The following is a 461,373-nucleotide window of genomic DNA, read 5'->3' as shown; positions in this document are numbered from 1 at the left end:
AGACGTACTGGCCCCAGCCGGTGCTGAAATCAAACTGTACCCAACGCCGGAAGATGCCCACATGGACCTCGCCAGTGGCCGTCTGGACGCAGTGGTGCACGACAAATTCCCGCTGCTGGACTGGCTCAAAGACGGTGGTAAAGACTGCTGCCGCTTGCTGGGGGATATCGACGGCACTGACGATCAAGTGGCCATCGCCGTGCGTCAGGAAGACAACGCGCTGCGCGAGCGTCTGAACAAGGCGCTGGCTGAAATCATTGCCGATGGCACCTACGCGGAAATCGTTAAGCGTTACTTCGACGCTGACATCTACTAATCCGCTTCTCTATGCCGTGTGCGGCTGACCCTGCACACGGCACTGCTCTGAGTGTTTGAACATGCTTGAACAACTGGCTCTGCTTTCCCTTGGCGAGGGTGGCTGGGGCATGGCATTGCTTGCCGGTGCCATGGTGACCATTTCCCTGGCCCTGGCTTGTGTCCCCTTTGGTTTGCCGCTTGGACTGCTGGTTGCAGTGGCCAGTCGCTCGAATAATGCGTTGGCCCGTGCCTGGGCGGCGACCTTTTCCACCGTATTCCGTGGCTTGCCGGAGCTGCTGACGCTGCTGATTGTCTATTACGGCTGTCAGATCGGTGTGCAAAAAGTGCTGGCCCATTTCGGCTACTCGACTGACATCACTATCAATGCATTCCTGGCGGCGATGGTGGCTTTCAGCATGGTACTGGCAGCCTTCTCCAGTGAGGTCTGGCTGGCCGCATTTAAAGTGGTCGGCAAGGGCCAGATGGAAGCAGCGCAGGCCCTCGGCTTGTCACGTACGACGACCTTTTTCAAAGTGACCCTGCCACAGCTGACCCGCGTGGCGCTGCCGGGCTTGTCCAATAACTGGCTGACCCTGCTAAAGGACACATCACTGGTTTCAACGATTTCGCTTGTGGACATCATGCGCCAAACCAACCTAGCGGTGAGCGCCACCAAAGAGCCGGTGCTGTTCTACCTCTGCGCCTGCTTGATGTACCTGTTCTTTGCGGCTGTATCTGGACGCATTTTTGCCTTTGCTGAAAAACGCTACGCACGCGGATTCGGAGGGTCTCACTGATGAGTCTGGAAGCTGTGCTGCATTTCTTTGTCGACCCTGAACTGTTCGACCGTTATGGCCCGCGCATGCTCGATGGGCTGTGGGTGACCGTTAAGCTGGTGGGCATTTCCTTCACCTTGGGCATGTTGCTGGGGCTGTTTATCGCCCTGGCGCGCAATAGTCGCTGGCGCATGCTGAGCAATGCCTGCGCTTTTTATATCTATGTGCTGCGAGGCACGCCGATTCTGGCCCAGCTATTCCTGCTTTATTACGGCGCTGCTGCGTTCCGGGATGTGTGGCAGGAGCTTGGGCTTTGGTGGTTCTTCCGCGATGCGTGGAACTGCACATTGCTTACCTTCACCCTCAATACAGCGGCCTATCAGGCGGAAGTGTTCCGTGGCAGCTTGTTGGCGATCGCGCCAGGGCAATATGAGGCGGCCCGCGCCCTGCACCTGAGCCGTAAGGACACGCTGCTTAAAGTGGTGCTGCCGCAGTCGATGCTGGTGGCGATCGGCCCTCTGGGCAACGAGATGATTTTGCTGATCAAGGCCAGTGCGATTGCATCGTTGGTCACCATCTACGACCTGATGGGCGTAGCCAAGCTGGGTTTCGCCCGCACCTTCGACTTCCAGATCTACCTGTGGGCGGCGGTGCTGTATCTGATTATCGTCGAGATTGTCCGGCGTTCGGTGCGGTTGCTTGAGCGACGACTGGCGAGGCATTTGGCATGAGTGTGAATCTTCAGGACACGTCAATGGACTATCAGATTGTGGTGCTCGGAGCGGGCATCGTGGGGGTTTCCACGGCGCTGCACTTGCAGGAGCGTGGTTATAAGGTTTGCCTGATTGATCGTAACGAGCCGGGTAACGGCACCAGCCATGGCAATGCTGGGCTGATTGAACGCTCCAGCGTCGTGCCCTATGCCTTCCCACGGAATGCCATGCGTTTGCTGCGTTATGGCCTCAACCAGCAGCCCGATGTGCGTTACAACCCGCTGTATGTGCCGCGCATTGCCAAGTGGTTGCTTAATTATTGGCAGCACTCTGCGCCCGGCCCCTTGCAGGTGGCGACCAACGCCATGTTGCCGTTGGTGGAGCGCAGCGTGAGTGAGCATGACTGGCTGATCAAACAGGCCGGACTGGAGCATCTGATTGAGTCTCGTGGCTGGATTGATCTGTATCGCGATCCAGCAGCCCTGTTAGCCGCACAACAGGATGCTGTAGGACTGACGCCCTATGGCCTTAAATTCAGCCTGTTGAATACTGAACAGCTGCACGCACTGGAGCCGCAGTTGAGCGCTGCGGCCGTTGGTGGTGTGCACTGGCAAGACCCCAAAACCGTGCGTGATCCAGGGGCGCTGGTGCGTGGTTATGCGGAGCTGTTCACCCGTCGTGGCGGGGCCTTCCTGCTAGGCGATGCCTACAGCCTTCGGGCCTCCGGCTCAGGCTGGATGGTTAATGCCGGGACGCGCACGCTGCAGGCGGAGCAGGCCGTTATTGCGCTGGGCCCACAGTCGGGCGAATTGTGTAAGCGTTTTGGCCATGACATTCCGCTGGTGGTTAAACGCGGCTACCACCTGCACTTTGCCCCTGTCGAAGGCAAAGCGCTGACACACTCGATTTGCGACAGCCAGGGCGGCTATGTACTGGCGCCTATGGCGCGGGGCATTCGTCTTACGACCGGCATCGAATTTGACCACCCAGACGCCCCGGCTAATGACATTCAGTTACGCCGTGCCGAGACGCTGGCGCGCAAGCTGATGCCGCTGGGGCCGTGCCTGGATGCCGAGCCTTGGCTGGGTAAACGACCCTGCCTGCCTGACATGCGGCCGGTTATAGGTCGCTCTGCGCGGCACCAAGGGTTGTGGTTCAACTTTGGCCACGCGCATCACGGCCTGACACTCGGCCCGGCCAGCGGCCGATTGCTGGCGCAGATGATTAATGCCGAAGCGCCATTTACTCCTACTGCGCCTTACAGCGCCGACCGATTTTGTTGAGCGCGTTGCAAGCGCGTTGATAACCGAGGGCAATCATGAGCAGTCGTCCCCTAAATCAAGATTCACCGGCTTTGGCAGTCGAACTGCGTGGGCTGCATAAATCCTATGGCGAGTGCCAGGTGCTGAAGGGCATCGACCTACAAGTGCGCGAAGGCGAGCGTATTGTCTTGTGCGGGCCGTCTGGCTCGGGCAAATCGACGTTGATTCGCTGCATCAATCGTATCGAGTCGATCAGCTCAGGGCAGATCCTGATTCACGGCCAAGACCCGGACAAAGACAGCAAGGCGCTGCGCAACGTCGGTATGGTGTTCCAGCATTTCAACCTGTTCCCGCACATGAGTGTGCTGGATAACTGCACGTTGGCGCCCATGTCTGTTCGCGGTTTAACCCGCCAGCAGGCCGAAGAGCTGGCCATGCACTACCTGAGCAAGGTGGGTATTGAAGACCAGGCACCTAAATTCCCCAGCCAGCTCTCGGGCGGCCAGCAACAACGTGTGGCCATTGCCCGTGCGCTGTGTATGGAACCTAAGATCATGCTGTTCGATGAACCCACCAGTGCACTGGACCCGGAAATGGTCGGCGAAGTGCTGGATGTGATGGTGCAACTGGCTGACAGCGGCATGACCATGCTCTGCGTCACGCATGAGATGGGTTTCGCGCGACAAGTGGCGCAGCGCGTACTGTTTCTCGAAGGCGGCGATATCGTCGAAGACAGCCCGCCGGAGGAATTCTTCACCGCCCCGAAAAGCCCGCGTGCGCAGGCGTTTCTGGCGAAGATTCTGCATTGATGCAACCGGTCGCCGCAGGGCGACCGGACAGTGCTGTCGATCAGGCGTTCGGCAGCAAGCGGCAGGTCAGGCTCTTGATGTAGCGGGTTTCCGGGATGGCCGGGTGAACCGGGTGATCCGGGCCTTGGGCGCCGCGCTCGAGCAGCTGGATATTGCGATCCAGATGGCGGGCGCTGGTCAGCAGGATGTTTTGCAGGTCATCCTCAGGCAGGTGCATGGAGCAGCTGGCGCTGACCAGAATGCCGTCTTTGTTGAGCAGGCGCATGGCTTGCTCATTCAGGCGGCGGTAGGCCGCTTCGCCGTTCTTCAGGTCTTTCTTGCGCTTAATGAAGGCGGGCGGGTCGGCGACGATCACGTCGAAGCGTTCTTCCGCCGCTTTCAGCTGGCGCAGGGCTTCGAATACATCGCCTTCAACGCAGGCGACTTTATCGGTCAGGCCGTTCAGGGCTGCGTTACGCTCTACGCCGTCCAGAGCGAAACCGGAGGCGTCTACACACATGACGTCGCTGGCACCGAATGCGGCGGCCTGCACGCCCCAGCCGCCGATGTAGCTGAACAGGTCCAGAACACGCTTGCCCTTAACGTAGGGCGCCAAACGTGCGCGGTTCATCCGGTGGTCATAGAACCAGCCGGTTTTTTGGCCTTCGATCACGGGGGCTTCGAATTTAACGCCGTTCTCTTCCAGCGCGACCCACTCAGGCACTGCGCCGAAAGCGGTTTCCACATAGCGGTTGAGGCCTTCGGCGTCACGGGCGGCGGAGTCATTCTTGAACAGAATGCCGCTGGGCTTGCACACCTGAATCAGGGCGTTAAGCACGTCGTCTTTGTGGCGCTCCATGGTGGCGGAGGCCAGTTGCACGACCAGAATGTCGTAGAAACGGTCAACCACGAGCCCTGGCAGCAGGTCGGAGTCACCGTATACCAAGCGGTAGCACGGCTGATCGAACAGGCGCTCGCGCAGAGACAGGCAGACGTTAAGACGGTGTACCAGCAGGGACTTGTCCAGCACATGCTTGGTGTCACGGGACAGTACACGGGCACAGATCAGGTTGTTAGGGCTGACTGCAACAATGCCCAGCGCTTTGCCGCCTGCGGCTTCGAGAATGGCCTGGTCACCGGCTGAAAAGCCAGTCAGAGGTGTGGCATTTACGTCAATTTCATTGCTGTAAACCCACAGGTGGCCGGCGCGAAGGCGTCGGTCCGCGTTGGCTTTCAGACGCAGGCTGGGCAGGGACATGCTGGGTAACTCCGGAAGTGTAAAGGGCCAATTATACCGGGTTGGAGGTAGGGCGGTGGTGACAAACCATCTGGACGCCAAGGCTTATTTGGTTAGACTGGGCGTTTACATCGCCTGGTCGTCTGACATGTCGCAAGAGCTTTCCGCCGAATATATTCAGCAGGTGCTACAGGGAATCAGTGTGCCGCCGCAGCCGCAAATCATGGTGGATTTGCAGATGGAACAAGTTATGCCTAGCCCTGACTTGCAGGCCATCGCCAAATTGATCAGCCAGGACCCTGGGTTGTCCGGTGCTCTGCTGAAACTGGTTAATTCCCCGACGTTCGGCTTAAGTAACCGGATTGCCTCCATTCAGCAGGCTGTAAACCTGTTGGGCTGCAATACGGTGATCAACCTGATTAACGCCCAGTCGATTCGTGGCGAACTGACTGACGAAGCCATCGTCACCCTTAACCGCTTTTGGGATTCGGCGCAGGACGTGGCCATGGCCTGTCTGAGCCTGGCCAAGCGTATCGGTTATCACTCGCCGGATGAGGCCTACACCTTAGGGCTTTTCCATAACTGTGGCATTCCGCTGATGATCAAGCGCTTCCCTGACTACATGACGGTGCTGGAAGAGGCCTATGCCAGCGCCAGTGATGAGCGCCGGGTGGTGGATACCGAAAACCGCTTGCTCAACACCAACCATGCCGTAGTCGGTTACTACACCGCAAAGTCTTGGCGTTTGCCTTTGCACCTGTGCGAAGCCATCGCCAGTCATCACAACGCCTTGGCGATCTTCTCTGATGAGACGAGCCGCGACGGGCAGCTGAAAACCCTGTTGGCCATTTTGAAAATGGCTGAAAACACCTGCGCTACCTACGGTGTGTTGGGCAATCAGGAAGTGGACTACGAGTGGCAAAGCATCGAACAGCTGGTGCTGGAGTATGTCGGCTTGTCCCAGTATGACTATGAAAACCTGCGCGAGAGCATCCGCGATCTGGGGATGCGCTAGTTGCTGTGCATTCCTGCTAAGGTGTCGCTCTGTTTAAACCGTTGAATTGCTGTCATGCCAGAACTACCAGAAGTTGAAACGACCCGCCGGGGTATTGAACCTTATCTGAAGGGACAGCGCGTCAGCCGGGTGGTTGTACGCGAGCGGCGCCTGCGCTGGCCGATTCCTGAAGACTTGGATGTGCGCCTGTCGGGGCAGCATATTGTTTCAGTGGAGCGGCGTGCCAAATACCTGTTGATCAAGGCTGAGAGTGGGTGTCTGATTGCCCACTTAGGCATGTCTGGCAGTCTGCGACTGGTCGAGAGTGGGTTGCCTGCGGCTAAGCACGAGCATGTGGATATCGAGCTGGAGTCGGGCATGGCCTTGCGCTACACCGACCCACGCCGCTTTGGAGCGATGCTCTGGAGCAGTAACCCTTACGAGCACGAGTTGCTGAGCAAGCTAGGCCCAGAGCCTCTGACCGGGGCGTTTGATGGGGAACGTTTATTCCAGATGTCCCGTGGCCGGGTGATGGCGATCAAGCCTTTCATCATGGATAACGCTGTGGTGGTTGGGGTCGGCAATATCTATGCAACGGAAGCGCTGTTTGCGGCGGGGATTGATCCACGCCGCGAGGCCGGTTCGGTCTCCAGGGCTCGCTACTTGAAATTGGCCGAGCACATCAAACGCATACTGGCCATCGCCATTGAGCGTGGCGGTACGACTCTGCGTGACTTTGTCGGTGGCGATGGACAGCCGGGGTACTTCCAACAGGAGTTGTATGTTTACGGCCGGGGCGGCGAGTTCTGTAAAACCTGTGGCAGCACTTTGCGTGAGGTAAAACTAGGACAGCGCGCCAGTGTGTACTGTCCACGGTGTCAGCGCTGAATCATTGAGGGCGTGATAATCACTGCCGCATACAAGAGCACAGCCAGATTAGGGACTGGCTAATAACTAGAGATGATCAGTCACAGGTCTGCCAGCCAGAGCCTGATAAAAAGAACAGAGGTAAAGATGTCTGGTAATTACTTGCCCCGCAACCGTCTGGTTGAGGGGATTGGCCATATGGTCATGAAACTTATGGGCTGGCGTATCGAAGGCGAGTTGCCAAAACTCGACAAGTTTATTGTCATCGGTGCGCATCACACATCGAACTGGGATTTCGTTTTATTTATCGCAGCCAAGTTTGTCTTGCGCCTTAATGCGCGTTGGTTTGGAAAACATACGATTTTTCGTTGGCCATTTCAGGGTATTTTGCAGCGCTGGGGCGGTATTGCTATCCGCCGTGAGCGGCAAGGTAATACTGTTGAACAGGCGGTGCAGGCCTTTAATGAGCATCGTCAGTTTGTGCTAGTGCTGTCGCCAGAGGGCACGCGCAAGAAAGTCGAACGCTGGAAAATGGGCTTCTACCATATTGCGATGGGAGCGGGTGTCCCGTTTGTTTTAGGGGCACTGGATTATAAAAACAAGCGTATTGTTTTGGGGCCGGCCTTTTACCCGACCGGTAATACAGAGGCTGACTTTAAGGAAATCTTCAGTTTTTATCGGGCCTATGTACCGAAAAAGCCTGAGTATGCATTTCACGGTGAGTAACAGTGCACAGACTATTATTTACCTGTGCGCTGTTATAGTTACACTTCATGCCGTCTGCTAATCGTCTAATAACACTTAAAAAGGACTGCTCCATGAACCTGTTCCGTACAACCGCTGTTGCTCTGGCGTTGACCACTGGCCTGATGGCGCTGCCGGTTCACGCTAATGCTGCGTCTGAGAATGTGAGTGGCGATCCTGTTTATCAGGTCGAGACGCCCAAAGCCTTTGCCATGACTGCTGACCTGCTGATCGCCCGCCCGCTGCTGATTGCAGCCAGTGCTGTTGGTGTGGGGCTGTTCGTCGTGACCCTGCCGTTTTCGGCCGGTGGCGGTAACATCAAAGAAGCTGCCAATGCGTTTATCGTTGAGCCAGGCGCTGCAGCGTTTGTTCGTTGCCTAGGCTGCACCACCTCAGGTTATAAGCGCGACTGATTCAGCAGATAACCTACGCACAGGCGAGGGTTTGATGCAGCACGGCAGCCTCCACATCACGTGAAGGCTTATTCGTACTGTTATGCCTCGCCTTGGCACGCCAGGAGGCATCCTGTCTCCGCAATCAATTATTCAGATAGTTGGCCGCTGTATTTTTTAGTAGTGGTTCTGACCTGCCGTGTGGATCGTTATACTTTTAGCGCTGGCCGTTAGTTTTTGGTTCAGTGAGAGCTGGGTGCAGTTGTGCGCCGGTTTAGCCTTGTTTCTGTTTGGTATGCAGTGCCTTGAAGAGGGGCTACGACAGCTGGCAGGTGGCAAGCTGGAACAGTTGTTGGCGAAAAGTACCGCCACACCGTTCAAGGGCATGATGTTTGGTGTATTTGGCACCTTTCTGCTTCAGTCCAGCACGCTGGTTTCGCTGTTGACCATTGCGTTTATCAGTACCGGTTTGATCCAGTTGGCGGGCGGCATTGCCATTCTTTTAGGGGCCAACCTCGGTGCAACCAGCGGGATTTGGCTCTTGGCGATGGCTGGGCAGAACTTCAGCCTGAGCCCCTTAGCGCTGCCGCTGCTGGTGCTGGGCGTGGTGGCGGGGTTCAACGGGCCCAAGAGCAAAGCCGCCGGGCGCATCGTGTTGGGCATTGCCTTTATCTTCCTGGGTATCGACCAGATCAAAGAGGGTTTCACCAGTTTCGGTGAAGGCTTTGATATGACCGAATACCAGCTGCCCGGGCTGATGGGCAGTCTGATGTTTGCCACTATCGGCATGTTGCTGACCGTGGTGCTGCAGTCCAGTCATGCCACGTTGATGTTGACCTTGGCGGCATTGGCCGGTGGGCAGGTCCAGTTGGATCAGGGCCTGGCGCTGGCCATCGGGGCTAATATCGGCAGCAGTGTCAGCACCGCCTTTGTGGGCGCCATGGGGGGCAATCGCAGTGGGCAGCGGCTGGCGCTGGCTCACGTGCTGTTCAATGTGCTGACCGGTGTCCTGGCCTTTATTTTGCTCACCCCGCTGACCTGGCTGGTGCATGCACTTGCTGAGCCGCTGGGGCTTGCAGACAACAGCCTGATTCAACTGGCGATGTTCCACACCCTGTTCAATGCCATGGGCGTCGTATTGTTCTGGCCTTGGCAGAAACAACTGGCGACACGTTTGGTGCGCTGGTTGCCGGATCCAGTTGAGCCGGCGGTGTTGATCAGCGAAATCGTGATGCCTGTGGAAAAGTCCACACCAGATATGCCGGTGACCACGGCCCGCTACCTAGATGAGAACGCCTTGGCCAGTGCCGATACGGCGGCTCAGGCCGTTGTGCAGGAGTTACAACACCTGGGCCGACTGAGTCTTGAAGTGATCTGCCACGCGCTTTATCTGCCGGTCGAGTTGCTCAACCGTGATCACCCCGACCGCAGCGCGTTGACTGCTGCGCCGGAACCTCATGCCCTGGACGCCGAGCAACTCTATCAGCGTCATATCAAGGGTGTTTATGGCGATTTGCTGGGCTTTATGGGACGCCTAGAAGTTAATCTGGATGAGGATCACCAACGCTTCTGGGTGAGCTGCCAGTTGGCTGCTTTGCAACTGGTGGATGCGGTCAAAGACGCCAAACATTTGCAAAAGAACCTCAGCCGTTACCTGAGAGACGAGCCGGGCGCTCCGCGCCAAGCGTACGTTGAGTTACGTGCTCACTTGTTGAGTGTGTTGCACGAGGTCCGCGAGCTGGGTCGTATGGATTTGCCTGAACAGGCCTGGAATGAACGCCTGGAGCTGTTTGATGAGATGGCGGCAGAGTTCGATAGCCGCTTCCGTCAGCGCCTTTTCGCAGACGTACGTGAGCAGCGGCTGACCGGGCAGCATGCCAGTTCGTTGATGAATGATTTGGGCTACACCAGCCGTATCACCCAGAGCCTGCGCAACGTGCTGATGCTCAGCCAGGGCGAAGGCAATGAGCAATTCCGCTCGCTACGGCAGATGCTTAACGAAGGCGGCCCGCTGATTGAGCTGAACTGATGCTTAGTGCGGCTCAGCCAGTCCAATTCCACGAGGGTCGCTGGCCGCTTCGAGGGTTTGCTTGAGCTTGTTCCAGCGCAGCACTTGATGGTTGCCATAAGGGCGGTTGGTGGCTTTGAGCTGATGCCCGAGTCCCTCCAGTTCACGGATTTGCTGCGGGCTGAAGGCGCCGGGCTCGTACTCAATTACATCGGGCTTGTACTGGTGATGATAGCGGGCAACGGCGGGCCAACGTGCGATGGGCTGGTTATCCAGGTATTCCAGCATGGCCAGCAGCACCATGCTGGGAATGCGGCTACCGCCGGGCGTGCCAAAACTGACCAATTCCTCGGGGCTTTCGATAAAGCTCGGCGTCATACTCGACAGCGGGCGCTTACCTGCGGCCACACTATTGGCCTGGCTGCCGCTTAATCCGTAGGCGTTGCTGCCTTGCACGTCGGCGGCGAAATCGTCCATCTCGTTATTCAGTAATAAGCCGGTGCCGGGGACGGTAAACGCTGCACCGAACGGCAAGTTGACCGAGAGCGTGGCGGCGACGGCGTTGCCGTCTGCATCTAAGACGCTGAAGTGGGTGGTGTGGTCCCCTTCATGCCAGGCAGGGCTGGGCGGCAGACTGCTGCTGGGGGTGGCTTTGGCCGGATCAATGGAGTTGACCAGAGCACTGAGGTGTTCCGGGGCCAGCAATTGAGCAACTGGATTGCGGATAAAGTCCGGGTCGCCCAGTAGTCCACGGTCGCGATAGGCACGGCGCAAGGTTTCGACGACCAAGTGGGTGCGTTGCACCTGCGTGCCTTGTTGCCAGGGGAGTTGTTGCAGCATCAGTAGGCTTTGGGCAACGGCGATGCCGCCCGCTGAGGGGGGCGGAGCGGTGATTAGCTCACGGCTGTGGTCTAGGCTCACCCGCAGCGGCTGGCGCTCAACAGCCCGGTAGTCAGCTAAATCCTGAAGGGTCCAGACACCACCGGCCGCGCGCACGCTATCGACCAGCTTGCGAGCCACTTCTCCGCTGTAAAAGCCTTTAAAGCCTTGTTCGCCTAATTGCTCAAGGGTACGGGCCAGTTCTGGCTGGCGGAACAGGGCGAGTTCTTCGGGCACTTCGCCGTTGTTGAGGAAAATGCGTGCGGTCTCTTTGTCCTTACGCATTGCCTCAAGGCGCCACTGTGCGCGTTCGATATACACCCGGTCGATGCTCACGCCGCTGCGAGCCAGTCGGATAGCCGGGGCCAGCGAATCGCGCAGGGGCAGGCGTCCATAACGCTGCGCCAACTCCACCAGCCCGGCAGGCAAGCCAGGAATGGCGGCCGCCAGGGCGCCGTTCAGGGACAGCTCTGGAACCACCTTGCCGTTCACCTGATACAGGGCTGCATGGGCAGCGGCTGGTGCACGTTCGCGGGCGTCGATGAAACGGTAGTCCGGCTTGTCGCCAGCTTTACGCAACGGAAAAAATCCGCCACCCCCAAGGCCTGATCCATAGGGTTCTACTACGGCCAAGGCTGCACTGATGGCGATGGCTGCATCGAAGGCATTACCGCCTTGGGCGATGGTCTCCAAGCCTGCTACGGTCGCAGCCGGATGGGCGGTGGCGATAGCTGTCTTGGCTGGATAGCTGGCTGCATAGGCATTGAGGGTGCAGAGCAGGATGAAGGCGGTGAAAATACGGCGGGGCATAAGGCGCATACGTCAGACCTCTACGTAGCGAAAGCTGAAAGTAGGGCGGGAGGTGTCTGGTTGGGACTTCAGACACCTTCAGCGTAGCCCGCCATGGGGATGATCAGGCTTTGCCGGTAATGATCAGGTACTTCTGCATCAGTTCATCGCGGCTTTCGACGTTATTGGCGTCGAGTGGAATGCAGTCGACCGGGCAGACCTGCTGGCACTGGGGTTCGTCGTAGTGGCCGACGCACTCCGTGCAGAGGTTTGGGTCGATCTCGTAGATTTCCTCGCCTTGGGAGATCGCCGAGTTCGGGCATTCCGGTTCGCAGACGTCGCAGTTGATGCAGTCGTCGGTGATGATCAGGGACATGAAATAACCACTCCTGCTGCTGCCAGAGGCGCAGCCTTTCGTGTGCAGATAATCGAGGGCGCAAATTGTGCCGTATCGGAGCCGCGCATGCACGCAACTCCGATGCGGTCAGGCTGAAAACCCTCAGGTTGATCAGCCCAGCGTTTGAAAGCTTAGCGCTTGAATCGCTCGGTAAGGGCTGCAGCGACGGCAGGGTGAACGAAATTGGAGATGTCGCCACCCAAGGCTGCGATCTCCCGCACCAGCGTCGACGAGATAAACGAGTACTTTTCAGACGGGGTGAGGAACATGCTTTCCACATCCGGCGCCAGTTGGCGGTTCATGTTGGCCAGCTGGAATTCATACTCGAAATCCGACACGGCACGCAGGCCGCGCACAAAAACGTTAGCCCCTTGCTCTTTGGCGAAGTCAGCCAGCAGGTTGGAAAACCCTACAACTTCCACATTAGGCAGGTGACTAGTGACCTCTCTGGCCAGCTCGACCCGTTGTTCAAGGGTGAACAGCGGATTTTTCTTGGGGCTGGCGGCTACTGCAATGATCACGGTGTCGAAGAGGCGCGCGGCGCGCTCGACCAGGTCGCCGTGACCTTTGGTAATGGGGTCGAAGGTGCCTGGGTATAGCACTCGATTCATCGTGATGTCCTGGCAGGTTCCGTTGGGGAGACGGATGGTAACGTAGCGTTTTGTCGCGGCCAAGAGAACCGTTTGCCTTGTGTGCTGTTCGGCACCCTTCCCGGAGTGCTGAACAGCACGTATTCAGGCGCTTTTAAGGCGTTCGGCGAGTTTCGTCGCCAATTTGGCCGTCAGTCCGTAAATCGACAGTTGGGGGTTGGCGCCGATGCTGGTGGGGAATAGCGAACCGTCGTGAATGGACAGGTTGCTGAGCTGATGGTGACGGCCCAGACTGTCGGTGACAGCTTGTTTGGGTTTTTCACCCATGGCGCAGCCACCCATGACGTGGGCACTGCCCAAGCGGGTGCTGTATAGCTCAAGGTTGAGGCTGTCGATCAGAAACTTTGCTTCTGCCAGGGTTTTTACGTAGCGCGAATTGGCATGCATGGGCATGACGTGCTGAGCACCGGCGGCAAATTGAATCTCTGCCATGGAGTAGAAGGCGCGGCGAATGCCATCCCAGGTGTAGTCGGTCATCTGGTAGTCCAGCACCGGTGTGCCATCGCTGCGCAGCTCTACAGTGCCCTCGGCACTATCAGGGTGAAAGCCGTCACGCATCAGTGCCAGCATCATGTTGGTGTGGGGCAGCTGTTCCATGCGCAGGGCATTGTCGATACCGAAACGCCCCAGTAACGTTGCCGCCAGCGCCGGATGCAGTGGCGGTACTTCCAGTTTGTAGGACATTTTTCCGCTTGGGCCATCCTTCCACTGGAAGTGATCCGAATAGATGGACTGTGGGGCGCCATAAAACGGGTTGATCTTCTGCTCAAACAACGCAGCTGAGAAGTTAACGGTATGCAGGAAGGTACGTTTACCGGCTCGCTTGTGCGGGTCAGGGGCATCCGAGCGCATTAGCAGCGCCGGGGTGTTGATACCGCCACCACTGAGCACGTAATGCCTCGCCTTGACGGTGATTTTCCGGCCATTGGGGGCGACACTGCGATCATCCATGGCTACGCATTCCAAGGCACTGACTTTATCGCCTGAAATGATGAGCTTTTCTGCTCGGGCCAGGTACAACAGCTCGCCGTTGTTCTCCAGCGTGGCGGGTATGGTGGTGACCAGCATGGATTGCTTGGCGTTGACCGGGCAACCCATGCCGCAATAGCCGAGGTTCCAGCAACCGCGCACGTTGCGGGGGATCACCGCCCATTCGTATCCCAATTTCTCGCAGCCAGTACGAATCACATCATTATTCGGGTTTGGCGGCATGATCCACGGCGCGACACCAAGACGCTCTTCCATTCGCTGGAACCAGGGCGCCATCTCTTCGGCACTGTGGCCGACAACGTTGTGCTCTTTAGCCCAGTGTTCCAGGGTGAGTGCGGGTGTGCGGAAACTGGAGGTCCAGTTGATCAGGGTGGTGCCCCCCACCGCTCGGCCCTGCATGATGGTGATGGCACCATCTTTACTCATGCGTCCGATACCTTCTTGGTACAGGCTGGTGTAGGCCTTGCCTTCGTGCATCTTGAAGTCGTCGCTGGTCTTTAGCGGGCCTTCCTCAATGATCAGCACTTTGTAGCCTGCGGCACTGAGAATTTCCGCCGTGGTGCCGCCGCCGGCGCCACTGCCGACGATGGCGACATCAGCCTCCAGGGTCAGATCATCGGTCAGGCTGGAACCGTCATAGGTTTTCCAGCCGCGGGCTAGGCCTTCTTTGAATATATCGGGTACCGGCATTGCTCTGTCCTCGGACGCTTGATGCCTTCATTGGCGTTGCTGCTTACCTATTGTTAGTGCCGTTATTTGACGCTCAGATCTTGGGCGGGCCGGGATAGCCACAATGAGCCCAGGCATCCTCGTTGCTGTACCAACTCATCAGCACCAGTTGCAGGAGCGAGGCGTGCCCCATCTGCAACAGGCTGAGGGAACTGTTTTCCCAGCGTTTGAGAAAACGGGAGACATCCTCTGCCGAAGCGTTTTTCCAACTGCCCCAAATACCAGTCAGTGGGCCGCGGGTGATGGGCAGAGCCAGCACGTCAAAGAGCTGCACGGTGAGTTTGCGCATCTCTGGAGACAGGTGGTTGAGGCTGTAGTCGAGGTGTTCCAGTGTGGTGCTGATTGCGCCTTTCATCTGCTGTGGCGCGACAGCCCCGGCGAGGACGACAGGTATCAGAGCCTGAAGAAAAGGCAGATCGGATTCGCGCAATACGGCATAGCCTGCCTGTGGCGTATCAGAGGAGCAGCCTGTGAGCGTCGCGGTCAGGCCGGCGGTGCCGAGCAGAGCGGTTCCCAGCATGCCGACTTTAAGCAGGCTGCGGCGGGACAGGTGGACTGAGTCAGGTTCGGTCTTCATCTTATTAATTTCACCGAGTGGGCTGTTGCCCCGGCTGGCCGGGGCGGGATCAGTCAGCGGACAAACAGTTTGTAGACCAGCTTGTGCAAAAAACCACCATAAGGTGGGTAGATCATCTTGGCGGCGTTGTAGCTTTGTTTAATAAACACGCCTTTGGCTTTACTGAAGGTGAGGAAGCCCTCATGGCCGTGGTAATGGCCCATGCCGGAAGGGCCGACGCCGCCAAATGGCATATCGTCCTGTGCCACATGCAGCAGGGTGTCATTCAGGCACACGCCGCCGGAGTGGGTTTCGTGCAGAACGCGTTGCTGCTCCTGCTTGTCGTAGCCGAAGTAGTAGAGCGCCAGCGGGCGGTCGCGCTCGGCGACGTAGGCGAATGCGTCTTCAATTTTGTCGTAGGGGATGACGGGTAGCAGTGGGCCGAAAATTTCTTCCTGCATGATGCGCATATCGTCGTTTACGTTCAGCAGAACAGTTTGCGGCAGGCGACGGCCCTGGCCTTCAGGGAACAGCCGGATCAACGTTGCGCCTTTGCTTTCGGCGTCCTGCAGGTAGCTTTGCAGGCGGGCGTGCTGACGGTCGTTGATGATGGCGGTGTAGTCCGGGTTATCCGTAAGTTTCGGGAAAAAGCTGGAAACCGCTTTGCGGTAGGCTTCGACGAAACCGTCTACGCGATCACGCGGGCACAGTACGTAGTCCGGGGCCACACAGGTCTGGCCTGCGTTCAGGGTTTTACCGAAGGCAATGCGCTCGGCGGCGTGGTCCAACGGCACATCGGCGCTGATAATTGCCGGGGACTTGCCGCCCAGCTCCAGCGTTACCGGAGTCAGGTTGTCGGCTGCCGCACGCATTACGTGCTTGCCAATGCTGGTGGCGCCGGTGAATAGCAGGTGGTCAAACGGCAGTTTGGAGAAGGCGACGCCTACGTCTGCTTCGCCCTGAACCACGCTGACCAAGTCTTCGGGGAAGATTTTGCCGAGCATGTCCTTGATCAGCTGTGAGGTGGCCGGGGTGGATTCGCTCATTTTGATCATCACCCGGTTGCCCGCAGCGAGGGCACCGGTCAGTGGGCCGATGGCGAGAAACAGCGGGTAGTTCCACGGCACAATCACGCCCACAACGCCCAGCGGCTGGTAAATCACCTTGGCTTGCGCAGGCATAAACTGCATGCCGACGCTGCGTTTAGACGGCTTCATCCACTTTTTAATGCGCTTGGTGGCGTAATGGATGCCGTGCAAGCTGGGCATCAACTCGGCCAGCAGGGTTTCATCAGCGCTGCGGTTGCTGAAGTCCTGAGAGATCGCATCAATGATCGCCTGGCGGTCACTGCGCAGTTGGTCGCGCAGCATGTTGAGCCACTGAATCCGCTGCTCGGCAGAGGGCATCGGGTTGGCCTGAAAGGCCTGACGCTGGTGAGCAAAGGCGCTCTGCATCTGGCTGATTTGTTGTTGGCTTTGCTGCAGGCTTTGTTCCAGATACGTAGCTTCGGCGACCATGTGTGATGCTCCTCAACGTTCCAGCAAGGCAGATTTGTCAGGCAGGTGACAGAGCTGCGTAAAGGTTGCTGGATTTTTAGAGTAATTGCTCTAGTGTGTCAATTAGCATGCCTGTGCAGAGCGGCCCTGGCAGCCCACCGAAAAGTTAGTACGCAGGTCAAATGCGCTCATGGGTAACACAAGCTGCCCTCTGCCGTGTACCTTTGCCGGGCTTTTATCTCTGGAAAGAATTATTGATATGGCTGCACCCCGCAAAACCCGCGATCGCATCATTCAGGAGAGCTTGGCGTTGTTTAACGCCCAGGGCGAACGCAATGTCACGACCAATCACATTGCAGCCCACTTGGGGATATCACCGGGTAACTTGTATTACTACTTCCGCAATAAGCAGATGATCATCGCCGAGTTATTCGCCCTGCTTGAGTCGCAGGTGGACGCGTTTTTGCGGCGCCCGCAGGAGCGAGTTCTGACGGTCGAAGACAAAACCTTCTATCTGGAGGCGGTGCTGGCGACGATGTGGCACTACCGCTTCTTTCATCGTGATCTTGAGCATTTACTGGAGAGCGATACCGCGCTGGCTGAGCGTTATCAGCGCTTTTCAAGGCGCTGTCTCGAGCAGGCAAGAGACATTTATCAAGGTTTTGTGGAGGCGGGCATACTGCGTATGACGGCCGACCAAATTGAAGCACTGACCCTTAATGGCTGGATCATTATGACGTCTTGGATTCGATTCCTGTGTACGTCACGTGGGAGTGCTGGTGATCTGAGTGAGGACCTGCTGCGACGGGGTGTATATCAGATTCTGACGTTGGAAAGTGGTTACGTCACAGAGCAGGCAAGTGAGGCCGTTGAGGCGCTGAAGAAGCGCCTGTATGTACCGCTGGATCAAGTGATCTGATCAGGCCGTCAGCCACTGGGGAATGCGCTGCTCCAAATAATATTCCGGCTGTTTCAAGCTGCCGCCAATAAACCCCACATGACCGCCACGGCTGTGCCGCTCAAATTCGATGCAGGGGGCGAGCTCATCGGCTTGCGGCAGGCTGTGACGAAACACAAAGGGATCGTCTTCGGCTTGAATCAACAGTGTGCGGGTTGCGATCTGACGTAAAAAGAAGCGGCTGGAGGCTCTGCGGTAATAGTCCGCAGCATCCGCGTAACCGTGTAGTGGTGCCGTGAATCGTCCGTCAAAATCCCAGAAGGTACGCATGCCGGTTAATGGGCCGAGCTGCTGCAAGGCCAGCAGGCGGTCGGTATGACCCAAGCGCTCAAAATGCTGCTGCTTGCCCCGCACATAGGCGGTCAGCTCCTTCATAAAATGCGCTTGATAGATTTTTGAGAAGCCTTGATCAATCCGCTCGGCGCACTGATCCAGACGGAATGGCACGCTCACCGCCACAGCGCGCTCCAAGCCTGCATTTGTGCCTTGTTCGCCCAAGTACTTGAGCAGAACGTTGCCCCCTAAGGAGTATCCCACCGCATGCAAGGGGGCCAGTGGGCGTTTAGCGTGCAGGTGGCGGACGACATGCAGCACATCCTCGCTGACGCCCGAATGGTAGCCGCGGGGTAACAAGTTGGGCTCACCGGAGCAGCCCCGCCAATTCAGCGCCACGCTGGCCCAGTTGCGCTCGGCCAATTGCTGTTGCAGGCCGAGAATATAGTGTGAGCTGGAGGAACCGGTGAGTCCGTGCAGCAGCAATACCAGCGGTGCGTCAGCCTCATGTGGGCCGTACCAGTCCAAGTCTAGAAAGTCGCCATCATCCAGCCACAGACGTTCCCGCTGGCGCTGCAGTTGGGGCGGCTTGCGGCAAAAGGAGGCCCATAGCGTCTGTAGATGTGGGTTGGACAGGTAGCGAGCGGGTTGAAATTCCGGCATCAGGTAGAAGGCTCGTCAGATGGGCGACTCAGTCACGACCAAACACATCCCGTGTATAGACCTTGGCGGCGACATCATCCAGCGTTTCACACTGGCGGTTGCAGATAATGAGATCGGCCTGTTGTTTAAACAAGGCCACGTCATTGACCACGGTGGCGCCGGCAAATTCGTGTACAGTCAGTGTGGGTTCGAAAATGATCAACGCCACACCCTGAGCACGCAAGTGCTGCATGATGTCCTGAATGCTGGAGGCGCGAAAGTTATCCGAACCGCTTTTCATGATCAGCCGGTAGATGCCCACGGTTCGAGGCGCGCGTTTGAGGATGTCCTCGGCGACAAAACGCTTGCGTGAGGCATTAGACGCCACAATGGCGTAGATCAGGTCGTGGGGCACGCTGTCGCAGTTGGCCAAGAGCTGTTTGGTGTCTTTGGGTAGGCAGTAGCCGCCATAACCAAATGACGGGTTGTTGTAGTGCTTGCCGATTCTCGTGTCATGACAGACACCGTCGATGATCTGGCGGGTATTCAGGCCATGGCTGGCAGCATAGGAATCCAGTTCGTTGAAATAGGCGACGCGCATGGCGAGGTAGGCGTTGGCGAACAGCTTGATGGCTTCTGCCTCGGTGGAGTCCGTCAGCAACCACGGTGTCTCCGGTGCCTTGCTGGCCTCAAGCAGCATCAGGGCGATCTTTTCAGCCCGAGCTGAGCGCTCGCCGACCACAACCCGCGACGGGTAGAGGGTGTCATGGAACGCCCGCCCTTCACGGAGAAACTCCGGGGAAAAGATCAGCTTGTCGCAATCAAGCTCATTCCGCAGGCGTTGTGTATAGCCAACCGGGACTGTGGACTTGATCACCATCAGCGCCTGTGGGGCCAGACTCATGACATCGCTGATGACGTCCTCAATGGATTGGGTATTGAAGGCGTTTGTCTGCGGATCGTAATCAGTGGGTGTGGCAATAAATACGTAATCCGCGTCTAGGTACGCCTCACTCTTATCCAAGGTGGCGCGTAAGTTCAGTGGCTGGTTCAACAAGTAATCTTGCAGGTCGGGGTCGCAGACAGGCGACTCTCGTTTGTTGAGTGCAGCCACTTTGGAGGGGTTGATGTCCAGCACCACGACCTCATGCTGCTGAGCCAGCAACACTGCATTGGCCAGCCCTACATAACCCATGCCTGCTATCGCGATCTTCATGCACCTCCTGTGCTTGCCGCTTGGCTGCGCACGGTACGCAGTGGGCGAAGCTCAGGAGCACTGTAGGAAGGAAATGTTACTGATCGTTGAATGTGACGAGGGGGATGTCTTTTCAGATCATCCCCTTCGAGTGGCCAAATCGGTACTTAACCGATTAGCCGCGCTCCCACAGTGAGTAGTACACCTGGCCGGTGTGCTTCTCACGGTGCAGGCGCCAGTTGCCGGGCAGGCCGAGGGTAGAGGGTGGGGTTTCGCTTTCGCAGTAAATCCACGCGTGCTCGGCCAGCCAGCCGCGCTCTTCCAACAGGGCGCAGGCCGGAGCCAGCAGGTTCTGGTGGAAGGGGGGGTCGAGAAAGGCCAGATCAAACGGCGTCGCAGGCTGTTGTTGCAAGTAATGCAGTGCATCGGTTTGCATGACCTGGCCGTTTGAACAGTTCAGCGTCTGCAAATGTCCGCGCAGAGAGGCGACGGATTGCGGATTCATATCCAATGCCAGGGCCGAGTCAGCCCCACGGGACAGCGCCTCCAGAAACAGCGCGCCGCTGCCGGTGAAACAGTCCAGCACCCGCGCGCCTTCAATATAGGGCGCCAGCCAGTTGAACAGCGTCTCACGCACCCGGTCAGGGGTCGGGCGCAGGCCCGGCCCTTCGGGGAAGGTGAAGCGGCGCGAACGCCACTCACCCGCGATGATACGCAGCTGGCCGGTGCCGCCATGTGGCTGAGCGGCGCGTTGGTTTTTTGCAGGCTTACTCATCAATGCTCCGGTACGGCTGAAGGCTGAGGAACTGGGCGATCTGTTGGCGCTGGCAGTTCCTTCTGCTCCACAGTCGGTCCGGCGGTGACAATCACCAGCGCCTCCGGGTTCAGGTGTTTGGCCATGGCGGCTTTAACCTGCTCTACCGTCTGGCTTTGTACGTCCCGCATAAAGTCTTCCAGGTAGGTTAGGGGCAGGTTGTAAAAGCCCATCGAGCCCAGTTGGCCGACAATCGCTGAGTTGCTGGCGGTGGACAGGGGGAAGCTGCCGGCCATTTCGCGCTTGGCTTTGTCCAGCTCTTCCTGGGTTGGGCCGTTCTTGATGAAGTCGGCCAGCATATCCTTGACCAGCTTCAGCGATCCGTCAGTCAGTTCGGCGCGCGTCTGCATACCAATGGTGAACGGGCCACGGGCTTGCATGGTGCTGAAACCCGAGTAGATGCCATAGGTAAGGCCGCGCTTTTCACGGACTTCGGTCATCAGGCGTGTACCAAAGCCGCCACCCCCAAATACTTGGTTACCCAGGTACAGAGCGGCGTAATCGGGGTTAGCCCGATCAATACCCAGCTGTGCGATGGTGATGTGGGTTTGGTTGGACGGGAACTCGATATGCACTGTGCCCGGTTTGGGCTCTTCAGGCTGGGCGATTGCAGGCAGTGCCGGGCCTTTAGGCAGGGCGGCGGACACGCGCTCAGCCAAGGCTTCGGCATCACTGCGGGACAAGTCACCCACCAGCGCTATCACAGTATTTGGCGCGGTGTAGGCCTTCTGGTGGAAGGCTTGCAGTTGGGCGCGGGTGATGCCGGGAATGGACTGTTCAGTGCCTTCGCTCGGGTGAGCATAAGGGTGTGAACCGTACAAGTGCTCATACAGCGCCAGGCTGGCGAGCTTGCCTGGGTTCTGCTTCTGGTACTCGAAGCCAGCCATCAGTTGGTTTTTGATTCGAGCCAGCGAGTCTTCCGGGAACGTGGGTTGGCCCAGTACCTCGGTGAACAATTGCAGGGCTGGTTCGCGTTGCTCCGGAGCGCTCAGGCTGCGCAGGCTGGCGATGGCCATATCGCGGAACGAGCCGTTACCAAAGTCAGCTCCAAGGTCTTCGAAACCTGCCGCAATAGCGCTGACATCTTTGCCCGGTACGCCTTCATTGAGCATGGCGTTGGTCAGCATGGCCAGCCCCGGTGTGTTTTCGTCGCGGCTGCTGCCTGCGGCGAAGGTCAGCTGCAGATCAAACATCGGCAGTTCCGGGGCTTCCACGAACAGCACTTTACTGCCTGCGCTGGTTTTCCAGGTTTGGATATTCAGGTTGCGGCGGCTGGGGGCCTTATCACCGAGGGCTGCCAGTGACTCGAGTTTTGCGGGGGTGGCGGCAGTCGGTGCTTGCTGAGGTTTGTCCACCTCTGCGCGGTTATTAAAGGTCGCCAGCAATGCCAGCAGAATCAGAAGCGCCAGGCCAATCAGGGCGTAGCGCAGGCCGGTGCGCTTAGTCATTGCGTTTCTCCTCAGGTAGAACATGGGCGACGCTCATGCGGTCGCGGGTGAAGAAGGTCTTGGCGGCTTGTTGGATGTCTTCCGGGGTTACGGCTTCCAGATCGGCCAGCTCTTGATCCATCACTTTCCACGACAGACCAACGCTTTCCAGTTGGCCAATCGTGCTGGCCTGGCTGGTGATGGAGTCACGTTCGTAAACCAGCCCGGCAATAACCTGAGCGCGTACGCGGGCCAGTTCGGAGGCAGTGGGCGGGGTGTCCTGAAGGCTTTTCAGTTCACGCCACAGGCCAGCCTCAACATCGGCCAGGGTTTTACCGGTTTGCACGTTGGGGGTGGCGGTCAGGGTGAACAGGGTGTCACCACGGGTAAAACCGTCGTACCAGGCGGATGCACCGGCAACCAGCTCTTCACCACGCTCCAAGCGGCTGGCCAGTCGGGCACTGTAACCGCCATCCAGCAGCGCGGCCGCCAGACGCAGGGCGTGCACTTGGCGCGGATTCTCAGCAGTGCTCAGGCTCGGTGTGTTGAACGCCATGATCAGGCTGGGCAACTGGGTTTTAAGATGCAGAGTGATACGGCGTTCGCCTGGGGCAGCCAGCTCAAGCGGCGCTTTGGCACTTGGGATGGCACGTTTGGGGATCGGCCCGAAGTAGCGCTGGGCGAGTTCTTTTACTTCGGCAACCGTTACGTCACCCACAATCACCAGCGTGGCGTTGTTCGGTGCATACCAGCTTTCGTACCAGTGGCGCAGCTCATCAACGCTCATGCGGTTGAGGTCAGCCATCCAACCAATGGTGGGAATGCGATAACCGCTGGCGGGGTAGGCGATAGTCTGAAAGCGCTCATAAGCCAATGAGTTTGGCTTGTCATCGGTGCGCAGACGGCGCTCTTCCTTAATAACTTCGATTTCTTTGCTGAACTCGTCAGCCGGAATCTTGAGGCTGGACAGACGGTCAGCCTCAAGCTCCAAGGCAACAGGCAGACGGTCGCGGGCCAGCACTTGGTAATAAGCGGTGTAGTCATTGCTGGTGAAGGCGTTTTCTTGCGCGCCCAGCTCCCGCAGAATCAGCGAAGCCTCGCCCGGCCCCGCTTTCTGACTGCCTTTAAACATCATGTGCTCAAGGGCGTGGGATAAACCGGTCTGGCCGGGCGACTCATAGCTGGAGCCAACCTTGTACCAGAGTTGGCTGACCACGACGGGGGCGCGGTGGTCTTCGCGGACAATTACTTTAAGACCGTTGTCCAGACTGAACTCGTGTGTGGGCTGCGGGGCAGCGGCAAAAGCCGAAAGCGGCAGGCAGAGAAAGCCCAGCAGCAATGCAGTAGTACGTTTTGAGATATTCGGCATGACTATAGGACCTGTCGGACGGACCCGCGTGCACTTAGCGTCAGCGGGTGCGGAGATGCTAGGATACGCATCCGTTTTACTGGCGGCCACGCCTGCTATGGTTTCTGTTGTTTTCAGCACAGGCTCAGGCCTACTGAAATTGTCCAAAACCCCGTACGCTGCGCGGCGCAACTTTGAGATAGCCATCCTCCATGTTTGGTTCCAACGACGATAAAAAGACTCAGAACCCGTCCGAGACAGGTTCTTCGGAAAAACCGGCTGAGAAAAAAGGCCTGTTCAGCTGGTTTCGTAAAAAGCCTGAGGCCGCTCCGGCTGCACCTGCTGAGCCAGCGGTACAGACTGTAGAAACCGCTGTGCCGGTTGCCGCCGAGCCTGCCCCGGTAGAGCGTGAAACCCCTGCTGTTACTGAGGTTGAACCGCTTGAGCCAGTGCCGAGCCCGGTTGCTGTTGAGCCTCCTGTGCCAGAAGTCAGTGTAGCCGCAGTGGTTGAGGTAGCCCCCGCGGTTACTGAAATTCAGGCGGTTGAGCCGGTGGCTGAGATAGCCGTACCGGTTGCCACGCCAGAACCTGCTCCTGTACCTGTTAGCGAGCCCGTCCCAGTGGCAGAGCCCCCTAAAAAGGAAGAGAAGCGACTGGGTTTCTTCGAGCGCCTTAAACAAGGGTTGTCGAAGACCAGCAGCAGTATCGGCGAAGGCATGGCCAGCCTGTTTCTGGGCAAGAAGGTCATCGACGATGACTTGTTGGAAGAGATCGAAACCCGGCTGCTGACCGCTGATGTGGGCGTTGAAGCCACCACGGAAATTGTGCAAAACCTCACAAAACGCGTTGCCCGTAAAGAACTGGCGGACAGCGGTGCCCTCTACAAGGCCTTGCAAGAAGAGCTTGCCTCCTTGCTGCGCCCGGTCGAGCAGCCGCTGAAAATCGACAGTAGCAAACAGCCTTACGTGATTCTGGTGGTCGGCGTGAATGGTGCGGGTAAAACCACCACCATCGGCAAACTGGCGAAAAAACTCCAGCAGGAAGGCAAAAAAGTCATGCTGGCTGCGGGGGATACCTTCCGCGCTGCGGCGGTTGAGCAGTTGCAGGTGTGGGGTGAGCGTAACCAGATAGCCGTGATTGCTCAGCATACCGGTGCAGACTCTGCATCCGTGATCTTTGATGCTGTCAACGCCGCCAAGTCCCGCGGTGTTGACGTGCTGATCGCTGACACGGCGGGTCGTCTGCACACTAAAGATAACCTGATGGAAGAGCTGAAGAAGGTTCGTCGTGTTATCGGTAAGCTGGATGACACCGCACCGCATGAAGTGTTGCTGGTGCTGGATGCCGGAACAGGTCAAAACGCAGTCAATCAGGCCAAACAGTTCAACCAGACGGTGAACCTCACCGGCCTGGCGCTGACCAAGCTGGACGGTACCGCTAAGGGCGGTGTCATTTTTGCTCTTGCTAAGCAGTTCGCCTTGCCTATCCGCTATATCGGTGTGGGTGAGGGGATCGACGATCTGCGCACGTTTGAAGCAGATGCATTCGTACAGGCGCTGTTTGCGGAGAAATAGCGATGATCAGGTTCGAGCAGGTCGGTAAACGCTACCCAAATGGACACATCGGGCTGCACGAGCTGAGTTTTCGCGTGCGCCGCGGTGAGTTCCTGTTTGTAACGGGCCACTCAGGGGCGGGCAAAAGTACCTTGCTGCGTCTGTTGCTGGCGATGGAAAGGCCGAGCAGCGGCAAGTTGTTGTTGGCAGGGCAGGATTTGTCGCACATCACCAACGCACAGATTCCGTTCCTGCGCCGACAAATCGGCGTGGTGTTCCAGAACCACCAGCTGCTATTTGATCGCAGTGTGTTCGACAACGTGGCCCTGCCGTTACAGATTCTCGGCCTGTCCAAGGAAGAGATCGGCAAGCGTGTCGGCAATGCCCTGGAGCGGGTTTCCCTTGCAGACAAGGCCGCGCAGTTCCCCGGCGACCTTTCTACCGGCCAGCAACAGCGTGTGGGTATTGCCCGCGCCGTCGTGCATCAGCCAGCCTTGCTGTTGGCGGATGAGCCAACCGGCAACCTCGACCCGCGCTTGGCCGCAGAAATCATGGGCGTTTTTGAAGATATTAACCGTCTGGGCACCACTGTATTGATCGCCAGTCACGACTTGGCCTTGATCGCTCGCATGCGTCACCGCATGCTGACCTTACAGCGTGGTCGCTTGATTGGTGACGGGGAGGCTGGAGAATGAGTGCTACACGCATGCCGCCACCACAACCCTCCCAGCGCGTGGGTGGTGCACCGAAAAAGGCTGACGAGCCAGTTACCACGCTGGATGACGGCTTGCCATTCCGCGACCAACTGGCCGCCTGGGTTGAAAGCCACCGCGCCAGCGTGGTCGACAGCCTGCGCCGTCTGGCTCGCCAGCCGATTGGCAGCTTCTTTACCTGCTTGGTGATGGCCGTGGCGTTGAGTTTGCCAATGGGATTGTCACTGCTGCTGGATAACGTAGAGCGTTTGGGCGTGTCCTGGGAGCGTGCAGCGCAAATCTCCCTGTATACGAAGATCGACACCAGCGACGCTCAAGGCGAGGCGTTGCGTAAAGAAATCGCCGGTCTGGATGATGTGGCCGAGGCTGAATGGATCAGTCGTGATCAGGCCCTGGCTGAGTTCCAGCAACAGACTGGGCTGGGCGAAGCCCTTAAAGAACTGCCGGATAACCCGCTGCCGGGCGTGATCGTGGTCACGCCGAAGGAAGTCGATCGCGAAGCGCTGGAGGCTTTACGTGCGCGTCTGGGGGAAATGCCCCGTGTGCAACAGGCGCAACTGGACTTGCTCTGGGTCGAAAGGCTGGGGGCCATGCTTAAACTGGGTGACCGCTTTGTTTTCGGCCTGACCCTGCTGCTGGTTTCGGCATTGCTACTGGTGATCGGTAATACCATTCGTCTGCATATTGAGAACCGTCGCACTGAGATCGAAGTCATTAAGCTGGTGGGCGGTACCGACAGCTACGTGCGCCGTCCATTCCTTTATATGGGCGCGTTATATGGTTTTGGTGCCGGTGTCTTCTCATGGATGCTGCTGGCTTATGGCCTGAACTGGCTCAATGACGCGGTTGTTCGTCTGGCTGGTTTGTATGGCAGTGACTTTGGTTTGGGCGGCGTGCCGTTGTCTGACGGTCTGTCGCTGCTGATTGGAGCTATCCTGCTCGGCTACATTGGCGCCTGGCTTGCGGTTGCAAGACACTTGAGTGAGTTGGCACCTAGGTAGTAAGTTATTGTTATGAGTGATGTTGACTATGTGTAAGGGAACTAGTATTGCCGCACACAGTCACATTGCACGGTGCTAGACTGCACCGAAATCTGTAGTAACGGAGGATTTAAATGTCCACTTCCTTGCAACCTGTTCATGCTCTGGTTCCAGGTGCCAACCTGGAGGCATACGTGCATGCGGTAAACGGCATTCCGCTGTTAACCCCTGAGCAGGAGCGTGAACTGGCTGATCGTCTTTTCTACAAACAGGATCTTGAAGCTGCGCGCCAAATGGTGCTGGCTCACCTGCGTTTTGTTGTGCATATCGCCCGTAGCTATTCTGGCTATGGTCTGGCTCAGTCTGACCTGATTCAGGAAGGTAACGTCGGCCTGATGAAGGCGGTCAAACGCTTCAACCCGGAAATGGGTGTGCGTCTGGTGTCCTTCGCGGTGCACTGGATTCGTGCTGAGATTCACGAGTTCATCCTGCGTAACTGGCGGATCGTTAAGGTTGCCACTACTAAGGCTCAGCGCAAACTGTTCTTCAATCTGCGCAGCCAGAAGAAGCGTCTGGCTTGGTTGAACAACGACGAAGTCAACGCTGTAGCTGAAAGCCTTGGTGTTGAGCCGCGTGAAGTCCGCGAGATGGAAAGCCGCCTCAGCGGTCATGACATGGCCTTCGACCCAGCAGCCGATGCTGATGACGAAAGCGCCGTTCAGTCGCCGGCCTACTATCTGGAAGACCAGCGTTACGACCCGGCCCGCCAGCTGGAAGATTCGGACTGGAGCGACAGCTCTACTGCCAATCTCCATGAAGCGCTGGAAGGCCTTGATGAGCGCAGCCGCGATATTCTTTATCAGCGCTGGCTGGCTGAAGAGAAAGCCACACTGCATGATCTGGCCGCTAAGTACAACGTTTCCGCCGAACGCATCCGGCAGTTGGAAAAAAACGCCATGAACAAGCTCAAAGGCGCTATTGCTGCCTGAGTCAGGTTTCATAAAAAGACCGCACCTAGGTGCGGTTTTTTTATGCCTGTGATTTGCCGCTTTTACTGCCTGATAGGGCGTGTGGCTATTGGTAGTCTTGGTTCTGGCTCTAAACAACAACTACAAAAACTGCCGGAGATTCCTATGTCCACAAATGTGGTGCGCCTCTATGCCTTTGCGGTGCTGCTTGGCATTGCTTATATCCTGATGATTCCCATGCAGCCTTATCCTTTCAGCTGGCTGCTGAAGATGCTGCCCATGTGGATATTTGCAGGTCTTATGTGGCGGGCGTTTCCCGGCGCAGCAGGGCGCTGGTTGGCGCTTGGGTACCTGGCCGCCTCGGCTGGAGATTTCTTTCTGGATTATGGCAATCGAGATGGTCTGTTCAGGCAGGCGCTGATCTCATTCCTGGTCAATCAGCTGGCCTTTATCGTCGCCTTCCTGCTCCTGTCCCGTGGTCGCAACTGGCGCTGGCTGTGGAGCGTGCCGGTGATTGCTTACAGCCTGCTGTTAGCGGTGTGGATGGTGCCTGCGGCAAAAGGGCTGGAGATCGCCGTTGGGGTCTATCTGGCGTGCCTGCTGGGGATGGCGCTGTGTGCAGCCCGAATTGAGAACAAGCCCGGCCCACTGTGGGCCGGGGCCATATTGTTTGTGCTGGCTGATTCGTTGATTGGGTTTAACAAGTTCGTGCAGCCGTTTGATCATGCTGTGCTGGTGATCGTGAGCTGTTATTTCACCGGACAGTCGCTTATTGCCTGGGGATTGTTGCGACTAAGAAATTTGGCTCAGGAACCCGCGCGAAATGTGGCCGGTTCCTGAGAGGGTAGTAAGGCTAATTGGAAGGTGCCTGCTGAGGCACTTTATAAAAGGCCAGATGGTTAGCGATGCACATGTCGAAGGCTTCAATCAGGTACAGATAGGGTTTTGCTGCAATCGGTGGGACCAGGCAGCGTGATGCAACGCGCTTAGCAACGATTTCCGTATCGATATATATGACGTTAACCGGAGCTTTGTTTGGGTTTTCCTGCTCACTGTAGAACGCGCGTTCGTGCTCGTCTTCAGTGAGCTGGTCAAGCTGCTTGCTGTCTATCTGTGTGGTCACGACCTCTTTAACCGGCAGCTCGCTAGGCTTCAGAAAAATTGCGCCAATCGGGCCAGTGAACGTCAGCAACGTGGAGTGCCGGCGCAGCCGTGACTGCAGGTTGGCGTAAGTCACAAAGTGTTTGACTGTAATGGACGGTGACGACTGTTTCTGAAGTTCGGGAATGGTTTCGTAAGCCCGGTGAGCCAACAGACGGACGCCGCTAGGTTTGGTTGCCTCTTCGGCCGTGCGGTAGATACCGTAGGCGCTGCTGGTGATAAGCAGGCTGAAGTTTTTACCTTCTTTTTCACTCTGCGGCCGCAGATCGTTAATGGCGACTTTGTCAGACTGAGGAAGCTCAGGAAACTCAGGCGGTGGTACTGGAGGTTTCGAGGTACAGCCGGAAAGGACAATAAGGCTGGCGACCCAAAGGTATTTCAATGAAGGCACGGATGACATCCTGTCGTTATGAATGAGTGCGGCTCGTTCCAGGAGCACGCGTAGCTGATGGCATCAGGTAGCGGGGATGGGCTACATGAAGGGAGGCGATAATGGCGAATGTTGTATACGGATTGCAAGAACACAAGTACAGCATCCGCGATTTCGGGGCTTTCCTGTGATTGTGTCGCTTAAGGCTTCGGCAACCACTGCGGCCACCAGTCAGGCGCCTCCGACTTGATCTGGTTGAGGTAATGACTCCCCCCCAGTTGCCGCACCTGTTGGCGAATCCAGCTGGCGCGGCGCTGGATGTAAGCGTCGGGCTTACCGGCGCTCCAGCGGATCGGGTTGGGCAGTACGGCGGCGAGTTGGCTGGCCTGCTGGTTGTTCAGGTAAGCCGCTCCAATGCCAAAGTGATGTTTGGCCGCCGCTTCCGCGCCGAAGATGCCTTCGCCCCATTCAACGCTGTTGAGGTAGACCTCCAGAATGCGTTCTTTGGACCAGAGCAGCTCGATAAGGCCGGTAAACCAGACCTCCAGGCCCTTACGCAGCCAGCTGCGGCCCGACCAGAGGAACAGGTTTTTGGCCACTTGCTGGCTCAGTGTACTGGCGCCACGGATCGAACCGCCCTGCTGGTTGTGCTCAAACGCCGCCTTGATTGCGGCCACATCAAAGCCCCAGTGATTGGCGAACTTTTGATCTTCACCCGCGATGACGGCCATTTTCAGGTTGTCGGGGAGGGTTTCCCACGGCTGCCAACTGCGTTGCAAGTCAATGGGCTGGCCACTGGTCCATGAGTCGATTTTGCGTTCGACCATCAGCCCCGTGAAAGGCGGCGGCAGCCAGCGTAGCAGTAATACGAGCAGGGCAGAGCCTAGGGCAAACCAGAGCAAGAGCTTAAGAGCGCGTCGGGCTAATTTGAGAATCATTCGTATTACTTGGTTGTATGGCAATTGTCCGTCATTATAACCACCCTCTGCCAACGTCATCGTCATTGCTGTATTACGGATGGCTGCAGGCTTTTTATTACGGGAGGGTGTAATGGCACGTCTTTGGTTATTGCTGGCTGCGGTTGCCGGTTGTTCCGGGGTTGCATTGGGGGCCTATGGCGCCCACGGCTTAAAACGAGTGCTGACGCCTGAGTATTTGGCGATTTTTCAGACGGCGACCCAATATCAGTTGATCCATGCCCTGGCCCTGTTTGGTGTTAGCTTGCTGGCCACGCAGCGTGGCGGTCGTCTGGTGAGTGCTGCGGGCGGTTTGTTTACCTTGGGCATCTTCATGTTCTGCGGCAGCTTGTACGTGCTGACGCTGACTGGCACCACATCTTTGGGAATGGTGGCGCCGATGGGCGGGTTGTCCTTTATGCTCGGCTGGCTTGCCCTTGGCCTGGCGGCGTTGAAGAAGGCCTGAGTGGCTCTTGGAGGGCGGCATACCCTTTAGCCTTGGTCATCCTTTGTGATCAGGCTAGAATGCCGTCCCTTTCTCAAGTTGTGACCGATCTGTCATGCACATTCAATTGAACGGCGAAGCCTTTGAGCTGCCTGACGGTGAGACAGTTGCCTCTTTATTGGTGCGTCTGGAGTTGACTGGCCGCCGTGTAGCGGTGGAGCTCAATTTGGACATCGTGCCGCGCAGCGAGCACGCCACCACAGTTTTGCGCGAAGGCGATCAAGTGGAAGTCGTACACGCCATCGGCGGTGGTTGAAGCCGAACCCTAGCGTTGTAACTGTCCATTTTTAGCCCGGAGGAATACCTGATGAGCCAGCTCCCTGCCGATAAGCCATTTACCCTGGCTGGTCGTACCTATCAATCGCGTTTGCTGGTCGGTACCGGCAAATACAAAGATCTCGAAGAAACCCGGCTGGCAATCGAGGCCTCCGGTGCTGAGATCGTTACGGTGGCTGTGCGCCGTACTAACATCGGCCAGAATCCTGGCGAGCCAAACCTGCTGGATGTGATCAGCCCGGAGCGTTACACCATCCTGCCGAATACGGCTGGTTGCTATGACGCTGTCGAGGCGGTGCGTACCTGTCGTTTGGCGCGTGAGCTGCTGGACGGCCACAAGCTGGTGAAGCTGGAAGTACTGGCCGATCAGAAAACCCTGTTCCCTAATGTCATCGAGACCCTGAAAGCAGCTGAAGTGCTGATCAAAGACGGTTTCGATGTGATGGTCTACACCAGTGATGACCCAATCATCGCCCGCGAGCTGGCAGCCATGGGCTGCATCGCGGTGATGCCGCTGGCGGGGCTGATCGGCACCGGGCTGGGCATCTGCAACCCGTACAACCTGCGCATTATTCTGGAAGAAGCGACCGTGCCTGTTCTGGTTGATGCCGGTGTAGGAACTGCCTCTGATGCCACTATCGCCATGGAGCTGGGCTGCGAGGCTGTGCTGATGAACAGCGCCATTGCCCATGCGCAGAACCCGGTGATGATGGGCGAAGCCATGAAGCATGCAATTATTGCCGGTCGTCTCGCCTATCTGGCTGGTCGTATGCCGAAGAAACTCTATGCCAGCGCCTCGTCGCCGCTGGATGGCCTGATCAAGTAACGAGCATCTAATGACTGATTCACAGCAGCAGCCTGAGCAGGCTGAAGACACCCCTAAGCTTCGCACCATCAAGAGTTTCGTGATGCGTGCCGGACGCATGACGGAAGGCCAGCAGCGTGGCCTTGATCAGGGCTGGCCTAAGTTCGGCCTTAAGCTTGAGGATGGTCTGCAAGACTTCGACGCGGTATTCGGCCGTAGTGCGCCGCGTACCTTCGAGATCGGCTTCGGCATGGGGCATTCCACGTTGGAAATGGCCGCTGCTGCACCGGATCAAGACTTTATCGGCGTTGAGGTTCATCGGCCCGGCGTGGGCGCATTGCTTAACGGCGTGATGACACAAAACCTGAGCAACGTGCGTATTTACAGCTGTGATGCGCTGGAGGTTTTGCGCCATTGCGTGGCCGATGCCAGCCTAGATCGGGTGCTGCTGTTCTTCCCGGACCCGTGGCACAAGTCCCGTCATCACAAACGCCGTATTGTTCAGCCTGCATTTGCTGAGCTGATCCGGCAGAAGCTCAAGGTTGGCGGTGTGCTGCACATGGCCACTGACTGGGAGCCTTATGCTGAGTACATGCTGGAAGTGATGAATGTGGCGCCGGGCTATAAAAATCAGGCTGAGGACGGTCAGTATGTACCGCGTCCCGCTGAGCGTCCGGTGACTAAATTCGAACGCCGTGGTGAGCGATTGGGCCATGGTGTGTGGGATCTGAAGTTCACACGTATCGACTGATACAACACTGCCCTCAGGGATGGGGGCAAAACTCTGCTTCATCTGCTGCTTACCAGCCCCCCTAAAAGTAAGTATCTCCATCTGCGCTGGATCGCAAGGCGCCGCTGCCCCGTCCGACTGCCCCAATTAATTGGCGACAATCTTCTCAGTCATTTAAATGAAGTTAGTACGTTGATGCAGGGCAAGCCATCGGGTTAGCCTGAGCGATACAGTGAACAGACCTTGCTAACTCCTTTGGAATGTCAGTCATGAGCATGATGAAAGCGGCTGTATTTGTTGAACCCGGACGTATTGAGCTGGTGGACAAGCCGATTCCGCCGGTTGGACCTAATGACGCTCTGGTACGTATTACCACAACTACCATCTGCGGCACCGACGTGCACATTCTTAAGGGGGAGTATCCGGTTGCTAAGGGGCTGACTGTCGGCCACGAGCCTGTCGGGATTATCGAAAAGCTCGGCAGCAACGTGAAAGGCTACCAAGAAGGTCAGCGGGTGATTGCAGGGGCGATTTGCCCGAGCTTCACCTCATACGCCTGCCAGGATGGCGTGTCCTCTCAGGATGGTGGTTGCAGCTGCCATGGTTACAAGCCAATGGGCGGTTGGCGTTTCGGCAACAGCATCGACGGCACCCAAGCGGAATACGTACTGGTGCCGGATGCGCAGGCTAACCTGGCATTGGTGCCTGACGGCCTGACCGATGAGCAGGTGCTGATGTGCCCGGACATTATGTCCACCGGCTTTTCCGGCGCAGAAGCGGCCAATATCAAGATTGGAGACGTGGTTGCCGTGTTCGCCCAAGGCCCAATCGGTCTGTGTGCCACCGCCGGTGCCAAGCTACGCGGGGCTAGCACCATCATCGTGGTGGACGGTGTTGATCAGCGTCTAGAGATCGCCCGCACTATGGGCGCGGACATTACCCTCAACTTCAACAAAGTGGATGTGGTCGAAGAGATCCTGCGCCTCACCGGAGGCCGTGGGGTGGATGCCTCCATTGAGGCGTTGGGCTTGCAGTCCACCTTCGAGAGCGCACTGCGTGTGCTAAAACCAGGCGGTACGTTGTCCAGCCTTGGTGTGTATTCGACTGATCTGGTGATCCCGCTGAGCGCCTTCCATGCCGGTTTGGGCGACCACAAGATCGTCACCTCACTGTGCCCAGGCGGCAAAGAACGCATGCGTCGTCTGATGAGCGTAGTGGCGTCCGGGCGCATGGACTTCTCCGCACTGGTCACCCACCAGTTTGCGCTGGACGATATCGTCGAAGCGTACGATATGTTCGCTAACCAGCGTGATGGCGTGCTGAAGGTAGCGATTAAGCCGTTTCAGTAAGGGAAAGGTTGAGAGCTAGTGGTGATACGCCCCAAACGTGAGAACACCACTATTGCCCCTTCAGGAGGGTGACCAGAATTACCGTGAAAGAGGTTGAGAGGCATGGATGCCGCGAGAGATGCGATGGGCCAAGGATGGCCCTTCGCAGCGTGCCTCTGAAACGGTGATTCTGGGCAGGAACCCGCAGCGAAGCGCAGGGCCGGATGCGGGGGCAAGCGGTTTTGGTTACTTTTGCCGCGATTGGCAAAAGTGACTCGCCCGTAAAGGGCGAAACCATTCTTGAGGTATAAGCAAATCGCTCGAACAACGGCTTTGTGCCGTAGCTAGGCCTCAGCTCCGATCCGCCAGAATCCCCACAATAAAAAACACCAGAATCAGCACGGGCGCCAACGTGTAGTTATTAAAGTGCCCCAGCGCCTGCGCCAGATACGGCGTGGCAAACACGATCAGCATGCCGTACCCCACGGCACACAACAGCACAAAAATCAGCGTGCGGAACACAAAGTTCATGCTGGCTGTATTGCGCTGTACCCAAGCGTTGATACTCGGGGCGATCAGCACTAACAGGGTGGCGATAATGGCCAGGGAAATGTCATGCAGGTGGCTGCGGCTCCAGCGGGACAGGGTGGCGATAAGGTCGAGTAGCAGAACCATCCGGTTTCCTTATTCTTCTCGTCAAAGGGCTCAGGGTAGAAAGTATTGGAGCAGGTCGTTGAGGAACAGTTGCCCCTCACGGGTAGCCTGCAAACGGGCAGGGTCTTTGTGCAGCAAGCCGCGCTGCTCGGCGTCCCGTCGGCCTTGCGCCAGTAAACTCAGGGGCAGGCCGGTGCGCTGGCTGAACAGCGCACTGTCAACACCGTCGCTCAGGCGCAGGGCGTTCATCAAAAACTCAAACGGCAGCTCGTCTGTGCTCAGCTCACGTTCACCCGCGGTGAATGACTTGCTCAGATCGAGATAATCCTTCGGTAGCCGGGTTTTCCAGTTACGGATGATGCGCCCATCTGCACAGCTGAGCTTGCCGTGGGCACCGGCGCCAATGCCGAGGAAGTCACCAAAGGTCCAGTAATTCAGGTTGTGCCGTGCAGCCTTGTCCGGCTGGGCGTAGGCGGAGACTTCGTACTGGCGGTAGCCTTCGGCAGCCAGCAGGGCCTGTCCGGCCTCTTGGATATCCCAGAGGATGTCGTCTTCCGGCACTTCGGGTGGCTGGTTCCAAAACACCGTGTTGGGTTCGACGGTCAGTTGATACCAGGACAGATGCGTCGGGCTCTGCGCGATAGCGGTGCGCAAATCGCTGAGAGCGTCTTCAATGGACTGGTCGGGCAGGCCATGCATCAGGTCCAGGTTGAAGTTATCGAAGCCTGCCGCACGGGCCATATCAGCAGCGCGCACGGCTTCGTTACCGTCATGAATACGACCCAGCGCCTTGAGCTTTTCTGCCTGAAAACTCTGTACACCGATGGACAGACGATTGATCCCCAGGCTGCGGTAGTCACGGAACTTGGCCTGTTCGAATGTGCCTGGATTAGCCTCCAGGGTGATCTCGATGTCATCGGCAATGTTCAGGCGCTTCTGCACGCCTTGTAACAGGCGGTCCAGCGCGTTGGCAGAGAACAAGCTGGGTGTACCGCCGCCAAAGAATATCGAGCGTAACGGGCGTTGTTGGGCCAGATGCAGATCGGAATCCAGGTCGGCCAACAGGGCGTCAACGTATTCCTGCTCGGGCAGGTTAGGCCCGGCTGCGTGGGAGTTGAAGTCGCAGTACGGGCACTTCTTTACGCACCAGGGGATGTGGATATACAGCGCGAGCGGCGGCAGCTCGAACAGTGAGCTGCTGCGTGTACTCATGCCAGCCCCAGGCGTTGCTTGAGCAGGGCCATGGCGCGGGCGCGGTGGCTGAGCTGGTTTTTCTCCGACGCGGGCAGTTCAGCGCTGGAACAGTTGCGCTCCGGCACCCAGAACAGCGGGTCGTAGCCGAAGCCATGCTCGCCTTGTGCTGCATGCAGGATGCGACCGTGCCAGAGACCTTCGCAGATGATCGGCAATGGATCGTCGGCATGTCGTACCAAGGCCAGGCAGCAGACGAACTGCGCACCGCGCTCGGCATCGGGTACGTCCTTGAGTACGTCCAGCAGCTTGGCGTTGTTGGCGGCATCACCTTTGCCATCGGCATAGCGGGCGGAGTAGATACCTGGCGCGCCGCCGAGGAAGTCCACCGCCAGGCCCGAATCATCGGCCAGTGCTGGCAGGCCCGATAGGCGCGAGGCATTGCGGGCTTTGAGAATGGCGTTTTCGATAAAGGACAGACCGGTTTCTTCCGGCTCCTCTAGGGAGAACTCCGCCACCGAGCGCACGCGCACGCTGTCACCCAGCATGGCTTGCAGCTCTTTGAGTTTGCCGGCGTTGTGGCTGGCCAGCACCAGTTCGTTAAAGGGCATCATTGCTCGGGGAACACTTCCTGATTGAATTCCAGGCGGTGCGATTCGCTACCGCCTGCGCTGACGTTAATGGTGAAACGCAGCATTTCCTGTTGGGTGATGGTGAACTGGGCCAGATAGTAAATGGCATCACCTTCAGTAACCTGACGGAACGTCAGCACTTGCTCGCGGCCGACCAAGTCCTTGGCCACACCATTCACATTGGCTGTACTGGCTTTACCGGCCTTGAGCACGGCGATGTTGACCACGCCCTGATTCTTGCTGCGCACCAAGTTCTTGGCGGCTGCGACCTCAGGTTGCAGGAAGCTTGAGTTGAACGCGCTGTAGTGCACGTCCAGATCGTCGAAGCTCTTTTTACGTTCGGCCAGCACTGGCAGGCTCAGGCACAGGGCTAACAGCATTACGGCAAAGCGTTTCATAAGCATCCTCCTAGCAGGCTGTTGGGACCGGCTGTTCAGTTGGCAATCTTCACATCCCGGGCGGTCGGGCCGCTGATCCGGTAAATGCCGATTTCCCCGAGCAGGTTAGGCCACAGGCGGCTGGCCCAGTTGTTTTTGTGGTCGCGGTCTACGGCCAGACGATCCAGGATTTTTGCATCCTGATCGTGACACAGGTTCTCGAAGTCCTCGAACGTACAGAAGTGGATGTTCGGGGTGTTGAACCAGGTATACGGCAGGAAGTCCGAAACCGGCATGCGACCCTTTGTCGTCAGGTACCAGCGGCAACGCCAGTGCCCGAAGTTGGGGAAGGTGATGATGCAGGTTTTGCCCACACGCAGCATTTCCGCCAGCACTTTGTCCGGGTAGTGCAGAGCTTGCAGGGACTGAGTCATCACCACCACGTCAAAGGTGTTGCTGGCGAAGTTGCCCAGGCCATTGTCGAGGTTCTGCTCGATGACGTTCACGCCTTTGGCCACGCATTGGGCGATTTTGTCCGGGTCGATTTCCAGACCGTAGCCGCTGACCTGCTTGTGCTCACTGAGCCAGGACAGCAACTCGCCGTTGCCGCAGCCCAGGTCGAGGACGCGGCTGCCAGCGGGTATCCATTCTTGAATGATTTCCAGATCCGCGCGCATGGCTACACCTTAATCCGTTGCATATAACTGTTGAACGCCTGCAGGTAGCGGGGGATCGGCATCAGGAAGGCATCGTGGCCCTGCGGTGCGTCGATCTCCAGATAGCTGACGTTCTTACGTGCTGCGGTCAGCGCATCGACGATCTCCCGTGAACGAGCCGGAGAGAAGCGCCAGTCAGTGGTGAAGGACATGATGCAGAAGTCGGCTTTCACGTTCGCCAGGGTTTTCGCCAGATCGCCGTCATGGGCTGCGGCCGGGTCGAAGTAGTCCAGAGCTTTGGTCATCAGCACATAGGTGTTGGCATCAAAACGGGTAGAGAATTCTTCACCCTGATAACGCAGGTAGCTTTCGACCTGAAACTCGACGCTGTAGAAGTCGTAGTTCAGTTTGTCGGTCTTCAGCTCGCGGCCAAATTTCTCACCCATGGCGTCATCAGACAGATAGGTGATGTGGCCGACCATGCGTGCCAGCATCAATCCGCGCTTAGGGATAACGCCCTTTTCCTGGAAGCGGCCTTCGTTGAAGTCCGGGTCGGTGAGAATGGCCTGACGGGCCACTTCGTTAAAGGCTATGTTTTGTGCTGACAGCTTGGGCGCAGAAGCAATCGCCAAGCAATGGCGCACACGTTCTGGGTAGCTGATGGTCCATTGCAGGGCTTGCATGCCACCCAAACTGCCGCCCACCACGGCAGCCCATTGCTCAATACCTAGATGGTCGGCCAGACGAGCCTGGCTGTGCACCCAGTCTTCCACGGTCATGACCGGGAACTCGGCGCCAAACGGTTTGCCAGTGGCAGGGTTGATACTGGCGGGACCGGTTGAGCCGTTGCAGCCACCCAAGTTGTTCAGGCTAACAACAAAGAATTTGTTGGTATCAATGGCTTTGCCCGGGCCAATACAGCTGTCCCACCACCCCGGCTTGCGGTCATCCACACTGTGGTAACCGGCAGCATGGTGGTGTCCCGACAGGGCGTGGCAAATCAGTACGGCGTTTGTGCGCGCAGCATTCAGCTCGCCGTAGGTTTCAATCATCAGTTGATAGTCGGCCAGGCTGCGTCCGCAGGCTAGCGCAAGCGGCTCAGCAAAGTGCACAACCTGTGGAGTAACCAGGCCAACAGAATCGTGTGGAAAGGCAGTCGGCATCGACCTGCTCGCATTCAGTAAGGTTGAATAGAAGAAGGCCGCAGTCTAAAGAGCGCGGCAGCCCCCGGCAAGCACAGGCGTGGCGCCCGGACGGGCCGTTTATTCGCCAGCTTGGCTGCGCAGGCCGCCAGGCAGGCTGACCACTTTGCCTTGGCGTTGGATGGGCGCCGGGCGGCGTAAGGCCCGCAGGATGTCGCCTGCCAGTGCCAGTTGCTGCTCAAGCTCGCTGCTGTATTGCACCAGGCGCTGGCAGCGTTCGCGTGTGCTGAGGGTTTCTTGAGCCACGCCCTTGAGCCGCGCCATATGATTTTCCAGCAGCTGTTTGTGCTCAAGGTTGTGCTGCAACAAGGGCATCAGGGCATCTTCTATCCATTGCGCCGCGTCTTGGTTGAGTCGCTGGTACATGGCGACAACTTCTTTAACCAAGGTGGCGAAGAACAGCTTGCTCAGTCTGTGCTGTTCAGTAAGCAGGGTTTTTAGCTGCAACCGAAAACGGTCCGACTTATCGCGCAGGTGCTCCAACTCGCGCAGGTAGCGCTGGGCATTGAAGTGTGGGGCATCCACATTGTTTACCGGGCTTATATCGTTGTAACGGCGGTAAATGGCCGTGACGATGCGGTTGGCCATCGCGGCTTCACGGGCCAGGTTGTTCATATCACCTTCCAAGTTGCTGAAGAAGGTGCGAATAGCCTTGTTGATACCAAGAGTGGTCCAGCTGCTGGCGAGCGATCTACGCAGCTCAACCATGTGTTGGTTGAGGCGTTCGCTGCGGGTGGCGTGGCGGAGAATGTCACCCTGACGCTTGAGCAGGCGCTGGTCAGTTTTCAGGCTGAGCAGGCGTTTGTGGTGAAGGGTGTGGTCTTCTTTGGTTTGCGCGGTCAGGTCAGAGAGTAACTGGCCGCTGTCTTGCTGGCTGTTGCTGAGCAAGGCCAGTTGTTCATTGACCTTCTGCAAGCGTAAGCCCAGCGCATGCTGGCTGCCTTGCAGCAGGGTAATGACCTGATTAACCACACGCTGTTCGAGTAATTGCTCTTTACGCGCAATGATGCGTTTGGACAGCAGGTTTTCCAGCTCCGGCAGCTGACTGCGCTCAAGCAACGTCTGGTCATTGCGAATTTTCGCCAGCATGCCCTGCTTGGCCGACAGCGGGATGACATCCTCAAAGCGGATGCCCAGCTGTTTGGCGGTGTTGTGCTGCATCTTATAGATGGCGTTCTGCACAAATGCTTCGCCGGACAGGTCGTCCCAGAGCACGTCGATCTTGTTCAGCACGGCAAACAGGTTGGCTTGGGTGATGTCATCCAACTGGCGGATGTGCTGTTGCCACACGGCCATGTCGCTGGCGGTGACGCCGGTATCGGCAGCAAGGATAAAGATCACCGCCTGCGCGCTGGGGAGCATCGACAGGGTCAGCTCAGGCTCGCTGCCCAGAGCATTCAGGCCGGGGGTGTCGAGAATACGTAAGCCCTGGCGTAGCAGTGGGTGATCGATGTTGATCAGGGCGTGGCGCCAAGCCGGTACCTGAACCTCGCCATTTTTATTCGTGCTTTCCAGCATCTCCCGCTGAAACCCCAGCGCCAGGGCCTGCTCCAGAGGCATAGCCTTGCTGCGAGCCAATTGGCTTAGCGCTTGAACCATGCCGTCAGGGTCATTAGGGTCGAGTGAGATGCTGACCCAATGCCGGGGCACTTTTTTGTACTGGGCGATGCTGGTGTCGTTGGCGCGGGTTTCAATCGGCAGCAGCCGGATGTAGGAGCTGTCGGCGTGGGAGTCGAAAAACAGCTCGGTCGGGCACATAGTGGTGCGGCCGATATTGGACGGCAAAATGCGCTGGCCGTAGGAGGCGAAGAACAGGCTGTTGATCAACTCGCTTTTGCCGCGGGAATACTCGCCGACAAAGGCCAGGGTGATGTGATCGCTGCGGATCAGCTTGAGCGCGCGCTCAAGTTTGTCTTCAAGGGCTTCAGAACTGAGTCGGTTGTTGGCCAGCCAGCTGCGATAACGGGTGATTTCACGCATCAGGTCGCGCTTCCAGGTGACATAGCTGTCAACCTGTTGGCTGAGACGCTCCAGGCTCATGTGACCCCCTTGGTATAACGTTTAGGCGCCCCTGACTTATCGGACTGTCAGTTTTGGGTGCGTTGCCGCCCGGCTTTTTCGAACTTTTATAATGGGGCGAGAGATTCCCTAATTGAAACGAGTTTGTCCAGAGTGTAGTGGCAAAATGGTTTTAGGCCAGTCGCGGCGCACGTTGGCCGTTATTTACTCAACGAAAGACCAGAGGGCAGGTTTTTCGGTTTCTTGATTCGCACGCGCTTCTGCCGGCTTTGCAGGCCACTTTCCAGGTTGACCTGGCTTTTGCTGACGCCGAACACGTCGCCAAGAAACGCCAGTAGATGGGCATTGGCCTTGCCGTCGACTGGCGGCGCGGTGAGGCGGATCTTCAGGCGGTCACCATGCAACCCGGCAAACTCATCACGGCTTGCCTTGGGTTGCAGGTGGCAGTCGAGGATAAGGTCATCCCCGTCCCAGCGGTAAAAACTCATCAGATCGCCAGGCTCAAACCTTGAAGCATGCCAGTCGAGATCGCCAGGTTGCGGATGACCAGCATGTCGATCAGGTTAAGGATCAGGAACGCCACGATCGGTGACAGGTCCAGGCCACCCAGGTTTGGCAGGAGGCGACGGATCGGTGCCAGCAGCGGTTCACAGATCTGATTGATCAGCATGGCGGTTGGGTTATGTGTGCCCTGGGCTACCCAGGACAGAATCACGCTGATGATCAAGGCAAAGAAGAACACCTTAAGGAACAGTGCGGTCACGCCAATGATCGACCACACCAGCAGTTGCAGCGGGTTGCCGAGGCCGTAGCCGGACAGCATCAACGTCAGGCCCATCAGCACCATCTGCACGATGATTGCGAGAATCAACGAAGCCAAATCCAAGCCCGCAAGGCTGGGAATGATCTTGCGCAGCGGACGCAGCAGCGGGTGGGTGGCGCGAACAATGAACTGGCTGACCGGGTTGTAGAAGTCAGCCCGAACCAGTTGCAGGATGAAACGCAGCAAAACGATCAACAGGTACAGACTGCCGATGGTTTGCAAGACATAAATGGCGGCGGTGTCTAATCCGTTCATGAAGCAGGATTCCTTATTTACCCAGTTGTTCGGCCAATTCGGCGGAGCGGTCAGCGGCTGCATTCAAGGCTTTTTCTACCAGCGCTTCAAAGCCGTCGGCCTGGAAGGTTTTGATGGCCGCTTCGGTAGTACCTGCCGGAGAGGTTACGCGGCGGCGCAGCTCGCTGGCATCCACATCGCTTGAAACAGCCATGCGGGCGGCGCCTAGTGCTGTTTGCAGTGTCAGTTGGGCTGCGGTCTCACGTGACAGGCCCAGTTTCTCACCGGCTGCGGTCATCGCCTCAATTAGCAAGAAGAAGTAAGCCGGGCCCGAGCCCGACACTGCGGTCACTGCATCTATTTGCTCTTCAGTATCCAGCCAGACACTGATACCAACGGCACCGAGCAGCTCCTGAGCCTGGGTGCGCTGTTCGTCGCTGACCTGGGCGTTGGCGAACAAACCGCTGGCGCCTTCGCGCAGCAGGGCTGGGGTGTTGGGCATGCAGCGTACGATAGCGCGCGGCCCCAACCAGCTTTGCAGGCTGGCACAGCTGATGCCCGCCGCGATGGACACGATCAGTTGCTGTGGGGTGACATGGGGTGCCAGATCTAGGCAGACGTCTTTCATGACCTGTGGCTTAACCGAGAGCACAACTACGTCTGCACCCTTAATCGCTTCAGCGTTGGACTCGAAAGTGGCTATCCCGTGTTCCGCAGTAATCTTGCTGCGTTGTTCGGCGCCGCGGTCGCTGGCGCGGATCGCGCTGGCTTCAATGCCCTGAGCGCGTAGGCCACCAATGAGGCTGGCAGCCATGTTGCCGGCGCCGACAAAGGCAATGCGAGGAGTGGTCATAAATCTGTTCCTTTTAAAACGCTGAAGGCAATCAGCTACTGTAGTCCCGTGCGCCAAACAAGGCGGTGCCGATACGCACCCACGTTGCACCTTCGGCTATGGCGGCTTCTAAATCATGGCTCATGCCCATGGACAAAGTGTCCAACGGCAGGTTCAGGCTTTCTTGCAGCGTGCGCAGTTTGGCAAAGGCTGCACGTTGTTGGACAGGATCATCTGTCGGCTCTGGAATAGCCATCAGGCCACGCAGCCGAAGGTTGGGCAGTTGTGTAACCGCATGTGCCAAGCCGCTGACTTCTTCGGGTGAGCAGCCAGATTTACTGTCTTCTCCGCTGACGTTCACTTGCAGGCAGATGTTCAGTGGCTCTAGCCCGGCAGGGCGTTGTGCCGAGAGGCGTTCGGCAATCTTCAGGCGATCAACCGAGTGCACCCAGTCAAAGTGCTCGGCAATGGGCCGGGTTTTATTGGACTGAATCGGGCCAATAAAATGCCAAGTCAGGGATAAATCCTGAAGCTGTGCTTGTTTATCTAATGCTTCCTGCAAGTAATTTTCGCCAAAGTCGCGAAGGCCCGCGCTAAAGGCCTCGCGGATAGCTTCAGCCGGTTTGGTTTTGCTTACAGCAAGCAGGCCAACGGCCGAACTTTCACGGTTTGCGGCCTGCATTGCTGCGTCAATCCGCTTGCCGACCTTTGCAATATTCTCTGCTATCGTGGACATTATTTGCGCCCGCCGCTTGGGTTTCGCGGCATTCTACCTGCTTGTTTGCCATTAGGGAGTCCCATGGATATCACTGAGTTGCTGGCCTTTAGCGCCAAGCAAGGTGCATCGGACCTGCATCTTTCCGCTGGCCTGCCACCGATGATCCGCGTTGACGGCGATGTCCGTCGCATCAATTTGCCTGCCATGGATCACAAGCAGGTACACGCGCTGATTTACGACATCATGAACGATAAACAGCGTAAGGATTACGAAGAGTTCCTGGAGACTGACTTTTCTTTCGAAGTGCCGGGCGTAGCGCGCTTCCGGGTTAACGCATTCAACCAAAATCGTGGTGCTGGTGCGGTATTCCGTACGATTCCATCCAAGGTTTTGAGCATGGATGACCTGGGAATGGGCGAGATTTTCCGCACGATTGCCGATGTTCCGCGTGGATTGGTGTTGGTGACTGGGCCAACCGGTTCGGGTAAATCGACCACCCTGGCGGCGATGCTCGACTACATCAATAACAACAAATACCACCACATTTTGACGGTGGAAGATCCAATCGAATTCGTTCACGAATCGAAGAAGTGCCTGGTCAACCAGCGTGAAGTTCACCGTGACACTTTGGGCTTTAGTGAAGCGCTGCGTTCGGCGCTGCGGGAAGACCCGGACATCATCCTCGTGGGTGAGATGCGTGACTTGGAAACCATCCGTTTGGCACTGACAGCGGCGGAAACCGGTCACCTTGTGTTCGGCACCCTGCACACCACCTCGGCGGCCAAGACCATCGACCGTGTGGTTGACGTGTTCCCCGCTGAAGAAAAATCCATGGTTCGTTCCATGCTGTCTGAATCGTTGCAGGCGGTGATTTCGCAGACCCTGCTGAAGAAGATCGGCGGTGGCCGGGTGGCTGCTCACGAGATCATGATTGGTACACCTGCCATCCGTAACTTGATCCGTGAGGACAAGGTGGCGCAGATGTATTCGGCTATCCAGACAGGTGGCTCACTGGGCATGCAGACCCTGGATTCCTGTCTCAAGGGCTTGGTGGCTAAGGGCGTCGTATCCCGTGATGCGGCTCGTGAAAAAGCTAAAACGCCAGAAAATTTCTAAAAATAGTGTTTCCCGGCATTGTTAAGGTGCCGGTTTGTCTGGTGGCGTACCGCACACGCCACCGTGTTTAGCGCTTATGTGCGGTGTTGGTAGGGGAGCCACAATGGAATTCGAAAAACTGCTGCGCCTGATGGTGGAAAAAAGTGCATCCGACCTATTCATCACGGCCGGTGTACCACCGTCGATGAAGGTCAATGGCAAGCTGATCCCCATTACTAAAACACCGATGTCGCCTGAGCAAACCCGGGAAACCGTGTTCTCAGTGATGAACGAGCAGCAGCGCCGCGATTTTGCTGAGCACCACGAGTGTAACTTCGCGATCAGCGCCCGTGGTATTGGCCGCTTCCGCGTTAGTGCTTTCTATCAGCGCAACCTCGCGGGGATGGTACTGCGGCGGATCGAAACCAGAATTCCGACCATGGAGGAGCTGAAACTCCCTGAGATCCTCCAGACCCTGGCCATGACCAAACGTGGTCTGGTGCTCTTTGTGGGGGCAACCGGCACCGGTAAATCCACATCCCTTGCCGCGATGATTGGCTATCGCAACCGCAACAGCAGTGGTCACATCATCAGCATCGAAGACCCGATTGAGTTTATCCACCAGCACCAGAGCTGCATTGTGACGCAGCGTGAGGTGGGCATTGACACTGAGTCTTTCGATGTCGCACTGAAGAACACCCTGCGTCAGGCGCCAGATGTGATTCTGATCGGTGAGGTGCGTACCCGCGAGACAATGGATCATGCCATTGCTTTTGCAGAAACCGGCCACCTGTGTCTTGCCACGTTGCACGCCAACAACGCCAACCAGGCGCTGGATCGGATCATCAACTTCTTCCCAGCTGACCGCCAAGGCCAGGTGTGGATGGATTTGTCCCTCAACCTTAAAGCCATTGTTGCCCAGCAGTTGGTTCCAACGCCTGATGGCAAAGGACGCCGTGCTGTGATCGAGGTGCTGATTAACACCCCACTGGTGGCAGACCTGATTCGTAAAGGCGAGGTCCACGAGCTGAAGTCGCTGATGAAGCGCTCCACCGAGCACGGTATGCAAACGTTCGATCAGGACCTGTACAAGCTCTACACCCAGGGTGAGATCACTTACGAAGATGCATTGCTGCATGCTGACTCGGCCAACGATCTGCGCCTAATGATCAAGCTCGGTGCGGAAACCGTCAGCGATAACCAAAACTCCATGACCAACCTCACTCAAGGCTTATCGCTGGAGGCCGAGGATTCTACGGGCAGACGTTTTCGCTAACGATTTTTATTGCCGATAAAGATCGTTCTTCGACTAATCTTCAGGTGCTGTAGTAATTATTTTGTATTAGACGGAGAAAGACACATGGCGCGACAGGACACGCACAGTAAGGTAATCGGTTACCTGCTATGGATTTTCGGTTTCTTGGGTTCACACCGTTTTTACTACGGTAAACCAATAACTGGCACCATCTGGTTCTTTACCTTAGGGCTGTTCTTCATCGGCTGGATTATTGACTTGTTCCTGATCCCGGCCATGGACCGCGATGCTGATAATCGCTTTACCGCCGGGGAAACCGATTACAACGTCGCCTGGATACTCCTGACCTTCCTGGGTGTATTCGGCGTGCACCGCATGTACATGGGTAAGTGGATCACTGGTTTGATCTATCTGTGCACAGGCGGCTTGCTGTTTATTGGTGTGCTGTATGACTTCTGGACCCTTAACAGCCAGATTTCAGAGAAAAACAACAGCCAGCGCTGAAACCCGCGCTAAACGAAGAAGCCCGCCAAATGGCGGGCTTCTTCGTTATTGGGTCGATCAAGCCTGATAGCTGATGCGACCGTCCACCAAGGTGTAGCGCACAGCGCCTGGCAGGCAGTGGCCTATGAATGGGCAGTTAGAGCCCTTCGAGTACCAGGTTTCACCCACCAGCGTTGAAGCCTGCGGATCGAACAGCAGCAGGTCAGCTGGAGCACCGTTGCTGATGCGTCCCAGCGGCAGGCGCAGGGCGTCAGCTGGACCGCTGCTAAGGCGGGCCAGCAGGGTAGGCAGGTCCAGCAGGCCGTCTTGTACTAGCGTCAGGGCCAGAGGCAGCAAGGCTTGTACGCTGCTTATGCCTGGCTCGGTCTGGCCGAATGGCGCCAACTTGGCATCGCGCTCATGAGGCTGATGGTGGCTGGCAATAGCGCTGATCACACCGCTTTTAACCGCGGCGCGCAGGGCTTCGCGGTCAGCTTGCGTACGCAGCGGCGGCTGCACGTGATACAGGCTGGAGAAGTTAAGCAGGGCTTCGTCCGTCAGAATCAACTGATACATGGCTACATCAGCCGTGACAGGCAGGCCACGGGCCTGAGCCTCAGCAATCAGTTGAACGCCACGTGCGCTGGTCAGGTGGCTGAAGTGGGCGCGCACACCGGCTTGCTCCACCAGCAGCAGGTCGCGGGCTAAAGCAACGGTTTCTGCGGCTTCCGGAATGCCTGGCAAGCCAAGGAAGCTGGCGGTTGCACCTTCGTGGGCCAGACCGCCTTCGGCCAGATCATAGTCCTGAGACTGGAACACCACAGTCAGGTCAAAGGTGGCTGCATATTCCAACGCACGGCGAAGGTTACGGTTATTGCGGAAATTGTTGAGGCCGTTAGTGAATGCCACACAGCCCGCGTCACGTAGCGCAACCAGCTCTGCCAACTGCTCACCTTCCAGGCCTTTGCTCAGGGCGCCCATCGGCAGCACCTTCGCGTGACCGGCTTCACGCGCGCGGTCGAGGATCAGCTCAGCCACTGCCGAGGTGTCGAGCACCGGGCGGGTGATCGGAGGACAGCACAGGCTGGTCACACCACCAGCGGCCGCCGCAAGGGTTTCAGTGCTTATGGTGCCTTTACGGCTGTAGCCGGGCTCACGCAGCGAAACGTTGAGGTCAACGAGGCCGGGGGCTGCAACCAAACCGGTAGCATCGATGGTTTGTTCGGCTTCGAAACCCTCAGGTGCTTGGCCCACACTGAGAATTTTGCCGTTGGCAATGTAAAGATCGGCCTGCTGGTCGAAGCCGCTGCTCGGGTCAATGACACGAGCGCCGAGGATACGGGTACGCATCAGTTTTGCTCCTCGGAGTCCAGGTTAAGTTGTCGCTGTGCTGCCTGACCGCTCATGGCCATGGACAGCACGGCCATACGGATGGCAATACCGTAGGTGACCTGATTGAGGATCACCGATTGCGGTCCGTCAGCCACGGCGGACTCGATCTCTACGCCACGGTTGATCGGGCCCGGGTGCATGACCAGCGCATCCGGCTTGGCCAGCTTGAGGCGTTCTTCGGTCAGGCCGAACAGGCGGTAGAACTCGCCTTCGCTGGGCAGCAGACCGCCGGCCATGCGCTCGCGTTGCAAGCGCAGCATGATCACCACGTCCACGTCCTTGAGTCCGGCAGCCATGTCGCTGTAGACGGTCACGCCATATTGCTCAATGCCAACAGGCAGCAGGGTTTTCGGGGCGATCACGCGGATATCAGGGCAGCCGAGGGTCTTCAGTGCCAGCATGTTGGAGCGGGCAACCCGTGAGTGCAGGATGTCGCCAACGATGGCCACCGAGAGGTTCTCGAAACCGCCCTTGTGGCGGCGGATGGTGAGCATGTCCAGCATGCCCTGGGTCGGGTGAGCGTGACGGCCGTCACCGCCATTGATGATGGCCAGGTTCGGGCAGACGTGCTCGGCGATAAAGTGTGCGGCGCCTGAGTCTGCATGGCGCACGACAAAGATGTCGGCCGCCATGGCTTCGAGGTTGCGCAGGGTGTCGAACAGGGTTTCACCTTTGCTGGTGGAGCTGGTCGACACGTTCAAGCTGATCACGTCAGCGGACAGGCGCTGAGCAGCCAGTTCAAACGTGGTACGGGTACGGGTGGAGTTCTCGAAGAACACGTTGCACACGGTCTTGCCGCGCAGCAGCGGGACTTTCTTTACAGCTCGGGCACCGACTTCGAGAAACGAGTCGGCAGTATCCAGAATTTCTGTCAGCAACTCCTTGGGCAGGCCGTCGAGGGACAGAAAGTGGCGGAGCTGACCGAGGTCATTCAGTTGCAGCGGGCGCTTGTCGGCGAGTGGCGTCATCGCGGGGAGTCTCAGTTGGCGAGCGTTTGCAGCTCGAGGGTCAGCGGCGTTGGGCCAGACAATTTTACCCGTTGATTGGCATCAAGTGACAGGGTTGCACCGACTACATCGGGTCGCACCGGCAGCTCACGCGCATCCAGGTCGAGCAGGGTGACCAGGGTTACACTGGCAGGTCGACCGTAGTCGAACAGCTCGTTCAGAGCCGCGCGGATCGTGCGCCCGCTCATCAGTACGTCATCAATCAGGACCAGATGCTGGCCTTCGATTTCGAACGGCAGGTCGGAAGGTTTGACCTGTGGATGCAGGCCGTTCTGCGTGAAATCGTCGCGGTAGAACGACACGTCCAGTGTGCCAAGTGGTGCTTGAGTACCTAGCTCACTTAACAACGCTTGGGCGACCCATACACCGCCGGTGCGGATGCCGATAAAGTGCGGCTCACGGATGGCGCGTTTGTTCAGGTGGCTGGTCAAGGCTGCGGCCATTTGCGGAAGCAGTTCGGCCGGGTTCGGTAAGCTCATGCAGTTCTCCTGATTTTCTGTGCGCTTCGGCTGTCGGCAAGGCCGCTGTTAGCCGTAATGATGTTCAAGCCAGCCCTGGAGTAATAATGCCGCCGCTAAGGCGTCGACTGGGCGCTCGCGGTAGCCACTGTTCTGGCCTTGGCGCAGACGCTGGCCTTTGGCTTCGAAGGTGGTCAGACGTTCGTCGTGGGTGTGTACGGGCAGGTTGTAGCGGCCATTGAGGCGGCGGGCGAACTTTTCTGCACGCTCGCTCATTTCGCTACGGCTGCCATCCATGTTCAGCGGCAGGCCAACGACAATGGCGTCCGGCTGCCATTCTTTGATCAATGCTTCGACCTTCTGCCAGTCGGGTACGCCGTTCTGTGCTTTGAGAATGCACAGTTCACGGGCTTGCCCGGTGATGACTTGGCCGACGGCAACGCCGATCTGTTTTGTGCCGTAGTCAAAGCCCAGCAGCAGGCGAACGGGTTTAACCTGTTCCGTACTCATCAGGCGTGCCCAGCTTGCGAGGTCAGCAGACTGAGGTTGATACCCAGCTGCGCAGCAGAGGCATTCAGACGCTGATCGTAAGGAATGTCGAAGATGATTGAGGGCTCGGCTGGGCAGGTCAGCCAGGTATTGTCAGCCAGCTCTGCCTCAAGTTGGCCTGCGTCCCACCCGGCATAGCCCAGGGTGATCAGGTATTTGTCCGGGCCGGTGCCTGCGGCGATGGCAAACAGGATGTCCTGAGAGGTCGATAGGCTGAGCTCGCCCAGTTCCATGGTGGACTGGTAGACCGGCCCTTGCGGATGCAGGACGAAACCACGATCCGTCTGCACGGGCCCACCGCCATAAATAGGCAGGCTGTGGCACAGTGCCGGAATGGCTTCGTCTGGGCGCAGTTGTTCGAGCACGTCGGCCAGGTTTAGGCCGTTCGGCTTATTGAGTACGAGGCCCATGGCGCCGTGCTCGTTATGGTCGACCAGGTAAGTGACTGTTTGTGCGAAATTCGGATCGGCCATGTGCGGCATGGCGATCAGAAAGTGATTTTTCAGGTAGCTTGGGTTGGCGTCTTTCATGGCGCTAGTTTCAGGCTTCCGGCATGCGGCTTCAAGCGCTGACTGCCCAGTTGTAGCACGCAGCAGCGATATCAGTTGCTTTGCAGGCGGTCGCCGCGCTCAAAACGCCAGGTGCGGATGATTTCCAGCCGATCAATGTCAGCCAGATCGCCAGCGAACGGTGCAAATGGGGCCGCCAGTCGGACGATGCGTAGCGCAGCTTGATCCAACAACGGTTGCCCGGATGACTCCAGTACTTGAACTTCGTACAGCGTGCCGTCGCGGTTGATCGAAACCAGTAAGCGCAGGCTGCCGTAGATTTGCTTGCGGCGAGCCTCGTCCGGGTAATTGAGGTTGCCGACCCGTTCGACTTTCTTACGCCATTCGTCTTTGTACCAGGCGCCTTTGTCGCGCATGGTTGAGGCTGCATTAAGCCGGTGAATTTTTGGGCGTTTGGCGTATTGCTGCACTTCCATGGCCAGCTCAGCTTCCAGGCTGGCAATTTCAGAGGACAGCTGGGCGCTGTCAAATACCGGGGCTGGGCGAGCTGTAGGTGTTGGCTTGGTTTCTTCCCGCTTAACCGGCGTTTTCTGTGGTTGAGGTGATTTTGTCGCTACGGCGGCCTTGGGGGCTTGTGGCTTTACGGCCGGAGGGGGCTCTGGGGTCGCCGGTGGGGTGACCTTTTTAACCTGAGTATCTTGGAACAGGGCTTGTTCGGTGGTCTTGGGAGCGGCCTTGTGGTCCAGCGTGCCGCTACCTTGCTGGTTGTCTTGGGCAAGGAAGTCAGCGTCTTTAGGCTTTTCTTCGCTTTTGAAGGTGGAAAGGGTGACTTCCAGGGTTTTGCTGATCTGACTCGGGTCGGACAGGGTGAAGCCGAGCCCGAGGATCAGCACAACATGCAGCACAGCCGCAATGAACAAGGTAAAGCCCAGGCGATCTGCCGGCTGGATACCAGGCTTGGCAACTTCAGATTGTCGGGCTTTTGATTTCATCGCTTGTGGCGTTTGTCGAAGTTGTCGCGCAGTCTGCCGACGGCGCGAGCAAATGTCTACGCAGCGCTGCGTTCAGCCAGTTTTTCCGCAATCTTGTCCATCAGGCGCTCACCAATACGGGTGTCGAAGGCGGCGTCTATCTCGCGGATGCAGGTTGGGCTGGTGACGTTAATTTCGGTCAGGTGATCCCCAATCACGTCCAAGCCTACGAAAATTAGGCCTTTCTCGCGCAGGGTTGGGCCCACGGCAGCGGCAATTTCCTTATCCCTTTCGGTCAGCGGGCGTGCCTCGCCGCGGCCACCAGCTGCCAGGTTGCCACGGGTTTCACCCGCAGCTGGGATGCGTGCCAGGCAGTAAGGCACTGGTTCGCCGTCTATCATCAGGATGCGTTTGTCACCGTCTTTGATAGCAGGCAGGTAGGCCTGTGCCATGATCTGCTGCTGACCGTGGTTGGTTAAAGTCTCCAGAATAACGGAGAGATTTGGATCACCTTCGCGGTGGCGGAAGATCAAAGATCCACCCATTCCATCTAGTGGTTTGAGAATGATGTCACGTTGTTCGCGTGCAAAGTCTCTCAGAATGTCGGACCGGCGGCTGACAATGGTGGTTGGCGTGTACTGGCTGAACTGAGTCGCAAAGTACTTTTCGTTGCAGTCGCGCAGGCTCTGTGGGCGGTTTACTACGAGAACACCTGCTTGCTCGGCTTGCTCCAGCAGGTAGGTGGAGTAGATAAACTCGTTATCGAAGGGCGGATCTTTGCGCATCAGGATCACGTCCAGCTCGCTTAACGCAATATTTTGCTCCTCTTCGAGTTCAAACCAATGATCTGGGTCATTGAATACGCGCAGTGGGGAGGCTTTAGCACGGGCTTCTCCCTTAAACTGGAAGAGGTCTTTCTGTTCCATGTAGAAAAGGGACCAGCCGCGGGCTTGAGCTGCTAAGAGCATGGCCAGAGAACTGTCCTTTTTGAAGGTGATCTGGCTGATTGGATCCATGACAATGCCGAGGCGGACGCTCATGGCGATATTCTCCGTGTAATGGTTGCAGCTTAAGCTGGGTGTGACAGAAAGGTGTGTCAGGGTGGCGTTGGTGGGGCAGGTGGTCAAGGGGAAAACTGCCTAAATCCGCTATATAGATTGCATCTGGAGAGTGTGCTACAAAGGCCGGACGATTGGGGTACAGCCCATCGGTGACAGGGCCGCAGTTGCGCTGATATAACTGAAAATAAAGATTCACCGAGGCGATGGTAGGGCAAACATGGAACAGCATTCCGAAGGGTTGAGGGTGATGGTGATTGACGATTCGAAAACGATTCGTCGGACTGCCGAGACCCTGCTGAAAAAGGTCGGCTGCGATGTTGTGACCGCAGTCGATGGCTTTGATGCTTTGGCAAAAATTGCAGATACCCATCCTAATATCATTTTTGTCGACATCATGATGCCGCGTCTTGATGGCTATCAGACGTGTGCGCTCATTAAGAACAACAGTTCTTTCAAAGGTACGCCGGTGATCATGCTGTCCTCCAAAGATGGCCTGTTCGATAAGGCTAAAGGGCGCATTGTCGGCTCTGATCAGTACCTGACCAAACCATTCAGCAAAGAAGAGCTGCTTGGCGCGATCAAGGCCCATGTGCCTGGTTTTACGCCTGTTGAGCACGCTTCCTGACGCTGGGCTGAATAGCAGCAGAGCGTTCCATAAAAGTATTAGGACACACTATGGCTCGAATTCTTGTAGTTGATGACTCTCCGACCGAAATGTACAAGCTGACCGCCATGTTGGAAAAACACGGTCATCAAGTCCTTAAGGCAGAAAATGGTGCCGACGGTGTTGCGCTGGCTCGTCAGGAGAAGCCCGATGCCGTGCTGATGGATATCGTGATGCCGGGGCTCAATGGCTTTCAGGCCACTCGTCAGCTGACTAAAGATGCTGAGACCAGCCATATCCCAGTGATTATCGTGACGACTAAGGACCAGGAGACCGACAAGGTCTGGGGTAAGCGTCAAGGGGCTAAGGACTATCTGACCAAGCCGGTTGACGAAGCCACCCTGATCAAAACGCTGGGCGCGGTCCTGGCCGGTTAATCCGGATTCTGTCCGTAATTCACTGCATAGGGCTTCAGTCGGCATGTCGGACGCGCAAACACCTTTTCAGATTTTGCAGGGCATTGACAGTCTCTGTCGTTCCCTGGCCGCAGGCCTGCCTTCGCAACAGGAAGTTGTACAGACATGGAGTGGCATCGGCTTTCGTATGGGGGACCGCTACTTCGTCGCGCCCATGGGGGAGGTTGGCGAGGTATTGCACGAGCCGCGTTACACCTTGTTGCCTGGTGTGAAAAGCTGGGTTAAAGGCGTCGCCAACGTGCGGGGGCGTCTGTTGCCGGTTATGGATCTGTGTGGTTTTTTCGGGGGTGAGCTTTCGCCTCTGCGTAAAAAACGCCGTGTACTGGTAGTCGATCATCAGGAGGTTTTTGCCGGCCTGACAGTCGATGAGGTATTCGGTATGCAGCACTTTCTTGTGGATGCATTTTCGGAGCAGCTTCCGCCACTGGAGGCGTCAATTGCTCCTTTTATCCATGGTGTATTTCAACGCGAGCAACCTTGGTTGGTGTTCAGCCCTCATACGCTGGCACAGAACCCGGAGTTTCTCGACGTAGCCTATTAGAAGAATATTCGCGGGCCGGCTTGCTGGCCTTTTGGCGTTAGATGGAAATCGAAGTGAGGGTCCAGGCGGGGGCCATGACATGAAAAAAATTAAACTGGGTAATTTGTTTGCTGACACGCGCAGCGGCCGACTGATTGCGGGACTGTTCCTTGTCCTGATCGTTTCAATCGTCCTGCTGTTCGCCAACTTTGCTTACCTCAACACGCAGTCCAACTACGATACCGAGTACATCGGTCACGCGGGTGAGCTGCGCGTGCTGTCACAGCGTATCGCTAAAAACTCCACCGAAGCAGCAGCTGGTAAGCCTGAGGCGTTCAAGCTGTTGCGTGAGGCGCGTAACGATTTCATGGTTCGTTGGGGAGCGCTGACTGACGGTGACAACGAAAGCGGTGTGCCAGCAGCCCCGGCTTCGCTGAAGGGCGAGATGGACGCCGTGCAGCAGGATTGGGATGTGCTGCGGCAGAACACCGACGCCATTCTGGCCAACGAACAGACTGTACTCTCTCTGCACCAGGTCGCCGCTACACTGGCCGAGACCATTCCGCAGCTGCAAGTTGAGTACGAGGAAGTGGTCGATATTCTGCTTGATAGCGGCGCGCCTTCCGCTCAAGTGGCAGTAGCCCAGCGTCAGTCGCTGCTGGCAGAACGTATTCTCGGCTCGGTCAACAAGGTACTGGCCGGTGATGAAGACTCGGTGCAAGCCGCTGACACCTTCGGCCGTGACGCCAGCCTGTTCGGTCGCGTACTCAGCGCGATGATCGAAGGCAACACCGCCATGGAAATTGCTAAGGTGACTGATGCCGAGGCCCGTGAGCGCCTGGCCGAGATTTCCGAACTGTTCGAATTCGTTTCCGGTTCTGTGGATGAAATTCTCGAAACCTCACCTGAGCTGTTCCAGGTGCGTGAGTCGGCCAACATCATCTTCACCGTATCGCAAACCCTGCTGGACAAAGCGTCGACCTTGGCTCAAGGCTTCGAGAATTTGGCCGCGGGTCGTGCCATCAACACCATCGCCGGTTATGTGCTGGGCTTCCTCGCCCTGGCCTCGATTATCCTGATCGGCTGGATCATCATGGCTGAAACCAAGCGCCGTCTGGACGAAACCGCTGAGAAGAACGAACGAAACCAGACCGCGATTCTGCGACTGCTCGATGAGATCGGTGACCTCGCGGACGGTGACCTGACAGTAGCTGCAACCGTAACCGAGGACTTCACTGGTGCGATTGCTGACTCCATCAACTACTCCATCGACCAGCTGCGTGACCTGGTAGCCACCATTAACCTGACCGCCGTTCAGGTAGCCGGTGCTGCCCAGGAAACCCAGGCCACAGCGATGCACCTTGCGGAAGCTTCTGAGCACCAAGCTCAGGAGATTGCCGGTGCGTCCGCCGCGATCAACGAAATGGCGGTGTCTATTGACCAGGTATCGGCAAACGCCGCGGAATCCTCTGCGGTAGCGGAACGTTCCGTAGCCATCGCCAACAAGGGTAATGAGGTTGTACACAACACCATTACCGGCATGGATAACATCCGTGAACAGATTCAGGACACCTCTAAGCGGATTAAACGCCTCGGTGAGTCGTCCCAGGAGATCGGTGACATCGTTAGTCTGATTAACGACATTGCTGACCAGACCAACATCCTCGCACTTAACGCAGCGATCCAGGCATCCATGGCCGGTGACGCGGGCCGAGGCTTCGCCGTGGTAGCGGACGAAGTACAACGCCTTGCAGAACGTTCCTCGGCGGCAACCAAGCAGATCGAGGCGCTGGTTAAAACGATTCAGACCGACACCAACGAAGCCGTAATCTCCATGGAACAGACCACCACTGAGGTGGTGCGTGGTGCTCGCCTGGCGCAGGACGCCGGTGTGGCGCTGGAAGAGATTGAGAAGGTATCCAAGTCGCTGGCGGCGTTGATTCAAAACATCTCCAACGCTGCTCGCCAGCAGGCGTCGTCGGCAGGCCATATTTCCAACACGATGAACGTGATTCAGGAAATTACCTCGCAGACTTCGTCGGGTACCACCGCCACTGCGCGCAGCATTGGTAACCTGGCGAAGATGGCCTCGGAAATGCGTAAGTCAGTATCCGGCTTCACCTTGCCAGACGGGGATCAGGCGTAAGGCGCAGTGTGGCGGGCTGAAGGGCCTGCCACACAGGAATAATGGCCGTGAGTGAGGGGCGGGAGATGCAGTCAGGCGTGTGGGCCTTGCAGCCTCTGGCAGATATGAGTGTCGCGGAGTTTCGTGACTGGCAGGTGCTGCTCGAGGAGCGCACCGGTGTTGTGGTCAACGAACAGCGCCGCTCATTTTTGCAGACCAACCTGACAGCGCGCATGCGCGAGTTGGGAGTCGAGGGCTATAGCGCCTACTACCAGCGCGTGACTGATGGCCCGCGTGGGGCTGTGGAATGGTCAACACTACTGGATCGTCTGACTGTCCAGGAGACCCGATTCTTTCGCCACCAGCCGTCATTCGATGTGCTTGAAACATACCTGCGCGAGCGTTTGCAGCAAGGGCTGAAACAGCCTCTGGCCTTGTGGAGTGTGGGCTGTGCCAGTGGGGAGGAGCCCTACTCACTGGCCATCTGTGCCGCAGAGGTGTTGCGTGGGAGCGAATTCGAGGGGCAGTTCGGCGTCACAGCAACGGATATCAGCCTTAACGCGTTGAGTAAGGCGCGGGATGCGCAATTCAGCGCCCGGCGATTCGAGCATGTTGATGCTGAGTTGTGTAAGCGTTATTTCCAGGCCCAGGAAGATGGTCGCTTTAAGGTTTTACCCAGTCTGGCCAGCCGTGTCTGTTGTGCGCGCCTGAATGTGCTGGAGCTTAACAAAGCGCCCATGTCCGGTATGGACGTAATTTTTTGTCAGAACTTGCTGATCTATTTTCGTCGCTGGCGCCGCCGCGAGATTCTCAACCACTTAGCCGAGCGCTTGGCGCCGGGCGGATTGCTGGTTGTGGGCGTGGGGGAAGTGGCCGGGTGGCAACACCCGGAGTTGGTGCCGGTTGCTGACGAGCGAGTGCTGGCGTTTACCCGTCAGGGATAAGGCAGAAGAGCCAAGATATGAGTGGAGTGTCTATGGGTGATCGGCACGATTATGTCGCTCTTGAGTGGGTCAAGGGTGAAATCGCGGAAACCCTGAAACAGGCGCGTCAGGCCCTGGAGGCGTTCGTAGAGAACCCTCAGGATGTTACTCGCATGCGTTTTTGCCAGACCTACGTGCATCAGGTCCTTGGCACTTTGCAGATGGTCGAGTTTTACGGCGCCGCCTTGCTCGCAGAAGAAATGGAGCAACTGACTGGCGCGTTGATCGACGGTCGGGTCGGCAACCAGGGCGAAGCCCTGGAAGTGCTGATGCAGGCGATCTTGCAACTGCCGGTGTATCTGGATCGCATTCAGACTGCCCGTCGTGACCTGCCTATGGTCGTGTTGCCGCTGCTGAACGATCTGCGTGCTGCCCGTGGCGAAAAACTGCTGTCGGAAACCAGCCTGTTTGCTCCGGACATGTCATCCCGTGCGCCGGCCCTGACTCAGGAGGCCATTGTCAGCCTGAGCACCGCTGAGTTGCCTGTACTGCTGCGCAAGTTGCGGCAGATGCTACAGATGGCTTTGGTCGGTATTTTCCGCAATCAGGATGTCACGACCAATCTTGGCTATATGGCGCGCGTGCTTGCTCGCTTAGAAAATTTGTGCAAAGGCTCGCCGCTGGGCGCTTTGTGGCCCATCGCTGCGGGTGTTGTTGAAGGTTTGGCCGACGGCAGTGTGGCTAACAGCAATTCGGTACGCGCACTGCTCAAACAGGTGGATAAAGAGCTTAAGCGCCTGTTGGATCAGGGGGCCAATGGTTTCAATCAGGCTGCCCCGGAAGAGCTGAGCAAGAACCTGCTGTTCTATATCGCCAAATCCAGCAGCCAGTCGCCCCGTATTCGCGCCCTTAAAGAGCAATATCGCCTTGCTGATGCGTTGCCAGAAGCAGAGGTGGTTGAAGAGGAACGCGCTCGTCTGGCGGGACCTGATCGTGACGCCATGCGTTCTGTGGTCAGCGCTCTGTGCGAAGAGCTGGTGCGGGTGAAAGACAGCCTCGACCTGTTTGTGCGCAGTGATCGCAGCCAAGTCAGCGAATTGCAACAACTTGGCGCGCCGCTCAAACAGATCGCAGACACCTTGGCCGTGCTGGGTTTTGCGCAGCCGCGTAAGGTGATCGTCGAGCAACTGGATGTGGTCAACAACCTCGTTCGCGGTGTGGGCGAGCCGAGTGATGCGGTACTCATGGACGTGGCCGGTGCGCTGCTCTATGTGGAAGCCACACTGGCAGGCATGGTCGGCCCTTCGCAAGACACGAGCGAGGACAATCACCTGCCGACCACTGATGTGGCACAGATCCATCAGGTCGTGATCAAAGAAGCCCGCACCGGTTTGGAGCAGGCCAAGGACTCGATCATTGAGTTTATCGCCTCGCAATGGAATCACGAGCACCTGGCACGCGTTCCTGAACTGCTGACCCAGGCCCGTGGAGGCTTGGCGATGATTCCGTTGCCGCGAGCAGCAGAGTTACTCAACTCCTGCACCCGTTACATTCAGGAGCAATTGCTGGCCCGTAAGGCTGTGCCTAACTGGCAGAGCCTGGATATGCTCGCGGACGCCATAACCAGCGTCGAGTATTACTTGGAGCGCTTGTCCGAAGACCATGGCTCGCAAGGGGACATGATTCTCGACGTGGCCGAGGAAAGCCTGGCTAACCTGGGTTACCCGTCGCAGTCTGCAGCACCTCAACTTGAAGCAACACCTGAGCCCGAGCCTGAAGCCGGGGCAGAAGAACCAGCGCTTGAACTATTGCTGGATGAAGTCGACCTGCCCGGTGAGCCCGAGCCGCTATTTGAGCTGAGTGAAGTCCCACCTGCCGACGTGCAACCAACCGCTGCTGAATCGGCTGAACTCAGTTTCTCTCTGGCCGATGAACTAGGTGTTGAGGCCGAAGCCGAGGCGCCCGAGCAAACCGAACTGGCGGAGCTTGAGCTGGTTGATTTTGACTTTGCTGAACTTGAGCCCGCCCCGGATACCCAGGAGCTGGCACCGGCTCTGGCCGATGTTGCCCTGGATGAAGAGTTACCTGCGTTTGATGCCCTGGATTTGGGGGAGTCACCAGTTGTCTGGGACGTTGCCGAAATCGCTGCTCTGGATTTGCCTGAGGTCGAACTGCCTAGCGCACCAGTGATTGAAGAGCCGGTGCTGGAGTTGGATAAACCCTTGACCATGGCAGACGTCATGGCCACGCCGGTGCAGGCGATTAATCCACCTGCTGTCGACGCGCCACCCAGCTTGTTACCGCCGCCTGCGGATGAAGAGCCGCTCGATGAGGAACTGCAGGAAGTCTTTATCGAAGAAGTCGGAGAAGTGCTGGAGACTATCGGCGAATACTTCCCGCAATGGTGCGCCGACAGCGATAACAAAGAAGCCCTGGTTGAAGTCCGGCGTGCCTTCCACACCCTCAAGGGCAGTGGCCGGATGGTCCGCGCACTGATTATTGGCGAGCTGGCCTGGTCGGTTGAGAATCTACTGAACCGGGTGCTGGACCACACTATTGAGCCATCTGCCGACGTGCAGCAGGTGGTCGCTGATGTAGTTGCCCTGACACCAGCGCTGCTGGATGAGTTTGCCAACAAGGCGCAACGCCAGCGTGATGATGTCGATCATCTTGCAGCTACGGCCCATGCCTTGGCCAAAGGGCAGAAGCCGACTGCGCCAGTGCTCGCAGATGACGCTCCAGCAAGCACAGAAACAGTGCCTGAAACTCCGGCAGCTCAAGCTGAAGAAGCACCGCTGCAGCTCGTGCCTAATGAGCAAGAACCGCTTGACCCGCAGTTGCTGGAAATCTTCCGCAACGAAGCGGAAATGCACTTGGATACTTTGGTTGCCTTCTTGGCCGACTGTGCACAGGAGCTGCCACAGGCCGTTACCGACAATTTGCAGCGCGCATTGCACACCCTTAAGGGCAGTGCTTCGATGGCAGGTATTACGCCGGTTGCTGAAGTTGCTGCACCGCTGGAGCGCCTGGTCAAGGAATTCAAAACTAATTTGATTCCGGTAGACCTGGCCGAAGCTGAGCTGTTGAGCAGCGCTGAGAAGCTCATCCGCCAAGGTATTGAGCAATTGACGACGCAGCCTCTGGCCCCGCTTCCCGGCGCCGAAGAGTTCCTTGAGCGTGTCCAGCAACTGCACAACGAGCGCCTGGAACACGCTGAGAACAGCCGTCAGGAGCAGCAAGGTGGTAAGCGCGACCCGCAGATGATCAGCATCTTCCTCGCAGAGGGGATGGATATTCTGCTGGATGCCGAAGGCTTGTTGCAGCGCTGGCGTGAGCACCCGGCGGAGCGTCAAGAACTCAACTCACTGTTGGATGAGTTGACCACGCTGGGCCGTGGCGCCGAAATGGCCGAGCTGCCGCAGATCGAAGAACTGTGCGAAGCACTGTTGGATATCTACGGCGCTGTGGACGAGGGCAGCCTGGCTGTCAGTGATGCCCTCTTCGACGAGGTGCAACAAGCTCACGAAACCCTGATTGGCATGATGGATCAGGTGGCTGCCGCCCTTGACGTGAACGCTGCGCCCGAGCGTGTTACAGCACTACGCGAGTTGCTGAACCAAGCCCTGCCTCCGGATGCTATTGGTCTGCTCAGCGATGACGGGCAGAGCATGCAGGTTCTCGACTTGGATGCTCTGGGAGCGAGGCTTGAAACGGCTGATGACAACCTGCTGGACATCACCGAACTGAGCAGTGACGGTGTTGAGGATGGCAAGGTCGGAGAATTCGTCGTCGACGAATTGGTACTGCCAGAGCCGAATCACGCTGGTACTGATGACGGCATCGAGCCGTTGGTGCTGCCGTCTGAGTCAGAGGTTACAGAAGCGGCTGGCAGCCCTGCAGCCTTGGATACGCTGGATGACGAGATGGTGGCGATCTTCCTCGAAGAAGCCGTCGACATCCTCGAAAGCGCAGGTCAGTCACTGGAGCGCTGGCTGGCTGATCCAGAGAACAAACCAGCCTTGTCGGGCCTACAACGGGATTTGCACACCCTTAAGGGTGGTGCACGGATGGCTGAAATTCGTCCGATTGGCGATTTGGCCCATGAGCTGGAATCGCTGTACGAAGGCCTGGTGGATGGCCGTTACAGCTACTCACCGGTACTTTCCGGCCTGTTGCAGCAAAGCCACGATTGCCTGGCGCAGCAGCTTGAGCAGTTGCAGGCGCGGCAGGCTATGGCTCAACCCGAGGCGTTGATCGAGTCGATCCGCAGCTTCCGTCAGCATGGCGGTGCTGCTGTGCAGACGCCTTCGGTTGCAGATGAGCCGGCGCAAAGCGCTGAGCTGTCGGCAATGGATAGGCCATCAGAGCAGCCTGAGGTAGCCGAAGAGGCACAGCTTGAGACACGTGATGAGTCGCCCGTAGCAAGTGCAGAAGTACTTTCGCTCGAGCCTGAGGTTGAGGCCCTGGAGCGGGGCGAGTTTGAAACAATTCAGCCTCTGGACATGGCGCCTGCACCGATTGAGCCGGTTGTTCAGGACGCGGTGGTTGATGATCGCGACCCGGAGCTGGTGGAGATCTTCCTCGAAGAAGGCTTCGACATTATCGACAGCGCGTCGGCTGCATTGCAGCGCTGGGTCAATGATGTGGATAACAGCGTTGAGCTGGAGGCCCTGCAACGTGATCTGCATACCCTGAAAGGCGGTGCGCGGATGGCCGAAGTCCGTGAAATCGGTGATTTGGCCCATGAACTTGAATACCTTTATGAAGGTCTTGGACAAGGCAGCCTGAAGGCTGATCCGAGTTTGTTCGGCCTACTGCAAACCTGTCATGACAGCTTGTTTAGCATGCTTGAGGCAGTGCGTGATCGTCAGCCAGTACCGAGCGGCGACAGCCTGATCGAGGCCATCAAGCGCTTGCGCAGTGATCCAGGCCAGCAACTCTCGATACCGTCAGCGGTTTCTCTCAAGCCTCATGAAGAGGTTGTGGAGACGGAAGCTGAGTCAGACATCCTCGATATCTTCCTTGAGGAAGCCGACGACCTGCTTGAATCCATGGACGCCAGCATGGCGCGCTGGGATGCTGAGCGTGAGCAGAGTAAGCATATTGAAGACCTACAACGTGTGCTGCACACCCTCAAGGGTGGGGCGCGGCTTGCTGGGCAGAAGCGCCTCGGCGACCTGACCCACGAACTGGAGCAGTATCTGAGCGAGGCTCAGAATCAGGGTCTGAGCTGGAGCGAAGACCTGTTCAACGATACTCAGTCGGGTGTCGAAGCAATACGCCAGGAGCTGGAGGCACTCCGTCAGCGCCTGCATCTGCATGATGCACACGATGCAACATTGCCTGAGCTTAAGGATGCACCGGCACAAGCGCTTCCACAGCTATTAACGCCCATTGTCGCGGCCAGTCAGGGCTCGGCACAACAGGCGGAAAACAAAGTGCTGCCGTTTGTGCGTAAGGCGCAGGAGGCCGCGCAGGACCTGGCAGCTCGACGTGCGCCTCAGGAGCTGGTGCGGGTGCCCGCCGAGTTGCTTGAAGAGCTGGTTAACCTCGCCGGTGAAACCTCGATTTTCCGTGGCCGTGTTGAGCAACAGGTGAGTGACTTCGCATTCACACTCAGCGAAATGGAAGCCACCATCGACCGGGTGCGGGATCAGTTGCGTCGCCTCGATACCGAGACTCAAGCGCAGATTCTCAGCCGTATTCAGGCGGAGGCAGAGCGGGCCGGTTACGAGGAGTTCGACCCGCTGGAAATGGACCGACACTCGCAGTTGCAGCAGTTGTCGCGTTCTCTGTTTGAGTCCGCGTCTGACTTGCTCGACCTGAAGGAAACCCTGGCTGCCCGTAGTCGCGATGCAGAGACCCTGTTGCTGCAACAGGCGCGGGTCAACTCTGAGTTGCAGGAAGGCCTGATGCGTACGCGCATGGTGCCGTTCGACCGTTTGGTGCCGCGTCTGCGTCGTATCGTACGGCAGGTCGCTGGAGAGCTGGGCAAACAGGTCGAGTTCCACATCGGTAATGCAGAAGGCGAAATGGACCGCACGGTGCTTGAGCGCATTGTTGCGCCGCTGGAGCACATGCTGCGTAACGCTGTTGACCATGGCGTGGAGTCCGCTGAGGCGCGCCGCGCTGCTGGCAAGCCGGAACACGGCACGATCCGATTGGATATGGGCCGCGAAGGTGGCGATATCGTCTTGACCTTGTCGGATGATGGCGCGGGCATTCGCCTGGATGCGGTGAGACAGAAGGCCATTGAGCGGGGCTTGATGACGGCTGACTCGGACCTTACGGATCACGAGGTTTTACAGTTCATTCTGGAGGCCGGTTTCTCCACGGCTGAAAGGGTTACGCAGATTTCCGGCCGTGGCGTCGGCATGGATGTGGCCAACTCCGAGGTTAAACAGCTCGGTGGGTCGATGAGCATCGACTCAAAACCCGGTACTGGCACCACCTTTACGGTACGCCTGCCGTTTACCGTGTCGGTTAACCGGGCGTTGATGGTGCTTTCCGGAGAAGACCTCTACGCCATTCCGTTGAACACCATCGAAGGTATCGTGCGGGTTTCTCCCTATGAGCTAGAGGCCTACTACGCACCGGATGCACCACGCTTCGAGTACGCCGGGCAGGCTTATGAATTGCGTTATCTGGGGGATCTGCTAAACAACGGACAGCAACCCAAGTTGGTTGGTCAAAGCCTGCCGTTGCCGGTGATTCTGGTGCGGTCTAAAGAACACGTTGTTGCTGTTCAGGTTGACTCGCTGGCAGGCTCGCGGGAAATCGTGGTGAAGGGCTTGGGCCCGCAGTTCGCCGCGGTGCCAGGTATCTCCGGAGCGACCATTCTGGGGGACGGTCGTGTGGTGGTCATTCTCGACTTGCTCGCCACCATTCGTGCTCAGCACGCCCGTCAGCTTAGCCAGCAGCCACGTCAGGGGCGTCAGGTGGAGCAGGTGGCTGACAGCGACAGCGGTCGCCCGACACTGGTCATGGTGGTGGACGACTCGGTCACTGTGCGCAAGGTGACGACCCGCCTGCTGGAGCGCAACGGCATGAACGTACTGATCGCCAAAGATGGGGTCGATGCCATTGCCCAGCTGCAGGAAAACAAGCCAGACATCATGCTGCTGGATATTGAGATGCCACGTATGGACGGCTTCGAAGTGGCCACACTGGTTCGCCACGACGAGAGGCTGAAGGACCTGCCAATCATCATGATTACCTCGCGTACCGGCGACAAACACCGCGAGCGCGCCATGAGTCTTGGCGTCAACGAGTACCTCGGCAAGCCTTACCAGGAAGCCCTGTTGCTTGAAACCATTCAGGGATTGGTCAAACAGCCATGACAGAGAAAACGGCAGCTCGAATCGCGGTTATTGCCGACACCTCGCTGCAACGCCATGTGTTGCAGCAAGCGCTGACCGGCAATGGCTATCAGGTGGTGATGAACAGTGACCCGGCGCGTTTGGATGAAGCAGCGCTGAACGCGTGTGAAACGGATTTGTGGCTGGTCGATCTGGCGCAGTCTGAGGATTCGCCTCTGGTCGATAATCTCCTGGAGACCACGAATGCCCCGGTGCTCTTTGGTGAAGGCCATGCACCGGAGCGGCATTCCGAGCATTATCCGCGCTGGGAACGCAGCCTGTTCGGCAAGGTGAAGAAGTTGGTGGGTGACCCCGCGCAGGCTGTAGGGCCTGCGCTGGATGAATTGCTGGCCGATGCCCAGCGTCCTAGCCGTGTCGAACTGCCCGAGGCACTCGCGCAGACGCCGCTGGTTGCCGGTGAGCCCGCACGGCAAGTGTGGCTGCTGGCTGCTTCTTTGGGCGGTCCGGCTGCGGTCAAAGCATTTTTGGATTCATTGCCTGGTGGGCTGCCGATTGGCTTCATCTACGCCCAGCATATCGACCCCAGCTTTGAGTCGGCCTTACCGCAAGCGGTTGGTCGACATAGCCAGTGGCATGTGAATACTGTGCGTCATGGCGATGCGGTGCGGTGCGGAGAGGTGGTCGTGGTGCCGATCCGTAATGAACTGAACTTCAATGAAGACAAGCAGATGCAGGTGACCGAGCGCAGTTGGCCGGAGCCTTACAGTCCGTCTATCGATCAGATGATGCTCAACCTTGCGCAGCAATTCGGTGCTAACGCTGGGGTGATTGCCTTTAGTGGCATGGGCAGTGATGGCAGTGCCGCAGCTGCATACGTGGAGCGCCAAGGTGGTTTGATCTGGACGCAGCGCGCTGACAGCTGTGCTTGCCCGAGCATGCCAGACAGCTTGCGTGAGGGTGGGTACAGCAGTTTCAGCGGCGATCCACGTGAGCTGGCCGAAGCGTTGGTCAATCATCTGGCCGAGCAGTGCAGTTAATCAGGGGCGAGTAGCCAGACAGGATATTTTCATGAGTGAAGCGCTTGCGACACAAAACACTGCCAACAGCCTGACTGGGCTTCTGATCCCGTTAACGGACCGTACGCTGGTGCTGCCCAACGTTGCCGTGGCAGAGTTGATTGCTTACCGAGCGGTACAGGCAACTGAAGGCCTGCCGGGCTGGTTTTTGGGCCAGATTGCTTGGCGTGATCTGCGCTTGCCTTTGCTGTCGTTTGAGAATGCTTCCGGTGGCCAGAGCGTGATTACGCCAACATCCCGGGTGGCGATCATCAATGCCTTGGGCGGGCGGCCCAACGTGAAGTTTATTGCGCTGCTGGTACAGGGCATTCCCCGTTCGACCAAGCTGACCGCCGACCTGCCTCGCTCCGATGCCCCGTTGGCTGCTCTGGAGCTGGCGGCCGTGCAGGTGGGCGATACGGTCGCGAAGATTCCAGATCTGCTGGGGCTTGAGCAGAAATTGGCCGATGCAGGGCTAATCTGAGCCTTAGGGGAGGGCGATTAAAAATCGCCCCACAGTTGCTGAGCGACGCTCAGCGCCACGACTGGAGCGGTTTCCGTGCGCAGTACCCGTGGGCCGAGGCGGGCGGCATGAAAGCCTTGGTCCTGCGCCTGTTTTACTTCTGCATCGCTTAAACCACCTTCTGGGCCGATCAGGAACGCCAGTGAGTGTGGTTTGGCATGGCTGGCCCAAGGCTCAGCAACAGGATGCAGCACCAGTTTCAGGTCAGCCTCAACCTGCTTGAGCCACTCAGCCAGGCTGATGGGCGGATGAATCAGTGGCACTGTAGAGCGCCCGCATTGCTCACAGGCGCTGATTGCGACTTGGCGCCAGTGGGCCAGCCGCTTGTCGGCGCGCTCATCCTTCAACCGCACTTCGCAGCGTTCGCTGACAATCAGGCTGATTTCATTAGCGCCCAGTTCGGTTGCCTTCTGAATCGCCCAGTCCATACGTTCGCCGCGGGACAGCCCCTGCCCCAGATGGATATTCAGCGGCGAGTCGGGCTGACCGGCAAAGCTTTCGCGCAAATCCACGCGCACGGTTTTTTTACCGACTTCAATCAAATCCCCCAGGTACTCCTGACCGCTGCCGTCAAACAGCTGTACTGCATCCCCGACTGAGTGACGCAGTACGCGGCTGATGTAGTGAGCCTGGTCTTCAGGCAGTTCGTGCTGGCCGAGGGACAGGGGCGCATCGACAAAAAAACGGGAAAGACGCATGGGTGATAAATCGCAGTCAGTGAACGGTTGAATAGGAAAGATTAACCCGGGTCGCGAAAACCGGGGTAATTCGGGTTGCCAGCGGCGACGCTGATGCCTGTACGCGTGGCAATTTCGATGCCTTCAGTGGCCACCTCAGCCAGAAAGTCGATCTGCTCTGGTGTGATCACATACGGTGGCAGAAAGTACACCACACTGCCGAGTGGACGCAGCAGGGCGCCGCGGCTCAGAGCATGTTTATAAACCTGCATGCCACGGCGTTCTTGCCAGGGGTAGGCGGTTTTGGATTGCTTGTCCTGAACCATTTCGATGGCTATTGCCATGCCTGTCTGGCGAACCTCTGCGACATGAGCGTGATCGGCCAGATGGGCACAGGCTCGGTTCATACGAGCTGCCAGTGCCTTGTTGGCTTCGATCACATTGTCCTGCTCGAAGATATCCAGCGTCGCCAAGGCTGCCGCACAGGCCAGCGGGTTACCGGTATAGCTGTGGGAGTGAAGAAAGGCGCGCAGGGTTGAATAATCGTCATAGAAGGCCTGATAGACCTCGTGGGTAGTCAGGCATGCCGCTAGGGGCAGGTAACCGCCAGTAAGGGCTTTGGACAGGCATAGGAAATCAGGGCGAACGCCGGCTTGTTCGCAGGCAAACATACTGCCGGTGCGGCCGAAGCCTACGGCAATTTCATCGTGAATCAGGTGTACGCCGTAACGGTCGCAGGCCTCACGCAGCAGCTTGAGGTAGACCGGGTGGTACATGCGCATGCCGCCGGCGCCCTGAATCAGTGGCTCGACAATAACAGCGGCAATTTCGTGGCCGTGCTCGGCAAGGGTTTGCTCCATATGTTGGAACATCGTGCGCGAGTGGTCCTCCCAGCTCACGCCTTCAGGCCGGTAGTAGCAGTCCGGGCTTGGCACCTTGATGGTATCCAGCAAAAGGGCCTTGTAGGTGTCAGTAAACAGGCCGACGTCCCCCACCGACATCGCTGCGATGGTTTCGCCGTGGTAGCTGTTGCTCAGGGTGACGAAGCGCTTTTTCTCGGGTTTGCCGGTGTTGAGCCAGTAGTGGAAGCTCATTTTCAAAGCGACTTCGATGCATGAAGAGCCGTTGTCGGCATAGAACACGTGATCCAGCCCTGCTGGGGTGATCTGTACCAAACGCTCGGACAGTTCGATCACCGGCTGATGGCTGAAACCCGCCAGGATCACATGCTCAAGCTGGTCGACCTGATCCTTGATGCGCTGGTTAATGCGCGGATTGGCATGGCCGAACACGTTGACCCACCAGGAGCTCACAGCATCCAGGTAGCGTTTGCCGTCGAAGTCTTCCAGCCAAACGCCTTCACCGCGCTTGATGGGTATCAGCGGCAGGTTTTCGTGGTCCTTCATCTGGGTGCAGGGATGCCAGACAACCTTCAGGTCGCGCTGCATCCAGTGATCATTAAGGCTCATCGTTTGGCTCTCCGTGCAAGAGTGCAAAGCCTACCAGAAGCCCAGTCGATCATGGATATGAGGTGCTGCTGCAACAATGCGTCACAGATAAGTTGTTGTTCTTAATGGCCTTGGACTGGACAGCGATAAAATTGCAGAGCAGGTTATCTTCCGCGTGAACTATCAAGCGTATCGATTAGTAATAGCTAAAAAATAGTCTTTACCTCGATAGGCATGTTGCTAACCTCAACCCTTTGAATTGCTCAATTGACAGGAAAGACAGCGATGCAGTGGCGTAACTCACCTTCACACTATGGGGCGGTCAGCGTGATTATGCATTGGCTGGTGGCTGTGACGGTTTTTTCATTGTTTGCGTTGGGCTTTTGGATGGTCGGGCTGGACTATTACAGCAGTTGGTACCGCACCGGCCCTGAATTGCATAAAAGTTTTGGTCTGCTGCTCTTTGCAGTCATGTTGTTTCGCGTTTTCTGGCGTGTACGCTCACCAGCCCCCCAAGCACTCCCTGAGCATGGGCCGTTGACGCGATTAGGTAGCAAGCTCGGGCATGGCCTTCTTTATGTTGGTCTGTTTGTTGTCATGATTTCCGGCTATTTAATTTCAACTGCAGATGGCCGTGGCATACCTGTCTTCGGCTTATTTGAAGTGCCTGCAACGATCACCAGCATTGCTGATCAGGAGGACGTCGCAGGCCTTGTGCATAAATACGTGGCTTGGGGCTTGGTTATCTTCGCATTGCTCCATGGATTGGCCGCACTCAAACACCACTTTTTAGATCGTGACCGGACCTTATTACGGATGTTTGGTCGCTAATAACCGGGGCCAGATTTCTGGCCCACATCAACTAAGAAAGGAAGACCCCATGTTGAAAAAGACTCTCGCAGCACTGGCTCTAGGCAGCGTTCTCGCAGGTCAGGCAATGGCTGCCGACTATGTGATTGATAAAGAAGGTCAGCACGCATTCGTGAACTTCAAAATCAGCCACCTCGGTTTCAGCTGGCTTTACGGCACATTTAAAGACTTCGACGGCACCTTCAGTTTTGACGCCGCCAAGCCAGAAGAGAGCAAGGTTAACGTTACCCTGAAGACTGCAAGCCTGGACACTAACCACGCTGAGCGTGATAAGCACCTGCGCAGCCCAGAGTTCCTGAACGTAAGCAAGCACCCGACTGCTACGTTCAATTCCACATCGGTTAAGAGCACTGGCGAAGGCACAGCTGATATCACTGGTGACCTGACCCTGAACGGCGTAACCAAGCCTGTCGTCATCGCCGCCAAGTTTATTGGTGAGGGTAAAGACCCATGGGGTGGCTACCGTGCTGGTTTCGAAGGTACAACCAAGGTGAAACTGAAAGACTTCAATATTGAGCGTGACCTTGGTCCAGCTGCCCAGGAAGCCTATCTGTACATCACCGTTGAAGGCCTGCGTAAGTAATAGACTTACTTAAGTCATGCCTTAACAAAAACGCCGCCCATTGGGCGGCGTTTTTGTCTGCGGAGATTAAGAGTCGTCGCGGTTGCGCGTCAGCAGCGCGGGCTTCTCGCTGCGTGGACGTGCATTGCTCAACTCATCCAGCTGCTCCGGGGTCGGGAAGCGGTCCAAGCGTGAGCTCTTGTGCAGAATCAGCGGCTGCTTGGCGGCTGGCTTAGCAGCGGTATCACGCATCGGGCGTTCATCGCGGCTCAGCGACGTCACGCGGTTGTCGCGTGGCGGGCGGGCACGGTTGGAGCCGTTGCGGCCCTGTGCGTTTTGTCCCTGTCCGTTGCTGCGTTGACCGCCGTTATTGGCACCATTGTTACGGCGGCCTTGTTGGCCACCTGCGCCATTATTATTGCGTGGAGCCCTGTCCTGGCGAGCGCCCTGATTTCTCGGTGCGCCGTTTTGCCCAGCACCTTGTCCTGGGCGGCGACCACGGTTCTGCTGCTTGTTCTGAGTCGGGCTGACGTAATCGGCGCGGTTACCGAAGTTGTCGATTTCGTCGTCCAGGAACTCTTCAGGGTCGCGGTCTGGTGGCAGTGTTGGGATGGCTGCCGGGCGTGCATCCTGACGTGGCTGCTGTTGCCGACGATTAGACTGGGAGCGGTTGCGGTTATTGCGTGAACCTTCCTTGTTCTGCTCTTTGCCGGCCTCGTTATTGCTGGCCTCTTTGGATGCAGAACGGCCTTTGTCTTTACCTTTGTCGCGGCGGCCATTGCTGCGGCGCTCACCCTCCGGCTTGTCGGCCCGAGGTTGGCGTGGCGGGCGCGGTTCGCGCACTTCAGGACGTTCGGCTTCCAGGGCGCTGGCATCGAAACCTTGCAGATCCCCATCCGGGATTTTCTGCTTGGTCATACGCTCGATGTTTTTCAGCAGCTTCTCTTCGTCCGGGGCAACCAGCGAAATCGCCTCGCCGGTGCGACCCGCGCGGCCGGTACGGCCAATACGGTGAACGTAATCTTCTTCTACGTTCGGCAATTCAAAGTTGACCACGTGGGGCAACTGGTCGATATCCAGGCCGCGTGCAGCAATATCCGTGGCAACCAGAATACGTACCTTGTTCGCTTTGAAGTCGGCCAAAGCCTTGGTGCGGGCGTTCTGGCTCTTGTTGCCGTGAATGGCGGCAGCAGGCAGACCATGCTTCTCAAGGTATTCGGCAAGGCGGTTGGCGCCGTGCTTGGTGCGGGTAAACACCAACACCTGTTCCCATGCCCCAGCCGTGATCAGGTGAGCGAGCAGGGCGCGCTTCTGATTGGCAGGCAGGCGGAAAATGCGTTGTTCGATGCGTTCGACCGTGGTGTTTGGCGGCGTGACCTCAATGCGCTCGGGGTCGTGCAGCAGCTTGTTGGCCAGGTCAGTAATGTCTTTGGAGAAGGTAGCCGAGAACAGCAGGTTCTGGCGCTGAGCAGGCAGTTTGGCCAAGACCTTCTTCACATCATGAATGAAGCCCATGTCGAGCATGCGGTCGGCTTCGTCCAGTACCAGAATTTCTACGTGGCTCAGGTCAACAGCGCCTTGGCTGGCCATATCCAGCAGGCGGCCGGGGCAGGCCACCAGTACGTCCACACCTTTGGCCAGTGCTTTGATCTGAGGCGTCATACCGACACCGCCGAAGATGCAAGAACTCACCAGATTCAGGTCGCGGGCATACAGCTTAAAGCTGTCATGAACCTGGGCAGCGAGTTCGCGAGTTGGGGTCAGAACCAGTACACGGGGTTGCTTCGGGCCGTGACGCTGTTCGCGGTCGGGATGACCACCGGGAAATAGACGTTCAAGAATCGGCAGGGCAAAACCGCCCGTTTTACCTGTACCCGTCTGGGCTGCCACCATCAGGTCGCGACCTTGCAACACGGCGGGAATAGCCCGCTGTTGCACCGGAGTGGGTTGGGTGTAGCCTGCGGCTTCGACCGCACGGACTAAAGCCTCGGAGAGACCGAGGGAAGCAAAGGACATGTGTGATCCTGTCTAGTGAGGGCTTGGCCCTATGGGGTGTAATGCCTGGCTTGAATCACACATAAGGGGTGTGATCCCGTCCGGTACTACTGGCCTCTGGGGGCGAGTATCCGGGCGCAAGTCAGACAGGGTTGGTCGAGTATAACAGAGCTGCGCGTTTGTGAATGGGTTTGCTGTCAGCTGAATCTGCTGAAGAGCGACGGATGGCTGTGCGGCAGTGTAAGCCATCTTCGTCAACAGCCCCGTGAGGTCGTGCGCTGTTCGGACCCGCCCTGAAGCGGTTATGAGGCGCACGGACATCACTTACTTGACCAGCCTATAGCAGGGCTCATAGGCGCTGCCGCCAGGAAGTTTCATGCGGTGCTGGTCAACAAAGGCCTGTAGCAGCAGATCAAGCTGATGCATGATCTGTGGGTCGCCACTGATTTCGTAGGGGCCGTGTTGTTCAATCATGCGGATGCCTTGCTCCTTGACGTTGCCGGAGACAATCCCTGAGAACGCCCGGCGCAGGTTGGCTGCCAGCTCGTGGGCAGGCTGTTCGCGGGTCAGATTGAGGCTGGCCATGTTCGCATGGGTGGGTTCGAAAGGATGCTGGAAGCCTTCGTCGATTTTCAGCAACCAGTTGAAGTGGTAGGCATCCGTATGCTCGCGGCGGAAGTGGGTCACGGTCTCAATGCCACGAGCCATGTCATACGCCACCAGCGTTGGGTCATCAATAATGATGCGATACAGGTTCTGGGCCTGTTCGCCTAACGTATTGCCTATAAAGTCGTGCAACAGGTTCAGATAGTCGGCAGACGTTGCGGGCCCTGTGATAATCAGCGGGAAGGGCAGGTTACGGTTCTCAGGGTGGAGCAGGATACCCAGTAGGTATAACAGCTCCTCTGCAGTCCCGGCGCCGCCTGGAAAAATGATGATGCCGTGCCCCACGCGGACAAACGCTTCAAGGCGCTTTTCGATGTCCGGCAGGATGACCAGCTCGTTGACGATTGGGTTAGGGGCTTCGGCGGCGATAATGCCCGGTTCGGTCAGACCCAGATACCGAGCATGCAAAATGCGTTGTTTAGCATGGGCAATGGTGGCGCCTTTCATTGGGCCCTTCATCACACCGGGGCCGCAGCCGGTGCAGATGTCCATGCCGCGCAGGCCAAGCTCATGGCCGACCTTCTTGGTGTATTTGTATTCTTCACTGCTGATCGAGTGACCGCCCCAACACACCACCATGTTCGGCTCGATGCCGGGGCGTAAGGTATGAGCATTGCGCAGCAGGTGAAATACGTAATCAGTAATGCCCTGACTGCTGGCAAAGTCGAAGCGCTGGTACTCCAGTTCGCTCTGTGCATAAACGATGTCGCGCAAGGCGCTGAACAGCATCTCCCTTGTGCTGGCGATCATTTCGCCATCAACGAAGGCGTCCGCTGGTGCATTCAGTAGCTCAAGGCGGATGCCGCGGTCCTGCTGGAGGATACGCACTTCGAAGTCGGGATAGGCTTCAAGAATGGTTTTTGCGTTGTCACTGTGCGAGCCGGTATTGAGAATGGCCAGAGCGCATTGGCGGAACAGCTGGTAAACGCTGCCGGAGCCGGTCTCGCGCAGTTGCTGCACTTCCCGTTGAGAAAGGGTTTCCAGGCTGCCTCGGGGTGAGACTGAGGCATTGATGGTTTTACGTGCGGCCATTCAGGCGCTCCCTGTTCTATATAACCGCGTGGCCTTGCATGGCCAGGCGTTTCCTGAAGTATGGTCGTGGATACAGCCTTGCTCAGAGTTTGGTGCGCGACAAAAGTTCGTAAAGAGTCTTTTGGCTGCATGAGGCGTTGATAACTGCCGACCCGGTATCGAGTCGGCAGTCTGACCGTCAACGGGGTAGTTGAAGGTTATTCCAGATCGCCAGGCTGGCCTCGGCCTGGTTCAGGGTGTAGAAGTGCAGCCCTGGTGCGCCGCCTTCCAGCAGCTGTTCGCACATGCGGGTGATCACTTGTTCGCCGAACGCCTGGATGCTGTCGATGTCATCACCGTAGGCTTCCAGTTGTTTGCGGATCCAGCGCGGCAGTTCGGCACCGCAGGCGTCGGAGAAGCGCGCCAGTTTGCTGTAGTTGGTGATCGGCATGATGCCCGGCACGATTGGCAGGTCCACGCCCAGCTTGCGAACACGGTCGACAAAGTAGAAGTAGCTGTCGGCGTTGAAGAAGTACTGGGTGATGGCGCTGTCAGCACCGGCTTTGGCCTTGCGCACGAAGTTGGCGATATCGTCTTCGAAATTGCGTGCCTGCGGATGCATCTCCGGGTAAGCGGCGATTTCGATATGGAAGTGGTCGCCTGTCTCGCTGCGGATGAACTCCACCAGCTCATTGGCAAAGCGCAGCTCACCGCTGGCCATGCCCATACCGGACGGCAGGTCGCCACGCAGGGCTACGATGCGCTTGATGCCTGCATCCTTGTACTGGTTGAGCAGCTCGCGCAGTTCGGCTTTGCTATCACCAACGCAGGAAAGGTGGGGGGCGGTTGGAACCTTCACTTCACCGTCCAGTTGCAGAACGGTGTTGAGGGTACGGTCGCGGGTGGAGCCACCTGCGCCATAAGTGCAGGAGAAAAAGTCCGGCTTGTAGCTCGCCAGTTGGCGCGCCACCGTCATCAGTTTTTCGTGGCCGGCTTCGGTCTTGGTAGGGAAGAACTCAAAGCTGTAACGGCGATCTTGAGACATAAAAAAATTCCATAAAATGGGCCGGTCAGACCGGCCCATCAAAGTACTCAACAGGAGCTTGTTGGCTCCTCAACATCAGTAGCGGTAGGTCTCTGGCTTGAATGGGCCTTCGACGGTTACGCCGATGTAATCAGCCTGCTGCTTGGTCAGTTTGGTGACCACGCCGCCAAAGCCTTTCACCATTTCCAGGGCTACTTCTTCGTCGAGTTTCTTCGGCAGAACTTCAACTGTCAGACGCTCGGCTTTTTTCTCAGCCGACAGGTCAGCGAATTTCTGCTCGTACAGGAAGATTTGAGCCAGCACTTGGTTGGCGAAGGAACCGTCCATGATACGGCTTGGGTGGCCAGTGGCGTTGCCCAGGTTCACCAGACGGCCTTCGGCCAGGAGGATCAGGTAATCATCGTTTTGTGGGTCGAAGCTGCCTGCACCAGTACGGTGGACTTTGTGCACCTGCGGCTTCACTTCTTCCCATGCCCAGTTCTTGCGCATGAAAGCAGTGTCGATTTCGTTATCGAAGTGACCGATGTTGCACACGACTGCACGCTTCTTCAGGGCTTTGAGCATGTTGGCATCGCAGACGTTGACGTTACCTGTAGTGGTGACGATCAGGTCGATTTTGCCCAGCAGTGCTGCATCAACACTGGCTTCTGTACCGTCATTGAGGCCGTCTTTGTATGGGGAAACCAGCTCAAAGCCGTCCATGCAGGCCTGCATAGCGCAGATCGGGTCTACTTCGGACACTTTAACGATCATGCCTTCTTGGCGCAGGGATTGTGCAGAGCCCTTACCTACGTCGCCGTAGCCGATGACCAGAGCTTGTTTACCAGACAGCAGGTGGTCGGTACCACGTTTGATGGCGTCGTTCAGGCTGTGACGGCAGCCGTACTTGTTGTCGTTCTTGCTCTTGGTTACTGAGTCGTTGACGTTGATTGCCGGGACTTTGAGGGTGCCAGCTTTCAGCATGTCGAGCAGGCGGTGTACGCCCGTGGTGGTTTCTTCGGTGATGCCGTGGATTTTTTCCAGCATCTGCGGGTACTTCTTGTGCAGGATTTCGGTCAGGTCGCCGCCGTCGTCCAGCACCATGTTGGCATCCCATGGCTGGCCATCCTTGAGGATGGTCTGCTCGATGCACCACTCGTACTCTTCTTCAGTCTCGCCTTTCCAAGCGAATACCGGGATACCGGCTGCTGCAATGGCCGCAGCGGCCTGGTCTTGGGTGGAGAAGATGTTGCAGCTGGACCAGCGCACTTCTGCGCCTAGTGCGATCAGGGTTTCGATCAGTACACCGGTCTGGATGGTCATGTGGATGCAGCCGAGGATTTTTGCACCTTTAAGCGGCTGGCTGGCTGCGTACTTGCGACGCAGGCCCATCAGCGCTGGCATTTCCGACTCGGCGATGATCAGCTCTTTACGGCCCCAATCGGCCAGGGAAATGTCAGCTACTTTGTAATCAGTAAAAGCGGCGCTCATAAAGCTCTCCATTCGTTGTCTGCGAATGGGCGCCGTTGATGCGTTTGGGTAACGCCCCATCCGAGCCTGACAGGTCAGAAATCAACCTGCTGCAGCGCCCCTCGGACAGGTGGCGGGACTGCCCGAAAATGTTGGGCAGGTGAAGCGGGGGAATTATAGCGGCTCGTGTCACTTAGCCAAAGGTTTTCTGTCGAGCTGTATTCGGCGTCATGGCCGATTTTAAGCAAATGTATCTGGTGTTTGGGCGTCGGCTGGTGCAGGCTGCGCAGGTTTTCCACAAAGAGGTGCTGCTATGACCATCGCGTATTGGTGTGTGTTGATCGCAATGATTCTGCCGTATGTCTCGACCATCACTGCCAAGGCCATTGGTGGTGGCTTCAGCCCGGAACATAACCGTGATCCCCGTGCGCTGCTGGATCGGCTCACAGGCATGGCGCGACGCGCGCATAATGCCCAGCTCAACAGCTTTGAGGTGACACCGGCGTTTTCCGCAGCGGTGATCATTGCTCACTTGGCGGGTAACGCTGAGCAGATGCTGATTGATCAGTTGGCGATTTGCTTTGTGATCAACCGGCTGGTTTACCTGATCTGCTACCTGATGGACTGGGCACCATTGCGCTCACTGGTCTGGTTTGTCGGGATGGGGTTGATCATCAGTCTGTTTGTGGTCTCAGCCTAAGTACCGGTTGGTTTGCGACTTTGTAACATTTGTGAATAAAGACTGATCTTGGTGTCTGAGAGTTGGCTGGCGATACTGTCGGCCAATTTTCGAGTGTTGCTGAAAAAATTATGAAATTTAAAAGCCTGATTGCTCTGACTGCTGTTCTGACTCTGACCGCATGCGGCGGTGTTGACCCCAATTCCCCTCAAGGGCAGCGCCAAGCCATCTTCAAGGAGATGCTTAAGGTCAGTGAAAATCTGGGGGGCATGCTGCGGGGCCGCATAGCCTTTGATGAAACGCGTTTCGCTGAAGGTGCGGTGCAGCTGGATAAGCTGAGTCATGAGCCTTGGAAGCACTTCCCGCAAGTGCGGGAAGAGGGTGGCGATACTCGGGCTAAGGATGACGTATGGCAGCGTCAGGAGCGTTTCCAAGAGCTGGCCCGTAACATGGAGGCCAGTACAGCAGAGCTGGTTGCCGCCACTCAGAACAAGCCTTTGCGGGAGCAGGCTCTGGTTGCTCCGGTTAAGCGGGTTGAGGATGCGTGCAAGGCTTGTCACGAAGAGTTTCGCGCTTACTGATGGCTAGTGATTGGGCGTGATTTTTAAAAACCAGCTATTTGGTTCGCGCGCAAATGCTCGCGCAGGTAGTTGGTTTGTTCGTGATTGAAAAAAGCATGGCGTTCGCGGGCCTGTTTTGAACTGGCTCCGGTTTCCTTTTGCCAGTCTGTTACGGAGCGTTTGGCCATCGTGTCCCAGTTTTCATTGAGCGGAAGGTGGACGGGAGCTCCAAGTGCTGTGAGCCACTGGTGAAACGACCTGCTTCGCGCTTGCTGAAAGGTGCCGTGAAGCCTGTTGGCGGCCTCAGGCGTGATGCCAGCAACCTTGCTGAGCTGTTCGGTGCTCAGCTCCATCCAGCTGAGCAGATGATCGAGTAGTCCCGCATGCAAAAGTATTTCCCAGGTGTGGCTGCTGACTCCAGGGAGAGCCAGGCCATTCTTGCTGCTGAGCCAATCTAGCCGGGCGTTAAACTGAGTGATGCAGGTGCGCGGGGTGGGATGCCAGCAACTGAGTGAATGAAAGCTCCTGGCATTAGGTACTTCGAGTTCCGCCCGCTGCTGGGTGTGCCAAAGCATGCCCTTGAACGTGGGGATGGTCAGTCCTGACAGTTGGATAATGATCTGGTCGCCAGGGCGGATGTCATGCGCTTGCCAGCGCTTCAATGAGCCAATGCTGACGAATTCGACGCGCCGGTCATCCAGTTTGACCGGCTCGACCCGCACGCGTGGAGTTATGCGCCCGCGTCGGCCTATGCGAAATTCAACCTCTTGAACGACTGCCAGTGCCTGTGTGCTTGGATATTTCCACGCCACGGCCCAGCTTGCAGGCTCAGCTTTCCAGCGCGCTGGAGCGGGGCGTTGGCTCTGGCGGATGACAATGCCGTCGCTGGCAAACGGCAAGGGGCTGTTGAACCACTGCTCTCGCCAGTACTGGATATCTTCCATGCTTTGAACCTGTACCGTGAGGCGTTTACTGTCGGGAAAGCCAAGCTCGGACAGTTGCTGTGAGCGCTGGGGCAGGCTCTCGGGGCCATCAGGCCATTCCCAGATAAATAGTCCGATCTGAGCAGCGTCGCTCTGGCGGATCTGCTTTCTGTTCAGGATGCCGGCAATTTTGCTGCGTGCCCCCTGGCCGCCGTGTGCATGTTGAATATGGTTGGGGCGCTGCCAATACAGCTCACCCTGAATGGTCAGGTCACGTTGTGTGTTGAGTTGATTGGGGATGGTTGGGATTGTTCGCGCATGTGCCGTCCAGTCCTGCCCGCTTAGGCCGTTGCCGCGGCTGATCATTTGCTGCAATTGGCCTGCTCGGTAAACCAGGGTGACCGCTATTCCGTCAACTTTGGGCTGAATCCACAGGTCGTTACGGTTGGCTATCCAGCGTTGGACGGCTTCTTCGTCAGGTAGCTTTCGCAGCCCTGTGTGGGGGAAGGGGTGAGGCTGTTTTCCTGCGCTGGTGCTCAGTGGGTTGTGCTCCACGAAAGCGCTATTTGGGAAGCACTTGCGCCAATGTTGCAGGTTGTTTTGGGCTTGGTCATAAAGCTCGTCGGCAACCGGAGAACGGCCGAGGCGGTGGTAGCTGTCATCCCATTCTGATAGTTGCCTGCTCAGTGAGCTGAGTTCGCTCGTAGCCCTGAGTTCAGACCAGTCCGGGCAGGCAGCCCAGAGCGTGTTGGGTACGAGAAGGAGTAACAGGGTCAATCTCATCAAAAAAAACGTCCGTGCTTGCGGGGTCGCTGTGCAGGCTAGTCGTTTCGAGGTGAGAGAACGATTTAGGCGGGAATAAAAAAGCCCCGCTTTGGGCGGGGCTTCTCAACTTGCGGCGGAATTACAGACCAGCGGCAGCGCGTAGGGCTTCTGCTTTGTCGGTTTTTTCCCAAGTGAACGTGGTGAAGGTGTCGTCGCCCACTGTCTTCTGCTCCGGTGTGCGACCGAAGTGACCGTAGGCAGCCGTTTCCTGATACATCGGGTGCAGCAGGTCGAGCATGCGGGTGATCGCGTAGGGGCGCAGGTCGAAGACTTCACGAACCAGCTTGATGATCACGTCTTCAGATACTTTGTTGGTGCCGAAGGTGTTGATCGAGATCGAGGTCGGCTGAGCCACGCCGATGGCGTAGGACACCTGGATTTCACAGCGCTCGGCCAGGCCAGCAGCGACAATGTTCTTGGCAACGTAACGGCCAGCGTAAGCGGCAGAGCGGTCAACCTTGGATGGGTCTTTGCCGGAGAACGCGCCGCCACCGTGACGGGCCATGCCGCCGTAGGAGTCCACGATGATCTTGCGGCCAGTCAGACCACAGTCACCCACCGGGCCGCCGATAACGAACTTGCCAGTCGGGTTGATGTGGAACTGGGTGTCTTTGTGCAGCAGCTCGGCAGGCAGGGTGTGCTTGACGATCAGCTCCATCACCGCTTCTTTCAGGTCGCTCTGGCTGATGTCCGGGTTGTGCTGGGTGGACAGAACAACCGCGTCGATGCCGACCACTTTACCGCCGTCGTAGCGGCAGGTGACCTGGGATTTTGCATCCGGGCGCAGCCATGGCAGCAGGCCGTTTTTGCGGGCTTCTGCCTGACGCTCAACCAAGCGGTGGCTGAACACGATCGGGGCAGGCATCAGCACGTCGGTTTCGTTGCTGGCGTAGCCGAACATCAGGCCTTGGTCACCGGCGCCTTGGTCTTCCGGCTTGGCGCGGTCAACGCCTTGGTTGATGTCAGGGGATTGCTTGCCGATGATGTTGATGATGCCGCAGGTGGCGCCGTCAAAGCCGACGTCACTGGAGGTGTAGCCGATGTCGCAGATCACGCGGCGGGCGATTTCTTCAAGGTCAACCCAGGCGCTGGTGGTCACTTCGCCGGAGACGATGGCGACGCCGGTTTTCACCATGGTTTCGCAGGCAACACGGGCGTGTTTGTCCTGAGCGATGATGGCGTCAAGCACGGCATCGGAGATTTGGTCGGCGATCTTGTCCGGATGGCCTTCGGATACGGACTCTGAGGTAAAAAGGGAGTATTCGCTCATCGCTGGGTTTCCTGTTGTGTTCCGCTGATGGATGCCCTTGGGCCAAGTGAAGTGAGTGGGTTGGCGAAGTGCCGAACCTGAATCTGAAATCCGTTGCGTAGCCCGATGTAAAGGCTTTCGCTTGGTGTAAGCCCGGCGGCTGTCGCCCAGCGCGCCAAGTCGTCTTGTTCAAAGCCTAGCCAAAGATCACCGCAGGCCTCGCGGGCCCAGCTCTGATTATGGCTGCACAATTCGGTAACCAGCAGGCTGCCGCCAGGCGTTACCCGTTGTGCCAATTGCCGCAGTGCTTCGGCGGGCGCTGCAAAGTGATGCAGCACCATGTTGAGTATTACGCAGTCTGCCGGGCTGTAGTCGTCGTGCAGGGCATCGGCCAGCAGCAGCTCGACATTCTCAAGGTTGTCTTGTGTGCAGCGCTGCTGGGCCAGTTCAAGCATGGCTGGACTGTTGTCGAGTGCTCGCACGTGCCTAAAGCGGCGAGCCAGCTCCGGGAGGAAACCGCCATCGCCGGGGCCAATTTCCAAAGCGCAGGCGTCTTGGCTGAAGTCGAGTGAATCGAGCAGGGCCAATACGCTGTCACGGTATTGTGGCAGGCCAGCGATCAGGTCCTGCTGGGCTTGGAAGGTTGCTGCGGTGCGAGCAAAAAACTCCTGACTGGCGGCCTCACGTTGTTTGTGTACGGCGTTAATACGTTGCTGCACGTCGTGGGGGAGTTCGAGTTGATCGACTTCGTCTAGCAGGGCAGCCTGCAGGCGGCTTCCGGGTTGCTCACCTTGGGTCAACGCCCGGCGGTAGAAGATCGCATTGCCTTCGCGGCGGGTCGCTACAAGCCCAGCCTGAGCCAGTACCTTAAGGTGGTGGCTGATGCCCGACTGGCCAGTGGCGAAAATCTGTGCCAGCTCAAGTACGCCAAAGGAGTCGTTAGCCAGCGCACGCAAAATGTTCAGGCGCAGTCCGTCACCGCTGGCCTTGCACAGGGCGGCCAGGGTGTCGACGGGGTCGAATATCAGTTCGGAAGCGCGCATGTTCATAGTGGCGCAGTCTAAGCGGTCGTTTTTTATACAGCAAGCGCTATATCAAAAAGTTTTGATATTGGTTTCTACCATCTCGATATAAGGCTGGAAGAGGCATCGCCACAGGCTTCACCGCATTTTTACGGCGTGGGCTATCGGTCTGTGATCTGCCTAGGTCGACTTTACTGGATCGCCTCAATTTGGCTGTTTTTAAGGCATATGACTATCTGTCATTGCTCCGTAGGCTCCGCTGGGCGAAAATAGTTTCTTTTTTTGACATATAGCTGTGTGAACATTCCGTTTAACAGCCCCGCAGGAGATTCAGTGATGCCCAGCCGTCGTGAGCGTGCCAATGCTATTCGTGCCCTGAGCATGGATGCCGTGCAGAAAGCCAACAGCGGCCACCCGGGTGCCCCGATGGGCATGGCGGATATTGCCGAAGTGTTGTGGCGTGACTTCCTCAAGCACAACCCGGCCAACCCGAACTTCGCTGACCGCGACCGCTTTGTGCTGTCCAACGGCCACGGTTCGATGCTGATTTATTCGCTGCTGCACCTCACAGGTTACGACCTGAGCATCGAAGATCTGAAGAACTTCCGTCAGCTGCACAGCAAGACCCCAGGTCACCCGGAATACGGCTATACCCCAGGCGTTGAGACCACTACTGGCCCGCTGGGTCAGGGGATCGCTAACGCAGTGGGTTTTGCTTTGGCTGAGAAGGTGCTGGCTGCGCAGTTCAACCGCGATGGCCATAAGATCGTTGACCACTTCACCTATGCCTTCTTGGGCGACGGTTGCATGATGGAAGGCATCAGCCACGAAGTCTGCTCCCTGGCTGGCACGCTGGGCCTGGGCAAGCTGGTGGCGTTCTATGATGACAACGGCATTTCCATCGACGGTGAAGTGCATGGCTGGTTCACTGATGACACCCCGGCACGTTTTGAAGCATACGGCTGGCAAGTCATCCGCAATGTTGATGGACATGACGCCGAAGAAATCAAAATGGCTATCGAGACCGCCCGTGCAACCCTCGATCGTCCAACGCTGATCTGCTGCAAAACCACCATTGGTTTTGGTTCGCCGAACAAGCAGGGTAAGGAAGAGTGCCACGGTGCTCCACTGGGTAATGACGAAATCGCCCTGACCCGCGCCACCCTGGGATGGAACCACGGGCCGTTTGAAATTCCGGCTGACATCTATGCTGAGTGGGATGCCAAGGCTGCGGGTTCTGCCGCTGAAGCTGATTGGAACAAACGCTTTGACGCTTATACCGCTGCTTTCCCTGAGCTGGCTGCTGAATACAAGCGCCGTATCAGTGGCGAGCTGCCGGCTGACTTCGCTGAGAAAGCCTCTGCTTATATTCAGGAAGTTGCTGCTAAAGGCGAAACCATCGCCAGCCGTAAAGCCAGCCAGAACACACTGAATGCCTTCGGCCCGCTGCTGCCTGAATTCCTTGGCGGCTCTGCCGACCTAGCCGGCTCCAACCTGACCCTGTGGAAAGGTTGCAAAGGTGTATCCGCAGACGATGCGTCCGGTAACTACATGTTCTACGGTGTGCGTGAGTTCGGCATGAGCGCGATCATGAACGGCGTGGCTCTGCACGGCGGCTTTGTGCCGTACGGCGCAACCTTCCTGATCTTCATGGAATACGCCCGTAACGCCGTGCGCATGTCCGCGTTGATGAAGCAGCGCGTGCTGTACGTGTTCACCCACGACTCCATCGGCCTGGGCGAAGATGGTCCGACTCACCAACCGATCGAGCAGCTAGCCAGCCTACGCGGCACGCCGAATCTCGACACATGGCGCCCATGTGACGCCGTTGAGTCGGCTGTGGCGTGGAAACACTCCATTGAGCGTAAAGATGGTCCAAGCGCGCTGATCTTCAGTCGCCAAAACTTGCCGCACCAGAGCCGTGACGCCCAGCAACTGGCCGACATCGCTCGCGGCGGTTATGTGCTGAAAGACTGCGAAGGCGAGCCGGAACTGATCCTGATCGCTACAGGCTCAGAAATTGGTCTGGCGGTTCAGGCTTACGAACAGCTCACTGAGCAGGGCCGTAAGGTTCGCGTCGTGTCGATGCCGTCCACTTCCGTCTTCGATCAGCAAGATGCAGCTTACAAACAAGCTGTTCTGCCGGTTCAGGTAGGTGCACGTATCGCCATCGAAGCCTCCCATGCCGACTACTGGTACAAGTATGTGGGCCTGGAAGGCCGCATCATCGGTATGACCACCTTTGGTGAGTCTGCTCCTGCTGCTGCGTTGTTCGAAGAGTTCGGCTTCACCGTCGGCAACGTCCTGGAAACCGCAGCGGAGCTGCTGGACGCCTGATGATCACCTGCTCGGCGGCCCGGATGTGGCCGCTCGGACAGGGCGCCTGACGAGAAAATTATGTCCCTACGCCCATTTCGCGTTGCCCTTAATGGTTACGGTCGCATTGGTCGCTGCGTATTACGCGCCCTGCACGAGCGAGGCGCAGGGGCGCGTCTTGAGATTGTGGCTCTCAATGATCTGGCCGATCAGGCTAGTATCGAATACCTGACTCGTTTTGATTCGACCCACGGCCGGTTTCCTGGCCAAGTGAGTGTCGATGGTGACTGCCTGCATATCAATGGCGGTTGCGTGAAGGTGTTGCGTGAAGCCACGCCGGAAGCCATTGACTGGCAGGCGCTGGAAATTGATCTGCTGCTTGAGTGCTCAGGACAGTACACCAACCGTGCTCAGGCGGAGCGCTTTCTGCGTGCGGGAGCGCCTAAAGTGTTGCTTTCACAGCCGATGGCCAGTGAGGCGGATGTTGATGCCACAATCGTCTATGGCGTTAACCAGTCCTTGCTGTCTGGTGAAGAGCGGCTGGTGTCCAATGCTTCTTGCACCACCAATTGCAGTGTGCCGCTGCTGAAGTTGCTGAATGAAACCGTTGGGATCGACTATGTGACGATCACCACGATTCACTCGGCGATGAATGACCAGCCGGTGATTGATGCCTATCACCACGAAGACTTGCGCCGGACTCGCTCGGCATTCCAGTCGGTTATTCCGGTTTCAACCGGCTTGGCTCGTGGGATTGAGCGCTTGCTGCCAGAGCTAAATGGCCGCGTGCAGGCTAAAGCGATTCGTGTGCCGACGGTTAATGTGTCTTGTCTGGATATCACCTTGCAGACACGCCGTGACACCACTGCCGAAGAGATCAATCGTATTTTGCGTACGGCAGCTGAAGCCGGTCCTCTTAAGGGCTTGCTGGCCTACACCGAGCTGCCTCACGCCAGCTGTGACTTCAATCATGACCCGCATTCGGCCATTGTCGACGGCAGCCAGACCCTGGTATCAGGCCCGCGCCTGGTCAACCTGCTGGCCTGGTTCGACAACGAATGGGGTTTTGCCAACCGCATGCTTGATGTCGCTGAGCATTTTCTTGCTGTATCCACCCAATCCAGTACAACCAGCCCCGTGAAGGACTGATTACATGACCGTTCTGAAGATGACCGACCTCGACCTCGCCGGTAAGCGCGTGCTGATCCGCGAAGACCTCAACGTGCCGGTAAAAGACGGCGTGGTGAAGAGCGACGCGCGCATCCTCGCCTCTCTGCCGACCATTAAACTGGCCCTGGAAAAAGGTGCAGCAGTTCTGGTCTGTTCCCACCTGGGGCGCCCGGAAGAAGGCATCTACAGCGAAGCTGACAGCCTTAAGCCAGTTGCCGACTACCTGAGTAAGGCGCTGGGCCGCGAAGTGCCGTTGGTCAAGGACTACCTGGATGGCGTTGAGGTTAAGGCCGGTGAGCTGGTGCTGCTGGAAAACGTCCGCTTCAACAAGGGCGAGAAAAAGAACACCGACGAGTTGGCGCAACAATACGCCGCGCTGTGTGACGTGTTTGTGATGGACGCTTTTGGTACCGCTCACCGCGCCCAAGGCTCGACCCACGGCGTGGCCAAGTTCGCTCAGGTTGCCTGTGCCGGTCCGCTGCTGGCCGCAGAGCTGGAGGCGCTGGGCAAGGCGCTGGACAAGCCGGCGCGCCCGACCCTGGCCATCGTCGCGGGTTCCAAGGTTTCCACCAAGCTGGACGTATTGAACTCACTGGCTGAGATCTGTGATCAACTGATCGTGGGTGGCGGTATTGCCAATACCTTCCTAGCGGCTGCTGGCTATCCGGTTGGCAAGTCGCTGTACGAGGCAGATTTGGTCGACACCGCTAAAGCCATCGCCGCCAAGGTCAGCGTGCCGCTGCCAGTGGATGTGGTTGTGGCCAAGGCCTTTGCCGAAGACGCAGAAGCTACCGTTAAGTCGGTGCGTGATGTGGCTGAAGACGACATGATCTTGGATATCGGCCCGCAGACTGCCGCTCAGTTTGCTGAGATGCTTAAGGCATCCCAGACTATTCTGTGGAATGGTCCGGTGGGTGTATTTGAGTTTGATCAGTTTGGTAACGGCACCAAGGCCCTGGCACTGGCTATCGCGGAAAGCTCTGCATTCTCCATTGCTGGCGGTGGCGACACGTTGGCGGCTATCGACAAGTACGGTGTAGCCGAGCAAATCAGTTATATCTCCACCGGTGGTGGTGCATTCCTTGAGTTTGTTGAGGGCAAGGTACTGCCTGCGGTTGAAGTGCTGGAGCAATGCGCTCAGGCCTGAACCAAAAAAGCAGGGTGAGGTCTTGATGAGGACTATCGTGTTGCTGTTGCCATTGAGCCTGCTAGCGGCCTGCTCTAATCAGCCTGAAGCGGTAGCAACAGATGGATGGACACGATGGGTGTGTGAAACTCAGGTAGAGGTGCTTTGGCGCTATACCAACAGTCAGCACGAGGCGATTGATATGCGTTTGGGGGGCGATGACATTGTGCATCGCCTGCGCCGGCAGACCTCGGCCTCCGGAGCGCTGTACAGCGATCCGCTGATTGCGTTTCACAGCAAGGGAGATGAGGCGGTGATCTATCGCCCCACGAATAAGCAGGTAATCGGGCGTTTTTGTAAGGCGCCCTGACACCTGCTGTTATGAATTGACAGGATAAGCGGATGACTTGTCCTGCCTAAGACTTGAATAGCACCTGCCGCTGCGGCAGGCTTGCACGATCAATAAGGCCCTTCCGGGAGAAAGAACACCATGGCTCTTATCAGCATGCGCCAGATGCTCGACCACGCCGCCGAATTCGGCTACGGCGTGCCGGCTTTTAACGTCAACAACCTCGAGCAAATGCGCGCCATCATGGAGGCCGCCGACAAGACCGATTCTCCGGTCATCGTCCAGGCTTCTGCTGGTGCCCGCAAATACGCTGGAGCCCCGTTCCTGCGCCACCTGATTCTGGCGGCGATTGAAGAGTTTCCGCATATCCCTGTGTGCATGCACCAGGACCACGGCACCAGCCCGGACGTGTGCCAGCGCTCCATCCAGCTGGGCTTCAGCTCAGTGATGATGGACGGCTCCCTGCGTGAAGACGGCAAAACGCCGGCTGACTACGACTACAACGTGCGTGTGACTCAGCAGACCGTTGCCTTCGCCCACGCCTGTGGTGTTTCCGTTGAAGGTGAGCTGGGTTGCCTGGGAAGCCTTGAAACCGGCCAGGCCGGTGAAGAGGACGGCATCGGTGCTGAAGGTACTCTGGACCACAGCCAAATGCTGACTGACCCGGAAGAAGCGGCTGACTTCGTTAAGAAGACCCAGGTGGACGCTCTGGCCATCGCCATTGGTACCAGCCACGGTGCTTATAAGTTCACCAAACCGCCAACCGGTGACATTCTGGCGATTGATCGCATCAAGGAAATCCACAAGCGTATTCCGAACACTCACTTGGTGATGCACGGCTCCTCCAGCGTTCCGCAAGAGTGGCTGGCGATCATCAACGAGTTCGGTGGCGATATCAAAGAAACTTACGGCGTTCCTGTTGAGGAAATTGTCGAAGGGATCAAGTACGGCGTTCGTAAGGTCAACATCGACACCGACCTGCGTCTGGCTTCCACTGGTGCAATGCGCCGTTATATGGCTCAGCACCCGAGCGAGTTCGATCCGCGCAAATTCTTCGGTGAAACCATCAAAGCGATGCGCGATGTCTGTATCGCTCGCTACGAAGCCTTCGGTACTGCGGGTAATGCCTCGAAGATCAAACCGATCTCCCTGGAAGGCATGTTCCAGCGTTATGCCAAAGGTGAGTTGGCCGCTAAGGTCAACTAATCCAGCCGCAACAAAAAGCCCGCGAAAGCGGGCTTTTTTGTGTGTCGGGCACGCGTAGCTTAACGTTTGTCAGGCGAGGTTCAGGCCAGGCGCAGGTGGGGGCGGTGGGCGCTGCGTAAATCAATTTCGGAGCGATTACGGCCCTTTTCCTTCGCATGGTAGAGCGCCTTATCGGCGCGGATGTAGAGCTCTGCGGCGGACTCGCCCGGCAAGCTGATGGCTGCGCCAATGCTGAGGGTAAGGAAGGGGCTGACAGGGTTGTCGGCATGCACTATTGCTTGGCTTTTAAGGCGGGCATGAATTTTATCAAGTAGCTTCTGAAGGGAGGCTTCGTCGCTGTCGTAATGCAGCAATGCGAACTCTTCCCCGCCCAGACGTGCGCACAGATCCATGGTGCGCTTACTTTCCTGTTGAAGAATATCGGCAACCTGAACCAGCGCCTTGTCCCCGGTTGGGTGGCCATAATGATCGTTGTAGCGTTTGAAGTGATCTATGTCGAAAAGAATCAGCGCCGTTCGGATGCCCTCACGCTGACCAAGTCCGAGGCAGCGGTTGATCTGCTCATTGAACAGGCGTCGGTTTGCCAAGTTAGTCAGGGGGTCATGTTCGGCTTGCCAACGCATGACGTTCTGTAAAAGAAAGGCTTTACGTTGAGCATGATCACGTAGGTAGCCGCCCAGAGCACTGATAAAGATCGCCAGTGGCATCATGTGCACCATGTTCATGTACTCCACCCGCTGCGGCCCTTGTAGCAGGGCATCACCAATGACCCACGAGCCTGCATAGAGAGTCAGGGCGGTCATCAGGCTTTGCATCCAGGTCAGTCCCCAGGGCAAGAACGCCGCGACAATAATCAGCAGGTGGGCACTATCCAGTTGTGTTATGCCTTCACGCTTGGATAAGCAGATAATCGTTGCGCCAGCTAACCCATTGAGTAGCTGCAGCCCGGTGATCGGCCCAGGACGGTAGGGGCATAACCGGGGGATGAACATCATCATTAAGGTGAACAGCATAATCGCAATACAAGCTGCGCGCAGGGTCAGGATTTCCTGTGCGTGATTGCTGAGATTAAATGGTGCCTCGAGGAGGTTTAGGCGAACCAGATCCATTCCTGTCATGCCAAACCACAGGAGCAGGAAGATGGAGATCAACAGTTTGTGCTGGGTGACCAGGCTATCAAGCAGTTGATGGCGGTACTGATCTTCTAACGGACGGTCAAATTTGAGGCGGCTGAAGCCCTTGGCTAGTTGTTGTGAGTAGGGGCACTCTGGATGGCTGTTGCTGTACTGGGTGCGACCCTGCAGCATAGGCTGATTTCCAGTATTTGACTGTACGGTTAGGATGTCCCGATTATAACAAAGTGCCACCACTTAGCGTCATCACTGAAATCAGTGAGTTTGCAGTTTTAATTAGATCAGGGCGTGCCGGATATAGTTTGGCAGGCCACTGTGTATGAACAGGCAATGGTGTGAAATATCTACAAGGTTATCCAGCAAGTTTGCAGCAACAGGTCATTAAGCTGATTGAGCAGGATCGATTGGGTGAATACTTGCTTCAGCGCTACGGCAATACCCATCAGATTAAAAGCGATAAGGCGCTGTATACCTATGTCAGCGATCTGAAACAGGAGTATCTACGCAGTGCGCCTGCCATCGACAAAGTCCTATACGACAACCGCCTCGATCTGACTCACCGTGCCCTCGGTTTACATACGGCGGTTTCGCGTGTTCAGGGGGGCAAGCTCAAGGCGAAGAAAGAAATACGGGTAGCGTCTCTGTTCAAAGACGCTGCACCGGAGTTCTTACAGATGATCGTGGTGCACGAGTTGGCGCACTTGAAGGAATCTGATCATAACAAGGCGTTTTATAAGCTTTGCGAGCATATGCTGCCGGGATATCACCAGTTGGAGTTCGATTTACGCGTCTACCTGACCTGGCGAGAGCTGCCGGGAATCAATGGCAAAACGCTCGCTGATATTGCCGTTTCTTCCTGATCCCCAGGTGAAACGGCAACGGTCATCAGGCCCGCAGGCGAAGGTTTAGTTTATCGACTGCTTGTGCCCAGACTCCGTCTTCGAGGATTTTCTCTTTAAGAAATGCTGCTTGCGATTCGTCCCAGAATGGAGCGTCTGCTAGGCGGCAATCGTTCGGCAGGGGGGAGTGGCTACTTAAAAACTGATCAATGCTGGCCTGATCAGAAGGTAATCCCAGTTGTTGAAAGAGGCTTTCCAGCGTGGGTATGTGATCCGTCATGTTGCTCTCCTGATGGTGTTGGAAACTATCTTTCAGTAGACAGAAAGGACCTCGTAGCGGGTTGAAACATTCAACTTGAGGTCCACTTCGTCCCCTGGTGCTTTACCCAATAACGCGTGACCTAATGGAGCCAGTGGGCCGATGACCTGCACGCTTGCGCCCTCGTGACGTAAAGACATAGATGCGCCGTTTGGCCCAATAAAAAGCCAGCGACGCTGATCTTGAGTATCGACCAGCTCCACTAAGTTGCCAAGTTGAATGCCCTGCTGCTCCGAGAACGGCCTAAGCACAAGCTGTTTCCACTGCATCAGCGCTTTACGGATTTCCTCATAGCGGCGCGCCTGCCCACTGGCGAGGTAGGCTGCCTCCAGTCCGAGTGTGTCGTATTTGTTTTCCGCAACGTTTTCTTCATGGGTTGCCGTTTCATGGGCACTGAGGGCAGCCTTGTGGGCCTGCTCCAGGTCGTCCTGAAGCTGCATAATTACGCTACTGAGTAGTTGGCTTTTGTTCATCACGTCTGTGCGCAGGCCTTAGTTGGCCGCTCCGGTTTCCCGTTTGTCTTTAAGCAGGTGCCCTGCAAGGGTACGCAATGGGCCCAGCTGACGGCAAATCAGAGCCAGTTGGGTTTGTAGCAGGCGTTGAGTGTCGTCTGCATCATCGCTGATCAGCGCCAGCTCATTGGCCAGTTTTTGCTCCGCCTCGCTGTGGACCTCAATGGGTCTGTCTTCATGCAAGCAGGTCGCTATCTCGTCCAGGCTATCTGCCATATTGCTTGCGCTGGCCAGAAGCTGTTGATGGCTTTCGTTCAGGTCAGTTTCCCCGCGATGGGCGCCCAGTGCAGACAAGTAGCTGAGTAGGGTGTGGGACACCAGCAGAAAACGAAAGCCCAGATCGGCATCCTTACGGAAGTGACCGGGCTCCTTGAGCATGTTGCCCAGGGTTGTGGACAGGGTGGCATCCGCATTGTGGGCATTACGCCGGGCAACGCGGTAGATCAGGTCGTCGCGCTTGCCGTGGGTGTATTGCTCGATGATCTGGTTGAGGTAGCGGCTGTTGCAGCTCAGGGTATTGGCCAGCAGCTGATTCAAACGCCGTCCCTGCCAGTCAGGGAGAATGACTATGACGGCCAGTGCCGCAATTAGGCTACCCAACAATGTGTCGAGCAGGCGCGGAACAAAGACGTCATAGCCTTCGCCGATCTGGTTGAAACAGAACAGCACCAGCAAGGTGATTGAGGCGGTGGCCAGGGTATAGCGGCTGCCACGCAGGGTGAAAAAACCTACGCCGGCCAGTACCGCAAAGGCAGCCTGCATCAGCATGTTTGGCATCAGGTTAAACATCATCCAGCCCAGGATCAGCCCCAGAACAGTGCCGCCGACACGCTGGAACAGCTTGAGACGGGTTGCGCCGTAGTTGGGCTGGCAGACAAACAGGGTGGTCAGAAGAATCCAGTAGCCCTGACTTTGGTCGATAAACTTGACCAAACCGTAGCCAACGGCCAGGGCAATCGACAGACGCAGGGCGTGACGAAATACCAGGGAGGTGGGTGTCAGCTGTGAACGCAGTTGTCTGATCACTTCCCGGAGCGTCTGGGGCTCACGGTCGTACAGGCTGCTGTCCTGCTCCTCGGCCAGGGCGTCCGGGTTACTGGCGTTGTTCAGCAACAGGTTGACCTTGTGCATGTTCGTAGCCAGTGCGCTGAGTGAACGCAATAACTGGCGCCAGGCCGGGTTGTTCTGGCTGCGCAGGTGATCGCAGGCGTCATGCAGGTCGCCGAGCGCCTGGTGGCTCGATTCCTGATGGACAAACGGTTCATGGGTTTCGATGGCCCGCGCCAGACGCTGGCAGTCATCACCATGCAGTTGGAGTAAGCGCTGACACCTGAATAGCACATCACTGTGATAAAACGCCTCGGCCATCTCGTTGTAAGGGTAGTGGGACGAGCTGGCGCGTTCGTGGATGTCCTGTGCGAGAAAGTACAGCTTGAGATAACGGCTGACCGCCGGGGTGGCGCGAGAGTTGCCGACGCGGTGCAGGATGACATCCTTGGCGTTGTTCAGCGCAGCAACCACGCGCCCGTTCTGGTGGGCCAGGGCCAGGCGGCGTTCTTCGATATTGATATTGCGCAGGGGCTCGAAAAGCGCCGCCTTGAGTTTGAGGAAGCGCCCCAGCTCACGAAACAGGCGGGCCAGGCTCTGTTGTACAGGCTGATTGCTGAACAGCCAGTTCCACAGGATGGAGAGCAGCCCGTACCAAGCAGCACCGGCGACCAGAATCAGTGGCTGGTGCCAGATGTCCGCATTGTCGCCCTGGGACTCCATCACCAGCATGCTGTACACCGACAGAATCAGGGTCCCCCAGCCCATACTTGCGTAGCGCTCGCCGAGTGAGCCGAGCATGGTCAGGGCGAAGGAGGAAGCAGCCAGGGAGATGACGAACAGCCAGGGGTACGGAAACAGTAACTCCACGGCGTAAGTGGCTAGGGTGAAACAGGTCAGTGTGACCAAAACTGCCAGCAATCGACCCTTCCAGCTGTCACCGCTTTCAGCCAGGGCACAGGCGATAACGCCTAGAAAGAGCGGGATAAGGACGTTCATCCAGTTTTGGGTAATGCACAGCAGCATGATGCTGCCTAATGCAGTGAAAACTCTGAAGCTGTAGCTGAACTTGTCGCTGGCCCAGAGACGTTGCAAGGACTGGCTGAGGGGATTGGACGGCATGGCCCGGTACTGCAGGGAATGGGAACATTAGCCTAATCGAGATTAGCTGGGCTGGGCAGTCACAACTGGCGGTTTATTATTTATTTCTCAGCTGTTTTTATAGCAACGCCGTGCAAACTGTGCGTTAAACGAACTGCGCAGCTGCATAGGCGGAAGCCCAGGCCCACTGGAAGTTAAAGCCGCCCAGGTGGCCAGTGACATCCAGTACCTCGCCGATGAAATACAGGCCAGGCGACTTCAGCGACTCCATCGTCTTGGAGGACACTTCGCGGGTATCGACGCCGCCAAGTGTCACTTCTGCTGTGCGATAACCTTCAGTTCCGGCAGGGACTAGCTGCCAGTCTTCAAGTTGGCTGGCGATAGCTTTCAGCTCACCTGGTGTGTATTGCTTCATTGGCTTGGAGGTGAACCAGCTGTCAGCCAGCAGATTCGCCATCTTTTTGGTGAACAGTTCGGCCAGCAGGGTTTTCAGTTCGCTGTTGGGTCGTTCACGTTGCTGCTCAGCCAGCCACTCGGGCAGGTCGATATGGGGCAGCAGGTTGATGCTGATGCTGTCGCCGGGCTGCCAAAATGACGAAATCTGCAAAATCGCCGGCCCAGATAAGCCGCGGTGGGTGAACAGGATATTTTCACGGAAGCTCTGGCCGTTGCAGCTGACAAGGCAGTCTTCAACACTGGTGCCGGATAACTCTGTACAGAGGTTTTTCAGCTGCGGGTCGGTGATAGTGAAGGGCACCAAACCTGCGCGGGTGGGCAGTATGTTATGGCCGAATTGCTTGGCGATTTGAAAACCGAAGCCAGTGGCGCCCAGTGTCGGAATCGACAGCCCTCCGGTGGCAATCACCAGTGACTCGCACTGAATGGGGCCTGCACTGCTGTGCAGCAGGTAGCAGTGCTCCTGTTTTTCAATCGCCTTGATGCTGGTGTCCATGCGCAGCACTGCACCTGCTTGGGCGCACTCATCCAACAGCATGTTGAGAATGTCGCTGGCTTTGTTATCGCAGAACAACTGACCCAGTTTTTTTTCGTGATAAGGGATTCCGTGCTTACCCACCAGGGCAATGAAGTCCCACTGGGTATAGCGGGCCAGCGCTGACTTGCAAAAGTGAGGGTTCTCCGAAAGAAAGTTGCTCGGCTCGCAGTACATATTGGTGAAGTTGCAGCGACCGCCGCCGGACATGAGGATTTTTTTGCCCGGTTTATTGGCGTGATCCAGCACCAGAACCTCGCGCCCGCGGGCAGCAGCGGTCAGTGCGCACATAAGGCCTGCGGCGCCGGCTCCGATAATCACGACCTGGGTGTTGTGCACAGCTGCATCCTCAAATACGCGCGGCAGGGCTGCGCAAAAGTCGTGCATTTTAACTGATGACATGGCGGGTGTGCGCCAAGATCCTGTTCGGCTAATCTTAGTGTCCAGTTACATCGACTGTAGGCGGCAACAATGGTCTTGCTACGTGCCGGATTGCTCTGTTTATTGCTTCTGCAGGTAATGCCTGCGAAGGCAGAGCAACAGCTGCATTTAGTGGCTAATACCTGGCCGCCGTTTAATGATATTTCACTCCCTTATAACGGTGTGGCAACGGATATTGTTGTGTCAGCTTTGGCTCGAGCGGGCTACGCAACACGTTACTCCGAGGTGCCTTGGGCACGCGCTATTCAGGGCGTAGAACGGGGAATTTACGATGTGTTGATTAATGCGTGGTACTCGCAGCCACGCACCGCTTTTGGCGACTTTTCCAAGCCTTATATGGTCAACCGCGTGCAATTCGTAAAACGGCGTGACGCGGCTATTAATTATCAGCGTTTGTCAGACCTGTATCCCTATAGGATTGCCACTATTCGAGGCTATACATACACACCGGCCTTTGATAACGACCCCCAGATTAATCGGGTAGAGGTGGTCAGTTTTGCTATTGCCGCACGAATGCTACATGCAGGACGGGTCGAGTTGGCCGTGGAGGATGAGATCGTTGTGCGCTACCACCTCAATCGCAGCCTTGCGGATATCAAAGAAGATTTACAGTTCTTATCTCGTCCTTTAAGCGAGAACGGCCTGCACATTCTGGTCAGCCTCAAACACCCCCAGCATCGCCAAATTGCCCAGCAGTTTGATGAGGCAATAGCCGCCATGAAACGTGATGGCAGTTACGAGCGCATCCTTAAACGCCATGGCTTGTGAGCATCATTGCCAGTAATTGCGACCTCGGCCTTGGTGTTTGGCTTCGTACAAGCTGCGGTCTGCCAAATGCAGAAGGCTCTCAAGGTCGCTTGCTTCACCATAATGAATGCCCGCGCTGAATGACAAAGGTGGGGCGTCTGGAGCGTAGTCTGTGGCCAGGCACTGGCGCCGGAGTCGATCCAGATTATCGCTGAGGGTTTGAGCATCCTGGGGACTGATCATGGCGAATTCTTCGCCGCCCAGTCTTCCCAGTAATGCATCAGGGAAGGCGTCGCTGAATAGTTGGCTGAAGGCGACAAGTGCTGCATCACCGCTGGCATGGCCGCATTCGTCGTTGATGCGTTTGAAGAAGTCCAAGTCAATCATCACTGCGCTCAGGCGGTCGCCACAGTCCTGCGCCTTGCTGAGCAGTTTGTTGGCTTGCTCATAAAAGGTGCGGCGGTTGTTTAGGCCGGTAAGTGCATCAAACTGAGCTGCTTGCCGGAGTGCACGCACCATGTCGCGGCGCTCCAGGGTTGATATCACCCGGCAGTTCAGCTCTTCGGGGCAGAAGGGTTTACGCAGGAAGTCATCGGCGCCGTGTTTGATGAACTTGGCGCTCAGCGAACCTTTCGCATCAGCTGACAGGCCGATGATGATCAGCTCATTACGCTTCATTTTCTGCCGCAGCATTTTCACGAGGTCAAAGCCGCAGATCCCCGGCATGCGGTGGTCGACCAGAAACAGGTCGATGTCTGGCTGGTTTTTCAGGATGCGCAGTGCATCCTTTCCATCCACAGCATCAATAATTTGGTAGCGGTGGGGCGTAAGGATGTTACGGATGTAATTGCGTGCGGTCTCCGAATCTTCAGCCACTAGGATTTTGACCGAGCTGTTGCTTTCCAAGCGGTGTAGCAGGCGGAAGGCATATTCGTAGGCGTGATGACTTTCCTTGAGTACGTAATCGACCACGCCTTTGAGTAATAGCTGGTCCCGGCGATCCTCGTTATAGCTTGCAGTCAGGACGATGCACGGCAAATGGTAGGCCATGACTAAATCGACGATTTCACCGTTGGGGGCGTCTGGCAGATTGAGGTCAACGATTGCCGCAAAAAAAAGCCTGGCCGAAGTTTCCAGCATGACCTTGGCCTCGCCCAGGGAGGCGCAGAACACCGGTTGGTAGTCGGGTTCGTTGCGGAACAGGCGCTCAAGAATCTTTAGCACCATTGGGCTGTCTTCGATGACCAGAATATTGCGCTGGGGCTTGCTTTGTGTGGCTAACGGCATTACGACTTCTGTCCGAAAAATACGCCAAGCGTGAGCCCGAAGGCCGTACGCTCTAAAAGTGTTTAGAGGCTGCGCACCCGTAGGGAACGGCCTTTGATCTTGCCGTTGCTCAGACGCGTCAGGGCTTGCTGGGCAACACTGCGTTCAACCGCAACGTAAGCCTGATAGTCGAAGAGCGCGATCTTGCCGACTTGGTTGCCAGCAATACCGGCATCACCGGTAAGGGCCCCTAGGATATCGCCCGGACGCAATTTATCTTTACGGCCAGCGGCAATGCACAGGGTAATCATCGGAGGGCGTAGGGGTTCATCACTGCGGCTTTTAAGGCTGCTCAGCGGGTGCCAGACCAAGGGTGCGTTTTGCAGGCTTTCGATGGCTTGGGCACGGTGGGCTTCAGGCGGGGCAACCAAGCTGGCGGCTAGGCCTTTCTCACCTGCACGACCGGTACGGCCGATACGGTGAATGTGGATTTCCGGATCGCGGGCCAGCTCTACGTTGATCACCATGTCCAGAGCTTCGATATCCAGTCCCCGTGCCGCCACGTCGGTGGCCACCAGCACTGACAGGCTGCGGTTGGCGAACATCGCCAGCACCTGATCGCGCTCGCGCTGCTCCATATCGCCGTGCAGGGCGGCGGCGGAAATGCTGTATTTCTCCAGGTACTCAACCACGTCTTGGCACTGTTGCTTGGTAAAGCAGAACGCCACGCACGATTGGGGGCGGAAACTCAGCAGCAGCTTGAGCGTAGCCTCTAAGCGTTGCTCCGGGCTGACTTCGTAGAAGCGCTGTTCAATCTGCGTGTCATCGTGCAGGGCTTCGACTTTGACCTGTTGCGGAGAGCGCATAAAGGTGGACGCCAACTGCTGGATACCATCGGGGTAGGTGGCCGAGAACAGAAGGGTCTGACGACGCTTGGGGGTCTGGCTGATGATGTCAGCAATGCTGTCGTAGAAACCCATGTCGAGCATGCGGTCGGCTTCATCGAGTACCAGGGTATTGAGTCCATCCAGTTTCAAGGTGCCCTTGCTCAGGTGCTGTTGCACGCGGCCCGGTGTGCCAACGATGATTTGGGCGCCGTGCTCCAGCGAGCCGATTTGCGGGCCAAATGGTACGCCGCCACACAAAGTCAGCACCTTGATGTTGTCCGCTGCACGGGCAAGGCGGCGCAACTCTTTGGCCACCTGGTCGGCCAGCTCGCGGGTCGGGCATAACACCAGGGCTTGGCAGCCAAAGTAGCGTGGGTTGAGCGGATTAAGCAGGCCAATGCCAAAGGCCGCAGTCTTGCCGCTGCCAGTTTTTGCCTGAGCAATCAGGTCTGCCCCTTTGAGGATGACCGGCAGGCTCTGCGCCTGAATCGGTGTCATCTCGCTGTAACCGATGGACTCAAGGTTGGCCAGCATGGCAGGGGAAAGCGGAAGGGAAGCGAAGGCGGAACTGGTCACGGTGCAGGCCTGATTAAGCAAATAGGTGCGTAGTGTAACAGGCCGCGCATAGGGCGGCCTGTGCTCAGAACAGGTCGATGGGGTCCACATCCAGCGACCAGCGCACGGCGCGTCCGCTGGGCATCTGTTCCAGTACCGGCATCCAGTAATGGAGTAGGCGATGCAGCCCTGCGCGGGCGTTGCCTTGCAGCAGTAACTGGGCGCGGAAGCGCCCGGCACGGCGCTCCATCGGGGCGGGCACCGGGCCAAGCAGCTCGATACCGCTCAGGTTCAACTCGCCCAGCAAGTACTCAGCTTCGCTGCAAGCCTGATCGAGAAAGTCTTCGGCTTGCCCTGGTTTATGCGCTTCAGCGCGCAGCAGGGCAAGGTGACAGAAGGGCGGCAGGCCGGCGGCGCGGCGTTCGCTGAGGGCTTGCTCGGCAAAAGCGAAATAGCCTTGCTCGGTGAGTTGAACCAACAGCGGGTGGTCGGCCAGGTGGCTTTGGATGACCACCTTGCCCGGCTCCTCGGCACGACCTGCACGACCTGCCACCTGTACGATGAGTTGCGCCATGCGCTCGCTGGCGCGGAAGTCAGCAGAGAACAGGCCGCCATCCGCATCGAGAATCGCCACCAGGGTCACACGGGGAAAGTGGTGACCTTTTGCGAGCATCTGCGTGCCTACCAGAATGCACGGTTCGCCACGTTGAACGGTCTTGAACAGGTTGTTCATGGCGTCTTTGCGTGAGGTGCTATCGCGGTCGACCCGCAGCACTGGCACGTCGGGGAAAAGAATTTCCAAGCGCTCTTCGGCTCGTTCAGTACCTGCGCCGACGGGGCGCAAGTCGACTTTGCCACAGGTCGGGCAGTTGCTGGGCTGGCGCTCCACATGCCCACAGTGGTGGCAACGCAACTCACGGGAACGTTGGTGTACGGTCATCCGCGCATCGCAGCGCGGGCACTCGGAGAACCAGCCACAGTCGTGACAGAGCAAGGTTGGAGCAAAGCCGCGGCGATTGAGGAACACCAGCACTTGCTGACCGGCATCCAGCGTTTGGCGGATGGCCTGCTGTAGCGGGCCAGAAATGCCGGAGTCCAGCGGCAGGCTTTTTACGTCCAGTCGGATATAGCGCGGCGCCTTAGCGCCTCCGGCCCGTTGTTGCAGGCGCAGCAGGGCGTAGCGACCACTGTGGGCGTTGTGCAGGCTTTCCAGTGACGGCGTGGCCGAGCCCAGCACAATTGGGATGTTCTCTTGATGGGCGCGGACCACGGCCAAATCGCGGGCGTGATAGCGCAGGCCTTCCTGCTGCTTATAAGAGGCGTCGTGTTCTTCGTCGATGATGATCAGGCCGGGGCGTTGCATCGGGGTAAACAGCGCGGAACGGGTGCCGATGATAATGTCGGCCTCGCCGTCCCGGGCCGCAAGCCAGGCATCCAGACGTTCGCGGTCATTGACGGCCGAGTGCAGCAGAGCAATGCGGGCGTTGAAACGTTGCTCAAAACGCGCCAGGGTCTGTGGGCCTAAGTTGATTTCAGGAATCAGCACCAGTGCCTGCTTGCCGGCCTCAAGGGTTTCGCGGATCAGCTGTAGGTAAACCTCGGTCTTGCCGCTGCCGGTGACACCGGCCAGCAAAAAGGTTTTGAAGTCGCCAAAACCAGAGCGAATGGCGTCAGTGGCGGCCCTCTGCTCGGCATTCAGCGGCAACTCGGGCTGAGCCAGCCAAGGGCCATGGCGCTCATGAGCGGCCAAACGCCGCACCTCCACCTGAACCAGCCCCTTTTCCCTGAGCAAGTCCAGGCTGTCTTTGCTGAGTTGCAGCTTGCTGAGTAACTGGTGAGCCACGCCGTGGGGATGTTGGGCCAGCGTTTTCAGGGCATCGCGCTGGCGCGGGGCACGGCTCAAGCGCGGGTCGTCCGCTTTAGCACCGGGGACAACTGACCAAAATCGTTCCTGTCGGGCTTCAGCGGGTTCACCCTGGCGTAGCAGCACGGGCAAGGCCCAACTCAATGTGTCACCAAGACTGTGTTGGTAATACTGGGCCGTCCACAAACAGAGCTTAAACAGCGGCTCGGGAATCGGTGATTTCGGGTCAAGCAACTCCAGCGCTGGCTTGAGCTTTTCAGGGGGAACGTCACTTTGATGAGCGACCTCGACCAAAATGCCGATTACCTCCCGTCGCCCAAAAGGCACCCGCAGGCGAGCTCCTGGCTGCAAGGCACTGCGCGGCACATTCGCCGGGGCGAGGTAGTCGAACAGGCGGCGCAGGGGCGAGGGCAGGGCGAGGCGCAGAATGGCGTCGGGCACGCGGTAAAACTCCTGAACACGGTACGACTGGTGCTTGGCGGGGCTATGACCCGGCCGGCGATGGTGTCATGCAGATAATTCTGGGGATGTTAGCACGAGCAGTGCGTCGCCCCGATAACACTGCAGCTTGCGTCAATGCTGCGCTCTGGTATTATCGCGCCCCTAATTCCGTGCGGTACCCGACAATAACGTCTGGTGGCGGCACGACAGACCTGAGGAATCATCATGAAAGCCGATATCCATCCGACATACGAAGCCGTTACCGCCACTTGCAGCTGCGGCAACGTTATCGAAACTCGCTCCACTCTGGCTAAGCCGCTGAGCCTGGACGTGTGCAACGAGTGCCACCCGTTCTACACCGGCAAGCAAAAAATGCTGGATACTGGCGGCCGTGTTGATCGCTTCAAGCAGCGTTTCGGCATGTTCGGCTCCAAGCAGTAAGCATGCGAGCCGCATCGGAAAGCCCCAAGGGCTACGCCGAGCGAATGAAAAAGGCGTCCCAAGTGGGCGCCTTTTTTGTTTCCGCTCTTTTTACGCTCAGCGCCAACGCCTTTTGCCCGGTGCCGGGCAAATTGCCGCAGGTTGAGGTACAGCGGGTAGTCGATGGTGACACCCTGCGTCTTAAGGATGGGCGTAATGTCCGTCTGATAGGTATCAACACGCCGGAATTGGGCCGCCAGGGACGTACTGCCGAACCCTTTGCTGAAGCCGCGAGACGTCGTTTACAGGCGCTGGTGGATGCCAGCGACGGCAGGGTTGCCTTGCAAGTCGGTCAAGAGAGTAAGGACCGCTACGGGCGTACGCTGGCGCATGCCTACGACAAAAGTGGACGAAATCTTGAAGCTCAACTGCTTGCGGAGGGGTTAGGATTTCTCGTTGCAGTGGCGCCTAATCTTGATCTTGTCAGTTGCCAGCAGTCGGCTGAGCGAGCCGCTCGCGACGAACGGGCGGGCCTGTGGCGACAAATCAATGTCCTGTCCCCTGGGGATATTCGTACTGGCGGTTTTGCCCTGATTCAGGGGCGTGTCCAGCGCGTTGACCGCAATGGCGGCGGGGTATGGTTGGAAATGGGCGATTCGCTGGTGCTGCATATTTCCCGCCAGGACTTGAGAAACTTTGATCTCGCCGAGCTCAATGCACTGAAAGGGCAAAACGTAGAGGCGCGCGGTTGGGTAATAGATCGTGCTCAGCGTGGCAAAGTACGTGACGGGCAAGCTCGCTGGCTTCTACCCCTAACGGGGGATGTCATGTTGCAGCGATTGCCTTGAAATGGAGTGGCAGTGGGTGGCGCGGTGAGGGCGCAAAGTGTGCGCTACAGCAGCTGCTGCGGCGCTGGTGAACTTGTACAGCTGAGTGCAAGTTGCGTATCCTCCCGCCTGCCTGTTCAACCCCCTCCCTTAGCGGAAATGCCATTATGTCTGATTTAAAAACAGCCGCTCTCGAATACCACGCTAATCCCCGCCCGGGTAAGTTGAGTGTCGAGTTAACCAAGCCAACTGCCACCGCTCGCGACCTTGCCCTGGCTTACAGCCCAGGTGTTGCTGAGCCTGTGCGTGAAATTGCGCGTGATCCAGAGCTGGCTTATCGCTACACCGGCAAGGGCAATCTGGTTGCTGTGATTTCTGATGGTACCGCCATCCTGGGCCTGGGTGACCTTGGCCCGCTGGCTTCCAAGCCGGTGATGGAAGGTAAAGGTGTGCTGTTCAAACGCTTTGCTGGTGTTGACGTGTTCGACATCGAAGTCGAAGCCGAGAGTCCGCAGGCTTTTATCGACACGGTACGTCGTATTTCCATCACCTTCGGTGGTATCAACCTGGAAGACATCAAAGCCCCTGAGTGCTTTGAAATTGAACGCACGCTGATCGAACAGTGCGACATTCCGGTTTTCCACGATGATCAACATGGCACTGCAATTGTGACGGCTGCCGGTATGCTCAATGCCCTGGAAATCGCCGGTAAGAGCTTGCCAGAGGCCAAAATTGTCTGCTTGGGTGCGGGTGCTGCTGCAATCTCCTGCATGAAGCTGCTGGTGAGCATGGGTGCGAAGATCGAAAACATCTTCATGGTCGACCGTAAAGGCGTGATTCATGCTGGTCGCGACGACCTGAACCAGTACAAAGCTGTATTCGCCAGCGAAACTGAAAAACGCACGCTTTCCGATGCTCTGGATGGTGCTGATGTGTTTGTTGGTCTGTCCGGTCCTAACCTGCTCAGCGCAGAAGACCTGAGTCGTATGGGCCCGAACCCAATCGTATTTGCTTGCTCCAACCCTGATCCGGAAATCAAACCGGAACTGGCTCACGAGACTCGCAATGATGTGATCATGGCAACCGGTCGTTCCGACTACCCGAACCAGGTCAACAACGTACTGGGCTTCCCGTTCATCTTCCGTGGTGCGCTGGACGTTCGTGCGACCCGTATTAACGAAGAAATGAAGATTGCAGCCGCTCTAGCCCTGCGCGATCTGGCTAAGCTGCCGGTTCCGCAAGAGGTTTGCGATGCATACGGCGGCATTGAGCTGTCTTTCGGCCGTGAGTACATCATTCCGAAACCGATGGACCCGCGTCTGATCAATGTGGTGTGTGATGCAGTCGCCAAAGCTGCCATTGAAAGTGGTGTCGCGACGCTGCCATACCCGGCGCACTACCCGCTGCAGTCTGTTGATGATGTCTTCAAGGCCTAATCGGAACTGCAATAAAAAACCCGCTTAGGCGGGTTTTTTATTGTCTGCTACTCAGGGCTGGCCCATCGTCGGACGGGCCTTTGGGGTAATCAGAACAGATCCAGTGGCGCCATTTCGTCGGCAGGTAGAGGGCTGCCTGGAATGCTGGAACCTGGATCGAACTCGCCAACCGGTGGTGGGGAGTCCTCAAGTTTGAATAGCTCGAAATAGGCATTCGGCGTATCCGGTGTAGCTGCGCGGCCACTGTACGGGTCTACACGCAGTGTCAGCAGCCCCTCCGGTTCTGGTTGTTCATGGCTTGGTTTGCCCTTGAGGGCTTCGCCCATGAAACTCATCCAGATTGGCAGGGCCACAGTACCGCCATACTCGTGGCGACCCAGGCTTTCAGGCTGATCAAAACCCGCCCAAACGGTGGTGACGTAGTCCGCGTTGTATCCGGAGAACCAGCTGTCTTTAGACTCGTTGGTGGTGCCCGTTTTCCCTGCAAGGTCGTCACGTTTCAGGGCCAGCGCCCTGCGTCCCGTGCCACGGGTTATGACGTCTTTGAGCATGCTGGTCATGATGTAGGCCGTACGGCCGTCAATCACTCGCTTGGCCTCGATCGGTGCCTCAGGCAGTGGCTGGTCACCAACGCTGATGGCCAGTGCATTGTGTTCCGCCGCCTTGCTGATGCCGGCCGGTGTTCGCGCTGGGTTGGCAGTAAACAGGCGCTTGCCGTTGCGGTCCTCAATTGACTGCACCAAATACGGCTCAACCTTGTAGCCCCCGTTGGCGAAAACGCTCCAGCCTTCGGCAATCTCCATCGGTGTCAGGCTCGCCGTGCCCAACGAAAGGGATAGGTTAGGCGGCAGGTCTTTCTTATCGAAGCCAAACTTCTCGATGTAGTTCAGGGTGCTGTTGATGCCAAGGTCTTGCAGCAGTCGTATCGAGACCATGTTGCGCGAGCGATACAACGCTTCACGCAGTCGGATCGGGCCGAGGAAGGTGTTGTTGTCATTCTTCGGGCGCCAGACTTGGGACTGGCTATTTTCTGCGAAGACAATGGGCGCGTCGTTCACCAGCGTGGCTGCGGTGTAGCCCTTATCCAGTGCTGCACTATAGATGAAGGGTTTAAAGCTAGAGCCGGGTTGGCGCTTGGCTTGGATGGCACGGTTATAGTTGCTCTGTTCGAATGAGAACCCGCCTACGAGGGCGCGGATGGCGCCACTGTCTGGGTCAAGTGTCACCAGGGCGCTTTGTGCTGCAGGCACCTGAGTAAAGCGCAGGCTGCCATCATCCTTGCGCAGAATACGGATCAGATCACCGACTTTGCTTACGTCCGCAGGGCTGCGAGGGTTAGGTCCCATGCTGTTGGAGTTGATGAAGGGGCGTGCCCATTTCATGCTGTCCCAGCTGACTGCCTGCTCTTCGCCGTTGCGCAGAAGGACGAGAATGCCGCTTTTCTCAACCGCGGTGACGATGGCAGGTTCCATCCCGCCGCGAGGCGTACGCTTGCTCAGCTCGGCCAGCCATTGTTCTTTGCTCAGGTTCGGCAGGCGAGCTTCTGGTCCACGGTAACCGTGGCGTTGATCGTAAGTGATCAGGCCTTCACGTACTGAATTGTTAGCCGCGATCTGCAGTTCACTCGGAATCGTAGTCGTGACATTAAAGCCTTCCGTGTAAGCCTCGCTGCCATAGCGGCCGACCATTTCTGCCCGGGCCATTTCTGCCACGTAGGGTGCAACGAGTTCAGGTTGCTGGACATGATGGCTGGCATTAATGGGTTCTGCGATGGCCTGGTCGTAACGCTGCTTGTCAATTTTGCCCAGCGTATAGAGTCGCCCGAGGATCCAGTCCCTGCGTTCCAAGGCTCGCTTCGGGTTAACCAGCGGGTTGAATCGCGAGGGCGCTTTTGGCAGGCCAGCGATCATTGCCATCTGGGCAAGGGTGATATCACGAATAGATTTTCCGTAATAAACCTGAGCGGCAGCTTCAATACCGTAAGCGCGATTACCTAAATAAATCTTGTTTACATAAAGTTCGAGAATTTCGTTCTTGCTCAATTCTCGTTCAATTTGTAAGGCAAGAAGTATTTCGTTGATCTTTCGTGAGAAACTACGCTCGCTGGTCAGGAAGAAGTTCTTCGCGACCTGCATAGTGATGGTACTGCCCCCAGTTTGGATCTGACCGCTTCTGACAATCTGACTCGCGGCGCGCACCAAACTGGTAGGGTCCACACCGTAATGGTTGGCAAAGTTGTCATCTTCAGCGGCCAGCAATGCATTAATAAAGTCTTGGGGGATTTCATTGAATGCAATGGGGGAGCGGCGCATTTCGCCAAACTCTGCAATTAGTTTTGCGTCACTGCTATAGACACGCAACGGAATCTGCAGCTGAATACTGCGCAGGGATTCCACGGAGGGGAGGCTGGGGCTCAGGTAAAGGAATGCACCGCTCAAACTGAGAGCTAGGCCACAAAAAGCTGCAATCCCGGCCCAAAAAAAGAAACGCAGAAGTCGCATCAAGGTGTGTGGATTTCCAAATAAAAGAAAGGCTTAAGATTGGCCTGGGGTTGAGAGAATAAAACTGATCACATTATAAGCGGTTTTTTTACAGGGTAGCCATTTGCGATTCTGTCAAGACTGTTATTTAATGTGAAAAAACATAAATAGTCCGTAAGTTGCGGATGACAATAGGAAATCGGTCGTGCTAGGGCTCTTTACTAAGAAAGCGAACACGCTTCTCGGGATCGATATCAGTTCGACTTCCGTGAAGCTCCTCGAATTGAGTCGCTCTGGAAGCCGCTACAAAGTAGAGGCTTATGCTGTTGAGCCGCTCCCCTCAAACGCTGTTATTGAAAAGAACATTGCTGAACTGGAAGGTGTGGGGCAGGCCCTTTCAAAAGTCTTGGTCAAAGCCAAAACCAACGTAAAAACTGCAGCGGTGGCTGTGGCTGGTTCTGCTGTGATCACCAAAATCATCGATATGGAAGCTGGGCTCTCGGACGATGACCGAGAGAATCAGCTCAAGATCGAGGCTGATCAGTATATTCCTTACCCTCTGGAAGAGGTTGCGATTGACTTCGAAGTTCAGGGCCCTTCGTCGAGAAATCCTGAGCGAGTCGATGTGCTGCTGGCTGCCTGTCGAAAAGAGAACGTCGAAGTTCGTGAGGCTGCGCTGGCTCATGCAGGGCTGACGGCCAAAGTGGTCGATGTTGAAGCCTATGCGCTGGAACGTGCGTTTAGCCTATTGGTCGATCAGCTGCCGGTAAAAGGGAATGACCTGACTGTAGCTGTCGTTGACATTGGCGCCACGATGACAACGCTCAGTGTTCTGCATAACGGGCGCACTATCTATACCCGTGAGCAGCTTTTCGGCGGTCGCCAACTGACCGAAGAAATTCAGCGTCGCTATGGCCTGTCCGTCGAAGAGGCCGGGCTGGCGAAAAAACAGGGTGGACTGCCTGACGATTACGACGTTGAGGTTCTGCAACCGTTTAAAGAAGCTGTCGTGCAGCAGGTTTCGCGTTCGCTGCAGTTCTTCTTTGCCGCCGGCCAGTTTAATGATGTGGACTACATCCTTTTAGCTGGCGGAAGCGCGTCAATTCCTGATCTGGATCGCCTTATTCAGCAAAAAATCGGTACGCCCACGTTGGTGGCTAATCCGTTTGCTGACATGGCGCTGAGTGGCAAGGTCAATGCTGGAGCGCTTGCGAGCGATGCACCAGCCCTGATGATTGCCTGCGGTCTGGCGATGAGGAGTTTCGACTAATGGCGCGGATCAACCTTCTACCTTGGCGCGAACAATTGCGCGAAGAGCGTAAACAGCGCTTCTTAGCCTCCCTGGGTGGTGTTTTCCTGGTTGCTGCGGCAGCTGTTTTCTTAGCCGGACAATACTTGGGCGGCGCAATTGAACAGCAGAATGCACGCAATCAGTTCATACGTTCTGAAATTGCATCGCTGGATAATCGTATCAAGGAAATCCGAGATCTCAAGACACGCCGTGAGCAGTTGCTTGAGCGTATGAAGATTATTCAGGATCTTCAGGGTAATCGACCTATTATTGGTCGGATATTTGACCAGTTGGTTAGAACGTTGCCGGATGGTGTTTATTTCACTGAAGTAAAAACAACAGGCAAGAACATCGCGATTGTTGGTGCAGCTGAATCCAATAACCGTGTTTCTGCGCTTATGCGCAGCCTTGACTCCTCTGACTGGCTGGCTTCTCCCAATTTGACAGAAGTTAAATCTGTTACTGCTGGAGCGGTTGATCAGGCCAACGTCTTTAAGTTGACGGTACAGCAGACTGAGCCGGAAAAAGAAGTTGAGGGGGCTAAACAATGAGTCTTAATGAGTCGCTGGAGAGTCTCCGTAAGATTGATATCAATGACCTTGATTTCAATAACGTAGGTTCCTGGCCTGTAGCGGTAAAGGTCATTAGCGGGATCCTGCTGTTTGTCGCCATTCTTGGCCTGGGTTACCAGTTTTATATCAGCGACATGCAGTCGCAGCTTGATATGGCTGTAGCTGAGGAAAGTTCGCTGAAGCAGCAGTTCACAAGCAAGGCGCATCAGGCGGCGAACCTTGAGGCCTACAAAGAGCAAATGGCTGAAATGGAGCTGTCTTTTGGGGCTTTGCTCAAGCAGCTGCCTAGCGATACCGAGGTGCCTGGGTTACTTGAGGATATTACTCGTACTGGCTTAGGTAGCGGTTTGGAGTTTGAGGAAATCAAGTTACTGCCTGAAATCACTCAGCAGTTCTATATCGAACTTCCAATTCAGATCAAAGTGTTTGGCTCTTATCATGACTTGGCAACTTTTGTCAGTGGCGTCGCGAGCCTGCCGCGTATTGTTACTCTGCATGACTTTGAGTTGAAGCCAGGCGCCAAAAACGAGGCAGGGTCATCTGTGCTCAGCATGAGTATCTTGGCTAAGACATACCGTTATAACGATAAGGGAGTGACAAAATGACAATTCGTTATTCCCTTATTGCTGTTCTTTCATTAGGGCTTGCTGGCTGTGGGAATGGGGATTTCTCTGACCTGCAAACCTTTATGGATGAAGTACGTGCTCAGCCCAAAGGGGCTATTGAGCCTTTGCCTACGTTTTTACCCTATGAGAGTTTCACATATGGTGCTGCGTCTCTGCGTAGCCCGTTCCAGCCGCCGGTAAAAATTGATCTGACAGCTCGTCAAAAAGGCTCCAGCAATATCAAGCCTGACGAGAACAGGGTTAAGCAGTTCTTGGAGGAGTTCAATATTGAATCCTTCCAGATGGTTGGCACACTTTCGAATGATGGTGGGGTATTTGCTTTGATCAATGCTGCCAGCGGCGTTCATCGTGTGCGCGTTGGCGATTATTTGGGGCGTAACCATGGCCGCATCATCTCAATCGATGATGCCAAAGTCGAAGTTGTTGAAATCGTCCCGGACGGTGAAGGTGGATGGCTCGAGCGGCCACGCAGTATTACCCTCAAGGAGAGCTCCTAGGGGAGTTGATTAGATATGAAAAAATATAATCTGTCTGCCAAACGGAATCGCCCAATGAATAAGTCAGTACTGCATCTATGTTTTCCATTGCTGGCGGTATTTCTTTCTCCGGAAGTTCTCGCCGCTAATCTGCAAGGGCTGGATGTAGCTGCGCTGCCTGGTGATCGTGTTGAGCTGAAGCTATCTTTTGATGAGCCGGTTCTGGCCCCGCGTGGGTACACAATTGATCAACCCGCTCGCATCGCTCTTGATTTGCCTGGCGTCGCCAATAAGTTGGGGGTCAAGAACAAGGATCTGGGTGTAGGTAATGCACGCAGTGTGACGGTAGTTGAGGCAGGGGACCGTACTCGCCTTATCGTCAATCTGACTAATCTTTCGCCCTACAATACGCGGGCTGAAGGTAATAACGTTTATGTGGTCGTGGGTGAGGGCGCAGGTGCTGCCGCGTCGAATCAGCCTTCTGCGGCTCCGGTTACCGCACCAGCACCTGCGCCTGCTAAGGTTTTTGCGCCTCAAGGTCGGGTTGTTCAGAACATTGATTTCCAGCGCGGGGAGCAGGGCGAAGGTAACGTGGTTATTTCCTTGTCCGATGCATCACTCAACCCGGATATCCAAGAACAGGGCGGAAAGATTCGTCTGAAGTTCGCTAAGACTCAACTGCCTGAGTCGCTGCGTGTGCGCTTGGATGTGAAAGATTTTGCAACCCCGGTCCAATACGTAAGCGCATCTGAGTCCCGTGGCGAGACAGAGATCGTCATTGAGCCGACGGGTACTTTTGATTATCTGGCTTATCAGGCAGATAACAAACTGACGCTGAGCATCAAGAAACTGAGCGAGCGTGAGCTGGAGCAGCGCAAGGCAGAAAGCTTTGCTTATACCGGTGAAAAACTGTCGCTTAACTTCCAGGATATTGATGTTCGTTCTGTTCTTCAGCTGATTGCTGACTTCACCGACCTCAATTTGGTGGCTAGCGATACGGTTAGCGGCAATATCACCCTGCGCCTGCAAAACGTGCCATGGGATCAGGCCTTGGACTTGGTTCTGAAAACCAAAGGCCTTGATAAGCGCAAGATCGGCAATGTTCTGTTGGTTGCTCCTGCGGATGAAATTGCTGCACGTGAGCGTCAGGAACTGGAAGCCCAGAAGCAGATTGCTGAGCTGGCTCCTTTGCGCCGTGAACTGATTCAGGTGAATTACGCTAAAGCCTCTGATATCGCCAAGCTTTTCCAATCAGTGGCCAGTGGTGAGGGGCTTTCGGATGACCGGGGTTCTGTCACTGTAGATGATCGCACCAACAGCATCATCGCTTACCAAACTCAAGAGCGTTTGGATGAGTTGCGTCGTATTGTTTCTCAGCTGGACGTTGCCGTCCGCCAGGTGATGATCGAAGCGCGCATCGTCGAAGCTAATGTCGATTATGACAAGGCACTGGGTGTTCGCTGGGGCGGAAGTTTAACGGGGGATGACAAGTGGACGTTCGGCGGTGGCGCTGGTGGCGCGGCTGGTCCGTTTGTAGATATGGCTGTTGCGGGTAGTTCTGGTATCGGCATTGGATTCATCACCGACAATGCCATTCTGGATCTGCAGCTCAGTGCTATGGAGAAGACTGGCTCCGGTGAAGTGGTGTCTCAGCCTAAGGTTGTCACCTCTGATAAGGAAACAGCGAAGATCCTGAAAGGTACCGAAGTTCCTTATCAGGAGGCCAGCTCCAGCGGTGCTTCTACTACTTCCTTCAAAGAAGCTGCTTTGTCTCTTGAGGTGACCCCGCAGATCACACCGGATAACCGCATCCTAATGGAAGTTAAGGTCAATAAAGATGCCCCGGACTTCTCTGTAGTAGCTTCCACTGGTGGTGTTCCGGCTATTCAGAAGAACGAAGTGAATGCGAAGGTGCTGGTCGCGGACGGGGAAACCATTGTGATTGGTGGTGTGTACTCGAATACACAGACCAAGTCTGTGGATAAGGTTCCGTTCCTGGGGGATGTGCCTTATATCGGCCGAGTTTTCCGTCGGGATATTGTTCAGGATAAGAAATCTGAGTTGCTGATTTTCCTGACTCCGCGAATCATGAACAATCAGGCAATCGCGGTGAGTCGTTAAGTTGGTAAAAAATCTGATATTGGTCGGGCCGATGGGGGCGGGTAAAAGCACCATCGGTCGGCTGCTGGCCAAAGAGTTGAAGCTACCGTTCAAGGATTCCGATAAGGAAATTGAAACGCGTACTGGTGCGGATATCCCGTGGATCTTCGATGTAGAAGGTGAGCAGGGTTTCCGTGAGCGTGAGCAGGCGGTTATCGCTGACCTGTGTGAATCAGACGGTATTGTGTTGGCTACAGGTGGTGGGGCGGTAATGCGTCCTGAGAACCGTGCCTCACTTAAACAGGGTGGCAACGTGGTCTATCTGCATGCTTCTGTGGAGCAGCAGATAGATCGTACTGCCCGTGATCGTAATCGCCCGTTGTTGCGCGGCGATGATCCGGGAAAGGTGTTGCGTGAACTGCTTGCTGTGCGTGATCCGCTGTATCGGGAAATCGCTGACATCATCATCGAGACCGATGAGCGTCCGCCACGCATGGTGGTGCAGGAAATCCTTGATCGTCTTGCAATCCTATCTCCCCGTTAAAGCGCAGAGCGATCTGCGCTATCCTAGGCCCTTTGCAAACTGGGGGCTTTATGCAGACTCTTCATGTCGACTTGGGTGAGCGCAGCTACCCGATTTATATCGGGGCAGATCTGCTGTCTCGCAGTGAACTTCTGACCGCTCATATCGTGGGGCGGCAGGTTGCAGTCGTGACCAACGAGACAGTCGCCCCCCTTTATCTTGCCAAGCTTGAGAAGGCCCTGGCGGGTTACTCGGTGACCTCTGTTGTCCTTCCTGATGGTGAAAGCTTCAAGAATTGGGAAACCCTGCAGCTGATCTTTGATGGTCTGTTGAGTGCGCGCCATGACCGCAAAACGACCATCGTTGCCCTAGGTGGTGGTGTGATTGGTGATATGGCAGGCTTTGCGGCGGCCTGTTACCAGCGCGGTGTTAACTTTATTCAGGTGCCGACTACCTTGCTGTCTCAAGTGGACTCCTCGGTAGGAGGTAAGACCGGTATCAACCACCCACTGGGCAAAAACATGGTGGGTGCCTTTTATCAGCCTCAGGCTGTTCTGATTGATATTGAGAGTTTGCACACATTACCGGCGCGTGAATTGTCAGCCGGCCTAGCTGAAGTGATCAAATACGGCCTTATTTGCGATGAGCCGTTTCTGACCTGGCTGGAAGAGAACATGCAGGCGCTGCGTAATCTCGATCCCCAGGCGCTCACCTATGCTATTGAGCGTTCCTGTGCTTCCAAGGCCCGGGTTGTGGCGGCCGATGAGCGTGAGTCCGGCGTGCGTGCAACCTTGAATCTCGGTCATACCTTTGGTCATGCCATTGAAACCCACCAAGGCTATGGCGTGTGGTTGCATGGTGAGGCGGTAGCCGCAGGCACCGTGATGGCGCTGGATATGTCGGAGCGACTGGGCTGGATCAGTCGTGCCGATCGCGAACGTGCAGTTCGCCTGTTTATTGAGGCTGGTTTGCCAGTAGTACCGCCTGAAGATATGACTGCTGCGGATTTTATGGAGCATATGGCGGTCGATAAGAAGGTCCTTGATGGCAAGTTGCGCTTGGTGTTGTTGCGCAGCTTGGGAGAGGCGGTCGTGACCGGTGAATTTCCAAGGGATATTTTGGATGCCACGCTGTCGGCGGATTACGCGGCGCAGTTGGCTCAGATGAATAACTAACGAGTGGCCCATGACAAGTTTGCATGCTGACGAGGCGTTTCTAGATCACTATCACTTCACCCACGACCCTTTTGCGGCGCGGGTGCCGGGGTTTAAATTCTTCCCGGCCCAGCGCAAGCCGGTGCTGGGGCAGTTGCACCATCTGGCGCGTTACAGTCAGCTGTTATTGGTTGTCACCGGGCCGCAAGGCAGTGGCAAGACGTTGCTGCGTCAGGCGCTGGTTGCCAGCACCAATAAGCAGACCGTGCAAAGCGTTGTAGTGTCTGCCCGCGGTGCCTCCGATCCGGCCAGTATCCTGCGGCAGGTTGCTCAAGGGCTGCAGGTGGCTCGCCCCGACGCGGATAGCATCTTGGCTCAGGTGGCCCAGCTGGCTCTGACCGGGCAGGAAGTGTATGTCCTGATTGATGATGCTGAAGACCTCAGCGATGCAGCGCTGACTGCGCTGCTCGGTCTGGCTGCGGGTAATGCCGAAGGCCGCCCTCACGTTTTCCTGTTTGCCGAGCCTGATCTGGTTCCGCGCCTTGAGGTGGCCGCTGCGGGTGAGGAAACCTTTCACGCCATTGAGCTGTTGCCTTATGAAGAAGCCGAGACGCGCGAGTATATGTCGCAGCGTCTGGAAGGCGCTGGGCAGGGCATTGAGCTCTTCTCTGATGAGCAAATCAGCGAGATTCATGAGCAGTCCGGTGGCTGGCCGGGCCTGATCAACCAAGTGGCCCGTGAAACACTGGCAGATGCCATGGTGGTCAAACGTGGTGCAGCCGCTGGTGGATCAAGCTCATTCAAACTGCCGCGTAAACACCTGCTGGCCTTGGCGGTCGTGGGTATTGCTGTGGTTGCTGCGTGGTTGATGCAAGGGCGTGGTACCACCTCGCCACAAGTTGCGCAGCAACCAGCCACCACTGAGGCGCCTGCTGGTGAGCAGGGTGGTGCACCTTCGATACAGTTTGAAGGCGCTAACCAGCCTCTGCCATTGCCTCTGGTGGGTGAGGCGCAACCGGTGATTCGTGAGCCGCTAGCTCAGGCATCGGGAATGGGGGAAGGAGACCCGCAGGAGCTGGCAAACCTGCCGCCTGCTACGCCGAATGTCAGTCAACCAGTGACGGTAACTGCACCTACTCCGGCCCCAGCACCCGTGCAGACGCCCCCCGTAGTGAAACCGGTTGAGCCGGTTAAGCCCGCGCCGGTGGTTGCGCAGCAGCCCAAACCTACTCCTGCCCCAGCGCCTAAGCCCGCTCCGGCACCTCAGCCCGTTAAACCTGCGGCCACCACGCCCTCAAGCGGTGCAGGAAACGCAGGCTGGTATGCCGCGCAACCAGGGCATCAGTATGTGCTTCAGGTATTCGTGACAGGAAGTGAGAGCAAAGCGCAAGAGTTTTTGCGCAAAAATGGTGCGGAATTTCATTACTACAAAAAAATGCACCAAGGAAGTGCGCTTTTTGTGGTGACCTACGGCAAGTTCTCCAGCCAAGCTGCTGCTAAAGCGGCTGTCAGTAAACTCTCTCCAGAGCTGCAAGCCGGTAAACCATGGGCCCGCAGCATCGCGAGTATCAAAACTGAGGCGGTGTCAGGTCGTTAATGGCCTGCTAATTGCATTCGGTTTTGGTGCAGTCGAATTTGGTTCGCACCAATATGCGTCCGAACCAAATTCGACGTGTCTGCGCGCATTTTCTTAAATAAACGCCAGAATCTGAGATGTGTAGCGCAGGGTCGGTGAGTAGTCCGTCCCTAGCTTGCGGCACGTTGGCGATTGCCCGTGCCCGCTCGGCAGGAAATAGGATGGATTAGAAAAACAATTTGCCTGATGTACCGGGCAATACCGTGAGAGTGTCGCTATGAAAGCAGGTTTGTACCGTCCTGATGAGTTCAAGGATAACTGCGGCTTCGGCCTGATTGCCCATATGCAGGGTGAAGCGAGCCATCACCTGTTGCAGACCGCAATTGAAGCCCTGACATGCATGACCCACCGCGGCGGCATTAACGCCGACGGCAAGACCGGTGACGGCTGTGGTCTGCTGATTCAGAAACCAGACGCTTTCCTGCGAGCCATGGCTCAGCAGCATTTCAATGCCGAACTGCCGGAGCAGTACGCCGTCGGCATGGTGTTTTTCAACCAGGACCCGGTTAAAGCCGAAGCCGCTCGCGAAAACATGAACCGCGAGATCCTGGCAGCGGGCCTGACCCTTGTCGGCTGGCGTAAAGTGCCGGTCGATACCCGCGTTCTTGGCCGTCTGGCGCTTGAGCGTCTGCCCCAGATCGAGCAGGTCTTTATCGGTGGTGAAGGCCTCAGCGACCGCGAATTCGCGATTAAGCTGTTCAGTGCTCGTCGTCGTTCTTCGGTGGCTAATGCCGAAGACAGCGATCACTACATCTGCAGCTTCTCCAACAAGACCATCATCTACAAAGGCTTGATGATGCCGGCCGACTTGCAGCAGTTCTACCCAGACTTGGGTGACGAGCGCCTGCAAACCAGCATCTGCGTGTTCCACCAGCGCTTTTCCACCAACACTCTGCCGAAGTGGCCGCTGGCTCAGCCGTTCCGCTTCCTCGCGCACAACGGTGAAATCAACACCATCACCGGTAACCGCAACTGGGCACAGGCGCGTCGCCTGAAGTTCGCCAACGACCAGATTTTCGACCTGGAAGAGCTTGGCCCGCTGGTTAACCGCGTAGGCTCCGACTCCTCGAGCATGGATAACATGCTGGAGCTGATGGTCACCGGTGGTATCGACCTGTTCCGTGGCGTGCGCATGATCATTCCGCCAGCCTGGCAGAACATGGAAACCATGGACGCCGACCTGCGTGCGTTCTATGAGTACAACTCCATGCACATGGAGCCTTGGGATGGTCCTGCCGGTGTCGTATTGACCGACGGCCGCTACGCTGTGTGCCTGCTCGACCGTAACGGTCTGCGCCCGGCGCGTTGGGTTACCACCAAAAACGGCTACATCACCCTGGCCTCTGAAATTGGTGTGTGGGATTACGAGCCGCAAGATGTATTGGCCAAAGGGCGCGTTGGGCCGGGGCAAATCCTGGCGGTGGATACCGAAACTGGCGAGATCCTCAACAGCAGCGATATCGACAATCGCCTCAAATCACGCCATCCCTACAAACAGTGGATGCGTAAAGGCGCGTACCGCATCAAAGCGCGTCTGGACGACACCGACCACGGCTCTTCGTTCTACGATCAGGACCAGCTCAAGCAGTACATGAAGATGTTCCAGGTCACCTTCGAAGAGCGTGATCAGGTGCTGCGTCCGCTGGGTGAGCAAGGGCAGGAAGCGGTCGGCTCGATGGGTGACGACACCCCGATGGCGGTGCTGTCCCAGCGTATCCGTTCGCCGTATGACTACTTCCGCCAGCAGTTCGCGCAGGTGACCAACCCGCCAATCGACCCGCTGCGCGAAGCGATTGTGATGTCGCTGGAAGTGTGCCTGGGCGCTGAGCGCAATATCTTTGAAGAGTCGCCAGAGCATGCTGTCCGTGTGATTCTCAGCAGCCCGGTCATCTCGCCAGCCAAGTGGCGTGCATTGATGGAGCTGGACCGTCCGGGCTTCGAGCGTCATGTCATCGACATGAACTACGACGAGTCGATTGGTCTGGAAGCCGCCGTGCGCAATATGGCCGATCAGGCTGAAGAAGCGGTGCGCGCAGGCAAAGTGTTGCTGGTGCTGTCTGACCGCCATATCGCGCCGGGTAAGCTGCCAGCCCATGCTGCGCTGGTCACCGGTGCTATTCACCATCGCCTGACCGACAAGGGGCTGCGCTGCGACTGCAACATTTTGGTCGAAACGGCTACCGCCCGTGATCCGCATCACTATGCGGTGCTGATCGGTTTTGGTGCGTCGGCGGTTTATCCGTTCCTGGCCTATGAAGTGCTGGGCGATCTGATCCGCACCGGCGAAGTGCTGGGCGATCTGTATGAGGTGTTCAAGTACTACCGCAAAGGTATCGCCAAAGGCCTGCTGAAGATCCTGTCGAAGATGGGTATCTCCACAGTCACCTCGTATCGCGGTGCGCAGCTGTTCGAAGCCGTAGGCCTGTCAGATGAAGTCACCGAGCTGTGCTTCCGTGGTGTCGCCAGCCGCATCAAGGGCGCACGCTTCGTCGATATCGAGTCTGAGCAGAAACTGCTGTCCAACGAGGCCTGGAGCGCGCGTAAACCGATCCAGCAGGGCGGTCTGCTCAAGTTTGTGCATGGCGGCGAGTACCATGCGTACAACCCGGATGTGGTCAACACCTTGCAAGCGGCTGTACAGCAGGGCGACTACGCCAAGTTCAAGGAATACACCACGCTGGTTGATAAGCGTCCGGTGTCGATGCTGCGCGACCTGTTCACCCTGAAGTTGGCAGACAAACCGCTGCCGCTGGATGAGGTCGAGCCGCTGAGCGCTATTCTGAGCCGCTTTGACTCTGCTGGTATTTCCCTCGGCGCGCTGTCGCCGGAGGCTCACGAAGCCATTGCCGAAGCGATGAACCGCCTCGGTGCGCGCTCCAACTCCGGTGAGGGCGGTGAAGACCCAGCCCGTTACGGCACCGTGAAGAGTTCGAAAATCAAGCAGGTGGCGACTGGCCGTTTCGGTGTGACCCCGGAATACCTGGTTAACGCTGAAGTGCTGCAAATCAAAGTCGCTCAGGGTGCTAAGCCGGGTGAAGGCGGTCAGCTGCCCGGCGGTAAGGTCAACGGCCTGATTGCGCGTCTGCGTTACGCCGTACCGGGCGTGACCCTGATTTCGCCGCCGCCGCACCATGACATCTACTCCATCGAAGATTTGGCGCAGCTGATCTATGACCTCAAACAGGTCAACCCGCAGGCGCTGGTATCGGTCAAGCTGGTGGCAGAGGCTGGCGTTGGCACCATTGCGGCCGGTGTGGCCAAGGCTTACGCCGACCTGATCACCATCTCCGGTTATGACGGTGGCACCGGTGCATCGCCGCTGACCTCGATCAAATATGCCGGTGCACCGTGGGAGCTGGGCCTGGCCGAAACTCACCAGACCCTGCGCGGCAACGACCTGCGTGGCAAAGTCCGTGTACAAACTGACGGTGGCCTGAAAACCGGTCTGGATGTGGTCAAGGCTGCCATCCTCGGTGCAGAAAGCTTCGGCTTCGGTACCGCGCCGATGATCGCCCTGGGCTGTAAGTTCCTGCGCATCTGCCACCTGAACAACTGCGCCACTGGTGTTGCGACTCAGAACGACAAACTGCGTAAGGATCACTTCATCGGCACTGTTGAGATGGTGATGAACTTCTTCACCTACGTCGCCGAAGAAACCCGCGAGTGGCTGGCCAAGCTGGGTGTACGCAGCCTGGAAGAGCTGATCGGCCGTACTGATCTGCTCAACATCCTGCCGGGTGAAACCGACAAGCAAGGCCACTTGGACCTGACGCCGCTGCTCGGGAGCGATCACATCCCGGCGGACAAACCACAGTTCTGCCAGGTTGACCGCAACCCGCCGTTCGATGAAGGCAAGTTGGCTGAAGACATGGTCAAGCTGGCCAAGCCTGCAATCGAGTCCGCCAGCGGTGCCGAGTTTGACCTGGACATCTGCAACTGCGACCGATCTATCGGCGCCCGTGTGTCCGGCGAAATCGCCCGTAAACACGGTAACCAAGGCATGGCCAGCGCGCCGATCACGTTCCGCTTCAAAGGCACGGCTGGGCAGAGCTTCGGTGTGTGGAACGCCGGTGGCCTCAACCTGCGCCTGGAAGGCGACGCCAACGACTACGTCGGCAAGGGCATGACTGGCGGCAAGCTGGTCATCGTTCCGCCAGCCGGCAGCCCGTTCAAAACGCAGGAATCAGCCATCATCGGCAACACCTGCCTGTACGGTGCAACCGGCGGCAAGCTGTTCGCTACAGGTACCGCGGGCGAGCGTTTCGCAGTGCGTAACTCCGGTGCTCACGCCGTGGTTGAAGGCACGGGTGACCATTGCTGCGAATACATGACCGGCGGCTTTGTCTGCGTCCTGGGCAAAACCGGCTACAACTTCGGTTCAGGTATGACTGGTGGTTTCGCCTACGTACTGGATCTGGATAACAGCTTCTATGACCGTGTGAACCACGAGCTGGTGGAAATCCAGCGCATCAGCAACGAAGCCATGGAGGCTTACCGCAGCCACCTGGAAGACGTGCTGGCCGAATACGTGGCTGAAACCGGAAGTGAGTGGGGCGCTGAACTGCTGGAAAACCTCGACGACTACCTGCGCAAGTTCTGGCTCGTGAAGCCGAAGGCTGCCAGCCTCAAGTCGTTGCTCTCCAGCACCCGTGCCAACCCGCAATAACAATGCGCCTGAAGCTTGATGAGGTATTGAAATGACTGAACGTCTCAACAACGACTTCCAGTTCATCGAAGTCGGGCGCAAAGACCCGAAGAAGAAACTGCTGCGTCAGCGTAAAAAAGAGTTCGTAGAAATCTACGACACCTTTAAACCAGCTCAGGCTTCTGAGCAGGCTCACCGTTGCCTGGGCTGCGGTAACCCGTACTGCGAGTGGAAGTGCCCGGTGCACAACTTCATCCCTAACTGGTTGAAGCTGGTTTCCGAAGGCAACATCCTCGCCGCTGCCGAGTTGTCGCACCAGACCAACACCCTGCCGGAAGTGTGTGGCCGTGTGTGCCCGCAGGACCGCTTGTGCGAAGGCGCGTGTACCCTGAATGACGGCTTCGGTGCCGTCACCATCGGCTCGGTGGAGAAATACATCACTGACACCGCGTTCGCCATGGGCTGGCGCCCGGATATGTCCAAGGTTAAGCCGACAGGCAAGCGCGTGGCGGTCATTGGTGCAGGCCCGGCAGGCCTGGGTTGTGCTGACGTGCTGGTGCGCAACGGCGTAACGCCGGTGGTGTTCGACAAGAACCCGGAAATCGGCGGTCTGCTGACCTTCGGCATCCCTGAGTTCAAGCTGGAAAAGACCGTGCTGAGCAATCGTCGCGAAGTCTTCACCGGCATGGGCATCGAGTTCCGCCTCAACACCGAAGTGGGCAAGGACATCACCATGCAGCAACTGCTGGATGAGTACGATGCCGTGTTCATGGGCATGGGCACCTACACCTACATGAAGGGCGGCTTCCCCGGTGAAGACCTGCCCGGTGTGACTGATGCGCTGGATTTCCTCGTGGCCAACGTCAACCGCAACCTCGGTTTCGAGAAGGCGCCGGAAGACTTTATCGACATGAAGGGCAAGCGCGTGGTCGTGCTCGGTGGTGGCGACACCGCCATGGACTGCAACCGCACCTCGATCCGCCAGGGCGCCAAGAGCGTGACCTGTGCCTATCGTCGTGACCTGCAGAACATGCCGGGTTCGCGCAAAGAGGTGAAGAACGCCAAGGAAGAGGGTGTGAAGTTCCTCTTCAACCGTCAGCCGATTGAAATCGTCGGTGACGGCAAGGTCGAAGGCATCAAAGTGGTGGAAACCCGCCTTGGTGAGCCGGACGCCCGTGGCCGTCGCAGCCCTGAGCCGATTCCAGGTTCCGAAGAAGTCATCCCGGCAGATGCCGTGCTGATCGCCTTTGGCTTCCGTCCAAGCCCGGCTGCTTGGTTCAATGACTTCAGCATCGACACTGACAGCCAGGGACGCGTTGTCGCACCTGAAAAAGGTGCGTTCAAACACCAGACCAGCAACCCGAAAATCTTCGCCGGTGGCGACATGGTGCGCGGTTCCGACCTCGTGGTGACGGCGATCTTCGAAGGCCGCAATGCCGCCGAAGGTATCCTCGACTACCTGGGGGTTTAAGTTCTCGATGGACTGATATGTATCAAGGCTATAGATAAAAGGCACGGCTCTCGCCGTGCCTTTTGTTTTGTGCTTTGCGACAATGCCGCCCTTTACAGTTGTACGTCACCGCTTTTACTTAAGTCCCCTCCCTGAGGTGGGCGCCAACTCGTGGTATAAGCTTGCACACTTTGTGTGCTGACGTTTCCGTCGAATTGCCAGGAATCTTGCCGATGTCCGCCTTGAAAAACGACCGTTTCCTCCGTGCTCTGCTCAAGCAGCCCGTTGATGTCACCCCCGTGTGGATGATGCGTCAGGCTGGCCGCTACCTGCCGGAGTACCGCGCAACCCGTGCCAAGGCTGGCAACTTCGTAAACCTGATGAAGAACCCCGAGCTGGCCTGCGAAGTCACCATTCAGCCGCTGGACCGTTATCCACAGCTGGACGCCGCGATCCTCTTCTCCGACATCCTCACCATCCCGGATGCCATGGGCCAGGGCCTGTACTTTGAAACCGGCGAAGGCCCGCGTTTCAAAAAGGTCATCAACAGCCTGGCTGATATCGAAGCCCTGCCGATCCCGGACCCGGAGCAAGACCTCGGCTATGTGATGGACGCTGTGCGCAAAATCCGCAGCGAGCTCAATGGCCGCGTGCCGCTGATTGGTTTCACCGGCAGCCCATGGACACTGGCCACATACATGGTCGAAGGCGGCTCCTCCAAGGACTTCCGCAAATCCAAAGCCATGCTCTACGACAACCCGCAGGCCATGCATGCGCTGCTGGATAAGCTGGCGAAGTCGGTCACCGCGTACCTCAACGGCCAGATCAAAGCCGGTGCCCAAGCCGTGCAGATTTTCGACTCCTGGGGCGGCTCGCTCTCCGCTGCGGCGTATCAGGAATTCTCCCTGCGCTATATGAAACAGATCATTGACGGCCTGATCCGCGAACACGACGGCCGCCGCGTGCCGGTCATCCTGTTCACCAAGGGCGGTGGTCTGTGGCTGGAATCCATGGCCGACAGCGGCGCAGAAGCCCTGGGTCTGGACTGGACCTGCGACATCGGCAGCGCCCGCGCCCGCGTCGGCGACAAAGTGGCCCTGCAAGGCAACATGGACCCTAGCGTGCTCTACGCCAACCCGGCCGCCATCCGCGCTGAAGTCGGCCGCATCCTCGCCAGCTACGGCAAAGGCAGCGGCCAGGTCTTCAACCTCGGCCACGGCATCACCCCGGAAGTTGACCCGGCCCATGCCGGTGCCTTCTTCGAGGCTGTGCACGAGCTGTCGGCGCAGTATCACCAATAAGTTGGGAACTCCCATAAGCAAAGAGGCCGCTATTTGGCCTCTTTGCTTTTGTGGGGACAGGAGCTGAAGCTGTACTTTGCGGTAAAGGACGGGTGAGGCTGTTCTAATCTGCCCTACGGCAGCCCTTTAGTACCCAACGTTATTCATGATTTGCTGATAACGGCGCTGATACTCTGGGTAATCTAGATTTTCTTGGCTCAACTGATACAACTGCTGTTCCAGTGTTTGCACAGCAGTAGATTGGGCCGCAGCGGGACTTGGGGCAGTAGACGCTTTCTGCACCATTGGTAGGTTCTCAACCTGTGTGCGAGCCAGCATTTCATCAATTACTGGGCCGATCTTGGCTTCGGTTCCCTGCCACTTCATTAGAGAAAGCCCGCCTTTTCCGCGTAAGTGATAGGTGCCGCTGGCGAGTTGGCGGCGCTGGCTATCGAGCACGTTGATTTCCGCTGAGGAAAGGTAAGGGGCCATATCCCAGCTGCGGCGTGCGGTGTAGGTGACAATATGGCTGCATTCGCCAGATTGGATGGTTGAATGAACCTTGGTCTGAATACCATGGCGGGCGAAGCCGGATTGCAGTACCGGGATAAAGTCATCAACCTTTACCGCGGGATTTTCTTCGATGCAAACGTGCTGGTTGATGCTGTGCAGTGGTGAAACCTGGACCGCTGTGCAGCCGCCGAGCAACGTGAATAGTGCCGCGACCGTGAGCAGTTTGCCCTGAGCTTTAAGTGCGAAATGCATGCTGTGTTCTTCTTATAAAGAGTGGTGCTTGATGCTTGTTGCGGGCCAAGACTCGCACAAGGGATGTCGAATTGTCATCATTGACGGTTGCACCCTAAGCGGGCACTTAAGAGGCTCTCTCGGCGCTTGTTGGCTAAACGGCTTATAGCCGAATGCCGAAATGCTGCGAATAGATAATGTGTGTATGGCTTCTAATGGTTTTGATGAATGAAAACCCTGGCCACTGAGCAAATCTGCCGGTCTCTATTGCAGAAGGCGGTGCGGCGCGGTGCTGTGGAGGTGGCGGAGAAGGCGGTTGTTTATCTGTTGCAACAGGGTGGGGCGGTGTGGCTGCGTAATCGTCTGGGGGTTATCGCCTGTGAGGAAGTCTTGGCCTACGTTGTCCAGCTTGAATTTACGACGCAGGAAGATGCACTGATCCGCCAATACACCGAGATGGCCCGTGCTGCGAAGAATAAGAACGCGGCGGGGCTGGGCAGCCTGGCGGCGGAGTTGGAGAACGGTTATCGCAGCCTGCTGGTTAAGGGCGATCCAACCAGCAAAGACCTGAGGATCGTCGCCGAGGCGATTCGCCGCCCCGATGCTTTCTGGCAATGGATTCATAGCCAGCCAGTTGCAGGCAGCAACCTGAGCGTGATCGAAAAAGCCGAGACTGCGTTTCGTGGCTCTGGCCTGCCGGGCGATAAGGTGTTTTCGCTGGCCAGCGCTTATCTGGCGGTGATCAACCAGATCCCCGCGCTCTCAATGCCTGAGTACGTTGCTGAAGCGTTTCCCTACTGGATCGCCATCGACAAGCACACAGAGCCGGGCAAGCAGGCGTTGCAGCAATGTGCCGAAGCACTGCACGTGGAGTACAGAACCCTGGGGACTATCCAGTACTACTTAGAAGGAGGGCTTTGCCGCAATCTGGAGCCTTCGCGCTGGTGGGAGCGGGATGTACGTTGGCAACTGGAGCGCTTAGGCCTGCTCGATGGCAGGGCCGAAGTGATCTGGCAGGATGCATCAGCCTACTTGCAAACGCATCTGTCAGCGCAGGTTGAGGCGTTTAAGGATGAGCTGGAGCGCGTGTTTGAGCAGTATAGCAGCACGTTAAAAACGCAGGATTCGTTGTTCGGCTAATGGGCCGTTAAACATAAGCAGGCGTGTGGATAACTCAGGTTATCCACACGCTCTGGATCAAGGTTTACGCAACCCACGCACGTATTGCACGAGCGCCTGTTGTTCGTCTGTGCTGAGCTTGTCAGCGTAGGCGGGCATGGCGCCGGGGCCTTGTTGGATGGCGGCGATGATCTCGTCATCGCTGGTGCGATCCTGCCACTTGGCTTTGCTCAGGTTTTGGGCAAACGAGAGCCAGCCGCGCAGGGTGTTGGCGCGGCCGTTGTCGCCGTGGCATTTGGCGCAGCGCTGCTGGTAGAGCTGCTTGCCGTCTGTTTCAGCAACGGCAGGCAGGCTCGCCAAGAGCAGTAGCCCGGCTGTGAGGCCGGGCCAAACAGCCTTACTTAACAATTGCGAGGTCGCCTTTGAGGGCTACGCCTGCCATGACGGCACCGGCGTGGCATTCGTATTTCTGGGAGTCTTTGTACTCGACGTTTTTGTAGTTGCTGGCCAAGTTAACCACGGCGTTGGCGCCAGCGGATTTGGCTGCGTTTTGCAGGCGCACCAGCGCAGATTGCAGGGCCCAGCTGCAGGCTGCTTCATCGCTCTTGTTGAAGGCGTTGGTCTTCTGGCTCGTGGTCACGCCCGGGCGTACGATTTGTACTTTGCCGCCCGGTTTGCCAGCCAAGTAGAACTTAACGCTGCCATCCAGGCGGCCTGCGCTGGTGGCTTCCTGGACCACTTGGTCGAAGGGCAGGAAATGAGCCGTGTCGCGGGCTTGGCTGATGGCCGGGGCGAGACTCAGAACGATTGCTGCTGCAATCAACGATTTTATTTTCATAGCTTCTACTCCTTGTTGAAACGACTGATTGATCTGTTCTGGCTGGTACTGTTGTGCGTTTAGTGTAATTCAGTCTGTGGGGCTGTCAGGCCCAGCGCTTAAAAATCAGTGACGTGTTCACGCCACCGAACGCGAAGTTGTTGTTCATCACGTACTGGTTGTTCATTTCGCGGAATTCACCGCGCAGGTAGTCCAGTTCAGCGCAGGCTGGGTCGATGTTGTCGAGGTTGAGCGTGGGCACGTACTGGTTGCTGTTGAGCATCTCGATACTGAACCAGGATTCCAGGGCACCGCAGGCACCGAGGGTGTGGCCGAAGTAGCTCTTTTGCGAGCTGATGGGCATATGCGGGCCGAACAGTTCCTGGGTGGCTTGGGACTCAGCCACATCGCCTTGATCGGTTGCGGTGCCATGGCCGTTGACGTAGCCGATGACTGAAGGCTCAAGCCCGGCATCTTCCAGTGCCAGTTCCATCGCGCCGCGCATGGTGGCTTTTTCCGGTTTGGTGGCGTGCTGGCCGTCTGAGTTGCAGCCGAAGCCGACGATTTCGGCATAGATGGTCGCGCCACGGGCGAGGGCGTGGTCCAGTTCCTCCAATACCAGCATGCCTGCGCCTTCGCCGATCACCAGACCGTCGCGGTCTTTGTCATACGGGCGTGGCGACAGGTGCGGCGTGTCGTTTTTCAGGCTGGTGGCGTACAGCGCATCGAAGACCATGGCCTCGGTGGGGCAGAGTTCTTCTGCGCCGCCTGCGAGCATCATTTTCAGGCGACCAAATTTGATTGCCTCGTAGGCATAGCCGATGCCCTGGCTGCCGCTGGTGCAGGCGCTGGAGGTCGGGATCAGGCGGCCCTTAAGGCCGAAGAAGATGCTGATGTTGGCCGCGGTGGTGTGCGGCATCATGCGGATATAGGAGTTGGCGTTGAGGCCATCGGCCACCGAGTTGAGCAGCATGTTGCCGAAGGCTTTGACTTCTTCGGTGCTGCCGGTGGAGGAGCCGCACGCTACGCCCATGCGGCCATCCGCAATGATCGGGTTGCCCAGCAGGTTGGCATGCTCCAGTGCACGCTCAGCGGCGTACACCGCGAGCTTGGAGACACGGCCCATGCTGCGCAGTTGCTTGCGGGTCCAGTGTTTGGGGGCTTCAAAGTCATCCACCGGGCCGCCTAGGCGCGTGTTCAATTCGCTGTAGCGTTCCCACTCGTGCATGTAGCGGATGCCGCTTTTACCCGCAGCGAAGTTCGCCTTGATGGTCGGCCAGTCGCTGCCCAGTGAGGTCACGCCTGCCATGCCGGTGACTACAACGCGTTTGAATCCACTCATCAGCACAACCCACCGTTCACTGCGAGGACCTGGCGGGTGATGTAAGCCGCCTCCTCAGACATCAGAAAATTAACTGCACCGGCCACTTCTTCCGGTGTGCCCATGCGGGCTGCCGGGACCATTTTGAGGATTTCTTCAATCGGCACGTCGTCATCAACGATGTCCGTATCAATCAGCCCCGGCGCGACGCAGTTGACGGTGATTTTGCGCTTGCCCAGCTCGATGGCGAGGGCTTTGGCAGCGCCGATCACACCGGCTTTGCTGGCGCTGTAGTTGACCTGGCCGCGATTACCGATCAAACCCGACACCGAGGTGATGCAGACAATGCGCCCGGCCTTGCGGCGGCGGATCATCGGCATGGTCAGCGGGTGCAGGACGTTATAGAAACCATCGAGGTTGGTGCGCAGCACGCTGTCCCAATCATCTTCACTCAGGGCGGGAAACGCACCGTCGCGGGTCAGGCCAGCGTTGCAGACCACGCCGTAATAAGCGCCGTGTTGTTCAACATCGGCTTCCAGTGTGGCGCGGCAGGCAGCGCGGTCGGAGACATCGAACTGAAGGATGCGCGCCTGTTGGCCCAGTGCTTCGATCTGGCTCTGCACGGCCTGCGCTTCTTCGATACGGGAGCGGCAGTGGAGGACGATGTCGTAGCCGCTTTTGGCCAGACGCAAGGCAATCGCACGGCCGATACCCCGGCTGGAGCCTGTGACCAGAATGGTTTCACTCATCGTTGTGTATCCTGAAATTCTTCTTGTAGATAACTGGCCACCTGCGGCGGGCGGAATACGTTAAGCCGGGCGATGGCTTCAATGCCAGTGCCGGTTAAGTGGCATTCGAAAACGCCCATGCCGTTGTCGTCTTGCAGGGAGCGGGTGGCGTGGATGTGCAGCTCGGCGCCAAGCGGAAAGCGCTCAACATTGCACTGGTAGTTGCGAGTGCCGAGCAAAAAGCCCAGCTCAACTGGCTCGCCGCGTGTGCGGGCATGGCAGCCCGCGTAGGCCGCGACGCTTTGCGCCATGATTTCGATGCCGACCCAGGCGGGCAGGCTGCCGTCGTCCTGATTGAACAGGCCGCCGTCGCGCACGGTGAGGCGGGTTTCGATGTCTTCATCGCCAAAGCGCTGGACTTGATCCAGCAGGATCATGTCCCCTGCATGGGGCACTAGCTCGGCAACTGGCCACAAGGTCATGGGCGTTCTCCTTGGGCGTCGCCGATGATCAGGCTGATGTTGTTGCCGCCAAAGGCGAAAGAGTTACTCATCAATGCGCGTCCGTTGCGTGTTGTCAGATGTGTGCCGGGCTTCACCAGGTTGAGTGCAGGCAGGGCCGGATCGGCCTCGCCATCCCAGCGCTGGGGGGGCAGCAGGTTGTCGGCGTTGTAAGTGCTCAGGCTCAGCCAGCAGAACGCCGCCTCCAGCGCGCCCGCAGCACCTAAGGTATGCCCGGTGAGCGGCTTGCTACTGGAGCAGGGCACGCCGTGGGGGAAGATGGCCTGCACAGCGATGCTTTCCATGGCGTCGTTGTGCTGGGTCGCGGTGCCGTGCAGGTTGAGGTAGTCGATTTGCTCGGCAGTGATGCCAGCTGCCGTCAGGGCTTTGCTCATGGCGGTTTGCGCACCGGTGCCTTGCGGGTGCGGTGCGGAAATATGGTGCGCATCCGAGCTGGCGCCGCCGCCAAGCAGGGCGATGGGCGCGCTGCTTGCGTCCAGCGGTTCACGGGTCATCAGGAACAGCGCTGCACCTTCGCCGATGTTGATGCCTTTGCGGTTGCGCGAGAACGGGTTGCACAGTTCCGGGCTGACGGCTTCCAGAGCCGAGAAACCATTCAGCGTGAGCTTGCACAGGCTGTCCACGCCACCGCAGATCACCGCATCGCATACGCCGAGATTGAGCAGACGCTGGGCGCTGAGCAGGGCGCGGGCACCGGAGGTGCAGGCGGTGGAGATGCTGTAGCTGGGGCCGCAGACGCCCAGCCAGTCGCTGAGGAAGCTGGCCGGTTCTGCCAGCTCCTGCTGGGCATAGTGATAGCTGGGCGGCAGTTCGCCGTTGTGCAGAAAGTGGGCGATACCCTGGCTGGCTTCGTCGATGCCGGTGGTGCTGGTGCCGAGTACCACGCCAACACGTTCGGCTCCGAACTGGGCCACAGCTGCACGCAGGCTGTCTTCAATCTCCAGTGCGGCGGCCAGCAGCAGCTGGCTGTTGCGACACAGCGGGTGCTCTGCCAGCTCTGGTAGGGGCGGTAGCTCGCCGGGCACGGCGCCCACGGTGAGCGAGAGTTCGGGAACCCAGCCGCTTTCGCGGCGCATGCCGCTGCTGTCGCCGCTAAACAGGGCGCGGGCCACGGCAGCTTTGCCTTGGCCGAGTGCGCAATTGAGCCCCAGGGCGTTCAAGTAAGTAGCCATTAAGGTGCCTTGTCGTCAGGGAGCGGGCTGATCTGGTAACGCAGGTCAGCCGGTTGATACAGGGTGAAATCCAGCGGCGTGCGGTAGTCGATACGCCACTGCGGTGCGAGCTGGCGGCTGCCCGTTGCCTGCACCTGCCAGTTGTCGCTTGGGTAGGCTGCGTTTAGCTGATCAGCCGGTGTCAGGGCAAACAGCAGGGCACTGAACAGCTCACGGGCTTCGTAATTGGGCGGCAGCAGGCCGTCGTTATGCCAGGAGCCGTCACGCAGTTGCTGGCGCGCAAGCGGTACGCCAATCGGGTCAAACAGTGAGGCGCGCAGGCTGCCGTTTTCGTCTTGCAGCACGAGCAGCCAGTCTTGCTGGTCGGCTGTTGTTTGCCGTTGCACCTGCAAGGTTAGCGGCAACTCAGCCACCAATGCGGTCTGCCGTTCAGGCAGGGCGGTGTGGCTGGCGCAGGCGCTCAGCAGCAGGCTCAGGCTTAACAACAGGGCGCGTAGCATCAGGCAGTTGCCTCCAGCGGTTTGGTCGCGACCACGTTGACCAGGGTTTCATTACGTTGGCCGAACGGCTTGGGCTTTTGCAGGCCCCAGCGCTCCAGCAGACCGAAGTCAGTCGAGCGGCTCCACCACAGATAAGGGTAGGAGATGTTTTGCTCAGTGAATTGGAAGCCTTGGCCGCGCAGCATGGCCAGGTATTCGTCGGCACTCTTTTGCACGTGCATCGGGTGACGGAACAGCCAGCGGATTACCCACGTGTCGATGTAGTACTTAGTGGACTCGGCAAACAACAGGCGGCCGCCCGGTTTCAGCACGCGCCAGAACTCGGCCAAGGCCTTTTCCTGTTCCACCAGATGATGGAATACCTGATGGCAGAACAGCAGGTCAACGCTGGCATCAGGCAGGTCGATTTTGCCGCAATCGCTGAGCACCAGATCCACGTCCAGACCCAGACGCTGAGCCTCGGCGCGGGAGCAGTCGAGGCTGTGCGGGTCGGCGTCCAGACCGATGATCTTTGACGGTCTAAATGCATTAGCCAGCAGGCCGAATGAGCGGCCCTGACCGCATCCTGCATCGAGAATCACCGGTGCCTCAGGCAGTGGCGTGTCAAAGCGGGTCAGCAGGTCGTTGATCGCCACACGCAGCACATGGTGGTGCCACACATGGCTGCGCAGGAACCAGAAGCCAAAGCGGGTTTCTTCAACGTAGGTAGCGGCCGGGTTGTTCATAACAGTCCTTGGTTAAGTCAGTTGCTGGCGCAGACTTCAGCGAGTACCCGCAAACGGCGGCGCGGTTCGGCGACGTAAGGGTTCTTTTCGTCCCAAGCGTAACCGGCAAGGATCGAGCTGATCATGCGGCGGATTTCCGGTTGGGCTTTCTCGTAATAAATCACGTCCTGGAAGCTGCCGTCGTACCAGCCTTCAACGTACACGCGGAAGGTGTCCACGCCGCGCTTGAGGGGAATGGCGAACTCGGTTTCCCAGTCCACGCTTTCGCCCTTCAACTGACGGTCGAGCAGGTTCGCGGCCATGCTGGAGGAGCGCATGGCGATGGTCACGCCAGAGCTGAACACCGGGTCGAGGAACTCCGCTGCGTTGCCCAGCAGTGCAAAGCCTGGGCCGTGCAGGGATTTGACGTTGGCCGAGTAACCGCCAATGGTACGCGCCGGGGTGTCCCACACGGCGTTTTTCAGCACCTTGTTAAGGCTTGGGGTCTCTTCGATGAACTGCTTGAGGCAGGCATCCAGATCGTCCGGGCGGCCCTCATAGCGTTCCGCAGCGGCCACCACGCCAACCGAGCAGCGACCATTGCTGAATGGGATGGTCCAGAACCACACATCGCGCAGGGTCGGATGGGTGGTGATGAGGATTTTTTCGCGGTCAAAGCCAGTGCCTGCGCTGCGGTCTTCCACGTGGGTGAACACGGCTTTACGCACCGGGAAACTGGACGGCGTATCAAGGTCGAGCAGGCGCGGCAGCACGCGGCCGTAACCACTGCCATCGAGGACGAAATCGCACTCGATCTGATACTCATGGCCATCCTGCAAGCGGCGCACACTCAGGCGCGGCTGGGCGCGGTCAAAATCCACCGCGTAGATTTCCTCTTCGTAGCGAATCTCCGTGCCTTGCAGCTCGGCCTGATCAGCCAGCAGCTTGTCGAAATCAGCACGCAGCACCTGATAGGTCGAGCCCATGCCCGGCGTAAAGGTATCGCGGAAGTCAAACTCGCTGTAACGCTCGCCCCAGCCGAACGCTGCACCGTGCTTGGTCTGGAAACCGGCTGCACGCACGGCCTCCAGCATCCCGGCTTCTTCAACGAAGTCCAGGCAGTGCGAGAGCAGGCTTTCGCCGATGGAGAAGCGTGGGAAACGCTGACGCTCCAGAATCAGGACATCGTGACCTTTGCGTTTGAGGATGGCGGCGGCGATTGAACCGGAAGGGCCCGCACCAATGACTACGACACTACGCCGTTCAACTTCAGGTGAGTTCATGGCTTCTACTGGCCTCGTTATGCTTTAAGGATTTGGCAGACCTGCGGCCGAGCAGTGCTGGCAGCAGTGTTGAAAACAGGCTCATGAGCAACAGGCTGAAATACACCAGCGAGTCGATCAGCTGCAATTGCAGGAGCAAGTTGAGGAAGACGATTTCGGTCAGGCCGCGAATATTCAGCAGGATGCTTTCGTGCCATTTCACCCGCGCCGGGCTTTGCGGATCAGCCCAGTGCAGGCCCAGCCAGCTACCGATGACTTTGCTCAGCACCGGCAGTACAAACAAGGCCAGCAGGTGCTGCCAGGTGAGGCCGTTGCCGAGGTTGTGGAAATCCACCCAGAGCACGCCGTAAGTGAGGATCAGCGGCACCGCTAGGCCGTTGAGCAAACGCTTGAAATGCGCATCCTTCAGCGGTAATTGAAAAGGCTGCTTCTGCCAAGCCAGGCACAGCATGTAAGCGATGCCGAAGACCAGCGCATTCAGGTGCAGGTACTGGAACAGCACCATCAGGGCAAAGAACGGCAGGCTGTAGAACAGACCGTGACGCAAGCCCAGCGCTCGCAACATGGCAGGTAGCGCAGCAGCCAGCAACGGCCACAGCAGGGCCGCCGGATCATTGCTGCCTTGGGCTAAGCCGAACAGGCTCCAGCACAGAAAATCCATCAGAATCGCCGCATGCATCAGGCGCTTGGTTTGCTCCGGCGGGTAGCCGATGTTCTGCAAAAACAGGTACAGCACCGGAATCGCGGTGATGGAAAACAGCAGGCCGATGCCCACTGCACTCAGCCAGCTGTGCTCGCCGGGCAACAGCCACAAAGCGCAGGCCAGCCCGGCCAGCATCGGCACAAGGAAGCTCGGCAGGGCGATTTTCAGGCAGGCGCTGCTCACATCCAGATCAATCACATCACTCAGGATGTAACCCAGCAGCAGGGCAAAGCACAGGCCGTAGAGCAGTTGAAGCCAGTCCGGGGCGAGCAGGTCGGTTGCGCTGAGCTGCCAATGCGGTTCAACCCAGCCCAGCAGCAGGGCAGGTATCGCCAGACTGGCCACCAGCAACTGGCCCACAATTGGGATCAGGCGCTTACCACCGAGGGTGGCAACCAGCGCGTAGATCACCAGAGCGATTAACCAGAAACCGAGCACGCTCATAGGACAGCTCCGGCAGTTTTAGCCTGGGCGTGCCCGGCCCATGGCGCGAGCAGGAAGCAGAACAGCAGGCCGAGGCTGATGGCCAGACCGAAGTTGGCAATGGCCGGAGTATCACTGATCAGTAGCAAGCCGAAGGACAGCCAACTGGTGATCGCTGAGAGCAAGGTGCCGAGCAGGCTCACTGCCGCGCCACCAATGTTCTCCCGCATCAGAATCGCGTAATCAACGCCAATCGCAGTGATCAGCAGCAGGCCGAACAGGCTGAACAAGGTCAGGGGCTGGCCCAACCAGCCAAGGCAGGCCAGCGCGGCGCAGGCGGCCAGCAGCGGCAGGCAGACCACACGCAGCGCGCCGCCGAAGCCAAAGGGGATGCACAGCAGCACCAGAATGGCGGCTGAGGAGATCAGTTTGAGTTCAGCCGCGGTCAGTTGGGTGACGCTGAACAGGGCATTGAGTTCGCCGATGCGATCCACTGCCTGCACGCCCCGCAGGCCAGCCGCAAGCGTTTGCAGTTCGGCGCTGCTGTTCAGCCCTTGCAGGCTGACGATGGCCGCGACGCCTTGCTCATTGTCCCCCAGCCACAGCGCTCGCCACGGCTCGCCAATCGGGCTGGCCAGCGCCTGTTGCAGTGTCGCTGGCGTGCGGGTGCTGAGCAGGTTCAGCTCCTGCTCCAGCGCGCTTCTCTCAAGGCCAAGGTCGAGCAGCGGCTGCCAGTGTTCAGGGAGCTTGTGCAGCGCATCGTGCAGCGGCTGCAGCTGGCTTTGTGGGGCGACCAGTTGAGTCAGGCTTTGATAACCGCGCAGGCTGCCTGCGCTGATGGCTTGATCCAGACGCAGGCTCAATTCGGCCTGACGTTGCAGCAGTTGTTCAGTGTTATCAGCCCGCACCAGAAAGAACTGGCTGGTGGGTTGCTGACCGGTCAGCTCGGCAATGCGCTGCGCCTGTGCCGCCAGTTGCGGCTCTTTGCCTAGCCATTGGCGAAGATCGTTTTGAGTGTGCAACTGCCAGATGCCGCCTGCACAGAACAACATGAGCAGTAGGAACAGCGGTGTGCTGCCGGTTTTACGCAGTAGGCGCTCACGCAGGCTGAGCAGGCGCGTGCTCAGGTTCATCAGACTCGGCGCCGGCCTCAGCTGTAGGCCGCGCAGCCAGGCAGGCAGCAGGCACACTGAACACAGGTACGCCGCCACTAAACCGGCTGCTGAGAACAGCGCGACTTGGGTCAAGGCCGGGAACGGGGTGAAGGCCAAGGCTAGATAACCGACCAGATTGGTGCCCAAGCTCAAGCTCAGGCCCGGCAGCGTGGCGCGCACCGCGGCCCAACTGTCCCAGGTGTGGCTCTCGGCGTTTTGTGCCCAGCTCTTGCTCAAGTAGTGCTGCGGATAATCTGCCGCGACCCCGACCAGACTGGCGCCGAGCACCAGGGTGAGGGCGTTGATCTGGCCGAACACCAGCACACAAGCGCTGATGCCTGCCAGCAGCGCCATGCCAATCGGCAGCAAGCTGACCAACACGCGCAGGCGGCGGAAGGCGAACAGGAGTAGCAGCAAGGTGCCGAGGGTCGCGCCACCGCCGATCAGGCTAATCTCGCGGGTGGCTTTGGCTTGCCCAGCAGCCGCGTAGAGCACGCCGCCCGTGGCCAGCAGCTCACCGCCTGCGGCTTCAACCTGAGCGCGACTGGCGGCCACTTGCTCGGCAATCAGCGGCGGTTCCTGCATATCAAAGGCGCTGCCGTGGGCGCTGGCACGCAGCAAGGCCCAGGTGGTGCCGTTGTCTTCAATCAACAGTGCGCCGCTGCTGAGGTCAGGCTGTACGCGGCTGCCGTGGTTGAGCGCCTGTTGGGCGCGGGCGGCAAAGCCGAACCAGTCTTCTTCTGTGGGCAACAGGCTGAAGCTGTTGAACGGATCAAAGAACTGCGCGGCACGTTGTTCAATCAGCTGTTGCGGGTGATTCAGCAGCAGTTCGCGGTCAGCCGCAGGCAGCAGGGCCAGACGATTGCTGCGCAGGTAGTCGCGCAGGCTGGCGAGGTCATCATTGACCTGCCACTGCACTTGGCTGAAGCGCTGGCTGGCCTCTAATTGCCCGGCGACGTGTTGCGCTAAAGCGATGGCTTGATCCCGTTGGGCGTGGCCGACCAACAGCAGCAGCTCGCGGTTAAGCGGTGCTTGCATGCGCTCTTCGGCTTGCTGGATCAGTGCGTCGTCGCTGTCTTTGGGCAGTAACGCGAGCATGTCGGCTGCCACCGGCGGACCGGCACGCCACTGCCATGCTGCCAGCGCCAATAGGGCCAGCAGCAACAGCAAAAAGGCGCGGGGCAGCAGACGCTCACTGTTCAAAGTCGCGCAGCTCCTGTTCGCTCAGGGCATCACCGGTCTGGCTGTCTGGCAGACGCAGCACGGTGCGATCGCCCTGGGTTTCGCTCAGTTCGATCTGCTTAACCAGCGCGCCACCCTCAATCTGAATGCGACTGAAGATTTGTTTCAGCAGCAGCGAGTTGGGCGTCAGGTTCAGTTGCCAGTTGTCCGCCGTGCCGCTCAGCTCCAACTGAAAGTCACGGGCAAGGCCGCTGTGGTCGCCTTTGAGTACGGCCAGAAACAGACGGCTTTGCTGGGCCGCTACATCCTGCCCCGGCTGTTGTTGCCAGCCTGCGGCGGTGCGCTTGGCGATGCCGTTTTGGGTAATGCGGTAATCCTGCTTAAGCGGGCTTTGCAGTTGCCAGAGCAGGCCGTGTTCGCCACTGAGCACGAACTGGCCACGGCTGGTCAGTGGCTTGGGCAGGGCACGCAGGTGTTTCTCTTGAATCAGCGGGCCGCGCACCACGGCGGGCTTGGCCAACTGGGCGCTGAGCTGATCCAGATCGAAGGCTTGGGCGGCGGTTGCCAGCAGCCCAAGCAGGACAATGGAGAAACTTCTGGTGACTGCCCTTAAGCTCATTGCATGGCCCTCTCGACGGCATCCGTGAAGACTTTCGGACAGACGAACTGCATCTCGCGGCTGGCGATTTCCACCGCCACCTGCACGCTGCTGCCACGTGTCATGCGCTCGCCGGTTTCGGCGTCGACGATCAGGTAGTTGATCTTCAGGCGGTTTTCCCACTCCACCAGATCCGCTCGGACAATCAGCTTCTGGCCGAACTGTGCGCCACGCATGTAGCGCACTTGCAGGTCGATGATCGGCCAGGCGTATCCAGCGTCGCGCATCTGCGTGTAGTTGTGGCCGAGCTTGTCGAGCAGGGCACAGCGCGCCTGCTCGAAGTATTTGACGTAGTGGCCGTGCCAAACCACTTCCATCATGTCGACGTCGTAGAACTGGACTTGCAGCTCGATCTCAGCCTGCACCACACCTTTGCTACGCATACAGGCTCCAGTGTTGTTCGCGGATACGGGTCAGGCACAGGCGCAGCTCTGCTTCCAGTGCGCGGTCTTCGATCACCGGCGGGAACTCGCTGGCCAACTGCTCGCGCATGCTCAGCAGCGGTGCTGGGATGTCGTCTTTACCGGCCTGCTGACGCAGCCATACGCCTTGGTTGGCGGCCAGCAAGGTGGCGGCGGCCACTTGTTCGGCCAGCTCCAAGCTGCGCAGGGCATCGCGGGCGGCGATGGTGCCCATGCTGACTTTGTCCTGGTTGTGGCATTCAGTGGAGCGCGAGAACACGCTAGCCGGCATGGTGTTTTTCAGCGCTTCGGCGGTCCAGGCGCTGGCGCCGATCTGCACGGCCTTAAAGCCGTGGTTGATCATCGCGGTTTCCGCTGGCGCGCCGGACAGGTTGCTCGGCAGGCCGTGGTTGTAGCGCACGTCGACCAGCAGGGCGAGCTGGCGGTCGAGCAGGTCAGCAACGTTGCCCACCAGATTCTTCAGGCTGTCCATGGCGAAGGCGATATGCCCGCCGTAGAAGTGGCCGCCGTGCAGCACGCGCTCGGCTTCGGCATCAATCAGCGGGTTGTCGTTGGCGCTGTTCAGTTCAGTCTCGATGAACTGGCGCAGCAGGCCTAGGCTGTCGGCCAATACGCCGAGTACGTGTGGGGCGCAGCGCAGCGAGTAGCGATCTTGCAGGCGATGCAGCGGAGCCGTTGGCGCGTTAATCGCCAAGTCTTGGCGCAGCCAGGCGGCAACCTGAGTCTGGCCCGGATGGGGTTTGGCGGCGAACAGGCGCTCGTCAAAGTGCTCCGGGTTGCCTTCCAGGGCCACCACGTTGAGTGCGGTGATGCGGGTCGCCAGCTTCAGCAGGTAATCGGCGCGGGAGTAGGCCAAGCAGGCCAGGGCAGTCATCACCGCTGTGCCGTTCATGAGGGCCAGGGCTTCTTTCGGGCGCAGGGTTAGCGGCGTCCAGCCAAGCTCAGCGTGAACCTCCGCGGAGGTGCGGCGTTCGCCTTTGTACAGGACGTCACGCTCACCCGTTAAGGTCGCGGCAACGTAAGACAGCGGCGTGAGGTCGCCACTGGCACCCACCGAGCCTTCTTCCGGGATCAGCGGCAGAATGTCGTGCTCAAGGAAGGCTTGCAGACGCTCCAGCAGTTCTACGCGTACGCCAGAAACCCCGTGGCACAACGACTGCAAACGGCTGGCCAGTACGGCACGGGTGCTCGGCGCATCCAGCAGTTTGCCCAGGCCGCAGCCGTGGAAGGTGAACAGGTGGCGCGGCAGGGCTTCAACCTGATGCAGCGGTACGGAGACCACGCAGGAGTCGCCGTAGCCGGTGGTAATGCCGTAGATCTCGCCTTCGCGGTCGAGCAGGCTGTCGAGGTAGCGGGCGCCCTTGGCGATTTTCTCCCGGTAGGCGGCGTCGCTCTGCAGCTGCGCCGGAGCGCGGCGCTGAGACAGGGCAACGATCTGTTCGATGCTCAGAGCATGCTCGCCAAAAACTACGGGATCAGGCTGGTGTGTCGTCATCTTTATTCCAGAACGGGTAGAAGTTGAACCACTGCAAAGGGGCACTCAGGCAGCGCTGTGCCAGGCTGTCGGCATAGCGTTGGGCCCAGTGTTGAATCACCTGATCACGCTCGCTGCGCTTCCATTCGATGCGCTCGGCAAACGGCTCGATGGTGACCTTGTAGCGGCCATCGAACTTCAGGCAATGAATCAGGTTGACCGGGCATTGCAACAGTCCCGCCATCAGCCATGGGCCTTGTGGGAACGCGGCGGGCTTGCCGAGAAACTCCACAATGGCTTTGCGGCTGCCTCGCAGCGGGACGCGGTCGCCGGCAATGGCCAGCCACTCGCCCCGATCCAGGCGTTCGGACAATTGCATCATGGTTGCGGCGTCCAGTTCGCTGACCTGGATCAGGCGCATTTGACTGGCACCGGACTCACTGAGCAACCGGTTGAATTGTTCGGCGTGTTTGGTGTGCAACAGGACGTTCATGGTCACGTCTTCGCCGATTTCGGCCAGGGCGCGGCAGACTTCCGGGTTGCCTAAGTGCGAAGCCACCAGAATCTGCCCGCGGCCTTGCTCATATAACTTGCCGCAGATGTTCTCCGGGTCGACCAGCTCCAGGCGCTCCAGGCCAATCCTGCCGCTCCACACATCAAGCTTGTCCAGCAGCGTGTCAGCAAAGGCCATGAACTGGCGGAACACGGTCAGCTGGGTGGGCTTGAGATCAGGGCGGGCGCTCCACTGCGCCAGGTTCTGCTGGTATTCGAAAATGCTGCGTCGGGCGGTGCTGCCGAACAGGTAAAAGTAGGCAACGATCAGGTGCAGCAGCGGGCTGATTAGGCGACGGCCGAGCAGGCGCGAGAGCATGACCGTCAGCTTCATCAGGATATAGCTGCCGCGTTCGCGCTGTCTGGCCCAGTGTTGACTGCTCATCGCCAGCACCTTTGCCAGAGGATACGCGGGGCGCGCAGGAGCATGCCGAAGAAGAGCTTGGCGTGCATTTTTGAGATCAGCGCGTTGTCGTGCCACAGGCGGAAGTGGGACAGGCCATCCTCCGGGTAGTGCACGCGGGTGGGCAGCCAGTGCATGGGCTGATTGCGCCAGGCCAGACGCACGAGTACCTCGGTGTCGAAATCCATTCGTTTACCGATATTGACGTGGTTGATCAGCGCCAGAGTCTGCGCCAGTGGGTATACGCGGAAGCCGCACATTGAATCGCGGATTTGCAGCGACAGGGTGTTGATCCACACCCACACGTGGGTCAGGTAGCGCGCATACAGACGGCCTTTCGGCACACTGGCGTCGTACTGTGGATAACCGCAGATCAGTGCATCCGGCGCAGTTTGCGAGGCGCTGACAAACACGCTGACATCGCTCAGGTTGTGCTGGCCGTCGGCATCTACCTGCAAGGCATGGGTAAAACCGAGGCGAGCGGCTTCGCGTAGGCCGGCCATCACCGCGCCGCCTTTGCCTTGGTTCTGCGGCAGCCGCAGCAGGTGAGTGTCGGCCTGAGTGGCGAGCTGATCCATCACGGCAGCGCACTCGGCAGCAGAGGCATCATCCACCAGTACGCAGGGCAAACCGGCTTTGTGCAACTCGGCCACCACCGCAGGCAGGGTACGCCCGTGGTTGTAGACCGGAATCACCGCGCAGGCCTTATACACCGGCAGCCCCCAGCAGAATGCGGCCAGATGAACAGGCTGCCTCGCCATTGCGGAAGGCGAAATACAGCTTGCCGCGCTCGGCATCGAAACGCAGGGTCAGTTGCAGGCGGTCGCCGGGGCGCACCAGTTGCTGAAACTTAAGCACTTCCATGCCGCCGAAACGGGGTGGCAAATCGGGGATCAGGCGCCGAGCCAGTTGCTGGGCCCAGTCCACCTGCACTACGCCAGGCAGCACCGGGGTCTGCGGGAAGTGGCCGGTGAAGTAGGCCAAATCCAGCGGGATATCCAGCTCCAGTTGCCACTCGCCATCCTGCTCGACGGCCGACAGTGGCTCGACCAGTTTGGGACGCGGTGCTGCGAGCAATTCATCCACACAGACTTGCGTCAGCTTGCCTTGTGCGTTGTACGGCAGCTGTGCGAGCAGCCGCCAGCGACGCGGCAGGGCGATGGCTTCGGTGTGTTGTGTGAGGTGCTGGCGCAGGGTTTCCGTCAGTGTACGGCGGCCCTGATTGCGCAACGCATGCAGGCCTGCAGGCGACAGGCTGACCAGTGCGCCGAGGTAGGCGCGGCCCTGCTGAATCACGCCTAAACGGGCATCACTGACCCATTCATGATTGATCAGTGCTTGCTCCAACATGGGCAGGGAGATGCGTTTTTCTTCCAGCTTGATGATGCGATCCAGACGACCCAGCAGGCGGAAACGGCCATCGGCTTCAAAGCTCACAGCATCGGCAGTCTGCTCGCGGTGGCCTTCCGGCAAATAAGGGGAGATCAGATTGAGCGCGCCGTCCTCATTGCTGCCGGTTTCAATCCCTGCAAACGGCGTCCACAGCTCGCCACCTTGGCGCCAGGCGATGCCGCCGGTTTCCGAACTGCCGTAGATTTCAGTCGGCCACTGACCGAGCAGGCGGTGCAGCTCCGTGGCGGTTTCAGCAGGCAACGCACCGCCGGAGGAAAACACCTGACGCACCTGTTGCAGCGCGGCCCAGTCGAGGTTGTCACCCATGCGTTTGAGCAGGGCGGGGCTGGCTACCCAAGCGAAACGCTTGCTGCTGTCTTCGCGGATCAGGTTCAGGCTTTCGCGCTGTAAATCTTCTGGGAACGGCAAGGCACGGGGGATAAAACAGCGCCCGGCGCACAGCGGCCACAGCACGCGGAATAGCAGCCCGTAAATATGCTGCGCGGCAACGCTGCCGAAAATGGTCGCACCGGCAACTTGTTCGCCCCAGAGGGCTTCCAGTGCTTCGACTTCGTTGCTGAGCTGACGCAGGGATTTGTCGATCAGCTTGGCTTCACCACTGGAGCCCGAAGTGCTCAGGGTCAGACGGCAGTTATCCACCGCCAGCAGGGCGGGATCGAGTGCCGGGCTGGCCGCTGTGAACAGGCCGTCGAGGGTGTCCAGCCACAGGTCACAGCTGGTGGCCAGGCGCTGACGGGTGTTGGCTTGCGCATCAGCCGGTAGCACAACGGCGATGCCAGCGCGCCAAGCGGCCAGCAGGGCAATGGCCAGCTCACCGGCGTCTTCCATATGCAGGGCCAGACGCTGTACGCCGCGCTGTTGCAGAACAAAGGCCAATTGCAGGGCCTGTTGCAGCAGTGCGGGATGCTCCAGCTGTGGCGTCACCTGACGGCCAGGCTGGGCAGTTTCTAACAGGCGCTCAAGGGGCAGCCAGTTCATTCGTGTCTCCTTACGTGCTGGCGTACCAGCCACTCACCGACAAACAACAGGCCCATCAACACATAGGCAATCAGGCCGGTGTACAGCGTCCACCAACTTAGTGGGGCCCAGAAATTCAGCGCCACAACCACCAAGCCGTTGAGCAGGAAAAACAGTGTCCACACCTGTGTGACCCGCCGTATATGGCGGATAGCGACCTCGGGCAAGTACGGCTCACGAATACGTGCCAGTCGCTCAATCAGCGGCGGGCCATACTTTAAGCTCAGACCAAATGTCACCATCAGCAAGCCGTTGAGCAGCACTGGATACCAGCGCAGCAGCTGTTCTTGTGCCGACAAGCCCAGTAGCAGGCAGAACGACAGTGCAACCGCCGTCATCCACAGGTTGCCGGGCTTGCCCCGCTGCGAAAGCGCACGGGCGAGCCACAGCACGCCGAGGCATACGGCAAACCACTGGGGCGACAGGTGCTCCATGCCGTAATACACGGCAAACGGGTAGAGCACTCCGGCAATCAGCAACAGCAGGCCAAACAGGCGCGCCATTATTCAGCGGCTGGGCTGTTGACCAGTTGGAATACGGCTTCAACCACATCGCCCACGGTGCGCACGGCTTTGAACTCTTCGGCCGCGAGCTTTTTGCCGGTCTGGCGCTTGATGTGGTCGATCAGGTCGACGGCATCAATGCTGTCGATTTCCAAGTCCTGATACAGGTTGGCCTGAAGCGTGATGCGCTCAGGTTCCAGTTCAAACAGTTCAACGAGGGCGTCGCGCAGGGTGTTGAAAATATCGTCACGGGTTTGCATCGGCGCGATCCTCAGGCGGGTTGTTGCGAAGAAACGAATGCCGCCAGACTGGCCACGTTGGCGAAGTGCTTGCGGGTGTCCTTGGCTTCAGCGTCAATCTTGATGCCGAAGCGTTTCTGGATGGCCAGGCCTAGCTCCAGGGCGTCTACCGAGTCCAGGCCTAAACCTTCACCGAACAGGGTGAGGTCGGCGGCGATGTCTTCGGCGGTCATGTCTTCAAGGCCCAGGGCGTCGATGATCAGATTCTTAATTTCAAGTTCTAGATTGCTCATCTCGGGCGAGCTCCTTAAGGAAGTGCTGGTGCAGGAATTGATTAAGTTTGCGTGAGGCCACCGGGGCAGGGTCGGCGCCATTGAACGCTTGTACGTCGATATCCTCACCCACGCGCAGGCGGAAGTGAAAACGTCGCGACGGAATGCTGTACCAAGGTTCAGCCTTGGTCAGGGTCGTGGGGGTGACATCGATCACAACCGGTGTCACCACGCGGGCACCGCGCAGGGCAATGGCCGCAGCACCACGGTGAAACTCACGAAACTCACCCGGCGTGGTGCGGGTGCCTTCGGGGAATACGATCAGGGTTTGGCCTTCTCGCAAGGCGCCTGCTGCTTCTTCCAGCATGTCCACGCTGCCGCTGTTGCTGATGTACTGCGCGGCGCGGATAGGCCCGCGCATAAAGGGGTTGTGCCAGAGGCTTTCTTTAACGATGCAGTTGGCGTCGCGGATAAAGGCAATGAGCACCACCACGTCGATCAGGGATGGATGGTTGGCAATGACCATTTGCCCCGGTTGCCCCAGGCGTTCGATGCCTTCTACTTCATAGGTCAGCACGCCAGTGCGGTACATAAAGCGGACAAAGTAGTAGAAGGTCGCACTGACCACGGCACGGGAGCGAGTGCGCTGGGTGACGGCATCACCGGGCAGCAGTCGCAGCAGTGGGAAGACCAGAACGCGCAGGAGGAAGCCGCCGATTCCGAATAGGCTGAAACTCAAAGCAGTTGCGATCAAGCGCCACCAGTAAGGATGGCTGTATGTGCTCAGACCTTTTCGTTCGACCATGTCCACTTCCGGTTCTTCCAATGATGCTGCAATACCGTCTGGCCACCGCACAGCGCGCGTACCAGATTCAGAGCGTGGGGCCACTGCGAGCGTGGTCCGCTTTCCTTGCTCAATTGCAGGTTCCAGTCATTGCCGGGCGTAAGCAGCAGGGCAACGGCATAGGGGAATGGCACGTCATCTATATAGGGGCGATACAGTTCGGGCGGTGTTTCTTCGGCAATGACCAGCAACACGGCCGGCGCGCCTTCCTGAAGCAGGCCGCAGGCTTCCAGTACGGCGGTTTCCAGACCATCACCTTCGCCTGCTAGGGCCGTCATTTCGCTGGTGTCGCTACGCTGGATCGACCACAAGCCGATAATGGCGTTGTGCACCGAAAGGCTGAATTGGGTGGGAGACAGCGGCTCGTTATGTGCAAGATCGCTGAGGATCGCCAACGTACGTGGTGTTTCACCGTGTCGGCTGGTGAACACCATAGGCACTTGCGGCAAATCTTCTGCCAGTGGCCAGGCCACATGGAATGCCATGCGTGCCAGCCTGCTAAGGCGGCGGCGTTGCATCGCAGGCAATGCACTGACATCGGGCTGCTGGCCAAGATCGGGCAGGCACGACGGTGCCTGGTGCCAGGCAAGCCAGTCAGCCGTACTGTCCACGCCTGGTGCCCAGGCGCGCCATTGTTCGATCCGGAAGTGTGTCACGCGGGTAAGTCCAAATATTCCTACGCCCAGTCAAACCCGCTTAGGACGGCTTTTTCGTTGGCATTATGGTCGCATTATCCAGTCCCGCTCGGGACTGCGCAAATTCTATGAAAAAGATTGTCAATCAGACGATTCCGTAAATCCTTCATCCTTTTCTGTAATTGTGCATAGAATCACTTCAGTCCGGGGTTTAGGAGGTCACGATGCGACGCGTTATCTTTAATCAGAAAGGCGGTGTGGGTAAGTCCAGTATTGCCTGCAACCTGGCGGCGGTCAGCGCTTCACAGGGGTATCGGACGCTTTTGATCGACCTGGATGCTCAAGCCAACTCCACCCAGTACTTAACGGGTTTAACTGGGGACGACATCCCCATGGGCATTGCCGAGTTCTTCAAGCAAACGTTGGCTTCGACCTCGTTCCGTAAGAACAAAGTGGATATTTACGAAACCCCGTTCGATAACTTGCATGTGGTCACCGCCACAGCGGAGTTGGCAGAGCTTCAACCCAAACTTGAGCAAAAGCACAAGATCAACAAGCTGGCGAAGCTGTTAGATAGCTTGAGTGAGGATTACGAGCGTATTTATCTGGATACGCCACCAGCCCTTAACTTCTATACGGTTTCTGCCCTAATCGCTGCGGATCGCGTCCTGATCCCTTTTGATTGCGACAGTTTTTCTCGTCAGGCGCTCTATGGCCTGTTGGCAGAAATTGAGGAACTCAAGGAAGACCACAATGAGGGGCTGGAGGTGGAGGGGATTGTTGTTAACCAGTTCCAACCCCGTGCCAGCCTGCCGCAGCAGATCATTGATGAATTGATCGAAGAGGAATTGCCGGTGTTGCCGGTACACCTGATGAGCTCGGTGAAAATGCGCGAATCCCATCAGGCTTGCACACCGCTGATCTACCTCGACCGCAGCCACAAACTGACGCAGCAGTTTGTTGAATTACATGATTTGCTGAACGAGGCGGATTAATCGCTTGTTGGGTGGGCTCTCAGTGCTTCCGCAGCTGGTAGAGCCCAACACTCTCTGCCACCACCTCGCCCGCAGCATTGGTCAGTTGCAACTCAAGGGTGAACTCGGCTTTTCCGTCGCTGCTGGCTTGGCTTTGCAAGCGCTCTATCTCGTCGTCACTGAGGCGTGCCTCAACCCAAATGTCGCCGGTCGCGGGGCGTCGAAAGCGCAGGTTCATCTCTTTAACGATGGGGTAGAAGTGCTGCACATCGAAACTGGTCAGGAACAGCGCACCGCCGGGTAGTTCGGCGAGGGTGAACAAGGCACCTGCATACATGCTGCCTATGTGGTTCTGGTTGCCCGCCAGGGGCATGCGCAGCCGCACAAAGCCAGGCTCTAGCACTTCAGCTTTTAAGTCAGTGCGTTTGATAAAGGCGATCTGCTCTTCAGTCAGCTGGCGCACCAGTTCGATGGGCATAGACATAGGGCGACTCCGGTCTTGTTGTTGTCCTGCCAGCGTAATGGCAGACCGGACGGCACGTAATGACCAAGGCGCCCCGTCGGGTTGACCGAATCGCTCAAATTCTCTGTTGTCGCAGCCATCCGAGCAGTTGCGGCAGCGGCATGGCACCGCTCTGACGGGCGACTTCGACACCACCCTTAAACAGGATCAAGCTGGGGATAGAGCGAATACCCAATTGAGCGGAGAGTGGCTGGTTATTCTCGCTGTCGAGTTTGCCTAGGCGGCAGCGACCTTGCAGTTGCTGAGCAGCTTGCTGAAAGGTTGGGGCAAAGCTGCGGCAAGGCCCGCACCAGTCCGCCCAGACATCCACCAACAAGGGAAGGTCGCCCTTGAGCTGGCTGGCGAAGTTGGCTTGGCTTAATTCGAATGGCGATGCAGGCAGCACTTCGCTCTTACAGCGGCCGCAGCGTGGGCCATCGGCAAGACGGTCAGACGGGATGCGATTGAGGCCATTACAGCTGGGGCAAGGTATAAGCAGCGGATTGGACATGAGAGACTCCAGAGCAGGATTAGCCTTAATCTGGAGTCTTTTACTCGGATATCAAGTGCGCAAGCTGTGCCCTGTGGATTAAACCAACTTCACAAGGCACTAATGCAGGCTTTACTTAGACGCTTCCAGCGCCTGCTCCAGGTCAGCGATGATGTCGTCGCTGTGCTCGATACCGATCGACAGGCGCACCATGTCGCGGGGAACGCCGGCTTTTTCCAGCTCTTCATCATTGAGCTGGCGGTGCGTGGTCGAGGCTGGGTGGCAGGCCAGGGACTTCGCGTCGCCGATGTTGACCAGGCGTACTACCAGCTTCAGTGCATCAATAAAGCGTGCGCCAGCTTCCTGGCCGCCTTTAATGCCGAACGACAGAATCGCCGCTGGTTTACCGCCGGTGTAGCGTTGAGCCAGTTCATGCTCTGGATGATCCGGCAGACCAGCGTATTTCACCCACGCGACTTGCGGGTGGTTTTGCAGGTAGTGGGCGACTTTCAGGGCGTTCTCGGTGTGACGCTCCATGCGCAGGGCCAGGGTTTCCAAGCCTTGCAGGATCAGGAAGGCGTTGAACGGCGACAGTGCCGCGCCGGTGTTACGCAGTGGCACCACGCGGCAACGGCCGATAAAGGCTGCCGGGCCGAAGGCTTCGGTGTAGGTCACACCGTGGTAGGACGGGTCCGGTGTGTTCAGCAGCGGGAAGCGTTCTTTGTTCTCGGCCCACGGGAACTTGCCGGAGTCGACCACAATGCCGCCGATACTGGTGCCGTGGCCGCCAATGTACTTGGTCAGCGAGTGCACGACGATGTCCGCGCCGTGTTCGAACGGGCGGCACAGAATTGGCGTGGCCACGGTGTTATCCACAATCAGCGGTACGCCATGACGGTGAGCGGCGTCGGCCAGGGCTTGCAGGTCAACGATGTTGCCCGCCGGGTTGCCGATGGATTCGCAGTAAACGGCTTTGGTTTTGTCGTCGATCAGTGCTTCCAGCCCGGCGATATCGTCGTGGGAGGCAAAGCGGGTTTCGATGCCGATGCGTGGCAGGGTATGGGCCAGCAGGTTGTAGGTGCCGCCGTAAAGTTTGGCCACGGAGACAATGTTGTCGCCGGCTTCAGCTACGGTCTGAATTGCGTAGGTGATGGCGGCCATGCCAGAGGCTACAGCCAGCGCTGCAACACCGCCTTCAAGGGCAGCGACGCGCTCTTCAAGCACGGCGTTGGTGGGGTTCATGATGCGGCTGTAGATATTGCCTGCGACCTTCAGGTCGAACAGGTCGGCGCCGTGCTGGGTGTCGTCAAAGGCGAATGAACTGGTCTGGTAAATCGGGACTGCAACCGCTTTTGTTGTTGGATCTGGGCTGTAACCGGCGTGGATGGCCAGGGTTTCCAGTTTCATGCGCGTGTTCCTTTACTGTGGCAGTTAAGAAAAATCGCAGCATCGCTAATGGCAAAGAGCCGGTCAATGCGCAAAAGCAATGAACCGGCTCTTTTACTAGAACGTTTTGACTGAGGCTTATAGCGATCGCCCGGCTTAATTCAGCGCCTGGAAGATGTTGAAGGCACTGATCGCGGTGATCAGGCAGCCCACAATTGTCATCAGCACACGGGCTGGCAAGTGTTTGCACAACAGTGCGGCGAACGGCGCAGCGAACATACCGCCGAGCACCAAGCCCGCCACCATTTGCCAGGTTGCAGGCTCGCCCGCGAGCATGATGAAGGACGCCGCACTGGTGATGGTCAGGAAGAACTCAGCGAAGTTAACAGAGCCAATCGTGGTGCGCGGATCACTACCCGAACCCAGCAGGCTGCTGGTTACAACCGGGCCCCAGCCACCGCCACCGGCAGCATCGACAAAACCACCGAACATGGCCAGCTTGGCTACGTGCTTGGGCTCTTTACGCTGTTGCTGCGCATGACGATAGGCCTTGCGCAGGATGTACAAGCCCATGATCAGCAGGTAGGCGGAGATAAAGGGCTTCATCACCTCGCCGTCGAACGTGGTGATCAGCACCGCACCCAAAATTGCACCGATCATGCCCGGCAGCAGCAGGCGCAGGAACAGTGACTTATTCACATTGCCCAGCTTGGCGTGGGAGATACCTGAAAGGCCGGTGGTGAACACTTCAGCAATGTGCACGCTGGCACTGGCCGCTGCTGGTGATGCACCGGCAGTCAGCAGAAAACTGGTCGCCGTGATGCCGTAGGCCATGCCCAGTGCGCCATCAACCACTTGGGCGAGGAAGCCAACGGCAACCGCACTCCAAAACGCCGAGCTGTGCAGAGTGTCTTCGATGATTTCAAGGCCGCTATGGCCGCCGTTTTCACCAAAAAATAAACGCCAAGCCAGAAACGACAGCAGGCCGATCATGATCAGCGCAGCAAGCCACACAGCCGCTCGCAGTACAGGATGGTTGTCAGGATGGGTGACGAAGTCTTCAACAGGAGGTAACCCCAGCGCCTCATGCTCTTCATTGAGCGGGCTTTGGCTGAGGTCGAGATTGCGGATTTTCATAACAACAGGCGCGCCTGACAGAGGGTGGTAGAACAGGGCGAAAAACAGGCGGCGAGGATAAACGCCTTTGTTTATATGGTCTAAGAATGTTTGGGAAGGTTTATATAGCTTTTCGGTTTAACAGATAAGCTGTTCGCCTGTTTCAGTCGCCAGCTGTGGCTATGTCTATTCTGCCCAGCCCAATAGGCTTTATCTGCATAGCCCGCGCCGTGATGGCTTGGGGCGTTAGTTAGCAGGGAGAGACAATGCACACACTGGGCATATTGGGCGGTATGAGCTGGGAGTCCACGGCCACTTACTATGGACTGTTGAATCAGGCGATTCGTGATACGCGAGGTGGGCTGCATTCAGCGCCTTTGCTGATTCATTCGGTGGATTTCGCCGAAGTGGCGGCTCTGCAACGCAGTGGGGACTGGCAGGCTGCCGGTGAGCTTTTGGCCAATGCGGCATTGGGCCTGCAACGGGCTGGCGCGACTGCATTACTGTTGGCTACCAACACCATGCACAAGGTTGCGGCGGCAATAGAGTCCGCTGTGGATATCCCGTTGCTGCACATTGGCGATGCCGTGGGGCAGGCGTTGCAGGCTCAAGGTGTCAGTCGTGCCGCACTGCTCGGGACGCGCTTCACCATGCAGGAAGACTTCTACCGGCTGCGTTTGCAGGAACGCTTTGGGATCGAAGTGATCACGCCGTCGGTGGCGCAAATGGGCGAAATCGACCGGGTGATTTTTGCCGAGCTATGCCAAGGACAGTGCCTACCGGCCTCCCGTGATTTCTATCTGGCCGCTGTGGATGAGCTGAAAGCACAGGGCGCTCAGGCCGCAATTCTGGGTTGTACCGAGATCGGTATGCTGCTGGAAGGAAGCCATGCAGCGTTACCGCTGGTGGACAGCACCGAGCTACATGTGGGGGTGGGCGTGGAGTGGGTGTTGCGGGAGTGAAATCTGGACGTAACTCGGGTGGCAGTAGGAGTTTTTCAGATTTTGAGTCAGGTGAATGTATCAGGGGCGACGCAATTGTCCCTTCAGGAGGGTGACCAGAATTACCGTGGAAGAGGTTGAGCGGCATGGATGCCGCGAGAGTCGCGATGGGCCATGGACGGCCCTTCGTGACGCGCCTCTGGAGTGGTGATTCTGGGCACGAACCCGCAGCGGAGCGTAGGGCCGTATGACGGGACAAGCGGTTTGGCCAACTTTGTCAAGACAAAGTGGCTCGCCCGGAAAGGGCGAAACCCATTCTCAAGTCCTGACACGCCAGGCCAGCCGAGCGAACGGACATAACTATCAGCACCGAGTTGCCTGCATTTCCGGGTTGCGTCCCTTACGGACGCCTTACTTTTCTTTGCTTGCACAAAGAAAAGTAAGCAAAAGAAATGCACCCCGACATCCGGGTTTCGCTGCGCGAAACTTCCCGCACTCCGGCACTGCTCCGGGGTCGCCATACAAGGGCCGTCCATGGCCCTTTATGGCTCTCGCCGCATCCATGCGGCTCGCCCCCTGCGCAGCACCTGCGTTTGGCCTACTGACGGGGATTCGGGTGGCGTCCACACAACCGCGAATACTCAGGAGTTGTAGTTTTGTAGGGTGGGTAAGGCCGAAGGCTTACCCACCATCGGTTACGACGAACAGCTAATCTCCAGATGCTTGCCCCACTCAGGCGGGCGCTCGGCGTAGCGCTCGAAACCGGGTTGTTCGTCGAACGGTTTCGACAGCACCTGGTGCAGCTCCCGCACCGGGCCGTAGTCGCCTTGCTCGGCTGCCTCAATGGCTTGCTGCGCAAGGTAATTACGCAGGATGTATTTCGGGTTGGCTGCGTGCATACGCGCCTTACGTGCGACCTGATCATCCCCTTCACGCTGACTGCGGCTGACGTAATCAGCAGCCCAGGCGTCGAAGCCTTTGATGTCGATAAAATCATCACGCAAGCGCGCCACCGCGTCTGCGGCAGGCGTATCACCCAATTCGCGGAAGAAACGGGTGTAATCCACCGCGCCGCCTTGCATCAGTTGCAACAGGCGCTGCACAACTGCCTCGTCACCATCTTCTGCGGCAACGAAGCCGAGGCGGCGGCGCATCAGGTCGAGGTAATGGGCCTGATACAACGGCAGGAACAAACCAAGGGCTTCGCGCAGGTCGTCGATCTCAATCAGCGGCACCAAGGCTTGCCCCAGTGCGCTGAGGTTCCAGTGGGCAATCGGCACCTGGTTGCTGAAGCTGTAACGGCCACTGTCGTCAGAGTGATTGCAGATGTGGTTGGCGTCAAAGTCGTCGAGGAAAGCGTAAGGGCCAAAGTCGAAGGTGATGCCCAGAATCGACATATTGTCGGTGTTCATCACGCCATGGCAGAAACCATAGGCCTGCCAGTAGGCGATCATTTCCGCGTTGCGCTCAATCACCTGCCTGAACATAGCCAGATAGGGTTTGTCCTGGCTCTGGCACGGCGCATAGTGGTTACTCAGCACGTAATCCGCCAGTTGTTTCAGCAGCTCATGCTGGCGGGTGTAATAGAAGTATTCAAAGTGGCCGAAGCGGATATGGCTGGGCGCCATGCGCAGTAGCATCGCCGCACGTTCCTGCTTCTCCCGCCACACGGGGGTGTCGGAGCCCACCACGCACATTGCCCGGGAGGTTGGGAAACCCAGCGCATGCAGGTGCTCACTGGCGAGGAACTCGCGAATGGAGCTGCGCAGCACGGCCCGGCCATCCCCCATGCGGGAGTACGGGGTCAGCCCGGCGCCCTTGAGGTGCAAATCCCAATACTGGCCGGCATCGTTAACTACTTCACCCAGCAGCAGGCCGCGGCCATCGCCTAGCCGTGCTGTGTAGCCGCCAAACTGGTGGCCGGAGTAGACCATCGCCCGAGGCGCTGCTTCAGCCCACAGCTTGTGGCCACTGAATATCTGCGTGAACAGCTCATTTTCAACTTCCGCCGGGTCGAGGTCGATCAGCGCCATTGCATCGGTACTGGCGACCACCAAGCGCGGGTTCTCTATGGGCTCCGGCAGCACATAGGTCGAAAATTCATCACCCAGGCGGGCGAAGCGGTTATCGAAGATCAGCTCGTCGATGTCTTTCACTGCTGGTCTCCAGCGCGCAAGTCAGTTAAACCCGCCCGGTGCATGGCCGGGCGGTGGCCAATCAGGTCCGGTTTTCGGCCTGTTGCTCAATGAATTCCTCCAGCTTGTGGGTTTGGCCTTGGTTGTTGGCCAAGGTCACTTCCACTTTCGACGGGCTGGAGAGGTTAATGCCATTTTCAGAGAACAGCTGGTCTATCCGGCGGTTCAGCTCGTCTGTGGCGAGGCTGCGGTCACCCAGCTCGCGCACGTAAATTTTCAGCTCAAAGTTTTGGCTTGAGCCATACAGCGTCAGTTGCGCTGACGGTGCAGGTTCGCGCAGTACGCGGGAGTTTTCCTGAGCGGCTTGCAGGAGCAGTTCCTTAACCTGATCCAGATCGGCACCACGGCTGACGCTGAAAGTCAGCACCACACGGGTGACTGTGTCAGTCAGGGTCCAGTTAATCAGCTGGCTGGTCAGCAGGATCTGGTTAGGCACCACCACGGCTTTACGGTCACTGTCGGTGATGTGCGTCGCGCGAATGTGGATGCGGTTAACGGTGCCAGTTACCGTGCCAATGGTGACGGTGTCACCAATGCGGATCGGGCGCTCGAACAGCAGGATCAGGCCGGAGATAAAGTTGGCGAAGATCGCCTGCATACCGAAACCGATACCGACGGAGAGGGCGGCGACCAGCCATTGCAGTTTGTCCCAGCTCACCCCAAGGATCGACAGGGTGCTGGCGATGCCCAGACCGGCGATGGCGTAGGACAGCAGTGTGGTGGTGGCATAGGCGCTGCCTTGTGCCAACGACATGCGCGACAACACCAAAACCTCAAGCAAGCCCGGCAGGTTGCGCGCCATGATGATGGTGATGGCGGAAACCAGCAGCGCGCCGAGCACATCCAGTACGCTCATTGGCACCATGGAGACTTCGGCGCCGGCGCCACTGGTGTATTCGTAGAGCACGAAACCATCCAAGTAGGTCAGCACGCTGAGCAGGTCGGCCCAGATCAGGTACAGCGCCCCAATAAAGCAGCCCAGCAGTGCCAGACGAATCATGCGTTGGGACTGTTGGTTGATCTGTTCGATATCGAGTTTGGGTTCTTCAGCTGGAATCTCGGTGCCGTCTTCGGCTTCCTTGATTTGCGCCTGACGCTTAGCCAGCACACGCTGGTAGGCCAGGCGACGGGCTGCAACCGCCAAACCACGGGCAAAGCCGCTGTCGAGGATCAGCCAAATGATCAGCAGATACAGGGTGTCGATCAGGCGATCGGTTAACTTCAGCGAGGTGTAGTAATAGCCGAAGCCGATAGCAAAAATCAGGATGACAGGCGTGGCAGTGAAGGCGAAACCCACCAGCAGAGTGATGCGAGTACCGTGTTCGCGCAGCGGGCCTGCTAGCAACAAACGGCCCATCAGCCAGGTCATCAGCGCAAGACCGATCAGCATGATCGCGATACCAATGACATCATCTGCCAGCATGGCTGGTTGATGTTCGGCAATGCTGACTACCGCCACCATTGCCAACACCACTAAGCCCAGCAACTTCACATAGCGTTGCAGGTAAGCGACGTTTGGTCTGGCCCAGCGGAAGTGCAGCTCAGCCACTCCGCTGGGGCAGAGAATGCGGTACAGGGTGTAAAACAACAGCCAAGCCTCGGCCATTTGATAGAACGCCAAGCTCAGATTTGCGTTCTGGCCCTGAGCGTCCAGCTCCAAGGCATAGCCGCACAGCGCGAGGAACAGTGTGCCTGGCAGGGCCAGCAGAAGGTTCAGGGTAATGGCTAGCGGCGTATGCAACTGGCTGTCGTTCTTGTAATGGCCAATGTCTTGATGCAGTTCATCCAGCTTGCGTTGCAGGTAGGTGCGTTTCCACAGCAGCAGACCAATTAACAACAGCAGTGGCAGGAAGATCAGCGGGCGGCTGGTCAGCCCGCTGATTAATTGCTGGATATTGGCGCCCCAGGGCATTTCCATGAACTGCTGTTCAAGGCGATGTGGTGCGCTCTTCAGCCATTCCAGATCCAGTGGCTTATTGCTGGGGATCCAGAACATCTGCTCATCCAGCGTTTTGCGCAGGGTGTCGGCCGTGTTCTGCAACTGTTTCTGGTTAAGTTGCAGGGTAATGGACTCATTGAGCAGGGCGTTAAGTTCACGGTTGAGCTGATCAATCAGCTCCAGACGACTGTTGATGATGACAATCAGCTTGTCGCGCAGCTCGTTGTTCTGGCTCACTGCCTCATCGCCTGACTTGGCTAGCAACTTGTCGACATATTGTTCCGGGTTGGAGATTTCCTCGCGGTGTTGCCCCAGTTCAAATTGATTCAGACGTAGGTCGGCAATTTGCTCGGTCAGGTTGCCGTCCAGCCGCAATTGCGGCAACGACAGCTGCTGGGTGTAGAGAATGCGGGACAACAACAGGCTGCCCTGCAGCACATTGATCTGCTCTTCTAGGGCTTGATCACTTTGGCTCAGGTTATCCAGCTGCTGCTTGGTTTCTAGGTTTTTATGGGTGAGGCGGTTGAGGCGCTCGGTGACTTGCAGCAACTGGTCAGAGAGTTTTAGGTTACGGCTGCTTTCCTGGGCCAGCAGGTTGTCCTTGCCGGCCTTTTTCACCTCGTCCGATTGCTCGGCCAGGGTCTGTTCAGAGATATCATGGCGCTTGTCGTTGATCAGGCTTTGCAGGTCCTGCAACTCCACAAGGACGCGGGCAATACGCTCTTCCAGCAAGGCACGACGGCTATTGCTGAGGTCTTGTAGCTGGGTGTTTCCAGCCAGTTCCTGACGGCTCACACGGGTTTTGGCTTCCAGCATGGCCAATTCCGCCAGAAGCTGGTCACGGCGTTCACGGGTCAGTGGTTTGCCCGCATCGCGCTCGGTTTTCAGACTGACCATGATGGCTTGTGAGCGAGCCTGATCGTTGCTCAGTTCTGTTTGGGTGCGCTCAGGCCGGGTCTTGCTGGAAATCAGCTGGCTGTTGGCTTCGATCAGTAGCTGTTGCCAGTCCCCGAGCTGTGCATTGCGCTCGGCCAGGCGCAGCTCCAGAGAGGCCAGCGAGCTGTCTGCAAACTGCTGGCGCACGTTCACAGGCTTGGTACTTTGCAGCTGCTCCAGCTCCCGTTGAGCTTCACGGATTTGGCTAGGCGCTTTACTCAGTTGTTCCTCAAGGGCTGATAGACGTTTGAGGATGTCGTCACGTTCAGTCAACAGTGCCAGGGTTTTTTCCAGCGCTTGCTTAGCCGCCGCCTGCTCGGCTTCGGGCAGTTTGCGCTCGGCCAACTGGTCAAGACTGCTCTGAATGTTTTCAGCTTTGGGAATTTCAGCGGCCTGAGCGGTAAACGCGTTCAGGGCAAGACTTAGAAGGAGGCAAGGCAGAAGGAAACGAAGCGACGTCATGGCAATTATCACAGGACCCGAAAGGTGAGCTGAGTTTAACAGGCAGCCACAAATTCGCTGCCTGTTATCTGTGCCATGTTGTCGTAAATCAGAGCATCAGAGCAGGGCCGGGGCGGTTGCCTTCGGGAAATCTGACGCCCACCTTGCGAATCTTGTTCCCTTCCATGGTGGCCACGGTCCAGGTCAGGCCTTGCCATTCCACTTGGTCACCGATTACGGGCTCGCCACCAATCTCTGCTGCAATGAAGCGGGCGAGGGTGCTGTACTCGGCCTCTTCATTAAGCTTCAGGCCATACAGGGCGGCGATTGCGGCCAGTTCTGCATCGCCTTCAAGCACGAAGTCACCGAAGAAGCGCAGGTCTTGCGCCCGTTTTGGTGGTTCGCTGAACAGCTGGCCCAGCGCAGGCAAATCACGCTCGTGGCCGATTACGCAGAGAATATCGCCTTCTTCCAAGGTGCTACTGCCCGAGGGGTGCAGCAGTTCTTTGTTGCGGAACAAGGCGGCGATACGGGTGCCCTCGGGCATTTTCAGCTCCCTCAGCTGGGCGCCGATGCACCACTTTTCCGGCCCCAGGTGGTACACAAACAGCTCCCACTGGCTGGTCACGTGAACCTCCAGTCCGGCGCGGGAGATCGGTGACGGAATCGGCGGTACTTCAACCCGTGCTTTGCGCGCAGCCCAGCTCAGGGTGGTGCCTTGCAGGAGCAGGGAAACCAGCACAATAAAGAACGCCACGTTGAAGAACAGCTGGGCGTTCTCAAGGCCGGCCATCAGCGGGAACACCGCAAGAATGACCGGTACCGCGCCACGCAGGCCGATCCAGGAAATAAAGGTGCGCTCGCGCAGATTGAAGCCCTTGAACGGCAGTAGGCCAATGAACACCGCCAGCGGCCGCGCAAACAGAATCATCCACAGTGACAGCAGCAGTGCAGGCACCGCAATCGGCCACAACTCGCTCGGCGTCAGCAGCAGGCCGAGAACCAGGAACATGCCGATCTGGCTGAGCCAGGCCAGGCCATCGAACATGTGCAGAATGCCGTGGCGGTTGCGGATTGGGCGGTTGCCCAGCACCAAACCGCACACATACACGGCGAGGATGCCGCTACCGCCGATTGCGCCGGAAATGGCGTAAATCATGATGCCACCCGCCACTGCCAGCAGCGGGTAGAGGCCGTCGGCTACGCTCAGGCGGTTAATCAGCTGCAGCAATAGCCAGCCGCCCGCCAGACCCAGGGCGATACCGATGCCGAACTGCTCAAACAGGCTGGTGAGGATCTTGAAGCTAAAGCTGTTTTCACCGGCTGCAATCATCGCGATCAGCGTCACGGTGAGGAACATCGCCATCGGGTCGTTACTGCCTGATTCAATCTCCAGTGTCGAGCCGACCCGCTCGTTCAAGCCTTTGCCGTTGAGCAGGTTAAACACCACGGCTGCGTCGGTAGAGCCAACGATGGCGCCAATCAACAAGCCTTCGATAAGCGACAGGTTGAACAGCCAGGCAGCGGCAATGCCGGTCAAGCCTGCGGTTAACACCACGCCCAGCGTGGCCAGGGATAGCGCAGGCCAAAGGGCTACACGGAAGGTGGCGGCGCGGGTGCGCATACCGCCGTCGAGCAGGATGACTGCCAGTGCAAGGTTACTGACCAGATAGGCGAGGGAGTAATCGTCGAACACGATGCCGCCGATACCATCGACGCCAGCAAGCATGCCGACACCGAGGAAGATCACCAGAATCGGGACGCCGACCTTGTTCGAGAGTGGGCTGACCAGAATGCTGAGCGCAACCAACAGTGCACCAATCAGAAACAGGTTGTTGATAGCACTGGCATCCAAATCGTCTACTCCCGGACAAAAATCTACTGGCGCTATACAGGTTTAGCGCCGAATGCAACAGTTGATTCTAGCCGGTGTGACGTTTATTCGTCTGGAAAAAAACACAACTGAGTGTTTCCACAGGTTTTTTTCCAGTTGTTTCAAGTAAGTGGCGGGCGCCTCCATTCGGCGCCCGCCGAGCTTCAGAACCATCCGTCTTGCATGTTCAGGCAGGTGTCGTCACGGGCTTCAAGCAGGCTTAGTTCGTGCTGGCAGGCGGGGAGTTCCCAAGTCAGGAAGTAGCGGGCAGCCTGCAACTTGCCTTGGTAAAAGTCTGCGTCGGCTGGGCTGCCGTTAGCGAGGCCCTCAGTCGCGTGAATTGCCTGCTCCAGCCAGCGCCACGCAATCACCGCATGGCCAAACACCTTCAGGTAAAGCGCCGAATTGGCCAGGCCTTGCCTGATCTTGCCGCTCATTAAGTCACCGATCAGCGCCAGGGTGACGTTGCTCAGGCGCGACAGGTGTTGCTCCAGTGGCTGACGCAGGGCGGTCAGGGATTCGTAGGCTTCTGCACGGTGGCAACAATTCTGGATCAGCTTAACCAGTTGCTTCAGCGCTGCACCGCCGTTCTGAGTGACTTTGCGCCCGAGCAGGTCGAGGGACTGGATGCCATGGGTGCCTTCGTGAATCGGGTTGAGGCGGTTGTCGCGGTAATACTGCTCCACCGGGTATTCGCGGGTGTAGCCGTGGCCGCCGAGAATCTGGATCGCCAGCTCGTTAGCCTTGAGGCAGAACTCCGAGGGCCAGGATTTGACGATAGGCGTGAGCAAATCCAGCAGCTCCAGGGCGCTGGCGCGTTGCTCGGGCTCAGGCAAGGTCTGTGTGTCGTCGAACAGTCGGGCGGCATACAGACACAGGTCAAACGCTCCCTCCACATACGCTTTCTGCGCCAGCAGCATGCGCTTCACGTCGGCGTGTTCGATGATCGCGATTTGCGGTGCTGCCGGGTCTTTGCCATCTGGCTGGCGCCCTTGTGGGCGCTGGCGGGCGTACTCCAGCGAGTACAGATAGCCGGCATAACCGAGCATCGCCGCGCCGGTGCCGACACCAATGCGCGCTTCGTTCATCATCTGGAACATATAAGACAGGCCATGGTGCGCCTTGCCCACCAGATAGCCGACGCACTCGCCGTTATCACCGAAATTCAGCGCGGTGGAGGTGGTGCCGCGCCAGCCCATTTTGTGGAACAGCCCGGCCAAGGTTACGTCGTTGCGCGGGCCGAGGCTGCCATCTTCATTCACCAGAAACTTCGGCACGATAAACAGACTGATGCCCTTAACGCCTGCCGGTGCATCGGGCAGCTTGGCCAACACCAGATGGATGATGTTCTCCGACAGCGGATGATCACCACCGGAGATAAAAATCTTGTTGCCCTTGAGGCGGTAGGTGCCGTCCGCTGCCGGTTCAGCACGGGTACGGATATCGGAGAGAGACGAGCCTGCATGGGGCTCTGTCAGCGCCATGGTGCCGAAGAAGCGGCCCTCGATCATCGGCTGGAGAAAGCGCTGCTTTTGTTCTTCGCTGCCGAAGTTCTCGATCAGGTTGGCCGCGCCCATGGTCAAAAACGGGTAAGACGTGGTGGCCGCGTTGGCCGACTGAAAATGGGCAAAGCACGCTTGTGACAGCAACGTCGGTAACTGCATGCCACCGACCTCAAAGTCACGGGTGGCGTTGAGGAAGCCCGCCTCAAGGAAGGCGTCCACCGCAGGCTTTACTTCCGGAATCAACACCGCTGCGCCGTCCACATATTGCGGCTCGTGCTCATCGTTTTTGCGGTTGTGCGGGGCAAACAGATTTTCCGCGATGCTGCGGGCTGTGCTGAGGGCCGCGTCAAAGGTTTCGCAGCTGTGGTCGGCGTAACGCTCGCGCTGTGTCAGGCTTTCGGCGTCGAGCACTTCGTACAGTTCAAACGCCAGGTTACGTGAGCAGAGCAGGGTCTCGGACATGGGTTCCTCCACAATCAATCCGTGGAGTCTAAACAGACTGGCCGAGCCCTCCCAGCATCATCAATAAGCGTGATACGCGATCAGTACGTGAAGCCTTGAGCCAGTTCCAGCGTCAGTTGCGCGGCATCAACGTCTTTACAGCCGCTGGCGTTCTGGCCTGACCACAAGGGGGTGAAGTCGCCGCTGCCCTGGCTTTCGGCTTTGCTGCGCAGCGGCGTAATGGCAGCGGTTGCCAGCGGGAAGCCCGGCGCCACCTTGCTGATCGGCCCCAACTCACGCATCACCCGATTGACGATGCCGCGCGCCGGGCGGCCACTGAACAGATTGGTCAGGGCGGTATGGCGTGCTGCCGGGCTTTGCAGCGCGGCACGGTGGATCGCGCTGGTGCTGGCCTGTGGGGTGCACAGGTAAGCGGTGCCGATCTGCACTCCACTGGCGCCGAGGCTCATCGCGGCGCGCACGCCTTGCGCATCGGCAATGCCGCCCGCGGCAATCACCGGCACCTGTACGGCGGCCACCACTTGCGGCAGCAGGGCGAAGGTGCCGAGTTGGGTGGTGATGTCCTCACTCAGGAACATGCCACGATGACCACCGGCCTCAAGGCCCTGAGCGATGATGGCGTCGGCACCGTGTTGTTCGAGCCAGATCGCCTCTTCAACCGTGGTTGCCGAGCTGAGCACTTTGGCTCCGGTGGCTTTGACGCGCTGCAACAGCTCCGGCGCAGGCAGACCGAAGTGGAAACTCACCACTGCAGGCTTAAAACGCTCCAGCACTTCCGCCAGCTCTGTACTGAACGGCTGACGCCACGGCCCGCTGGGAATGCTCGCCGGGTCGATGCCCAGTTCGGCGTAGTAGGGCGCCAGCGCAGCGCGCCATTGCGCCTCACGCTCGGCGTCCGCATGGGCGGGCGTGTGGCAGAAAAAGTTGAGGTTGAATGGCTTGTCGGTCCTGCTGTGCAGTGCCATCAGCTCTTGCTCAAGCCCTGTTGCATCCAGCATCGCGCAGGGTAGGGAGCCCAATGCCCCCACATTGGAAACGGCTGCCGCCAGTTCGTGCAGTTGCACACCGGCCATCGGCGCCTGGATCAATGGAATGTCGATTTGCAGCAGGTCTTTCAGGCTCATCAGTCGTCACTCCAGCCCCTGCTTGTGCAGGTTGAATAAGAAGGAAGGCGCGTTGCGGCTGCGGAATTCTAATCCAAGCGGGTAAACTATGGGGCCACAGGAGCCTGCCCAATGAACTACCGCCACGCCTTCCACGCCGGTAACCATGCCGACGTACTCAAACACTACGTTCTTAGTAGCATTATTCGCCTGCTGTCGCGCAAAGAGGCGCCGTTTGCCTACCTCGACAGCCATGCGGGCGTTGGCCTGTACGACTTATTGGGCGATCAGGCCAGCCGCACGGGCGAATACCTGCAAGGGATCAGCCGACTGTGGCAGGCCGAAGACGTGCCAGCAGCCCTGCAGGATTACCTGAACATCGTCCGCCGCATGAATAAAGACGGCGTGCTGCGTCATTACCCTGGCTCGCCAGAACTGGCCCGGCGCCTGTGCCGCGAGCAAGACCGCCTGCAACTGAACGAAAAACACCCCGAAGACGGCGCCTTGCTTAAAGAAAATATGGCCCGCGACCCGCGCGTGGCCGTGCATCGGGGCGAGGGCTGGTATGTGGCTCGGGCGCTGCTGCCAACCCGTGAAAAGCGCATGCTGATGCTGATCGACCCGCCCTTTGAGCAGGCCGATGAGCTGCAACGCTGCGTTGAGTCCCTTAACGAAGCCATTGGCCGCATGCGCCAGGCCATCGTTGCTGTCTGGTACCCGATCAAAGACCTGCGCCAGCTCAAGCGCTTTTACAGCGATCTGGAAAAAAGCAGCGCGCCCAAGCTGCTGCGCGTCGAGCTGTTTGTGCATCCGGCTGACGACGCCCAGCGCCTGAATGGCTCGGGCCTGGTCATCAGCAATGCACCATGGGGCCTTGAAGATGAGCTGCGCGAAGTGCTGCCATGGCTGGCCAAACTGCTCGGGCAGACTCACGGCGACTGGCGCCTCGATTGGCTGATTGCCGAGTAATCGGGCGGCACAAAGAGGTAAGACTGCCTATAGTTTCCCCAACAGCTGTGGCGGCGACGGCGTGCTCCGCTATAAGCCATGCCCAGCATCTGCGTTCAGGTGGGCAGTGCGCGCTTTGAGTGGGCGACTGTCCCGCAGCCATAAATGTTATGCCGTTCCTGTTGAACCAACGCCATTAACTCAGGCCCAAGCTGTGTTGCGCCATCCGGCTGAAGCCTGTTGGCGCACCGTTTCGGTTTGATTAGCCACAACCAGCGAAGTTGTGGCAAGCGTTGTGCCCAAGGGGAGGGCCTGCGTGCCGGAGCAAACCTGATGAGCCGAGTACTTAGGAGTCTGTATGAGTTTCTCTTTGTTGAACCGCTATGCCTTTCTTGGTTTCTGCATCATTTTCACCCTACTCAGCCTGCCGTTTCTGGGCAGCCATGAGTGGCTGTGGTTGGTGACCTTGATCACAGCGGTACTGAGCTTGGTGGGTGTGCGAGATCTGCTCCAGACTCGTCATGCTGTTCTGCGTAACTATCCGATTCTTGGCCACTTTCGCTACATGATCGAAGCGATTCGCCCGGAAATTCGCCAATACTTGCTCGAGAGCGACAAAGAACAACTGCCGTTCTCCCGTGCCCAGCGCTCGCTGGTATATGCCCGCGCTAAAAAGCAGAGTTCGGAAAAAGCCTTCGGTACGCTGACTGATGTCTATGAGAACGGCTTCGAGTTTATTGGCCACTCCATGGCACCGGCTGTTCATTGTGATCCGGCTACTTTCCGCATCACCATCGGCGGCCCGCAGTGCAAGCATCCGTATTCGGCCTCTGTCTTCAACATCTCCGCCATGAGTTTTGGCTCGCTCAGCGCCAACGCCATCCGCGCCCTTAACCGTGGCGCGAAAATGGGCGGCTTCTACCACGACACTGGCGAAGGCAGCATCAGCCCGTATCACCGTGAAAACGGTGGTGATCTGGTGTGGGAGCTGGGCAGTGGTTATTTCGGTTGCCGTACCGAAGACGGCCGTTTCGATCCCAAGCGCTTTGCCGAGCAAGCTGCTGACCCGCAAGTGAAGATGATCGAAATCAAACTCAGCCAAGGCGCCAAACCGGGCCACGGCGGCATCCTGCCCAAGCATAAGATCACCGCTGAAATCGCCAGCACCCGTGGCGTCCCGATGGGGCAGGATTGCGTTTCCCCAGCCAGCCACTCCGAGTTCTCCAACCCCACTGAGCTGCTGCAATTCGTTCAGCGCCTGCGTGAGCTGTCCGATGGCAAGCCAGTCGGCTTCAAGTTCTGCCTGGGGCATCCGTGGGAGTTTATGGGCATCGCCAAGGCTATGCTGGAAACCGGCATCCTCCCGGACTTTATCGTGGTGGACGGTAAAGAAGGCGGCACCGGCGCGGCGCCGCTGGAATTCACCGACCACATCGGCGTGCCCCTGCGTGAAGGCCTGCTGTTTGTGCATAACACCCTGGTCGGAGTCGGCCTGCGCGACAAAATTCGTATTGGCGCCAGCGGTAAGATCGTCAGCGCCTTCGACCTCGCCAGCGTTATGGCACTGGGTGCCGACTGGGCCAACTCAGCGCGCGGCTTTATGTTCGCCATCGGCTGCATCCAGAGCCAGTCCTGCCACACCAACAAATGCCCGACCGGCGTCGCCACTCAGGATGAGCTGCGCCAGCGCGCGCTGGTAGTGCCGGACAAGGCCGAGCGCGTCTACAGCTTCCACACCAACACCCTCAAGGCGTTGGCCGAAATGCTTGCCGCCGCAGGCCTACAGCACCCGGAACAGATCGAAGCCAAGCACCTGGTGCGTCGCATGTCTGCCAGTGAGATCAAACTCTACTCGCAGCTGCACGTGTTCCTGAAACCCGGTGAATTGCTCACCGGGGAAGTCTCAGGCGAGTTCTACTCACGCATGTGGAAAGCGGCTCAAACCCATACGTTTGAGCCTGCTGACGTAGCCTGAATTTAGGCCGTAGCGTAGGTTGGACGATACCAGTTATTGATCTCCAGATAGTCTTTCGGCTGGGTGCTCATGTACTGGCTGATACTGGCAAATATATCCGCCGCTGATTTACCTTCAGCCCGCAGGTTTTGGTAAATCGCGGTGGTTGCCTGCTGAATCTGTAAGCTAATTCTTTCCACTCGGGCTTTGCTTTCAGGTGTCACTGGTTCACCTGTTGCTGCCCAGTAAACATCGTTAACACCGTCCGAGTTAGGCCCGTTGGAAATCAACCCGCCCCCCTGACCTGTGGCCAGCGACTCCACCCATTTCATCGCCGAGGTCTGATCCGGATCGCTGCGCAGGAATTCAAGACGCTCGCCAATCCAACCGGGCAGATCACCACTTGCCAGAAATTGCCCTTGTGGGGACAGTGACACTTCTATGCTCGGTGATGCCCCAGCTTGAGCAGGACTAGCAATTTTGAGTGTGGCTGAAGTGCCTATGCTCGGCTTGCTTATAACTGTGCCGGTTCTCGTTAAATATGCGCCAATATCCGTAATGCCCATTTCTGCATCTCCTTGCTCGTGGGATTACCTTCAGATTGCCAGAGCATCAATCCGTCAGATCACTGGCCCCAGTTAATGATTACTTGTGCAGCTTTCCCACTTACGGGTGGAAAAGAGGACGTTCGGTTTATTCGATATTGCATAAAAAACGGGGTAGATGCCGGTTTGCTTTTGAAAACATCTGTTGTGCCAGATCTGCTTGTAGAAATGTCATGGCAAGCTTGGGCTGTTCCATGGCAAATCTGAGCCTGTAATGTACCTCCAGCCGGTATGCTGCCTACGTCATACCTCCAACTAACTGAATTAACCCTTGCGTTGGATGGCAGGGATGGGCCAACAATGGGAAAGTCAGTTCTAAACCAAGTGTTGGGGCGGTTTATTGTCTCTAACACTTTGTCGCTGACGTAGGCTCCATCTGCGAACGCAGCGGATGTAGCAACACATAGCAATACTGGTGCGAAGGTTTTGATTAAGGCAGAGATATGCATGTCAAACTCCTTTTGAACTGATATCCAATGTCGAATTGGTTTCAATATGAGCTGGATGGCTTGAAAGCATTAAACAGGCCAAAGCGCTCAAAAAAGAGAGTGACAGTGATTTAAGGCAATCATGTGAAGGCAAAATAGTGGCGCTGTTGGGTGGTGAAGCCTTACTTGTCACTTAATTGGGTACAAGGGTGCTTTTTTCAGATGGCTATCTGGGAGGCTCTTGCCTTGACCGGCAAAAGTTTGCCGGTCAAGGCACACAGACGTTATTCCAGACTCAGGCAGGTAAGCACACGCCCGTGCCACGCAGACCGCAATAGCCGCCGGGGTTTTTCGCCAGATACTGCTGGTGATAAGCCTCGGCGTAATAGAAGGTCGGCGCCATTTGGATTTCCGTGGTGATCGCCCCAAAACCTTGAGCCTCCAGTGCTTGCTGGAACTGCTCGCGGCTGGCTTCGGCGGCGGCCAGTTGTTCGTCCGTTGTGCAATAAATAGCCGAGCGGTACTGGGTGCCGATGTCGTTGCCCTGACGCATGCCCTGAGTCGGGTTGTGCACCTCCCAGAACAGCTTGAGCAAATCTTCATAGCTGATCACCTGCGGATCAAACACCACCAGCACCACCTCGGTGTGGCCGGTCAGGCCTGAGCAGGTTTCCTCATAAGTCGGGTTGGGCGTAAAACCACCGGCATAGCCTACTGCTGTGGTCCATACTCCCGGTTGTTGCCAGAAGCGCCGCTCCGCGCCCCAGAAACAACCCAGGCCAAACACTGCCTGTTGCAGATGCTCTGGGAACGGCCCTTTCAGGGGATTGCCGTTGACGTAATGCTGCTCGGGAACAGGCATGGCATCGGCGCGGCCGGGCAGCGCCTGCTCCGGGGTGGGCAGGTGGCTTTTTTCAGTAAGAATCTGTGAGCGCAGAACCATAGCGGTGTCCTTGAATGGCGGAACAGCCGGGCCAACAACGTGAGCGGCTGTAATAAGAAATCGGCATCGGATAAATGAGGGCAACTGGCGGCTTTTCAATAAACCTGCAACTTGCAGTAAGCTGCCGGGCCAGATGAACCCAATAACAGCAATAGCCTACGAGCAAAGGTGCATCATGCAACCACGACTGACAAGATCGCGACTATCGGCGTTAATCCTGAGTTGCTGGCTGGCCGCGCCACTGGCCTTTGCCACCGATCCTGGGCCCATCCTTAGCAGCAGCGAACAAGGCCAATACCTGCAAGAACTCAAACGCACCTACCAAACCCAAAACGAACGCCAGGCGCTGCTCGCCCACTGCAATCAATTGCTCAAAACCTACGCACTCACTGCGGGCTACCAAGTCGGCCAGGCCAAACGCGAAGACCTCTCCTACCAACTGCGCGAAGGCGACAGCGGCGAACTGCTCCTGCGCGAAGAAAAACGCGACCCGCAAAACCACACCCTGTCCGTCAGCAACCGCGTCGTCCCACTCTTCGGCGTAGACCCCTTCGTCCGCTACGAATGCCCAAACTCCGGCATCACCTGCACCCTCCGCACACCGGGCGACAGTAGCAGCACGCTGCTCACAATCGTCCGTGACCATAGCGGCGCGAGTGAGCTGGCCAAGGCGTTGAGTTATTTGATTCGGAATTTGCAGAAAGGGTGAGGGTGCGTAGTTAGCCAGTAGGACGGAACCGCAAAGCGTTTCCGCCTTCCGGTTTTTGGTCTTGCGCAGATGCAAGGATGCTCAACGCATTTCAGTGGTCAACGTTCCCCGGATTACGCCTGCTGCTGATCCAAGCAGCAGGTTGATCCCTTTGCCACTAATAATGTGCCTCAAAACACAATTCAGGACGTGTCTGGGCCAATCAGTGGTTAATGCTGGCTAGTATTGCGCGCCCGCATAAAGCGACATTTCCAAGGAATGGCATGACTCCCACCGCTCGACTCGGTGACATGCATGTGTGCCCGATGCTCGGCCACGGCTCATCACCAATCGTTTCAGCTTCACCCGATACACAAATCAACTTTTTAGGCGCAGCCCGTGTGGGCGATGTATGCGGCTGTGGCGCGGTTATCACCACAGGTTTTCCGTCCATTGTCGTTGATCACCGGCCGTTAGCTCATTTGGGTAGCCCAACCAGCCATGGCGGCACCATTGTGACTGGCAGCACGGATACTTTCGGCGGCTTCCAGTGTGGCGGTGGAGCTACGCAAAGCATCATCAACTTCGCAAAGCTCGGCGCGATCCGCCCGGATGGTGTGGTGGATGATCAAGTAATGGCTGAGCTGCTAGCCGACCCGCAGTTGAATCAGCGGGCCTTACTGGCAGGAGCATTGGTTAAGCCGGGAGATTCGCCCACAACACAGAATGAACCCATTACTCCGGAACTGATTGCAGTAGCGGGGAGTCAGCATGACAGCAGTTCAGGTAATAAAATGATGTTTATTGCACAAGCAGTACGTGAGCTGGCCGAATTTAAACGCAACAAGCCCGACCTGAAACGAACACTGATTGTCTTTACACCTGGATACAGCCCCGAGATGCTCAATGCTGCCCGTGGATCTGCTCAAGCATACGAGGCCGGATATGTTGAAGTCGCGAGTGCACAGGCGCTTTTCGACTACCTGAACCAAGGTCAAGATCGGAAGCAATCTCCCATCGAACACCTTTCACTATTCAGTCATGGCGTCCCGCAAAGCGTTGCCTTCGGCTACCTGCTTCCGGAAAGCAGCCAAATGTCATTGGATGTTCTTAGCTACAAGCAGATTTCGGTGTTGGCTTTTTCCAGCACTGCACAGATCGATAGCTATGCCTGCCGGACTGGCATGGGCAATACCCCTGACTACCTTATTGAGGAGGCGCTGCAACTCTACCCGCAAACCAATGAGAGTCTGGCGCAGTTATTGGCCAACCATTTGCAGATCAAGGTACGGGCTTTTATTCGTCGTTCTGACTACAAGAACACTTGGGGATCAGTTGAAGAGCGGCAGCTTGGTAAGCTGTGCGAGATCAGTAATAACACCGAGCCAAATGTGGAGTGGTGTAGGAAATGGAACATGCTCAAAGAAGAGCGCAGCTACAGTGATGAATTGTACGATTTTACGTATCAAAGCATGGGAGCCATTAACCCTGTAGCCTCAGGTGATACCCCCATAGGTGTGCCAGGAGGTTTCTTTGAATTTCTACCGAAGTAAAGTTTTTTGGATTGGCTTTGTCATCTTGGCCCCTTTATTGCTGCTTACGGCAAGCTATGGAATAAAGGTAATGACAAGTGTCTTTAAAAAAGACCTAGGTAATGGCGTAGTAATTTATGCTGATGGCTACGTAAAAACAGGGAAATGGGTATTTGACTGCAAATACCGCCGTTTGATTAGTCGCGATTCCTTACAGCCGCCTATTACTGAACTGGAGCGAGCTGAGGAACTTCCTATAGATAGGGTTTATGCGTTAAATGATGGTGAGCAAAAACTGGCGGATGAGGTTGTTAAGGCTATTACTGCATTGCCAAGGTGGTACGACAATCTGCGTTATCTTTACTCCGTACTAGATGAATACAGCGACCTTAGAACTCATGTTTTTGACATGATTATTAAACATGCTGGCCAGCAATGGGCATTGAGGGTGCGGCAGAATATAGGCAATGATGGCGTGTCCCGCTTCAAAGTAACTGCTGAACCCTACGACCCAGCGACCTATGTGGACTACGCAAAAGCCTTGCAGGCGGCGGCTAAAAGCTGCCCAGTACCCCAGTGATTTTATTATCCTGATTGGATAGATCTAGCCCGTGAGTGCGGACTATGTCTTTGCAACTGACACAGTGTCATCCCGTATCAGGAATGATTTGTAGGGGCCAGGAGGCCATTTTGAATTTTTACCGAAGCCAATGGGTTTGGATCGCCTTTGCCATCTTGGCAGTTTTACTGCTGGTTGCGGTGAACTACGAAATCAAAGTAGTTGCAAGTGTTCATAAAAAAGACTTGGGTAATGGTGTAGTAATCTATGCCGATGATTATGTCGAAACAGGAGTTTGGGTATTCGACTGTAAGTATAGCCGTTTAATTAGTCGGGAACCCCTTTCAGTCCTTATTGCAGAGCTAGAAGGAAATAATAAGATCGCCGTATATGACTCGCCCTTAACTGAAGATGAATTGGTGCTGGCGAGGGATGTTATTGAAAGTGTTACTAAATTACCTCAGTGGCAAAAACAGCTTCGCTATCTTTACTCTATCTTAGGTGAAGACAGTAGTCTCAAAACCCATATGTTTGACATGCTTACTAGTAAAGATGGGCAGCAATGGGCAGTGAGTGTCATCCAGCACATAGGTAATGATGGACAATCTCGCTTCCAAATAACGGCGGAACCCTACAATAATGCGATCTATGTAGACTACGCTAAGGCGCTTCAAGTGGCAGCTAAAAGCTGCCCGATACCTCAGTGAATTAATCATCCAGATTGGCTAAGCCTAGCCCGCGAAAGCGGGGCCGATTCTTTGTGGGCGACACAGTTTTAGTCCGTAATCAATATTCATTCCGTAGAGGCTGGATTGTTTTGAATTTATACCGAAGTAAATGCTTTTGGGCTGCCTCTGCTATTTGGGTTCCGTTACTGCTGTTTACGGTGAATTGCGAAGTAAAAGTGATGGCAAGTGTTTACAAAACTGATCTAGGTAATGGCGTGGTTATTTATGCCGATGAATATGTCAAAACTGGCAAGTGAGTCTTTGATTGTGAGTATAGTCGCTTAGTTAGTCGTCAACCCTTGCCGGTGCCTGTCGCGGAGCTAGAGCGAGCCGAGAAGTTCACCATGGATAGGCTTTATAGTTTAAATGATGATGAACAAATATTGGCCAGTGAGGTTGTCAGAAAAATTACTGCATTACCAAGGTGGTACGAAAATCTACGTTATCTTTACTCCAGTCTGAATGAAAGCAGCAATCTAAAGACTTATGTTTTTGACATGATTGTTAAACATGATGCCGAGCTATGGGCGTTGAGGGTGCGCCAGAATATAGGCAACGATGGCGTATCCCGCTTCAAAGTAACTGCTGAACCCTATAACCCTGAGACCTACGTGGACTACGCAAAGGCCTTGCAAGCAGCAGCCCAAAGCTGCCCTGTTGCCCAATAAGGGAGAAGGGTGTTCGCCTGAAAATAAATCTGTCCCGTTATTCCCCGTTATTCCTGTCTTGACGTCACAACTGAATTTTTCGTGATCTACAGAGAGGAATTACATCTTCTTGCAGGCATTCAACTCTTCCTGCGTTTTCAGCTCAGTATTAATACCTAGCCGGTACTTGCAGTAGTTGATTACTAACCCCTTTTCTTCGTCGCTCAGCCGGTCAAGCGCCTTGTCATCCTCATCTGTCAGGAAGATATTCTCGAACTGAAACTGTAATGTCGGCTGCTTTTTGATAAACAACACAGATCGGTTATCTTCAGCGAAGTGCGTTTTATAAAAGCCTACGTTCAACCATAGGCATAACAAAACGATAATGATCAAAGCAATGATTATGATTTTTTTCATAGTGGTTTAGGTGGCGGGAACAAGCCGGTAACCTTCCTCATATTTATTACAAACTCCATCCCGACATTCCCCGGGCAGATTTTTCCGTCGGCTGCTTGCCCTGGGTATTCACGATGCCCGCCCAATTGGGTAATCAGAAAAACGCTTTTAAGTGTATTTATCAATTCGTGGGCGGCATCTATTTGGTTGGTTGGGATTGTGTTTGTTGTATTGATACCCAATCGTTCAATGGCCTCACGACTCATTGCCCATAAGTCATCACCCTCGGCAGCCGTGGTCAGGTTGTTTAAGAAAACAATCCCAATAACACCGGTGTTATATCCACGAACGCTGCCACCTTTCAGGCGAATATCGCGGCCTTCATAAATAGCGCCGCTGCAATCAATGCCAAAGTGATAGGCAATGTCGTCGTATTTACTATCAAGGTGCTCTCCTTGAGTGTCTTTCATCTGGTCTGCACCACTCGCACAGCTATAACTGCGTCCGGCATGGTGAACAGCAATCATTGAATAGTTCCAGTCTGATTCCATCCCGTCTTTTGCTTTGAGGGCTCCCCATTCAGAGCGTTCGATAAATTGACGTCCCGAGGCGCGGACTCTTCGGATGATTGCTTCTCGAGTTGCGGCTCGGTCATCAATGGTGATTGTTACTGGAATGAGCGGTTGTTCAGCCTTCACCTCTTGAGCTTGGGCTGTTGTCACGAAAGATTTACCGCTCATTGGACCTCCTCAGACAGCTCAGTGAGCGTACGTAGAGGGGACTTGAACGGGACGTGTAATGAAATAACCGAGTCTGCTGAGGGAGCCTGTACGTGGGCTAGACCGTTGGCATCCGTCACTCCAGATATTTTTCGTCCATCTACCACTACAATGAATTCCCGATAGGTGAGTGGAGCACCAGTTTCACTATCGGCAATATTGAATACTTGGGCGTAAGTTTTCTGGAACTGAAGGGGCGCTGGTGCTGTGAAGGGCGCTGGAGTGTGGCTATCTCCAATGATCACGGTGCCAGAGCCCATGATGACTGTATTCCCATGAGCGCCGCTGCTGCCCACGCTGGCGGCACGCAACCCATTGATGAATACGGTGGAGGACAAACCCGAAACTAGAGGGCTACCGCAAGCGCTGCTGTCTGTCTCGCGTGCTGCCGGTAGATTGTCAAAAAGTACGTTGGGTGAGCCGGTGGCGATTGGGTTTATGCCATGGCCTGGCAGGGGACAGGATGTTGGGTCCGTTTGGCGAGCAGCCGGTTTTCCGCTCATGGTGATGCTCCTTAGATACGCAGGAAATGCATAGTACTTTTTCTTTTCGTTGAGGTTTAACACAATGTGCCGAGCTGTAGGAGGTGTCACTTTTTTGCTGCTTGAGAAGTTGGTTTTCCTGTAACTCAGCTGCTCTGGATATGGATTTTCGCCATAGATGGCCCGCACGCTATCAGGCATGTGGGTAATCCCAAGCATAAAAAAACCCCGCCAATTGGCGGGGTTGAGGTTAACGAGCGTGGCAGCTCGAAAGCGTTACAGCAGCAGGGTGCGGATGTCGGCTAGGACATCGCCCAGGCGCTTGGTGAAGCGGGCCGCGGCGGCGCCGTTGATCACGCGGTGGTCGTAGGACAGCGACAGCGGCAGCATCAGGCGTGGCTGGAAGGCTTTGCCGTCCCACACCGGTTGCATGGTGGCTTTGCTGACACCGAGGATCGCCACTTCCGGCGCGTTGACGATCGGCGTAAAGCCGGTGCCGCCGATGTGGCCGAGGCTGGAGATGGTGAAGCAAGCGCCTTGCATGTCGTCTGCTGAGAGCTTTTTGTTACGGGCCTTGTCGGCCAGCTCAGCCGCTTCGGCAGCCAGTTGCAGCAGGCTCTTCTGATCGACGTTTTTGATCACCGGAACCAGCAGACCGTCCGGAGTATCCACGGCGAAGCCGAGGTGTACGTATTTCTTGCGGATCAGCGCTTTGCCGCTTGGGGCCAGTGAGCTGTTGAAGTCTGGCAGTTCCTTGAGCAGGAAGGCACAGGCTTTGAGCAGCAGTGGCAGTACGGTGAGTTTGACGCCAGCCTTTTCAGCCACGGCTTTCTGCGCAACGCGGAAAGCTTCCAGCTCAGTGATGTCGGCGCTGTCGAACTGGGTTACGTGCGGTACGTTGAGCCAGCTGCGGTGCAGGTTGGCGGCACCGACCTGCATCAGGCGGGTCATCGGTACTTCTTCAACTTCACCGAACTTGCTGAAGTCCACGGTCGGGATCGGCGGAATGCCTGCGCCGCCAGTGGCTGCAGCAGCTTCCGGCGCGGCCTTGGCCTTGCTCATCATTGCTTTGACGTAAGCCTGCACGTCCTCTTTGAGGATGCGGCCTTTAGGGCCTGTGCCGGTCACGTCTGCCAGGTCGACACCAAACTCGCGGGCGGTCAGGCGTACAGCCGGGCCAGCGTGCACTTTGACGCCTTCGCGCTTGGCGATGCCGGCGTTTTCAGCAGCAGCTGAAAGGGCGGCAATCGCGCGAACTTCGGCGGCGATGTGCGGGGCTGCGCCTTCCGGTACGCGGTGCACTTCACGCTTGGCGGGTTCAGCAGCAGCCGGAGCGGCGGCCGGTGCAGCGCCTGCGACTTTGAGTTTGAGGATGAGGTCGCCGGTGCCGACGTCGGCATCCAGTTTGACCAGCACTTCTTCAACTACGCCTGCAGCTGGAGACGGAATCTCCATGCTGGCTTTGTCGGACTCCAGGGTGATCAGGGACTGGTCCACCTCAACGGTTTCGCCTGCCTTAACCAGAATCTCGATGACTTTGGCGGTGCCTGCTGAGCCGATATCCGGGACGTTGATGTCCTGCACGCTGCTGCTGGGAGCAGCGGCTGGAGCCGCAGCCGGGGCGGCGGCAGCTGGAGCAGGAGCCGGAGCTGCTGCGGCTGGTGCTGGTTGCTCGGCGGCGGCCGGTGCAGCGCCTGCGACTTTGAGCTTGAGGATCAGGTCGCCGGTGCCGACGTCGGCATCCAGTTTGACCAGCACTTCCTCAACTACGCCCGCAGCTGGAGACGGAATCTCCATGCTGGCTTTGTCGGACTCCAGGGTGATCAGGGACTGATCAACCTCAACGGTGTCGCCTGCCTTGACCAGAATCTCGATGACTTTGGCGGTGCCCGCCGAGCCGATATCCGGGACGTGAATGTCTTGCACGCTGCTGCTGGCAGCGGCCGCTGGGGCCGGAGCAGGGGCAGCAGCTGGCGCTGGCTCAGCAGCCGGAGCGGCTGACGGGGCTTCGGCTGCAGGTGCTGCGGCTGGGGCGTCGCCTTCGACTTCCAGCTCAAGCAGCTCGTCGCCTTCTTTGAGCTTGTCGCCCAGTTTGACTTTCAGTGCGGTGATCACACCGGCTTTCGGGGCCGGGATTTCCATGCTCGCTTTGTCCGACTCCAGCGTCAGCAGGCTTTGATCAGCCTCAATGCGGTCGCCAACCTTAACGAACAGTTCAATGACTTCACCCTCACCGCTGCCGATGTCGGGGACGCGAATCAATTCACTCATTGCGACGCTCCTTAGCAGTCCAGTGGGTTTGGTTTTTCAGGATCAATGCCGAACTTGGCGATGGCATCGGCCAGAACCTTGGCTTCGATTTCGCCACGGTCAACCAGTGCTTCCAGTGCAGCCAGAACAACCCACTGACGATCCACTTCGAAGAAGTGGCGCAGTTTCTTGCGGCTGTCACTGCGGCCGAAACCGTCGGTGCCCAGCACTTTGTATTCTTTGCTCGGTACCCACTGGCGAATCTGTTCAGCGAAGATCTTCATGTAGTCGGTGCTGGCTACAACCGGGCCGTTACGGCCGCTGAGGCACTCTTGTACGTAGGCCTGTTTCGGCTTCTGGCCAGGGTGCAGACGGTTGTAACGCTCAACGGCCAGGCCGTCGCGGCGCAGTTCGTTGAAGCTGGTGACGCTCCAGACATCGGCGCCGATGTTGTACTCGTCACGCAGAATCTTCGCGGCTTCGCGGACTTCACGCAGGATGGTGCCGCAGCCCAGCAGTTGCACGTGGTGGGCGGCTTCGCGCTTGTCTTCTTCGAGCAGGTACATGCCCTTGATGATGCCTTGCTCTACACCGGCCGGCATGGCTGGCTGCTGGTAGGACTCGTTCATCACGGTGATGTAGTAGAAAACGTCTTCCTGAAGCTCGGTCATGCGCTTCATGCCGTCCTGAATGATCACCGCCAGCTCGTAGCCGTAAGTCGGGTCATAGGAATGGCAGTTCGGGATAGTGGAAGCCAGTACGTGGCTGTGACCGTCTTCGTGCTGCAGGCCTTCACCGTTCAGGGTGGTACGGCCAGCGGTGCCGCCGATCAGGAAACCACGGGTGCGGCTGTCGCCAGCGGCCCAGGCCAAGTCGCCAATACGTTGCAGGCCGAACATCGAGTAGAAGATGTAGAACGGCAGCATCGGCTGGTTGTGGGTGGAGTACGAGGTACCTGCGGCGATGAAGGAGCTCATTGCGCCCGCTTCGTTGATGCCTTCTTCGAGGATCTGACCTTTCTTGTCCTCTTTGTAGAACATCACCTGGTCTTTATCCACAGGCTCGTACAGCTGGCCTACGGATGAGTAGATGCCGAGCTGACGGAACATGCCTTCCATACCAAAGGTACGGGCTTCGTCCGGGATGATCGGAACGATGCGCTGGCCGATGTCTTTGTCTTTGACCAGCTGCGCGAGGATGCGCACGAAGGCCATGGTGGTGGAGATTTCGCGCTCGCCGGTGCCGTCGAGGATGGCCTTTAGGGTTTCCAGCGGCGGTGTCGGGATGCTGAAGCTCTTACGGCGACGCTGCGGCACAAAGCCACCGAGCGCGGCGCGGCGTTCGGCGATGTAACGGGCTTCGGCGCTGCCTTCCTCGGGTTTAACAAAAGGCAGGTGCTCAAGCTGGTCGTCGCTGACCGGGATGTCGAAGCGGTCGCGGAACTGGCGCAGGCTTTCCACGTCGACTTTCTTGGTGTTGTGCGCGGTGTTCTGCGCTTCACCGGAGCCGGTGCCGTAGCCTTTGATGGTTTTGGCCAGAATAACGGTCGGCTGACCTTCGTGGTTAACCGCATCGTGGTAGGCCGCGTAGACCTTGTACGGGTCGTGGCCGCCACGGTTCAGACGCCAGATCTCGTCGTCGGACAGGTCAGCAACCATGGCCTTGAGTTCTGGGGTGTTGAAGAAGTGCTCACGTACGTAAGCGCCGTCTTTGGCTTTGTAGTTCTGGTATTCACCATCGACCACTTCGTCCATGCGGCGTTGCAGCAGGCCGTCGACGTCTTTGGCCAGCAGCGGGTCCCAAAAACGGCCCCAGACCACTTTGTTTACATTCCACTGGGCGCCACGGAACACGCCTTCCAGCTCTTGGATGATCTTGCCGTTGCCGCGAACCGGGCCGTCGAGGCGCTGCAGGTTGCAGTTGATGACGAAGATCAGGTTGTCCAGCTTCTCGCGGCCCGCCAGGGAGATGGCGCCGAGGGATTCCGGCTCGTCACACTCGCCGTCACCCAGGAAGCACCAGACTTTCTGCTTGCCAGCGGGGATAAAGCCACGCGCTTCCAGGTACTTCATGAAGCGGGCTTGGTAAATGGCCTGAATCGGGCCAAGGCCCATGGATACGGTCGGGAACTGCCAGAAGTCCGGCATCAGCCATGGGTGCGGGTAAGAGGAAAGACCTTTGCCGTCGACTTCACGACGGAAGTTCTTCATCTGGTCTTCGCTGATGCGGCCTTCCATAAAGGCGCGGGCATAAACGCCTGGGCTGGCGTGGCCTTGGAAGAAGATCAGGTCGCCGCCGTGCTCTTCGGTCGGGGCCTGGAAGAAATAGTTGAAGCCGATGTCATACAGCGTGGCCGAGGAGGCGAAGCTGGAGATGTGACCACCGAGGTCGGAATCCTCAAGGTTGGTGCGCATCACCATGGCCAGTGCGTTCCAGCGCACCAAGGAGCGGATACGGCGCTCCATAAACAGGTCACCCGGCATGCGTGCTTCGTGAGTCACCGGGATGGTGTTGCGGTAGGGCGTGGTGATTGCGTATGGCAATTGTGAGCCACTACGGGTGGCCAGTTCGCCCATGCGGGTCATCAAATAATGTGCGCGGTCTTCACCCTCGTTTTCGAGGACGGACTCAAGGGCGTCCAGCCATTCCTGGGTTTCGACGGGATCGAGGTCTTGCATGGCTTGCTCCAGGGCTCAAAGGCTTCCAGAATCGGAGGCCAGATACCGCAGCCAGCTTTGTGAGCGGCTGCGCAAATTATTGGGTTGGCCGGGTATAAGCGGCTAGTTGTAGTTTTACTACATTCCGACGCTAATTTCAGCCCTCTAGACACAAATGTGCGTAGTTACACTACATATTAATTTGCCAGTTCCAGGTAAACCGCATCAGTCGCGTCCCACTCTGAGGTGTGTCCTGGCTCTCGCAGAACGCTAAAAAGGATAGACCATGAGCCTGCCCGCGCTGGCCGCTTTACCTGCTGCGTTGCTCCCCCTTGTCGCCCGTGGCGAACAGTCTTTGCAGCAAGCATTTGCTGCTCATTCCATTGAAGCTGTGGAGCAGTTCGACAGCTGGCCGGAGCATCGTCGCGAAACCTTGCGACGAGTGGTTGCGGCCAGCGACTTTGTCCTTGAGCAGGCTCAGCGTGATCCACAAATGTTTCTGCAATTGGCGGCTGCTGGCGAACTGGAGGCCAGCCTGACCAGCGGTAGTTTGCGCACTCAGCTTGAGCAGATTTTGCAAGATTGTGAGGATGAAGATGAGCTCGGGCGGCGACTCCGGCGTTTCCGTAACCGCCAGCAGTTGCGCATCATCTGGCGCGATATCAGTCGCCAGGCTGATTTGGTGGAAACCTGTCGGGACTTGTCTGATCTGGCTGATGTCTGTGTCGATCTGGCCTACCACTGGCTGTATCAGCGCCTGTGTGCTCAAAGTGGAACGCCCATCGGCAACCGTAGCGGGCAGCCGCAGCACATGGTCATTCTGGGGATGGGCAAACTGGGGGCGCATGAACTCAACTTGTCCTCGGATATTGACCTGATCTTCGGCTATCCCGAAGGCGGCGAGACGGAGGGGGTCAAACGCTCGCTGGATAATCAGGAGTTTTTCACCCGGCTTGGTCAGAAGCTGATCAAAGCTCTGGATGTGATCACCGTAGACGGCTTTGTGTTCCGTACCGATATGCGCCTGCGGCCTTATGGCTCAGCCGGGCCTTTGGTCTACAGCTTTAATGCGCTGGAACAGTATTACCAAGATCAGGGGCGCGACTGGGAGCGCTACGCCATGATCAAGGCCCGTGTGGTCGGTGGTGATCAGGTTGCGGGGGCGCAGTTGCTGAATATGCTGCGGCCGTTCGTGTACCGGCGTTATCTGGACTTCTCTGCCATTGAAGCGCTGCGCTCGATGAAGCAGCTGATTCAACAGGAGGTGCGGCGCAAGGGCATGTCCGAGAACATCAAACTCGGCTCGGGCGGTATCCGTGAAGTGGAGTTTGTGGCGCAAGCGTTCCAGTTAATCCACGGCGGCCGCGACCTCAGCCTGCAACAGCGCTCGCTGTTTGTGGTGCTGCAAACCCTGGAGTACCAAGGTTATCTGCCGGAAGCGGTGACGGATGAGCTGCGCGAGGGTTATATCTTCCTGCGTTACGTTGAGCATGCGCTGCAAGCGATTGATGACCGCCAGACGCAAATGCTCCCCGAGGACGATCTGACCCGTGCCCGTGTGGCGTTCATTATGGGTTTCGACAGCTGGGAAGCCTTCCACGACAAGCTGATGTTCTGGCGTGGTCGGGTGGATTGGCATTTCCGTGGGGTGATTTCTGACCCGGACGAAGACGACGACTCTGAAGACATCGTGGGGGGCGAATGGCTGCCGCTCTGGGAAGACCGTCAGGAAGAGGACGACGCCTGCCGCCAACTTGAAGAAGCCGGGTTCCAGTCACCGCTATCCGCCTGGCAACGGTTGATGGGCCTGCGTAGCAGCGTGCAGGTGCGCACCATGCAGCGTCTGGGGCGTGAGCGTTTGGACGCGTTTATGCCGCGTCTGCTGGCGAAGATCGTCGAGCAGGATAATCCTGATCTGGTGCTTGAGCGGGTTTTGCCGCTGATCGAGGCCATTGCCCGACGTTCGGCTTATGTTGTACTGCTGACAGAAAACCCCAATGCCTTGCAGCGCCTGCTGACGCTGTGTGCGGCAAGCCCGTGGATTGCCGAGCAGATGGCGCGTTTCCCGCTGTTGCTCGACGAGCTGCTCAACGAAGGTCGTTTGTTCAAACCGCCATTGGCGCCAGAGTTGGCGGCACAGCTGCGTGAGCGGTTGATGCGTATTCCTGAGGAGGATCTGGAACAGCAGATGGAGGCCTTGCGCCACTTCAAGCTGGCCCATGGCCTGCGCGTTGCTGCTTCGGAAATCACCGGAACCTTGCCGTTGATGAAGGTGAGCGACTACCTGACCTGGTTGGCTGAGGCCATTCTGGATCAGGTGCTGGCGCTGTCATGGCGGCATATGGTGAGCAAATACGGCACGCCGCGCCGTGCCGATGGCAGTTTGTGCGATCCGGACTTCATCGTGATTGGCTACGGCAAGGTGGGCGGTATCGAACTGGGCCATGGTTCCGATCTGGATCTGGTGTTTATCCACGATGGTGATCCGCAGGCGGAGACCGATGGTGCCAAGTCCATCGACGGCGCGCAGTTCTTCAATCGCCTCGGCCAGCGCATCATTCATTTGCTGACCACCCAGACCAACTCCGGGCAGTTGTACGAAGTGGATATGCGTCTGCGTCCTTCCGGGGCTGCCGGGCTGTTGGTCAGTTCCCTCGGTGCGTTTGAGCGCTATCAACAAGGCGAGGCCTGGACCTGGGAACATCAGGCGCTGGTGCGGGCGCGGGTGTTGGTGGGGAGCGAGCGCGTGGGCAAAGCCTTTGAGGCCGTCAGGGCGCAGGTGCTCGGGCGTGAGCGCGATCTTGATAAGCTGCGAACGGAAGTCAGTGAGATGCGTGCCAAGATGCGCGATAACCTGGGTTCCAAGTCCACGGTGGCCGGTACGGCGAGTAATGCCTTTGACGCCAGTACCAGCTATGACCTCAAGCAGGACGCCGGTGGTATCGTCGATATCGAATTTATGGTGCAATACGCGGCTCTTGCCTGGTCGAATCAGTACCCGGAACTGCTGGAGTTCACTGATAACATCCGCATTCTGGAAGGGCTGGAACGAGTGGGTTTGCTGCCGGGTGAAGATGCCCGTCTGCTACAGGATATTTACAAAGCCTACCGTTCGGTGGCGCACCGCCAGGCGTTGCAGAAGCAACCTGGGGTGGTAAGCGGGGATCAGTTCGAGAGCGAGCGGCGCACGGTGATGCGCATCTGGCGGGAACTGGGCCTTAATTAAAGACTTTCGCGCTGGCCTGAAGCAGGCCAGTGAATCCAGTAATAAGAATTGAGGAGTAGGAACTATGTCGATAGCGTCTATGGCCGATCGTGACGGCGTGATCTGGTATGACGGCGAACTGGTGCAGTGGCGCGAGGCGACTACTCACGTACTGACTCACACCCTGCACTATGGCATGGGCGTGTTTGAGGGCGTGCGTGCTTACAACACGCCGCAAGGCACTGCGATTTTCCGTCTGGAAGCGCACACCGACCGTCTGTTCGACTCTGCCCACATCATGGGTATGAAGATTCCGTTCAGCAAAGAAGAAATCAACGAAGCGACCCGTGCTGCGGTGCGTGAGAATAACCTGGAAAGCGCTTACATCCGCCCGATGGTGTTCTACGGATCTGAAGCCATGGGCCTGCGCGCCACTGGCCTGAAAGTTCAGGTGATTGTGGCGGCATGGCACTGGGGTGCCTACATGGGCGACGAAGCCCTGAAAGTTGGCATCAAGGTGCGCACCAGCTCCTTCACCCGCCACCACGTCAACATCGCCATGACCCGTGCTAAGGCTAACGGCAACTACATCAACTCGATGTTGGCCCTGCAAGAAGCCATCTCCGGTGGTGCTGATGAAGCCATGCTGCTGGACCCGGAAGGCTATGTGGCAGAAGGTTCGGGCGAGAACATCTTCCTGGTGAAAAATGGCGTGATCTACACCCCGGAAGTCACCTCCTGCCTGAACGGTATCACCCGCAGCACCATCCTGACCCTGGCTGAAGAGCATGGTCTGAAGGTGGTTGAGAAGCGTATCACCCGTGACGAGGTGTACATTGCTGATGAAGCCTTCTTCACCGGTACTGCGGCTGAAGTGACGCCGATCCGTGAAGTCGACGGTCGTCAGATTGGCGCTGGTCGTCGTGGCCCGATTACTGAGAAGCTGCAAACCGCTTACTTTGATCTGGTTACCGGCAAGACCGACGCTCACGCTGAATGGCGTACGCTGGTCAAGTAAGGTCTAGCCTTTGCTGACGCGCTATTGGTTGCGCAAAAACTAATCTAAGTAACAACAAGGGGGCGCAAGCCTCCTTGGTCGTTTCTGGAAGTGGCATGAAAATACTGATCGTAGGCCCGAGTTGGGTGGGTGACATGGTGATGGCGCAGACACTGTTTCAGTGCCTGCAACAACGCCATCCCGGCTGCGAAATCGACGTGCTGGCGCCGGACTGGAGCCGCCCGATTCTTGAGCGTATGCCCGAGGTGCGTCAGGCGCTGAGCTTCCCGCTCGGGCATGGCGTGCTGGAGCTGGCCACGCGGCGCAAAATCGGCAAGAGCCTGGCCGGGCAATACGACCAAGCGATTTTGCTGCCTAACTCGCTGAAGTCTGCGCTGGTGCCGTTCTTCGCTGGCATTCCTAAACGCACCGGCTGGAAGGGCGAGCTGCGTTACGGCCTGCTCAACGACATCCGTGCGCTGGATAAAGAACGCTATCCGCTGATGATCGAGCGCTTTATGGCGCTGGCCTATGACGCCAACGCCGAGCTGCCCAAGCCGTATCCGCGCCCCAGCTTGCAAATTGATCCTGCCAGTCGCGTGGCCGCGCTGAGCAAGTTCGGTCTGACCTTGGATCGTCCGGTGCTGGCGCTGTGCCCCGGGGCTGAGTTTGGTGAAGCCAAACGCTGGCCGAGCGAGCATTACGCCAAGGTGGCGGAGCTGAAAATCCGCGAGGGTTGGCAGGTATGGCTGTTTGGTTCGAAGAATGATCACCCGGTCGGTGAGGACATTCGTGCCCGCCTGATTCCGGGGCTGCGCGAAGAGTCGTACAACTTGGCAGGGGAAACCAGTTTGGCGGAGGCGATTGATCTGCTGTCCTGCGCTGATGCAGTGGTGTCCAATGACTCCGGGTTGATGCATGTGGCGGCGGCGCTGAATCGTCCGCTGGTGGCCGTGTATGGTTCCACTTCGCCGGGCTTTACCCCGCCGTTAGCCGAGCAGGTAGAGGTGGTACGCCTTGGGCTTGAGTGCAGCCCGTGTTTTGAACGGACTTGCCGTTTCGGCCATTACAACTGCCTGGGGCAACTCAAGCCACGGGCGGTGATTGAGGCGCTGAGTCGTCTGGTTGTTGATCCGGTTGAGGTCCAATAGTTGCGCGTTTTACTGATCAAAACCTCCTCGCTTGGCGATGTGGTGCACACCCTCCCAGCACTGACTGACGCTGCCCGGGCCATTCCGGGGATTCAGTTCGACTGGGTGGTGGAAGAAGGCTTTGCGGAAATCCCAGCCTGGCATCCGGCGGTTGCCCAAGTGATACCGGTGGCGATTCGTCGCTGGCGTAAAAATATCTTCAAAACGCTGCTCTCCGGCGAGTGGGGGCGCTTCAAGCAGCGCCTGCGTGAACGCCGTTATGATCTGGTGATTGATGCTCAGGGCCTTCTCAAAAGCGCGCTGCTGACCCGCTATGTGTCGGCGCCAGTAGCTGGGTTGGATAAAAACTCGGCCCGGGAGCCTGCCGCCTGCCGTTTTTACGATCGGCATTATGCGGTGCCCAAAGAGCAACACGCACTGGAGCGCCTGCGTCAGTTGTTTGCTTTAGCGCTGGATTATCCGCTGCCGACTACTGTGGCGGATTACGGCCTCAACCGGGCCCAGATGGCTGCTGGTGGGCAGGAGCCGTATCTGTTGTTCCTGCATGGCACGACTTGGCCGAGCAAACATTGGCCGGAAGAAAACTGGCGTGAGCTGGCCGAAACCATGAGTGAGCAGGGCTGGGGGATTCGTCTGCCGTGGGGCAGTGAGGCTGAGAAGGCCCGCGCTGAACGCATCGCTGCTGGCATCCCGAATGCCGTGGTGTTGCCTAAGCTGAATCTGGCTGGCGTAGCTAAGGTAATCGCTGGTGCCCGCGCCTGCGTGGCGGTGGATACCGGTTTGGGGCATCTGGCGGCAGCGCTGGATGTGCCGAGTATTTCGCTGTACGGGCCGACCTTGCCGGGCCGCGTGGGCGCTTACGGGCGTTCGCAAATTCATTTGTGTGCCACCGGGCCGAATGCCGGTCTGGGGGATCGCAACAAACCTTGTTTTGAGAGCCTGCCGGCCCAACGTGTAGCTACTGAGTTGCAAGCGTTGCTGTTGGCAGAGGGCGTTATCTGATGCAGTTGGCTTTTATCCTCTATAAGTACTTCCCTTTTGGCGGCTTGCAGCGCGACTTTATGCGTATCGCATTGGAGTGCCAGGCGCGCGGGCATGCCATTCGGGTCTACACACCGATCTGGGAAGGTGAGGTACCGGAGGGCTTTGATGTGGTAGTGGTGCCGGTCAAGGCGCTGTTCAACCACAAGCGCAACGAGAAGCTGACCGCTTGGGTTGAGGCTGATCTGGCCAAGCGCCCGGTGGATCGGGTGATCGGCTTTAACAAAATGCCGGGGCTGGATGTGTATTACGCGGCGGATGGCTGCTACGAAGACAAAGCCCAGACACTGCGCAACCCGCTGTACAAGCTGGGCGGGCGCTACAAGCACTTTGCCGACTACGAGCGTGCGGTATTTGCGCCGGAATCCAAAACCGAGATTCTGATGATTTCGGAAGTGCAGCAGCCGCTGTTTATCAAGCATTACCACACGCCGCTTGAGCGCTTTCATCTGCTGCCACCGGGCATCGCTTTGGATCGCCGGGCACCGGCCAATGCGGCTGAGATTCGGGCTGAATTCCGTCGTGAATTCAAACTGGCAGAGGATGATCTGTTGTTGGTGCAGATCGGCTCTGGCTTTAAGACCAAGGGGCTGGATCGCAGCCTGAAAGCAGTGGCTGCGCTGCCGTCTGATCTGAAAAAACGCACTCGCCTGATTGCCATTGGTGCGGACGATCCTCGTGCCTTCAAGCTGCAAGCCAAGGCGCTGGGCATTTCCGGGCAGGTGGATATCCTCAAAGGTCGCAGCGATATTCCGCGCTTCCTGCTGGGGGCTGACCTGCTGATTCACCCGGCTTACAACGAGAACACCGGCACTGTGTTGCTGGAGGCACTGGTGGCTGGGCTGCCGGTGTTGGTAACGGACGTGTGCGGCTACGCCCACTACATCGCCGAAGCGGATGCCGGGCGCGTGCTGCAAAGTCCGTTTGAGCAGGGCAAGCTGGATGCTCTGCTGGCTGAGATGTTGTCTGATTCGGCCCAGCGGCAGCAGTGGTCTCGCAACGGTCTGGCTTATGCTGAAAAAGCTGACCTGTATTCGATGCCGCAGCACGCGGCTGACATCATTCTGGCGACAAAACCATGAAGCTCGAACTGGCACAACCCTTTGCCAGCCTCTGGGCTGGGCGTGATCCCTTCGAAGCCGTAGAGGCCCTGCAAGGGCAGGTGTACCGCGAGCTGGAAGGCCGGCGCACGCTGCGCACCGAAGTGGATGGGCGCGGCTACTTCGTCAAAATCCACCGGGGTATTGGCTGGGGCGAGATCGTCAAGAACCTGCTCACCGCTAAACTGCCGGTACTGGGTGCCGCGCAGGAGTGGCAGGCCATTGAGCGCCTGACTCAGGCCGGTATCCCGACCATGACTGCGGTCGCGTTTGGGGAGCGGGGGAGCAATCCCGCGGCCCAGCACTCTTTTATCATCACGGAAGAGTTGGCGCCGACGACCGATCTGGAACAGCTGAGCCTGAATTGGGCAAAGCAGCCGCCTGAGCCGCGTTTGAAGTGGGCGCTTATCCGCCGTGTGGCGGAAATGGTAGGCGGCATGCACCGAGCGGGGGTAAACCACCGGGACTGCTATATCTGCCACTTTTTGCTGCACACGGATAAGCCTGTAAGTCCTGATGAGCTGCATTTGTCCGTGATTGACCTGCACCGTGCTCAGGTGCGCGATAAAACCCCAATCCGTTGGCGCAATAAGGATTTAGCGGCGCTGTACTTCTCTGTGCTGGATATCGGGCTCACCAAGCGCGACACGATGCGCTTTCTGCGTCACTACTTTCAGCAGCCTTTGCGGCAAGTGTTAACGGAAGAACAGGCCTTGCTGAAAAGGCTGCAACATAAAGCAAGCAAACTATATGAACGCAAGCAGCGCTACGGAGATGCGCTGTAAGCGGGGTTTAATTTGATTTTTAAGGCGAGTCGGAGCACATACGTTGTGTCTGGCTGCTTTCTTTAAGTGCGAATGGAGAGGTTGATGTCACATTGGCGGCTGGAGCTCGAATACGCCAGTTTGCAACAGGTGTTCGGAAGTCTTGATGATGTGTTTGCACTGCAAGGCAAGCGGCTGACCTGGGATCCGCTCTCTGAGGTGATTCTGGTTGAGTTCGGTGGCGTGCGTTATTACGTCAAGCGCTACTGGGGCGGCGGTAAAGGTCTGCGGCGTTTTATAGGGCGTCCGCGGGTTAAGGCTGAGTGGCAGAATCTTAAGAACTTTGTTAAGTGGGGGGTGCCGACCGCACCGATTGTCGGCTATGGCATGGAGCGGCGCTTCGGCTCATTTCACCGCGGTGCACTGATTACTCGAGAGTTGGTTAATACCCAGGATATGGCGTATATCGCCGACCATAATGACCCGCGCTTAGCGGATTCTGCATGGGTGCAAACCGTCAGTCTGCAACTGGCGAAGGCGACGCGTACTCTTCATGATCATCACTTTGCTCATAATGATTTGAAGTGGCGTAATTTGCTGGTCAATGATCGGGCTGAGCTATTTCTGATCGACTGCCCTACGGGGGCTTTCTGGTTTGGACCGTTTCTACACTACCGAATCATCAAGGATTTGGCGTGTCTGGATAAGGTAGCCAAATATCGGTTGAGCCGTACACAGCGGTTGCGCTTTTACCTGCAATATCAGCGCAGCCAGCGGTTGGATGCGCAGCAGAAAAAACAAATCCGCCGTATTGTCGGATTTTTTGAGGGTAGAGAATGAGTGATTTTCTGGCCGCTGCCGATCGTGAGCTGTTGCAGCAGCATGGTCTGACCGATTTCGATGCCTTATGGGCATTGAAGTTGGAGGCCGTCGACGAGCCAAACACCGAGCGTGGCGGCTGGAGTAGTGTGTATCGCTTGGATCTGGGCGATGCGGCTTACTACCTGAAGCGGCAGAGCAATCACTTGACCCGTAGTTTGTTGCATCCGCTGGGGGAACCGACTTTTGCCCGTGAGTTTCGCAATATCCAGCGTTATGCGCAGATGGGTATCCCGGCACTTGAGGCTGCCTTTTTCGCTCAGCGAAAAGTGGCGAGTGAGCGTCGTGCCATTCTGCTGACCCGCGCGCTAGATGGCTGGCAGGATCTGGATGCCTGGCTGCCCCAGTGGATGAGTCTTGAGCCTGCTCGTCGTGAGGCGATTCTCAAAGCCTGTGGTGCGCTGGCGCGTCAGCTGCATAAAGCCGGACAGATGCATGGCTGTTTCTACCCGAAGCACATCTTTCTGCGTGAAGTGGCTGATGGTTTTGAAGCGCGCCTGATTGATCTGGAAAAGACCCGGCCGCTGCTGTTTGGTCGTCGTGATCGGATCAAGGACATTGAGCCGCTTTTACGCCGAGCGTCTGTGTGGAGTGTGGATGACTTGAAGCATTTTCTCGCAGCCTACCTTGGCAATGAGGGCGATGTTGAGTCGTGGGCGAGCCAGTTGGGGGCTCGTCGCCGGAATAAGGAGTCGCGTCGATGAAATTGGCCGATCTGGCTGGAGCTGGCCGCACTCCTGTACTGCCTTTGCAACTTGAACTGGCCGATGCTGCGGGTATTTCCGAACTGACAATTGAGCGTTGGTTACGTGTATTACCGGGCCAGCGATATGTCGGCCAGGCAACGTGGCGGGGGCGTAGGGTACTGGCCAAGCTGCTGGTCGGCAGCAAGGCGGCACGGCATTTCCAGCGTGAGCTGGAGGGTGCACGTTTGCTCGCTGAGCAGCAGTTAATAACACCGCTGTTGGTAGCCGATGGTCTGCGCGAAGGCGAGGGTGGCTGGCTGCTGTTCGATTATCTCGATGGTGCGGAAAGCCTGTGGGATGCCTGGCGTGCGGTCGAGACTGAGCCGCAGCTCAGTGATGCGCAGCAGGCCGTCCTGGGGGAGGCGCTGGCTGCAATCGCCACGATGCACAGCAAGGGCTTGTGGCAGTCGGATTTGCACCTGGACAACCTGATGCGTCACAACGGTCAACTCTTCGTTATTGATGGCGGAGGCGTTGAAGTGGAAGTGGCTGGTAAGCCGTTGTCCAGAGACAAGGTGCTGAGCAATTTGGGGGTGTTTTTTGCGCAGTTGCCCGCCGAGCTGACGCCGTGGACTGAGGAGTTGCTGGTTCACTATTTGCTGGCCAATGGCGAACATGCCCTGCCGCTTGAGGCGCTGCTGAAAGAAGTCGGAAAAGTTCGTAAGTGGCGTTTGCGTGACTATCTACGCAAGATTGCCCGCGATTGCACGCTGTTCGCGGCAAAGATCGGGGCTTTTGGGCTTCAGGTCGTGCGCCGGGAAGACGAAAGCACGTTGCAGCCACTGCTCAATAACCTTGATCTGCTGACTGATCAGGGCCACGTCTATAAGACCGGAGGTGCCGCGACGGTCGCCAAGGTGCAACTGCAAGGCCGCCCGCTGGTGGTCAAACGCTATAACGTTAAAGGTGTGCTGCACTGGCTTAAACGCTTCTGGCGTCCTAGCCGCGCCTGGCACAGCTGGGTCGAAGGGCATCGCTTGCAACTGCTGGGCATTGCCACGCCTGAGCTGCTGGCGGTGGTTGAGCGGCGCTGGTGCTGGTTGCGCGGTCGTGCCTACCTGATTACCGAATACTGCGGCGGGCAGGATATAATCGAGCGTTTTCAGCCTTATACACTCAAGGATGCAGTCGTTTTACCCCCAGAATCGGAGTTGTTGGCGCTTGATCGACTGTTTGCGGCTTTGCTCAGAGAGCGTATTAGCCACGGCGATCTTAAAGGTCATAACGTCATCTGGGACGAGCAGTTGGCGCGCTGGTCATTGATAGATCTAGACGCCATGCAACAACACCACAGCGCGAGCGGTTTTGCTAAGGCTTATGCCCGCGACCGCGCACGCTTTTTGCGCAACTGGCCGGCTGACTCAGCCCTGCATCAGTTGCTGGATCAACGTATACCGTCGGCTCCCGAAGCCGGTGAGCCTGTTTAAATGAGGTTAGACCTGTGGCATTGACGATTCTCGGCCTTTCCGGCGCGCTCAGCCATGACCCTTCCGCCGCGTTGTATATCGACGGAAAACTGATTGCCGCTGCTGAAGAAGAGCGTTTTGTACGCGACAAGCACGCAAAGAACCGCATGCCTTACGAGTCAGCCAAGTTCTGCCTTGAGCAGGCGGGTATCAAGCCGTCCGATGTTGATGTCGTGGCGATTCCGTTCGCACCAATCAGCCTGTTCGGTAAGGCTCGTTGGCACTACGCCAAGCGTTACTGGTATGCGCCGGATCGTTCCCTTGACGCGATCCTGATGGGCAACCGCCGTTATAAGCGCTACCGCAACAAGATCGTCTGGTGCCTGGAACAACTGGGTTTCGACACCAAGAAGGTCAAAATCGAGCCAGTCGAACACCATCTGGCCCACGCCTCCAGCGCCTATCACTGCTCGGGTTTCACCGAGAAGACGGCGATCATGGGCATCGACGGTAAGGGTGAGTACGCCACGACCTTCTTTGGCTATGGCGAAAACGGCAAGATCCACAAGATCAAAGAGTTCTACGATCCGGATTCCCTAGGCGGCTTGTACGGTGCGATCACTGAGTTCCTTGGCTTTGAAATGCTCGATGGCGAATTCAAAGTGATGGGCATGGCGCCCTACGGTGACGCCAGCAAGTACGACTTCTCCCGCCTGGCCAAATTTGAAAACGGCGAACTGGTGATTAACACTGACTACGCCAACGTCATCGGTCTGCGCCGCTACAAAGAGAAGGGGAAAGGCTACTACTTCTCGCCCAAGCTGATCGAGTGGCTGGGGCCGAAGCGTGAAGGCGATATCGCTGATGACCCGTACATCCACTACGCCGCCAGCATGCAAGCGTTGTTCGAGAAATTGGCGCTGGAAATGATGGATTACTACCTGGGTGACATCATCAAACAGACCGGCAAGATCGCTTTCGCTGGTGGCTGTGCGCTGAACGTCAAGCTGAACCAGAAGATCATCGCCCGCGACGAAGTTAAGGAGCTGTTCGTCCAGCCTGCTTCCGGCGACGCCGGTACTGCAGTAGGTGCGGCTGCCTATGTTTCTCACCAGCGCGGTGTGCCGGTGGAGAAGATGGAGCACGTTTACCTCGGCCCGTCTTACAGCAATGAAGATGTGATTGCGGCCTGTGCTCGCCACCCGAGCAAGCCGGTGTGGAAGAAGATCGACAATATGCCGCAACGCATCGCCAAGATTATGGTCGATGGCAATCCTGTGGCTTGGTTCCAGGGCCGTATGGAGTTCGGTCCGCGTGCACTGGGTGGCCGTTCGATTATTGGTTGCCCGAGTGTGCCCGGTGTTGCTGACCGTATTAATGAGCAGATCAAGTTCCGTGAGCGTTGGAGGCCTTTCTGCCCGTCGATGTTGGATACCGTTGGTCCGCAGATGCTCAAGGTGGATCACCCGAGCCCATTCATGACCTTCACCTTTGAAGTGAATGAAGAGTGGAAAACCCGTGTCGGCGAAGTGGTCCACGAAGACGGCACGTCCCGTGCTCAAGTACTCAAGCGGGAATACAACCCGCGTTATTACGACATGATGCTGGAGCTGGAGAAGCTGACCGGCAACGGCGTGTCACTCAACACGTCGCTTAACCGTCGTGGCGAACCGATGATTTGCTCGCCTACCGATGCTTTGAACATGTTCTATGGCTCGGATCTGCAGTACCTGATCATGGAGGACATTCTGGTGGTTAAGGATGGCAAGGACTGGTATGACAGCATCTGATTCAACGGGGCGTGATCTTTGGGTTTTGCAGTTCTGTCATGGATATGATGGCCCGTTTCTGGGTTGCGCTCGTCAGTACGCAGCCCTGTTTTCCGGGACTGCGTACAAGGTGTGTACCGTCTACCTGACCGGTAAACCAAGTGCTGAGGTTGAACAGGGTTCGGCCTCGGATGAGGTTGTTTTTCTTGATTACTCTAGCCGTCAGGTGCGCGGTCTAAAATTAGGAGCAATTCGTGATTTAAAGCGGATTGTTGCAACGCGCAACTTCAAATTGTGCATTGCCCACCGCTTTAAGCCGATTTATGTCGCCCTGCTGGGGAGTGACCTTCCGGTATTGGGGATTCATCACGCATTCGGTGACTATCGACGCCGTTCGCGGCAGCTGTTCGCTAACTTCTTCCGCAAGCGTCTTAGTTTGATCGGTGTCTCCGATGCGGTGCGCGATGATATGCGCGACTGCCTGCCGCAGTGGCCTGCTGAACGTATTCAGACCCTCTATAACCGCATTGATGTTGCTGCCGTTCAGGCTGAGCAGGTTAGCCGCGTGCAGGCCCGGGAGCATCTCGGGCTGCCGCAAGATGCTTGGGTAGTCGGTAACGTAGGGCGTTTGCACCCTGATAAGGATCAGGCCACCCTGATTCGTGGTTTCGCTCAAGCCCTACCGCAACTGCCAGTTGGTAGCCTGCTGGCCATCATGGGAAGCGGCAGACTTGAGGGCAAGCTCAAGGCGCTTGCCCAAGAACTGGCTGTAGCTGATCACGTCCGCTTCCTCGGGCAGGTTCCGCAAGGGCGCTGCTACTTCAGGGCATTTGATGTATTTGTCTTGAGCTCTGACCACGAGCCGTTCGGTATGGTGCTGCTTGAAGCAATGGCTGCCGGAGTGCCGGTGATCGGCACGGATTGCGGCGGCGGGCGTGAGGTGGTGCAGGGAGTTGGGCAACTGTTCCCTCTTGCGGATGCTAACAAGCTGTCGTTCTGCTTGATTCAGCAAAGTGCTAAGCCGCTTACTGATTCGTCACTATTCGAGTCTCACTTAGCGGAGCGATTTAGTGACGAGGCGGCTCAGCGCGTATTCTGGAATTTGGCATTTGTTCGCAATTTCCAATAAGTTTGGTTTTGCATAGTGGCGCTTGTCACTTTCGATCATTATCTTTTCGCGCTGTTCTGGGTTGAGAGCTGGTTAGTCTATGTGGCTGAAGCCGTGAGCTCAGTCTGCTATTTAAAGGAGCTGTCGGTCAGGTTGGTTCGCTTTAGGGCGGCACCTTTGGGGCGCAGAAAATTGAATCTGAAGTAGCTTTCTTGAGATGCAAGCTGGGTTTACGAGCGTGCTCTGTCGCTATGACTCGAGCTTCGATTCTGCCAAGAATCGTCTTGGTGGGTTAATCGGAGAAACAGAGTGACAGTAGGTCTGTGGATTGGTTGAGTGCGAATCATCCATATTGTCCTAAGATCAATCTCGCATGCGATCGTGATTGCGTGTAGCCCAGTGCTCTACTTATTGGTCATCGATAAGTGTTTGGGGCTATTAGTAAAACTGAGGGTGTGGCTGCGTGGGGCATGGAGCCAGAGCACAGTGTCAGCAAAGGTGGGAGCGATCAAATGCCATGTGTTGAGTCGTTTGCTTAGGTGCGGCTCACATCGCTCTGGGGCTGACTTAGGCCGCCCTGCTCTTGCTAGTGATATACAGGATGGCGGTTGAGCGTGGCTGAGAATATCGACCCAACTCGCTGAGCGTCTATAAGTAAAACATTTTGGATCATGCAATGAATGGAGTAAGCGCTTCACCTAGTATTTGTTTGGTGATGCCGTATTTTGGCAAATGGCCATTCTGGATGCCGTTTTTTCTCCAGAGTTGCCGCTTCAATCCGACGGTGAACTGGGTGTTCTATAGCGACTGTGAGGAGCTAGAGGACTGTCCGGAAAATGTGCGTTTGGTCAGGATGAGCTTTTCAGAGTACTGTGCGTTGGTTTCCCAGAAGCTAGGCGCAGATTTTCGTCCTGACAGAGCGTATAAGCTGTGTGATATCCGTCCGGCGTTTGGCCTGATTCATCAGGATGATCTGCAAGGGTATGACTTTTGGGGATTTGGAGATATTGACCTCATATATGGTGATATTCGAGCCTATTTCACGGATGAGCGTTTGAGTCGCTACGATCTGTATTCAACTCATGCACGCCGGGTTTCGGGTCACCTCTGTCTCATACGCAATAATGCCCGTATGCGCGAGGCCTTCAAGCAGATCCCCAAGTGGAAAGAGCGCTTCTGTGATCCTAAGCATCAGGCTTTGGACGAGGGTGCGTTTACGCGTTTATTCCTGCGTAACAAGAATCTGCCGGATGTGATGCAGAAAATTATTGGCACCCTATTTAACCCTTTTTATCGTCGTAGTGAGTTTGTCGAGGCTTTTAGCACGCCTTGCGCGCGGATTAGCTGGCATGATGGCAGTCGCGCCTTTCCCGAGAAGTGGTACTGGCGGACAGGTAAGCTCACTAATAATCGTGATGGTGTCCGCGAGTTTCCTTACTTTCACTTTATCGTCTGGAAGCAGGAAGCCTGGAAGAAGGTGCCTCAAGCGGAGTTGGACGCATCAGCTACTTTGGCTAAAAGCCACGCTTGGTCTGTAAGTCCCCAAGGTTTCGAGTGTGAGAAATAATGCTTAGGCGTACCAAGGTTCTACAGCTACAGCCCGACTACAATGTCAAAACTCATGATTTTGCTGACTTAGCAGAGCAAATAATCAAGGCTCTGCCAGGGGACCGCTACGAGACTGTGGCGGCCTTTCTGCGCGGTAAGCCTGGCCCTAGCGAACCGGTCAGTAAAGCAGATCGTTCCGTATATTTTGAGTTCAGTGATAAACAGCTTAAGGGTATGCGCTTGCGTGCCTTGTGGCGGCTTTACCGCTTTTGCCGTGAAGAGCAGTTCGATGTGGTCATCTGCAACCGCTTTAAACCCGTCAATATGCTGCTGCAGCTCAACCGTTGGCTGAAGGTGCCCCTCTGTATTGGCATTTCACACGGCTTTGGTGAGTATGACCGCTATTACAGGCGCAGTCAGGCTAAGCGCCTAATTGACAAAGCATGGCGTTTTGTCGGTGTGTCGCCAGCAGTGAAGCAATACTTGTTGGATTGCAAATGCGGCTTTACAGATGCCAATACAGTTGCAATTACCAACGCCATTGATATCGAGCAGGCCTCAGCTCTGCAACATTCGCGTGAAGAGGCTCGCCGCTTGCTTGGGTTGCCGACTGATGTGCGTATGGTCGGAGCGCTGGGGCGGCTGGTGCGTGTTAAAGGGCACACTTACCTTCTGCAAGCTTTTGCTAAGGTCAAGGACCGTTATCCACAAGTCCATCTTGCCATTATCGGAAAGGGGCGCGAAGAGCTGCCGCTACTTGAAGAGGCGCGTCGATTGGGACTTGAGGAACGTGTACATATGCTGGGCTTTCGTGAGAATGCACTGCAGTATGTCCGTGCATTTGATGTGTGGACTATGCCCTCACTGGCGGAGGGCTTGGGGCTGGCTTTGCTTGAAGGTATGAGTGGGCACTTGCCTGTTATTGCTTCAAACGTACCCGCAATGTTGCCGTTGATCGAAGGGGCGGGTGGTATTGCCGTTGCGCCGAAAGATGTAGACGGACTGGCTGCTGCTTTGGATTCCTACTTGCAGCTGAGTGACGAGCAGTTACGCAGCAAGGGCGAGCAAGCCTACAACTACCTGTGCACCAATCACGATATTGAAACATTCCGAGAGCAATACCTGCTGTTGATTGAACGCTCTCTAAAAGAAGTGGGGCGCTCGATATGACCCAGTCAATGCCTTTGGTTAGCGTAATCATCGCTTCCTATAACCACGCCCCCTACATCGAGCAGTGCATCATTAGTGTGGTGCAGCAAACGTACGAGCATGTTGAGTTGTTGGTGGTCGATGATGGCTCGACGGATGACAGTGTAGAGCGCATTCAGCGCTTGCAGGCTGTGTATGGTTTCGACTTTCAGGTTCAGAAAAATCAGGGTTTGACGCGAACCCTGAATTCGGCGATCGCTCGAAGCAAGGGATCTCTGATTGTGCCCTTCGGTTCTGATGATGTGATGCTGCCAGAACGCTTGGCCAAGCAGGTTGCTTACATGCAGGGCAAGCCGGAGGTTGGTATATGTGCCGGCAATATCGAGTTGATTGACTCCAATGGCGAGCTTTTTCCAGAGCACCGGCAGCGGCGTGATGTGCCGTTTCGGCGTATGGACTTCGATGATGTCTTTATGGAGCGTAAGCCCTACGCACCAGCTACTACACTGATGATTCGCAAGGAAGCTTTAGAGAAAGTTGGGGGGTTCGATCCCGAAATTCGTCTAGAGGATCTGGCTATCGAGCTGAAAATTACCCATGCAGGCTACTTCATTGATTGCCTAGGGGAGGTTTTGGCCCAGTATCGTAAGCACGCGACTAACTCTTACAAAAATCACCGATTCATGATCGACAGCATACTTGGGATATACGCTCAATATCAGCAGCACCCGCAGTATGAATCCGTCCGCATGCGTTTTTTGAATTCGATGTTTCTCAAAGTGTCGAACCGTGATCATGAGCTCGCTAGAGAGTTGTTGCGGCAGATACCTCTACGACATTGGACTAAGAAAACCTGGCGAGGCTTGATGCGGTTGTATTTTTCTCCGATAGAGAAGGCCTGATGTTATGGGCTGGTTTTCACGTTTTAAGCAAAAACGCCAAAAAAAGGAAATTCGGCGGCTGCCGAAATTCCTGCGCGGTGCAGCAAAGTTTCTGCAGCGTTACCCAGACTACGAGATAGGGGTGGGAACGTATGGCCTACCGCTTGTCCACGACTGGAAAGAAGGCAGTACGCTGCGGATTGGTCGTTACACGTCAATTGCTGAAAACGTAGAAATTTTTCTGGGCGGGCATCATCGTCCGGACTGGATCACAACCTATCCTTTTCCCGTCATGTTTGACGAGGCGAAGGATGTGGTTGATTACGCGGTCAGTCGTGGGGATGTTGTGATTGGTAGCGATGTTTGGTTGTGTACCAATTGCATGATTTTGTCCGGCGTCACCATTGGGCATGGTGCTGTCGTAGCGGCGGGTGCGGTAGTCACGAAAGACGTTGCACCCTATTCCATCGTTGCTGGGAATCCTGCGCAGCATGTTCGCTGGCGCTTTGCTCCAGATCTATGCGAGCAGCTATTGCAGACAGCCTGGTGGGATTGGCCGGAACAAGAATTGCGTGAAATCAGCCCGTTGCTATGCAGCGATCGCTTAGATGACTTTCTACGTTACGCCCGCGCGCGTGAGTCCTGAGACCAGGCTCACGCGTTATTCTGTCGAATCAGCGTTTAGGTGCTGAATAGTTGGGATGCCGCCTTGGCGTTCTTGCTTGCGTATCCGCGTTTGAATGCATCCAGATTTTCTTCGAACAGCCAGTGCCGGTCTTGCTCATAGCGCTGGATATGTTTCAGGTTGCGTCGGCGCTTACCTCGGGTCAGGGGCTTGCCGCTGATCTGCATGTCAGCAAGATCAATTAGGCCTAGATTGCCGTCAGGTAAAAGCAGGACGTTACCTAGGTGGGCAGAGCGGAAGTAGACCCCTTTGGCGTGGAGGTTTGCCAACAACTCACCAAACCGCTGTACGAGCGCGTGACGTTCTTCCGAGTCGGTGTTTTCGATTGCTTTACGCAAAGTTTGACCAGGGAGTGGTCTGTAGTGTACTGCAGTCCCATTAACTGGGTCATCCAGCCAGTAAACATGGAGGATATCTGGGCAGGTGAATCCCAGCTGCTGAAGGTGTTTGGCGTTTTCAGCAAACCGGCAGGCATAAGGATTCAGCGACTCGCGTGAAAGCAAGGGGCGCTTACGAAATAGCTTGAGAATGCTGTCATCGGTTAGCTTAAGTACTTTGGGACCCAGGCCGTCTTGTTCAAGTACCAATGCATTGTGCGCTAGACCATTGAGGTCTGTTGCACACAGTTTGGTCATTTGGCCTTTAGGGCTGAGGGACAGTTTTCGCACACTGAAAGCGATGATCAACGCGATTGGTATCCACGTTAAAAACCAGTGTTCTTTCGGACGGGCCAAGAGGCCTCCACCCTCAGTTATACCGGCACCCAAGCCATAGACCATCAAGGCCCCGCAGGCGATAAACAGGTAGTCGTTTTTATTTTTCCAACATTGCCATAGGGCGAGTGTGTGGATCGCAAGCCACAGGGCTAGGCCGACACAGCCGGTGTAATAGGCAACCGCTAAGGTCAGGTTGTGGGGCTCTCTGAAGAGTGTTTTCTGGGCTTCGATATAGATACTTAGCGGCGTGTCAAAGCCGTGCCCAAACCAAGGCTCCGCCTTGATCAGATTGAGGGTCTGGCCCCACAGGTAGGGGCGGTATGAAAAGCCTCGGTTGGATATCAAGTCCGGGTGTAGCAGCAATATCGCCGCCAGACTGAGTAGCGCCACTGCAGCCAATGTTAATGCGCGCTTGTTCCAGCATGTAAGCATAAGCCACAAGCATGCCAAGGCGGTGGCCACCAACGGCGTGCGGGAGCCCGTAGCCACGATGGCTGCTCCCAATATACAGAGCGGCAAGAGTGCGAACAGGCAATACCTAGGGGGCTGAGTCATCCCCATCGTAAGCCAGACAATGAAAAAAAAGCCGAAAAGGTGGGAGCTAAGGAGAGGATTATCAAGGGCGCCGGGGCCGATGAAGCGCCCAGTAAGGCCATGGGCTGATATGAACTCGAACAAGCTGTAGGTGATAGGGGGAATTATGACCACTGCTGCCAGCAACATGGCATTCACTAGGCGCTGACGTGATTCGAGCACAACGAGGCAGGCGGCAGCGAACAGCAAAGTTATGTAGAGCGGTCGTTTGATGAGGCTTGTTGCTTTCGTGTCTGTTTCAGACCACGCGATGCTTAGCAATGCCAAGCAGGAGAAGACCAGGAAGCAAATGATCAGTGGGTTTTTCCAGATCAATTTGTTTCGTGAAGGCTCCAGAATCAGAGCTAGGGCACAGGGAGCAGCAACCAAGGCATAAAAAAACTTGTGGTAGATGCTACGTTCCGGTAGCAACACAAGACCACTAAGTAATGCAATGAATCCAATCGGTAGAATCCAGCGGCAGATAAAACGATAGCACTGCAGCCTCCTTGAGAGGTTGATCTCTTGCATTCGTTGGGTGGTCCTTGGTGGCAAAACAGTGGGCAATGATCTTACATGAACATACTGCCCCTGACCTAACGTGAAGCTTTGAAGGCCTCTCAGCGGTGCCTATTTCCCAGATGTGCGGCACAAAACTGAGCAGAATGCAGGGAGTCCGTTGACGACAACCCTCTATGTTAGAATGCTTCTTTTTTGAATATGGGCAATTCTATGCAAGAGAACGCGGCAGGCCAGCATGTGGGTTCAGGCCTGAAACTTTATTTGCGATTGCTTTCTTACGTTCGTGCATATTGGGTTTTCTTTGCGCTGAGTATTTTGGGCTTTCTGATCTTTGCATCAACCCAGCCGATGCTGGGTTACATTCTTAAGTACTTCGTAGATGGGCTGAACAACTCCGAAAGCAGCCTTTTTGCTAATGTTCCTTATATTCAGGATTGGGCTTGGCTTGCTCAGCTAAAGCTGTTGCATGCGGTGCCGCTGCTGATTGTGCTGATTGCGTTGTGGCAGGGAATCGGCTCATTTATGGGGAATTACTTCTTAGCCAAAGTATCGATGGGCTTAGTGCATGATTTACGGGTCGAGTTGTTCAATAATCTGCTTACCCTGCCCAATCGTTACTTTGACAGCAATAATTCTGGCCACCTGATATCCCGCATTACCTATAACGTAACCATGGTAACTGGTGCTGCTACCGATGCCATCAAAGTCGTAGTGCGTGAAGGCATGACGGTGATTTTCCTCTTTGCCGCGTTGTTGTGGATGAACTGGAAGCTAACACTGGTCATGGTGGCGATCCTGCCGATTATCGGTTGGATGGTTTCCAGTGCTAGTCGCAAATTCCGCAAGCAGAGCAAGAAAATCCAAGTTTCGATGGGTGATGTGACCCATGTGGCATCTGAAACGATCCAGGGCTATCGCGTTGTCCGCAGCTTTGGCGGCGAGCGGTATGAGCAGGGCCGCTTCTTGAAGGCAAGCTCCAGCAACCGTGACAAGCAGCTCCAGATGACTAAGACCGGTGCGGTTTATACGCCGATGCTGCAACTGGTGATCTACAGCGGCATGGCTACTTTGATGTTCCTGGTTCTGCTTATGCGCGGTGATGCCTCAGCCGGTGACTTGGTCGCCTATATCACACTTGCCGGTTTGCTGCCTAAACCAATTCGTCAGCTTTCTGAGGTCAGTGCCACTATTCAGAAAGGACTTGCCGGTGCTGAGAGCATTTTCGAACAACTCGACGAAGCCCCGGAAGTGGACCGTGGCACCGAAGAGCGCGAGCGTGTAAACGGTCGGCTTGAGGTGCGTAACCTGAGTTTCCAGTATCCAGGCTCTGAGAAGCCTGTGCTTAACGATATTTCCTTTGTTGCTGAGCCAGGGCAGATGATTGCACTGGTTGGACGCTCCGGTAGTGGTAAGTCGACTCTGGCTAACCTGATCCCACGCTTCTACCAACACGAACAGGGCCATATCCTGCTGGATGATCTGGATATCGATCAGTACAAAGTGCGCAACCTGCGTAAGCACCTGGCCTTTGTGACGCAACATGTCACGCTGTTCAATGACACCATCACCAACAACATTGCTTACGGTGATCTGCAAGGCACGCCGATGGAGGCTGTGCGTAAGGCTGCGGAAGACTCATACGCCGCCGAGTTCATCGAAAAAATGCCGGAGGCTTACGACACTCTGGTCGGTGAGAATGGTGTTCTGCTTTCCGGTGGTCAGCGTCAGCGCCTTGCGATTGCACGGGCACTGCTAAAAGATGCGCCGGTGCTCATCCTCGATGAGGCTACCTCGGCACTGGACACTGAGTCCGAACGCCACATTCAGGGTGCGCTGGATAAAGTCATGAAGGGGCGCACTACGTTGGTTATTGCGCATCGGTTGAGCACCATTGAGAAGGCTGATCTGATTCTGGTGATGGATCAGGGGCATATCGTCGAGCGGGGTACTCACCAAGAGCTATTGGCTTTGAACGGTTACTACGCACGATTGCATGCTCGCGACTTTGAGGATGCCGAAGAGCCTGCCGCTGGAACCGATGCCTGATGCTGAGCTATCTACGTGCATGGCGTGAACGCGGTTGGACGCCGATTGATGCGGCTGCCTATGCCCAAACTTGGCAGCAGTTCGGTGGCAGTGTCGCCACTCATCCGCAAGTTGTGGAGCGCCTGGCCGGACTGGCGGGTATACCGGTGCGCTATCTGGGCTGGATCGAGGGCGGGCAGATACGCGCTGCGATACCGACTTGGGGTCGGTATCTGGCTTTGTCCAAGGATGTACTGAAGAGCAAGGGTAAGCGCGGTCTGTTTGATCTGGGCAATGCCGAGATCATTCTGCCGGTCGACCCCGCTGTGCAGGTCGCGCTGCACCACCGAGCCCGTTATATCTCAGCTTTGCAGGCTGGGCGGATCACGACCCTGCGTGAGCAGCCGGAAGGTCTGGCGCTGGCCCGCGAGCCCGAGGAGTACAGCAAAAAATTCCGCTACAACCAGCGCCGTGAACAACGTCTGCTGGAAGATGCTGGCGGGTTGATCCGGCCAATGCTGGATCTGACGGCGCAAGAGCAGGCCGCTATTTATGCCGATCTGTTCCAGCGACGCTGGGGCTTTGAAGCCACGGGTAAGGATCATCTGACCGAGGTGTTCAGCCTGATGCGCGAGTTTATGACCGGCTCACTGATCTACTTCAATGATGAACCGGTCGCCATTCAGGTGTTGTACCGGGTTGAGGCCCCTGAGTGGGTTAGCCTTGAGTACATCAATGGTGGGGTTGATCCGCAGAATCGTGAGTTTAGCCCTGGCAGCGTGCTCAGTTATGTGAACACCCAGACGGCTTGGGCAGAAGCCCGTGCCATCGGCAAGCCGCTGCGCTATTCCTTTGGCCGCGCCGACCGGGAGTACAAGGACCGTTGGTGCAACCGAGTTGCGGTTTATCAGGTTTGATTATGTCAGGACGCAAACAAGCTCTGCTCAAACGTCATCGCCGCAACAAACGCATCGCCCTGTTGATCTCATTGGTGCTGCTGATTGTCATCGGTGTATTGGTCGCTTGGTGGTGGGTACCACTGTTGCTGGTACTGGGCTGGATCAGTCACGAGGCTTGGTTTGCCGATCACCTGTTCTACGCGCCAACTGATGACTACCTCTATAACTTCCCGCCGCAAACCCAAACGCTGAACGGCCGTATCGAGAATGGCCTGGTCCGACTGGAAGGCGTTTTTGATCCTGCTGACACCCTGATTCTGCGAGTACGCATTAAGGCCGGCTGGCTGGGCCGCTGGGTTGATCCCTATGTGCAGGTCGGTGAGGACCGTCAGGATTTCGAGCGCGGCGTCAGCGGCGTGCGCTATCTGAATTTGTCGGGGCAGGGCGCAGCGCTGGCCAATGGCGAATTGCGTCTGAGAGGCCGTTTTTGTCAGGTGGACGCAGATGTCACTCTGTACGCCATGACTAACCCGGATTACGCCGGGCAGCGTCTGATGATCATCGCACCCCATGCTGATGATGCAGAGCTTGCGGCGTTCGGGCTGTACAGCCGGGCGCAGGATGTCAGCATCGTGACCCTGACTCAGGGCGAGATTGAAGCGGAAAACTATCAAACATTGGGCTTGGACAAGGCTGCGGCAGCCCGCCTAAAAGGCCGCCTGCGTACCTGGGACAGCTTGGCCATACCGCTGTGGGGCGGCGTGCCACAAAGCCAGTGTGTGCAACTGGGCTACTACTGCCTGCAACTGCCAGCCATGCAAGCTGAGCCAGAGCAAGCGTTCGGCTCAAGGGAGTCCGGCGAGGGCGACGTTCGCAGTGTGCGTCAGCACAATCCGCTGCCTTTGCCTGGTGATGAGGACGGACAGCCGACTTGGCGTAATCTGCTGGCTGATTTGGTCGCAGCGCTTGAGCACTATCGTCCTCAGGTTGTGATCACTCCACACCCTGAGCTTGATCCCCACAGCGACCACGTCGCCAGCACGGCCGCTTTAATCCAGGCCATTGGCCTGAGCAGCCATAAGCCGCAGACCTTGCTGCTGTACGCCAACCACCTGCATGACAATGACCGCTGGCCGATGGGCCCCGCTGGTAACGGCATTGCCTTGCCCCCAGCCATTGAAGCGCTACCGGTTGATCAGCTATGGAGCCCGCAGCTAGATGCCGCTCAGCAGCTGGATAAGGCCATGGCGCTGGCCATGCAGCATGATTTGCAAGGTACGCTGCCTTTGAAGCGTCGCCTGCGTCGTTGGATACAGATGATTTTGGCCGGGCGTCGCTGGCCGAAGACTGGCGAAGACGAGTTTATGCGTAAGGCCGTGCGTCGACATGAACTATTTTGGGTGCGCCAACTCGGTGACTAAATGTCGCCAGAATGGCATTTTTGCCAGCAATGATATGATTCGCGGGATTTTTCCGCTGAACCTGGAGTATTTATGAAATTGACCATGCCGCATTTCGATCAGGCCAGCGTTCTGGTTGTGGGCGATGTCATGCTGGATCGTTACTGGCATGGCGGCACGTCGCGGATTTCTCCCGAGGCCCCAGTGCCGGTGGTCAAGGTTGAGGAGATGGAGGACCGTCCTGGCGGCGCGGCCAATGTGGCGCTGAACATCGCGGCTCTCGGTGCGGCTGCCACCCTCATCGGCGTGACCGGTGAGGATGAAGCCGCCAGCAGCTTGCGCGCCAAGTTGCAAAACGTTGGTATCAAGACTCAGTTCCAAACCATCAAGGATCAGCCCACGATCGTTAAGCTGCGGGTGATGAGCCGTCACCAGCAGTTGCTGCGCATGGACTTTGAAGAGCCGTTCCGTACTGATACGGGCGCTATCGCCGCCAGTGTGGAGTTGCAACTGGACGGCGTTAAAGTGCTGGTGCTGTCTGACTACGGCAAGGGCGCTTTGCAGAATCACCAGGAGCTGGTGCAGCTGGCTCTGAAAAAAGGCATTACGGTACTGGCTGACCCTAAAGGTAAAGACTTTTCCATCTACCGCGGTGCCAGCCTGATCACCCCAAATCTCAGCGAGTTCGAAGCGATTGTTGGCCGTTGCCACAGCGATGAAGAACTGGTCACGAAGGGCCTGAAGCTTGTTGCCGATCTTGAGCTAGGCGCGTTGTTGGTGACCCGCAGCGAAAACGGCATGAGCTTGCTGCGCCCTGAGCATCCGCCACTGCATCTGGCTGCTAAAGCACGCGAAGTGTTCGATGTGACCGGCGCTGGTGACACCGTGATTTCTACACTGGCCGCGTGCCTGGCTGCCGGTGAACCGCTGGAGAATGCCGTTGCTCTAGCGAATCTGGCCGCCAGTATTGTGGTGGGAAAGCTTGGCACGGCGGCGATCAGCGCCCCTGAGCTGCGGCGGGCTATTCACCGCGAGGCAGGCTCGCAAAGTGGAGCGTTGGAGCTGGATCAACTGCTGCTGGCGGTTGAAGATGCCCGTGCCCATGGTGAGAAAATCGTCTTCACCAATGGCTGTTTCGACATTCTGCATGCCGGCCACGTGACCTATCTGGAGCAGGCCCGTGCCCAGGGTGATCGTCTTGTGCTGGCGGTAAATGATGATGCGTCGGTCTCTCGACTCAAAGGCCCGGAGCGCCCGATCAACAGTGTCGACCGACGTATGGCGGTGTTGGCCGGTTTAGGCGCTGTGGACTGGGTGGTGAGCTTCAGCGAAGACACCCCGGAAAACCTGCTGAAAGCGATCAGGCCCGATGTGCTGGTCAAAGGTGGTGATTACACCGTTGATCAGGTTGTCGGTGCCGATATCGTTCGTGCATACGGTGGTGAAGTGCGCGTGTTGGGGCTGGTGGAAAATAGCTCGACCACGGCCATCGTGAACAAAATCCGTAAGCAGTAATTCTGTTTCCGCCAGTGGCTACCTGTGTAGCTACTGGTGGAGTGGCTACAGCGCTGACTAGCCAGCGAATCGTGGCAAGTTCGAAGATATCCAACAGATCGAGCTGCGGTTTGTGCCCAGGCGCCTGCTGAGCAAGAGTTCCTGTGAGCTGACGTAGTGGCGGTCTCAGTTGCTGAGGCCCGCCATCCAGTCTTTCCAGCGGATACGCTCGTCAGCTACCACCCAGCCGTCCTGAGCGGCAAAACCTTCCGATAGCCAAATGCCGCGCGTGCTCGCAGCGATCAGTTGGCCTTTTTTCAGGGTCAGCAGCTCGGGACGAGGGCGGCCGTTCTCCAGAGGGATCAGGAACAAGTCAGGCCGTGTCCGGTTGAGGCGGGCAACCAGCTGGCCGCTTTCGACCTGCTCATCCACATGCAGCAGGGTGAGTTGGCGGATCTCTTTCGGCAGCTCCAGGCGCAAGTCGTAAACCAGTTGCAGCGAGGCAGTCGGCAAGTGCACGTAGGCACGGGGACGCTCCAGTAATTTGAGGTTTTCACACTGTACTGGTCGTGCGGAGCCTGAGAGGGTGTGCAGGGTAAAGTGGGTGGTTTCGCGGTAGCGCAGGGTTTTCTGATAGGGCGTGGGTAGCCAAGTTTCGCCATAGCGGCCGCTGAGCCAGCCTTCTGGGGTCTCCAGCAGGCATTCTTCGGCGACTTCCTGCAAGGCGGTGTGCAGGGGCAGATTCAGCTCATGGCTGGGGACGTAGCCGGAGATCAGTTTGAGTACGATGTCGCCACGGTCTGCCCGGCGTTGGCGCACCAACACCCAATAGTCGCGGCCTTGCCAGCTTAGGGTCAGGCGCACGGACACGCCGAGGTTGGCCAGCTGTACGGCGAAACGCTGGTTGTTCGGGACTTCAACGGTTTTGCGCTTTTCCAGCATCTGGGAAAAGTTCAGAGGCATGCCCACTGCTTGATAGACCAGAGCGTCGGGGCTGGCTTCGACAAACAACTGGCGGGTCTTGAAGTGACCAGGTTCTTTACTGATCAGGGTCCGTGGCATTGAGCAGTGCCTCCCATCTGTGCGTTCAGATCAGACAGCTTGGCACAACAAAACGTGCTGCGTTGAGCGGGCTTGCTGACGAACGCTTAAGCAATATCCTGCAACACCGCTGCTGCAGTGGCCACGTTGTGGGCCAGGTGCTGCGGGTTAATGGTGCCAATGATGGCGCTGGTCGTGGCCGGATGACTGAAAATCAGTTCGAAGCTGGCCCGTACCGGATCTTCGCCAGCCAGGCAGGCATGGCCGCTGGCCAAGGCTTTCTTGATCAGAATGCCCTTGCCGTGGTTTTCGGCGTAATCCAGCACTGGAACTTCAGCCTGCTCGTTGAGGTTGTAGGTGACCATGGCGCAGTCGCCTTTTTCCAGGGCAAGCAGGCCGCCTTCAACGGTTTTTCCCGACAGGCCGAAGCCGCGGATTTTGCCTTCGCGCTTGAGGTCTTGTAGGGTTTCATAGACACCGCTATCGCGCAGAATCGCCACGTCGTTGCCATCGGAGTGCACCAGAATCAAGTCGATGCAGTCGGTTTCAAGACGTGTGAGGCTGCGTTCCACGGAAAAACGGGTATGAGCCGGACTGAAGTCGAAGCTGGACTGGCCATTTTCGAACTCTTCACCCACTTTACTGACGATCACCCACGCGTCGCGTTGGTCGCGCAGGAGCGGGCCGAGGCGGGTTTCACTGGTGCCGTAAGCGGGGGCGGTATCGATCAGGTTGATGCCCAGGTCCCGCGCCTGTGCCAGCAGATTGCGTACGGCGGCATCATCCGGAATGGTAAAACCGTTGGGGTATTTGACGCCCTGATCACGGCCAATTTTTACGGTGCCCAGACCAATAGGGGAGACCACTAGGCCGGTGCTGCCCAGTGGACGGTGCAGGTTGTGCAGTGAGTTCATCAGAACAACTCCTCCCAGACTGGGGTCGTCACGGTCGGGCGCGGCAGGTCAGGTAGAGCAGGGTGTTGCTGGGGTTGAACACCATCACGCTCGAACGCAGCGAGCACGCGGTCGGCGAAGTCCGGCGCGAGTGCCAGTTTGGTCGGCCAGCCCACCAGCAAGGCATCGTCTTCGTGCAGGAAGGCATTGTCCGGGCGCACCAGGCCGGATTGCGCAGGCTCTGCGCGGTCGACCCGCAGTGTTGCCCATTGTGCTGTGGATAAATCCACCCAGGGCAGCAGGTCGCCCAGTTCTTTCTGCGCAGCTGCGATTTGCTGCTGCGGGTCGCGGGCTACGCCGTCGGCTTCGGCCAAGTCGCCGCCCAGATACCAGACCCACTGACCGTCCGCCGCCGGATGAGTGGTGACGGTGATACGCGGCTTGGGGCCACCGCCCAGGCAATGAGCGTATAGCGGCTTCAGATTCGGGCTTTTCACCAGCACCATATGCAGCGGGCGCAGTTGCTGGGCGGGCTGATTCAGACCGAGACGGCTGAGCAACTCGGCATTGCCTCGGCCGGCGCTGAGGACAATGCGCTGAGCGCGAATTGGCTGACCGTCGATGTGCAGGCCGACCAGTTTGTCGCCCTCAAGCAGCGGCTCAATGCTCTGTCCGGCCAGTAGGCCGTCTGCTGCCAGCTCGCTCAGTCGGCGAATCAGGCTGGGGACGTCCAACACCAGTTCGGCGAGTCGGTAAACCTTGCCTTTAAAACGCGGGTTTTGCAGCGCTGGGGGAAGTTGATCACCTTTGACCTGATCGACCCGGCCCCGAACGGCCTTGCTGGCGAAAAAGCTGGTGATGTTGCCTGCGAGGCTGCCGGGGGACCACAGATAGTGCGCGTCCGAGAGCAGGCGGACGCCGGAAAGGTCCAGCTCACCGTTGCCCGCGAGGGCTTCTCGCCAGCGTCGCGGCATATCGGCAATGGCTTCGGAGGCGCCGGTCAGCGCACCGTGCAGAGCATACTTGGCCCCACCATGGATAATCCCCTGGGATTTGACGCTCTGGCCACCGCCCAAGGTGGCGCTTTCCACGAGGATGGTGGAAAAGCCTTTGCGGCGAAGGCGGGCGTTCAGCCAGAGTCCGGCAACGCCGCCGCCAACGATCAATACATCCGTGCTTAGTGCCTGGGTCATGCAGGGGTCTCACCGGGAAAACAGATGCGCAGTATAACCCGCTGGTGAGTGAGCGCTTGCCTTGCGTCAGTGTCCGGTGCTGTTGGAGAACAGTTGGATCACCACCACACCGCTGACGATCAGGCCCATACCGAGGATGGCCGGCAGGTCTAGGCGCTGCTGGTAGAGGAACACGGCGGCTATGCTGACCAGCACAATACCCATGCCCGCCCAGATCGCATAGGCGATACCCACCGGGATGGTTTTGACCACAATGCTCAGCAACCAGAATGAAATGAGGTAGCCGAACACCACTAGAATCAGTGGCAGTGGTTTGTTAAAGCCATCCAGTGCCTTCATCGAGGAGGTGGCAATCACTTCGGCAATGATGGCGATGGAAAGATAGAAAAAGCCGCTCATATCAGAATCTCCTTAAAATCTGCTGGCATTCTAGGGCTGCTATGGATGAGGTAAAGTGAATACCTATCTGAATAGGAGATAGGTTGTGCAGTGGAACCTCGAGCAAATCCGCCTGTTTGTGAGTGTTGCCGAAGGGCGCTCCTTCTCTGCCGTTGGGCGCGAGATGCGCCGGGCGCAGTCCGCTGTCAGTGGTGCAATTGCGGCATTGGAAGATGATCTCGGCGTGGTTCTGTTTGAGCGCAGCAGCGGCAAACAGCCAAAATTGACTGAGGCCGGTGCTGCCATGCTGGAGGAAGCGCGGGAGGTATTGCGCCAGTGTCAGCGGCTGGATGGACGGGCCAAGGGGCTGGTGCGGGGCGAGGAGGTACGCCTGCGTCTGGCGCTGGATGAGGCGATGCCTTATCAGCCAGTGCTGGACAGCCTGGAGGATCTGGCGCGGGTTTTTCCCATGGTGGAAATGCAACTGACCAACGTCTCTCAGGGCGATGTTGCCCTCAAGGTCGTGGAGAAACGTGCTGACCTGGGGCTGTTGTTTCGCTCCGGAGAAATGCCGAGCTCGCTTGAGCGACAGCGCTTGGGGTTGGTGGAAATGGTGACGGTGTGTGGTGTTGGTCATCCATTGGCCACGCTTGGCCATGTGGACCTGCGTGAGTTGGCGCGGCACCGCCAACTGCTTTTACCGCCGCAGGACAATCAGTACCCCGACAGCAAACAGCTAAGCCCTGAAGTCTGGCGTACGGACAGTTTCTATCAAATGGCCGAACTGCTGATGCGTAACTTGGGGTGGGCTTGGTTACCACGGCATGTGGTGCAGTACCCAACCTATCGCAATCACCTGATTGAGCTCACCAGTGACTGGAGTCCGCCATCACTGGTGGTTGAGCTGGTCTGTAGACGTGATGAGAGCCTCGGCCCAGCTGCGCGCTGGTTGGCTGATTGCCTGGGTGAACGTCTGCGGGCGATTGGCTGAAGCCTTGAACGCTCTCTGCTAAGCTGCGCGCCTATGAACAGAACCCTCTATACCTTGCTTTTTCACCTCGGTCTGCCTTTGGTGGCGCTGCGTTTGGCGTGGCGCGCCTGGAAGGCCCCGGCGTATGCCAAACGCATTGGCGAACGCTTCGCTTTCGGCATGCCGCCTCTTAAGTCCGGTGGTATCTGGTTGCACGCAGTATCGGTGGGCGAGAGCATCGCGGCTGCGCCGCTGGTGCGCGAACTGCTCAAGCGTTACCCAGATCTGCCCATCACCATGACCTGCATGACGCCGACCGGGTCGGAGCGTATTCAGGCGATGTTTGGTGGCCCTGAATACGCTGGGCGCGTGCAGCATTGCTACTTGCCTTATGACCTGCCGTGGGCTGCGGCGCGCTTCTTCAATAAGATCAAGCCGCGCGTGGCGGTGATTATGGAAACCGAGCTGTGGCCCAACCATATTCACCAGTGCGCTAAGCGTGGTATTCCGGTGGCGCTGGCCAACGGTCGCCTGTCCGAGCGCTCAGCGCGGGGCTATGCCCGGTTCGGCAAGCTGACTGCGCCGATGCTGGCGGAAATGTCTCTGCTGGCAGTTCAGACAGAAGCAGAAGCAGAACGCTTTCGAAACCTGGGAGCGCGCCGAGAGTGTGTCGAGGTGACCGGTTCGATCAAGTTTGATCTAACCATCGACCCTCAGTTGCCGATACGGGCCGCTGAGCTGCGTGAGCAGTGGCAGGCTACGGCGCGCCCTGTATGGATCGCGGCCAGTACCCATGTGGGGGAGGACGAACAGATTCTGGCGACTCACCAACAGCTATTGCAGCAGTGGCCGGATGCGTTGCTGATTCTGGTGCCGCGCCACCCAGAACGATTCGGCACGGTTTACGAGCTTTGCCAGAATCACGGGTTTACCACCCGCCGCCGCTCGACTGGTGAAGATGTGCAGCCTACCGATCAGGTGCTGTTGGGCGACACCATGGGCGAGTTGCTGTTTATGTATGCACTGTCTGATGTGGCGTTTGTCGGCGGAAGTCTGATCCCCCACGGTGGGCATAATTTGCTTGAGCCTGCAGCACTGGGTAAGCCGTTGCTGAGTGGCCCGCACACTTTTAACTTCCTCGAAATCGCCGCAATGCTGCGAGACGCTGGCGCGCTACGCGAGCCGGTGGACAGCGCTGCTCTTGCCGGAGCGCTTCAAGAACTGTGGCGTAATCCTGAGCAGGCTCAGGCAATGGCCGCTGCAGGTACAGCTGTTATGCAGGCTAACCAAGGTGCATTGGCAAAACTGCTGGCCGGATTGGATCGGCTGATTCGTGGCTGAAGCCACTCCTGCTAAGTCACTGTATCAGTGGACTGGTTAGGGGCCTTGAGCACGGTCGGGTGGAAAGGCCGAAGGATTACCCACCGCTGCGTTCTATTGGGTGGGTAATCTGCTGCGCAGACTTACACCACCCTACGAATCTACAGACTGTAGGTTAGTCACTGTTATGGCGATAACCTCAACCTAAGGCATCCCCAAACAACAAGCCCGGCATGTGCCGGGCTTGTTGTTTTTGATCATTCAATACGGTGCTTTGCCCCGCAGCTGGGCTTCAGCTGCTTTGGCCAGGTCTGGCGGCAGGAAGTCCTTGTCTGGGTTGTAATCTGACTTCAGGTACTGCTCCAGCGCTTTGAGGTCATCCGGGCTTAGCGTCCCAGCGGCCTGCTTCAGGCGCAGGTTGTTGAGGATGTAGTCATAGCGGGCGTTGTTGTAGTTGCGCACAGCGCTGTAAAGCTGGCGTTGAGCGTCGAGAACATCAACGATGTTGCGGGTTCCGACTTGGTAGCCGATTTCAGTGGCTTCAAGGGCGCTTTGGTTGGAGATGATTGACTGCTTACGCGCCTGTACGGTTTCCACGTCGGTGTTGACTGCGCGATGCAGGTTACGTGTGTTTTGCACCACCTGACGGCGCAGGCTCTCGCGCAGCTGCTCGGTTTGATCCAGGCGTTGGTACGACTCGCGCACTTGGCTTGAAGTCAGGCCGCCGCTGTACAGGGGGATATTCAACTGCACGCCAATGCTGCTTTGCTCAACGTCACCGCTGTAAGGTGGTGCGGCGGGCGCGCCAGAGTTGGTGAAGCCCATGTTGTCGTTATCGCCCTTGCGATAGCTGGCAACGGCGTCCAGTGTCGGCGCATGCCCAGACTTACGCTGGCGTAGGGTTTCCTGAGCGGCATCCACGGCGTAGTTGCTGGCCAGTAGATTAAGGTTCTGTGCCGCAGCGGTGTCGACCCAGGCTTTGGCGTCATTGGGTGTCGGCGCCAGAATCGGCAGACTGTGAACAATCCCCTCAAGGCCGCTGTATTCGCGGTTGGTCAGGGTGACCAGAGCCTGGAAAGCGTCCTCTACCTGGCGCTGCGCAATGATGCGATTGGCCCGGGCGGTGTCGTAACCCGCTTGCGATTCAAGTACGTCGGTTTTGTCAGAAAGGCCCACATCGAAGCGCTCATTGGCTTGATCCAGTTGGCGCTTGAACGCCGCCTCTTCAGCTTTGGTGGAAGCCAGGTTGTCCTGGGCTCGCAGCACAGAGAAATAGGCATCGGCACTTTGCAGGATCAGGTTTTGCTCGGTGGCAGACAGTTCAAGAGCGGCCTGCTCATTCACGGCTTCAGCGGCTTGTAGTTGGAACCAGCGATCAATCCGGAACAGCGGTTGGCTTAAGTTAGCCTGATAGACCACGCCGTTGCGGTTGGAGGTCACAGACGGGGAGTCCACACTAGTGCGCGTACTACCCAGCTCTGCGCCTGCTGAAATATTGGGTAGCAAGCCTGCGCGCGCCTGAGGAACACCTTCGCTACGTGCTTTGTAGTCTGCTCGGGCGGCGGCCAGATCAGCGTTGTTGGCAGCAGCTTCCTGATAGACAGAAATCAGACTGGCTTTGGTAGGCAGTGGAGCTTGCTCTGCCCAGACCAAGTTGCTGGTAGCAGCGGCGACGGCAAAGGCCAGTGAGAGTCTGCGCAACATCATGTAGGCATGTCCTGAAGTAGGCGATAATCGGTAAAGGCTAAGGGGGCCGGGAGCTAGGGTCAAGGTTGCTTCGGCTCCCGCAAGTCTAGTTGCCATCTGCAATATTCGCTTTGTGCTGGCGCACCGTTCGATATTAGACGGATGACTCGTTAGTCAGAGAAATACAAAAGGTTATTGGTGTTCCGCCGTTGGCTTGATTAGACTGCCAAGGTTCTTGTCGGGGTGCCCTAAGTGAGGGGCTGAGATTGGCAGTTGCCGGATCCCGTTGAACCTGATCAGGTTAAAGCCTGCGTAGGGAACAAGATGTACCGCCCGTTCTGGGTGTGTGTTCTGGCACCGCTATAGGTGCGTCTTGCGCTGTTCTAGTCCCCAGGTTCACTCCGACATTTCGCCACGGAGAGCCTGTCGATGAGCCTGCAACAATCAAAAAATCTGAGCGAAAGCGCCCAGGTCGATCAACAATCCATTCAACCGTTTCCGCGTTCGCAGAAAGTGTATGTGCAGGGCTCGCGTCCTGATATTCGTGTGCCAATGCGCGAGATTTCCCTGGATGTGACACCCACCGACTTCGGCGGTGAAATCAATGCCCCGGTGTTGGTGTATGACACCTCAGGTCCGTACACCGACCCGAGCGTCAGCATTGATGTGCGCAAGGGGCTGGCTGATGTACGCAGCGGCTGGATCGAAGACCGTGGCGACACCGAAAAACTGCCAGGCTTGACCTCTGAGTTTGGCCAGCGTCGCCTCAATGATGCCGAGCTGACCGCCATGCGCTTTGCCCATGTGCGTAACCCGCGCCGGGCCAAGGCTGGGCAGAATGTCACGCAGATGCATTACGCACGTAAAGGCATCATCACCGCTGAGATGGAATACGTGGCCATCCGCGAGAACATGAAGTTGCAGGAGGCCCGTGAAGCAGGGCTGCTCACTGAGCAGCATGCCGGGCACAGCTTTGGCGCGTCGATTCCCAAGGAAATCACCCCTGAGTTCGTGCGCGAAGAAGTCGCCCGCGGCCGCGCCATCATTCCGGCTAACATCAACCACACCGAGCTGGAACCGATGATCATCGGCCGTAACTTCCTGGTGAAGATCAACGGCAATATTGGCAACTCAGCACTGGGTTCCAGCATTGAAGAAGAAGTCGCCAAGCTGACTTGGGGGATTCGTTGGGGCTCGGACACGGTGATGGACCTGTCCACGGGTAAGCACATCCACGAAACTCGCGAGTGGATCATCCGTAACTCGCCGGTCCCTATCGGCACCGTACCGATTTATCAGGCCTTGGAAAAAGTTGGTGGTATCGCTGAGGACCTGACCTGGGAGTTGTTCCGTGACACCCTCATCGAACAATCCGAGCAGGGTGTGGACTACTTCACTATCCATGCCGGGGTCTTGCTGCGTTATGTACCGCTGACCGCCAAACGTGTGACCGGTATCGTCAGCCGTGGCGGTTCGATCATGGCCAAGTGGTGCTTGGCGCACCATAAAGAGAACTTCCTCTACACCCATTTCGACGACATCTGCGAAATCATGAAGGCCTACGATGTGTCCTTCTCCTTGGGCGACGGCTTGCGCCCCGGCTCGATTGCCGATGCCAACGATGCTGCGCAGTTTGGCGAGTTGGAAACGCTCGGGGAACTGACCAAGATCGCTTGGAAACATGATGTGCAAACCATGATCGAAGGCCCCGGCCACGTGCCGATGCAGCTGATCAAGGAGAACATGGACAAGCAGCTGGAGTGCTGTGACGAGGCGCCGTTCTACACCCTTGGCCCGCTTACCACCGATATTGCGCCGGGTTATGACCACATCACGTCAGGAATCGGCGCGGCCATGATCGGTTGGTTCGGGTGCGCAATGCTGTGCTATGTCACGCCGAAGGAGCACCTAGGCCTGCCCAATAAAGATGATGTGAAGACCGGCATCATCACCTACAAGATCGCGGCTCACGCTGCTGATCTGGCTAAAGGTCATCCTGGCGCGCAGATTCGCGACAACGCCCTGAGTAAGGCGCGTTTTGAATTCCGCTGGGAAGATCAGTTCAATCTGGGCCTTGATCCGGACACAGCGCGGGCGTATCACGATGAAACGCTGCCCAAGGATTCAGCCAAGGTCGCGCATTTCTGCTCCATGTGCGGGCCGAAATTCTGCTCGATGAAAATCACCCAAGAAGTGCGTGATTACGCGGCGAACCAGCGTATCGATGCAGTTGATGTCGATGTAGAGAAGGGCTTGGCTGAGCAGGCTGAACGCTTCAAACACGAGGGCAGCCAGCTGTATCACAAGGTGTGACGCCGTCCACCGCGTCTGGTGGGTGCCAGGCGCGGTGATTTGAGCGTTCAGCTCGTGTGTAGGGCTTACTCAGCCTGAGCGGGAAACTTCTCAGGTTTGAGGATGCCAGTCAGACGCTTATAGGGAATCAGCAGCTCAATGTGGCCCATTGAGTAGGGAGCAATGGCGTAGACATCGTATTTAACCAGCGCGCCAGCCTTGAGGAAGGCCACGTTAGGCGAGCGTACGAAAGGCCAGTTCTTAACAAATTCCGGGTCGCGGTCCATGCGCGAATGGATCAGCCAGCTGTTGTGGGCCACTTTCACCGCATTCCAGAACGCATCCTCCTGGCCGGGAATGAGCATGTCCGCCAGGGTCAGTGCTCTGTCCTCATCAATTGAGTAGTTAATGAAGCCACGCCCCGGCATACCATGGGCGCCACCGGTATCCAGATACGTCGCAAACTCAATGACCACCAAGCCGTCATGTTGCTCGCGTACTTTGGCTTGCAAGTAAGTGCTGTTGCGGTCTGGGGCGTCACGCAGGTACTCACGGGTGTAGTCTGCCAATGTAGGGGCCAACTGTTGGTCGGGTGTGAGACGAGTCATTTCCAGCAGACGCTTTTCAATTAAGGCGTTGAGGTTCGGCTCGCTCGGGAAATTCAGCGTGTCGATATTGACCAGTGGGCACTGCTCGCCCTGACAGCCCGCTTTAACCTCTTCTGTTGCATGGCGGGTGTATTTGATGTCTGTGTGCCGTGTGCCAATACTCTGGCAAGCAGCAAGGAGCAGTGAAAAACTGATCAGGTAGGCTATTTTTACGAGCTGCATGTGCATCCTTGAGAGTGTGATACGGCCGTCAGAATATGACTGCCACATGATTTACGAGTTCTCTGGCCTGTATGCCTGCAAACAAAGAGTAGGCGCCGCAGGCTGGGTTCACCAATTGTCACATAGGATTATGTGCCCGGAGCGGGGCACGATAGGATGGCGCGATTACATAGACTAATTGTGCCAAGCATTTGTTTCTGAGGAATTTATGACGGCTAAATCCACTCCGCGCATTGTAGAGCAGCTGAGTCGGGAAACCTGTTTCAAAGGGTTCTACCGGGTTGATCGGCTGCGTTTACGCCACGAACAATTTGCCGGTGGCATGGGCCCGGAGTTAAGTCGTGAACTGTTCGTACGGCATGATGCCGTATGCGTACTGCCTTATGACCCTGTGAGTGACACGGTTGTATTGATTGAGCAGTTCCGCGTCGGTGCGTTCGATAAAAGCCAGAACCCGTGGTTGTTGGAGCTGGTGGCCGGGCTGATTGATAAAGACGAACAGCCGGAAGAAGTGGCGCGCCGCGAAGCGGTTGAAGAAGCCAATCTAACCCTGACCGATTTACACCCCATTACTCAGTATTACCCGTCGCCGGGTGGCTCCGATGAGCGGGTCTATCTGTATGTAGGTCGTTGCGACAGCGCCGGTGCAGGTGGCGAATTCGGTCTGGCGGAAGAGGGCGAGGACATCCGCGTGCACGTCTGGAGCGTGGCAGAGGCACTGGCTGCGGTTAATGACGGCAGAATTGATAACGCAGCAGGTATCATTGCCCTGCAATGGCTGGCACTCAATCGTGATGCGTTGCGGAGTCGCTGGTCATGACCCTGGTTCGTGAGCGCTACCGAGTCGACCTTATCGAGCTGCAGGCTGCTTGCGAGGCCAACTATGCCCGGCTGATGCGCCTGCTGCCTGCAATGCGAGAAAGCACGGAGGTGCGTCGGGTGGCGCTGAGCCAGGGCGATTATGCCTACGGTGTATTGAGCCTTAAGGTACTGGAAACCTGTCCTTATACCTCTACGGTAGAAGTGTGTCAGGAATACAGCCTGGACTGGCTGCCAGCGTCGAAAATGGAAGTGCGCGTTTACCACGATGCGCGCATGGCTGAGGTCATCAGCGCGCAGAATGCGCGGCGTTTTCGGGGGATCTATCCCTACCCGAATGCAGCCATGCACCACCCCGATGAGAAAACCCAGCTGAATGTGTTCCTCGGTGAGTGGCTGAGTCACTGCCTGAACTGTGGGCACGAGCTAACCCAGGTTCGCTGAGTGGCGTTACAAAACCAGCTGAGTTGTGAGCTGCTTTGTAAAGAATGTCATCTACCCCCGTTTTTATGTGAACCAATACACCTTAGACGTCTTACGGCTGGCATCAGCAGCTACCATAATCCGTGTATCCGCTGAAGAGATAAGGCTTGTTGGACGTGTCGACTCAAACATCTGCCGTTGATAATTCAGTTCTTGTAGTTCAGTTGTCCGACAGTCATCTGTTTGCAGATGCAACGGGGCGTCTGATGGGCATGGATACTCAGAGCAGCCTGCAGCAGGTGGTGGCGCAGGTGCTTCAGGAGCAGTCTCAGGTCGACTTGGTGCTGGGTACGGGGGATCTGTCTCAAGACGGCAGCGTCGAGTCCTATCAGTGGTTCCGTCAATTAACGGCGGCCATTTCCGCACCGGCGCGCTGGTTGCCCGGTAATCATGATGAGTTGGCCCCTATGCAGGCTGCCTGCGAAGGGACTGACCTGCTGCGGCCTGTGGTAGATGTGGGCAACTGGCGCGTTACGTTGCTCGACTCCTCTGTGCCAGGAGCAGTGCCGGGTTATCTCGGTGATACGCAACTGGCCGTGCTGGAGCGTGCACTGAGTGAGGCACCTGACCGTTATCATCTGGTTTGTCTGCACCATCATCCGGTCGCTATCGGCAGTGAGTGGATGGAGCCCATTGGGCTGCGTAATCCAGAGGCCCTATTTAGGGTGCTGGATCGTTTCAGCCAGGTTCGCGCTTTGCTGTGGGGGCATGTTCATCAGGTATTTGATCAGCACCGCCGGTCGGTTCGCCTGCTGGCATCGCCTTCGACATGCGTTCAGTTTGCGCCGGGAAGTGATGATTTTCAGGTCGATAGCACAGCTCCGGGGTATCGCTGGTTGCGTCTGTTCGATGACGGACGACTTGAAACCGGAGTTTCCCGCTTGAGTGGCTTCGCTTTCGAGATCGACGAGAGCGCTGGCGGATACTGAACCATGCCTGCATGTGTTCAACAGGTTGCAGCCTGTCGCTGCAAGCGGTTAGCCTGCCGCCTATGACAGCATCCATTCTTTATATACACGGTTTTAACAGCGCTCCGGCATCGCGCAAGGCCACACAACTGAGCCAAGCTATGGCGCAGATGGGGCTGGAGAACAACCTGCGGGTTCCCGCCCTGCATCACCATCCCCGGCAGGCCATTGCCCAGTTACAGGCATTGATTGAGGAACTGGGCCAGCCTTTGCTGGTGGGCAGTTCCTTGGGCGGCTACTATGCGACCTATCTGGCGCAGCGTCATGGTTTGTCAGCCCTGCTGATCAACCCTGCAGTTCGCCCGCATTTGCTGTTTGATGGTTATCTTGGTCCGCAAACCAATCTGTATACCGGTGAAACCTGGGAGCTGACGGCTGATCATGTCGCCGCGCTGGCTGAGCTTGATGTAGCGGAGCCGGTAGATTCAGATCGCTATCAGGTGTGGTTGCAGACGGCGGATGAAACGCTGGACTATCGCCATGCCGAGCGCTATTACCAGCACTGTGCGCTACGTATTCAGGCCGGCGGCGACCATAGCTTTCAGGGCTTTGCCGAACGCTTGCCAATGTTATTTGCTTTTGCCGGTATCCCTCGCGCTGAGTGGCAGGATATCGACTTTTCCGTTTTCAATTGATGAATCAGAGACCCATGGCCCAGCAGAACGCTTACAACGCAGACGCCATCGAAGTTCTTTCCGGCCTTGATCCGGTGCGCAAGCGCCCGGGTATGTATACCGACACGACCCGCCCGAACCATCTGGCGCAGGAAGTGATCGACAACAGTGTCGACGAAGCCCTGGCCGGGCATGCTCGTTCCATTCAGGTGATCCTGCACGAGGATAATTCGCTTGAGGTCATCGACGATGGCCGAGGCATGCCGGTGGATATCCACCCGGAAGAAGGGGTGCCAGGTGTAGAGCTGATCCTCACTAAACTGCACGCCGGCGGTAAGTTTTCCAACAAGAACTACCAGTTCTCCGGCGGCTTACACGGCGTCGGTATCTCTGTGGTCAACGCGCTGTCGACCAAGGTTGTGGTCACGGTTAAGCGTGATGGCAGCGAATACCAGATGAGCTTCGCGGATGGTTTCAAAGCGAGCGATCTGGAAGTGGTCGGCTCAGTGGGTAAGCGCAACACCGGTACCAGCGTGCATTTCTGGCCGGATGCTAAATACTTCGACTCGTTCAAATTCTCTGTCAGCCGCCTCAAGCATGTGCTCAAAGCCAAGGCTGTTCTGTGCCCAGGCCTTTCCGTCACGTTTGTCGACAAAGCCAGCGGTGAGCGCATCGAGTGGCTGTATGAAGACGGCTTGCGTTCTTACTTGCAGGACGCCGTCAGCGAGTACCTGCGTCTGCCGGATGAGCCCTTCTGTGGCTCGCTGGCTGGGGAAAAAGAGGCGGTGGATTGGGCCCTGTTGTGGCTGCCTGAAGGGGGGGAATCGGTTCAGGAAAGTTACGTTAACCTGATCCCCACCGCCCAGGGCGGTACCCACGTCAATGGTCTGCGCCAGGGCTTGCTGGATGCTATGCGCGAGTTCTGCGAGTTCCGCAACCTGCTGCCGCGTGGTTTGAAGCTGGCTCCGGAGGATGTCTGGGAGCGCATCGCTTTTGTTCTCTCAATGAAAATGCAGGATGCCCAGTTCTCTGGCCAGACCAAAGAACGTTTGTCTTCCCGTGAGGCGGCTGCATTTGTTTCCGGCGTGGTTAAGGATGCGTTCAGCCTATGGCTCAACGCAAACCCTGAAACCGGCCTGGCCTTGGCAGAGCTGGCGATCAGCAACGCCGGTCGCCGTCTAAAGGCGGGCAAAAAGGTCGAGCGCAAGAAAATCACTCAAGGCCCAGCGCTGCCAGGCAAGTTGGCTGACTGTGCCGGTCAGGAGCCTATGCGCTGCGAGCTGTTCCTGGTGGAGGGTGACTCTGCGGGTGGCTCTGCCAAACAGGCGCGGGATAAAGAGTTCCAGGCCATCTTGCCGCTGCGCGGGAAGATTCTGAATACCTGGGAAGTCGACGGCGGCGAAGTGCTGGCCAGCCAGGAAGTACACAACATTGCTGTGGCCGTTGGCCTTGATCCGGGATCGAGCGATCTAAGTCAGTTGCGCTACGGCAAAATTTGTATTCTGGCGGATGCTGACTCCGACGGTTTGCACATCGCCACTTTGCTCTGCGCGTTGTTTGTGCAGCACTTCCGTCCGCTGGTGGATGCTGGTCACGTCTACGTGGCGATGCCGCCGCTGTACCGGATCGACTGCGGCAAAGAAATTTTCTATGCGTTGGACGAAGCAGAGCGCGACGGCATTCTCGACCGTCTGCAAGCTGAAAAGCGTCGGGGCAAGCCGCAAGTCACTCGATTCAAAGGTTTGGGTGAAATGAACCCGCCACAACTGCGTGAAACTACCATGGACCCGAACACCCGACGTCTGGTGCAGTTGACTCTGGATGACTTTGACAGCGCACGCGAGATCATGGACATGCTGCTGGCGAAGAAACGTGCCGGTGACCGTAAGTCTTGGCTGGAGTCCAAAGGCAACTTGGCCGAGGTCCTGCTCTGATGCAGAGACTGATCGCTGTCGGTCTGCTGCTGTGTGCCCAAAGCTTGTCTGCCGCCACAGAGGAGACCGGTCCGCAACCGGTGGATGAAAGCCTTAAGCTGCTCGAAGAGCGTCCTGTTGAAGGAATGGTCGGCGGCAATCTGTCTGGTCTGGCTTGGTGTAACGGCGCGCTCTGGGGGGTATCCGACCGGGATGACCAACAGCTATACCGTTTACAAGAGCATGAGGGCATCTGGAAGGCAGAAGCTGAGCCGTTTGTGGCGCCGCCCGCACCGGATGTTGGTTTACCTTGGGGTATGCGCACCAGCGCTAAGCTGGCTGGATTGGCCCGGGGTGGCGAGCTGGACTTCGAAGGGATCACTTGCGACAACGCAGGCAATCGCTATTTGGTCAGTGAGTCCACCCTGAGTGTATTGCACCTGCCGCCTGCGGCCGACCCTCAATGGCTCGAACTGCCTGCGGAGATGATCCGTCAGGCACGTGCCAGTGGGATGCTTTTGCAGTTCAACTCACTGTTCGAAGGGATTGCAGTGGATCCTGCTGGGGCGCGTTTGTATCTGGCTGCCGAGCGTAAGCGCCGTGGCGTACTGGTGTTGCATAAGCAGCAGAAGAATTGGCGCTGTGTTGAAAGTTGCGTGTTGTTCAGCGAGGGCGGTGGTGTTCGTGGCCCAGAGCAGTTGGGCAGTACTCAAGACGAACCTAAGGATTTCTCCGATCTGTCGTTTTATGACGGCAAGCTGTTTACCCTGGAGCGGCAAACCTATGAGATCTGCCGACGCAGTACCGCAGATGGACAGGCGGAGCGCTGCTGGTCATTTGCCGATGAGGCGTTAACTGAGTCGCGTCGCTACTCACCGACACACGGGATGGCGGAGGCGCTTTGGGTGGATGAAAAGGGGGCCTGGATTGGGGTGGATAACGGTAACTACACCCGCGCAGACGGTGAGTCCCGTCCGGTAATCTGGCGCTTTGCTGCTCCGGCAGAAGGTTGGAGTAGCGCTCCTTGACCACCCAGGTTCCCGGCAAGCGGGCAGGGCGAGTGATGCTGGTGCTGGCCTGGGGGGCCGCGCTGTTATTGGCAACCCGTTTCTTTGCTGACTGGGAAGAACAACGCCGTAACCCAAATGCCAATCCTGAGTCGGTAACGCGTGGGGGCTACGTCGAGGTCGTGCTGGCCAGTGGACGCCAAGGCCATTACATGGCGGGCGGTAAAATCAATGGTGAGCCAGTGACCTTTCTGCTGGACACTGGCGCCACGCAGGTGGCTGTGCCGGTAGACCTAGCTCAGCGCTTGGGGCTGGAGCCCGGCGCGCAAATTGTGATCAACACTGCGAATGGGCGTGCGAATGCCCATCGCACCCGCCTCAAGCAGTTACAGCTGGGCGATATTGTCCTGAAGGATGTCCCGGCGTTGATTGCGCCAGGCATGCAAGGGGATGACGTATTACTGGGCATGAGCGCCCTTAAACAGCTCGAATTTACCCAGCGTGACGGCAATTTGCTGTTGCGCCAGTCGATTACGCAACAACCTACTTTGCAATGAGGCGCGCATGAGCGAAACCCTCGATCTGAGCCTGGACGGCGTTGAGCGCCGTTCCTTAGCCGACTTTACCGAGCAGGCTTACCTGAACTATTCGATGTACGTGATCATGGACCGGGCTTTACCGCACATCGGTGATGGCCTCAAGCCTGTGCAACGCCGCATTGTCTACGCCATGAGCGAGCTGGGCCTGGATGCGGACTCCAAGCACAAAAAATCGGCCCGTACCGTGGGTGACGTGCTGGGTAAGTTCCATCCCCATGGCGACTCGGCCTGCTACGAAGCAATGGTGCTGATGGCTCAGCCGTTCAGTTATCGCTACACCTTGGTGGACGGCCAGGGTAACTGGGGGGCGCCGGATGATCCCAAGTCGTTCGCTGCCATGCGTTACACCGAAGCGCGCCTGTCCCGTTATTCCGAAGTGCTGCTCAGCGAGCTGGGGCAGGGCACGGTTGATTGGGTGCCGAACTTCGATGGCACCCTGAATGAACCGGCCACGCTGCCTGCACGTCTGCCCAACCTATTGCTTAACGGCACCACGGGTATTGCCGTGGGCATGGCCACCGATGTGCCGCCGCATAACCTGCGGGAAGTGGCAGCTGCCTGCGTGCGCCTGCTGGATCAGCCTAATGCCACCGTTGAAGAGCTTTGTGAGCACATTCTCGGCCCGGACTTCCCCACCGAAGCGGAAGTGATTACGCCCAAGGCTGATCTGCTGAAAGTCTACGAAACCGGCCGTGGCTCCGTGCGCATGCGGGCGGTGTACCGGGCCGAAGACGGCGACATCGTGGTGACAGCGCTGCCGCACCAGGTTTCCGGGGCCAAGGTACTGGAGCAGATTGCCGCCCAGATGCAGGCCAAGAAGCTGCCGATGGTGGCGGACCTGCGTGACGAGTCCGACCATGAAAACCCATGCCGCATTGTCATCATTCCGCGTTCCAACCGCGTGGATGCTGACGAGCTGATGCAGCACCTGTTCGCCACCACAGATTTGGAATCCAGTTACCGGGTCAACACCAACGTGATTGGGCTGGATGGCAAGCCGCAGGTGAAAAACCTGCGTGAAATGCTGGTGGAATGGCTGACGTACCGGGTCAATACCGTGCGCCGCCGCCTGCAATTCCGTCTGGATAAAGTTGAGAAGCGCCTGCACCTCTTGGATGGTTTGCTGGTCGCTTTCCTCAATCTGGATGAAGTTATCCACATCATCCGTACTGAAGACCAGCCCAAGCCGGTCCTGATGGAACGCTTTGGTCTGACCGAAATTCAGGCTGATTACATTCTCGATACCCGCCTGCGTCAATTGGCGCGGTTGGAAGAGATGAAGATCCGTGGTGAACAAGATGAGCTGCTCAAAGAGCAGAAGAAGCTGCTGGCGCTGCTCGGCAGTGAGGCCAAGCTGAAAAAACTGGTGCGTCAGGAGATTCTGGATGACGCCGAGAAGTACGGCGATGACCGTCGCTCACCGATTGTGGCCCGCGCCGAAGCCCGCGCCCTAAGCGAAACCGAGCTGATGCCGACCGAGCCGGTCACTGTAGTGCTGTCCGAGAAGGGCTGGGTGCGTTGTGCTAAGGGGCACGATATCGACGCCACTGGTTTGTCTTATAAGGCTGGGGATGGCTTCAAAGCAGCCGCGCCGGGCCGCTCCAACCAATACGCCGTGTTTATTGACTCAACTGGACGCAGCTATTCGCTGACGGCCCACTCGTTGCCGTCGGCACGAGGCCAGGGGGAGCCGTTGACCGGGCGTCTGACGCCGCCGCCAGGGGCAACCTTCGAGTGCGTACTGATGCCGGACGATGATGCTCTGTATGTGATTGCATCCGATGCAGGCTATGGTTTCGTGGTCAAAGGCGATGATCTGCAGGCCAAGAACAAGGCGGGCAAGACCTTGTTGACGTTGCCTAACGGTGCTCAGGTGATTGCACCCAAACCGCTGAGCAACCGTGAAGAGGACTGGCTGGCCGCTGTAACGACTGAAGGCCGCCTGCTGCTATTCCCGGTACGCGATTTGCCTCAATTGGGTAAAGGTAAAGGCAACAAAATCATTGGTATCCCTGGGGAGCGTGTGGCTTCTCGCGAAGAGTACCTGACCGATCTGGCAGTTTTGCCGGTAGGTGCAACCTTAGTTTTGCAGGCCGGAAAGCGCACTTTGTCGCTTAAACCAGATGACCTGGAACATTACAAGGGTGAACGTGGTCGTCGCGGCAATAAGCTGCCACGGGGGTTCCAGCGTGTTGATGGGCTTTTGGTCGAGTCCCAAGGCTGATTCTGAGACGATCGCACGGCATTTATGCACTGGTGTCTCAGGCCGGATTCAAGGATGATACGCGCCCTCAGGTGAGCGTATAGCTCCCTGCATGGATGAGCATGTGATCCGGTGGTCTGCCGGCAGGATTAAATAAAATGATGGCACTGCGAGTATCTGGGGTTTTGTTGAGCGGTTTGCTGGTACTGGGGGGCTGTATGCATTCGCCGCCCGTCTCTCTTTATCAGCTCGACGGTGGGGCGTTTACCGCCCCGTCTACTGAAAAGGGTTTAGCGATATTGCTGGGGCCTGTTTCAGTCGCAGATTACTTGCAGCGCGACACACTTCTGCAACGCCAGACTGACGGCACCCTGTCAGAGGCTCCCAATGCACGTTGGGCCGGTAGCTTGGCAGCTGATATTGATCAGCAACTGCTGCGTCAGATCGCTGCCCGTTTGGACACTCAGCGTGTGGTGCTGGCGCCTGCTACAGCAGGCTTTGTTCCTGATGCGCGTGTTTCACTGACGATTGCCCGTCTGGATTCAGGCCCTGAGCGCCCGGCGGTGCTTGAGGGTCAGTGGCGTTTGTCTGGTGCAGACGGCAAGTTGCTGGACAGCCGTTTAATTAGCCTCGAAGAAGGACATGATGGTTCGGTGGGTGATCAGGTGCGCGCCCAGAGCGAACTGCTTCAGCAATTGGTTGAGCAGATTGCTGTTGCCGTTAAAAGCAACAAGCAGGCCGAGCCTGTCCAAGTGACCCGGCGCCCGCGCCCAAAACCTGCCGTGGTCAAGCCCGTTGAGCCTCCCGTAACGACACCAAGCATTCCGATGGCTGAGCCGATCCGCGAGAGCGAAGTATTTCGTTTCTAGTGATGCTCCCCGGTGCCGTAACGATCTAACGGGCATAGGGTTTAATCAGCTGCATGCAAAAAGCCGGGCAGTGCCCGGCTTTTTGCTGTTATCAATGCATGCGCGCCAATTGACGCTCAAGTAGGGAAGGATAGGGCTCGTGCAGGCGTTCTACACAGCAAGCACCTTGCGGGCTGGCAATGGCGCGGATCCGGGCGCGTTGGCTGACCAGCTCATCGTCAGCGATGCTACGCTCTACCAACAGCAGGTTGCGGCTATGTTGGGAAAGCGCCAATGCATTTTGCGCTGTTTCGCTAAGCAGCAATTCGGCTTGTGGTAGACCGGCCAACTCTTCACCCAGGCACAGGCCCAGCTGAAGTTGCAGGGTAATGCCACTGTCGGCCACTTCGATCTGCAAGGCGTGTCCCAGAGCACGCATCAGTTCGCCGCAGCAAATCGCATGGGTCAGGTAGTCCTCACCGCAGTCTTTCTGATGGAAGAGAATCAGGCTGCTACCGTCGCTGAGGGTAAACAGCTCGCCTTCATACAGCTCGGTTGCCTGTTCCAGGCAATCACGATAGCGGTTCAGCAGTTCTAGCAGACGGCTGCGCGGCAGGCGGCGCAATTGTTCCTGAGCACCCAGCTGGATGGCCAATACCGCACTGGGCTGCGATTGTGCGGGAGCCAGCGGAGCAACAGGGGCAACTGCTTGCGGCTGCTCATCGTTGTTACGCAGATCCGCAAACGGGTCGTCAAGATCATCGTTGAAAGGGTCGAACTTCGGGCTTGCCACTGGGCGCTGTGGGCGTGGCGGCTCATTCAGATCGTCCAGGTCATCGAACTCGTCCACGGCACTCATGCGCTCAGACTTGAGGTCAGGGACGCTGAAACCAGGCTCGACCCGAGACGAGGTCTGCGGAAAGTCATCTTCTTCCGGCAGATCGACAGGCAGATCGTCGAAGGCTTCTGGCTCTTCAACCGGTGCAGGCTTTTCAGGGACCAGGCGGCTCTGTAACTGACGGGCCAGATCGCCGATTTCATCTTGACGGCCCGCTCCGGGGGCGGGGTCATCCGGGTCGCGCAACCACACACGTAATTGCAGCAGCGGCGTGGATATGTGCCGGCCCAAACGCATGCTCAGTGACAGAGTCAGCGCTAGCAAGATCAAGCTGAGAATGCCCATGCTTTGCAGGCTGATGGTCATCGGTTGTTGGAACTGCTGCATATCCAGGCTGATGCGCAATTGCCCAGCGATGACCTCTTGGAAGGTGATCGGTGTTGAATACAGACCGTCGGTTTCCCCCAGCATGCTCTGGCTCGGGCGTGAGCCTGCTTCAGCGAGGATGCGGTTATCCACGCTGTAGATCGCGGCATGGGCAACCAGCGGGTTCTTCACCAGATTGTTCAGCAGTACGTTCAAACTGAGGATGTCGTTAGACACCAACAGCTCGGTCGCAGATGCTGCTGTCTGCGTGATCAGGCTGCTGCCAAGGGCTTCCGCCTGTTGCTGCATGGCATGTTTGAACTGCATGCCAATGACCCAGCCGTAAATCAGCAGGGCGAGCGCAACCAGCAGCACGCTATGGCTGACGATACGCAGTGCCAGTGGAATGCGGCGTTGCCGCAGGGCCTGGAACAGCAGGAGGAAGAAATTATCGGGCTTTACTGGGGCGGGCCGGTTCACAGAGCTCGGCTCTTTTCGACTGACGATGTCGCGCAGTATAACGATGCACTGTCTGTGGGCAAAGCACCGTCCGTGGGTGTTGTGCTGCGAAAGTAGGTAGAATGGCCGTCTTTTCAGGTTGTACGACGGACGTAACCCTGCCTGTCTGTGCTCACGACAACGCTGTTTCAATCTTGAAACGCCCTGTTCCCGTGCATTGCACAGATGTTGAGCGCATCCGAAGTCGCCTGTTTTCCCGCCCTGTCGTTATTACAGGTCGCTGCAATCAATCATGTCCCTGGAGAGTGCGCCTTGCGCGAAATTGTCCTGATCAATATTACCGGTGAAGACCGCCCCGGTTTGACTGCCGCCATTACAGGTGTGCTGGCGCAGGGAGGAGTGAATATCCTCGACATCGGCCAGGCGGTGATTCACGACACCTTGTCATTCGGCATCCTGGTTGAGATTCCTGATACTGAGCAGGCCTCTTCCGTACTTAAAGACATTCTTTTCACGGCCTATAAGCTGGACCAGCAGGTGCGCTTTACGCCGGTATCCGAGGCTGACTACCAGCAGTGGGTCAATGGACAGGGCAAGGCCCGCCATATCGTTACTCTGTTGACCCGTAAGGTCACGGCTGAGCAATTGCAGCGTGTCAGTGCTATCACGGCCCGTTACGGCCTGAATATTGACCACATTGACCGTTTGTCCGGTCGTATGCCGCTGGATATGCCGGCCGAGCAGGGCAAAGGCTGCATCGAGTTTTCCGTCCGGGGTGAGCCTGATGATCCTGCAGCATTACGCGCGGAGTTCCTCAGTGTGGCGCAGGAGCTGAATGTGGATATCGCCTTCCAGGCTGATTCCCTGTTCCGCCGTAACCGCCGTCTGGCTGTGTTTGATATGGACTCGACCTTGATCGAGGCTGAAGTGATCGACGAGCTGGCCAAGGCTGCCGGTGTTGGCGACAAGGTTTCCGAAATTACCGAGCGCGCGATGCGTGGCGAGTTAGATTTCGCCGCCAGCTTCCGCGAGCGCCTAGCCTTGCTCAAGGGCTTGCCGGAAACCGTGCTGGCCGATATCGGGGCTTCCCTGCGTTTGACTGAAGGAGCGGAAACCCTGTTCAGCGAGCTCCGTCGCCTGGGCTACAAAACAGCGATTCTGTCCGGTGGCTTCACCTATTTTGCGAAACAGCTACAAGCCAAGCTGGGCATCGATTATGTGTTTGCCAACGAGCTGGAAATCGTCGACGGTCGGGTGACCGGCGTTGCGGTTGAGCCGATCGTTGATGCTCAGCGCAAAGCTGATCTGCTGCGCGAACTGGCGGCGAAAGAAGGCTTGCGTCTGGAACAGACCATTGCGGTCGGCGATGGCGCCAATGACCTGCCGATGCTGGCCATAGCCGGTCTGGGCGTGGCCTTCCGTGCCAAACCGCTGGTTAAGCAGTCTGCCAAGCAGGCTATCTCAACCTTGGGGCTGGATGGTGTGCTCTATTTGCTCGGTTTCCGCGACCGCGACGGACAGGTGTAACCGACTTCCTGTTGAAGGGTGAGGATGGCTGGCATCCTCACCTGCCTCCTGAAACCGGAATAATGGCACCTGTCACATAACTCGCTTCAGGTGATGCCAGCCAGCCGACGCAGTCGGCCACTTCCTCAGGGCTACCTGCTCGCCCAACGGGCACCGTAGGGGCCATCAGTGCTGGGCGCTCAGGCTTACCAGCGGCTGCATGCAGGTCGGTCTCAATCAGGCCTGGTGCTATGCCGTTTACCCTGATGCCCTCATCTGCGACCTCTTTGGCCAAGCCGCGGGTCATGGTATCGAGGGCGCCTTTGCTGGCTGCGTAATGAATCCATTCGCCGCTGCCGCCCAGTTCTGCCGCGCGGGATGACACATTGATGATGACGCCTCCCTGACCGCCCCGGGATTTGGCCATTCTGCGTACCGCCTCGCGGGCACAGATAAAAGCACCGAATACATTGACTCGGAAAACCTGCTCAAGACGCTCCAGCGAAAGTGACTCAAGCAGGCTGAAACCAGCAGTGATGCCCGCGTTATTGACCAATAAAGACAGCGCTTGCGGCTCTTGGTCGAGCGCGTGGAACAATTGCGTGATGCTGGCTTCAGACGCTGTATCCAGCTGCCAGGCTTGAGCGGAGCCTCCCGCTTGGGTGATTTCCTTGACCACTTGCGCGGCGGCATGGCTGTCACGCTCGTAGGTTAGATAGACCCGATAACCAAGGCTGCCGAGTTTGCGGGAAATGGCGGCACCAATACCGCGGCTACCCCCTGTTACCAAAGCCAACGTCATATTCACGACTCCTGTCAGAAAACGCTGAGTCGACCTTAGGGGGGGGATTTAAATGCTGTCAACGCATCAGCGCCGATCGGAGAGGCAAGGCCGCATGGCTGCGGCCTGATGCATGAGGGATTACTCGTCGTCGGCGGAGAAATCGTAGTCCATCGACTGGCTTGGGCCTTGGAGGTAATGCCCCTGGATATAGTTAACCCCAGCTTGCCACAAGGTCGCGAGCACGCTGGCGGACTCAACGAACGGCACAATGGTCAGCTTGGCTTGTGAGTGAAGACTGGCCAGCAGGGTTTTTAGGGCCTCTTGGTTGTCCGGTTTGCTCAAGTCTTGCGAGAACGAACTGTCCACTTTGACGAAATCAACATGCAGGTGCTTCAGCGTATTGAACGGGTTGAGTGCGCAGCCAAATTGCGTCAGTGCTGTCTTGCAATGCAATTCGTTCAGGCCTTGGGTCATCGCTTTGGCGGCTTTGAGGTAGGCAATCGCATCTGGCTCACTGAACTGGAAGACCAGCGAGTCAGAGGGCAAGCGTGCTGCTTTCAATGCCACGCTGAGCCAAGGCAGCAGGGTTTGATCTTGCAGGCTGCTGGGCGAGACGTGCACGAACAGGCGGGTGTTGTGGCCTTTGGCGCGGTGCTCAGTGAGCAATTTGATCGAGTTGAGGATCACCCAGCGATCAATTTTCTCGGCCATGCCCATTTCTGCTGCCGATTTGAACAGCTCAAGCGGCGGAACGTCTTCACCTTGTGGGCTGCGCAGGCGGAGCAGTACTTCATAGTGTTCGAAGTTATCGCCGCGAAGGCTGATGATCGGTTGGAACAGTAAGGTGAAGCTGTTGTTGTCCAGCGCTTGCTGGATCATTGCTGCGATGTTGCCGCGGTTGGCAGCAGCAGCCAGTTCATCAGCCGGGTTGTACAGTTTGATGGCGTTGCCGCCGCTCAATTCGTCAGCACAACGGTGGGCACGGTCTACCACTTCCTGAGATTTGGCGGTGGTTTCATTGAGACCCGCCACGCCGATAGAAAGGGTGGTTTGCACCGTACGACAGCTGACGTCGAAGAGGTTGCCCTCCACCTTTTTCAGCAAGCTTTCCAGAAGTGGAAGGGCGTTTTCAGGCGTAGCACCGGGGATCAGTGCGCTGAATACATCGTCACCAAAACGGGCCAGCTGAGTCTCTGCAGGGAAGTGGCTGCGCAGCAAGTTGGCCAAGTCGGTCAGGAGGATGTCGATACCAGCCAGACCCATTTGAGCCAGCAGGCTGGCATAGTGGTCAACGCGGATATAGGCCAGGGTAGACGGTTGGCTGTTTTTAACCGCACGCTCCGCCGCTGCATCCATCAACTCAAGGAAGTGGTTGCGGTTGAACAGGCCTGTGACCAAGTCTTGGCTGCTGATTTCACGCAGTTTTTCTTCCAGCTCGGCATTGCCGCTTTCAGAACGGATCACCACTTGGATGCAGGGTTCACCGTCATAAGTGGCTGGGGAAAAACTCATCTGTGCGGGGAATTTTTCGCCCGTGGCTTTAAGGCCGGTGCATTTGAGTTCAGCGTGACCTTCCTGATCGTGGTAACTCTTGAGGAAGTCTTTGAAGGATGCCTGATCACGGCTGTCGATCAAGTCAATCATCGGCATGCCTTCGAGTTCTTCGGCATCCTCGTAGGCGAACAGCTCGAGGTAGGCTCGGTTGGCGTATATATGCATGCCATCGTGCACGTAGGTGATGGCATCCACCGAGCTGTCGAGCAGCAGTTGGCAGCGTTTTTCTGCTTCTCGCAGGGACACTTCGCAGGCCCGGCGGGCTCGTCGCTCTTCCAGATTAGCCAGTTCGCGTTTAGCCACCAGTATCAGGCGCTCGTCTTCCCCTTGGGGAAGGGCATCCTGCGCACCAAGGCTAAGGGCTTCGGTAACGCTGTCGGAGTCATTGTCGGCGAGCAGCTGAATGGCCGGAATATCTTTGGCCAGGCGGCGGATTGTGGCTATCACATCCGTACTGGAAAGGTTGCCGCTGTGTGGCGCGCAGATCAGCAGGTCCCACGTGTGTTGGAGAACCTCGTTGAGGCCCTCCGAACCGCTCAGGCGGTGCACACGGGTAGCTTGTCCGGCATTGCGGAACAGGTTGACCAAACGCTCGGCTTCATTCTGCGAGTCTTCAAGAATAAGCAGCCGAATGGTTTTTTTCTCAAGTGGCATATTGATATTAAATCTTCGCCAAGTTGCCGCGAAGAGGCGACAAACGGTAGGTTTTTGGCAATCTACAGCGACTTCCAGAGTGAGTCAAAATCTTCCTTGCCTGCTTTACCGTCGTGAGCCGAGATTGTCCCGGGGCTATCTGGCATTTCGTCATTGAGCACGGTGACTTGGTAATCAAACTGGTTAAAGCTACCGGTACTGGTCAGGCGTTGTTTCAAGACCGCACGATGCTCGTTACCGTTGATATTGATGTTCACCTTGCTGCCTTCCTGAAAAGGGATGCGCGGAACAATCAGGCTGGCTGGGCGTGAAATGATGCTGATCTCCGGCAGCAGTAGGGCACGCATATATTGGCTGTTGCTGTCGCCGTTACGCAGCAGTTGCAGGCCGCATGCCTGAGCTTGTGGAGCAATCAATTCAATACCCATTTGGGTGCCGCCACCGCGCACTTGGCGGATCCAGCGCACCACGGCAATGCTCCAGCTGTCCTGACGTTGGCTTCGAATGCCGAGCAATTCACCAGCTTGCAACTGGTTAGGAACTTCGCGAGGCCAGGCCAGGCAGTATCCGCCTGGGCTGATGTTAACGATAGACACCTCGTGGGTCGGATAACTTGCTGCTTGCTGTTGATACAGTGCTGACTTGTTGTCGTCATCGGGTTTGCTGTACTGGATTTCCTCGAAGGGAAGGCTCTCTTCCAGTCCATCAGCTTTCTTGGTGTCGAAGGCGTCAGCCCAGATATCCGAGTCACCTTTCTGCACAGTGAACACAGCCGCATTGCTGAGCTTGGCTTGCTGTAGCACATCATTAAACAAGCGCTGTCCAGCTAAGTAGTAATGCAGGGCGCTCATGCCCAAGCATAGCGTTAGCGTGCCTTGGCTTTGGGTGCGCTGGAAGGTGCGTTCGGCGATATCGCCCCAAGCGGCTGCCAGCTGTTGCAGCATGTCCAGGCTGATGCTGTTGGGCACGTGCAGGCGCGACTGTGCTCGTTGATCAGCGTTTAATTGCAGATGCTCATTGATGGCATCTACCAACGCCGAGGGGTCAATACCCACCGCATCGTTCAACTCGCCCGCTGCAAACTGTGCTGTGTAGCGCGGCGGGGTGTCTTGGGCTGGGTTGATTGCAAACAGGCTGGATGCAATTTGGCCTGATTGCAGGGTTACCAATGTGCCCCAGAGCTCCAATATCTGGGCCAGTTGGGCAATTGTGCTCTGGCGCAATTGGTTGCAGCGTGAACAGCCCAGCATCAGGGCGACCACATAGCTTTGCTCGCAGCTCAAGCTTTGTGTGTGGTGGGCCTGGGGATCACGAACCGGAGTTTTGTGCAGGTTTTGGGAGCGGGCAATCTGGTAAAGCAGGTGCATCTCCAGCCACAAACCTTCCGGTACCGGACAATACAGTTGGCTGGCGCGGACCAATGGGCCGCACAGGCTGTGGATGGCACGCTGCAGGGCGACTGTCAGTAAAGATTGAGTGTCCTTGGTGACCTGCCCACCCAAGTTGACAACAATAAGTTTGTAACCGATAGCTAAGTGGTGCTGTAGGGCCTGGCAGAGGTTAGCGACCTTGCGTGGGCGTTCATCCAAGACAATGGCTTGGTTGACGAAGTGTTTTTCCAGCTGATTACAGACGAAAAAGATTTCCGGACGCAGCAGTTCAAGCATTTGCAGACGGTTTTCCGGGGTGGTCTGCAACTGGTTGATTTCAAGTAGGGCCTGATAGAGCTGGCGAGCGCTTTCTCCCACGTTGGCTTTAGGGAGGCCATCAATCCACTTTTTTACATTTCGCGGTATTGCATCGCAAAAACTCAGGGACTGTTTGCTGGGCGTCGTAATGCGTAGAAGGGCGAGCGCGTTAAGTTTATCCATTGATGCCGGATGCTCCCGCGTTGGGGCTGGTGGATCTGATAATGCGTGACTGTAGCATCATAATGCCTCTATCGCAGCCAGGGGCGACATAGCGCGTTATGTTGGGGCAGGCAGAGGGCGCAGGGTGAGCGTTGCAGACATCAGGCAGGCTAATTGCTGCCTGATGTCTGGGACAATCAGTTGCTGCTGGCCAGCAGTTGACCCATTTGCACCGGGCTGTTGGCAGACAGTGACTCGGCCCACTTCACTTGTTCAGGGCCGAATAGAACAATCGCGGTTGAACCCAGTTTGAAACGGCCCAGTTCGGCCCCTTTCTCCAGGGTAATGGGGCCACGGGCTGCTTCGTCATAGCGGAAAGTTTTCAGCTCGCGCTTAGGCGGAGTTACCAGGCCCGCCCAGACGGTTTCAATGGACGCAACGATCATCGCTCCGACCAGTACAACGGCCATTGGGCCGCGTTCGGTATCGAACAGGCAAACAACGCGCTCATTACGGGCAAACAGCTCCGGTACGTTTTCAGCGGTGGTTTGATTGACCGAGAACAGACGGCCGGGCACATACACCATTTCGCGCAGTGTGCCAGCCAGAGGCATGTGCACGCGGTGGTAGTCCTTCGGTGACAGATAGACGGTGGCGAAATCGCCGCCCATGAACTGTGCAGCACGCTCGGTGTCGCCGCCCAGCAGCTCAATCACGCTAAAGCTGTGGCCTTTGGCTTGAAAGACGCGGCCTTGCTCAATCTTGCCCAACTGGCTGATGGCGCCGTCGGCCGGGCACAGGATCGCGCCGGGGGTGGTGTCCAGCGGGCGGGCACCTTCTTTCAGGGCGCGGGTAAAGAAGTCGTTGAAGTGGGCATAGGCGGTCGGGTCTTCAACCTGCGCTTCGCTCATATTCACTTGATACTGTTTGGCGAACCAGTTGATCAGCGGGTTCTTCAGCCAGCCGATACGGCACTCAGCCACGAACCCGATCAGGCGTGAAAGCAGGTGGTGTGGCAGCAAGTACTGGCTGATGATAAACAGACGGTCTTTCATATGGTTTCCTTAAATGACGCTTTGTTTCAGCGTTCGACCGGAGTATCCGGGTGGTTGCCCCATTCGCCCCAGGAACCGGCATAAGCCTTGATCCGGGGATAGCCCAGCGCTTTGGCTGCTACATAAGTAAAGCCAGAACGGCGATGGGTTTGGCAGTGGGTAATGATTTCTTTATCTGGCGTAATACCAAGGGCGGTGAGTTGCTCCTGCAAATCGGTTCGGATACGCAGTGCACGGCTTTTATCCATGCCAGCAGTCCACTCAAAGTTGACCGCGCCAGGGATGTGGCCAGCCTTTTGAGCCAGCACCTTTTCGCCGTTGAACTCCTCGGGAGCGCGGGCATCCCAAATCACCAGGTCGTCTGCGCCAAGGCGGCTTAGGACATACTCGCGAGTGGCGCTTGGCTCCTCGTGCAGGTGCAGTGTGACTGGCGCCTGGCCTTTTGGCGGTGTCTCGGTGCTCAGGGTGCCGACATCCTCGAGCCAAGCGTGCAGGCCGCCGTTGAGGAAGTGATAGCGGTTATGGCCGATGACATCCAGCATCCAGATAAAACGGCCTGCCCAGCCACCGCCTTCGTCGTCATAGACAACATAGGTCGCGTCAGCATGGTGCCCTAGTTCGCTGAACAGCTGCTCAAGTTGATCCTTAGCGGGTAGCAGTCCCGGCGCGGGCGGTTGGCCGAACTGCGTACGTTTCGGTTCAACAAAGTGAGCGCCGGGGATATGGCCTTGGGCATAACGCTGCGCGTTGGTCAGATCAACCAGAATCAGGCCGGGCGTGTCCAGACGACTGGCCAGCTGTTCGGGCTCAATCAGTAGTGGCAAGTCAGCAAAGTTACTCATGCCGGGCCTCAATATGATTTCAGAAAATGGTTGGGCTCGGATTGTAACGGAAAGCCTAGCGTCCCCGGTTGGCAAAATTGGTCAGGGCGCGCTCAATGCATTGCACCGTTTTGCTAAAGGTTTGCATATCGCTATCACCGAGCGGTTGGCCGTCTTGATCCGCCACGATCAGCATCACGACACGGTTGTTGGCGGCGATGGAGCGCAGTAGCCAGTGTTCGCTTGGGAACAGACTTTTTAATGCGCCTGGGAGCAGGGCGGAGAATTTGGCGACATTAGCGGGTGTCAGGCGCAGCTGTCGTGGTTCTTCCAGCAAGCCCCGTAATACTTGGCTCTGTTGTGGAGCCAAGGCCATGCCGACACAGGCTTTATCCAGTCCTGTCTGTTGTTGGGCCTGTAGGCGAGAGTGCTGCCGGTCAGCGAGAAACAGCAGAATGCGGGTGAAACCGCCTGCTTTCAGTGCTTGGTTAGCGGTGTCAGTTAGTTGCAGTACATTGCTGAACTGGGTTGGGTTGGCCAGCAGTTGTAAGCACAGTTGGCGCCATTCTTGGCTCAGTTCCACTTTGCTGTGCTTGACGATGGCTTGCAGGCGACGCTCAGGCCAAGGCCAGAGCAACGATTCGGCTGGGTGCCAGAGGCCGGTTCGTGCATGTTGCCGGGCACTGTTGACGGCATTCTGGTGCACCAGCTGCTGTAAGTCAGTGAGGGGCACTTTGAGGAATAGGCTGGTCAGGCGCTGCCAGCGGAGGTTGTGGTCGCTGTTCCAGGCGTAATGTGCAGAAATCGCCAAGCCGTTGGCCAGCAGGATGCTGTTGGCAGGTTGAGTCAGCCAGCGGCAAAGTGACGCATCGGCGTCCAGGTTCTGCTGCTGCCTCAAGGGGTTGTCACTGTCGCGGGCCAGATGCAGTGCTTTGACCAGCAGGCGGCGGTCATTCAGCAGCAGGCGATAGCCCTGGATGATCCAGTCGGGCAGTTGCCAGTGCTCACTTAGGGCTAGGCAAAGGGTAAGCAGCGGCATGCCCAGCAGTTCCTGCTCAACCCGGCTTGCCGGTTCTTTGTTGATAAGGATGCGTTGTTCCCAGGCCTCAAACAGTTCAGGCTTGTGTGCAACCAGTACCCATACGGGGGCTAAGAACAGCAGCGACCCCCAGTGAATTTCCTGCCACAAACGCGCTAAGCGCGCCGAGAATAAGCCGCTGGCCTGTTGGCTGGCATGCAGGCTGATCAGTTGTATCTGGCGCAGCGCTGGTGGTAGTGCAGTTTCAGCGGCAGTCGGGAGTTGGCTCAGTAGGGCTTCTGCGCGCTTAAGGCCAAGGCGGTTAAGGGCCGCCTCAAGGCTTTCGGTCTTGTTACTGAGCGTGCTGGTGCTGCGGTTGGCTTCGCGCAGTACCGCCAGTGCCAGAGCGGGACAATGGCTCATGAGTTCGGCCAGTTCGCGCATGGAGCAGTTGCTGTCCATCAGGCCGCGGCGCATTTTCTGCACGCTTTCTGAAGAAGCGGGTAATAAAGGGGTGTCCAGCTGCTTGAGCCAGTCGGTCAATGTGCGCGGCGTATGGGGAGAATTTGGCATACAAGTGTCACAGACTGGCTTTTTGATCTTAACTGGCTATAGTCTCGCGCAAAACTCCCGATAAATAGAAGGGTTGTTTGCTGCTTCGCCTACTACATTCGTCCGGATAAGTCGTTTTTTTATGGTAAAAATCATTGGCATTATTGTCGTTTTCGTCGGAGTCATCGGAGGGTTTATCCTCTCTGGCGGCCAATTTATGGCTTTGGTGCACCCGTTCGAAATCATGATTATCGGCGGCGCGGCTTTGGGGGCCTTTTTGCAGGCTAACCCCAGCAACATGTTTATGCGGGTGTTTAAAAAGTCCCTGAGCATGTTCAGTTCGCGCTTTACGCAGCAGTACTACCTGGATGTGCTCAAGCTGCTTTACGAGATTCTCAATAAGAGTCGTCGTGAGGGCATGATGGCCATTGAGGCTGACATCGAAGACCCGGCAGCCAGCCCGATTTTCAGTAAGTACCCGGTTATTCTCAAAGATGAGCAGATGACGGCGTTCATCTGCGATTACCTGCGCATTATGTCCTCCGGCAATATGGCTCCCCATGAGTTGGAGGGGCTGTTCGATATGGAAATTGCCAGTATTAAAGAGGAACTCGAACATCCTTCCCATGCCGTGACCAAAGTGGCAGATGGTATGCCGGCCATGGGTATCGTGGCCGCGGTGCTGGGGATTGTAATCACCATGTCGATCTTGGCTGAGGCGGACAACGCAGAGATCGGCTACAAAGTTGGCTCGGCGTTGGTGGGGACGTTCTTGGGTATTCTGGCCTCCTACGGGTTCTTTGCACCGCTAGCGGGCTCGTTGGAGCACGATGCCAAAGAGGAAGTAAACGTCTACGAAGCCATTAAGGCGGGACTGGTCGCATCCGCCTCTGGCATGCCTCCATCTCTTGCCGTTGAGTTCTCTCGTAAAGTGCTATATCCCGCCCACCGCCCGACTTTTGCCGAGCTTGAGCAGGCAATGCGTGGGGGCTGAGGCTGAGCATGGAAAATAATCAGCCGATAATCGTCAAACGGGTCAAGAAATCTGCTGGCGGCCACCATGGTGGTGCCTGGAAGATTGCCTTCGCCGACTTTGCCACGGCTATGATGGCGTTCTTTCTGGTTATGTGGCTGATGTCGTCGGCAACCCCTGAGCAGAAGAAGTTGATTTCCGGTTACTTTCAGGACCCGATCGGGTTTTCTGAGAGCGCCAGTCCCCATGTCATCGACTTGGGCGGCACGCCTGTGCCGTCGCCTGATCGCACGTTGAATGAAGAGATCAAGCCAACGGATGCTTCAGAGAGCAATCCCGGGGACATCGACAAGCTGCAAGCTGAGTCGATTGCCGAGGAAGTTGAGCGCGAGCGTCTGGAGTTGCTGCTTCAAGAGCTGCAAACCAAAGTCGACGAAAACCCTCAGGTGCAGAATTTCAAAGATCAGATTCTTTTTGAAATCACCCAGGACGGTTTGCGTATTCAAATTATGGATGCCGACAACAGGCCGATGTTTGCCTCTGGCAGTGCGCAATTACAGCCGTATTTTGAAGACATCCTATTGGCGATGACGGACACGATTTCTGCTGTACCAAACAAGATCAGCATCAGTGGCCATACTGATGCGCAACCGTATTCAGGGCGTGGCGGTTATGGTAACTGGGACTTGTCAGCAGACCGGGCTAACGCCGCGCGACGGGTGTTGGTTGCCGGCGGATATGATGATGCTCAGGTGGCTCGCGTAGTGGGGTATGGCTCGTCGGCACTGTTTGACCGCAAAAAACCACTTAACCCGATCAACCGGCGCATTGATATCGTCGTTTTGACCAAAAAGGCTGAGCGCGCCATTGATGGTGAGAGCAGTCGTTCTGAAGAGGCCGCAACTGAGCAAGCGGCTCCGGCTACAGCGCCAGGTTCTGACCAGCCATTGCCCAAGGAACAGCTCAAAGAGAAGTTGAACATCTTTGAAGAGGGCGTGTTGAAATTCGACTGACGCTCAGCGTTTAGCAAAAGGCCGCGATTATCGCGGCCTTTGTCTATCGGTATTCCGGTTCTGGCAGGCTGGCGACGATGTGCCGGTAGCTGGCAATACGCTGCGGATGCACGCGACCTTCCTCCAGGGCCTTAAGCAAGGCGCAGCCCGGCTCACGATCATGTTTGCAGTCACGGAAGCGGCAACGTCCGATCAGTTCGCTAAATTCGATAAAGCCTGCCTCGACATCATCCCTGCTGACATGAACCAAGCCAAACTCGCGAATGCCGGGGGAGTCGATCAACTCGCCGCCGCCCGGAAAGTGGAATAAACGCGCTGTTGTGGTGGTGTGGGTCCCCTTACCAGTCAACTCTGAGAGCGCCCCGACTCGCGTATCCACGCCCGGCAGCAGGCTGTTAACGAGGGAGGACTTGCCGACACCGGACTGCCCGACAAACACGCTGACATGGCCATCCAACTGTTTCTTAAGCTGTTCCATGCCATCACCTTGATGGGCGGACACTTCCAGCAGCGGATATCCCAACTGGCGGTAGACACCAAGCATTTCATGCAGGGCGGGGCCGTTCTGCTCATCGACCAGATCAGCCTTATTCAGCAGCAGTAACGGGCGAATACCAGCATGCTCAGCTGCCACCAAGTAGCGGTCGATTAGGTTGGCGTGGGGCTCGGGCAGCGGCGCGAAGACGATCACCAGCAGGTCGACGTTGGCCGCAACCGGTTTTAGTTGGCCGCGGATGTCGGGGCGGCACAGCTCGCTGTTGCGTGGCAGTTGCGCCACGATAACGCCAATGCCTTGATTGCCGGCACGCCAGACAACCTTGTCACCGGTGACAAGGCTGGGCAGGTTGGCCCTTAGGTGGCAACGGAAGACCTGGCCAGCTAAGTCGCCGTCCAGCGCCTCTACTTCGACCTGCACGCCAAAGTGGGCGATGACTAAGCCGAACTGCTCCGGGCCTAGATCGCCCCCCTCAAGAATTTGCAGCGCTTGCGACTCGCGCTTGGCCGCGCGGGCGGCGCGCTCGCTCTGAACTTTTTCGATACGCCAGTTTTGCCGGCGGTTGAGTTGGCGTTTGGCCATGGATTTTCCGAAAGGTTGTATGCGCAATAAACAGACGCGAGTCTAGCACGGGCTGCCTGTTGCGCTGTGGTTGCAGCTAAACTGGGCGGATTATTGGCCGTGCGCTGGGGCGCTCAGATGTTAAAGCGGTTGATGCAGTATCCGGCGGTACGGGCTTTGTTCGCTCAATGCCTGGCCTGTGTGTTTGTTGGCGTTTTGGTGTATCTCGCAGCCCAGCTCTCGTCCTGGCGTCCGCCCATTATGGCTGCAGGCCTATTGCAGGGGCTTGTTGCTGCCATTCTGGGACGCTACTTGGGGCTGTCGCGCTGGTGGTTGGCAATTAATCTGCTGTTTGTGCCGGCGTTATTGCTCAGCCGGGGCGCTGAGCTGCCCTCGTGGCTATTTCTGGCCGGGTTTGCACTGCTATTGCTGCTTAATTGGAATAGCGTCGTCGAGCGAGTGCCGTTGTACCTCAGCGGTGCGTCGACCCGTCAGGCACTGATTCGCTTGTTGCAGCAACAACCTGCAGGTTTTCGCTTTATTGATTTGGGCTGCGGGCCAGGGGGCGCGCTGTTGGCGTTGGCAAAAGCCTTTCCTCATGCTCAGTTTGTGGGGGTGGAAACGGCGCCACTGTCGTTCGCCCTGGCCTGGCTGCGTGCTTGTCGTCAGCCGAACTGCCAGATTCGTTTCCAAAACCTCTGGCGTACCGATTTGTCCTCATTCGACGTGGTGTATTGCTTTTTGTCCCCGGCGCCGATGGCACCGATCTGGAATAAAGCGCAGGAGCAGATGCGCACCGGCAGCTTACTGATCAGCAATAGTTTTGAAGTGGCTGGGCAACCTGCTGGTCAGGTGATTGAAGTAGGTGACTTACGCGGCTCGCGTTTGCTGATCTGGCAGATGCAGCGTTGATTAATTCGCTAAACTGTCTGCCTTAGCCGAGGAGCACAGCATGCAGAATGCAAACAACCTGATCTGGATTGACCTTGAAATGACCGGTCTGGAGCCTGAGACCGATGTCATCATCGAAATGGCCACCATCGTCACCGACAGCGACTTGAATATCCTGGCAGAGGGGCCGGTCATTGCCGTGCACCAGAGCGATGAAAAATTGGCGGCCATGGACGAGTGGAACACCCGCACCCACGGTGACAGCGGCCTGACTCAGCGTGTACGTGAGAGCAAGATCAGCCAAGCTGAGGCTGAAGCGATGACCATCGCGTTTCTGGAGAAGTGGGTGCCGAAGGGTAAGTCGCCGATCTGCGGCAATAGCATCGGTCAGGACCGCCGTTTCCTCTACAAGTACATGCCGACCTTGGAGTCTTATTTCCATTACCGCTACCTGGATGTGTCAACCCTGAAGATCCTGGCTGGCATGTGGGCGCCGCAGGTGAAGGATTCCTTCCAGAAACAAGGCACCCATCAGGCGCTAGACGATATCCGTGAGTCGATTGCTGAGCTGAAGCACTACCGGCAGCACTTTCTTAAGGTTTGATGTAACGAATAAAAGCCCGCTGATGCGGGCTTTTGTTTGGGGGAGCTCCCCCCGGATTACACCTGCGGCTAATCCATTCTCGAGCTCTGCGGTTAACGTAAAGAAATTGGCGGCTCAAAACCCATGCTGTGCCAATGCCCATTGCACGTGCTCTTGCACGAGTTCTGACGGATAGTCGAGGCGTGACTTGAGCGCTTCGATCACCGGAATCGTCGATGGGGCATTGCCCAGCCCGATTGCCAGATTGCGCAGCCAGCGCTCATATCCGGCCCGGCGCAAGGGCGAGCCTTCTGTGCGACTGAGGAATTCATCTTCCGTCCAGCAAAACAGCTCGGCCAGCTCAGCGTTGTCCAGATTGTGGCGGGGCATAAAGTCGCGTTGCTCGGTCGGCCGGGCAAAACGGTTCCATGGGCAGACAATCTGGCAGTCGTCGCAACCAAACACTCGGTTGCCCATGGGTTTGCGCAGATCAACGGGAATGGGGCCTTTGAGCTCGATGGTGAGATAAGAGATGCAGCGGCGGGCATCCAGCACTTGAGCGCCAACAAAGGCTTCGGTTGGGCAGATATCCATGCAGGCGCTACAGCGGCCGCAGTGTTCGCTGTTGTGGGCTTCATCCACGGGAAGCGGCAGGTCGACAAACAACTCGCCGAGAAAGAAATAGCTGCCCGCTTTGCGGTTGATAACCAACGTATTTTTACCGATCCAGCCCAGCCCAGCTTGCTGCGCGATGGCCTTTTCCAGTACCGGGGCGCTGTCGACGAAGGCGCGATAGCCGAATGGGCCAATCGTTTGCTGTATGCGCTCGGCCAGTTGTTGCAGGCGTTTGCGGATCAGCTTGTGATAGTCACGACCGAGGGCATAACGGGAAACGTAGGCTTTTTCGGGCTCGGTCAGGCGTTGCGCCATTTGCGTGTCGCCGGGCAGGTAATCCATGCGTAGAGAGACGACGCGCAGGGTTCCTGGCACTAACTCGGCAGGGCGTGAGCGCTTATTGCCATGCGCAGCCATGTAATCCATTTCGCCGTGATAGCCCGCGTCTAGCCAGCGTTGCAGGTGTGCTTCGTGCTCCCCGAGGTCAACGCCGCTGATTCCGACTTGTTGAAAACCCAACTCGCGGCCCCAGTCCTTGATGGATTGGGCGAGGGTTTCAAGGTTTAGCACAGGAGTGTTCATACAATTCGGGTAAGCGCGGCTGAGGTGGGTATAATTCTGCCAGACAACGGAGCCAACGCATGCCGCATTCTCCAGACAATCTTCCTTTGCCTCTTTATAGCGCTGCTCAAGTCCGCGAGCTGGACGCACGGCTGATCGCGGCCGGGACCCCAGGTTTTGAATTGATGAAGCGGGCAGCCAGCGTGATCTGGGATGCCATCCAGCAGCGCTGGCCGCGTGTCGCTGAGCTGACGGTGTTGGCTGGGCGAGGTAATAACGCGGGTGATGGCTATCTGGTCGCCAGGCTGGCATTGGACTCAGGTTGGTCGGTGCGTGTGCTGGCAGTCGCTGAACCCGCACAGTTGCAGGGTGATGCTGCTCTGGCACGGGATGACGCCATTGCCGCGGGTGTAAGCGTGACGCCTTGGCATGCTGATGCCGAACTCCGGGGTGTGGTAGTCGATGGGCTGCTGGGTACGGGCCTGAATGGGCCTGTGCGCGCGCCCTATGAACAGGCTATCGCACAGGTAAATGAGGCGGGCCTGCCCGTTGTGGCGGTGGATATTCCATCCGGGCTGTGTGCCGATACAGGTAGTGTGCTGGGTGTTGCTGTTCAGGCGCAGTTGACCGTGACCTTGATCGGCCTGAAACTGGGTCTTTTTACCGGCCAAGCGGCCGAGTATGTCGGGCAATTGCAGTTTGCCGACCTAGGGGCAGATCCGTCCATTGTGGCAAGCCAGCCCTATAGCGCTCTGCGTCTAACAGAGCAGCGATTACCGCAGATGCCAGTCCGTAAAGCCACCACCCACAAAGGCCAGCTGGGTCACGTGCTGGTTGTGGCTGGTGACCGTGGCTACGCCGGTGCCGGGCTCTTGGCGTCGCAAAGTGCATTGCGCTCTGGCGCTGGGCTGGTGAGTTTGGCAACGCGTGGTGAGCATGTACTGGCATCGCAGAGCCGCATGCCTGAGGTCATGGCGTGCGCCATTGAGTCGGCTAACCAATTGCTTGCACTGGGGGCGGCCGCCAGCGTGTGGGTGGTTGGACCGGGTATGGGGCAGGGCGCCTGGGCGCGGAGCCTGCTGTCGGCGGCTTCAGTGAGTCCAGCTACGCAGGTGTGGGATGCTGATGCATTGAACCTGTTAGCGCAGGGTGTTGTCAGGTTGCCAGGGCGGGCGGTACTAACGCCCCATCCTGGTGAAGCAGCACGTTTGTTGGGTATTAGCAGTGCTGAGGTGCAGTCTGATCGCCCGAGGGCCGCCAGAGCGTTGGCCATGCGCTATGGTCAGGTATGTGTCCTAAAGGGGGCTGGCAGCTTCATAGCCACCCCGGACGGTGAACTGTGGTTGTGTGAGCGTGGTCATCCCGTAATGGCGGGCGCCGGGTTGGGTGATGTACTGGCAGGGTTGATCGGCAGTCTGCTGGCGCAGGGACTGTCGGCGGTGGAGGCGGCCTGTTTGGCGGTTTATCTGCATGCTTGCGCTGGTGAGCGTTTATCTGCCAAAGGCAGAGGCCTGGCGGCCAGTGATTTGTGTGCGGTGATAAGAGAATTAATGCAGGAGCATTCTGCGTGTCTGAAATAGAGCTGTTTGCAGCTGACGAGCCTGCGATGCTGGCGCTTGGGGCAAAAATTGCCGAAGTGACGGGTGGCGTTGGTGTGATTTATCTGCACGGCGATTTGGGTGCGGGCAAGACCACGTTGTCACGCGGGATCATTCGAGGGCTGGGGCATCAGGGGGCAGTCAAAAGTCCGACCTTTACCCTGGTTGAGCCTTATGAAATAGGCGCCGTGTGTGCCTATCACTTTGACCTGTATCGTCTGGTTGACCCAGAAGAACTTGAGTTCATGGGCATTCGTGACTATTTCGATGCCGATAACCTCTGTCTTGTAGAGTGGCCGCAGCGCGGCGAGGGCGTTTTGCCAAAGGCAGATGTGGACATTACCATTAGCCCGCATGGCGCTGGGCGGAGATTGCACCTGCGCGCCCACAGCGAGCGTGGCATTGCATGGTGCAGTGCCTTGGCGGGCGGGGCGAATTGATGATGGGGTTGGCTATGCGCAAAAGCGCACGTTTCATGGCTCTGGCAGTGGCTTTGTTCAGCCTTGCGTTTGAGGCTGTAGCTGCATCGGATGTGCGCAGCGTTCGTTTGTGGCGTGCACCCGACAATACTCGGCTGGTATTCGACCTCTCCGGCCCTGTACAGCACAGCGTATTTCAACTTGCTGCACCTAATCGCATCGTTATTGACGTTAATGGCGCCAAGTTGGCGACACGTTTGGATCAGCTCTCTTTGGCGAATACGCCGATCACTGGTGTGCGTTCAGCCCAACGCACTGCGGATGATTTGCGCGTAGTGATTGACTTAGCCAAGCCTGTTACCCCCAAGAGCTTCACGCTGGCACCTAACCAACAATATGGTCATCGTTTGGTTGTCGACTTGTTCGATCAGGATGCCGCTGCACCGACTACCCCGGCCAGCAACGTAGCGAGCAAACCGCAAGTCCCTGTCACACCAACCCAGGCACCACAAAAGCTGACACCGGTGCCGAATGGCAAGCGAGACATCGTCATTGCTATCGACGCGGGGCACGGTGGTGAAGACCCAGGCGCTCTTTCACCGATAAAAGGCCAATACGAGAAGCATGTCACACTGGCGATTGCCCGTGAGTTGCAACGTCAGATCAACGCTGAGCGAGGTTTCCGTGGTGAGCTGGTGCGTACCGGTGACTACTTTATCCCGCTGCGCAAACGGACTGAGATCGCCCGCAAAAAAGGTGCTGATCTGTTCGTCTCCATCCATGCGGATGCGGCCCCACGTTCATCAGCCTTTGGGGCGTCGGTGTATGCGCTGTCCGATCGTGGTGCTACCTCCGAAACCGCCCGTTGGCTGGCTGATGCTGAAAACCAGTCTGACTTGATTGGTGGCGTCGGGAACGTGAGCCTAGACGACAAAGACCGCATGTTGGCTGGGGTACTGCTCGACCTGTCGATGACGGCGTCCATGTCTTCCAGCCTCAATGTTGGTAACAAAGTATTGAGCAACATGGGGCGAGTGACTTCTCTGCACAAACGTCGTGTGGAGCAGGCTGGTTTTATGGTACTGAAATCCCCTGATATCCCCTCGATCCTCGTTGAAACTGGGTTTATTTCTAACCCGAATGAGGCCAAGAAGCTTGCTACTGCGAGCCACCAGCAAGCACTCAGTCGTTCGATTGTCTCGGGTGTTAAACAGTTCTTCCATGAGAACCCGCCTCCAGGTACTTACATTGCTTATCTGCGCGACAGCGGTCAGATCGCCATGGGGCCTAGGGAGCATGTAGTGACTTCTGGTGAGAGCTTGGCGTTGATTGCTCAGCGCTATCAGGTGCCTTTGGCTACGCTGCGCAGCGCTAATTCGTTGCGAAATGACGTGATTAAAGTTGGGCAGAAGTTGCAAATTCCCGCGACCGCTCTGGCGGCCCAGCCATGAGTGCAGAATCGCGTATTCAGTTGTTAAGCCCGCGTCTGGCTAACCAGATTGCGGCAGGTGAGGTGGTTGAGCGACCGGCTTCGGTGATCAAGGAGCTTCTTGAGAACAGTCTCGACTCAGGCGCCAAGCGCATTGAGGTGGATGTCGAGCAGGGTGGCATTAAACTGCTCAAGGTTCGTGATGATGGTGGCGGTATTCCTTCGGATGACCTGCCACTGGCACTGGCCCGCCATGCCACCAGCAAAATTCGTGACCTGGAAGACCTTGAGCATGTGATGAGTCTAGGTTTCCGGGGTGAGGCCTTGGCTTCAATCAGTTCAGTTTCCCGTCTGACTCTGACTTCGCGGACTGCCGATGCTGACCAAGCCTGGCAGGTAGAAACTGAGGGGCGTGACATGGAGGCTCGGGTGCAGCCAGCGGCTCATCCGGTGGGTACTTCGGTTGAGGTACGGGACCTCTTCTTCAATACACCAGCGCGCCGCAAGTTTCTCAAAACCGAGAAAACTGAGTTTGATCACCTGCAAGAGGTCATCAAGCGTTTGGCGCTGGCGCGGTTCGATGTGGCGTTCAACCTGCGCCACAACGGCAAGTCCATTCTGAACCTGCATGAAGCGCGGGATGAAGTCAGTCGTGCACGCCGTGTTGCGGCGGTCTGTGGCTCGGCTTTCCTTGAGCAGGCGTTGCCGATTGATATTGAGCGCAATGGTTTGCATCTCTGGGGTTGGGTTGGTTTACCGACCTTCTCCCGCAGTCAGGCGGATTTGCAGTATTTCTACGTCAATGGGCGCATGGTGCGCGACAAGTTGGTCGCTCATGCGGTGCGCCAAGCGTACCGGGATGTGTTGTTCAACGGACGTCATCCGACATTTGTGCTGTTCCTGGAGATTGATCCGGGTGTTGTGGATGTGAACGTCCACCCGACCAAGCATGAAGTGCGCTTCCGTGATAGTCGTATGGTTCATGACTTCCTCTACGGCACATTGCATCGTGCCTTGGGGGAGGTGCGTCCTGAGGATCAATTGGCGCCACCAGCTGCTGTGCATGAGGTGGTTAAGGTTACGGGAGCTGCTGCTGGGGAGTTCGGTCCACAGGGGGAGATCGGCCTGGCCGCCAGTTTGTTGGAGGCTACCCCGTCTGCGACACCTCCTGCTTGGCGCTCGGCTGGGGCGGGCTATCAAGCGCCGCGACCTGCGCCGGTGCTGCCGGCAGAAGAAAGTAAGGGTGCCTACCGTGAGTTCTTTGCGCCGCTGAACTCGTCAGCGCCTAAGGCTGTTTCGGCTGCTTCGCCTTTGCCTGAAGCTCAGGGTGACATTCCGCCTCTGGGCTATGCCATTGCGCAGCTCAAGGGGGTCTACATTCTTGCTGAGAATGTTCAGGGTATGGTGCTGGTTGATATGCATGCCGCGCATGAACGTATCACCTATGAGCGCCTGAAAGTGGCTATGGCCAGCGAAGGCTTGCGTGGTCAGCCATTGCTGGTGCCGGAATCGATAGCGGTCAGTCAGCGTGAAGCCGACTGTGCAGAGGAGCATGCGGAGTGGTTCCAGAAACTGGGCTTTGAACTTCAGCGTCTGGGGCCGGAAACCTTGGCTATCCGGCAGATACCCGCTTTGCTCAAACAGGCTGAAGCAACCCGCTTAGTGCAGGACGTTTTGGGTGATCTTCTAGAGTATGGCACCACCGATCGGATTCAGGCTCATCTGAACGAGCTGCTGGCGACCATGGCCTGCCATGGCGCAGTGCGCGCCAATCGGCGACTGACCCTGCCTGAGATGAACGCGTTGCTACGCGATATGGAAAGCACCGAGCGCAGTGGTCAGTGCAACCATGGCCGTCCTACTTGGACGCAATTGGGCATGGATGATCTGGATAAGCTGTTCATGCGTGGCCGTTGAGTCGCGACACCGTTATTTGTAGAGATTTCAGTATGGCTCTGGGGTTACCTCCTGCAATTTTCCTGATGGGGCCTACGGCTGCTGGAAAGACCGATCTAGCCATTGAGCTGGCGCGGGTGCTCCCTTGCGACCTGATCAGTGTGGACTCGGCACTTATTTACCGTGGGATGGACATCGGTACAGCCAAGCCTGATAGGGCTACGCTGGCTGAGTTTCCCCATCGTCTGATTGATATCCGTGATCCAGCGCAAAGTTATTCTGCGGCTGAGTTTCGGAGTGATGCGCTGGCAGCGATGGCTGAAAGCACGGCCCGTGGGCGTATTCCGCTACTGGTGGGTGGAACTATGCTGTACTTCAAGGCGCTGCTAGAGGGATTGGCCGACATGCCTAGCGCCGATGCCGAAGTGCGCGCTAGGCTTGAGGGGCGTGCTCAGGCTGAAGGGCTTGAGGCTTTACATGCAGAGTTGCGCTTGGTTGATCCTGAGTCGGCTGCTCGAATCCACCCAAACGACCCTCAGCGCTTGATTCGTGCGCTGGAGGTCTATCATGTAAGTGGTCAGACGATGACTGAGCATCGGTTACGTCAGGTAAAGGAAAATACTGCACTGGATTCGTCGGTTAATGCGCAATTCCCCTATACTGTTGCTCAATTGGCCATTGCGCCGGCTCAACGACAGCTGCTTCACGAGCGAATTGCACTGCGATTTCGCTTGATGCTGGAACAGGGGCTTGTTGCTGAGGTCGAAAAATTGCGGCAAAGAGGTGACTTGCATACAGGCTTGCCGTCTATAAGAGCAGTAGGTTACCGCCAAGTATGGGAGTACTTGGATGGTGAGTTGAGTGAAGCTCAAATGTGTGAGCGTGGCATTATTGCTACGCGACAGTTGGCTAAGCGCCAGTTCACCTGGTTGCGCGGTTGGCGGGATGTACATTGGCTCGACAGCAGTAATTGCGACAATCTGTCGCGAGCCTTGAAATACTTGGCAAGCGTCTCCATATTGAACTGAGACCCTGCCGATTGCTGTCAGGTACCGTACTAGACAGCTTTATGCCGTTGTTGGTTTATATAAATTATTGAAAATTGATCCTTAAAGGAGTGCGGCACATGTCAAAAGGGCATTCGCTACAAGACCCTTACCTGAATACCTTGCGTAAGGAACGCGTACCGGTTTCTATCTATCTGGTTAACGGCATCAAGCTTCAGGGCCAGATTGAATCTTTCGACCAGTTCGTGATTTTGCTGAAAAACACTGTCAGCCAGATGGTCTACAAACACGCCATTTCTACAGTTGTACCAAGCCGTCCAGTGCGCCTGCCTAGCGCTGGTGAAACTGATCAGTCTGATGCTGACGCTGGTAACGCCTGACTTTTAGGGGGCTGCATTGTTCTTCGAACGCCATGAAGGTGGAGATCGGGCCATTCTGGTGCATCTGGATGGCCAAAATTCCGAGGCGAGCGAGGACCCCCAGGAGTTCCGGGAGTTGGCGCTGTCAGCAGGTGCTGAAGCCGTAGCGTTTTTCAGCATTCCCAGTAATAAGCTGGCAGCCAAGTACCTGATTGGGTCGGGCAAGGTTGAGGAGTTGCGCGATCAGGTCAAAGCCACTGAGGCTGACCTGGTCATCTTCAACCATGTCCTGACACCAAGTCAGGAACGAAACCTTGAGCGCGCATTTGAATGTCGGGTCTTGGATCGCACCGGTCTGATTCTCGATATTTTCGCCCAGCGTGCCCGCACCCACGAAGGTAAGCTGCAGGTTGAGCTGGCTCAGCTTGACCATATGAGTACGCGCCTTGTCCGTGGCTGGACCCACCTTGAACGGCAGAAGGGGGGGATCGGTCTGCGTGGCCCGGGTGAAACTCAGCTTGAGACCGACCGTCGTCTATTGCGTGTGCGTATGCGCCAGATCAAGCAAAAGCTTGAAAAGGTTCGTAGCCAGCGCGAGCAGGCCCGTCGTGGTCGTCAGCGGGCTGATATCCCCTCTGTTTCTCTTGTTGGCTATACCAACGCCGGTAAGTCGACCTTGTTCAATGCCATGACGACCTCAGAGGTTTACGCGGCGGACCAGCTTTTTGCGACGCTGGACCCAACACTGCGTCGACTTGAGTTGGATGATCTTGGCCCTGTAGTGTTGGCTGATACGGTAGGCTTCATCCGCCATTTGCCGCACAAATTGGTTGAGGCTTTCCGGGCGACGCTTGAGGAATCAAGCAACGCAGACCTGTTGTTGCATGTGATTGATGCTCACGAGCCTGAGCGTGATCAGCAGATCGAGCAGGTTTTGGCGGTGCTGGGTGAGATTGGTGCTCACGAACTGCCGATCCTTGAGGTCTATAACAAATTGGACCTGCTGGAGGGTGTTGAGCCGCAAATTCAGCGTGATGCCAATGGCAAACCGCAGCGTGTCTGGCTGTCTGCCCGTGATGGCCGTGGCTTGCCTCTATTGCGTCAGGCAATCGCTGAACTGTTGGGGGATGACCTTTTTATCGGTACATTGCAACTTCCGCAGCGTATGGGACGTTTGCGGGCACAGTTCTTTTCGTTAGGGGCTGTGCAGCGAGAGGCGCATGCAGAAGACGGAAGCAGTTTATTAGATGTTCGTTTGCCGAAGGTCGAGTTAAATCGCTTAGTCAGTCGTGCAGGGCTTGATCCGCTAGAATTTATCGAGCAACACACTTTGCAATAAAGCCTATGCCAGCGACTTTAGCGCTGGTTGCATGCATTCTGTAGCATTGGTGGGCGCGCCGACGGCGCGTCTTTGCTTTATTAGATGGAGAGCGCTATGGCTTGGAATGAGCCGGGTGGCAATTCGAATAACCAGGACCCATGGGGTGGCCGCAAAAATAACGGTGACCGCAAGGGACCGCCGGATATTGATGAGGCCTTCCGCAAACTGCAGGACAACCTGAACGGTATGTTCGGCGGTGGAAAAAAACGTGGGGGCGAGGCCAGCTCTGGTAAGGGCGGTGGCTTGGGGATGGTTTTTGTCGGGCTGGGTATCCTGCTGGCAATGTGGCTCTACAGCGCTATCTACGTTGTGGATGAGCAGGAGCAGGCCGTCATTCTGCGATTGGGCGAATATCACGACACGGTAGGGCCGGGTCTGAATATTTATTTCCCGCCTTTTGATCGCAAGTTTCAGGAAAACGTCACCCGTGAGCGTGCTTACAGCAAACAGGGGCAGATGTTGACCGAAGACGAGAACATCATCGAAGTGCCGCTGACCGTGCAGTACAAGATCAGCAATCTTCGGGATTTCGTGCTGAACGTGGATCAGCCTGAAGTCAGCTTGCAGCATGCGACCGACAGTGCCGTGCGCCACGTTGTTGGCTCCACCGAAATGGATCAGGTGCTGACCGAAGGTCGTGAGCAGATGGCCGTTGAGGTGAAGGAGCGCCTGCAGCGCTTTATGGATACCTATAAGACAGGTATCTCCGTCACTCAGGTGAACCTCCAAAGTGCTGCTGCGCCGCGTGAGGTTCAAGAGGCCTTTGATGACGTGATTCGTGCCCGTGAAGACGAGCAGCGTGAGAAGAATCAGGCCGAAACCTATGCTAATGGCGTGGTGCCTGAGGCCCGTGGTCAGGCCCAGCGCTTGATCGAGGATGCCAGCGGTTACCGCGATGAGGTGGTTTCGAAGGCTCAGGGTGAGGCGGATCGTTTCACCGCACTGGTTGCGGAATACCGCAAAGCGCCAGAGGTGACTCGTGAGCGTCTGTATCTGGATACCATGCAAGAGTTGATGAGTAATACCAGCAAAGTGTTGGTGACCGGTGAAAACGGTCAGAACAATCTGCTGTATCTGCCGTTGGACAAAATGGTTGATGCCCGTGGTGGTTCCTCGGCCAATGTGGCGCCTGCTGCAAGTGGTGCAACTGAGCAGTTGCCGTCACGCGTGACCATCGATCCGCGCCAGGTTGATCTGCGTACAAGGGAGAGCCGTTGATGAGCAATAAATCTCTGGTTGCCCTGATTGTTGCTGTTGTACTGGCGATTGTTGCCTGGAACAGCTTCTATATCGTGTCGCAAACCGAACGCGCCGTTCTGTTGCAGTTTGGTCGGATCGTCCAGCCGGACGTTAAACCGGGCTGGCACGTGAAGATTCCTTACGTCAACCAGGTCCGCAAGTTTGACGGCCGTCTGTTGACGCTGGACTCCACCAGCTCGCGCTTCCTGACCCTGGAAAAGAAAGCGCTGATGGTTGATGCCTTTGCCAAATGGCGAGTGCTGGATGCTGAGCGTTATTACACCGCAACGTCGGGTGTGAAGCAGATTGCCGATGAGCGACTGGCTCGTCGTCTGGAAGCGTCGCTGCGTGATCAGTTTGGTAAGCGCACGCTGCATGAGTCGGTATCCGGCGAGCGTGATGCGTTGATGGCTGATGTAACCGCATCGCTGAACCGTGCTGCTCACCGCGAGCTGGGCATTGAGGTGGTGGATGTGCGGGTTAAGGCAATCGATCTGCCTAAAGAAGTTAACCGCAGCGTGTTCGATCGCATGAGTTCCGAGCGTGAGCGTGAAGCCCGCGAGCACCGTGCCAAAGGTAAGGAGCTGGCTGAAGGGATTCGCGCTGATGCGGATCGTCAACGTCGGGTTTTGCTGGCTGAAGCCTACCGTAAAGCTGAAGAGCTGCGCGGTGAGGGTGATGCTCAGGCGGCTGCTATTTATGCCAAAGCCTATGGCATGGATCGCGAGTTCTATTCTTTCTACCGTAGCCTGAAGGCTTACCGTGAAAGCTTTGCGAACAAGCAAGATGTATTGGTACTTGATCCGAAAAGCGATTTCTTCCGCTATCTGAAAAAGGCCAATCCGTAACAAGATTATCCCCGGCGGTTCGCCGCCGGGGTGATCCTTGTAGAAAACGTGTTATCATGCGGCAGCCGGGAAAATCCCGGCTTTTTTGCGTCTGAGGGAAGCATGTGGCAGGAAATAGGCATAGCGCTGTGTCTTGTGCTTGTGCTGGAAGGCATCCTGCCCTTCCTGAGCCCAAGGGGCTGGCGTTCAACGCTGTCGCAGCTGATTCAGCTGTCTGACCGGCAGCTGCGTATCATGGGGCTGGCCAGCATGTTGCTGGGCACGGCTCTCCTATATTGGCTTCACTGAAGGCTTGTGCCGCCCGGTTGAAGAGGGGAATGGCGAAATGGCAACGGTAGACCGCTGGCTGCTGCCAGATGGCATCGAAGAAGTACTGCCTCCGTACGCGGGGCGTATTGAAGTGGCTCGACGTCAGGTGCTGGATTTGTTCCAGTGCTGGGGTTATGAGTTTGTAGTCACTCCGCATATCGAGTATCTGGAGTCGCTGCTGACCGGCGCGGGCCAAGATTTGGATTTGCGCACGTTGAAAGTGACAGATCCACTGTCTGGCAGACAAATGGGCTTCCGTGCAGATATTACGCCGCAGGTTGCGCGTATTGATGCCCATACCTTGCGTCGTGAAGGACCGAGCCGTCTGTGCTATGCCGGCAGTGTCGTGCATGCCAAACCGCGCCCGCTTACGACTTCTCGCAGCCCGATTCAGTTGGGTGCAGAGTTGTACGGCGATGCCAGTCCGGCCAGTGACGTGGAAGTAATTAGCCTGCTTGTCAGCACCTTGGAGCTGGCAGCAGTGCCTGATGTGCATATGGATGTCGGGCATGTCGGTATCTACCGTGGCCTTGCCCGTGCAGCGAAGCTATCCCGCGAGGTTGAGCAGCAGCTGTTCGATGCTCTGCAGCGCAAAGCGATTGACGAAATTGTTGAGCTAACCGCCGCGCTCCCGGACGATTTGGGCAAGATGATTCGCGCCCTGAGCGACCTGTGTGGCGGTCGTGAAGTGCTGGATCTGGCTCAGGCTTGTCTGGTCGAGGCGCCGGACGATGTTCACCAGGCTCTGGATGAGCTGATGGCGATTGCTGATGCACTTAGCCTGCGCTATCCGGAGTTGCCGTTGTATTTTGATCTGGGCGAGCTGCGGGGCTACCACTACCACACAGGTGTGGTGTTTGCTGCGTTTGTTCCGGGAGTGGGTTATGCCATTGCCCAGGGTGGTCGCTATGACGATATCGGGGCTGATTTCGGCCGCGCGCGTCCGGCCACAGGATTCTCCACTGACCTCAAGACGCTCGTAAGTCTCGGTCAAATGTCGCTGGACGAAGAGCCGGCGGGTGTGTGGGCACCGGATAATCATGATGTGTTTTTGTGGCAGGCGATTCAGCGTTTGCGTCTTGAGGGGCTGCGTGTCGTCCAGGCATTGCCGGGGCAGGATGTAGCGGATGCGAAGGCTGCTGGTTGTGATCGTCAGTTGTTATTGCGTGATGGTCGCTGGCAGTTGGCTGAGTTGTCGGCCTGAGCCGCGTGGCGAAAGTTTCCGTCGGCTGTAGCCGGCATCAAGTTTGTGAAGAGGGTTAGTGTAATGGGCAAGAATGTCGTGGTTCTGGGTACTCAGTGGGGCGACGAGGGTAAGGGCAAAATCGTCGACCTGCTGACTGAACAGGCTGCTGCTGTTGTGCGCTATCAGGGCGGCCACAATGCGGGACACACGCTGGTAATTGACGGCGAAAAAACCGTTCTGCACCTGATTCCCTCCGGTATCCTGCGTGAAAACGTGCAGTGCCTGATTGGTAACGGCGTGGTTGTGGCCCCGGACGCGCTGATGCGTGAAATCGCTAAGCTGGAAGAGAAGGGTGTGCCGGTGCGTGAGCGTCTGCGCATCAGTCCTTCTTGCCCGCTGATTCTGTCTTTCCACGTGGCGCTGGATCAGGCCCGTGAAAAGGCCCGTGGTGATGCCAAAATCGGTACCACAGGTCGTGGTATTGGCCCGGCATATGAAGACAAGGTTGCTCGTCGTGGTCTGCGCGTAGGTGATTTGTTCCACCGTGAGCGTTTTGCTTCCAAGCTCGGCGAGCTGCTGGACTACCACAACTTCGTGCTGGTGAATTACTACAAAGAGCATGCAATCGACTTCCAGAAAACCCTGGATGAGTGCATGGAGTACGCTGAGCAGCTGCGCCCGATGATGGGTGATGTTACGGCTGTGCTGCATGACATGCGTCGTGATGGCAAAGACATCATGTTCGAAGGTGCTCAGGGTTCTCTGCTGGATATCGACCACGGTACTTACCCGTTCGTAACTAGCTCCAACACTACAGCTGGTGGTATCGCCACAGGTTCTGGTTTTGGTCCGATGTACATCGATTACATCCTGGGTATTACCAAGGCATACACCACGCGTGTGGGGTCTGGCCCGTTCCCGACTGAGCTGTTTGATGACATCGGTGCGCACCTGGCTAAGCAGGGGCATGAGTTCGGTTCTACGACTGGTCGTGCGCGTCGTTGCGGCTGGTTCGATGCTGTGATTCTGCGTCGCGCCATCGAAATCAACAGCATCTCGGGCCTGTGCCTGACCAAGCTGGACGTGCTGGATGGTTTGGAAACTCTGCACATCTGTACTGGCTATAAAGATGCTGACGGCAACCTGTTGAAAGATGCTCCAACAGATGCGGATAGCTATATCGGTCTGCAGCCGGTCTACGAGGAAATGCCGGGCTGGGCTGAGTCTACTGTAGGTGTCAAGAGTTTGGATGAGCTGCCGGCAAACGCCCTGGCTTACATCAAGCGTGTGGAAGAGTTGGTTGGTGCGCCGATTGATATCGTTTCCACTGGCCCGGACCGCAACGAGACAATCGTTCTGCGTCACCCGTTCGCCTGATTGCGGATGTAATAAAGAAGGTCGCCAAACGGCGGCCTTTTTTATTGCCCGCGTTTAAGTGGGCTTCCGCGTTGTGAAGGGGGGGATAAATCGCGGGCAATAAAAAACCGAGCCTAAGCTCGGTTTTTTATGAATTGGTGCCCAGGAGAAGACTCGAACTTCCACGGTGTTGCCACCACTGATACCTGAAACCAGCGCGTCTACCAATTCCGCCACCTGGGCATGCAAGCTTTGTCAAAAAATGACCGGAGTTTTGCGTCCGTTTAAACGACGAACCGATAAAATCGTTTCGTTGAATTTGGTGCCCAGGAGAAGACTCGAACTTCCACGGTGTTGCCACCACTGATACCTGAAACCAGCGCGTCTACCAATTCCGCCACCTGGGCACTGAAACCGATGAGTGTTCATCTGTTTCGTGTTACAACGTCTGTGTGACGCTGTGGGCGCGAACTATACGGTCGCTTCGATATCTTGTAAACCCCTGAAGATAAAAAAATTATTCCTAAAAAGCTGACCCCGATGGTTTTTCGCGCTTCAATAGAGGCAAGACGATCTGATCTTATTTACAGGTGAATCCTTTCTAATGGCCGATTGGCAATCCCTCGATCCCGAGGCCGCTCGTGAAGCGGAAAAATACGAAAACCCTATTCCCAGCCGGGAACTGATTTTGCAGCACTTGTCTGACCGCGGTTCGCCTGCGGCACGTGAGGTGCTGGCAGAGGAATTTGGTCTGGTCAGTGAAGATCAGCTGGAGGCTTTACGTCGCCGCTTGCGAGCGATGGAGCGTGATGGTCAGCTGATTTATACGCGCCGCGGCACCTATGCGCCGGTGGATAAGTTGGATCTCATTCTGGGGCGTATCAGCGGCCATCGTGATGGCTTTGGCTTTCTGATCCCGGATGACGGTTCTGATGATCTGTTCCTGAGTCCAGGGCAGATGCGCTTAGTGTTTGATGGCGACCGAGCTCTGGCTCGAGTTTCCGGGCTTGATCGCCGTGGCCGTCGTGAAGGTGTCTTGGTTGAGGTGATCTCCCGTGCTCACGAAACCATCGTGGGGCGCTATTTTGAAGAAAGCGGTATCGGCTATGTAGTGGCCGATAATCCTAAGATCCAGCAGGAGGTGTTGGTCACTGCTGGCCGGAATGGCGGAGCAAGAATCGGTCAGTTTGTCGAGGTGAAAATCACGCACTGGCCGACGCAGCGCTTTCAGCCCCAGGGTGATGTCATTGAAGTCATCGGCAACTACATGGCGCCGGGGATGGAAATTGATGTGGCGCTTCGCAGCTACGATATCCCCCATGTTTGGCCTGAGGCGGTAATCAAAGAGGCCCGCAAGCTCAAGTCTTATGTAGAGGAAAAGGACAAAGAGAAGCGTGTCGATCTGCGTCATCTGCCTTTTGTCACCATTGATGGCGAAGATGCTCGCGACTTTGATGACGCTGTTTATTGTGAGAAAAGTGGCAGTAACTGGCGTTTGCTCTCCAGTGGCTGGAAGCTCTATGTGGCTATTGCTGACGTATCACACTATGTGAAGGTGGGCTCGGCGCTGGATGCTGAAGCGCAGCAGCGGGGTAACTCGGTGTATTTCCCGGAGCGGGTAATTCCTATGCTGCCGGAGGAGTTGTCTAACGGGTTGTGCTCGCTCAATCCCCATGTTGATCGGTTGGCGATGGTTTGTGAGATCAGTATCTCCAAAACCGGAAAAATGACCGGCTACCAGTTTTATGAGGCGGTGATTCATTCCCATGCGCGTCTGACCTATAACAAGGTCAGTGCCATGTTGGAGCAGCCTAAGAGTGCTGAGGGCAAGGCATTCCGTAACGAATACAAGGATGTCTTGCCGCACCTTAAGCAGCTTTACTCCCTTTATCAGGTGTTGCTGGCTGCTCGTCACGAGCGCGGTGCGATTGATTTCGAAACACAAGAAACGCGGATTATCTTCGGTTCGGATCGCAAGATTGATGAGATTCGTCCAACCCAGCGCAACGATGCGCACCGCCTGATTGAGGAGTGCATGCTGGCGGCCAACGTTGCTACTGCAGCCTTTATGCAGGAGCACTCTATTCCGGCGCTGTACCGTGTTCACGATGCACCACCTGCTGAGCGTGTTGAGAAGTTGCGCGCATTTTTGGGTGAGTTAGGTCTGAGCCTGAATCGTGGCAAGTCAACCGATGGTCCGTCACCGAAAGATTATCAGCGGTTATTAGAAAGCATCCGCGAACGTCCCGATTTCAATCTGATCCAGACTGTGATGCTGCGCTCTCTGAGCCAGGCTGTTTACAGCTCGGACAATCAGGGGCACTTCGGCCTTAACTATGAGGCTTATGCGCACTTCACTTCGCCAATACGTCGTTACCCTGATTTGTTGATCCATCGTGCCATTCGCAGTGTGATCCGCTCCAAGCGTGAAACACCGCATGTGCAGCGTGCAGGGGCAACGATCATGCCGCGGGCGCGCATCTATCCATACGATGATGCCGTGCTGGAGCAGCTGGGTGAGCAGTGTTCGATGTCCGAGCGGCGCGCCGATGAGGCAACCCGTGATGTGGTGAACTGGCTTAAATGCGAGTTCATGCGTGATCGGGTCGGGGAAACTTTTGCTGGGGTGATCACTGCTGTAACGGGCTTCGGTCTGTTTGTGGAATTGCAGGACATCTATGTAGAGGGGTTGGTGCACGTTACGGCGTTGCCAGCGGACTACTACCACTTTGATCCCGTCCATCACCGACTGGCTGGTGAGCGTAACGGCCGCAGTTTCCGATTGGGCGACAGTGTCCAGGTCAAAGTCATGCGGGTTGACTTGGATGAACGCAAGATCGACTTCGAACTGGCTGATGGACGCATCGACGCGCCTGTGGATAAAGGTGCACGTCGGGGCGGTTTCGAGACGGCGCAGGATCGCGAAGCGCGCCGCAAAGAGCGCAAGGCTGTAGGCAATACCGATGTCGACAAGAGTCGGGCGATTAAAAAGTCATTGCTCGATGAATCTAAAGGCAAAGGCCCAAAGAAAAACGCTAAAGAGAAAAATACCGGCGCAGCTAAGCGTGTTGGTAAGACTGGTAAATCCAGCAGCCATCGCAAGGGTTCCAGTGCCGGTGCGGCACCTGCGGGTGTTCCGCGTAAACGTAAGGCGAAGTCATGAGTCAGTTGGAAAAGATTTACGGTGTCCATGCCGTTGAGGCACTGCTGCGTCATCATCCCAAGCGGGTTAAGCAGATTTGGCTGGCAGAGGGGCGTAATGATCCCCGCGTGCAAACGCTGCTGAGTCTGGCCGGGGAGGCTCGGGTTGCAGTGGGGCAGTGCGAGCGCCGCGAGATGGACGCCTGGGTTGAGGGTGTACATCAAGGGGTCGTAGCTGAGGTTAGTCCTAGTCAGGTCTGGGGCGAGGCAATGCTAGATGAGTTACTCGACCGTACCTCCGGAGCACCTCTGCTGTTGGTTCTGGATGGGGTGACCGATCCGCATAATCTTGGCGCTTGTTTGCGTACCGCTGATGCAGCCGGGGTGCATGCGGTTATTGTGCCGAAGGACAAATCCGCAACCCTTAATGCAACGGTGCGCAAGGTGGCCTGCGGTGCGGCAGAGGTGATTCCGCTGGTGGCTGTGACCAACTTGTCACGTACCCTGGAAAAGCTTCAGCAGCGTGGCCTGTGGATTGTTGGTACGGCAGGTGAGGCTGAACAAGAGTTGTATCAGCACGACATGACAGGGCCTACAGTGCTGGTCATGGGAGCTGAAGGGAAGGGCATGCGCCGCTTGACCCGCGAGCACTGCGACTATCTGGTGAAGCTACCTATGGCCGGTAGTGTCAGTAGTCTCAATGTCTCAGTGGCGACTGGGATTTGCCTGTTTGAGGCGGTGCGTCAGCGTCAGGTCGGTACTAAGGCCTGACTGTCCTGATATTACGGTTGTACAAATAATCACCACATTTCCTTGCGTGCGGCGGGGCGCTTCACTAGAATGTCGCCCCTTGCCGCGATGGCAGGTGCATTTGCGCCCCGCTGTTTCTGCAAGACACACAGTGTCATTCACTCCTTGCCTGACCGCAATCACGTGGCAGGCTACAACCCGTAAGGAGCATTTATGCGTCATTACGAAATCATCTTTCTGGTTCACCCGGACCAGAGCGAGCAAGTCGGCGGCATGGTTGAGCGTTACACCAAGCTGATCGAAGAAGACGGCGGCAAAATCCACCGCCTGGAAGATTGGGGTCGTCGTCAGCTGGCTTACGCCATCAACAACGTCCACAAAGCCCACTACGTCCTGCTGAACGTTGAGTGCTCCGGTAAAGCTCTGGCTGAACTGGAAGACAACTTCCGTTACAACGATGCAGTGATCCGTAACCTGGTCATCCGTCGCGACGAAGCTGTTACTGAGCAGTCCGAGATGCTGAAGGCCGAAGAAAACCGCAGCGAGCGCCGTGAGCGTCGTGAGCGTCCTGAGCATGCCGATTCTGTAGACGGCGATGACAGCGACAGCAACGACAGCGACAGCGTTGACGCTGACGAGTAATCCACGGATCTATTGAGGAGCCACTGTCATGGCACGTTTCTTCCGTCGTCGTAAATTCTGCCGTTTCACCGCTGAAGGCGTGAAAGAGATCGATTTCAAAGATCTCAACACCCTGAAAGCCTACATCTCGGAAACCGGCAAAATCGTTCCAAGCCGTATCACCGGTACCAAGGCTCGTTATCAGCGTCAGCTGGCTACCGCTATCAAGCGCGCCCGCTTCCTGGCCCTGCTGCCTTACACCGACAGCCACGGCCGCTGAGACCAGCTTTCGACAAAGTAGTAAGGGATAAAATGCATGCGCGCTTTAGCTGAGTTCATCATGCGCGGCCGTATGCAGGCCACTTTGGTGGTTGTAGTTTCTGCGGCATTGCCGCTGCTGTTCTGGTTAAGTGCTGCCGCTGGGAGCCTGGTGCTTCTGCGGCGCGGTTGGAGGGATGCCGCTGGCATCCTGATCTGGGCCCTGTTGCCGGCCATTGGCTGGTGGTATTACGGGGAGCCTCGCACTCTGTTTGTGTTGTTAGGAGTGTTGGGACTGGCGTTGTTGTTGCGCGCCACTATGTCCTGGAATCGTGTGCTGCTTTGCAGCGTAGTACTTGGTCTGGTGTACGGGTTGATTCTTAACTCGGTGTTTCGCGAACTCATTGAGGCGATGGCGGTAGAGTTGCAAAAGCACATACCGCAAATGCTCGATGGCGTTCACCAACAGATGTCGGTGGAAGAGCGAGCCCGATTAGATAGCCTGATTGCACCGGTGTTGACCGGCTTGATAGCGGCGTTGCTGCAGGCAGTCAGCCTGTTGTGTCTGATTCTTGGGCGCTTCTGGCAGGCGCAGTTGTACAACCCGGGAGGTTTCGGTCGCGAGTTTCGCGAGCTACGCCTTCCTCCGGTAGCTGCTGTACTGCTGCTGGTGTGCATGTTGGTGGGGCCGAATATTGGTCCGCAACTGGCAATGCTGACACCGCTGAGTACTGTGCCACTGGCTTTCGCGGGTGCCGCCCTGTTGCATGGGTTGGTCGCGCAGGGGCGAATGGCAAAGTTCTGGCTGGTGGGGATGTACATCACGCTGCTGCTGTTTGGACAGCTGACTTATCCGTTACTGGTGGTTTTGGCCATTGTCGACAGTCTGCTTGATTTTCGTGGTCGTTTTGAGCGCAAACAGCGCCCTGGCTCCACGAACGGTGAAGGTTAAAAGTTAAGAGGTTAATACCAAATGGAACTGATCCTGCTGGAAAAAATCGCCAACCTGGGCAACCTGGGCGATAAAGTAAAGGTTAAGGCTGGTTACGGCCGTAACTACCTGCTGCCGCAAGGCAAGGCCACCGCCGCTACTGCTGAAAACGTTGCTGCGTTCGAAGCCCGTCGCGCCGAGCTGGAAAAACTGGCTGCCGAGAAGAAAGCTGCTGCTGAAGCTCGCGCTGCTCAGCTGGCTGAGCTGGAAGTCACCATCACCGCTACTGCTGGTGACGAGGGCAAACTGTTCGGCTCTATCGGTACTCACGACATCGCTGATGCTCTGACTGCTTCCGGTGTTGAAGTGGCCAAAGCTGAAGTGCGTCTGCCGAACGGCACTATTCGTCAAGTTGGCGAATACGATGTTGCTCTGCACCTGCACAGCGACGTTGAAGCAACCGTTAAGGTTGTTGTGGTTGCTGCCTAAGCAATCCGCAGACTGGGCTTGCACTTAGGTGTAGGCTCGCTAACATCGGGCACGACATTGCGAGAGCGATGCCGTGCCCTTTGTTTTTATTAAGCAGTAAGTTATTCAGGACCTTATGAACGAGATCAATCTGCCGGAACAGTACGACCTGCAAACGACTTCGCTGAAAGTGCCGCCACACTCGATCGAAGCTGAACAAGCGGTGCTGGGCGGCCTGATGCTCGACAACAATGCCTGGGAGCGGGTGCTGGATGCAGTGTCTGATGGTGACTTTTATCGTCATGACCATCGGCTGATCTTCCGTGCCATCTTCAAGCTTGCAGAGCGTAACCACCCGTTTGACGTTGTGACCTTGTCCGAGCAGCTGGACAAGGAAGGGCAATTGGCGGAAGTCGGTGGTTTGGCTTATCTCGGTGAGCTGGCGAAAAACACCCCTTCGGTTGCCAACATTAAGGCCTACGCGCAGATCATTCGTGAGCGCGCCACGTTGCGCCAATTGATCAGTATCAGTGGTGAGATTGCTGATAGCGCCTATTCGCCTCAGGGGCGGACCGGTGAAGAAATCCTGGATGAAGCCGAGCGACTGATTTTCCAGATTGCCGAGGCACGTCCAAAGACGGGCGGTCCGGTTGGTATCAATGACATCTTGGTGAAAACCATCGACCGCATCGACGAGCTGTTCAATGCGGGAGATGCGATTACAGGTTTGTCCACCGGCTTTACTGACCTGGATGCACAGACCAGCGGCCTACAGCCTGCCGACCTGATTATTGTGGCGGGTCGTCCGTCGATGGGTAAAACCACCTTTGCAATGAACTTGGTGGAAAACGCCGTTCTGCGTACTGATAAGGCGGTGGTTGTGTTCTCACTGGAGATGCCCGCCGACTCTATCGTGATGCGTATGTTGGCCTCTCTGGGTCGGATCGACCAGACCAAAGTGCGTGCGGGGCGGTTGGATGATGACGATTGGCCGCGGCTCACTTCGGCCGTTAACCTGCTTAATGACCGCAAACTGTTCATCGACGATACGGCCGGTATTTCTCCATCAGAAATGCGCGCACGTACCCGCCGTCTGGCCCGTGAGCACGGCGAGATCGCCCTGATCATGGTCGACTACCTGCAACTGATGCAGATCCCGGGATCCAGTGGTGACAGTCGGGTCAACGAGATCTCTGAGATTTCCCGATCCCTGAAAGCGCTGGCTAAAGAGTTTAACTGCCCGGTGATTGCCTTGTCGCAGCTCAACCGCTCTCTTGAACAGCGTCCCAACAAACGTCCTGTTAACTCTGACTTGCGTGAATCCGGAGCGATCGAGCAGGACGCCGACATCATTATGTTCGTGTACCGGGATGAGGTGTATCACCCGGAAACTGAATACAAGGGTGTGGCCGAGATCATTATTGGTAAACAGCGTAACGGCCCTATCGGAACCACGCGGCTGGCTTTTATGGGCCGTTATTCGCGATTTGAGAACCTTGCGCCAGGTATCTATCAATTCGACGAGGATTGATTGGCGATACTGAATGCATCATTCAGATCAATATAAGCGGGCGTCCAGTGGTTAAACTGGTCGCCCGTTTGTTTTTTGAGGATCAACCTCCATGCGCCCGCTTGTTGCGACTATCAACCTTGCCGCTCTTCGTCACAATGCCTCTGTAGCGCGACGTTGTGCGCCGGAGCGCAAGCTGTTTGCGGTGGTTAAGGCCAATGCCTATGGGCATGGCGTACGGGAGGTGGTGACAGCGCTGCATGACGAAGTTGAAGGGTTTGCAGTGGCTAGCTTGGACGAGGCTGCCGAAGTGCGGGCATTGCATGGAGTCGGCAGGATATTGCTGCTGGAAGGCTGTTTTGCCGCCGTTGAATATCAGTACGCTGCCCAGCTTAGGCTTGATGTGGTCGTGCACAGTGAACGCCAACTCGAGCAGTTGCTCGCAAGCGAGTTGGCGTGCCCACTTAATATTTGGCTGAAACTGGACAGCGGCATGCATCGCCTTGGATTTGCTGCGTCTCAACTGCGCCATTGCTATGAGCGTTTGAAGGGAGCGCCCCAGGTCGCTGAGTTGAATCTGATTAGCCACTTTGCTTGTGCTGATGAGCGCGGCAGCGAGCAGACCGAAGAGCAGCTGGCGGAGTTTTTGGGTTTGTTAGATTTAGACTTTTCCCATCGCTCACTGGCCAACTCGGCCGGGGTTTTGACGATTCCGGCTGCACACATGGACTGGTTGCGCCCAGGCATCATGCTCTATGGTGCCAGCCCATTCGCTGATCTGTCTGCCGCTGAGTTGGGGTTGCACCCGGTCATGAGCTTGCGTGGAGAGCTGCTTGCCTGCCGCGAGCTGGCAGTTGGAGAGACGGTGGGGTATGGCGCTGCATGGCAAGCGCAGCGTCCGTCTCGAATTGGAACGGTGAGTTGTGGTTACGCCGATGGTTATCCACGTCATGCGCCCTCTGGAACGCCTGTGATGGTCGCAGGAAAGCGTGTGCCGTTGGTGGGGCGGGTTTCCATGGATTTGCTGTGTGTGGATTTGACGGATGCACCGGAGGCGAGTGTTGGTGATCCTGTTGAGTTATGGGGGGAGCAGTTACCCGTGGATGAGGTCGCTAGGTGCGCCGGGACCATTGGCTATGAGTTGCTGAGTAAGGTTACAGCACGGGTCGCCCGACGCTATTTCTCGACGTGAAGCTGAGTCGAAATGATGTGCGATCAGTGCTCTATTAGAGACTTATCCGAAAATCTCTGAATTCAGAGGTGGTTAGATCAATTTGCCTGGTTTAAATGGAGGATTGAGGGATGAGTCCCATTTCCTGAGCGGGTGGGGTTCTGGTTCGCGGGTGAGCGGACTAGATTCCCGGAGCCCATCAAGGGCCGTATGCACGCTAAGGAGTAAGCATGAAAAGCATTTTGTCTACCGCAGCACTGGTTTCCGCACTGGCTCTGACCACTGGTTGCACCAGCCTCAACGTTAGCCAGCCAATCGCCCCGGTTGCCGGCGCTGTTAAAACTGACCTGAAAGCCGACGTAACTGTTGGCGAGTCCATCAGTGGTAAGTCCCAGGTCAACATCCTGTTTGGTGTCCTGAAGTTCGGTGGCGACACCCAGTTTGCTGACGGTGTGACCTACGGTGCCGAGAGCGGCGGTGGCATGAGCCTGGCCGCTTTTGATCCGGTTTCCTCGGTTAAGTCGGCTGCTGCCTACAAGGCTGTTAAAAGCTCTAACGCTGACCTGATCGTGGCGCCGCGCTACGAGGTCAATGTTCAGGATTACTTCATCTTCAAGAAAGTTGACGTAACCGTGACTGGTAACAAAGGCACCATCAACAACATCCGTTGATTGGTGTGAGGGTGGGGCCCTGCGCCCCGCCTACTGAAACTCTCGTTTGTGTTCATCGGGCCTCTATTGGCCTGCTGCATGCTTTGCACGGCAAAGCGCTTTTAATTCTCGCCGGTTCCCTCCTGTCCTGACACAAGCACTAGACTAATCCAAGCGTTAAGGTCGGATTTGGTCAAAATTTGTGCTATATTCCGCGCCCGCTTTTTCCCTCCCTGTTTGTTACCGCCGGTCAGCCCCCATGTCCATGCCAGTCGCCAAGCCATTGTTTGATTATCCCAAGTACTGGGCCGAATGCTTTGGTCCTGCTCCGTTCTTGCCTATGAGCCGAGAGGAAATGGATCAGCTGGGCTGGGACTCATGCGACATCATCATCGTCACAGGTGACGCTTATGTTGATCACCCGTCGTTTGGGATGGCGATTATCGGGCGATTGTTGGAGTCTCAGGGCTTCCGCGTGGGCATCATTGCCCAGCCAAACTGGCAGTCGAAAGACGACTTTATGAAGCTGGGCGAGCCGAACCTGTTCTTCGGCGTAGCGGCTGGCAACATGGACTCGATGATCAACCGCTACACCGCCGACAAAAAAATGCGTTCGGATGATGCCTACACGCCGGGCGGTCTTGCGGGTAAGCGGCCCGACCGCGCCAGCTTGGTTTACAGCCAGCGCTGTAAAGAGGCCTACAAGCATGTGCCGATCGTACTCGGCGGTATCGAAGCATCGCTGCGGCGGATTGCTCACTATGATTACTGGCAGGACAAGGTTCGCAACTCGATTCTGATTGATGCTTCTGCGGACATTCTGCTGTACGGCAACGCCGAGCGCGCCATCGTTGAGGTGGCACAGCGTCTGTCCTGGGGCGAGAAGATCGAAGAGATCACCGATGTGCGCGGCACGGCATTTATACGCCGCGATACGCCTAAGGGCTGGTATGAGGTTGATTCGACCCGTATCGACCGTCCGGGTAAGGTCGACAAGATCATCAACCCCTATGTGAACACTCAGGATCTGCAGGCCTGTGCCATTGAGCAGGAAAAAGGCCCGCAGGACGACCCGAACGAAGCCAAGGTCGTACAGATTCTGGAAAGCCCGCGCATGACCCGGGATAAAACCGTTATTCGCCTGCCCTCAATGGAGAAGGTGCGCAATGACGCGGTGCTCTATGCCCACGCCAACCGCGTTCTGCACCTGGAAACTAACCCGGGTAACGCCCGTGCGTTGGTGCAAAAACACGGTGATGTGGACGTCTGGCTGAACCCGCCGCCAGTGCCAATGACCACCGAAGAAATGGATTATGTGTTTGGTATGCCTTATCAGCGCGTGCCGCACCCTGCGTATGGCAAGGAGAAGATTCCGGCCTACGAGATGATCCGCTTCTCGGTCAACATCATGCGCGGCTGTTTCGGTGGCTGTACGTTCTGCTCAATTACTGAGCACGAAGGCCGCATCATTCAGAACCGTTCTGAAGAGTCGATCATCCGCGAGATCGAAGAAATTCGCGACAAGGTACCGGGCTTTACCGGGGTGATCTCCGACCTTGGCGGGCCGACGGCGAATATGTACCGCATCGCTTGCAAGAGCCCGGAGATTGAGTCTGCGTGCCGTAAGCCGTCCTGCGTATTCCCAGGCATCTGTCCGAACCTGAACACCGATCATTCGTCGTTGATTCAGCTATACCGCAGTGCCCGTGCGCTGCCGGGCGTGAAGAAGATTCTGATTGCTTCAGGCCTGCGTTATGACTTGGCTGTGGAGTCTCCAGAGTATGTGAAGGAGCTGGTGACGCACCACGTTGGTGGGTACCTGAAAATCGCCCCGGAACACACCGAGGAAGGCCCGCTGACCAAGATGATGAAGCCGGGTATCGGTACCTATGACCGCTTTAAGCGCATGTTCGAGAAGTACTCGAAAGAGGCGGGCAAAGAGCAGTACCTGATCCCGTACTTTATCGCCGCACATCCGGGCACAACCGATGAAGACATGATGAATCTGGCGCTGTGGCTGAAGTCCAACGGCTTCCGCGCGGATCAGGTGCAGGCGTTCTATCCGTCGCCGATGGCCACTGCGACCGCGATGTACCACTCGGGAAAAAACCCGCTGCGCAAGGTCACCTATAAGAGCGATGGCGTGACCATTGTTAAGAGCGAGGCCCAACGTCGTCTGCACAAGGCATTCCTGCGTTATCACGACCCGAAAGGCTGGCCGATGCTGCGTGAAGCGCTGTTGCGCATGGGCCGTGGTGATCTGATTGGTTCGGGTAAGCATCAGCTGATACCTGTGCATCAGCCTTCAACCGACAGCTACCAGAGTGCTCGTCGTAAGAACTCGACGCCTGCGGGCAGCAAGAAAGTGGGTAAGGACACCACGCGTATTCTTACGCAGCATACTGGCCTGCCGCCGCGTGGTAGTGATGGGAGCAAACCGTGGGATAAGCGCGAGCAGGCTAAGGCTGCTGCTGAGGCGCGTAATCAGCAGGCAGCACGGGAGCGTGCTGGGGCGGGTAAGAAAACTGGCAAGAAACCAAGCCGTAAGCCTGTCGCGCCGCGTTGATTGGCAAGGCAATAAAAAAACACCAGCTCAAGGCTGGTGTTTTTTTATTGGGGAGCAACGCTCTCAGACTGTGCCGTAGCGTTTATACGCTTCGATAGCTAGACCACTGCCGATACTGCCGAAGGTGTTACCTTCAACATGGCGGGCATTTGGCAGCATCGCTGCCACGCTCTGACGCAAAGCGGGAATGCCGCTGGAGCCCCCGGTAAAGAACAACGTATCGACTTGCTCAAGGCCGATACCCGCTTGATTGAGCAGGTCAGTGATGCTGCCCCGCACGCGCTCCAGCAGCGGCTGGATTGCGTTTTCGAACAGTTCACGGGTGAGGTCTGCACTGAGGTTAGCTTCAATGTGGCTCAGGTCGATCGGCCGGGCAGGCTGATCGGTGAGGGCGATTTTGCTTTCCTCCACTTCCATCGCCAGCCAGTGGCCTTCACGCCGCTCAATCAGTTTGAACAGGCGGTCGATTCCGGTCGGGTCGACAATGTCGTAGCGCATGCTTTGTAACTGGCGCTGGGATTGTGCGGAGTACACCGCGTTGATGGTGTGCCAAGTAGCCAGGTTCAGATGCGTGCTGGTCGGCATTGGCGCATCACTTTTCATCCGGCTGCCATAGCCGAACAGAGGCATGACGCCAGCCAGAGACAGCTGCTTGTCGAAATCGGTACCGCCGATGTGTACGCCGCCGGTGGCGAGAATATCGCTCTGGCGGTCGGCTACGCTGCGTCGCTCAGGTGCCAAGCGTACCAGCGAGAAGTCTGAGGTACCGCCGCCGATATCGACAATCAGTACCAGCTCTTCGCGATCAATTCCGGATTCGTAATCGAAGGCAGCAGCAATCGGTTCGTACTGGAAGGAAATATCCTTGAAGCCCAGTTTGCTTGCGACCGCGATCAGGGTGTTTTCGGCTTCTTTATCCGCCTCGGGGTCATCATCGACAAAGAATACTGGACGGCCCAGCACAACCTGCTCAAAGGGGCGGTCGGCAATGGTTTCGGCACGGGTCTTGAGTTCACCGATAAAGAAGCCAAGTAAGTCCTTAAATGGCAGAGCACTGCCCAGAACTGTGGTCTCACTTTTCAGCAGCTTGCTGCCCAGCAGGCTTTTCAGAGAGCGCATCAGGCGCCCTTCATAGCCTTCCAGGTATTCGTGCAGGGCCTGTCGGCCATACACCGGGCGCTGCTCTTCGAAATTGAAGAAAACGACAGAGGGCAGAGTGATTTTGCCATCTTCCAGTGGGAGAAGCGTTTCTTCTCCCGGACGCAACCAGCCAACAGTCGAGTTGGAGGTGCCGAAGTCGATGCCGCAGGCGCGGGCAGGGAGGTGGAGTGACATGCGGCGCTTCCTCAAAAAACGGCCGCGCATTCTATGCGACTGTCGCGTTTAATGCTGCCCCAAATATCGACCGGATGCGCTTATTTGCCTTCTGCCTCTTGGCGGCGTTGTTGCCACTGCGACCACTCAAATCCAAGCACTACCAGCAGGGAGAGAGCAAAGGGCAGTAACAGGTAAAAGCCACGGAATACAATCAGGGCTGCCAGCACGTCAGATGTCGGGATTTCGGGCATGGCGGCGAGGAAGGTAACTTCCAATACGCCGAGGCCACCCGGTGCATGGGATAGCAGGGCCAGTGAGAAGGACGCGAGGAATACGCCAAATACCACCAGATAGCCTGGGTTGGTTTCCGCAGGCAGCGCGTAGTAAATGATGGCAGCTGCGCAGGCTAGTTCCAGTGGTCCGGCCAGCAGCTGGCGAGCGACAATCCTGAGGCGAGGGTATTCAAGGTGAAACTTCTTCCAGCTCCAGGGCTTGAACTGGCGCCAGGAACCCAGCACGTACAGGGCTACCAGCAAAATCAGAATACCTCCGATGATCTCGGAGATTAGCGGCGATATGTTGGCAACGCGCTGGATCAGGTCTGGCTCAAGCAGCAGCACGCAGCCACCAGCCAAAATAGTCCCGAGCACAAACGTGAATGAGCAGAAGACAATGAGGATGCCGATTTCTTGCGGCGTCAGGCCTTTGCTGCGATAAGCCCGGTAACGTACCAAGGCACCTGAAAACACCGATGCGCCAATATTGTGAGCTAGGGCGTAGGTAGTAAATGAACAAAGGCTGATAAAGCGCCAGGAGATTTTTTTGCCCAGATGGGAGAGGGCTATCCGGTCATACCAAGCCAGGGCGCAGTAGGCTCCGAGGGTGGCTGTGGCCGCGAGAATCCAATTGTGCCGGGGAATCGCATGCAAGCTGTCAGCGATTTCTTCCAGCGAAATATTACGGACTTCGTGATACAGGAGATAGCACGACAGCAGGACAGCGCCGAGACCCACAAGGGTCCAGATCAGGTCGCTCCTTTTCATCACTGTCGTAACTCCTTACATTGGATTGCGATCATTGCACTCAGTGCTGACGCCGAAACGCGGGACTTCGGCTAGGTGAGGTAAGCGTATGAGGGGAGGAGTAGCGCTTGCCCTGGATGTAATAATCGCTGACTTACAAGTAATCATTCATTCGTGTTGTTTGCACGCAAGGCGCGCAGTATCCCGGAGAGTGGGCGTCAGCTCAACCATCTGTGTTTGTGTTGGCGTTACCGAGTGTGTCTTTTTTACAACAAAATGACTCATGTCATACCCACCGTGATAAGCATGAGGGCAAGGTAGCGTGCAGTTTTGGCAACGCTCACCAATAGCAGAAAAATGCCCATGCGTTCTTTCATAAGGCCTGCAACCAACGTCAGTGGATCACCGATTACAGGCATCCAGCTCAGCAGTAACGACCAGCGTCCATAACGGCGGTAAAAAAACTGAGCGTTGAGCAGACGCTGTTCGCTGACTGGAAACCAGGATTTGTTGCGAAATCGCTCAATGTAACGCCCGATTCCCCAGTTGATCAGTGAGCCTAGGGTATTACCCACGCTAGCTATGAGCACTAGCAGCCAGGCCGGATACTCGTCTGCAAGTAACAAGGCAACCAGCACCGCCTCAGACTGCAACGGCAGAAGACTGGCTGCTGCCAGTGCGGAGATGAACAGGCCCGCATAGGCCGACAGCGTCAACATTGGACGCTGTCAGTCAGGTTGCCTGCTGGCACGCGAGAGTGGGTCACTCACGTTTACTGTTCTGTTCCTGATTGGCCATGACCTCCTCCAGCTTCAAGCCAGTAAGTCCGCTGATCGTGCGCCAGAGGTAGTAGAAAATAGCCATCAGCATAATCATGGAAGGGATGGCGATCATTGGGTAACTGAGCAGGTTCATTCGTCCTAACTCTTCGTTGAAAGCCTCGCTTCCAGCTGGGCTGACCACGATCCATTTCGCCAAGGCGTAGTTCATAGCCGAAGAAAAGAAGAAGGTGCTACTTAACCAGTAGGTGGCTTTTAACAGACGGTTTTCGAATTGTGCTGTATTACCTGTTTCTTCGAGGCGCTGGTGGATTTTGTCCACATTGAGCACATTCTTGTTGTAGAGCATGGTGCGGATCAGAGGGTAGCGGGTATAGGTCGAGACCAGTACTGCAATGCCGATCAAGCCAGGTACCGCCGCTTCCTTGATAGCCAGCCATTGATTGTCCAGTTTCAGCAGGCCGATGCCGCCGGTTAGCAGAACGCTGATCAGGCCCAGAAGAGCAATGAAATTGAACTTGCGGTATTTGATTAACTCGAAGCAGCCCCAGCCAAGCGGAAACGCTAGTGCAAGGACTAATGCACCATCAGCGCCAAGCCGTTGTTCACTGCTGAGCTTCATCAGGATCAGCGAAGGGATGAGGATGCTGATCAGCAGGTCCATCATGGGCCGTGGTTTGTGGGCGGGTGTGTTGGCAGATGTGGTTTCAGTCATGTCATTCTTGGGTCGATAAGGATGCGCGATAATCGCTTGACTGGCTGTTAACTGCCAGTGCTACGGTCGATGAAGTTGGAAAAAGTTTAGACAAAGCTTTACTGGGGTGATCTCAAATAGCCTGACGAACGGTTCTGCAGTTCGCATTCATGAGCTTGAGCTGATGTTAGATTGATCTCGTATTTCTGTGCCATCTCTGTAAGTGTTCCAACTGCCTGTGCGAAGAGAGTAGGGTTGTTTTGGGGTATGAGTCGTCGGGTCGGGGCAATAAATCTTTTCCGTGGTTTTGGGCTGTTGATGGCTTTCGCGTGCAGCGATCTGTCACTGGCTGCGGAGTTGCGCCTGTTCACCGAGGAGTACCGGCCGCTGAGCTTTACAGAAAACGGCGAACTGACGGGGATGGCGGTTGAGGTGGTCGAGCAACTGTTGCAACGGGCAGACGTTCCCGGCCACATCGAACTGGTGCCTTGGACGCGTGGTTATTATCAAGTTCAGAAAGAGCGCGGTTTAGCGCTTTTCCCGGTATCGCGTACTGCCCGACGAGAAAAGCTGTTCAAGTGGGTAGGCCCGATTGCTGTGAGCCGTACCGGTGTGTACACCAAGCGTGACAGCGGGCTTAAGCTGCGAAACTTGGATGATCTCGATCGGCAAGGCATAACCGCTGTGCCCAAGCAGTGGTACACCTACGAATACCTGAGTGATAAGGGTCTCAAGGGGCTCTATGCGGTGCCTACACCCGAGCACGTGGTGCGGATGTTCAAGTACGGACGCATTTCAGTACTGGTTAGCAACGACATGGTGCTGGATGGTCTGCTGGCGGAGCAAGGGATGAGCCGCCATGATGTGGAGCTGCAATTTCACATCCTGGATTCCTACACGTACATCGCCTTTTCCCCAGATACCAGTCCTGAGTTGCTGAAGCATTTGCAAGCAACGCTGTCTGAGATCAATCGGGATGGTACCTTGGAGCGCATTCACCGAGAGTGGTTTGCCAAGCCTTATCTGGTACCGCCAGCCCAGCCTTGAAGCGTGCGGCACACCGGCCAGTGGTCGGGAAGACGCCTTTATGAAAGCCCCAAGCAAGGTAATTGGTGGATCATGTAGTTCTACTACATATCAGAATGTTGTCGTCCGGCAGGCCAGAGGCCGAGGCGGCCTTGCGTTAGGTGTACGTCATGCAGAAAACCTCTCCCCATCAATTGCGGGCGCAGTTCCGTGCGCTGCTGGCTGGCCATCAATGCCATAGCGCAGCCTCTGTATTCGACCCCATGGCCGCCCGTATTGCGGCTGATCTCGGTTTTGAGGTCGGTATCTTGGGGGGCTCGGTGGCATCCTTGCAGGTGCTGGCGGCGCCGGACTTTGCTTTGATCACGCTTAGCGAGTTTGTCGAGCAGGCCACCCGTATTGGGCGCGTCAGTCGCCTGCCCGTGATCGTCGATGCTGACCATGGCTATGGCAATGCCCTTAACGTCATGCGCACCGTTGTTGAGCTTGAGCGTGCAGGCGTAGCGGCTCTTACGATTGAAGATACCTTGTTGCCAACTCAGTTTGAGGGTAAGTCGACTGATCTGATCAGTATTGATGAGGGTGTAGGTAAGATCCGCGCCGCTGTTGAGGCGCGGATTGACCCGGATTTAGCCATCATCGCTCGCACTAACGCAGGTGTTCTCAGTACTGAGCAGGTGATTCAACGTATCCAGGCCTATGAGGCTGCTGGTGCCGACGGTATTTGCATGGTCGGTATTGAGGATTTCGAGCACCTTGAACCCATTGCCGCCTCCGTCAGCCTTCCCTTGATGTTGGTGACGTATGGCAACCCTAAGCTCCGCGACCCTGAGCGCCTTGCTGGGTTGCGGGTGAGGGTGGTGGTCAATGGTCACGCAGCCTATTTCGCCGCAATTAAAGCCACCTACGATTGCCTGCGTGAGCAGCGCGGGGTAGATGCCAGCGAGCTGAGTGCATCGGAGTTGGCGCTTAAGTACAGCCTGCCTGAGGCGTATAAAGCCTGGGCGGATGCCTTCATGAAGGTTCGAGAGTAATCCTGGAACTCTTGAGTTTTTTCGTAAGCTGATACATACCTAGCAGTTCATCTACTGCGGAGGTGGGTATGGCGGGTGGTTGGGCGAGTGACGGAGCCGTTCAGGAGCAGATCGACAGCAGTATTGAGGACGCTATTGCTCGCGCCCGCAGCCAGCTGCCGACCGGCGAAAGCCTCCACCATTGTGAAGAGTGTGACGCCGCAATTCCTGAGGCACGGCGCAAGGCTGTGCCAGGTGTGCGCATGTGTGTGAACTGTCAGGCTGAGCACGATCGTCAGCAGGTCGCCAGCGCGGGCTATAACCGCCGAGGCAGCAAAGACAGTCAGTTGCGCTGACGCTGCTGACGCTTGAGTAATTGGCAGCATGGCTCGGTTGTCTTGTGGCGCTGAGCCAGCGTAAGTGCGAGGGCAGGGATAAACGATTCTTGTACGGTAATCGCCCAGTGATCACTGAACGGGCGCAGGGCTATCTGTTACTTAAAGTGACATTTACGTAACATTATTAGCCTGCTAATTATTCGTATGGTTCTGAAGTGCCCACTACCAATCGCCTTGGCCTGGGGATCTTGCTGATCCTCTGTTCCGGCTTTCTCTTGGCCAGTCATGATGGCCTTTCCAAATACCTGACACAGATTTATCCAGTTTTCTTCATCGTTTGGGCACGATACCTCGCTCAGACGGTGATGATGACGGCCATGTTTGCCCCACGTATGGGCAAGCGTTTGATTGCCACGCAAGCTCCGAAGCTACAGTTCGCCCGGGCAATATGCCTGGTGGGTGTAAGCCTGTTCATCTTCAGTGCGCTGATGTTTATCCCTCTTGGGGAGGCCACGGCGGTGATCTTTTTGTCACCCGTGGTGGTTATTTTGATTTCGGCCTTTGTGCTTAAAGAAAAGATCAGCCGCAGTGTGTGGGTATCAGTGGCGGGCGGGTTGTTGGGGGTGATGATTATTGTGCGCCCTGGTGGTGAGCTATTCACCCCGGCGATTCTGCTGCCAATCGCTGCTGCTATCTGCTTCGGAACCTATCACGTGTTGACGCGTCGCCTGAGTGGTGTCGATCACCCGGTGGCCAGCAACTACATCAGCAGCATTGTCGGCACCTTGGTGATGAGCATATTTCTGCCGTGGGTATGGGTGGTGCCCAGTGTGGAGCATGCCCTGGCCATTGTTTCCCTGGCTGCCCTGGCCATGGGCGGGCATCTCTGTCTGACCAATGCTTATCATCACGCCAGTGCAGCTACGCTGGCACCCTTTACCTACTCCCAGATCATCTTTGCTGCGCTGCTGGGCATGCTGATCTTCGGTCATGTACCTGACTTAGGCGGTATGCTGGGGATGGCGATTATTATCATCAGTGGTGTAAGCCTGGCCATCAGTAAGGCCCAGAGCCGTCGCCGCAGCAAGGTGGTAGCGGCCTGAATCAACAGGTCGATAAGCGCTAAAAAACGCCGAGCAATTAATCAGACTGCTCGGCGTTTTTATGTCAGAACAGGAAATACCGCTGCGCCATTGGCAGCACGTCTGCCGGTTCACACCAGAGTAGCTGCCCGTCGGCTTTGACCTGATAGTTTTGCGGGTCCACTTCAATATCGGGTAGGTAATCGTTGTGAATAAGGTCAGTCTTTTTCACATCGCGGCAGCCTTTGACTACGCCAATCTTCTTTTGCAAACCCAGCTGTTGCGGCACGCCAGCGTCAAAAGCAGCTTGGCTGATAAAGGTCATGCTGGTGGCATGCCGGCTGCCGCCGTAGCTGGCGAACATCGGTCGGTAATGCACCGGTTGTGGTGTTGGGATTGAGGCATTGGAGTCCCCCATGAGGCTGGCGGCAATCGCGCCGCCTTTGAGGATTAGGGTCGGTTTGACACCAAAGAAGGCTGGTCGCCACAGCACCAGATCAGCCCATTTGCCCACTTCAATCGAGCCCACTTCATGGCTGATGCCATGGGTGATTGCCGGGTTGATGGTGTACTTGGCGATGTAGCGTTTGACCCGGAAGTTGCTGTTGCCTGCGCCATCGCCTGGCAGCGGGCCACGTTGTTTGTGCATTTTGTCCGCTGTTTGCCAGGTGCGGGTGATGACTTCGCCAACGCGGCCCATGGCCTGGCTGTCGGAGCTGATCATGCTGAACGCACCGAGGTCGTGGAGGATGTCTTCGGCGGCAATGGTTTCACGGCGGATGCGACTCTCAGCGAAGGCCACGTCTTCGGCAATACTCGGGTCCAGGTGATGGCAGACCATGAGCATGTCTAGGTGTTCATCAATGGTGTTTTTGGTGAACGGCCGGGTCGGGTTGGTCGAGCTGGGCAGCACGTTGGCAAAGCCGCAGGCCTTGATGATGTCGGGCGCGTGGCCGCCACCGGCACCTTCGGTATGATAGGTGTGAATGGTGCGGCCTTTGAAGGCGCCGAGGGTGGTTTCAACAAAGCCGGACTCGTTGAGGGTGTCAGTGTGGATCGCCACCTGCACGTCGTACTGATCGGCCACGCTCAGGCAGTTGTCGATGGACGCCGGAGTGGTGCCCCAGTCTTCGTGCAGCTTCAGGCCAATGGCGCCCGCCTTGACCTGCTCAATCAAGGGCTCCGGCAGGCTGGCGTTGCCCTTGCCGGTAAAGCCGATGTTCATCGGGAAGGCATCAGCGGCCTGCAGCATGCGCGCCATGTGCCACGGACCGGAGGTGCAGGTGGTGGCGTTGGTGCCGGTGGCCGGGCCGGTGCCGCCGCCAATCATGGTGGTGACGCCGCTCATCAATGCTTCTTCGATCTGCTGCGGGCAGATGAAGTGGATATGGGTGTCGATGCCGCCAGCGGTGAGGATCATGCCTTCGCCGGCGATGACTTCCGTGCTGGCGCCGATGGCGATGGTCACATCCGGCTGGATGTCCGGATTACCCGCCTTGCCGATGGCCGCGATGCGCCCGTCCTTCAAGCCTACGTCTGCCTTGATGATGCCCCAGTGATCAATAATCAGGGCGTTGGTGATCAGTGTATCGACGACATCAGCTGCCAGTAGCTGGCTTTGCCCCATACCGTCACGAATCACTTTGCCGCCGCCGAACTTCACTTCTTCACCGTAGGTGGTGAAGTCTTTTTCCACTTCGATCCACAGATCGGTATCAGCCAGGCGGACCTTGTCACCTACAGTTGGGCCGAACATGTCGGCATAGGCTTGTCGGGAAATTTTCATGGTTGTGTGGGGGCCTTGTGCTCCAGATCGCCCATGACCCGACCGGCGAAGCCGAACACTCGGCGGCGTCCGGACAGCTCCACCAGTTCGACCTCACGGCGTTGCCCCGGCTCGAAGCGCACAGCGGTTCCGGCCGGAATGTTCAGGCGCATACCTCGGGCAGCGGCGCGGTCAAAGATGAGGGCATCGTTGGTTTCGAAGAAGTGATAGTGCGAGCCCACCTGAATCGGCCGGTCGCCACTGTTGGCGACGTTCAGCTTGAGGGTACGGCGGCCGACGTTGATCTCGATGTCGCCGTCCTGGGTTTGGTATTCACCTGGGATCATGGCTGGCCCCCGCCGGCAGGCGGCGGTGTGACGGTTGTATTCAGCGTCAGCTGCATAAAGGTCAGATCCAACCAACGACCAAACTTGCGACCCACCTGTGGCATTTGTCCGGTGGTGATAAAGCCATGGCGCTGGTGCAGGGCAATGGAAGCGACGTTGCTGCTTTCAATGGCTGCAACCATCACATGCAAGTCGTCTGCTCGCGCCCGGTCGATCAGCTCCAGCAACAGGGCTTTGCCGATCCCCTTGCCTTGCTGGTCATCGCGGACATACACCGAATGCTCGACGGTATGGCAGAACCCCTCATTGGCCCGCCAGGTGCCGTAGCTGGCGTAGCCCAGCACTTCTCCGTTGGCGACGGCGACCAGTACTGGGAAGCCTGCGGCGTTGCGCTGCTTAAGCCAGACGCGACGCTCTTCCAGGTCGGACAGGCGTTCGATCCAGAGTGCAGTGCTGTTGATCACCGCATGGTTGAAGATGCCAAGGATGCCTTCAAGGTCGCCTTCATTGGCATCGCGGATGCTGTAGCTCATATCTGTTCCCTCAGACAATGGGTTGGTGCACGGTTACCAGTTTGGTGCCATCCGGGAAGGTGGCTTCAATCTGAATATCCGGGATCATTTCAGGCACACCTTCCATGACTTGCTCACGGCTGAGCAGGGTGGTGCCGTAGTGCATCAGTTGGGCCACGGTCTGGCCATCGCGGGCGCCTTCGAGCAGGGCGGCGGAGATGTAGGCCATGGCCTCCGGGTAGTTGAGCTTTAGGCCGCGGGTCAGGCGGCGTTCGGCCACCAGACCGGCCGTGAAGATCAGCAGTTTGTCTTTCTCGCGTGGGCTCAGGTCCATGCGTCAGGTACTCCATATTCTGGGAGGGATGGCATCGCGGCCCAGTACGGCAGGGCGTAGCAGGTGCCATAAATCAACTAACCAGGCTCTGGCATGCAGGGCTTCGCTGGCCAGGCAGCGTGCAACAACCAAGCCGGGAAGTTGGGTCAGATCGCCTTGTACTTGGGCGGGTAGTTCGCGACAGGCTTGTAACAGTTCACCATCGAGTTTCCCGGTGAGCAGCAATGTGGCAAATACCGGCTGGCCATTGAGGCCAATAGGGGAGTCCAGCAGGCCGTCATTGCCATCGATGCGCTGGCGTTCGTGCCAGATCAACTGGCCGTCGCGACGCACGTTAAGTTCTGCCTGATACTGGCCTTGATCGAAACGCTCGCCGCTGGCGGGGCGTCCGAGTGCGGTGATGTCCCAATACAGCAGGCGGGCATCGCCAGACAGTTCGATCTCCGTGTGCAGGTGAGGCTGGGCTGCGCAAAAGACAATGGTTTCCTGTGGCAGCCACTCCAGTGTTGCACCTGCTTCGACGTGTAACGTCAGGTGCTGTGAGGCGGTGCTGTTAGCCCGGTACCACTTGGCGGCACCAGGGCTGGTCAACTGAACCCAGCTACCGCTTCCAGCTGTAGCGCTGATGCTGAGGCTGTCGCCACCGGCAATGCCGCCTGGCGGGTGCACAACAATGTGCTGGCAAACCTGCGGGCCTTCGCCATAGAGGTGCTTCTGCACGCGTAAGGGGCCAAGATGGCGGCGTAATGTAGGTCGGGTGCAATCACCGTAGCGGGCATAGGCCAGTTCCAGTTCGGCATGCCAAGCGGGATGATAAAGAGTGGCGGGGCTGTTCATGGCTTATCAGGGCGGCTATCTCAACTCTCATAGAGCAATAGCCGTGCCGTCTGCGCCAGAAAGGTGCGCCTGGCTCACAAAGCCCATTACGCAGGCAATAGCGCATAAGCGTACGTAATGGGGTGATTGTTTACGGTGCGTGGAAACGAACGTGTGCACCAATTGTGTGCGGAGTGGTTGGCGCCTGTCAGGTGCCAACACCCATATAGTTGCGTACACCAGTGAAAATAATCTGAGCGGCTAGGGCGCACACAAATAGCCCCATCAGGCGGCTGACAATTTGCAGGCCCTGCTCACCCAGCAGGCGTTCGAACAGGTTGGACAGGTACAGGATTATTCCGACTGTCAGGCTCGCCAGGGCAATGCCCAACACGGCGATCAGCTTGTCATCCCATTCCGGGTGGCTGGCCCCCATCAGCAGCAGTGCACCAATGGTGCCGGGGCCAACGGTCAGGGGAATGGTTAGCGGCACGATGGTGACATCCTGCTGCACGTTGTCCGCTTGCACCGCTGATTTCCCCTGGGCCATCCCCAGTGCGGAGATAAATAGCACACTGCCTGCACCAATGCGGAAGGCATCAATGGTGATCCCGAACAGGGTGAAAATGTATTTGCCGAACAGGTAGAGGAGAACGCTGGATACCAACACGCCCAATGCGACCTTCCAGGCCATGCGTTTGCGCTCTTTGGGCGTATGCCCACGGCTTAGGGTAATAAAGCAAGACAGGACAAAGAATGGGCTGTAGAGCACCAGAAGGCTTAAATAAATACTGAACAGCGTAGAGGCCATAGCAGGGGCTCGTATGTAGGGGCAGGTATAAAGGTAGTCGCAGACTGGGCGTTAAGTGATGACAAATGCCTACATCTGAGCCACCACCGCAACAGGATAATTCGTGTCACGGGCACTTAGGGCTTAATGTCCTTATGCACAGTTTTATGTGGGATGCACGTCACGGGATTGGCGGGCTTCCCGCTCGATAACCCAGTGTTCAATCAGCTCACGCAGTTGAGACATTTCAAGTGGCTTGGACATGTGACCGTCCATACCGACCTGACGAGCCCGTTCTTTGTGTTCACTGAGAATGTGGGCTGTCAGTGCAACGACTGGCGTGCGTGGGCGCTGCTCGGCTGCCTCCCAACTGCGCAGCAGTTCAGTGGCTGAGAACCCGTCCATAATCGGCATCTCACAATCCATCAGCACCAGGTCATATTGACGTGCCTTCATGGCATTGAGGGCTTCCTGACCATTGCTGGCAGTGTCTGGTTGCAGGTTAAGTTTGGCCAGCATGCCGCGAATCACTTTGGTTGAGATGGTGTTGTCTTCGGCGACCAGGATGCGGAAGTCGCTCGGTACATTCAACGGTGCCACCACTGGTGGTGGGACGAACATGGAAGAGTTGGCTTTGCCGCGCTGAGACAGTTCATCTGCTAGCGTCGTGCGCAGGCTATAACCGGCCACCGGCTTAGCGAGGATGCGCTTGATTCCGGCATTGCGGGCGATGATCTTACTCGGCGAGTTGCTGATGCCGGTAAGCATGATGATCAGAATGTCATGGTTGAGGTTGGCGTCTTCTTTAATCCGTGAGGCCAGTTGCATACCGGTCATACCCGGCATGTCCTGATCGAGTAGAACAGCGTCGAAGTACTCTTGCAGGTGGGCTTTGGTGCGCAGCAGGGCCAATGCCTCTTTGCCAGAGGGTACGGCGCTTACATTCATCCCCCAGGCGCTACATTGTTGCACCAGCACCTTGCGGCAGGTCTCATTGTCATCGACCACAAGCAGGCGGGCGCCTTGTAACGATGCGTCCAGATTATTGTTCGGTTGTTCAAGGCGCATGCTGTCCAGCGGCAGGGTGAACCACAAGGTTGATCCCTTGCTGCGGCCGGTCTGGATGCCATAGTCACCCCCCATCAGGGTGACCAGCTGGCGGGCGATAATCAGCCCCAGGCGGCCTCCCAGTTTGGTGGCTGAGAGAAAGTCTTTGCTGTGCAGTTCGGTGTTGAGCAATGCGTCGCGCTCTTTCATGTTCAGCGGGTCACCGTTGTCTTGAACGGCAATGCGCAAACGCGGTGGTGTAACACTGCTGTCCAGCGCAACCACTAGCAGTACTTCGCCTTCTTCAGTCTGTTTGAAGGCGTTGTCCAGAAGACTCAGGATGGTCTGTCGCAGGCGTGTGGGGTCACCACTGATGACGCGCGGCACCTGAGGCTGGACGAAACCTATGAGCTCGATTTTTTGTTGCTCAGCCTTGGCCCGGAAAATGTCGAGGCAGTCTTCGATCAGGGCATTGAGATCGAATTGCACGTCATCCAGTTCAATCTGCCCGGATTCCAGCTTAGTGATGTCGAGAATCTCGTTGATCAGCGTCAGCAGTTCATTGCCGGAGCTGTGAATGGTTTGCACGTAATCTCGTTGCTTTGCCGATAGTGGCGTCCCCAGTAACAACTCAGTCATACCCAGCACGCCATTCATTGGGGTGCGGATTTCATGGCTGATTTTCGCCAGAAACTCGGCTTTGGCCTTAAGTTCACCCGAGCTAGCAGCCAATGCACTGCTCGCGCTAAGGCGCTGCAGATCAAGTAGGCGTTGGCGCTCAGTTAGAGCCATGCCAAGAATAAAGTTAGACACCACCATGCAGCCGACTAGGGCATAAGAAACGTATTCAGTCTTAACTTCCCAATAGCCAAAAAAAACTGGGATAGAGGCGATAAAACTAAGGCAGTAGATCAGCACTGCGAAGGTGAAAATACGTGCCGGTTCATAACCGCTTTGCCACTGTTTCACTGACAGAGCCAAGATGCTTAAGCCTGATACGGTATTGAGCAGGTAAACAAATTGGTTGAAGTTCAGGTCGTGGACAAACAGCAGGACTACGCAGAATACGGCAGTCAGTGCAGCTTCAATCCCTAGAAGATAGCTCAGGATCGTATACGTTGGGCTTTTGCGAAAGAACGCGATGGTAAACAACAGTGTGCAGAGCATGCACAACAAAATGGAAAGGTTAACGATCTGCTGTTGGTAGATCAGCCAGTCTTTTAACCACGGTGCGCTGATACCCAAAATGCAGCTGGCTGCTATTAGCAAAAAGCCGATGCTGGCTGCCAGCCACAGCCCGCTGTAGCTGCGGGTATAGATAAAACGAGAGATGTTGTAGGACAACAAAACAATCAGCGCGCCCATCAGTGCCCCAAAGAGCATGGTGCGTTCGTCGTTTGCCGCCATTTCTTGAGCACTCTGCAGAGTGATGCTGGGTCGTAAAGCGTGCTCTGAGGTCAGTCGAAGGAACACATCCAGTGGTTCCTTTATGACGGGCAGAGGGAGTAAGAAGTCTCGGCTAGGCAGAGGTCTGCTGGAAAAAGGCATGCTGGTGCCCGTATGGACCTGGTCAATCAACTCATCGTCCCGCAGGACGTACATATCGAGATAGCCAAGATAGGGCGCGAAGATGCGTAGGATTTGGGCATCCTTAGCAGGAGGTAATTGATAGTGCAGCCAGATCGCGGTGTTACGTCCGGGTGTATAGAGCGTATTCAGATCAATGGGTGAGAACTGCCCACGAATCTGCGGAGTGCGGATATCGTTGAGTTGAAGGCTGCCCTCAGGGTCTTTAAGGATTGACCATGTGTTTGACTCTGCCAGTGCAGGCCCTTGAGAGAGCGCAAACAGCAGAATACTGAGCAGGAGGAGAATGGCGTTCCTCAGCCGGTGCACAGAGAGATCCCTTCGTGAATAGGTGCAGGGATTATAGCCATGCAATTTCAGAGGGAAATACGAAAAAGGTGGCTTTGAGGCCACCTTTTTCATTTATTTACATATTGCTTACAGTTACTTGCCCTCGTTTTCGCGGGCAATGGCTCTGTACGCAATGTCCTTACGGTAGAAACTACCGTTCCAGCGGATCTTTTCAGCCAGACGATACGCCTGCTGTTGGGCCTCGGAAACAGTGCGGCCAATTGCAGTGGCGCAAAGGACGCGGCCGCCAGCGGTGACCACATTGCCATCTTTGAGTGCAGTGCCTGCGTGGAACACTTTGCCATCCAGTTGCGCGGCGTCGGAAAGCCCTTCAATCACATCACCTTTTGTGATGTCGCCTGGGTAGCCGCCAGCGGCGATTACCACACCAACAGTGGGGCGTGAGTCCCAGGTTGCTTCGACCTTGTCCAGTGCCTTGGCCAGAGCGGCCTCTACCAGCAGAACCAGCGAGGACTCGAGGCGCACCATGATCGGCTGGGTTTCAGGGTCACCGAAGCGGCAGTTAAATTCGATAACCTTAGGGGCACCGCTCTTGTCGATCATCAAGCCGGCATAGAGGAAGCCAGTGTAGACGTTGCCTTCGCTGGCCATGCCGCGAACGGTCGGGTAGATGACCTCTTCCATGACGCGCTTGTGCACGTCGGCTGTCACTACCGGAGCCGGAGAGTAAGCGCCCATGCCGCCAGTGTTCGGGCCGGTATCGCCATCGCCTACACGCTTGTGGTCCTGGCTGGTGGCCATCGGCAGGACGTTTTCACCATCAACCATGACGATAAAGCTGGCTTCTTCACCGTCAAGGAACTCTTCGATAACCACGCGGGAACCGGCTTCGCCGAAGGCATTGCCAGCGAGCATATCGCGTACGGCATCTTCAGCTTCCTGCAGGGTCATGGCGACGATCACGCCTTTACCGGCAGCCAGGCCGTCCGCTTTGATTACGATGGGGGCGCCTTTCTCACGCAGGTAAGCCAGCGCAGGTTCAACTTCAGTGAAGTTCTGGTAGTCGGCAGTCGGGATCTTGTGACGCGCTAAGAAGTCCTTGGTGAAGGCCTTGGAACCTTCCAGCTGAGCAGCGCCTTTGGTTGGGCCGAATACTGGCAGGTTGCGCGAGCGGAACAGGTCAACTACACCGGCAACCAGCGGAGCTTCTGGGCCAACGATAGTCAGTTGTACGTTCTTCTCGGCAAAGTCAGCCAGTTGCTCAAGAGCCAGCACGTTGATGGCGACGTTTTCGCATTTGGCTTCAGTGGCAGTACCAGCATTGCCTGGGGCGACGAATACTTTTTCAACGCGCTTGTCTTGAGCGACTTTCCAAGCCAGGGCGTGCTCACGGCCGCCGCTGCCGATAATCAATACATTCATTGCGTGCTCCTTCGTGGAGGCGGGCGTGTGGCCCGATTGGTGGACAAGAGAGCCTTATCCACCCTACAAAAATCATATTTCTGGATAGATGTAGGGTGGATGGCCGAGGCCATCCACCGCGTTCATCAATGACGGAAGTGACGCATGCCGGTGAATACCATTGCGATGTTCGCCTCATCAGCCGCTGCGATCACCTCGTTGTCGCGCATCGAGCCGCCTGGCTGGATCACAGCAGTGATACCGGCTTTGGCTGCGTTGTCGATGCCATCACGGAACGGGAAGAAGGCATCAGAGGCCATTACTGCACCGGCAACTTGCAGGCCCGCATGTTCAGCCTTGATCGCAGCGATGCGCGCGGAGTTCACACGGCTCATCTGGCCGGCGCCAACACCGATGGTCTGACGGCCTTTGGCGTAAACGATGGCGTTGGACTTCACGAACTTGGCCACTTTCCAGGCGAAGATCAGGTCGTGGATTTCCTGTTCGGTCGGCGCACGCTTGGTAACGATTTTCAGATCGTCAGCAGTGATCATGCCGATATCGCTGCTCTGTACCAGCAGGCCGCCGTTGACGCGCTTGAAGTCCCAGCCAGCGCTACGCTCGGCAGGCCATTCGCCGCACTCAAGCAGACGCACATTGGCTTTGGCTGCGACGACTTCGCGGGCCGCTGCGCTGATTTTCGGCGCGATGATCACTTCAACGAATTGACGGTCAACGATGGCTTTGGCCGTTTCGCCGTCCAGCTCGCGGTTGAAGGCAATGATGCCACCGAAGGCCGACTCGGTATCTGTTGCGTAGGCCAGTTCGTAGGCCTGACGGATGCCGCCTTCGCTGTCCAGCGCTACTGCAACACCGCATGGGTTGGCGTGCTTGACGATTACGCAAGCCGGTTTGACGAAGCTCTTCACGCATTCCAGGGCCGCGTCAGTGTCGGCGACGTTGTTAAACGACAGTTCCTTGCCTTGCAGCTGGACAGCAGTGGCAACGCTGGCTTCGCCTTTGTCCGCCTCAACGTAGAACGCTGCACTCTGATGCGGGTTTTCGCCGTAGCGCATTTCCTGCGCCTTGATGAACTGGCTGTTGAAGGTGCGTGGGAACAAGCCACGGTCTTCAGTGGACAGGGTGTCGCGGCTCTGGTCGATGGTGCCCAGGTAGTTGGCGATCATGCCGTCGTAAGCAGCGGTGTGCTCAAAGGCCTTCAGGGCCAGGTCGAAGCGCTGAGCGTAGGTCAAGCCGCCAGCTTTCAGGGATTCAATAATGGCGCTGTAGTCGCCCGCATTGACGACGATAGCAACGTCTTTGTGGTTCTTGGCTGCGGAACGGACCATGGTCGGGCCGCCGATATCGATGTTCTCGATGGCGTCCGCCAGATCACAACCCGGTTTGGCCACAGTGGCCGCGAACGGGTACAGGTTTACCGCAACCAGATCGATTGGCTTGATGCCGTGCTGTTCCATCACGTCGCCATCGAGGGCGCGACGGCCCAGGATGCCGCCGTGAATTTTCGGGTGCAGGGTCTTGACGCGACCGTCCATCATTTCCGGGAAACCGGTGTAGTCCGCGACTTCAACAGCCGCAACACCATTGTCTTTGAGCAGCTTGTAGGTGCCGCCGGTCGAGAGGATTTCCACGCCAAGGGCGCTCAGTTCGCGGGCGAACTCGAGGATGCCGGTCTTGTCGGAAACACTGATCAAGGCGCGGCGAACGGAGAGGCGGGTGGTCTGGTCGGTCATTTCAGAATCCATCAGAACGGTGATATCAGCAAAAAAGGGCGGCTCGGATGGGCCGCCCTTTTCGGGAGTTCGGGTTAGAGCAGGTCGTACTGTTTAAGCTTTTTACGCAGGGTTCCGCGATTCAAGCCCAGCAGTTCGCTGGCCTTTGTCTGGTTACCCTTGACGTAATTCATCACGGTTTCCAGCAGCGGTGCTTCAACTTCGGTCAGCACCAAGTTGTAGACGTCACAAACGTCTGCGCCCTCAAGATGGGCAAAATAATTGTGCAGCGCCTTCTCAACACTTCCGCGCAAGGTCTGACCTTCCGCGCTTGGCGTATTGAGATGCTGCTTCAAGCTGCTGTTGTCACTCACGGGAGCCATTCCACTTCCTAAAGTCTCAGTCAACACCGTCATGCGGCTACCCCTTCTTCTCCGTTTTTATGACGTTCGCTGAAAAACTCTCGAACGTTGGCGCACTGTGCATCCGTACTGTCCAGACGATTGAATTGGGCGCGGAAGTCCTTGGCGCCCGGCAAGGTTGCTAAATACCAGCTGACATGTTTGCGGGCGATTCGTACGCCCATTACATCACCGTAAAAGGCATGTAACGCTGCCAAATGTTCCAGCAGAATTCGTTCCACTTCCTGAAGTTTGGGAGCAGGAAGCATATTCCCCGTACGCAAGTAATGCTCAATTTCCCGGAAAATCCAGGGTCTTCCCTGGGCGGCCCGACCAATTAACAGCCCATCGGCGCCGGTTACATCCAACACATGCTTTGCCTTGGCCGGTGAATCAATATCACCGTTGGCCAGAACCGGTATAGAAACGGCCTGCTTGATGGCGGCAATCGTTTCGTATTCGGCTTCGCCGGTATACAAGTCGGCCCGGGTTCTGCCATGCACAGCCAATGCCACGATGCCTGCATCTTCAGCAAGCTTGGCCACATTAATGCCGTTTTTGTTCTGGCGATCCCAGCCAGTGCGTATCTTCAGTGTTACCGGAACACTCACCGCATTGACGACTGCGTGAAGTATATCGCGTACCAGCGGTTCGTCCTTCATTAGGGCAGAACCGGCGGCCTTGTTACAGACTTTCTTGGCTGGGCAGCCCATATTGATATCAATGATCTGTGCGCCCAACTCAACATTACGGCGGGCGGCCTCTGCCAGCATGTGCGGATCTGAGCCAGCAATTTGTACCGAACGCGGCTCAGGGTCACCTTTGTGAACCATGCGCAGGCTGGATTTGCGGGTATTCCACAGGCGAACGTCACTGGTGACCATTTCGGACACAACTAAACCTGCGCCCATGCGCTTGCACAGCTGTCGGAACGGCTGGTCTGTGACACCCGCCATAGGGGCGAGGATCAGCGAGTTCGGCAGTGTATATGGGCCAATGGTTAGCGCCGGCATAGGCTTCCCTGTTCAAGAGGCTCGCTGTTGAACAAATAGGAGAGTGCGAAAAAGGGTGGGCATGATACTCGCTCTGGATGACCGGAGAAAGGCTGTTTTGGACATTTTATGTACAGTTGCCTTTTAGCGGCCAGGTAGGCTATGCGACAAATACGCGCTCTGACTGATGCTGGCTTATTCCGGCGAGTGGAAGCTCAAACTGTAGTTCACAGCCCGGGCGCCGGGATCCAGAATATCCAGCGAGATATGGATCGGCGTTTGCGGAGGCATTTCGGAATTTCCGGCCAGTTCACCTGCCAGATACTCGCTGGGCTTGAAGCGTCGGCTGGCCAGGAGCTTGCCGTTCACGTCCGCGAAGCGCATTTCCAGCAAGGGGAATGGCTGGGAGAAGGAGGCACGGTTGTAAATAATGGCGTCTACAACCAGGGCGCCACTGAACTCTGGGTGGCTGCGCACCACTAGATTGCTGCTTTTGATCTGGTCGATATCGACTTTTGAGGGCAGGGTGCAGCCGATAGTCGGGCAGAACTGTTCAAACCAAGGACGGTATTGGTCCTGGCGCGATAGTTCTTCAAAATTGTAAGCCACGTACTGAACCGCAAGTCCGAGGGCTGCGAACAGGTTCAGCAGGCCCCAGCCAAACCAGCGACCCCAAGGCTTTTTCGGCTTTTGCCAATTGAGTTGCAAGGGCTCATCGTCCAGCTCAATCAGGCGTTCTTCTGTTAAGCGAGGTGTGCGCTGACGTTTTGCAGCAGTGGGAGGCAGCTCGGGCTCACTTTGCAGGCTGAGTGCTGGGGTTTCGCCTTTTCCATCCAATGGGGGGAGTTCAAGCTCGTTGGGCCCTGGATCTAGTTCATCCAGTTTGCCGATGGATGGCTCGTGTTTCTCTAGTGTTTCAGTTCCGATCGTTAGTGCCGGCTCGATCTGCTCAGGAGGCGCGATGGGGGTTGATCGGGCGGCGTTAGCCTCTTCTTTCTTAAGCAGTTCTTCTGCCCAGCGCTCGTCAGAGGGCGTTTCTTCTTTACGCTTGGCTGCAATCGTTGGCCTGTCCAGCGCCAGGAACTCTTTTGACAGATCCTGTTCCTCGGCTTGGAGCTTTGCCAGTTCTTCGTCCAGATCCAGGTCACCCAAATCCAGGTCATCATGGATCCACAGGGTGTCGTCTTTGTCGGCGCGGGCAGGTTGTGTGGGGGCTGGAGTCTCTTCCTGCTTTGCTAGGGGCGCCGGGGATTGAACTTGCACAGGGGGGCTGGCAATTGGATTGGATTGAGCCGGCGGCACTGCCTTGGTTGGAATGGGAGCGGCTTGCGGCGGGATTAAGCCCTGTTCACGCAATTGCTGGGCAGCGTTGAACACATGCAGGCAAGCACCGCAGCGCACGGCTCCATGGGCGGCATTCAGTTGCGCGCTGCTTACGCGAAAGCTGGTGCGGCAATGGGGGCACTGGGTGACGAAGCTCTGGGTCATGCGCAGGTCCGGTTAAACAAGGCGGATAGTCTATCTCAAGTCAATGCTGGCGAGCAGCGCGCTGGTGCAGGATGTCAGCGGCGGACACCACTGATACGCACCCAGCCGTCCTTTTCTGCGGTGGGGTCCAGCGCGAAGGCATCTGCGTAGGCGGCGCGTACTTCCTGGGCTTGCTCGCTGAGAATGCCCGACAAGGCCAATCGGCCGCCGGACTTGACCAAGCTTGTAATCTGCGGTGCCAGGGCGACCAGTGGGCCGGCGAGGATGTTGGCCACAACCACATCCGCCTGCTCACTGGGCATGTCTTGCGGCAGATAAACCGGGAAACGCTCCGGGGCAATGTTGTTACGGTTGGCGTTATCGCGGGAGGCCTCCAATGCCTGGGGGTCGATGTCGGTACCGAGTGCTTTGGGCGCGCCTAGCAGCAGCGCTGCGATGGCGAGAATGCCGGAGCCGCAGCCGAAGTCGATAACGCTGTTGTTCTCAAGTGCCTGGCCATCCAGCCATTCCAAGCACAGTGCTGTGGTCGGGTGGGTGCCGGTACCAAACGCCAAGCCTGGATCGAGCAGGAGGTTCACGGCGTCGGGCTCTGGTGCCTCATGCCAGCTGGGTACGATCCACAGGCGTTGACCAAAGCGCATGGGCTGGAAGCCGTCCATCCAGCTGCGCTCCCAGTCCTGATCAGCAATAACTTCAGCGTGGTGCTCGGGGAGTTCCGCGCCGGTCAGCAACTTCAGGTGGGCGAAGACATTTTCTGGCTCGGCATCAGCCTCGAACAAGGCCAGCAGATGCGTATTTGACCACAGCGGGGTGGTGCCCAGCTCAGGTTCAAAAATAGGCTGATCTTCGGCATCCATAAAAGTCACTGATACTGCGCCGACTTCCAGCAGTGCATCTTCATAGGTTTCCGCCTGATCCGGGGTGATGGCGAGACGGACTTGTAACCAAGGCATGAAAGAGACCTCATGGCGCAGTAGAAACGGGGTAAAGCAAGCAGTCTGTCCCGTTTGTACGGGGCAGTCGCAGGCTTTGGTAATTAGGTCGCGCAGCTTACTTGATGGGCGTAAGGCCTGCCAGTATTGAGCGCCACCAAACGACAAGGGCCGCCTTATGGCAGCCCTTGTCGAATCACAGCTCAGGCAATTGCCAGGCTTAGTGCTTATCCATACCCAGTTTCTTTTCCAGGTAGTGGATATTTACGCCGCCTTTGCAGAAACCAGCATCGCGCACCAAGTTGCGGTGCAGCGGGGTGTTGGTTTTGATGCCGTCGACTACGATTTCATCCAGCGCATTACGCATGCGGGCCATGGCTTCATCACGGCTGTTGCCGAAGGTGATGACTTTGCCGATCAGCGAGTCGTAGTGCGGTGGAACGCTGTAGCCGCTGTACAGGTGTGAGTCAACACGCACGCCATTGCCGCCTGGGGCGTGGAAGTGTTTGACCTTGCCTGGGCTCGGCATAAAGGTGTCAGGATCTTCAGCGTTGATGCGGCACTCGATGGCGTGGCCATTGAGTTTCACATCTTCCTGCTTGATCGACAGCTTGTTGCCTGCGGCGATGCTCAGCATTTCCTTGACGATGTCGATGCCGGTAACCATTTCGGTAACTGGGTGTTCGACCTGAACGCGGGTGTTCATTTCGATGAAGTAGAAACGGCCGTCTTCGTAGAGGAACTCGAAGGTGCCAGCGCCACGGTAGCCGATCTCGATGCAAGCATCGACGCAGCGCTTGAGCACTTCAGCACGGGCTTTTTCATCAATCATCGGAGCCGGGGCTTCTTCAATCACTTTCTGGTGACGACGTTGCAGGGAGCAGTCGCGGTCATACAGGTGAATGGCGTTGCCCTGGCCGTCGGACAGAACCTGAACCTCAACGTGGCGCGGGTTGCCGAGGAACTTCTCCAGATAGACCATTGGGTTACCGAACGCAGCACCGGCTTCGGTACGGGTCAGTTTGGCCGACTTGATCAGGTCTTCTTCGTGGTGCACAACACGCATACCGCGACCACCGCCGCCGCCAGCGGCCTTGATGATCACTGGGTAGCCTACTTCGCGGGCAATGCGCAGGGCTTCTTCTTCGTCTTCCGGCAGTGGGCCGTCGGAACCCGGTACAACCGGAACGCCGGATTTGATCATGGCGTTCTTGGCAGAAACTTTGTCGCCCATCAGGCGAATGGTTTCGGCTTTCGGACCCACGAAGGCGAAACCGGAGTTTTCAACTTGTTCGGCAAAGTCGGCGTTTTCCGCAAGGAAGCCATAGCCTGGGTGGATGGCGGTAGCGCCAGTCACTTCTGCAGCGGCAATGATGGCCGGGATATGCAGGTAGGACTGGGTGCCCGGAGCCGGGCCGATGCAGACAGATTCATCGGCCAGGGCCAGGTGCATCAATTCACGGTCTGCGGTGGAGTGCACGGCAACGGTCTTGATACCCATTTCCTTGCAGGCGCGCAGGATGCGCAGGGCGATCTCGCCGCGGTTGGCAATCAGGACTTTTTCCAGCATTGCAGGCTCCCGGGACATCAGACGATGGTGAACAGAGGCTGGTCGTATTCAACCGGTTGGCCGTTTTCGACCAGGATGGATTCGATGGTGCCGCTAACTTCAGCTTCGATGTGGTTCATCATCTTCATGGCTTCGACGATGCACAGGATGTCACCTTTCTTAACGCTCTGGCCGACTTCAACGAAGTTGGCAGAGGTTGGGCTGGCCGCGCGGTAGAAGGTGCCGACCATCGGCGAGCGAACAACGTTGCCGTTGAGCTTTGGAGCTGCCGGAGCTGCAGCTTCAGCCGCCGCAACCGGTGCAGCTACAGGTGCTGCAGCAACAGGTGCAGGAGCGTAGATCGGTTGTTGTACAACGGCCGCTTGCTTGCTGTTACGGCTGATGCGTACGGATTCTTCGCCTTCACGAATTTCCAGCTCGTCGATGCCGGACTCTTCCAGCAGCTCGATCAGTTTTTTAACTTTACGAATATCCATAGTGATTCAACTCCCAGTATGGTCAGGGGCGTTTAAGTTCAAGTTGTTCAATTGCAGCCTCCAAGGCCAGTCGATAACCGCTGGCGCCAAGGCCGCAGATCACTCCTACAGCTACATCTGAAAAATAGGAGTGATGGCGGAAAGCTTCGCGTTTGTGCACGTTGGATAAATGCACTTCGATGAATGGGATGCTCACCGCCAGCAATGCGTCACGTAATGCGACACTTGTATGCGTAAAAGCAGCCGGATTGATCAGGATGAAGTCCACGCCTTCGCCCCGTGCCGCGTGGATACGGTCAATCAGCTCGTACTCAGCATTGCTTTGCAGATATTGCAGGTGATGGCCGGCCTCACGTGCTCTGCGCTCAAGATCCAGGTTGATTTGTTCCAGTGTTGTGGCGCCGTACACGCCCGGCTCACGAGTCCCCAAGAGATTTAGGTTGGGGCCGTGCAAGACCAGAAAGGTTGCCATGTTAAAGGTTGTCCTTATTTTGTGCTGCGCCGGACTATGCCTAGATGATAACGACGTGTCCAGTTCTCAGCAAAACTCAGCACGATGACTGACGTTTGCGGCAAATATATGACTGCTTGCCCTAAAGAAGTTCCCGCGCGCGTTGTAAGCGCGCTGTGAAGTCTGCGGCATCAATCTCACCTACGACACGCAAATCTTGTAGTTCGTCACCCTTTTTATTGAATAGCTGGATGGCAGGCGGTCCGAACAGTTTGTAGCGGTCTAGCAGGCTGCGCTGGGCAGCATTGCTTTCTGTTATGTCAAAACGCAGCAGTTGGTAGTCGCTCAGTAATGGGCCGACAACTGGCGAGCTAAACACTTGGCGTTCAATGACCTTGCAGCTGATGCACCAGTCTGCGTACCAGTCGAGCAGAACAGGCTGGCCGTTGGCTTTTGCTGCATTCAGGGTTGCGTCCAGCTCTGCAGGGGTGGTGATGGTTTGCCATTGGCCTTTGCTTGCGACGCTCTGGCTGGCTTGTGCTGCTCCTGTTGCGTGGCCCAAGGGTTGCAGTGGGTCGCTATTGCCTTGCAGGGCGCCAACCCAGGCAACAATGGCGTAGACCAGAAATGGCAGGCTGATGACGTGAGCAAATTTCTGATGATGGGTTTTGGGTGTCAGCTCAAGGGCGCCAAGCCACAGGGCAACACCTGCCGCCAATAGGCCCCATAGCGCGAGGCTGACTTGGCCGGGCACCACTCGCTCCAGTAACCAGATCGCCACGGCCAGCAGTAAGGCACCAAAGAAATTGCGTACGACTAGCATCCAGGGGCCTGACTTCGGCAGCAGGGCGCCGCCGCCCACGGCGAATAATACCAGTGGAGCCCCCATACCTAAGCCCAATGCCAGTAGCTTGAGCCCTCCGCCAAGAGCGTCCCCACTGGAGCTGATATAGAGCAGCGCTCCGGCCAGCGGTGCGGACACGCAAGGGGAAACCAGTACGCTGGATAAGACACCCAGAACTGCTGCACTGCCTAGCGTTCCGCCAGATTGACGCTGGTTTAGCCGCTGTAGCGGGCCGTCGATGAACGCTGGCAGGCGTAACTCCAGGAAACCCAGGCTGGCGAATCCGAAAAGGGCGAAGAACAACGCGAATGGCACCAGTACCCAAGGCGATTGCATGCGTGCCTGCAGATTCAGTTCGGCACCGAACAGCCCCATCAGTGCGCCAAGGATGGCAAAGCTGACCGCCATCGGCAGGACGTAAGCCAGGGAGAGGGCTAAGCTGCGTGCCCCGCCGGGACTGCCGCGCAGAACCACTCCGCTGAGAATCGGCAGCATGGGCAGAACGCACGGCGTGAAGGTCAGCGCCAGACCACCAAGGAAGAACAGGACCAGGTCCTGCCAGCTCCAGCCTTTACCGGTTGCTGTGGTAGGTGAGCTAAGTGTGCTGGTGTCGCCGATATCGAGAACGTTGGTTTCAGGTGGGTAGCACAGGCCTTTATCGGCACAGCCCTGAAAGCCCACCTTGAGTTTGAATGGTTGGTTATCTGGATTATTTAACGGTATGTCGATATCCAGAATTTCGTAATAGACCTCTACGTCGCCGAAGTAGTCATCTGTCTTAGCCAGCCCGGCGGGCAGTGTCGGCTGGGCTTTCAGGATGCCGGCCGGTTCACTGGCAAAGTTCAAGCGATGGCGGTAAAGGTAATAGCCTGGCGCTGCAACAAAGCGAATCTTTGCCGAATCTGGCGTACTGCTGACCAAGCTGAGTTTGAAGGCTTCGCCGACTGGCAGAAAGTCAGCGCTGTTGTTCAGTGTCGTGCCCAGCTGAAGAGGGGCATTTGGCCGCTCGAACAGGCTGGCTTGAGCTGGCAGCATGAACACAAACAGGATCAGGCAGAGTAATCGGCGCATAGCAGGCTCGTCAGACAAAAACTTCCCCATCATAACGGAGCTGAAGTCTGGAGGCATGCCCGACAATGCAAGTGGGCGTGTCGGGATGCCAGACGGTCAGCGACCGTCTGTCGCAGTTGGCCTCTGTGCCAGCTCGTTCGTCTCAGACCCTGAACGCTTGTACTGCAGCATGGAGTTTGCTGCCGAGTTGGAGCAGATGTTCGCCTTGATGATGACCTTCGGCGATGCGCTCCAGATTGTCGCTGCCCAGTTCATTAATGCGTTCGCTGTGTTCGCGAATGTTGCCAGCTGCACTGGTTTGTTGCGCTGTGGCTACAGCAATCCGCTCAGCCATATGGGAAATGGTATGGATCGCCGTCACGATTTCATCCAGGGCACCATCGGCCGCTTGAGCGTGACCTGCGGTTACTTCGGCATGCACGACTTGGTTACGCATGGCGTCGAGGGAGTGCAGTGCGGCTTGCTGTAAGCGCCCAATCAGCGCTTGAATTTCTGCGGTAGCTCCACTGGTGCGCTGTGACAGAGAACGCACTTCATCAGCCACTACGGCAAAGCCCCGGCCAAGCTCGCCAGCGCGGGCCGCTTCGATGGCGGCGTTGAGGGCGAGTAGGTTGGTTTGCTCAGCGATGCCGCGTATGACAGTAAGGACATTGCCGATGGTGGCAGTTTCTTCTGCCAGGTTTTCAATAGCCTGTGCATTGCCCTGTACCTGCCCAACCAGATCATGCAAACCGGTCAAGCTTTGGTTGATCACGTGCTGACCGTGCTCCAGCGCATCGGTGGCGCTGCGGCTGGCTTGAGTCGCTTGGGTTGCATCACCGGCGACTTGTTGGATGCTGGCTTGAAGCTCTCCCAATGAGGAGTGGATCAGGCTTGTGTCGTGGGTTTGCCGTTGCGCGCTGCTATGCAGGTTGCCACTCATGTCGGCCAGAGTACGGCTGGAGCCAAGAACTTCTTCAGCGTGACGGCGAATGGTGCTGACCAGCTCCACAAGATAGGTACGCAGCCGGTTCAGCGACTCCTCAATGTCTTGAAGCTCTCTGACTTTGCTGTTGAGGCGTATGCTCTCGGCGAAGTCGCCTTGGGCCCAAGTCGAAAGGGCTGGAACCAAGTGGGTGAGGGTGCGGTTGAGGCGGCGCTGCACTGTGTCGATAACCAAGGCGATCAGAACAATAATGCCAATCATAAGAATAAACAGTGTCTGCACTTCGTTCTGGATGCGGTTGTGCTCTGCTCGTACCAGCGGCTCTAGTCTGGCCAGGCTTTGTTGAACCTGCTCAATATGGGTGTTGGTCACGTTAGCGAGATCCAGGCGCTGTTGAATGAGGCTGCGGGTGCGCTGTAGTTCGGCTGGATATCGGGCGATTAGACTGCTCAACTCGCGTTTTAACTCAACTCCTTTATCGGTCTGCTGGGTTTCTTCGGCACCGGTTTCTAAGCCCAGCAAACTGGAAAAGCTGCTAGCGGCACTGCTGCGATCGTCTGCAATTCGCAGCAGCGGTAGATCGATGATTGTTTGAGCTTGTTTATTCAGGGAAGCCAGCTCACGTTCGACTTCTTCCATGAGTTCATCTCGCCCACTGTGGACAAACTTGTCACGCGCATGGGCAAGTCGGGTTAGGTGTTGTGCTGCAACCAGGAGCGGTCGGTAGTAAAGGCTGGCCTCTGTAGCATTGGCGCTATCTGCGTAGCGTTTGAGTTGCTCAAGGGCGGTGCCGGTCTCTCGCTCGGACTGAACGAGCAGCCCTTGAGGGTCACCTGAGAGCTTACCTACGGCCAGCAGGTCGTTAGCGGCGAAGCTCTTTAATGAGGTGAGCGTAAGTTGAAGGTCTTGGCTCAACTGCTCGGGCAGGGACAGGATGGCCTGATCCACGGCATCGAGAGACAGCAGGGCGCTGCTGTGGTGCATGGCATCGCCGTCAAGAAGGTAGTTGCGAACATTGTCGGCTACTTCATTCTGAAACTGCTGGGATAGATTCAGGTAGTTCGACATCAGCAGATAAGGCCGCTCAAGGGCGCGTTGTGACCACCATAGGGTGGTGCCAAGAGCGATACAGGCTGTCAGTAAAAGAAGTGTATTGAGGTTGGTGAGAGATTTCAGGCGCATAGACTCGACCGGTAGCGGTGCGGGGATCCGCCGCTATCCGGCGGATTAAGTCTATGAATTTATTGAGGTTATATGACGCTCGAATGACGGCTCGATGAAAATGAGGCTATGAGCCATTATTTTCTGGTGTGCATGCACAGACCTGATTGCGCCCACTGTTCTTGGCCCGATACAGCGCTTCGTCTGCCAATTGTGACAGGTGTTTACTGTCCATTCCTGCGCCCAGCTGTGCGACGCCGCAACTGAAGGTGCAGGACAAATCGTGGGGGGAGGCGGAGAATTGAACCTCTGCAAAACGCTTGCGGATTTCATCCATCACCTTAGCTGCCGAGGCAGCATCAGTGTCGGGCATGATGACGGCAAATTCCTCTCCGCCATAGCGGCCAATATGATCGGTCTTGCGTAGGCGTTGCTTAAGGAACAGGGCCAGGCTTTTGATCACGCGGTCGCCCATGGGGTGGCCGTAGGTGTCATTAACCTTTTTGAAAAAGTCGATGTCGATCATCGCGAAGCTCAGGGGCTGGCCTTCACGTTCGGCCCGCAAACGGGCATCTTCCAGCAGTTGCAGGGTGTGGGTGTGGTTGTACAGGCCGGTTAGGCTGTCACGAACCATGCGCGCTTTGAGGTTGCGGGCGCGGGCTGCACGGTTGCGCACGGTAGCGATGAGGTGACGAGGCTTGATTGGCTTGGTGAGGAAATCATCACCGCCTTCACTCATGGCATCCAGTTGTTTGTCCAAGTCGTCCTCTGCTGAGAGGAAGATGATTGGCACGCTGACATAACGATCATTGTGGCGGATAACCTGAGCCAATTCAGGCCCGCTGCATTCGGGCATATACATATCGAGAATGATCAAGTCCGGCTGGAACTCAGCCAGGTGATCCATGGCCTCGATGGGGGCGGTCAGGGTGCGGGTGATGATTCCGGCGCTGTTAAGCACGCGCTCAGTATGGGTAGCTTGGGCACGGGAGTCATCAACGATCAGCACTTTGTATGGGTCGTACTGGGCATTATGGGTCAGCACTTCGAGGCGTTCGAACAGATTTGAAGCGTCCAATGTGCCGGTAAAAAACTCGCGTCCACCGACGCGCACGGCCTCAAGTCGTGTGCGTGTATCGGTGTCTTCCAGGCTGAAGAAAAAGATTGGAATCTTTGGCTCCAGACCTTCCTGCAGGCTGCGGGCTAAGTGCAGTCCGCATTGGGGGCCGGAAAAGTCCACATCCATTACGATTGCGGCGGGATGACGCTCCGTCATGGCATGCCGGAAGGCATTAGCGCTGTCCATTACCACGGAGTGCATACCGAAGAACTCTAAGCGCTGCACCAGTTGCTCAGCCCGCTCAGGGTGATTGAGCGCTATATAAAGTGGTTTGCGCAGGGGCGGCAGAACCACTTGCTCAAGTCGGTCGCTGTGGCGAAGTCCTGTGCGAGATAGGCGCTGCATCAATAGGTTAATACGTACGATCAGGTCGCTGTTTAGGCGTCCTCTGTTGTCGCTGACTTGTTGCAGGCAGGTGTCCAGTTCGTGAGCCAAATGGTAATGGTCCATCTGCTCAAATCGCTCGGCATAGCGCTGCATTACTTGGACGGCATCCCGGAGTTCGGTAAGTCCGGACTCATTCCATTCGGATTGTTGCAGGCGTTGCCACACCTCAAGGACCAAGCGAGCCTGATGAATCACGCGCTGGGCAAAGTGCTGCTTCAGGCGGTCGTGGCTTGGCTCTTCACTTTCGATCATGGGGTGTCATCTGTGTATGGGGTGATGGCTAATTGATGGCCATGCTAGCACTGTCAGGCAATTTTACTAGGTGCGTTTAACTATTGGCGTCGGCATTTTGTCTATTCAATCATGCCAAGGCTAACCGTCGAAGCGTGCTAACGTGTTCTATACGGCACTGCGTTAAGACTGGAGTTCACATATAGTCTCTATACTTCATGTTTCAACTCTGATGACGGTCTGCTGTCAAATTCATTCAGAATGCTGTGCTCGATGATGTAGTAGGGTGCTGTATCGCTATTTCAGTAATAAAGGAAATTCCCATGCTGGACTGGAAGAATCGTACGGGTGCTGCGTCAGCGGGCGCGGCTGAGTCCAAACCTAAGCGCAGTGGCGGCTGGATCGGCCGTACAATCGGCGGTTTGTTGGGGCTCTATTTACTGGCTGCCGTGATTGTGGGCTGGTACTGGAGCCTGGAGCCGGAGCCATTTTCGGTTCAGGCCAGTGCAGAAGAGCTGGCGCAATCACGCCAGCAGAAGCTGGTTAATGGCTACACCACGGTTGCCACACTGCGCCATGTGGTCAGCACGCTGTTGAACAAGCCGGGTGGCTACCTGAGTAACGACCTGGCGCCTCCAGGCCTGTGGCTGGATAACATGCCGAGCTGGGAATACGGTGTGCTGGTGCAGGTGCGTGATATGTCCCGTGCGCTGCGCAAAGACTTCGCGCGCTCACAGTCGCAGTCCACTGAAGACCCTGATCTGTCCAAGGCCGAGCCGCTGTTCCACTTTGATAACAAAAGCTGGGCACTGCCGGCCTCTGAAGCCAAATACGCCGAGGGCATCAAGGCGCTGGATAGCTACCTCGCGCGGTTGGGGAATCCTGACCGCAATGAGGCGCAGTTCTATACCCGTGCTGATAATCTGAATAACTGGTTGGGCGATGCAGCTACCCGTCTGGGCTCGCTGTCTCAGCGCCTGTCGGCCAGTGTGGGTCAGGTGCGCCTAAACACCATGGTGGTTGATCCTGCGCTGGAGCGTATTAATGCTCAGTCCGATGTAGTCGAAGGTTCAAGCTACGAAACACCTTGGATGCAGATTGACAACGTGTTCTACGAAGCACGTGGCCAAGCCTGGGCATTGATGCACATGCTGCGCGCTATCGAAGTCGACTTTGCTGATGTGCTGGCGAAGAAAAACGCCACCGTCAGCGTGCGTCAGATCATCCGTGAGCTGGAGTCCGCCCAGGAAACGCTCTGGAGCCCGATGGTGCTTAATGGCAGCGGCTATGGCTTGCTGGCCAACCACTCGTTGGTCATGGCTAACTACATCTCCCGTGCCAACGCTGGTCTGATCGACCTGCGTCAGTTGCTCTCCCAGGGCTGATTGATGCCTTGGTCCGATGCCGAGGTGGCGCACCGCGCTGCCTCGGATTGCGAACGCGTTGCCTGGGTAGATGAGCACGATCGCGTGCTCGGGGCCCTAACGCGCAGTGAGCTGCGCGAGCGTCGTCTGATCGGGCGCTGCACCTTTATCCTGCTGTTCAACAGTGCCGGTGAGCTGTGCGTCCACCGCCGTACCCTAAGCAAGGCGCTGTATCCCGGTTATTGGGATGTTGCTGCTGGTGGGATGGTGGATGAGGGTGAGAGTTATGCCGAGTCCGCTCGCCGTGAGTTGGCTGAGGAGTTAGGCATTGAGGGTGTCGCGCTTAACGATTACGGTCGCTTCTTTTACGACGGAACAGAAAGTCGTTTGTGGTGTGGTGTATTCGCCGCTGTGTCAGATGCTCCTCTACGCCTGCAGCCTGAGGAGGTGCTGGAAGCTCGTTTTATCAGCCTAGAACAACTGCGTAACGAACTTACTTCCGGGTTCTGGTGCCCTGATTCTGAGCGGGCTTTGCAGCACTATCTGGATAGCCGGACTTAATCAGCTCCAGCGTGGAAACAACAGCCAGCCTGAATTTGTGCATTAAATTCAGGCTCAATGTGCGGCATCCTGCACAGCGTCGCGAATCCGCCGTTTAATGGCGCATTTTTACACTTAGCATTTGTAGTTTTTGCCGGTACACTGCGCCGCCTTCAAGCCCTGCACCTGTAGGGCGCGCTGCCCCTGCCAGAGTGGGGCTTCGCGGTCGATGCGCCCCCAGGCTCTATCATCGACCAATCGCTATCCTGACCCCTTTGAGGAACCGGCCGGTGGTCAAGAAAGCTTCTTCATTTGCCGCACTCAGCGGCCTGGTGTACTCCACCGATGGCGGTCGGCATTGCCCTGACTGTAGCCAGCCTGTGGGCGCCTGTATCTGCAAACAGAGCCAGATTCCCGCTGGTGATGGTATTGCCCGTGTGCGTCGCGAAACCAAAGGCCGCGGCGGTAAAACGGTGACGACCATCACAGGTGTCCCACTGGCCGAAGAACCCTTGAAAGAGTTGGCCAGTGCGCTCAAAAAGCGTTGTGGCTGTGGCGGTGGGCTCAAAGATGGTGTGATCGAGATCCAGGGCGATCACGTCGAGCTGCTGCTGGCTGAGCTGGTCAAGCGGGGCTTTAAAGCGAAAAAGTCGGGCGGCTGAGGCTGTCTCGCAGCAGTGAATCTTCAGTCCTTTGCGTTGGCATAGCTGAGTGCTGGCGGTTTGGGGAGAGTTCGCTGGTGTGGACTGCCTGCTATGGTTCCGCTAACTAAACTTCTCCGGTCGGATGGCTGTCCATCACCGGGTAAATGTCATTTCTGCCTATTATTTTGTTGTCACCCATTTTATGGGGGACTCACGTCATACAGGAGACTCCGATGTCTGCACAACGCACACGCAAGGACGATGGTAGCCAGTGGACCGTGGCGGACAGTCGTAGTGTCTACGGTATTCGCCATTGGGGCGCAGGCTATTTCGCGATCAATGAAAAGGGCCGGGTCGAAGTACGCCCGAATGGGCCACAGAGCACGCCGATTGATCTTTACGAGCAAATAGCCGAACTGCGCGAAAGCGGTTTGAGCCTACCGCTGCTGGTGCGTTTTCCGGATATTTTGCAAGATCGCGTGCGTCGCCTCACCGGTGCATTTGACGCCAATATCGCTCGCCTGGACTACCAAGCTCGTTACACCGCGCTGTACCCGATCAAAGTTAACCAGCAGGAAGCGGTGGTGGAGAACATTATCGCCACTGAGAATGTTTCCATCGGTCTAGAAGCCGGTTCCAAGCCGGAGCTGATGGCAGTGCTGGCGCTGGCGCCTAAAGGCGGCACCATTGTTTGTAATGGCTACAAAGACCGCGAGTTTATTCGCCTGGCATTGATCGGGCAGAAGCTCGGACACAACGTCTTTATCGTGATCGAGAAAGAGTCCGAGGTCGAGTTTGTGATTGAGGAGGCGGCCGAGCTTAAAGTCGCTCCTCAGGTCGGTTTGCGCGTTCGTTTATCGTCGTTGGCATCGTCGAAGTGGGCCGATACTGGAGGCGAGAAATCCAAGTTTGGCCTGTCTGCGGCACAGCTTCTGTCCGTGGTTGAGCGTTTCCGTGCGGCTGGCTTGGATCAGGGCATTCGCCTGCTTCACTTTCACATGGGCTCGCAGATTGCCAACCTAGCGGACTACCAGCACGGGTTTAAAGAGGCCATTCGTTATTATGGTGAGCTGCGTGGGCTGGGCCTGCCGGTTGACCATATCGATGTGGGCGGTGGTCTGGGGGTGGATTACGACGGTACCCATTCACGCAACGCCAGCTCAATCAACTACGACATGGACGACTATGCAGGTGTTGTCGTAGGCATGCTCAAAGAGTTCTGCGACGCGCAGGAGTTGCCCCACCCGAATATCTTCTCGGAGAGTGGCCGCTCCCTGACCGCGCACCACGCGATGCTGGTGGTGCAAGTTACCGACGTTGAAAAACACAACGACGAAATTCCAGAAATTGAGGACATCACCAGCCTGCCTCAAGTGGTTCAGTACCTGGTCGAATTACTTGGCCCGACCGATTTGGAAATGGTCACTGAGACATACTGGCGTGCGACCCACTACATGAGCGATGTGGCGACACAATATGCCGATGGCAAACTCACTCTGCGGGAGAAGGCTCTGGCAGAGCAGTGCTACTTCGCGGTATGCCGTCGCTTGCACAACTCACTCAAAGCGCGTCAGCGCTCTCATCGCGTGGTGCTGGATGAGCTGAACGATAAGCTGGCAGACAAGTACATCTGCAACTTCTCGGTGTTCCAGAGCCTGCCGGACACGTGGGCGATTGGCCAGATTCTGCCGATCATCCCGCTCAATCGTCTGGACGAAGAGCCGATGCGCCGTGCTGTGTTGCAGGACCTGACTTGTGACTCCGATGGCAAGATCCGCCAGTACGTGGACGAGCAGAGCATCGAAACCAGCTTGCCGGTGCATGAAGTCCGTGAGGGGGAAGATTACCTGCTGGGCGTATTCTTGGTGGGCGCCTATCAAGAAATCCTGGGTGATATGCACAACCTGTTCGGTGATACCGACTCGGTGAACATTTACCAGAGCAGCAATGGCAAGGTGTATCACGCTGGGATCGAAACCCACGACACCATCGAAGACATGCTGCGTTATGTGCACTTGTCGCCGGACGAACTGATGACGCATTACCGCGACAAAGTGGCTGGCGCCAAGATCAGTGTGCGTGAGCGCGCCCAGTTCTTGGATGCTTTGCGTCTGGGCCTGACTCGTTCGTCATACCTCTCGTCATGAACATGTCCTGACTGAAAAAGCCCCGCAATGCGGGGCTTTTTCATATGTGCAGCGCACAGCTTATTCCTGACGGGCTTTCAGGCGGATATCGCCTGATCCTGACTCAATCAAGTGTGCATAACGTGCTGGCAGATGGGCTCGTACTTGTCCGTTGCTGACTGTTGCTGGATAGCTGCACAGGCGCTTTCGCTGAGTATCAGTTCCTACTTTATCCAGCCTGTAGAAATGCCATTCCACATGCGTGCCTTCGGGAAGCGCTGTTGGCAGGCTGAAGAACGGTGATCCTTCGGCGTAACCCACATGGAAGTCCGCAGGTGCCGGGCCATCGGGAAAGGGCGGTGCGTCAAGAAAGCCGAACACGGAGTCGTGTTGTAACAGCGATTCGCGAGCATATGGCCATACCAGTTGGCGTAAGAAGTATTGGTCGGCGAAGTGGGTGGAGGTCATGGGCTGCTGGGCAAACAGCTCGAGCAATTCGTCCAGGTTGGGCAGCGCCCCTGCAACACAGCCCCACAATCCTGCGAGCAGCAGCTCGGTATGGCTGGCGCTGTCGCGCATGGCGTGGAATCGCTTGCCACTGCTTACCCACAGTTCAACAGCTTGGGCTTCACGCTGCGAAATGACCGAGTCGGCATCTCGAAAAAGAACCCTATCGAGATTGGGTTCAGACAATGCCAGGAAGCGCCACATAGGGCCAGGCCAATGGCGAGCTTGTTCATCGACATAGCGCACCTGAGCTCCAGCGTTCCGGAGACGCTGGACAATGTTGGCCGGGACGCTGTCATCAATATAGAAACGGCAGGTCCAGTTTGGGTAGATCGTCGGCTGTTCCTGAGCATTGATGATCGCGGTCTCGCAATATTTTGAGTCGCGGCCGAACAGGGAAAATGCAATCAGGTTGCGGCCTCGGCTTTGATTGCTTGGGGGCGCAGGCAGCACGGTCACTTCAGGTGCAGGCAACGGGGCAGGGGCCGAGAACATTTCGTTGCGTAGGGTCAGGGCTTTTAGTCCGAAAGCTCGCACCTGGTCCCATTGTTTCAGCGCACCATGGGCGTGAGACAGCGCATCAAACAGAGCAAGAGACTTGGCGCCGAGGTTCAATGCTCGGTTTGCGTATTCAATTGCTGACTCCCAGCGCTCCAACTTGATGCAGTTTACGGCTGCATCAATCCAAGCCGGTGCCAGGCGGGGATTGATCTGGGTGGCGCCCAGACAGGCCTCCAGCGCCAGCTGATGGTGACCTTCGCTATAAGCGCGTCGGGCTCTCTTTTCGAATGATTCCAGCGCGAGTTGTTGTTTGTTAATTGAGCCTCTTTTAGAGGAAGCCTTTTTCATTAATGACCTATTTCAACGACTAAATAAACCCAACTTTCCAGTTGCTCTCGATAAGAATCGTATGAGTACTATTTTGGCTGTCTTATTGTTTTGGTAATTGTCTTTTTTCCAGCTGGAGAGATGACTTTTAGTTTTGTTGGTATGGTGGATTTAAGTAATGAATAGGTCTTTAGGATAAGTCTGATGTTGGATTTTATATATTTTAATTAGCATCGGAGGTTTTCCCGTGGTTGATTTATCGATAAGTGGTATCACGGGTTATTTGTACCGGCATGTGTTTTAAGTGGTTTGTTTTTTTTGTGAGTGGTTAGTGCGGAAATGGCCAGGGATATAGGTATCTGTTGATGTTGATTAAGGTAGGTTTTCTGAGGGGGGTTATCTTTTGTGCCTGTTTTCTCGGCCATTCAGCTCATGCGAACGAAAATAGCCCTTCAAGTGGTATGGGTTATCGTGCGGGGTTCGTCTGTAATCCTCAATGCGTTTCGGTTGCAAGTGGAAAGCGTGTTTCTGAATCCACTTTAATTGATAAGGCGACTCCCGTTGTTTCAAAACGCTTATATGAAAATCAGAGTTATCTTAAAAATATCTCTGCTTCAAGAATGGCGGCTGATTTCGATATTAAATCAATGCCTGTTGTCGCTCACGATATGCGTAATGAGCGTAATGGCTTGTATTTGTGGCGGGCTGTCCAAGCAGCAGTTAGTACTTACCCATCCATTCGCAGTGCTATGGCCACGCTGGCTCAACAGAGCAACTCGATGGATGTCGCCAGAGCTGGTTATTACCCATCGGTCAAAGCTGGCGTGAGTGGCGGGCGTCAGGGCAATGTGGGGAATGGCCGGGTCTTTTCGGTTAACGCGTCGCAGATGCTGTACGACTTTGGCAAGGTGGGCAGTGAGGTCAGTCATGCCAAGGCCGGTGTCCAGCGTCAGTATGCACAGGTTCTGATGGTGGTCGATGATGTGGCCCGGCAGACAGCACAAGCGGTGATTGAGGTGCGTCGCTTTCAGCTACAGGAAATCGCCGCAAGAAAACAGATCGATGCTCTCGCTGATCTGCTCAAAGTTGCCCAGGCGAGAGTGTCTTTGGGGGCCAGTAATCAGGCTGACCCTGTGCAGGCTGGTTCTCGCCTGGATGCAGCTGAATCGACGTTGCTGTCGATCAGAACACAACTGCAGCAGTGGCGGAGCAAACTCAGAAAGCTCGTACACGAGCCGCTGCCAACCTCTATCAGTGTGTTGCCAGAGCCTGAGTTACGTCAGGCTGTTGAGGTTATTCAGCCTGATTTTAATCAGGTGCCGCAGATGCAGGTGGCTCAGCTGGAGTTGGAAATGGCCCGGGCGCAGTTGGGTAAGGCCAAGGCTCAGCAGCTGCCGACAATCTCTGTCAGCGCTGGCGTTGATCAGAACATGGGTGACATGCGTAATACCCAGAGCGATCACGATTACAACCTGATGCTGAACTTCACCAACAGCCTGTTTGAAGGCGGCGCTTTACGCGCCCAGGAGCGCGCTGCTGGCCATGCAATTAACTCCGCGCAAGAGCATGTTGAGGACGTCAGTCTGGACCTTAAGGACAAGTGGCAGAGCCTTTCCGAGCAGATAACAGGACTTCAATCCCGCTTGCCGATGCTGACTGCTCGTAAACAGAGCATCACCGAAACCCGTCGCCTTTACCGCGAGCAGTATCTGTCCCTGGGAACGCGTTCATTGCTCGATCTGCTTAACGCTGAGCAAGAAATATTTCAGGCTGAGGTCGAGCATCAAAACGCGATTCACGACCTGCTGCAGGCACGTCTCGACTATGTGTTGGCGACCGGGCAAATGCGCGATGTGTTTAACCTTACGGGCCTTTCGCTCTCAGGGATCGAAAAATGAGTGCGGTTCAGGATATGGACAGTCAGACGTTGTCGTATGAGCCTTGGATTCAAGGTTTTCTGGGGATAGCGCAGTATTACGGCTTGAGTGCTTCTGTTGAGCAGATTCGTGTTGCCTTGGAATGGGCGAAGGGCCAGCCACTGGATCTTCAGCTTGAGCAGATGGCTCGAAATATTGGCCTGACCTTTTCTGTTGAACGCTTCAGCGAGTCGATGCTGGACCCTTGGCGTTTGCCGTTACTGGTCGATTTAGGCGAAGGGCGTGTGGCGCTGATTGAGGGGGTTGGCAGTGACGGTCAGGTCGGGGTTCGCTTGGGGGATGAGCACTCCGTCGTGCAGCTCTGGTCGTTTGATGAGCTACGGGCACGTACTCGGCGAGTAATCCTGTTGCGGCCGCAAATATCGGTGCCGGATGCCCGAGTCGACGATTACATCAAGCCATATGAGGCTGGCTGGTTCTGGAAGCTGGCCCTGGCTGATTGGCCGCGCTACGGGGACATTATGCTGGCGTCTCTGGTCGCCAACATTCTGGCTCTGTCTTCGATGATTTTTTCGATGCAGATCTATGATCGAGTTATCCCGGCGCAGTCAGAGCCGACACTCTGGGTGTTGTTCGGCGGGGTGATGCTGGCGATTATCATCGAGTTTTGCATGCGAGTGGCCCGTACCCATATTTCAGACAAGATCGGTAAACGTGCTGACTTGCGTATCTCTGACCGGGTGTTCGGCCATGCCCTACGGATTCGCAGTGAGCACCGCTCCAAATCCACTGGCTCGTTTATCTCGCAACTGCGTGAGCTGGAACAGGTGCGGGAGCTGATCACTTCAAGCACCTTGGGCGCTATCGCGGATTTACCGTTCTTTCTTCTGTTTCTGGTTGTGTTGTGGATGGTGGCAGGGGCAATTGCCTTTGTGCCGATGGCGGTAGTGCCGCTGTTGCTGATTCCCGGTTTGCTGCTGCAAAAGCCATTGGCCAAGCTGGCTAAACAGGGGATGCGCGAGTCGTCATTGCGCAACTCCATGTTGGTCGAAGCGGTGCAGGGGATTGATGACATCAAGTTGCTACGGGCTGAAGCAAAATTTCAGAACCAATGGAATTACGCGAATGAAGTGACCGCAGGTTTCAGTATGCGCCAGCGCTTCATTACCGGGGCCATGATGGCCTGGACACAGGAGCTGCAATCTCTGGTTTACGTCACGGTCATTCTGGTTGGCTGCTTCATGGTGATGAACGGTGATATCACCACTGGGGCTCTGATTGGGGCTTCGATTCTGTCGTCCCGTATGGTTGCTCCTCTGGCGCAGATATCGGGAATCATGGTGCGCTGGCAGCAGGCCAAGGTGGCCCGCGAGGGGCTCGAGGAGCTGATGAAGCGCCCGGTCGATCAGCCACCTTTTAGCAAACGCCTTCATCGACCCGTGTTACGGGGGCACTACCATCTTAAGGGCGTGCGCTTTAAATACGAGACAGACTCAAAAGAGGTGGCACTGAATATCGCGGGGCTGAAAATCAGACCGGGTGAAAAAGTGGCGATCCTCGGGCGCAATGGTGCAGGCAAGTCGACGCTATTGCAGGTGTTATCCGGCCTTTCTACACCCGATCAGGGATCTGTCAGCCTGGATGGATTGAGTCTGCCATTGATTGATCCGGCAGATGTGAGGCGAGACGTCAGTCTGCTTTCGCAAAGTGCCACGCTGTTTTACGGAACGCTACGTGAAAACGTGGTGCTGGGACGTCCACAGGCCAGTGATGACGAGATTATCTTGGCGATGAAGCTGAGTGGTTCATTGCCGTTGCTGCAAGCGCTTCCCGATGGTTTGGATCATGTCCTTATGGAGGGCGGTAAGGGGCTTTCCGGTGGGCAGCGGCAGTCCCTACTGCTGGCTAGGACCTTTATCCGAAACCCTCAGGTATTGCTGCTGGATGAGCCAACAGCTTGGTTGGATGAGGTCACTGAGCGCAATTTAATCCGCACGCTGCAACCATGGTTGGCAGGACGAACGTTGGTGGTGGCGACGCATCGGCCGGCGTTGCTGAGCTGGGTTGAACGAGTGGTCGTGCTGGAGGCGGGGCGGGTCATCATGGATGGTAGTAAAGAGAAGGTTTTGCAGGATCTGACACGTCGAGCCACTAACAACGCGGCGCAGCCTGTGGAGAAACCTAATGACTGACTCAGCTCCCGTTCAGGTTGAAAGCACCGCCTCTACTGCCGTTACAGTAACTTCATCCCATGCAGCCAGTCGCCCCCGGGTTGCGCTGAGTGCAGACACGGGCCAAATGCCGCGTTCGTCAATCATTGTGTGGCTGATTGCCCTTGCGCTGCTGACGTTTTTTATTTGGGCTTACACGTTTCGTCTGGACGAGGTTACAACAGGCGTTGGCAAAGTGATTCCGACTTCCCGTGAGCAGATCATTCAGTCCCTTGAGGGAGGCATTATTGCGGCCCTCAACGTGAAGGAGGGAGACGTGGTTGAGCGCGGACAAGTCTTGGCACAGCTTGATCGTACGCGCATTAAATCAACGGTCGACGAGAGTGCTTCCCGAGTTAATTCCGCTTTGGCAACAGCGGCACGTCTGCGTGCTGAGGTCACAGGTGAGCCTTTGGTATTTCCGGCGCGAATTCGTGAGGATGCTGCCTTGGTTCGCTCAGAGACAGCCCTCTACAACTCGCGACGCGAGAGCCTGGATAAAAGTCTCAAAGGTCTTGCTGAAGCGCTCAGGCTTGTGCGTAAGGAGCTGCAACTGACTGAGGCTTTGGTTAGGCAGGGGGCTGCGAGTGATGTAGAGGTGCTGCGCCTTAAGCGGCAGGCCAATGAGTTGGAAATGAAGTCTAACGACACACTTAGCCAATACTTCGTCAAAGCTCACGAGGAGCTGGCTAAGGCTAATGCTGAAGTTGAGGCACAGGAATCGGTAATGCAGGGACGCGCAGATATGCTTTCGCGCATGACTATAACCTCACCAGTACGTGGTGTTGTTAAGGATGTCACTGTGACCACCGTAGGCGGTGTTATTCCTCCAAATGGACGGTTAATGGCCATTGTTCCGATTGAGGATCAATTGCTTGTTGAAGTGCGTATCTCGCCCCGGGATGTTGCTTTTATTCATCCAGGGCAGCCAGCAACTGTCAAAGTGACTGCGTATGACTACTCCATATATGGTGCTCTTACTGGCAGGGTAACAATGATCTCGCCTGATACCATTCAAGATGACGTCAAACGTGATGTCTACTACTACCGGGTTTTCGTCCGTACTGATGCCGATGCATTGCTAAATCGAAAAAATGAAAGATTTCCAATATTTCCTGGAATGATTACGACTGTCGATGTCAGTACTGGTAACAAGACCATTTGGGAATATTTGATAAAACCTCTTAATCGGGCTAAAGAGGCGTTGAGGGAACGGTAGAGTTACTCAGCTTTTGACGATGAGAAAGCTATTTATCGTTCAAACTTTTCGCATTGGCCACTAGTTAGTGGCTGTAATTTCCCAGCGTCTCGTCCATACCCTATGAATTTACGACTGGATATGCGCGCCTGAATGGGCTTCTGCATACTCCGAGCGTTACGTAGTAGCAGTAGTGCTGAGTATTCCTTTTATTGTTGTTATATCAGAGCTCTGTGCTGTCATTTTGATATGCACTTATCCATAAATATTTTATGGATAAGTGCAGGTGTGGGTGTATTAAGAATATTCTCCATGCAATTTAAATAATCTGATTAGCAGTCTTCTTATTTAGGATTCGTCCTAGGGGGATTTCGCTGTTTGGGTATTATCTTATTACTTGGGACTAGAGTTTCAGGTCTATTTATTTTCATGCAAATTGCCCATGAACATTATGTTTGTGGGTTTTGTTTGTATTTTGTTTGATATGCAAGCGCATATAAGTCTGCGCTTCTCAATGGAATGGGATGGGTAATATGCCATTAGTGTCATTGATAGATAAAACGTCCGGGAATAAATCCACGGACTTAGGCGCTACGGTGAAGATTCAAAGTCCGAGCATTGTCACAATCGCCGCCTCACCAGCAGATATAGGTTCGATCAGCAGAGAGGGTAATTCGCTGGTTATAAAGCTGAAATCAGGTGAGGTGATAACCCTGACCGATTTTTTTGTGCCTCAGGACGGTATGAGAAATGACTTGGTCATTGATGATACGCCTGCCCAGGGGGGCTTTTGGTGGGCCGAATATGATGAACCGTGGGATGGCGTCCAGTTGGTGCAGGTTGACTCACTTGAGTCTCTGATGGGCGGTGAAGAGGGCTGGGGGGTGACGCCTCTGTTGCTGCTAGGTGGGGCGGGGGCGGCGGGTGTCGCCGCTGCGGCCGGTGGCGGTGGTGGCTCCAGCCATAGTTCTGCTCCAGTCCAAGATGTTGTTGCGCCCGATAGTCCGGTGATTAAGTTCAATAACAAACACGGTTTGACCGGTACTTCCGAGGCGAATGCGACAATTACGTTGTACCGCCCGGATGGCAGTACTGTGGTCACGCAAGCAGACAAAAATGGCCTGTGGCATTTCAACCCGAACCCGATGGGCGAGGGCGAGGAGGGATATGTTTCTGCAACCGATGCTTCCTCCAATGAGAGCGGCAAAACTGCAACCGGGCCGGCTGACGTAACTGCTCCCGATGCTCCGCATGTAAATAGTAACAACAGCCATGGTCTGGCAGGCTCCAGCGAAGCTGGCGCAACGGTTACTGTGATTCGTCCGGATGGATCAACCGCCACAACCCAGGTAGATGAACAGGGTAATTGGCTGTTTAAACCGAACCCTCTGTTTGATGGTGAGCAGGGCAGAGTTAGTGCTACCGATAAGGCCGGTAACGAGGGGGCGTATGCTGAAACAGGGACTGCAGATTTGAGTGTCCCTGAGCCTCCGGTCATTGACACCAATAACGGTGGTGGCTTAGGCGGCAGTGGCGAACCTGGCGGAGTCGTCGTGGTAGAACGCCCTGACGGCAGCACCGTCACCACCATCGTGGATGAGGACGGTAACTGGACTATTAAGCCGAACCCGCTGGAGGAGGGCGAGAAAGGCTCTGTCACCATCACAGATCCAAGCGGCAACATCAGTGAGCCGAGTGAGACGGGTGAGGCTGATTTTAGTGCGCCAGATGCGCCCTTGGTGCTGAGCAACAACGCGGTTGGACTGGCCGGCACGGCTGAGGCCGGGAGCACCGTTACGCTGGTGCGTGCTGACGGCAGCAGCGTCACTACCAATACTGACAGCCAGGGCAACTGGTCCATGAGCCCGAACCCTTTGACTGATGGCAGCTCTGGTCATGTGACAGCGACTGATGCCAGTGGCAATACCAGTGCGCGGACCTCGACAGGTATTGCTGACCTACTGGCTCCAGATACACCGCTGGTGCTGACCAATAATGCAAATGGGCTGGGGGGGCTGGCAGAAGCGGGTAGCAATGTGACATTGCTGCAAAAGGATGGCAGCTCGATCACCGTTCAAGCCGATGAGAGTGGTCGTTGGCAGATTCAGCCCAACCCACTGGCGGATCAGAGCGAAGGTACTCTGACCGCCACCGACGTCAGTGGCAACGTCAGTCTGCCAGGTTCAACCGGATTGGCAGACTTGCTGGCTCCAGATATTCCAAGGGTTGAGTGCAACAACCTGGATGGGTTGATTGGTACCGGTGAGCAAGGCTGCATCATTACTTTGATTCGCCCAGATGGCAGCACAGTTACAGCAATCGTTGATGCTGATGGCAAGTGGATGATTCAGCCCAACCCTCTCGAGGATTGTGAGGAAGGGACTGTTAACGCCACTGACCCCAACGGTAATAAAAGCGGCGATGGTCCGACAGGGGCGGCTGATATGACGCCAGCCGAGCCGCCGCAGGTTGAGTACAACAATGCTTCCGGTTTGGGGGGTATTGCTGAAGCGGGCGGAACAATTACCGTCACACTCAACGATGGATCAACGGTCACAACTACGGTCGACCAGGCTGGTAACTGGGAGTTGCAACCTAACCCACTGGTCCATGGTGAGAATGCAACCATTACGTTGACTGACCCGGGGCGTAACGTAAGTCCGCTGGGAGACACTGGTGTTGCTGATCTACTTGCCCCGGATGCACCTGTCATCAGCAGCAATAACGGTGAAGGGCTAGTGGGGGCTGGTGAGCCTGGCAGCACAGTACTACTTGAACTCTCTGATGGCAGCACGCTGACTACTGTAGTGGATGAGCAGGGGCAATGGGCATTTGTACCCAACCCGCTGAATCATGGGGAGCGTGGCAGCGTCAGCCTTAAGGACCTTGCGGGCAATATCAGTAGTTCCACCGATAGTGGAATTGCAGACTTGAACGCTCCTGATGGTGCACAGATCGCCACCAATAACCTAGCTGGATTAACCGGCACCGCTGAGTCAGGAAGCACCGTCATTTTGCTTAGAAGCGATGGTAGTAGCCTGAGTGTCCACGTGAGCGATAGCGGCACTTGGTCGTTCAGTCCCAACCCGCTGAACCATGGTGAAGAAGCTACGGTCATCGTCCGTGATAACAGTGGCAACCAGAGCTTGCCAGCCCTGACCGGCAGTGCAGATCTGGTAGCGCCGGACGCACCTGTTATAGAAGCCAATAACCAGCTGCTCCTTGGTGGCAGCGCTGAGGTTGGTGGATTGATCGTTGTGCGCCTGCCCGACGGCAGTAGCCTGAGTACTGTTGTTGATGAGACCGGGCGGTGGTCAATTGAGCCTAATCCGTTGGGTGAGGGGGAAAGTGCTCGTGTCACTGTCACCGACCAAGCGGGCAATATTAGTCGTCCGGCGAATACAGGCGGGACAGACGTTACGGCTCCGGATGCTCCTGTTGTTGAAAGCAACAATACGGGAGGCCTTGCTGGTACAGCTGAGCCTGAAAGCATCATTACCCTGACCAAGTCAGATGGCAGCACTGTAACAACTGTCACCGATGCCGACGGCAATTGGCTCATCAAGCCTAATCCCTTGGCTGATGGCGAAGAGGGCTTGGTGACGGCCACTGACTTCAGTGAAAACACCAGTGTCAGCACGAGTACCGGTCCGGCTGATCTGGTCGCGCCTGATGCGCCGGTTATCGAAACCAACAATGATCTGGCCTTGGGAGGCAGTGCTGAGGCAGGCGGTACGATTGTAGTTACTCTCCCTGATGGAAGTACCCTGACAACTGTTGTTGATACAGAAGGTCTGTGGGCGCTACGCCCGAACCCGCTCGACAATGGTGAGACGGCCATCGTTACGGTGACCGACCCCGCAGGCAACATCAGCGAACCTGTGGTGAGTGGCGTTGCTGATATCACCGCGCCGGATAGCCCTGTGGTTGAGAGCAATAACCAGGGCGGCCTGACCGGTAGCGCAGAACCCGGTAGCACCATTACGCTGATCAAGCCCGATGGCACCACCTTGACCGCGGTGAGCGATACCAATGGCAAATGGGCGATGCAGCCGAATCCGCTGGCTGACGGTGAAGAAGGCAAGGTGACTGCGACGGACCCGAGCGGGAATATCAGCGATGAATCGCTGACAGGTCCAGCCGACCTGATCGCGCCGAGCGCCCCTGTTATTAACACTAACAATGGCGCAGGTTTGATAGGAAGCGCGGAGGCGGGCGGCACCATCGTAGTTAAACTATCTGATGGCACTACGCTGACAACCAGCGTCGGCGAAGATGGGCTGTGGTTTGTACAGCCTAACCCTCTGACTGATGGTGAATATGCCACTGTAACTGTCACTGATCCTGCGGGTAATACCAGCGCACCGGCTGACACCGGCATAGCGGATATCACTGCACCTGATGGACCGATTGTTACGGGCAACAACCTGGGAGGCCTGACAGGTACAGGCGAGGCGGGTAGCACCATTACTCTGACTAAGCCCGATGGCGGCACATTGACCACTGTGACTGATGCCAACGGCAAGTGGGTAATGCAGCCAAACCCATTGGTTGATGGTGAAGCAGGTGTTGTCACCTCAACCGACGCCGCAGGTAACGTCAGTACTGAAAGTCAGACTGGTGCTGCTGATCTGATCGCACCAGACGTTCCTGTAATTGAGATTAATAACGAAGCTGGTCTCAGCGGCAGTGCTGAGGTCGGTGGCGGCATCGTGGTCAAACTGCCTGATGGCAGTACTCTCACCACTACTGTAGATGAAAATGGTCAGTGGTCGATTCAACCGAACCCGTTACAAGACGGCGAGAGTGCCAACATCACCGTAACTGACCAAGCAGGTAACACCAGTAAGCCAGTTAATACTGGAGGGGCTGATGTAATTGCTCCGGATGCTCCGATTGTTGAGAGTAATAACCTTGGCGGCTTGACCGGTACAGGTGAGGCGGGCAGCACCATTACTCTGACCAGGCCAGATGGCAGCACCTTGACCACTGTGAGCGATGCCAATGGCAAGTGGGCTATGCAGCCTAATCCGCTGGCAGACGGTGAAGAAGGCAAGGTCACTGCAACTGACCCGAGTGGCAACACCAGTGGTGAAACTACAACTGGCAAGGCCGATCTGGTCGCGCCTGAAAAACCTGTCATTGAGAACAATAACGGCAATGGCCTGGATGGCACCGGTGAAGCGGGCGGTATCGTTGTAGTCGAGCGTCCAGACGGCAGCACCGTTACCACCACCGTTGATGGCGAAGGAAACTGGTCGATCCAACCTAACCCGCTGGAAAGTGGCGAGAAGGGTTCGGTCACCATTACCGACCCAAGCGGCAACATCAGTGAGCCGACCGAAACTGGCGAAGCTGACGTCACCCCGCCAGCGCCACCGGTTGTGGAAAACAACAACGGCAATGGTTTGGATGGCACTGGTGAGGCCGGTGGCATCATCGTGGTTGAGCGCCCGGACGGCAGCACCGTTACCACCATCGTTGATGGCGAGGGAAACTGGTCGATCCAACCTAACCCGCTGGAAGACGGCGAGAAGGGCACGGTCACAATCACCGATCCAAGTGGCAACATCAGTGAACCGACCGAAACCGGCGAAGCTGACGTCACCCCGCCAGCACCGCCAGTTGTGGAAAACAACAACGGCAATGGTTTGGATGGCACCGGTGAAGCGGGCGGTATCGTTGTAGTCGAGCGTCCAGACGGCAGCACCGTTACCACCATCGTTGATGGCGAAGGAAATTGGTCGATCCAACCTAACCCGCTGGAAGACGGCGAGAAGGGCAGCGTCGCTATCACCGACCCAAGCGGCAATATCAGTGAGCCGACCGAGACGGGTAAGGCTGACCTGATCGCTCCGGATGCTCCGCGAGTAAGTAGCAATAACCTCTCAGGACTGACCGGCTCAGCTGAGCCCGATAGCACTATTACCTTGACCAAACCTGATGGCAGCACGGTGACTACTCACACCGATAAGTCAGGACACTGGGTATTTAAACCCAACCCACTGAAACATGGGGATGAGGGGCATGTGACCGCGAGCGATGTCAGTGGCAACGTAAGTGCTCAAGCACCTACGGGGCATGCTGATCTGATTGCTCCCGATAAACCGATTGTTGATATCAATAATGAGTCTAGCTTGGCTGGCAGTGCAGAGGCTGGCGCCACGGTTGTGGTGAAACTGCCTGGAGGCAGCAGCCTGACTACCACCGTGGACGAAGAGGGGCGCTGGAGCATTCAGCCGAACCCGTTGGACGATGGCGACAGTGCTACCGTGTTGGTTAAAGACCCGGCCGGTAACAGCAGTCAGCCAATCAATACTGGAGGCTCAGACACTGTCGCGCCGGATGCCCCTGTGGTCACTAGTAATAACGCAGGAGGGCTGGTTGGTACCGCTGAGCCTGATAGCCTGATCACCTTGACCAAGGTGGATGGCAGTACTGTTACAACGCAAACTGATGGCGATGGCAACTGGGCTTTCCAGCCTAATCCTTTGCCTCATGGTGAGTCGGGTAAGGTGACCGCCGCCGACCCGAGCGGCAACGTAAGTGCCCAAACCGACACCTTGGCAGCCGACCTGATTGCCCCGGACTCGCCGCGTATCGAGTCTAACAACGAAGCAGGACTGAGCGGCAGTGGTGAGGTTGGTGGCACTGTTATTGTTGAACTGCCAAGTGGCTCGACGTTAACCACTGTTGTTGATGAGGAAGGTCACTGGGCAATACAGCCAAACCCACTGGCTGAAGGTGAACAGGCCGCCGTTACTGTCGCTGACTCGGCGGGCAACATCAGTAATCCGACCATCACTGGTAAAGCCGATGTGATTGCACCGGATGCCCCGGTTGTTGAAAGCAATAACCTGGGCGGTTTGGCGGGTACCGGTGAAGCAGGCAGCACCATTACCCTGACCAAACCGGACGGCAGCACGGTTACCACTGTGACTGACGCCAATGGTAAGTGGGCGATCCAGCCTAACCCTCTGGTCGATGGTGAGCAGGGCAAGGTCACTGCAACTGACCCAAGCGGCAACACCAGCGGTGAAACCACAACTGGCAAGGCTGACTTGATCGCTCCAGAAAGGCCGGTCGTTGAAAACAACAACGCTAACGGCCTTGATGGAACTGGCGAAGTTGGCGGTATCGTTGTGGTTGAGCGCCCCGACGGCAGCACCGTCACCACCGTTGTTGATGGTGAAGGCAACTGGTCGATCCAGCCGAATCCGCTGGTAGATGGTGAAGAAGGAAAGGTCACCGTAACTGACCCGAACGGCAACACCAGTGGTGAAATCACAACCGGCAAAGCCGACCTGATTGCGCCGGAAAAGCCGGTTGTTGAAAACAACAACGGCAACGGTCTGGATGGTACCGGTGAAGTTGGCGGTATCGTTGTGGTTGAGCGCCCAGACGGCAGCACCGTCACCACCGTTGTTGATGGTGAAGGCAACTGGTCGATCCAGCCTAACCCGCTGCAAGACGGCGAGACAGGTTCGGTCACTATCACTGATCCAAGCGGCAATACCAGTGAGCCGACCGAGACGGGTAAGGCTGACCTTATCAAGCCTGATGCTCCGACGGTTGAGAGCAACAACCTTGGCGGTCTAACCGGTATGGGCGAGGCAGGTAGCACCATCACTCTGACTAAGCCAGACGGCAGCACGGTCACCACCGTGACCGACGCCAACGGTAAGTGGTCGATGCAGCCAAACCCGCTCGCTGACGGCGAAGAGGGTAAGGTCACTGCAGCTGACCCGAGTGGCAATACCAGTGGTGAAACCGCAACCGGTAAGGCTGACTTGATTGCGCCAGACGCACCGCACGTCGACAGTAATAACCTGAGCGGTCTGACCGGTATAGGTGAGGCAGGTAGCACAATTACCCTGACCAAACCGGATGGCAGCAGTGTGACGACTGTTGCCGATGCCAGTGGCAAATGGCAGTTCCAGCCGAATCCATTGCCAGAGGGGGAAAAAGGTCATCTGACGGCTACTGATGTCAGTGGCAACACCGGGCCTGAAACCGTTACAAGTGTGACTGATTTGACGCCACCGGCAGTGCCGGTCATTGACCAGGTGATTGATGATCAGGGTAATCGCACAGGTGCAATTGCCAATGGTGAATACACCGATGACGATCGCCCGGAAATCGTAGGTAGCGGTGTTGAAGCTGGAGCGTTGATTCGTGTTTACGACAAAGGCGTTGAAATTGGCAGCACCTATGCTGATGGGAATGGCAACTGGAGCTTCACCCCTGAGGCGGCACTAACGTTTGGCGTGCATGTGTTTAGGGTCACAGCAACCGATGCTGCAGGTAACCCGAGCGGCTTCAGTAACGAACATGCGATTTTCCTGCAGCAGGCGAGTGAGCTGGCGGATGTAGCCATCACTTCAATAAGTGATGACACAGGTGTAGCGGGTGACTTCATCACCAGTGATACCAGCCTGACCGTCAGCGGAACTCTTAGTGCTGAACTGCGTGACGGTGAGCGGGTTCAAGTATCGAATGACGGTGGCAAAACCTGGATGTATGCCACTGTGCTGGGTACCACTTGGTCTTTGGCTGATCCGACACAGCACGAAGGCCAGTTCACCTACTACGCTCGCGTGGCGGATATGCTGGGCAATTTGGGCCATCAAACCGAGCAGGTGGTTGTGGTAGATATCAGCGCTCCTGAGGCGATGATCAGCATTGATTCGATCAGTGATGACAACGGCGTCAGCAGCAATGACTTCTTTACCAACGACAATACTCTCCTGGTTCATGGTTCTGTAGACCGTGCACTGGCAACAGGTGAGTGGATTGAGGTCAGTGCTGATGGTTCAAATTGGGTCGTCGCAGTACTTAACGGCAGCTACTGGACTGCTGACTTGCAAGGCCTGGCTCTGACAGATGGCGTTCACCAGTTGCAGGCTCGGGTGGTCGACTGTGCGGCTAACGTTGGGCACAGCATCAGCCAGATCGTGCAGATTGATACTAGTGGTCCGGATGCTTCAGGGCCTGATGGTTCCAAGCTGACGACAGGCAACAGCCTGACCAGGGATACAACTCACGGCCTGGATGTGCCATTCAGCGACAGCGTGAACACGCTGAACAGCGATCAGATCACCCGTGATGAATCGGTAACGGTACACGGCACGTTGAGCCACGCATTGCAGCAGGATCAGTACCTGCAGATTAGTCTGGACGGTGGCCGTAGCTGGAACAACGCTTGGGTTCAAAGTAGCACGCAGTGGAGTTATGCGTTGCCAGCAGTGTCCAGCAGCACGGTAATGGTTTATCACCTGCGCGTGATCGACAATGCCGGTAATACTGCCGCTAACACATTGTTTGATGTCGATGGCTATCGTGTGGTGATTGATCTGGAGTCACCTGACAAGATCACCGCTGCGCCGGAAATTACACAAGCGCTAAGCAGTAACGCGGTGCATACATTCGGTAGTGAAAAATACGGTCGGGTCGAAGCCGGGGCGCTGGTTTCGCTGGTGAGTGATGTCAATGGCAACGGTACTTATCAGGAAGGGCTGGATACCGTCATCGGCTATGCCAAAGCTGATGAGGAAGGACGCTGGAGCCTTAGTACAACCCTGCCCAGTGGTGCGCAGAACCTAGCTTTTGTGGTCTGGGACGAAGCCGGTAACCGTTCCGGTATGAGCGCCGTGACCAGTATTGGCGTGAGTGAAGGTGACACCGCAGCAACGGTCATTGAGCAGAGCTGGGGTGGGACGACGGATGCAGAGAATTTTGGTCTGAACGCGGCAGCGGTCACCCTGAATCAGGATGGTTCGTTGGCGTTCTTCCAAAGTGTTCGGGGCATCAACAGTGTTGAAACAGCCAACGCCGGTCGTGTTTACACAGCGCAAAACCTAACTGACTACAGCTCGTCATATTTGGCTCAGCCCACCATCGCTAATGGTGCAGGGGCTAACGTAATTGATGCTGGATATGGCCGTTACGTTAATTCGGCAGTATTTGCCGATACCAATCGTGACGGCTTGGCAGATGTGATGGCTCAGATCAGTTCCTATGGCGGCGCGCATACCGCGTATTGGATACAGAACGCTGACGGAACATACCAGCCGAGGGCGCTGTACGAAGGTGTGGCTAACCATATGGGAGGGGCGATTGCTTATGACCGCTATGGTGATGGTTATTTAGATTTTGTCCTAGCGGACTCTGAGGCAGATTCAATCACCTTTATTCGTAATGAGCAGGGCCAGTTGGCCTATGAACAAGTTACTGGACGAGCAGCTGGTAACCCTGGTGGTACTACTCCACCAAATTTGGCATTCCTGCATGAAGTATCCGCAGTCGACTTGAACAACGATGGTCGCGTTGATATCGCTGGACACTCTAACTACAACGGCACCACGTTGGCCGGTAACCTGGGGACTGGTCTGGCAGTTCTATACAATGACGGTGCAGAGTTCAGTCAGTACGTAAACTACACCGGTGTGTTCCGCAACGAGGGTTACTACGATCTCGGCGATGTGACGATTGCCATGACATGGGCCGACTTTAACGGCGACGGCTGGCTGGACTTGTACCTTAACCGGGGTTCGAAAAATGCGCAGAACTCTAACGAGAACCGTATTTATTTGAACGATGGTCAGGGTGGTTTACTTGCGACGGATCAGGACGCTCTGTGGTTTGGTGACAACACCGAGGGCGCTACATCGTTGGCGATGGATTGGAACCACGATGGCAAGATGGACGTCATTGAGGTGCCGCGTATGGGCGACTACTACAGTCCGATTACTGGCAACCTTGATCTGACGCTGTATCTGAACCAAGGCAATAATGTCTGGGCCGGAACCGGTGTCGTGCTGGGTACCTACAAAAAAGATGAAATCACCGGTGCAGCAGCCCTCGACTACGACTGGGACGGCGCCATCGATCTGGTGCTGTACCGAGCGGGTGCGGATGCTGCCGTGGTCGCGACTGACAACTCAGCGCCAAGCCTGTTGGTGAAAAACAACAACCGCGTCGCGGATGGCACCAGCATGCATGTGCGTATCCTCGACCAGAACGGCCTGAACGTGTTCTACAGCAACACCGTCAAGCTGTATAACTCCAAAGGCGAGCTGGTCTCTACGCAGATCATCAATCCGCAAACCTCAGGTACCAGCAACAGCATGGGGCTGGTGAGTTTCTATGGTCTGGATGCCAATGAAACCTACTCGGTTCAGCTGTTGCGTATCGTTAATGGAGTGACTGACCATGTGGGGGCAGTCGCCGAGCAAGGTGGCTATACCAACGCAACGGTCAACCAGAACTGGGGTGGTCTGACTACCGGTAAAGCCCATGATGCATACGTACTGACGGCCGAGAGTGATACTGCCAATAACGACACCATCGGTGTCGGCGGCATTGTCGGTACCGGTTATAACGACACCTTCTTTGGTTCCGAAGGCAACGACACCTTTACCGGCGGCGCTGGCTGGGATCAGGTGGTGGCTGGTGAACAGCGCTGGAGTGCCAATGGCGGTATGGACATCGTTGATTACAGCCGCTCGGCCAATGCCATCAACGCTAACCTGCATACCGGTGTAGCGGTTGGGCAGGGTGAGGACAAGCTTGTCGGGATTGAAGGCCTAATCGGTACTGACAAGGCCGACACCTTCACCGATAACGCGGCCAATAACCTGTTCGAAGGCCGTGGCGGTAATGATGTGTTCTACCTCAGCAACGGTGGTAACGACACGTTGATGTATCGCCTGCTGGACAGCGGTGATGGCACTGGCGGCAATGGCCATGACACCGTGTACGGTTTCCATATCGGTGATATTGCCACGGATGCCGATGCTGACTTGATCGACCTCAGTGACCTGCTGGATTACAGCGGCCCGTTGTCGTTTTACAAAGGTGAAGATGGCCTGAAACTGGACCACTCAGCCAAAGGCATTCTGGACTACCTGAATGTTGAGGTCAGAGGTAACTACACGGTGGTCAGCATTGACCGTGACGGTACAGGCGATCAGTCCAAGTTTGTCGAGGTGGTGACCTTGGCAGATACGCAGACTGATCTGCTGACTCTGCTACAGAACAACCAGATTATGGTGTAACTGAAGCAGGCGCTGTGAGCCTTGTGCTCGCAGCGTCTGGTCTTAAAGCCCGCTTCGGCGGGCTTTTTGGTGCCCGCAATTAGCCTGTCAGGCTCCCAGCAGGCTTTGACCGCAAACACGCAGCACCTGACCGCTCACAGCGCCGGAACCCGGTTGGGCGAACCAAGCCACGGCTTCTGCCACATCCTGCGGCAGGCCACCCTGGCCCATGGAGTTCATGCGTCGTCCGGCTTCGCGGATGGTCAGCGGGATGGCGGCGGTCATCTGTGTCTCGATAAAGCCCGGCGCGACCGCATTGATGCTGATGCCGCGCTCAGCCAGGGCCGGGGCCCAGGCTTGAGCCAGACCAATCACGCCCGCTTTGCTCACGGCATAGTTGGTCTGCCCCATGTTTCCGGCAATGCCGCTGATGGAGGCAATCAGCACTACGCGGGCGTTGTCATGCAGTTTGCCGCTTTCAAGCAGGGCTTGAGTCAGCACTTGCGGCGCATTGAGGTTGACGTTAATGACTGAGTTCCAAAAGTCTTCGCTCATCTTCGCCAGGGTCTTGTCACGGGTGATACCGGCGTTGTGCACGACAATATCCAGCCCCTGTGGCAAGGCCTCGACCAGTTTCTGCGCCGCGTCCTCTGCGCAGATATCCAGCGCCAGACCGCGACCTCCGAGCCGTGAGGCAAGCGCGTCGAGCGCGTCTTTGGCGGCAGGTACATCAAGCAGCACCACGTCCGCACCGTCACGGGCTAAGACTTCGGCAATGGCAGCGCCGATTCCACGGGAGGCGCCGGTTACCAGCGCCTTTTTCCCAGCCAGAGGACGTGTCCAGTCATTGACGTGCGTCGAGCAGGCCGATAGGCGAAGCACCTGTCCGGATACGTACGCACTTTTGGCTGACAGGAAGAAACGCAGCGCGCCCTCCAGTTGATCCTCTGCGTCTGGCGCCACATACAGCAGCTGGACTGCGCCACCCCGGCGGATTTCCTTGCCGAGTGAGCGGGTGAAGCCCTCCAGTGAGCGCTGTACGCTGGCGGCAATAGGATCGTCCAGGCTTTCCGGAGCACGTCCCAGTACCACCACGCGAGGGCAGGTATCCAGGTTTTTCAGGGCAGGTTGGAAGAAGTTGCGTAATTCGATCAGTTGCTCGAAGCGTGTCAGATAGCTGGCATCGAAGACCAGAGCCTTTAGCTTTCCATCCTGCTCGCCATTCCAGCTGGGCGTATCGCCTAGGTTTTCACCCTGGACAAAGAAAAACCGAGTCAGCTTATGGGCAAATCCGAGCACTGCATGTGCTAACGAGCCAGCTCCACCGACTAGCAAGGCACCCTCCAGCGGTTGGCTGCTTCCGGCCTGCCAGCGCTCCAGGTGCAACGGTGCTGGCAGACCCAGGGCGCTGACCAGTCTGCGGCCGGCATTGGAGTTGGCGAAGGCGAGATAACGGTCAGACATAGTGGTACCCGAGTGAATAAAATTTGCCATAACTCTACGCAGACAATAGAAATACGCAATTGACCGCTCGTCGTGCCGTGTTGGCATGGCGGCCAATGCGACGCTGCAATGAGGCGTTAGCCCAGCTTCATACCATTTAGCAAAGGAGTTGTTCATGAGTCAGTTGCGCCGTGTCGCCATTATCGGGGGGAACCGTATTCCGTTCGCCCGCTCGAACACCGTCTATGCCACGGCGAGTAATCAGGAGATGCTCACCAGCGCCTTGGACGGCCTCGTGGAACGCTTTAACCTGCATGGCGAACGCCTCGGCGAAGTGGTTGCGGGTGCTGTGCTCAAGCACTCCCGGGACTTCAACCTGACCCGCGAAACGGTACTCAGCACGCGTTTGGCACCGGAGACACCGGCCTACGATATTCAGCAAGCCTGCGGAACTGGGTTGGAAGCCGCTCTGCTGGTGGCTAACAAGATCGCTCTTGGGCAAATTGAGTGCGGCGTTGCTGGTGGTGTGGATACCACCTCTGATGCACCGATTGGCGTCAATGAGGGTTTGCGCCGGATTTTGTTGGAGGCCAATCGCAGCAAGACTACCGCCGACAAGATCAAAACCTTACTGAAGATTCGCCCCAAGCATCTGGCCCCTGCGATTCCGCGTAATGGTGAACCGCGTACCGGGTTATCCATGGGCGAGCATTGCGAGCTGATGGCCAAAACCTGGGGCATTCCACGTGATGAGCAGGACCAGCTGGCCTTCGCCAGCCACCAGAAACTGGCTGCCTCTTATGCGGAGGGCTGGCACGACGACCTGCTCACGCCTTATTTGGGCCTGACACGCGACCAGAACCTGCGCCCGGATATCAGCCTGGAAAAGCTCGCCACGCTCAAGCCTTGCTTTGACCGCAGCGCTCAGGGAACCCTGACGCCAGCCAACTCGACGCCGCTGACGGATGGTGCCTCTGTGGTGTTGCTGGCATCGGAGGAGTGGGCCAAGGCCCGGGGCTTGCCGATTTTGGCGTACTGGAAAGACGGTGAAGCCGCTGCGGTGGATTTTGTCAGCGGCAAGGAAGGGTTGCTGATGGCCCCAGCCTATGCGGTGCCGCGCTTGCTGGCTCGTAACAACCTGACGCTGCAGGATTTCGATTACTACGAAATCCACGAGGCCTTTGCTGCGCAGGTGTTGTGCACTCTCAAGGCTTGGGAAGACGCAGAATACTGCAAAACCCGTCTGGGCCTTGAGGCACCGTTGGGTTCGATTGACCGCAGCAAGCTGAACGTAAAGGGCAGCTCTCTGGCGGCCGGGCACCCGTTTGCGGCGACCGGTGGTCGGATCGTTGCGAACCTGGCTAAGCTGCTTTCCGTGGCGGAACAAGGTCGCGGTTTGATCTCAATTTGCGCAGCAGGCGGCCAAGGTGTGACTGCGATTCTGGAAAAGTAATCCAATAGAGGCCTCCGTGTTTTTAACACGGTCAGCGACACCATGATTTCAGGCGGCCTGCACATTTGGGGCCGCCTTTTTTATGCCCGCCGTTTGGGCTCTGGCGATCTGGGCGAGGGCACAATGGCTTGCTGGATAAGCGACGTTGCAGCCTTACCCAATCTTGCGAAAGCGTTGGAGCTGTTGGGTTCTTAGGGATGACGTTTTATATATCCACCGTTGGGGCGGTGGCAGTCGCCTGTTTCTCCTGATCCAAGATCGCCTGCTTGCGTGCCAGCCCCCAGCGATAGCCAGACAGATTGCCGTTACTGGCGATGACCCGGTGGCAGGGAACGATCAGCCCCAGAGGGTTGCTGGCACAGGCACGGGCGACGGCGCGAGGATGGCTACCGACCTCGGTGGCGAGCTGGGCATAGGTCCGGGTTTGACCGCTGGGAATTTCCCGCAGCTTGTTCCAGATCTGTTGTTGAAACGCGGTACCGCGAATATCCAGCGGCAGATGTGCAGCGCGCTGGGGTTCGCGGATTTGCCTTAACAGCTCTCCAAGCAAATCCTTTAAGCCGTGATCATCTTGCTCAAGGCGGGCTGTTGGAAAGCGCTGGTGCAGCTCGTGCTCGAGAGCGTCTGGACTGTCAGCGAATAGCACGGCGCAGACGCCTTTCTCACTACAGGCCATCAGCGTCAGGCCCAGCGTGCAGTCGGCAATGGCATAGCGGATCTGCTCAGGCAAAGCCTGTTTACGGCCATTGCCAGTGTTTGAAAGCATCGCAGTCCTATCCATTTTTTCGCGTTCATGCGCTTTGGCCCAAGCGTGTGGCGTCATCCCCGTTCGAGCTTTAAAAGCGCGGCTTAAATGGGATGCAGAAAAACCGATGCGTGTGGCGAGTTGATCGAGCGTCAGTGGCTGCTGGCTAAGCAGATCACAGGCGGCCTGCACCATGGTATCCAGCTGCTGTGCAGGGCTTTGCCCTTGAGGTGAGCAGCGTTTGCATGGGCGGTAACCGGCAGCTACAGCTGCCTCGGGGGTGGGGTAGAAACTGACATGCTCACGCTTCGGCCGTCGTGCTGGGCAGCTGGGGCGGCAATAGATGCCTGTGCTGCTGACTGCAAATACAAACTCGCCGTCATGTGAGGCATCGCGGTCACAGATGGCCTTCCAGCATTGTTCGGGCGTGAGCATGGCAGTTCTCCTTTGCGAGAGTCGATTGTCGTTGGTGAACGGCGCAATGCCAATTCACATCTGACTTTCAAACTTCGCTACAGGCGCTCTATTGCCAATCTAAGGTCAGCTCAGCTTGCCAGGCGAACCTTTCAAAATGCCTCCCCACTACGTCTTGCAAATACGGAAGGTCATCTTGGTTGTCAGCGTGCACGCTCAGACGCAGGCCATTGTTTTCGGCCCGCAATATTCCTAGTCCTTTATCGAACTCGATACGTCCCTCCCGCTCATCGAAGGTAACGGGCACCTTATGTGCAAAGTGTTTGCACAGGCGGCTGATATAGCGAGCTGGCGTATCAGTTTCGACATAAGCGCTGGATTCAAATGACATGTTGATCTCCATCGAGTGTTATCAATAGCCAGCAGTGAAGCGCTGACGCAGGTGATGAGGACGTTCCAGTTCATCAACAATCGCCACGGCGAGGTCCGCGACAGTGATAGAAGCCGGTTGCTCACCATTCATCAACAAATGGTCTCCGCCCAGGCGGAAGTTGCCCGTACGCTCGCCCGGAGTGAGGAGGGCCGGAGGGGAGATCAACGTCCAGGCCAGATTGTGCTCTTGCTGAATCATATTCAGTGCTTGGCGTGCGCCTTCTGCACCTTCGCGGTACGCCGCCGGAAAATCAGGGGTATCCAGCAGTTGAACATTGGGCGCTACATACAGGCTGCCTGCGCCGCCGACAATGAACAGACGCTGTAGCTGCGCTTTTTTGGTGGCGTCGATAATGGACTGTGTCCCTTCAACGAACTTTTGGCGCACATCCGCTGTGCTCATGCCAGGGCTGAATGCATGTACAACGGCGTCATGTTCTGCCAGTTGGTTGGCCAGGGCTGCTGTGTCGTACACATCGCTAGCCAGGGCGGTCAGCGCTGGATGCTCAGGCAGTTTGTCAGTGTTGCGAACCAGGCCGGTGACTTGATGGCCTCGGTTGAGAGCTTCTTGCAGGACAGCAGAACCTACGAATCCAGTAGCGCCGATGAGTGCAATTTTCATGATGAGTCTCCTTGAAATGACGGGGGAGATAATCGCAGCTGGATAAAGGTGAGAAAAATAGGCTAAAAACGCTTTAACTATTAAGTAGGGCTTAATAATGGAACAGTTAAAGCGCATGGCTGTGTTCGCTACCGTGGTGGACAAAGGCTCTATGGTGGCGGCTGCTGATGCATTGGGAATGACGGCTTCGGCAGTCAGCCAGCATATTCGCAAGCTTGAGCAGAGCACGCAGGTCAGCCTGCTCCACCGCACCACGCGAAAACTGACGCTGACCGAAGCCGGGACGACCTTCTACAAGAGCTGTGCGCAGGTGTTGGCCCTTGCTGAGGAGGCTCAGCAGCGTTTAGCTGAGTTACGCGATGCCCCTGTTGGGGAACTGCGTATCGCTGCGCCCGTCGGGTTTTCTGGCGCGTTCATAAGCAATGCCCTGGCACCCTTGCTGCAAGCCCATCCCGGGCTGACCTTGCGCCTGATGTTCCATGATGAGCAGATTGATCTGGTCGAGCAGCGAATTGATTTAGCTATACGTATTGGCACGTTGGATGACTCAAGTCTCGTGGCTCGGTATATCGGCGAATCACGTATGGTCCTTTGCGCTGCGCCTAACTACCTGATGCGTCGGCCTCCTATCCTCAGTCCCGATGATTTGTACAGCTGTGACTGGCTGGGCTTGAATGCCGATGGCGCCAATGCAAGCCACTTGCAGCTCATCGGGCCGGATGAGCAGGTGGTCAAACTCCGTTTGGAGAGCCGTGTCAGTTGCAACAACATTTTGGCTGTTCGCAACTTCACTCTGGCGGGGATGGGAATATCCATGCAACCGGAGCAGGAGATTCATACCGAACTGGAGCGCGGCAGCCTGCGTCAAATACTTGAGCCGTGGCGCTTTCCTGCTCACGGTGTGTACTTGGTCACGCCGCGCAGGGATGCACAGCCCGCTAAGGTTCGCTATGCGATTGAGGCTTTGCGCAAACATTTATTGCTTCGCTGACTCAATCTGCAAGTGATGGGCTGGGCGTTGATCGCAGATTGCCGTATAAACAGCACAATTCCCCCTCGGCTCAAAAGGAACCCTGATTAACCGCGATGAAGACGCCAAAACGTATTGAGCCCCTGGTCGAAGCCGGGCTGGTCGATGAAGTGGTACGTCCGCTGATGAGTGGCAAGGAAGCAGCGGTGTATGTGGTGCGGTGTGGTGATGAGCTGCGTTGCGCCAAAGTTTACAAGGAGGCAAACAAGCGTAGTTTTCGTCAGGCCTCTGAATATCAGGAAGGCCGCAAGGTCCGTAACAGCCGTGATGCCCGCGCCATGGCCAAAGGCTCGAAATACGGACGTAAGGAGCAGGAGGATGCTTGGCAAAGCGCTGAAGTGTCGGCGCTGTATCGCTTGGCGGACGCGGGAGTACGGGTACCTAAGCCCTACGATTTTCTCGATGGCGTGTTGTTGATGGAAATGGTCGATGATGGTGAGGGGGATGCAGCTCCGCGCCTGAACGATATTGACCTGCTGCCCGAAGACGCGCGGGAGTTTCACGCCATGATGATTCAGGAGGTGGTGAAGATGCTTTGCGCCGGTTTGGTGCACGGCGACCTGTCCGAATTCAACGTGCTGATGGCCCCGGATGGCCCGGTCATTATTGACTTGCCGCAGGCCGTCGATGCTGCGGGTAACAACCATGCCTTCAAAATGCTGGATCGGGATGTGCGCAACATGGCGGAGTATTTTGGCCAGTTTGCCCCTGAGCTGAAATACACCCAATACGCTAAAGAAATGTGGGCCTTGTATCAGGCCGGTGAGCTGCGTCCGGACTCACAACTGACGGGTGAGTTTGCCAGCTCTGAGAGTAAGGCTGACATTGATTCGGTGATGCGCGAGATCAAAGCTGCGCTGGCCGAAGAGGCACGTCGTCAGGCGATGTTGAAGTCGGATGATGACAGCCCGGCAGAGCCGACGCCGCCCTGGGCGAAGTAACCGATAAATAGCATGCTGACTGATGCAAAACCGATACGAAGCTACTCGATCGACCTAGCTAGATCTTAAAAAAGGGTTTCGCCCTTCTCGGGCGAGTGACTTTCCTCTTGGGGAAAGTCACCAAAGCCGCTTGCCCAGTCATCCGGCCCTCCGCTTCGCTATGGGTTCGTGCCCAGAATCACCGCTCCAGAGGTTCGCCGCGAAGGGCCATCCATGGCCCATCGCGACTTTCGCGGCATCCGTGCCGCTCAACCTCCTCCACGGTAATTCTGAGCACCCTCCTGAGTGGGCAAATGGTGCGATCTCAGTTTTAGCGCATGTCATCAACAGCTCTGGCGACTAGGCATGTCTAGGGTCAGATAACTAATTCGCCGCTTAATGAACAGTACTAGACCGGGTATCTAAAGGCGCCCTACAGACGGGTAGCCTTAAAGGTGTCGCACTGATTCGGGTTACCCGACTCGAAGCCCGTTTTGAACCAGCGCACTCGTTGCTCGGAAGAGCCGTGGGTGAAGGAGTCCGGTACCACTTGGCCGCGTGCCTGTTTTTGCAGGCGATCGTCACCGATGGCGTTGGCCGCATTCAGGGCCTCTTCCAAATCACCGGCTTCCAGCCAGTCATGGCGACGCTGGCCATGATGCGCCCAGACACCGGCCAGGCAGTCAGCTTGCAGCTCCTGGCGTACCAGCAGACCATTAGCCCCTTCCAGTTTTTCGCCGCGCTGGCGGGCCGCATTCACTTTGGCTGACACGCCGAGCAGGGTCTGTACGTGGTGGCCGACTTCGTGTGCAATCACATAGGCCTGAGCGAAGTCCCCGGCGGCACCGAAGCGCTGTTCCAGTTCGCGGAAGAAACTCAGGTCGATATACACGCGCTGATCGCCAGGGCAGTAGAACGGCCCGACTGCCGAGTTGGCAAAGCCGCAGGCAGAGTTGACGCCATCGCGGAACAGAATCAGCTTGGGATCACGGTATTGCTGGTTGGCCTGTTGAAAAATTTCCCGCCAGGTGTCTTCCGTATCGCCTAGCACGGCACGAACGAATTGCGACTGTTCATCATTGGCCGCAGGTGGTGCGCTGTCCTGAACACTGACTGGGCCACCGCTTTGCATCGCCTGCCCGGCAATCTGGCCGAGTATCTGCATTGGGTCCTGGCCACTGATCAGGCCAATCACGACGATAATGGCGACGCCGCCTAGCGTCAGCTTGCCACCGCCCATACGCCGGCCGCCGCCACTGCTGCCGCGCTCGTCAATTACATTGTCACTGCGTCTTCCACGTTCCCAGCGCATAGCTTCGTCCTGTGTATGGAGCTTTAAGAGTGTTGTCTGTTAAACCGAAGTCTGCCACTCCGGCTGTCATCTGTTCAGTTGCCCGGATACTCGCTGATCACGGTTTCCTTGCCGTCTTTGTTCAGGCCAATGACCTGATAGGCGTCGCGCACGTTGCCGTATTCCATTCCCGGTGAGCCTGTGGGCATGCCAGGTACGGCGGCGCCGATCAGATCAGGCTGCTGGCGCATTTTGAGGATGTCGGCGGCGGGGACGTGGCCTTCAACAAACTTTCCGTCGATCACGCCGGTATGGCACGAGGCTAAGCGTGGCGGGACACCCAGGCGAATTTTTACTTCGGTCATGTTGGGCTCCACGTGGTCGTTCACGGTGAAACCATTGTCTTGCAAGTGACTGATCCAGGCCTTGCAGCAGCCGCAGTTGGCGTCGCGGTGAACGTCGATGGTCAGCGGTTCAGCGGCAAAGCTAAGGCTGCTGAACAGGCTGGCCAGAAGAATAAACTGGCGCATGGAGGCTCCTGAGTAGTTGAAGGGCGATTATAGCGAAGGACCGTGACAGCTTCTCTGACCGTAATTTGGAGCCATAGTGCTCCCGACCGGCCTGTTTCAGGTATAACAATGCAATAACGATTAGTTGCCGACACATAACCTGAAAGGATGCCAAACATGCTGTTTGCGCGCGTAGTGCTGATTCTCCAATTGCTGGTGCTGCTGGGACTGGGGCTGGCTTACTTTGTACGGCCCCATGAAATGGTCAATTACAGCGGGATGCTATTGATGTCTGCGGCAGCGGCTACGGATGTTCGCGCTTTCTATGGCGGCTTGCAGATTGGTCTGGCGGCCTTTATTGGCCTGTCCCTGACCTCGGCACAGCTGATGCGTGCAGCCCTGATTCTGCTGGTGTTGATCGACAGTTCACTGGCGCTGGCGCGCATCGGCGGGCTGTGGCTGGATGGCGGCGCACAGCAGACCTTCAATCTCTATGCGCTGGTGTTGGAAGTGGCAGGCGCGTTGCTCAGCTATTGGGCGTTACGCGGCCTGAACCGTAGCCAGTGAAGCAGCAGGGCGCCGCAGTTAGCGGCGCTCCAGTAGGACCCCGGATTCCATGTGATGGGTGTAGGGGAACTGATCGAACAGTGCGCAGCGCGTGATCTTGTGTGTGTCGTGCAACTGGGCGATGTTTGCCGCCAGGGTTTCCGGGTTGCACGAGATGTACAGGATGCGGTCGAAGCGGCGGGTCAGCTCGCAGGTGTCCGGGTCCATCCCAGCGCGGGGCGGGTCGACGAACACGGTGCCGAAGTCGTAGCTTTTCAGGTCCACATCAGCCAGGCGGCGGAACGGGCGGACCTCGTTGAGGGCTTCGGTCAGCTCTTCTGCTGACAGACGCACCAGGGTGATGGTGTCGATGCCGTTGTCATCCAGATTGGCCAGCGCAGCGTTCACCGATGATTTGCTGATCTCGGTAGCCAGCACTTTACGTACGCGGGTGGACAGCGGCAGGGTGAAGTTGCCGTTACCGCAGTACAGCTCCAACAGGTCATCGTCCCGCTCGCCCAGTACATCGTAAGCCCAGCTCAGCATCTTCTGGTTCACTTGGCCGTTGGGCTGGGTGAAGGCGCCTTCCGGCTGACGATAGCTGAAGGTGCGGCCGGCGACTTCCAAGCGCTCTTGCACGTAGTCACGACCGATGACGATGCGTTTGCCTTTCGAGCGGCCAACGATGCTGACGTTCAGCTCGGCTGCCAGCTTTTCCGCTTCGACTTGCCAAGCCTCGTCCAGCGGGCGGTGGTAGCACAGGGTAATCAGTGCCTCGCCACTGAGGGTGGTGAGGAATTCAACCTGGAACAGCTTCAAGCCCAGGACCTTGTTTGACTGCCAGGCGGCTTTCAAACGAGGCATCAGATCATTGATCAGCGCACTGGCAATTGGGAATTCTTCAATAAAGATGGGCTGGTGTTTGTCCCCAGCAGCAAACATCGCGTAGTGACGGTCTTCCCCTTCGCGCCACAGGCGGAACTCGGCCCGCAGGCGGTAGTGCTCCCGAGGTGACTCAAACACCTGCGGAGCAGGCGCATCAAAAGGCGCTAGCAGTTCGATCAGGCGCTGCTTTTTTTCATCGAGTTGAGTGCTGTAGGTGCTGGGATCGAACTGGGGACTGCTCATGGAATACTCGTCAATCGGCGGAGAATGCGCCCGCTGTTGCGAGCGGGCGCATCATATCAGGAGAACAGGCCCAGCTTGATAACGCAGAACACGGCCAGAATCACCAGCATCGGGTTCAGCTCGCGCCAGCGACCCGCGAGGACCTTAGCCGCCACCCAGGCGATAAAGCCGAACGCAATACCGGTGGCGATGGAGAAGGTCAGTGGCATGGCCAGGGCGGTGATCAGCACGGGGGCTGCGATGGTGATGTCTTCCCAGTCGATTTCGGCCAGGCCAGCCATCATCAGCACCGCAACAAACATCAGTGCCGGGGCTGTGGCAAAGGCCGGAACGCTGCCTGCCAGTGGGGCGAAGAACAGGGCCAGGAGGAACAGCACTGCCACGACGCAGGCGGTCAGGCCAGTACGGCCACCGGCAGAGACACCGGCAGCAGATTCAATGTAACTGGTGGTGGTCGAAGTGCCCAGCAGCGAGCCGCCCATGGCTGCGGTGCTGTCGGCAATCAGGGCGCGGCCCATTTTTGGCATGTGGCCGTCTTTGCGCATCAGCCCGGCCTTTTTTGCCACGGCAATCAGGGTGCCGGAGTTATCAAACAGGTCGACAAACAGGAAGGCGAAGACCACGCTGACCAGGCCCACATCCAGTGCGCCCATGATGTCCAGCTTAAGGAAAGTCGGGGCCAATGACGGCGGCATCGACATCACGCCACCAAACTTGGAAATACCCAGGCCAATGCTGATGGCGGTGATCAGCAGAATACTGATCAATACGGCACCAGTGATGCGGCGGGCTTCAAGGCCAACAATCAGGAAGAAGCCGAAAATCGCCAGCAGGGCCTCAGGCTTGCCGAGATTGCCCAAGCTCACCAAGGTGGCTGGGTTATCGACTACGATGCCGGAATTTTGCAGAGCAATCAGTGCCAGGAACAGGCCGATACCGGCGGCAATCGCCGAACGCAGCTCAAGCGGAATACTGTTAATGATCCACTCGCGGATCTTGAAGATCGACAGCAGCAGGAACAAGCAGGCTGAAAGGAACACCGCCCCCAGTGCGACTTCCCATGTGTAGCCCATGCCTTTAACTACGGTGTAGGTAAAGAAGGCGTTCAAACCCATGCCTGGAGCCAGTGCAATCGGGTAATTGGCAATCAGACCCATGATGGCCGAGCCAAATGCTGCCGCCAGGCAGGTGGCCACGAAGATTGCACCTTTATCCATGCCCGTTTCCCCAAGGATGCTGGGGTTAACGAAGAGGATATAGGCCATGGTCAGGAAGGTGGTCAGGCCTGCCAGCAGTTCAGTGCGAACAGTGGTGTTGTGGGCCTTCAGTTGAAATAGTTTTTCCAGCATGCGGATGCTTCCCCTGGCGACTGCGGTGCGGTGACTATGCCCGCTGTAAGCAAAGCATATCTACGCTTTTACGTAGGTTTTTGCAGCCGATCTATTAAAGGGCGCGCATGATAGCAGTTCATTAACTGGTGGTGAATTTCTGACCGCTTAGGCAGCTTATTTATTTAGGGCAAATCGATAAGCTGCAAAAAAGCCGCTTTACAGCGGCTTTCATGAGCGAGGGTTATTGCCTAGGGCCATCGCTGGCTTGGGGATGCAGATGATCACGATTGGCCAATGTTGGGAACAGTCGAATCCACACACCTGTTACCAGGATTGCGCCAAAGCCGCCGATTAATACGGCAGGTATTGTTCCCAAGAGTGAAGCCGTTGCACCGGCCCGGAAATCCCCCAGCTGGTTGGAGGCGCCAATAAACAGGCCGTTAACCGCGCTCACCCGGCCACGCATTTCATCCGGCGTTTGCAATTGCACGAAGGCACCGCGGATAACCATGCTGATCATGTCGGCTGCCCCCAATACCACCAGAGACGCCAAGCTGAACCACAACGAGGTGGACAGGCCAAAACCAATGGTGGCAACGCCGAAAATTGCCACGGCGGAGAACATGATTGGGCCCACCTTGCGCTCAATCGGGAAACGAGCCAGCCAGAAGGACATCAGCAGCGCGCCAACGGCCGGAGCCGAACGCAGCAGCCCAAGCCCCCATGGGCCGGTGAGCAAGATGTCTTTGGCGAATACTGGAAGCAGCGCAGTGGCGCCGCCGAGCAGGACAGCGACCATGTCCATGGATATGGCGCCGAATACGTCTTGATGCCTGCGAATGAAGCGGAAGCCTGCCAACAACGATTGCACGGACATTTTCTGATAAGCCGGCACCTGTTGGCTGGGCAGACTCAACATCAGGCTCAGGGCGCAGAGATAGAGCAGCGCAGCCGGCCCATAGACCCAGCCTGAGCCCAATGCGTACAGCAGCCCGCCCAATGCCGGGGCAATGATGGTGGCTGATTGCATAGCCGATGCCGAGGCAGCGACGGCTCGGGCAAACAGGTGATCGGGGACGATATTGGGCAGCAGCGCCTGGGTGGTAGGCATTTCAAAGGCGCGGGCGGTGCCCAACAAGAAGGCAATGACGAAAATCATTTCCCGACTGATGGCTTCCGTGTGACTGCCGATTAGCAGGGTCAGCGCAACCAGCCCTTGGGCGGCCTGACAAATGGCTGCAACTTTACGCCGGTCAAAGCGATCTGCCACATGCCCTGTCAGGAGGATGAACAAAACCTTGGGCAGGAACTCAACTAGACCAACCAATCCCAAGTCCAGCACGTTGCCCGTCAGGGCATACATCTGCCAGCCAATGGCCACTGTGAGCATCTGAAAGCCGCTAGCGGTAAAAACCCGGGCGAACCAAAACGCAATAAATGGGCGGTGTTGACGCAAATGAAGCGCAGTAGAGCTGTTCATGGAGGATCGGCAGTAAATCGGGGCGCGCAATTTAGCACGTTGTAGCGAGCGTTTAGGCGCCTAAGGCAATGACGGAGTGACAAAACACCACAGAGGATAAAGCTGGGCTTAAAGCTACTCTTTTATTAATTGTTGATCCAGATCAATACCGGGAATTGGTTTTGTCTGCGGGCCTTTTTAGCCACATCAACGCATACCTCTACAAATTGACAAGAACGATAACGCTGCAGCAGGGCCAGGAAGGCAGAGCGGTCGGCCCTTACATCAATCTGATTGAGGAAGTTCTATGTTCGGCTTGGAGGCATTGGATCTAGCCCGGATTCAGTTCGCGTTCACTATCTCGTTTCACATCATTTTTCCGGCTATCACCATCGGCCTGGCCAGCTACCTTGCTGTTCTGGAGGGCTTGTGGCTGAAAACCGGACAAGAGGTCTATCGTGATCTCTACCACTTTTGGGCCAAAATTTTCGCGGTCAACTTCGGCATGGGCGTGGTTTCAGGGCTGGTCATGGCGTACCAGTTTGGAACCAACTGGAGTGCTTTCTCCGAGTTCGCCGGCGCTGTTACCGGACCGCTATTGACCTACGAAGTGCTCACCGCCTTCTTCCTTGAGGCGGGCTTTCTGGGGGTGATGCTGTTTGGCTGGAACCGTGTGGGGCCAGGCTTGCACTTTTTTTCCACAGTGATGGTGGCAATCGGCACGCTGATTTCAACGTTCTGGATTCTCGCCTCCAATAGCTGGATGCACACTCCACAAGGCTTTGAGATCGTAGCAGGCAAAGTGGTGCCGGTGGATTGGTTGGCTGTGATCTTCAACCCATCGTTCCCGTACCGACTGGCTCATATGGCGACGGCTGCGTTTCTGGCGACTGCATTCTTCGTCGGTTCGTCCGCGGCTTGGCACCTGCTGCGCGGGCGGAATAACCCTGCGGTACGCAAGATGTTCTCCATGGCCATGTGGATGGCCCTGCTGGTGGCTCCGGTGCAAGCGTTGATTGGCGATATGCATGGCTTGAACACCCTCAAGTACCAGCCCGCGAAAATCGCGGCCATTGAGGGACACTGGGAGAACCCGCCGGGTGAAGCTACGCCGCTAGTTCTGTTTGGCTGGCCGGACATGGAGCGCGAGGAAACCCGCTTCAAGGTGGAGATTCCTTACCTTGGCAGCCTGATCCTGACTCACAGCCTGGATAAGCAGGTACCGGCGCTCAAAGAGTTCGCTAAAGAAGACCGCCCTAATTCCACAATCGTGTTCTGGACCTTCCGGGTGATGGTGGCGCTGGGCATGTTGATGATTCTGGCTGGCGTGGTGGCTTTGTTTCTGCGATGGAAAGGGCGCCTATACGAGTTCAGGCCATTCCTGCATCTGGCGGTTTGGATGGGAACGTCTGGACTGATTGCGATTTTGGCCGGTTGGTACACCACGGAAGTGGGGCGCCAGCCGTGGATTATTCACGGCCTGATGCGGACGGCTGATGCGTCGTCTGGTCATAGCTATGCACAGATGAGTCTGACGCTGGCGCTGTTCGTGGTGGTGTACTTCGCCGTATTCGGCGTGGGTATCGGCTACATGCTGCGTTTGGTGCGTAAAGGTCCTGTACCTCATGAAGGGCAGCAAACCATCGACGGTGGCCCTGGCCAGCCGCGTACGCCAGCACGGCCACTCTCCGCTCCGAACGAGGGGCTGGAAGAAGGCCACAGCGACACACTGGATGAGGGGAAATGAATATGGGTATTGATCTCCCATTGATCTGGACAGTGATCATTGCCTTTGGGGTGATGATGTACGTGATCATGGATGGCTTCGACCTGGGCATCGGCATCCTCTTTCCGTTCGTTAAGAGCGCTGGGGAGCGTGATGTGATGATGAACACCGTCGCGCCGGTCTGGGACGGTAACGAAACCTGGCTGGTGCTCGGTGGTGCTGCCTTGTTCGGTGCCTTCCCGATGGCGTATGCGGTGGTGCTTAGTGCGCTGTACTTACCACTGATCTTTATGCTGTTGGGGTTGATCTTCCGGGGTGTGGCCTTCGAGTTCCGTTTCAAGGCTAAGGTCAGTCGGCGGCACATCTGGGACAAGGCTTTTATCGGTGGCTCAGCCGCTGCGACGTTCTTTCAGGGCGTTGCGCTGGGGGCCTATGTAGAGGGCTTTAAGGTAGTCGACGGCAAGTTTGTCGGTGGCTCACTGGACTGGCTGACACCGTTCTCGCTGTTCTGTGGCCTGGCCTTGATCGCTGCATATGCGCTACTGGGCTGCACTTGGCTGATTATGAAGACAGAAGGGCGCTTGCAGGAGCAGATGCACAACCTGGCCAAGCCACTGGTATTCGTGCTGTTGGCGGTCACTGGCATTGTCAGCCTGTGGACGCCGTTGGCTGATCCCGCCATCGCTGATCGCTGGTTCAGTACGCCGAATATCTACTGGTTTATGCCGGTCCCCATTCTTGTGCTGCTGTGTACGTGGGCTTTACTTAAGGCTGTGGCCCGCTATGCCAATTACGCACCGTTTGTGCTGACTTTGGTGATGATCTTCCTGGGTTACAGTGGGCTTGCTATCAGTCTGTGGCCGAACATCATCCCGCCGTCAGTCAGCATCTGGGCTGCTGCCGCACCGCCGCAAAGCCAGGGCTTCATTTTGGTGGGGGCGCTGTTCATCATCCCGTTTATCCTCATGTACACCGCTTGGAGTTACTACGTATTCCGCGGCAAGGTGAATGAAGATCATGGCTACCATTGATAAGCGACCCGAATCCGAAGCACCCGCCAGCCCTTTGTGGAAACGCCTGGGCTGGCTGGTGCTGATCTGGGCAGGCAGTGTGCTGGCGCTGGGGGCGGTTTCTTACCTGCTGCGCCTTTTTATGAAGGCGGCAGGGATGAGTAGCTGAGGTTCTTCAAGCAATAAAAAACGGCAGCTTATAAGGCTGCCGTTTTCATTTACGTCCAAGCCACCGGCTTAGGCGTCGATATCAATATCCCGGGTTTCCTTGCCCAGAAGCAGCGCCAGCAACGTCAGGCCTGCCATTACGGCCAGATATACACCGACCAGCGCCGGACTACCTTCGGCCATACTCCACAGCCACACCGCCACAAATGGTGCCAGCGCAGCGCCGAGAATGGACGATACGTTGTAGGAGATACCCGAGCCGGTATAGCGCACGTTGGTTGGGAACAATTCTGGCAGCAGGGCGCCCATAGGCCCGAAGGTCATACCCATCAAGCTGAAACCGAGGATCAGCCACAGCATCACGCCAACGAAGCCGAAGCTCAGCAGCGGTACCCAGCACAGTCCAAACAGGATAATGCCCAGGGTCACCCAGATCAGTGTCTTACGGCGACCAAAGCGATCCGCCCATGGGCCGGACAGTAAGGTGAAGATGCCAAAGAACACCACGCCGAAGATCAGCATCAGTACGAATTCGTTATAGCTGTAGCCCAGACCTGGCAGTTGTCCGGCGGCAGGCTCAATCGGTGCACGGCCATAGCTGAGGCTGAAGGTGGTCATCAGGTAGAACAGTACGTAAGTGGCAAGCATGTAGAACGTGCCCAATACCAGCTCGCGCCAGTGCTTGCGGGTTACCTCGGTCAAAGGCAGCTTCACCACCTTGCCCTGATTCTGGGTTTTGGTGAAAGACGGGCTTTCCACCAGATTCATACGAATCCACAGGCCGATGATCACCATGACCGCAGAGAACAGGAATGGAATCCGCCAGCCCCAGTCGAGGAATGCCTCGGAAGGTTTGGACGGGTCAGCCGAGGGCAGCAGCGCGGCAACGATTAGGAACAGACCGTTAGCGATGATAAAGCCCAGCGGTGCCCCTAGCTGTGGGAAGGTGCCAAACAGGGCGCGTTTGCCCGCTGGCGCGTTCTCTGTCGCCACCAGTGCTGCGCCGGACCATTCGCCGCCGATGGCAAAACCTTGAGCCAGACGCAGGAACACCAGTAACAGCGGCGCAACCCATCCCACCGTGTGGTAGGTCGGCAGCAGGCCGATCAGGAAGGTGGCGACACCCATGGTCAGCAGGGCAATCACCAGCGTGGTTTTACGTCCCAAACGGTCACCCAAATGGCCAAAGAACACCGCACCCAGCGGGCGGGCAATCATCGCGGCGCCAAAGATGGCAAAGGAAGCCAGCAGGGCAGTGGTTTCGTTACCAGGCGGGAAGAACAGGTGCGGGAACACCAGCACGGCCGCTGTGGCATAGACGTAAAAGTCGTAGAACTCGATGGTGGTGCCAATCAAGCTGGCGAGAATGACACGCGCCCGGGAGTTCACCGGGGCGGCAGACGCAGAGGCAGTATTATTAGTCATGGGCATTGGTCAGGGTTGAGGGTCAGCATGACAGACCTGGCAGGCAGGCTGCGACGAGTGGTCGCTATCTTCGCTGATTGTCACGGCGATTGGGTAGCAAGAAGTGCCAAATACGTCTGCATTCGTCGATATCTCGGCAAAAAGAAGTTATTGCCGGTGGGGTTCAGGTTGCACGGAATACCTGTGTTCTATGAAACGCCATGTAGCGCTCATGCTCTGCTGTGAGCTGGATGCTGAAGTTAGCGCTTATTCCAAGCAAGCCTGGTTGAGACAACTGTGGGGATAGCCAGATGGCTCCCTGGGATGTGAATGTGATGAAGCCTGCATCAAAGGCTTTATCCAAGTTTGGGGTCAGCAAGAGTCCGTTGTAAGTGTCGAGGCGTTCGGCATCAGTGCAAACAGACCAAGGCTTTATATGCGAAGCAACAAGTAAATTGAGGTCAGTAAAGCCCGTAACAGCACAGCAGCCCCAATAGCGGATGAGCTTTTGCCTGAACATGCCTTGGCCAACACGCGCTTTCACTAAGTTGGTTTTTTCTGTTTGGGGAACATCATCATTTTGAAAAATGCTGTCTAGATCACTATCCAGATCATTTTCGAACCCGTCAGCAAGGTAGTCAGAGAACCTCTTAAGTGCCGCCTCATACATTCCTTTGCCAATGCTGTCGCGCTCGAGAAAGATCGGTAGAGCGCGTATCTGGCCTGCGGTTTTATCGAAACTGCTTTTATGGGACAGCGCGGTAAGTGGGCCTTGTACAAGGTCATTATTCATTGCCCAGGTCGACAGAGGGCCAGCTACTGCGTTTGAGTATTTGTAGGCAGTAGCTACCGATAAGCCTTTGTGTACTAACCAGTCTTCAAACGTCATATGGTCTTCTTATTAAGACGATTTGTTAGAGGTTGTCACTTAGTGGCTTTCAACACCACAAACTTTGGCGTTGCCGCAACCTGCTCTACGCCTCTGAACAGGCGCTTGAGTTTGGCGTGGTAACCCAGATGGCGGTTACCGACAATCCATAACTCGCCACCGGTGACCAACGCCCGGCGTGCCTGCTGGAACATGCGCCAGGCGAGGAAGTCGCCCACGACCTGCTGCTGGTGGAAGGGCGGATTGCATAGCACGAGGTCGAGGGAGTCGGGTTCTTGCTCAGCCAAGCCATCACCGGCGCGGATTTCAACTGGGCGCTCACCTAGTGCTGTTTGCCAGTTTTCTCGGGCAGACTGCACGGCCATGTAGGACTCATCCACCAGCGTCAACTGGGCGTCGGGATTATTCAGAGCATAAGCAATCCCCAGCACACCATTGCCGCAACCAAGATCGGCCACGCGCAGGGTACTTAACTGTTTAGGCAGGTGGGGCAGGAAGGCGCGGGTGCCGATATCCAGATCTTCACGGCAAAACACGTTGGCGTGATTGCTCAGGGTGATGGCGGGTTTATCCAGGCGATAACGGGTTGGATAGGGCGAAACAGGGGCGGCTTTGACCTCGGCAATGGCCGTTAACAGGCGGGCCTTTTTCACGGCCAGTGAGGCTTGAACTGGACCGATGTATTTTTCCAGCAAGTCCCCGGCTGCACGGGGCAAGTGTTTGATCATGGCGCCGGCGATCACCCGTGTGCCGGGAGCCAGTTGGCCATGCAGGCGGATCAGTTGCTCTTCCAGTAGGGCCAGGGTTTTCGGTACACGGATCAGGACCAGATCAAATGGCCCTTGTGCGACTTCACTGGCTGGAACAAAACGTACGGAGTCTGCAGCCAGCTGGTTACGCTGCAGGTTGATCTGTAAGGCCAGGTAGCCCAAGTGGGAGTCGCCGCTGCTGGTCACTTGAGCGTGCTTGCTCAAGCTGGTGGCCAAGGCTCCAAAGCTGTCGTTGAGTAGCAGCACCCTGCTGTCTGCCGTCAGCCCCAAGCCATGAACCTCATTGAGCAGGTATTCATCCGCTGCGTCGAAAGCTTGCAGTGGCTCATTCTGCTGTTCGGGCTGGCGGATCAGCTCAAGCTGAGCATAGGGGCTGACAAATAAAGGCATTGAGATAACTCTGGGTAAGCAAAGGCTGGGTTTGGGTGCATTTTGACACGGCCCGCAGCTGAAACTGAAAAATTACCGGCAATAGCCATGCATCTTGCGGGTTTTTGCCAAGCAGGCTTTGCGCCACACTGCTTTTAGGTCATAGGGAGCAACCGCTTATGGACAGCGAAAAATTCACCCGGCAAACCCTGCTTGAGGTGAACACCCTCACGCCAAGTTTATTTACCTTGCGCAGCACTCGTGATGCGGGATTCCGCTTTCAAGCCGGGCAGTTCGCCCGACTGGGTGTCAGCAAAACCGATGGCTCGCAGGTGTGGCGGGCTTACTCAATGGTTTCTGCTCCCCATGATGACTATCTGGAGTTCTTTTCCATTGTGGTGCCGGGTGGTGAGTTCACCACTGAGCTGCGGCGCTTACAGGCGGGCGACGACCTGTTGATTGAGAAACAGGCGCTGGGCTATCTGACGCTGGATCGCTTTGCCGATGGGTGTGATCTTTGGTTATTGGCTAGTGGCACAGGCCTGGCCCCCTTTCTCTCAATTCTTCAGGGGCTGGAGCTGTGGCAGCGCTTTGAACGGGTGGTGCTGGTCTACAGCGCACGCACGGCTGCTGAGTTGGCTTATCAGCCGTTGATAAAAGGGCTGATGCAGCAGGAGCACCTGATTGAGTATGCCGAGCGATTCACCTACCGACCAATTGTGACCCGGGAGGTTGTCCCAGAATGTCTGCACGGGCGCATTACTGATTTGCTGATGAACGGTGAGCTGGAGCGTTCGGTGGGCTTCAGACTTGAGCCAGAGCGTTCGCGGGTGATGATCTGCGGCAACCCGCAGATGATTGATGACACCCGCGCATTACTTAAACTTAGGGGCTTGCACCTGAGTCTCACTCGTCGGCCAGGACAGGTTGCGGTGGAAAACTATTGGTAGCCCCAACTAGGCTCTGTAGAGCCTGTAGCCAGGTTTTATAATGTTCAGCGGTGAAATCTGGTAACGAATTGATATTTTGTAATTATTGGCCGCTAACCTTAGGATTGCAGCTCGATATGGTTTTTTCAGGATTATATGGACACTGACAGGTGTAAGCCGCCCTCGCCATTTGCGCAGAGTGCGGCGTTAAAATTCCGCGACACAGCCCTGTGTTTGCGTTTTCGGCAGCGGCCCGCTGCACGACTTTTTCCCCAGCTGATCTCCATTGTGCGAGTTCTTCAACTGCGCAATGCGTTCGGCTGTGCCCGTTTTATCAGCAAGAGAACTGTACGTTAAATGGAATGGATCATGGATCCCACAGCCTGGTTAGGGCTGTTCACGTTGATCGTCCTGGAAATTGTTCTGGGGATCGACAACTTGGTGTTTATCGCCATTCTTGCGGACAAATTGCCGCCTGAGCAGCGCGACCGTGCTCGTCTGATTGGTTTGAGCCTGGCCATGATCATGCGCCTGGGCCTGTTGGCGAGTATGGCCTGGTTGGTGACCCTGACCGAACCGTTGATTGAGGTGTTCGGGCATACCTTCTCCGGGCGTGACCTCATCATGCTCTTCGGTGGTGTGTTCCTGTTGTTTAAGGCCACCATGGAGCTTCATGAGCGTCTTGAAGGCCGAACCCATCAGGCCAGCGGTAGCCGCACATACGCGAAGTTCTGGCCGGTTGTGGCGCAGATCATCGTGTTGGATGCTGTGTTCTCGCTGGATGCGGTTATCACCGCTGTAGGCATGGTTGAGCACCTGGAGGTGATGATGATCGCCGTGGTGATCTCCATGGGCTTGATGATGGTGGCGAGCAAGCCACTGACGGCGTTCGTCAACGCACGTCCGACGGTGATCATGCTGTGTCTGGGCTTCCTGATGATGATCGGCTTCAGCTTGACTGCTGAAGGCTTAGGCTTCCATATCCCGAAAGGTTACCTGTACGCGGCCATTGGCTTCTCAATCCTGATTGAGGTGTTTAACCAGACCGCTCGCTCGCGTCGTAAGCGCAACCTGCAGGGGGAACTTGGCCTGCGTGAGCGTACGGCCCATGCGGTCATGCGTCTGTTGGGCGGCAAAGTGCAAGAAGACGAAGTGGGCGAAGAAATCGCCGATATGCTGGATGGTAGCTCGTCGCATGGTGTGCTCTTTGACCGCCGTGAGCGGGTGATGATCAGCGGTGTCCTGAGCTTGGCCGAGCAGTCGATCAAGAAGGTGATGACCGACCGGATGGAGGTCGACAGCTTTAATCTCGACGACACGGTGGAAAACATCCATCACGCCCTACTGGAGTCGCCGCATTCACGGCTGGTAGTGACTCGCACCGGCGCAGCGGACGAGCCGCTGGGTTACGTGCATAAGAAGGAACTGTTCAAAGAACTGCTCAAAGGTGAGCAACCGGATATCGAAAGTCTGATTCGCTCGCCGGTAAACCTGCCGGACAGTGTGTCTGTCCTGAGCGCCTTGGAACAGATGCGACAGGCTTCGACCCACGTTGCTTTTGTGGTTAATGAGTTTGGCGGTTTTGAAGGCCTGCTGACCCTCACCGACATTCTTGAGGCCATTGCAGGTGAGTTGCCGGATGCCAGCGAAGTAGATGGGCCGGATATCGAGGCTGTTGATGGCGGGTACTTGGTCAGCGGTGCCATCAACCTGGCGGTACTGCGTGATCGCGTTGGCTTCAGGGCCAAAGCCACGGATGACTATCAGACGCTAGCGGGTTTGGTGATGAGCCTGCTTGACCGATTGCCGGTCAGCGGCGATGAGGTGATACATGAGGATTGGCGCATGACGGTGACTGAGGTGAAGGAGCGCCGGGTCGCTAAGCTTATGCTTAAGCCCCTCGATGCCTGACTCGGCAGCGAGTGATGTAAAAAAAAGGCACCGAAAGGTGCCTTTTTTATTGGCCTCAAGGGTGTTAAGGCTTGTGTTGCTGTGCCTTGAGCAAGTCACGAATTTCGCTCAGCAATTCCTCTTCACGACTTGGGGCTGCGGGAGCCTCCGGTGCGGCTTCTTCCTCGCGCTTAAGGCGGTTGATGACTTTTATACCCATGAAAATGGCAAAGGCGACAATCACGAAATCGAGAATGGTCTGGATAAACTTGCCGTAGCTCAGCATTACGGCGGGGATATCGCCTTCAGCCGCTTTTAGGGTTATAGCCAAGTCGGAGAAATCCACCCCGCCGATTAACAGGCCGATTGGGGGCATGATCACATCGCCGACAAAGGATGAGACGATCTTGCCGAATGCGGCACCAATGATGATACCTACGGCCATATCAACCACGTTGCCTTTTACAGCAAAGGCTTTGAATTCACTGAGTATGCTCATCTTGATGCAGTTCCTTTCGCGGGGGGGGTGTTGGAAGTGTAGTGCGGCCTTTGTCAGCCATCAAAAAGCCTGCTTTGCGTACGACCAGCGATATCAGCTAGGCTCAGAGCTAACTATCAGGAGGACACTGACATGCCGCTGGAACACCATCCATTGCACCGCGAGTTTCCTGAGTTTATCGACCCGCTACAGCGGCTGTTGGCATCAGACGGTCACTTCAGTCGTCTGGCCGAGGAGTACGCCGCGTTGGATACGCGCATCTATGAAGTCGAGCGTGGGCGTGAAGCCATGGACGAGTTGGTGTTGCAAGGCTTAAAGCTGCAGCGTGTGGCGCTTAAAGATGACATTGAAGAGCGCTTGCGCAAGGCGCTTTAGGCTGATTGCTTGATCCTGATCAAACGATGCAGATGTGCCTAGGAATATTCTGACTCCATAGACAGCGACTACTGGAGCGTCCACATGCACGTTGAACATCATCCGCTGGTGAAAGACTTTCCCGATATGCGCGAAGCGCTGCACGACTTGCGTATGAAGGACGTGCGCTTTGCCCAGATGGCCGATGCCTATGAACATCTGGATAAGCAGATCTGCCGTATTGAGTCCGGTGAAGAGCTGCTGACAGACGCCGCGCTGAATGCTTTGAAGCAAGAGCGCGTGGGGCTTAAAGACGATCTGGCTCGGCAACTGAAGAGGGCCTCGGGGCAGTGCTGCGGCTGCGGTAATGGCTGCCGTGGATAACGTTTAGCTGTAAATATATCCAGCTATTTCGTATGATCCGGGCTCTGCTTTTGAAGGAGTCCCGGAATGGCCAAAGCCAAGCGCATGTATGGCTGCACAGAGTGCGGCGCTACCTTTCCCAAGTGGGCCGGGCAGTGCGGTGAGTGCGGTACATGGAACACGTTAGTGGAAACCCTGATCGAGGCAAATAGTGCCACACCAAGTGGCCGGGCCGGATGGGCGGGGGATCAGGCGCAGCTCAAAACACTGGCTGAGGTCAGTGTTGAAGAGGTGCCAAGGTTTTCCACAGCGTCCGGTGAGTTGGACCGGGTCCTTGGTGGCGGCCTTGTGGACGGATCGGTGGTCCTCATCGGTGGTGATCCCGGCATCGGCAAGTCCACCATCCTGTTGCAGACGCTGTGCAACATCGCCGTAAAGTTTCCGGCCTTATATGTCACCGGTGAGGAGTCTCAGCAGCAGGTTGCCATGCGCGCCCGTCGTCTGGGCTTGCCGGAAGACAAGCTCAAGGTCATGACCGAAACCTGTATCGAAAGCATCATCGCCACGGCCCGCCTGGAAAAGCCTAAGGTGATGGTGATCGACTCGATCCAGACCATCTTTACCGAGCAACTGCAGTCAGCGCCGGGCGGTGTCGCCCAAGTACGCGAGAGTGCGGCGCTGCTGGTGCGCTTTGCCAAGCAGAGTGGCACGGCGATTTTTCTAGTTGGCCATGTCACGAAAGAGGGCGCCTTGGCGGGGCCTCGCGTTCTGGAGCACATGGTCGATACCGTGCTGTATTTCGAAGGTGAGTCCGACGGGCGTCTGCGTTTACTGCGGGCGGTGAAGAACCGTTTCGGAGCGGTCAATGAGCTGGGCGTGTTCGGCATGACCGACAAGGGCCTTAAAGAGGTGACCAATCCTTCCGCGATTTTCCTTACGCGGGCCCAAGAAGAGGTGCCCGGCAGCGTGGTCATGGCCACATGGGAAGGCACTCGCCCAATGCTGGTTGAAGTTCAGGCGCTGGTTGATACGAGCCATATGGCTAACCCGCGCCGGGTCACGCTGGGGCTGGATCAGAACCGGTTGGCCATGCTGCTGGCTGTATTACACCGACATGGCGGTATTCCGACCTACGATCAGGATGTGTTTCTCAACGTCGTGGGTGGGGTCAAGGTGTTGGAGACCGCTTCAGACTTGGCGCTGTTGGCAGCGGTGATATCCAGCCTGCGCAACCGTCCACTGCCTAATGATGTATTGGTATTCGGTGAGGTGGGTCTATCCGGTGAGATTCGCCCGGTGCCCAGCGGTCAGGAGCGCCTGAAAGAGGCAGCTAAGCATGGCTTTAAACGCGCCATTATCCCCAAAGGTAATGCGCCGAAAGATGCGCCGCCCGGCTTGCAGGTTGTTGCTGTGACACGCCTGGATCAAGCGTTGGATGCGCTATTCGAATAGCTTTGTGCGCTTGGCGGTCTGGATTAATGATCGCCAAGCGCTGCCAGTTCACGCTCCAGCAAGCTGTCGTCACCGAGGTTTAGCTCCAGCAGACGGCGCAAGTGGCTGATGGAGTCCAAGTCGATATGCCGGCAGACAAAGCCCAGAAGCTCGTCCTGGCTGCGGGTCAGTACAACATCCAGTACGACGTGAGTGTTTTCGCTTAGGTCAATTTGCACACTGAAGCTGGCATTGGGGTCGGCATTCCAATGCTCGGGGCGTTTAACTAACAGGCCCTTGAGTGAAATGTCGTGCAGTTCGACATCCCAAGTATGCTCGCCCTGTTTCAAGGTGGTGGGTGCATCAAATTCAATGCGCTGAAAACGGCGGCGCTCACTGCCTGATGGACTCATGTGGAAAACTCCTGCGCGATTTTAGCCACTATAGAGAAGCCCTTTGTAACTGGCATGCTCTAGTTGCACTGATGTGCTGATTATTGCGCTGCAGAGCAATTAAGGCACGCAAATTTTGTATGGGTTCACATCAGTTAGGGGGGCTTTGCCCTTAGTTAACTGTCAGCTTTAAAGCAGAGCCCCGACCTAAGGCCGGGGCATGAAGGCGCTACTAGTTGGCGTTACCAGGCACCACGACGGTGGTTGGATACCCAGCGGTACATCCCCTGAATATTGGCCATTTTCATGTTAGTGAAGCCGGTCCAGGATTGTACTTCGGGTGAAAACTTCACATTGCGGTAGAGTTGGTCCCAGGATTGTCCGGCTCGCACAAGATCCAGCACTTGTTGATGAAGACTCACCAGATAGGCACGCAATGCTTCCTGATCTTCACGTGTTGCAGGGGTGTAGTGGCCTACATCAATCACGTCAACGTCTTGTTTGATTACCCAGTCGAGGGTTTCAATCCAGCCAGGGTAGTAGAAGTCCAGAAAGTCGTTATAGGGCATTGTTTTACTCTCGCAGACGTCGGTGCATTGCAGGGCTTTGTAGCCTGGGAAAAGCACCATGATCATGCTGTCAGAGTGGCTTGGGGCCACTCGGTGCAAAAGCACTGTTTCACCCCCTAGTGATATCTGCATGTCTTTATCGAATACTCTGTTCGGTAGGGCGGTATCAATCTTCTCGCCGATCAGAGGTTCTATTGCACGTTGATTGGCTACAACGATCGCCCCAGCTTGCTGAAAAACTTTACCGCCGCTGACATGGTCGGCATGGGCGTGCGTATAAACCACATATTTAACTGGGACGTTGAATCGCGTTTTAATCTCATCCAGAAGCCATTTGGACGTGCAAGCTTGGGCTGGATCAATTACCAGAGCCCCCTCTTTGGTGATGAGTACTAGTCCACTGTGAACGGCCAGACCACTGCCATTAGTGTGTCTATAGAGATTGCCCTTGATCTGCGTGAGACTACGAGGAGTCCCCGGGCAGGCAGCTGCCGTGAAGTCAGGTAGGGTTTGACGATTGCTGTACTGCTTGAGATCGACGCTTTGCCCATCATCGGCCGCAACCGCGAATTGCAGCGGCAGACATATAAGGACGCTCAGAAAAAATCCCTGTAATCGAAGCATGGTGATCTCTCCAAAGGAGTGCACAGTTAGGCAGCCTGCGGAGTGAGCCTTGCACGTACGACTCCTGTCCTGTACTGGCTCATACCGTAAGCCGAAGTGGTATTGCTGCCAGGCTTCTGATTGGGTGTTGCTGTACGAACAGAAGACTCGCAATCGATAGATTGCAAAGACCTGAAATTTGTTCCCGAGCCTTGATATTGCTGGCGTTTTGCTTCCAATACTTAGCGACTTTTGGCTAATACTGTTCCTTTTATGAGTTGCTAGAATTTTTAAGTGGTATCAAAAGCGTCTGCCATAGATGAAATTGCAGATAGCGTCTTCTTTTCAATACAAGTTCAATTGTCCCAGCTAGTCTTTTTCGTGCGCGTTGACTCGGTCTTTCACTCTGATAAGGGCTTTAGCATGCACCTTTTCCGCAGATGGCTTACAGTTGTGCACGAAGGTGTTTCTGCTTTCATCTGAAGTGGGTCAGCTTGCTTCGCTTGAAGCGTGGACAATAACAACTATGAATTGCCGTAGGGTTTAGGCCCAGGGCAGGAGTTTTTTGATGAATCGACTGATAGGTCACCTTGCCTGGTTCGCAGTCGCCGTACTGGGAGCCTTTGCCCTGGGGACAGTGGCGTTAAGCCGGGGCGAAACGATTAACGCGCTGTGGATAGTGGTTGCGGCACTGGCCATCTATCTGGTGGCGTACCGTTACTACAGCTTGTTTATTGCCAACAAGGTGATGCAACTTGATCCAACACGGGCCACTCCTGCCGTGTTGAACAATGATGGCCTGGACTTTGTGCCGACCAACAAGCATGTGCTCTTTGGTCACCACTTTGCTGCCATCGCCGGGGCTGGCCCCTTGGTCGGTCCGGTTCTGGCCGCGCAAATGGGCTACCTGCCAGGCACGCTTTGGCTGATTGCCGGTGTGGTTTTGGCCGGTGCCGTGCAGGACTTCATGGTGCTGTTTATTTCTACCCGCCGTAATGCCCGCTCTCTGGGCGATATGGTGCGTGAGGAAATGGGCCGGATTCCAGGCACCATCGCCCTGTTCGGTTGCTTCCTGATCATGATCATCATCCTAGCGGTGCTTTCTCTGATCGTGGTTAAGGCGCTGGCTGAAAGCCCTTGGGGCATGTTCACAGTGATTGCGACGATTCCGATTGCGATGTTCATGGGCATTTACATGCGCTATATCCGCCCAGGCCGCATCGGTGAAATCTCTGTGATTGGTGTTGCACTGCTGCTGGGTTCAATCTGGCTCGGTGGTGTTGTGGCGGCTGACCCAGTGTGGGGGCCGATGTTCACCTTTACCGGTGTGCAGATCACCTGGATGCTGGTGGGCTATGGCTTTGTCGCGGCGGTACTGCCGGTATGGCTGATTCTGGCTCCGCGTGACTACCTGTCGACGTTCCTCAAGATCGGTACCATCGTAGCGTTGGCAGTCGGCATTCTGATGCTGGCGCCTGAGCTGAAAATGCCAGCCTTGACTCAGTTCACTGATGGCACTGGCCCGGTCTGGAAAGGCGCACTGTTCCCGTTCCTGTTTATCACCATTGCCTGCGGTGCGGTGTCTGGCTTCCATGCGCTGATCAGCTCTGGCACCACGCCGAAACTGTTGGCCAATGAAACCCATGCCCGCTACATCGGTTACGGCGGCATGCTGATGGAGTCCATGGTCGCGATCATGGCCATGGTCGCTGCATCGATCATTGATCCTGGCGTGTATTTCGCCATGAACAGCCCACCCGCCGTGGTCGGTTCTGATGTAGTGAGCGTTGCTGCTGCGGTGAGCAACTGGGGCTTCGTGATCACTCCAGAGGCGCTTGAAGCCGTTGCTAATGACATCGGTGAGAACACTATTCTCAACCGTGCAGGCGGTGCGCCAACACTGGCGGTGGGTATCGCGCAGATTCTTCACCAGGCGCTGCCGGGTGAGAACACTATGGCGTTCTGGTACCACTTCGCGATTCTGTTTGAAGCGCTGTTCATTCTGACTGCTGTGGATGCCGGTACCCGTGCAGGCCGCTTTATGCTGCAGGACCTGCTGGGCAACTTCGTGCCTGCGCTGCGCCGCACCGAGTCTTGGGGCGCTAACGTGATTGCAACTGCAGGGTGCGTGGCGCTGTGGGGCTATCTGTTGTATCAGGGCGTGGTCGACCCGCTGGGCGGCATCAACACGTTGTGGCCGTTGTTCGGCATCTCTAACCAGATGCTGGCCGGTATCGCGCTGATGCTGTGCACTGTTGTGCTGATCAAAATGAAGCGCCAGCAGTACATCTGGGTCACCTTGCTACCTGCTGTGTGGCTGCTGATCTGCACCACGGTTGCGAGCCTGATCAAGCTGTTCGATGCCAACCCGGCTGTTGGTTTCCTGGCCTTGGCCAAGAAGTACGAAACGGCGTTGGATGCAGGTCAAATTCTGGCTCCGGCCAAGGACCTCGGTCAGATGCAGCATGTGATCATGAACGCCTACACCAACGCTGGTCTTAGCGTGCTGTTCCTGGTGGTGGTCTTCAGCATCCTGTTCTATGCCCTGAAAATCGGCCGCGCCGCGTGGGTTAACCCGCAGCGCACTGACAAGGAAACTCCCTATCAGGCTGCGCCGAACGCTTGATAGCTGATCCGCCGGGCCTGGGGGCCCGGCACTCATGAGGTAAATACTGGTGTTCAATGATTTGAGTCGTATGGGTAAGTATCTGGGGCAAGCCGCGCGTATGTTGGTCGGCATGCCGGATTACGACACCTATGTCGAACACATGAAAAACAAACACCCGGATCAGCCCGTAATGAGCTACGAAGACTTTTTTCGTGAGCGCCAGGATGCTCGTTATGGTGGCGGTAAAGGTCGCCCCGTACGTTGTTGCTGAAACAGCTGCTTGTAGCTGAGTCGGTTACAATCCGGCTGATATGAATCCATACGCCACGCTTGTCGTGGCGTATTTCGTTATGAGGTTGCGGTTATGTCAAAGGTGATTCCGGTCACGGTGCTCAGTGGTTTTCTGGGGGCAGGCAAAACAACCCTATTGCGTCACATGCTGCAAGCCGAGCATGGCCTGAAGCTGGCGGTGATCGAGAACGAATACAGCGACACACCGATTGATACGCAATTGCTCGGCAGCGAGCCAGTGCAGGTCATGACATTGGCTAACGGATGCGTCTGTTGTTCCATCCATGTAGAGCTGGAAAAAGCGCTGTACCTGCTGCTGGATAAACTCGATAGCGGCGAGTTGGACTTCGACCGGCTGGTGATCGAATGCACTGGACTGGCCGATCCGGCACCGGTCGCGCAGACGTTCTTTGCCGATGAAGAGTTGTGCGAGCGTTATGTGTTGGACGGCATTATCACGTTGGTGGATGCGGTTAACGCTGAGCGTCATTTGCAGGAGGCGATAGCTCAGGCGCAGGTGGGGTTTGCCGATCGTATTTTGATCAGCAAGACCGATCTGGCCGACCAAACGCAAGTTGATGCACTGACTCAGCGTCTGCAGCGTATTAACCGACGTGCGCCGGTGCGCCATGTTGAGCATGGCCGTATTGATCTGTCCGAGCTGCTGGATGTGCGCGGCTTCAATTTGAATGACGATCTAGGTCCGGTGATGACCTTGCGCCCGTTGCTGCCAGCCAATAACCCTGACCGCATCAGTACATTGGTACTTAGCAGCGAGCAGGACTTGGACATCGATAAGCTCAGCGCCTTTATGGAAAATCTACTGGAGCAGTACGGCAACTCACTGCTGCGCTACAAAGGTGTACTGGCAATAGCCGGTGAAGACCGGCGTATGGTATTTCAGGGGGTGTTGCGGCTGTACGGATTTGATTACGCCGAGCCTTGGCAGGCGGGGGAAACACGCCAATCAGTTATCGTCTTTATTGGCGATAACTTGCCTGAAGCCGAAATTCGGGATGGATTTGCTCAGCTCGGTGCCTGATTCATCGCTCAGCGAGACCCTGCTGTGGCGTAATACGTCGTCCCGCTCTATTGAGGGCGGGACAGTAAAACGGCATTGACGTAATCGCCATCGCGCGGATCTTTGTACGAGCCATCCTCAAGTACGCTCATGCGCAACAGCGCTTGGCGCGTGGCATCAATGATAATCAGCTGCCCGTTAGGGTTGATAAACCATGCATATGGATCTCCCGCTAAGTTAAGTTTGCTCGCGCAATCTTCGTCCGCCTGTAGGCTCAAACCACCTATTGTAGGGGTGTCGTTAAGGCGTACTTTGCATAGAAGTCCACCTTCACCGTCTTGCCACAAGTCATATGGCCCTTTGAGTCGTTCAGCGTACTGCGGGGCGGGGGCTAGCTGTGCCTCCTGATCTTTAGATTTTGCGTTGAGTGCAAAGCGGGATTCCGGACCGCCCGCCGAGCTGTTCAAGGCGTATGTGGCCAGCAGGGTTGAAACGGTGAGCGTGCGAAGAGCGTGATACATGATAACGGCCTCCTGAAAATATGGACTAAAGTTCCATGTTGGAGGGCTATCAATGAAACAAGGTGGGTGGATGCCTAAAGTGTGGCTGGCATCAACAAAAAGCCCGGCATGAGCCGGGCTTTTTGTCAGCAGGTAAAGCTTAGTTGCCGTATACCGGGAACTTAGCGCATACCGCTTTAACTTGCTCGCGCACGCGGGCTTCAACAGCTTCGTCACCCAGGTTAGCCAGGATCTCGCAGATCCAGCCAGCCAGTTGACGGCACTCTTCTTCTTTAAAGCCGCGAGTGGTCACAGCCGGAGTACCGATACGCAGGCCAGAGGTGACGAACGGCGAACGTGGATCGTTCGGTACGCTGTTCTTGTTCACGGTGATGAAGGCGCGGCCCAGGGCTGCGTCTGCGTCTTTACCGGTGATGTCCTGTTTGATCAGGGACAGCAGGAACAGATGGTTCTCAGTACCGCCGGAAACCACATCGTAGCCGTTCTCGATGAACACGTTGGCCATGGCTTGGGCGTTCTTGATGACCTGAGCTTGGTATTCCTTGAACTCGGGTTGCAGGGCTTCTTTGAAGCACACAGCTTTAGCCGCGATCACGTGCTCCAGCGGGCCGCCTTGGCCGCCTGGGAATACGGCGGAGTTCAGTTTCTTCTCCAGCGCTTCGTTAGCACGGGCCAGGATCAGACCACCGCGCGGGCCGCGCAGGGTTTTGTGAGTGGTGGTGGTCACTACGTCAGCAAATGGAACCGGGTTCGGGTACAGGCCTGCTGCAACCAGACCGGCAACGTGGGCCATGTCTACGAACAGGTAAGCGCCGACTTTGTCAGCAATGGCGCGGAAGCGCGGGAAGTCCAGAACCTGAGAGTAGGCGCTGAAACCTGCGATGATCATTTTCGGCTTGTGCTCAACAGCCAGACTCTCAACTTCGTCGTAGTCGATCAGGCCGTTGTCGTTGATGCCGTACTGAACAGCGTTGTAGATCTTGCCGGAGAAGCTAACGCTGGCACCGTGGGTCAGGTGACCACCGTGAGCCAGGCTCATGCCCAGAACGGTGTCGCCTGCTTCCAGCAGAGCCATGTATACGGCGCTGTTCGCTTGGCTGCCGGAGTGCGGCTGGACGTTGGCGTAGTCGGCACCGAACAGTTCTTTTGCACGGTCGATAGCCAGTTGCTCAACGATGTCGACGTATTCGCAGCCACCGTAGTAACGCTTGCCCGGATAACCTTCGGCGTACTTGTTAGTCAGAACCGAACCCTGAGCTTCCATGACCGCTGGGCTGGTGTAGTTTTCCGAGGCGATCAGCTCGATGTGATGCTCCTGGCGTTGGGCTTCTTGCTCCATCGCAGCAAACAATTCGGCGTCAAAACGGGCAAGATTCAAATCACGGCTGAACATAGCAATCCCCTGAGGTAATCAGCTGGGCGGTAGAAAGAGGGGGCGGATTCTACCCTATCCGAGCCAATCCGGCACATGAGGAGTGATCATCAGTCAGACAAACTCCGCTCATGCACGGTGATCAGCTCGGTTCAAGTTGGGCGCGGCGAGAAAATGTGGCGGTAAATTGTTTGGCAGTCATTGGGTGACCGAGCAAATACCCTTGTACTTCGTCACAGTTGTGGCTGCGCAGAAACTCGAGTTGCGCCTCGTTTTCCACCCCTTCGGCAATTACTGAAAGGTCGAGGCTATGGGCCATGGCGATAATGGCTCGGGCAATTTGTGCGTCTTTCTCGCCATGGGGAAGGTTATCCACAAAGCTGCGGTCGATTTTAAGTACGTCCAGTGGGAACTGTTTCAGGTAGTTGAGTGACGAGTAGCCAGTACCGAAGTCGTCAATCGCGACAAAAACCCCTAGCGTCTTAAGCTCGGCCAGGGTGTGCATGGCTGCTGAGACGTCTTCCATGAGGATGCTTTCGGTAATTTCCAGCTCCAGGGTGCCCGTAGGAATGCTGCTCTGTTTGAGTATTTCGGCGATGCGCAGGTTGAGGTTCCCCTCACTGAACTGGCGTGGGGAGAGGTTGACTGAAACCTTTGGCACTTTCAGGCCATTACGATGCCAGTCAGCCAGTTGGCGGCAAGCCTGGAGCAATACCCAGTCGCCAACTTGCACCACCAGTCCCAGTTCTTCCAGTACAGGAATAAAGTCGCTAGGCGCTACGTTGCCGCGTTGCGGGTGTTTCCAGCGCAGTAGAACTTCGACACCGGTCAGGGAGTGTCCATTGCTGGAGAATTGCGGCTGATACGCCAAATGGAATTCATTTTGAGCGAGAGCGTGGCGCAGGTCGCTCTCCAGTTCAATACGCTGAAGGGCGCTGGCGTTCATGTCCGCTTGATAGAACTGGAAGTTGTTTTTACCGCGCTCTTTGGCGTGGTACATCGCGGTGTCGGCGTTTTTCATCAGCTGACTTAGTTCGTTGCCGTCCTGCGGGCCAAGGGCGATACCAATGCTGGCGCTGACGAAGAATTCTCGGCCTTCCAGAATAAAAGGTTGGGCCAGACGCGTAAGGATTTGCTCGCCGACGTGTATCGCTCTGTTCAGCGCGCTCTCACGCTGGTTTTGCGGGCTCAGCAGGAGGGTGAATTCATCCCCACCCATGCGGGCTACGGTGTCTTGGCTGTCGACACACAGGCTCAGGCGTCCAGCCACTTCTTTGAGCATGCGATCGCCTGCTGCATGACCGAGTGAGTCATTGATCGGTTTGAAGCGGTCCAGGTCGAGGAACATCAATACGACCCACTGTTGATTCCGCTCGGCGAGTTGCAAGGCTGTGTGCAGTCGGTCCTGGAACAGTGTGCGGTTTGGCAATTGCGTGAGTGGGTCGTAATACGCAAGGCGATGAATGCGTTGCTCATTGGCCTTGCGCTCACTGATATCGCTGAAGAAGGCCACATAGCTGATGAGGTCGTTGTCATCGTCCCGTATAGCGGTGATGCCTACCCAAGCCGGGAAGGTGTCGTTGTTTTTTCTTCTTAACAGCAACTCGCCTTCCCAGCTACCCAGTTGGCGAAGTTGCTGGGTGATGTAGTTGAACTGGTTGTTCTGCTCGCTATCGGCCGCCAATACATTGGGCATCTGATCAATGATCTGCCGGGATGAGTAACCGGTCACGCGGCTGAATGCATCATTAATCTGCACGATGTACCCGACGGGGTCGGTCACCATAATGGCGGCTGTTGAGTGTTCGAACACCGTGGCGGCCATGCGCAGGTCTTTTTCCGCGCGGCGTTGCAGGCTGATGTCACGGGCAATGCCCAATAGACCCTCAAAGCGCCCGTTATCGTCCCACATGGGCAGCAGGCGCAACTCAACCGGTATTGTGTGACCATCAGCATGCAGGCAGTCGAACACGAATAGCTGGGCACTAAATTCGCTGCGCAGTTCGCTCATGCGCAATGGATCGCCGAGGGCTGATCTGACCCGGTCAAGCAACTTGCAGGGTTCGCTGATTTGTCTGGAATCGGCGGCAAGGCTAAGCAAGCCGTGGCTGCGTATCCACTCGCCTTCAAAACCTAAGACTTCTTCGGCTGAATGGCTTACGTAGTTCACTTCCAGCAAGCTGTCAGTGGTGATGATGACGTCACTGATGCTTTCAGCCAGCAGGCGGTAGCGCTGTTCGCTGGCGCGCAGGGATTCACTGCGGTTGATCTGCTCGGTGATGTCTTTGGCAACACCGATCATTCGGCTCACCAGCCCGTTGCTGTTGCGATCCAGCGCTTGCTCTCGGATATCAAACCAGTGCCAGCTGCCATCGCGATGGCGCCAGCGCAATTCGGCCTGCATAAGAACGCTGTCGCCCATCACTTGTTGGGCGTTGCGCATGCGTTGATACAGCTCGACGTCGTCTGGATGCAGGATTTTTTCCCAGAGGTTGTCTCCGAGCTTATCTATTTCCTCTGCGCTATAACCCAGCTGTGGTCCCAGGTGATAGTTGCTATAGAGAACCTTCCGCTCGGTCATGTCGTGTACGTAGATGGTGTCAGGAACCGCGTTGACCACGTCAGACCAGAAGCGTTCACGTTCAATCAGTGAGTTTTCAATGAGTTTACGGTTGGTAATGTCACTGATGCTCAAGGTCACAGCTTGCAGTTCATCGACATCTTCGGGCAGGCGCAGCAGCAGCCACAGGTGTCTAATTTGACCTTGTGGAGTGGTGATGCGTTTTTCCATTTCAACAACACCGCCCCCGTTGATCAGGGTGTGGAGCAGTTGCATGCGCAGGCTGTCTTCGCGGATCTTTCCGTTGTTGAACAAGTGTTGCCAGACCTTACGGTTAAGGTCGGCGCCAAACATGTTCAGTGCGACGTCGTTGGACTCGGTGAGATTTAGGTGGCGGCTGATCTGCTCATGATGCAGTGGGTCGGCATTCAGCCAGCGCATCAAGTCTTCAGATGAGCCGATGTCGTGTTCTTGCAGGTAGCGTTGCAGGCCTGTCAGGTCGAGCACGCAGAGGGCTGTTCCTGTGCCGTCGAAAATGTCCTGATAGCGGCGCCGGGTCTCTTGCAGCACCTGCGACGCGTGTTGTTCTTCCGTCACATCGCGAAGTACCCAGACAAAGCCAATTTGTTTGTTGTTCTCAGTCAGGTCACTGCGGGTGATGTCATAAAGGTAGGGCTTGCCGTTTTGGCGGATCTCCACCAGATCTGAACCGCTAGCGCTGTACAACCCATTATCGTGAAGCAATGAAGGATCAAGATTGGGCAGTAATTTGAGCAAGTGCCAGTCGACTGCATCACGGTTGCTCAATCCGAACATGTCCTCCGCCTGGGGGTTGAGGTACTGCAGTCGCCCTTGAAGGTCTGTCACCAACACCCGCTCTTCAATCGCACCGAGCACACTGCCTGCTTGTAGCAGGTAGCGTCTCGAAGCGCTGTTGAGGGCAAGCAGAGCGCGTTGTTCACGTACGAGTCGATAAAGTGCGCCGAGGGTCAGCGCGGCGCAGATGGCGAAAATCAGCAGTTTGACCAGTTGCTGTGGCAGAAACTCCAATGCCGCAGATTTCTCATCGAACAGGCAGCGAATATGCCAGTCGCTGCCTTTAAGTGGGATCAGCTGGGTGGTTTGAGCAATGATCTCGGCAGTGAGGGGAGGCGGGATGACATGTTCATCGTCAACGTTTGTTTCATTGCTGGCGATGATGCGTTGCTGGGCGCTGTCTTCCAGGTACCAACTTGAAGAGTTGCTCGGATGCTCATCGAACCAACTGCTCAGGACGTAGGTGTCCAAGCGTAGCAACCAAAAACCACTGTCGGGAGCGGATGACTGCCTTAGTAGCAGACAAATATGGCCGTTGTGCTCAGGGCTGAAGGTATAGAAGAAGGGTTCATTGCTGCTGCGTTGAAGCATATAGCCAATGAAGGCTACATCAGGTTTGCCGTCTTGAGTGCTATAGACGGTCTCACCCTGGCTGGTTAGCCAAGACACACTCTTAATGTGGGGGGATACGCGTCTTAAAGTGGCTATCAGCCCATCTGCCTGCTCCTGTGTCGCAGGGGGGCGTGCAAAGGGTTGCATGATCGACTGTGCAACGCTGGCCTTGAGGCGCATATTCAGGGCTAAGTGGTTAGCCAGTTGTGAGTCATAGGCGGCTGCCAGTTTGCGTTGGCTTGCCACCTGCTGCTGGGTTTCCTGATTCAAGTGCCAAGCCATCAGAGCCAGCAGGCTTAAAATTAGAATGACCAAGACGCGACGACTGGTGCTCCGTAGCGTAGCCGTTAGCGGAGATGCGTCTGAAGCAGGGGCGTGAGATGAAATGACCTTAGACAAAACTGCGTCCTGGGCTGTACGGATAAGCGTATGTCGTGCCGTCAAAGACACGAGCATGCAAGAAGCGCCAGGAGATTTCTACTGTAATATTATTGCCTCATCCGAGGCTGTGGTTTGCCCTGCCCAGAGCATTCGGGTAGCTTTGTCCTCTTGATTAATGGTCAGCGCCTCAAATCCACAGAACTTGGCGCTGTCTGGCGGCCCGCCAGTCGTCTAGCCTGCACTGCACGGCAACCCGGCGGTTTTCTTCGTTGAATCTATAACCCAGGTTATTCATGGCTCAATACGTTTACACCATGCATCGGCTGAGCAAAGTTGTTCCGCCGAAGCGTGAAATCCTCAAGAACATCTCCCTGTCTTTCTTCCCGGGTGCGAAGATCGGTGTGCTTGGCCTTAACGGCGCCGGTAAATCGACCCTGCTGCGCATCATGGCGGGCGTTGATACAGAGTTCGACGGCGAAGCCCGCGCAATGCCTGGTATCAACGTTGGCTACCTGCCCCAAGAGCCGCAGTTGGACCCGAGCAAAACCGTGCGTGAAGTCGTAGAAGAGGCGGTCGACACCATCAAGCAGGCGCAAGCCCGTTTGGATGAAGTGTACGCAGCGTACGCTGAGCCCGATGCCGATTTCGATGCGCTGGCTGCCGAGCAGGCCAAGCTGGAAGCCATCATTCAGGCCAGCGATGGTCACAACCTTGAGCGTCAGCTTGAAGTGGCAGCTGACGCCCTGCGCCTGCCGCCATGGGACGCTAAGGTTGAGCACCTGTCCGGTGGTGAAAAGCGCCGTGTAGCGCTGTGCCGTCTGTTGCTGTCCTCGCCGGACATGCTGCTGCTCGACGAACCGACCAACCACTTGGATGCCGACTCAGTCGCCTGGCTGGAGCAGTTCCTGCACAACTTCCCGGGTACCGTGGTGGCGATTACCCACGACCGTTACTTCTTGGATAACGTTGCCGGTTGGATTCTGGAACTGGACCGCGGTGCTGGCATTCCTTATGAAGGCAACTACTCTGGCTGGCTGGAAGCCAAATCTGAGCGTCTGGCTCAGGAGTCCAAGCAGCAGTCTGCCCATGAAAAGGCTATGAAGGAAGAGCTGGAGTGGGTGCGTAAAGGCGCTAAAGCCCGTCAGGCCAAGTCCAAAGCTCGTTTGCAGCGCTTTGAGGAAATGCAATCGCAGGAATTCCAGAAGCGTGCTGAGACCAACGAAATCTACATCCCTGCTGGCCCGCGTCTGGGCGATAAAGTGATCGATTTCGTCAACGTCACCAAAGGCTATGGCGACCGTGTATTGATCGACAACCTGTCGTTTAGCATTCCTAAAGGCGCCATCGTCGGTGTTATCGGTGGTAACGGTGCCGGTAAATCGACCCTGTTCCGCATGCTGATGGGCAAAGAACAGCCGGACTCCGGCACCATCGAGATCGGTGATACCGTGCAACTGGCTTGCGTAGACCAGAGCCGTGATGATCTGGACAACAGCAAAACTGTGTGGGAAGCGGTCTCCGATGGCTTGGACATGATCCGCATCGGTAACTATGAAGTGCCGTCCCGTGGCTATGTGGGCCGTTTTAACTTCAAAGGTGCCGACCAGCAGAAGTTCGTTAAAGACCTCTCCGGTGGTGAGCGTGGCCGTCTGCACTTGGCCCTGACCCTGAAAGAGGGCGCTAACGTTCTGCTGCTCGACGAACCGTCTAACGACCTTGACGTTGAAACCCTGCGTTCGCTGGAAGAAGCCCTGCTGGACTTCCCAGGCGCTGCCATTGTGATCTCTCACGACCGTTGGTTCCTGGACCGCGTTGCGACTCACATCCTGGCCTATGAAGATGACTCGCACATTGAGTTCTTCGAAGGTAACTACACCGAATACGAGGCCGATCGTAAGAAACGCCTCGGCGATGCAGCTGCTCAGCCGCACCGCGTGCGCTACAAGAAACTGGCGCAGTAATCGGGTCGTTATAAAACGGAGCCGAAAGGCTCCGTTTTACTTTTACTGCTTCAAACGTGCCGCATGGCACGCCGTTGCACAGATGGCTTGTGGTGCATGGCTGATGCAGCCATGATTTATCCAGGCCCCCGTCCAAGGAATTCCAATGCCAGACTCCATCGCAGCGCATTTGCGCTTGGCGCCTGAAGCGCTTACCCGTCCTTTCTCTCCTGACCAGTTCAAATTCAACAGCACTGAAGATCTGGAGCCCTTCCGTGGCGTATTAGGGCAGGAACGTGCTGTTGAGGCGTTGCAGTTCGGCGTGGCGATGCCACGGCCGGGCTACAACGTGTTTGTTATGGGCGAATCCGGCACTGGGCGCTTCTCATTTGTTAAGCGCTACCTCAATGCTGAAGCCAAACGTCTGGAAACTCCGTCAGATTGGGTCTATGTCAATCATTTTGACGAGCCCCGCGAGCCTCGGGCGGTTGAACTAGCCGCCGGTACGGCTGCTGAGTTCATTGCGGATATCAACTCGTTGATTAACAACCTGCTGGCGACATTCCCGGCGGTGTTTGAGCACCCTTCGTTCCAGCAGAAAAAGAATGCCATCGACCGCGCCTTCAACAAGCGCTACGACCAGGCGCTGGACGTGATTGAAAAGCTGTCACTGGAAAAGAGCATCGCCCTCTATCGCGACAGCAGCAACATCGCTTTTACTCCGATGTTGGAAGGCAAGGCGCTGGATGAGGCGGAGTTCGCCCAGCTGCCAGAGGCTGAGCGTGAGCGCTTCCACAGTGATATCGCAGCCCTGGAGGAGCGACTGAACGAGGAGTTAGCCAGCCTGCCGCAATGGAAGCGTGAGTCCAGCAATCAGTTGCGACAGCTCAACGAAGAAACCATCACAGTTGCCTTGCAACCGCTGCTGGCGCCGCTGTCCGAAAAATATGCGGAAAATGCAGGTGTCTGCGCCTATTTGCAGGCTGTGCAGGTGAACTTGCTGAAAACCGTCGTGGATCAGCTGGCTGAGTTAGAGAAGGCTGACGCGCAAACCCGAAAGATGCTTGAAGAGCAGTATTGCCCGAGCCTTGTGGTTGGCCACCATGCCCATGGTGGCGCGCCGGTGGTGTTTGAACCCCACCCAACCTACGACAACCTGTTTGGGCGCATTGAATACAACACCGACCAGGGGGCGCTCTACACCAGTTATCGTCAGCTGCGGCCGGGGGCATTGCACCGCGCCAATGGTGGCTTCCTGGTTCTGGAGGCGGAAAAACTACTGGGCGAGCCGTTTGTCTGGGATGCACTCAAGCGTGCGCTGCAATCGCGCAAATTGAAGATGGAATCCCCATTGGGCGATTTGGGCCGGATCGCCACCGTAACCCTGACGCCGCAGATGCTGCCATTGAACCTGAAGGTGGTCATCATCGGTTCCCGCCAGCTGTACTACACCTTGCAAGACCTGGATCCAGACTTTCAAGAGATGTTCCGGGTACTGGTGGACTTTGACGAAGACATCCCGCTGGCCGATGACAGCCTTGAGCAGTTCGCGCAGTTGCTAAAAACCCGTACCTCGGAAGAGGGGATGGCACCGCTCACCTCCGCAGCGGTAGCCCGGGTAGCGACCTATAGTGCACGTCTGGCGGAGCATCAAGGGCGACTTTCAGCGCGTATTGGTGATCTGTTCCAGTTGGTCAGCGAGGCCGACTTCATTCGCAGTCTGGCTGGTGAGACTGTCACCGATGTTGGTCATATTGAGCGTGCGCTCAAAGCTAAGGCTGCCCGTACCGGACGTGTTTCTGCGCGGATCATCGACGACATGCTGGCCGGTATCATCCTGATCGATACAGACGGCGCCGCTGTGGGTAAGTGCAACGGCTTAACCGTCCTTGAGGTCGGGGATTCGGTCTTTGGCGTGCCAGCGCGTATCTCGGCCACCGTATATCCCGGTGGCAGCGGTATTGTGGATATTGAGCGTGAGGTCAATCTCGGCCAGCCCATCCACTCCAAAGGTGTGATGATTCTGACGGGCTACCTGGGTAGCCGTTATGCCCAGCAGTTCCCGCTGGAGATTTCCGCCAGCATCGCACTGGAGCAGTCCTACGGTTATGTGGATGGCGACAGCGCCTCGCTGGGTGAGGTGTGCACGCTGATTTCTGCTCTGTCGCGTACGCCACTGAAGCAGTGTTTCGCTATTACCGGCTCCATCAACCAGTTTGGTGAGGTGCAGGCAGTCGGTGGGGTGAACGAGAAAATCGAAGGTTTCTTCCGGTTGTGCGAAGCACGGGGGCTGACCGGGGAGCAGGGCGTGATCGTCCCGCACTCCAATGTCACCACGTTGATGCTGGATGAGCGTGTACTCCAAGCTGTGCGGGCGGGGCAGTTCCACGTGTATGCCGTGCGTCATGTGGATGAGGCCTTGAGTCTGCTGGTCGGACAGGACGCTGGCACACCCAATGAGGCCGGTCAGTTCCCTGCGGGTAGCGTCAATGCGCGGGTGGTCGAACGCCTGCGTGACATTGCAGCGATGGGCTTGGAAGAAGAGGAGAAGGAAGAGGCGAAAAAGCCTGAGCCGGCTCCGGCCAAAGAAAAGAAGCCGCGCACTAAAAAGCCTGCAGCAGAGTGAGTCGACCGCCGGGTATCCCATGAGCCCTACTGGCAAAGTGGTTACTCATTGAGCTATCCGGCGGAACTCGCGTACTTGCGGCTTCAGAGGCTGTTTTCCTGAAGCCATGCACAGAGTTATCCACAGCCAACGGGGATAACTTATAACTTCGACAGGTTGGCTGCTGGGGTATAGGCTGAAGTAAAGCCTCCGTGGAGATCTTATCCATGTCCCGCTACCTCACACTTTGCCGTAATTGCTTTGGCATGAGCACCCGCATCGAGTGTGCAGCACTGCCTTTGGATGGTGGACGAGGGCTGTGGGTGCTGATTTGTGCGGCAGGTTTATCTGACTCTCAGCCTTCTTCAGTTAAGGCGCAAGGCCCGTTCCATGGGGCTTTCGAGGTAGAAGCGGTGATGGGTGATGTGGCCTGTAATCTGCAAGCCATGGGTTACGAGACCTGCCTGGATATGCCCATTTGGCGTCTACACATTCAGGCTGAGTTACGCCGTACCAATGCCCGCGGCAGTGTTGTGGAAGAGGGTTGCCAAGGTGTTCCTGAGCCCTGATGGCGACTATTTGATCAGAAGCCCAGAGGCCCCGTTATTACAGGCCTGTGACAATCAATCCTGTCGCTATATACAAGGTTATCCACAGATGACGGGGATAACCATCAACTGCGACATTTTTGTTCACTGGTATTAACTTGCTTGGCCCGAATCGCTGGTTATACTCGCCGCCGTTTTCAAATCTTCAGTGAGTTTTTATGGAACGCTTTATTGAAAATACGATGTACGCCTCTCGCTGGCTGTTGGCGCCGATTTATTTTGGCCTTTCGCTGGGGCTGCTGGCGCTTGCGTTGAAGTTCTTTCAGGAGCTTTTCCATTTGCTGCCAGGCGTATTCAACATGGCAGAGGCCAATCTGATTCTGGTCATTCTGTCGCTGATCGACATGGCGCTGGTAGGTGGACTGCTGGTGATGGTGATGATCTCCGGCTATGAAAACTTCGTATCCCAGCTGGATATCGACGAGAGTAAAGAAAAACTCAATTGGCTGGGCAAGATGGACTCCGGCTCCCTGAAAATGAAGGTCGCTGCGTCCATCGTGGCCATCTCGTCGATCCATTTGCTGAAGATATTCATGGATGCTCAAAACATCGCCGATACCAAGTTGATGTGGTACGTCATCATCCACATGACATTCGTCGTTTCGGCCTTTGCCATGGGCTATCTGGATAAACTGACCAAGCACTAAGCCATGGCTTGTTGCTGTGACTGATTGGGAGAGGTCGGTAGGTTTGTGCTAGTCTTGCCGGCCTTTTTAACCCCCACGGAGCAGCATGATGTCCGAATTGAATCTCTCTACTGACGAAAGTCGCGTCAGCTACGGCATTGGTCGCCAGCTGGGTGGCCAACTGCGTGACAACCCGCCTCCAGGCGTTAACCTGAATGCCATCCTGGCGGGCTTGACTGATGCCTTCAACGGCCAAGACAGCCGCGTCAGTGAAGAAGAGCTGAATGCCAGCTTCAAAGTCATCCGTGACATCATGCAGGCTGAAGCGCAGGCTAAAGCTGAAGCTGCAGCCGCTGCCGGTGTGGCTTTCCTTGCGGAAAACGCTAAGCGTGACGGCGTAACCGTTCTGGCTTCTGGTCTGCAGTACGAAGTGCTGACAACGGGCGAAGGCGCTAAGCCAAGCCGCGAAGACAGCGTACGTACTCACTACCACGGCACGCTGATCGACGGTACTGTGTTCGACAGCTCCTACAACCGTGGCCAGCCAGCTGAATTCCCGGTTGCAGGCGTAATTGCCGGTTGGACTGAGGCGCTGCAGCTGATGAATGCGGGCAGCAAATGGCGTCTGTACGTGCCGAGCGAGCTGGCATACGGCGCGCAAGGCGTAGGCAGCATCCCGCCGCACAGCGTTCTGGTGTTTGACGTCGAGTTGCTCGACGTTCTGTAACGTTCTATGCCGGGCCGTACAGTTGTTGCGGCCCGGTGTATTTCTTGATGTCGGTTAGTTTCAAGGGCGCAACGCCCGTGCGTAGCAGAACAGAAAAAGATTGCGCACCAATTCTTTCAGTACCAACGGCTCGCTAGAGCTGAGTTCATGCAAATCCAAATCACCCTGATCACGCAGTTCGTCCAGAGCGTCTTCTTCAAGCAGTGCACAAACTTCGCCAGTATTGCGATTTAGAATACGCAGGTAGGGGTGTGGGCGGTCCAGCCAAGCGTCAATAAGATAGGTCATGACTTATCTCCCTTTAAAAAGACAAGATGATAATAATTCTTATTTAGATTATAGCAAGACTTAATTTGCCGTGAGGCTGCGCCTGTGCTGGGCGGGGTGGGAAAACAAAAAGCCCGCCGGGAGTGGCGGGCTTTGTCTAGGAGAGGCGTTGATCAGTGGGTGCGGGCTACGGCGAAGCGGCTCAGCTCGATCATCGCGTCCTTGTGGGCGCTCTCAGGCAGTGCGTCAAGGCAAGCGATGGCGCGCTCGGCGTAATCGCGGGCGAGCTGGGCGGTGTAATCCAGGGCGCCGGAGACTTCGACCGCTTCGCGGATGCGCTCAAGGTCCTCGATACCGCCTTTCTGGATGGCCTGGCGCACCAGTGCAGCCTGTTCCGCCGTGCCTTCGCGCATGGCGTAGATCAGGGGCAGAGTCGGTTTACCTTCAGCCAGATCGTCACCCACGTTTTTGCCCAGTGCTGCAGCGTCGCCGCGGTAGTCGAGCAGGTCATCTACCAACTGGAAAGCAATCCCTAGGTGATCACCAAACGTACGCAGTGCTTCACGTTGCTCCTGAGGGGCGTTAGCCAGGGCCGCGGCACTGTGGGTCGATGCTTCAAAGAGCATGGCGGTCTTGCCGCGAATGACCTCCATGTAGATTTCTTCTGTGGTGCTGGCGTCGCGCACGCGTGAAAGTTGCAGCACTTCGCCCTCGGCAATCACGCGAGTAGCCTGGGAAATGATCTGCATGACCGGCATGGAGCCAAGAGTCACCATCATCTCGAAGGAGCGTGCATAGAGGAAATCACCGACCAGAACACTGGGAGCGTTGCCCCACTGTGCGTTGGCGGTGGAGCGGCCGCGACGCATGTCGGACTTATCCACCACGTCGTCGTGCAGTAGGGTAGAGGTGTGGAGAAACTCGATGGTGGCGGCCAGCAGTTGCAGATCATCCTGCTGATAATTCAGGGCGCGGCCTGCCAGCAAAACCAGCAGCGGGCGCAGGCGCTTGCCGCCAGCTGAAATGATATAATCGCCAATCTTTTCGACGAGGGGTACTCGCGACACCAGTTGGTTGCGAATGATGCCGTCGACGGCGCTGAAGTCATCCGCCACTACATGGTAGAAAGCCTGTTGCATCGCTGGTACCTGAAACATTTTGGAATGCGCGGCATGCTAGGTGCCGGGCCAGAGGCTGTCAAGGCGAGAGGGTATGGGCCTTGCGCTGTGGCCGATGCTTGCGTACAATCGCGCACCCTGAACATTCCCCTGGGTATTTCCCTGCCTTACGCAATTGCAAGGGTGTCGATCCGGCCCCGAGCAGCCATGCCAGCCGAAACATATTCCTATAAAGCGCTGGGTGAGCAGGATTAACGGAGATTTACCATGTACGCAGTAATTGTAACTGGTGGCAAGCAATACAAAGTCACCGAAGGCGAATTCCTCAAGGTTGAAAAGCTCGAGCTGGCCACTGGCGAAGCTGTGACTTTTGACCGTGTTCTGCTGGTAGGCAACGGCGACGACGTTAAAATCGGCGCTCCTGTTGTTGAAGGTGCCAAGGTTGTAGCTGAAGTTGTAGCTCAAGGCCGTCACGACAAAGTAACTATCATCAAGTTCCGTCGTCGTAAGCACCACATGAAGCGCCAGGGCCACCGTCAGTGGTACACCGAGATCAAAATCACCGGTATCTCGGCCTAATTTAATTCGGCCTTTGATCCCTTTATAGGAGTATTGAACTCATGGCACACAAAAAAGCTGGCGGTAGTACCCGCAACGGTCGCGACTCAGAATCTAAACGCCTTGGCGTGAAGATGTATGGCGGCCAGGCTATCAAAGCAGGCAACATCATCGTGCGTCAGCGCGGCACTCAATTCCACGCTGGTTACGGCGTTGGCATGGGTAAAGATCACACTCTCTTCGCTAAAGTCGAAGGCGTGCTGAAGTTTGAAGTAAAGGGCGAGTTCAACCGCCGTTACGTAAGCGTCGTTACTGCTTAATCGCATGACCGCTTGAAAAGCCCCGTCCTGCGACGGGGCTTTTTTGTTTCTGTATGCTTGTGGGGTTCTTGCCAAACTGTCTTGGGTGCTGTGTAGGCAGGGCGGTTTCGCAAGAGCCTGGTTTATTAGTTTGGATGACCCGCCTATTAGCGGGAGGCGTAGCCATGAAATTTGTCGATGAAGTGTCGATTTACGTAAAGGCCGGAGACGGCGGTAACGGCATGATGAGCTTCCGTCGTGAGAAGTTCATTGAAAAAGGTGGCCCTAACGGTGGTGATGGTGGTGATGGTGGCTCGGTGTATATCGAGGCTGACGAGAACCTGAACACGTTGGTGGACTATCGCTATACCCGCCGCTTCAATGCGCAGAATGGCGAAAAGGGTGGTAGTACGGATTGTACTGGCCGCAAAGGTGATGATCTGATTCTGCCGGTTCCGGTAGGAACTACGGTCATTGATAGTGCAACCCAGGAAGTGATTGGTGATTTGACTAAGCCGGGCCAGCGTTTGATGGTGGCTCAGGGTGGTTGGCACGGTCTGGGTAATACCCGCTTCAAGTCCAGTACCAACCGTGCGCCGCGCCAGACCACGCCGGGTAAACCGGGTGAGGCGCGTGACCTTAAGCTCGAGCTGAAGGTGTTGGCAGATGTGGGCTTGCTGGGTTTGCCTAATGCCGGTAAGAGTACCTTCATTCGTGCTGTATCGGCGGCCAAGCCGAAGGTAGCTGATTACCCGTTCACTACGCTGGTGCCGAACTTGGGCGTCGTCAGTGTGGATCGCTACAAGAGCTTCGTGGTCGCGGATATTCCGGGGCTGATTGAGGGGGCGTCGGATGGCGCGGGCTTGGGTATTCGTTTCCTTAAGCACCTGTCGCGTACCCGTCTGTTGCTGCACCTTGTGGACATGGCGCCACTGGATTTGACTGATCCGGCTGAGGCAGCTGCCACTATTATCGAGGAGTTGGGACGCTTTAGCCCGGCGTTGACCGAGCGTGAGCGCTGGTTGGTGCTGAACAAGGCGGATCAGTTACCTGAAGATGAGCAGCAGGCGCGGATTGATGAGATCGTTGCCCGTATTGAGTGGAAGGGCCCGGTTTATGTAGTGTCTGCATTGGCGCGTCAGGGGACTGAGCAGCTGTGTTATGACATCATGGATTTCCTTGAGGCGCGCGCTGAGCGTATTCAGGAAGATCCGGAGTATGCTGCGCAACTGTCTGAGTTGGATGAGCGTATCGAGTCTGAGGCGCGTGCCCAGCTGCAGGCCCTGGATGATAAGCGTGAGCTACGCCGTACAGGTGTTAAGGCTGTCGGTGATGTCGACGAGGATGATGACTTCTGGGATGAAGATGAAGACGATGGCCCGGAAATCATTTACGTCCGGGATTAAGCATTCAATCAACGCCGCTTAATTGCGGCGTTTTTGCAATCACAGATCGCTGCTAGGGTTAGAAGATCATGCGTGACAAGGTAACCGGTGCTCGTCGCTGGGTAGTGAAAATCGGTAGTGCGCTGCTAACGGCTGATGGGCGTGGTCTTGATCGTGCTGCGATGGCGGTATGGGTCAAGCAGATGGTTGCTCTGCGTGAGCAGGGTGTCGAGTTGGTGCTGGTATCTTCCGGTGCGGTAGCGGCGGGGATGAGTCGTCTGGGTTGGAGCTCCCGGCCGAGTGCTATGCATGAGTTACAGGCTGCTGCTGCTATTGGTCAGATGGCCTTGGTGCAAGCGTGGGAGTCCAGCTTTGCTGAGTACGGCCTGCGCACTGCGCAGATTTTGCTGACCCATGATGATCTTTCTGATCGCAAGCGCTACCTGAATGCCCGTAGCACCCTGCGCACACTGGTTGACCTGGATGTGGTGCCGGTTATCAACGAAAACGATACCGTGGTCACGGATGAGATTCGCTTCGGTGATAACGATACCTTGGCGGCTTTGGTGGCTAATCTGGTTGAGGCTGACCTGTTGGTTATTCTGACCGACCGGGATGGCATGTATAACGCTGATCCTCGTCATAACCCCGATGCTGAGCTGATTTTCGAGGCGCGGGCGGATGATCCGGCTTTGGATGCGGTCGCGGGTGGTGTGGGTGGTGCGTTAGGCCGTGGCGGTATGCAGACTAAATTGCGAGCTGCTCGCCTGGCTGCGCGCTCAGGGGCGCATACGGTGATTGTTGGTGGGGCAATTGAGCAAGTGCTGGCTCGCCTGAAAACCGGTGAGCGTCTGGGTACTTTGCTTGAGCCTGAGCGTTCAACGCTGGCAGCGCGCAAGCAGTGGCTGGCGGGGCATTTGCAAACACGTGGCACGTTGGTTCTTGATGAGGGGGCGGTTAAGGCGCTGTCTACGGGTACCAAGAGCTTGTTGCCTGTTGGGGTGCGCTCTGTGCAGGGTGCTTTCCGCCGTGGTGAGATGGTCGTGTGCGAGGCTCCTGATGGTCGGGAAATTGCGCGCGGTCTGGCTAATTACAGTGCGCAGGAGGCGAAAAAGATCCTTGGTAAGCCTTCTGATGCCATAGCTGAGCAGTTGGGTTATGTGGGGGAGCCTGAGTTGGTGCACCTGGATAACATGGTTCTGCTTTGAGGGTGATTGAATGAGGTTGATTAAAGGATTGCTCGCAGGGTTGGTGGCGCTTCCGTTGGTGGCAGCTGCTGAAGAGATTGGCGAAGTATCGACTGTCTTCAAGTTTGTTGGGCCTAACGACAAGATTGTGGTCGAGGCTTTTGATGATCCTAAGGTCGAGGGTGTTACTTGCTACCTTTCTCGGGCTAAGACGGGTGGTGTGAAGGGTGGGTTGGGTCTGGCGGAAGATCGCGCAGAGGCCTCCATTGCCTGTCGCCAAGTGGGGCCGATCAGTTTTGCTGGTGAGTTGAAAGAAGGGGAGGAGGTCTTCCGTGAGCGGACGTCGCTGGTGTTTAAAACCATGCAGGTAGTTCGCTTCTTTGACCGTAAGCGTAATACGCTGGTGTACCTGGTCTACAGTGATCGGGTCATTGATGGCAGTCCGCAGAATGCGGTGACGGCCATCCCAATCCTGCCTTGGCCTAAGCAGTAAGTGAAAAAGCCCGAAGTGATTCGGGCTTTTTATTGTTGTGGGTAAATACTGGGCAATAAAAAACCGGCCAGAGGCCGGTTTTTCAAGAACAGCAGCTAAAGCGCTTATTAAGCGGCAGCAGCTTCGCCCAGGGCCTTGATGTGGCCATTCAGGCGGCTCTTATGACGAGCGGCTTTGTTCTTGTGGATGATGCCTTTGTCAGCCATACGGTCGATTACCGGCACAGCCAGGGTGTAAGCGGTCTTAGCCTGCTCAAGATCTTTGGCTTCGATAGCCTTAACAACGTTCTTGATGTAGGTACGAACCATGGAGCGCTGGCTGGCGTTATGGCTACGACGCTTCTCAGCCTGTTTGGCGCGTTTTTTGGCAGAAGGTGTATTGGCCACCGTCAAGCTCCTCGAAAAAAACTGGGGGGTTACAAACAAATAAGGCCGCGAATCATGCCGATATGAGTCGGCCCTGTCAAGCGTGTTTCGTGCTTGTCGTGCTGGTCTGCTAAGTAGAGGATCGCTACACTCCACTGCTTTGTGCCGTCGTATCCGTTCGACGGGCATGCACGTTGCGGAAGTCGAATTATTACATGAATTTGCTTAAGTCGCTGGCTGCTGTCAGTTCGATGACCATGCTTTCACGGGTGTTGGGCTTTGTGCGCGACACCATTATTGCTCGTATCTTTGGTGCGGGCGTGGCATCGGACGCCTTCGTTGTGGCCTTCAAACTACCGAATCTGTTGCGGCGGATTTTTGCTGAAGGCGCCTTTTCTCAGGCGTTTGTGCCCATTCTGGCCGAATATAAAACCCAGCAGGGTGATGAGGCCGCGCGGACGTTTCTAGCCTATGTCACTGGCTTGCTCACGTTGGTGCTGGCATTGGTCACATTCGTGGGTGTGCTGGCGGCGCCCTGGATTGTTTGGGTGTCGGCACCGGGTTTTGCCGAAAATGCTGAGCGCTTTGAGCTGACCACGGATCTGCTGCGGGTCACATTCCCTTATATTCTGCTGATCTCGCTGTCATCCCTAGCTGGTGCCGTGCTTAACACGTGGAACCGCTATAGCGTTCCTGCGTTCGTGCCGACATTGCTGAATGTCAGCATGATCGTTTTTGCGCTGTTCCTGACACCTTACTTTGATCCGCCAATCATGGCGTTGGGATGGGCGGTATTGGTGGGCGGTTTGATGCAATTGCTGTATCAGCTACCGCATTTGAAAAAGGTTGGCATGCTCGTCTTGCCTCGTCTGAATCTGAAGGATACGGGTGTCTGGCGGGTGATGAAGCAGATGGGGCCGGCGATTTTCGGCGTTTCCGTCAGTCAGATTTCTCTGATCATTAACACCATCTTCGCCTCATTTCTGGTGGCCGGATCGGTTTCATGGATGTATTACGCGGATCGCTTGATGGAGCTGCCTTCGGGGGTCTTGGGCGTGGCGCTAGGGACGATCCTGTTACCGGCTTTGTCCAAAACCTATTCCGCAGATAACTGTGACGAGTACAGCAAATTGCTCGATTGGGGCCTGCGTCTATGCTTTTTGCTGGCGTTGCCCAGTGCGGTGGCGTTGGCTGTGCTGGCCGAGCCGCTGACGGTTTCCTTGTTTCAGTACGGCAAGTTCACGGCTAATGATGCGTTAATGACGCAGCAGGCGTTGATCGCGTATTCCTTTGGCTTGCTCGGCATCATTTTGGTGAAAATTCTCGCGCCGGGTTTTTATGCGCAGCAAAACATCAAGACGCCCGTGCGTATTGCTCTGTTTACCCTGCTCGCCACTCAGGTGATGAACGTGCTCTTCGTTTTCGTCTTTCCGCTGGCGCATGCAGGGCTGGCGTTGGCTATAGGCTTGGCGGCGTGCATGAATGCCGCACTGCTGTATTGGAAGCTGCGCCAAGCTGAAATGTTCAAGCCTCAAGCTGGCTGGGCGCGATTTTTTGGCAAGGTGTTAGTGGCTGTGCTGTTTATGGCGGCTGTGTTGGTGCTGTGCATGCAGTACATGCCTGCTTGGGCAGAGGGCGTGATGTTATGGCGCCTGCTGCGTCTGGCTGGATTGGTCGTTGTCGGGTTGCTGAGTTATTTCGGAATGCTGTTCCTCCTGGGCTTCCGTTTACGTGATTTTTCCCGTCGTGCAGCCTATTGATTGTCGGGCGGCGTTGCTGCCGCCTGTTGTCAGTCGCGCTGTGTGCGTATAATCGGCCACTTTATGAGCAAGAAGCGCGTTATGCAGCTGGTTCGAGGTTTGCACAACCTGAAGCCCGAGAGTCGGGGTTGTGTCGCCACCATAGGTAATTTTGACGGCGTCCATCGTGGCCATCAGGCCATTTTGGCGCGTTTGCGTGAGCGTTCGGCAGAGCTAGGCGTACCGAGCTGCGTGGTTATTTTTGAGCCGCAGCCTAGGGAGTTCTTTGCTCCGGATGCTGCGCCTGCACGTTTAAATCGTCTGCGTGACAAGCTAACACTGCTGGCAGCGGAGGGCGTAGACCGTGTCTTGTGCTTGGCTTTCAACCGCCGCCTGCGCGAACTGAGTGCCAGTGAGTTTGTGCAGCAAGTGCTGGTGGACGGTCTTGGCATTAAGCACCTCGAAGTAGGGGATGACTTCCGCTTTGGCTGTGACCGTGCAGGAGATTTTGCCTTTCTGTCCGAGGCCGGTTTGCGTGAAGGCTTTAGCGTAGAAGCTGCCAGCACAGTCGAACTGGATTCTGAGCGAGTCAGCAGCACGCGAGTGCGTGAGGCTCTGAGTGCAGGCGATTTTGCCCTGGCTGAGCATTTGCTGGGCCGCCCATTCGAAATTACTGGCCGGGTGCTGCATGGGCAGAAGCTCGGCCGCCAGTTGAATGCGCCGACTGCCAACGTGCAACTCAAGCGCAAGCGCGTACCACTTAAAGGTGTGTATCTGGTCAGTTGTGAAATTGACGGCCAGACCTGCCCAGGAGTGGCCAACATCGGCGTTAGACCGAGCGTTACAGGTGATGGCAAAGCCCACCTGGAAGTGCATTTACTGGATTTTGCCGGCGATTTATATGGTCGGCGTTTGTCGGTGGCTTTCCACCGCAAGCTGCGAGATGAGCAGCGTTTCGCCTCCCTTGAGGACCTAAAGACGGCAATAGCCGCCGACATTGCCGCCGCCCGTGCCCATTGGCAGGGTCAACCGCTTAAGTGAAGAGCCTGAGATGACCGATTACAAAGCCACGCTAAATCTGCCCGATACCCAGTTTCCGATGAAGGCCGGCCTGCCGCAACGCGAGCCGCAGATTCTGCAGCGTTGGAACGATATTGGCCTGTATCAGAAGCTGCGCGCGCAAGGCGAAGGCCGCCCGAAGTTCGTCCTGCACGACGGCCCGCCCTATGCCAACGGCAGCATTCACATCGGTCACGCGGTTAACAAAATCCTCAAGGATATCATCACCCGCTCTAAGACCCTGGCGGGCTACGATGCCCCCTATGTGCCGGGCTGGGACTGTCACGGCCTGCCGATTGAGCATAAGGTCGAGACCACTTTCGGTAAGAACCAGCCGTCTGACCTGACCCGCGAGCGCTGCCGCACCTATGCCGGTGAGCAGATCGAAGGGCAGAAGGCCGACTTCATCCGTCTGGGCGTGCTAGGTGATTGGGACAATCCGTACAAGACCATGAACTTCGCCAACGAAGCCGGGGAAATCCGCGCGCTGGCAGAAATGGTCAAAAAAGGCTTCGTGTTTAAAGGTCTCAAGCCGGTCAACTGGTGTTTTGACTGCGGCTCTGCACTGGCTGAAGCAGAGGTGGAATATCAGGACAAGAAGTCCGATGCCATTGACGTTGCCTTCGCTGTTGAAGACGCCGACAAGTTGGCCACTGCTTTTGGCCTACCCAGCCTGCCGAAGCCTGCCTCCATCGTGATCTGGACCACTACACCGTGGACCATTCCGGCCAACCAGGCACTCAACGTACACCCGGAATTCACCTACGCGCTGGTTGATACCGGCGAGCGCCTGCTGATCCTGGCGGAAGAGCTGGTTGAAAGCTGCTTGGCTCGCTACGAGCTGCAAGGCGAAGTGATCGCCACCGCTCAGGGTGCGGCGCTGGATCTGATTCGCTTCCGTCATCCATTCTATGAGCGCTTCTCGCCGGTCTATCTGGCTGAGTACGTTGAACTGGGCTCCGGTACCGGTGTTGTTCACTCCGCGCCTGCTTACGGTGAGGATGACTTCCGTACCTGCAAACAGTACGGCATGAGCAACGACGACATTCTCAACCCCGTGCAGAGCAACGGTGTGTATGTTGCTGATCTGCCGTTGTTCGGCGGCCAGTTTATCTGGAAGGCTAACCCGGCCATCGTCGCCAAGCTGGAAGAAGTGGGCGCGCTGCTCAAGCACGATCCTATCCAGCACAGCTACATGCACTGCTGGCGCCACAAAACGCCGCTGATCTACCGCGCGACTGCGCAGTGGTTCGTGGGCATGGACAAGCAACCGAACGAAGGTCCGACCCTGCGTGAGCGTGCGCTGGCAGCCATTGATCAGACCAAATTCGTACCGGCCTGGGGTCAGGCGCGTCTGCACAGCATGATCGCTGGTCGTCCTGACTGGTGTATCTCCCGCCAGCGTAACTGGGGCGTACCGATTCCGTTCTTCCTCAATAAAGCCACTGGCGAGCTGCACCCGCGCACTGCTGAGCTGATGGAAGAAGTGGCTAAGCGTGTTGAGCAGGAAGGCATCGAAGCCTGGTTCAAACTGGACGCTGCCGAGCTGCTGGGCGATGAAGCGGCTCAGTACGACAAAATCAGCGACACCTTGGACGTCTGGTTCGACTCCGGTACCACCCACTGGCACGTGCTGCGTGGCTCCCATCCGCTGGGTCACACCAGCGGCCCGCGTGCCGACCTGTACCTGGAAGGCAGCGACCAGCACCGCGGCTGGTTCCACTCATCCCTGCTGACTGGCAGTGCCATCGACGGCCATGCTCCGTACAAAGAGCTGCTGACCCATGGTTTTGTGGTTGATGAGAACGGCCGCAAAATGTCCAAATCCCTGGGCAACGTGGTTGCACCGCAGGAAGTGAACGATACCTTGGGTGCTGACATCATGCGCCTGTGGGTATCGTCCACCGACTACTCCGGTGAAATGGCGGTGTCCAAAGTCATCCTGCAACGCAGCGCTGACTCCTATCGCCGTATCCGTAACACCGCGCGCTTCCTGCTCTCCAACCTGAATGGCTTTGACCCGGCGCAGCACCTAGTCGCGGCCGAAGACATGCTGGCGCTGGACCGTTGGGCAGTGGACCGTGCGCTGCTGCTGCAACGTGAGCTCGAAGAGGCTTACGAAAGCTACCGTTTCTGGAACGTCTACCAGAAAGTTCATAACTTCTGCGTGCAGGAGCTGGGCGGTTTCTACCTCGACATTATCAAAGACCGTCAGTACACCACTCAGGCCAACAGCCTGGCCCGTCGCTCCTGCCAGACGGCGCTGTACCACATCGCTGAAGCGCTGGTGCGCTGGATCGCTCCGGTACTGGCCTTCACCGCGGACGAACTGTGGGAATACCTGCCGGGTGAGCGTAACGAGTCGGTCATGCTCAACGGCTGGTATCAAGGCCTGAGCGAGCTGCCTGCTGATGCTGAACTGGATCGCGCCTTCTGGGATCGCGTCATGGCTGTTAAAGCAGCGGTCAACAAAGAACTGGAAAACCAGCGTGCAGCCAAAGCCATCGGTGGCAACCTGCAAGCTGAAGTGACCGTGTTCGCTGAAGATGCGCTGATCGCTGACCTGAATAAACTGGGCAACGAACTGCGTTTTGTGCTGATCACTTCCACTGCAACACTGGCACCGCTGGCGTCTGCACCTGCTGATGCGGTGGAAACTGAAGTGTCCGGCCTGAAGCTCAAAGTAGTGAAATCCAGCCACGCCAAGTGCGCCCGCTGCTGGCACCACCGTGAAGACGTCGGCGTGAACCCGGCGCACCCGGAAATCTGCGGTCGCTGTGTGGACAACATCGAAGGTGAAGGAGAGGTTCGCCACTATGCCTAAAACTGGCGGCTATGGACGGTTGGTCTGGTTATGGCTGACGTTGCTGGTGTTTGTGATCGACCAGGCGACAAAGTTCTACTTTGATAACAGCCTGACCATGTACCAGCAGATCGTGATCATCCCTGATTACTTCAGCTGGACACTGGCCTACAACACCGGAGCCGCATTCAGTTTTCTGGCCGATGCAGCAGGCTGGCAGCGCTGGTTTTTCGCTGCCATCGCTGTGGTCGTCAGCGTTGTGCTGGTGGTCTGGCTCAAGCGCCTAAAACCCCACGAAACCTGGCTGGCGGTTGCGCTGGCACTGGTGTTGGGCGGCGCCTTGGGCAATCTGGTGGATCGGGTGATTTTCGGCCATGTGGTGGATTTCATCCTGGTCCACTGGCAGAACAAGTGGTACTTCCCTGCATTCAACATCGCCGACACGGCGATTACCTGCGGTGCGATTCTGCTCGCACTGGATATGTTTAAAAGTGAAAAGTCCGGAGACAAGGCCCCATGACTGAATTACTCATTGGCCCGGATCGGCAAGTGACTCTGCATTTCGCCCTCAAGCTTGAGAGCGGCGATGTAGTGGACAGCACCTTCGACAAGAACCCAGCCACCTTCAAAGTGGGTGACGGCAACCTGCTGCCTGGTTTCGAGCAGGCCATGTTTGGTCTGAAAGCCGGTGATAAGCGCAGCATTGCCATCAGTCCAGAGCAAGGCTTTGGTCAGGGCAACCCGCAGAACGTACAGGTTATCCCGCGCAATCAGTTCGAAGGCATGGACCTTTCCGAAGGCCTGCTGGTGATTTTCAATGATGCTGCCAATACTGAATTGCCGGGTGTGGTGAAGTCCTTCACCGACGAAACCGTTGTGGTGGATTTCAACCATCCGCTGGCCGGTAAAGCGCTGAGCTTCGATGTTGAAATCATCGACGTTAAAGCGGTCTGAAACAGAACAGGCTGTCGCCATCCGGCAGCCTCGCCCTGATTCACAGGGCAGATGAAGCACAGAAACACTGCTGCCGAGTCATTACCTACCGAATGCGACCAGCCTGAGAGCGCGCCATGCAAATCAAACTCGCCAATCCCCGTGGCTTCTGCGCCGGTGTTGACCGTGCGATTGAAATCGTAAACCGCGCACTCGAAGTGTTCGGCCCGCCCATCTACGTGCGTCACGAAGTGGTGCACAACAAGTTTGTGGTCGAGGACCTGCGCGCCCGCGGAGCGGTGTTTGTCGAAGAACTGGATCAGGTGCCCGACGACGTCATTGTGATTTTCAGCGCTCACGGTGTTTCCAAGGCCGTGCGCGATGAAGCGGACCGCCGTGGTTTGAAGGTGTTTGATGCAACCTGCCCACTGGTGACTAAGGTGCATATGGAAGTGGTGCGCTACAGCCGGGAAGGGCGCGAATGCATCCTGATCGGCCATGAAGGACACCCTGAAGTGGAAGGCACCATGGGGCAGTACGACGCCTCCAATGGCGGCGCGATCTACTTGGTTGAAGATGAACAAGATGTAGCAGAGTTGCAGGTGAATAACCCTGAGCAACTGGCTTTCGTCACGCAGACGACGTTGTCCATGGACGACACCAGCAAGGTGATTGATGCCCTGCGTGCACGTTTTCCAGCCATTGGTGGCCCGCGTAAGGACGACATCTGCTATGCCACGCAAAATCGTCAAGACGCAGTTAAACAGCTGGCCTCAGAGTGCGACGTGCTCTTGGTCGTCGGTAGCCCAAACAGCTCTAACTCCAACCGCCTGCGCGAGCTGGCCGAGCGCATGGGCACCCCGGCATATCTGATTGATGGCGCTGAGGATATGAGCCAGACGTGGTTCGCTTCAGCGCAGAATGTCGGTATTACAGCGGGAGCTTCAGCACCTGAAGTGTTGGTGCAGGGCGTAATTCAGCAACTGGTAAGCTGGGGCGCGAGTAATGCTGAAGAGTTGGCTGGGCGTCCTGAGAATATTACCTTCTCGATGCCGAAAGAGTTGAGGGTGAAGCAGCTCTAACGCTGCCAGAAACTAAAAAGCCCCGGTATTTGGAGTACCGGGGCTTTTTAGTTTCTGGCTGGTTACCAGCAGGCTGTAAGAGCCGCTGTACCGCTTCTGCCCTTGACACCTTGGCTATTGAGGGTGAGGTTCCCGCATTCTGCATCAGCAGTCTGTGGGCCTGCCGCGGTAGCGGTCAATGCAACGCAGCGGGCGAGTGGAATACCTGCGGCACAGGCTTGTGCAGTAATGTTGTAACGGCCCTCATCACTTGGTACCGAAGCGTTAGCGGCGATGCCAGGGAATGCCAATCCATTGGGAGCCGCCCCAAGGTTCGTTGTGTAGGTTTGATTTTGCGAGTAATAGCGCTCTTGAGCCTGCATAACCTGCGTAAGCTTTGAATGGCCATCCGAGCGTCCTGACTTGAGAAGAAACTGCTGGTAGTTAGGATACGCAATGGCAGCCACTATTCCGATGATTACGATAACGATCATCAACTCAATCAGGGTAAAGCCCTGCTGACGGCGCATTAGTTTTCTCTCCAGTAAGTTTTATTCACGTTCTTCATGGTTTTATCGCAATAGCCTACAGGGCCCGTGCACTCCAATTGGTTTGTCGGGCAGTTTTCGCCTGTGCACTTCGGTTTATCACCCAGAATCTCTGTGCCCACGATTACAGCTGGCGGGGCATTGTCGCGGAAAACTACGGCTGGCGACGGTGGGATGCCCGAACGAACCAGTGCATAGCTGCGGATCAATGTGCCGCTTTGGGTCAGAATACCGCTGGCATCTGTCAGGTTGAGTACATAGCTGCGACCGCGTCCGACGTCCGGACCGCAGGTGGTAACGGTTTCTCCGCGGGGGCTGAATGTGCTGAAGAATACTGCGCCACGGAAGATGAGTGGCGATGAGAGAACCTTTTCACCTTTAGGTAGGCGCAAGAACCAGCCAGAGCTCTGCTTCAGACGCTCATGGTTCGGCACATAGCTGTTACCTGGCGTCAGCTGAGAATAGAGGCTGTTAATGGCTGCTCTCAATGCTGGCAGGCCATTAGATGGGTCCAGCGTGTTGGCTTGGGCTGTGTCGATGAGGTACTGATAGGCCTCAAACAGGGTGATGTCATCACCGTAGAGTAGTTTGGCTGCCTGCAGCTGTGCCGCCGTCAGGAGCGTCGAGGTACCGTAAGGCTGATTGGTAATAGCATTCGCCTGTGCTTGTGCGGTGGAGGCTTCTCCTGCAAAGGCCAGGCGCTGAGCTTCAAGACTGTTCAGTACGCTGACGTTATTTGCGTCGTTCTCAGCTGCTTGCGTCAACTCAGCGGCTTTGCCGACCTCATCACGGCCCAGCAGATCATCTACTGTACGGCTGAGAGAGCCGTCGCTGCCACTTAGGCTAGTTAATGAGTCGAGAGCAACCTGCATGGCTGCCAGATCATTATTCGATAGTGACTGGTTGATGTTGCTCAATAAGCTTTGCAGGTTGATAGAGGGATCTACATTGCCTTCATTCAGTTGCAAGCGAGAGATTGCGTCAGAACTGGTCTGGTAGGCCTCTCTGGCGCTTTCAAGCCCTTCAGTGAGTGCGCGCTGAGTATCATCATCCGCCCCTGTTGCTCTTGCTTCGGTGAGAGCCGCCTCAGCGTTCAGGACACTTTGATAACTCTGACTCAGCCTGTCTTGCAGGTTAACTATGCTGTCGTAGACGGACGCCAGTTGATTAGTCTGGTTAGAGAGTGAGTCCTTCTTGTTGACAGCCGTTGTCAATGCGGCGCTTGCGGTTTGATAGGCCGTTTCGGCTGATGATTCTGCCGCAATGGCTGCATTCACTGCGTCCTGCAATAGGTTGTTGCCTGGGTCAGCAGCTAGATTTGCTTGAGCCGTTACAAGTGCAGCGCTGGCCGCATCTCGAGCTACACGCGCTGCTTCATAGGCCTGATTTTTCAGCGTTGCTTCTTGGATAGCAGCGTCGGTTGCCTGTTTTAGCGCTGCCAAGGCAGTCTGGGCGGACAGCAGTCCGTCCTGTAGCTGGCTTTGCTGGCTGGATTCTGGAGCGTGTGCTGTAACAAATGGATTCTCCGCCAATATCAGATCCATGGCCGCTTGGCGATCATTGGCATTGGTGTTGGCTTGGAGCATCGCATTGTATTTGTCAGTAAAGCCTGAGCTGTCCTTGAACTCAGCAAACCTATCTCTGGCATCGTTAACGTTATTGTTAAGCGTTGTGATCTGGGCTTCCTTAGTTGCAATCTCTGCAAGAACCCGCGCTGCCTCGGCGTCGGTTAAGTTAACGCTGGACGCATCGACCAAGTCGTTTTCTGTGATAGATGTGTACTGTGCAGGTTTGGTGTAGACGTTCTTATCCTTCAGTACATAGAAACGGTCGATGGTGTCTTCGTTAAGTGGGTGCGCGCGATAGCCTGAACCGATGGAGATTGCCAGGTACGGGTCTTCTCCCCGGTCACGGACTAATGCTACGTCCGGCGAGTTAAAGAAGCGGCGGTTATTGAGGGCATCACTACCGCCGAGGTTGGCGATCCGCCCCCCAGTGGCCAGATTGCTCACGCCAGAGTTAGCGTTATTGATATCGAAACGGAAAATCTGCGCACGACTGTCAACTGCGTAGATGATGTCGGTTAGGCCATCGCTGTCGATATCGATCACCAAAGGGTCGGCAGGCATGCTATGCGTGAGTGTTTCCAGTTGGAGGTTCGCTCCCGCCTCAGTGTTGTGGCCTGCTCGCCAGATCAACTGACCTGTCTCAGCATTAACAATGTACAGGCTGTTGCCGTAGGTATCTCTTGCAAGAGGGGTGTTCGGGCTGTCGATGTCCTGCTGAGGGTCGTAGCCACCAGTAAAGATGAGGACTTTGGTCGTTGTGCCGTTGACTTTCACATTCGCTAGTTTTGGCGTAGACCAAGTCTGCCCCAGTTTTTCATACCCAGGGGTTGTACCTCCCTTAATGACCCACTTAAGAGCAGGTGCATTAATGTTCAGAACGTCCAGCGCATAGTAGTTGCGGCCACCACGGCGCATTCCTGCATAGAGGATGCTTTTAGTGATTGGGCGACTTTTGGTGTTGGTATTGACAGGGCCGTATTCAGTCCACAGGTTGAACTGGCCATCCATGCCGTATCGCTTAGCATCGCTCCCCTTGGCGTTTTTGTGATAAGCACTCAAGTTCGGCAGAAGTTCTTTGGGAATAAAGGCGAATTTCTCTATGCCGGTTTTGGGATCAACTGCATGGATAAAGCCTTCGTTGGTTCCAAAGAACATATATAGCTGTTCAGGTGTTACTTGTGAGCCACCTGCGTTGATCGCTTCTAAACGCTCCAGGTCTTCATCTGTGGCATAGGCGACCAGACGAGGTTCGTTGTGAAGTACATCAGCCACCTGCCTGCGGTGCTGATTGGTCGCTGGATCCAGGCCGCGTCCCCACGTGATAGCGGCTGTTTTATCCGTATCACTGGCCACGCCCATGAGTGCGTTTGTAAGTGCGCTGTTGGCAGTGCTCAGCAGGTTAGCTGAGTCTGTTATCGACGCGCTGCCCGTTACACCCGCAGAGGCGGTCGGGCTTCTGTCGGCTTTGGTCCAGGTGTAGATATTACGGTTGTTGGCCTCCGGCAATACCCCACCGACACCACCTTTACCGACGTCTTTACCGTCAAGGTTAGACCAGTAGCTGGAAGCGGATTCCTTAAAGAAACCTGTGCTGTCATCTACAGCAGGTAATCCATTCTTATCAACAATAACGGCGTTATTGCTGCTGTCAGTGATTAGTTTGTACCGCTTCACGTTGCCAACCCAGCGTGCGCCTTCAGCCGGACGGAACAGCGCGTAATACATGTCGTTGCGGTAGCCCAAGTTGTTGTAAGCGCTCACGGCAACACTAGGGTTGGCGAAGGTGGTGTTCTCAGCAAGGATCTCAACCAGAATGGACTTGAGTGCATCCACAAGGCCCGATGTGTTATCGGTGGTGAAATAGCGCCCGTTGCCTGCGGTGGCAGTGTTTTGCAAAAGAGTCTGGTTGGTCGCAAAGCCGATTGTGTAAGTATTGACGGTTTGCTTACCGGGTTGGCTTGTGCTGATGTCCTGATTGGCAAGATGCTCGGCGAGGTGGGGCATGCACTCGCCGTTGCTGCTGCCGCAGGTGCTGCCAGGGTGCAAGGTATTGGCTGCTCCTGACACGCTTACAAGTCTTTTAATGTCGCTGTTTGCGGAGGTGTCCTGTGTAGGGGCTCCGTCAGTTAACAGGATGATGTTGCTCTTTTGGCAGGAGTATTGGATGGGGCTTAGGTAATTACTGCCATTTTTAGAGCCAGCCACGCTGGGTTTATTGACGGATCGATAGCTATTGCCATCTTCATAGACCGCCACGGTGTTGTTACCAAACTTTGGGGCCAAGCCCTTCATGTACATGGCCGCCTCGTAATAGGTTTCAGACAGAGGCGTATTGGTACCAGCATACAGACTGTTCAGTTCACTCTTAAACGAGGTAGCGACGTTGCCGACTCGCCCAACAGGGATCGCGACCATACCGCCGTTGTCACTTCTGCTGAAGTCGAAGTGCATGAGGCCAATATTAACGTCGTTACTGAGCTGAAGCTCGTCAATCAACTCGTTAGTAACGTCTTTAACCACCTGCATACGGGTCTTGCGGTAAGTATTGTTGCTGCGGACACATCGATTGCGGATATTGCGATCGGCTGCTGGGCAGGTGGTGCCTGCAACAGCTGCATCCATAGAGCCTGAGTTATCGATGATGAACAGGAGGTTCGGGCGAACCTGTTGATCCTCTGGAAGCTGGCGGCTGACATAGATTTCCGTGTCATCGCCCAGAGCACTCTGCAGCCCAAGGCTGGTGTACAAGAAACTTGCGGCGATAATCAAAAATGAGCGAGTTTTCATGCAGGTACTTCCTGTCAAAGGGCTACGATTTCGCTGATCGAGTCGACCGGCTTGCTTTGCACAAAAACTGTCCCGAGCAGGACTTGCCCATCGCTCAGCACGAGCTTGGTTTGGCGTTGACCTTTGAGGTAGATCTGCGCGTCACGAGTGAAGGGCAGCAGCCGTAGTGGGCAACCCTCACAGAGGCGTAACTCGGCATAAGGGTTGTTGTTCATCATGCGAATGGTGACGCTGGCCTTTTCCAGAATCAGGCTATCGTCCTCAATGGCTTCTTGAGCTTGAGTAAAAGGGGCTAGAGACAGAATGCCAGCCAAGAGGGACTGTTGAATGAGGTTTTTCATGTTCAATTACCCTAGTTACCGGACTTAATGTTCATAAAGCGCAGTCCCAGTGACTGATCTGAGTAAGCCCCGTTAGCCAACTCTTCGCGCACGTGAAGTTCATATCCAACGCACTCAAACTTCTCCAGGCTAGAGGCATCGAGTGCGACGCTCTCGCACTTGCCTCCTGGGTGTGTGTTACGCAAGACGCTGAAGCCAGGGTTGGTCGGGGGGGTAAGGCCGTCAACCGCTCGACTTGCCGTGCTCGGTAAGCCGAGATGAGCTAGCTCATCGTTTGTTAGCCGTTGCGGGTAACTTCCACTTCCGCTACTAAAACTGCCGGCATTAGAGGCTTGCAGTAATAGTGCTCTGCCAGCGGCATTGGCATTGATTGCCGCAAAGTTGGCCTCAAGGGTGCTTTGGCTCGCCTGAAACATTTCATTGCGGAATTGGGAGTTGCTTGCCATGCGTTCTTCCATGGTCGAGAACTGCATCGCTGTAATGCCCGCAATGGTCAGAACCACCAAGAACACTAGGGCCACAATTAAGGTCGCCCCTGCCTGATGCTTATGCGCTAAGTAAGTCATAGTGACTAGCCTTAATAGGTGTTACGCAAATTGATAGTTGTGGTGAAGACTTGTCGTGCACGTCCATCATCTCGAGGGATAAAGGGGGCTGCATCTAACAAGATATAAGGGCGCACAGGTGTGCGAGGGGATGTAGGTGTTACAGAGTTGGCCAGTACTGCAACGCGTACTGCGACTACGTTGTTCCAATTGGTCACGCGATCTGCTGAGACATATTGACGGACACCATCCTCTGTCGTACCTGTACCGATCCCGTATTGCACCTGCATTGCATCTACGCCCTCGACCAGCGCTAAAGCTGTTGCGTTGTTCACCCAGGTCGACTGGCTGAGGTTCCAAGATTTGCAGGTCAAAGAGCCCGTTGGGATTTCATTGGGCTTGGCAGGATCCGCAGCAGGGGTAATGACTTCGAAGTGATTCAGAATTGTTTCTGTGTTTGCGTTTGCGCCTGTGAGCGGGTTGCCACGGCAGTCGCGTCGTACGCCGTCTATCAGGCGTGGTTGTAAGCCCACGCTCAGTGTGTCGGAGCCGCTACCAACTCCTTGAGTGCTGCACATGCCACTAATACCGCAACCAGGGCCTGCAATAGCCATTGGGGCGCTTTTTTTGTAGTTAGCCGCCTCTAAATAACCGGCCATACGCACGTTCTGAGCGATAAACTCCAAAGCGAAGCGTCCGTTCTCCTGTAGTCGTGAGGCTGCTTCATTGCTGGAGTAGGTCTGCTTTGAAGCAAAGAAGACTTGCAGCACGCCTGTCATTAATAGCAGCCCGATAACTGTGGCTACTAACAGTTCTACTATGGAAAGACCGCGCTGATTCTTGGGCGCCAGGCTAGGCTTTTTCATCGCAGGATCCTTACATCGCTGGTGCTGCCATCACTGGTGGCACTTAGCACCCTGTTATTGTTGATATCGGTAGTCGTTGTGGCGCTGCGGTTAGCCCAGTTGATACTTAGCACAAGATCTCCACCAACAACCGTTGTATCAATAAGAGCACCTTGCGCGGGGGCAGTGATGTAGTCCCGGCTATTGAAGCGTGCATCGTTAGGGTTGAAGTTGGCCACGCCGGTATAGCTGCAGCGTGCTTCCCAGACATCGAATGCCGCCATCTGAGCCGCGCTGCACTGGCTGCCGTTGACTTTAGTATTGGTGCTTGGGTTGAAGTAGTCCGCACACATCGGGTTGGGTAAGGCGGCGCAGTTGGCCGCAGCTGCGTACTGTGCTGGTGTGCCAGCGGGGTTGGCTCTCATGCGTTCAACAAAGTCCTGCAGCAGCCATACTGACTGTGAACGCTGCCCGCTGTCAGCCACACTTTGCAGGGACGTCAGTTGCATGGCGGCCAGTCCCAACAAGCCAACCGTGAAGATCAAAAGAGCGACCATTACCTCAATCAGTGAGGCTCCCCGTTCTCTGTTAAACATGAGCGACATAGTGAGGTCCTGTTTAATTGCAGTTGGCTGCGGGCAAGATGTGTCTCACTTCAGGGCGGCCTTGTGAGCTGACACGAATGCAGCGGGCTGACTCCGAGTTTGCCGGAAGGCCGTCAGCAGTGATTTTCAGTGCTGTATCGGTTGGATGGTTAACGGTGCCGTCACGGCGAAAGTCGATCTTCGGGCTGCTGCCGGTGTTGCTGGCTATTTGCACGTCATTGTTGGCGCTGAAGACGCGAATAACATCCGCGTGGTTGCAATCAGTGCCAATAGTAACGGGGCCCAGGCACCAGCCGTTGTTCCAGCCGTTAGCCGCTGTCGTTGCCGGTATAACCCGGACGTCACGATTGAGTTTCACGGCTTCGCTACGTGCAAATACCAAGCTCATTATCAAGCTGTTTGTGGCTGAGCTGACCCGTTGCTTGACAATAAAGTCGCGAACCGCAGGCACGGCAATGCCTAGCAAGATGGCCAACAATGCCAAGGTGATCATCAGCTCAATTAAGGTGAATCCTGAATGTTTTGGCTTCATTTTTTATGCGCAGTCCCGGCAGATTGCTACTAAGCATTGCCGGGTGCTTATTATTGGACAAGTGGAATCAGGATATCTGGTTCTTTCGTACCGCTGAGTGGTCGTGTCCGCTGTGATCCGATTGTCAATTTGGTGGGCAGTTAGCGGGGCGCGAAAAGTGTGTTGCCCTTCCTTGAGGGTTAAGTGTGAGGCTCAGGTTTCGTGTGTCGGGTCTGAGCGAACAAAGGCTCATTGTGCCGTTACTCAGCAACGTGATGCCTAGAGGGGTAAAGTGCATTGAATTATTAGGCGACATACCTCGCCAGTGAAGTTTTATACTTTGCGGAACCAACATCGTATTCAGCAGTTCTTCATCTGGGTCCAGATGTCGGTTTCCGTTGGCATCAATAAATACGCTGATTGAATCACTCCAGTCTTTTTTGCAGCTTCCGCTCACTGATAATGGGCAAAGTGTGACTCGTTTTTGTTGAACCATGGCGTGGTAACGGGCGAGATTGATTTGTCGAAGTAGGCCGATATGCAGGCTTTTCATCCGCTGCTGTGCGTTCCATGAGCCCAATGCTGGTACGGCCGCAGCCAATATGATGCCTATTAAACAAATCGCCACCACTGCTTCCAGCAGGCTTGTGCCTTTTTGCTGGTTGTTATGGCTCCGTCTTTTGCATGACGTGTTCGAAGGAAAGTGTATTTCGAGCATGACCTGAACGTTCCGTGTTTTGGAGTAATTGTTGTGTTGAATGTGCTGGTTGTAGGTGGCGGAGCCATCGGCTTACTCACTGCCTACAAGCTTGCTGCCCAAGGGCAGAGCGTTGCTGTCGTGGATCGCCAAGCGGTTGGTTGTGAGTCCTCATGGGCAGGGGGCGGGATTGTTTCGCCGCTATACCCTTGGCGGTACAGTGCGGTGGTGACGGCGCTTGCGCATTGGTCGCAGGATTTTTATCCGCGTCTTGGGCAAGAGTTGTTTGAGCGTACGCAGGTCGATCCACAGGTCTATGAGACAGGTCTGTACTGGCTGGATCTGGATGACGAAGCCGAGGCGCTGGCTTGGGCGCAGCGTGAGGGACGGCCGCTGCATCAGGTCGATATGAGTGCGGTGTACGACGCTGTGCCGTCGCTTGGTCCGGGTTTTCAGCGGGCGATCTTTATGCCGGGTGTGGCCAATGTGCGTAATCCGCGTCTGGTCAAATCACTGCGGGCTGCGCTGGTGGCGATGGATAATGTGAAGCTGCTGGAGCATTGCCCAGTTGAGGGGGTTGTCTCGGAGAACGGGCGCATCTGTGGTGTTCGCACCGCTCAGGGTGAGCTGCGTGCAGAGCAGGTAGTGCTCACTGCTGGAGCTTGGAGTGGTGAGCTGTTGGCAACACTTGGGCTGTCGTTACCGGTGGAGCCAGTTAAAGGGCAGATGATTCTCTTTAAATGTGCTGAGGACTTTTTGCCGCGCATGGTGCTAGCCAAAGGTCGCTACGCCATTCCTCGCCGGGATGGACATATCTTGGTGGGCAGTACGTTGGAGCATGCCGGTTTCGATAAAACCCCGAGCACCGAGGCATTAGAAAGTCTTAAAGCATCGGCGCAGGAGTTGTTGCCTGAGCTGGCGGATGCTGAAGTCGTTGGGCATTGGGCTGGGCTGCGCCCGGGTTCTCCAGAAGGCATTCCCTATATCGGACCTGTGCCGGGGTATGAAGGCCTTTGGCTCAATTGCGGCCATTACCGCAATGGGCTGGTGCTGGCCCCAGCATCCTGCCAGTTGCTGGTGGATTTGCTGGTGGGCGGTGAGCCGATCATTGATCCGACGCCGTATGCGCCAGCATCGCGTCTTTAAAGTAGGGTTCGGCTGGGGTCAGTCGATGCCCAGCTTTTTCAGGCGATAGCGCATTGAGCGAAAGCTCAGCCCCAGGCGCTGAGCAGCTGCCGTGCGGTTCCAGCGGGTTTCCTCAAGCGCCTGCATGATCAGTTTGCGCTCGATGTCTTCCAGGTAGTCTTCCAGATTGTCGATTTGCGAGAGGCTAGCTTGGCTGTTATTGGTGGGCAGACAGCTTTCCGTCAGGCTCAAATCGTTGGCTGTGATGCGATCGTTGTCGCACAGGGTATAGGCCCGCTCCAGCATGTTTTCCAGCTCACGCACGTTGCCGGGGAAACGGTAGTTTTTGAGCTTTTCCCGAGCGTCACTGTCCAGTGTGGCTGGGGGCATGTCGCTGCTCTCGGCTAGGCGGCGAAGCATGATGTCAGCCAGCATGGGAATGTCTTCGCGGCGCTCACGCAGGGGCGGCACACGCAGTTCGATGACGTTCAGGCGGTAGTAAAGATCCTGACGGAAACGGCCAGCGGCCACTTCACCGGCGAGGTCTTTGTGGGTGGCGCAGAGTATGCGTACGTCGACGATATTTTCCTGCTGGCCGCCGACTGCACGCACGGCTTTTTCCTGAATCACACGCAGCAGTTTGACCTGCATGGCCAGTGGCAGATCGGCTACTTCGTCTAAGAACAGGGTACCGCCATGGGCTGCTTGGAACAGGCCGATTTTGTCTTCCACGGCGCCAGTGAAACTGCCTTTTTTGTAGCCGAAGAATTCGCTTTCCATCAGCTCAGAAGGGATGGCGCCGCAGTTAACCGGAATAAACGGCTGCTCGCTGCGCGGCCCTTGTTCGTGGATGAGGCGAGCGACCAGTTCTTTGCCGCTGCCGGACTCGCCACTGATATAAACCGGCGCCTGGCTGCGTGCGAGTTTGAGGATTTGCTTGCGCATCGCCTTCATGGGCGGGGATTCACCCAGCAAGCGGCTGTCGACCGGCGCTTCCGGCGTTTCGCTGTTGCCCAAGCGCAGCGCCGCCCCCACCAGCTCACGCAGGCGGCCCAGGTCGACGGGCTTGGTGAGGAAGTCGAACGCTCCGGCCTTCAGGGCATTCACTGCGGTGTCCAGACTGCCATACGCGGTGATCATTGCCACCGGCACTTGCGGATGTCGCTGTTGAATGTGCTGCACCAGCTCAAGGCCGGTGCCGTCTGGCAGGCGCATGTCAGTCAGGCACAGGTCAAACGGTTCGCGGGCTAGCCATTCGCGGGCCTCTTTGACGTTGCGAGCGCTGCGGGTGTCCAGCTTCATGCGGCCGAGAGTGATTTCCAGCAGTTCGCGGATATCGGGTTCGTCATCAACGATCAGGGCTCTCTGGCGGGTCATGGTCAGCTCAGTTTGCGTGGATGGGCAAAGGTTATACGGAAGCAGCTACCGCCGCCTTCGCGCTCTTTATAGTCAAGGCGGGCCTGATTGCTCTCGCACAGTTCACGGGAGATATACAGGCCGAGGCCGGTGCCTTTGCTTTCTGTGGTGAAGAAGGGTTCAAACAGGTGAGAGATTTGCTCGGGAGCAATGCCTGGCCCGTCATCGAGAATTTCCAGAATCGGCAGGTCGCTTTCTTCATCTCGGTACAGGTTGAGCCAGACCTGGCCGGCGCGGTTTTTCTTGCTGCTGTAACGCAGGCCATTACTGACCAGGTTGCTCAGTACTTGGGTCAGCTGGTTCGGGTCCATTCGGGTCTGGATGCTGCCACCGGTCACATTCAGGTGCAGCGTCTGGTCGGCTGCGGCGCTGCTGCGGAACTCGCTGGCAAAGCGATGCAGCCAATATTTTAGGTCTAGCAGCTGAGGTTCGGCTTGGCGCCTGCGGGAGAGCTGCAGGACGTTCTCAATCACCAGATCCATGCGCTGGGTGTGGTCGTGGATGATCTGAGCCAGGCGGCGATCCGGTCCTTGTAGGTCCTCGGACTCTTGCAGTAATTGCGCGGCATGGCTGATCGCACCCAGTGGATTGCGAATCTCATGGGCGATACCCGCTGTCAGGCGCCCAAGCGAAGCCAGCTTGAGTTGTTGGGCCTGTTGCGTGATCTGCGATACGTCATCCAGAAATATCAGCGTATGGGTTTTGGAGCCGCGCTGTAACGGGGTGAAGCTAGGCTGAATCAGGTGGCCATTTTCAGGTGGCTGAATACTCCCAGGGCGTAGGCTGGGGTTAAGTAACCACTGCTTCATGCGGTTAATCAGCTGTGGGCAGACCGTATCGATACGCTGTCCCTCGAGCGCGCTTTGGCCCAGAAGCTGTTCGGCGCCGTGGTTAGCCAGCAAGATGCGGTGGCTTTCATCCAATACCAGAATCCCCGTGCGCATGCGCTGAAGGATTAGTGCGTTGAGCGTTTCCAAGCTGGCAACGTCGGCTGCGCGTTGTTCTGCGAGTGTCTCACTGGCTTGCAAGCGTAGCGTTAGGCGTTGAACAAAGAGGGCGGTACCGAAGCATAAAGCCCCCAAAGCACCGGCCTGCACATACTGCGATGTGGCCGCTGGGCGGTCGAGGCTGAGATAGAACGTCAGGTACACCATGCCAATGGCGGCCACCGCGGCAATCAGCAGGCCAATTCGGCCGCTAAGCAGGATGTTGGCAATCGCCACTGAAACGATCAGCAGGCTGCCAATGCCGCTAGGCACACCCCCGGCTGTATAAAACAGCCCAGTCAGAAACAGGACATCAGCCAGTGCGATGGTAAAAATTTGCGCCAGCTGCTTTGGGCGCTGGACCAGCGCAATGATCAGAATGTTAAGGGCTAGATAAATCCAGCTGCCATTGCGGAACAGGGTCGGATGAGCCAGCTCCAACAGCTCGGTATCCAGATTACTGGAGACCAGCAGAGCCAGGATCATGCCAATCCCGACCCGGTAGATATGGTACAGGCGCAGAACGCGCCAGCTCTGCTCCTGATTCAGTGACAGATTATTGCTCACCGTCGCCGTGGCCTTGCTTCAGGTGTGCTTGGCTGCAATACCAGCGATTGTCCTGACTGAGCGCATTATGTTGCGGTACATGAATACCGCACTGCTCACAACGCACCATAGGTTGCGGGTTGGCTTCGGGCGATTGAGCTTGGGGTTTTGCTGGTGGGCGCTTAAAGCGGCGCCACAGCCAGACGGCAGCTGCAATGAGGGCGATCCAAAATAACAAGCGAAACACGTTGCGCTCCTTATGGCTGGGGCAAGTATTAACAGTCTAACAATCCGCCGGATTCCGTACAGCTTCGCAAAAGAACGTCAGTGCTCGGAACGGCCGGGCAAATAAAAAGGGAGGCGTGTGGCCTCCCTTACGATGACTGTGTGTGAGAATCAGTCGAACAGGCCGAAGGTCAGGTAGCTGAACCAAGAGCGGCTTTTCTCTTCTTCCACTGCGCCTGCTTTCAACTCGGACGGGATCTGCTCTTCAGCTTCTTCATACTGACGAATCACGTCCTGGCTGGCGCGGGTTTCGCCCGGTGGCAGCGGCGTATCTGTTTCGATCAGCCCCAGTGTGGCCTTGGCCAGCCACGAGCGATCATCCGTATCGGACTCGCGCGGTACAAACTGGCCGTCTACCAAGCTCGGATGATCGGGGTAGTTGAGCTTCAGGGTTTCCAGGCTGGTTGCAGCCAGGTCGTCCAGCGTCAGGCGCTGATAAGCCTCAACCATTACCGCCAGGCCATCCGCCACTGCAGGGGTTTCCTGGAAGTTTTCCACTACGTAACGGCCACGGTTGGCAGCGGCAACATAAGCCTTACGGGTCAGGTAATAGTGGGCAACATGAATTTCGTACGCAGCCAGCAGGTTACGCAGGTAGATCATGCGCTGCTTGGCATCGGGGGCGTAACGGCTGTGCGGGTAGCGGCTAACCAGTTGGGCGAACTCGTTATAGGAGTCACGGGCTGCGCCTGGGTCGCGCTTGGTCAAGTCCAGCGGCAGGAAGCGGGCCACCAAGCCACGATCCTGATCAAACGAGGCGAGCCCCTTCAGGTAGTAGGCGTAATCCACGTTGGCATGTTGCGGATGCAAGCGGATAAAACGGTCAGCGGCAGAACGGGCAGCTTCAGGCTCCGCGTTCTTATAGTAGGCATAGATCAGCTCAAGCTGAGCCTGCTCTGCGTAGCGGCCGAATGGATAACGCGATTCCAGTGCTTTGAGCTTGGAAACTGCACTGGTGTAGCTATTGTTATCCAGATCGGTCTGAGCCTGCTGGTACAGCTCAGCCTCGCTCAAGTTTTCGTCGACAACCGGCTCTTTAGAGGAGCACGCGGCGGTTAGGGCGATAATTGCGATCAGCAGCAGGTGTTTCACTTGCATGGTGGCTTGCGTCCCTGTGACGGCGGCTGTCTTGAGCGTAGCCGTCCTGTTATGATTAGCGCCCCCAGCGTATCTGGGGCAAAGACGCCGTATTTAACCACAAGCCTGTGGCCGAAACCAAAGGCTACACGTCCCGCCTTTAACGAGCATGTCCTCTATTAATAAGCAGATCATTCAAATGAGCGCCGAAGTCCCCTCTGAAATGGGTGGGCAGCGTCTCGACCAAGTCGCCGCAATGCTGTTTGCGGAGCACTCCCGTTCGCGTTTGTCTGCCTGGATTAAAGAGGGCTTGCTCACGGTTGATGGGGCTGTATTGCGCCCACGGGATATCGTCCACAGTGGTTCTGTGCTGGCGCTCAATGCTGAGCAGGAGGCCCAGGGAGAATGGGTCGCGCAGGACATTGAACTGAACATTGTGTATGAGGATGACCAGATTCTGGTTATCGACAAACCCGCCGGGCTGGTTGTGCACCCGGCTGCCGGTCATGCCGATGGCACCTTACTCAACGCCTTGCTGCATCATGTGCCGGACATTATTAATGTGCCCCGTGCCGGTATTGTCCATCGCCTGGACAAAGACACCACAGGTTTGATGGTGGTCGCCAAGACTATCGAGGCCCAAACCCGTTTGGTCGACCAGCTGCAAAAGCGCACCGTGAGCCGGATCTACGAGTGCATCGTTGTCGGCGTGATTACCTCCGGCGGTAAGATTGATGCGCCGATTGGTCGTAGCTCATCCCAGCGTCAGCGCATGGCGGTGACCGATGGCGGTAAGCCAGCGGTGAGTCATTACCGGGTACTTGAGCGGTTCCGCTCGCACACCCATGCACGGGTCAAGCTTGAAACCGGGCGCACCCACCAAATTCGTGTGCATATGAGCCATATTGGCTATCCGTTGGTGGGTGATCCTGTCTACGCCGGGCGTTTCCGTATTCCCCCGGCTGCCAACCCGAGCATGGTGCAAACCCTCAAAGAATTCCCGCGTCAGGCATTACATGCACGTTTTCTGGAACTTGAGCACCCGACTACCGGTCAACGCATGAAGTGGCAGTCCCCTCTGCCGGATGACTTTGAGTGGTTGCTGACGTTATTGCGTCAGGATCGTGAAGCTTTTATCGGATAAATACCCATGCATGATTGGCTAACGCCCCAATGGCCCGCCCCCGGACGAGTCAAAAGCTGTGTCACTACGCGCAGTGGCGGCGTTAGCGTTCCCCCCTACGAAGGGCTCAATCTGGGGGATCATGTGGGCGATGACCCGGTCAGCGTGCGTAAGAATCGTGAACGCCTGACCAGCATGCTCGGCTGCAAACCGGCTTGGTTGCAGCAGGTGCATGGCACGAGTGTGGTCGAAGCTAATCCGTGGCAGGTAGATGAAGCCGACGCGAGCTGGAGCGCGACGAGCGGTATCGCCTGCACCGTGATGACGGCTGACTGCTTGCCGGTGCTGTTCTGTGATCGTGCCGGAACCCGAGTAGCCGCGGCGCATGCTGGCTGGCGTGGGCTGGCCGGTGGTGTGCTTGAGGCCACGCTGGATGTGCTGGCTGTTCCGCCGGAAGATGTGCTGGTCTGGCTAGGCCCGGCAATTGGCCCTGACGCTTTTGAAGTGGGCAGCGAAGTGCGTGATGCCTTTGTCGACCAGCATGCTCAGGCTGAGGCGGCATTTGTGCAGGGAGAACATCCAGGCAAATTTATGGCGGATATCTATGCGCTGGCCCGCATTCGTCTGGCAGCTCAGGGTGTTGAGGCCGTCTATGGCGGCGGTTTATGCACCTTTAATGATCCGCGCTTCTATTCCTATCGGCGTTCTGCCCAAACCGGACGCTTTGCCAGTCTGATCTGGCTGGCAGGTTGAAGTCGGCTGGCAAAATAGTGGCGGGTTCCTGACCCAGATCAATTTTGCCGCCTTGAAACCGACGCAAACGGCCTCATCTACTCTGTATCAAGCAGGTTTTCTGTTTATGGCGCGATTCACTGTGCCGGCCTGCATACACCCGGAGGGATGATTTTTATGCGTATTGACCGTTTAACCAGCAAGTTACAGCTTGCCCTCTCAGATGCCCAATCTTTAGCCGTGGGCATGGATCACTCTGCTATTGAGCCCCTGCACCTGATGCAGGCCTTGCTGGATCAGCAGGGCGGTTCGATCCGTCCACTGCTGATGCAGGTCGGTTTTGATGTAAATGCCTTGCGCCAGTCGTTGAGCAAAGAGCTGGACCAGCTGGGCAAACTGCAAAATCCGTCTGGGGACGTGAACCTGTCCCAAGACTTGGCGCGCCTGCTCAATCAGGCCGATCGCCTCTCTCAACAGAAAGGTGATCAGTTCATCTCCAGCGAGCTGGTGCTGCTGGCGGCCATGGATGAAAACACCCGCTTAGGCAAACTGCTGCTGGCCCAGGGCGTCAGCCGCAAGGCGCTGGAAAACGCAGTTAATAACCTGCGTGGCGGCGAAGCGGTGAATGATCCGAACGCCGAAGAAAGCCGTCAGGCGCTGGACAAGTACACCGTTGACCTGACCAAGCGTGCTGAAGAGGGCAAGCTCGATCCGGTGATCGGCCGTGACGATGAAATCCGCCGCACCATTCAGGTTCTGCAGCGCCGTACCAAAAACAACCCGGTGCTGATCGGTGAGCCGGGTGTGGGTAAAACCGCGATTGCCGAAGGCTTGGCGCAGCGTATCGTCAATGGTGAAGTACCGGACAGCCTCAAAGATAAACGCCTGCTGTCCCTTGATATGGGCGCACTGATTGCCGGGGCTAAGTTCCGTGGTGAGTTCGAAGAGCGTCTGAAGGCGGTCCTCAATGAACTGTCTAAGCAGGAAGGCCGCATCATCCTGTTTATCGACGAACTGCACACCATGGTCGGCGCCGGTAAAGGCGAGGGCGCCATGGATGCTGGCAACATGCTCAAACCATCACTGGCCCGTGGCGAGCTGCATTGCGTCGGCGCCACCACGCTGGATGAGTATCGCCAGTTCATTGAGAAAGACGCTGCCCTTGAGCGCCGCTTCCAGAAAGTGTTGGTGGACGAGCCGAGTGAAGAAGACACCATCGCCATTCTGCGTGGCCTGAAAGAGCGCTACGAAGTGCACCACAAAGTGGCTATTACCGATGGCGCGATTATCGCTGCGGCCAAACTGTCGCACCGTTACATCACTGACCGTCAGCTGCCGGACAAGGCCATCGACCTGATCGACGAAGCGGCCAGCCGTATCCGCATGGAAATCGACTCCAAGCCGGAAGAGCTGGATCGTCTGGAGCGTCGCCTGATTCAGCTGAAAGTGGAAGCTCAAGCGCTGAAGAAAGAGGACGACGAGGCGACCATCAAGCGCCTGGAAAAACTCAACGAAGACATTGAGCGTCTGGAGCGTGAGTACGCTGATCTGGAGGAAATCTGGAAGTCTGAGAAAGCAGAGCTACAAGGCTCGGCTCAGATTCAGCAGAAAATCGAACAGGCGCGCACCGAGCTGGAAAATGCCCGCCGTAAGGGTGATCTGAGCCGCATGGCCGAGTTGCAGTACGGCATCATCCCGGATCTGGAGCGTAGCTTGCAGATGGTGGATCAGCACGGCAAACCGGAAAACCAGCTGCTGCGTAATAAGGTTACTGAAGAGGAAATCGCTGAAGTCGTTTCCAAGTGGACGGGTATCCCTGTCAGCAAAATGATGGAAGGCGAGCGTGAAAAACTGCTCAACATGGAAGGTTTGCTGCATCAGCGTGTGATCGGTCAGAACGAAGCAGTGGTGGCTGTGGCCAACGCCGTGCGCCGTTCCCGTGCAGGTCTGTCTGATCCAAATCGCCCGAGCGGCTCGTTCCTCTTCTTGGGCCCAACCGGCGTGGGTAAAACCGAGCTGTGTAAGGCGTTGGCTGAGTTCCTCTTTGATACGGAAGATGCGCTGGTGCGTATCGACATGTCCGAATTTATGGAGAAACACTCGGTGGCCCGACTGATTGGTGCGCCACCCGGATATGTTGGCTATGAAGAGGGCGGCTATCTGACCGAAGCGGTGCGCCGCAAGCCGTACTCCGTCATTCTTATGGATGAAGTGGAGAAGGCGCATCCGGACGTATTCAACGTCCTCCTGCAAGTGCTGGAAGATGGCCGCCTGACTGACAGCCAAGGCCGTACCGTGGACTTCAAGAACACGGTAGTTGTGATGACCTCCAACCTCGGTTCTGCTCAGATTCAGGAGCTGGTGGATGATCGTGAAGCTCAGCGTGCAGCGGTTATGGATGCGGTGAGCAGCCATTTCCGTCCGGAGTTCATCAACCGGATCGACGAAGTGGTGATCTTCGAACCCCTGGCCCGCGACCAGATTGCTGGCATCGCGAAGATTCAGCTCAGCCGCTTGCGTCAGCGCCTGGCCGAGCGTGAGTTGGCTCTGGAGCTGACTGATGAGGCAATGGATAAGCTGATCGCAGTAGGCTACGACCCGGTATACGGCGCGCGTCCGTTGAAGCGAGCTGTGCAGCGCTGGATCGAGAACCCGCTGGCGCAACAGATCCTGGCCGGTAAGTTCGTTCCAGGTGCTACCGTCAAAGGTACTGTTGAAGGCGACGAGATCGTCTTTGCCTGAGCGATCTGAGGACTGTTCCCTCCAAGCCCCGGTTCAGCGTTGTCTGACCGGGGCTTTTTGTTTCCTGTCTATAGAGTTGCCCTGTGATCTGGATTAGCTGCAAGCGAGGTCCGGTAAGCACGATGTCCCTGTATGTCGGTAAGCCTTTTTGGCGCCGTGCTTACCCAATTGATTGAACACCAAGCTATTTTTTTGCGGGCGCGACGAAAAAAATTTCATTTCAGCGAAAATTTTTTCGTCTTTTCAGATGATTTTTACCCTGTTTTTTCCCGATTTGGGGTGGGGGAAGGGAATGGAGATCGCGTGCAAATTCCCGAAATACGGGGCTTGGATGGCTCTTCGCCCCATCAGAGATAAAAAGTCGGCCCTGTTCTGCAAATAATTGTTCTAAAAGCAATTTAGGGGGTTGACACTGGTTCGAATAACCGTAAAATGGCGCGCCTCAACGCAGCAAACGTTACAAACAAACGGTTCTGCTGAGAGGCGAAAGTTACAAAGTTCCGCGATAGCTCAGTCGGTAGAGCAAATGACTGTTAATCATTGGGTCCCTGGTTCGAGTCCAGGTCGCGGAGCCAACTTTCTTTCGGGGTATAGCGCAGTCCGGTAGCGCGCCTGCTTTGGGAGCAGGATGTCGGGAGTTCGAATCCCCCTACCCCGACCATTTTAGGGTCGTTAGCTCAGTTGGTAGAGCAGTTGGCTTTTAACCAATTGGTCGTAGGTTCGAGTCCTACACGACCCACCATTTCAAGCTTGCTTGAAAGTAAAAAACCCGCCTAGTGCGGGTTTTTTATTGCCTGCGATTTTTGCTTTGCCCTTTACCGAGCCTGTTGAGCGTGCCGCTGCGACGCCATGCTGTGGCGCAGTCGGTGTACTTGATTGGTTATTACGTGGGCAGCCTGTGCTGATTCGCGGCTAAAGCCGCTCCCACGGGGATTGAAGGTCGTTGTGGGAGCGGCTTTAGCCGCGAAAGAGGTGCATCAGGCCTGGCTCTGTTCAATGGCGCAGGGTGAAACCGCAAAGCGTTTCCACCGTTGCCTAGGGATCAATGCAGTTTCAGGCGCGGCTCTGTGCTGCGACCAATGCGGTCGCCGAGCATCATCAGCAGGGTGCGGGTCATGCCGTACAGGGCGATTTGGTGCATGCGGTACAGCGATACGTAAAACATCCTGGCCAACCAGCCTTCCAGCATCACGCTGCCACCTAGTTTTCCTGAAAGATTGCCCATCAGGTTGCCCACCGCCGAGAAGGTCGAAAGGGAGATCAGCGAGCCGTAGTCCTTGTACTGGTAGGTCGGCAGGGCGGATTTACCTTCAACACGCCCCTTGAGCGATTTTGCCAGCAGTGACGCCATCTGATGTGCCGCCTGAGCACGCGGAGGGACATTGCGGCCGTCTGTGCCAGGCATCGGGCATGCCGCGCAGTCACCCATGGCAAACACATCATCATCCAGGGTAGTTTGTAGGGTCTGGCGCACCAGTAGCTGATTGATACGGTTGCTTTCTAACCCGTCTAATTGATTCAAGAACTGAGGGGCGCGGATGCCAGCCGCCCAGACCTTAAGGCCTGCTGGAATCACTTTGCCGTCCTTGGTGTGCAGCGCATCAGCGGTAACCTGGCTGACAGCGGCACCGGTCAGGACCGTCACACCCAGCGATTCCAGTGTTTTGTGCACAGGCTTGCTGATGCGCTCGGGCAGGGCGGGCAGCACCCTGGGGCCGGCTTCGATCAGGGTGATGTGCATATTGTCGGGGCTGATCTTGTTCAAACCGTAGGCCGCCAGTTCACGCGCTGCGTGGTGCAGTTCAGCTGCCAGCTCAACCCCAGTTGCTCCGGCGCCCACAATCGCGACGTTGATTAATTCGTCGGACTTTCCGGGTTCAGCGTGAGCGCGCAGATAGTGGTTGAGCAATTGTCGGTGAAAACGTTCTGCTTGCTCACGGGTGTCGAGGAACAGGCAGTGTTCGGCTGCACCGGCGGTGCCAAAGTCATTGGTGGTACTGCCGACAGCGATCACCAGTGAGTCGTAACTCAGCTCGCGGGCGGGCATCAGTTCCAGGCCGTTTTCATCCAAGGCTGCTTCGAGCTGAATGCGTTTGTTGGCGCGATCTAGACCACACATGCGGCCTAGTTGGAACTCAAAATGATTCCATTTGGCTTGCGCCACGTAATTCAGTTCATCAACGTTGGAGTTGAGGGACCCAGCGGCCACTTCATGCAGCAGGGGTTTCCAGATGTGGGTCAGGTTTGCATCCACCAGCGTGACGCTTGCTTGGCGGCGTTTGCCCAGAGTCCTACCTAGGCGGGTAGCCAGCTCCAGGCCGCCTGCGCCGCCGCCGACGATTACGATTTTGTGGGTCATTGGAAATGCTCGCAAGGTAATGAATGGTTCGAATAGGAGGGGACCAAGAGAGCAATGCGCTAATCATAAAACCAGCCGAGCGATAAGCCGGCTTAACAGGCCGAGGGCGATGACGACAAACAGGATGACGGTTAACAAACGCCAGACGCGGAAGGGTTGGCGTTGTACCTGATGTTGCGGGGCGCTGAGATACTGTTCGACGCGTTTTAGGTCTTCAGGATTCAGGCGACTGGTCATGCTTTACCTCGGCTGGTTAAGCAACAGGGCACTTGATCTGGGCTGATCGTGGTCCGCAATAAAAGCATCATAGCGGGCTGAATCAGGGCAGGCCAATGCAGTTGCGATCCTGCGGGTTAGCCTTTATCCCTAAACAGCATAGTCAAATGGCAGTAATACTGGCGTTCGCAGGTAATAAAGCGTTTGTCAGATTCTTGGGCTGGGAGGCTTTAGTGCAAGGATTTCCAGAGATGGACGCTTGATCAGAGGCCAATGCCAATATCGAACACAATGGTGCGACCCAGATTGCTGCGCAGAAACTCAGGCGCTGAGTTATGGGCAAACAGGACTCGGGCATAGTTCGGGCCGACCAGTGACAGTGAGCGCCAGCCTTGTCTCAGGTACTCGGTCGGTGGCGGGAAGTGGCTGTTGAAGTCTGGGACTGAATACTTGAGGTCGGCATAGGCGACCATGTCCAGTTTGCCCACATCAAGATTGCGTTCCTGATAATTACGGGACTTCTTCAGCAGCGTAGGCGCTAGTTTCTCTTGTAACTGCCGCGCACCGATTCGCCTCGGCTTTTGCTCTCGCCGTACGAGTTGGCTGAGGCTATAGGCTTTGCGGCGTCGCTCCAGTTCACTGCGCCATTCATCATTCAGTCTGCGCCCTTCATCAAGCACAAAGAACACCTCAAAGTTTGCCTCCCGAAACACCACGTCAGGGGGCTCTTTGCTCGCGCGACTGAACTCGTCGAGGTTGTAAGTCACATTCAAGGCTTGCAGCAGGTGCATGCATACCCAACGCTCGCGCTCCCATTTGCGGGCGTTGGAGAGAAAGTCATTGGCTTGCTCGGCCTGGGCCGTCAGCAGGCTCAGATAGTCGGCCTCGTTCATAGCGAGGAGCTTACTCGTGCTGCACGCGTCTGTGTAGGGCGAGTGCCGTTGGGAGTTAATCCACTTCATCATGCAACGTTGAGCTGTGCAGCGCGTCAAAAGCCATTCGCAATGCCATTGATGCGCTCGTAAACTTTGCCAGCCAGCGCTGTGCTGGCAGTGTGTTCTTGGCCATGGACTGTATTAGATGATTGCTGCGCACGTTTTATCTGAAACCTCACAGTTGCTCGGCTGGCTGATCTACCTGCCGCTGGTGGCTTGGGCGATATGGCGTGCGCCGTGGGTTGAGTTGTGTACAGATGTGCGTCGTCAGCATTTGCTGGGGGGGACGGCGCTAGCACTGTTTGTGCTATGGCTAGTGCGGCGGGACTTTGAATCGGGATTGTCCTTTCATTTTGTCGGCATGACGGCCGTCACCTTGCTGCTGGATTGGCCGTTGGCCGTTCTGGTGGGGGTTGTAACTCAAGTGGGGCTGACGCTGCTTGGTAAGCAGGATCTCGCGGCGCTGGGAGTTAACGGTCTGTTGCTTGTGGCTATCCCGGTTTTCGTTACTGAGTTCTGCGCCTTATGGGTGGAGAAAAAACAGCCGCGCAACTTGTTTGTTTACATCTTCTGTAGCGGATTTTTCGCCTCTGCGCTGGCCACTCTGCTGTGCATTTTCGTTGGTCTGGGCATCCTGCTGGCTGATGGTTTGTTCCCGATGCCGCCGTGGTTGGAAGACTTTATCGGCTACCTGTGGCTGGTGATTTTCCCTGAGGCGTTTATCAACGGCATGATCGTGACAGCACTGGTGGTGTTCTATCCCGACTGGCTGGAAACCTTCAATAAACCCCGTTACCTGGCTGCCCCTTGGCGGGACGATCAGGGTCGCTGATAGCGGCCACTTCAGTCTCTCTATAGCGCCTCATCGGTTGACCCAGATCAAGCAGCGCCACTGCACAAGGCACATGCTGAAGGTGTGCAGAGGAGGGTTTGAAAATGGGCGTTTACTTATGGGCGCGGCAGGAAATCGAACATTGTCTCCAGGCTGCGCAACTGAACGGCATAGATGAGCATTTGGCGCTACGTGCACTGCTAAGTGCTGTGGTCGAACGCAGCAAATCCATCCGTGATATCGGCGATTTAGCTGATGAACTCAAGTTCATCGCTGACAATCTGGACGACGAGCGCGAATACGGTTTTATGCGACCCTAACCGATTTGTTGTCGGCTCAGCGTTATTGAGGCGCGAGACGTGGATTAGGCCGCTGTGCGGCTAATCCACGCTGCAGTGTGGTGGTAGTTGCGTTTAATGCATGCTGCGCGGCGGCTGATCTTCGGAAAACACATCGTCTTCCAGTGGGTTGCCAGGGATGGCGTGCTCCTCGGCGGCCCAGGCGCCTAAATCAATCAGTTTGCAGCGTTCACAGCAGAACGGGCGGTTAGGGCTTTGCGGACCCCATTCAACCGGTGCGCCACAGGTCGGGCAGGCGACTACAGTTGGGTTGGTCATGCTTCTTTGCCTCCACGTAGGGTCAGGTAAAAATTGTGCAGGCGCTGGACTTCGGCTTGCAACCAATTCAGGTCACGGTCATTCACCAGTACGTCATGGGCATGCCGCAGACGCTCTTCACGCTTAGCCTGAACTTTTAATATCGCTTCAACCTGCTCGCTGCTGGTTTGGTCGCGGGACACCGTGCGCTCGATCTGCAGCGCTTCCGGCGCATCCACCACCAGTAGCCGCTGTGTCATTCTGCGTTGGCCAGACTCCACCAGAAGGGGGGAAACCAGAATCGCGTAGGGTGACTCGGCGCCCTCAAGTGATTGACGGATTTCTTCATTGATCAGCGGGTGTAGCAGCGCTTCCAGCCAGCGACGATCGTCTGGGTTGCTGAAGATGCGGTTGCGCAGGGCAGGGCGGTTGAGGGTGCCATCAGCGTGCAGAATGTCTTCACCAAAGTGGCTGACAATTTTTGTCAGTGCAGGCTTGCCCGGTTCAACCACCCAACGTGCAGCATGGTCAGCATCCACCGCATGGACGCCAAGCTCAATAAAGTGCTGAGCTACAGCGCTTTTGCCGCTGCCGATTCCACCGGTTAAGCCAAGAATCCAGGGTTTCATAAGCGCACTGCGCTCCGTGTATATATAGGAGCGCGATTGTAGTGCAGTCGGAGCGTAGGGTGGAACCGCTGGGGTATGTCAGGTGCCGGGGCTCGCGAGACGTGGATTACGCCGCGATGCGGTTAATCCACGCTACGGTGTTGGTGATGTGGTTGTGGGGTGGAACCGCGCAGGGTTTCCTCCGTTGCGGTGTGGCAGGTTTGGCGGAGTTGGGCTCGCGAGACATGGATTACGCCGCGATGCGGCTAATCCACGCTACGGTGTTGGTGATGTGGTTGTAGGGTGGAACCGCGCAGGGTTTCCTCCGTTGCGGTGTGGCAGGTTTGGCGGAGTTGGGCTCGCGAGACATGGATTACGCCGCGATGCGGCTAATCCACGCTACGGTGTTGGTGATGTGGTTGTGGGGTGGAACCGCGCAGGGTTTCCACCGTTGCGGTGTGGCTGGTTTGGCGGAGTTGGGCTCGCGAGACATGGATTACGCCGCGATGCGGCTAATCCACGCTACGGTGTTGGTGATGTGGTTGTAGGGTGGAACCGCGCAGGGTTTCCACCGTTGCGGTGTGGCAGGTTTGGCGGAGTTGGGCTCGCGAGACATGGATTACGCCGCGATGCGGCTAATCCACGCTACGGTGTTGGTGATGTGGTTGTAGGGTGGAACCGCGTAGCGTTTCCACCGTTGCGGTGTGGCAGGTTTGGCGGAGTTAGGCTCACGAGACATGGATTACGCCGCGATGCGGCTAATCCACGCTACGGTGTTGGTGATGTGGTCGTAGGGTGGAACCGCGTAGCGTTTCCACCTTTGAGTTGCGGATCAGAACCGGGCTAGCTGGAGGTAGCTGCTGGTGATCTGCTCACCCCAGAGCAGGGCGATAAAGCCGGCAATGGCCAAATACGGGCCAAAGGGAATGGGCGTGCTGCTGTCCTGATTGCGCAGCTTGAGCATGATCACGCCGAGTATTGCACCTACCAGCGACGACAACAGAATCGTCAGCGGCAACACCTGCCAACCGCCCCATGCGCCGAGCATGGCCAGCAGCTTAAAGTCGCCATAGCCCATGCCCTCTTTACCGGTCACCAGCTTGAATAACCAGAACACGGTCCACAGACTCAGATAACCCGCAATCGCCCCCCACAGAGCGCTTTCCAAGCTGGTGAACAGGCCGAAGTAATTGACGATAAGCCCTAGCCACATAAGCGGCAGCACGATGGAGTCGGGCAACAGCTGATGATCAACATCAATCAGGCTCATCGCCAGCAGCCCCCAGGTCAGCAACAGAAACGCTGCGGCCTGCCAGCTAAAGCCGAAATGCCAAGCAACATACGCCGAGAGCAAACCGCAGGTCAGCTCCACTAGCGGATAGCGCAGGCTGATGTGGGCTTTGCAGTTAGAGCACTTGCCGCGCAAAAACAGGTAGCTGATCAGCGGGATGTTCTCCCACGGCTTAATCTCGTGGGCGCAATGCGGGCAGCGTGAGTTAGGCAGGATTAAGTTAAACGTCTCACCGGCTGACTCCTCCGGCAGGCCCAGGGCATCCCTCGCCTGAACCTTCCATTCCCGCTCCATCATCTTGGGTAAGCGGTAAACAACAACGTTAAGGAAGCTGCCGATCAGCAGGCCGAGGATCAGCACCAATAAAACAAAGGCCAGCGGTTCGCTGGCCAAAAGTTCACCAATCATGGATTAACCAACCACCGAGCCAAGCTGGAAGATTGGCAGGTACATGGCAACAATCAAGCCGCCCACCAGTACGCCCAGTACCGCCATGATCATTGGCTCCATCAGTGCAGTCAGGTTGTCCACGGCGTTATCAACCTCGGCCTCATAATATTCAGCGGTTTTATCCAGCATTTCATCCAGTGAGCCGGACTCCTCCCCGATGGCAGTCATCTGCACCGCCATAGAAGGGAAAACCCCAGTGGTGCGCATGGAGAAGTTCAGCTGAGTACCAGAAGATACATCCGACCGGACTTTGGCAATGGCTTCACGGAACACTACGTTACCCGCAGCCCCTTCCACCGAGCTAAGAGCTTCGACCAGTGGCACACCGGCGGAGAACGTTGTGGCCAGCGTACGGGCAAAGCGCGCCACCACAGCTTTATAGATGATATCCCCGAAGATAGGCGCCTTAAGCAGGGTTCTATCCAGAAAGTCCCTGAAGCTTTTTGAGCGCTTATGGGCCTCTTTAAAGCTGAAGGCGCCAATAATGATTACGCCCAAGTAGATATACCACTGGTCTTGCAGGCTGCGTGACATATCAACCACGACTTGAGTAAAGGCCGGTAGTTCGGCGCCAAAACCTTGGAAAACTGCCTCGAATTGCGGTACCACCTTGATCAGCAAAATAGCGGTCACGATGATCGCAACCACAATAACCGCGATGGGGTAGGTCATCGCTTTTTTGATCTTGGCTTTCAGTGCCTCGGTTTTCTCTTTGTATGTGGCCACTCGGTCGAGCAGGGTTTCCAACGCGCCGGATTGTTCGCCAGAGTCCACCAAGTTGCAGTACAGGTCATCAAAGTACTGGGGTTTAGTGCGCAGGGAGGCTGCAAAGCTGTTGCCGGCAGCGACCTCCTGCTTAATGTCGTTGATCAGGTTGCGCATATTGGGGTTTTCAAACCCCTCGCCGATAATGTCAAAGGCCTGCAGTAACGGCACGCCAGCCTTCATCATGGTCGCCATTTGCCGGGTAAACAGGGCGATGTCGATTGGCTTGATCTTTTTGCCCGCGCTGAACAAAGAAACCGGTTTCTTCTTTACTTTGAGCGGGTTGATACCCTGCTTGCGCAGTTGGGCTTTGATCAAGGCGGGGGACTGCCCCGACATTTCGCCCTTGATCTTGCCGCCTTTTTTGTCGATGCCTTCCCACGTGAAAACGCTGAGTTTTAACGCTTTGTCCGCCATGGGTTAATCCTTGGTCACTCGGTTGACTTCTTCAAGGCTGGTAACGCCCTGCATTGCTTTTAGTAACGCGGAAGTGCGCAGATCGTTAAAGCCGTCTTTACGCATCTGAAGGGAGATATCAATGGAGTTACCTTCTTCCATAATGATGCGCTGCAACGCTGGGGTATTTTTAACCACCTCGTAAATGCCCACGCGGCCTTTATAACCGTGGTTACAGTTCTCGCAGCCCACTGGGCCATAGAGTTTTAGGCCGTCGATCTTATCGGCTGGGAAGCCCTCTTCCAGCAGGGTTTCCCGTGGAATGCTGACTTCCTTCTTACAGTGGCTGCATAGTTTACGTGCCAGTCGCTGGGCGATAATCAGGTTTACCGACGTGGCAATATTGAACGAAGGTACACCCATATTGCGCAAGCGGGTGAGTGTTTCTGCCGCACTATTGGTGTGTAGGGTCGACATCACCATATGCCCGGTCTGAGCTGCCTTAACGGCAATAGAGGCGGTATCCAGGTCACGGATCTCGCCCACCATGATGATGTCCGGGTCCTGCCGCAGGAAGGCTTTAAGGGCGGCCGTAAAGTCCATGCCCTGTTTCGGGTTAACGTTGACCTGGTTGATACCCTCAAGGTTGATTTCAACCGGGTCTTCCGCTGTGGAGATATTCACGTCCACGGTATTCAGGATGTTCAGGCCCGTATAAAGGGACACGGTTTTGCCGGAGCCTGTAGGGCCTGTGACGAGAATCATGCCTTGTGGCTGCTTAAGGGCGGCCAGGTACAGCTCTTTCTGGTCTTCTTCATAACCCAGGGCGTCAATACCCATCTGAGCGCTGGCAGAGTCCAGAATACGCATTACGATTTTCTCGCCCCACAATGTAGGGCAAGTGCTGACGCGAAAGTCGATGGACTTGGTCTTGGACAAGCGCATTTTAATCCGCCCGTCCTGCGGCTTACGTCGCTCGGAAATATCCAGCCCAGCCATTACCTTTAGGCGAGCGGAGATGCGCGGTGCCAGTTGAATCGGCGGGCGGGCGATTTCCTGCAAAATACCGTCGGTGCGGAAGCGTACCCGGTAGTTCTTTTCGTAAGGCTCAAAATGCAGGTCGGAAGAGCCCTTCTTGATGGCATCCAACAGCATTTTGTTCACAAAACGCACCACGGGGGCGTCGTCGGCGGCGTTGCCTTCACTGTTATCCGGGCCGTCGTCATCCATGGCCTCAACATCAACACCGTCCAAATCCACATCGCCCAAATCGTCCATGCCGCTGTTGGCAGAGTCGAAAAAGTGCTCAATGGCGTTGTTGAGCTTGTCATCTTCTACCAGCAGGGCTTCGGTGGTCAGGCCCGTGGAGAACTGAACATCGGTAACGGCTTGATGGTTAGTCGGGTCGGACACACCAATAAACAGCTTATTACCCCGACGAAACAGCGGGATAACCCGATGCTGGCGCACCAGTTTCTCACTGATCAGGTCTTTCGGCTGGGCTTCCTTATCAATCGCATTCAGGTCGCAATAAGGGACGCCAAACTGCTCAGAGGCAATATCGGCCACGGCCTTGCCGCTGGCGATCTTGTTTTGTACCAGATAAGTAACGAGGGGGATTTTGTTCCGTAATGCCTGGGCTTGAGCCTGCGCCGCGACACTTTCCGTCAACAGTTCAGCGTTGACCAGTTGCCGGGCCAAGCCGGTGAGGTTTGGGGCTTCGCTCATGATTGTGTAGTGCTATGGCTAATAGTTATGCGTGCCTTATAGCCTAATTCAGGCATTTGCCCAAGAGCCGTAATGCAGAGTGACGAAAAATGTCACTTCATGCCCGGTTAAGTAATGTCAGATATGGGCTTATGAATATAGGAGCGATTTAGTCGGATAATACCTTGGGATACTGAAAATCGGCGGTCCAAGTGGATTTTAGCTTATGTCAGCATCTTCTGTTTAAGGTTGGCACAAGCTGTGCAGGTTGAGTTGTGTCTGTGACAAACCACAACAGGAGCTAGACGATGAAGTCTCTTAAGAAGCAAAAAGGTTTCACCCTGATCGAACTGATGATCGTAATTGCAATTATCGGTATTCTGGCGGCGATCGCTATTCCGCAGTTCAACGATTATCGTGCAAAGGCTAATGATTCTTTGGCGCTTGCAGATAACAAAAATATCGTGACTACATTCTCAGCGGCAATGCGTTAAGGAGAGCGGAATATGAAAAAAATTATCTTAGGCCTTGGTATTACAGCTGCGATGACTTCTTCGTTTGCTTTTGCAACTAACAACGCTGCGGAGGCAATTGCGTCAGGTAACCGCATCGTGCTTACTGATTGCGACTTGCTTTCAGATGACGTAACGGTGAATTTGTCAAACGGTGTACTTGCAAGCTATTTCTGCCGTTTACCTGTTCCTGGCACTCCAGGTGAGATTGTTGTTGCTACCTGTCACGAAAATGGGCGTACTGCTACCCGTACAGTTGAGTCTGTTTGCACAAACGCCACTCCAGTACCTGAAGGGCAAGTAGCCTGTGAGGATCCGGATGTTCCTTTCAATACTGCCACAGCTCAAGGTGCTGCAATTTTTCAAGGCCGTACCTCCGGTGGTGCTATTGGGCCTACCGCTCTTGATGGTCAACTCTGTACTGCAGCAGGAGTTGCAACTCGGGCTCGTTAATTGATCAAAGCAAAAGGGAGGCTTAGCCTCCCTTTTGCTTTTACAATGACTGTTTTTGGAGTTTAACTCTGTTTGGCTTCGGGATTTTGTTGTTATGGCTGATTTTTATAGTTCGATGCGTATAGTTTGGAAGACGGTTTTTTTTCGCATTGTACTAGTGCTTCTTGTTTTAATGGCTATAACTGTTTTTATGTCTGGTTTCTTTAGTGGAAGGCAGCCAGCGACAGTGGCGCTGGATGTTGGGATATCCATAGTTCGTTTGGTGCTACCATTCTTTATAGTTATGCTTGTGCACGAGTTATTCGGTCGAGAATTTGAGAGAAGATTGTACTTGAATAGTCTAACCTATCCCCGGGGAAGGGGAGGGTTTTTATGCTCCAGATTTGTAACTGTTTTGATTGTTTTGATTTTTGTGGCGTCCCTTTTGTTTTTGCTTGTTGGGATTTTGGTGTGGCTGATTTCGGGGTGGTATGAGCAGTCAACCAAGGTTGATTTGGGGGTGGGGTATCTAGTTGTTGCTGGGTTTGTACTTTTAGATGCACTTGTGGTTTCTTCATTTGCATTGCTTCTATCGGTTTATGCCTCGTCTTCGAGTTTTGTGTTATTCTCAACTTTAGGTTTTGTTATATCATCAAGATCTTTTGGGTCTATTGTTGAAATGCTTGAGAGAGATTCATCTTTAGGATTCGGTGTTGAAGGGTATAGTGTGGGCTTGGAGTTGCTTCACTGCTTACTTCCCGATCTAGGGGCGCTTGATGTTAGGATGATCGCTCTGTATGGGAGTTTTGAGTTTTTCCCAGATGATTGGGCTATGATCGTTCTTAATTGTTTGTCTTACACTTTACTTCTTCTTCTAATTTCAGTCGCAATTTTGAGGCGTAAGCGTTTTGAGTAGCACTATGCGTTTAGTGGTATTACTTACGGTTGTGGTTTTTATAATGTCCTCAAGTCTATTATCTGATAGACTACAAAATGTTGCGCGTGTAGATGGAAGAGTTGTTGTTGAAGCTCCGGTCTTAACTGCTCTCTGGGGGGGGGATCGTTTTTTAGCTGCCAATACTGAGGCAATTAGGCTTCTTTCAACTGGGGTTGATACGGGAAGGGCGGATACAGGCTACTTAATTCGTGCGAGTAGAGTCATATCTGTTCTAAATCCTTGTCACGAGGATAATTATTACCTCTCTAATGGCCTGCTCACATGGGGAGGGGCTGAGGAAGCCAGTGGCGAGGTGTTGAAGGCCGCGATTGCGTGCCGATCATGGGACGATGTGCCAGCATTCTTTTATGGCTTTAATCAAGCTTTTTTTAAAAGAAACGTAGATCAAGCGGTTGAACTATTAAATATCGCTGCTGGCCGTTCTAAAGTGAACTCCAGTGCTTATTCAAAGCTTGCGATCATGTTGCAGGTCGAGAATATTGTTGATGATAATCTTGCGTTAGGATTTCTTGTGTCTCAGCGTGATAACGCTAATGATCCTAAACTACGTGCGATGCTGGATAAGCGGGTGGAAAGATTACAAGGCCTGTTAAAGTTGCGGGAGGGGCAACTACGTTACGAGTCAAAGTATGGACGTTTAAATGAGATCCAAGAGTTAGTCGATAAAGGAACTCTAGATGAGTTGCCAGTAGATCCACTTAGACTAGGTTATGAAATCCGTAATGGCCGAGTTGAGTTGAAAAAATTTAGCATAGCTGGAACGGAGGAGCTGCCTTGAAAGTGGCATTGGAGTTTTACGGTGTGAGTCAAACCTTCCACACAAAAGGCAAAACCCTCCAGGCCCTGAAGGACGTAAACCTCACCATGTCCGAAGGCGAAGTCTTCGGTTTCGTGGGCCCAAACGGTGCGGGGAAGTCCACCACCATTAAGGTGATGCTGGACATCATTAATGACTATCAAGGCTCAGTCAGCATCTATGGTGTAGATGCGCATAAGGCGGAGGCGCGTAAGCCGCTTGCTTATGTGCCGGAAGCGCCGGCGTTGTATGAGCAGTTTACCCCGCTGGAAATCCTGCGGATGGGCCTGTCCATGTATGGCATTAAGCGTAAGGACGCTGATGCCTGGTGCATGCACTGGTTGGAGCGGTTCTCCGTCGCGCAGAACGCCAAACGCAAGATTCGTGAGTTATCCAAGGGCAACGTGCAGCGTGTGGCGTTGGCCCATGCAATGGTGGTTCAGCCCAAGTTGCTGGTGTTGGATGAGCCTCTGTCCGGCCTTGACCCGGTTGGGCGGAAGGATGTGGTGGAGATTCTCACCGAGTTTAAACAGCAGGGTGGGGCGATCTTCTTCACCTCCCATGTGTTGCATGACGTGGAGCGTATCGCTGACCGTTTTGGCTTTATCAATAAAGGTCAACTGTTGACGGTGCGTTCCCCCCGCGAGCTGGCGGCCGAGCGAGTTGACCACATGCTCGTTCGCTACTCGGCAGCACAGCCGCTGGTAGAAGGTGGCCGCACCTTGCGTGAAGCTGAGTATGAGTGTGAGGTGATGCAAGCCAATTTGCCGGCTTTTATTGCCCAGCTCAATCAGCTGGGTGGTCATTTGTTGAGCATCAAACCTGCCGTGTCGCTGGAAACCGTGTTCTTCAAAATCCTTGAGGAAGCGCAGACTGCGTAGGGTGGAATCGCCTTGGCGCTTCCACCGTTGCGGTGTGTCTGTGTCGGTGGTGTTGGGTTTGCGCGAGACGTGGATTACGCCGCGTTGCGGCTAATCCACGCTACGGGTGTGAGGTTTGGGGTGGAATCGCCTTGGCGCTTCCACCGTTGAGGTGCATCTGTGCAGGTGGCGTTGGGGTTGCGCGAGACATGGATTACGCCGCGTTGCGGCTAATCCACGCTACGGGAGATTTGTGTTGCGGGCGACTACAAACTCAACCGCATCGACAAATCCACTGCCTTCACATCCTTAGTCAGCGTGCCAATCGAAATATAGTCCACACCCGTTTCAGCGATGCTGCGCAATGTGGTTTCGTTGACGCCGCCGGAGGCTTCGAGCTTGGCGCGGCCTTGGGTGATGGCGACGGCCTGGCGCATTTCATCCAGGTTCAACTCATCCAGCATGATGATGTCGGCGCCTGCCGCTAGCGCTTGTTGCAGCTCCTCCAGACTTTCCACTTCAACCTCCACCGGTTTGCCGGGGGCGATCTTGTGCGCGGCGGCGACGGCTTGGGCAATGCCACCGCAGGCGGCGATATGGTTTTCCTTAATAAGGAAGGCGTCGTACAGGCCAATGCGGTGGTTGTGGCAGCCGCCTTGGGTCACTGCATATTTTTGCGCCAGTCGCAGGCCGGGCAGTGTTTTGCGGGTGTCGAGCAATTTGACGTTGGTGCCTTGAACCAGATCGGCATAGTGCTGGCAGCGGGTGGCAACGGCAGACAGGGTTTGCAGGAAGTTCAGCGCGGCACGCTCGCCACTGAGCAGGGCGCGGGCTGGGCCTTCCAGATGGAACAGCGGTTGGTTGGCTTCGGCACGCTGGCCGTCCTGAACGTTCCAGTGTACGGCGACGCGCGGGTCGAGCTGGCGGAAAACGGTATCTACCCAAGCGGTGCCACAGATCACAGCGTTGTCGCGGGTGATGATGGTGGCGCTGGCCAAACGTTCTGCCGGGATCAGTTGGGCCGTGATATCGCCGCTGCCGATGTCCTCAGCCAGAGCGCGGCGCACGTTGGCTTCAATTTCTGTGGTGAGGTCGGCAAGGGTGAGGTTTGGCATGGTGAGCTCCGGCACAAAGAATCTGCGGATTATAGGGGCTGGCTGGTGTTTGCGCAGCGCTATCTGGGGTTAGATGCGGCTTTTGTAGGGTGCGGTAGGTGCTTAGGGTGGAATCGCCTTGGCGCTTCCACCGTTGCGGTGTGCCTGTGTCGGTGGTGTTGGGTTTGCGCGAGACGTGGATTACGCCGCGTTGCGTCTAATCCACGCTACGTGAGTGTAGGTTGGGGCACGCTGTTGTCTGGCTGTGCGGTAGTTGGCGTTGTTTGATGGGGCGAGTTGATAGTTTCGAGAATTTCCATGGTGGAATTTCCGGAGGCAAGGGATGCCGAAATATCGACGTGCTCTATCGAATGGTGGGACTTGGTTTTTTACCGTTAATTTGCTGCAACGCCGTCATAACGACTTGCTGGTACGGCATATCGACGATCTCCGCCGGACGGTTGGGCATGTTCAGCGCCTACATCCGTTCAGGATTGATGCGTGGGTTGTTTTACCTGAACACATGCATTGTGTTTGGACGTTAACCGATTCTGACTTTCCGATGCGTTGGCGCTTGATTAAAACGCTATTTTCACGGTCTCTGCCTGTCAGTGAGTATCGGGCGCCTGCGCGGATGCTGCGAGGGGAGCGAGGTATTTGGCAGCGGCGCTATTGGGAGCATCTGATTCGCGATGAAGATGATTTTCGCAGGCATGTGGATTATGTGCACATCAATCCCGCCAAGCATGGTTTGGTCACACGAGTTTGCGATTGGCCGTTTTCGACCTTTCATCGGGATGTAAGGCGTGGCCTTTATCCTATGGATTGGGCCGGTGATCCGGGTATCGAGGTGCTAGGGGATCACTGAGTCATATGAGGGCGCGAGACATGGATTACGCCGCTTTGCAGCTAATCCATGGTACGGGCGAAGTGCCTGCTATCTGTGATCCAGGTCATACATGCATACAATCTTCGCTTGGTCTGGCGGCAGGGGGCTCTATAATGCACAGAAATTTCTGAAATTTGACGCTGTAATATTGACGTAATGGAAGACGCTCAGTTGTTCGCAGTGCAGAGCCTGTAGCCCAAGAGGGGCTCTCTGCTGGAGATGCACCATGAAAACTGATGCGAATGTGGTTCACCTGAAGCCCGGTGGCCCAGAGCACACAACCAGACACCCGATTGCCAGGCTGCCCGCCGTACTGGCTGCGGTGCGCGACAAAGCTGCCGAGCAGTTGCGGCAGGCACAACAAGCCCTTTTTGATAATGCTGACGACACGCTGTTTGAGATGGCGGATCGGGCCACTACTAATGCCGAGCAGAACGCCTTTTTTGAGGCGATGCGGGATTTGCGCTTGCGTCGCAAGCAGATCGAGCAGGCCTTTCTGCATAAGGTGGCAGAGTCGTTCGCCACACTGAATCAATATGAAATCGGCCGTCCGGTTCTGGACCCGGTCTCCTTTGAAAGTCTGTCGCTGGTGCAGAACGATGCGCTGGAAGAGGCTGTGGCGGTTGAGTCGATGGTGGCCAAGGTCATCAGTCGTGACGGCCAGGCCCTTGGGCATCTAACGGCGCGTTTGAATGCACTGGTTAGCAAGAAGCTCGATGAAAAGAACAACCCGGTCGGCCCCGCCAGCCTGTGTGCAGCCTTTATGGATTGCTGCGGCAGCTTGGGTGTGGAGATTCGGGTCAAGCTGATCGTGCTTAAGCTGTTCGATAAGTACGTGCTCAGCGACCTTGGCCAGCTCTACGCCGAATCCAACGCGCTGTTGATTGAGGCGGGTGTGCTGCCGGAAATCAAATCGACACCGCCGCGCCGCCCGCAGTCGGCACCCGCCAGTACTGGCACCACATCCTTTTCCGCCACCGGTGATGGTGCGGCGGCCAGTGAGGAGGGCGTGCAGGAGATGTTTGGCCTGCTGCAGGGCCTGCTTTCGCAAACTCGTGGCCTGGTTGCGACACAGCGGCCACGGCCTGTTGACGCGCTGCCGATCACCAGCAATGACCTGATGCGCCTGCTTTCCCATATGCAGCAGCGCACACCGGTTCAAGTCGATAGCGATTTCGACCTGCGCGAGCAGCTGGAAAATCTGTTGAGCCGTGCCAGTGCCAAATCCGGTAAGACCCGGGTGGTCGGCGAGATGGATGAGGATGTCATCAATCTGGTGTCGATGTTGTTCGAGTTCATTTTGGATGACCGCACCCTGCCGGACTCGCTCAAAGCACTGATTGGGCGCTTGCAGATCCCCATGCTCAAGGTTGCAGTAATCGACAAGAGCTTCTTCAGCCGAGGCAGCCATCCGGCGCGCCGATTGCTCAACGAGATTGCCGCCGCTGCTTTAGGTTGGTCGGATCAGGCTGAGGCGCAGCGGGATACTCTGTTTCAGAAGATCGAGCAGGTGGTGCAACGTCTGCTCAATGACTTCACTGATGATCCGCAAATTTTTGCCGATCTGCTCGCGGACTTCACCGCCTTTATGGGGGACGAACGCCGCCGTAGCGAGCTGCTGGAACAGCGCACACGCGATGCCGAAGAGGGCAGTGCTAAAGCTGCACTGGCGCGTCAGGCCGTCGAGCAGGCGCTGAATGATCGCTTGCTCGGGCGCACGCTGCCGGAAGTGGTCGTGCGCTTATTGCAAGATGCTTGGAGCAACGTGTTGATGCTGACTTGCCTCAAACATGGCGAGGCGTCGGCCGAATGGCAGGCCGTGCTGAACAGCATGGACGACTTGATCTGGAGTGTAGAGCCCCACGATCAACCTGAAGATCGCGAACGGTTGCTCAAGCTGTTGCCCGTGTTGCTAAAAACACTGCGTCAAGGGCTTGAGGACTGCGCTTACGATCCGTTTGCCAGCGAAACCTTCTTTGTTCAGCTGGAGCCGCTGCATCTGCAAGCGTTGCAGCGCTTCAATCCCGTTCAACCTGCCGAGCCTGTGGCCGCACCTGAGGTAGTACGTGACGCCGAAGGGCTTGAGCTGCCTCTGCTGGATGCCACAGTCATCAGCCCTGAACCGCAAGTGGATGCGCCAGTGATGGTTGAGGTGGTGGAGGAGATCGTGCTGCTGGCGCCTGGAGAGCAGCGCGAGCCGGTGCAGGATGTGGAGTTGGATGAAAACGACACGGCTGTACAGCAGGTGGATGCGCTGCGCGTAGGGAGTTGGGTGGAGTTTCAGCAGGACGAAGGCCGTAAGCTGCGTTGCAAGTTGGCGGCTTTTATCAAACCCACAGGCAAGTACATTTTCGTCAACCGCAACGGCATGAAAGTGCTTGAGAAAACCCGTATGGGCCTTGCCGTTGAGTTTCGCCGTCAGTCTATTCGCTTACTCGACGATGCCCTGTTGTTTGATCGGGCATTGGAGTCGGTGATTGGTAATCTGCGTAAGCTCAAAGGCGCCTGACGCCTGTCATGCTATTCGCGGCTGAAGCCGCTCCCACGCAGTCCGGTCGTAGGGCGGAACCGCGTAACGTTTCCGCCGTTACGGTGTTGGCTGCGACGGCGTCCCCGGATTACGCCTGTGGCTAATCCAGGCTACGGTGTTGGCCCGAAAGAATGCTAGACCAGCCTCCGCCTTGATGAAAGTCAAGACAACCGACCCTCGCTGCGTAAGCTCAAAGGCGCCTGGCGCCAGTCATGCTATTCGCGGCTGAAGCCGCTCCCACGCAGTCCGGTCGTAGGGCGGAACCGCGTAACGTTTCCGCCGTTACGGTGTTGGCTGCGACGGCGTCCCCGGATTACGCCTGTGGCTAATCCAGGCTACGGTGTTGGCCCGAAAGAATGCTAGACCAGCCTCCGCCTTGATGAAAACCAAGACAACCTACCCTCGCTGCGTAAGCTCAAAGGCGCCTGGCGCCAGTCGTGCTATTCGCGGCTGAAACCGCTCCCACGCAGTCCGGTCGTAGGGCGGAACCGCGTAACGTTTCCGCCGTTACGGTGTTGGCTGCGACGGCGTCCCCCGGATTACGCCTGTGGCTAATCCAGGCTATGGGGTTGGCCCGAAAGAATGCTAGACCAGCCTCCGCCTTGATGAAAGCCAAGACAACCGACCCTCCCAGCGTAAGCTCAAAGGCGCCTGACGCCTGTCATGCCATTCGCGGCTGAAACCGCTCCCAAAGCCGCCAATGTGGGAGCGACTTCAGTCGCGAAGTGCTTAATGTAGCGGCAAGACCGGTGGTTTAGGTCTTTCGGGGCTTGGCCCCAACCCCATGCTGCACTAGAGTGGCGGCTCTTCAGAGGAGCCCTTATGAAGCTGGACCCGATCAGTGGCTGGTGCGCCGGCATTCAGCACTGCCCGTCACCGAACTTCAATCAGCGCCCGCTGGGTGAGGTGTCGTTGTTGGTGATTCATAACATCAGCCTGCCGCCTGGTGAGTTTGGTGGTGGTTATGTGCATCAGTTCTTTCAGAACCGGCTGGATGCGGATGCTCATCCGTACTTCGCCGGTATCGCAAGCATGCAGGTGGCAGCACACTTTCTGATAGAGCGCGACGGCGCAGTTACGCAGTTTGTATCGTGCAATGAGCGGGGCTGGCACGCGGGTGTCTCCAGCTTTGACGGGCGGGAGAACTGCAACGATTTTTCTGTGGGGATCGAGCTTGAGGGGACGGATGATCTGCCGTTCACTGATCGCCAGTATGCATCTTTGCTGCGCCTGACCCGACAAATTCAGGCAGCATATCCGGCCATCACGCTGGAGCGCATTTGCGGCCACAGCGACATTGCACCCGGTCGCAAGACTGATCCGGGGCCCGCTTTCGATTGGCAGCGCTATCGCCGTGCGCTGCAACAAAACGAGGATGTGTCATGAACTTTCTGGTGCTGTTATTGGTGCTGTGGGTTGAGAAGTTCTCCTCTTGGCGCTCGCCCATCCAAAACGATGGTCCGTTCTTGCGCTTGCTCGCGGCTGTACAGGGGCAAGGTGAGGACAGCGCCCGCCCGTGGGTAAGCCTGCTGCTGATCGTGCTGCTGCCGGTGCTGGCGCTGGGCCTGATTTTGTTGGCCCTTGAGTCGGTCATGTATGGCTGGTTGGCGTTGCCGGTGCACCTGTTAGTGGTGGTCTACAGCTTGGGTCGTGGTGACCTGCAGGCGGCGTTGGGGCCGTTCCGTGATAGCTGGCGCCGGGGGGATGCCGAGGCTGCTTATTTGGTTGCGCAACGTGACCTGGGAATCGAGGCAGAAGAGCCTGCCACACTGCTGGAGCGTGTGCAGAAGTACATGGTTTGGGAGGCGTTTCAGAGCTTTTTTGCTGTGATCTTCTGGTATGCCCTGTTGGGGCCTATGGCTGCTCTGGGTTATCGACTGGTGGCCTTGCTCAGCGAGCACGCCACTCAGCCAGCATTAAAAGAAATTGCTGGTCAGGTGCGTCATGGTTTTGATTGGTTGCCGGTGCGTATGTTGGCGCTGAGTTTTTCGCTGGTGGGCAACTTCTCGGCGGTGAGCCGCAGTTTGCTGCACGAGCTGCTGAGCTGGGATATCAGCGCTGCACAACTAGCCGTGATGACAGCCCGTGCTGCCGGGGAGATCCCATCGCCAGCACTTGGTGAAGAAGGCGTCGCGACGCTGGATACCCTGTGGCAACTGTTGGTCCGGGCTGCCATGTTCTGGTACGCCATTGTGGCGGTTTGGATTCTCTTGGTCTGAAACGACAACACTTTTGCGCCGGGCAGTTACTTGCCCGGCTGCCCCTCTTAAGTAAAGCCTGGATCAATTCCCCTAATTGATAGGGCGCGTGGCATTAACCTTAAGTTACACACCGAGTAGTCGATACAAGGTATATATGCACGGTCAGATGGCGACTGTATTTGAGACATATGTCACAAGTTCGCCATTGAAGCAGCAACGTTAGGCTGTAATCACCAGACAAGTCAGCGCACTAAGCCGCAGCGCTTCTGCGCAATAAGCGTCCACTACACAATAATTAGAACGTGGAGATCTATCGTGAAGTCCGTTCTCTATCCGGCTATCGCGCTGATGAACCGCCTCAGCTTCGGTATGAAGTTCAGCCTGATCAGTGTGCTGTTCTTTGTACCTATGCTGGTCACCAATTTCTTTCTGGTGCGTGACTCTTATCAGCAAACGGTCAGTACTCAAACTGCTCAGCAAAGCCTTAGCCTCTTAGCAGACAGCCTAAAGCTACGACGCATGCTTGAGGATTATGCGGCTTACACCGATGTGAACTCGGTGGTCGGGCAGTCTGGCCAGGCGGGCGAGGTGGACAAGCGTCTTGAGGGATTACAGGCCGATATTACGAAGCTGCTGCAAGGCATGGCTTCACCGAGCCGAGATGAAACGTTAGTCGCTGCCTTCAACACTGAGCGCGATCAGTTATTGGCGTCATTGGCTGCGGTTAAAGCTGAAGATTCGCTGCAGGGCAAGATCGGGCTGGCGGAGCGCTTGCAAGCTGGTAACCAGGTATTTGTTCGACTGATCGCCAGTCAGGCCGGGTTGATTCAGGACCTTGATAGCAGCGTGCGACAGATGGTCGAGCTGATCACCGTGGAGACCCAGAAGGTCACAGCATTGCTCAGCAAAGGGCGGGCTGTGGGGGCTAATTCGCTCTCTCAGGGCTTTCTCAATTCATCTGCCAGTACAACCTTTGACACCCTGCTGCTGGACATCGAAAGGCTGCACGGTGAATACACGGTGCACCTGCGCAGTGTTCCGACTCACGCTGAGTTGCAGGGGCTGGCGGAGCAAAGTCTGGAAAGCCTGAAAGCATCCTCAGTGCTATTTGAGGATCAGGTTGTGGTGGCTGATACGCTGGACACGCCATGGATGCAGTTCTTTGATGAAGTCAGCACGCAGATCGGCAAAACCCAAGCCCTACAGGACGGTGTCCTGAGACTGTTGGATGAGCGCCTGCAGAAGCGGTTGGCAAACAACCAAATGCAGATGGCGCTGCTGGGTGTGGCTCTCTTGGCGGTGTTTCTGCTGATTGTGTACCTGTACAGCGGCTTTTATGTGTCGGTCCGCGCCACATTGAAGCGACTGGGGCAAGTGATGAATCAGGTGGCTGGCGGTGACATGACCGTGAGCATTAAGGCACAGAGTCAGGACGAGCTGGGCGAACTCAGTACGCTGTTCAATGAGACGGTGAAAAAGATCCGTGAGTTGATTGAGCGTGTTGGCCAGACCGTTGTTGAGGTTGAGCGTCAGGCTGAGCGAGTTGAGCATGTTTCGGCTGAGAGCAACGCGGCGGTAACTGGGCAACGTAGCCAGATCGATCTGATTGCCACAGCAATGAACGAACTGTCAGCCACTGCGCAGGAGGTCGCCAGCAGTGCGGCTGCGGCGGTAGGCAGTGCACAGAGCGTGAATGATGAAACCGTAACCGGCCGTGCGTTGCTGGAGTCTCAGGTGGGCAGCATCCAGCGTTTGGCCGGTGAGATTGATCAGTCAGTCCTGGTCATCAACCAACTGGCCAATGACAGCCAGTCAATCAGTCAGGTGTTGGACGTCATCAAAGGCATTGCCGAGCAAACCAACTTGCTGGCACTTAATGCGGCGATTGAGGCGGCCCGTGCTGGGGAGCAAGGGCGGGGGTTCGCTGTGGTGGCCGATGAGGTGCGCAACCTGGCCAAACGTACCCAGCAATCCACAGCAGAAATCGAGACCATGATCGCCAAGCTGCAAAACGGCGTTAATGCTGCTGTGAAAACCATGAACACCAGCCACGAAATGGCCGACAGCACCGTCAATGAGTCAGGCAAGGTGCAACTGGCGCTGGAAAATATTCTGGGGGCGGTCGGCACGATTGTGGACCAGAACCAACAGATCGCCACAGCGGCCGAAGAGCAAACCGCAGTGGCCCATGATATAGACCAGAACATCGTGCAGATCAGCCAAGCAGGTGAGCTGACCGCCGAAGGTGCGGGCCAGACTGAGCAAGCCAGCCGCGAGCTGTCGGCGTTAGTATCACGCTTGAAACAATTGATCGGCGCGTTCCGGGTTTAACCGACTTGCCGTGGGTGGACAAACCTCACTGCGGTCTTGTCCCCTCCCCCCCCTACAGTGATGCGGTTTCACCGTGAGTGCCTTTGTAGGGTGTGATAAGCCTGCGTAGCAGGTTATCCACCGAGCATGCGCACAGGTGCAGGAGGGGGAGCCAGTTACGGCCAATGGTGGATAAACCGCTATGCGGTCTTATCGCACCCTGCGGTTTGTGCGGGATGGTTGAGTGATGCCATCTGTAAGGCGACCGTCGGGGTAACCGAAATGTGTAGGCCACTCGCTTTGATTGCATGGGGCCGTCAGCGGTGCTGGTTGCAACGATGTCTCCCCGGATTACGCCTGAGGCTAATCCAGGCTACAAACTGCGTCGACGTGCTGTGTGTTTAACCCCACCCAAACAGCTCACAGGCATTGCGGCTGCTGGTGCTGGCCAGCTCATCCGGGCTGATGCCACGTAGCTCCGCGAGCGCCACGCAAATATCTGCCAGATGCTCCGGGCTGTTGCGCTGGTTTGGGTACATGGACGGAGCCATATCCGGCGAGTCGGTCTCCAGCACAATCGCCTCGATTGGCAACTGCGCCACCACTTTGCGCAAACGCAGTGCCTGCGGCCAAGTCGGGGCGCCGCCGAGGCCGAGTTTAAAGCCGAGTTTGATGTACTCCCGCGCTTCCTCAACGCTGCCCGCAAACGCATGGATAATACCGCCGCGCTTAAGCTTGAAACGTTTTAAGGTGGCAATCGTTGCTGCGTGGGCGCGGCGTACGTGGATCAGCGCTGGTAGTCCAAACTCAACTGCCATCTGTAATTGTGCTTCAAACAGCGTCTGCTGCTGTTCGCGGTCGAGTTCTTCGAGGAAGTAATCCAGCCCGATCTCGCCCACTGCACATAACTTCGGGTGGCCTGCAAGCTGGCTCAGCCACCCATGCAGTTGCTCAAGATGCGCTTGAGTGTGCTCAGGCAGATACACCGGATGCATCCCAAAAGCAGCATATAAACCATCGTGCTGTTGAACTAAATCCCACACACGTTGCCTGTTGGCCTCGTGCACTCCAAGCACCACCAGCCGCTCTACGCCCAGCGCGCGGCTGCTGGCTATTACCTGATCGCGGTCGGCATCAAATTCGGGAAAGTCCAAATGGGTGTGGGTATCAACTAAATGCATCGTCTGCATCCTGTTATATGGCCAGACAGCCATTGGCACGTTTACCGGTAAAAGTGTACACAGTTGGCATTTTTTTATATTCAGTTGTTAAGCTGACGGGCTGTTGCCAGTCTCCATGCCTGCCCATGAACGGGTAGCGGTTATCAGTAGTAAGGAAGTGTTCAGATGACATCCGATTCACCTCAACGCTGGCGGTTCTTCCGTGCTGGCGGTTTTGACCAGGTTCAAATTGAAAGCCCCGCCGACCTTGCAGCCTTGCGCGGTTTGGATCAGAAACTCTGGGCCAGCCTGGCCTGTCCGGTCGCCAATCTGGCTCTGGACCGGCGCATGCTGGGTTATATCGACAGCAATAACGATGGCCGTATCCGGGCGCCTGAGCTGCTGGATACTGTCGATTGGACGCTGGCCCGCTTGGCTGATCCTGCTGTGTTGTTCAACAACGCCCCACTGCAGCTGGACTCCCTGAGCCAAAACGAAGAGGGCACGCGCCTGCGTCTGGCGGCACAGCGCTTGCTGGGTGTGCTGGGGCGCAGTGATCAGCAACTGACCAGTGCTGATACTGAGGATCTGGCCCTGCTGTTCCCGCCCCACGAATCCAACGGCGACGGCCTGGTGCCTGCCACGTTGACCGATGATGTCGCTCTGCAAGCAGCCATCGCGGACATCATCGCCTGCCAAGGCGCTGTGGTAGACCGCAGTGGTGAGCAGGCCATTGGCGAAGAGCAAATCACTGCATTCTTTGCCCAAGCTGAAGAACTCAGTGCTTGGCACGCCAGCGCTGCAGCGCTGGGACTGGATGCGTTTGGTGATGACACCGCTGTGGCCGTTGATGCCTTGAGTGCTGTGCGCGAGAAGGTGGATGACTATTTCACCCGTGTCGCCATGGCCTCGTTCGATACCCGCGCCGCTGCGCTGATGGACGGCCAGGAAGAAGAGCTGATTCGTCTGGCCGGTCTGTCTCTGGCTGACAGCAGCCAGGTCGCTGCCTTGCCGCTGGCCAGTATCAAGCATGGTGACAGTTTGCCGTTGAGCAAGGAGCTTAACCCAGCTTGGGCAGACGCCATGGCGGAACTGCGTGAGCGTGTGGTGAAGCCGATTCTGGGGGATCAGGAAACCCTCAGCCGTGAGCAGTGGCAGCGCTTGGTTGCTTTGTGTGGCGATTACCTCAATTGGCAGTCTGGCAAACCACAGGTAGCAATCACTCAAGTGCTGGAGTTGCCGCGCATTCTTGAGTTGGTCGAGCAGGGCGTACAGGCGCAACTGATGGCGCTGGTAGCCCGTGATCTGGAAGTGGCTGAGGCGTCGGATGGCCTGGTCGAACTGGACAAGCTGATCCGCCTGAAAGGTGGCTTAGTTACCCTGCTGCGTAACTTCGTGTCCTTCCAGGATTTCTATGCTCGCCGCGACAAGGCCGTGTTCCAGGCTGGCACGTTGTTTATCGACGGTAAGAGCTGCGATCTGGTGGTAGAAGTGGCGGACATTGAGGCCCACGCCAAAGTGGCGGCGGCCAGTGACAGCTTCTTGCTGTACTGCACCTGCACCCGTCGCGGTGAGCCGGTGCATGGCAAAGAAACCATCAACATCGTTGCTGCGGTTACCGCTGGCACTGAGGGCGATCTGATGGTTGGCCGCCATGGTCTGTTCTACGACCGTGAAGGAAACGACTGGGATGCGGCTGTGGTGAAGGTGATCCAGAACCCGATCAGCATCCGCGAGGCCTTCTGGTCGCCGTATCGCCGTGTGTCGAAAATGGTTTCCGAGCAGATCCAGAAGTTTGCGGCCAGCCGCGATGCGGAAATGGTTGCCAACACCGCCACAAAAGTGGCTGCCACGCCAACTGCTCCGGCAGCAGCGCCGCAAGGCTTCGACATTGCCAAGTTCGCCGGTATCTTCGCCGCCGCAGGTTTGGCGGTTGGTGCGTTGGGTACTGCACTGGCTGCCATGGTCACGGGCGTGCTGTCGCTGCGCTGGTGGCAAATGCCGCTGCTGTTTATCGGCATCATCCTGGCGATTTCCGGCCCATCCATGTTGATGGCTTGGTTCAAACTACGCCGCCGCAGCCTCGGTCCGATTCTGGATGCCAACGGCTGGGCTGTTAACGCCCGCGCCAGCATCAGCATCGGCTTTGGTGCTGTGCTGACTCAACTGGCGGCGTTGCCGGGCGGCAGCGCCCGTTCGCTGCGCGATCCTTATGCCAGTGAGAAACCGCTGTGGCCATGGCTGCTGGCGCTGATCGTCGCTATCGGCCTGCTGGCTGGTGCCTGGTACTACGGCTGCTTCGAACGCCTGCATGTGGTGCCAGAGCCCGCGGTTGCCGAGGCAGAAGCAACACCGGCTGCTGCCGAGTAGCGTAGTCAAAAGCAGGGTGGATGGAGAACAGCATCCACCCTTTTCGAGGTTGAAGCCGCTCCCGCGGTGCTTGTGTGGTTCGTGGGAGTGGCTTTAGCCACGAATTAAAACGGCGGATCAACACTAAAAAACCGGCCACGAAGGCCGGTTTTTTAGTGCGTTGACACTTAGTGGTGTTCGCGGGTGGCGCGGAATTTTATGTCCGGCCAGCGCTCTTCCATTAGGCTCAGGTTGACGCGGGTCGGGGCCAGGTAGGTGAGGTGGCCGCCGCCGTCGATGGCCAGGTTTTCCACGGCCTTGTTGGAGAATTCCTCGAGCTTCTTCTTGTCGTCGCACTCGATCCAGCGGGCAGACCAGACGGTGATCGGCTCGTAGCTGCACTCGACTTTGTATTCTTCTTTAAGGCGGCTGGCGACCACATCGAACTGCAGCACACCAACGGCTCCGAGGATGATGTCGTTGCTGCGCTCAGGGAAGAACACCTGCGTTGCGCCTTCTTCGGCCAACTGTTGCAGGCCCTGGCGCAGTTGCTTGGACTTGAGCGGGTCCTTCAGGCGTACGCGACGGAACAGTTCCGGAGCGAAGTGCGGGATACCGGTGAAGCCGAGGTTTTCGCCTTCGGTAAAGGTGTCGCCGATCTGGATGGTGCCGTGGTTGTGCAGGCCGATGATGTCGCCTGCGTAGGCTTCTTCCAGCATCTCACGCTCACTGGAGAAGAAGGTCAGGGCGTCGCCGATGCGCAGGTCTTTGCCTAAACGCACGTGGCGCATCTTCATGCCTTTTTCGTACTTGCCGGAGCAGATGCGCATAAAGGCAACGCGGTCCCGGTGTTTCGGGTCCATGTTCGCCTGAATCTTGAAGATGAAGCCGGAGAACTTCTCTTCTTGTGGCGCCACGCTGCGCTCGCGGGCTTCACGTGGCAGCGGCATTGGCGACCAGTCGACCACGGCGTCCAGCACTTGGTCCACGCCGAAGTTACCCAGTGCGGTACCGAAGAATACCGGGGTTAGTTGACCGTCGAGGAACTCCTGCTGGTTGAACTCGTGGCAAGCGCCTTGCACCAGTTCCAGCTGTTCGATGAAGTTGTCGTATTGATCGCCCAGGTAGGTGCGCGCTTCATCGGAGTCGAGGCCCTGAATAACGCGGTTTTCGATGCGCTCATGGCCGTGGCCTGGGGTGTAGACGACGATGTAGTCGCCAGCCAAGTGGTACACGCCTTTGAAGTCTTTGTAGCAGCCGATCGGCCAGGTGATCGGGGCGGCTTTGATCTTCAGAACGGCTTCAATTTCGTCGAGCAGCTCAATCGGGTCACGGATGTCGCGGTCGAGTTTGTTGACGAAGCTAACGATGGGCGTGTCGCGCAGGCGGCAAACTTCCATCAGGGCGATGGTACGTGGCTCAACACCTTTACCGCCGTCGAGCACCATTAGGGCGCTGTCCACGGCAGTCAGGGTACGGTAGGTATCTTCCGAGAAGTCTTCGTGGCCGGGGGTGTCGAGCAGGTTGATCATGTGCTCGCGGTAAGGGAACTGCATCACGGACGTGGTAATGGAGATACCGCGCTGCTTTTCCATCTCCATCCAGTCGGAGGTGGCGTGGCGGTCGGACTTACGCGACTTCACCGTACCGGCGACGGCAATGGCTTTGCCCATCAGCAGGAGCTTCTCGGTAATGGTGGTTTTACCGGCGTCGGGGTGAGAAATGATCGCGAACGTGCGGCGCTTGGCGACTTCGGCGGCCTGAATGGTCATGGTTGTATGCCTGGCTGAATCGGTTGCGGGGCGGAATCTGCCCGAAAAGCGCGGGATTATAACGGCAAACGGCCCGCTAAGCCGAGAAGCTGCTGTGCGGTTGTTAAGAGACCGGCCGGTGTTCGATCTTGAACACTAGTCTCAGGCGCGAAATAGCCATGCAGATCGGGGGGTGTTAAGGCGCTTTTTGTGCAGCATTTCGGACGTTTTGTTAAGTATCAAAAACGCTTGAAACCCTTGTGGTTGCTGGCTGTCACGTAGTTGAATTTTTTGATTGATATACAGGGAACATGGCCCTAAAGTTCGCGCCCGAACGTCCATGCTGGAAACGATCCATCCGGCTCAAGTACTGACGACGAGAGGTTATCTGCTTTGTGGATAATTCTCGGCGACATGCCTTGGGAAGTAGGCGAACCAAAGTGGGGAAACGGATTAGGCGTTCGCGGTTCTGAGAAGAACCACCCCTCAACAATTTTCTTTGTTTTGCCACATGGAGTCCCCTCGCATGTCGATTAAGGTCGAAGACTATTACGCACCCGAAACTTTTCAGCGCATGAAGGCGTTTGCCGACACCAAGGAAACCCCCTTTGTGCTGATCGACACCGCCATTATCAGCAAGGCTTACGATGACCTGCGCGCAGGCTTCGAATTCGCCAAGGTGTACTACGCGGTTAAGGCCAATCCGGCGGTCGAGATCATTGACCTGCTTAAGGACAAAGGCTCGAACTTCGATATCGCCTCCATCTATGAGCTGGACAAGGTGATGAGCCGCGGTATCACGGCAGACCGCATCAGCTACGGCAACACCATCAAGAAGGCCAAGGACATCCGTTACTTCTACGAGAAGGGCGTGCGTCTGTTTGCAACCGACTCCGAGGCCGATCTGCGTAACATCGCTAAAGCAGCCCCAGGCTCCAAGGTGTATGTACGCATCCTGACCGAAGGTTCGACCACTGCTGACTGGCCGCTGAGCCGCAAATTCGGCTGCCAGACTGACATGGCTATGGACCTGCTGATCCTCGCTCGCGACCTTGGGCTGGTGCCGTACGGTGTGTCTTTCCACGTGGGATCTCAGCAGCGCGATATTTCTGTGTGGGATGCGGCAATTGCCAAGGTGAAGGTGATCTTTGAGCGTCTGAAAGAAGAAGACGGCATTCACCTGAAACTGATCAATATGGGCGGCGGCTTCCCAGCCAACTACATCACCCGTACCAACAGCCTGGAAACGTATGCGGAAGAGATCATCCGCTTCCTTAAAGAAGACTTCGGTGATGACCTGCCGGAGATCATTCTGGAGCCGGGCCGTTCGCTGATCGCCAACGCTGGCATTCTGGTCAGTGAAGTGGTGCTTGTTGCACGTAAATCCCGCACCGCTGTGGAGCGTTGGGTGTACGTGGATGTGGGTAAGTTCAGCGGTCTGGTGGAAACCACCGATGAGTCCATCAAGTTCCCGATCTGGACCGAGAAGAAAGGGGAAGTGGAAGAGGTGGTGATCGCAGGCCCGACCTGTGACAGTGCCGACATCATGTATGAGAACTACAAGTACGGCCTGCCATTGAATCTGGCAGAAGGTGATCGCCTGTATTGGCTGTCTACCGGTGCGTACACCACTAGCTACAGTGCGGTGGAATTCAATGGTTTCCCGCCGCTGAAGTCTTACTACCTGTGATGCTGTGAATGATTGCAAAGACCCCGCTTCGGCGGGGTTTTTTGTGAGTGATCAATAGCGCAGGGCTGATTCGCTTTGGCTTGAATGTTGGCGTTCAATCGTCAAATTTCACTGGGTGGTCAGATTTTTATTCACGTGCTTGAAATTTTTTACAGAGGGCGTGGTCGGATACCCATCGGCTTCAGCCGATAAATGCCGTGAAATCCCAACGCGGCTGTCAGATGGCGCTGCCCACAAGGCTGTCCATAACTACCCAATAACAATAAAGGGTTGTTTCATGTCCAAAGTCGTCCTCGCTTCACAACTGCCTAAGAATCCCAATGCGTCATTGGCTCCGGGGCTCAAACAACGGCATGTCACCATGCTGTCCATCGCCGGTGTCATTGGTGCTGGCCTGTTTGTCGGATCCGGTCATGCCATTGCCTCAGCCGGTCCCTCCGTTCTCTTGGCTTACTTGATTGCTGGCACGCTGGTTGTGCTGGTCATGCGCATGCTGGGGGAAATGGCGGTGGCCTCGCCAGACACCGGCTCGTTTTCCACTTATGCAGATCGCTCCATAGGCCGCTGGGCCGGTTTTACCATTGGCTGGTTGTACTGGTGGTTCTGGGTGCTGGTTATCCCACTTGAAGCCATTGCGGCGGCGGCCATCCTAAATGCGTGGTTCCCTGCGATTGATACGTGGATATTCGCCCTGGCTGTGACTTTCTTGCTGACCGTCACCAACCTTTTCAGTGTGGCGCGTTATGGCGAGTTCGAGTTCTGGTTCGCATTGCTGAAAGTGATCGCTATCGTCGCCTTTATCGTTCTGGGTGCGTTGGCCATGGCCGGAGGTTTGCCGGATCGTGAAGTCAGTGGCCTGTCGAACCTGATGGCGAGCCATGGCGGCTTTTTCCCGAATGGTTACGCCGCTGTGATCGGTGCGCTGTTGACCACTATGTTCAGCTTTATGGGCACTGAGATTGTCACCATTGCCGCAGCTGAATCAAAAGACCCGGCTAAGCAGATCACCCGTGCGACCAATTCGGTGATCTGGCGGATCGCGCTGTTTTATTTAGTGTCGATCTTTATCGTGATTTCCATCGTGCCGTGGAACGACCCGCAGTTGATGCAAGTTGGCTCTTATCAGCGTGCGCTTGAGTTGTTGAACATCCCACATGCCAAACTGATCGTCGATCTGGTGGTGTTGGTGGCAGTCGCTAGCTGCCTGAACTCTGCGATCTACACCTCATCGCGCATGGTCTTCTCGCTGGCCAAGCGAGGCGATGCTCCGGCTGTGCTCAAACGTACCAACGAAGCCCATGTGCCGCGTGCGGCTGTGCTGGCCAGTACCGCAGTAGGTTTCCTGACCACGATTGCTAACTACTTTGCGCCGGGCGAAGTGTTTACCTTCCTGCTGGCGACCTCCGGAGCGGTGGCACTGCTGGTGTACCTGGTGATTGCAGTGGCCCAGTTGCGCATGCGTAAGCTGCTGATCGCCAGCGGTCAGCCGATTGAGTTTCGTATGTGGCTGTATCCGTGGCTGACCTGGGCGGTGATCGTCTTTATCGTGGTGGCGCTGGGGATCATGTTGTCCATGCCCGCTCACCAGAATGAGGTGATGGCGACCGGTCTGCTGACAGTGCTGATTGTGTGCATCGGCCTGCTTAACGCTAAGCGCAAGCGTCGTATCGAAGAGGGCTTCGAAGCCGTAGCTGTGAGGTAATCGGATGTCGAGCCACTGGTGGGCAGAAGGCTGCCACTGGAGCCTACGCTTATCACTGCAGTTCTGTGGAGCCCAATGGACTGATGCTGCTGAGGCTCTACAGCTATAGACCAACAGTGTCATTAAAGACCCCGCTTCGGCGGGTTTTTTGCTTTGGTAAGTTTAGCTTGAGCCTTTTTCGTTGGCTTTTTGCTGGCGGGCACTTGGCGACCAGTCGAGTGCGTTGACTGAGTTCTCATAGATGAGGCCCACAATCAGGATGGTAATGAAGATGGCTGCACCGATAAAACCAATCCATCCCGTCTCCCTGACTGATACCGCCCACGCCATAAGGAATAATGCTTCAACTTCGAAGATTACAAACAGGATCGCTACTAGGTAGAACTTCACAGAAAAGCGCAGCCTGGCACTTCCGACCGGCAGCATGCCTGACTCAAACGGCTGATTCTTGCTACGGCCCCAAGCCTTGCCACCTAACAGGCTGGATACCCCGATCATAAGTAGGCACAGAAACATTACGCCCAGTATAAAAGCTGCCAGCGGTATGTAGGGGGTGAGGTCACTGATCATTGGCACACCAGCCTCCTGTTTGAAGGGGACCCGTGTGCGGCGCTTCTAAAGCTAGGTCTTTCGGCCAAATGAAAACGGCAGTGCACCAATTATCAGCACGGCCGAAGGCAAAAAGTAGTTTCTGTAACGTTAAGGCTTTGTGTGGTAGAGCGGTGAGATACAGGGCCATTGCGACTTCCGCAGAAGTGAAGGGCCGTCCCTACCATGAGAATGCAGTCTGAGGTCGTCCCCAGCGCTATGTGATGAGCTGTGATCCTATCACCAGGCAGGTTTAGGTCGCAACGAAGCTACTGCTGCCTGATCAATACAAATACGGCGCTAATGCGGCCACTTGAACAGCCGCGCCCGTATTTACGTTGAGCGCGATTTTGACCGCAAAGGAATGGACCAAGGCCATCAATACAAGTCTCGCCGATAGCGCCCTTGCTGTTGCAGAAGGGCCAATTCGGTTTCCCCCAGCAGCCTCTGTAGCAGACTGTGCACATCGTGTCCCATGCCTCGAAGGCTACCGCACAGGTAGATCGCTGCGCCTTGGTTAATCCATTTGCGTAGCTCGTCTGCTGCATCGCGCAGCAGGTGTTGGACATACACTTTGTTTGCTTGATCACGGGAGAAGGCCAGGTCGAGGCGACTCAGGTGACCGTTTGCTGTGTAGCTCAGCAGCTCTTCTCGGCAGAAAAAGTCTGTTGCTTCGCTGCGCTCACCAAACAGCAACCAATTACGGCTGCCGTGTGGGCGTGCGCGAAGATGGGCGCGCAGGCCGGCGAGCCCGGTACCACTGCCGATCAGGATCAATGGCGTTGTGTCTGCCGGGCCATGAAAGGACGGATTGGCGCGAATGCGCAGATCAATCTCGCAACCGATTGGGGCGTGCTCACACAGCCAGCCGGAGCCGATGCCTGGGCGGCCGTCGGGGTAATACATCTGCCGAACCAGCAATTGGATCGCGCCATCAGCAGGCGTTGAGGCAATCGAATATTGGCGCAAGGGCAGGGCGGGTAGAGCTGCCTGCAGTTGCTCGGCGCTGAGGCCGAGATGTTGATCATCCGGGAGCTGACGGCTGAGTAGGGCCTCAAGTAGCGTGCGGCCATCAGGTAATGCTTGGTCAGGCTCCAGGGCCAGCGCTTTCAAGCGTGCATTTAAGGTATTGCGGTTTTGCTGCGGGCTGATTTCCAGCAGGTCACCGGCTTGCCAGTCAGGTAAGGCCTGAGCGGGGCCTAGGCTAACTTCGTAGACTTTGTCGGCTGTGCTTTGCGGGTTAAGGCATGTGCGCTCAAGCAAGGTGAGTGGTTGGAACGGTTCGGTCTGCCAGTGGTTGAAGTCAAAGTTGCCACTGACATAGGCCAGTTGTTGCTGCCATTGGCTCAGGGTAGCAGGGTCGCACTGATCGGCAGTTAAAACTGGGAATAAGCGTTGGGCCTGACGCTTGCTCAAGGCCTCATCAAGGCGCAAGCCGAAGGCACAAAATTGAGTGTATTGACGGTCACCCAGAGCCAGTACGGCGTACTGTAGGTCGTGAAGGTCTGCGTGGGCTTTAAGGCGCTGTTCGAAGTGCGCGCCGCTGTCGGGCGCTTCACCTTCACCGTACGTGCTGACAATAAACAGCACCTGACCTTGCAATGATTCGGGGCGGAGTTGATCCAGTGAGAGCACCTGAGCCGTGCAGCCTGCCGCAATCAACTGTTCAGCGCTTTTTACCGCCAGTTGCTGTGCCTGACCGCTCTGGCTGGCATATACCACGCAAATTGCCCCGTCGATTGGGGCGGCAGCCGGCCTGCGATGACGTAAACCTATCCACAGGCAGAACAGTAAATAGCTAACAACGACCAGGGCAGCACTTGTCTCGCGGGCAGGTTGCAACCACAGCAGGACCAGTGTGGTGCTAATGACGAGTACAAGCAGGAGGTGTTGCAACAGGCGGGATGACGACATGGAATCGCTTCGGTAAAGAAATGGCCGGGCCATATAGCCCGGCCGGATCGTACTTATTGCGGCAGTACTTCGAAAGTAGCGCTGTAGGTCGCGCGGATTTCGGTGGCCGGTTTAACGGCGCCTTCTTTGGCGCTGTATTCGGCTTCCATCCAGTACATGCCTGCGTTAGGCCAAGTGATTTTGATTTTGCCGTCCGCATCGCTGGTGGTTTTGATCTCGCCCAGCTCAGAGCGGTAACGGTTGCCACCGGGGATCACGCTGACTTCGACGCCTTTGGCAGGTTTGCCATCCAGCAACAGTTGGAACTCGGCGGCTTCACCTTCGAACAGGTCGTTCGGATGAGTAATAGGTGCGAGTTCCAGGCCTTTGCCGGTGGTTTTCAGGGCTGTTTCAGTGGGGGCGCCAGAGGTGACGAAGACTTCCATACGGCTGCTGTTCTGGGTGACTTTCAGGCCTTCAGCTTTGGCGGGAACTTCTTTGGCAAAGTCTTCTGCCTTGCCCATCCAACGGCGGTTTTCGCCGTTCTCTTTGTAGCTGGCGAACAAGCCGCTGTTGGCAATGGCCAGTTTGTAGGTGCCTTTTTGCGTCAGGTGCAGGTCGAAGGTGCTGCGGTAGCGGCCGATGCTGCCGTTTTCAGCTTTTGCAGCGCTGCCGTCCGGAGCAATCAGTTGCAGCACAGCTGCCGGGCGTGGGCGCATGCCTGGCGGGCCGCCTGCTGGGGTGTTATCCACATTGCCGATGCCCTGAATACGCAGGGGGAAATGTTCGAAGTAGAAAAGATCGTTGGACACAGCTGCGTCAACAGTGACCCAAGCGTCGTCACCGGAGAGCACGGTGGCGGAAGGCAGCATCCAGGCGCGGTGAGCATTGGCAGTCAGCGGCAAGCATACGGCCAGGGTCAGGGCTGTCCATTTGAGAAGTGGATTCATGGCAGTGTCCTCAGGTTAAGGTTTGAGTGTCAGTTCAATTGCGCCCAGCTCGCTTGAGCCTTTCGCGCTGTTGCTTGCAGCTTTATCTACCGGCCACTGGAACGGTACGCGCAGCAGTTCTCGGCCACCAACTTCGCGCACGGCTTCTACTACAACGCGGTATTCACCGGCGGGCAGGTCTTTGAAGGCTGGGTCTTTATCGCTGAGGCTGAGGCTGTGGGTGCCGACTTTGCGAGTTGCACCACTGACGCCATCTACCGGCATTTCCAGTGCGCGACCGCTGCGGCGCCACCATTGGCGCAAGTCCTTCAGCCATTTCTCGCCTTCGCGATCAGCCATTTTGCCGTCGTACCACACGGCCAGGTTGGCGACGTGGCTCTGGTCTGGGCGCTCCAGCCAGATGGCGACGTAAGGGCGATGGTATTCGGCGACGTCCAGTTGCGGGATTTCGACGGACAGATCCACTTCAGCAGCCAGTGCTGGAGTGGACAGCGCCACGAGTAAGGGAAGCAGGCATTTACGCATGGGGCATCCTTAGTGAATAAACAAAATGGCCAGCAGAACAGGAATAACCAGCCCCAAGCCAACTAAGGGCCAAGTGCTGGGGCGGTTGGGTGCATAGCGCTGCAACAGCAATAAGCCGCTGATGCTGAAGACCACACAAGCCACCGCGAACAGATCGATAAACCAGCTCCAGGCGGTGCCAGTGTTGCGGCCTTTGTGAAGATCATTGAGGTAAGCAATCCAGCCACGGTCGGTGCGCTCGTATTCCAGCTCGCCCGACTCGATATCCAGACTTAACCAGGCGTCGCCACCAGGACGGGGCATGCCGATATAAAGCTCGCCGTCTGACCATTCCGCAGCACGGCCATCCAGGCGAATTGCCAGTTCGCTTTCCAGCCATTGGCGCAGTACGAGTGGCAGGCCTTGGCTAGGCGTTTTTGCTTGCAGTGTGCTCTGTAACTCAGCGGGCAACTGAGCTTGTTTGCTTGTGATCTGTGGTTTGGCTTCGATTTGCCCGGCGTGGTTGAGGGTGATACCGGTGATTGCAAACAACAGCATGCCGACTAGGCACAGCGCAGAGCTGATCCAGTGCCATTGGCGCAACGTGCCGAGCCAGGGGAGTGAGCGCATGATGAATCCAGCAGCTAAAACAAGGACGTGATTCTATAAGTTGCACGGTCTAATTGGGATTAATTTACAAATACTATACGTTCGCAAATTTTCACCCTGAAACAAACAACCCGGCCAGAAGCTGGCCGGGTTGTGGGAGGGCTGATCGTTCAGGTTAGAACGTCAAGTTGGCTGACAGCCACAGGCGGCGGCCTTCTTCAAGAACACCCGTTGTTGACGAGGTGCTTTGAATATAGTCGGTGCCGTATGCGATATCTTTGGTCAAGCTGCCATTTCTTTCATACGTGTAAGTTTCATAGGCTTTGCCTTTAACAAAGTCCTTGTCCAGTAAGTTGTAGATAGTTGCATTTAAAGTAAAATTGTTTGTGGCTTTGTAAGACCCACCAAAGTGCAGAAGTGAATACGCTTTAGTGTTCTTGCCAAGAGTGTCGTAGATAGATTGGTTGGTTGTGTACCGCCCACTATCGTCAGCCAGGTTTTCGTATTTAGAGGTGAATCGAGCGCGCTCACCGCGGTATTCGGTTTTTAACCATAGGTTAAGACGATCATGAGCTTGCCAAGCTAGCTTGATATTGGCCAAGTGTTCAGGGGTGTTTGTCAGGGGTTCCCCTTTGTTATCGCCGCTCTTTTGCTCGCTATCTGTATAGGTGTAATTACCGCTGAGGGTCCAAGCGGGTGCAAAGTTCCAACTAGCAGCAAGTTCGACACCTTGAGTGATGGCCTCGTCAATGTTGATCTGTTGCGAGTACTCACCATCAGGAATGATAGGGTCGCCTGAGATCGTGACTGGATCACCTGAAGCTATCTTGTCTTTAAATTTGTTGTGGAAGAATGTGACGTTTGCGTTAAAACCATTGAGGTTGTCGAAGTATGCGCCAATCTCACTGCTGGTTGTGGTCTCTGGTTCTAAGTCAGGGCTACCGATGGTGATGACCCGACCTTGGCTGGTGGCTCCATTGATACCAGCGTGCAGGTCATTAAGATCCGGTGTCTTGTAACCTCGGCTGACACCGCCTTTCAAAGTCCAGTTTTCGGTAGTATTCCAAACCAGATATGCGCGCGGGCTTACATGGCCGCCAAAGGACTCATGATCGTCATATCGCGCACCTAAAGTAAGAGCGAGATTGTCAGTCAACCGCCATTCATCTTCTGCGAAAGCCGCCCAGGTTTTTTGCTCAAAATCTGTTTGGGCAATGCCGTCGGTCATCTCGGCTTTCCACCACTGGCCACCAACCGTGGCGATATGGTCTTCTCCAATTGGAGCTACTAACTTGGAGTCTAGGACTAGATTGGTGGTCTCCAGCTCACGCTTGTCACCTGTGATGGCACCAGGGACAGCAGTAGGATTTCCAATGGTAGTACCAGGAATGGTGCGGCCCTTAGTTTCGGTTGTGTTTTGCATGAGACTGGACTCAAGCGTTCCGAAATCAAAGCGCGCAGTATGTGTTAAGGCAACTTGCTCGCGCTCGAAGCGCAGTTCATCCTCGTAGCCTGCAGCGGCGGTACTGATGTTAGTGCAGGTGCTGTCTAAACCATCAAGTGTTCCCAACTGACACTCGTCGTTGTTGTAGCGTTGACGGCCGCGTTCGATATCCAGTGCGAAATCATGATCATCGTGTGGGGTGAGGGTTAGACGTGCACCTAGATTATTGTTATCACCTTCAACAGGCGAAGGGCCTCTTTTGCTAACGTCGACACCATTGCCATAACTGAGCTCTGACTCTTCACGTTTGAACAGACTGCCCCGCACCTGCAGACCTAGAAGATTTTTAATCAAAGGGCCACTGGCATAGATACTCGTGTTGCTAGTATCTCCGAAGTCCCTTTCTTCTTGGAACGTGTGGTCGAGGGTTACTGAGCCACTCCACTCATCTGCGACTTTTTTGGTGATGATGTTAATAACACCACCCATAGCATCCGACCCATAAAGCGTCGACATCGGGCCACGGATAACTTCAATGCGCTCGATAGCGCTTATAGGAGGCATGAAGCTGGTGCGAGTTTCGTTGAAGCCGTTCGGCGTAACATTCCCAGCTGCGTTCTGACGGCGGCCGTCAATAAGGATTAGGGTGTATTCGCTGGGCATGCCACGAATGCTGATATTTAGACCACCAGTTTTACCGGTGCCTTGGCCAATATCGATGCCCTCAACGTCTCCCAGCGCCTGGGCTAGGTTGTTGTAACGCTTTTGAAGCAGGTCTTCCTGGCTGATAACGCTAATGCTGGCTGGGGCTTCGGTGATTTTTTGTTCGAAACCCGATGCGCTGACGACAACGTTATCCAAAGTAAGGGCTTCTTCAGCGTGGGAGTAGGCTGCAAAAGTCCCGGTTAGGGCAATGGCGCTAGCGAGCAGTGAGCGTTTGTAATGTGTTGGCATGAATGGTTGGCTCTTGCATCTGTGTAAGTTTTGTATTGGTTCATGATAATTGTTCGCAAATGATGATCAATGATGAATGGGGCGAGTGTGAACGTTGATGCAAGGTGAAAGTTGTGGAACGCAAGTCCGGTAAGGGTTTGAAACAAAACGGCAAAGTGTAAGTGAATGTTTCTGTATCGCGTTGGCAAGTCGTAGAGCGTTTTTAGCTGACGGATCACTTGCACTAGGCGGCCACTTGTTTAAGCATGCCGACATGAAAAAGATCCTTCTCAATTGCGACATGGGCGAAAGCTTCGGCGCATGGAAAATGGGCGATGACGCCCTGGCGATGCCACTGGTGGATCAGGCTAATCTGGCTTGTGGCTATCACGCGGGTGACCCGCTGACCATGCAGCGTTCGGTGGCCCTAGCCGTGAAGCATGGGGCTAGCATCGGCGCCCACCCGGCTTATCCCGACCTCCAGGGCTTTGGCCGTCGCCACATCAGTTGCTCACCTGAAGAAGTCACCGCGCTGGTGCTTTACCAATTAGGCGCGCTTGAGGCCTTTTGTAAGGCCGCAGGTACTCAGGTGGCTTACGTCAAGCCGCATGGTGCTCTGTACAACGATTTGGTACGGGATGATGCGCTGTTCAATGCTGTGCTGGCGGCTTGCAGAGCCTTTCGCCAAGGGCTGCCTTTAATGGTGCTGGCGCTGGCGGATAACCGGCGTGAGCAGCAACTGGCTGAGGCCGCAGGCGTGCCTTTGTTGTTCGAAGCGTTTGCTGATCGCGCGTATTTACCTGACGGCCAGCTTGCGCCACGACGTCTGGAAGGTGCAGTGCATAAAGACTCGCAGCGCATACTGGAGCAGGCCTTGCTCATTGCTCAGGGCGCTCCTTTTGTTGATATCAACGGGAATCCACTGCAATTGCATGCTGATAGCCTCTGCGTGCACGGCGACAATGCCGAATCGCTGGCGGTGTTGCGGCGTTTGCGGGCTAGTTTGGACAGCCTGTGATACGCATTGAACCAGCAGGTGCCGAAGCGCTGTTGTTGGTGTTGGCTGAGCAGCCGGATGAGCAATTGCCGCTGCGCATTGCCCGCCTGGCTGACCGCATCAAAGGTGAGCTGGGAGCGCTGCTGACCGATATGGTGGCGGGTTGGACAAGCCTGCTATTGCACTACGATTTGATGCGTACGGATCACCATCAGCTCAGTCTTTTGTTGCAGCCGATTATTGAGCGTTGGCGAGTTGAGCCTTTGGCCAGCTATCACGCCCGCGTGCATGAAATCCCGATTTTTTATAACGGCGAAGACCTGCATGAAGTGGCGCGGTTGTGTCAGCTCACGACAGAGCAGGTCGTCAGCCTACACAGCCAGCCGTTGTACAACGTGGGCGCCATTGGTTTTGCACCGGGCTTTGCTTACCTCGGCACGCTGGATGCGCGGCTGGCGCTACCGCGTCGCAGTACACCGAGGTTGTCTGTACCGGCTGGTAGCCTGGCAATTGCTGAACGGCAGACGGCAATTTATCCACAACGCTCTCCAGGTGGCTGGCATCTGCTGGGGTGCTGTCCGTGGGCGCTGTTCGATGTGACACAAACACCACCTTGCCCGCTGGCGCTAGGCGATCAGGTGCGTTTTCTGCCGATTGATGAGAGCACCTTTATCCGTGAAGGCGGTAAGTTGTGAGCGGGCTACGGGTGATCAAATCTGGCGCGCAGAGCCTGCTTCAGGACGCAGGGCGTTCCGGCTGGCAACATCTGGGGGTGTCTCCGGGCGGGGCAATGGATATACATGCGGCAGCATGGGCCAATCGCCTGCTGGCCAATCAGTGGGGTACACCGCTGCTGGAAATTGCTTTAGGCGGCCTTGAGCTTGAGGCGGAAGTAGACACCTGGATCAGCCTGACTGGCGCTGAGCTGGATGTGTATTTAGATGATCAGTTGCAGCTGATGTGGAGCCGCTTTCCTGTGAGACGTGGGCAGCGTTTGCGCTTGGGCTTTGCCAGAACCGGGCAGCGCGCTTATCTGGCAGTCGCCGGTGGTTTTCAGGTTATGCCGGTGCTGGGCAGTATCAGCGTGCACCGGCGGGAAGGGCTGGGCGGGCTTTCAGGTGCTGGGCTGGCTTTGCAAAGCGGGGATTTACTGCCTTGTACCGTCGCCGAACTGAGTGGCAGAGTCTCGGTGCCCTCAGCTTATCGCCCAGACTATCGAGCTCCAGCGCAGCTGCGAGTGATGCTGGGGATGGATGCTGCGGATTTTGCGCCGGAGCAGGTCGAGCAGTTTTTCTCTCAAGGCTGGCAACTCAGCCCGCAGTCGGATCGCATGGGCGCGCGCCTGTTAGGGCAGCCTATTGAGGCGCCTAAGCGGCAGTGGTCGGCAGGTGTTGGCCGTGGTGTTATTCAGGTGCCGCCGGATGGTCTGCCGATTATTTTGCAGGCGGATCATCAGACCATGGGCGGTTATCCGGTGTTGGGGTGGGTGCATCCACTGGATTTAAACCGGCTCGCTCAGTGCCCGGCGCATCACGAGATGCGCTTCGCTCGGGTCAGCCCGGAACAAGCTCAGGCTGACCTGCGAGCGTTTTATCGCTTCTTTAAGCGTTGATCAGTTGCGCCCGGCCTTGCGTTTGCGCAGTAAGGCCGCGGCCAAAAGCAGCAGAGAGACAGCAAACACCGGCCATCCACGCCATTGCAGATAAGGCGTAAGACCCTGCATGGGCTGCACTTCGCCGTACAGGATGGCCTGTTCAAACTGCGGAACGCTTTCTGTGATCTTGCCTTGCGGGTCGATCAGCGCGGTCACGCCGTTGTTGGTGGCGCGGATCATCCAGCGTCCGGCCTCAAGCGCGCGCATTTGGGCCATTTGCAGGTGTTGTAACGGGCCGAGTGAGCGGCCAAACCATGTGTCGTTGCTGATGGTGAGCAACAGGTCGCTGCGTGCAGCTTGTTCGGCGGCAAACTCTGGGTAGACCACTTCGTAGCAAATCAGGGCGGCTACATCTTGGCCCTTGGCCTGCAAGTGCTGCTGATTGGCCGGGCCGCGGGCGAAGTCGGACATGGGCAGGTCGAAGAAGGCAATCAGGCCGCGCAGCATTTCTTGCAGGGGCACATATTCCCCAAAGGGCACCAGCTTCTGCTTCAGGTAGTCACCACGGCCTTGGCCCACAACCGTTATGCCGTTGTAGTAGCGCAGCTCGCCATGTTCGTTATTTTTGCGGATCGGCACCCCAGTGATTAACGCTGCATCACGGCCTTTGGCAAAGTCATCGAGCATTTGCAGGAAGTCGGTGGCGCGGTCTTTCATGACGGGGACGGCGGTCTCCGGCCAGATGATTAGGTCAGTGGGTTTGGCATTGAATGTCAGGTCGCGATACAGGCGCAGTTGGGCGTTGAGCTGCTGTGGGTCCCACTTCAGGTTTTGTTCGATATTGCCCTGCACGGCTGTCACGCTCAGGGCCTGTCCTTTGGCAGAGGTCCATTCGTGGCCTTTAAAGGCAATGCCGCTGATCCATACGGCACCCATCAGCACTAGGCTTGCAGCCATGGCTGTGCGTTTCGCGAGGATTGCTTTGCAGCTAGCCAGTAGCGCTGCTGTTAAGGCCAAGGTGAACGAGATCAGCCAGACCCCGCCGAGTGGGGCGAGCCCGGCGAGTGGCCCATCCAGTTGGCTGTAGCCTACAAAGAGCCAGGGAAAACCGGTAAAGATCCAACTACGCAGTGCTTCTTGCGCCAGCCAGAGCGCTGCAAAGGTTAGGGCGTTGCCTAAGGGGGCGTCGTTAAGGCGAAGCCAGCGCGCCCATATCCACCCTAAAAGTGCGAAGAACAGACCAAGGCCCGCCACAAACAGCAATGTCAGAAAGCCTGCAAGTGCCGGAGAGGCGGCGCCGTAATCATGGATGCTGACGTAGACCCAGCTGGTACCTGCCAGGAATAGACCGAAGCCGTAGGCCCAGCCGCGCAGGCTGGCCTGACGTGGGTTAAGGTCGCGCAGGCTCAGGTAAAACAGCCCGATCGACACCAGAGCCAGCGGCCAAAGATCGTAAGGGGCAAGAGCGAGTGGAGTAATAGCGCCCGCCAATAGGGCGATCAAGTGGCCAGGCCAGCCAGCTCGGGTTATCCAGTGCATCGGATGCTGTTCCTTGGATTTAAAGTGGCGAAAGGGTAGAGCGGATTCCTGATCGGGGGAAGGCTTATAAACAAACAGGCCACCCGTTGCGGGTGGCCTGAGTTGATCACTGCTTGACTGGGGTCAAGCGCAGCAGGTGGATGCGTCGGCTGTCGGCATTGACCACGCGGAATCGGCATTCACCAATCTCAGTGACCTCATTGCGCTTAGGCAAGCGACCAAATGCACCCATGACCAGGCCGCCGACAGTGTCAAACTCGTCGTCGGAAAACTCGCTGTCAAAGGCTTCATTAAAGTGGTCGATCGGCGTCAAGGCTTTGATCAAGAAGTCGCCGGAGGGCAACGGCTTGATGTAGCTGTTTTCCTCAATGTCGTGTTCGTCTTCAATGTCACCAACGATCTGCTCCAGAACGTCTTCGATGGTAACCAGACCGGCTACTCCACCGTATTCATCAATCACCACCGCCATGTGGTTGTGATTGGCGCGAAACTCACGCAGCAGCACGTTAAGTCGTTTGGACTCGGGGACAAACGTGACTGGTCGCAGCAGGTCAGTGATATTGAATGTCGATTGATCCTCTTGGAGGATCAGGGGCAGCAGGTCTTTAGCCAGCAGAATGCCCTGTACGTCATCCAGGTTTTCGCCGAAAACCGGGAAGCGCGAGTGGGCGGATTCGATGATCGAAGGCAGGAACTCTTTTGGAGTTTGCTCGGACTTGATGCTGATCATCTGCGAACGCGGAACCATGATGTCGCGAACCTGTAGGTCGGCTACTTGGATGGCGCCTTCGACAATGGCCAGTGCTTCGCTGTCGAGCAGATTGTTCTGGTGGGCGTCGCGCAGGACTTCCAGCAGCTCCTTGCGGTTTTTCGGCTCATGAGCAAAAGCCTGGGTCAGCTTATTCAACCAGGACTTATGCTCGTTGCTCGATCGGTCTTCGCTCATGATGGGGTACTCAGGGACCTTCTGTGTTGGGGTTAATGATCGTCATAAGGGTCGGGATGACCCAATTCAGCCAGCAATTCGCGTTCCAGCGCTTCCATTTCCTCGGCTTCATCGTCTTCTATGTGGTCGTAGCCGAGTAAATGCAAGCAGCCGTGGATAACTAAGTGTGCCCAGTGCGCTTGCAATTGTTTGCCCTGTTCCTGTGCTTCGCGCCCCACAACAGGGACGCAGATGACCAAGTCGCCGAGCAGTGGGATATCCAGCAGCTCGTCCGGTACATCGGCAGGGAAGGATAGGACGTTGGTTGCGTAATCTTTATGACGCCAAGTGTGATTGAGTTCACGGCCTTCCGCTTCGTCGACCAAGCGGATGGTCAGCTCAGAGTCACCTTTGCGTTGGCGCAGGGCAAGTTCGCACCACGCACGGAAATCAGCTTCAGCGGGCAAGTTGTTGCCTTGGCTGGCGATCTGTAAATCCAGCTCAATCATGGCTGTTGCCCTGTGTGTGGGCTGGCTTGCCGCCGCTGCGTTCATCAAAACGGTCGTAGGCCTCAACAATGCGCTGCACCAGTGGGTGGCGTACCACGTCCTTCGGTTTGAAGTGGGTGAAGCTGATGCCTGGCACGTCGCGTAGCACTTCAATCACGTGGGTCAGGCCGCTCTTGGTGCCGCGCGGCAAGTCGACCTGGGTGATATCGCCGGTGATAACGGCTGTGGAGCCAAAGCCAATCCGGGTCAGGAACATTTTCATCTGTTCCATGGTGGTGTTCTGGCTTTCGTCGAGAATGATGAAGCTGTTGTTCAAGGTACGGCCGCGCATATAGGCCAGCGGCGCAACTTCGATTACTTGCTTCTCGATCAGCTTGGCAACTTGCTCAAAGCCGAGCATTTCGTACAGGGCGTCATACAGCGGGCGCAAGTATGGGTCGATCTTCTGGCTTAGGTCGCCAGGTAGGAAGCCGAGCTTCTCGCCTGCTTCAACCGCAGGGCGTACCAGCAGGATGCGGCGGATTTGCTCGCGTTCCAGGGCGTCAACGGCGCAGGCAACGGCCAGGTACGTCTTACCTGTACCGGCTGGACCGATGCCGAAGTTGATGTCGTGATCGAGGATGGATTTAACGTAGCGCTGCTGGTTGGCACCGCGTGGGCGGATCATGCCTTTACGGGTACGCAGGGCGATATTCAGATCGGTGGTCGGGTTGACCAGCTCCTCGACGCCAGACTCCTGCAGGAACAGATGCACCATTTCCGGCGAAAGCTCAGCATTTTGCGCTTCACGGTACAGGCGGCGCAGGAGCTGTTCAGCGGAGTTGGTTTTTTCGGCAGCACCAACCAGCTCGAACTGGTTGCCGCGGTTGCGGATTTCGATGCCGATGCGCTGTTCGATCAGGCGCAGGTGCTCGTCAAATTGGCCGCACAGGTTGGCAAAGCGGCGAGCTTCAAAGGGTTCGAGGATGAAACGACGAGGTTCTATAGGTGCGTTCAAGGTCGTTAAATGGCCGCCAGTCGGCAGAAAGAATAAGGTGAAAGCATAGCGCTAGCTGTCAGCAGTTGGAAGCGTGACGGTCGGCGCCCGTCTTGTACCCCGTGTGGGGGCATCTCAGGTCGGGCGCCGGGCGCTGCTTAATGAGTGGTCGCCGGGCTCACCAGGGTGCCGCGTAGTGAGTTGGGCAGGGCTTCGTCGATGTAAATATCGACGAACTGGCCAATCAGGCGGGGGTTATCGCTGCGGAAATTGACCACGCGATTGGTTTCGGTGCGGCCTTGGAGCATGCCAGGGTCTTTCTTTGAGTAGTCGCTGACCAGAATGCGCTGCACGGTACCGGCCATACGGCGGCTGTTCTCAAAGCCTTGCTGGTTGATGCGCTGCTGCAGGATCGCTAGGCGCTGTTTCTTCACTTCCATCGGCGTGTCGTCAACCAGATCGGCTGCCGGTGTGCCAGGGCGAGCGCTATAGATGAAGGAGTAGCTGAAGTCGAAACCGACTTCCTCAATCAGCTTCATGGTCTGTTCGAAGTCTTTTTCAGTTTCGCCGGGGAAACCAACGATAAAGTCCGAGCTGATCAGAATATCTGGCACGGCAGCACGCAGCTTGCGAATACGGGATTTGTACTCGATTGCCATGTGGTTACGCTTCATCGCTGCGAGGATGCGGTCAGAACCAGACTGCACTGGCAGGTGCAGGTATTTCACCAGCTCCGGGATATCGGCGTGGGCTTGGATGATCGCGTCGGAGAACTCCAGCGGGTGGCTGGTGGTGTAGCGGATGCGGTCGATACCGTCGATGGCGGCTACGGCGTAGAGCAGCTCGGCGAAGTCGGCAATTTTGCCGTCGCGGGTGGTGCCGCGATAGCCGTTGACGTTCTGACCGAGCAGAGTCACCTCACGCACGCCGTGCTCGGCCAGGTGAATGATCTCGGCCAGTACATCTTCCATCGGACGGCTGACTTCTTCGCCACGGGTGTAGGGTACAACGCAGAACGTGCAGTACTTGCTGCAACCTTCCATGACTGATACATAGGCGCTTGGGCCTTCAACGCGAGGCTCTGGCAGGCGGTCGAATTTCTCGATTTCCGGGAAGCTGATATCGACCTGCGCGGTTTTGGTATCGCGGGCTGCGTTGATCATTTCTGGCAGGCGATGCAAGGTCTGCGGGCCAAATACCACGTCCACGTACGGAGCGCGGTCACGGATGGCCGCGCCTTCCTGACTGGCTACGCAGCCACCAACGCCGATCACCAAGTCGGGGTTAGCCAACTTCAGTTCGCGCCAACGGCCAAGTTGCGAGAACACTTTGTCCTGGGCTTTTTCCCGGATAGAGCAGGTGTTGAGCAGAATGATGTCAGCATCTGCTGCATGCTCGGTGACTTCCACGGCCTGATGTTCACCCAGCAGGTCGATCATGCGCGAGCTGTCATACTCGTTCATCTGGCAGCCGTGGGTTTCGATGTAAAGCTTCTTGGTCATGCTTGCTCAGAAATGAGAAATCGAAGAACCGCGCATTATAGGCTTGCCGGGCCAAGGTTCCTAGCGTTGCCTGTCTGAGTGCTGTGCTATGATCCGGGCCCGTCACATCAACCCTTTCATCAGATCTGTAGAGTTATGAGTAGTCGCGATCCTATCTATAAGGTGATCTTTCTCAATCAGGGACAGGTGTACGAGGTTTACGCCAAGCAAGTATTCCAGAGTGACCTTTGGGGCTTTCTGGAGGTTGAAGAGTTCGTCTTTGGTGAGCGCAGCCAGCTGGTTGTAGACCCCAGTGAAGAAAAGCTGAAAGCTCAATTTGATGGCGTGCTGCGTAGCTTCATCCCGATGCAGGCTGTTATTCGCATTGATGAAGTGGAACGTCTGGGAACAGCTAAGATCAGTGAGGCGAAGGGTGGCGGCAATGTCATGCCGTTTCCAATGCCGATGCCTGAAAAGTAGCTGTACGGAGGCTGGCTCGGACTCGAGCCAGCGACTCAGGGCAGCGGGGCGAAGGGTGAACGCAGCAGGTCGGTATTCTGTAGCTCGAGCAAGTAGTTACGGAAGATTTGTCCGAGTACTTGGGTGGCTATTTCCAGTTCCCTGTTGGGCATCTGCGCAGCAATTACGTCTGCATCATCCATGGCTTGATCTGAGCCGTTGACGGCTGCCATTTTCAGCACGATGTAGGCTTGCATGGCGTTTGCGGGCACGCCTTCCCCGTGAAAAAACATCATGCCCAGGCGATATTGTGCTTGAGCATGGCCTTGCAGCGAGGCCTGCTCGAACCAGTGCAGGGCACGGTCAAGGTCGCGCTCAGTACGTTCGCCGGAATAATAAAACTCGCCCAGTTCATACCCAGCTTGCAGGTCGCCGTTGTTGGCGGCTGTCTCGCAGGCTTCGAGGGCGGCAGGCAGCTCTTCTGGCTCACTATTGAGCGCGCAGCTGCCCGTTGCCGGGATCAGCAGGGAGTTGCTGCCAGCAGAAGCAAGCAGTGGTAGCAGGAGCAACAGGCAGCCCAGTGAGAGGGTGCAGCCGGTGCGTTTCATGAAAATCCGTTTACCTCAGAAGCTGAACAGGCGGAAAGCCCGGTGAGTGGGGACCGGGTTGCGAGCGCATTATGAAATAAGCGTTGCTGTTCTTTCAAAGCCTTTACCGGATTTCTTCTGAACTGGCCTTTGTGGCTTTGTTGGCCAAGCCAATCATTAACCAGAGTAGCAGTGGATAGGCGATGCTTAAGAGTATGTGGAACAGGTCTATACGCTGAACTGCCCCCATGAGCCCATGAGTGCCCACAGCCATTCCGGCGATGGCAAACAATGTTGCAGCCAAAACGGCGCTTAACGCACTGAGGCGCTGAGGCCACTGGCTTACGCCGGCATAGAGAATCATCAAGAGGGTGATGAGGCTAATGGCCAGTCGGTAATCATCCAGATGGTTCATTTGCCGGAACAGTTCAAAGAATGCGCACAGTCCTAGCAATAGGCGCCCCCAGGTGGCTCCGCTGAAGAGTTTTCCGGTGCTGAGACTAAGTGCTGAGGCTCCCAGCAAGGGGAAACCGAGGAAGGTGCTGGCTTGGGTCAACCACACATGGGTGGGCTGGGCCACGGGGTCAAAGCCGAAGCGAATGACCCCAGCGGTTGCTGCCGCAGCGGGCAGCAGAAAGCCGAGCAAGGCGCAGAACAGCGCTGGCTGAAGGCTTTCACTGTAGCTTTGACGGGCCTTGCCAATGGCAAAGGTACAGACAAAGCAGGCGAAAGCCAGAATGGCGTCAGTGAGCGCTGTGCTGTATTGCATTAGGCTTTCTTCAGCTCGGCAAAGGCGCGCTCGGCGGCGTCCAGGGTGATTTTCAGCTCCTCATCACCGTGGGCGATGGAGGTGAAGCCGGCTTCGAAGGCGCTTGGGGCCAGGTACACACCGCCTTCCAGCATCAGATGGAAGAAGCGCTTGAAGCGTTCAACGTCGCTGGCCATTACATCGTCGAAGGTGACGATATTGTCGGCTTCGCTGAAATACAGACCAAACATGCCACCGGCTTGGGTGGTAACAAATGGAATGCCAGCCGCATCGGCGCGCTCTTTGATGCCTTTGAGCATACGCTCAGTGTAGTCGGTCAGGGCGGCGTGGAAGCCCGGACGCTTGATCAGGTTCAGGGTGGTCAGGCCAGCAGCCATGGCCAATGGGTTACCGGACAGCGTGCCTGCTTGGTAAACGGTGCCCAGCGGTGCGATGCATTCCATGATCTTGCGCTTGCCGCCGAAGCAGCCGACCGGCATGCCGCCGCCGATGATCTTGCCGAAGGTGCTCAGGTCCGGGTCAACGCCGTAATGAGCTTGTGCGCCGCCCAGCGCGACACGGAAGCCAGTCATTACTTCGTCAAAGATCAGTACCACGCCGTGCTTGTCGCACTGCTCGCGCAGGCCTTGGAGGAAGCCCGGTGCAGGCGGTACGCAGTTCATGTTGCCGGCAACCGGCTCAACGATGATGCACGCCACAGTGCTGCCTACTTCGTTGAGCATCTGCTCAACAGCCGCCAAGTTGTTGAATGGCAGAGTCAGGGTGTGTTGGGCGAAGCTGGCTGGAACACCAGCAGAGCTTGGAACACCTTGAGTCAACAGGCCGGAACCAGCTTTAACCAGCAGACTGTCGGAGTGGCCGTGGTAGCAGCCTTCGAATTTGATGATGTTGTCGCGGCCGGTGAAACCACGGGCCAGACGGATGGCGCTCATTGTGGCTTCGGTGCCGGAGCTGACCATGCGCACCATTTCCATGGATGGCACCAAGCTGCATACCAAGTCAGCCATTTCGGTTTCCATGGCAGTAGGCGCGCCATAGGACAAGCCGTGTTGCAGCTGCTGGCGTACGGCTTCCAGTACGTCGGGATGGCTGTGGCCAAGGATCATCGGGCCCCATGAGCCTACGTAGTCAACATAACGCTTGTTGTCTTCGTCGGTGACATATGCACCTTCTGCATGTTTGAAGAACAACGGGGTGCCGCCAACACTGCGGAACGCACGCACGGGCGAGTTAACGCCACCAGGGATGTGTTTCTGGGCGTTGTTGAACAGCATTTCGGAACGGGACATGGCAGGGCCTCGTAATTTTAAAGCGGGCTGTACGCCCGACATTCATTAATTCGTGTGAAACAGTTGGCTGAAGGCGTGCGCGCGGCGTTCTACTTCTGCCGCTGACTCAGCTGAAAACAAACCGTGGATAACCGCCAGCATGCTTGCGCCGTGGGCAATCAGCTGTGGCGCGTTGTCCAGCGTAACGCCGCCAATCGCAACGATGGGGGCGGTCAGGCGCGCTTTTGCTGTATCCAACAGCTCAAGGTTGGCGCTTGGCGCACCGGGTTTGGTATTGGAGTTATAGAAGCGGCCGAAAGCAACGTAGTCGGCGCCTTCCTTTATGGCTCTATCGGCCAGTTCTAATTGACTGTGACAGGTGCTGCCGATAATCGCCTGACGGCCAAGCAGAGCGCGGGCAGCCGATAGCGAACCATCACCCTGGCCCAAGTGCAGGCCGACGCCAAGGCGTGCAGCCAGTTCGGCGTCATCGTTGATGATCAGCTTGGCGCTGTAGCGTTCGCATAATTCGCGCAGGGCTTCGGCTTCGCGCAGGCGGCGGGCTTCTTCGTTGCTCTTGTCGCGATATTGCAGCAGGCGTGCACCGCCTTTCAGGGCTGCCTCCACATAAGGAAGGAGCCTGCCGCTCAGCAGTTGTGTATCGGTAATGGCGTACAGGCCACTCAATTTCATCGAAGTGACTCCTTCAGCAGAAATCGAGAGGCAGGCGGCGCGGAATGTACTGGCCACGACCGGGCTGTTCGGCATCCCGCAGGGTGCGCCACGTATAGTCCAGTGACAGTTCCACTGCGCTGACCAGTTCTTGCCCTAAGGCCAGGCGACCCGCGAGGGTACTGGCGAGGGTGCAGCCGGAACCATGATAGTTCCCGGGCAGGCGTTGGCAGACAAAGGTGTGTTGGCTGCCATCCCGGCTGTACAGACGGTTGTGTACTTCTTGTTCATCGCCATGCCCGCCGGTGATCAGCAGGTGACGGATATAGGGCAGCAGTTTTTCTGCGCACTCATCTGCACTGCCGTTGGGCAGTTCAGCCAGAATCCGTGCTTCCGGCAGGTTGGGGGTGGCGATGGTGGAGGCAGCGAAAAGACGCTCGCGCATGGCATAGCCGACCTCATCTTTACCCAAGGCGCCGCCGCCGCCTGCACGCAGGACGGGGTCGCAGACCAACGGCACACCGGGAAGGCGCTGCATGATTTCAAGGACCGTATCGACCATCTCCACTGAACCGAGCATACCGAGCTTGACGGCCTGCACCTGCAAGTCATCAATAATCGCGTTGGCCTGTGCCAGCACCCAGTCGCGATCCAGTACGCGGAAGTCGGAAACATCAACGGTATCCTGGACGGTCAGTGCTGTGACAGCAGGAGCTGCATGACAGCCTTGGGCCAGGAGTGCTTCGATATCTGCCTGCAAACCAGCACCGCCTACAGGGTCATGGCCGGACAAGCAGAGAACAACGGGGCGAGAAGTAGGTGTTTTCATGGTGCGCGAGCTTACCATCAAACCGGTCTGAACTGGCGTGGCTAGCACTAAAGCGTTGCTGTAAAAACACTCTTAGGATCATGTAGCAAGGACTCAGTGTGACTGAGTGGTTCTGTAGACAGCCTGTGCTAGAGTCCCTGAATAATATTATTGATACATCAGTGCACTATTAAGGGCGGTCTGGTTGTATGCCTTATATCTTCCTGTGCGTTCTTCTGCTGCTGCCAAGGCTGGCCGATGCGCTGGTATTTGATGAGACCTCCCAGAAAATCCCGTTAGGCACCGAAATTATGGTGTTTGAGGATGTGAGCGGTGACGCGACGGTCGAAGATGTGACGTCTCCCGCCATGCAAGGCCGATTCCGTCCGCACGATGTACAGACGCTGAATGCCGGCCTTTCCACATCGGTGTTCTGGATTAGGGTCGATCTGACCTATCAGCCTCAGCAGCTAAAGGGGGCTCAGCCATGGTGGTTGGTGCTGACCTATCCGCCGCTGGATGATGTCCGGCTGTATCAGGTCAATCCTCAGGGGCTTGTAGCGCTTACTGAGCACACCGGCGATACGCTGCCGTATTCAAGCCGGATGATTAAGCGACCGGATTATGTTTTTGAGCTGCTGCTTGAGCCAGGGCAGCCGCAGACGCTCTATCTGCGTATAGAAACTCAGGGGGTATTGCTCGCACCGCTAACCTTGTGGTCGCCCAAAGCGTATTTGGAGTTTTTTCCCAAAGATGCCTATGCGCTGGGCGCTCTGTTTGGGGTTCTGCTGGTAATGACAGTCTACAACCTGTTCATTTTTATCAGCGTGCGGGATATCAGCTACCTCTATTACATCCTCTATATCACGTCATTCGGGATGTACCTGCTGACACTTAAGGGGCTTGCGACTGAGTTGTTGTGGCCTGAGAGCCCAGACTGGATCAATGTCTCGATGCCATTTTGGATCAGCGCATCGTGCTTGTTTGGCGCTCAGTTCGTGCGCAAGTTCCTGCATATGTCTGAGCACAGCATATGGGCTGACCGCTTTCTAATACTGTTCATGGGTGTTGCGGTTACTGTCATGGTGCTAAGTGTGACCATGGACTACCGACTGCCTATGATTCTGGCGACTTATCTGACGATAATCGGTACAGCTACAGCGTTTTGTTCTGGTTTGCTCGCTTGGTTTAACGGCATGCGGGTGGCCCGGTATTTCATTATTGCGTGGAGTGCTTTGCTGTCGGGGGCTTTGATAAGCGCTCTGATGGGGGTCGGCATCGTGCCCTCCAACCTCTTTACCATGAATGCCAGTCAGATCGGTTGTGCGATTGAGGTCAGTCTTTTGTCGTTGGCCTTGGCAGACCGCATTAATGCATTAAAAGAGGAGCAGGCCAGAGTCCACAAGGAAAGCAGCCTTAAGCTTGAGGGCTTAAACCGAGAGCTGGCGGCCAGTAACCTGCTCAAGGATCAATTTCTCTCGACCGTTACCCATGAGCTTCGTACCCCCATGATTGGTGTATTGGGTTCGTTGGAGTTGATGCAGACGGTGCCAATGGATGATGAGCTGGCTCAGTACCATCAGACAGCCCATGTTTCAGCTAACACGATGATGGGGATGGTTAATAACATCATTCATTTGACTGAGCTGCAGGCGGGGCGCCTGTACCCGCATCGAGAAGCCTACAGCCTGCAGGGCCTGATCTATGGATTGAGGGCCAAGTATCAGCAGCATGCAGCCGCCCGAGGTCTGCAAATGACCGTGAACGTAGATGAGCGCCTGCCTGACATGCTTGAAGGCGATGCCCGTATGGTCAGCCAAGCGCTTAGTTGTTTGCTCGACAATGCTCTCAAGTTCACCCATCAGGGTGGCGTTACATTGAGCTTTTCCTTGGGGGCTGGGACAGGGAGCTTTCTGCCGCTGTTAATAGATATTGAAGACAGTGGGGTTGGATTTACTCCCGCTGAGGGGGCGAAACTCTATGAGCACTTTCAGCAGCTAGACGGTTCCAATACACGGGCCTATGGTGGGTTGGGCATTGGCCTATCGATATGTCGCCAAGTTCTCATGTTGATGGGTGGCGAGGTCTCCCATGAATCAACGCCGGGTCAGGGCACTCTTTTTCACATAGTACTGCCCAATTGCGTGCCTGTGACTCGTGCTGAATCAACCGCAACCCTGCGTAGGGCTGGGGCACCTGTACGCCAGGCAGGCGAATGTAGGGTGTTGTTGGTCAAGAGCAACTTCGCCAACCGTCTGTTGATCCGTGGCATGCTGCTGCGCTTGGGCTACCGAGTGTGTTGCGCCGAGTCCGGTGAAGAGGCGCTGGAGTTTTTGCGTCGCGAGCGGGTGGATGCGGTACTGCTAGACACACAAATGCCTGGCATGGATGGTTATGCAACCTGCCGTGCACTGAGACTGTTACCGGGCTGCGAGATGTTGCCCGTCTTGGCCTTGACCGCTTCACAGCAGCCCGTTGAAAGAGAACGCTATATCGCAGCGGGCATGACAGACTGCCTAGAAAAGCCGGTTAAGTTCGAGCAACTGCGGGAGCTTCTTGATGCATGGGTGTTGTGCCAGCCTGCTTGAGTTGGGCCTTCTAGCCAACGTAAACCGGTATCAGTTGGCGTAAATGTCGCTTTGAGTGCCCATATCATCCCTTTAAGCATGGTCTGAATCCTGATTCACTGAATTGATAATGAATCTGGATTCAGACTATGGCCTATCGCACCACCGCACTCCGTATTGACCGTGATCAGGCGTTGCGCCAGCGCATCGTGGCCTGCGCCTTGGAGCGTGTGGCGCAGGGTGGGTTTGCCGCATTGACCATGCAGGGGCTAGCGGAGGAAGTTGGGATCGCCACCGGCAGTCTGTATCGCCACTTCGCCGGTAAAGGCAGCTTGGCCGCAACGGTGTTTGCAGTGGCCAGCCAGCGTGAGGTGGACGCCCTGGCAGCGGTCATTGAGACGCAAGGTGATCCCGTCCAGCGCCTAAAGGCAGGGGTTGAGCGTTTTGCTGCTCGGGCCTGGAGCAGCCGTCAGCTGGCGTTTGCCCTCATCGCAGAGCCTGTCGAACCTGAAGTGGATGAGCAGCGTTTGCGCTTTCGTGAGGCTTACGCTGAGTTGTTCGCTCAACTGTTGCAAGACGGACAAGCGCGGGGCGTGTTCTGCGTTCAACCTATCAACCTCGTTGCAGCCTGCCTGGTTGGCGCTATTGCTGAAGCGCTGGTTGGGCCGCTTTCCCCTCAAGCCCGCGCGGACCGCGAGGCCGGTTATCCCACCCCAAGCCTGGACGAAGTTAGCCAGGCCCTTGTCACCTTTTGTCTGCGCGCCGTCGGCGCCAAGGAAGCTCAGTGATGAACGCCAGCCAGTACGCCGAAACCCATGAAGTGTTCAACCAGGTGCCCTCCTTGGATGGTGCCAATCTGTATCGCCTCGATTTGCCATTGCAGGAGTGGGTTGCCCGATTCGGCGGGGGGTGGGGGGAGGAACAGCTGCATGCCTACGGTGCACTGGCGGGCGGCCCCCTTATGGCTGCGGGTTTTCTTGCCAATGAGCAAAAGCCCGTTCTGCGTACACATGACCGTTATGGCAATCGTATTGATCAGGTTGACTTTCACCCGGCCTATCACGAGTTGATGAGAACAGCTATTGAGCATGGCTTGCCGTCTTTGCCTTGGACGCATCCGGTGCAGGGGGCCAATGTCGTTCGTGCAGGCTTAGGCTATTTGCACAGTCAGGCCGAGGCTGCATCCGGCTGCCCATTGACCATGACTTTTGCAGCTGTGCCTGCCATTCAATTGCAGCGAGATGTCGCCGAAAAGTGGCTGCCGAAGATTTTGGCGACCGAGTACGACCCGCGTAACGTACCCATGGAGCAGAAGGCTGGCGTCACCATTGGTATGGCGATGACGGAGAAGCAGGGCGGCACTGATGTGCGTGCAAATACCACCCGTGCGTATCCGGTTGGCGTAGGCGGGCCGGGACAATTGTATGAGTTGGTCGGGCACAAGTGGTTCTGCTCAGCCCCGATGTGTGATGCCTTTCTGACGTTGGCGCAGACCGACAAAGGCCTGACCTGTTTCCTCGTACCACGCCATCGCCCGGATGGTTCGCGAAATCAGTTTTATATCCAGCGCCTTAAAAACAAATTGGGTAACTGGGCCAACGCTTCCAGCGAAATTGAGTATCGGGGGGCGTTGGCATGGATGCTCGGTGAGGAAGGGCGCGGGGTGCCGACCATTATTGAAATGGTGGCCATGACCCGTTTCGATTGCATGATGGGCTCTAGCTCGCTGATGCGTCAGGCCCTGACGCAGGCCAGTCACCATTGCGCCAACCGTAAAGTGGGCGGGCGTGTACTGGCGGAACAACCATTGATGCAGAACGTGCTGGCTGATCTGGCCCTTGAAAGCGAAGCCGCACTGGCGTTGACGCTGCGTATGGGGAAGGCGCTGGATAATCCCCATGACGAGCATGAGGCAAAGTTTGCTCGCCTGGTTACAGCAGTGGGCAAGTACTGGATCTGCAAGCGGGCGCCGGAAATGGTCGCCGAAGCCAGCGAATGCATGGGCGGGGCCGGTTATGTCGAAGAAACCATCATGCCGCGCCTGTACCGCGAAGCGCCGGTCAACTCCATCTGGGAAGGTTCCGGTAACGTGCAGTGTCTGGATGTGTTGCGTGCCTTGTCGAAAGAACCAGGTGTCTTGGATGCGCTGTTCCATGAGTTGGGCGACGGCCATGGTGACCGCGCCTTAGCTGCGCACATTTTGCACCTGAAAAAGGCCTTCACTGATACCTCGGACATTCAATACCGCGCCCGCCAGCTGACCGAAGACATGGCGGTTGGTCTGCAGGCCAAGTTGCTGCTGGAGGCAGGTAACAGTGCCGTATCGGATGCCTTTATTAGCAGCCGCATTGCCCATAAGTCGCGGGTTTACGGCACCTTGGAGCGTGGTTTGGATGTCGAGGCGGTGCTGGCGCGCAGCACCCCGGCAGTGCTGTAAAGCCGGAACTCAGGCCAACTCTGAGTTGGTCTGAGCCTCACTGGGCATTGGCGCGTACACGTCGGGCCCAACCCAGGCTCAACATGGCTGCTGCGACGAAGACACTGGCGGCTAGGCACAGGGCCAGTGGCAGACCATTTGAGCCGCTGTTCATCAGTGCACCGCTGAGTAACGGCCCGCTCAGGCTGCCAATGCCCCAGAGCATGCCGACGCAGGCGTTGGCGGTGACCAGATCGCTGCCGCGAAAGTCCTGACCGATTAGCACCAATGCCAGGGTGTAAATACCCCCGGCAGCAGCGCCCATGAGCACCAGGGCTGGCCACAGCAGTTGGCTATGACTGATCAACCACGGGAGTGCGGCCCCCAGCGCCAGGGTTACAACACCGCACAGCAGATGCAGGCTGCGCCGGTCAAGGCGGTCACTGAGCCAGCCTAACGGCACCTGAAACAGCATATCCCCAGCCAGAATAATGCTGGCCATTAACGCTGCAACACCAAGGGCATAGCCGTGGCTGCTGGCATACACAGGGAACAGCGAGAGTACCACCGCATCAAAAAAGGCGAAAAACAGCACACCCAGGCACAGCGCCGGTGCCACCTTAATAAACCCCACCAGAGAGAAGCTGCGTTGTTCGCTTTCTTCTTCGATTGTCTGGTCAGGCAGATAACGGGCAACCAGAATCAGCGCCAGCAGATTGGCCAGGCAGACCAAAATCACCAGCCACGGACTTTGTGCGCCGAGCAGGCTGATCAGAGCCGGACCGACCAGTTGAAATCCAGTGAAGCTAGCAGCGTAGAGGGCAACAATCTGTCCCCGCCGCTGCTCGTCGCACAGCTCATTAACCCATGATTCACCCAGAATCACCGCAATGCCCATGGCCACACCCAGCAGCAGGCGCGACAGCCCCAACAGGATGAGTGAGTCGCCAAATAGCTCCAGTGCTGCCATGCTGGCTACGCTTATGGCAAAACAGGCAACGTACAGATGGCGGCCACTGAAACGCAGGGTGAGCAGACGGGTCAGCATTGCTGCGAGGATCATCCCAGCCGCCGGGACAGCGCTGATCAGGCCGATCAGCAGAGAGCTTGCACCGGATTCATGCAGGCGTAAGGAGACTAAGGGTAATGTGGCGCCCATACTTAGGCCCACCACCGATGCAGTGAAAATCAACAGCGTTAACAACCAGCGTTTCATAACTGACTCAGCCTTTTGGGCAAGACAAAACAGACCGACACCGCGCAGGCAGGCGGTGCACAGCAACACAGCAACTCGGGCTGTTAGCGGTGAGGCGAGAAGGTAAAGGCGAACAGCACACTGCGCCGCCTGCGTTGCAGGGCGTCACGGGGCCAGGTGCGGCACAGCCAGGCGGGACTCGGATGAGTCGCACAGATCGGGGATAGATAGGGCAGCATTTTTCGGGTAAGGCTGGAAAAGGCCGGCAGTCTAGGCACATCAGTACCTAGGGTCAATTGCAACCGGTCGTTTGAACATGATTCGTGCATTCTGGTCTGTGAGAGAGTCACCGACATTCATTAAAAAGGGAGCAACACATGTCGTCAGATTCGGGCTTTGTAGCGGTCAGCAGTGCTGAAGAGGCTGTTGATCGCCTCGTGATGCTTTATCAGCAGGCCAGTCAGGCCCTGCGTCAGGCGCTCAAGGCGTACTTAGCTAACCGTGAACGCCCCAGTGCCGAGCAGCAGCGCTTGTTCCGTTACCCAGAGCTGCGCCTGCACTATGCCTGCCTGGAGGAAGCGCCAGCGAGCGTGCGCGCTTTTGCCAAGGTGCAGGTACCGGGGGAGTACCGGGTCACCGTGACTCAGCCGGAGGCCTTGCGTAAATACTTGCTGGAGCAGCTGCGTCCGTTGCTGGCGGAATTCAGCGTGCAGCTAGAGGTGGGCCTGAGTGAACAGAATATCCCCTATCCGTATGTGGTGGAGCAGGGCGACGAGTTAGGCGGCAAAGGCGTAACGGCTGCCGAGTTGGCGCGGGTGTTCCCGAGCACTGACCTGTCCGCTGCCACCGATGGCATCGCCGATGGCCTGGAAAATTGGGAAGACCGCGAAACCCTGCCGCTGGCACTGTTTGATGCAGCACGTACGGATTTCTCCCTGCGCCGCCTGGTGCATTACACCGGCAGCGATTGGCGCCATGTGCAGCCATGGATTCTGCTGACCAACTATCACCGTTACGTGGATCAGTTCATTCGCCATGGTCTGGATGTGCTGCAAAGCGATTCACGTTTCACCCAAATGGTGCTGCCCGGCAACGTCGTGGTTAAGCGCGGCATGCCCGAAGGCGAGATGCAGGCCATCATCGAAACTGTGGTCTGGCACCGTTACCAAATGCCCGCCTACCACCTTAAAAGTGACGATGGTCATGGCATAACTCTGGTCAATATCGGGGTTGGCCCGTCCAACGCCAAGAACATCACTGACCACCTGGCCGTGCTGCGCCCGCATTGCTGGCTGATGATCGGCCACTGCGGCGGCCTGCGTCAGTCGCAGACGATTGGTGACTATGTGCTGGCTCATGCTTATATGCGCCGCGACGGCATTCTTGACAGGGTGTTGCCACCGAATATTCCACTGCCTGCACTGGCAGAGGTGCAGCAAGCGCTGCAAGAGGCCGCTAGGCAGGTCACCGGCGAGGAAGGGGATGAACTGAAGAAGCGCCTGCGCACCGGCACCGTATTGACCTACGACGACCGCAACTGGGAGCTGCGCTGGGCGCAGGAACGGCCGCTGATCAATCTGTCCCGCGCGGTGGCGGTGGACATGGAAAGCGGCACCATCGCCGCTCAGGGTTACCGTCTGCGGGTGCCCTACGGCACATTGCTGTGCGTGTCAGACAAACCCCTGCACAGTGAAATCAAGCTGCCCGGTGCCGCGGGCGCGTTCTACGAGCGGGCAGTGACCCAGCATCTGCATATCGGTATCGCAGCGCTAGAGCTGTTGCGTGGGCAGGTGACATCGCTGCACTCGCGCAAACTGCGCAGCTTCGACGAACCGCCGTTTCGCTAATGACGGTGGCTGGCAAGGCGCAGGTGCAGGATCGGGAAGGGACGGCCGCCACCATCTAATGGTGAGCGGCTGACGACTTCAAAACCCTGGCTCAGGTAGAAGGCCACAGCCTGTGGGTTCTGCTCGTTCACATCCACTTCGGTTGCGCCGAGGCGATTGATGGCATCGTTCAGCAACGCCTTGCCAAGCCCCTTGCCGTGGGCTGCTGGGGCCACAAAGAGCATTTCCACCTTGCCCTCAGCTGAGCCGGAAAAGCCTTGAATAGTGCCCTGCTGATCACGGATGCAGGTCAGCTGCAATTGAGGAAAATACTGGCTAATTAGCAAAGGTTTGATCAGTTGCAGATCAGCTTCGGGTAGAAAATCGTGGGTGGCGCGCACGGCGGCCTCCCATACCTCAACGAGGCGCGGCAGTTCACTGCTGGAGGGTGTTTCAATCTGCATGAATAACGTTCCTGTCTTCTGCGATGTGTGAGTGTCTCGGTTAAACTGACGGCATTTCTTGCCAGTTACAGATCAGTCATGTCGCGTCCTTTTCGTCCCGCCAGTAAACCCCGCCCCGCATCGCGCCCAGCTGCGCCGCGGCGTGTCTCTAAAGCCGCACCGGTTGAGCCGCGCCTGTTGCTGCTGAACAAACCGTTCGATGTACTGACCCAGTTTAACGACGATCAGGGCCGGGCCACGCTCAAAGACTACGTGGATGTTCCGGGTGTCTATCCCGCTGGCCGTCTGGATCGCGACAGCGAAGGCCTGCTGTTATTAACCAACGACGGGCGCTTACAGGCGAAAATTGCTGATCCCAAACACAAACTGCCGAAAACTTATTGGGTGCAGGTTGAGGGGGAACCGAGCGAGGAGCAGTTAAAGCAATTGCGCGAAGGTGTGCAACTGAATGATGGTCCGACGTTGCCTGCCGAGGCGCGCCTGTTGGACGAGCCGCAGCTATGGCCGCGTAATCCACCGGTACGGTTTCGAAAAAGCATCCCCACAAGCTGGCTGGAGCTGGTCATTCGCGAAGGGCGTAACCGTCAGGTACGGCGCATGACCGCCGCTGTGGGCTTGCCGACGCTGCGCCTGGTCAGGGTGAGAATCGGGCCTTTCGCCCTGGATGGGCTGGAGCCGGGTCAGTGGCGGGAAGTGCCTGCCCGGCTTGATTAATCAGTAACCGGCTTTGATGACATTGATGCCCTTGTTCAGCACCTCGACCCAGGCCTGACGGATTTCAATGCTGTAATCCTTGTCGTGTTCGCTGATGGCGGCCAACAGCGCATCAATCCACAGGTCATACAGCTCAGGGCGTATGTCCAGTTTGAAGCGTGAGTGGGATTCGCCCAACGCCCGAAGTTTTGTATCTGGCATGCCGCGAGAGTACATAACGAGATTGAGAATGCCCTGACGCAGCAACAGCTTTTGCGCACTCATGTCGGTTGCGGTGAACTTGTCGCGAATCTGCGGGGACGATGCGAGAAAGTGGCGGTAGAAGCTGTCAAAAAAATCAGCACTTGCACAGCAGCGGCCATAGCTTTGCATGACACGATCAGTGGCTTTCATGGTCTCTCCAAAGCAAAACGAATTCCGGCCACCGTTTAGGCGGTCAGATTAAAAATTGGGACTACAGACGCGTGGGCTAGACGCCTTCCAGCCCTGCGATGACGAAGGTCTTGATCAGGAAACCGAGCACGCCCAGACCCAGCGCTAAAAATAGGATCATGGTGCCGAAGCGCCCCGCCTTGGACTTTTTAGCCAAGTCCCAGACGATAAAGGCCATAAACAGGACCAGACCGCCGATCAGTCCGGTCATCATCAGTTCTTCAAACAGCTCGGGTTCCATCGCAACCTCGTTTGCCAGTATTACGGGCTGTGTTGCCGAGAGAGGCAGAGGTGGCAGTTGCTGGAATAAGTAATGAGCCAGTAGCTCTTATGGGACCACACAAAGCACAGCAAAACAGCGGCGATTATACGCTCAGGAACGTAGTAATCGCGACGTTGATGACGAAAGCCAGCCAGAGTGGGCAGTTGCAGGCCTGTTATGGGCTTATTTCCTTTGTATAGCGGCTACTTAAGTGCGTAGGTGAGTGAGCGGTAATTGAGTGGACGACAGCACCTGTTGAAGCACGAAGCTTGAGCGAACGCTGGAAACACCTTCTATCCGGGTCAGTGTGCCCAGTAGCAGCTTTTGGTAATGGTCCATGTCCGGAACCACCACCTTGAGCTGGTAGTCGGCATCCATGCCGGTGATTAAGCTGCACTCCAGCACTTCCGGGCATTTACGGATTTCTTCTTGGAAGTGTTCGAAGCGTTCCGGCGTGTGGCGATCCATACCAATGAGCACATAAGCCGTCAGGCTCAGGCCCAGCCTTTTGCGATCAAGCAACGCAACCTGTTTGAGGATATAGCCGTCATCTTCAAGCTGTTTCACCCGGCGTGAACAGGGTGATGGTGATAGACCAATGCGCTCGGCTAACTCTTGGTTGGAGAGGGTCGCATCACGCTGCAATTCAGCAAGAATATTCAGGTCGTAGCGATCGAGTTTGTTCATATTCTTGTGCTCTATATTATTTATTGCGATAAATTTTATTTTATTGGTGATTAATTGTTGTGGCTAGCGCAATTTAAGCAATATTAGCAATCTTTTGCCTGGGCGGGAGGCGTAAGCTTTATCTCAGTTTCAAGGCCCGGACGATGCGTCCAGCCGTATCACCCAATCAGGTGAACGGTCGCCGCCGATCCCACCGGATCGTCACGGCACCCGGGTCCGCACTGCCCAATCAGGCAGGCGAAGAAAAGGTGTTATCTACGCCATAATGACGGACATGCAAAAAAGGGAGACCTTCACAGGTCTCCCTTTTTTGTGTCTGCAATTTAGCCGGCCAGCCCACTGAGTAGCAGTAACCACCACGCCAGGATCAGTACCTGAGCGAAGAATGCGGCAAAGCGCAGCCAGACAAATAGCGGGTGGGTGCTGAGCAGGTGCATCACAGATTGCACAATGCGGGCGGCCAACAGGCTGAAGGCTAGCGGGTCGGTCAATGCGGTTTGAGTCGTGGCAACGGCATAAAGCAATATGGAGGCTTGTAGCGGCAGGTTTTCTAGGCAATTGGCATGGGCGCGCACCAGTCGCTGTCCAAAGGCGCTCGGCGCATTACTGCCATCAGCCATGAAGGCATTAACGGCCATCTTGCCGCTCAGCACCCATAGACCTCGCTGACTCACCAGCAGGATGACCAACAGAAGGGACCAGCCAATCAGTCCTAGCAGAGCGGTAGCCGTTAAGGTCATGCTGTTGTTCCTTTTATTATTGTTTGGCGGTCAATCCAGCGAGTGTAGAGGGTGGTAGCAGTGCCATGCTAAAAACCTTTAATCCTGCGTTTTGACCACGCTGTGCGGATCGGCATGGCTCAGCACTTCGGCTCTTGGGAACTTGTCAGTGATGGCCTTTTCCACCTGTACACAAATGTCATGGGCCTGTACCAGCGGCAAGTCGTCCGGTAACTCCACGTGCAGCTGCACAAACCAGTGCGTGCCGGAAAGGCGGGTGCGCAGGTCGTGAATGCCAATCACACCGGGTACCGCGCAGGCTGCTTCTTGCATCTGGGCAGTGACATCTGTGGGCAGTTCCTGATCCATCAATACCGTAGCGGCCTCACGAACAATGGTCAGCGCGCTCCAAAATATGTACAGGGCAATACCTATGGCAAAGATCGCATCAACCTTCGGCCAGCCGTGGCTTGCCAGCCACAGCGCGAGCAGAATGCTGCTGTTGAGCAGTAAGTCTGAGCGGTAATGCAAAGAGTCGGCGCGAATGGCTGTGGAGCCGGTTTGTTTGACCACATAGCGCTGGAACATCAACAGCGCGAATGTCATCAGCAGAGACAGCAGCATCACGGCGATGCCCAGGCCTGAGGCAGTGACAGGCTCCGGATGCTGCAAACGATCCAGCGCATGGCTACCTACCAGTACGGCGCTGGCACCAATAAAGAGTGCTTGACCCAAACCGGCTAAAGCTTCGGCTTTGCCGTGGCCATAGCGATGGTCATCGTCAGCCGGGCGTAGGGCGTAATGGACCGCAATCAGATTGAGCAGTGAGGCGGCGCCATCCAGCAGAGAGTCGGTAAGGCCTGCCAGCAGACTCACCGAGCCACTTAACCACCACGCGACCCCTTTGGCCGCTACTAAGGTGAGGGCGGTGATCAGCGCTGCCAGTGTGGCTAGGCGCATCAGGCGAGCAGTGCTGGACGGTGCGTTCAAGGGCGTTACCTGTACGGTGATCTAGAGGGCAAGGTCGACAGGGATGCCGACCTTGTTCACCAACGATCAGCCTAGCGGGTTAATACCGTAGGCTGCCAGTTGTTCGACGCTACCGCTGTGCTGAATCAGGCGCGGATCGTCCAGAGGCAGATTGTGTCCGGTCTCGTTGAGGATAAGTGCTTTGAGGCCAGCCAGGTCAACATCGCCGTTGGCATCGACCAGTTTGTTCAATTGCTCAGGATCGACCTGAGAGACTTTGTGATCTGGCAGATAGATAGCGCCGGTGGCGAAGTCGACCCCAAAGGCGATCAGTCCGGGAATGACGTAAAACAATACGCCGATGGCGTTTAGCCCAACTATAAGAGGGTCAACCCGGCCTTCAATTTGGCCGCGTCGATCCGGGTAAAACAGGGTGCCACAGGCTGTAAGTTGAGTGACCAGTGTGGTGACGAGAAGGCCACCGACAACACGGGATCTGGTGCGCATTTAACATCTCCGAATCAAGAAGTGCGAACTATAACAATGCCATTCTGCTAGTGGCATTCTTTGCTAGTGCAAAAGCACTATCTGGACTGCGCGGAAGGCGACAGGTTTCATCGTTATAATCGTGCTCCTCGAATGGAGCCTGCATGAACTCTCTGCCAATTGATGTCCTCTTGCCTGAACTGCGTCAGGCCCTTGTACAGCGCGATGAAGTGGTGCTTGAAGCACCGCCGGGCGCTGGTAAGACCACCCGCGTTCCGCTCGCGCTGCTGGATCAGCCCTGGCTGGGCGGCCAGCGAATCATCATGCTCGAACCAAGGCGTCTGGCGGCACGGGCCGCAGCTGAACGGCTGGCCAGCGAGCTGGGCGAGAAGGTCGGGCAGACGGTGGGCTATCGCATTCGCCTGGAGAGCAAAGTTGGCCCGGACACTCGTATAGAGGTGGTGACTGAGGGCATTCTGGCGCGGCGTCTGCAAGATGACCCCGCGCTGGAGGGCGTGGGCCTGGTGATCTTCGATGAGTTTCATGAGCGCAGTCTGGACGCCGATTTGGCATTGGCCCTGTGTCTGAATGGTCGCGCCATGTTTCGCGATGCTGACTCGGGCGAGCCACCGCTCAAAGTGTTGCTGATGTCCGCAACCCTTGAGGGTGAGCGCTTGGCGGGCATGCTCAATGATGCGCCTGTGCTGCGCAGCGAAGGGCGCATGTTTCCGGTGGATATCCGCTGGGGGGCGCCGTGGCAGAGCGGAGAGTGGATTGAGCCGAAGGTCGTCCAGACTGTTCAGCAAGCGCTGGCGGATGAGCCGGGCAGCGTGCTGGTCTTTCTGCCTGGGCAGGCCGAGATTCGCCGGGTGAACGAACAGCTTGAGCAAGCGTTGCTCGGACGTGATGAGGTGATGGTGTGCCCGTTGCACGGCGAGCTGGATTTCAGTGCCCAGCGTGCGGCGATTGATCCGGCTCCGCCCGGTACACGCAAGGTGGTGCTGGCCACCAATATTGCCGAAACTAGCCTGACTATCGAAGGTGTGCGGGTAGTCGTGGATGCCGGGTTGGCGCGTGTGCCGCGCTTCGATCCGAACAGTGGAATGACACGCTTGGATACCCAGCGCATTTCCCGCGCTTCCGCCACTCAGCGTATGGGTCGTGCTGGTCGAATGGAGCCGGGTGTCTGCTATCGGTTGTGGTCGCAGACTCAGCACGAGCAGCTCAATGCATACGACTCAGCGGAAATTCTTCAGGCTGATCTCGCCGGATTAGCTCTGCAACTGGTGCGTTGGGGCGTGCAGCCGGCCGAGCTGGTCTGGCTCGATCCCCCGCCTGCTGCTGCATACGCACAGGCCTTGGAGCTGCTCAAGCGCCTTGGCGCAGTTGATCAACAGGGCGTGATTACCGCCCATGGGCAGGCCATGGCTGAACTGCCTGCCCATCCCCGTATCGCCCACTTGCTATTGCGTGGCCAGTCGCTGGGGTTGGGGGCGTTGGCGTGTGATCTGGCGGCTTTATTAAGTGAACGTGACATTCTTCGCGGCGCGGGTGCTGATCTACATACGCGGATTGCTGTGTTGAGTGGTGAGTCCCGTGCCGAAAGGGGCGCGCAGGGCGCCGTGCAGCGGGCGCGACAGCTATCCCGGCAGTTTCAGGGGCTGCTGAAAAATCGCCCTGTGGATAAACCTGTCAGTGATGTCGGCCATTCACGCTGGCTTGGCGCCTTACTGGCCTTTGCCTACCCCGACCGTGTTGCGCAGCAGCGACGCGAGGGAGGCGCGGAATACCGTTTGGCCAATGGCCGGGCTGCCCAGTTCGCAGAGGTGGATGGGCTGATGAAGCAGCGCTGGCTAGTGGTGGCAGATCTGGGCAGTCGCCAGGGGCAGCGGGAAGAGCGCATCTATCTGGCGGCTGAACTGGATCCAGGGCTGTTTGAGGATGTACTGGCAGAGCAGCTGAGTACGCTGGATGTGCTGGATTGGGATGAGCGCGAAGGTGTGCTGCGCGCAGAGCGCCAGCACAGAGTCGGTGAGCTGGTGTTGGCCCGTGAGGAGCTCAAGGGGCTGGATGAGCAAGCACGCAGCCAGGCGTTAGTGGGGCTAGTACGGCGTAAAGGGCTGGAGTTGCTGCCATGGACGCCCGAATTGCGCCAGTGGCAAGCCAGGGTCGCGCTGCTGCGTCAGCTGGACATGGACTGCAGCGGCGAAAGTCCGTGGCCCGATGTAAGCGACGCAACGTTGTTAGCGAGCTTAGAGGACTGGTTACAGCCTTACTTGGGCAAGGTTACCCGCCTGAGTCACTTTGCCAATCTCGATTTACCGGGGCTGTTGCTTAATCTGCTGCCCTGGCCGTTACCGCAAAAACTGGATGAGCTAGCGCCCCGCACGGTGCAGGTACCGTCCGGATCTCGCATTCAGATTGATTACTCCGAGCAGCCGCCGGTGTTGGCTGTACGTTTACAGGAGCTGTTTGGTTTGGCCGATACGCCGCGAATTGCTAACGGCCGGCAAGTGGTTAAGCTGCATCTGCTGTCACCGGCCCGTCGTCCGGTGCAGGTGACGCAGGATCTGGCCAGCTTTTGGGGCAATACCTATGCCGAGGTCAAAAAAGACCTGAAAGGGCGTTACCCGAAACACTACTGGCCGGATGATCCACTGATTGCTGAGCCGACAGCCAGGGCTAAACCACGCAAGTAGTCGGCTTAATGCAGGTTCAGTTCTACTCCTTCGGCGGTGAGCGCATCGTAGGCTTGATCCAGATCGTCCAACAGTGTTTCTGCATTCGGTGCCTTTTTAGAAATCACCAACTTGGACTGAATAAACTGCAATTGAATGTGCTTAAGGTCGGCAATATTCATGTTTTTCCGCTCAAGCTCAATGGGGGCTTTGTAGTCCAGCAGATAGTCGCCTCGCTTGTGCAGGAGCATGGCCAGTGCAGAGGCGTGGGAGTTTGTTTTAAGTTGCTGGATATTGAGCTGTGGGTCGTCAAGCCAGTGGCTGACGGGCGACCAGTAGGTGTAGCCGTTTAGCACGATCAGGCGCTTATCCTTGAGTCCTTCTGGAAGGTTGGGGCGTGCTGTTTCAGGGCGGAAGTAGAGGTTAAGCGGGACTTCACCCAGCATGCTGCGGCTTTCCAGCGTGAGATCTTTAAGATCTGCTTTGCCTGCAGCACCTGGCCAAATGTGAATCGTTCCATCGTGCAGGCCTTGATAGAGCCTAGCGTTGGGGTAGGAACGAAATTCCGCTTGGTATCCCGCGCGTTCAAGCAAGCGCACGGTAATCTCGATCAAGCTACCGCGAGGCAAGTTATCCGAGTCTGTATAGGTGTAAGGGGCAAACTCGTAATAGCCAACGTGCACCAATGGCTTTGATTGGCGAGTTTCATCGGCTTGAGCGTTGCAGATCAGCAAAGCTGCCAATGTGAGGCAGGTAATTAAGCGCATTTTGGACTGCTTAGTTATTGTCCACGACCCGTCGCGGACTTTTTGCTAAGAATGGCTAAGTGCTGCTTGAGTTGTCCAGCCTTGCTTGATGTTGGTGCTATTGATTGAGCCTTTACGCCGGTACCCGAGGCGCTCATACCTCAACTAACGCATTGTGTTTGCCCGTATGGCCTTAGCAGAGCTATGGTCTTGTAAGCGTTAGGCAGGGTCGACCAGAGCTCAGTGCGTGGTACCGGGGGGATGTGGCTATGTACCGTAAGGTCTTTGCAAGCAAGGTCTTCGATCGCAAGGTGGTCTTGATCACCGGTGGTTGCGCAGGGATTGGGCGCGCGCTGGCTGTGCGACTGGCTCAGTCCGGGGCGCGGCTAGTGATCTTCGATTTGCAACAGGCTGAGCTGGACAGTCTTGTTCAGCACCTGGCTGATCACCATAACGCTGAAGCGCTGGGGCTGGTCTGCGATGTGGCGGATGCTGATGCAGTGGCTCAGGCAATGGCTCTGGTTATTGAGCGTTTCGGTGGCATTGATGTACTGGTGAATAACGCCGGAGTGACTCATCGCAGCCGGTTTGCCGATACTGATCTGGCGGTCTTTGAACGTGTTATGGCGGTCAATTATGGCGGCGCATTGCATTGCACCAAGGCGGCATTGGACAGCCTGATTATCCGCAAGGGGCAGATTATTGTGCTCAGCTCCCTGTCCGGATTTGCTCCGCTGCTGTATCGCAGTGCCTATAACGCCAGCAAGCATGCCCTGCATGGTTTGTTCGAAACCCTGCGCTATGAGCTAAAAGGCTCTGGCGTCAATGTGATGCTGGTCTGCCCCGGATTCACCGCAACAGATTTACGTAAGAATGCTTTGGTTGGCGATGGTTCGGTTGCTGCTCAGCCGCCTCTAGCAATGGGCAAGGTGGCTTCGCCCAAAGATGTGGCTGAGGCGATCTACCTGGGCGCTTTGCGCAGGCGACGCCTGCTGGTGCTGTCCAATGTCGACTGGCGTGCACGTTTGCTGGCGCGCTTCTTCCCACGATTGTTCGAGCGGGTACTGCTACCGCGCCTGTCCGGCCTCAAAGGGAAGGCCGGACACTAGTTGCTCAGTTTTACTGGGCAGACGCTGGGGACTGGGCTCGGCGGAGCATGTACAAGCGGAATAACACGATACTGGAAAAGAGCTGCAAGAAGCGGCTGACACTGTCGAGCGCAATGCTTTTCAGGGCGTCATTTGCAAGCTCGGCACTGCTCTGGCTCCAAGCATCCATCAGCCATAGCGGCAGCATCACAATCAGGACGCAGCTCAAGGTTGGCCAGAAACATCCTGTGGTGAGTTTGAAACTCTCATGCAGGGCCTGCAACGGGGTATGCCGTTCAACCACGAGCAGATACTCGGCAAAGGCCAGTTTGACCATCAGCCAGAGGCCGGGGAGCACAAACAGTGAGGCGCCGAGCATAATCGCTGTAGTCGCTAGCCCTGTGAGTAAGGCGAAGCTTGGCCAGTAGCGCAGCCCAGCCGCGAGCAGATCTGCCACGCGTGGTTGCTGACCGTCGCTGCGGGCCTGCAAAAACAGGATCAATGGAACGCTGTACAGTGGGTAGATCACCAGGCTGATCGCCAGACGTGCCAGGGTAAGATTGTTGCCGCTCACCATGTTGGCTATTTGGTGGCTCAGGACGGCCTCAAGCACAATCAATGGCAGGCAGAGGAGGGCCAGACTGAATAGGTTGCGGCTGTAGAAGTACCAGCCGTCGCGCAGAATGGAGAACAGGTTCATGAATAATCGCAGGCAATAAAAACATTGTGCACTCTAGCCGATCACCAGCCTGTCTCCAATTGCTGTGAAACCTACACCGTTCGTTTGGGTGTATCTGTCATACTGGGTGCTTTGTTCAGGCGCGAGGAATGCCGGTGAAGAAGATTGCGGTATTCGCCGATGTACAGAACCTCTACTACACCGTCCGGCAGATATATGGCTGCCACTTCAACTATTCGGCCTTCTGGGCCCAGCTGAGCCAGCGCGGGCAGATCGTCGAGGCGTATGCCTACGCGATTGACCGGGGCGACCACAAACAACAGCAGTTTCAGCAGATCCTGCGCAACCTCGGTTTTACCGTAAAGCTTAAACCCTATATCCAACGTAGCGATGGTTCAGCCAAGGGCGATTGGGATGTGGGTATTACCATTGATGTGATGGATGCTGCACAGCGTGTGGACGAAGTTGTGCTGGCCTCCGGCGATGGTGATTTTGATCTGCTGCTGGAAAAAGTACGCTCCAGTTATGGCGTCGAAGCCGTGGCCTATGGTGTGCCGGGCTTGACGGCTCATTCGCTGGTTCGGGCTGCCAGCCTTTACGTACCGATTGAAGGCGAATTGCTGTTAAGGGGCTGAGGTTGATCACTGATTCCATCGCGGTACTGGATTTTGAAACCACCGGCATGTCTCCCGCCCAGCAGGCCCGTGCCACAGAAATAGCGGTGGTGATTGTCGAAGACGGCAAGATCGTTGATCGCTATCAAAGCCTGATGAACAGCGGTGCCTGGGTACCGCCTTTTATCGAGCAACTGACAGGTATCAGCAATGCCATGTTGCGTAAGGCACCACCTGCCGCTGAGGTGATGCAGGAGGTGGCTGACTTTGTCGGGGCGCGCCCGCTGATCGCGCACAATGCCAGCTTTGACCAGAAGTTCTGGGATGCTGAGCTGGCTTTGGTGCATCGCCGTCGCGAGCAAGCATTTGCCTGTTCGCTCTTGCTGGCGCGGCGACTGTTACCCCAAGCCCCCAGTCACAAACTCGGTGTTCTGAATAGCTGGATCGGACTGCCTGATACCGGTAAGGCGCACCGGGCCATGGCTGATGCGGAAATGGCGGCCAACCTGACCTGCTTTATGGCGATGCTATTGCGCGAGCGCCATGGCATTGCCGATATCTCCCATCGTTTGTTGTGTGATTTACAGCGAGTACCTGCGGCTAAAATGGCTCAGGCATTACAGACGATTCGTGAGCGCGTTTAAACGTGCTGTAAAACGATAACCAAGGCTGCCTGGCGGCCTTGGTTATCTGCTTGGGAGTTATGTGCTCGGACTTGATCATCGTTTGTCTAAACGTTGCTCTTGCCGGTGCAGCAGTTTCTGCGCATGGGCGATCTCGAGAGCTTCCATTGCGGTGACAGGTTTTATCGCCACGGCTTTTTTCAGGTGTTCCAGTGCACTCTCTTGCTGTTCATCGCCATACACGTAATGGAGTGCATTGGCGTACTCGTAATGGTTAACGGGTAGGACGTCATCCGGTTTGATGGCCAGCTTTAAGAATAGTTGTCCTTATGCTGAAACTGACGACGGTATTGATTGGGTGACAGTTCTGTATGGTGGCGGAACAGGCGCGCAAAGAAACTCGCGTCGTCATAGCCCACTTCATAGCTGATGGTCTTGATGCTTTTGCGGGTAGTACTGAGCAGTCCCTTGGCGGTTTCGATGCGCAAGCGCTGCAGGTAATGCAGTGGCTTGTCGCCGGTTGCGCTCTGGAAGCGGCGCATAAAGTTGCGGATGCTCATGCCATGATCGCGGGCTACATCTTCAAAACGAAACTTGTCCGCAAAGTGGTCTTCCAGCCACTGCTGAATTTGCAGAATGGTTGTGTCTTGATGCAGCTTTTGACCGCCAAATCCGATGCGTCCCGGAGAGTAGTTGCGCTGAACTTCATACAGAATGTCGCGGGCAACGCCCTGTGCGACACCTGCTCCACAGAAGCGCTCAATTAAGTAGATGTAAAGATCACAGGATGAGGTAACGCCACCGGTGCAGTAGAGGTTGTCTGCGTCGGACAGGTGTTTTTCCTGATTCAAGAGCACTTTGGGGAAGCGAGCCGCGAAGTCGCCAAAGAAGCGCCAGTAGGTGGTTGCTTCTTTGCCATCCAGCAGGCCGGCTTGTGCCATCCAAAATACCCCTGAGGCCTCGCCACAGATGGATGCGCCTGCCCCGTGGCGGTTTTTCAGCCACTCAAGGACATTGGGATAGCGCTGGAACAGCGCATCAACATCGTCCCAGAATGCAGGCAGAATAATTAGGTCGGCATCGTCCAGCTCCCCGTCAATTGGGATCATTACGCCGCTAAAACTACGCACAGGCTGGCCGTCGGGGCTGACCAGACGAATATCGAATGTAGGCGTAAGGCCTTTGCCTAATTGTTTACCGTAACGCAGGCTGGCCAGATGAAAGAAATCCTTGGCTTGCATCAGGGGCGATGCGAATACACCTTCAGTGGCCAAAATGCTCACTCGAGGCATTGATGTAGCTGACTTAATAGACATGGATATTGTTCTTATTTATTAAGGCTAAGTGGTCATGCGCTGGCTGGATCGTCTTATTTTTTGTCGCTTGTGTCCAGTGCTGCCGAGCATTTGCTTGGCTAAAGTCGATTCCATTCTAAACCGCCAGAACGTGTAGGTCGTACGATGATTCCAAGAACAATATTCAGCTCCGAACACGAACAGTTTCGCGACAGCGTCCGTAAATTTCTCGAGCAAGAAGCTGTGCCGCATCACCACCAGTGGGAGAAGGATGGACACATTGATCGTGAATTGTGGAGGAAGGCCGGCGAGGCTGGGATGCTCTGCTCCCACATCCCCGAAGAGTACGGTGGTATGTCGGCAGATTTTCTCTACAGCACGGTTGTTATTGAGGAGGTGGCACGGCTTGGTTTGACAGGGATTGGTTTCTCCCTGCACTCCGATATCGTGGCTCCTTACATCCTGCATTACGGTAGCGAGGCGCAGAAGCAGCACTACCTACCCAAGCTGGTTAGCGGTGAGATGGTTTCAGCTATCGCGATGACTGAGCCGGGTGCAGGGTCTGATCTGCAGGGCGTTAAAACCACTGCAGTTTTGGATGGTGACGAGTACGTCATCAATGGTTCCAAGACCTTTATCACCAATGGCTGGTTGGCTGATTTGGTCATTGTTGTGGCCAAGACCGACCCTAAAGCCGGTGCCAAGGGCACCAGTCTTTTCCTCGTAGAGGCTGGGACGCCGGGCTTTTCCAAAGGTAAGCGCCTGGAAAAGGTCGGCATGAAGGCACAGGACACTTCAGAGCTGTTCTTCCAAGATGTCCGCGTCCCCAAAGAAAACTTGCTCGGGCAAGCTGGGATGGGCTTTGCCTATCTGATGCAGGAGCTGCCGCAGGAGCGCCTGACCGTCGGTATCGGTGCAATCGCCTCTGCTGAGGCCGGGTTGAAATGGACGCTGGACTACACCCGTGAGCGCAAAGCGTTCGGTAAATCAGTGGCTGACTTCCAAAATACCCGTTTCAAATTGGCCGAAATCGCTACCGAAGTGCAGGTGGGGAGGGTGTTTGTAGATCGCTGCCTTGAATTGCACTTACAACGCAAACTCGATGTGCCAACTGCTGCAATGCTTAAGTACTGGGGAACCGATCTGCAATGCAAGGTGCTGGATGAATGCGTCCAGTTGCATGGCGGCTATGGCTATATGTGGGAGTACCCAATTGCCAGGGCTTGGGCTGATGCGCGGGTGCAGCGTATTTATGCAGGCACCAACGAGATCATGAAAGAGATCATTGCTCGCTCACTGTAATCATGAGTTGTTAACAGGCCCCGCTTATGCGGGGGCCTGTTATTTATGGATCAGGGGGCTGGGTTGGGCTGTGAGCGGTGAATGGCTTCAATACTTGCCAACACCTCGTCGCTGAGTTTCAGCTCACTGCTGGTCAGGTTACTTTCCAGTTGCTCCAGGCTGGTTGCACCAATGATATTGCTGGTCACGAAGGGTTGGGCGGTCACAAATGCCAAGGCCATCTGTGCCGGATCAAGGTTGTGCTCCCGTGCCAGCGCGACATAGCG

General features: G+C 56.6%; 403 protein-coding genes, 5 tRNA genes, 1 pseudogene and 2 riboswitches (2 of these 411 only partly in view). Of the genes and pseudogenes, 205 read left to right on the top strand and 204 right to left on the bottom strand.

What is annotated here, in order from left to right:
- The 5 genes from WG219_19215 to WG219_19195 all read left to right on the top strand — a co-directional run.
- Window positions 1-316, top strand: the 3' portion of a protein-coding gene (locus tag WG219_19215; protein ID WXL25404.1) for an ABC transporter substrate-binding protein. 443 nt of this gene lie to the left of the window's left edge; the window shows 316 of its 759 coding nt (coding positions 444-759); its start codon lies off the left edge, out of view; its stop codon occupies window positions 314-316.
- 61 nt (window positions 317-377) lie between these two features.
- Window positions 378-1,094, top strand: a complete 717-nt coding sequence (locus tag WG219_19210; GenBank protein ID WXL25403.1) for an ABC transporter permease subunit — start codon at window positions 378-380, stop codon at window positions 1,092-1,094.
- The gene (locus WG219_19205; GenBank protein ID WXL25402.1) at window positions 1,094-1,804 is read left to right on the top strand and encodes an ABC transporter permease subunit; all 711 of its coding nucleotides are present in this window, start codon (window positions 1,094-1,096) and stop codon (window positions 1,802-1,804) included. Before WG219_19210 ends, WG219_19205 begins: the two co-directional genes overlap by 1 nt.
- Window positions 1,805-1,827: 23 nt before the next feature.
- Window positions 1,828-3,069, top strand: a complete 1,242-nt coding sequence (locus WG219_19200; protein ID WXL28049.1) for an FAD-binding oxidoreductase — start codon at window positions 1,828-1,830, stop codon at window positions 3,067-3,069.
- A 35-nt stretch (window positions 3,070-3,104) separates the two neighbouring features.
- A complete protein-coding gene (locus WG219_19195) occupies window positions 3,105-3,857 on the top strand; it encodes an amino acid ABC transporter ATP-binding protein (protein ID WXL25401.1) in 753 nt (250 codons plus the stop codon).
- Between the two features lie 40 nt (window positions 3,858-3,897).
- On the opposite strand, the gene WG219_19190 is transcribed toward WG219_19195, so the two are convergent.
- On the bottom strand, window positions 3,898-5,094 hold the full coding sequence (locus tag WG219_19190; GenBank protein WXL25400.1) for a class I SAM-dependent rRNA methyltransferase: 1,197 nt from the start codon (window positions 5,092-5,094) through the stop codon (window positions 3,898-3,900).
- Window positions 5,095-5,275: 181 nt separating this feature from the next.
- On the opposite strand from WG219_19190, the gene WG219_19185 reads away from it, so the two are divergent.
- The 5 genes from WG219_19185 (at window position 5,276) to WG219_19165 (ending at window position 10,099) form a co-directional block, all read left to right on the top strand.
- Complete coding sequence (locus tag WG219_19185) at window positions 5,276-6,088, top strand: HDOD domain-containing protein (protein ID WXL28048.1); 813 nt, start codon at window positions 5,276-5,278, stop codon at window positions 6,086-6,088.
- A gap of 54 nt (window positions 6,089-6,142) precedes the next feature.
- Window positions 6,143-6,955, top strand: coding sequence for a bifunctional DNA-formamidopyrimidine glycosylase/DNA-(apurinic or apyrimidinic site) lyase (gene mutM / locus WG219_19180; GenBank protein ID WXL25399.1), 813 nt, complete (start codon window positions 6,143-6,145; stop codon window positions 6,953-6,955).
- Between the two features lie 126 nt (window positions 6,956-7,081).
- Window positions 7,082-7,660, top strand: a complete 579-nt coding sequence (locus tag WG219_19175; GenBank protein ID WXL25398.1) for a lysophospholipid acyltransferase family protein — start codon at window positions 7,082-7,084, stop codon at window positions 7,658-7,660.
- A gap of 92 nt (window positions 7,661-7,752) precedes the next feature.
- On the top strand, window positions 7,753-8,091 hold the full coding sequence (locus WG219_19170; GenBank protein WXL25397.1) for a multidrug transporter: 339 nt from the start codon (window positions 7,753-7,755) through the stop codon (window positions 8,089-8,091).
- 178 nt (window positions 8,092-8,269) lie between these two features.
- Complete coding sequence (locus WG219_19165) at window positions 8,270-10,099, top strand: Na/Pi symporter (GenBank protein WXL25396.1); 1,830 nt, start codon at window positions 8,270-8,272, stop codon at window positions 10,097-10,099.
- A gap of 3 nt (window positions 10,100-10,102) precedes the next feature.
- Here the strand turns inward: WG219_19165 and ggt are convergent, their stop codons facing one another.
- The 6 genes from ggt to WG219_19135 form a co-directional block, all read right to left on the bottom strand.
- Window positions 10,103-11,767: a gamma-glutamyltransferase gene (gene ggt, locus WG219_19160; GenBank protein WXL28047.1), complete on the bottom strand. Its 1,665-nt coding sequence runs from the start codon at window positions 11,765-11,767 to the stop codon at window positions 10,103-10,105.
- 103 nt (window positions 11,768-11,870) lie between these two features.
- Window positions 11,871-12,122, bottom strand: coding sequence for a YfhL family 4Fe-4S dicluster ferredoxin (locus tag WG219_19155; GenBank protein ID WXL25395.1), 252 nt, complete (start codon window positions 12,120-12,122; stop codon window positions 11,871-11,873).
- A gap of 152 nt (window positions 12,123-12,274) precedes the next feature.
- Window positions 12,275-12,754, bottom strand: coding sequence for a pantetheine-phosphate adenylyltransferase (coaD, locus tag WG219_19150; GenBank protein WXL25394.1), 480 nt, complete (start codon window positions 12,752-12,754; stop codon window positions 12,275-12,277).
- Between the two features lie 123 nt (window positions 12,755-12,877).
- The gene (locus WG219_19145; protein ID WXL25393.1) at window positions 12,878-14,473 is read right to left on the bottom strand and encodes a GMC family oxidoreductase; all 1,596 of its coding nucleotides are present in this window, start codon (window positions 14,471-14,473) and stop codon (window positions 12,878-12,880) included.
- A 73-nt stretch (window positions 14,474-14,546) separates the two neighbouring features.
- Window positions 14,547-15,089, bottom strand: coding sequence for a twin-arginine translocation pathway signal protein (locus tag WG219_19140; protein ID WXL25392.1), 543 nt, complete (start codon window positions 15,087-15,089; stop codon window positions 14,547-14,549).
- A gap of 53 nt (window positions 15,090-15,142) precedes the next feature.
- Complete coding sequence (locus WG219_19135; GenBank protein WXL25391.1) at window positions 15,143-16,585, bottom strand: coniferyl aldehyde dehydrogenase; 1,443 nt, start codon at window positions 16,583-16,585, stop codon at window positions 15,143-15,145.
- A 238-nt stretch (window positions 16,586-16,823) separates the two neighbouring features.
- Between WG219_19135 and WG219_19130 the strand changes: the two genes are divergently transcribed.
- The gene (locus tag WG219_19130; GenBank protein WXL25390.1) at window positions 16,824-17,483 is read left to right on the top strand and encodes a TetR/AcrR family transcriptional regulator; all 660 of its coding nucleotides are present in this window, start codon (window positions 16,824-16,826) and stop codon (window positions 17,481-17,483) included.
- Here WG219_19130 and WG219_19125 read toward each other — a convergent pair whose 3' ends face one another.
- From WG219_19125 to WG219_19105, 5 genes are all read right to left on the bottom strand, one after another.
- The gene (locus WG219_19125) at window positions 17,484-18,461 is read right to left on the bottom strand and encodes a hydrolase (protein WXL28046.1); all 978 of its coding nucleotides are present in this window, start codon (window positions 18,459-18,461) and stop codon (window positions 17,484-17,486) included.
- Window positions 18,462-18,486: 25 nt separating this feature from the next.
- The gene (locus WG219_19120) at window positions 18,487-19,653 is read right to left on the bottom strand and encodes a nucleotide sugar dehydrogenase (protein ID WXL25389.1); all 1,167 of its coding nucleotides are present in this window, start codon (window positions 19,651-19,653) and stop codon (window positions 18,487-18,489) included.
- A gap of 154 nt (window positions 19,654-19,807) precedes the next feature.
- The gene (gene rsmD / locus WG219_19115; GenBank protein ID WXL25388.1) at window positions 19,808-20,407 is read right to left on the bottom strand and encodes a 16S rRNA (guanine(966)-N(2))-methyltransferase RsmD; all 600 of its coding nucleotides are present in this window, start codon (window positions 20,405-20,407) and stop codon (window positions 19,808-19,810) included.
- Complete coding sequence (locus WG219_19110) at window positions 20,407-21,894, bottom strand: pitrilysin family protein (GenBank protein WXL25387.1); 1,488 nt, start codon at window positions 21,892-21,894, stop codon at window positions 20,407-20,409. Before WG219_19110 ends, rsmD begins: the two co-directional genes overlap by 1 nt.
- Complete coding sequence (locus tag WG219_19105; GenBank protein WXL25386.1) at window positions 21,887-23,242, bottom strand: pitrilysin family protein; 1,356 nt, start codon at window positions 23,240-23,242, stop codon at window positions 21,887-21,889. Before WG219_19105 ends, WG219_19110 begins: the two co-directional genes overlap by 8 nt.
- Before the next feature lie 191 nt (window positions 23,243-23,433).
- Between WG219_19105 and ftsY the strand changes: the two genes are divergently transcribed.
- From ftsY to WG219_19080, 5 genes are all read left to right on the top strand, one after another.
- Window positions 23,434-24,795 (top strand): signal recognition particle-docking protein FtsY, encoded by a 1,362-nt coding sequence (gene ftsY / locus WG219_19100; protein WXL25385.1) that lies wholly within the window; start codon window positions 23,434-23,436, stop codon window positions 24,793-24,795.
- Between the two features lie 2 nt (window positions 24,796-24,797).
- Window positions 24,798-25,469, top strand: coding sequence for a cell division ATP-binding protein FtsE (gene ftsE, locus WG219_19095; protein ID WXL25384.1), 672 nt, complete (start codon window positions 24,798-24,800; stop codon window positions 25,467-25,469).
- On the top strand, window positions 25,466-26,488 hold the full coding sequence (gene ftsX / locus WG219_19090; protein WXL25383.1) for a permease-like cell division protein FtsX: 1,023 nt from the start codon (window positions 25,466-25,468) through the stop codon (window positions 26,486-26,488). Before ftsE ends, ftsX begins: the two co-directional genes overlap by 4 nt.
- Window positions 26,489-26,601: 113 nt before the next feature.
- Window positions 26,602-27,456 carry an RNA polymerase sigma factor RpoH gene (rpoH, locus tag WG219_19085; protein WXL25382.1) on the top strand — a complete coding sequence of 285 codons (855 nt, stop codon included), beginning with the start codon at window positions 26,602-26,604 and terminating at the stop codon, window positions 27,454-27,456.
- 144 nt (window positions 27,457-27,600) lie between these two features.
- Window positions 27,601-28,275 carry a lysoplasmalogenase gene (locus tag WG219_19080; protein WXL25381.1) on the top strand — a complete coding sequence of 225 codons (675 nt, stop codon included), beginning with the start codon at window positions 27,601-27,603 and terminating at the stop codon, window positions 28,273-28,275.
- Between the two features lie 13 nt (window positions 28,276-28,288).
- Here the strand turns inward: WG219_19080 and WG219_19075 are convergent, their stop codons facing one another.
- Complete coding sequence (locus WG219_19075) at window positions 28,289-28,987, bottom strand: hypothetical protein (GenBank protein ID WXL25380.1); 699 nt, start codon at window positions 28,985-28,987, stop codon at window positions 28,289-28,291.
- 179 nt (window positions 28,988-29,166) lie between these two features.
- Window positions 29,167-29,904, bottom strand: a complete 738-nt coding sequence (gene mtgA / locus WG219_19070; GenBank protein WXL25379.1) for a monofunctional biosynthetic peptidoglycan transglycosylase — start codon at window positions 29,902-29,904, stop codon at window positions 29,167-29,169.
- A 112-nt stretch (window positions 29,905-30,016) separates the two neighbouring features.
- On the opposite strand from mtgA, the gene WG219_19065 reads away from it, so the two are divergent.
- From WG219_19065 to WG219_19045, 5 genes are all read left to right on the top strand, one after another.
- Window positions 30,017-30,388, top strand: a complete 372-nt coding sequence (locus tag WG219_19065; protein WXL25378.1) for a DUF423 domain-containing protein — start codon at window positions 30,017-30,019, stop codon at window positions 30,386-30,388.
- Between the two features lie 94 nt (window positions 30,389-30,482).
- Window positions 30,483-30,683, top strand: a complete 201-nt coding sequence (gene thiS, locus WG219_19060) for a sulfur carrier protein ThiS (protein WXL25377.1) — start codon at window positions 30,483-30,485, stop codon at window positions 30,681-30,683.
- A gap of 51 nt (window positions 30,684-30,734) precedes the next feature.
- Window positions 30,735-31,529, top strand: a complete 795-nt coding sequence (locus tag WG219_19055; protein WXL25376.1) for a thiazole synthase — start codon at window positions 30,735-30,737, stop codon at window positions 31,527-31,529.
- 10 nt (window positions 31,530-31,539) lie between these two features.
- Window positions 31,540-32,259: a tRNA (guanosine(46)-N7)-methyltransferase TrmB gene (gene trmB / locus WG219_19050; GenBank protein WXL25375.1), complete on the top strand. Its 720-nt coding sequence runs from the start codon at window positions 31,540-31,542 to the stop codon at window positions 32,257-32,259.
- Between the two features lie 239 nt (window positions 32,260-32,498).
- Window positions 32,499-33,587: an NAD(P)-dependent alcohol dehydrogenase gene (locus tag WG219_19045; GenBank protein WXL25374.1), complete on the top strand. Its 1,089-nt coding sequence runs from the start codon at window positions 32,499-32,501 to the stop codon at window positions 33,585-33,587.
- A gap of 330 nt (window positions 33,588-33,917) precedes the next feature.
- On the opposite strand, the gene WG219_19040 is transcribed toward WG219_19045, so the two are convergent.
- From WG219_19040 to WG219_18990, 11 genes are all read right to left on the bottom strand, one after another.
- Window positions 33,918-34,241 carry a DUF3392 domain-containing protein gene (locus WG219_19040; protein ID WXL25373.1) on the bottom strand — a complete coding sequence of 108 codons (324 nt, stop codon included), beginning with the start codon at window positions 34,239-34,241 and terminating at the stop codon, window positions 33,918-33,920.
- Between the two features lie 30 nt (window positions 34,242-34,271).
- The gene (hemW, locus tag WG219_19035; protein ID WXL25372.1) at window positions 34,272-35,432 is read right to left on the bottom strand and encodes a radical SAM family heme chaperone HemW; all 1,161 of its coding nucleotides are present in this window, start codon (window positions 35,430-35,432) and stop codon (window positions 34,272-34,274) included.
- Window positions 35,429-36,025, bottom strand: a complete 597-nt coding sequence (gene rdgB / locus WG219_19030) for an RdgB/HAM1 family non-canonical purine NTP pyrophosphatase (protein ID WXL25371.1) — start codon at window positions 36,023-36,025, stop codon at window positions 35,429-35,431. Before rdgB ends, hemW begins: the two co-directional genes overlap by 4 nt.
- Window positions 36,022-36,441, bottom strand: a complete 420-nt coding sequence (locus WG219_19025; protein WXL25370.1) for a DUF4426 domain-containing protein — start codon at window positions 36,439-36,441, stop codon at window positions 36,022-36,024. The genes rdgB and WG219_19025 overlap by 4 nt, the downstream gene beginning before the upstream one ends.
- Window positions 36,442-36,476: 35 nt before the next feature.
- A complete protein-coding gene (gene metW, locus WG219_19020; GenBank protein WXL25369.1) occupies window positions 36,477-37,097 on the bottom strand; it encodes a methionine biosynthesis protein MetW in 621 nt (206 codons plus the stop codon).
- Window positions 37,098-37,099: 2 nt separating this feature from the next.
- Complete coding sequence (locus tag WG219_19015) at window positions 37,100-38,239, bottom strand: homoserine O-acetyltransferase (protein ID WXL25368.1); 1,140 nt, start codon at window positions 38,237-38,239, stop codon at window positions 37,100-37,102.
- A gap of 99 nt (window positions 38,240-38,338) precedes the next feature.
- Complete coding sequence (locus WG219_19010) at window positions 38,339-40,318, bottom strand: dynamin family protein (protein ID WXL25367.1); 1,980 nt, start codon at window positions 40,316-40,318, stop codon at window positions 38,339-38,341.
- A gap of 179 nt (window positions 40,319-40,497) precedes the next feature.
- Complete coding sequence (locus WG219_19005; GenBank protein ID WXL25366.1) at window positions 40,498-40,785, bottom strand: DUF167 domain-containing protein; 288 nt, start codon at window positions 40,783-40,785, stop codon at window positions 40,498-40,500.
- Complete coding sequence (locus tag WG219_19000) at window positions 40,785-41,375, bottom strand: YggT family protein (protein ID WXL25365.1); 591 nt, start codon at window positions 41,373-41,375, stop codon at window positions 40,785-40,787. Before WG219_19000 ends, WG219_19005 begins: the two co-directional genes overlap by 1 nt.
- A 13-nt stretch (window positions 41,376-41,388) precedes the next feature.
- Window positions 41,389-42,207 (bottom strand): pyrroline-5-carboxylate reductase, encoded by an 819-nt coding sequence (gene proC / locus WG219_18995; GenBank protein WXL25364.1) that lies wholly within the window; start codon window positions 42,205-42,207, stop codon window positions 41,389-41,391.
- A gap of 31 nt (window positions 42,208-42,238) precedes the next feature.
- Window positions 42,239-42,922 carry a YggS family pyridoxal phosphate-dependent enzyme gene (locus WG219_18990; GenBank protein ID WXL25363.1) on the bottom strand — a complete coding sequence of 228 codons (684 nt, stop codon included), beginning with the start codon at window positions 42,920-42,922 and terminating at the stop codon, window positions 42,239-42,241.
- A gap of 63 nt (window positions 42,923-42,985) precedes the next feature.
- On the opposite strand from WG219_18990, the gene WG219_18985 reads away from it, so the two are divergent.
- The 3 genes from WG219_18985 to WG219_18975 all read left to right on the top strand — a co-directional run bounded on the left by WG219_18985 (window position 42,986) and on the right by WG219_18975 (window position 45,758).
- On the top strand, window positions 42,986-44,020 hold the full coding sequence (locus WG219_18985) for a type IV pilus twitching motility protein PilT (protein ID WXL25362.1): 1,035 nt from the start codon (window positions 42,986-42,988) through the stop codon (window positions 44,018-44,020).
- 103 nt (window positions 44,021-44,123) lie between these two features.
- The gene (locus WG219_18980) at window positions 44,124-45,275 is read left to right on the top strand and encodes a PilT/PilU family type 4a pilus ATPase (protein ID WXL25361.1); all 1,152 of its coding nucleotides are present in this window, start codon (window positions 44,124-44,126) and stop codon (window positions 45,273-45,275) included.
- Window positions 45,276-45,359: 84 nt separating this feature from the next.
- On the top strand, window positions 45,360-45,758 hold the full coding sequence (locus WG219_18975; GenBank protein WXL25360.1) for a TM2 domain-containing protein: 399 nt from the start codon (window positions 45,360-45,362) through the stop codon (window positions 45,756-45,758).
- Between the two features lie 57 nt (window positions 45,759-45,815).
- On the opposite strand, the gene WG219_18970 is transcribed toward WG219_18975, so the two are convergent.
- The 7 genes from WG219_18970 to gshB all read right to left on the bottom strand — a co-directional run bounded on the left by WG219_18970 (window position 45,816) and on the right by gshB (window position 51,663).
- Window positions 45,816-47,087 carry a dihydroorotase gene (locus WG219_18970; protein ID WXL25359.1) on the bottom strand — a complete coding sequence of 424 codons (1,272 nt, stop codon included), beginning with the start codon at window positions 47,085-47,087 and terminating at the stop codon, window positions 45,816-45,818.
- A complete protein-coding gene (locus tag WG219_18965) occupies window positions 47,087-48,097 on the bottom strand; it encodes an aspartate carbamoyltransferase catalytic subunit (protein ID WXL25358.1) in 1,011 nt (336 codons plus the stop codon). The genes WG219_18970 and WG219_18965 overlap by 1 nt, the downstream gene beginning before the upstream one ends.
- An 11-nt stretch (window positions 48,098-48,108) precedes the next feature.
- On the bottom strand, window positions 48,109-48,615 hold the full coding sequence (pyrR, locus tag WG219_18960; protein WXL25357.1) for a bifunctional pyr operon transcriptional regulator/uracil phosphoribosyltransferase PyrR: 507 nt from the start codon (window positions 48,613-48,615) through the stop codon (window positions 48,109-48,111).
- Between the two features lie 48 nt (window positions 48,616-48,663).
- The gene (gene ruvX / locus WG219_18955) at window positions 48,664-49,104 is read right to left on the bottom strand and encodes a Holliday junction resolvase RuvX (GenBank protein ID WXL25356.1); all 441 of its coding nucleotides are present in this window, start codon (window positions 49,102-49,104) and stop codon (window positions 48,664-48,666) included.
- A complete protein-coding gene (locus WG219_18950; GenBank protein ID WXL25355.1) occupies window positions 49,104-49,673 on the bottom strand; it encodes a YqgE/AlgH family protein in 570 nt (189 codons plus the stop codon). Before WG219_18950 ends, ruvX begins: the two co-directional genes overlap by 1 nt.
- Before the next feature lie 71 nt (window positions 49,674-49,744).
- Window positions 49,745-50,644: an energy transducer TonB gene (locus WG219_18945; protein WXL25354.1), complete on the bottom strand. Its 900-nt coding sequence runs from the start codon at window positions 50,642-50,644 to the stop codon at window positions 49,745-49,747.
- Between the two features lie 56 nt (window positions 50,645-50,700).
- Window positions 50,701-51,663, bottom strand: a complete 963-nt coding sequence (gene gshB, locus WG219_18940; protein ID WXL25353.1) for a glutathione synthase — start codon at window positions 51,661-51,663, stop codon at window positions 50,701-50,703.
- Window positions 51,664-51,901: 238 nt separating this feature from the next.
- Here gshB and pilG point away from each other — a divergent pair, with 238 nt between their 5' ends.
- The 8 genes from pilG (at window position 51,902) to WG219_18900 (ending at window position 65,190) form a co-directional block, all read left to right on the top strand.
- Window positions 51,902-52,309 (top strand): twitching motility response regulator PilG, encoded by a 408-nt coding sequence (gene pilG, locus WG219_18935; protein ID WXL25352.1) that lies wholly within the window; start codon window positions 51,902-51,904, stop codon window positions 52,307-52,309.
- A 50-nt stretch (window positions 52,310-52,359) separates the two neighbouring features.
- Window positions 52,360-52,725, top strand: coding sequence for a twitching motility response regulator PilH (gene pilH / locus WG219_18930; protein WXL25351.1), 366 nt, complete (start codon window positions 52,360-52,362; stop codon window positions 52,723-52,725).
- 43 nt (window positions 52,726-52,768) lie between these two features.
- The gene (locus WG219_18925) at window positions 52,769-53,305 is read left to right on the top strand and encodes a chemotaxis protein CheW (GenBank protein WXL25350.1); all 537 of its coding nucleotides are present in this window, start codon (window positions 52,769-52,771) and stop codon (window positions 53,303-53,305) included.
- 79 nt (window positions 53,306-53,384) lie between these two features.
- Window positions 53,385-55,430 carry a methyl-accepting chemotaxis protein gene (locus tag WG219_18920; GenBank protein ID WXL25349.1) on the top strand — a complete coding sequence of 682 codons (2,046 nt, stop codon included), beginning with the start codon at window positions 53,385-53,387 and terminating at the stop codon, window positions 55,428-55,430.
- A 65-nt stretch (window positions 55,431-55,495) separates the two neighbouring features.
- A complete protein-coding gene (locus WG219_18915; GenBank protein ID WXL28045.1) occupies window positions 55,496-56,353 on the top strand; it encodes a CheR family methyltransferase in 858 nt (285 codons plus the stop codon).
- A 32-nt stretch (window positions 56,354-56,385) separates the two neighbouring features.
- Window positions 56,386-63,672 carry an Hpt domain-containing protein gene (locus WG219_18910; protein ID WXL28044.1) on the top strand — a complete coding sequence of 2,429 codons (7,287 nt, stop codon included), beginning with the start codon at window positions 56,386-56,388 and terminating at the stop codon, window positions 63,670-63,672.
- Window positions 63,669-64,688: a chemotaxis protein CheB gene (locus tag WG219_18905; protein ID WXL25348.1), complete on the top strand. Its 1,020-nt coding sequence runs from the start codon at window positions 63,669-63,671 to the stop codon at window positions 64,686-64,688. The genes WG219_18910 and WG219_18905 overlap by 4 nt, the downstream gene beginning before the upstream one ends.
- 31 nt (window positions 64,689-64,719) lie before the next feature.
- Window positions 64,720-65,190, top strand: a complete 471-nt coding sequence (locus WG219_18900) for a chemotaxis protein CheW (GenBank protein ID WXL25347.1) — start codon at window positions 64,720-64,722, stop codon at window positions 65,188-65,190.
- Window positions 65,191-65,207: 17 nt separating this feature from the next.
- Here WG219_18900 and WG219_18895 read toward each other — a convergent pair whose 3' ends face one another.
- On the bottom strand, window positions 65,208-65,927 hold the full coding sequence (locus WG219_18895) for a 16S rRNA (uracil(1498)-N(3))-methyltransferase (GenBank protein ID WXL25346.1): 720 nt from the start codon (window positions 65,925-65,927) through the stop codon (window positions 65,208-65,210).
- A gap of 41 nt (window positions 65,928-65,968) precedes the next feature.
- A complete protein-coding gene (locus tag WG219_18890; GenBank protein WXL25345.1) occupies window positions 65,969-67,375 on the bottom strand; it encodes an adenosylmethionine--8-amino-7-oxononanoate transaminase in 1,407 nt (468 codons plus the stop codon).
- Window positions 67,376-67,639: 264 nt separating this feature from the next.
- Between WG219_18890 and WG219_18885 the strand changes: the two genes are divergently transcribed.
- Together WG219_18885 and WG219_18880 are read left to right on the top strand one after the other, a co-directional pair.
- Window positions 67,640-68,185, top strand: a complete 546-nt coding sequence (locus tag WG219_18885) for a cytochrome b (protein WXL25344.1) — start codon at window positions 67,640-67,642, stop codon at window positions 68,183-68,185.
- A 49-nt stretch (window positions 68,186-68,234) separates the two neighbouring features.
- Window positions 68,235-68,807 (top strand): YceI family protein, encoded by a 573-nt coding sequence (locus WG219_18880; GenBank protein WXL25343.1) that lies wholly within the window; start codon window positions 68,235-68,237, stop codon window positions 68,805-68,807.
- Window positions 68,808-68,873: 66 nt separating this feature from the next.
- On the opposite strand, the gene WG219_18875 is transcribed toward WG219_18880, so the two are convergent.
- The 4 genes from WG219_18875 to ahcY form a co-directional block, all read right to left on the bottom strand.
- Entirely contained in the window at window positions 68,874-70,802 is a 1,929-nt protein-coding gene (locus WG219_18875; GenBank protein ID WXL25342.1) for a DEAD/DEAH box helicase, read from the bottom strand.
- A gap of 303 nt (window positions 70,803-71,105) precedes the next feature.
- Window positions 71,106-72,479, bottom strand: coding sequence for a nucleotide 5'-monophosphate nucleosidase PpnN (gene ppnN / locus WG219_18870; GenBank protein ID WXL25341.1), 1,374 nt, complete (start codon window positions 72,477-72,479; stop codon window positions 71,106-71,108).
- Window positions 72,480-72,657: 178 nt separating this feature from the next.
- Window positions 72,658-73,503, bottom strand: a complete 846-nt coding sequence (metF, locus tag WG219_18865) for a methylenetetrahydrofolate reductase [NAD(P)H] (protein ID WXL25340.1) — start codon at window positions 73,501-73,503, stop codon at window positions 72,658-72,660.
- A 75-nt stretch (window positions 73,504-73,578) separates the two neighbouring features.
- Window positions 73,579-74,985 carry an adenosylhomocysteinase gene (ahcY, locus tag WG219_18860; protein ID WXL25339.1) on the bottom strand — a complete coding sequence of 469 codons (1,407 nt, stop codon included), beginning with the start codon at window positions 74,983-74,985 and terminating at the stop codon, window positions 73,579-73,581.
- Between the two features lie 8 nt (window positions 74,986-74,993).
- A riboswitch (S-adenosyl-L-homocysteine riboswitch) is annotated at window positions 74,994-75,082 on the bottom strand.
- A 183-nt stretch (window positions 75,083-75,265) separates the two neighbouring features.
- Between ahcY and WG219_18855 the strand changes: the two genes are divergently transcribed.
- Both WG219_18855 and WG219_18850 read left to right on the top strand, forming a co-directional pair.
- Window positions 75,266-75,652: an MAPEG family protein gene (locus WG219_18855; protein WXL25338.1), complete on the top strand. Its 387-nt coding sequence runs from the start codon at window positions 75,266-75,268 to the stop codon at window positions 75,650-75,652.
- Between the two features lie 110 nt (window positions 75,653-75,762).
- Window positions 75,763-76,212 carry a cytochrome c gene (locus WG219_18850; protein WXL25337.1) on the top strand — a complete coding sequence of 150 codons (450 nt, stop codon included), beginning with the start codon at window positions 75,763-75,765 and terminating at the stop codon, window positions 76,210-76,212.
- 23 nt (window positions 76,213-76,235) lie between these two features.
- Here the strand turns inward: WG219_18850 and ligB are convergent, their stop codons facing one another.
- The 3 genes from ligB to WG219_18835 form a co-directional block, all read right to left on the bottom strand.
- Window positions 76,236-77,897 (bottom strand): NAD-dependent DNA ligase LigB, encoded by a 1,662-nt coding sequence (gene ligB, locus WG219_18845; protein WXL25336.1) that lies wholly within the window; start codon window positions 77,895-77,897, stop codon window positions 76,236-76,238.
- Window positions 77,898-78,018: 121 nt separating this feature from the next.
- A complete protein-coding gene (gene metK / locus WG219_18840; GenBank protein ID WXL25335.1) occupies window positions 78,019-79,209 on the bottom strand; it encodes a methionine adenosyltransferase in 1,191 nt (396 codons plus the stop codon).
- A complete protein-coding gene (locus tag WG219_18835; GenBank protein WXL25334.1) occupies window positions 79,206-80,237 on the bottom strand; it encodes a metalloregulator ArsR/SmtB family transcription factor in 1,032 nt (343 codons plus the stop codon). The genes metK and WG219_18835 overlap by 4 nt, the downstream gene beginning before the upstream one ends.
- Before the next feature lie 309 nt (window positions 80,238-80,546).
- Between WG219_18835 and tkt the strand changes: the two genes are divergently transcribed.
- From tkt to fba, 5 genes are all read left to right on the top strand, one after another.
- Window positions 80,547-82,547, top strand: a complete 2,001-nt coding sequence (tkt, locus tag WG219_18830; GenBank protein ID WXL25333.1) for a transketolase — start codon at window positions 80,547-80,549, stop codon at window positions 82,545-82,547.
- Between the two features lie 60 nt (window positions 82,548-82,607).
- Window positions 82,608-83,675, top strand: a complete 1,068-nt coding sequence (epd, locus tag WG219_18825; protein ID WXL25332.1) for an erythrose-4-phosphate dehydrogenase — start codon at window positions 82,608-82,610, stop codon at window positions 83,673-83,675.
- 4 nt (window positions 83,676-83,679) lie between these two features.
- On the top strand, window positions 83,680-84,843 hold the full coding sequence (locus tag WG219_18820; GenBank protein WXL25331.1) for a phosphoglycerate kinase: 1,164 nt from the start codon (window positions 83,680-83,682) through the stop codon (window positions 84,841-84,843).
- A 25-nt stretch (window positions 84,844-84,868) separates the two neighbouring features.
- A complete protein-coding gene (locus WG219_18815) occupies window positions 84,869-85,192 on the top strand; it encodes an MliC family protein (protein ID WXL25330.1) in 324 nt (107 codons plus the stop codon).
- Window positions 85,193-85,312: 120 nt separating this feature from the next.
- Window positions 85,313-86,377, top strand: coding sequence for a class II fructose-bisphosphate aldolase (gene fba / locus WG219_18810; GenBank protein ID WXL25329.1), 1,065 nt, complete (start codon window positions 85,313-85,315; stop codon window positions 86,375-86,377).
- An 80-nt stretch (window positions 86,378-86,457) separates the two neighbouring features.
- On the opposite strand, the gene WG219_18805 is transcribed toward fba, so the two are convergent.
- Window positions 86,458-87,684 carry a GGDEF domain-containing protein gene (locus tag WG219_18805; protein WXL25328.1) on the bottom strand — a complete coding sequence of 409 codons (1,227 nt, stop codon included), beginning with the start codon at window positions 87,682-87,684 and terminating at the stop codon, window positions 86,458-86,460.
- A 161-nt stretch (window positions 87,685-87,845) separates the two neighbouring features.
- Here WG219_18805 and WG219_18800 point away from each other — a divergent pair, with 161 nt between their 5' ends.
- Complete coding sequence (locus WG219_18800) at window positions 87,846-88,370, top strand: M48 family metallopeptidase (protein ID WXL25327.1); 525 nt, start codon at window positions 87,846-87,848, stop codon at window positions 88,368-88,370.
- Between the two features lie 25 nt (window positions 88,371-88,395).
- On the opposite strand, the gene WG219_18795 is transcribed toward WG219_18800, so the two are convergent.
- The 4 genes from WG219_18795 to WG219_18780 form a co-directional block, all read right to left on the bottom strand.
- On the bottom strand, window positions 88,396-88,629 hold the full coding sequence (locus tag WG219_18795; GenBank protein ID WXL25326.1) for a DUF2789 family protein: 234 nt from the start codon (window positions 88,627-88,629) through the stop codon (window positions 88,396-88,398).
- A 32-nt stretch (window positions 88,630-88,661) separates the two neighbouring features.
- Window positions 88,662-89,141, bottom strand: a complete 480-nt coding sequence (locus WG219_18790) for a GreA/GreB family elongation factor (GenBank protein WXL25325.1) — start codon at window positions 89,139-89,141, stop codon at window positions 88,662-88,664.
- Between the two features lie 18 nt (window positions 89,142-89,159).
- Window positions 89,160-91,349 (bottom strand): YccS family putative transporter, encoded by a 2,190-nt coding sequence (yccS, locus tag WG219_18785; GenBank protein ID WXL25324.1) that lies wholly within the window; start codon window positions 91,347-91,349, stop codon window positions 89,160-89,162.
- Window positions 91,350-91,473: 124 nt separating this feature from the next.
- On the bottom strand, window positions 91,474-92,658 hold the full coding sequence (locus WG219_18780; protein WXL28043.1) for an NAD(P)/FAD-dependent oxidoreductase: 1,185 nt from the start codon (window positions 92,656-92,658) through the stop codon (window positions 91,474-91,476).
- Window positions 92,659-92,790: 132 nt separating this feature from the next.
- Between WG219_18780 and WG219_18775 the strand changes: the two genes are divergently transcribed.
- A complete protein-coding gene (locus tag WG219_18775; protein ID WXL25323.1) occupies window positions 92,791-93,528 on the top strand; it encodes a transporter substrate-binding domain-containing protein in 738 nt (245 codons plus the stop codon).
- A gap of 3 nt (window positions 93,529-93,531) precedes the next feature.
- On the opposite strand, the gene WG219_18770 is transcribed toward WG219_18775, so the two are convergent.
- The 3 genes from WG219_18770 to WG219_18760 all read right to left on the bottom strand — a co-directional run bounded on the left by WG219_18770 (window position 93,532) and on the right by WG219_18760 (window position 98,520).
- On the bottom strand, window positions 93,532-94,794 hold the full coding sequence (locus WG219_18770) for a diguanylate cyclase (GenBank protein WXL25322.1): 1,263 nt from the start codon (window positions 94,792-94,794) through the stop codon (window positions 93,532-93,534).
- A 62-nt stretch (window positions 94,795-94,856) separates the two neighbouring features.
- A complete protein-coding gene (gene dbpA / locus WG219_18765; GenBank protein ID WXL25321.1) occupies window positions 94,857-96,236 on the bottom strand; it encodes an ATP-dependent RNA helicase DbpA in 1,380 nt (459 codons plus the stop codon).
- Between the two features lie 64 nt (window positions 96,237-96,300).
- Complete coding sequence (locus tag WG219_18760; GenBank protein WXL25320.1) at window positions 96,301-98,520, bottom strand: primosomal protein N'; 2,220 nt, start codon at window positions 98,518-98,520, stop codon at window positions 96,301-96,303.
- Between the two features lie 225 nt (window positions 98,521-98,745).
- On the opposite strand from WG219_18760, the gene rpmE reads away from it, so the two are divergent.
- The 3 genes from rpmE to WG219_18745 all read left to right on the top strand — a co-directional run bounded on the left by rpmE (window position 98,746) and on the right by WG219_18745 (window position 101,203).
- Entirely contained in the window at window positions 98,746-98,961 is a 216-nt protein-coding gene (gene rpmE, locus WG219_18755; GenBank protein ID WXL25319.1) for a 50S ribosomal protein L31, read from the top strand.
- A 2-nt stretch (window positions 98,962-98,963) separates the two neighbouring features.
- Window positions 98,964-99,788 (top strand): thermonuclease family protein, encoded by an 825-nt coding sequence (locus WG219_18750; protein WXL25318.1) that lies wholly within the window; start codon window positions 98,964-98,966, stop codon window positions 99,786-99,788.
- Window positions 99,789-99,934: 146 nt separating this feature from the next.
- On the top strand, window positions 99,935-101,203 hold the full coding sequence (locus tag WG219_18745) for a malic enzyme-like NAD(P)-binding protein (protein ID WXL25317.1): 1,269 nt from the start codon (window positions 99,935-99,937) through the stop codon (window positions 101,201-101,203).
- 89 nt (window positions 101,204-101,292) lie between these two features.
- On the opposite strand, the gene WG219_18740 is transcribed toward WG219_18745, so the two are convergent.
- Entirely contained in the window at window positions 101,293-103,707 is a 2,415-nt protein-coding gene (locus WG219_18740; protein ID WXL25316.1) for a penicillin-binding protein 1A, read from the bottom strand.
- A 181-nt stretch (window positions 103,708-103,888) separates the two neighbouring features.
- Between WG219_18740 and WG219_18735 the strand changes: the two genes are divergently transcribed.
- From WG219_18735 to hemE, 11 genes are all read left to right on the top strand, one after another.
- A complete protein-coding gene (locus tag WG219_18735) occupies window positions 103,889-104,953 on the top strand; it encodes a pilus assembly protein PilM (GenBank protein WXL25315.1) in 1,065 nt (354 codons plus the stop codon).
- Complete coding sequence (locus WG219_18730; GenBank protein ID WXL25314.1) at window positions 104,953-105,525, top strand: PilN domain-containing protein; 573 nt, start codon at window positions 104,953-104,955, stop codon at window positions 105,523-105,525. Before WG219_18735 ends, WG219_18730 begins: the two co-directional genes overlap by 1 nt.
- Window positions 105,522-106,151 (top strand): type 4a pilus biogenesis protein PilO, encoded by a 630-nt coding sequence (gene pilO / locus WG219_18725; protein WXL25313.1) that lies wholly within the window; start codon window positions 105,522-105,524, stop codon window positions 106,149-106,151. The genes WG219_18730 and pilO overlap by 4 nt, the downstream gene beginning before the upstream one ends.
- Window positions 106,148-106,669 (top strand): type 4a pilus biogenesis lipoprotein PilP, encoded by a 522-nt coding sequence (pilP, locus tag WG219_18720; protein WXL25312.1) that lies wholly within the window; start codon window positions 106,148-106,150, stop codon window positions 106,667-106,669. The genes pilO and pilP overlap by 4 nt, the downstream gene beginning before the upstream one ends.
- Window positions 106,670-106,723: 54 nt before the next feature.
- Complete coding sequence (gene pilQ, locus WG219_18715; GenBank protein ID WXL25311.1) at window positions 106,724-108,769, top strand: type IV pilus secretin PilQ; 2,046 nt, start codon at window positions 106,724-106,726, stop codon at window positions 108,767-108,769.
- Between the two features lie 31 nt (window positions 108,770-108,800).
- Complete coding sequence (gene aroK, locus WG219_18710; protein WXL28042.1) at window positions 108,801-109,292, top strand: shikimate kinase AroK; 492 nt, start codon at window positions 108,801-108,803, stop codon at window positions 109,290-109,292.
- A 50-nt stretch (window positions 109,293-109,342) separates the two neighbouring features.
- Window positions 109,343-110,446 carry a 3-dehydroquinate synthase gene (gene aroB / locus WG219_18705; protein WXL25310.1) on the top strand — a complete coding sequence of 368 codons (1,104 nt, stop codon included), beginning with the start codon at window positions 109,343-109,345 and terminating at the stop codon, window positions 110,444-110,446.
- Window positions 110,447-110,456: 10 nt separating this feature from the next.
- Complete coding sequence (locus WG219_18700; GenBank protein WXL25309.1) at window positions 110,457-112,022, top strand: AAA family ATPase; 1,566 nt, start codon at window positions 110,457-110,459, stop codon at window positions 112,020-112,022.
- Window positions 112,023-112,278: 256 nt separating this feature from the next.
- On the top strand, window positions 112,279-116,727 hold the full coding sequence (gene gltB, locus WG219_18695) for a glutamate synthase large subunit (GenBank protein WXL25308.1): 4,449 nt from the start codon (window positions 112,279-112,281) through the stop codon (window positions 116,725-116,727).
- 31 nt (window positions 116,728-116,758) lie between these two features.
- Window positions 116,759-118,177: an FAD-dependent oxidoreductase gene (locus WG219_18690; protein ID WXL25307.1), complete on the top strand. Its 1,419-nt coding sequence runs from the start codon at window positions 116,759-116,761 to the stop codon at window positions 118,175-118,177.
- A gap of 212 nt (window positions 118,178-118,389) precedes the next feature.
- Complete coding sequence (gene hemE / locus WG219_18685) at window positions 118,390-119,457, top strand: uroporphyrinogen decarboxylase (GenBank protein ID WXL25306.1); 1,068 nt, start codon at window positions 118,390-118,392, stop codon at window positions 119,455-119,457.
- A gap of 126 nt (window positions 119,458-119,583) precedes the next feature.
- On the opposite strand, the gene WG219_18680 is transcribed toward hemE, so the two are convergent.
- On the bottom strand, window positions 119,584-120,201 hold the full coding sequence (locus tag WG219_18680) for an Sbal_3080 family lipoprotein (protein ID WXL25305.1): 618 nt from the start codon (window positions 120,199-120,201) through the stop codon (window positions 119,584-119,586).
- 207 nt (window positions 120,202-120,408) lie between these two features.
- Here WG219_18680 and WG219_18675 point away from each other — a divergent pair, with 207 nt between their 5' ends.
- Window positions 120,409-121,320: a hypothetical protein gene (locus WG219_18675; protein ID WXL25304.1), complete on the top strand. Its 912-nt coding sequence runs from the start codon at window positions 120,409-120,411 to the stop codon at window positions 121,318-121,320.
- 57 nt (window positions 121,321-121,377) lie between these two features.
- Here the strand turns inward: WG219_18675 and WG219_18670 are convergent, their stop codons facing one another.
- The 22 genes from WG219_18670 to WG219_18565 form a co-directional block, all read right to left on the bottom strand.
- Window positions 121,378-121,659, bottom strand: a complete 282-nt coding sequence (locus WG219_18670; protein ID WXL25303.1) for a cytochrome c — start codon at window positions 121,657-121,659, stop codon at window positions 121,378-121,380.
- Between the two features lie 37 nt (window positions 121,660-121,696).
- Entirely contained in the window at window positions 121,697-122,137 is a 441-nt protein-coding gene (locus WG219_18665) for an excinuclease (GenBank protein ID WXL25302.1), read from the bottom strand.
- Window positions 122,138-122,222: 85 nt separating this feature from the next.
- Entirely contained in the window at window positions 122,223-123,458 is a 1,236-nt protein-coding gene (locus WG219_18660) for a beta-ketoacyl-ACP synthase (protein ID WXL25301.1), read from the bottom strand.
- Complete coding sequence (fabG, locus tag WG219_18655; GenBank protein ID WXL25300.1) at window positions 123,458-124,186, bottom strand: 3-oxoacyl-ACP reductase FabG; 729 nt, start codon at window positions 124,184-124,186, stop codon at window positions 123,458-123,460. The genes WG219_18660 and fabG overlap by 1 nt, the downstream gene beginning before the upstream one ends.
- Window positions 124,183-124,647 (bottom strand): hotdog family protein, encoded by a 465-nt coding sequence (locus WG219_18650; GenBank protein ID WXL25299.1) that lies wholly within the window; start codon window positions 124,645-124,647, stop codon window positions 124,183-124,185. The genes fabG and WG219_18650 overlap by 4 nt, the downstream gene beginning before the upstream one ends.
- Window positions 124,644-125,858 (bottom strand): beta-ketoacyl-[acyl-carrier-protein] synthase family protein, encoded by a 1,215-nt coding sequence (locus tag WG219_18645; protein ID WXL25298.1) that lies wholly within the window; start codon window positions 125,856-125,858, stop codon window positions 124,644-124,646. Before WG219_18645 ends, WG219_18650 begins: the two co-directional genes overlap by 4 nt.
- Window positions 125,858-126,358, bottom strand: coding sequence for a DUF3261 domain-containing protein (locus WG219_18640; GenBank protein ID WXL25297.1), 501 nt, complete (start codon window positions 126,356-126,358; stop codon window positions 125,858-125,860). The genes WG219_18645 and WG219_18640 overlap by 1 nt, the downstream gene beginning before the upstream one ends.
- On the bottom strand, window positions 126,358-127,083 hold the full coding sequence (locus WG219_18635) for a class I SAM-dependent methyltransferase (protein WXL25296.1): 726 nt from the start codon (window positions 127,081-127,083) through the stop codon (window positions 126,358-126,360). The genes WG219_18640 and WG219_18635 overlap by 1 nt, the downstream gene beginning before the upstream one ends.
- A gap of 17 nt (window positions 127,084-127,100) precedes the next feature.
- Window positions 127,101-128,345, bottom strand: coding sequence for an NAD(P)/FAD-dependent oxidoreductase (locus tag WG219_18630; GenBank protein ID WXL25295.1), 1,245 nt, complete (start codon window positions 128,343-128,345; stop codon window positions 127,101-127,103).
- The gene (locus WG219_18625) at window positions 128,332-129,492 is read right to left on the bottom strand and encodes a sodium:proton antiporter (GenBank protein ID WXL25294.1); all 1,161 of its coding nucleotides are present in this window, start codon (window positions 129,490-129,492) and stop codon (window positions 128,332-128,334) included. The genes WG219_18630 and WG219_18625 overlap by 14 nt, the downstream gene beginning before the upstream one ends.
- Window positions 129,489-131,828, bottom strand: a complete 2,340-nt coding sequence (locus WG219_18620; GenBank protein ID WXL25293.1) for a hypothetical protein — start codon at window positions 131,826-131,828, stop codon at window positions 129,489-129,491. The genes WG219_18625 and WG219_18620 overlap by 4 nt, the downstream gene beginning before the upstream one ends.
- Window positions 131,818-132,426, bottom strand: a complete 609-nt coding sequence (locus WG219_18615) for an outer membrane lipoprotein carrier protein LolA (GenBank protein ID WXL25292.1) — start codon at window positions 132,424-132,426, stop codon at window positions 131,818-131,820. The genes WG219_18620 and WG219_18615 overlap by 11 nt, the downstream gene beginning before the upstream one ends.
- A complete protein-coding gene (locus WG219_18610) occupies window positions 132,423-132,848 on the bottom strand; it encodes an acyl-CoA thioesterase (GenBank protein ID WXL25291.1) in 426 nt (141 codons plus the stop codon). The genes WG219_18615 and WG219_18610 overlap by 4 nt, the downstream gene beginning before the upstream one ends.
- Window positions 132,841-134,382, bottom strand: a complete 1,542-nt coding sequence (locus WG219_18605; protein WXL25290.1) for an aromatic amino acid ammonia-lyase — start codon at window positions 134,380-134,382, stop codon at window positions 132,841-132,843. Before WG219_18605 ends, WG219_18610 begins: the two co-directional genes overlap by 8 nt.
- Window positions 134,363-135,298, bottom strand: coding sequence for a glycosyl transferase (locus WG219_18600; protein WXL25289.1), 936 nt, complete (start codon window positions 135,296-135,298; stop codon window positions 134,363-134,365). Before WG219_18600 ends, WG219_18605 begins: the two co-directional genes overlap by 20 nt.
- Window positions 135,295-136,029 carry a glycosyltransferase family 2 protein gene (locus WG219_18595; GenBank protein WXL25288.1) on the bottom strand — a complete coding sequence of 245 codons (735 nt, stop codon included), beginning with the start codon at window positions 136,027-136,029 and terminating at the stop codon, window positions 135,295-135,297. Before WG219_18595 ends, WG219_18600 begins: the two co-directional genes overlap by 4 nt.
- The gene (locus tag WG219_18590; GenBank protein ID WXL25287.1) at window positions 136,022-137,707 is read right to left on the bottom strand and encodes an AMP-binding protein; all 1,686 of its coding nucleotides are present in this window, start codon (window positions 137,705-137,707) and stop codon (window positions 136,022-136,024) included. Before WG219_18590 ends, WG219_18595 begins: the two co-directional genes overlap by 8 nt.
- A complete protein-coding gene (locus WG219_18585) occupies window positions 137,704-138,249 on the bottom strand; it encodes a hypothetical protein (GenBank protein ID WXL25286.1) in 546 nt (181 codons plus the stop codon). The genes WG219_18590 and WG219_18585 overlap by 4 nt, the downstream gene beginning before the upstream one ends.
- Window positions 138,249-138,509, bottom strand: a complete 261-nt coding sequence (locus tag WG219_18580; protein ID WXL25285.1) for an acyl carrier protein — start codon at window positions 138,507-138,509, stop codon at window positions 138,249-138,251. The genes WG219_18585 and WG219_18580 overlap by 1 nt, the downstream gene beginning before the upstream one ends.
- Window positions 138,510-138,520: 11 nt before the next feature.
- The gene (locus WG219_18575) at window positions 138,521-138,781 is read right to left on the bottom strand and encodes a phosphopantetheine-binding protein (protein WXL25284.1); all 261 of its coding nucleotides are present in this window, start codon (window positions 138,779-138,781) and stop codon (window positions 138,521-138,523) included.
- Window positions 138,762-139,565: a lysophospholipid acyltransferase family protein gene (locus WG219_18570; GenBank protein ID WXL25283.1), complete on the bottom strand. Its 804-nt coding sequence runs from the start codon at window positions 139,563-139,565 to the stop codon at window positions 138,762-138,764. Before WG219_18570 ends, WG219_18575 begins: the two co-directional genes overlap by 20 nt.
- On the bottom strand, window positions 139,544-140,260 hold the full coding sequence (locus WG219_18565) for a beta-ketoacyl synthase chain length factor (protein ID WXL25282.1): 717 nt from the start codon (window positions 140,258-140,260) through the stop codon (window positions 139,544-139,546). Before WG219_18565 ends, WG219_18570 begins: the two co-directional genes overlap by 22 nt.
- Window positions 140,261-140,463: 203 nt before the next feature.
- Between WG219_18565 and WG219_18560 the strand changes: the two genes are divergently transcribed.
- Window positions 140,464-141,234, top strand: coding sequence for a ParA family protein (locus WG219_18560; protein ID WXL25281.1), 771 nt, complete (start codon window positions 140,464-140,466; stop codon window positions 141,232-141,234).
- A gap of 19 nt (window positions 141,235-141,253) precedes the next feature.
- Here the strand turns inward: WG219_18560 and WG219_18555 are convergent, their stop codons facing one another.
- From WG219_18555 to WG219_18540, 4 genes are all read right to left on the bottom strand, one after another.
- Complete coding sequence (locus tag WG219_18555; protein WXL25280.1) at window positions 141,254-141,697, bottom strand: YiiD C-terminal domain-containing protein; 444 nt, start codon at window positions 141,695-141,697, stop codon at window positions 141,254-141,256.
- A 94-nt stretch (window positions 141,698-141,791) separates the two neighbouring features.
- Window positions 141,792-142,226, bottom strand: a complete 435-nt coding sequence (gene trxC / locus WG219_18550; protein WXL25279.1) for a thioredoxin TrxC — start codon at window positions 142,224-142,226, stop codon at window positions 141,792-141,794.
- 111 nt (window positions 142,227-142,337) lie between these two features.
- On the bottom strand, window positions 142,338-143,612 hold the full coding sequence (locus WG219_18545) for a bifunctional O-acetylhomoserine aminocarboxypropyltransferase/cysteine synthase (GenBank protein WXL25278.1): 1,275 nt from the start codon (window positions 143,610-143,612) through the stop codon (window positions 142,338-142,340).
- A 135-nt stretch (window positions 143,613-143,747) separates the two neighbouring features.
- Window positions 143,748-144,728 (bottom strand): sulfite exporter TauE/SafE family protein, encoded by a 981-nt coding sequence (locus WG219_18540; GenBank protein WXL25277.1) that lies wholly within the window; start codon window positions 144,726-144,728, stop codon window positions 143,748-143,750.
- A 245-nt stretch (window positions 144,729-144,973) separates the two neighbouring features.
- Between WG219_18540 and WG219_18535 the strand changes: the two genes are divergently transcribed.
- Complete coding sequence (locus WG219_18535) at window positions 144,974-145,669, top strand: aspartate/glutamate racemase family protein (protein WXL25276.1); 696 nt, start codon at window positions 144,974-144,976, stop codon at window positions 145,667-145,669.
- Between the two features lie 674 nt (window positions 145,670-146,343).
- Here WG219_18535 and WG219_18530 read toward each other — a convergent pair.
- The 5 genes from WG219_18530 to WG219_18510 form a co-directional block, all read right to left on the bottom strand.
- Window positions 146,344-147,804: a YdiU family protein gene (locus tag WG219_18530; protein WXL25275.1), complete on the bottom strand. Its 1,461-nt coding sequence runs from the start codon at window positions 147,802-147,804 to the stop codon at window positions 146,344-146,346.
- Window positions 147,805-147,865: 61 nt separating this feature from the next.
- On the bottom strand, window positions 147,866-151,180 hold the full coding sequence (gene mscK, locus WG219_18525) for a mechanosensitive channel MscK (GenBank protein WXL25274.1): 3,315 nt from the start codon (window positions 151,178-151,180) through the stop codon (window positions 147,866-147,868).
- Window positions 151,181-151,268: 88 nt separating this feature from the next.
- Window positions 151,269-153,014, bottom strand: coding sequence for a potassium/proton antiporter (locus tag WG219_18520; protein WXL25273.1), 1,746 nt, complete (start codon window positions 153,012-153,014; stop codon window positions 151,269-151,271).
- A gap of 182 nt (window positions 153,015-153,196) precedes the next feature.
- Window positions 153,197-154,999 (bottom strand): acyl-CoA dehydrogenase, encoded by a 1,803-nt coding sequence (locus WG219_18515; GenBank protein ID WXL25272.1) that lies wholly within the window; start codon window positions 154,997-154,999, stop codon window positions 153,197-153,199.
- Between the two features lie 80 nt (window positions 155,000-155,079).
- Entirely contained in the window at window positions 155,080-156,123 is a 1,044-nt protein-coding gene (locus tag WG219_18510) for a nitronate monooxygenase (GenBank protein ID WXL25271.1), read from the bottom strand.
- Window positions 156,124-156,234: 111 nt separating this feature from the next.
- Here WG219_18510 and WG219_18505 point away from each other — a divergent pair, with 111 nt between their 5' ends.
- Together WG219_18505 and WG219_18500 are read left to right on the top strand one after the other, a co-directional pair.
- The gene (locus WG219_18505; protein ID WXL25270.1) at window positions 156,235-157,071 is read left to right on the top strand and encodes a 23S rRNA (adenine(2030)-N(6))-methyltransferase RlmJ; all 837 of its coding nucleotides are present in this window, start codon (window positions 156,235-156,237) and stop codon (window positions 157,069-157,071) included.
- 337 nt (window positions 157,072-157,408) lie between these two features.
- Entirely contained in the window at window positions 157,409-159,025 is a 1,617-nt protein-coding gene (locus WG219_18500) for an FMN-binding glutamate synthase family protein (protein ID WXL25269.1), read from the top strand.
- Window positions 159,026-159,027: 2 nt separating this feature from the next.
- Here the strand turns inward: WG219_18500 and WG219_18495 are convergent, their stop codons facing one another.
- Together WG219_18495 and msrA are read right to left on the bottom strand one after the other, a co-directional pair.
- Window positions 159,028-159,570: a hypothetical protein gene (locus tag WG219_18495; GenBank protein ID WXL25268.1), complete on the bottom strand. Its 543-nt coding sequence runs from the start codon at window positions 159,568-159,570 to the stop codon at window positions 159,028-159,030.
- A gap of 762 nt (window positions 159,571-160,332) precedes the next feature.
- Entirely contained in the window at window positions 160,333-160,980 is a 648-nt protein-coding gene (msrA, locus tag WG219_18490; GenBank protein WXL25267.1) for a peptide-methionine (S)-S-oxide reductase MsrA, read from the bottom strand.
- A gap of 175 nt (window positions 160,981-161,155) precedes the next feature.
- Between msrA and WG219_18485 the strand changes: the two genes are divergently transcribed.
- The 5 genes from WG219_18485 (at window position 161,156) to WG219_18465 (ending at window position 165,155) form a co-directional block, all read left to right on the top strand.
- The gene (locus WG219_18485; GenBank protein ID WXL25266.1) at window positions 161,156-161,689 is read left to right on the top strand and encodes a hypothetical protein; all 534 of its coding nucleotides are present in this window, start codon (window positions 161,156-161,158) and stop codon (window positions 161,687-161,689) included.
- A 263-nt stretch (window positions 161,690-161,952) separates the two neighbouring features.
- Complete coding sequence (locus tag WG219_18480) at window positions 161,953-163,221, top strand: PAAR domain-containing protein (GenBank protein WXL28041.1); 1,269 nt, start codon at window positions 161,953-161,955, stop codon at window positions 163,219-163,221.
- On the top strand, window positions 163,202-163,780 hold the full coding sequence (locus tag WG219_18475) for a hypothetical protein (protein WXL25265.1): 579 nt from the start codon (window positions 163,202-163,204) through the stop codon (window positions 163,778-163,780). Before WG219_18480 ends, WG219_18475 begins: the two co-directional genes overlap by 20 nt.
- A gap of 44 nt (window positions 163,781-163,824) precedes the next feature.
- A complete protein-coding gene (locus WG219_18470; protein ID WXL25264.1) occupies window positions 163,825-164,466 on the top strand; it encodes a hypothetical protein in 642 nt (213 codons plus the stop codon).
- A gap of 365 nt (window positions 164,467-164,831) precedes the next feature.
- Window positions 164,832-165,155 carry a hypothetical protein gene (locus tag WG219_18465; GenBank protein ID WXL25263.1) on the top strand — a complete coding sequence of 108 codons (324 nt, stop codon included), beginning with the start codon at window positions 164,832-164,834 and terminating at the stop codon, window positions 165,153-165,155.
- A 99-nt stretch (window positions 165,156-165,254) separates the two neighbouring features.
- Here WG219_18465 and WG219_18460 read toward each other — a convergent pair whose 3' ends face one another.
- From WG219_18460 to aceE, 5 genes are all read right to left on the bottom strand, one after another.
- The gene (locus WG219_18460) at window positions 165,255-165,449 is read right to left on the bottom strand and encodes a hypothetical protein (protein WXL25262.1); all 195 of its coding nucleotides are present in this window, start codon (window positions 165,447-165,449) and stop codon (window positions 165,255-165,257) included.
- A gap of 98 nt (window positions 165,450-165,547) precedes the next feature.
- Complete coding sequence (locus WG219_18455) at window positions 165,548-166,270, bottom strand: N-acetylmuramoyl-L-alanine amidase (GenBank protein WXL25261.1); 723 nt, start codon at window positions 166,268-166,270, stop codon at window positions 165,548-165,550.
- Window positions 166,267-166,812, bottom strand: coding sequence for a PAAR domain-containing protein (locus tag WG219_18450; GenBank protein ID WXL28040.1), 546 nt, complete (start codon window positions 166,810-166,812; stop codon window positions 166,267-166,269). The genes WG219_18455 and WG219_18450 overlap by 4 nt, the downstream gene beginning before the upstream one ends.
- A gap of 255 nt (window positions 166,813-167,067) precedes the next feature.
- On the bottom strand, window positions 167,068-169,062 hold the full coding sequence (gene aceF, locus WG219_18445; protein ID WXL25260.1) for a dihydrolipoyllysine-residue acetyltransferase: 1,995 nt from the start codon (window positions 169,060-169,062) through the stop codon (window positions 167,068-167,070).
- 11 nt (window positions 169,063-169,073) lie between these two features.
- A complete protein-coding gene (gene aceE / locus WG219_18440) occupies window positions 169,074-171,719 on the bottom strand; it encodes a pyruvate dehydrogenase (acetyl-transferring), homodimeric type (GenBank protein WXL25259.1) in 2,646 nt (881 codons plus the stop codon).
- A gap of 265 nt (window positions 171,720-171,984) precedes the next feature.
- Between aceE and glnE the strand changes: the two genes are divergently transcribed.
- The 15 genes from glnE (at window position 171,985) to WG219_18365 (ending at window position 190,088) form a co-directional block, all read left to right on the top strand.
- Window positions 171,985-174,924 carry a bifunctional [glutamate--ammonia ligase]-adenylyl-L-tyrosine phosphorylase/[glutamate--ammonia-ligase] adenylyltransferase gene (gene glnE / locus WG219_18435; protein WXL25258.1) on the top strand — a complete coding sequence of 980 codons (2,940 nt, stop codon included), beginning with the start codon at window positions 171,985-171,987 and terminating at the stop codon, window positions 174,922-174,924.
- A 64-nt stretch (window positions 174,925-174,988) separates the two neighbouring features.
- Window positions 174,989-175,921: a branched-chain-amino-acid transaminase gene (gene ilvE, locus WG219_18430; GenBank protein ID WXL25257.1), complete on the top strand. Its 933-nt coding sequence runs from the start codon at window positions 174,989-174,991 to the stop codon at window positions 175,919-175,921.
- Window positions 175,922-176,016: 95 nt separating this feature from the next.
- Window positions 176,017-177,051: a lipopolysaccharide heptosyltransferase II gene (gene waaF / locus WG219_18425; protein ID WXL25256.1), complete on the top strand. Its 1,035-nt coding sequence runs from the start codon at window positions 176,017-176,019 to the stop codon at window positions 177,049-177,051.
- Window positions 177,052-178,053, top strand: a complete 1,002-nt coding sequence (gene waaC, locus WG219_18420; GenBank protein WXL25255.1) for a lipopolysaccharide heptosyltransferase I — start codon at window positions 177,052-177,054, stop codon at window positions 178,051-178,053.
- The gene (locus WG219_18415) at window positions 178,053-179,174 is read left to right on the top strand and encodes a glycosyltransferase family 4 protein (protein ID WXL25254.1); all 1,122 of its coding nucleotides are present in this window, start codon (window positions 178,053-178,055) and stop codon (window positions 179,172-179,174) included. Before waaC ends, WG219_18415 begins: the two co-directional genes overlap by 1 nt.
- On the top strand, window positions 179,171-179,977 hold the full coding sequence (gene rfaP / locus WG219_18410) for a lipopolysaccharide core heptose(I) kinase RfaP (protein WXL25253.1): 807 nt from the start codon (window positions 179,171-179,173) through the stop codon (window positions 179,975-179,977). The genes WG219_18415 and rfaP overlap by 4 nt, the downstream gene beginning before the upstream one ends.
- Window positions 179,978-180,061: 84 nt before the next feature.
- On the top strand, window positions 180,062-180,796 hold the full coding sequence (locus WG219_18405; GenBank protein ID WXL25252.1) for a lipopolysaccharide kinase InaA family protein: 735 nt from the start codon (window positions 180,062-180,064) through the stop codon (window positions 180,794-180,796).
- A complete protein-coding gene (locus WG219_18400; GenBank protein WXL25251.1) occupies window positions 180,793-181,539 on the top strand; it encodes a lipopolysaccharide kinase InaA family protein in 747 nt (248 codons plus the stop codon). The genes WG219_18405 and WG219_18400 overlap by 4 nt, the downstream gene beginning before the upstream one ends.
- Window positions 181,536-183,008 carry a lipopolysaccharide kinase InaA family protein gene (locus tag WG219_18395; GenBank protein WXL25250.1) on the top strand — a complete coding sequence of 491 codons (1,473 nt, stop codon included), beginning with the start codon at window positions 181,536-181,538 and terminating at the stop codon, window positions 183,006-183,008. The genes WG219_18400 and WG219_18395 overlap by 4 nt, the downstream gene beginning before the upstream one ends.
- Window positions 183,009-183,022: 14 nt before the next feature.
- Window positions 183,023-184,777, top strand: a complete 1,755-nt coding sequence (locus WG219_18390; GenBank protein ID WXL25249.1) for a carbamoyltransferase — start codon at window positions 183,023-183,025, stop codon at window positions 184,775-184,777.
- Window positions 184,764-185,885, top strand: coding sequence for a glycosyltransferase (locus WG219_18385; GenBank protein WXL25248.1), 1,122 nt, complete (start codon window positions 184,764-184,766; stop codon window positions 185,883-185,885). The genes WG219_18390 and WG219_18385 overlap by 14 nt, the downstream gene beginning before the upstream one ends.
- A 655-nt stretch (window positions 185,886-186,540) precedes the next feature.
- Window positions 186,541-187,431 carry a DUF6625 family protein gene (locus tag WG219_18380; GenBank protein WXL25247.1) on the top strand — a complete coding sequence of 297 codons (891 nt, stop codon included), beginning with the start codon at window positions 186,541-186,543 and terminating at the stop codon, window positions 187,429-187,431.
- A complete protein-coding gene (locus tag WG219_18375) occupies window positions 187,431-188,582 on the top strand; it encodes a glycosyltransferase (GenBank protein WXL25246.1) in 1,152 nt (383 codons plus the stop codon). The genes WG219_18380 and WG219_18375 overlap by 1 nt, the downstream gene beginning before the upstream one ends.
- Window positions 188,579-189,463: a glycosyltransferase gene (locus WG219_18370; protein WXL25245.1), complete on the top strand. Its 885-nt coding sequence runs from the start codon at window positions 188,579-188,581 to the stop codon at window positions 189,461-189,463. Before WG219_18375 ends, WG219_18370 begins: the two co-directional genes overlap by 4 nt.
- A gap of 4 nt (window positions 189,464-189,467) precedes the next feature.
- Window positions 189,468-190,088, top strand: coding sequence for a CatB-related O-acetyltransferase (locus WG219_18365; protein ID WXL25244.1), 621 nt, complete (start codon window positions 189,468-189,470; stop codon window positions 190,086-190,088).
- Window positions 190,089-190,123: 35 nt separating this feature from the next.
- Here the strand turns inward: WG219_18365 and WG219_18360 are convergent, their stop codons facing one another.
- Window positions 190,124-191,947, bottom strand: coding sequence for an O-antigen ligase family protein (locus WG219_18360; protein WXL25243.1), 1,824 nt, complete (start codon window positions 191,945-191,947; stop codon window positions 190,124-190,126).
- Window positions 191,948-192,148: 201 nt separating this feature from the next.
- On the opposite strand from WG219_18360, the gene msbA reads away from it, so the two are divergent.
- From msbA to hldE, 4 genes are all read left to right on the top strand, one after another.
- Window positions 192,149-193,984 (top strand): lipid A export permease/ATP-binding protein MsbA, encoded by a 1,836-nt coding sequence (gene msbA / locus WG219_18355; protein WXL25242.1) that lies wholly within the window; start codon window positions 192,149-192,151, stop codon window positions 193,982-193,984.
- Window positions 193,984-194,880: a GNAT family N-acetyltransferase gene (locus WG219_18350; GenBank protein ID WXL25241.1), complete on the top strand. Its 897-nt coding sequence runs from the start codon at window positions 193,984-193,986 to the stop codon at window positions 194,878-194,880. The genes msbA and WG219_18350 overlap by 1 nt, the downstream gene beginning before the upstream one ends.
- A gap of 2 nt (window positions 194,881-194,882) precedes the next feature.
- A complete protein-coding gene (locus tag WG219_18345) occupies window positions 194,883-196,283 on the top strand; it encodes a PIG-L family deacetylase (protein WXL25240.1) in 1,401 nt (466 codons plus the stop codon).
- Window positions 196,284-196,355: 72 nt separating this feature from the next.
- Window positions 196,356-197,777, top strand: coding sequence for a bifunctional D-glycero-beta-D-manno-heptose-7-phosphate kinase/D-glycero-beta-D-manno-heptose 1-phosphate adenylyltransferase HldE (gene hldE, locus WG219_18340; GenBank protein ID WXL25239.1), 1,422 nt, complete (start codon window positions 196,356-196,358; stop codon window positions 197,775-197,777).
- 165 nt (window positions 197,778-197,942) lie between these two features.
- Here the strand turns inward: hldE and WG219_18335 are convergent, their stop codons facing one another.
- The 4 genes from WG219_18335 to WG219_18320 all read right to left on the bottom strand — a co-directional run bounded on the left by WG219_18335 (window position 197,943) and on the right by WG219_18320 (window position 201,282).
- On the bottom strand, window positions 197,943-198,818 hold the full coding sequence (locus WG219_18335) for a metal ABC transporter ATPase (GenBank protein ID WXL25238.1): 876 nt from the start codon (window positions 198,816-198,818) through the stop codon (window positions 197,943-197,945).
- 86 nt (window positions 198,819-198,904) lie between these two features.
- Entirely contained in the window at window positions 198,905-199,711 is an 807-nt protein-coding gene (locus WG219_18330; protein ID WXL25237.1) for an aldo/keto reductase, read from the bottom strand.
- Window positions 199,711-200,883 (bottom strand): FAD-dependent oxidoreductase, encoded by a 1,173-nt coding sequence (locus tag WG219_18325; GenBank protein ID WXL25236.1) that lies wholly within the window; start codon window positions 200,881-200,883, stop codon window positions 199,711-199,713. The genes WG219_18330 and WG219_18325 overlap by 1 nt, the downstream gene beginning before the upstream one ends.
- A 66-nt stretch (window positions 200,884-200,949) precedes the next feature.
- Entirely contained in the window at window positions 200,950-201,282 is a 333-nt protein-coding gene (locus tag WG219_18320) for a multidrug efflux SMR transporter (GenBank protein ID WXL25235.1), read from the bottom strand.
- A gap of 85 nt (window positions 201,283-201,367) precedes the next feature.
- Between WG219_18320 and WG219_18315 the strand changes: the two genes are divergently transcribed.
- The gene (locus tag WG219_18315) at window positions 201,368-202,252 is read left to right on the top strand and encodes a LysR family transcriptional regulator (GenBank protein ID WXL25234.1); all 885 of its coding nucleotides are present in this window, start codon (window positions 201,368-201,370) and stop codon (window positions 202,250-202,252) included.
- Window positions 202,253-202,285: 33 nt separating this feature from the next.
- Entirely contained in the window at window positions 202,286-203,572 is a 1,287-nt protein-coding gene (waaA, locus tag WG219_18310) for a lipid IV(A) 3-deoxy-D-manno-octulosonic acid transferase (protein ID WXL25233.1), read from the top strand.
- A gap of 240 nt (window positions 203,573-203,812) precedes the next feature.
- On the opposite strand, the gene WG219_18305 is transcribed toward waaA, so the two are convergent.
- Window positions 203,813-205,255 carry a TolC family outer membrane protein gene (locus WG219_18305; GenBank protein WXL28039.1) on the bottom strand — a complete coding sequence of 481 codons (1,443 nt, stop codon included), beginning with the start codon at window positions 205,253-205,255 and terminating at the stop codon, window positions 203,813-203,815.
- A 211-nt stretch (window positions 205,256-205,466) separates the two neighbouring features.
- Window positions 205,467-205,573, top strand: a riboswitch (TPP riboswitch).
- A gap of 93 nt (window positions 205,574-205,666) precedes the next feature.
- Between WG219_18305 and thiC the strand changes: the two genes are divergently transcribed.
- On the top strand, window positions 205,667-207,550 hold the full coding sequence (gene thiC, locus WG219_18300) for a phosphomethylpyrimidine synthase ThiC (protein WXL25232.1): 1,884 nt from the start codon (window positions 205,667-205,669) through the stop codon (window positions 207,548-207,550).
- Between the two features lie 65 nt (window positions 207,551-207,615).
- Here thiC and WG219_18295 read toward each other — a convergent pair whose 3' ends face one another.
- Window positions 207,616-208,359, bottom strand: coding sequence for an RsiV family protein (locus WG219_18295; GenBank protein ID WXL25231.1), 744 nt, complete (start codon window positions 208,357-208,359; stop codon window positions 207,616-207,618).
- 208 nt (window positions 208,360-208,567) lie between these two features.
- On the opposite strand from WG219_18295, the gene WG219_18290 reads away from it, so the two are divergent.
- From WG219_18290 to WG219_18250, 9 genes are all read left to right on the top strand, one after another.
- Window positions 208,568-209,179: an NUDIX domain-containing protein gene (locus tag WG219_18290; GenBank protein ID WXL25230.1), complete on the top strand. Its 612-nt coding sequence runs from the start codon at window positions 208,568-208,570 to the stop codon at window positions 209,177-209,179.
- Entirely contained in the window at window positions 209,176-209,622 is a 447-nt protein-coding gene (locus tag WG219_18285; GenBank protein WXL25229.1) for a DUF1249 domain-containing protein, read from the top strand. The genes WG219_18290 and WG219_18285 overlap by 4 nt, the downstream gene beginning before the upstream one ends.
- Before the next feature lie 146 nt (window positions 209,623-209,768).
- Window positions 209,769-210,590 carry a 3',5'-cyclic-AMP phosphodiesterase gene (gene cpdA, locus WG219_18280; GenBank protein WXL25228.1) on the top strand — a complete coding sequence of 274 codons (822 nt, stop codon included), beginning with the start codon at window positions 209,769-209,771 and terminating at the stop codon, window positions 210,588-210,590.
- A gap of 62 nt (window positions 210,591-210,652) precedes the next feature.
- On the top strand, window positions 210,653-211,264 hold the full coding sequence (locus WG219_18275; protein ID WXL25227.1) for a YqiA/YcfP family alpha/beta fold hydrolase: 612 nt from the start codon (window positions 210,653-210,655) through the stop codon (window positions 211,262-211,264).
- Window positions 211,265-211,278: 14 nt separating this feature from the next.
- Complete coding sequence (gene parE, locus WG219_18270) at window positions 211,279-213,177, top strand: DNA topoisomerase IV subunit B (GenBank protein ID WXL25226.1); 1,899 nt, start codon at window positions 211,279-211,281, stop codon at window positions 213,175-213,177.
- A complete protein-coding gene (locus tag WG219_18265; GenBank protein ID WXL25225.1) occupies window positions 213,177-214,184 on the top strand; it encodes an esterase-like activity of phytase family protein in 1,008 nt (335 codons plus the stop codon). Before parE ends, WG219_18265 begins: the two co-directional genes overlap by 1 nt.
- Window positions 214,181-214,720 carry a TIGR02281 family clan AA aspartic protease gene (locus WG219_18260; GenBank protein WXL25224.1) on the top strand — a complete coding sequence of 180 codons (540 nt, stop codon included), beginning with the start codon at window positions 214,181-214,183 and terminating at the stop codon, window positions 214,718-214,720. The genes WG219_18265 and WG219_18260 overlap by 4 nt, the downstream gene beginning before the upstream one ends.
- 7 nt (window positions 214,721-214,727) lie before the next feature.
- On the top strand, window positions 214,728-216,986 hold the full coding sequence (gene parC, locus WG219_18255) for a DNA topoisomerase IV subunit A (GenBank protein ID WXL25223.1): 2,259 nt from the start codon (window positions 214,728-214,730) through the stop codon (window positions 216,984-216,986).
- A gap of 137 nt (window positions 216,987-217,123) precedes the next feature.
- A complete protein-coding gene (locus tag WG219_18250) occupies window positions 217,124-217,834 on the top strand; it encodes an ABC-type transport auxiliary lipoprotein family protein (GenBank protein ID WXL25222.1) in 711 nt (236 codons plus the stop codon).
- Between the two features lie 91 nt (window positions 217,835-217,925).
- On the opposite strand, the gene WG219_18245 is transcribed toward WG219_18250, so the two are convergent.
- Window positions 217,926-219,497: an AhpA/YtjB family protein gene (locus WG219_18245; protein ID WXL25221.1), complete on the bottom strand. Its 1,572-nt coding sequence runs from the start codon at window positions 219,495-219,497 to the stop codon at window positions 217,926-217,928.
- A 291-nt stretch (window positions 219,498-219,788) separates the two neighbouring features.
- Between WG219_18245 and serB the strand changes: the two genes are divergently transcribed.
- Window positions 219,789-221,003: a phosphoserine phosphatase SerB gene (gene serB / locus WG219_18240; protein ID WXL25220.1), complete on the top strand. Its 1,215-nt coding sequence runs from the start codon at window positions 219,789-219,791 to the stop codon at window positions 221,001-221,003.
- A 37-nt stretch (window positions 221,004-221,040) separates the two neighbouring features.
- On the opposite strand, the gene WG219_18235 is transcribed toward serB, so the two are convergent.
- The 6 genes from WG219_18235 to WG219_18210 form a co-directional block, all read right to left on the bottom strand.
- A complete protein-coding gene (locus WG219_18235) occupies window positions 221,041-221,784 on the bottom strand; it encodes an SDR family oxidoreductase (protein WXL25219.1) in 744 nt (247 codons plus the stop codon).
- Between the two features lie 120 nt (window positions 221,785-221,904).
- Window positions 221,905-223,974: an EAL domain-containing protein gene (locus WG219_18230; protein WXL25218.1), complete on the bottom strand. Its 2,070-nt coding sequence runs from the start codon at window positions 223,972-223,974 to the stop codon at window positions 221,905-221,907.
- Between the two features lie 62 nt (window positions 223,975-224,036).
- Window positions 224,037-225,845 carry a molecular chaperone gene (locus tag WG219_18225; protein ID WXL25217.1) on the bottom strand — a complete coding sequence of 603 codons (1,809 nt, stop codon included), beginning with the start codon at window positions 225,843-225,845 and terminating at the stop codon, window positions 224,037-224,039.
- Window positions 225,846-226,021: 176 nt separating this feature from the next.
- On the bottom strand, window positions 226,022-226,879 hold the full coding sequence (gene asd / locus WG219_18220) for an archaetidylserine decarboxylase (protein WXL25216.1): 858 nt from the start codon (window positions 226,877-226,879) through the stop codon (window positions 226,022-226,024).
- A 26-nt stretch (window positions 226,880-226,905) separates the two neighbouring features.
- Window positions 226,906-227,721 (bottom strand): rhodanese-like domain-containing protein, encoded by an 816-nt coding sequence (locus tag WG219_18215; protein ID WXL25215.1) that lies wholly within the window; start codon window positions 227,719-227,721, stop codon window positions 226,906-226,908.
- Between the two features lie 55 nt (window positions 227,722-227,776).
- Window positions 227,777-229,291: an HDOD domain-containing protein gene (locus WG219_18210; GenBank protein ID WXL25214.1), complete on the bottom strand. Its 1,515-nt coding sequence runs from the start codon at window positions 229,289-229,291 to the stop codon at window positions 227,777-227,779.
- Between the two features lie 121 nt (window positions 229,292-229,412).
- Here WG219_18210 and motA point away from each other — a divergent pair, with 121 nt between their 5' ends.
- Together motA and motB are read left to right on the top strand one after the other, a co-directional pair.
- Complete coding sequence (gene motA / locus WG219_18205) at window positions 229,413-230,264, top strand: flagellar motor stator protein MotA (protein ID WXL25213.1); 852 nt, start codon at window positions 229,413-229,415, stop codon at window positions 230,262-230,264.
- Between the two features lie 8 nt (window positions 230,265-230,272).
- A complete protein-coding gene (gene motB / locus WG219_18200; GenBank protein WXL25212.1) occupies window positions 230,273-231,256 on the top strand; it encodes a flagellar motor protein MotB in 984 nt (327 codons plus the stop codon).
- 43 nt (window positions 231,257-231,299) lie between these two features.
- On the opposite strand, the gene rsgA is transcribed toward motB, so the two are convergent.
- On the bottom strand, window positions 231,300-232,334 hold the full coding sequence (gene rsgA, locus WG219_18195; GenBank protein WXL25211.1) for a small ribosomal subunit biogenesis GTPase RsgA: 1,035 nt from the start codon (window positions 232,332-232,334) through the stop codon (window positions 231,300-231,302).
- 117 nt (window positions 232,335-232,451) lie between these two features.
- Here rsgA and WG219_18190 point away from each other — a divergent pair, with 117 nt between their 5' ends.
- Together WG219_18190 and orn are read left to right on the top strand one after the other, a co-directional pair.
- Window positions 232,452-233,225: a class I SAM-dependent methyltransferase gene (locus tag WG219_18190; GenBank protein ID WXL25210.1), complete on the top strand. Its 774-nt coding sequence runs from the start codon at window positions 232,452-232,454 to the stop codon at window positions 233,223-233,225.
- Window positions 233,226-233,265: 40 nt separating this feature from the next.
- Window positions 233,266-233,808, top strand: coding sequence for an oligoribonuclease (gene orn, locus WG219_18185; protein ID WXL25209.1), 543 nt, complete (start codon window positions 233,266-233,268; stop codon window positions 233,806-233,808).
- Window positions 233,809-233,922: 114 nt separating this feature from the next.
- Here the strand turns inward: orn and queG are convergent, their stop codons facing one another.
- Window positions 233,923-234,984, bottom strand: coding sequence for a tRNA epoxyqueuosine(34) reductase QueG (gene queG, locus WG219_18180; GenBank protein ID WXL25208.1), 1,062 nt, complete (start codon window positions 234,982-234,984; stop codon window positions 233,923-233,925).
- Between the two features lie 59 nt (window positions 234,985-235,043).
- On the opposite strand from queG, the gene WG219_18175 reads away from it, so the two are divergent.
- The 12 genes from WG219_18175 to WG219_18120 all read left to right on the top strand — a co-directional run bounded on the left by WG219_18175 (window position 235,044) and on the right by WG219_18120 (window position 248,011).
- On the top strand, window positions 235,044-236,543 hold the full coding sequence (locus tag WG219_18175; GenBank protein WXL25207.1) for an NAD(P)H-hydrate dehydratase: 1,500 nt from the start codon (window positions 235,044-235,046) through the stop codon (window positions 236,541-236,543).
- The gene (tsaE, locus tag WG219_18170; protein ID WXL25206.1) at window positions 236,531-237,001 is read left to right on the top strand and encodes a tRNA (adenosine(37)-N6)-threonylcarbamoyltransferase complex ATPase subunit type 1 TsaE; all 471 of its coding nucleotides are present in this window, start codon (window positions 236,531-236,533) and stop codon (window positions 236,999-237,001) included. The genes WG219_18175 and tsaE overlap by 13 nt, the downstream gene beginning before the upstream one ends.
- Window positions 237,002-237,036: 35 nt before the next feature.
- The gene (locus tag WG219_18165; protein ID WXL28038.1) at window positions 237,037-238,431 is read left to right on the top strand and encodes an N-acetylmuramoyl-L-alanine amidase; all 1,395 of its coding nucleotides are present in this window, start codon (window positions 237,037-237,039) and stop codon (window positions 238,429-238,431) included.
- Entirely contained in the window at window positions 238,428-240,326 is a 1,899-nt protein-coding gene (gene mutL / locus WG219_18160; GenBank protein ID WXL25205.1) for a DNA mismatch repair endonuclease MutL, read from the top strand. Before WG219_18165 ends, mutL begins: the two co-directional genes overlap by 4 nt.
- Window positions 240,327-240,358: 32 nt before the next feature.
- Entirely contained in the window at window positions 240,359-241,333 is a 975-nt protein-coding gene (gene miaA, locus WG219_18155) for a tRNA (adenosine(37)-N6)-dimethylallyltransferase MiaA (protein ID WXL25204.1), read from the top strand.
- 98 nt (window positions 241,334-241,431) lie between these two features.
- Window positions 241,432-241,692, top strand: coding sequence for an RNA chaperone Hfq (gene hfq, locus WG219_18150; protein ID WXL25203.1), 261 nt, complete (start codon window positions 241,432-241,434; stop codon window positions 241,690-241,692).
- A 16-nt stretch (window positions 241,693-241,708) separates the two neighbouring features.
- Window positions 241,709-243,010, top strand: coding sequence for a ribosome rescue GTPase HflX (gene hflX, locus WG219_18145; GenBank protein ID WXL25202.1), 1,302 nt, complete (start codon window positions 241,709-241,711; stop codon window positions 243,008-243,010).
- Between the two features lie 96 nt (window positions 243,011-243,106).
- Window positions 243,107-244,270 (top strand): FtsH protease activity modulator HflK, encoded by a 1,164-nt coding sequence (gene hflK / locus WG219_18140; protein ID WXL25201.1) that lies wholly within the window; start codon window positions 243,107-243,109, stop codon window positions 244,268-244,270.
- A complete protein-coding gene (gene hflC / locus WG219_18135; GenBank protein WXL25200.1) occupies window positions 244,270-245,139 on the top strand; it encodes a protease modulator HflC in 870 nt (289 codons plus the stop codon). The genes hflK and hflC overlap by 1 nt, the downstream gene beginning before the upstream one ends.
- Before the next feature lie 102 nt (window positions 245,140-245,241).
- Window positions 245,242-245,427: a DUF2065 domain-containing protein gene (locus tag WG219_18130; GenBank protein ID WXL25199.1), complete on the top strand. Its 186-nt coding sequence runs from the start codon at window positions 245,242-245,244 to the stop codon at window positions 245,425-245,427.
- A gap of 37 nt (window positions 245,428-245,464) precedes the next feature.
- The gene (locus WG219_18125) at window positions 245,465-246,652 is read left to right on the top strand and encodes an ATP phosphoribosyltransferase regulatory subunit (protein ID WXL25198.1); all 1,188 of its coding nucleotides are present in this window, start codon (window positions 245,465-245,467) and stop codon (window positions 246,650-246,652) included.
- Window positions 246,653-246,715: 63 nt separating this feature from the next.
- Window positions 246,716-248,011, top strand: coding sequence for an adenylosuccinate synthase (locus WG219_18120; GenBank protein WXL25197.1), 1,296 nt, complete (start codon window positions 246,716-246,718; stop codon window positions 248,009-248,011).
- Between the two features lie 135 nt (window positions 248,012-248,146).
- On the opposite strand, the gene WG219_18115 is transcribed toward WG219_18120, so the two are convergent.
- Together WG219_18115 and WG219_18110 are read right to left on the bottom strand one after the other, a co-directional pair.
- A tRNA-Leu gene (locus WG219_18115) sits at window positions 248,147-248,233 on the bottom strand.
- A gap of 77 nt (window positions 248,234-248,310) precedes the next feature.
- Window positions 248,311-248,397: transfer RNA gene (locus tag WG219_18110), tRNA-Leu, on the bottom strand.
- Window positions 248,398-248,594: 197 nt separating this feature from the next.
- On the opposite strand from WG219_18110, the gene rnr reads away from it, so the two are divergent.
- The 10 genes from rnr to WG219_18060 all read left to right on the top strand — a co-directional run bounded on the left by rnr (window position 248,595) and on the right by WG219_18060 (window position 260,056).
- Window positions 248,595-251,153 carry a ribonuclease R gene (rnr, locus tag WG219_18105; protein ID WXL25196.1) on the top strand — a complete coding sequence of 853 codons (2,559 nt, stop codon included), beginning with the start codon at window positions 248,595-248,597 and terminating at the stop codon, window positions 251,151-251,153.
- Complete coding sequence (rlmB, locus tag WG219_18100; protein WXL25195.1) at window positions 251,150-251,902, top strand: 23S rRNA (guanosine(2251)-2'-O)-methyltransferase RlmB; 753 nt, start codon at window positions 251,150-251,152, stop codon at window positions 251,900-251,902. Before rnr ends, rlmB begins: the two co-directional genes overlap by 4 nt.
- 192 nt (window positions 251,903-252,094) lie before the next feature.
- A complete protein-coding gene (gene rpsF / locus WG219_18095) occupies window positions 252,095-252,523 on the top strand; it encodes a 30S ribosomal protein S6 (protein ID WXL25194.1) in 429 nt (142 codons plus the stop codon).
- 28 nt (window positions 252,524-252,551) lie between these two features.
- Window positions 252,552-252,782 (top strand): 30S ribosomal protein S18, encoded by a 231-nt coding sequence (gene rpsR / locus WG219_18090; protein WXL25193.1) that lies wholly within the window; start codon window positions 252,552-252,554, stop codon window positions 252,780-252,782.
- Window positions 252,783-252,818: 36 nt separating this feature from the next.
- Window positions 252,819-253,712 (top strand): hypothetical protein, encoded by an 894-nt coding sequence (locus WG219_18085; protein ID WXL25192.1) that lies wholly within the window; start codon window positions 252,819-252,821, stop codon window positions 253,710-253,712.
- Window positions 253,713-253,733: 21 nt separating this feature from the next.
- Entirely contained in the window at window positions 253,734-254,180 is a 447-nt protein-coding gene (rplI, locus tag WG219_18080) for a 50S ribosomal protein L9 (protein ID WXL25191.1), read from the top strand.
- Between the two features lie 115 nt (window positions 254,181-254,295).
- Window positions 254,296-255,690: a replicative DNA helicase gene (dnaB, locus tag WG219_18075; protein ID WXL25190.1), complete on the top strand. Its 1,395-nt coding sequence runs from the start codon at window positions 254,296-254,298 to the stop codon at window positions 255,688-255,690.
- A gap of 91 nt (window positions 255,691-255,781) precedes the next feature.
- On the top strand, window positions 255,782-256,861 hold the full coding sequence (alr, locus tag WG219_18070) for an alanine racemase (protein ID WXL25189.1): 1,080 nt from the start codon (window positions 255,782-255,784) through the stop codon (window positions 256,859-256,861).
- 209 nt (window positions 256,862-257,070) lie between these two features.
- A complete protein-coding gene (locus tag WG219_18065) occupies window positions 257,071-257,511 on the top strand; it encodes a hypothetical protein (protein ID WXL25188.1) in 441 nt (146 codons plus the stop codon).
- Between the two features lie 244 nt (window positions 257,512-257,755).
- Window positions 257,756-260,056 carry a YgiQ family radical SAM protein gene (locus WG219_18060; GenBank protein WXL28037.1) on the top strand — a complete coding sequence of 767 codons (2,301 nt, stop codon included), beginning with the start codon at window positions 257,756-257,758 and terminating at the stop codon, window positions 260,054-260,056.
- 63 nt (window positions 260,057-260,119) lie between these two features.
- Here the strand turns inward: WG219_18060 and WG219_18055 are convergent, their stop codons facing one another.
- The 4 genes from WG219_18055 to WG219_18040 form a co-directional block, all read right to left on the bottom strand.
- Window positions 260,120-261,391 carry an Hsp70 family protein gene (locus WG219_18055; GenBank protein WXL25187.1) on the bottom strand — a complete coding sequence of 424 codons (1,272 nt, stop codon included), beginning with the start codon at window positions 261,389-261,391 and terminating at the stop codon, window positions 260,120-260,122.
- Between the two features lie 80 nt (window positions 261,392-261,471).
- The gene (locus tag WG219_18050) at window positions 261,472-262,419 is read right to left on the bottom strand and encodes a YbhN family protein (protein WXL25186.1); all 948 of its coding nucleotides are present in this window, start codon (window positions 262,417-262,419) and stop codon (window positions 261,472-261,474) included.
- A 257-nt stretch (window positions 262,420-262,676) separates the two neighbouring features.
- Window positions 262,677-263,114: a YqaA family protein gene (locus WG219_18045; GenBank protein WXL25185.1), complete on the bottom strand. Its 438-nt coding sequence runs from the start codon at window positions 263,112-263,114 to the stop codon at window positions 262,677-262,679.
- A 43-nt stretch (window positions 263,115-263,157) separates the two neighbouring features.
- Complete coding sequence (locus WG219_18040; GenBank protein WXL25184.1) at window positions 263,158-263,889, bottom strand: VC0807 family protein; 732 nt, start codon at window positions 263,887-263,889, stop codon at window positions 263,158-263,160.
- A 297-nt stretch (window positions 263,890-264,186) separates the two neighbouring features.
- On the opposite strand from WG219_18040, the gene WG219_18035 reads away from it, so the two are divergent.
- From WG219_18035 to WG219_18020, 4 genes are all read left to right on the top strand, one after another.
- Window positions 264,187-264,915 (top strand): transporter substrate-binding domain-containing protein, encoded by a 729-nt coding sequence (locus tag WG219_18035; protein WXL25183.1) that lies wholly within the window; start codon window positions 264,187-264,189, stop codon window positions 264,913-264,915.
- A 149-nt stretch (window positions 264,916-265,064) separates the two neighbouring features.
- Window positions 265,065-265,928, top strand: coding sequence for an oxaloacetate decarboxylase (locus WG219_18030; GenBank protein ID WXL25182.1), 864 nt, complete (start codon window positions 265,065-265,067; stop codon window positions 265,926-265,928).
- Window positions 265,929-265,996: 68 nt separating this feature from the next.
- Entirely contained in the window at window positions 265,997-266,263 is a 267-nt protein-coding gene (locus WG219_18025; GenBank protein WXL25181.1) for a DksA/TraR family C4-type zinc finger protein, read from the top strand.
- Window positions 266,264-266,460: 197 nt separating this feature from the next.
- Window positions 266,461-267,348, top strand: a complete 888-nt coding sequence (locus WG219_18020) for a DMT family transporter (GenBank protein WXL25180.1) — start codon at window positions 266,461-266,463, stop codon at window positions 267,346-267,348.
- 64 nt (window positions 267,349-267,412) lie between these two features.
- Here WG219_18020 and ureC read toward each other — a convergent pair whose 3' ends face one another.
- The 19 genes from ureC to WG219_17925 form a co-directional block, all read right to left on the bottom strand.
- Entirely contained in the window at window positions 267,413-269,113 is a 1,701-nt protein-coding gene (ureC, locus tag WG219_18015; protein WXL25179.1) for an urease subunit alpha, read from the bottom strand.
- Window positions 269,110-269,439, bottom strand: a complete 330-nt coding sequence (locus tag WG219_18010; GenBank protein ID WXL25178.1) for an urease subunit beta — start codon at window positions 269,437-269,439, stop codon at window positions 269,110-269,112. Before WG219_18010 ends, ureC begins: the two co-directional genes overlap by 4 nt.
- On the bottom strand, window positions 269,436-269,972 hold the full coding sequence (locus WG219_18005) for an N-acetyltransferase family protein (GenBank protein ID WXL25177.1): 537 nt from the start codon (window positions 269,970-269,972) through the stop codon (window positions 269,436-269,438). Before WG219_18005 ends, WG219_18010 begins: the two co-directional genes overlap by 4 nt.
- Window positions 269,973-269,982: 10 nt before the next feature.
- Window positions 269,983-270,285 (bottom strand): urease subunit gamma, encoded by a 303-nt coding sequence (locus WG219_18000; GenBank protein WXL25176.1) that lies wholly within the window; start codon window positions 270,283-270,285, stop codon window positions 269,983-269,985.
- Window positions 270,286-270,288: 3 nt separating this feature from the next.
- Window positions 270,289-271,122: an urease accessory protein UreD gene (locus WG219_17995; protein WXL25175.1), complete on the bottom strand. Its 834-nt coding sequence runs from the start codon at window positions 271,120-271,122 to the stop codon at window positions 270,289-270,291.
- A gap of 187 nt (window positions 271,123-271,309) precedes the next feature.
- Window positions 271,310-271,912 carry a MarC family protein gene (locus tag WG219_17990; protein ID WXL25174.1) on the bottom strand — a complete coding sequence of 201 codons (603 nt, stop codon included), beginning with the start codon at window positions 271,910-271,912 and terminating at the stop codon, window positions 271,310-271,312.
- A 144-nt stretch (window positions 271,913-272,056) separates the two neighbouring features.
- A complete protein-coding gene (locus tag WG219_17985; protein ID WXL25173.1) occupies window positions 272,057-274,834 on the bottom strand; it encodes a response regulator in 2,778 nt (925 codons plus the stop codon).
- Between the two features lie 114 nt (window positions 274,835-274,948).
- Window positions 274,949-276,238, bottom strand: coding sequence for a phosphoribosylamine--glycine ligase (gene purD / locus WG219_17980; GenBank protein ID WXL25172.1), 1,290 nt, complete (start codon window positions 276,236-276,238; stop codon window positions 274,949-274,951).
- Between the two features lie 125 nt (window positions 276,239-276,363).
- Window positions 276,364-277,971 carry a bifunctional phosphoribosylaminoimidazolecarboxamide formyltransferase/IMP cyclohydrolase gene (gene purH, locus WG219_17975; GenBank protein ID WXL25171.1) on the bottom strand — a complete coding sequence of 536 codons (1,608 nt, stop codon included), beginning with the start codon at window positions 277,969-277,971 and terminating at the stop codon, window positions 276,364-276,366.
- Window positions 277,972-278,045: 74 nt separating this feature from the next.
- Window positions 278,046-278,366, bottom strand: coding sequence for a DNA-binding transcriptional regulator Fis (gene fis, locus WG219_17970; GenBank protein WXL25170.1), 321 nt, complete (start codon window positions 278,364-278,366; stop codon window positions 278,046-278,048).
- Window positions 278,363-279,364 carry a tRNA dihydrouridine synthase DusB gene (gene dusB / locus WG219_17965; protein ID WXL25169.1) on the bottom strand — a complete coding sequence of 334 codons (1,002 nt, stop codon included), beginning with the start codon at window positions 279,362-279,364 and terminating at the stop codon, window positions 278,363-278,365. Before dusB ends, fis begins: the two co-directional genes overlap by 4 nt.
- A 174-nt stretch (window positions 279,365-279,538) precedes the next feature.
- Window positions 279,539-280,831 carry a DUF3426 domain-containing protein gene (locus WG219_17960; protein WXL25168.1) on the bottom strand — a complete coding sequence of 431 codons (1,293 nt, stop codon included), beginning with the start codon at window positions 280,829-280,831 and terminating at the stop codon, window positions 279,539-279,541.
- Window positions 280,832-280,905: 74 nt separating this feature from the next.
- On the bottom strand, window positions 280,906-281,784 hold the full coding sequence (gene prmA, locus WG219_17955; GenBank protein WXL25167.1) for a 50S ribosomal protein L11 methyltransferase: 879 nt from the start codon (window positions 281,782-281,784) through the stop codon (window positions 280,906-280,908).
- Window positions 281,785-281,983: 199 nt separating this feature from the next.
- Complete coding sequence (gene accC, locus WG219_17950) at window positions 281,984-283,333, bottom strand: acetyl-CoA carboxylase biotin carboxylase subunit (protein WXL25166.1); 1,350 nt, start codon at window positions 283,331-283,333, stop codon at window positions 281,984-281,986.
- Window positions 283,334-283,350: 17 nt separating this feature from the next.
- Window positions 283,351-283,809 carry an acetyl-CoA carboxylase biotin carboxyl carrier protein gene (gene accB, locus WG219_17945; protein WXL25165.1) on the bottom strand — a complete coding sequence of 153 codons (459 nt, stop codon included), beginning with the start codon at window positions 283,807-283,809 and terminating at the stop codon, window positions 283,351-283,353.
- A gap of 22 nt (window positions 283,810-283,831) precedes the next feature.
- The gene (gene aroQ, locus WG219_17940) at window positions 283,832-284,281 is read right to left on the bottom strand and encodes a type II 3-dehydroquinate dehydratase (GenBank protein ID WXL25164.1); all 450 of its coding nucleotides are present in this window, start codon (window positions 284,279-284,281) and stop codon (window positions 283,832-283,834) included.
- Between the two features lie 121 nt (window positions 284,282-284,402).
- The gene (locus tag WG219_17935) at window positions 284,403-286,175 is read right to left on the bottom strand and encodes a protein-disulfide reductase DsbD (GenBank protein WXL25163.1); all 1,773 of its coding nucleotides are present in this window, start codon (window positions 286,173-286,175) and stop codon (window positions 284,403-284,405) included.
- Window positions 286,176-286,317: 142 nt separating this feature from the next.
- Window positions 286,318-288,282 (bottom strand): methyl-accepting chemotaxis protein, encoded by a 1,965-nt coding sequence (locus WG219_17930; GenBank protein WXL25162.1) that lies wholly within the window; start codon window positions 288,280-288,282, stop codon window positions 286,318-286,320.
- Window positions 288,283-288,388: 106 nt separating this feature from the next.
- Complete coding sequence (locus WG219_17925) at window positions 288,389-290,020, bottom strand: PleD family two-component system response regulator (GenBank protein ID WXL25161.1); 1,632 nt, start codon at window positions 290,018-290,020, stop codon at window positions 288,389-288,391.
- 302 nt (window positions 290,021-290,322) lie between these two features.
- On the opposite strand from WG219_17925, the gene WG219_17920 reads away from it, so the two are divergent.
- The 4 genes from WG219_17920 to speA all read left to right on the top strand — a co-directional run bounded on the left by WG219_17920 (window position 290,323) and on the right by speA (window position 294,694).
- Window positions 290,323-291,384, top strand: a complete 1,062-nt coding sequence (locus tag WG219_17920) for a DUF2333 family protein (GenBank protein WXL25160.1) — start codon at window positions 290,323-290,325, stop codon at window positions 291,382-291,384.
- Between the two features lie 3 nt (window positions 291,385-291,387).
- Window positions 291,388-291,924, top strand: a complete 537-nt coding sequence (locus WG219_17915) for an NUDIX hydrolase (GenBank protein WXL25159.1) — start codon at window positions 291,388-291,390, stop codon at window positions 291,922-291,924.
- A 269-nt stretch (window positions 291,925-292,193) separates the two neighbouring features.
- Window positions 292,194-292,565, top strand: coding sequence for a translation initiation factor Sui1 (locus tag WG219_17910; GenBank protein WXL25158.1), 372 nt, complete (start codon window positions 292,194-292,196; stop codon window positions 292,563-292,565).
- Between the two features lie 215 nt (window positions 292,566-292,780).
- Entirely contained in the window at window positions 292,781-294,694 is a 1,914-nt protein-coding gene (speA, locus tag WG219_17905) for an arginine decarboxylase (GenBank protein WXL25157.1), read from the top strand.
- Window positions 294,695-294,754: 60 nt separating this feature from the next.
- Here the strand turns inward: speA and WG219_17900 are convergent, their stop codons facing one another.
- Entirely contained in the window at window positions 294,755-296,029 is a 1,275-nt protein-coding gene (locus WG219_17900; protein WXL25156.1) for a tetratricopeptide repeat protein, read from the bottom strand.
- Between the two features lie 626 nt (window positions 296,030-296,655).
- On the opposite strand from WG219_17900, the gene WG219_17895 reads away from it, so the two are divergent.
- The 4 genes from WG219_17895 to WG219_17880 all read left to right on the top strand — a co-directional run bounded on the left by WG219_17895 (window position 296,656) and on the right by WG219_17880 (window position 313,349).
- Complete coding sequence (locus tag WG219_17895; GenBank protein ID WXL25155.1) at window positions 296,656-297,906, top strand: TolC family protein; 1,251 nt, start codon at window positions 296,656-296,658, stop codon at window positions 297,904-297,906.
- Window positions 297,903-300,077 (top strand): type I secretion system permease/ATPase, encoded by a 2,175-nt coding sequence (locus WG219_17890; GenBank protein ID WXL25154.1) that lies wholly within the window; start codon window positions 297,903-297,905, stop codon window positions 300,075-300,077. Before WG219_17895 ends, WG219_17890 begins: the two co-directional genes overlap by 4 nt.
- Window positions 300,078-300,183: 106 nt before the next feature.
- Window positions 300,184-301,314 carry an HlyD family efflux transporter periplasmic adaptor subunit gene (locus WG219_17885; protein WXL28036.1) on the top strand — a complete coding sequence of 377 codons (1,131 nt, stop codon included), beginning with the start codon at window positions 300,184-300,186 and terminating at the stop codon, window positions 301,312-301,314.
- Window positions 301,315-301,889: 575 nt separating this feature from the next.
- Entirely contained in the window at window positions 301,890-313,349 is an 11,460-nt protein-coding gene (locus WG219_17880) for an Ig-like domain-containing protein (GenBank protein WXL25153.1), read from the top strand.
- A gap of 87 nt (window positions 313,350-313,436) precedes the next feature.
- Here the strand turns inward: WG219_17880 and WG219_17875 are convergent, their stop codons facing one another.
- Window positions 313,437-314,792, bottom strand: a complete 1,356-nt coding sequence (locus tag WG219_17875) for a 3-oxoacyl-ACP reductase (protein ID WXL25152.1) — start codon at window positions 314,790-314,792, stop codon at window positions 313,437-313,439.
- Between the two features lie 154 nt (window positions 314,793-314,946).
- Here WG219_17875 and WG219_17870 point away from each other — a divergent pair, with 154 nt between their 5' ends.
- Window positions 314,947-316,224: an acetyl-CoA C-acetyltransferase gene (locus WG219_17870; GenBank protein ID WXL25151.1), complete on the top strand. Its 1,278-nt coding sequence runs from the start codon at window positions 314,947-314,949 to the stop codon at window positions 316,222-316,224.
- Window positions 316,225-316,429: 205 nt separating this feature from the next.
- Here the strand turns inward: WG219_17870 and WG219_17865 are convergent, their stop codons facing one another.
- From WG219_17865 to WG219_17855, 3 genes are all read right to left on the bottom strand, one after another.
- Window positions 316,430-317,404, bottom strand: coding sequence for a methylated-DNA--[protein]-cysteine S-methyltransferase (locus WG219_17865; protein WXL25150.1), 975 nt, complete (start codon window positions 317,402-317,404; stop codon window positions 316,430-316,432).
- 88 nt (window positions 317,405-317,492) lie between these two features.
- Complete coding sequence (locus WG219_17860) at window positions 317,493-317,774, bottom strand: DUF2218 domain-containing protein (GenBank protein ID WXL25149.1); 282 nt, start codon at window positions 317,772-317,774, stop codon at window positions 317,493-317,495.
- 21 nt (window positions 317,775-317,795) lie between these two features.
- Entirely contained in the window at window positions 317,796-318,437 is a 642-nt protein-coding gene (locus WG219_17855) for an NAD(P)-dependent oxidoreductase (protein ID WXL25148.1), read from the bottom strand.
- A 97-nt stretch (window positions 318,438-318,534) separates the two neighbouring features.
- Here WG219_17855 and WG219_17850 point away from each other — a divergent pair, with 97 nt between their 5' ends.
- A complete protein-coding gene (locus WG219_17850) occupies window positions 318,535-319,428 on the top strand; it encodes a LysR family transcriptional regulator (GenBank protein WXL25147.1) in 894 nt (297 codons plus the stop codon).
- Between the two features lie 95 nt (window positions 319,429-319,523).
- Window positions 319,524-320,408, top strand: coding sequence for a PA4780 family RIO1-like protein kinase (locus tag WG219_17845; GenBank protein WXL25146.1), 885 nt, complete (start codon window positions 319,524-319,526; stop codon window positions 320,406-320,408).
- Between the two features lie 412 nt (window positions 320,409-320,820).
- On the opposite strand, the gene WG219_17840 is transcribed toward WG219_17845, so the two are convergent.
- Both WG219_17840 and WG219_17835 read right to left on the bottom strand, forming a co-directional pair.
- Window positions 320,821-321,699 carry a neutral zinc metallopeptidase gene (locus WG219_17840; GenBank protein WXL25145.1) on the bottom strand — a complete coding sequence of 293 codons (879 nt, stop codon included), beginning with the start codon at window positions 321,697-321,699 and terminating at the stop codon, window positions 320,821-320,823.
- 74 nt (window positions 321,700-321,773) lie between these two features.
- On the bottom strand, window positions 321,774-322,208 hold the full coding sequence (locus WG219_17835) for a DUF411 domain-containing protein (GenBank protein ID WXL25144.1): 435 nt from the start codon (window positions 322,206-322,208) through the stop codon (window positions 321,774-321,776).
- Window positions 322,209-322,364: 156 nt separating this feature from the next.
- Here WG219_17835 and WG219_17830 point away from each other — a divergent pair, with 156 nt between their 5' ends.
- The gene (locus WG219_17830; protein ID WXL25143.1) at window positions 322,365-322,754 is read left to right on the top strand and encodes a DUF4345 family protein; all 390 of its coding nucleotides are present in this window, start codon (window positions 322,365-322,367) and stop codon (window positions 322,752-322,754) included.
- 18 nt (window positions 322,755-322,772) lie between these two features.
- Here WG219_17830 and trmA read toward each other — a convergent pair whose 3' ends face one another.
- The 3 genes from trmA to WG219_17815 all read right to left on the bottom strand — a co-directional run bounded on the left by trmA (window position 322,773) and on the right by WG219_17815 (window position 326,672).
- On the bottom strand, window positions 322,773-323,861 hold the full coding sequence (gene trmA, locus WG219_17825; GenBank protein ID WXL25142.1) for a tRNA (uridine(54)-C5)-methyltransferase TrmA: 1,089 nt from the start codon (window positions 323,859-323,861) through the stop codon (window positions 322,773-322,775).
- A 56-nt stretch (window positions 323,862-323,917) separates the two neighbouring features.
- Window positions 323,918-325,210 carry an NCS2 family permease gene (locus WG219_17820; GenBank protein ID WXL25141.1) on the bottom strand — a complete coding sequence of 431 codons (1,293 nt, stop codon included), beginning with the start codon at window positions 325,208-325,210 and terminating at the stop codon, window positions 323,918-323,920.
- A 223-nt stretch (window positions 325,211-325,433) separates the two neighbouring features.
- A complete protein-coding gene (locus tag WG219_17815; protein ID WXL25140.1) occupies window positions 325,434-326,672 on the bottom strand; it encodes an MFS transporter in 1,239 nt (412 codons plus the stop codon).
- A gap of 286 nt (window positions 326,673-326,958) precedes the next feature.
- Between WG219_17815 and WG219_17810 the strand changes: the two genes are divergently transcribed.
- The 3 genes from WG219_17810 to WG219_17800 are packed head-to-tail and all read left to right on the top strand — an operon-like array spanning window position 326,959 to window position 329,556.
- The gene (locus WG219_17810; GenBank protein ID WXL25139.1) at window positions 326,959-328,398 is read left to right on the top strand and encodes a cytochrome ubiquinol oxidase subunit I; all 1,440 of its coding nucleotides are present in this window, start codon (window positions 326,959-326,961) and stop codon (window positions 328,396-328,398) included.
- A 2-nt stretch (window positions 328,399-328,400) separates the two neighbouring features.
- Window positions 328,401-329,408, top strand: coding sequence for a cytochrome d ubiquinol oxidase subunit II (gene cydB / locus WG219_17805; GenBank protein WXL25138.1), 1,008 nt, complete (start codon window positions 328,401-328,403; stop codon window positions 329,406-329,408).
- The gene (locus tag WG219_17800; protein ID WXL25137.1) at window positions 329,395-329,556 is read left to right on the top strand and encodes a DUF2474 domain-containing protein; all 162 of its coding nucleotides are present in this window, start codon (window positions 329,395-329,397) and stop codon (window positions 329,554-329,556) included. Before cydB ends, WG219_17800 begins: the two co-directional genes overlap by 14 nt.
- 68 nt (window positions 329,557-329,624) lie before the next feature.
- Here WG219_17800 and WG219_17795 read toward each other — a convergent pair whose 3' ends face one another.
- From WG219_17795 to WG219_17785, 3 genes are all read right to left on the bottom strand, one after another.
- Window positions 329,625-330,980, bottom strand: coding sequence for an MFS transporter (locus tag WG219_17795; GenBank protein WXL25136.1), 1,356 nt, complete (start codon window positions 330,978-330,980; stop codon window positions 329,625-329,627).
- Window positions 330,981-331,143: 163 nt separating this feature from the next.
- Window positions 331,144-331,848 carry an HNH endonuclease gene (locus WG219_17790; GenBank protein WXL25135.1) on the bottom strand — a complete coding sequence of 235 codons (705 nt, stop codon included), beginning with the start codon at window positions 331,846-331,848 and terminating at the stop codon, window positions 331,144-331,146.
- Between the two features lie 35 nt (window positions 331,849-331,883).
- Window positions 331,884-333,008: a class I SAM-dependent methyltransferase gene (locus WG219_17785; GenBank protein WXL25134.1), complete on the bottom strand. Its 1,125-nt coding sequence runs from the start codon at window positions 333,006-333,008 to the stop codon at window positions 331,884-331,886.
- Between the two features lie 158 nt (window positions 333,009-333,166).
- On the opposite strand from WG219_17785, the gene WG219_17780 reads away from it, so the two are divergent.
- Window positions 333,167-333,937, top strand: a complete 771-nt coding sequence (locus WG219_17780) for a ferredoxin--NADP reductase (protein ID WXL25133.1) — start codon at window positions 333,167-333,169, stop codon at window positions 333,935-333,937.
- A gap of 336 nt (window positions 333,938-334,273) precedes the next feature.
- Window positions 334,274-335,827 carry a TerC family protein gene (locus tag WG219_17775; protein ID WXL25132.1) on the top strand — a complete coding sequence of 518 codons (1,554 nt, stop codon included), beginning with the start codon at window positions 334,274-334,276 and terminating at the stop codon, window positions 335,825-335,827.
- Between the two features lie 64 nt (window positions 335,828-335,891).
- Here WG219_17775 and mscL read toward each other — a convergent pair whose 3' ends face one another.
- A complete protein-coding gene (mscL, locus tag WG219_17770) occupies window positions 335,892-336,305 on the bottom strand; it encodes a large-conductance mechanosensitive channel protein MscL (GenBank protein WXL25131.1) in 414 nt (137 codons plus the stop codon).
- 132 nt (window positions 336,306-336,437) lie between these two features.
- On the opposite strand from mscL, the gene WG219_17765 reads away from it, so the two are divergent.
- From WG219_17765 to radA, 3 genes are all read left to right on the top strand, one after another.
- On the top strand, window positions 336,438-336,680 hold the full coding sequence (locus WG219_17765; protein ID WXL25130.1) for a DUF465 domain-containing protein: 243 nt from the start codon (window positions 336,438-336,440) through the stop codon (window positions 336,678-336,680).
- An 84-nt stretch (window positions 336,681-336,764) separates the two neighbouring features.
- Complete coding sequence (locus WG219_17760; GenBank protein WXL25129.1) at window positions 336,765-337,043, top strand: DUF465 domain-containing protein; 279 nt, start codon at window positions 336,765-336,767, stop codon at window positions 337,041-337,043.
- Window positions 337,044-337,109: 66 nt separating this feature from the next.
- Window positions 337,110-338,474: a DNA repair protein RadA gene (radA, locus tag WG219_17755; GenBank protein ID WXL25128.1), complete on the top strand. Its 1,365-nt coding sequence runs from the start codon at window positions 337,110-337,112 to the stop codon at window positions 338,472-338,474.
- A 23-nt stretch (window positions 338,475-338,497) separates the two neighbouring features.
- Here the strand turns inward: radA and WG219_17750 are convergent, their stop codons facing one another.
- Window positions 338,498-338,866: a PilZ domain-containing protein gene (locus WG219_17750; protein ID WXL25127.1), complete on the bottom strand. Its 369-nt coding sequence runs from the start codon at window positions 338,864-338,866 to the stop codon at window positions 338,498-338,500.
- 221 nt (window positions 338,867-339,087) lie between these two features.
- Entirely contained in the window at window positions 339,088-340,038 is a 951-nt protein-coding gene (locus WG219_17745; GenBank protein WXL25126.1) for an MBL fold metallo-hydrolase, read from the bottom strand.
- 547 nt (window positions 340,039-340,585) lie between these two features.
- Here WG219_17745 and WG219_17740 point away from each other — a divergent pair.
- From WG219_17740 to yjiA, 3 genes are all read left to right on the top strand, one after another.
- On the top strand, window positions 340,586-342,643 hold the full coding sequence (locus WG219_17740) for a carbon starvation CstA family protein (protein WXL25125.1): 2,058 nt from the start codon (window positions 340,586-340,588) through the stop codon (window positions 342,641-342,643).
- A 49-nt stretch (window positions 342,644-342,692) separates the two neighbouring features.
- Window positions 342,693-342,896, top strand: coding sequence for a YbdD/YjiX family protein (locus tag WG219_17735; protein ID WXL25124.1), 204 nt, complete (start codon window positions 342,693-342,695; stop codon window positions 342,894-342,896).
- A gap of 93 nt (window positions 342,897-342,989) precedes the next feature.
- A complete protein-coding gene (gene yjiA, locus WG219_17730; protein ID WXL25123.1) occupies window positions 342,990-343,958 on the top strand; it encodes a GTPase in 969 nt (322 codons plus the stop codon).
- Between the two features lie 47 nt (window positions 343,959-344,005).
- On the opposite strand, the gene WG219_17725 is transcribed toward yjiA, so the two are convergent.
- From WG219_17725 to WG219_17715, 3 genes are all read right to left on the bottom strand, one after another.
- Window positions 344,006-344,458 (bottom strand): AprI/Inh family metalloprotease inhibitor, encoded by a 453-nt coding sequence (locus tag WG219_17725; protein ID WXL25122.1) that lies wholly within the window; start codon window positions 344,456-344,458, stop codon window positions 344,006-344,008.
- 139 nt (window positions 344,459-344,597) lie between these two features.
- Window positions 344,598-345,851 (bottom strand): serine hydroxymethyltransferase, encoded by a 1,254-nt coding sequence (glyA, locus tag WG219_17720; protein WXL25121.1) that lies wholly within the window; start codon window positions 345,849-345,851, stop codon window positions 344,598-344,600.
- 121 nt (window positions 345,852-345,972) lie between these two features.
- The gene (locus WG219_17715; GenBank protein ID WXL25120.1) at window positions 345,973-350,100 is read right to left on the bottom strand and encodes an EAL domain-containing protein; all 4,128 of its coding nucleotides are present in this window, start codon (window positions 350,098-350,100) and stop codon (window positions 345,973-345,975) included.
- A gap of 392 nt (window positions 350,101-350,492) precedes the next feature.
- Between WG219_17715 and ettA the strand changes: the two genes are divergently transcribed.
- The 5 genes from ettA (at window position 350,493) to WG219_17690 (ending at window position 356,705) form a co-directional block, all read left to right on the top strand.
- Window positions 350,493-352,160: an energy-dependent translational throttle protein EttA gene (gene ettA / locus WG219_17710; GenBank protein ID WXL25119.1), complete on the top strand. Its 1,668-nt coding sequence runs from the start codon at window positions 350,493-350,495 to the stop codon at window positions 352,158-352,160.
- Between the two features lie 145 nt (window positions 352,161-352,305).
- Window positions 352,306-354,765 carry an AAA family ATPase gene (locus WG219_17705; protein WXL25118.1) on the top strand — a complete coding sequence of 820 codons (2,460 nt, stop codon included), beginning with the start codon at window positions 352,306-352,308 and terminating at the stop codon, window positions 354,763-354,765.
- A 206-nt stretch (window positions 354,766-354,971) separates the two neighbouring features.
- Entirely contained in the window at window positions 354,972-355,313 is a 342-nt protein-coding gene (locus WG219_17700; GenBank protein WXL25117.1) for a hypothetical protein, read from the top strand.
- Window positions 355,314-355,510: 197 nt separating this feature from the next.
- Complete coding sequence (locus WG219_17695; protein ID WXL25116.1) at window positions 355,511-355,999, top strand: TIGR00645 family protein; 489 nt, start codon at window positions 355,511-355,513, stop codon at window positions 355,997-355,999.
- 88 nt (window positions 356,000-356,087) lie between these two features.
- Entirely contained in the window at window positions 356,088-356,705 is a 618-nt protein-coding gene (locus WG219_17690; protein WXL25115.1) for an FKBP-type peptidyl-prolyl cis-trans isomerase, read from the top strand.
- A 60-nt stretch (window positions 356,706-356,765) separates the two neighbouring features.
- Here WG219_17690 and WG219_17685 read toward each other — a convergent pair whose 3' ends face one another.
- Together WG219_17685 and WG219_17680 are read right to left on the bottom strand one after the other, a co-directional pair.
- Window positions 356,766-356,993 (bottom strand): hypothetical protein, encoded by a 228-nt coding sequence (locus WG219_17685; GenBank protein WXL25114.1) that lies wholly within the window; start codon window positions 356,991-356,993, stop codon window positions 356,766-356,768.
- Window positions 356,994-357,145: 152 nt separating this feature from the next.
- Complete coding sequence (locus WG219_17680; GenBank protein WXL25113.1) at window positions 357,146-358,111, bottom strand: polyprenyl synthetase family protein; 966 nt, start codon at window positions 358,109-358,111, stop codon at window positions 357,146-357,148.
- Window positions 358,112-358,357: 246 nt separating this feature from the next.
- On the opposite strand from WG219_17680, the gene rplU reads away from it, so the two are divergent.
- The 5 genes from rplU to WG219_17655 all read left to right on the top strand — a co-directional run bounded on the left by rplU (window position 358,358) and on the right by WG219_17655 (window position 362,012).
- On the top strand, window positions 358,358-358,669 hold the full coding sequence (rplU, locus tag WG219_17675) for a 50S ribosomal protein L21 (protein WXL25112.1): 312 nt from the start codon (window positions 358,358-358,360) through the stop codon (window positions 358,667-358,669).
- A 41-nt stretch (window positions 358,670-358,710) separates the two neighbouring features.
- Window positions 358,711-358,968, top strand: a complete 258-nt coding sequence (rpmA, locus tag WG219_17670) for a 50S ribosomal protein L27 (protein WXL25111.1) — start codon at window positions 358,711-358,713, stop codon at window positions 358,966-358,968.
- A gap of 164 nt (window positions 358,969-359,132) precedes the next feature.
- Window positions 359,133-360,353 carry an Obg family GTPase CgtA gene (gene cgtA, locus WG219_17665; GenBank protein WXL25110.1) on the top strand — a complete coding sequence of 407 codons (1,221 nt, stop codon included), beginning with the start codon at window positions 359,133-359,135 and terminating at the stop codon, window positions 360,351-360,353.
- Between the two features lie 68 nt (window positions 360,354-360,421).
- Complete coding sequence (gene proB / locus WG219_17660) at window positions 360,422-361,540, top strand: glutamate 5-kinase (GenBank protein WXL25109.1); 1,119 nt, start codon at window positions 360,422-360,424, stop codon at window positions 361,538-361,540.
- 10 nt (window positions 361,541-361,550) lie between these two features.
- Window positions 361,551-362,012: a CreA family protein gene (locus tag WG219_17655; GenBank protein WXL25108.1), complete on the top strand. Its 462-nt coding sequence runs from the start codon at window positions 361,551-361,553 to the stop codon at window positions 362,010-362,012.
- Between the two features lie 107 nt (window positions 362,013-362,119).
- Here the strand turns inward: WG219_17655 and rpsT are convergent, their stop codons facing one another.
- Window positions 362,120-362,398: a 30S ribosomal protein S20 gene (gene rpsT, locus WG219_17650; GenBank protein ID WXL25107.1), complete on the bottom strand. Its 279-nt coding sequence runs from the start codon at window positions 362,396-362,398 to the stop codon at window positions 362,120-362,122.
- A 194-nt stretch (window positions 362,399-362,592) separates the two neighbouring features.
- Here rpsT and murJ point away from each other — a divergent pair, with 194 nt between their 5' ends.
- The 6 genes from murJ to ispH all read left to right on the top strand — a co-directional run bounded on the left by murJ (window position 362,593) and on the right by ispH (window position 369,993).
- Complete coding sequence (gene murJ, locus WG219_17645; protein WXL25106.1) at window positions 362,593-364,137, top strand: murein biosynthesis integral membrane protein MurJ; 1,545 nt, start codon at window positions 362,593-362,595, stop codon at window positions 364,135-364,137.
- A gap of 81 nt (window positions 364,138-364,218) precedes the next feature.
- Entirely contained in the window at window positions 364,219-365,157 is a 939-nt protein-coding gene (gene ribF / locus WG219_17640) for a bifunctional riboflavin kinase/FAD synthetase (GenBank protein ID WXL25105.1), read from the top strand.
- 10 nt (window positions 365,158-365,167) lie between these two features.
- Complete coding sequence (ileS, locus tag WG219_17635) at window positions 365,168-367,999, top strand: isoleucine--tRNA ligase (protein ID WXL25104.1); 2,832 nt, start codon at window positions 365,168-365,170, stop codon at window positions 367,997-367,999.
- Entirely contained in the window at window positions 367,992-368,498 is a 507-nt protein-coding gene (lspA, locus tag WG219_17630) for a signal peptidase II (protein WXL25103.1), read from the top strand. Before ileS ends, lspA begins: the two co-directional genes overlap by 8 nt.
- Window positions 368,495-368,932 (top strand): peptidylprolyl isomerase, encoded by a 438-nt coding sequence (locus WG219_17625; protein WXL25102.1) that lies wholly within the window; start codon window positions 368,495-368,497, stop codon window positions 368,930-368,932. Before lspA ends, WG219_17625 begins: the two co-directional genes overlap by 4 nt.
- 116 nt (window positions 368,933-369,048) lie before the next feature.
- Window positions 369,049-369,993 (top strand): 4-hydroxy-3-methylbut-2-enyl diphosphate reductase, encoded by a 945-nt coding sequence (gene ispH, locus WG219_17620; GenBank protein WXL25101.1) that lies wholly within the window; start codon window positions 369,049-369,051, stop codon window positions 369,991-369,993.
- Between the two features lie 62 nt (window positions 369,994-370,055).
- Here the strand turns inward: ispH and WG219_17615 are convergent, their stop codons facing one another.
- The 8 genes from WG219_17615 to WG219_17580 form a co-directional block, all read right to left on the bottom strand.
- Window positions 370,056-370,502 (bottom strand): type IV pilin protein, encoded by a 447-nt coding sequence (locus tag WG219_17615; GenBank protein WXL25100.1) that lies wholly within the window; start codon window positions 370,500-370,502, stop codon window positions 370,056-370,058.
- Window positions 370,502-374,875, bottom strand: a complete 4,374-nt coding sequence (locus WG219_17610) for a PilC/PilY family type IV pilus protein (protein ID WXL25099.1) — start codon at window positions 374,873-374,875, stop codon at window positions 370,502-370,504. Before WG219_17610 ends, WG219_17615 begins: the two co-directional genes overlap by 1 nt.
- 14 nt (window positions 374,876-374,889) lie before the next feature.
- A complete protein-coding gene (locus WG219_17605) occupies window positions 374,890-375,216 on the bottom strand; it encodes a hypothetical protein (protein ID WXL25098.1) in 327 nt (108 codons plus the stop codon).
- An 11-nt stretch (window positions 375,217-375,227) separates the two neighbouring features.
- On the bottom strand, window positions 375,228-375,782 hold the full coding sequence (locus tag WG219_17600; protein ID WXL25097.1) for a PilX N-terminal domain-containing pilus assembly protein: 555 nt from the start codon (window positions 375,780-375,782) through the stop codon (window positions 375,228-375,230).
- An 11-nt stretch (window positions 375,783-375,793) separates the two neighbouring features.
- The gene (locus WG219_17595) at window positions 375,794-376,627 is read right to left on the bottom strand and encodes a PilW family protein (protein WXL25096.1); all 834 of its coding nucleotides are present in this window, start codon (window positions 376,625-376,627) and stop codon (window positions 375,794-375,796) included.
- On the bottom strand, window positions 376,624-377,211 hold the full coding sequence (gene pilV / locus WG219_17590; GenBank protein WXL25095.1) for a type IV pilus modification protein PilV: 588 nt from the start codon (window positions 377,209-377,211) through the stop codon (window positions 376,624-376,626). Before pilV ends, WG219_17595 begins: the two co-directional genes overlap by 4 nt.
- 13 nt (window positions 377,212-377,224) lie before the next feature.
- Entirely contained in the window at window positions 377,225-377,743 is a 519-nt protein-coding gene (locus WG219_17585) for a GspH/FimT family pseudopilin (GenBank protein ID WXL25094.1), read from the bottom strand.
- Between the two features lie 124 nt (window positions 377,744-377,867).
- Entirely contained in the window at window positions 377,868-378,440 is a 573-nt protein-coding gene (locus tag WG219_17580; protein WXL25093.1) for a GspH/FimT family protein, read from the bottom strand.
- A 27-nt stretch (window positions 378,441-378,467) separates the two neighbouring features.
- On the opposite strand from WG219_17580, the gene thiO reads away from it, so the two are divergent.
- On the top strand, window positions 378,468-379,565 hold the full coding sequence (thiO, locus tag WG219_17575) for a glycine oxidase ThiO (GenBank protein ID WXL28035.1): 1,098 nt from the start codon (window positions 378,468-378,470) through the stop codon (window positions 379,563-379,565).
- An 18-nt stretch (window positions 379,566-379,583) separates the two neighbouring features.
- Here the strand turns inward: thiO and WG219_17570 are convergent, their stop codons facing one another.
- The 4 genes from WG219_17570 to WG219_17555 all read right to left on the bottom strand — a co-directional run bounded on the left by WG219_17570 (window position 379,584) and on the right by WG219_17555 (window position 383,875).
- A complete protein-coding gene (locus WG219_17570) occupies window positions 379,584-380,921 on the bottom strand; it encodes a sigma-54 dependent transcriptional regulator (GenBank protein ID WXL25092.1) in 1,338 nt (445 codons plus the stop codon).
- Between the two features lie 2 nt (window positions 380,922-380,923).
- Window positions 380,924-382,513, bottom strand: coding sequence for an ATP-binding protein (locus tag WG219_17565; GenBank protein WXL25091.1), 1,590 nt, complete (start codon window positions 382,511-382,513; stop codon window positions 380,924-380,926).
- The gene (locus tag WG219_17560) at window positions 382,503-382,739 is read right to left on the bottom strand and encodes a PP0621 family protein (protein ID WXL25090.1); all 237 of its coding nucleotides are present in this window, start codon (window positions 382,737-382,739) and stop codon (window positions 382,503-382,505) included. The genes WG219_17565 and WG219_17560 overlap by 11 nt, the downstream gene beginning before the upstream one ends.
- A 149-nt stretch (window positions 382,740-382,888) precedes the next feature.
- Window positions 382,889-383,875 (bottom strand): outer membrane protein assembly factor BamD, encoded by a 987-nt coding sequence (locus WG219_17555; GenBank protein ID WXL25089.1) that lies wholly within the window; start codon window positions 383,873-383,875, stop codon window positions 382,889-382,891.
- Between the two features lie 148 nt (window positions 383,876-384,023).
- Between WG219_17555 and rluD the strand changes: the two genes are divergently transcribed.
- The 6 genes from rluD to WG219_17525 all read left to right on the top strand — a co-directional run bounded on the left by rluD (window position 384,024) and on the right by WG219_17525 (window position 389,193).
- Entirely contained in the window at window positions 384,024-384,998 is a 975-nt protein-coding gene (gene rluD / locus WG219_17550; GenBank protein WXL25088.1) for a 23S rRNA pseudouridine(1911/1915/1917) synthase RluD, read from the top strand.
- Between the two features lie 6 nt (window positions 384,999-385,004).
- A complete protein-coding gene (gene pgeF / locus WG219_17545) occupies window positions 385,005-385,730 on the top strand; it encodes a peptidoglycan editing factor PgeF (GenBank protein WXL25087.1) in 726 nt (241 codons plus the stop codon).
- Window positions 385,731-385,886: 156 nt separating this feature from the next.
- Complete coding sequence (gene clpB / locus WG219_17540) at window positions 385,887-388,451, top strand: ATP-dependent chaperone ClpB (GenBank protein WXL25086.1); 2,565 nt, start codon at window positions 385,887-385,889, stop codon at window positions 388,449-388,451.
- Between the two features lie 499 nt (window positions 388,452-388,950).
- A tRNA-Asn gene (locus WG219_17535) sits at window positions 388,951-389,026 on the top strand.
- Between the two features lie 9 nt (window positions 389,027-389,035).
- A tRNA-Pro gene (locus WG219_17530) sits at window positions 389,036-389,112 on the top strand.
- A 5-nt stretch (window positions 389,113-389,117) separates the two neighbouring features.
- Window positions 389,118-389,193 (top strand) — tRNA-Lys (locus WG219_17525).
- A gap of 300 nt (window positions 389,194-389,493) precedes the next feature.
- Here the strand turns inward: WG219_17525 and WG219_17520 are convergent.
- The 3 genes from WG219_17520 to WG219_17510 all read right to left on the bottom strand — a co-directional run bounded on the left by WG219_17520 (window position 389,494) and on the right by WG219_17510 (window position 391,919).
- Window positions 389,494-390,810 (bottom strand): NAD(P)/FAD-dependent oxidoreductase, encoded by a 1,317-nt coding sequence (locus WG219_17520; GenBank protein ID WXL25085.1) that lies wholly within the window; start codon window positions 390,808-390,810, stop codon window positions 389,494-389,496.
- 63 nt (window positions 390,811-390,873) lie between these two features.
- Window positions 390,874-391,047, bottom strand: coding sequence for a DUF3094 family protein (locus WG219_17515; GenBank protein WXL25084.1), 174 nt, complete (start codon window positions 391,045-391,047; stop codon window positions 390,874-390,876).
- A 242-nt stretch (window positions 391,048-391,289) separates the two neighbouring features.
- A complete protein-coding gene (locus WG219_17510; GenBank protein WXL25083.1) occupies window positions 391,290-391,919 on the bottom strand; it encodes a DUF1780 domain-containing protein in 630 nt (209 codons plus the stop codon).
- A gap of 187 nt (window positions 391,920-392,106) precedes the next feature.
- Between WG219_17510 and WG219_17505 the strand changes: the two genes are divergently transcribed.
- Together WG219_17505 and WG219_17500 are read left to right on the top strand one after the other, a co-directional pair.
- A complete protein-coding gene (locus WG219_17505; protein WXL25082.1) occupies window positions 392,107-392,793 on the top strand; it encodes an energy-coupling factor ABC transporter permease in 687 nt (228 codons plus the stop codon).
- A gap of 104 nt (window positions 392,794-392,897) precedes the next feature.
- A complete protein-coding gene (locus WG219_17500; GenBank protein ID WXL25081.1) occupies window positions 392,898-393,113 on the top strand; it encodes a hypothetical protein in 216 nt (71 codons plus the stop codon).
- Window positions 393,114-393,206: 93 nt separating this feature from the next.
- On the opposite strand, the gene yacG is transcribed toward WG219_17500, so the two are convergent.
- Window positions 393,207-393,410, bottom strand: a complete 204-nt coding sequence (gene yacG, locus WG219_17495) for a DNA gyrase inhibitor YacG (protein WXL25080.1) — start codon at window positions 393,408-393,410, stop codon at window positions 393,207-393,209.
- A complete protein-coding gene (coaE, locus tag WG219_17490) occupies window positions 393,407-394,018 on the bottom strand; it encodes a dephospho-CoA kinase (protein WXL25079.1) in 612 nt (203 codons plus the stop codon). The genes yacG and coaE overlap by 4 nt, the downstream gene beginning before the upstream one ends.
- A gap of 347 nt (window positions 394,019-394,365) precedes the next feature.
- On the opposite strand from coaE, the gene WG219_17485 reads away from it, so the two are divergent.
- Window positions 394,366-394,545, top strand: a complete 180-nt coding sequence (locus tag WG219_17485; GenBank protein ID WXL25078.1) for a hypothetical protein — start codon at window positions 394,366-394,368, stop codon at window positions 394,543-394,545.
- 284 nt (window positions 394,546-394,829) lie between these two features.
- Here WG219_17485 and WG219_17480 read toward each other — a convergent pair whose 3' ends face one another.
- Genes WG219_17480 through pilB form a run of 3 tightly spaced genes read right to left on the bottom strand, consistent with a single transcriptional unit; the run spans window position 394,830 to window position 398,627 of the window.
- Window positions 394,830-395,696 (bottom strand): A24 family peptidase, encoded by an 867-nt coding sequence (locus tag WG219_17480; GenBank protein ID WXL25077.1) that lies wholly within the window; start codon window positions 395,694-395,696, stop codon window positions 394,830-394,832.
- Between the two features lie 3 nt (window positions 395,697-395,699).
- On the bottom strand, window positions 395,700-396,920 hold the full coding sequence (locus WG219_17475) for a type II secretion system F family protein (GenBank protein WXL25076.1): 1,221 nt from the start codon (window positions 396,918-396,920) through the stop codon (window positions 395,700-395,702).
- Window positions 396,921-396,923: 3 nt separating this feature from the next.
- The gene (pilB, locus tag WG219_17470; GenBank protein WXL25075.1) at window positions 396,924-398,627 is read right to left on the bottom strand and encodes a type IV-A pilus assembly ATPase PilB; all 1,704 of its coding nucleotides are present in this window, start codon (window positions 398,625-398,627) and stop codon (window positions 396,924-396,926) included.
- Between the two features lie 287 nt (window positions 398,628-398,914).
- Between pilB and WG219_17465 the strand changes: the two genes are divergently transcribed.
- The 5 genes from WG219_17465 (at window position 398,915) to WG219_17445 (ending at window position 402,185) form a co-directional block, all read left to right on the top strand.
- A complete protein-coding gene (locus WG219_17465) occupies window positions 398,915-399,100 on the top strand; it encodes a prepilin-type N-terminal cleavage/methylation domain-containing protein (protein ID WXL25074.1) in 186 nt (61 codons plus the stop codon).
- A gap of 12 nt (window positions 399,101-399,112) precedes the next feature.
- Complete coding sequence (locus WG219_17460; GenBank protein ID WXL25073.1) at window positions 399,113-399,571, top strand: hypothetical protein; 459 nt, start codon at window positions 399,113-399,115, stop codon at window positions 399,569-399,571.
- 94 nt (window positions 399,572-399,665) lie between these two features.
- Window positions 399,666-400,466, top strand: coding sequence for a hypothetical protein (locus WG219_17455; GenBank protein ID WXL25072.1), 801 nt, complete (start codon window positions 399,666-399,668; stop codon window positions 400,464-400,466).
- A gap of 4 nt (window positions 400,467-400,470) precedes the next feature.
- Entirely contained in the window at window positions 400,471-401,286 is an 816-nt protein-coding gene (locus WG219_17450) for a hypothetical protein (GenBank protein WXL25071.1), read from the top strand.
- A gap of 2 nt (window positions 401,287-401,288) precedes the next feature.
- The gene (locus WG219_17445; protein WXL28034.1) at window positions 401,289-402,185 is read left to right on the top strand and encodes an ABC transporter ATP-binding protein; all 897 of its coding nucleotides are present in this window, start codon (window positions 401,289-401,291) and stop codon (window positions 402,183-402,185) included.
- 245 nt (window positions 402,186-402,430) lie between these two features.
- Here the strand turns inward: WG219_17445 and nadC are convergent, their stop codons facing one another.
- Window positions 402,431-403,279 carry a carboxylating nicotinate-nucleotide diphosphorylase gene (gene nadC, locus WG219_17440; protein WXL25070.1) on the bottom strand — a complete coding sequence of 283 codons (849 nt, stop codon included), beginning with the start codon at window positions 403,277-403,279 and terminating at the stop codon, window positions 402,431-402,433.
- Window positions 403,280-403,601: 322 nt separating this feature from the next.
- Here nadC and WG219_17435 point away from each other — a divergent pair, with 322 nt between their 5' ends.
- The 5 genes from WG219_17435 to WG219_17415 all read left to right on the top strand — a co-directional run bounded on the left by WG219_17435 (window position 403,602) and on the right by WG219_17415 (window position 411,209).
- Window positions 403,602-404,126: a transposase gene (locus WG219_17435; protein WXL25069.1), complete on the top strand. Its 525-nt coding sequence runs from the start codon at window positions 403,602-403,604 to the stop codon at window positions 404,124-404,126.
- Window positions 404,127-404,373: 247 nt separating this feature from the next.
- The gene (locus WG219_17430) at window positions 404,374-406,656 is read left to right on the top strand and encodes a DUF1631 domain-containing protein (protein ID WXL25068.1); all 2,283 of its coding nucleotides are present in this window, start codon (window positions 404,374-404,376) and stop codon (window positions 406,654-406,656) included.
- A gap of 843 nt (window positions 406,657-407,499) precedes the next feature.
- Entirely contained in the window at window positions 407,500-408,063 is a 564-nt protein-coding gene (gene ampD / locus WG219_17425; protein WXL25067.1) for a 1,6-anhydro-N-acetylmuramyl-L-alanine amidase AmpD, read from the top strand.
- The gene (gene ampE / locus WG219_17420) at window positions 408,060-408,896 is read left to right on the top strand and encodes a regulatory signaling modulator protein AmpE (GenBank protein ID WXL25066.1); all 837 of its coding nucleotides are present in this window, start codon (window positions 408,060-408,062) and stop codon (window positions 408,894-408,896) included. The genes ampD and ampE overlap by 4 nt, the downstream gene beginning before the upstream one ends.
- Window positions 408,897-409,193: 297 nt before the next feature.
- Window positions 409,194-411,209, top strand: a complete 2,016-nt coding sequence (locus WG219_17415) for a methyl-accepting chemotaxis protein (protein ID WXL25065.1) — start codon at window positions 409,194-409,196, stop codon at window positions 411,207-411,209.
- Window positions 411,210-411,589: 380 nt separating this feature from the next.
- On the opposite strand, the gene WG219_17410 is transcribed toward WG219_17415, so the two are convergent.
- Window positions 411,590-412,369, bottom strand: coding sequence for a TatD family hydrolase (locus WG219_17410; protein ID WXL25064.1), 780 nt, complete (start codon window positions 412,367-412,369; stop codon window positions 411,590-411,592).
- Between the two features lie 165 nt (window positions 412,370-412,534).
- On the opposite strand from WG219_17410, the gene WG219_17405 reads away from it, so the two are divergent.
- Window positions 412,535-414,718 carry a hypothetical protein gene (locus WG219_17405; GenBank protein ID WXL25063.1) on the top strand — a complete coding sequence of 728 codons (2,184 nt, stop codon included), beginning with the start codon at window positions 412,535-412,537 and terminating at the stop codon, window positions 414,716-414,718.
- A 167-nt stretch (window positions 414,719-414,885) separates the two neighbouring features.
- On the opposite strand, the gene WG219_17400 is transcribed toward WG219_17405, so the two are convergent.
- The gene (locus WG219_17400) at window positions 414,886-416,469 is read right to left on the bottom strand and encodes a peptide chain release factor 3 (protein WXL25062.1); all 1,584 of its coding nucleotides are present in this window, start codon (window positions 416,467-416,469) and stop codon (window positions 414,886-414,888) included.
- 505 nt (window positions 416,470-416,974) lie between these two features.
- On the opposite strand from WG219_17400, the gene WG219_17395 reads away from it, so the two are divergent.
- Both WG219_17395 and gabP read left to right on the top strand, forming a co-directional pair.
- The gene (locus tag WG219_17395) at window positions 416,975-418,138 is read left to right on the top strand and encodes a type III PLP-dependent enzyme (GenBank protein WXL25061.1); all 1,164 of its coding nucleotides are present in this window, start codon (window positions 416,975-416,977) and stop codon (window positions 418,136-418,138) included.
- Window positions 418,139-418,415: 277 nt separating this feature from the next.
- Window positions 418,416-419,840 (top strand): GABA permease, encoded by a 1,425-nt coding sequence (gene gabP / locus WG219_17390; protein WXL25060.1) that lies wholly within the window; start codon window positions 418,416-418,418, stop codon window positions 419,838-419,840.
- A 162-nt stretch (window positions 419,841-420,002) separates the two neighbouring features.
- On the opposite strand, the gene WG219_17385 is transcribed toward gabP, so the two are convergent.
- From WG219_17385 to WG219_17360, 6 genes are all read right to left on the bottom strand, one after another.
- Window positions 420,003-420,410, bottom strand: a complete 408-nt coding sequence (locus tag WG219_17385; GenBank protein WXL25059.1) for an NADH-quinone oxidoreductase subunit A — start codon at window positions 420,408-420,410, stop codon at window positions 420,003-420,005.
- Window positions 420,411-420,806: 396 nt separating this feature from the next.
- Window positions 420,807-422,342 carry a flavodoxin domain-containing protein gene (locus WG219_17380; protein ID WXL25058.1) on the bottom strand — a complete coding sequence of 512 codons (1,536 nt, stop codon included), beginning with the start codon at window positions 422,340-422,342 and terminating at the stop codon, window positions 420,807-420,809.
- A 53-nt stretch (window positions 422,343-422,395) separates the two neighbouring features.
- Window positions 422,396-423,271, bottom strand: a complete 876-nt coding sequence (locus tag WG219_17375) for a DUF4198 domain-containing protein (protein ID WXL25057.1) — start codon at window positions 423,269-423,271, stop codon at window positions 422,396-422,398.
- A 15-nt stretch (window positions 423,272-423,286) separates the two neighbouring features.
- Window positions 423,287-423,796 (bottom strand): DUF2271 domain-containing protein, encoded by a 510-nt coding sequence (locus WG219_17370; protein WXL25056.1) that lies wholly within the window; start codon window positions 423,794-423,796, stop codon window positions 423,287-423,289.
- A gap of 9 nt (window positions 423,797-423,805) precedes the next feature.
- Window positions 423,806-424,405, bottom strand: coding sequence for a PepSY-associated TM helix domain-containing protein (locus WG219_17365; GenBank protein WXL25055.1), 600 nt, complete (start codon window positions 424,403-424,405; stop codon window positions 423,806-423,808).
- 154 nt (window positions 424,406-424,559) lie between these two features.
- Entirely contained in the window at window positions 424,560-426,782 is a 2,223-nt protein-coding gene (locus tag WG219_17360) for a TonB-dependent receptor (protein WXL25054.1), read from the bottom strand.
- A gap of 253 nt (window positions 426,783-427,035) precedes the next feature.
- Between WG219_17360 and WG219_17355 the strand changes: the two genes are divergently transcribed.
- The 3 genes from WG219_17355 to WG219_17345 are packed head-to-tail and all read left to right on the top strand — an operon-like array spanning window position 427,036 to window position 429,370.
- A complete protein-coding gene (locus WG219_17355) occupies window positions 427,036-427,779 on the top strand; it encodes a 5-oxoprolinase subunit PxpA (protein WXL25053.1) in 744 nt (247 codons plus the stop codon).
- The gene (gene pxpB / locus WG219_17350) at window positions 427,776-428,453 is read left to right on the top strand and encodes a 5-oxoprolinase subunit PxpB (GenBank protein WXL25052.1); all 678 of its coding nucleotides are present in this window, start codon (window positions 427,776-427,778) and stop codon (window positions 428,451-428,453) included. Before WG219_17355 ends, pxpB begins: the two co-directional genes overlap by 4 nt.
- Window positions 428,450-429,370 carry a biotin-dependent carboxyltransferase family protein gene (locus WG219_17345; GenBank protein WXL25051.1) on the top strand — a complete coding sequence of 307 codons (921 nt, stop codon included), beginning with the start codon at window positions 428,450-428,452 and terminating at the stop codon, window positions 429,368-429,370. Before pxpB ends, WG219_17345 begins: the two co-directional genes overlap by 4 nt.
- On the opposite strand, the gene lnt is transcribed toward WG219_17345, so the two are convergent.
- The 5 genes from lnt to miaB all read right to left on the bottom strand — a co-directional run bounded on the left by lnt (window position 429,371) and on the right by miaB (window position 434,803).
- Window positions 429,371-430,891 (bottom strand): apolipoprotein N-acyltransferase, encoded by a 1,521-nt coding sequence (gene lnt / locus WG219_17340; GenBank protein WXL25050.1) that lies wholly within the window; start codon window positions 430,889-430,891, stop codon window positions 429,371-429,373.
- 106 nt (window positions 430,892-430,997) lie between these two features.
- On the bottom strand, window positions 430,998-431,837 hold the full coding sequence (locus WG219_17335) for an HlyC/CorC family transporter (protein ID WXL25049.1): 840 nt from the start codon (window positions 431,835-431,837) through the stop codon (window positions 430,998-431,000).
- A 32-nt stretch (window positions 431,838-431,869) separates the two neighbouring features.
- The gene (ybeY, locus tag WG219_17330) at window positions 431,870-432,325 is read right to left on the bottom strand and encodes an rRNA maturation RNase YbeY (protein WXL25048.1); all 456 of its coding nucleotides are present in this window, start codon (window positions 432,323-432,325) and stop codon (window positions 431,870-431,872) included.
- Entirely contained in the window at window positions 432,318-433,322 is a 1,005-nt protein-coding gene (locus WG219_17325) for a PhoH family protein (protein ID WXL25047.1), read from the bottom strand. The genes ybeY and WG219_17325 overlap by 8 nt, the downstream gene beginning before the upstream one ends.
- 137 nt (window positions 433,323-433,459) lie before the next feature.
- Window positions 433,460-434,803: a tRNA (N6-isopentenyl adenosine(37)-C2)-methylthiotransferase MiaB gene (miaB, locus tag WG219_17320; protein WXL25046.1), complete on the bottom strand. Its 1,344-nt coding sequence runs from the start codon at window positions 434,801-434,803 to the stop codon at window positions 433,460-433,462.
- A gap of 135 nt (window positions 434,804-434,938) precedes the next feature.
- Here miaB and WG219_17315 point away from each other — a divergent pair, with 135 nt between their 5' ends.
- Window positions 434,939-435,262: a DUF1820 family protein gene (locus tag WG219_17315; GenBank protein ID WXL25045.1), complete on the top strand. Its 324-nt coding sequence runs from the start codon at window positions 434,939-434,941 to the stop codon at window positions 435,260-435,262.
- A gap of 35 nt (window positions 435,263-435,297) precedes the next feature.
- On the opposite strand, the gene WG219_17310 is transcribed toward WG219_17315, so the two are convergent.
- The 5 genes from WG219_17310 to WG219_17290 form a co-directional block, all read right to left on the bottom strand.
- Entirely contained in the window at window positions 435,298-435,849 is a 552-nt protein-coding gene (locus tag WG219_17310) for a tetratricopeptide repeat protein (protein ID WXL25044.1), read from the bottom strand.
- A gap of 103 nt (window positions 435,850-435,952) precedes the next feature.
- Complete coding sequence (locus WG219_17305) at window positions 435,953-436,597, bottom strand: hypothetical protein (protein WXL25043.1); 645 nt, start codon at window positions 436,595-436,597, stop codon at window positions 435,953-435,955.
- Entirely contained in the window at window positions 436,597-437,886 is a 1,290-nt protein-coding gene (gene hemL, locus WG219_17300) for a glutamate-1-semialdehyde 2,1-aminomutase (protein WXL25042.1), read from the bottom strand. Before hemL ends, WG219_17305 begins: the two co-directional genes overlap by 1 nt.
- A gap of 45 nt (window positions 437,887-437,931) precedes the next feature.
- Entirely contained in the window at window positions 437,932-438,558 is a 627-nt protein-coding gene (gene thiE, locus WG219_17295) for a thiamine phosphate synthase (GenBank protein ID WXL25041.1), read from the bottom strand.
- A gap of 13 nt (window positions 438,559-438,571) precedes the next feature.
- On the bottom strand, window positions 438,572-439,366 hold the full coding sequence (locus tag WG219_17290) for a bifunctional hydroxymethylpyrimidine kinase/phosphomethylpyrimidine kinase (GenBank protein ID WXL25040.1): 795 nt from the start codon (window positions 439,364-439,366) through the stop codon (window positions 438,572-438,574).
- 188 nt (window positions 439,367-439,554) lie between these two features.
- Between WG219_17290 and WG219_17285 the strand changes: the two genes are divergently transcribed.
- The 3 genes from WG219_17285 to WG219_17275 all read left to right on the top strand — a co-directional run bounded on the left by WG219_17285 (window position 439,555) and on the right by WG219_17275 (window position 444,349).
- On the top strand, window positions 439,555-441,933 hold the full coding sequence (locus WG219_17285) for a 7TM diverse intracellular signaling domain-containing protein (protein WXL25039.1): 2,379 nt from the start codon (window positions 439,555-439,557) through the stop codon (window positions 441,931-441,933).
- 128 nt (window positions 441,934-442,061) lie between these two features.
- The gene (locus WG219_17280) at window positions 442,062-442,700 is read left to right on the top strand and encodes a TetR/AcrR family transcriptional regulator (GenBank protein WXL25038.1); all 639 of its coding nucleotides are present in this window, start codon (window positions 442,062-442,064) and stop codon (window positions 442,698-442,700) included.
- Window positions 442,700-444,349, top strand: a complete 1,650-nt coding sequence (locus WG219_17275) for an acyl-CoA dehydrogenase family protein (GenBank protein WXL25037.1) — start codon at window positions 442,700-442,702, stop codon at window positions 444,347-444,349. The genes WG219_17280 and WG219_17275 overlap by 1 nt, the downstream gene beginning before the upstream one ends.
- 37 nt (window positions 444,350-444,386) lie before the next feature.
- Here the strand turns inward: WG219_17275 and WG219_17270 are convergent, their stop codons facing one another.
- Window positions 444,387-445,544 carry an MFS transporter gene (locus WG219_17270; protein WXL25036.1) on the bottom strand — a complete coding sequence of 386 codons (1,158 nt, stop codon included), beginning with the start codon at window positions 445,542-445,544 and terminating at the stop codon, window positions 444,387-444,389.
- Between the two features lie 356 nt (window positions 445,545-445,900).
- Here WG219_17270 and amn point away from each other — a divergent pair, with 356 nt between their 5' ends.
- The gene (gene amn, locus WG219_17265) at window positions 445,901-447,370 is read left to right on the top strand and encodes an AMP nucleosidase (GenBank protein WXL25035.1); all 1,470 of its coding nucleotides are present in this window, start codon (window positions 445,901-445,903) and stop codon (window positions 447,368-447,370) included.
- Here amn and WG219_17260 read toward each other — a convergent pair.
- Window positions 447,367-447,813, bottom strand: coding sequence for a GNAT family N-acetyltransferase (locus tag WG219_17260; GenBank protein WXL25034.1), 447 nt, complete (start codon window positions 447,811-447,813; stop codon window positions 447,367-447,369). The genes amn and WG219_17260 overlap by 4 nt on opposite strands.
- 78 nt (window positions 447,814-447,891) lie before the next feature.
- On the opposite strand from WG219_17260, the gene WG219_17255 reads away from it, so the two are divergent.
- Window positions 447,892-448,527, top strand: coding sequence for a pseudouridine synthase (locus tag WG219_17255; GenBank protein WXL25033.1), 636 nt, complete (start codon window positions 447,892-447,894; stop codon window positions 448,525-448,527).
- Here WG219_17255 and WG219_17250 read toward each other — a convergent pair whose 3' ends face one another.
- From WG219_17250 to WG219_17225, 6 genes are all read right to left on the bottom strand, one after another.
- Window positions 448,528-448,920, bottom strand: a complete 393-nt coding sequence (locus tag WG219_17250; protein WXL25032.1) for a globin — start codon at window positions 448,918-448,920, stop codon at window positions 448,528-448,530.
- A gap of 76 nt (window positions 448,921-448,996) precedes the next feature.
- On the bottom strand, window positions 448,997-449,200 hold the full coding sequence (locus tag WG219_17245) for a DUF2788 domain-containing protein (protein ID WXL25031.1): 204 nt from the start codon (window positions 449,198-449,200) through the stop codon (window positions 448,997-448,999).
- 228 nt (window positions 449,201-449,428) lie between these two features.
- The gene (locus WG219_17240) at window positions 449,429-449,938 is read right to left on the bottom strand and encodes an Lrp/AsnC family transcriptional regulator (GenBank protein WXL28033.1); all 510 of its coding nucleotides are present in this window, start codon (window positions 449,936-449,938) and stop codon (window positions 449,429-449,431) included.
- Window positions 449,939-450,231: 293 nt separating this feature from the next.
- The gene (locus WG219_17235) at window positions 450,232-450,648 is read right to left on the bottom strand and encodes an MAPEG family protein (protein WXL25030.1); all 417 of its coding nucleotides are present in this window, start codon (window positions 450,646-450,648) and stop codon (window positions 450,232-450,234) included.
- A 78-nt stretch (window positions 450,649-450,726) separates the two neighbouring features.
- Window positions 450,727-451,587, bottom strand: a complete 861-nt coding sequence (locus tag WG219_17230; protein ID WXL28032.1) for a cation diffusion facilitator family transporter — start codon at window positions 451,585-451,587, stop codon at window positions 450,727-450,729.
- Between the two features lie 96 nt (window positions 451,588-451,683).
- A complete protein-coding gene (locus tag WG219_17225; protein ID WXL25029.1) occupies window positions 451,684-452,103 on the bottom strand; it encodes a polyribonucleotide nucleotidyltransferase in 420 nt (139 codons plus the stop codon).
- 143 nt (window positions 452,104-452,246) lie between these two features.
- Here WG219_17225 and hrpB point away from each other — a divergent pair, with 143 nt between their 5' ends.
- The gene (gene hrpB, locus WG219_17220) at window positions 452,247-454,781 is read left to right on the top strand and encodes an ATP-dependent helicase HrpB (GenBank protein WXL25028.1); all 2,535 of its coding nucleotides are present in this window, start codon (window positions 452,247-452,249) and stop codon (window positions 454,779-454,781) included.
- A 5-nt stretch (window positions 454,782-454,786) separates the two neighbouring features.
- On the opposite strand, the gene WG219_17215 is transcribed toward hrpB, so the two are convergent.
- Window positions 454,787-455,527 carry a transporter substrate-binding domain-containing protein gene (locus WG219_17215; GenBank protein WXL25027.1) on the bottom strand — a complete coding sequence of 247 codons (741 nt, stop codon included), beginning with the start codon at window positions 455,525-455,527 and terminating at the stop codon, window positions 454,787-454,789.
- A gap of 248 nt (window positions 455,528-455,775) precedes the next feature.
- Between WG219_17215 and WG219_17210 the strand changes: the two genes are divergently transcribed.
- Complete coding sequence (locus tag WG219_17210; GenBank protein WXL25026.1) at window positions 455,776-456,615, top strand: SDR family oxidoreductase; 840 nt, start codon at window positions 455,776-455,778, stop codon at window positions 456,613-456,615.
- Between the two features lie 10 nt (window positions 456,616-456,625).
- Here the strand turns inward: WG219_17210 and WG219_17205 are convergent, their stop codons facing one another.
- On the bottom strand, window positions 456,626-457,294 hold the full coding sequence (locus tag WG219_17205) for a YciC family protein (GenBank protein ID WXL25025.1): 669 nt from the start codon (window positions 457,292-457,294) through the stop codon (window positions 456,626-456,628).
- A gap of 128 nt (window positions 457,295-457,422) precedes the next feature.
- Between WG219_17205 and WG219_17200 the strand changes: the two genes are divergently transcribed.
- Window positions 457,423-457,908, top strand: a complete 486-nt coding sequence (locus WG219_17200) for an NYN domain-containing protein (protein WXL25024.1) — start codon at window positions 457,423-457,425, stop codon at window positions 457,906-457,908.
- A gap of 47 nt (window positions 457,909-457,955) precedes the next feature.
- The gene (locus WG219_17195; protein WXL28031.1) at window positions 457,956-458,531 is read left to right on the top strand and encodes a 3'-5' exonuclease; all 576 of its coding nucleotides are present in this window, start codon (window positions 457,956-457,958) and stop codon (window positions 458,529-458,531) included.
- 75 nt (window positions 458,532-458,606) lie between these two features.
- On the opposite strand, the pseudogene WG219_17190 reads toward WG219_17195, so the two are convergent.
- Window positions 458,607-458,810 (bottom strand): annotated as a pseudogene (locus tag WG219_17190) (hypothetical protein).
- A gap of 11 nt (window positions 458,811-458,821) precedes the next feature.
- Window positions 458,822-459,727 (bottom strand): GlxA family transcriptional regulator, encoded by a 906-nt coding sequence (locus WG219_17185; protein WXL28030.1) that lies wholly within the window; start codon window positions 459,725-459,727, stop codon window positions 458,822-458,824.
- A gap of 243 nt (window positions 459,728-459,970) precedes the next feature.
- Between WG219_17185 and WG219_17180 the strand changes: the two genes are divergently transcribed.
- Window positions 459,971-461,107: an acyl-CoA dehydrogenase family protein gene (locus WG219_17180; GenBank protein WXL25023.1), complete on the top strand. Its 1,137-nt coding sequence runs from the start codon at window positions 459,971-459,973 to the stop codon at window positions 461,105-461,107.
- A 50-nt stretch (window positions 461,108-461,157) separates the two neighbouring features.
- Here WG219_17180 and WG219_17175 read toward each other — a convergent pair whose 3' ends face one another.
- On the bottom strand, window positions 461,158-461,373 hold the 3' end of the coding sequence (locus tag WG219_17175) for an NADP(H)-dependent aldo-keto reductase (protein ID WXL25022.1). 822 nt of this gene lie beyond the right edge of the window; 216 of the gene's 1,038 nt are visible here — the last part of the coding sequence; its start codon lies beyond the right edge, outside the window; its stop codon occupies window positions 461,158-461,160.

This window comes from Pseudomonas mendocina (assembly GCA_037482215.1).
Lineage (GTDB): Bacteria > Pseudomonadota > Gammaproteobacteria > Pseudomonadales > Pseudomonadaceae > Aquipseudomonas > Aquipseudomonas mendocina_E.
Note: the sequence above shows the minus strand (reverse complement) of the source record. Positions and strands in the feature narration are given on the sequence as shown.

What these genes read in the sequence shown, in the direction of transcription:
- WG219_19210 (WXL25403.1), top strand. Translation starts at nt 378, where the DNA reads ATGCTTGAACAACTGGCTCTGCTTTCCCTTGGCGAGGGTGGCTGGGGC.
- WG219_19205 (WXL25402.1), top strand. Translation starts at nt 1,094, where the DNA reads ATGAGTCTGGAAGCTGTGCTGCATTTCTTTGTCGACCCTGAACTGTTC.
- WG219_19200 (WXL28049.1), top strand. Translation starts at nt 1,828, where the DNA reads ATGGACTATCAGATTGTGGTGCTCGGAGCGGGCATCGTGGGGGTTTCC.
- WG219_19195 (WXL25401.1), top strand. Translation starts at nt 3,105, where the DNA reads ATGAGCAGTCGTCCCCTAAATCAAGATTCACCGGCTTTGGCAGTCGAA.
- WG219_19190 (WXL25400.1), bottom strand. Translation starts at nt 5,094, where the DNA reads ATGTCCCTGCCCAGCCTGCGTCTGAAAGCCAACGCGGACCGACGCCTT.
- mutM (WXL25399.1), top strand. Translation starts at nt 6,143, where the DNA reads ATGCCAGAACTACCAGAAGTTGAAACGACCCGCCGGGGTATTGAACCT.
- WG219_19175 (WXL25398.1), top strand. Translation starts at nt 7,082, where the DNA reads ATGTCTGGTAATTACTTGCCCCGCAACCGTCTGGTTGAGGGGATTGGC.
- WG219_19170 (WXL25397.1), top strand. Translation starts at nt 7,753, where the DNA reads ATGAACCTGTTCCGTACAACCGCTGTTGCTCTGGCGTTGACCACTGGC.
- ggt (WXL28047.1), bottom strand. Translation starts at nt 11,767, where the DNA reads ATGCCCCGCCGTATTTTCACCGCCTTCATCCTGCTCTGCACCCTCAAT.
- WG219_19155 (WXL25395.1), bottom strand. Translation starts at nt 12,122, where the DNA reads ATGTCCCTGATCATCACCGACGACTGCATCAACTGCGACGTCTGCGAA.
- coaD (WXL25394.1), bottom strand. Translation starts at nt 12,754, where the DNA reads ATGAATCGAGTGCTATACCCAGGCACCTTCGACCCCATTACCAAAGGT.
- WG219_19145 (WXL25393.1), bottom strand. Translation starts at nt 14,473, where the DNA reads ATGCCGGTACCCGATATATTCAAAGAAGGCCTAGCCCGCGGCTGGAAA.
- WG219_19140 (WXL25392.1), bottom strand. Translation starts at nt 15,089, where the DNA reads ATGAAGACCGAACCTGACTCAGTCCACCTGTCCCGCCGCAGCCTGCTT.
- WG219_19135 (WXL25391.1), bottom strand. Translation starts at nt 16,585, where the DNA reads ATGGTCGCCGAAGCTACGTATCTGGAACAAAGCCTGCAGCAAAGCCAA.
- WG219_19130 (WXL25390.1), top strand. Translation starts at nt 16,824, where the DNA reads ATGGCTGCACCCCGCAAAACCCGCGATCGCATCATTCAGGAGAGCTTG.
- WG219_19120 (WXL25389.1), bottom strand. Translation starts at nt 19,653, where the DNA reads ATGAAGATCGCGATAGCAGGCATGGGTTATGTAGGGCTGGCCAATGCA.
- rsmD (WXL25388.1), bottom strand. Translation starts at nt 20,407, where the DNA reads ATGAGTAAGCCTGCAAAAAACCAACGCGCCGCTCAGCCACATGGCGGC.
- WG219_19110 (WXL25387.1), bottom strand. Translation starts at nt 21,894, where the DNA reads ATGACTAAGCGCACCGGCCTGCGCTACGCCCTGATTGGCCTGGCGCTT.
- WG219_19105 (WXL25386.1), bottom strand. Translation starts at nt 23,242, where the DNA reads ATGCCGAATATCTCAAAACGTACTACTGCATTGCTGCTGGGCTTTCTC.
- ftsY (WXL25385.1), top strand. Translation starts at nt 23,434, where the DNA reads ATGTTTGGTTCCAACGACGATAAAAAGACTCAGAACCCGTCCGAGACA.
- ftsE (WXL25384.1), top strand. Translation starts at nt 24,798, where the DNA reads ATGATCAGGTTCGAGCAGGTCGGTAAACGCTACCCAAATGGACACATC.
- ftsX (WXL25383.1), top strand. Translation starts at nt 25,466, where the DNA reads ATGAGTGCTACACGCATGCCGCCACCACAACCCTCCCAGCGCGTGGGT.
- rpoH (WXL25382.1), top strand. Translation starts at nt 26,602, where the DNA reads ATGTCCACTTCCTTGCAACCTGTTCATGCTCTGGTTCCAGGTGCCAAC.
- WG219_19080 (WXL25381.1), top strand. Translation starts at nt 27,601, where the DNA reads ATGTCCACAAATGTGGTGCGCCTCTATGCCTTTGCGGTGCTGCTTGGC.
- mtgA (WXL25379.1), bottom strand. Translation starts at nt 29,904, where the DNA reads ATGATTCTCAAATTAGCCCGACGCGCTCTTAAGCTCTTGCTCTGGTTT.
- WG219_19065 (WXL25378.1), top strand. Translation starts at nt 30,017, where the DNA reads ATGGCACGTCTTTGGTTATTGCTGGCTGCGGTTGCCGGTTGTTCCGGG.
- thiS (WXL25377.1), top strand. Translation starts at nt 30,483, where the DNA reads ATGCACATTCAATTGAACGGCGAAGCCTTTGAGCTGCCTGACGGTGAG.
- WG219_19055 (WXL25376.1), top strand. Translation starts at nt 30,735, where the DNA reads ATGAGCCAGCTCCCTGCCGATAAGCCATTTACCCTGGCTGGTCGTACC.
- trmB (WXL25375.1), top strand. Translation starts at nt 31,540, where the DNA reads ATGACTGATTCACAGCAGCAGCCTGAGCAGGCTGAAGACACCCCTAAG.
- WG219_19045 (WXL25374.1), top strand. Translation starts at nt 32,499, where the DNA reads ATGTCAGTCATGAGCATGATGAAAGCGGCTGTATTTGTTGAACCCGGA.
- WG219_19040 (WXL25373.1), bottom strand. Translation starts at nt 34,241, where the DNA reads ATGGTTCTGCTACTCGACCTTATCGCCACCCTGTCCCGCTGGAGCCGC.
- hemW (WXL25372.1), bottom strand. Translation starts at nt 35,432, where the DNA reads ATGAGTACACGCAGCAGCTCACTGTTCGAGCTGCCGCCGCTCGCGCTG.
- rdgB (WXL25371.1), bottom strand. Translation starts at nt 36,025, where the DNA reads ATGATGCCCTTTAACGAACTGGTGCTGGCCAGCCACAACGCCGGCAAA.
- WG219_19025 (WXL25370.1), bottom strand. Translation starts at nt 36,441, where the DNA reads ATGAAACGCTTTGCCGTAATGCTGTTAGCCCTGTGCCTGAGCCTGCCA.
- metW (WXL25369.1), bottom strand. Translation starts at nt 37,097, where the DNA reads ATGCGCGCGGATCTGGAAATCATTCAAGAATGGATACCCGCTGGCAGC.
- WG219_19015 (WXL25368.1), bottom strand. Translation starts at nt 38,239, where the DNA reads ATGCCGACTGCCTTTCCACACGATTCTGTTGGCCTGGTTACTCCACAG.
- WG219_19010 (WXL25367.1), bottom strand. Translation starts at nt 40,318, where the DNA reads ATGAGCCTGGAGCGTCTCAGCCAACAGGTTGACAGCTATGTCACCTGG.
- WG219_19005 (WXL25366.1), bottom strand. Translation starts at nt 40,785, where the DNA reads ATGAGTTTTTACCGCTGGGACGGGGATGACCTTATCCTCGACTGCCAC.
- WG219_19000 (WXL25365.1), bottom strand. Translation starts at nt 41,375, where the DNA reads ATGAACGGATTAGACACCGCCGCCATTTATGTCTTGCAAACCATCGGC.
- proC (WXL25364.1), bottom strand. Translation starts at nt 42,207, where the DNA reads ATGACCACTCCTCGCATTGCCTTTGTCGGCGCCGGCAACATGGCTGCC.
- WG219_18990 (WXL25363.1), bottom strand. Translation starts at nt 42,922, where the DNA reads ATGTCCACGATAGCAGAGAATATTGCAAAGGTCGGCAAGCGGATTGAC.
- WG219_18985 (WXL25362.1), top strand. Translation starts at nt 42,986, where the DNA reads ATGGATATCACTGAGTTGCTGGCCTTTAGCGCCAAGCAAGGTGCATCG.
- WG219_18980 (WXL25361.1), top strand. Translation starts at nt 44,124, where the DNA reads ATGGAATTCGAAAAACTGCTGCGCCTGATGGTGGAAAAAAGTGCATCC.
- WG219_18975 (WXL25360.1), top strand. Translation starts at nt 45,360, where the DNA reads ATGGCGCGACAGGACACGCACAGTAAGGTAATCGGTTACCTGCTATGG.
- WG219_18970 (WXL25359.1), bottom strand. Translation starts at nt 47,087, where the DNA reads ATGCGTACCCGTATCCTCGGCGCTCGTGTCATTGACCCGAGCAGCGGC.
- WG219_18965 (WXL25358.1), bottom strand. Translation starts at nt 48,097, where the DNA reads ATGACGCCACTCGCCGACAAGCGCCCGCTGCAACTGAATGACCTCGGT.
- pyrR (WXL25357.1), bottom strand. Translation starts at nt 48,615, where the DNA reads ATGAGCTTACCGAACCCGGCCGAACTGCTTCCGCAAATGGCCGCAGCC.
- ruvX (WXL25356.1), bottom strand. Translation starts at nt 49,104, where the DNA reads ATGAGTACGGAACAGGTTAAACCCGTTCGCCTGCTGCTGGGCTTTGAC.
- WG219_18950 (WXL25355.1), bottom strand. Translation starts at nt 49,673, where the DNA reads ATGAAAGACGCCAACCCAAGCTACCTGAAAAATCACTTTCTGATCGCC.
- WG219_18945 (WXL25354.1), bottom strand. Translation starts at nt 50,644, where the DNA reads ATGAAATCAAAAGCCCGACAATCTGAAGTTGCCAAGCCTGGTATCCAG.
- gshB (WXL25353.1), bottom strand. Translation starts at nt 51,663, where the DNA reads ATGAGCGTCCGCCTCGGCATTGTCATGGATCCAATCAGCCAGATCACC.
- pilG (WXL25352.1), top strand. Translation starts at nt 51,902, where the DNA reads ATGGAACAGCATTCCGAAGGGTTGAGGGTGATGGTGATTGACGATTCG.
- pilH (WXL25351.1), top strand. Translation starts at nt 52,360, where the DNA reads ATGGCTCGAATTCTTGTAGTTGATGACTCTCCGACCGAAATGTACAAG.
- WG219_18925 (WXL25350.1), top strand. Translation starts at nt 52,769, where the DNA reads ATGTCGGACGCGCAAACACCTTTTCAGATTTTGCAGGGCATTGACAGT.
- WG219_18920 (WXL25349.1), top strand. Translation starts at nt 53,385, where the DNA reads ATGAAAAAAATTAAACTGGGTAATTTGTTTGCTGACACGCGCAGCGGC.
- WG219_18915 (WXL28045.1), top strand. Translation starts at nt 55,496, where the DNA reads ATGCAGTCAGGCGTGTGGGCCTTGCAGCCTCTGGCAGATATGAGTGTC.
- WG219_18910 (WXL28044.1), top strand. Translation starts at nt 56,386, where the DNA reads ATGGGTGATCGGCACGATTATGTCGCTCTTGAGTGGGTCAAGGGTGAA.
- WG219_18905 (WXL25348.1), top strand. Translation starts at nt 63,669, where the DNA reads ATGACAGAGAAAACGGCAGCTCGAATCGCGGTTATTGCCGACACCTCG.
- WG219_18900 (WXL25347.1), top strand. Translation starts at nt 64,720, where the DNA reads ATGAGTGAAGCGCTTGCGACACAAAACACTGCCAACAGCCTGACTGGG.
- WG219_18895 (WXL25346.1), bottom strand. Translation starts at nt 65,927, where the DNA reads ATGCGTCTTTCCCGTTTTTTTGTCGATGCGCCCCTGTCCCTCGGCCAG.
- WG219_18890 (WXL25345.1), bottom strand. Translation starts at nt 67,375, where the DNA reads ATGAGCCTTAATGATCACTGGATGCAGCGCGACCTGAAGGTTGTCTGG.
- WG219_18885 (WXL25344.1), top strand. Translation starts at nt 67,640, where the DNA reads ATGCAGTGGCGTAACTCACCTTCACACTATGGGGCGGTCAGCGTGATT.
- WG219_18880 (WXL25343.1), top strand. Translation starts at nt 68,235, where the DNA reads ATGTTGAAAAAGACTCTCGCAGCACTGGCTCTAGGCAGCGTTCTCGCA.
- WG219_18875 (WXL25342.1), bottom strand. Translation starts at nt 70,802, where the DNA reads ATGTCCTTTGCTTCCCTCGGTCTCTCCGAGGCTTTAGTCCGTGCGGTC.
- ppnN (WXL25341.1), bottom strand. Translation starts at nt 72,479, where the DNA reads ATGGCCGCACGTAAAACCATCAATGCCTCAGTCTCACCCCGAGGCAGC.
- metF (WXL25340.1), bottom strand. Translation starts at nt 73,503, where the DNA reads ATGTCTCAAGATCGCCGTTACAGCTTTGAGTTCTTCCCTACCAAGACC.
- ahcY (WXL25339.1), bottom strand. Translation starts at nt 74,985, where the DNA reads ATGGAGAGCTTTATGAGCGCCGCTTTTACTGATTACAAAGTAGCTGAC.
- WG219_18855 (WXL25338.1), top strand. Translation starts at nt 75,266, where the DNA reads ATGACCATCGCGTATTGGTGTGTGTTGATCGCAATGATTCTGCCGTAT.
- WG219_18850 (WXL25337.1), top strand. Translation starts at nt 75,763, where the DNA reads ATGAAATTTAAAAGCCTGATTGCTCTGACTGCTGTTCTGACTCTGACC.
- ligB (WXL25336.1), bottom strand. Translation starts at nt 77,897, where the DNA reads ATGAGATTGACCCTGTTACTCCTTCTCGTACCCAACACGCTCTGGGCT.
- metK (WXL25335.1), bottom strand. Translation starts at nt 79,209, where the DNA reads ATGAGCGAATACTCCCTTTTTACCTCAGAGTCCGTATCCGAAGGCCAT.
- WG219_18835 (WXL25334.1), bottom strand. Translation starts at nt 80,237, where the DNA reads ATGAACATGCGCGCTTCCGAACTGATATTCGACCCCGTCGACACCCTG.
- tkt (WXL25333.1), top strand. Translation starts at nt 80,547, where the DNA reads ATGCCCAGCCGTCGTGAGCGTGCCAATGCTATTCGTGCCCTGAGCATG.
- epd (WXL25332.1), top strand. Translation starts at nt 82,608, where the DNA reads ATGTCCCTACGCCCATTTCGCGTTGCCCTTAATGGTTACGGTCGCATT.
- WG219_18820 (WXL25331.1), top strand. Translation starts at nt 83,680, where the DNA reads ATGACCGTTCTGAAGATGACCGACCTCGACCTCGCCGGTAAGCGCGTG.
- WG219_18815 (WXL25330.1), top strand. Translation starts at nt 84,869, where the DNA reads ATGAGGACTATCGTGTTGCTGTTGCCATTGAGCCTGCTAGCGGCCTGC.
- fba (WXL25329.1), top strand. Translation starts at nt 85,313, where the DNA reads ATGGCTCTTATCAGCATGCGCCAGATGCTCGACCACGCCGCCGAATTC.
- WG219_18805 (WXL25328.1), bottom strand. Translation starts at nt 87,684, where the DNA reads ATGCTGCAGGGTCGCACCCAGTACAGCAACAGCCATCCAGAGTGCCCC.
- WG219_18795 (WXL25326.1), bottom strand. Translation starts at nt 88,629, where the DNA reads ATGACGGATCACATACCCACGCTGGAAAGCCTCTTTCAACAACTGGGA.
- WG219_18790 (WXL25325.1), bottom strand. Translation starts at nt 89,141, where the DNA reads ATGAACAAAAGCCAACTACTCAGTAGCGTAATTATGCAGCTTCAGGAC.
- yccS (WXL25324.1), bottom strand. Translation starts at nt 91,349, where the DNA reads ATGCCGTCCAATCCCCTCAGCCAGTCCTTGCAACGTCTCTGGGCCAGC.
- WG219_18775 (WXL25323.1), top strand. Translation starts at nt 92,791, where the DNA reads ATGGTCTTGCTACGTGCCGGATTGCTCTGTTTATTGCTTCTGCAGGTA.
- WG219_18770 (WXL25322.1), bottom strand. Translation starts at nt 94,794, where the DNA reads ATGCCGTTAGCCACACAAAGCAAGCCCCAGCGCAATATTCTGGTCATC.
- rpmE (WXL25319.1), top strand. Translation starts at nt 98,746, where the DNA reads ATGAAAGCCGATATCCATCCGACATACGAAGCCGTTACCGCCACTTGC.
- WG219_18750 (WXL25318.1), top strand. Translation starts at nt 98,964, where the DNA reads ATGCGAGCCGCATCGGAAAGCCCCAAGGGCTACGCCGAGCGAATGAAA.
- WG219_18745 (WXL25317.1), top strand. Translation starts at nt 99,935, where the DNA reads ATGTCTGATTTAAAAACAGCCGCTCTCGAATACCACGCTAATCCCCGC.
- WG219_18730 (WXL25314.1), top strand. Translation starts at nt 104,953, where the DNA reads ATGGCGCGGATCAACCTTCTACCTTGGCGCGAACAATTGCGCGAAGAG.
- pilO (WXL25313.1), top strand. Translation starts at nt 105,522, where the DNA reads ATGAGTCTTAATGAGTCGCTGGAGAGTCTCCGTAAGATTGATATCAAT.
- pilP (WXL25312.1), top strand. Translation starts at nt 106,148, where the DNA reads ATGACAATTCGTTATTCCCTTATTGCTGTTCTTTCATTAGGGCTTGCT.
- pilQ (WXL25311.1), top strand. Translation starts at nt 106,724, where the DNA reads ATGAATAAGTCAGTACTGCATCTATGTTTTCCATTGCTGGCGGTATTT.
- aroK (WXL28042.1), top strand. Translation starts at nt 108,801, where the DNA reads ATGGGGGCGGGTAAAAGCACCATCGGTCGGCTGCTGGCCAAAGAGTTG.
- aroB (WXL25310.1), top strand. Translation starts at nt 109,343, where the DNA reads ATGCAGACTCTTCATGTCGACTTGGGTGAGCGCAGCTACCCGATTTAT.
- WG219_18700 (WXL25309.1), top strand. Translation starts at nt 110,457, where the DNA reads ATGACAAGTTTGCATGCTGACGAGGCGTTTCTAGATCACTATCACTTC.
- gltB (WXL25308.1), top strand. Translation starts at nt 112,279, where the DNA reads ATGAAAGCAGGTTTGTACCGTCCTGATGAGTTCAAGGATAACTGCGGC.
- WG219_18690 (WXL25307.1), top strand. Translation starts at nt 116,759, where the DNA reads ATGACTGAACGTCTCAACAACGACTTCCAGTTCATCGAAGTCGGGCGC.
- hemE (WXL25306.1), top strand. Translation starts at nt 118,390, where the DNA reads ATGTCCGCCTTGAAAAACGACCGTTTCCTCCGTGCTCTGCTCAAGCAG.
- WG219_18680 (WXL25305.1), bottom strand. Translation starts at nt 120,201, where the DNA reads ATGCATTTCGCACTTAAAGCTCAGGGCAAACTGCTCACGGTCGCGGCA.
- WG219_18675 (WXL25304.1), top strand. Translation starts at nt 120,409, where the DNA reads ATGAAAACCCTGGCCACTGAGCAAATCTGCCGGTCTCTATTGCAGAAG.
- WG219_18665 (WXL25302.1), bottom strand. Translation starts at nt 122,137, where the DNA reads ATGAAAATAAAATCGTTGATTGCAGCAGCAATCGTTCTGAGTCTCGCC.
- WG219_18660 (WXL25301.1), bottom strand. Translation starts at nt 123,458, where the DNA reads ATGAGTGGATTCAAACGCGTTGTAGTCACCGGCATGGCAGGCGTGACC.
- fabG (WXL25300.1), bottom strand. Translation starts at nt 124,186, where the DNA reads ATGAGTGAAACCATTCTGGTCACAGGCTCCAGCCGGGGTATCGGCCGT.
- WG219_18650 (WXL25299.1), bottom strand. Translation starts at nt 124,647, where the DNA reads ATGACCTTGTGGCCAGTTGCCGAGCTAGTGCCCCATGCAGGGGACATG.
- WG219_18645 (WXL25298.1), bottom strand. Translation starts at nt 125,858, where the DNA reads ATGGCTACTTACTTGAACGCCCTGGGGCTCAATTGCGCACTCGGCCAA.
- WG219_18640 (WXL25297.1), bottom strand. Translation starts at nt 126,358, where the DNA reads ATGCTACGCGCCCTGTTGTTAAGCCTGAGCCTGCTGCTGAGCGCCTGC.
- WG219_18635 (WXL25296.1), bottom strand. Translation starts at nt 127,083, where the DNA reads ATGAACAACCCGGCCGCTACCTACGTTGAAGAAACCCGCTTTGGCTTC.
- WG219_18630 (WXL25295.1), bottom strand. Translation starts at nt 128,345, where the DNA reads ATGAACTCACCTGAAGTTGAACGGCGTAGTGTCGTAGTCATTGGTGCG.
- WG219_18625 (WXL25294.1), bottom strand. Translation starts at nt 129,492, where the DNA reads ATGAGCGTGCTCGGTTTCTGGTTAATCGCTCTGGTGATCTACGCGCTG.
- WG219_18615 (WXL25292.1), bottom strand. Translation starts at nt 132,426, where the DNA reads ATGAGCTTAAGGGCAGTCACCAGAAGTTTCTCCATTGTCCTGCTTGGG.
- WG219_18610 (WXL25291.1), bottom strand. Translation starts at nt 132,848, where the DNA reads ATGCGTAGCAAAGGTGTGGTGCAGGCTGAGATCGAGCTGCAAGTCCAG.
- WG219_18605 (WXL25290.1), bottom strand. Translation starts at nt 134,382, where the DNA reads ATGACGACACACCAGCCTGATCCCGTAGTTTTTGGCGAGCATGCTCTG.
- WG219_18600 (WXL25289.1), bottom strand. Translation starts at nt 135,298, where the DNA reads ATGAGCAGTCAACACTGGGCCAGACAGCGCGAACGCGGCAGCTATATC.
- WG219_18590 (WXL25287.1), bottom strand. Translation starts at nt 137,707, where the DNA reads ATGAACTGGCTGCCCCTTGAGCGCCTGTTAGAAACTGCCCAGCCTGGC.
- WG219_18585 (WXL25286.1), bottom strand. Translation starts at nt 138,249, where the DNA reads ATGGCGCGCCTGTTTGGCCTGCTGTTGCTGATTGCCGGAGTGCTCTAC.
- WG219_18580 (WXL25285.1), bottom strand. Translation starts at nt 138,509, where the DNA reads ATGCAAACCCGTGACGATATTTTCAACACCCTGCGCGACGCCCTCGTT.
- WG219_18575 (WXL25284.1), bottom strand. Translation starts at nt 138,781, where the DNA reads ATGAGCAATCTAGAACTTGAAATTAAGAATCTGATCATCGACGCCCTG.
- WG219_18570 (WXL25283.1), bottom strand. Translation starts at nt 139,565, where the DNA reads ATGGTCGAACGAAAAGGTCTGAGCACATACAGCCATCCTTACTGGTGG.
- WG219_18560 (WXL25281.1), top strand. Translation starts at nt 140,464, where the DNA reads ATGCGACGCGTTATCTTTAATCAGAAAGGCGGTGTGGGTAAGTCCAGT.
- WG219_18555 (WXL25280.1), bottom strand. Translation starts at nt 141,697, where the DNA reads ATGTCTATGCCCATCGAACTGGTGCGCCAGCTGACTGAAGAGCAGATC.
- trxC (WXL25279.1), bottom strand. Translation starts at nt 142,226, where the DNA reads ATGTCCAATCCGCTGCTTATACCTTGCCCCAGCTGTAATGGCCTCAAT.
- WG219_18545 (WXL25278.1), bottom strand. Translation starts at nt 143,612, where the DNA reads ATGAAACTGGAAACCCTGGCCATCCACGCCGGTTACAGCCCAGATCCA.
- WG219_18540 (WXL25277.1), bottom strand. Translation starts at nt 144,728, where the DNA reads ATGAAAATCCGCAATCTCGACCTCAGCCAAAGCCCGCTCAATGAAGAG.
- WG219_18535 (WXL25276.1), top strand. Translation starts at nt 144,974, where the DNA reads ATGCACACACTGGGCATATTGGGCGGTATGAGCTGGGAGTCCACGGCC.
- mscK (WXL25274.1), bottom strand. Translation starts at nt 151,180, where the DNA reads ATGACGTCGCTTCGTTTCCTTCTGCCTTGCCTCCTTCTAAGTCTTGCC.
- WG219_18515 (WXL25272.1), bottom strand. Translation starts at nt 154,999, where the DNA reads ATGTCCGAGACCCTGCTCTGCTCACGTAACCTGGCGTTTGAACTGTAC.
- WG219_18510 (WXL25271.1), bottom strand. Translation starts at nt 156,123, where the DNA reads ATGAGCCTGAAAGACCTGCTGCAAATCGACATTCCATTGATCCAGGCG.
- WG219_18505 (WXL25270.1), top strand. Translation starts at nt 156,235, where the DNA reads ATGAACTACCGCCACGCCTTCCACGCCGGTAACCATGCCGACGTACTC.
- WG219_18500 (WXL25269.1), top strand. Translation starts at nt 157,409, where the DNA reads ATGAGTTTCTCTTTGTTGAACCGCTATGCCTTTCTTGGTTTCTGCATC.
- WG219_18495 (WXL25268.1), bottom strand. Translation starts at nt 159,570, where the DNA reads ATGGGCATTACGGATATTGGCGCATATTTAACGAGAACCGGCACAGTT.
- msrA (WXL25267.1), bottom strand. Translation starts at nt 160,980, where the DNA reads ATGGTTCTGCGCTCACAGATTCTTACTGAAAAAAGCCACCTGCCCACC.
- WG219_18485 (WXL25266.1), top strand. Translation starts at nt 161,156, where the DNA reads ATGCAACCACGACTGACAAGATCGCGACTATCGGCGTTAATCCTGAGT.
- WG219_18480 (WXL28041.1), top strand. Translation starts at nt 161,953, where the DNA reads ATGACTCCCACCGCTCGACTCGGTGACATGCATGTGTGCCCGATGCTC.
- WG219_18470 (WXL25264.1), top strand. Translation starts at nt 163,825, where the DNA reads ATGTCTTTGCAACTGACACAGTGTCATCCCGTATCAGGAATGATTTGT.
- WG219_18465 (WXL25263.1), top strand. Translation starts at nt 164,832, where the DNA reads ATGGATAGGCTTTATAGTTTAAATGATGATGAACAAATATTGGCCAGT.
- WG219_18455 (WXL25261.1), bottom strand. Translation starts at nt 166,270, where the DNA reads ATGAGCGGTAAATCTTTCGTGACAACAGCCCAAGCTCAAGAGGTGAAG.
- WG219_18450 (WXL28040.1), bottom strand. Translation starts at nt 166,812, where the DNA reads ATGAGCGGAAAACCGGCTGCTCGCCAAACGGACCCAACATCCTGTCCC.
- aceF (WXL25260.1), bottom strand. Translation starts at nt 169,062, where the DNA reads ATGAGTGAATTGATTCGCGTCCCCGACATCGGCAGCGGTGAGGGTGAA.
- aceE (WXL25259.1), bottom strand. Translation starts at nt 171,719, where the DNA reads ATGCAAGACCTCGATCCCGTCGAAACCCAGGAATGGCTGGACGCCCTT.
- glnE (WXL25258.1), top strand. Translation starts at nt 171,985, where the DNA reads ATGAGCCTGCCCGCGCTGGCCGCTTTACCTGCTGCGTTGCTCCCCCTT.
- ilvE (WXL25257.1), top strand. Translation starts at nt 174,989, where the DNA reads ATGTCGATAGCGTCTATGGCCGATCGTGACGGCGTGATCTGGTATGAC.
- waaF (WXL25256.1), top strand. Translation starts at nt 176,017, where the DNA reads ATGAAAATACTGATCGTAGGCCCGAGTTGGGTGGGTGACATGGTGATG.
- WG219_18415 (WXL25254.1), top strand. Translation starts at nt 178,053, where the DNA reads ATGCAGTTGGCTTTTATCCTCTATAAGTACTTCCCTTTTGGCGGCTTG.
- rfaP (WXL25253.1), top strand. Translation starts at nt 179,171, where the DNA reads ATGAAGCTCGAACTGGCACAACCCTTTGCCAGCCTCTGGGCTGGGCGT.
- WG219_18405 (WXL25252.1), top strand. Translation starts at nt 180,062, where the DNA reads ATGTCACATTGGCGGCTGGAGCTCGAATACGCCAGTTTGCAACAGGTG.
- WG219_18400 (WXL25251.1), top strand. Translation starts at nt 180,793, where the DNA reads ATGAGTGATTTTCTGGCCGCTGCCGATCGTGAGCTGTTGCAGCAGCAT.
- WG219_18395 (WXL25250.1), top strand. Translation starts at nt 181,536, where the DNA reads ATGAAATTGGCCGATCTGGCTGGAGCTGGCCGCACTCCTGTACTGCCT.
- WG219_18385 (WXL25248.1), top strand. Translation starts at nt 184,764, where the DNA reads ATGACAGCATCTGATTCAACGGGGCGTGATCTTTGGGTTTTGCAGTTC.
- WG219_18380 (WXL25247.1), top strand. Translation starts at nt 186,541, where the DNA reads ATGAATGGAGTAAGCGCTTCACCTAGTATTTGTTTGGTGATGCCGTAT.
- WG219_18375 (WXL25246.1), top strand. Translation starts at nt 187,431, where the DNA reads ATGCTTAGGCGTACCAAGGTTCTACAGCTACAGCCCGACTACAATGTC.
- WG219_18370 (WXL25245.1), top strand. Translation starts at nt 188,579, where the DNA reads ATGACCCAGTCAATGCCTTTGGTTAGCGTAATCATCGCTTCCTATAAC.
- WG219_18365 (WXL25244.1), top strand. Translation starts at nt 189,468, where the DNA reads ATGGGCTGGTTTTCACGTTTTAAGCAAAAACGCCAAAAAAAGGAAATT.
- WG219_18360 (WXL25243.1), bottom strand. Translation starts at nt 191,947, where the DNA reads ATGCAAGAGATCAACCTCTCAAGGAGGCTGCAGTGCTATCGTTTTATC.
- msbA (WXL25242.1), top strand. Translation starts at nt 192,149, where the DNA reads ATGCAAGAGAACGCGGCAGGCCAGCATGTGGGTTCAGGCCTGAAACTT.
- WG219_18350 (WXL25241.1), top strand. Translation starts at nt 193,984, where the DNA reads ATGCTGAGCTATCTACGTGCATGGCGTGAACGCGGTTGGACGCCGATT.
- WG219_18345 (WXL25240.1), top strand. Translation starts at nt 194,883, where the DNA reads ATGTCAGGACGCAAACAAGCTCTGCTCAAACGTCATCGCCGCAACAAA.
- hldE (WXL25239.1), top strand. Translation starts at nt 196,356, where the DNA reads ATGAAATTGACCATGCCGCATTTCGATCAGGCCAGCGTTCTGGTTGTG.
- WG219_18335 (WXL25238.1), bottom strand. Translation starts at nt 198,818, where the DNA reads ATGCCACGGACCCTGATCAGTAAAGAACCTGGTCACTTCAAGACCCGC.
- WG219_18330 (WXL25237.1), bottom strand. Translation starts at nt 199,711, where the DNA reads ATGAACTCACTGCACAACCTGCACCGTCCACTGGGCAGCACCGGCCTA.
- WG219_18325 (WXL25236.1), bottom strand. Translation starts at nt 200,883, where the DNA reads ATGACCCAGGCACTAAGCACGGATGTATTGATCGTTGGCGGCGGCGTT.
- WG219_18320 (WXL25235.1), bottom strand. Translation starts at nt 201,282, where the DNA reads ATGAGCGGCTTTTTCTATCTTTCCATCGCCATCATTGCCGAAGTGATT.
- waaA (WXL25233.1), top strand. Translation starts at nt 202,286, where the DNA reads ATGAACAGAACCCTCTATACCTTGCTTTTTCACCTCGGTCTGCCTTTG.
- WG219_18305 (WXL28039.1), bottom strand. Translation starts at nt 205,255, where the DNA reads ATGTTGCGCAGACTCTCACTGGCCTTTGCCGTCGCCGCTGCTACCAGC.
- thiC (WXL25232.1), top strand. Translation starts at nt 205,667, where the DNA reads ATGAGCCTGCAACAATCAAAAAATCTGAGCGAAAGCGCCCAGGTCGAT.
- WG219_18295 (WXL25231.1), bottom strand. Translation starts at nt 208,359, where the DNA reads ATGCAGCTCGTAAAAATAGCCTACCTGATCAGTTTTTCACTGCTCCTT.
- WG219_18290 (WXL25230.1), top strand. Translation starts at nt 208,568, where the DNA reads ATGACGGCTAAATCCACTCCGCGCATTGTAGAGCAGCTGAGTCGGGAA.
- WG219_18285 (WXL25229.1), top strand. Translation starts at nt 209,176, where the DNA reads ATGACCCTGGTTCGTGAGCGCTACCGAGTCGACCTTATCGAGCTGCAG.
- WG219_18275 (WXL25227.1), top strand. Translation starts at nt 210,653, where the DNA reads ATGACAGCATCCATTCTTTATATACACGGTTTTAACAGCGCTCCGGCA.
- parE (WXL25226.1), top strand. Translation starts at nt 211,279, where the DNA reads ATGGCCCAGCAGAACGCTTACAACGCAGACGCCATCGAAGTTCTTTCC.
- WG219_18265 (WXL25225.1), top strand. Translation starts at nt 213,177, where the DNA reads ATGCAGAGACTGATCGCTGTCGGTCTGCTGCTGTGTGCCCAAAGCTTG.
- parC (WXL25223.1), top strand. Translation starts at nt 214,728, where the DNA reads ATGAGCGAAACCCTCGATCTGAGCCTGGACGGCGTTGAGCGCCGTTCC.
- WG219_18250 (WXL25222.1), top strand. Translation starts at nt 217,124, where the DNA reads ATGATGGCACTGCGAGTATCTGGGGTTTTGTTGAGCGGTTTGCTGGTA.
- WG219_18235 (WXL25219.1), bottom strand. Translation starts at nt 221,784, where the DNA reads ATGACGTTGGCTTTGGTAACAGGGGGTAGCCGCGGTATTGGTGCCGCC.
- WG219_18230 (WXL25218.1), bottom strand. Translation starts at nt 223,974, where the DNA reads ATGCCACTTGAGAAAAAAACCATTCGGCTGCTTATTCTTGAAGACTCG.
- WG219_18225 (WXL25217.1), bottom strand. Translation starts at nt 225,845, where the DNA reads ATGGATAAACTTAACGCGCTCGCCCTTCTACGCATTACGACGCCCAGC.
- asd (WXL25216.1), bottom strand. Translation starts at nt 226,879, where the DNA reads ATGAAAGACCGTCTGTTTATCATCAGCCAGTACTTGCTGCCACACCAC.
- WG219_18215 (WXL25215.1), bottom strand. Translation starts at nt 227,721, where the DNA reads ATGAGTAACTTTGCTGACTTGCCACTACTGATTGAGCCCGAACAGCTG.
- WG219_18210 (WXL25214.1), bottom strand. Translation starts at nt 229,291, where the DNA reads ATGCCAAATTCTCCCCATACGCCGCGCACATTGACCGACTGGCTCAAG.
- motA (WXL25213.1), top strand. Translation starts at nt 229,413, where the DNA reads ATGGTAAAAATCATTGGCATTATTGTCGTTTTCGTCGGAGTCATCGGA.
- motB (WXL25212.1), top strand. Translation starts at nt 230,273, where the DNA reads ATGGAAAATAATCAGCCGATAATCGTCAAACGGGTCAAGAAATCTGCT.
- rsgA (WXL25211.1), bottom strand. Translation starts at nt 232,334, where the DNA reads ATGGCCAAACGCCAACTCAACCGCCGGCAAAACTGGCGTATCGAAAAA.
- WG219_18190 (WXL25210.1), top strand. Translation starts at nt 232,452, where the DNA reads ATGTTAAAGCGGTTGATGCAGTATCCGGCGGTACGGGCTTTGTTCGCT.
- orn (WXL25209.1), top strand. Translation starts at nt 233,266, where the DNA reads ATGCAGAATGCAAACAACCTGATCTGGATTGACCTTGAAATGACCGGT.
- queG (WXL25208.1), bottom strand. Translation starts at nt 234,984, where the DNA reads ATGAACACTCCTGTGCTAAACCTTGAAACCCTCGCCCAATCCATCAAG.
- WG219_18175 (WXL25207.1), top strand. Translation starts at nt 235,044, where the DNA reads ATGCCGCATTCTCCAGACAATCTTCCTTTGCCTCTTTATAGCGCTGCT.
- WG219_18165 (WXL28038.1), top strand. Translation starts at nt 237,037, where the DNA reads ATGGCTCTGGCAGTGGCTTTGTTCAGCCTTGCGTTTGAGGCTGTAGCT.
- mutL (WXL25205.1), top strand. Translation starts at nt 238,428, where the DNA reads ATGAGTGCAGAATCGCGTATTCAGTTGTTAAGCCCGCGTCTGGCTAAC.
- miaA (WXL25204.1), top strand. Translation starts at nt 240,359, where the DNA reads ATGGCTCTGGGGTTACCTCCTGCAATTTTCCTGATGGGGCCTACGGCT.
- hfq (WXL25203.1), top strand. Translation starts at nt 241,432, where the DNA reads ATGTCAAAAGGGCATTCGCTACAAGACCCTTACCTGAATACCTTGCGT.
- hflK (WXL25201.1), top strand. Translation starts at nt 243,107, where the DNA reads ATGGCTTGGAATGAGCCGGGTGGCAATTCGAATAACCAGGACCCATGG.
- hflC (WXL25200.1), top strand. Translation starts at nt 244,270, where the DNA reads ATGAGCAATAAATCTCTGGTTGCCCTGATTGTTGCTGTTGTACTGGCG.
- WG219_18130 (WXL25199.1), top strand. Translation starts at nt 245,242, where the DNA reads ATGTGGCAGGAAATAGGCATAGCGCTGTGTCTTGTGCTTGTGCTGGAA.
- WG219_18125 (WXL25198.1), top strand. Translation starts at nt 245,465, where the DNA reads ATGGCAACGGTAGACCGCTGGCTGCTGCCAGATGGCATCGAAGAAGTA.
- WG219_18120 (WXL25197.1), top strand. Translation starts at nt 246,716, where the DNA reads ATGGGCAAGAATGTCGTGGTTCTGGGTACTCAGTGGGGCGACGAGGGT.
- rnr (WXL25196.1), top strand. Translation starts at nt 248,595, where the DNA reads ATGGCCGATTGGCAATCCCTCGATCCCGAGGCCGCTCGTGAAGCGGAA.
- rlmB (WXL25195.1), top strand. Translation starts at nt 251,150, where the DNA reads ATGAGTCAGTTGGAAAAGATTTACGGTGTCCATGCCGTTGAGGCACTG.
- rpsF (WXL25194.1), top strand. Translation starts at nt 252,095, where the DNA reads ATGCGTCATTACGAAATCATCTTTCTGGTTCACCCGGACCAGAGCGAG.
- rpsR (WXL25193.1), top strand. Translation starts at nt 252,552, where the DNA reads ATGGCACGTTTCTTCCGTCGTCGTAAATTCTGCCGTTTCACCGCTGAA.
- WG219_18085 (WXL25192.1), top strand. Translation starts at nt 252,819, where the DNA reads ATGCGCGCTTTAGCTGAGTTCATCATGCGCGGCCGTATGCAGGCCACT.
- rplI (WXL25191.1), top strand. Translation starts at nt 253,734, where the DNA reads ATGGAACTGATCCTGCTGGAAAAAATCGCCAACCTGGGCAACCTGGGC.
- dnaB (WXL25190.1), top strand. Translation starts at nt 254,296, where the DNA reads ATGAACGAGATCAATCTGCCGGAACAGTACGACCTGCAAACGACTTCG.
- alr (WXL25189.1), top strand. Translation starts at nt 255,782, where the DNA reads ATGCGCCCGCTTGTTGCGACTATCAACCTTGCCGCTCTTCGTCACAAT.
- WG219_18065 (WXL25188.1), top strand. Translation starts at nt 257,071, where the DNA reads ATGAAAAGCATTTTGTCTACCGCAGCACTGGTTTCCGCACTGGCTCTG.
- WG219_18060 (WXL28037.1), top strand. Translation starts at nt 257,756, where the DNA reads ATGCCAGTCGCCAAGCCATTGTTTGATTATCCCAAGTACTGGGCCGAA.
- WG219_18055 (WXL25187.1), bottom strand. Translation starts at nt 261,391, where the DNA reads ATGTCACTCCACCTCCCTGCCCGCGCCTGCGGCATCGACTTCGGCACC.
- WG219_18045 (WXL25185.1), bottom strand. Translation starts at nt 263,114, where the DNA reads ATGTTGACGCTGTCGGCCTATGCGGGCCTGTTCATCTCCGCACTGGCA.
- WG219_18040 (WXL25184.1), bottom strand. Translation starts at nt 263,889, where the DNA reads ATGACTGAAACCACATCTGCCAACACACCCGCCCACAAACCACGGCCC.
- WG219_18035 (WXL25183.1), top strand. Translation starts at nt 264,187, where the DNA reads ATGGCTTTCGCGTGCAGCGATCTGTCACTGGCTGCGGAGTTGCGCCTG.
- WG219_18030 (WXL25182.1), top strand. Translation starts at nt 265,065, where the DNA reads ATGCAGAAAACCTCTCCCCATCAATTGCGGGCGCAGTTCCGTGCGCTG.
- WG219_18025 (WXL25181.1), top strand. Translation starts at nt 265,997, where the DNA reads ATGGCGGGTGGTTGGGCGAGTGACGGAGCCGTTCAGGAGCAGATCGAC.
- ureC (WXL25179.1), bottom strand. Translation starts at nt 269,113, where the DNA reads ATGAAAATTTCCCGACAAGCCTATGCCGACATGTTCGGCCCAACTGTA.
- WG219_18010 (WXL25178.1), bottom strand. Translation starts at nt 269,439, where the DNA reads ATGATCCCAGGTGAATACCAAACCCAGGACGGCGACATCGAGATCAAC.
- WG219_18005 (WXL25177.1), bottom strand. Translation starts at nt 269,972, where the DNA reads ATGAGCTACAGCATCCGCGATGCCAATGAAGGCGACCTTGAAGGCATC.
- WG219_18000 (WXL25176.1), bottom strand. Translation starts at nt 270,285, where the DNA reads ATGGACCTGAGCCCACGCGAGAAAGACAAACTGCTGATCTTCACGGCC.
- WG219_17995 (WXL25175.1), bottom strand. Translation starts at nt 271,122, where the DNA reads ATGAACAGCCCCGCCACTCTTTATCATCCCGCTTGGCATGCCGAACTG.
- WG219_17990 (WXL25174.1), bottom strand. Translation starts at nt 271,912, where the DNA reads ATGGCCTCTACGCTGTTCAGTATTTATTTAAGCCTTCTGGTGCTCTAC.
- purD (WXL25172.1), bottom strand. Translation starts at nt 276,238, where the DNA reads ATGAATGTATTGATTATCGGCAGCGGCGGCCGTGAGCACGCCCTGGCT.
- purH (WXL25171.1), bottom strand. Translation starts at nt 277,971, where the DNA reads ATGACCGACCAGACCACCCGCCTCTCCGTTCGCCGCGCCTTGATCAGT.
- fis (WXL25170.1), bottom strand. Translation starts at nt 278,366, where the DNA reads ATGACGGTGTTGACTGAGACTTTAGGAAGTGGAATGGCTCCCGTGAGT.
- dusB (WXL25169.1), bottom strand. Translation starts at nt 279,364, where the DNA reads ATGCCGGCGCTAACCATTGGCCCATATACACTGCCGAACTCGCTGATC.
- WG219_17960 (WXL25168.1), bottom strand. Translation starts at nt 280,831, where the DNA reads ATGACCCAGAGCTTCGTCACCCAGTGCCCCCATTGCCGCACCAGCTTT.
- prmA (WXL25167.1), bottom strand. Translation starts at nt 281,784, where the DNA reads ATGCCTTGGTTACAAGTCCGTCTCGCCATCACCCCGGATCAGGCGGAA.
- accC (WXL25166.1), bottom strand. Translation starts at nt 283,333, where the DNA reads ATGCTGGAAAAAGTCCTGATTGCCAACCGCGGCGAGATCGCCCTGCGC.
- accB (WXL25165.1), bottom strand. Translation starts at nt 283,809, where the DNA reads ATGGATATTCGTAAAGTTAAAAAACTGATCGAGCTGCTGGAAGAGTCC.
- aroQ (WXL25164.1), bottom strand. Translation starts at nt 284,281, where the DNA reads ATGGCAACCTTTCTGGTCTTGCACGGCCCCAACCTAAATCTCTTGGGG.
- WG219_17935 (WXL25163.1), bottom strand. Translation starts at nt 286,175, where the DNA reads ATGCGCCGATTACTCTGCCTGATCCTGTTTGTGTTCATGCTGCCAGCT.
- WG219_17930 (WXL25162.1), bottom strand. Translation starts at nt 288,282, where the DNA reads ATGCGCCTGAAATCTCTCACCAACCTCAATACACTTCTTTTACTGACA.
- WG219_17925 (WXL25161.1), bottom strand. Translation starts at nt 290,020, where the DNA reads ATGATCGAAAGTGAAGAGCCAAGCCACGACCGCCTGAAGCAGCACTTT.
- WG219_17920 (WXL25160.1), top strand. Translation starts at nt 290,323, where the DNA reads ATGCTGGACTGGAAGAATCGTACGGGTGCTGCGTCAGCGGGCGCGGCT.
- WG219_17915 (WXL25159.1), top strand. Translation starts at nt 291,388, where the DNA reads ATGCCTTGGTCCGATGCCGAGGTGGCGCACCGCGCTGCCTCGGATTGC.
- speA (WXL25157.1), top strand. Translation starts at nt 292,781, where the DNA reads ATGTCTGCACAACGCACACGCAAGGACGATGGTAGCCAGTGGACCGTG.
- WG219_17900 (WXL25156.1), bottom strand. Translation starts at nt 296,029, where the DNA reads ATGAAAAAGGCTTCCTCTAAAAGAGGCTCAATTAACAAACAACAACTC.
- WG219_17895 (WXL25155.1), top strand. Translation starts at nt 296,656, where the DNA reads ATGCCTGTTGTCGCTCACGATATGCGTAATGAGCGTAATGGCTTGTAT.
- WG219_17890 (WXL25154.1), top strand. Translation starts at nt 297,903, where the DNA reads ATGAGTGCGGTTCAGGATATGGACAGTCAGACGTTGTCGTATGAGCCT.
- WG219_17885 (WXL28036.1), top strand. Translation starts at nt 300,184, where the DNA reads ATGCCGCGTTCGTCAATCATTGTGTGGCTGATTGCCCTTGCGCTGCTG.
- WG219_17875 (WXL25152.1), bottom strand. Translation starts at nt 314,792, where the DNA reads ATGTCTGACCGTTATCTCGCCTTCGCCAACTCCAATGCCGGCCGCAGA.
- WG219_17870 (WXL25151.1), top strand. Translation starts at nt 314,947, where the DNA reads ATGAGTCAGTTGCGCCGTGTCGCCATTATCGGGGGGAACCGTATTCCG.
- WG219_17865 (WXL25150.1), bottom strand. Translation starts at nt 317,404, where the DNA reads ATGCTCACGCCCGAACAATGCTGGAAGGCCATCTGTGACCGCGATGCC.
- WG219_17860 (WXL25149.1), bottom strand. Translation starts at nt 317,774, where the DNA reads ATGTCATTTGAATCCAGCGCTTATGTCGAAACTGATACGCCAGCTCGC.
- WG219_17855 (WXL25148.1), bottom strand. Translation starts at nt 318,437, where the DNA reads ATGAAAATTGCACTCATCGGCGCTACTGGATTCGTAGGTTCTGCTGTC.
- WG219_17850 (WXL25147.1), top strand. Translation starts at nt 318,535, where the DNA reads ATGGAACAGTTAAAGCGCATGGCTGTGTTCGCTACCGTGGTGGACAAA.
- WG219_17845 (WXL25146.1), top strand. Translation starts at nt 319,524, where the DNA reads ATGAAGACGCCAAAACGTATTGAGCCCCTGGTCGAAGCCGGGCTGGTC.
- WG219_17840 (WXL25145.1), bottom strand. Translation starts at nt 321,699, where the DNA reads ATGCGCTGGGAACGTGGAAGACGCAGTGACAATGTAATTGACGAGCGC.
- WG219_17835 (WXL25144.1), bottom strand. Translation starts at nt 322,208, where the DNA reads ATGCGCCAGTTTATTCTTCTGGCCAGCCTGTTCAGCAGCCTTAGCTTT.
- WG219_17830 (WXL25143.1), top strand. Translation starts at nt 322,365, where the DNA reads ATGCTGTTTGCGCGCGTAGTGCTGATTCTCCAATTGCTGGTGCTGCTG.
- trmA (WXL25142.1), bottom strand. Translation starts at nt 323,861, where the DNA reads ATGAGCAGTCCCCAGTTCGATCCCAGCACCTACAGCACTCAACTCGAT.
- WG219_17820 (WXL25141.1), bottom strand. Translation starts at nt 325,210, where the DNA reads ATGCTGGAAAAACTATTTCAACTGAAGGCCCACAACACCACTGTTCGC.
- WG219_17815 (WXL25140.1), bottom strand. Translation starts at nt 326,672, where the DNA reads ATGAACAGCTCTACTGCGCTTCATTTGCGTCAACACCGCCCATTTATT.
- WG219_17810 (WXL25139.1), top strand. Translation starts at nt 326,959, where the DNA reads ATGTTCGGCTTGGAGGCATTGGATCTAGCCCGGATTCAGTTCGCGTTC.
- cydB (WXL25138.1), top strand. Translation starts at nt 328,401, where the DNA reads ATGGGTATTGATCTCCCATTGATCTGGACAGTGATCATTGCCTTTGGG.
- WG219_17800 (WXL25137.1), top strand. Translation starts at nt 329,395, where the DNA reads ATGGCTACCATTGATAAGCGACCCGAATCCGAAGCACCCGCCAGCCCT.
- WG219_17795 (WXL25136.1), bottom strand. Translation starts at nt 330,980, where the DNA reads ATGACTAATAATACTGCCTCTGCGTCTGCCGCCCCGGTGAACTCCCGG.
- WG219_17790 (WXL25135.1), bottom strand. Translation starts at nt 331,848, where the DNA reads ATGACGTTTGAAGACTGGTTAGTACACAAAGGCTTATCGGTAGCTACT.
- WG219_17785 (WXL25134.1), bottom strand. Translation starts at nt 333,008, where the DNA reads ATGCCTTTATTTGTCAGCCCCTATGCTCAGCTTGAGCTGATCCGCCAG.
- WG219_17780 (WXL25133.1), top strand. Translation starts at nt 333,167, where the DNA reads ATGGACAGCGAAAAATTCACCCGGCAAACCCTGCTTGAGGTGAACACC.
- WG219_17775 (WXL25132.1), top strand. Translation starts at nt 334,274, where the DNA reads ATGGAATGGATCATGGATCCCACAGCCTGGTTAGGGCTGTTCACGTTG.
- mscL (WXL25131.1), bottom strand. Translation starts at nt 336,305, where the DNA reads ATGAGCATACTCAGTGAATTCAAAGCCTTTGCTGTAAAAGGCAACGTG.
- WG219_17765 (WXL25130.1), top strand. Translation starts at nt 336,438, where the DNA reads ATGCCGCTGGAACACCATCCATTGCACCGCGAGTTTCCTGAGTTTATC.
- WG219_17760 (WXL25129.1), top strand. Translation starts at nt 336,765, where the DNA reads ATGCACGTTGAACATCATCCGCTGGTGAAAGACTTTCCCGATATGCGC.
- radA (WXL25128.1), top strand. Translation starts at nt 337,110, where the DNA reads ATGGCCAAAGCCAAGCGCATGTATGGCTGCACAGAGTGCGGCGCTACC.
- WG219_17750 (WXL25127.1), bottom strand. Translation starts at nt 338,866, where the DNA reads ATGAGTCCATCAGGCAGTGAGCGCCGCCGTTTTCAGCGCATTGAATTT.
- WG219_17745 (WXL25126.1), bottom strand. Translation starts at nt 340,038, where the DNA reads ATGCTTCGATTACAGGGATTTTTTCTGAGCGTCCTTATATGTCTGCCG.
- WG219_17740 (WXL25125.1), top strand. Translation starts at nt 340,586, where the DNA reads ATGAATCGACTGATAGGTCACCTTGCCTGGTTCGCAGTCGCCGTACTG.
- yjiA (WXL25123.1), top strand. Translation starts at nt 342,990, where the DNA reads ATGTCAAAGGTGATTCCGGTCACGGTGCTCAGTGGTTTTCTGGGGGCA.
- WG219_17725 (WXL25122.1), bottom strand. Translation starts at nt 344,458, where the DNA reads ATGTATCACGCTCTTCGCACGCTCACCGTTTCAACCCTGCTGGCCACA.
- glyA (WXL25121.1), bottom strand. Translation starts at nt 345,851, where the DNA reads ATGTTCAGCCGTGATTTGAATCTTGCCCGTTTTGACGCCGAATTGTTT.
- WG219_17715 (WXL25120.1), bottom strand. Translation starts at nt 350,100, where the DNA reads ATGGCTTGGCACTTGAATCAGGAAACCCAGCAGCAGGTGGCAAGCCAA.
- ettA (WXL25119.1), top strand. Translation starts at nt 350,493, where the DNA reads ATGGCTCAATACGTTTACACCATGCATCGGCTGAGCAAAGTTGTTCCG.
- WG219_17705 (WXL25118.1), top strand. Translation starts at nt 352,306, where the DNA reads ATGCCAGACTCCATCGCAGCGCATTTGCGCTTGGCGCCTGAAGCGCTT.
- WG219_17700 (WXL25117.1), top strand. Translation starts at nt 354,972, where the DNA reads ATGTCCCGCTACCTCACACTTTGCCGTAATTGCTTTGGCATGAGCACC.
- WG219_17695 (WXL25116.1), top strand. Translation starts at nt 355,511, where the DNA reads ATGGAACGCTTTATTGAAAATACGATGTACGCCTCTCGCTGGCTGTTG.
- WG219_17690 (WXL25115.1), top strand. Translation starts at nt 356,088, where the DNA reads ATGTCCGAATTGAATCTCTCTACTGACGAAAGTCGCGTCAGCTACGGC.
- WG219_17685 (WXL25114.1), bottom strand. Translation starts at nt 356,993, where the DNA reads ATGACCTATCTTATTGACGCTTGGCTGGACCGCCCACACCCCTACCTG.
- WG219_17680 (WXL25113.1), bottom strand. Translation starts at nt 358,111, where the DNA reads ATGCAACAGGCTTTCTACCATGTAGTGGCGGATGACTTCAGCGCCGTC.
- rplU (WXL25112.1), top strand. Translation starts at nt 358,358, where the DNA reads ATGTACGCAGTAATTGTAACTGGTGGCAAGCAATACAAAGTCACCGAA.
- rpmA (WXL25111.1), top strand. Translation starts at nt 358,711, where the DNA reads ATGGCACACAAAAAAGCTGGCGGTAGTACCCGCAACGGTCGCGACTCA.
- cgtA (WXL25110.1), top strand. Translation starts at nt 359,133, where the DNA reads ATGAAATTTGTCGATGAAGTGTCGATTTACGTAAAGGCCGGAGACGGC.
- proB (WXL25109.1), top strand. Translation starts at nt 360,422, where the DNA reads ATGCGTGACAAGGTAACCGGTGCTCGTCGCTGGGTAGTGAAAATCGGT.
- WG219_17655 (WXL25108.1), top strand. Translation starts at nt 361,551, where the DNA reads ATGAGGTTGATTAAAGGATTGCTCGCAGGGTTGGTGGCGCTTCCGTTG.
- murJ (WXL25106.1), top strand. Translation starts at nt 362,593, where the DNA reads ATGAATTTGCTTAAGTCGCTGGCTGCTGTCAGTTCGATGACCATGCTT.
- ribF (WXL25105.1), top strand. Translation starts at nt 364,219, where the DNA reads ATGCAGCTGGTTCGAGGTTTGCACAACCTGAAGCCCGAGAGTCGGGGT.
- ileS (WXL25104.1), top strand. Translation starts at nt 365,168, where the DNA reads ATGACCGATTACAAAGCCACGCTAAATCTGCCCGATACCCAGTTTCCG.
- lspA (WXL25103.1), top strand. Translation starts at nt 367,992, where the DNA reads ATGCCTAAAACTGGCGGCTATGGACGGTTGGTCTGGTTATGGCTGACG.
- WG219_17625 (WXL25102.1), top strand. Translation starts at nt 368,495, where the DNA reads ATGACTGAATTACTCATTGGCCCGGATCGGCAAGTGACTCTGCATTTC.
- ispH (WXL25101.1), top strand. Translation starts at nt 369,049, where the DNA reads ATGCAAATCAAACTCGCCAATCCCCGTGGCTTCTGCGCCGGTGTTGAC.
- WG219_17615 (WXL25100.1), bottom strand. Translation starts at nt 370,502, where the DNA reads ATGCGCCGTCAGCAGGGCTTTACCCTGATTGAGTTGATGATCGTTATC.
- WG219_17610 (WXL25099.1), bottom strand. Translation starts at nt 374,875, where the DNA reads ATGAAAACTCGCTCATTTTTGATTATCGCCGCAAGTTTCTTGTACACC.
- WG219_17605 (WXL25098.1), bottom strand. Translation starts at nt 375,216, where the DNA reads ATGAAAAACCTCATTCAACAGTCCCTCTTGGCTGGCATTCTGTCTCTA.
- WG219_17600 (WXL25097.1), bottom strand. Translation starts at nt 375,782, where the DNA reads ATGACTTACTTAGCGCATAAGCATCAGGCAGGGGCGACCTTAATTGTG.
- WG219_17595 (WXL25096.1), bottom strand. Translation starts at nt 376,627, where the DNA reads ATGAAAAAGCCTAGCCTGGCGCCCAAGAATCAGCGCGGTCTTTCCATA.
- pilV (WXL25095.1), bottom strand. Translation starts at nt 377,211, where the DNA reads ATGTCGCTCATGTTTAACAGAGAACGGGGAGCCTCACTGATTGAGGTA.
- WG219_17585 (WXL25094.1), bottom strand. Translation starts at nt 377,743, where the DNA reads ATGAAGCCAAAACATTCAGGATTCACCTTAATTGAGCTGATGATCACC.
- WG219_17580 (WXL25093.1), bottom strand. Translation starts at nt 378,440, where the DNA reads ATGCTCGAAATACACTTTCCTTCGAACACGTCATGCAAAAGACGGAGC.
- WG219_17570 (WXL25092.1), bottom strand. Translation starts at nt 380,921, where the DNA reads ATGACCCGCCAGAGAGCCCTGATCGTTGATGACGAACCCGATATCCGC.
- WG219_17555 (WXL25089.1), bottom strand. Translation starts at nt 383,875, where the DNA reads ATGCAAGTGAAACACCTGCTGCTGATCGCAATTATCGCCCTAACCGCC.
- rluD (WXL25088.1), top strand. Translation starts at nt 384,024, where the DNA reads ATGTCCTCTATTAATAAGCAGATCATTCAAATGAGCGCCGAAGTCCCC.
- pgeF (WXL25087.1), top strand. Translation starts at nt 385,005, where the DNA reads ATGCATGATTGGCTAACGCCCCAATGGCCCGCCCCCGGACGAGTCAAA.
- clpB (WXL25086.1), top strand. Translation starts at nt 385,887, where the DNA reads ATGCGTATTGACCGTTTAACCAGCAAGTTACAGCTTGCCCTCTCAGAT.
- WG219_17520 (WXL25085.1), bottom strand. Translation starts at nt 390,810, where the DNA reads ATGACCCACAAAATCGTAATCGTCGGCGGCGGCGCAGGCGGCCTGGAG.
- WG219_17515 (WXL25084.1), bottom strand. Translation starts at nt 391,047, where the DNA reads ATGACCAGTCGCCTGAATCCTGAAGACCTAAAACGCGTCGAACAGTAT.
- WG219_17510 (WXL25083.1), bottom strand. Translation starts at nt 391,919, where the DNA reads ATGAACGAGGCCGACTATCTGAGCCTGCTGACGGCCCAGGCCGAGCAA.
- WG219_17505 (WXL25082.1), top strand. Translation starts at nt 392,107, where the DNA reads ATGATTGCTGCGCACGTTTTATCTGAAACCTCACAGTTGCTCGGCTGG.
- WG219_17500 (WXL25081.1), top strand. Translation starts at nt 392,898, where the DNA reads ATGGGCGTTTACTTATGGGCGCGGCAGGAAATCGAACATTGTCTCCAG.
- yacG (WXL25080.1), bottom strand. Translation starts at nt 393,410, where the DNA reads ATGACCAACCCAACTGTAGTCGCCTGCCCGACCTGTGGCGCACCGGTT.
- coaE (WXL25079.1), bottom strand. Translation starts at nt 394,018, where the DNA reads ATGAAACCCTGGATTCTTGGCTTAACCGGTGGAATCGGCAGCGGCAAA.
- WG219_17485 (WXL25078.1), top strand. Translation starts at nt 394,366, where the DNA reads ATGGATTACGCCGCGATGCGGCTAATCCACGCTACGGTGTTGGTGATG.
- WG219_17480 (WXL25077.1), bottom strand. Translation starts at nt 395,696, where the DNA reads ATGATTGGTGAACTTTTGGCCAGCGAACCGCTGGCCTTTGTTTTATTG.
- WG219_17475 (WXL25076.1), bottom strand. Translation starts at nt 396,920, where the DNA reads ATGGCGGACAAAGCGTTAAAACTCAGCGTTTTCACGTGGGAAGGCATC.
- pilB (WXL25075.1), bottom strand. Translation starts at nt 398,627, where the DNA reads ATGAGCGAAGCCCCAAACCTCACCGGCTTGGCCCGGCAACTGGTCAAC.
- WG219_17465 (WXL25074.1), top strand. Translation starts at nt 398,915, where the DNA reads ATGAAGTCTCTTAAGAAGCAAAAAGGTTTCACCCTGATCGAACTGATG.
- WG219_17460 (WXL25073.1), top strand. Translation starts at nt 399,113, where the DNA reads ATGAAAAAAATTATCTTAGGCCTTGGTATTACAGCTGCGATGACTTCT.
- WG219_17455 (WXL25072.1), top strand. Translation starts at nt 399,666, where the DNA reads ATGGCTGATTTTTATAGTTCGATGCGTATAGTTTGGAAGACGGTTTTT.
- WG219_17450 (WXL25071.1), top strand. Translation starts at nt 400,471, where the DNA reads ATGCGTTTAGTGGTATTACTTACGGTTGTGGTTTTTATAATGTCCTCA.
- nadC (WXL25070.1), bottom strand. Translation starts at nt 403,279, where the DNA reads ATGCCAAACCTCACCCTTGCCGACCTCACCACAGAAATTGAAGCCAAC.
- WG219_17435 (WXL25069.1), top strand. Translation starts at nt 403,602, where the DNA reads ATGCCGAAATATCGACGTGCTCTATCGAATGGTGGGACTTGGTTTTTT.
- WG219_17430 (WXL25068.1), top strand. Translation starts at nt 404,374, where the DNA reads ATGAAAACTGATGCGAATGTGGTTCACCTGAAGCCCGGTGGCCCAGAG.
- ampD (WXL25067.1), top strand. Translation starts at nt 407,500, where the DNA reads ATGAAGCTGGACCCGATCAGTGGCTGGTGCGCCGGCATTCAGCACTGC.
- ampE (WXL25066.1), top strand. Translation starts at nt 408,060, where the DNA reads ATGAACTTTCTGGTGCTGTTATTGGTGCTGTGGGTTGAGAAGTTCTCC.
- WG219_17410 (WXL25064.1), bottom strand. Translation starts at nt 412,369, where the DNA reads ATGCATTTAGTTGATACCCACACCCATTTGGACTTTCCCGAATTTGAT.
- WG219_17405 (WXL25063.1), top strand. Translation starts at nt 412,535, where the DNA reads ATGACATCCGATTCACCTCAACGCTGGCGGTTCTTCCGTGCTGGCGGT.
- WG219_17400 (WXL25062.1), bottom strand. Translation starts at nt 416,469, where the DNA reads ATGACCATTCAGGCCGCCGAAGTCGCCAAGCGCCGCACGTTCGCGATC.
- WG219_17395 (WXL25061.1), top strand. Translation starts at nt 416,975, where the DNA reads ATGTCGATTAAGGTCGAAGACTATTACGCACCCGAAACTTTTCAGCGC.
- gabP (WXL25060.1), top strand. Translation starts at nt 418,416, where the DNA reads ATGTCCAAAGTCGTCCTCGCTTCACAACTGCCTAAGAATCCCAATGCG.
- WG219_17385 (WXL25059.1), bottom strand. Translation starts at nt 420,410, where the DNA reads ATGATCAGTGACCTCACCCCCTACATACCGCTGGCAGCTTTTATACTG.
- WG219_17380 (WXL25058.1), bottom strand. Translation starts at nt 422,342, where the DNA reads ATGTCGTCATCCCGCCTGTTGCAACACCTCCTGCTTGTACTCGTCATT.
- WG219_17375 (WXL25057.1), bottom strand. Translation starts at nt 423,271, where the DNA reads ATGAATCCACTTCTCAAATGGACAGCCCTGACCCTGGCCGTATGCTTG.
- WG219_17370 (WXL25056.1), bottom strand. Translation starts at nt 423,796, where the DNA reads ATGCGTAAATGCCTGCTTCCCTTACTCGTGGCGCTGTCCACTCCAGCA.
- WG219_17365 (WXL25055.1), bottom strand. Translation starts at nt 424,405, where the DNA reads ATGCGCTCACTCCCCTGGCTCGGCACGTTGCGCCAATGGCACTGGATC.
- WG219_17360 (WXL25054.1), bottom strand. Translation starts at nt 426,782, where the DNA reads ATGCCAACACATTACAAACGCTCACTGCTCGCTAGCGCCATTGCCCTA.
- WG219_17355 (WXL25053.1), top strand. Translation starts at nt 427,036, where the DNA reads ATGAAAAAGATCCTTCTCAATTGCGACATGGGCGAAAGCTTCGGCGCA.
- lnt (WXL25050.1), bottom strand. Translation starts at nt 430,891, where the DNA reads ATGCACTGGATAACCCGAGCTGGCTGGCCTGGCCACTTGATCGCCCTA.
- WG219_17335 (WXL25049.1), bottom strand. Translation starts at nt 431,837, where the DNA reads ATGAGCGAAGACCGATCGAGCAACGAGCATAAGTCCTGGTTGAATAAG.
- ybeY (WXL25048.1), bottom strand. Translation starts at nt 432,325, where the DNA reads ATGATTGAGCTGGATTTACAGATCGCCAGCCAAGGCAACAACTTGCCC.
- miaB (WXL25046.1), bottom strand. Translation starts at nt 434,803, where the DNA reads ATGACCAAGAAGCTTTACATCGAAACCCACGGCTGCCAGATGAACGAG.
- WG219_17315 (WXL25045.1), top strand. Translation starts at nt 434,939, where the DNA reads ATGAGTAGTCGCGATCCTATCTATAAGGTGATCTTTCTCAATCAGGGA.
- WG219_17310 (WXL25044.1), bottom strand. Translation starts at nt 435,849, where the DNA reads ATGAAACGCACCGGCTGCACCCTCTCACTGGGCTGCCTGTTGCTCCTG.
- WG219_17305 (WXL25043.1), bottom strand. Translation starts at nt 436,597, where the DNA reads ATGCAATACAGCACAGCGCTCACTGACGCCATTCTGGCTTTCGCCTGC.
- hemL (WXL25042.1), bottom strand. Translation starts at nt 437,886, where the DNA reads ATGTCCCGTTCCGAAATGCTGTTCAACAACGCCCAGAAACACATCCCT.
- thiE (WXL25041.1), bottom strand. Translation starts at nt 438,558, where the DNA reads ATGAAATTGAGTGGCCTGTACGCCATTACCGATACACAACTGCTGAGC.
- WG219_17290 (WXL25040.1), bottom strand. Translation starts at nt 439,366, where the DNA reads ATGAAAACACCTACTTCTCGCCCCGTTGTTCTCTGCTTGTCCGGCCAT.
- WG219_17285 (WXL25039.1), top strand. Translation starts at nt 439,555, where the DNA reads ATGCCTTATATCTTCCTGTGCGTTCTTCTGCTGCTGCCAAGGCTGGCC.
- WG219_17280 (WXL25038.1), top strand. Translation starts at nt 442,062, where the DNA reads ATGGCCTATCGCACCACCGCACTCCGTATTGACCGTGATCAGGCGTTG.
- WG219_17275 (WXL25037.1), top strand. Translation starts at nt 442,700, where the DNA reads ATGAACGCCAGCCAGTACGCCGAAACCCATGAAGTGTTCAACCAGGTG.
- WG219_17270 (WXL25036.1), bottom strand. Translation starts at nt 445,544, where the DNA reads ATGAAACGCTGGTTGTTAACGCTGTTGATTTTCACTGCATCGGTGGTG.
- amn (WXL25035.1), top strand. Translation starts at nt 445,901, where the DNA reads ATGTCGTCAGATTCGGGCTTTGTAGCGGTCAGCAGTGCTGAAGAGGCT.
- WG219_17260 (WXL25034.1), bottom strand. Translation starts at nt 447,813, where the DNA reads ATGCAGATTGAAACACCCTCCAGCAGTGAACTGCCGCGCCTCGTTGAG.
- WG219_17255 (WXL25033.1), top strand. Translation starts at nt 447,892, where the DNA reads ATGTCGCGTCCTTTTCGTCCCGCCAGTAAACCCCGCCCCGCATCGCGC.
- WG219_17250 (WXL25032.1), bottom strand. Translation starts at nt 448,920, where the DNA reads ATGAAAGCCACTGATCGTGTCATGCAAAGCTATGGCCGCTGCTGTGCA.
- WG219_17245 (WXL25031.1), bottom strand. Translation starts at nt 449,200, where the DNA reads ATGGAACCCGAGCTGTTTGAAGAACTGATGATGACCGGACTGATCGGC.
- WG219_17235 (WXL25030.1), bottom strand. Translation starts at nt 450,648, where the DNA reads ATGACCTTAACGGCTACCGCTCTGCTAGGACTGATTGGCTGGTCCCTT.
- WG219_17230 (WXL28032.1), bottom strand. Translation starts at nt 451,587, where the DNA reads ATGCGCCTAGCCACACTGGCAGCGCTGATCACCGCCCTCACCTTAGTA.
- WG219_17225 (WXL25029.1), bottom strand. Translation starts at nt 452,103, where the DNA reads ATGCGCACCAGATCCCGTGTTGTCGGTGGCCTTCTCGTCACCACACTG.
- hrpB (WXL25028.1), top strand. Translation starts at nt 452,247, where the DNA reads ATGAACTCTCTGCCAATTGATGTCCTCTTGCCTGAACTGCGTCAGGCC.
- WG219_17215 (WXL25027.1), bottom strand. Translation starts at nt 455,527, where the DNA reads ATGCGCTTAATTACCTGCCTCACATTGGCAGCTTTGCTGATCTGCAAC.
- WG219_17210 (WXL25026.1), top strand. Translation starts at nt 455,776, where the DNA reads ATGTACCGTAAGGTCTTTGCAAGCAAGGTCTTCGATCGCAAGGTGGTC.
- WG219_17205 (WXL25025.1), bottom strand. Translation starts at nt 457,294, where the DNA reads ATGAACCTGTTCTCCATTCTGCGCGACGGCTGGTACTTCTACAGCCGC.
- WG219_17200 (WXL25024.1), top strand. Translation starts at nt 457,423, where the DNA reads ATGCCGGTGAAGAAGATTGCGGTATTCGCCGATGTACAGAACCTCTAC.
- WG219_17195 (WXL28031.1), top strand. Translation starts at nt 457,956, where the DNA reads ATGTCTCCCGCCCAGCAGGCCCGTGCCACAGAAATAGCGGTGGTGATT.
- WG219_17180 (WXL25023.1), top strand. Translation starts at nt 459,971, where the DNA reads ATGATTCCAAGAACAATATTCAGCTCCGAACACGAACAGTTTCGCGAC.